This is a genomic window from Larkinella bovis, assembly GCF_042655385.1.
Taxonomy (GTDB): domain Bacteria; phylum Bacteroidota; class Bacteroidia; order Cytophagales; family Spirosomataceae; genus Larkinella; species Larkinella bovis.
Genome location: NZ_JBHSMA010000003.1, coordinates 1 through 461,373 on the forward strand (window position 1 = coordinate 1; position 461,373 = coordinate 461,373).

General features: G+C 54.0%; 364 protein-coding genes and 1 tRNA gene (1 of these 365 only partly in view). 223 read left to right on the top strand and 142 right to left on the bottom strand.

The annotated features are described in order from the left end of the window. Positions 1-4,573: putative Ig domain-containing protein (locus ACFPMF_RS11250; RefSeq protein WP_379844611.1), on the bottom strand; the 4,573-nt coding region annotated here is incomplete at its 3' end. A gap of 341 nt (positions 4,574-4,914) precedes the next feature. Between ACFPMF_RS11250 and ispE the strand changes: the two genes are divergently transcribed. Beyond that, entirely contained in the window at positions 4,915-5,721 is an 807-nt protein-coding gene (ispE, locus tag ACFPMF_RS11255) for a 4-(cytidine 5'-diphospho)-2-C-methyl-D-erythritol kinase (RefSeq protein WP_379844614.1), read from the top strand. Positions 5,722-5,790: 69 nt separating this feature from the next. Here ispE and ACFPMF_RS11260 read toward each other — a convergent pair whose 3' ends face one another. Continuing rightward, on the bottom strand, positions 5,791-12,036 hold the full coding sequence (locus ACFPMF_RS11260) for a putative Ig domain-containing protein (protein ID WP_379844617.1): 6,246 nt from the start codon (positions 12,034-12,036) through the stop codon (positions 5,791-5,793). Between the two features lie 830 nt (positions 12,037-12,866). Here ACFPMF_RS11260 and ACFPMF_RS11265 point away from each other — a divergent pair. Continuing rightward, entirely contained in the window at positions 12,867-13,472 is a 606-nt protein-coding gene (locus ACFPMF_RS11265) for a cytochrome c oxidase subunit 3 (protein ID WP_379844620.1), read from the top strand. A 50-nt stretch (positions 13,473-13,522) separates the two neighbouring features. On the opposite strand, the gene ACFPMF_RS11270 is transcribed toward ACFPMF_RS11265, so the two are convergent. The 7 genes from ACFPMF_RS11270 to ACFPMF_RS11300 form a co-directional block, all read right to left on the bottom strand. Next, on the bottom strand, positions 13,523-14,110 hold the full coding sequence (locus tag ACFPMF_RS11270) for a YceI family protein (RefSeq protein WP_379844622.1): 588 nt from the start codon (positions 14,108-14,110) through the stop codon (positions 13,523-13,525). A 27-nt stretch (positions 14,111-14,137) separates the two neighbouring features. After that, complete coding sequence (locus ACFPMF_RS11275; RefSeq protein WP_379844624.1) at positions 14,138-14,836, bottom strand: hypothetical protein; 699 nt, start codon at positions 14,834-14,836, stop codon at positions 14,138-14,140. Positions 14,837-14,933: 97 nt separating this feature from the next. Further along, positions 14,934-15,410: a QcrA and Rieske domain-containing protein gene (locus tag ACFPMF_RS11280; RefSeq protein WP_379844626.1), complete on the bottom strand. Its 477-nt coding sequence runs from the start codon at positions 15,408-15,410 to the stop codon at positions 14,934-14,936. Positions 15,411-15,485: 75 nt separating this feature from the next. After that, positions 15,486-17,060, bottom strand: coding sequence for a hypothetical protein (locus ACFPMF_RS11285; protein WP_379844628.1), 1,575 nt, complete (start codon positions 17,058-17,060; stop codon positions 15,486-15,488). Next, on the bottom strand, positions 17,032-17,601 hold the full coding sequence (locus ACFPMF_RS11290) for an RNA polymerase sigma factor (protein WP_379844630.1): 570 nt from the start codon (positions 17,599-17,601) through the stop codon (positions 17,032-17,034). The genes ACFPMF_RS11285 and ACFPMF_RS11290 overlap by 29 nt, the downstream gene beginning before the upstream one ends. Positions 17,602-17,811: 210 nt before the next feature. Further along, a complete protein-coding gene (locus ACFPMF_RS11295; RefSeq protein WP_379844632.1) occupies positions 17,812-18,666 on the bottom strand; it encodes a hypothetical protein in 855 nt (284 codons plus the stop codon). Between the two features lie 155 nt (positions 18,667-18,821). Further along, positions 18,822-20,069: a bifunctional 3,4-dihydroxy-2-butanone-4-phosphate synthase/GTP cyclohydrolase II gene (locus ACFPMF_RS11300; protein WP_379845868.1), complete on the bottom strand. Its 1,248-nt coding sequence runs from the start codon at positions 20,067-20,069 to the stop codon at positions 18,822-18,824. A gap of 213 nt (positions 20,070-20,282) precedes the next feature. Between ACFPMF_RS11300 and ACFPMF_RS11305 the strand changes: the two genes are divergently transcribed. The 3 genes from ACFPMF_RS11305 to ACFPMF_RS11315 all read left to right on the top strand — a co-directional run bounded on the left by ACFPMF_RS11305 (position 20,283) and on the right by ACFPMF_RS11315 (position 23,775). Beyond that, the gene (locus tag ACFPMF_RS11305) at positions 20,283-22,274 is read left to right on the top strand and encodes a T9SS type B sorting domain-containing protein (RefSeq protein ID WP_379844635.1); all 1,992 of its coding nucleotides are present in this window, start codon (positions 20,283-20,285) and stop codon (positions 22,272-22,274) included. Positions 22,275-22,410: 136 nt separating this feature from the next. Then, positions 22,411-22,746: a YbaB/EbfC family nucleoid-associated protein gene (locus tag ACFPMF_RS11310; RefSeq protein ID WP_379844638.1), complete on the top strand. Its 336-nt coding sequence runs from the start codon at positions 22,411-22,413 to the stop codon at positions 22,744-22,746. 3 nt (positions 22,747-22,749) lie between these two features. Then, on the top strand, positions 22,750-23,775 hold the full coding sequence (locus ACFPMF_RS11315; protein WP_379844640.1) for a glycosyltransferase family 2 protein: 1,026 nt from the start codon (positions 22,750-22,752) through the stop codon (positions 23,773-23,775). Between the two features lie 9 nt (positions 23,776-23,784). Here ACFPMF_RS11315 and ACFPMF_RS11320 read toward each other — a convergent pair whose 3' ends face one another. Continuing rightward, positions 23,785-24,006, bottom strand: a complete 222-nt coding sequence (locus tag ACFPMF_RS11320) for a PspC domain-containing protein (RefSeq protein ID WP_379844642.1) — start codon at positions 24,004-24,006, stop codon at positions 23,785-23,787. Positions 24,007-24,429: 423 nt separating this feature from the next. Between ACFPMF_RS11320 and ACFPMF_RS11325 the strand changes: the two genes are divergently transcribed. Continuing rightward, complete coding sequence (locus ACFPMF_RS11325) at positions 24,430-24,636, top strand: cold-shock protein (RefSeq protein WP_111626300.1); 207 nt, start codon at positions 24,430-24,432, stop codon at positions 24,634-24,636. Positions 24,637-24,780: 144 nt separating this feature from the next. On the opposite strand, the gene ACFPMF_RS11330 is transcribed toward ACFPMF_RS11325, so the two are convergent. Together ACFPMF_RS11330 and lysS are read right to left on the bottom strand one after the other, a co-directional pair. Then, on the bottom strand, positions 24,781-25,242 hold the full coding sequence (locus ACFPMF_RS11330; protein ID WP_379844646.1) for a 3-oxoacyl-ACP synthase: 462 nt from the start codon (positions 25,240-25,242) through the stop codon (positions 24,781-24,783). Positions 25,243-25,255: 13 nt separating this feature from the next. After that, a complete protein-coding gene (lysS, locus tag ACFPMF_RS11335; protein ID WP_379844649.1) occupies positions 25,256-26,986 on the bottom strand; it encodes a lysine--tRNA ligase in 1,731 nt (576 codons plus the stop codon). Positions 26,987-27,178: 192 nt separating this feature from the next. Between lysS and ACFPMF_RS11340 the strand changes: the two genes are divergently transcribed. Next, entirely contained in the window at positions 27,179-28,030 is an 852-nt protein-coding gene (locus ACFPMF_RS11340; RefSeq protein WP_379844651.1) for an SPFH domain-containing protein, read from the top strand. A gap of 92 nt (positions 28,031-28,122) precedes the next feature. Continuing rightward, positions 28,123-28,302, top strand: coding sequence for a type II toxin-antitoxin system antitoxin (locus ACFPMF_RS11345; RefSeq protein ID WP_379844654.1), 180 nt, complete (start codon positions 28,123-28,125; stop codon positions 28,300-28,302). A 22-nt stretch (positions 28,303-28,324) separates the two neighbouring features. Here the strand turns inward: ACFPMF_RS11345 and ACFPMF_RS11350 are convergent, their stop codons facing one another. Next, on the bottom strand, positions 28,325-29,143 hold the full coding sequence (locus ACFPMF_RS11350; protein WP_379844657.1) for a type III pantothenate kinase: 819 nt from the start codon (positions 29,141-29,143) through the stop codon (positions 28,325-28,327). A gap of 187 nt (positions 29,144-29,330) precedes the next feature. On the opposite strand from ACFPMF_RS11350, the gene ACFPMF_RS11355 reads away from it, so the two are divergent. The 4 genes from ACFPMF_RS11355 (at position 29,331) to ACFPMF_RS11370 (ending at position 32,639) form a co-directional block, all read left to right on the top strand. Next, positions 29,331-30,575 carry a serine hydrolase domain-containing protein gene (locus tag ACFPMF_RS11355; RefSeq protein WP_379844659.1) on the top strand — a complete coding sequence of 415 codons (1,245 nt, stop codon included), beginning with the start codon at positions 29,331-29,333 and terminating at the stop codon, positions 30,573-30,575. 157 nt (positions 30,576-30,732) lie between these two features. Then, the gene (locus ACFPMF_RS11360; protein ID WP_379844661.1) at positions 30,733-31,209 is read left to right on the top strand and encodes a Panacea domain-containing protein; all 477 of its coding nucleotides are present in this window, start codon (positions 30,733-30,735) and stop codon (positions 31,207-31,209) included. After that, positions 31,196-31,558, top strand: coding sequence for a hypothetical protein (locus tag ACFPMF_RS11365; protein WP_379844663.1), 363 nt, complete (start codon positions 31,196-31,198; stop codon positions 31,556-31,558). The genes ACFPMF_RS11360 and ACFPMF_RS11365 overlap by 14 nt, the downstream gene beginning before the upstream one ends. Positions 31,559-31,661: 103 nt before the next feature. Further along, on the top strand, positions 31,662-32,639 hold the full coding sequence (locus ACFPMF_RS11370; protein WP_379844666.1) for a DUF4886 domain-containing protein: 978 nt from the start codon (positions 31,662-31,664) through the stop codon (positions 32,637-32,639). A 23-nt stretch (positions 32,640-32,662) separates the two neighbouring features. On the opposite strand, the gene ACFPMF_RS11375 is transcribed toward ACFPMF_RS11370, so the two are convergent. The 9 genes from ACFPMF_RS11375 to cobA form a co-directional block, all read right to left on the bottom strand. Continuing rightward, the gene (locus ACFPMF_RS11375) at positions 32,663-33,268 is read right to left on the bottom strand and encodes a Crp/Fnr family transcriptional regulator (RefSeq protein WP_379844668.1); all 606 of its coding nucleotides are present in this window, start codon (positions 33,266-33,268) and stop codon (positions 32,663-32,665) included. 80 nt (positions 33,269-33,348) lie between these two features. After that, entirely contained in the window at positions 33,349-33,825 is a 477-nt protein-coding gene (locus ACFPMF_RS11380) for a DoxX family protein (RefSeq protein ID WP_379844671.1), read from the bottom strand. A gap of 44 nt (positions 33,826-33,869) precedes the next feature. Beyond that, positions 33,870-34,220, bottom strand: a complete 351-nt coding sequence (locus ACFPMF_RS11385; RefSeq protein ID WP_379844673.1) for a nuclear transport factor 2 family protein — start codon at positions 34,218-34,220, stop codon at positions 33,870-33,872. Positions 34,221-34,330: 110 nt separating this feature from the next. Then, a complete protein-coding gene (locus ACFPMF_RS11390; protein ID WP_379844676.1) occupies positions 34,331-34,804 on the bottom strand; it encodes a nitrate reductase associated protein in 474 nt (157 codons plus the stop codon). A gap of 49 nt (positions 34,805-34,853) precedes the next feature. After that, positions 34,854-36,332 (bottom strand): rubredoxin, encoded by a 1,479-nt coding sequence (locus ACFPMF_RS11395; protein ID WP_379844678.1) that lies wholly within the window; start codon positions 36,330-36,332, stop codon positions 34,854-34,856. 50 nt (positions 36,333-36,382) lie between these two features. After that, entirely contained in the window at positions 36,383-39,955 is a 3,573-nt protein-coding gene (locus ACFPMF_RS11400) for a molybdopterin-dependent oxidoreductase (protein WP_379844680.1), read from the bottom strand. 69 nt (positions 39,956-40,024) lie between these two features. Next, the gene (locus tag ACFPMF_RS11405) at positions 40,025-41,326 is read right to left on the bottom strand and encodes a NarK family nitrate/nitrite MFS transporter (protein ID WP_379844683.1); all 1,302 of its coding nucleotides are present in this window, start codon (positions 41,324-41,326) and stop codon (positions 40,025-40,027) included. 83 nt (positions 41,327-41,409) lie between these two features. Next, positions 41,410-42,957 (bottom strand): alginate export family protein, encoded by a 1,548-nt coding sequence (locus tag ACFPMF_RS11410; RefSeq protein WP_379844686.1) that lies wholly within the window; start codon positions 42,955-42,957, stop codon positions 41,410-41,412. A 389-nt stretch (positions 42,958-43,346) separates the two neighbouring features. Next, on the bottom strand, positions 43,347-44,105 hold the full coding sequence (cobA, locus tag ACFPMF_RS11415) for a uroporphyrinogen-III C-methyltransferase (RefSeq protein ID WP_379844689.1): 759 nt from the start codon (positions 44,103-44,105) through the stop codon (positions 43,347-43,349). Positions 44,106-44,382: 277 nt separating this feature from the next. On the opposite strand from cobA, the gene nirB reads away from it, so the two are divergent. From nirB to ACFPMF_RS11435, 4 genes are all read left to right on the top strand, one after another. Continuing rightward, positions 44,383-46,932 carry a nitrite reductase large subunit NirB gene (gene nirB, locus ACFPMF_RS11420; RefSeq protein ID WP_379844691.1) on the top strand — a complete coding sequence of 850 codons (2,550 nt, stop codon included), beginning with the start codon at positions 44,383-44,385 and terminating at the stop codon, positions 46,930-46,932. Between the two features lie 148 nt (positions 46,933-47,080). Continuing rightward, on the top strand, positions 47,081-47,434 hold the full coding sequence (gene nirD / locus ACFPMF_RS11425; RefSeq protein ID WP_379844694.1) for a nitrite reductase small subunit NirD: 354 nt from the start codon (positions 47,081-47,083) through the stop codon (positions 47,432-47,434). A 9-nt stretch (positions 47,435-47,443) separates the two neighbouring features. Further along, positions 47,444-48,901: an ATP-binding protein gene (locus ACFPMF_RS11430; RefSeq protein ID WP_379844696.1), complete on the top strand. Its 1,458-nt coding sequence runs from the start codon at positions 47,444-47,446 to the stop codon at positions 48,899-48,901. Then, positions 48,901-49,584 carry a response regulator transcription factor gene (locus tag ACFPMF_RS11435; protein ID WP_379845871.1) on the top strand — a complete coding sequence of 228 codons (684 nt, stop codon included), beginning with the start codon at positions 48,901-48,903 and terminating at the stop codon, positions 49,582-49,584. Before ACFPMF_RS11430 ends, ACFPMF_RS11435 begins: the two co-directional genes overlap by 1 nt. A 292-nt stretch (positions 49,585-49,876) precedes the next feature. Here the strand turns inward: ACFPMF_RS11435 and ACFPMF_RS11440 are convergent, their stop codons facing one another. Both ACFPMF_RS11440 and ACFPMF_RS11445 read right to left on the bottom strand, forming a co-directional pair. Beyond that, entirely contained in the window at positions 49,877-51,172 is a 1,296-nt protein-coding gene (locus tag ACFPMF_RS11440; RefSeq protein ID WP_379844699.1) for an amidohydrolase family protein, read from the bottom strand. A 63-nt stretch (positions 51,173-51,235) separates the two neighbouring features. Then, positions 51,236-52,132, bottom strand: coding sequence for a cation diffusion facilitator family transporter (locus ACFPMF_RS11445; RefSeq protein ID WP_379844701.1), 897 nt, complete (start codon positions 52,130-52,132; stop codon positions 51,236-51,238). 158 nt (positions 52,133-52,290) lie between these two features. Here ACFPMF_RS11445 and msrB point away from each other — a divergent pair, with 158 nt between their 5' ends. After that, positions 52,291-52,821, top strand: coding sequence for a peptide-methionine (R)-S-oxide reductase MsrB (msrB, locus tag ACFPMF_RS11450; protein ID WP_379844704.1), 531 nt, complete (start codon positions 52,291-52,293; stop codon positions 52,819-52,821). A gap of 244 nt (positions 52,822-53,065) precedes the next feature. Here the strand turns inward: msrB and ACFPMF_RS11455 are convergent. Together ACFPMF_RS11455 and fabD are read right to left on the bottom strand one after the other, a co-directional pair. Then, a tRNA-Gln gene (locus ACFPMF_RS11455) sits at positions 53,066-53,136 on the bottom strand. A 133-nt stretch (positions 53,137-53,269) separates the two neighbouring features. Then, positions 53,270-54,184, bottom strand: a complete 915-nt coding sequence (gene fabD, locus ACFPMF_RS11460; protein ID WP_379844706.1) for an ACP S-malonyltransferase — start codon at positions 54,182-54,184, stop codon at positions 53,270-53,272. Positions 54,185-54,598: 414 nt separating this feature from the next. Between fabD and ACFPMF_RS11465 the strand changes: the two genes are divergently transcribed. From ACFPMF_RS11465 to ACFPMF_RS11485, 5 genes are all read left to right on the top strand, one after another. Further along, positions 54,599-55,333, top strand: a complete 735-nt coding sequence (locus tag ACFPMF_RS11465) for a succinate dehydrogenase cytochrome b subunit (protein WP_379844709.1) — start codon at positions 54,599-54,601, stop codon at positions 55,331-55,333. A 75-nt stretch (positions 55,334-55,408) separates the two neighbouring features. After that, positions 55,409-57,346 (top strand): fumarate reductase/succinate dehydrogenase flavoprotein subunit, encoded by a 1,938-nt coding sequence (locus ACFPMF_RS11470; RefSeq protein WP_379845874.1) that lies wholly within the window; start codon positions 55,409-55,411, stop codon positions 57,344-57,346. 61 nt (positions 57,347-57,407) lie between these two features. Next, positions 57,408-58,160 carry a succinate dehydrogenase/fumarate reductase iron-sulfur subunit gene (locus ACFPMF_RS11475; RefSeq protein ID WP_379844712.1) on the top strand — a complete coding sequence of 251 codons (753 nt, stop codon included), beginning with the start codon at positions 57,408-57,410 and terminating at the stop codon, positions 58,158-58,160. A gap of 175 nt (positions 58,161-58,335) precedes the next feature. Continuing rightward, the gene (locus ACFPMF_RS11480; RefSeq protein WP_379844715.1) at positions 58,336-58,596 is read left to right on the top strand and encodes a GlsB/YeaQ/YmgE family stress response membrane protein; all 261 of its coding nucleotides are present in this window, start codon (positions 58,336-58,338) and stop codon (positions 58,594-58,596) included. A gap of 102 nt (positions 58,597-58,698) precedes the next feature. After that, positions 58,699-59,367 (top strand): TetR/AcrR family transcriptional regulator, encoded by a 669-nt coding sequence (locus ACFPMF_RS11485; protein WP_379844718.1) that lies wholly within the window; start codon positions 58,699-58,701, stop codon positions 59,365-59,367. A 71-nt stretch (positions 59,368-59,438) separates the two neighbouring features. On the opposite strand, the gene ACFPMF_RS11490 is transcribed toward ACFPMF_RS11485, so the two are convergent. From ACFPMF_RS11490 to ACFPMF_RS11520, 7 genes are all read right to left on the bottom strand, one after another. After that, positions 59,439-60,554, bottom strand: coding sequence for a hypothetical protein (locus ACFPMF_RS11490; RefSeq protein WP_379844721.1), 1,116 nt, complete (start codon positions 60,552-60,554; stop codon positions 59,439-59,441). Further along, positions 60,554-61,195: an ABC transporter ATP-binding protein gene (locus ACFPMF_RS11495; RefSeq protein WP_379844724.1), complete on the bottom strand. Its 642-nt coding sequence runs from the start codon at positions 61,193-61,195 to the stop codon at positions 60,554-60,556. Before ACFPMF_RS11495 ends, ACFPMF_RS11490 begins: the two co-directional genes overlap by 1 nt. A gap of 86 nt (positions 61,196-61,281) precedes the next feature. Then, the gene (locus tag ACFPMF_RS11500) at positions 61,282-62,631 is read right to left on the bottom strand and encodes a vanadium-dependent haloperoxidase (protein ID WP_379844726.1); all 1,350 of its coding nucleotides are present in this window, start codon (positions 62,629-62,631) and stop codon (positions 61,282-61,284) included. Positions 62,632-62,785: 154 nt separating this feature from the next. Next, complete coding sequence (locus ACFPMF_RS11505; protein ID WP_379844728.1) at positions 62,786-66,154, bottom strand: VCBS repeat-containing protein; 3,369 nt, start codon at positions 66,152-66,154, stop codon at positions 62,786-62,788. A 69-nt stretch (positions 66,155-66,223) separates the two neighbouring features. Then, positions 66,224-69,628 (bottom strand): VCBS repeat-containing protein, encoded by a 3,405-nt coding sequence (locus ACFPMF_RS11510; protein ID WP_379844730.1) that lies wholly within the window; start codon positions 69,626-69,628, stop codon positions 66,224-66,226. 155 nt (positions 69,629-69,783) lie between these two features. Next, positions 69,784-71,268 carry a RagB/SusD family nutrient uptake outer membrane protein gene (locus ACFPMF_RS11515; protein ID WP_379844732.1) on the bottom strand — a complete coding sequence of 495 codons (1,485 nt, stop codon included), beginning with the start codon at positions 71,266-71,268 and terminating at the stop codon, positions 69,784-69,786. Positions 71,269-71,297: 29 nt separating this feature from the next. Beyond that, on the bottom strand, positions 71,298-74,390 hold the full coding sequence (locus ACFPMF_RS11520) for a SusC/RagA family TonB-linked outer membrane protein (RefSeq protein WP_379844734.1): 3,093 nt from the start codon (positions 74,388-74,390) through the stop codon (positions 71,298-71,300). Positions 74,391-74,920: 530 nt separating this feature from the next. On the opposite strand from ACFPMF_RS11520, the gene ACFPMF_RS11525 reads away from it, so the two are divergent. The 4 genes from ACFPMF_RS11525 to ACFPMF_RS11540 all read left to right on the top strand — a co-directional run bounded on the left by ACFPMF_RS11525 (position 74,921) and on the right by ACFPMF_RS11540 (position 81,825). Further along, the gene (locus ACFPMF_RS11525) at positions 74,921-77,920 is read left to right on the top strand and encodes an FAD-binding and (Fe-S)-binding domain-containing protein (protein WP_379844736.1); all 3,000 of its coding nucleotides are present in this window, start codon (positions 74,921-74,923) and stop codon (positions 77,918-77,920) included. Next, positions 77,917-79,587 carry a hypothetical protein gene (locus tag ACFPMF_RS11530; protein WP_379844738.1) on the top strand — a complete coding sequence of 557 codons (1,671 nt, stop codon included), beginning with the start codon at positions 77,917-77,919 and terminating at the stop codon, positions 79,585-79,587. The genes ACFPMF_RS11525 and ACFPMF_RS11530 overlap by 4 nt, the downstream gene beginning before the upstream one ends. Position 79,588: 1 nt before the next feature. Beyond that, the gene (locus tag ACFPMF_RS11535) at positions 79,589-79,792 is read left to right on the top strand and encodes a hypothetical protein (RefSeq protein ID WP_379844740.1); all 204 of its coding nucleotides are present in this window, start codon (positions 79,589-79,591) and stop codon (positions 79,790-79,792) included. A gap of 176 nt (positions 79,793-79,968) precedes the next feature. Further along, on the top strand, positions 79,969-81,825 hold the full coding sequence (locus ACFPMF_RS11540; protein ID WP_379845877.1) for a M1 family metallopeptidase: 1,857 nt from the start codon (positions 79,969-79,971) through the stop codon (positions 81,823-81,825). A 31-nt stretch (positions 81,826-81,856) separates the two neighbouring features. Here the strand turns inward: ACFPMF_RS11540 and ACFPMF_RS11545 are convergent, their stop codons facing one another. Both ACFPMF_RS11545 and secA read right to left on the bottom strand, forming a co-directional pair. Then, positions 81,857-82,801 carry a 3-oxoacyl-ACP synthase III family protein gene (locus ACFPMF_RS11545; RefSeq protein ID WP_379845880.1) on the bottom strand — a complete coding sequence of 315 codons (945 nt, stop codon included), beginning with the start codon at positions 82,799-82,801 and terminating at the stop codon, positions 81,857-81,859. Between the two features lie 427 nt (positions 82,802-83,228). Further along, on the bottom strand, positions 83,229-86,603 hold the full coding sequence (gene secA, locus ACFPMF_RS11550; protein ID WP_379844742.1) for a preprotein translocase subunit SecA: 3,375 nt from the start codon (positions 86,601-86,603) through the stop codon (positions 83,229-83,231). Between the two features lie 428 nt (positions 86,604-87,031). On the opposite strand from secA, the gene ACFPMF_RS11555 reads away from it, so the two are divergent. Next, positions 87,032-88,357 carry a Gfo/Idh/MocA family protein gene (locus ACFPMF_RS11555; protein ID WP_379844744.1) on the top strand — a complete coding sequence of 442 codons (1,326 nt, stop codon included), beginning with the start codon at positions 87,032-87,034 and terminating at the stop codon, positions 88,355-88,357. Between the two features lie 111 nt (positions 88,358-88,468). Beyond that, positions 88,469-89,485: a T9SS type A sorting domain-containing protein gene (locus ACFPMF_RS11560; protein ID WP_379844747.1), complete on the top strand. Its 1,017-nt coding sequence runs from the start codon at positions 88,469-88,471 to the stop codon at positions 89,483-89,485. Between the two features lie 81 nt (positions 89,486-89,566). Here ACFPMF_RS11560 and ACFPMF_RS11565 read toward each other — a convergent pair whose 3' ends face one another. After that, positions 89,567-91,975: a TonB-dependent receptor gene (locus ACFPMF_RS11565; RefSeq protein WP_379844749.1), complete on the bottom strand. Its 2,409-nt coding sequence runs from the start codon at positions 91,973-91,975 to the stop codon at positions 89,567-89,569. A gap of 269 nt (positions 91,976-92,244) precedes the next feature. Here ACFPMF_RS11565 and ACFPMF_RS11570 point away from each other — a divergent pair, with 269 nt between their 5' ends. The 4 genes from ACFPMF_RS11570 to ACFPMF_RS11585 all read left to right on the top strand — a co-directional run bounded on the left by ACFPMF_RS11570 (position 92,245) and on the right by ACFPMF_RS11585 (position 99,958). Beyond that, complete coding sequence (locus ACFPMF_RS11570; RefSeq protein WP_379844751.1) at positions 92,245-92,580, top strand: PadR family transcriptional regulator; 336 nt, start codon at positions 92,245-92,247, stop codon at positions 92,578-92,580. Next, a complete protein-coding gene (locus tag ACFPMF_RS11575; protein ID WP_379844753.1) occupies positions 92,577-95,312 on the top strand; it encodes an ABC transporter permease in 2,736 nt (911 codons plus the stop codon). The genes ACFPMF_RS11570 and ACFPMF_RS11575 overlap by 4 nt, the downstream gene beginning before the upstream one ends. Positions 95,313-95,591: 279 nt before the next feature. Beyond that, positions 95,592-96,782, top strand: a complete 1,191-nt coding sequence (locus tag ACFPMF_RS11580; protein ID WP_379844755.1) for a hypothetical protein — start codon at positions 95,592-95,594, stop codon at positions 96,780-96,782. A gap of 176 nt (positions 96,783-96,958) precedes the next feature. Next, a complete protein-coding gene (locus ACFPMF_RS11585) occupies positions 96,959-99,958 on the top strand; it encodes a PQQ-dependent sugar dehydrogenase (protein ID WP_379844757.1) in 3,000 nt (999 codons plus the stop codon). An 87-nt stretch (positions 99,959-100,045) separates the two neighbouring features. Here the strand turns inward: ACFPMF_RS11585 and ACFPMF_RS11590 are convergent, their stop codons facing one another. Next, positions 100,046-102,556 (bottom strand): ABC transporter permease, encoded by a 2,511-nt coding sequence (locus tag ACFPMF_RS11590; RefSeq protein ID WP_379845883.1) that lies wholly within the window; start codon positions 102,554-102,556, stop codon positions 100,046-100,048. Between the two features lie 65 nt (positions 102,557-102,621). Next, positions 102,622-103,320 (bottom strand): ABC transporter ATP-binding protein, encoded by a 699-nt coding sequence (locus ACFPMF_RS11595; protein WP_379844759.1) that lies wholly within the window; start codon positions 103,318-103,320, stop codon positions 102,622-102,624. A gap of 164 nt (positions 103,321-103,484) precedes the next feature. Between ACFPMF_RS11595 and ACFPMF_RS11600 the strand changes: the two genes are divergently transcribed. The 3 genes from ACFPMF_RS11600 to ACFPMF_RS11610 all read left to right on the top strand — a co-directional run bounded on the left by ACFPMF_RS11600 (position 103,485) and on the right by ACFPMF_RS11610 (position 106,889). After that, positions 103,485-104,210: an arylesterase gene (locus ACFPMF_RS11600; protein ID WP_379844761.1), complete on the top strand. Its 726-nt coding sequence runs from the start codon at positions 103,485-103,487 to the stop codon at positions 104,208-104,210. A 27-nt stretch (positions 104,211-104,237) separates the two neighbouring features. After that, positions 104,238-105,512: a dicarboxylate/amino acid:cation symporter gene (locus ACFPMF_RS11605; protein ID WP_379844763.1), complete on the top strand. Its 1,275-nt coding sequence runs from the start codon at positions 104,238-104,240 to the stop codon at positions 105,510-105,512. A 135-nt stretch (positions 105,513-105,647) separates the two neighbouring features. Then, entirely contained in the window at positions 105,648-106,889 is a 1,242-nt protein-coding gene (locus ACFPMF_RS11610; RefSeq protein WP_379844765.1) for a serine hydrolase domain-containing protein, read from the top strand. Here ACFPMF_RS11610 and nadB read toward each other — a convergent pair. From nadB to nadC, 5 genes are all read right to left on the bottom strand, one after another. Further along, positions 106,886-108,481, bottom strand: coding sequence for an L-aspartate oxidase (gene nadB, locus ACFPMF_RS11615; RefSeq protein ID WP_379844767.1), 1,596 nt, complete (start codon positions 108,479-108,481; stop codon positions 106,886-106,888). The genes ACFPMF_RS11610 and nadB overlap by 4 nt on opposite strands. Positions 108,482-108,486: 5 nt before the next feature. Beyond that, on the bottom strand, positions 108,487-108,858 hold the full coding sequence (locus ACFPMF_RS11620) for a type II toxin-antitoxin system VapC family toxin (protein ID WP_379844769.1): 372 nt from the start codon (positions 108,856-108,858) through the stop codon (positions 108,487-108,489). Next, on the bottom strand, positions 108,852-109,076 hold the full coding sequence (locus ACFPMF_RS11625) for a DUF2281 domain-containing protein (RefSeq protein WP_379844771.1): 225 nt from the start codon (positions 109,074-109,076) through the stop codon (positions 108,852-108,854). Before ACFPMF_RS11625 ends, ACFPMF_RS11620 begins: the two co-directional genes overlap by 7 nt. 12 nt (positions 109,077-109,088) lie before the next feature. Next, entirely contained in the window at positions 109,089-110,099 is a 1,011-nt protein-coding gene (gene nadA, locus ACFPMF_RS11630; RefSeq protein ID WP_379844773.1) for a quinolinate synthase NadA, read from the bottom strand. Positions 110,100-110,226: 127 nt separating this feature from the next. Further along, positions 110,227-111,060, bottom strand: coding sequence for a carboxylating nicotinate-nucleotide diphosphorylase (gene nadC / locus ACFPMF_RS11635; RefSeq protein WP_379844775.1), 834 nt, complete (start codon positions 111,058-111,060; stop codon positions 110,227-110,229). 124 nt (positions 111,061-111,184) lie between these two features. On the opposite strand from nadC, the gene ACFPMF_RS11640 reads away from it, so the two are divergent. From ACFPMF_RS11640 to ACFPMF_RS11660, 5 genes are all read left to right on the top strand, one after another. Next, positions 111,185-111,562, top strand: a complete 378-nt coding sequence (locus tag ACFPMF_RS11640; protein WP_379844777.1) for a hypothetical protein — start codon at positions 111,185-111,187, stop codon at positions 111,560-111,562. Positions 111,563-111,705: 143 nt separating this feature from the next. Then, positions 111,706-114,705: a protein translocase subunit SecDF gene (gene secDF, locus ACFPMF_RS11645; RefSeq protein WP_379844779.1), complete on the top strand. Its 3,000-nt coding sequence runs from the start codon at positions 111,706-111,708 to the stop codon at positions 114,703-114,705. Positions 114,706-114,844: 139 nt separating this feature from the next. Further along, on the top strand, positions 114,845-116,344 hold the full coding sequence (locus tag ACFPMF_RS11650; RefSeq protein WP_379844781.1) for an APC family permease: 1,500 nt from the start codon (positions 114,845-114,847) through the stop codon (positions 116,342-116,344). Between the two features lie 99 nt (positions 116,345-116,443). Next, positions 116,444-117,244 carry a sulfite exporter TauE/SafE family protein gene (locus ACFPMF_RS11655; protein WP_379844783.1) on the top strand — a complete coding sequence of 267 codons (801 nt, stop codon included), beginning with the start codon at positions 116,444-116,446 and terminating at the stop codon, positions 117,242-117,244. Further along, the gene (locus ACFPMF_RS11660) at positions 117,241-118,635 is read left to right on the top strand and encodes an MBL fold metallo-hydrolase (protein WP_379844785.1); all 1,395 of its coding nucleotides are present in this window, start codon (positions 117,241-117,243) and stop codon (positions 118,633-118,635) included. The genes ACFPMF_RS11655 and ACFPMF_RS11660 overlap by 4 nt, the downstream gene beginning before the upstream one ends. An 11-nt stretch (positions 118,636-118,646) precedes the next feature. On the opposite strand, the gene nuoK is transcribed toward ACFPMF_RS11660, so the two are convergent. Genes nuoK through ACFPMF_RS11675 form a run of 3 tightly spaced genes read right to left on the bottom strand, consistent with a single transcriptional unit; the run spans position 118,647 to position 121,007 of the window. Further along, complete coding sequence (gene nuoK / locus ACFPMF_RS11665; protein ID WP_379844787.1) at positions 118,647-118,955, bottom strand: NADH-quinone oxidoreductase subunit NuoK; 309 nt, start codon at positions 118,953-118,955, stop codon at positions 118,647-118,649. A 7-nt stretch (positions 118,956-118,962) separates the two neighbouring features. Then, positions 118,963-119,487, bottom strand: a complete 525-nt coding sequence (locus ACFPMF_RS11670) for an NADH-quinone oxidoreductase subunit J family protein (RefSeq protein WP_379844789.1) — start codon at positions 119,485-119,487, stop codon at positions 118,963-118,965. Positions 119,488-119,507: 20 nt separating this feature from the next. Continuing rightward, positions 119,508-121,007 (bottom strand): 4Fe-4S binding protein, encoded by a 1,500-nt coding sequence (locus ACFPMF_RS11675; RefSeq protein ID WP_379844791.1) that lies wholly within the window; start codon positions 121,005-121,007, stop codon positions 119,508-119,510. A gap of 216 nt (positions 121,008-121,223) precedes the next feature. Between ACFPMF_RS11675 and ACFPMF_RS11680 the strand changes: the two genes are divergently transcribed. Further along, positions 121,224-123,089 carry a glycoside hydrolase family 97 protein gene (locus ACFPMF_RS11680; RefSeq protein WP_379844793.1) on the top strand — a complete coding sequence of 622 codons (1,866 nt, stop codon included), beginning with the start codon at positions 121,224-121,226 and terminating at the stop codon, positions 123,087-123,089. Between the two features lie 9 nt (positions 123,090-123,098). On the opposite strand, the gene ACFPMF_RS11685 is transcribed toward ACFPMF_RS11680, so the two are convergent. Continuing rightward, entirely contained in the window at positions 123,099-125,510 is a 2,412-nt protein-coding gene (locus ACFPMF_RS11685; RefSeq protein WP_379844795.1) for an alpha-ketoacid dehydrogenase subunit alpha/beta, read from the bottom strand. A 287-nt stretch (positions 125,511-125,797) separates the two neighbouring features. On the opposite strand from ACFPMF_RS11685, the gene ACFPMF_RS11690 reads away from it, so the two are divergent. Beyond that, entirely contained in the window at positions 125,798-126,253 is a 456-nt protein-coding gene (locus tag ACFPMF_RS11690) for a DUF1573 domain-containing protein (protein ID WP_379844797.1), read from the top strand. A 215-nt stretch (positions 126,254-126,468) separates the two neighbouring features. Here the strand turns inward: ACFPMF_RS11690 and ACFPMF_RS11695 are convergent, their stop codons facing one another. Then, positions 126,469-129,360, bottom strand: coding sequence for a putative LPS assembly protein LptD (locus tag ACFPMF_RS11695; RefSeq protein WP_379844799.1), 2,892 nt, complete (start codon positions 129,358-129,360; stop codon positions 126,469-126,471). 303 nt (positions 129,361-129,663) lie between these two features. Between ACFPMF_RS11695 and ACFPMF_RS11700 the strand changes: the two genes are divergently transcribed. The 5 genes from ACFPMF_RS11700 to ACFPMF_RS11720 all read left to right on the top strand — a co-directional run bounded on the left by ACFPMF_RS11700 (position 129,664) and on the right by ACFPMF_RS11720 (position 134,683). Beyond that, complete coding sequence (locus ACFPMF_RS11700) at positions 129,664-130,431, top strand: N-acetylmuramoyl-L-alanine amidase family protein (protein ID WP_379845885.1); 768 nt, start codon at positions 129,664-129,666, stop codon at positions 130,429-130,431. Between the two features lie 211 nt (positions 130,432-130,642). After that, positions 130,643-131,632, top strand: coding sequence for an MlaD family protein (locus ACFPMF_RS11705; RefSeq protein ID WP_379844801.1), 990 nt, complete (start codon positions 130,643-130,645; stop codon positions 131,630-131,632). Positions 131,633-131,724: 92 nt separating this feature from the next. Then, a complete protein-coding gene (locus ACFPMF_RS11710; protein ID WP_379844803.1) occupies positions 131,725-133,350 on the top strand; it encodes an acyl-CoA carboxylase subunit beta in 1,626 nt (541 codons plus the stop codon). Between the two features lie 168 nt (positions 133,351-133,518). Beyond that, positions 133,519-133,911: a VOC family protein gene (locus tag ACFPMF_RS11715; protein ID WP_379844805.1), complete on the top strand. Its 393-nt coding sequence runs from the start codon at positions 133,519-133,521 to the stop codon at positions 133,909-133,911. A 16-nt stretch (positions 133,912-133,927) separates the two neighbouring features. Next, a complete protein-coding gene (locus ACFPMF_RS11720) occupies positions 133,928-134,683 on the top strand; it encodes a class I SAM-dependent methyltransferase (protein ID WP_379844807.1) in 756 nt (251 codons plus the stop codon). Between the two features lie 23 nt (positions 134,684-134,706). On the opposite strand, the gene ACFPMF_RS11725 is transcribed toward ACFPMF_RS11720, so the two are convergent. Further along, positions 134,707-135,144: a hypothetical protein gene (locus ACFPMF_RS11725; RefSeq protein WP_379844810.1), complete on the bottom strand. Its 438-nt coding sequence runs from the start codon at positions 135,142-135,144 to the stop codon at positions 134,707-134,709. A gap of 481 nt (positions 135,145-135,625) precedes the next feature. Between ACFPMF_RS11725 and ACFPMF_RS11730 the strand changes: the two genes are divergently transcribed. Together ACFPMF_RS11730 and ACFPMF_RS11735 are read left to right on the top strand one after the other, a co-directional pair. Then, positions 135,626-136,504: a helix-turn-helix domain-containing protein gene (locus ACFPMF_RS11730; RefSeq protein WP_379844812.1), complete on the top strand. Its 879-nt coding sequence runs from the start codon at positions 135,626-135,628 to the stop codon at positions 136,502-136,504. A 71-nt stretch (positions 136,505-136,575) separates the two neighbouring features. Further along, on the top strand, positions 136,576-137,313 hold the full coding sequence (locus tag ACFPMF_RS11735) for an SDR family oxidoreductase (protein ID WP_379844814.1): 738 nt from the start codon (positions 136,576-136,578) through the stop codon (positions 137,311-137,313). 174 nt (positions 137,314-137,487) lie between these two features. Here ACFPMF_RS11735 and ACFPMF_RS11740 read toward each other — a convergent pair whose 3' ends face one another. Beyond that, positions 137,488-138,624, bottom strand: a complete 1,137-nt coding sequence (locus ACFPMF_RS11740; protein WP_379844816.1) for an acyltransferase family protein — start codon at positions 138,622-138,624, stop codon at positions 137,488-137,490. Between the two features lie 432 nt (positions 138,625-139,056). On the opposite strand from ACFPMF_RS11740, the gene ACFPMF_RS11745 reads away from it, so the two are divergent. After that, positions 139,057-139,992, top strand: coding sequence for a sugar phosphate isomerase/epimerase family protein (locus ACFPMF_RS11745; protein ID WP_379844818.1), 936 nt, complete (start codon positions 139,057-139,059; stop codon positions 139,990-139,992). An 18-nt stretch (positions 139,993-140,010) separates the two neighbouring features. Here ACFPMF_RS11745 and ggt read toward each other — a convergent pair whose 3' ends face one another. Further along, the gene (gene ggt / locus ACFPMF_RS11750) at positions 140,011-141,762 is read right to left on the bottom strand and encodes a gamma-glutamyltransferase (RefSeq protein WP_379844820.1); all 1,752 of its coding nucleotides are present in this window, start codon (positions 141,760-141,762) and stop codon (positions 140,011-140,013) included. A 165-nt stretch (positions 141,763-141,927) separates the two neighbouring features. Here ggt and ACFPMF_RS11755 point away from each other — a divergent pair, with 165 nt between their 5' ends. Further along, positions 141,928-144,834, top strand: coding sequence for a T9SS type B sorting domain-containing protein (locus ACFPMF_RS11755; protein WP_379844822.1), 2,907 nt, complete (start codon positions 141,928-141,930; stop codon positions 144,832-144,834). A 127-nt stretch (positions 144,835-144,961) separates the two neighbouring features. Here ACFPMF_RS11755 and ACFPMF_RS11760 read toward each other — a convergent pair whose 3' ends face one another. The 4 genes from ACFPMF_RS11760 to ACFPMF_RS11775 all read right to left on the bottom strand — a co-directional run bounded on the left by ACFPMF_RS11760 (position 144,962) and on the right by ACFPMF_RS11775 (position 152,105). After that, entirely contained in the window at positions 144,962-145,873 is a 912-nt protein-coding gene (locus tag ACFPMF_RS11760) for an alpha/beta hydrolase (RefSeq protein ID WP_379844824.1), read from the bottom strand. A 1-nt stretch (position 145,874) separates the two neighbouring features. After that, positions 145,875-149,792 carry a PVC-type heme-binding CxxCH protein gene (locus ACFPMF_RS11765; protein ID WP_379844826.1) on the bottom strand — a complete coding sequence of 1,306 codons (3,918 nt, stop codon included), beginning with the start codon at positions 149,790-149,792 and terminating at the stop codon, positions 145,875-145,877. A 265-nt stretch (positions 149,793-150,057) separates the two neighbouring features. Then, on the bottom strand, positions 150,058-151,320 hold the full coding sequence (locus ACFPMF_RS11770) for an ABC transporter permease (protein ID WP_379844828.1): 1,263 nt from the start codon (positions 151,318-151,320) through the stop codon (positions 150,058-150,060). Positions 151,321-151,478: 158 nt separating this feature from the next. After that, a complete protein-coding gene (locus ACFPMF_RS11775; protein ID WP_379844830.1) occupies positions 151,479-152,105 on the bottom strand; it encodes an ABC transporter ATP-binding protein in 627 nt (208 codons plus the stop codon). Positions 152,106-152,178: 73 nt separating this feature from the next. Here ACFPMF_RS11775 and purN point away from each other — a divergent pair, with 73 nt between their 5' ends. Continuing rightward, entirely contained in the window at positions 152,179-152,781 is a 603-nt protein-coding gene (purN, locus tag ACFPMF_RS11780) for a phosphoribosylglycinamide formyltransferase (protein WP_379844832.1), read from the top strand. Continuing rightward, the gene (locus ACFPMF_RS11785) at positions 152,771-153,202 is read left to right on the top strand and encodes a hypothetical protein (RefSeq protein ID WP_379844834.1); all 432 of its coding nucleotides are present in this window, start codon (positions 152,771-152,773) and stop codon (positions 153,200-153,202) included. The genes purN and ACFPMF_RS11785 overlap by 11 nt, the downstream gene beginning before the upstream one ends. A 3-nt stretch (positions 153,203-153,205) precedes the next feature. On the opposite strand, the gene ACFPMF_RS11790 is transcribed toward ACFPMF_RS11785, so the two are convergent. From ACFPMF_RS11790 to ACFPMF_RS11800, 3 genes are all read right to left on the bottom strand, one after another. Beyond that, on the bottom strand, positions 153,206-153,442 hold the full coding sequence (locus ACFPMF_RS11790; protein ID WP_379844836.1) for a DUF4834 domain-containing protein: 237 nt from the start codon (positions 153,440-153,442) through the stop codon (positions 153,206-153,208). A gap of 155 nt (positions 153,443-153,597) precedes the next feature. Then, the gene (gene carB / locus ACFPMF_RS11795) at positions 153,598-156,492 is read right to left on the bottom strand and encodes a carbamoyl-phosphate synthase large subunit (RefSeq protein WP_379844838.1); all 2,895 of its coding nucleotides are present in this window, start codon (positions 156,490-156,492) and stop codon (positions 153,598-153,600) included. A gap of 278 nt (positions 156,493-156,770) precedes the next feature. After that, on the bottom strand, positions 156,771-157,604 hold the full coding sequence (locus ACFPMF_RS11800) for a class I SAM-dependent methyltransferase (protein ID WP_379844840.1): 834 nt from the start codon (positions 157,602-157,604) through the stop codon (positions 156,771-156,773). 141 nt (positions 157,605-157,745) lie between these two features. On the opposite strand from ACFPMF_RS11800, the gene ACFPMF_RS11805 reads away from it, so the two are divergent. Together ACFPMF_RS11805 and blaOXA are read left to right on the top strand one after the other, a co-directional pair. Beyond that, positions 157,746-159,224 (top strand): hypothetical protein, encoded by a 1,479-nt coding sequence (locus ACFPMF_RS11805; protein ID WP_379844842.1) that lies wholly within the window; start codon positions 157,746-157,748, stop codon positions 159,222-159,224. Positions 159,225-159,235: 11 nt separating this feature from the next. Next, on the top strand, positions 159,236-160,030 hold the full coding sequence (gene blaOXA, locus ACFPMF_RS11810; RefSeq protein WP_379844844.1) for a class D beta-lactamase: 795 nt from the start codon (positions 159,236-159,238) through the stop codon (positions 160,028-160,030). Positions 160,031-160,118: 88 nt separating this feature from the next. On the opposite strand, the gene ACFPMF_RS11815 is transcribed toward blaOXA, so the two are convergent. Next, the gene (locus tag ACFPMF_RS11815; RefSeq protein WP_379844846.1) at positions 160,119-161,477 is read right to left on the bottom strand and encodes a DUF418 domain-containing protein; all 1,359 of its coding nucleotides are present in this window, start codon (positions 161,475-161,477) and stop codon (positions 160,119-160,121) included. 193 nt (positions 161,478-161,670) lie between these two features. On the opposite strand from ACFPMF_RS11815, the gene ACFPMF_RS11820 reads away from it, so the two are divergent. Continuing rightward, positions 161,671-162,342 carry a DUF4369 domain-containing protein gene (locus ACFPMF_RS11820; protein WP_379844849.1) on the top strand — a complete coding sequence of 224 codons (672 nt, stop codon included), beginning with the start codon at positions 161,671-161,673 and terminating at the stop codon, positions 162,340-162,342. A 59-nt stretch (positions 162,343-162,401) separates the two neighbouring features. Next, positions 162,402-162,824: a hypothetical protein gene (locus ACFPMF_RS11825; protein WP_379844852.1), complete on the top strand. Its 423-nt coding sequence runs from the start codon at positions 162,402-162,404 to the stop codon at positions 162,822-162,824. A 29-nt stretch (positions 162,825-162,853) separates the two neighbouring features. Here ACFPMF_RS11825 and ACFPMF_RS11830 read toward each other — a convergent pair whose 3' ends face one another. Both ACFPMF_RS11830 and recG read right to left on the bottom strand, forming a co-directional pair. Next, positions 162,854-163,774 (bottom strand): sugar phosphate isomerase/epimerase family protein, encoded by a 921-nt coding sequence (locus ACFPMF_RS11830; protein ID WP_379844854.1) that lies wholly within the window; start codon positions 163,772-163,774, stop codon positions 162,854-162,856. 58 nt (positions 163,775-163,832) lie between these two features. After that, a complete protein-coding gene (recG, locus tag ACFPMF_RS11835) occupies positions 163,833-165,935 on the bottom strand; it encodes an ATP-dependent DNA helicase RecG (protein WP_379844857.1) in 2,103 nt (700 codons plus the stop codon). 248 nt (positions 165,936-166,183) lie between these two features. On the opposite strand from recG, the gene ACFPMF_RS11840 reads away from it, so the two are divergent. Both ACFPMF_RS11840 and ACFPMF_RS11845 read left to right on the top strand, forming a co-directional pair. Next, positions 166,184-168,583, top strand: coding sequence for a gliding motility-associated C-terminal domain-containing protein (locus tag ACFPMF_RS11840; protein ID WP_379844860.1), 2,400 nt, complete (start codon positions 166,184-166,186; stop codon positions 168,581-168,583). A gap of 170 nt (positions 168,584-168,753) precedes the next feature. Next, the gene (locus ACFPMF_RS11845; protein WP_379844863.1) at positions 168,754-169,209 is read left to right on the top strand and encodes a response regulator; all 456 of its coding nucleotides are present in this window, start codon (positions 168,754-168,756) and stop codon (positions 169,207-169,209) included. Between the two features lie 3 nt (positions 169,210-169,212). Here the strand turns inward: ACFPMF_RS11845 and ACFPMF_RS11850 are convergent, their stop codons facing one another. The 5 genes from ACFPMF_RS11850 to rplU form a co-directional block, all read right to left on the bottom strand. Then, entirely contained in the window at positions 169,213-170,373 is a 1,161-nt protein-coding gene (locus ACFPMF_RS11850; RefSeq protein ID WP_379844866.1) for an OmpA family protein, read from the bottom strand. Between the two features lie 10 nt (positions 170,374-170,383). Further along, on the bottom strand, positions 170,384-171,808 hold the full coding sequence (locus ACFPMF_RS11855) for a DUF5723 family protein (protein ID WP_379844869.1): 1,425 nt from the start codon (positions 171,806-171,808) through the stop codon (positions 170,384-170,386). Between the two features lie 113 nt (positions 171,809-171,921). Next, on the bottom strand, positions 171,922-172,524 hold the full coding sequence (locus ACFPMF_RS11860; protein WP_379844871.1) for a NifU family protein: 603 nt from the start codon (positions 172,522-172,524) through the stop codon (positions 171,922-171,924). Between the two features lie 150 nt (positions 172,525-172,674). Next, positions 172,675-172,956, bottom strand: coding sequence for a 50S ribosomal protein L27 (gene rpmA, locus ACFPMF_RS11865; RefSeq protein ID WP_379844874.1), 282 nt, complete (start codon positions 172,954-172,956; stop codon positions 172,675-172,677). An 88-nt stretch (positions 172,957-173,044) separates the two neighbouring features. Next, a complete protein-coding gene (rplU, locus tag ACFPMF_RS11870) occupies positions 173,045-173,356 on the bottom strand; it encodes a 50S ribosomal protein L21 (protein WP_038121560.1) in 312 nt (103 codons plus the stop codon). Positions 173,357-173,638: 282 nt separating this feature from the next. Between rplU and ACFPMF_RS11875 the strand changes: the two genes are divergently transcribed. The 3 genes from ACFPMF_RS11875 (at position 173,639) to ACFPMF_RS11885 (ending at position 175,864) form a co-directional block, all read left to right on the top strand. Further along, the gene (locus ACFPMF_RS11875; protein WP_379844877.1) at positions 173,639-174,268 is read left to right on the top strand and encodes a thioredoxin family protein; all 630 of its coding nucleotides are present in this window, start codon (positions 173,639-173,641) and stop codon (positions 174,266-174,268) included. A gap of 150 nt (positions 174,269-174,418) precedes the next feature. Beyond that, positions 174,419-174,934, top strand: a complete 516-nt coding sequence (locus ACFPMF_RS11880; RefSeq protein WP_379844879.1) for a sll1863 family stress response protein — start codon at positions 174,419-174,421, stop codon at positions 174,932-174,934. 246 nt (positions 174,935-175,180) lie between these two features. Further along, positions 175,181-175,864 (top strand): DUF3291 domain-containing protein, encoded by a 684-nt coding sequence (locus ACFPMF_RS11885; protein WP_379844881.1) that lies wholly within the window; start codon positions 175,181-175,183, stop codon positions 175,862-175,864. A gap of 24 nt (positions 175,865-175,888) precedes the next feature. Here the strand turns inward: ACFPMF_RS11885 and ACFPMF_RS11890 are convergent, their stop codons facing one another. Further along, positions 175,889-176,668: a 3-hydroxyacyl-CoA dehydrogenase gene (locus ACFPMF_RS11890; RefSeq protein ID WP_379844884.1), complete on the bottom strand. Its 780-nt coding sequence runs from the start codon at positions 176,666-176,668 to the stop codon at positions 175,889-175,891. Between the two features lie 7 nt (positions 176,669-176,675). Continuing rightward, positions 176,676-177,368, bottom strand: a complete 693-nt coding sequence (locus ACFPMF_RS11895; protein ID WP_379844887.1) for a YjjG family noncanonical pyrimidine nucleotidase — start codon at positions 177,366-177,368, stop codon at positions 176,676-176,678. 436 nt (positions 177,369-177,804) lie between these two features. On the opposite strand from ACFPMF_RS11895, the gene ACFPMF_RS11900 reads away from it, so the two are divergent. The 3 genes from ACFPMF_RS11900 (at position 177,805) to nth (ending at position 179,401) form a co-directional block, all read left to right on the top strand. Further along, positions 177,805-178,404 carry an RNA polymerase sigma factor gene (locus ACFPMF_RS11900; protein ID WP_379844890.1) on the top strand — a complete coding sequence of 200 codons (600 nt, stop codon included), beginning with the start codon at positions 177,805-177,807 and terminating at the stop codon, positions 178,402-178,404. Continuing rightward, on the top strand, positions 178,379-178,615 hold the full coding sequence (locus ACFPMF_RS11905; protein ID WP_379844893.1) for a hypothetical protein: 237 nt from the start codon (positions 178,379-178,381) through the stop codon (positions 178,613-178,615). The genes ACFPMF_RS11900 and ACFPMF_RS11905 overlap by 26 nt, the downstream gene beginning before the upstream one ends. A gap of 138 nt (positions 178,616-178,753) precedes the next feature. Beyond that, positions 178,754-179,401: an endonuclease III gene (gene nth / locus ACFPMF_RS11910; protein WP_379844896.1), complete on the top strand. Its 648-nt coding sequence runs from the start codon at positions 178,754-178,756 to the stop codon at positions 179,399-179,401. Positions 179,402-179,458: 57 nt separating this feature from the next. Here nth and ACFPMF_RS11915 read toward each other — a convergent pair whose 3' ends face one another. Next, on the bottom strand, positions 179,459-179,878 hold the full coding sequence (locus ACFPMF_RS11915; RefSeq protein ID WP_379844899.1) for a nucleoside-diphosphate kinase: 420 nt from the start codon (positions 179,876-179,878) through the stop codon (positions 179,459-179,461). 109 nt (positions 179,879-179,987) lie between these two features. Between ACFPMF_RS11915 and ACFPMF_RS11920 the strand changes: the two genes are divergently transcribed. The 4 genes from ACFPMF_RS11920 (at position 179,988) to rdgB (ending at position 183,770) form a co-directional block, all read left to right on the top strand. Next, complete coding sequence (locus ACFPMF_RS11920) at positions 179,988-181,004, top strand: DHH family phosphoesterase (protein ID WP_379844902.1); 1,017 nt, start codon at positions 179,988-179,990, stop codon at positions 181,002-181,004. Positions 181,005-181,192: 188 nt separating this feature from the next. Further along, positions 181,193-182,101 carry an FKBP-type peptidyl-prolyl cis-trans isomerase gene (locus tag ACFPMF_RS11925; RefSeq protein ID WP_379844904.1) on the top strand — a complete coding sequence of 303 codons (909 nt, stop codon included), beginning with the start codon at positions 181,193-181,195 and terminating at the stop codon, positions 182,099-182,101. A 131-nt stretch (positions 182,102-182,232) separates the two neighbouring features. Continuing rightward, complete coding sequence (locus tag ACFPMF_RS11930; RefSeq protein WP_379844907.1) at positions 182,233-183,129, top strand: FKBP-type peptidyl-prolyl cis-trans isomerase; 897 nt, start codon at positions 182,233-182,235, stop codon at positions 183,127-183,129. Positions 183,130-183,194: 65 nt separating this feature from the next. Continuing rightward, complete coding sequence (rdgB, locus tag ACFPMF_RS11935) at positions 183,195-183,770, top strand: RdgB/HAM1 family non-canonical purine NTP pyrophosphatase (protein WP_379844910.1); 576 nt, start codon at positions 183,195-183,197, stop codon at positions 183,768-183,770. A gap of 69 nt (positions 183,771-183,839) precedes the next feature. On the opposite strand, the gene ACFPMF_RS11940 is transcribed toward rdgB, so the two are convergent. After that, positions 183,840-185,948 carry a peptidylprolyl isomerase gene (locus ACFPMF_RS11940; protein WP_379844913.1) on the bottom strand — a complete coding sequence of 703 codons (2,109 nt, stop codon included), beginning with the start codon at positions 185,946-185,948 and terminating at the stop codon, positions 183,840-183,842. A gap of 287 nt (positions 185,949-186,235) precedes the next feature. Between ACFPMF_RS11940 and ACFPMF_RS11945 the strand changes: the two genes are divergently transcribed. Next, on the top strand, positions 186,236-187,243 hold the full coding sequence (locus tag ACFPMF_RS11945; RefSeq protein WP_379844915.1) for a sterol desaturase family protein: 1,008 nt from the start codon (positions 186,236-186,238) through the stop codon (positions 187,241-187,243). 1,002 nt (positions 187,244-188,245) lie between these two features. Here ACFPMF_RS11945 and ACFPMF_RS11950 read toward each other — a convergent pair. Beyond that, on the bottom strand, positions 188,246-189,115 hold the full coding sequence (locus tag ACFPMF_RS11950; RefSeq protein ID WP_379844918.1) for an alpha/beta hydrolase: 870 nt from the start codon (positions 189,113-189,115) through the stop codon (positions 188,246-188,248). A 151-nt stretch (positions 189,116-189,266) separates the two neighbouring features. Continuing rightward, positions 189,267-189,986: a DUF4142 domain-containing protein gene (locus tag ACFPMF_RS11955; RefSeq protein WP_379844921.1), complete on the bottom strand. Its 720-nt coding sequence runs from the start codon at positions 189,984-189,986 to the stop codon at positions 189,267-189,269. A gap of 316 nt (positions 189,987-190,302) precedes the next feature. Between ACFPMF_RS11955 and ACFPMF_RS11960 the strand changes: the two genes are divergently transcribed. Then, entirely contained in the window at positions 190,303-190,761 is a 459-nt protein-coding gene (locus tag ACFPMF_RS11960; protein ID WP_379844924.1) for a hypothetical protein, read from the top strand. After that, entirely contained in the window at positions 190,673-191,365 is a 693-nt protein-coding gene (locus ACFPMF_RS11965) for a DUF1684 domain-containing protein (RefSeq protein WP_379844927.1), read from the top strand. Before ACFPMF_RS11960 ends, ACFPMF_RS11965 begins: the two co-directional genes overlap by 89 nt. Before the next feature lie 108 nt (positions 191,366-191,473). On the opposite strand, the gene ACFPMF_RS11970 is transcribed toward ACFPMF_RS11965, so the two are convergent. Beyond that, the gene (locus ACFPMF_RS11970) at positions 191,474-192,946 is read right to left on the bottom strand and encodes a mandelate racemase/muconate lactonizing enzyme family protein (RefSeq protein WP_379844930.1); all 1,473 of its coding nucleotides are present in this window, start codon (positions 192,944-192,946) and stop codon (positions 191,474-191,476) included. A gap of 324 nt (positions 192,947-193,270) precedes the next feature. Between ACFPMF_RS11970 and ACFPMF_RS11975 the strand changes: the two genes are divergently transcribed. The 3 genes from ACFPMF_RS11975 (at position 193,271) to ACFPMF_RS11985 (ending at position 195,983) form a co-directional block, all read left to right on the top strand. Continuing rightward, a complete protein-coding gene (locus ACFPMF_RS11975; protein ID WP_379844933.1) occupies positions 193,271-194,203 on the top strand; it encodes an RraA family protein in 933 nt (310 codons plus the stop codon). An 89-nt stretch (positions 194,204-194,292) separates the two neighbouring features. Continuing rightward, on the top strand, positions 194,293-195,225 hold the full coding sequence (locus ACFPMF_RS11980) for an RraA family protein (RefSeq protein ID WP_379844935.1): 933 nt from the start codon (positions 194,293-194,295) through the stop codon (positions 195,223-195,225). A 293-nt stretch (positions 195,226-195,518) separates the two neighbouring features. Continuing rightward, the gene (locus ACFPMF_RS11985; protein WP_379844938.1) at positions 195,519-195,983 is read left to right on the top strand and encodes a regulatory protein RecX; all 465 of its coding nucleotides are present in this window, start codon (positions 195,519-195,521) and stop codon (positions 195,981-195,983) included. A gap of 74 nt (positions 195,984-196,057) precedes the next feature. On the opposite strand, the gene ACFPMF_RS11990 is transcribed toward ACFPMF_RS11985, so the two are convergent. Further along, complete coding sequence (locus tag ACFPMF_RS11990) at positions 196,058-196,756, bottom strand: class I SAM-dependent methyltransferase (RefSeq protein WP_379844941.1); 699 nt, start codon at positions 196,754-196,756, stop codon at positions 196,058-196,060. Between the two features lie 79 nt (positions 196,757-196,835). Then, a complete protein-coding gene (locus ACFPMF_RS11995) occupies positions 196,836-197,825 on the bottom strand; it encodes a ribonucleotide-diphosphate reductase subunit beta (RefSeq protein WP_379844944.1) in 990 nt (329 codons plus the stop codon). 258 nt (positions 197,826-198,083) lie between these two features. Between ACFPMF_RS11995 and ACFPMF_RS12000 the strand changes: the two genes are divergently transcribed. Beyond that, complete coding sequence (locus ACFPMF_RS12000; RefSeq protein ID WP_379844947.1) at positions 198,084-198,884, top strand: glycosyltransferase family 2 protein; 801 nt, start codon at positions 198,084-198,086, stop codon at positions 198,882-198,884. 198 nt (positions 198,885-199,082) lie between these two features. Continuing rightward, complete coding sequence (locus tag ACFPMF_RS12005) at positions 199,083-200,144, top strand: zinc-binding metallopeptidase family protein (protein ID WP_379844950.1); 1,062 nt, start codon at positions 199,083-199,085, stop codon at positions 200,142-200,144. A gap of 12 nt (positions 200,145-200,156) precedes the next feature. Here the strand turns inward: ACFPMF_RS12005 and ACFPMF_RS12010 are convergent, their stop codons facing one another. Beyond that, positions 200,157-201,983: an ABC transporter ATP-binding protein gene (locus tag ACFPMF_RS12010; protein ID WP_379844953.1), complete on the bottom strand. Its 1,827-nt coding sequence runs from the start codon at positions 201,981-201,983 to the stop codon at positions 200,157-200,159. 497 nt (positions 201,984-202,480) lie between these two features. On the opposite strand from ACFPMF_RS12010, the gene ACFPMF_RS12015 reads away from it, so the two are divergent. The 3 genes from ACFPMF_RS12015 to ACFPMF_RS12025 all read left to right on the top strand — a co-directional run bounded on the left by ACFPMF_RS12015 (position 202,481) and on the right by ACFPMF_RS12025 (position 206,177). Beyond that, positions 202,481-203,359, top strand: coding sequence for a PE-PGRS family protein (locus ACFPMF_RS12015; RefSeq protein ID WP_379844956.1), 879 nt, complete (start codon positions 202,481-202,483; stop codon positions 203,357-203,359). Between the two features lie 66 nt (positions 203,360-203,425). Further along, positions 203,426-204,916, top strand: coding sequence for a 1-hydroxycarotenoid 3,4-desaturase CrtD (crtD, locus tag ACFPMF_RS12020; protein WP_379844959.1), 1,491 nt, complete (start codon positions 203,426-203,428; stop codon positions 204,914-204,916). Between the two features lie 70 nt (positions 204,917-204,986). Further along, the gene (locus ACFPMF_RS12025) at positions 204,987-206,177 is read left to right on the top strand and encodes a cation:proton antiporter (RefSeq protein WP_379844962.1); all 1,191 of its coding nucleotides are present in this window, start codon (positions 204,987-204,989) and stop codon (positions 206,175-206,177) included. Positions 206,178-206,214: 37 nt separating this feature from the next. On the opposite strand, the gene ACFPMF_RS12030 is transcribed toward ACFPMF_RS12025, so the two are convergent. Continuing rightward, positions 206,215-206,541 (bottom strand): hypothetical protein, encoded by a 327-nt coding sequence (locus ACFPMF_RS12030; protein WP_379844965.1) that lies wholly within the window; start codon positions 206,539-206,541, stop codon positions 206,215-206,217. Between the two features lie 237 nt (positions 206,542-206,778). On the opposite strand from ACFPMF_RS12030, the gene ACFPMF_RS12035 reads away from it, so the two are divergent. The 3 genes from ACFPMF_RS12035 to ACFPMF_RS12045 all read left to right on the top strand — a co-directional run bounded on the left by ACFPMF_RS12035 (position 206,779) and on the right by ACFPMF_RS12045 (position 211,111). Beyond that, positions 206,779-208,209, top strand: coding sequence for a M16 family metallopeptidase (locus ACFPMF_RS12035; RefSeq protein WP_379844968.1), 1,431 nt, complete (start codon positions 206,779-206,781; stop codon positions 208,207-208,209). A gap of 45 nt (positions 208,210-208,254) precedes the next feature. After that, entirely contained in the window at positions 208,255-210,339 is a 2,085-nt protein-coding gene (locus ACFPMF_RS12040; RefSeq protein WP_379844971.1) for a M16 family metallopeptidase, read from the top strand. Between the two features lie 379 nt (positions 210,340-210,718). Further along, a complete protein-coding gene (locus ACFPMF_RS12045) occupies positions 210,719-211,111 on the top strand; it encodes a response regulator (protein WP_379844974.1) in 393 nt (130 codons plus the stop codon). An 87-nt stretch (positions 211,112-211,198) separates the two neighbouring features. Here the strand turns inward: ACFPMF_RS12045 and ACFPMF_RS12050 are convergent, their stop codons facing one another. Next, a complete protein-coding gene (locus tag ACFPMF_RS12050; RefSeq protein WP_379844977.1) occupies positions 211,199-212,395 on the bottom strand; it encodes a hypothetical protein in 1,197 nt (398 codons plus the stop codon). Between the two features lie 132 nt (positions 212,396-212,527). On the opposite strand from ACFPMF_RS12050, the gene ACFPMF_RS12055 reads away from it, so the two are divergent. From ACFPMF_RS12055 to ACFPMF_RS12075, 5 genes are all read left to right on the top strand, one after another. Continuing rightward, positions 212,528-212,902, top strand: coding sequence for a hypothetical protein (locus ACFPMF_RS12055; RefSeq protein ID WP_379844979.1), 375 nt, complete (start codon positions 212,528-212,530; stop codon positions 212,900-212,902). A gap of 117 nt (positions 212,903-213,019) precedes the next feature. Beyond that, on the top strand, positions 213,020-215,383 hold the full coding sequence (locus ACFPMF_RS12060; protein ID WP_379844981.1) for a TonB-dependent receptor: 2,364 nt from the start codon (positions 213,020-213,022) through the stop codon (positions 215,381-215,383). 40 nt (positions 215,384-215,423) lie between these two features. Then, positions 215,424-216,620: a sialidase family protein gene (locus ACFPMF_RS12065; RefSeq protein ID WP_379844984.1), complete on the top strand. Its 1,197-nt coding sequence runs from the start codon at positions 215,424-215,426 to the stop codon at positions 216,618-216,620. 39 nt (positions 216,621-216,659) lie between these two features. Next, entirely contained in the window at positions 216,660-217,439 is a 780-nt protein-coding gene (locus ACFPMF_RS12070) for an MbnP family protein (protein ID WP_379844987.1), read from the top strand. A gap of 1 nt (position 217,440) precedes the next feature. Further along, entirely contained in the window at positions 217,441-218,544 is a 1,104-nt protein-coding gene (locus tag ACFPMF_RS12075; RefSeq protein WP_379844990.1) for a cytochrome-c peroxidase, read from the top strand. A gap of 13 nt (positions 218,545-218,557) precedes the next feature. Here ACFPMF_RS12075 and ACFPMF_RS12080 read toward each other — a convergent pair whose 3' ends face one another. Further along, positions 218,558-218,938 carry a MerC domain-containing protein gene (locus ACFPMF_RS12080; protein WP_379844992.1) on the bottom strand — a complete coding sequence of 127 codons (381 nt, stop codon included), beginning with the start codon at positions 218,936-218,938 and terminating at the stop codon, positions 218,558-218,560. 143 nt (positions 218,939-219,081) lie between these two features. On the opposite strand from ACFPMF_RS12080, the gene ACFPMF_RS12085 reads away from it, so the two are divergent. Continuing rightward, a complete protein-coding gene (locus ACFPMF_RS12085) occupies positions 219,082-219,651 on the top strand; it encodes a hypothetical protein (protein WP_379844995.1) in 570 nt (189 codons plus the stop codon). 150 nt (positions 219,652-219,801) lie between these two features. Here the strand turns inward: ACFPMF_RS12085 and ACFPMF_RS12090 are convergent, their stop codons facing one another. From ACFPMF_RS12090 to ACFPMF_RS12100, 3 genes are read right to left on the bottom strand one after another with little or no spacing between them, the layout of a single operon-like run. Then, positions 219,802-220,233 (bottom strand): HMG-box domain-containing protein, encoded by a 432-nt coding sequence (locus ACFPMF_RS12090; RefSeq protein ID WP_379844998.1) that lies wholly within the window; start codon positions 220,231-220,233, stop codon positions 219,802-219,804. Between the two features lie 49 nt (positions 220,234-220,282). Then, positions 220,283-220,594 carry a hypothetical protein gene (locus ACFPMF_RS12095; RefSeq protein WP_379845000.1) on the bottom strand — a complete coding sequence of 104 codons (312 nt, stop codon included), beginning with the start codon at positions 220,592-220,594 and terminating at the stop codon, positions 220,283-220,285. Positions 220,595-220,605: 11 nt separating this feature from the next. Next, positions 220,606-221,256: an RNA polymerase sigma factor gene (locus ACFPMF_RS12100; protein ID WP_379845003.1), complete on the bottom strand. Its 651-nt coding sequence runs from the start codon at positions 221,254-221,256 to the stop codon at positions 220,606-220,608. A gap of 319 nt (positions 221,257-221,575) precedes the next feature. Between ACFPMF_RS12100 and ACFPMF_RS12105 the strand changes: the two genes are divergently transcribed. The 8 genes from ACFPMF_RS12105 to ACFPMF_RS12140 all read left to right on the top strand — a co-directional run bounded on the left by ACFPMF_RS12105 (position 221,576) and on the right by ACFPMF_RS12140 (position 229,663). Beyond that, positions 221,576-222,166 (top strand): gluconate 2-dehydrogenase subunit 3 family protein, encoded by a 591-nt coding sequence (locus ACFPMF_RS12105; protein WP_379845005.1) that lies wholly within the window; start codon positions 221,576-221,578, stop codon positions 222,164-222,166. Between the two features lie 33 nt (positions 222,167-222,199). Beyond that, positions 222,200-223,915: a GMC oxidoreductase gene (locus ACFPMF_RS12110; RefSeq protein WP_379845007.1), complete on the top strand. Its 1,716-nt coding sequence runs from the start codon at positions 222,200-222,202 to the stop codon at positions 223,913-223,915. A gap of 165 nt (positions 223,916-224,080) precedes the next feature. Further along, on the top strand, positions 224,081-225,343 hold the full coding sequence (locus ACFPMF_RS12115) for an Ig-like domain-containing protein (RefSeq protein WP_379845010.1): 1,263 nt from the start codon (positions 224,081-224,083) through the stop codon (positions 225,341-225,343). A 75-nt stretch (positions 225,344-225,418) separates the two neighbouring features. Beyond that, the gene (locus ACFPMF_RS12120) at positions 225,419-225,970 is read left to right on the top strand and encodes an RNA polymerase sigma factor (protein WP_379845012.1); all 552 of its coding nucleotides are present in this window, start codon (positions 225,419-225,421) and stop codon (positions 225,968-225,970) included. Next, positions 225,957-227,339 (top strand): hypothetical protein, encoded by a 1,383-nt coding sequence (locus tag ACFPMF_RS12125; RefSeq protein WP_379845016.1) that lies wholly within the window; start codon positions 225,957-225,959, stop codon positions 227,337-227,339. The genes ACFPMF_RS12120 and ACFPMF_RS12125 overlap by 14 nt, the downstream gene beginning before the upstream one ends. 116 nt (positions 227,340-227,455) lie before the next feature. After that, entirely contained in the window at positions 227,456-227,950 is a 495-nt protein-coding gene (locus ACFPMF_RS12130) for a hypothetical protein (protein WP_379845019.1), read from the top strand. An 80-nt stretch (positions 227,951-228,030) separates the two neighbouring features. Further along, positions 228,031-228,300 carry a hypothetical protein gene (locus ACFPMF_RS12135; protein WP_379845022.1) on the top strand — a complete coding sequence of 90 codons (270 nt, stop codon included), beginning with the start codon at positions 228,031-228,033 and terminating at the stop codon, positions 228,298-228,300. 70 nt (positions 228,301-228,370) lie between these two features. Then, positions 228,371-229,663 carry a glucuronyl esterase domain-containing protein gene (locus ACFPMF_RS12140; RefSeq protein ID WP_379845024.1) on the top strand — a complete coding sequence of 431 codons (1,293 nt, stop codon included), beginning with the start codon at positions 228,371-228,373 and terminating at the stop codon, positions 229,661-229,663. Positions 229,664-229,769: 106 nt separating this feature from the next. On the opposite strand, the gene ACFPMF_RS12145 is transcribed toward ACFPMF_RS12140, so the two are convergent. Together ACFPMF_RS12145 and ACFPMF_RS12150 are read right to left on the bottom strand one after the other, a co-directional pair. Continuing rightward, positions 229,770-230,861: an alkene reductase gene (locus ACFPMF_RS12145; protein ID WP_379845027.1), complete on the bottom strand. Its 1,092-nt coding sequence runs from the start codon at positions 230,859-230,861 to the stop codon at positions 229,770-229,772. Positions 230,862-230,936: 75 nt separating this feature from the next. Further along, complete coding sequence (locus ACFPMF_RS12150) at positions 230,937-231,206, bottom strand: ArsR/SmtB family transcription factor (RefSeq protein WP_379845030.1); 270 nt, start codon at positions 231,204-231,206, stop codon at positions 230,937-230,939. 307 nt (positions 231,207-231,513) lie between these two features. Between ACFPMF_RS12150 and ACFPMF_RS12155 the strand changes: the two genes are divergently transcribed. Continuing rightward, positions 231,514-232,548, top strand: a complete 1,035-nt coding sequence (locus tag ACFPMF_RS12155) for an endo-1,4-beta-xylanase (RefSeq protein ID WP_379845032.1) — start codon at positions 231,514-231,516, stop codon at positions 232,546-232,548. Positions 232,549-232,619: 71 nt separating this feature from the next. Here the strand turns inward: ACFPMF_RS12155 and ACFPMF_RS12160 are convergent, their stop codons facing one another. Then, positions 232,620-233,753, bottom strand: a complete 1,134-nt coding sequence (locus ACFPMF_RS12160; protein WP_379845035.1) for an LA_2272 family surface repeat-containing protein — start codon at positions 233,751-233,753, stop codon at positions 232,620-232,622. A 173-nt stretch (positions 233,754-233,926) separates the two neighbouring features. On the opposite strand from ACFPMF_RS12160, the gene ACFPMF_RS12165 reads away from it, so the two are divergent. The 4 genes from ACFPMF_RS12165 to ACFPMF_RS12180 all read left to right on the top strand — a co-directional run bounded on the left by ACFPMF_RS12165 (position 233,927) and on the right by ACFPMF_RS12180 (position 236,373). Beyond that, a complete protein-coding gene (locus tag ACFPMF_RS12165) occupies positions 233,927-234,877 on the top strand; it encodes a helix-turn-helix transcriptional regulator (protein ID WP_379845037.1) in 951 nt (316 codons plus the stop codon). 65 nt (positions 234,878-234,942) lie between these two features. Continuing rightward, the gene (locus tag ACFPMF_RS12170) at positions 234,943-235,398 is read left to right on the top strand and encodes a GyrI-like domain-containing protein (RefSeq protein ID WP_379845040.1); all 456 of its coding nucleotides are present in this window, start codon (positions 234,943-234,945) and stop codon (positions 235,396-235,398) included. A 12-nt stretch (positions 235,399-235,410) separates the two neighbouring features. Beyond that, positions 235,411-235,788, top strand: a complete 378-nt coding sequence (locus ACFPMF_RS12175) for a VOC family protein (protein ID WP_379845042.1) — start codon at positions 235,411-235,413, stop codon at positions 235,786-235,788. Positions 235,789-236,001: 213 nt separating this feature from the next. Next, positions 236,002-236,373, top strand: coding sequence for a hypothetical protein (locus ACFPMF_RS12180; RefSeq protein WP_379845045.1), 372 nt, complete (start codon positions 236,002-236,004; stop codon positions 236,371-236,373). 15 nt (positions 236,374-236,388) lie between these two features. On the opposite strand, the gene ACFPMF_RS12185 is transcribed toward ACFPMF_RS12180, so the two are convergent. Further along, complete coding sequence (locus ACFPMF_RS12185) at positions 236,389-236,886, bottom strand: NUDIX domain-containing protein (RefSeq protein WP_379845048.1); 498 nt, start codon at positions 236,884-236,886, stop codon at positions 236,389-236,391. A gap of 84 nt (positions 236,887-236,970) precedes the next feature. On the opposite strand from ACFPMF_RS12185, the gene ruvX reads away from it, so the two are divergent. The 17 genes from ruvX (at position 236,971) to ACFPMF_RS12270 (ending at position 255,436) form a co-directional block, all read left to right on the top strand. Beyond that, the gene (ruvX, locus tag ACFPMF_RS12190) at positions 236,971-237,384 is read left to right on the top strand and encodes a Holliday junction resolvase RuvX (protein WP_379845051.1); all 414 of its coding nucleotides are present in this window, start codon (positions 236,971-236,973) and stop codon (positions 237,382-237,384) included. Next, positions 237,384-237,956 (top strand): peptide deformylase, encoded by a 573-nt coding sequence (gene def, locus ACFPMF_RS12195; RefSeq protein ID WP_379845054.1) that lies wholly within the window; start codon positions 237,384-237,386, stop codon positions 237,954-237,956. Before ruvX ends, def begins: the two co-directional genes overlap by 1 nt. A 63-nt stretch (positions 237,957-238,019) precedes the next feature. Further along, positions 238,020-238,793: an amidohydrolase gene (locus ACFPMF_RS12200; RefSeq protein ID WP_379845057.1), complete on the top strand. Its 774-nt coding sequence runs from the start codon at positions 238,020-238,022 to the stop codon at positions 238,791-238,793. Positions 238,794-238,928: 135 nt separating this feature from the next. Further along, positions 238,929-240,146 carry a pyridoxal phosphate-dependent aminotransferase gene (locus ACFPMF_RS12205; protein WP_379845060.1) on the top strand — a complete coding sequence of 406 codons (1,218 nt, stop codon included), beginning with the start codon at positions 238,929-238,931 and terminating at the stop codon, positions 240,144-240,146. Positions 240,147-240,266: 120 nt separating this feature from the next. Continuing rightward, positions 240,267-241,583: an adenosylhomocysteinase gene (gene ahcY / locus ACFPMF_RS12210; RefSeq protein ID WP_379845063.1), complete on the top strand. Its 1,317-nt coding sequence runs from the start codon at positions 240,267-240,269 to the stop codon at positions 241,581-241,583. Between the two features lie 279 nt (positions 241,584-241,862). Then, on the top strand, positions 241,863-244,340 hold the full coding sequence (locus ACFPMF_RS12215) for an outer membrane beta-barrel protein (protein ID WP_379845065.1): 2,478 nt from the start codon (positions 241,863-241,865) through the stop codon (positions 244,338-244,340). A gap of 159 nt (positions 244,341-244,499) precedes the next feature. Continuing rightward, complete coding sequence (locus ACFPMF_RS12220; RefSeq protein WP_379845068.1) at positions 244,500-246,164, top strand: M1 family metallopeptidase; 1,665 nt, start codon at positions 244,500-244,502, stop codon at positions 246,162-246,164. A 6-nt stretch (positions 246,165-246,170) separates the two neighbouring features. Further along, entirely contained in the window at positions 246,171-246,935 is a 765-nt protein-coding gene (locus ACFPMF_RS12225; protein WP_379845071.1) for a 5'-nucleotidase C-terminal domain-containing protein, read from the top strand. After that, positions 246,913-247,836, top strand: a complete 924-nt coding sequence (locus ACFPMF_RS12230) for a bifunctional metallophosphatase/5'-nucleotidase (protein WP_379845074.1) — start codon at positions 246,913-246,915, stop codon at positions 247,834-247,836. Before ACFPMF_RS12225 ends, ACFPMF_RS12230 begins: the two co-directional genes overlap by 23 nt. Before the next feature lie 107 nt (positions 247,837-247,943). After that, complete coding sequence (locus tag ACFPMF_RS12235) at positions 247,944-249,275, top strand: NAD(P)/FAD-dependent oxidoreductase (protein WP_379845077.1); 1,332 nt, start codon at positions 247,944-247,946, stop codon at positions 249,273-249,275. 120 nt (positions 249,276-249,395) lie between these two features. Then, entirely contained in the window at positions 249,396-250,022 is a 627-nt protein-coding gene (locus ACFPMF_RS12240) for a sterol desaturase family protein (protein WP_379845080.1), read from the top strand. A 20-nt stretch (positions 250,023-250,042) separates the two neighbouring features. Further along, the gene (locus ACFPMF_RS12245) at positions 250,043-250,513 is read left to right on the top strand and encodes an NADH-quinone oxidoreductase subunit A (protein WP_379845083.1); all 471 of its coding nucleotides are present in this window, start codon (positions 250,043-250,045) and stop codon (positions 250,511-250,513) included. Between the two features lie 109 nt (positions 250,514-250,622). Next, complete coding sequence (gene nuoB, locus ACFPMF_RS12250; protein ID WP_379845085.1) at positions 250,623-251,183, top strand: NADH-quinone oxidoreductase subunit NuoB; 561 nt, start codon at positions 250,623-250,625, stop codon at positions 251,181-251,183. 67 nt (positions 251,184-251,250) lie between these two features. Next, positions 251,251-251,598 (top strand): hypothetical protein, encoded by a 348-nt coding sequence (locus tag ACFPMF_RS12255; protein ID WP_379845088.1) that lies wholly within the window; start codon positions 251,251-251,253, stop codon positions 251,596-251,598. A gap of 8 nt (positions 251,599-251,606) precedes the next feature. Then, positions 251,607-252,104 (top strand): NADH-quinone oxidoreductase subunit C, encoded by a 498-nt coding sequence (locus ACFPMF_RS12260; protein WP_379845090.1) that lies wholly within the window; start codon positions 251,607-251,609, stop codon positions 252,102-252,104. An 84-nt stretch (positions 252,105-252,188) separates the two neighbouring features. Next, positions 252,189-253,874, top strand: a complete 1,686-nt coding sequence (locus tag ACFPMF_RS12265) for a TlpA family protein disulfide reductase (RefSeq protein WP_379845092.1) — start codon at positions 252,189-252,191, stop codon at positions 253,872-253,874. A gap of 104 nt (positions 253,875-253,978) precedes the next feature. Continuing rightward, positions 253,979-255,436, top strand: coding sequence for an ArnT family glycosyltransferase (locus ACFPMF_RS12270; RefSeq protein ID WP_379845094.1), 1,458 nt, complete (start codon positions 253,979-253,981; stop codon positions 255,434-255,436). Positions 255,437-255,472: 36 nt separating this feature from the next. On the opposite strand, the gene ACFPMF_RS12275 is transcribed toward ACFPMF_RS12270, so the two are convergent. Continuing rightward, a complete protein-coding gene (locus ACFPMF_RS12275; RefSeq protein ID WP_379845096.1) occupies positions 255,473-255,820 on the bottom strand; it encodes a hypothetical protein in 348 nt (115 codons plus the stop codon). Positions 255,821-256,160: 340 nt separating this feature from the next. Continuing rightward, positions 256,161-256,649, bottom strand: coding sequence for a hypothetical protein (locus ACFPMF_RS12280; RefSeq protein WP_379845098.1), 489 nt, complete (start codon positions 256,647-256,649; stop codon positions 256,161-256,163). 444 nt (positions 256,650-257,093) lie between these two features. On the opposite strand from ACFPMF_RS12280, the gene ACFPMF_RS12285 reads away from it, so the two are divergent. Continuing rightward, on the top strand, positions 257,094-258,989 hold the full coding sequence (locus ACFPMF_RS12285) for a YgiQ family radical SAM protein (protein ID WP_379845100.1): 1,896 nt from the start codon (positions 257,094-257,096) through the stop codon (positions 258,987-258,989). Positions 258,990-259,105: 116 nt separating this feature from the next. On the opposite strand, the gene ACFPMF_RS12290 is transcribed toward ACFPMF_RS12285, so the two are convergent. Further along, complete coding sequence (locus ACFPMF_RS12290) at positions 259,106-260,209, bottom strand: 3-oxoacyl-[acyl-carrier-protein] synthase III C-terminal domain-containing protein (protein WP_379845103.1); 1,104 nt, start codon at positions 260,207-260,209, stop codon at positions 259,106-259,108. 294 nt (positions 260,210-260,503) lie between these two features. After that, positions 260,504-261,724 (bottom strand): NADP-dependent isocitrate dehydrogenase, encoded by a 1,221-nt coding sequence (locus ACFPMF_RS12295; protein WP_379845105.1) that lies wholly within the window; start codon positions 261,722-261,724, stop codon positions 260,504-260,506. 169 nt (positions 261,725-261,893) lie between these two features. Here ACFPMF_RS12295 and ACFPMF_RS12300 point away from each other — a divergent pair, with 169 nt between their 5' ends. From ACFPMF_RS12300 to ACFPMF_RS12310, 3 genes are all read left to right on the top strand, one after another. Continuing rightward, the gene (locus ACFPMF_RS12300) at positions 261,894-263,558 is read left to right on the top strand and encodes an amidohydrolase (protein WP_379845108.1); all 1,665 of its coding nucleotides are present in this window, start codon (positions 261,894-261,896) and stop codon (positions 263,556-263,558) included. 7 nt (positions 263,559-263,565) lie between these two features. Further along, positions 263,566-264,153, top strand: coding sequence for a Crp/Fnr family transcriptional regulator (locus tag ACFPMF_RS12305; protein WP_379845110.1), 588 nt, complete (start codon positions 263,566-263,568; stop codon positions 264,151-264,153). 148 nt (positions 264,154-264,301) lie between these two features. Further along, complete coding sequence (locus ACFPMF_RS12310) at positions 264,302-265,087, top strand: alpha/beta hydrolase (RefSeq protein WP_379845113.1); 786 nt, start codon at positions 264,302-264,304, stop codon at positions 265,085-265,087. 79 nt (positions 265,088-265,166) lie between these two features. On the opposite strand, the gene kbl is transcribed toward ACFPMF_RS12310, so the two are convergent. Further along, the gene (kbl, locus tag ACFPMF_RS12315; RefSeq protein WP_379845116.1) at positions 265,167-266,384 is read right to left on the bottom strand and encodes a glycine C-acetyltransferase; all 1,218 of its coding nucleotides are present in this window, start codon (positions 266,382-266,384) and stop codon (positions 265,167-265,169) included. 4 nt (positions 266,385-266,388) lie between these two features. After that, positions 266,389-267,351: an NAD-dependent epimerase/dehydratase family protein gene (locus tag ACFPMF_RS12320; protein WP_379845118.1), complete on the bottom strand. Its 963-nt coding sequence runs from the start codon at positions 267,349-267,351 to the stop codon at positions 266,389-266,391. A 192-nt stretch (positions 267,352-267,543) separates the two neighbouring features. Between ACFPMF_RS12320 and ACFPMF_RS12325 the strand changes: the two genes are divergently transcribed. After that, entirely contained in the window at positions 267,544-268,008 is a 465-nt protein-coding gene (locus ACFPMF_RS12325) for an Lrp/AsnC family transcriptional regulator (RefSeq protein ID WP_379845121.1), read from the top strand. Here the strand turns inward: ACFPMF_RS12325 and ACFPMF_RS12330 are convergent. Next, on the bottom strand, positions 268,002-268,619 hold the full coding sequence (locus ACFPMF_RS12330; RefSeq protein WP_379845124.1) for a trimeric intracellular cation channel family protein: 618 nt from the start codon (positions 268,617-268,619) through the stop codon (positions 268,002-268,004). The genes ACFPMF_RS12325 and ACFPMF_RS12330 overlap by 7 nt on opposite strands. A gap of 85 nt (positions 268,620-268,704) precedes the next feature. Here ACFPMF_RS12330 and ACFPMF_RS12335 point away from each other — a divergent pair, with 85 nt between their 5' ends. Next, the gene (locus tag ACFPMF_RS12335) at positions 268,705-269,889 is read left to right on the top strand and encodes a sialidase family protein (RefSeq protein WP_379845127.1); all 1,185 of its coding nucleotides are present in this window, start codon (positions 268,705-268,707) and stop codon (positions 269,887-269,889) included. A gap of 9 nt (positions 269,890-269,898) precedes the next feature. On the opposite strand, the gene ACFPMF_RS12340 is transcribed toward ACFPMF_RS12335, so the two are convergent. The 4 genes from ACFPMF_RS12340 to ACFPMF_RS12355 form a co-directional block, all read right to left on the bottom strand. Further along, positions 269,899-270,864: a nitrilase family protein gene (locus ACFPMF_RS12340; RefSeq protein WP_379845129.1), complete on the bottom strand. Its 966-nt coding sequence runs from the start codon at positions 270,862-270,864 to the stop codon at positions 269,899-269,901. A gap of 223 nt (positions 270,865-271,087) precedes the next feature. Then, positions 271,088-273,109: an SUMF1/EgtB/PvdO family nonheme iron enzyme gene (locus ACFPMF_RS12345; protein WP_379845133.1), complete on the bottom strand. Its 2,022-nt coding sequence runs from the start codon at positions 273,107-273,109 to the stop codon at positions 271,088-271,090. Positions 273,110-273,229: 120 nt separating this feature from the next. Then, positions 273,230-274,201 (bottom strand): dihydrodipicolinate synthase family protein, encoded by a 972-nt coding sequence (locus ACFPMF_RS12350; protein WP_379845136.1) that lies wholly within the window; start codon positions 274,199-274,201, stop codon positions 273,230-273,232. A gap of 136 nt (positions 274,202-274,337) precedes the next feature. Further along, entirely contained in the window at positions 274,338-275,930 is a 1,593-nt protein-coding gene (locus ACFPMF_RS12355) for a sodium:solute symporter family protein (RefSeq protein WP_379845139.1), read from the bottom strand. Positions 275,931-276,134: 204 nt separating this feature from the next. Between ACFPMF_RS12355 and ACFPMF_RS12360 the strand changes: the two genes are divergently transcribed. The 3 genes from ACFPMF_RS12360 (at position 276,135) to ACFPMF_RS12370 (ending at position 279,540) form a co-directional block, all read left to right on the top strand. Then, complete coding sequence (locus tag ACFPMF_RS12360; protein WP_379845141.1) at positions 276,135-277,001, top strand: AraC family transcriptional regulator; 867 nt, start codon at positions 276,135-276,137, stop codon at positions 276,999-277,001. 111 nt (positions 277,002-277,112) lie between these two features. Further along, the gene (locus ACFPMF_RS12365) at positions 277,113-278,492 is read left to right on the top strand and encodes a DUF3748 domain-containing protein (RefSeq protein ID WP_379845144.1); all 1,380 of its coding nucleotides are present in this window, start codon (positions 277,113-277,115) and stop codon (positions 278,490-278,492) included. 85 nt (positions 278,493-278,577) lie between these two features. Next, positions 278,578-279,540, top strand: coding sequence for a metallophosphoesterase (locus ACFPMF_RS12370; RefSeq protein ID WP_379845147.1), 963 nt, complete (start codon positions 278,578-278,580; stop codon positions 279,538-279,540). A gap of 145 nt (positions 279,541-279,685) precedes the next feature. Here ACFPMF_RS12370 and ACFPMF_RS12375 read toward each other — a convergent pair whose 3' ends face one another. From ACFPMF_RS12375 to ACFPMF_RS12390, 4 genes are all read right to left on the bottom strand, one after another. Further along, positions 279,686-280,966 (bottom strand): alpha/beta hydrolase family protein, encoded by a 1,281-nt coding sequence (locus ACFPMF_RS12375; protein ID WP_379845149.1) that lies wholly within the window; start codon positions 280,964-280,966, stop codon positions 279,686-279,688. Positions 280,967-281,115: 149 nt separating this feature from the next. Further along, on the bottom strand, positions 281,116-281,841 hold the full coding sequence (locus ACFPMF_RS12380) for a DUF72 domain-containing protein (RefSeq protein ID WP_379845152.1): 726 nt from the start codon (positions 281,839-281,841) through the stop codon (positions 281,116-281,118). Positions 281,842-281,883: 42 nt separating this feature from the next. Beyond that, positions 281,884-283,137, bottom strand: a complete 1,254-nt coding sequence (locus ACFPMF_RS12385) for a ComEC/Rec2 family competence protein (RefSeq protein WP_379845155.1) — start codon at positions 283,135-283,137, stop codon at positions 281,884-281,886. A 46-nt stretch (positions 283,138-283,183) separates the two neighbouring features. Further along, positions 283,184-284,005, bottom strand: coding sequence for a glycoside hydrolase family 16 protein (locus ACFPMF_RS12390; protein WP_379845157.1), 822 nt, complete (start codon positions 284,003-284,005; stop codon positions 283,184-283,186). Between the two features lie 166 nt (positions 284,006-284,171). Between ACFPMF_RS12390 and ACFPMF_RS12395 the strand changes: the two genes are divergently transcribed. The 4 genes from ACFPMF_RS12395 to ACFPMF_RS12410 all read left to right on the top strand — a co-directional run bounded on the left by ACFPMF_RS12395 (position 284,172) and on the right by ACFPMF_RS12410 (position 288,723). Next, positions 284,172-285,302 carry a DUF4421 family protein gene (locus ACFPMF_RS12395; protein ID WP_379845160.1) on the top strand — a complete coding sequence of 377 codons (1,131 nt, stop codon included), beginning with the start codon at positions 284,172-284,174 and terminating at the stop codon, positions 285,300-285,302. Between the two features lie 122 nt (positions 285,303-285,424). After that, positions 285,425-287,677, top strand: a complete 2,253-nt coding sequence (locus ACFPMF_RS12400; protein WP_379845163.1) for an ATP-binding protein — start codon at positions 285,425-285,427, stop codon at positions 287,675-287,677. A gap of 28 nt (positions 287,678-287,705) precedes the next feature. Further along, the gene (locus ACFPMF_RS12405; protein WP_379845166.1) at positions 287,706-288,131 is read left to right on the top strand and encodes a response regulator; all 426 of its coding nucleotides are present in this window, start codon (positions 287,706-287,708) and stop codon (positions 288,129-288,131) included. A gap of 4 nt (positions 288,132-288,135) precedes the next feature. Further along, the gene (locus ACFPMF_RS12410) at positions 288,136-288,723 is read left to right on the top strand and encodes a biliverdin-producing heme oxygenase (protein ID WP_379845168.1); all 588 of its coding nucleotides are present in this window, start codon (positions 288,136-288,138) and stop codon (positions 288,721-288,723) included. Here ACFPMF_RS12410 and ACFPMF_RS12415 read toward each other — a convergent pair. Then, entirely contained in the window at positions 288,720-289,898 is a 1,179-nt protein-coding gene (locus ACFPMF_RS12415; protein WP_379845171.1) for a sensor histidine kinase, read from the bottom strand. The genes ACFPMF_RS12410 and ACFPMF_RS12415 overlap by 4 nt on opposite strands. 177 nt (positions 289,899-290,075) lie before the next feature. On the opposite strand from ACFPMF_RS12415, the gene ACFPMF_RS12420 reads away from it, so the two are divergent. Together ACFPMF_RS12420 and ACFPMF_RS12425 are read left to right on the top strand one after the other, a co-directional pair. Continuing rightward, complete coding sequence (locus ACFPMF_RS12420; RefSeq protein WP_379845174.1) at positions 290,076-290,414, top strand: cupin domain-containing protein; 339 nt, start codon at positions 290,076-290,078, stop codon at positions 290,412-290,414. A gap of 158 nt (positions 290,415-290,572) precedes the next feature. Then, entirely contained in the window at positions 290,573-291,814 is a 1,242-nt protein-coding gene (locus ACFPMF_RS12425; protein WP_379845177.1) for an MFS transporter, read from the top strand. Positions 291,815-291,907: 93 nt separating this feature from the next. On the opposite strand, the gene ACFPMF_RS12430 is transcribed toward ACFPMF_RS12425, so the two are convergent. From ACFPMF_RS12430 to ACFPMF_RS12440, 3 genes are all read right to left on the bottom strand, one after another. Continuing rightward, on the bottom strand, positions 291,908-292,246 hold the full coding sequence (locus tag ACFPMF_RS12430; protein WP_379845180.1) for a T9SS type A sorting domain-containing protein: 339 nt from the start codon (positions 292,244-292,246) through the stop codon (positions 291,908-291,910). 6 nt (positions 292,247-292,252) lie between these two features. Then, entirely contained in the window at positions 292,253-294,805 is a 2,553-nt protein-coding gene (locus ACFPMF_RS12435) for a choice-of-anchor Q domain-containing protein (RefSeq protein WP_379845183.1), read from the bottom strand. A gap of 484 nt (positions 294,806-295,289) precedes the next feature. Then, the gene (locus ACFPMF_RS12440) at positions 295,290-296,426 is read right to left on the bottom strand and encodes a redoxin family protein (protein WP_379845185.1); all 1,137 of its coding nucleotides are present in this window, start codon (positions 296,424-296,426) and stop codon (positions 295,290-295,292) included. 217 nt (positions 296,427-296,643) lie between these two features. Between ACFPMF_RS12440 and ACFPMF_RS12445 the strand changes: the two genes are divergently transcribed. From ACFPMF_RS12445 to ACFPMF_RS12500, 12 genes are all read left to right on the top strand, one after another. After that, entirely contained in the window at positions 296,644-297,708 is a 1,065-nt protein-coding gene (locus ACFPMF_RS12445) for a sensor histidine kinase (RefSeq protein ID WP_379845187.1), read from the top strand. 101 nt (positions 297,709-297,809) lie between these two features. Then, positions 297,810-298,481 carry a hypothetical protein gene (locus tag ACFPMF_RS12450; RefSeq protein WP_379845190.1) on the top strand — a complete coding sequence of 224 codons (672 nt, stop codon included), beginning with the start codon at positions 297,810-297,812 and terminating at the stop codon, positions 298,479-298,481. An 86-nt stretch (positions 298,482-298,567) separates the two neighbouring features. After that, entirely contained in the window at positions 298,568-299,092 is a 525-nt protein-coding gene (locus ACFPMF_RS12455) for a hypothetical protein (RefSeq protein WP_379845192.1), read from the top strand. Positions 299,093-299,160: 68 nt separating this feature from the next. Further along, entirely contained in the window at positions 299,161-299,736 is a 576-nt protein-coding gene (locus tag ACFPMF_RS12460) for an RNA polymerase sigma factor (protein ID WP_379845195.1), read from the top strand. After that, positions 299,717-301,066 (top strand): hypothetical protein, encoded by a 1,350-nt coding sequence (locus tag ACFPMF_RS12465; RefSeq protein ID WP_379845198.1) that lies wholly within the window; start codon positions 299,717-299,719, stop codon positions 301,064-301,066. Before ACFPMF_RS12460 ends, ACFPMF_RS12465 begins: the two co-directional genes overlap by 20 nt. A 166-nt stretch (positions 301,067-301,232) precedes the next feature. Further along, positions 301,233-304,778, top strand: coding sequence for a PVC-type heme-binding CxxCH protein (locus ACFPMF_RS12470; RefSeq protein WP_379845201.1), 3,546 nt, complete (start codon positions 301,233-301,235; stop codon positions 304,776-304,778). Between the two features lie 65 nt (positions 304,779-304,843). Next, positions 304,844-306,052 carry an FG-GAP repeat domain-containing protein gene (locus ACFPMF_RS12475; RefSeq protein ID WP_379845203.1) on the top strand — a complete coding sequence of 403 codons (1,209 nt, stop codon included), beginning with the start codon at positions 304,844-304,846 and terminating at the stop codon, positions 306,050-306,052. Between the two features lie 194 nt (positions 306,053-306,246). Then, on the top strand, positions 306,247-307,407 hold the full coding sequence (locus tag ACFPMF_RS12480; RefSeq protein WP_379845206.1) for a DUF4856 domain-containing protein: 1,161 nt from the start codon (positions 306,247-306,249) through the stop codon (positions 307,405-307,407). Between the two features lie 116 nt (positions 307,408-307,523). Further along, complete coding sequence (locus ACFPMF_RS12485; protein ID WP_379845208.1) at positions 307,524-308,690, top strand: imelysin family protein; 1,167 nt, start codon at positions 307,524-307,526, stop codon at positions 308,688-308,690. Next, a complete protein-coding gene (locus ACFPMF_RS12490; protein WP_379845211.1) occupies positions 308,690-310,036 on the top strand; it encodes an HTTM domain-containing protein in 1,347 nt (448 codons plus the stop codon). Before ACFPMF_RS12485 ends, ACFPMF_RS12490 begins: the two co-directional genes overlap by 1 nt. Continuing rightward, on the top strand, positions 310,017-312,443 hold the full coding sequence (locus ACFPMF_RS12495; protein ID WP_379845213.1) for a TonB-dependent receptor domain-containing protein: 2,427 nt from the start codon (positions 310,017-310,019) through the stop codon (positions 312,441-312,443). Before ACFPMF_RS12490 ends, ACFPMF_RS12495 begins: the two co-directional genes overlap by 20 nt. A 102-nt stretch (positions 312,444-312,545) precedes the next feature. Next, the gene (locus ACFPMF_RS12500) at positions 312,546-313,115 is read left to right on the top strand and encodes a hypothetical protein (RefSeq protein ID WP_379845215.1); all 570 of its coding nucleotides are present in this window, start codon (positions 312,546-312,548) and stop codon (positions 313,113-313,115) included. Between the two features lie 66 nt (positions 313,116-313,181). On the opposite strand, the gene ACFPMF_RS12505 is transcribed toward ACFPMF_RS12500, so the two are convergent. The 3 genes from ACFPMF_RS12505 to ACFPMF_RS12515 form a co-directional block, all read right to left on the bottom strand. After that, the gene (locus ACFPMF_RS12505) at positions 313,182-313,622 is read right to left on the bottom strand and encodes a carboxymuconolactone decarboxylase family protein (protein ID WP_379845218.1); all 441 of its coding nucleotides are present in this window, start codon (positions 313,620-313,622) and stop codon (positions 313,182-313,184) included. Between the two features lie 63 nt (positions 313,623-313,685). Beyond that, on the bottom strand, positions 313,686-314,261 hold the full coding sequence (locus ACFPMF_RS12510; RefSeq protein WP_379845221.1) for a Crp/Fnr family transcriptional regulator: 576 nt from the start codon (positions 314,259-314,261) through the stop codon (positions 313,686-313,688). 117 nt (positions 314,262-314,378) lie between these two features. Then, the gene (locus ACFPMF_RS12515) at positions 314,379-315,809 is read right to left on the bottom strand and encodes a glycoside hydrolase family 125 protein (protein WP_379845223.1); all 1,431 of its coding nucleotides are present in this window, start codon (positions 315,807-315,809) and stop codon (positions 314,379-314,381) included. A 279-nt stretch (positions 315,810-316,088) separates the two neighbouring features. On the opposite strand from ACFPMF_RS12515, the gene ACFPMF_RS12520 reads away from it, so the two are divergent. The 3 genes from ACFPMF_RS12520 to ACFPMF_RS12530 all read left to right on the top strand — a co-directional run bounded on the left by ACFPMF_RS12520 (position 316,089) and on the right by ACFPMF_RS12530 (position 321,823). Further along, positions 316,089-316,424 carry a PadR family transcriptional regulator gene (locus tag ACFPMF_RS12520; protein WP_379845226.1) on the top strand — a complete coding sequence of 112 codons (336 nt, stop codon included), beginning with the start codon at positions 316,089-316,091 and terminating at the stop codon, positions 316,422-316,424. 75 nt (positions 316,425-316,499) lie between these two features. Continuing rightward, positions 316,500-319,166 (top strand): ABC transporter permease, encoded by a 2,667-nt coding sequence (locus ACFPMF_RS12525; RefSeq protein ID WP_379845229.1) that lies wholly within the window; start codon positions 316,500-316,502, stop codon positions 319,164-319,166. Positions 319,167-319,219: 53 nt separating this feature from the next. After that, positions 319,220-321,823 carry an ABC transporter permease gene (locus ACFPMF_RS12530; RefSeq protein WP_379845231.1) on the top strand — a complete coding sequence of 868 codons (2,604 nt, stop codon included), beginning with the start codon at positions 319,220-319,222 and terminating at the stop codon, positions 321,821-321,823. Positions 321,824-321,852: 29 nt separating this feature from the next. Here ACFPMF_RS12530 and ACFPMF_RS12535 read toward each other — a convergent pair whose 3' ends face one another. Then, entirely contained in the window at positions 321,853-324,252 is a 2,400-nt protein-coding gene (locus ACFPMF_RS12535) for a mechanosensitive ion channel family protein (RefSeq protein WP_379845234.1), read from the bottom strand. 186 nt (positions 324,253-324,438) lie between these two features. Here ACFPMF_RS12535 and ACFPMF_RS12540 point away from each other — a divergent pair, with 186 nt between their 5' ends. From ACFPMF_RS12540 to ACFPMF_RS12555, 4 genes are all read left to right on the top strand, one after another. After that, positions 324,439-326,805, top strand: coding sequence for an ABC transporter permease (locus ACFPMF_RS12540; protein WP_379845237.1), 2,367 nt, complete (start codon positions 324,439-324,441; stop codon positions 326,803-326,805). 193 nt (positions 326,806-326,998) lie between these two features. Further along, on the top strand, positions 326,999-328,282 hold the full coding sequence (locus tag ACFPMF_RS12545; protein ID WP_379845239.1) for a hypothetical protein: 1,284 nt from the start codon (positions 326,999-327,001) through the stop codon (positions 328,280-328,282). 1 nt (position 328,283) lies between these two features. Then, positions 328,284-329,423, top strand: a complete 1,140-nt coding sequence (locus tag ACFPMF_RS12550; protein WP_379845242.1) for a trypsin-like peptidase domain-containing protein — start codon at positions 328,284-328,286, stop codon at positions 329,421-329,423. 133 nt (positions 329,424-329,556) lie between these two features. Next, entirely contained in the window at positions 329,557-332,094 is a 2,538-nt protein-coding gene (locus tag ACFPMF_RS12555; RefSeq protein ID WP_379845244.1) for a hypothetical protein, read from the top strand. A 47-nt stretch (positions 332,095-332,141) separates the two neighbouring features. Here the strand turns inward: ACFPMF_RS12555 and ACFPMF_RS12560 are convergent, their stop codons facing one another. Beyond that, positions 332,142-334,214 (bottom strand): ComEA family DNA-binding protein, encoded by a 2,073-nt coding sequence (locus ACFPMF_RS12560; protein ID WP_379845247.1) that lies wholly within the window; start codon positions 334,212-334,214, stop codon positions 332,142-332,144. Between the two features lie 112 nt (positions 334,215-334,326). Then, entirely contained in the window at positions 334,327-335,226 is a 900-nt protein-coding gene (locus ACFPMF_RS12565) for a polyphosphate kinase 2 family protein (protein ID WP_379845249.1), read from the bottom strand. Between the two features lie 350 nt (positions 335,227-335,576). On the opposite strand from ACFPMF_RS12565, the gene msrA reads away from it, so the two are divergent. From msrA to ACFPMF_RS12580, 3 genes are all read left to right on the top strand, one after another. Beyond that, the gene (gene msrA / locus ACFPMF_RS12570; RefSeq protein ID WP_379845888.1) at positions 335,577-336,167 is read left to right on the top strand and encodes a peptide-methionine (S)-S-oxide reductase MsrA; all 591 of its coding nucleotides are present in this window, start codon (positions 335,577-335,579) and stop codon (positions 336,165-336,167) included. Between the two features lie 418 nt (positions 336,168-336,585). Then, a complete protein-coding gene (locus ACFPMF_RS12575; protein ID WP_379845252.1) occupies positions 336,586-337,344 on the top strand; it encodes a carbonic anhydrase in 759 nt (252 codons plus the stop codon). 435 nt (positions 337,345-337,779) lie between these two features. Beyond that, on the top strand, positions 337,780-338,319 hold the full coding sequence (locus ACFPMF_RS12580; RefSeq protein WP_379845254.1) for an RBBP9/YdeN family alpha/beta hydrolase: 540 nt from the start codon (positions 337,780-337,782) through the stop codon (positions 338,317-338,319). Between the two features lie 48 nt (positions 338,320-338,367). Here the strand turns inward: ACFPMF_RS12580 and ACFPMF_RS12585 are convergent, their stop codons facing one another. Genes ACFPMF_RS12585 through ACFPMF_RS12600 form a run of 4 tightly spaced genes read right to left on the bottom strand, consistent with a single transcriptional unit; the run spans position 338,368 to position 341,163 of the window. Further along, the gene (locus ACFPMF_RS12585; RefSeq protein ID WP_379845257.1) at positions 338,368-339,069 is read right to left on the bottom strand and encodes a DUF4097 family beta strand repeat-containing protein; all 702 of its coding nucleotides are present in this window, start codon (positions 339,067-339,069) and stop codon (positions 338,368-338,370) included. Between the two features lie 7 nt (positions 339,070-339,076). Further along, positions 339,077-339,856: a DUF4097 family beta strand repeat-containing protein gene (locus ACFPMF_RS12590; protein ID WP_379845259.1), complete on the bottom strand. Its 780-nt coding sequence runs from the start codon at positions 339,854-339,856 to the stop codon at positions 339,077-339,079. Positions 339,857-339,905: 49 nt separating this feature from the next. Next, positions 339,906-340,661 carry a HEAT repeat domain-containing protein gene (locus ACFPMF_RS12595; RefSeq protein ID WP_379845262.1) on the bottom strand — a complete coding sequence of 252 codons (756 nt, stop codon included), beginning with the start codon at positions 340,659-340,661 and terminating at the stop codon, positions 339,906-339,908. Continuing rightward, positions 340,642-341,163, bottom strand: coding sequence for an RNA polymerase sigma factor (locus ACFPMF_RS12600; RefSeq protein ID WP_379845265.1), 522 nt, complete (start codon positions 341,161-341,163; stop codon positions 340,642-340,644). Before ACFPMF_RS12600 ends, ACFPMF_RS12595 begins: the two co-directional genes overlap by 20 nt. A 316-nt stretch (positions 341,164-341,479) precedes the next feature. Between ACFPMF_RS12600 and ACFPMF_RS12605 the strand changes: the two genes are divergently transcribed. After that, positions 341,480-342,007, top strand: a complete 528-nt coding sequence (locus ACFPMF_RS12605; RefSeq protein WP_379845268.1) for a hypothetical protein — start codon at positions 341,480-341,482, stop codon at positions 342,005-342,007. A 106-nt stretch (positions 342,008-342,113) separates the two neighbouring features. Here ACFPMF_RS12605 and ACFPMF_RS12610 read toward each other — a convergent pair whose 3' ends face one another. From ACFPMF_RS12610 to ACFPMF_RS12620, 3 genes are all read right to left on the bottom strand, one after another. Beyond that, positions 342,114-344,186: a prolyl oligopeptidase family serine peptidase gene (locus ACFPMF_RS12610; protein ID WP_379845270.1), complete on the bottom strand. Its 2,073-nt coding sequence runs from the start codon at positions 344,184-344,186 to the stop codon at positions 342,114-342,116. Positions 344,187-344,395: 209 nt separating this feature from the next. Further along, the gene (locus ACFPMF_RS12615; RefSeq protein ID WP_379845272.1) at positions 344,396-345,841 is read right to left on the bottom strand and encodes a SusD/RagB family nutrient-binding outer membrane lipoprotein; all 1,446 of its coding nucleotides are present in this window, start codon (positions 345,839-345,841) and stop codon (positions 344,396-344,398) included. A 36-nt stretch (positions 345,842-345,877) separates the two neighbouring features. Further along, positions 345,878-349,135 carry a SusC/RagA family TonB-linked outer membrane protein gene (locus ACFPMF_RS12620; RefSeq protein ID WP_379845275.1) on the bottom strand — a complete coding sequence of 1,086 codons (3,258 nt, stop codon included), beginning with the start codon at positions 349,133-349,135 and terminating at the stop codon, positions 345,878-345,880. A 374-nt stretch (positions 349,136-349,509) separates the two neighbouring features. Between ACFPMF_RS12620 and ACFPMF_RS12625 the strand changes: the two genes are divergently transcribed. The 10 genes from ACFPMF_RS12625 to ACFPMF_RS12670 all read left to right on the top strand — a co-directional run bounded on the left by ACFPMF_RS12625 (position 349,510) and on the right by ACFPMF_RS12670 (position 363,062). After that, positions 349,510-352,155, top strand: coding sequence for a putative Ig domain-containing protein (locus tag ACFPMF_RS12625; RefSeq protein WP_379845278.1), 2,646 nt, complete (start codon positions 349,510-349,512; stop codon positions 352,153-352,155). 212 nt (positions 352,156-352,367) lie between these two features. After that, positions 352,368-355,532, top strand: a complete 3,165-nt coding sequence (locus ACFPMF_RS12630) for a ligand-binding sensor domain-containing protein (protein ID WP_379845280.1) — start codon at positions 352,368-352,370, stop codon at positions 355,530-355,532. Positions 355,533-355,550: 18 nt separating this feature from the next. Further along, on the top strand, positions 355,551-355,886 hold the full coding sequence (locus ACFPMF_RS12635) for a winged helix-turn-helix domain-containing protein (RefSeq protein WP_379845282.1): 336 nt from the start codon (positions 355,551-355,553) through the stop codon (positions 355,884-355,886). 335 nt (positions 355,887-356,221) lie between these two features. Next, positions 356,222-356,986: a ferritin-like domain-containing protein gene (locus ACFPMF_RS12640; protein WP_379845285.1), complete on the top strand. Its 765-nt coding sequence runs from the start codon at positions 356,222-356,224 to the stop codon at positions 356,984-356,986. A 15-nt stretch (positions 356,987-357,001) separates the two neighbouring features. Next, the gene (locus tag ACFPMF_RS12645; RefSeq protein WP_379845287.1) at positions 357,002-357,838 is read left to right on the top strand and encodes a ferritin-like domain-containing protein; all 837 of its coding nucleotides are present in this window, start codon (positions 357,002-357,004) and stop codon (positions 357,836-357,838) included. A 471-nt stretch (positions 357,839-358,309) separates the two neighbouring features. Beyond that, positions 358,310-358,678 carry a sugar 3,4-ketoisomerase gene (locus tag ACFPMF_RS12650; protein ID WP_379845289.1) on the top strand — a complete coding sequence of 123 codons (369 nt, stop codon included), beginning with the start codon at positions 358,310-358,312 and terminating at the stop codon, positions 358,676-358,678. After that, on the top strand, positions 358,675-359,766 hold the full coding sequence (locus ACFPMF_RS12655) for a DegT/DnrJ/EryC1/StrS family aminotransferase (RefSeq protein ID WP_379845292.1): 1,092 nt from the start codon (positions 358,675-358,677) through the stop codon (positions 359,764-359,766). The genes ACFPMF_RS12650 and ACFPMF_RS12655 overlap by 4 nt, the downstream gene beginning before the upstream one ends. Further along, complete coding sequence (locus ACFPMF_RS12660; RefSeq protein ID WP_379845294.1) at positions 359,766-360,731, top strand: glycosyltransferase family 2 protein; 966 nt, start codon at positions 359,766-359,768, stop codon at positions 360,729-360,731. The genes ACFPMF_RS12655 and ACFPMF_RS12660 overlap by 1 nt, the downstream gene beginning before the upstream one ends. Further along, complete coding sequence (locus ACFPMF_RS12665; RefSeq protein ID WP_379845297.1) at positions 360,712-361,434, top strand: class I SAM-dependent methyltransferase; 723 nt, start codon at positions 360,712-360,714, stop codon at positions 361,432-361,434. Before ACFPMF_RS12660 ends, ACFPMF_RS12665 begins: the two co-directional genes overlap by 20 nt. Continuing rightward, positions 361,434-363,062, top strand: coding sequence for a hypothetical protein (locus ACFPMF_RS12670; RefSeq protein ID WP_379845300.1), 1,629 nt, complete (start codon positions 361,434-361,436; stop codon positions 363,060-363,062). The genes ACFPMF_RS12665 and ACFPMF_RS12670 overlap by 1 nt, the downstream gene beginning before the upstream one ends. Here ACFPMF_RS12670 and ACFPMF_RS12675 read toward each other — a convergent pair. Next, a complete protein-coding gene (locus tag ACFPMF_RS12675; protein WP_379845303.1) occupies positions 363,052-365,448 on the bottom strand; it encodes a family 78 glycoside hydrolase catalytic domain in 2,397 nt (798 codons plus the stop codon). The two genes, ACFPMF_RS12670 and ACFPMF_RS12675, sit on opposite strands and share 11 nt — an antisense overlap. Positions 365,449-365,528: 80 nt before the next feature. Beyond that, positions 365,529-366,548 carry a YpdA family putative bacillithiol disulfide reductase gene (locus ACFPMF_RS12680; protein WP_379845305.1) on the bottom strand — a complete coding sequence of 340 codons (1,020 nt, stop codon included), beginning with the start codon at positions 366,546-366,548 and terminating at the stop codon, positions 365,529-365,531. 262 nt (positions 366,549-366,810) lie between these two features. Between ACFPMF_RS12680 and kefF the strand changes: the two genes are divergently transcribed. From kefF to priA, 4 genes are all read left to right on the top strand, one after another. Beyond that, complete coding sequence (gene kefF, locus ACFPMF_RS12685) at positions 366,811-367,401, top strand: glutathione-regulated potassium-efflux system oxidoreductase KefF (RefSeq protein ID WP_379845307.1); 591 nt, start codon at positions 366,811-366,813, stop codon at positions 367,399-367,401. An 8-nt stretch (positions 367,402-367,409) separates the two neighbouring features. Beyond that, a complete protein-coding gene (locus ACFPMF_RS12690) occupies positions 367,410-369,296 on the top strand; it encodes a monovalent cation:proton antiporter-2 (CPA2) family protein (protein ID WP_379845310.1) in 1,887 nt (628 codons plus the stop codon). Between the two features lie 341 nt (positions 369,297-369,637). Then, positions 369,638-370,024: a DoxX family protein gene (locus tag ACFPMF_RS12695; protein ID WP_379845313.1), complete on the top strand. Its 387-nt coding sequence runs from the start codon at positions 369,638-369,640 to the stop codon at positions 370,022-370,024. A 345-nt stretch (positions 370,025-370,369) separates the two neighbouring features. Further along, the gene (priA, locus tag ACFPMF_RS12700; protein WP_379845315.1) at positions 370,370-372,874 is read left to right on the top strand and encodes a replication restart helicase PriA; all 2,505 of its coding nucleotides are present in this window, start codon (positions 370,370-370,372) and stop codon (positions 372,872-372,874) included. A gap of 37 nt (positions 372,875-372,911) precedes the next feature. On the opposite strand, the gene ACFPMF_RS12705 is transcribed toward priA, so the two are convergent. From ACFPMF_RS12705 to ACFPMF_RS12715, 3 genes are all read right to left on the bottom strand, one after another. Further along, positions 372,912-373,091, bottom strand: coding sequence for a hypothetical protein (locus tag ACFPMF_RS12705; protein WP_379845318.1), 180 nt, complete (start codon positions 373,089-373,091; stop codon positions 372,912-372,914). Between the two features lie 4 nt (positions 373,092-373,095). Then, the gene (locus ACFPMF_RS12710; RefSeq protein ID WP_379845321.1) at positions 373,096-373,557 is read right to left on the bottom strand and encodes a pPIWI_RE_Z domain-containing protein; all 462 of its coding nucleotides are present in this window, start codon (positions 373,555-373,557) and stop codon (positions 373,096-373,098) included. Positions 373,558-373,661: 104 nt separating this feature from the next. Next, complete coding sequence (locus ACFPMF_RS12715) at positions 373,662-374,072, bottom strand: pPIWI_RE_Z domain-containing protein (protein ID WP_379845324.1); 411 nt, start codon at positions 374,070-374,072, stop codon at positions 373,662-373,664. Between the two features lie 132 nt (positions 374,073-374,204). Between ACFPMF_RS12715 and ACFPMF_RS12720 the strand changes: the two genes are divergently transcribed. Together ACFPMF_RS12720 and ACFPMF_RS12725 are read left to right on the top strand one after the other, a co-directional pair. Then, positions 374,205-375,239, top strand: coding sequence for a helix-turn-helix transcriptional regulator (locus ACFPMF_RS12720; RefSeq protein ID WP_379845326.1), 1,035 nt, complete (start codon positions 374,205-374,207; stop codon positions 375,237-375,239). 157 nt (positions 375,240-375,396) lie between these two features. Further along, positions 375,397-376,335: a carbohydrate-binding family 9-like protein gene (locus ACFPMF_RS12725; RefSeq protein WP_379845330.1), complete on the top strand. Its 939-nt coding sequence runs from the start codon at positions 375,397-375,399 to the stop codon at positions 376,333-376,335. A gap of 107 nt (positions 376,336-376,442) precedes the next feature. Here the strand turns inward: ACFPMF_RS12725 and ACFPMF_RS12730 are convergent, their stop codons facing one another. Further along, a complete protein-coding gene (locus ACFPMF_RS12730) occupies positions 376,443-377,297 on the bottom strand; it encodes an HNH endonuclease (RefSeq protein WP_379845333.1) in 855 nt (284 codons plus the stop codon). 465 nt (positions 377,298-377,762) lie between these two features. Between ACFPMF_RS12730 and ACFPMF_RS12735 the strand changes: the two genes are divergently transcribed. The 10 genes from ACFPMF_RS12735 (at position 377,763) to ACFPMF_RS12780 (ending at position 385,880) form a co-directional block, all read left to right on the top strand. After that, positions 377,763-378,248: a VOC family protein gene (locus ACFPMF_RS12735; RefSeq protein ID WP_379845336.1), complete on the top strand. Its 486-nt coding sequence runs from the start codon at positions 377,763-377,765 to the stop codon at positions 378,246-378,248. Positions 378,249-378,548: 300 nt separating this feature from the next. Beyond that, positions 378,549-379,331 (top strand): phytanoyl-CoA dioxygenase family protein, encoded by a 783-nt coding sequence (locus tag ACFPMF_RS12740; protein WP_379845338.1) that lies wholly within the window; start codon positions 378,549-378,551, stop codon positions 379,329-379,331. A 102-nt stretch (positions 379,332-379,433) separates the two neighbouring features. Continuing rightward, complete coding sequence (locus tag ACFPMF_RS12745; protein ID WP_379845340.1) at positions 379,434-379,685, top strand: hypothetical protein; 252 nt, start codon at positions 379,434-379,436, stop codon at positions 379,683-379,685. Next, positions 379,682-380,395, top strand: coding sequence for a polysaccharide deacetylase family protein (locus ACFPMF_RS12750; protein WP_379845343.1), 714 nt, complete (start codon positions 379,682-379,684; stop codon positions 380,393-380,395). Before ACFPMF_RS12745 ends, ACFPMF_RS12750 begins: the two co-directional genes overlap by 4 nt. 195 nt (positions 380,396-380,590) lie before the next feature. Further along, complete coding sequence (locus ACFPMF_RS12755; RefSeq protein WP_379845346.1) at positions 380,591-380,914, top strand: YegP family protein; 324 nt, start codon at positions 380,591-380,593, stop codon at positions 380,912-380,914. 105 nt (positions 380,915-381,019) lie between these two features. Beyond that, a complete protein-coding gene (locus tag ACFPMF_RS12760; protein ID WP_379845349.1) occupies positions 381,020-382,564 on the top strand; it encodes a sulfatase family protein in 1,545 nt (514 codons plus the stop codon). 73 nt (positions 382,565-382,637) lie between these two features. Further along, the gene (locus tag ACFPMF_RS12765) at positions 382,638-383,549 is read left to right on the top strand and encodes a helix-turn-helix domain-containing protein (RefSeq protein WP_379845351.1); all 912 of its coding nucleotides are present in this window, start codon (positions 382,638-382,640) and stop codon (positions 383,547-383,549) included. An 88-nt stretch (positions 383,550-383,637) separates the two neighbouring features. Next, positions 383,638-384,399 carry an SDR family NAD(P)-dependent oxidoreductase gene (locus tag ACFPMF_RS12770; RefSeq protein WP_379845354.1) on the top strand — a complete coding sequence of 254 codons (762 nt, stop codon included), beginning with the start codon at positions 383,638-383,640 and terminating at the stop codon, positions 384,397-384,399. A 111-nt stretch (positions 384,400-384,510) separates the two neighbouring features. Continuing rightward, the gene (locus tag ACFPMF_RS12775; RefSeq protein ID WP_379845357.1) at positions 384,511-385,413 is read left to right on the top strand and encodes a helix-turn-helix domain-containing protein; all 903 of its coding nucleotides are present in this window, start codon (positions 384,511-384,513) and stop codon (positions 385,411-385,413) included. A gap of 53 nt (positions 385,414-385,466) precedes the next feature. Continuing rightward, positions 385,467-385,880, top strand: a complete 414-nt coding sequence (locus ACFPMF_RS12780; RefSeq protein WP_379845359.1) for an ester cyclase — start codon at positions 385,467-385,469, stop codon at positions 385,878-385,880. A gap of 89 nt (positions 385,881-385,969) precedes the next feature. Here ACFPMF_RS12780 and ACFPMF_RS12785 read toward each other — a convergent pair whose 3' ends face one another. From ACFPMF_RS12785 to ACFPMF_RS12805, 5 genes are all read right to left on the bottom strand, one after another. Further along, on the bottom strand, positions 385,970-386,410 hold the full coding sequence (locus tag ACFPMF_RS12785) for a VOC family protein (RefSeq protein ID WP_379845361.1): 441 nt from the start codon (positions 386,408-386,410) through the stop codon (positions 385,970-385,972). A gap of 42 nt (positions 386,411-386,452) precedes the next feature. Beyond that, complete coding sequence (locus ACFPMF_RS12790; RefSeq protein ID WP_379845362.1) at positions 386,453-386,857, bottom strand: ester cyclase; 405 nt, start codon at positions 386,855-386,857, stop codon at positions 386,453-386,455. Between the two features lie 68 nt (positions 386,858-386,925). Beyond that, a complete protein-coding gene (locus tag ACFPMF_RS12795) occupies positions 386,926-387,696 on the bottom strand; it encodes a helix-turn-helix domain-containing protein (protein ID WP_379845363.1) in 771 nt (256 codons plus the stop codon). Positions 387,697-387,782: 86 nt separating this feature from the next. Further along, positions 387,783-388,409, bottom strand: coding sequence for an NAD(P)-dependent oxidoreductase (locus tag ACFPMF_RS12800; protein WP_379845366.1), 627 nt, complete (start codon positions 388,407-388,409; stop codon positions 387,783-387,785). A gap of 78 nt (positions 388,410-388,487) precedes the next feature. Next, a complete protein-coding gene (locus tag ACFPMF_RS12805; RefSeq protein ID WP_379845368.1) occupies positions 388,488-389,303 on the bottom strand; it encodes a helix-turn-helix domain-containing protein in 816 nt (271 codons plus the stop codon). Between the two features lie 190 nt (positions 389,304-389,493). On the opposite strand from ACFPMF_RS12805, the gene ACFPMF_RS12810 reads away from it, so the two are divergent. From ACFPMF_RS12810 to ACFPMF_RS12825, 4 genes are read left to right on the top strand one after another with little or no spacing between them, the layout of a single operon-like run. After that, entirely contained in the window at positions 389,494-389,844 is a 351-nt protein-coding gene (locus tag ACFPMF_RS12810) for an MmcQ/YjbR family DNA-binding protein (RefSeq protein WP_379845370.1), read from the top strand. A gap of 31 nt (positions 389,845-389,875) precedes the next feature. After that, the gene (locus tag ACFPMF_RS12815) at positions 389,876-390,163 is read left to right on the top strand and encodes a hypothetical protein (protein WP_379845372.1); all 288 of its coding nucleotides are present in this window, start codon (positions 389,876-389,878) and stop codon (positions 390,161-390,163) included. Next, positions 390,160-390,408, top strand: coding sequence for a hypothetical protein (locus ACFPMF_RS12820; protein WP_379845374.1), 249 nt, complete (start codon positions 390,160-390,162; stop codon positions 390,406-390,408). Before ACFPMF_RS12815 ends, ACFPMF_RS12820 begins: the two co-directional genes overlap by 4 nt. 13 nt (positions 390,409-390,421) lie before the next feature. Next, positions 390,422-390,619, top strand: coding sequence for a helix-hairpin-helix domain-containing protein (locus tag ACFPMF_RS12825; RefSeq protein ID WP_379845376.1), 198 nt, complete (start codon positions 390,422-390,424; stop codon positions 390,617-390,619). Between the two features lie 16 nt (positions 390,620-390,635). Here the strand turns inward: ACFPMF_RS12825 and ACFPMF_RS12830 are convergent, their stop codons facing one another. Beyond that, positions 390,636-391,382: an SDR family oxidoreductase gene (locus ACFPMF_RS12830; protein WP_379845378.1), complete on the bottom strand. Its 747-nt coding sequence runs from the start codon at positions 391,380-391,382 to the stop codon at positions 390,636-390,638. A 207-nt stretch (positions 391,383-391,589) separates the two neighbouring features. Here ACFPMF_RS12830 and ACFPMF_RS12835 point away from each other — a divergent pair, with 207 nt between their 5' ends. The 9 genes from ACFPMF_RS12835 to ACFPMF_RS12875 all read left to right on the top strand — a co-directional run bounded on the left by ACFPMF_RS12835 (position 391,590) and on the right by ACFPMF_RS12875 (position 401,950). Beyond that, complete coding sequence (locus ACFPMF_RS12835) at positions 391,590-391,826, top strand: cupin domain-containing protein (protein WP_379845380.1); 237 nt, start codon at positions 391,590-391,592, stop codon at positions 391,824-391,826. 156 nt (positions 391,827-391,982) lie between these two features. Then, positions 391,983-393,311, top strand: a complete 1,329-nt coding sequence (locus ACFPMF_RS12840) for a multicopper oxidase family protein (RefSeq protein ID WP_379845382.1) — start codon at positions 391,983-391,985, stop codon at positions 393,309-393,311. Between the two features lie 137 nt (positions 393,312-393,448). Continuing rightward, a complete protein-coding gene (locus ACFPMF_RS12845) occupies positions 393,449-395,803 on the top strand; it encodes a TonB-dependent receptor (RefSeq protein WP_379845384.1) in 2,355 nt (784 codons plus the stop codon). A gap of 26 nt (positions 395,804-395,829) precedes the next feature. Further along, positions 395,830-396,282, top strand: coding sequence for a DUF1569 domain-containing protein (locus tag ACFPMF_RS12850; protein WP_379845386.1), 453 nt, complete (start codon positions 395,830-395,832; stop codon positions 396,280-396,282). A gap of 159 nt (positions 396,283-396,441) precedes the next feature. Further along, positions 396,442-397,062 carry a sensor histidine kinase gene (locus ACFPMF_RS12855; RefSeq protein WP_379845388.1) on the top strand — a complete coding sequence of 207 codons (621 nt, stop codon included), beginning with the start codon at positions 396,442-396,444 and terminating at the stop codon, positions 397,060-397,062. A 1-nt stretch (position 397,063) separates the two neighbouring features. Continuing rightward, complete coding sequence (locus ACFPMF_RS12860) at positions 397,064-398,662, top strand: sensor histidine kinase (RefSeq protein WP_379845390.1); 1,599 nt, start codon at positions 397,064-397,066, stop codon at positions 398,660-398,662. Further along, the gene (locus tag ACFPMF_RS12865; RefSeq protein WP_379845392.1) at positions 398,659-399,414 is read left to right on the top strand and encodes a LytR/AlgR family response regulator transcription factor; all 756 of its coding nucleotides are present in this window, start codon (positions 398,659-398,661) and stop codon (positions 399,412-399,414) included. The genes ACFPMF_RS12860 and ACFPMF_RS12865 overlap by 4 nt, the downstream gene beginning before the upstream one ends. Before the next feature lie 12 nt (positions 399,415-399,426). Continuing rightward, on the top strand, positions 399,427-400,065 hold the full coding sequence (locus ACFPMF_RS12870; RefSeq protein ID WP_379845394.1) for an HAD hydrolase-like protein: 639 nt from the start codon (positions 399,427-399,429) through the stop codon (positions 400,063-400,065). Between the two features lie 91 nt (positions 400,066-400,156). After that, entirely contained in the window at positions 400,157-401,950 is a 1,794-nt protein-coding gene (locus ACFPMF_RS12875; protein WP_379845396.1) for a PQQ-dependent sugar dehydrogenase, read from the top strand. Positions 401,951-401,962: 12 nt separating this feature from the next. Here ACFPMF_RS12875 and ACFPMF_RS12880 read toward each other — a convergent pair whose 3' ends face one another. Then, the gene (locus ACFPMF_RS12880) at positions 401,963-403,597 is read right to left on the bottom strand and encodes a sensor histidine kinase (RefSeq protein WP_379845398.1); all 1,635 of its coding nucleotides are present in this window, start codon (positions 403,595-403,597) and stop codon (positions 401,963-401,965) included. A gap of 450 nt (positions 403,598-404,047) precedes the next feature. Between ACFPMF_RS12880 and ACFPMF_RS12885 the strand changes: the two genes are divergently transcribed. Beyond that, the gene (locus ACFPMF_RS12885; protein ID WP_379845400.1) at positions 404,048-405,823 is read left to right on the top strand and encodes a family 43 glycosylhydrolase; all 1,776 of its coding nucleotides are present in this window, start codon (positions 404,048-404,050) and stop codon (positions 405,821-405,823) included. A 120-nt stretch (positions 405,824-405,943) separates the two neighbouring features. Here ACFPMF_RS12885 and ACFPMF_RS12890 read toward each other — a convergent pair whose 3' ends face one another. Continuing rightward, positions 405,944-406,219 (bottom strand): hypothetical protein, encoded by a 276-nt coding sequence (locus ACFPMF_RS12890; RefSeq protein WP_379845402.1) that lies wholly within the window; start codon positions 406,217-406,219, stop codon positions 405,944-405,946. Between the two features lie 125 nt (positions 406,220-406,344). Here ACFPMF_RS12890 and ACFPMF_RS12895 point away from each other — a divergent pair, with 125 nt between their 5' ends. Together ACFPMF_RS12895 and ACFPMF_RS12900 are read left to right on the top strand one after the other, a co-directional pair. Next, positions 406,345-407,028, top strand: a complete 684-nt coding sequence (locus tag ACFPMF_RS12895) for a 3-keto-disaccharide hydrolase (RefSeq protein WP_379845404.1) — start codon at positions 406,345-406,347, stop codon at positions 407,026-407,028. A 135-nt stretch (positions 407,029-407,163) separates the two neighbouring features. Beyond that, positions 407,164-407,868, top strand: coding sequence for an MIP family channel protein (locus tag ACFPMF_RS12900; RefSeq protein ID WP_379845406.1), 705 nt, complete (start codon positions 407,164-407,166; stop codon positions 407,866-407,868). A 78-nt stretch (positions 407,869-407,946) separates the two neighbouring features. Here ACFPMF_RS12900 and ACFPMF_RS12905 read toward each other — a convergent pair whose 3' ends face one another. Both ACFPMF_RS12905 and treS read right to left on the bottom strand, forming a co-directional pair. Next, positions 407,947-410,148 carry a bifunctional alpha,alpha-trehalose-phosphate synthase (UDP-forming)/trehalose-phosphatase gene (locus tag ACFPMF_RS12905; RefSeq protein WP_379845408.1) on the bottom strand — a complete coding sequence of 734 codons (2,202 nt, stop codon included), beginning with the start codon at positions 410,146-410,148 and terminating at the stop codon, positions 407,947-407,949. A 210-nt stretch (positions 410,149-410,358) separates the two neighbouring features. Beyond that, positions 410,359-413,727, bottom strand: a complete 3,369-nt coding sequence (gene treS / locus ACFPMF_RS12910; protein WP_379845410.1) for a maltose alpha-D-glucosyltransferase — start codon at positions 413,725-413,727, stop codon at positions 410,359-410,361. Between the two features lie 236 nt (positions 413,728-413,963). Between treS and treF the strand changes: the two genes are divergently transcribed. Both treF and pyk read left to right on the top strand, forming a co-directional pair. Then, positions 413,964-415,511 carry an alpha,alpha-trehalase TreF gene (gene treF / locus ACFPMF_RS12915; protein WP_379845412.1) on the top strand — a complete coding sequence of 516 codons (1,548 nt, stop codon included), beginning with the start codon at positions 413,964-413,966 and terminating at the stop codon, positions 415,509-415,511. Between the two features lie 142 nt (positions 415,512-415,653). Further along, on the top strand, positions 415,654-417,090 hold the full coding sequence (pyk, locus tag ACFPMF_RS12920; protein WP_379845415.1) for a pyruvate kinase: 1,437 nt from the start codon (positions 415,654-415,656) through the stop codon (positions 417,088-417,090). A 68-nt stretch (positions 417,091-417,158) separates the two neighbouring features. On the opposite strand, the gene ACFPMF_RS12925 is transcribed toward pyk, so the two are convergent. After that, a complete protein-coding gene (locus ACFPMF_RS12925) occupies positions 417,159-418,463 on the bottom strand; it encodes a DUF5690 family protein (RefSeq protein ID WP_379845418.1) in 1,305 nt (434 codons plus the stop codon). Positions 418,464-418,670: 207 nt separating this feature from the next. Between ACFPMF_RS12925 and ACFPMF_RS12930 the strand changes: the two genes are divergently transcribed. Together ACFPMF_RS12930 and ACFPMF_RS12935 are read left to right on the top strand one after the other, a co-directional pair. Then, on the top strand, positions 418,671-419,228 hold the full coding sequence (locus tag ACFPMF_RS12930; RefSeq protein WP_379845420.1) for a YqgE/AlgH family protein: 558 nt from the start codon (positions 418,671-418,673) through the stop codon (positions 419,226-419,228). A gap of 229 nt (positions 419,229-419,457) precedes the next feature. Beyond that, positions 419,458-420,045: a porin family protein gene (locus ACFPMF_RS12935; RefSeq protein ID WP_379845422.1), complete on the top strand. Its 588-nt coding sequence runs from the start codon at positions 419,458-419,460 to the stop codon at positions 420,043-420,045. A gap of 6 nt (positions 420,046-420,051) precedes the next feature. Here the strand turns inward: ACFPMF_RS12935 and ACFPMF_RS12940 are convergent, their stop codons facing one another. Beyond that, entirely contained in the window at positions 420,052-420,963 is a 912-nt protein-coding gene (locus tag ACFPMF_RS12940; RefSeq protein WP_379845424.1) for a metallophosphoesterase family protein, read from the bottom strand. Between the two features lie 105 nt (positions 420,964-421,068). Here ACFPMF_RS12940 and ACFPMF_RS12945 point away from each other — a divergent pair, with 105 nt between their 5' ends. Next, entirely contained in the window at positions 421,069-421,599 is a 531-nt protein-coding gene (locus ACFPMF_RS12945) for a 3'-5' exonuclease (protein WP_379845426.1), read from the top strand. A 9-nt stretch (positions 421,600-421,608) separates the two neighbouring features. On the opposite strand, the gene ACFPMF_RS12950 is transcribed toward ACFPMF_RS12945, so the two are convergent. Further along, positions 421,609-422,202, bottom strand: a complete 594-nt coding sequence (locus ACFPMF_RS12950) for a M15 family metallopeptidase (protein WP_379845890.1) — start codon at positions 422,200-422,202, stop codon at positions 421,609-421,611. Positions 422,203-422,447: 245 nt separating this feature from the next. Between ACFPMF_RS12950 and ACFPMF_RS12955 the strand changes: the two genes are divergently transcribed. From ACFPMF_RS12955 to ACFPMF_RS12970, 4 genes are all read left to right on the top strand, one after another. Further along, positions 422,448-423,683: a nucleoside recognition domain-containing protein gene (locus ACFPMF_RS12955; protein ID WP_379845428.1), complete on the top strand. Its 1,236-nt coding sequence runs from the start codon at positions 422,448-422,450 to the stop codon at positions 423,681-423,683. Positions 423,684-423,742: 59 nt separating this feature from the next. Continuing rightward, positions 423,743-423,913, top strand: coding sequence for a hypothetical protein (locus tag ACFPMF_RS12960; RefSeq protein ID WP_379845430.1), 171 nt, complete (start codon positions 423,743-423,745; stop codon positions 423,911-423,913). Between the two features lie 154 nt (positions 423,914-424,067). Continuing rightward, a complete protein-coding gene (locus tag ACFPMF_RS12965; RefSeq protein WP_379845432.1) occupies positions 424,068-427,064 on the top strand; it encodes a glycoside hydrolase family 3 N-terminal domain-containing protein in 2,997 nt (998 codons plus the stop codon). 33 nt (positions 427,065-427,097) lie between these two features. Beyond that, positions 427,098-427,550, top strand: a complete 453-nt coding sequence (locus tag ACFPMF_RS12970; RefSeq protein WP_379845434.1) for a DinB family protein — start codon at positions 427,098-427,100, stop codon at positions 427,548-427,550. Positions 427,551-427,556: 6 nt separating this feature from the next. Here ACFPMF_RS12970 and ACFPMF_RS12975 read toward each other — a convergent pair whose 3' ends face one another. After that, positions 427,557-427,994 (bottom strand): ester cyclase, encoded by a 438-nt coding sequence (locus ACFPMF_RS12975; RefSeq protein ID WP_379845436.1) that lies wholly within the window; start codon positions 427,992-427,994, stop codon positions 427,557-427,559. Positions 427,995-428,065: 71 nt separating this feature from the next. Continuing rightward, positions 428,066-428,641 (bottom strand): Crp/Fnr family transcriptional regulator, encoded by a 576-nt coding sequence (locus tag ACFPMF_RS12980; RefSeq protein ID WP_379845438.1) that lies wholly within the window; start codon positions 428,639-428,641, stop codon positions 428,066-428,068. A 271-nt stretch (positions 428,642-428,912) separates the two neighbouring features. Between ACFPMF_RS12980 and ACFPMF_RS12985 the strand changes: the two genes are divergently transcribed. Further along, a complete protein-coding gene (locus ACFPMF_RS12985; RefSeq protein ID WP_379845440.1) occupies positions 428,913-429,548 on the top strand; it encodes a hypothetical protein in 636 nt (211 codons plus the stop codon). A 5-nt stretch (positions 429,549-429,553) separates the two neighbouring features. Here the strand turns inward: ACFPMF_RS12985 and ACFPMF_RS12990 are convergent, their stop codons facing one another. Together ACFPMF_RS12990 and ACFPMF_RS12995 are read right to left on the bottom strand one after the other, a co-directional pair. Next, the gene (locus ACFPMF_RS12990) at positions 429,554-430,882 is read right to left on the bottom strand and encodes a sensor histidine kinase (RefSeq protein ID WP_379845442.1); all 1,329 of its coding nucleotides are present in this window, start codon (positions 430,880-430,882) and stop codon (positions 429,554-429,556) included. Between the two features lie 3 nt (positions 430,883-430,885). After that, positions 430,886-432,271: a sigma-54-dependent transcriptional regulator gene (locus tag ACFPMF_RS12995; protein WP_379845444.1), complete on the bottom strand. Its 1,386-nt coding sequence runs from the start codon at positions 432,269-432,271 to the stop codon at positions 430,886-430,888. 328 nt (positions 432,272-432,599) lie between these two features. On the opposite strand from ACFPMF_RS12995, the gene ACFPMF_RS13000 reads away from it, so the two are divergent. The 9 genes from ACFPMF_RS13000 to ACFPMF_RS13040 all read left to right on the top strand — a co-directional run bounded on the left by ACFPMF_RS13000 (position 432,600) and on the right by ACFPMF_RS13040 (position 449,773). Continuing rightward, the gene (locus tag ACFPMF_RS13000; RefSeq protein ID WP_379845447.1) at positions 432,600-433,847 is read left to right on the top strand and encodes an efflux RND transporter periplasmic adaptor subunit; all 1,248 of its coding nucleotides are present in this window, start codon (positions 432,600-432,602) and stop codon (positions 433,845-433,847) included. A gap of 111 nt (positions 433,848-433,958) precedes the next feature. Then, positions 433,959-434,636, top strand: coding sequence for an ABC transporter ATP-binding protein (locus ACFPMF_RS13005; protein WP_379845449.1), 678 nt, complete (start codon positions 433,959-433,961; stop codon positions 434,634-434,636). A 98-nt stretch (positions 434,637-434,734) separates the two neighbouring features. After that, the gene (locus tag ACFPMF_RS13010; protein WP_379845451.1) at positions 434,735-434,932 is read left to right on the top strand and encodes a hypothetical protein; all 198 of its coding nucleotides are present in this window, start codon (positions 434,735-434,737) and stop codon (positions 434,930-434,932) included. Between the two features lie 27 nt (positions 434,933-434,959). Beyond that, positions 434,960-437,380 (top strand): ABC transporter permease, encoded by a 2,421-nt coding sequence (locus ACFPMF_RS13015; RefSeq protein ID WP_379845453.1) that lies wholly within the window; start codon positions 434,960-434,962, stop codon positions 437,378-437,380. Between the two features lie 75 nt (positions 437,381-437,455). Next, positions 437,456-439,828 (top strand): ABC transporter permease, encoded by a 2,373-nt coding sequence (locus tag ACFPMF_RS13020; protein ID WP_379845455.1) that lies wholly within the window; start codon positions 437,456-437,458, stop codon positions 439,826-439,828. A gap of 45 nt (positions 439,829-439,873) precedes the next feature. After that, positions 439,874-442,354: an ABC transporter permease gene (locus tag ACFPMF_RS13025; RefSeq protein WP_379845457.1), complete on the top strand. Its 2,481-nt coding sequence runs from the start codon at positions 439,874-439,876 to the stop codon at positions 442,352-442,354. Positions 442,355-442,399: 45 nt separating this feature from the next. After that, entirely contained in the window at positions 442,400-444,817 is a 2,418-nt protein-coding gene (locus ACFPMF_RS13030; RefSeq protein WP_379845460.1) for an ABC transporter permease, read from the top strand. A gap of 94 nt (positions 444,818-444,911) precedes the next feature. Further along, the gene (locus ACFPMF_RS13035; protein WP_379845462.1) at positions 444,912-447,320 is read left to right on the top strand and encodes an ABC transporter permease; all 2,409 of its coding nucleotides are present in this window, start codon (positions 444,912-444,914) and stop codon (positions 447,318-447,320) included. Between the two features lie 44 nt (positions 447,321-447,364). Then, positions 447,365-449,773, top strand: a complete 2,409-nt coding sequence (locus ACFPMF_RS13040; protein WP_379845464.1) for an ABC transporter permease — start codon at positions 447,365-447,367, stop codon at positions 449,771-449,773. A 7-nt stretch (positions 449,774-449,780) separates the two neighbouring features. On the opposite strand, the gene ACFPMF_RS13045 is transcribed toward ACFPMF_RS13040, so the two are convergent. Beyond that, a complete protein-coding gene (locus tag ACFPMF_RS13045; RefSeq protein ID WP_379845466.1) occupies positions 449,781-450,383 on the bottom strand; it encodes a transposase in 603 nt (200 codons plus the stop codon). A gap of 239 nt (positions 450,384-450,622) precedes the next feature. On the opposite strand from ACFPMF_RS13045, the gene fdhA reads away from it, so the two are divergent. The 5 genes from fdhA to ACFPMF_RS13070 form a co-directional block, all read left to right on the top strand. Next, entirely contained in the window at positions 450,623-451,813 is a 1,191-nt protein-coding gene (gene fdhA, locus ACFPMF_RS13050; RefSeq protein WP_379845468.1) for a formaldehyde dehydrogenase, glutathione-independent, read from the top strand. Between the two features lie 187 nt (positions 451,814-452,000). Beyond that, a complete protein-coding gene (locus ACFPMF_RS13055) occupies positions 452,001-454,376 on the top strand; it encodes an ABC transporter permease (RefSeq protein ID WP_379845471.1) in 2,376 nt (791 codons plus the stop codon). A gap of 11 nt (positions 454,377-454,387) precedes the next feature. Beyond that, positions 454,388-456,814 (top strand): ABC transporter permease, encoded by a 2,427-nt coding sequence (locus tag ACFPMF_RS13060; RefSeq protein ID WP_379845474.1) that lies wholly within the window; start codon positions 454,388-454,390, stop codon positions 456,812-456,814. An 82-nt stretch (positions 456,815-456,896) separates the two neighbouring features. After that, entirely contained in the window at positions 456,897-459,329 is a 2,433-nt protein-coding gene (locus ACFPMF_RS13065; RefSeq protein ID WP_379845476.1) for an ABC transporter permease, read from the top strand. 107 nt (positions 459,330-459,436) lie between these two features. Continuing rightward, a protein-coding gene (locus tag ACFPMF_RS13070) for an ABC transporter permease (protein ID WP_379845479.1) crosses the window boundary here: on the top strand, positions 459,437-461,373 show its 5' portion. 514 nt of this gene lie beyond the right edge of the window; 1,937 of the gene's 2,451 nt are visible here — the first part of the coding sequence; the start codon lies at positions 459,437-459,439; the stop codon falls past the right edge of the window.

Here is a 461,373-nt window from a genome sequence, read left to right on the forward strand (position 1 = left end):
TGCGGGTGCCGGTGTTGAAGCTCAGGCCGGCGGGCAGCCCCGTCAGGGTGTAGCTCAGGGCATCACCATTGGGATCGGTGAAGGCCGGCAACTGCACACTGTAGGCTGCGTTGACCGTGGCCGTCAGAGCCGACACCGCTGGGGCTACCGGAGGCTGGTTGGCCGGCGGGGTGCCTGCCGGATTGACCACCAGGGTGATGGTGACCGAAACCGGGGCACTTTTGGTATCGGTGGCCGAGTAGGTCAGCGTCGCATTGCCCGCCGTTGTGGGGGTTCCCGAAATGGTGCGGGTGCCCGTATCGAAGCTCAGGCCCGCGGGCAATCCTGTCAGGGTATAGCTCAGGGCATCGCCATTGCGATCGGTGAAGGTCGGTAGCTGCACACTGTAGGCGGTGCTGACGGTGGCCGTCAGGGTGGAAACCGCTGGGGCCACCGGGGGCTGGTTGGCCGGGGGTGTCCCACTGCCCTGGCAGGTTAGGGTTTTGGGAGACCAGTTCAAGACATAGGTTGACCCTTGAACCCGTCCCCAGATGGTCTGGGTCTGGTTATCCTTGAGGCTTTCAGGGACTGTGAAGCTGTAGCCATGGACGCCGTTTCCTTTACCGGCATTGAGTAAATCCTGCCGGAAAATATTAGCGACGGTGGTGCCGACGACGGTTGCCGTGGCGATGGAAGGATTGGGGCCGGTAGCGGCCAGAAACTCGACCGTATAGGGGGTATTGGGAGCATCGTAATTAAAGACCCAGCCTGAGATCGTGTTACAGTTAACCTGATCGAGATATCCTTCAAAATTACCCGCAATCACCGGACCACCACCCGCAGCGGATACCGTTAGGGTAACATTCAGATCGGTCTTGGTCTGACCGTCATTGGCCGAATAAACCAAAGTGAAATTACCCTGCTGGGTAGGCGTTCCCGAAATGGTACGGGTGCTGGTGTTGAAACTCAAGCCAGTGGGCAGACCCGTCAGGGTATAGGTCAGCGGCTGAGCGTCCGTAAAGACCGGCAGTTGGTAACTGTAGGCAACATTCACAGTAGCCGACAACGGGGATACCGCGGGAGGCACTGGCGCCGGATTCGTGCTTCCCCCGGCTGCCACTGTTAACGTGACACTCAGGTCGGTTTCGCTTTGACTATCGGCGGCCGAGTACGTTAGCGAGAACGTTCCTGTAACGCTCGGTGTGCCGCTGATGGTGCGGGTGCTGGTGTTGAAGCTCAGGCCCGCAGGCAGTCCCGTCAGGGTATAGCTCAGGGCATCGCCATTGGGATCGGTGAAGGCCGGTAGCTGCACACTGTAGGCGGTGCTGACGGTGGCGGTTAACCCGGCAATGGTGGGGGCCACCGGGGGTTGATTCGTCGGTGTCCCACTGCCCTGGCAGGTGAGGGTTTTGGGAGACCAGTTCAAGACATAGGTTGCTCCCTGAACCCGTCCCCAGATGGTCTGGGTCTGGTTGGTTTTGATGCTTTCGGGAACCTTGAAACTGTAGCCATGGACGCCGTTTCCTTTACCGGCATTGAGTAAATCCTGCCGGAAAATATTAGCAACGGTGGTGCCGACGACGGTTGCCGTGGCGATGGAAGGATTGGGGCCGGTGGCGGCCAGAAACTCGACCGTATAGGGGGTATTGGGAGCATCGTAATTAAAGACCCAGCCCGATATCGTGTTACAGTTGACCCCATCGAGATATCCTTCAAAATTACCCGCAATCACCGGACCACCGGTATTCACCGTCAGCGTAAAATTGACAGTAACGGCCGGGTTCTTGTTGTCAGTGGCGGTATATGTCAAATTATACGAACCGGTCTGCGTCGGCGTACCGCTAATGTCGCGGGTCGTGGCGTTGAAATTCAGCGTCCCTGGAAGGCCGCTCAATGAATAAGTCAGTGCATCGCCGTCCGAATCGGTAAAGGGCAATAAGGTAGTATTAAAACTTGCATTGACGGTGGCGGTCAGATTCGAAACCGACGGAGCGACCGGAGATTGGTTCACTGGTGGGCCAGACGTCCCGGTTGTTTTCGCCGTAGCGGTGTTACTGTTTCCGGATACATTCCCCGTGGGATCAACCGCCCGCACGAAAAAATAATATTCGGTGCCGGCCGCCAGCCCCGTTGCATTGTACGAGGTGCCGGACGTAACGTCGGCAATTTTGACGTTATTTCGGTATATTTCATAACCGGACACACTCACGTTATCGGTTGAAGCCGTCCAGGTGAGTTGCATTGAGTTCTGAGTGATGTTGGTGAGTACGAGCGAGGCCGGGGCCGTTGGGGGCTGCTGGTCGGCAGCGCTTGAAACGACATTGAACGACTGCTCAACGGGCCGAGCCGGTTTAAAGCCATCGCCACCGTGCTGGGCGGCCCGAACGGTCACTCTGCCTAAACGCCCGGTCAGGAAAACTTTTCCCTCGGCAATCACCGCTGGTCCTTCGATGACGTAGAAAACGACCGGTTTACCGGAGGAGGCCGTCGCCTGGGGGGTAAACGCGGCTGCATTCGGAGCCTTATCGCTAATCGGACTGAAGGAGATTGTCTGGGCCGTACCGTCGCAATTCGGATAAATGTAGCGAATCGTTTCAGTTTTCAGACCAGCCGCATCGGTTACTTCCAGTTTCACGCCATACCAGTACGTCAGCGTTCCGTCGCAGCCGATTGGGGGCAACGAAGCAGTAGCCGTCTGCGTCGTGGTGATGAAGTCGTCGTGCTGGTGATCGTTGTGAAACAGCGAAACCGTCCACTTATAACTCAGTTGATTCGCCGGGGTTTCGTCGGTAACGACCGCCGACAGGTTGATGTTTCGGAGTTCACTCAGATCCATCTGTGTCAGATTGTCGACACTGGTACTGACAATAACCGGAGCCGAATTGCTGGCATTACTGACTATGATTGCTCTCTCCGTCTGATGGGTTTTCCCATCGGGGTCTTTCACCGTCAGTTTAACGGTATACGTAGTCGATGCCGAATTGGTCGTGAAGGTGTGTTCCGGATTGGCGGCCGTGCTGGTGGTATTATCCCCAAAATCCCAGGCGTAGGTCAGCGCTCCGCCTTCCGGATCGTAGGACGTATTTCCGGTAAATTTGACTTTCAAAGGACTTGGTCCATTGGTTTTATCCGCTAAAATGATGGACACCGGGGGGCTGCCACCCGCGCTGCCGTTATAAATCATCCGCCGAACCCGTTCGCCACCCGGCTCCGGATAGCGGATGTAATACATATTTTTATCAATCGGATTAAACGCAATGCTGGTGATATACTGGTATGAACTACCACCGTCCAGTACTTTTGCCAGCGTCGCGGGCTGGGGTTGGTTGTCACTATCGAACGACATTTTTGAAATCCAGCCCCCGTTGAAATCCGCAAAGTAATACGCATTTTGGTATTCGGCCGGGTAATTGCCTCCGCCGGGATGCCAGTTCCCGCCGATCGCGCAGTAACCCGGTAATTGGCCTGCTGCCGTTTGGTTAACATTCGTAATCGTACCATTCCGGTTAATTTGTCCCGGCCCGGAACGCCAGGAAATTACCGGTTTGGTAAATGGCACACCCGGTTTATATTCTGTTTTGTTATAAGGGCGGGTTGAGGGATACTGACCTTCCTCGAACGGCCAGCCGTAATTCGCTCCTTTCTTGATGACGTTAATCTCTTCCCAGTCGGTAAAGCCCACATCGCCAACGTATAAGGCCCCCGGATCGCCGACCGTAATGTCGGCGCTGCCGGTATTGGGACGAAGACCGGTCCGAAAAGGCTGACGCATTCCGGAAGCAAAAATCCGGCTCTTGATGGAACGAGGGGCGTTGGTGTCAAAGTCGGGATTACCTTTCAACCCGTCGCCATTTTCGGGGTCGATTCGAAGGATTTTTCCGGATAACGAATAATCAACCTGCGAACGATAACTGCCAATATTCTCGGCAGCGGTCATAAAACCGTTCTGAATGGATTGACTCCAGTAGGATTCGGAGTAGCTACCCTGGTCAAATGAAGCCGCAGCGCCGTCGCCGGTAGGTACCAGCAGCGAACCGTCCGAGCCCATGGCTAAACCGCCCCCGGCATGGGAGCCCGCCGTGAGCGGTATACAATCGCCCGGTACGCCTTTGCTGGGGTTATTGGGGTCTGGCGCTCCGATCAAAATTTTGCGGCTTCCGGCTTTTATCGACCGAAAACTGTCATCTTTGTTGGCTTCATAGCGTGTAACGCGGGCGTAAGTTCCCTGCCACTTGACAGAAGCATACTTGATAATATAATACAGATAAAACCGGCCATTGGTCAGAAAGTTGTTGTCCAGGACCATGCTCAGGAGTCCGAAGTCATCATAACGACCTACTTCGCTGGAGATGTCCAGAAGCTGAGCGCGCTGTTTTGTTTGGGGGTCGATACGATACACCCGGCCGTCGATTGTCCAGACATACATTGCGCCGTTTTTGTCAAACGTAAGACCAACGGCACCCGCCAAATCACTGGCATACGTTTCTTCAGAAAAACCAGGTTTGTACTGGCTGTAAGAGTTCGGAACCAGAAACGAACTCAGGATGAGAAAAAGGGCTAGGACTTTGAATGGAGAAGTACAGAGATTTGTCATAAAGTTTACTTTTAATGTAACCAAACAGCGCGGATCTTAAACTTCACATTAGCGGATCTTAAACTTCACATTAACAGAATGGGATGGGATAGAAAAGACTAATTCAGTTCAGGGAAACCGGGATTTACCAGACAAGGGACTGTATATTTACTCCCTGATATGCTGCATATTGCTGCAGGAATTCGCGTGAAAAATAGGAAAAATACAAATGCATACAAGATTAAGGAAATAGTTTTTACTGAACGGTAACGCTAAAGTGTGCTGATTTTTAGCGAGTTACGTAAAAAAATTGTCGTTCATTACCCTTCAAAAATTATTAAAAGGCCGTAAACCTGTTTTTAATGATTCTCTTTCCGAACGCCAAAATCAACATCGGTTTACAGATCACCGAGAAACGCGCCGATGGATTTCATAACCTTGAATCCTGCTTTTATCCGATCCCGCTGAACGATTTGCTGGAAGCCATTCCTGCCGATCAAACGTCGTTTGAAATCGGTGGTATCGATATTCCCGGCGATCCTGCTACGAATCTCTGCCTGCGGGCCTACGAGCTTCTGAAGCGCGATTTCGCACTTCCGCCCGTTCAGCTGTATCTCTATAAAATGGTGCCGATCGGAGCCGGATTAGGCGGAGGTTCGGCGGATGCTGCTTTTACCCTTCGACTGCTCAATGAGCAATTTCGCCTGACATTATCAGACGAACAACTGGAAGACTACGCCCGCCAGTTGGGTAGCGATTGTGCTTTTTTTATTCAAAACCGCCCCCGGTACTGCACTGAAAAAGGGGACCATTTTGAGAATATAGACCTCTCGCTCAGCGGCTATACACTGGTCCTCATTTATCCCAATCTGGCCATTTCGACAGCCCAGGCCTACGCAAATGTTCGCCCAAACAAGCCTGCGGTTTCGTTAAAAACCCGGTTGCAGGCTCCTATCAGCACCTGGCGGGAAACCGTCCATAATGACTTTGAAAATAGTCTTTTTCCGATGTTTCCAATTCTTAATACCATTAAACAAGAACTATACCAGGCCGGGGCGGTTTACGCCAGTATGAGTGGCTCGGGGTCAACTATTTACGGTATTTTCGAGCAGAAGGTACCGGTGCCGAATCATTTTCAGCAGTATCAGGTTTGGCAAAAAACTTTGTAACCACGAAGGTACCAGCTGTCCACATGAACGAACCCGCTTGAAGCGGGTTCGTTCATGTGGACAGCTGGTTTATGGGTTGATCAGGATTCGGCGGCTGATTACCTGCTGGGCCGTCTGTAACTGAACAACATACACACCCACCCCGCTCAACTCCACCGTCTGCCGCTCGCTTTTACCCGTACCCACCACCGGCTTTTGCCAAATCAACCGGCCCAGCACATCCACTATCTGCAAGTCAGCGCCCTGGTGAGCTCCCACCCGGTAACTCAGCTCGATGCGCCCCCGGCTGGGGTTGGGGCTCACGCTTAAGGTTAACAGCGGATCGACTGGCTCACCGGTTCCCACCCGGGCGGCACTGGGGCAGATCAGCGTCTTGGGCGACCACTTCAGGATGTAACTGCTGCCCACGACCCGTCCACTGATCGAATGAGCTTTGCCATCCTTGAGTCCAGCGGGCACCGGGAAGCTGTAGCCGTGGATACCGTTGCCTTTTCCGGCATTTTTCAGATCATCGCGGTAAATATTGGCCTCAACGCTGCCCACGACACTGCTGCCATCGAGGAACTCGACGCTGACGACGGTGTTGGGTTTATCGCGGTTCCAGACCCAGCCCTGAATAGAGCCGCATTCGACCACGTCCAGATAACCCTCAAAGTTACCCGTCACTACACTGCCTGTTCCCACCGTCAGGGTCACCGTCACGGTGACGGGGGCGCTCTTGTTGTCGGTGGCCGAGTAGGTCAGATTAACACTGCCAGTTGCCGTTGGCGTTCCTGAAATGGTGCGGGTGCCGGTGTTGAAGCTCAGGCCCGCGGGCAGTCCCGTCAGGGTGTAGCTCAGGGCATCACCATTGGGATCGGTGAAGGCCGGTAGCTGCACACTGTAGGCCGCGTTGACCGTGGCCGTCAGGGTGGAAACCGCTGGGGCTACCGGAGGCTGGTTGGCCGGCGGGGTGCCTGCCGGATTGACCACCAGGGTGAGGGTGACCGGAACCGGGGCGCTCTTGGTATCGGTGGCCGCGTAGGTCAGCGTCGCATTGCCCGCCGTTGTGGGGGTTCCCGAAATGGTGCGGGTACCGGTATCGAAGCTCAGCCCGGCGGGCAGCCCCGTCAGGGTATAGCTCAGGGCATCGCCATTGGGATCGGTGAAGGCCGGTAGTTGCACACTGTAGGCGGTGCTGACGGTGGCCGTCAGGGTAGAAACCGCTGGGGCCACCGGGGGCTGGTTAGCCGGTGGGGTACCACTGCCCTGGCAGTTGATGACTTTAGGGGCCCATTTCAAGACATAGGTTGACCCTTGCACCCGGGCCCAGATGGTGTGATTCTGGTTATCCTTGAGGCTTTCGGGGATGGGGAAATCATACCAGTGTTCGCCGTTTCCTTTGCCGGCCTCCTTCAAATGCTGGCGGAAGTCATTGGCCAGGATGGAGCCCACCAGGGTGGCCGAAGCCAGGGAAGGCCCATCGAGGAACTCGACGGTGAAGGGGGTGTTGGGTTTGTTGCGATCAAAGACCCAGCCCGAGAGCGTGTTGCAGTTGACTTCCTGGGTAAGATAACCCTCAAAGTTGCCCGTCACCACACTGCCTGTTCCCACCGTCAGGATGATGGAAACGCTGGTGGTGGCATTCTGGGTATCGGTGGCTGAATAGCTTAGTGTGAAAGTACCCTGCTGGGTGGGGGTTCCCGAAATGGTGCGGGTGCCGGTGTTGAAACTCAGGCCGGCAGGCAGTCCCGTCAGGGCATAGCTCAGGGCATCGTTATTGGGGTCGGTGAACCCGGGCAAACCGCCGGAGTTGTAAGCCACGTTAATCGTAGCGGTCAAGCCTGAGACGGTGGGCGCTACCGGGGGCTGGTTAGTAGGACTGGCCGGATTGACTACCAGCGCAAAGAGCACCGTGGATTTGGCTCCGGGCTGGTCAGTAGCTGCATAGGTCAGGCTGAAGGTGCCACTGGTCGTCGGTGTTCCTGAAATAATCCGGGTGGTGGGATTAAAAGTCAGGCCGGTGGGCAATCCCGTCAGGGTGTAGGTCAGCGGGGTATTCTCCGGATCGGTGAAGGTGGCCAGCGGTGCCGAACTGAAGCTGGTGTTGACCGTAGCCGACAAGCCCGAGACGGTGGGGGGAATTGGCGGCTGGTTGGCCGGAGGTGTGCCACTGCCCTGGCAGGTGAGGGTCTTGGGGGACCACTTCAGCAGGTAGTCCGAGCCAACCACCCGCCCCCAGATGGTGTGGGTCTGGTTATCCTTGAGGCTTTCGGGCACCGGGAAGCTGTAGCCATGGGCCCCGTTGCCCCTGCCCGCATTCTTCAGGTCATCGCGGTAGATGTCGGCCAGGACCGACCCCAGCGTAGTGGCCGTCGCAGCGGTGGGCCCATCGAGGAACTCAACGGGATAGGGGGTGTTGGGTTTGTCGCGGTTCCAGACCCAGCCCGAAATCGTGTTGCAGTTGACCTGATCGAGGTAACCCTCAAAGTTGCCCGTCACCACACTGCCTGTTCCCACCGTCAGGATGATGGAAACGCTGGTGGTGGCATTCTGGGTGTCGGTGGCTGAATAGCTTAGTGTGAAAGTACCCTGCTGGGTGGGGGTTCCCGAAATGGTGCGGGTGCTGGTGTTGAAACTCAGGCCGGCGGGCAGTCCCGTCAGGGCATAGCTCAGGGCATCGTTATTGGGGTCGGTGAACCCGGGCAAACCGCCGGAGTTGTAAGCCACATTGATCGTAGCGGTCAAGCCCGGGACGGTGGGCGCTACCGGGGGCTGGTTAGTAGGACTGGCCGGATTGACTACCAGCGCAAAGAGCACCGTGGATTTGGCTCCGGGCTGGTCAGTAGCTGCATAGGTCAGGCTGAAGGTGCCACTGGTCGTCGGTGTTCCTGAAATAATCCGGGTGGTGGGATTAAAAGTCAGGCCGGTGGGCAATCCCGTCAGGGTGTAGGTCAGCGGGGTATTCTCCGGATCGGTGAAGGTGGCCAGCGGTGCCGAACTGAAGCTGGTGTTGACCGTAGCCGACAAGCCCGAGACGGTGGGGGGAATTGGCGGCTGGTTGGCCGGAGGTGTGCCACTGCCCTGGCAGGTGAGGGTCTTGGGGGACCACTTCAGCAGGTAGTCCGAGCCAACCACCCGCCCCCAGATGGTGTGGGTCTGGTTATCCTTGAGGCTTTCGGGCACCGGGAAGCTGTAGCCATGGGCCCCGTTGCCCCTGCCCGCATTCTTCAGGTCATCGCGGTAGATGTCGGCCAGGACCGACCCCAGCGTAGTGGCCGTCGCAGCGGTGGGCCCATCGAGGAACTCAACGGGATAGGGGGTGTTGGGTTTGTCGCGGTTCCAGACCCAGCCCGAAATCGTGTTGCAGTTGACCTGATCGAGGTAACCCTCAAAGTTGCCCGTCACCACACTGCCTGTTCCCACCGTCAGGATGATGGAAACGCTGGTGGTGGCATTCTGGGTGTCGGTGGCTGAATAGCTTAGTGTGAAAGTACCCTGCTGGGTGGGGGTTCCCGAAATGGTGCGGGTGCTGGTGTTGAAACTCAGGCCCGCAGGCAGTCCCGTCAGGGCATAGCTCAAGGCATCGTTATTGGGGTCGGTGAACCCGGGCAAACCGCCGGAGTTGTAAGCCACGTTAATCGTAGCGGTCAAGCCTGAGACGGTGGGCGCTACCGGGGGCTGGTTGCCGACGGGCACTTCCAGGGTTTTGGCCGTGATGGTGTTGCTATTGCCGGATGTATTCAGGGCGGCATCGCGGGCGACGACGTAAAAGGAATAGGAGGTATTGGGCGTTAGGCCGGTGACGGCGAAGGTGGTGGCACTGACCAGGGTGTTGGTAATTTTGGTACCATCGCGGAAGACGTCGTAGCCGGCCACCCCGACGTTATCGGTGGCGGGGTTCCAGGTGAGCTGGAGCGAATTCTGGGTGATGTTAGCCGCCGTCAGACCGGTAGGGGCCGACGGGGCCTGCGTATCCGGAGTCGGAGAGATATTTTTAGTAACATTGAACGACCGCTCGATCGGCTGGGCGTAGCGGAAACTATTGTTCCCGTGTTGTGCGGCACGAATCGTTACCCGGCCGATGCCGCCCGTAAGATTTATTTGGTTATTACTGATAAAGGCAGGCCCTTCGACGACATATAAACTGATAGGAAGACCCGAGGTAGCCGAAACCTGGGGGCTAAATGGCGGATCCGTTGGCGCGTGATTGGCAATGGGCGCAAAATTGATCGTTTGTGACGATCCCGGGCAGTTTAAGTACAGGAATTTGGTATACGTTGACGTAAGCCCATTCGCATCGGTTACATTTAATTCAACCCCATACCAATAACTGGCTTGCCCTTCATCGCAGCTCCCCTCGGCCACCGTTACAGCCCCATTTTGCCCGGAAACCGTGGAAACCGTGTGCCGGTGGTCGTTATGGTACAAATAAACGGTCCATCGATAGGATAACTGTCCGGGCGATTCGGCGTCGGTCGCCGTTGCGCTCAGGTTGATTGTATACGGCGACGAGAGGTTAATCCGGTCGATATTATCTACGCTGGTAGACTGAATCGTGGGGGGCGTGTTATTGACCGAAACAACCGTCTGAGAGGAGTGGGTTTTATTCTGATCATCGGTAACTTTTAAGGTTACAGTGTAGGATTTCGGTGTACTACTGGTGAAAACCTTCGTGTAGTCCATCGCTGTATTTTTACTCCCGTCACTTACGCTCCACTCATACTTCAGGGGTTTCCCCTCCGGGTCAAAGGATTCTTTAGCGGAAAAGTTTACCGTTAATGGGCTGTTTCCAAAGGTTTTATCCTGCGTAATGACGGCAACCGGTGGCTGATCGCTACTCGCTACCAACCGGCGCACGACGCCGGCTTCCCCGAAGGTGATGTAATACATGTTGCGATCATAGGGGTTGAACGTGACGCACGTAAGACGTTGTCCTCCTCCGTCGGTTACAATTTTCTTGGTTACTTTAAACAAGCTATTGGTCTCAGGTTCATTGTCATGACCAAAGCGCATGCCGGCAATCCAGCCGGCGTTGTAATCCGAGAAATAATAGGTGTTTTGCAATTCGAGGGGATAATTCCCACCGCCCTCGTGCCAGCCGCCCCCCAGTACGCAACCGCCTTCCAGAACAACCTTGTTGAAGTTGGTAACGGTTTCACCCTGAACCATTTCGGTGTATTTATTGTCCCGCCATTGAAGCCGGGGTTTGACCGGGTTTACGGGCTCAAAGGCTTTGGTTTTCCAATAGCCTTCCCGACCTTTGAGAATTCCTTCGTAATAAGGCCAGCCAAAATTCTGACCGGGCTCGGTAACAACGTTTAGCTCTTCCCAGTTGGAAAATCCGACATCGCCCACGTAGATCGTCCCGGGCTTACCATCCTGCGGATTGGTGCTGCCGTTGATGCCGCGCACCGAAATCCGGAAAGCCTGCCGGAAACCTAACGCAAAAATGCGGTTTTGGGCGGCCCGGGGACCAAGGCTGGCGTCATAGAACGGATTGGAAGGATAACCATCCCCGTTTTCCGGATTGATCCGTAAAATTTTTCCATTGAGCGAAAATAAAGCCTGTGCCCGATAAGCCCCGATGTTTTCGGTAACCCGGTTTTTGCCGTAATAATCAGCCTTGTTGCAGGATTCCGGCGTCGTGGTGCCGGGGTTAGGAATAAACTTGATAATGCCTTCTTCCATCGCCTGGTTAACCCAGGTTGTGCTATTACAACCCACATCGACTTGCTCGAAACTCGATCCATCGCCTGTCCCTAACAGAAGCGATCCGTCGGTTCCCATCGCTAAGCCGCCCCCCAGGTGAGACAGCGTCAGAACCGGTACCCCCGTGTCGTGCGTTTCCCCAATCAGGATTTTCCGGCTATTTAAATCGACGGAAAAATCGCCTTTTACATTCGCCGTGTACCGGGTAAGGCGACCAAACGAAGGATAATTGTCTAACGAACGGTTTTTGTCGTAGCCTGGCTTGCCAATGTTTTTATACCAGTACATGTCGACATTGTAGTAAATATAAAACCGGCCGTTTTCGAGAAAATTACGATCCAGTGTCATCCCGAGTAAGCCGTGGTCACCGTAGTTTCCAACTTCTTCCCGGATATCGAGCCATAAGGTAGGAGTCGACTCTCCCCGTTTAACCCGGAAGATTGCCCCATACACATCGTGCATGTATAAGTTGCCATTTTTATCAAAGACCATTCCGGTTGCTGCCCGAATCGGCCCCGCATAAACCTGATCTTCCAGGTTAATACCAACTTGCCCGTAACTAGCCCATGAAATGAATAGATACAGCAACACAGCACACAGACGTGAAGTAAAGGAGTTAAGCATAGGAAAAGGATTTAGTGAACGGAGAAACCACCTCAGCCAAACAAGAGAAATAGGAGAATCTTACTGTAACGGAAAGATAGGTAACAAAAATTGGGCCGCAAAGCAACCGGTTATTTTAAATTAATAACCGGTTATTTCCAAAAACATCGGTAATGTTCTATTTTCTATTGAAATTGTCTGTTAAAATGCTGGCCTGGCCTATATAGCAATAATTTGTCATAGCTTAATGGATGATTATGAATTATTTTACGGCGAAAAGGAAGGAGACGTCCGCCCGGTGGTTTGTCTGCTAACTCTTTCTGACCGGATGACTTCAGGGGTATATACGTTGCGAAAAAATATAGGCTCGTTGAAGTGAACAGCCTTACGAATGACTGAAGGACAAACCGTGCGCAAACTCTCCAGGTACCGGAAGTACAGGCGTTGAGCATAGAGAAAAGATTCAAGAGAGATGGGAGTGCGGTAAAAGCGTCTGTCAGGCCGGAAAAGGAAAACAGGATACTATTTGTAGGGTGTGAAGGAGACCCAGGGAATCCGGGCCACAACCCTTAGCATTCCGGTAACGTAATAACCGGTAAGTAGCCAGCCGCCCGTAGACAAATATTCTTAGGAAATTAGGGCTCTAAACGAATTCGAATGGCTGGATTCTAGTTATGTACTGGAAATGAGTTCCGGGAAAACGATTGGCTTTCGCTTCCTTTTCCATGGATCGATTCGCGTATTTCGTTGACAGAATAAAACTTTGTTTTTTACCAGCCGAGCGCCCTAAACCAATTTCGGCTGGTTTACGTTTGGCAAACAAACCTTAAAAACCGCCCGGCAACGACCCCATGGAAACCCGTCGCAAGAAGAACTTTATTACGCGTCGCCGGGAGCCCAAGCGCTTCATTCTGTGGTTGTGTATGGTGGGAAGTGCGTTCCTCTTCACGGTTTTGCTGGGGACGTATATCGTGCGGAAAATGGGTTCCGACTGGCACAACGTTTCGTTACCCAGGGCTTTTCTGGCCAGTACGGGCGTCATTATGGCCAGTAGTCTAACCCTGCATATTACCAACCTGGCCTTTCGGCACGAGCGGTTTCCGCAATACCGGATTTATCTCGGTACGACTCTTTTTCTGGGCCTTCTCTTCGTGGTTTTGCAGATGCTGGGCTGGCGGGAGCTGATGCTGCAGGGCGTATATCTGCAAACCAATCCGTCCAGCAGCTTTCTGTTTCTGCTGTCGGGCCTGCATTTGGTACACATTGTGATTGGACTGGTTTTTCTGACCATTGCCTTTGCCGAAGCGATGCGCCGAATACCGTATGTCGAGTCGTTTGTTTACAGCGTCAATCCGCCAAACCGGTTGAAAATCAGGCTCTATACGCTTTATTGGCATTTTGTAGACGTCCTGTGGCTCTACGTCTTTTTATTTTTACTCCTGAACCACGGCTTATGAGCGTGCCCTTCCAATCGTATTATACGGTACGACCGGAAGGCAGCCATGGATTATGATTCGGTATTTTTGAAGACCATCAGAAGCCGCACCTTCACTTCTTCGTTGACCGCAACCATCATCAGCGACGGTTTTTCCACTTTATAATCGGATAATTTGATTTCAAAAGTTCCCCGGATGGTGATCTGGCCATTCTCATCCTGCCGCATGGCCTGAATCACAATGGGCCGGGTTACGCCATGAAACGTCAGGTTCCCTGCGACTGTCAGCTTGTTACCATCCTGCTCGACGTCGGTGCTTGCGAACGTTACTTTGGGGTATTTCAGGGCTTCCAGCTTTTCCAGCGCGTGCGAATCGCGGTTGGCGTTATCGCTGTCGAAACTGGACACTTTAGCGGCTGCGGCCACACTTTCGACCTTGTTGGCATCGTCGATCACGATCACGCAGGCTACATCCCGGCTAACTCCCTCAAAACTGTGCATCGGGTGGCTCATTGCGTACGTAATCGTTGATTTCGACCGGTCGGCCAGCAGTTTCCGTTTGGCCAATGCCGCCGTCTGATTCGGTTGGTGAAAGGCGACCAATCCGGCGCTGATGAGCAACAGCCAGCCCATCAGCTTCTGATATGAAAAAGCAGTCATGACAGAAATTTTGGTGTGAGAAGTGTCTTACTTGATTTTAATGGCGATGATAGCAGCCGCGTAGGCCCCGAACGTGGTAAAAGCCGCTGCCCGGTGGTAGGGCTTCAATTCCGGGTTTTTGGCCACTTTGTGGGACAGAATATTGGTGGTTACCATGCCGGTCAGGTGAAGAATCGCCAGCGCGCGGTGGAGTTTGATCGAGCTGAAACCGCGTTTCTGGCTGCTGGTGGGCAACCCGGGGGGCGACGTGAGCGAGAGCAGGGCCGTGGTGCCGTACGAGAAGTTGATAAAGGTGGCCACCGTCTCGTGCTTCTCCTTGATGCGGGAATAATCCAGCCCTTTGGCGTTATACAGTTGCGAACCCAGAATGCCCTGTGCCACAAAACCGGCCAGCGTGACAAACCCCAGCACCTGATGGCTCACCAGAAAAGTCCGCCGAATCTTCAGTTCTTTTTCGCGGCCCTCGGGCGACAGCGGAGCGATCTTCGTGACCCGAAGCAGCCCTTTCGGCCCCCAGAACGCCCGCTGGGTGAAAACCATCTTCTTCGGCAGCAACTCCTGCGCATCGGTGGTACTGTCGGCCAGTTCGGCCAGCAGATCGTCGGCATTGGCGGGTGCTTTCACGTTGGTATCAGCCGGCGCGGCTGTCCGGACGCGGGTCGAATCCTGGGCCCGTAGCGGCCCGTAGGCCAGCAGGAACAGGCAAACAATCAGCAGATGCTTCATAAAGTAAGTAGGCAAATTAGGTGATAGCGTCCGGTTTTCCCGTTTCGTCCCCGCAAACCCGACGCCATCGGGCACAAATGATAAACAGAATTCGGGATTACTCCTCAAAGACGCGCAAACTGGTTCCGTTGAGGGCGGTTTTATACTGCTTCAGGTTGGCCTGATTCGAAACGGCCGGAACCGTTACCTTGCCCGTGAGGTCGTATTCGGAACCGTGGTTCGGACAGTAAAGGTTATCGACCGTAGGCCGGTAGGTTACCAAATTGCCTTCGTGCGTGCAGATTTTTGCCACTGCGATGTAATTGCCGTTTTTAGCCTGGGCAATCAGCACATCATCCTTATAGACAAATTTTTTGGCGGCATCCTTCAGGTCGGCATAAGCGCTGTTGTTGAGGTCAATCGTAAAGTCGACTTTACCGCCCGGATTCGGGGTCGGGTCCGGATCATCCGACCCCCCTTTGGAACAGGACGTCAGGGCGCCCATGCAATAAAAGGCCATCAAAGCCGCGCTGCTCAGCCCTAAACTCCGAATAAACTCACTTCTTTTGATCGGCTCTTGTTGATTGGTCTCCATACTAGTAAATAGGTTGTGAATAAATGTAGATACATTATTTACGGCTACTGGAAGACAGGTAAGAAAAAGTGTCTCTCAAAGCCGGTAGCGCAACGAGAAAAACAAACCGGTACTCGTCAACCGGATTTTACCGTAACCCAGTGTAGACCGCCGGGCGTATTTGAGGAAAGGTTCTACCTGCCAGGAAAACCGGCGCAGGGGGCCGTCGGGACTGAAAGTACGTTCATAACCCAGTGAGAAATTCAAGTGACTGAATTCGTGAAACCCGCTTTGGCCCGACCATTCTTCGTATTTTTTTTGAGACGGGTTGACGCCATACGGATACTGGTACTTGTAATATTCTTTCTGCATGATGTAGGACGAAAAACCGGAGCTGATAAACCACCGCTGGCGTTCGTTCACCAGCGCATCGAATCGCAAATTGACCGGAATATCCAGAATCGTACAGACTGCCGCGACGCTTTCGTAGGATGGACCGTACCAGTGCTCCGGTTTGGTATAATCCGAAGCCGCAGCGGTGTATTTTTTCACCGACCGGATGACCCCGCTCTGGATCGTAAACCGGCGAGCAAACCGAAATTCACCGAGCAGGCCCAACTGAAAATCCGTAGCCGCTTTCGTACTTTTTCCGACAAAATTCCAGTCGGGAGCCAGGACAAACCGTACCGACAGCGCGGGATAACCGATCACCGGGAGGGGTGGAGGGCCAGCGTTCGGAACGACCGGCGGAGCCACCGGTTCCAGATCCGGTTCCGGTATTCGGGGTAAAATCGGTTGGTTGGGCGTCCGGGCGCTGATGTACGACAGATTGCCCCGCAGCGCAAAGGGAGCCGTTTCCTGCACCGTGTTCACCGGCGAGGCATTCGATTCGCGGCCTTCACCCGGATTCACCGGAGCCCCCAAGCCGGTTTCTCGCCGGTTTCTCCGGCTGAAAACCGGACTCGAAATGCCGTCGGAAACCGTATCCGACCCCTTGAGATTTTTCGACCCATTTCCGGTATCGCGTTTTGAATCCGTACGTCTGGCGAATCCGGTGCGGCTGGTTTTTGCGAGCCGGTTTTCGGCAATCCGGCGGGTTGTTCCGACGGGAGTCACAGGGGCATCAGCCGGTTTTCCGGTCACCACTGTACCCGGTTTTGACGGGCGGGTAATGGCTTTTGATTCCGTTTCCGGTTGTTCGGATCCGGCAGGCGGCACCGAGGGCCGTTTGTCTGCCGGTTTTTCGAGGTTCCGGTTTTCGCGGGTAGGGTCGTTCGCAGAAACGATTTCGGTAGATGCCGTTGCTGCTGCGGATTTCGTCCTGGAAGATTCCGCTTCGCCGGCAACCGCCGGAGCCTTGTCTTGGTGATCGGAGGAAGCCGGAGCACCCGCTTCCGGTGTCGAAACGACGCCCGGACGTTTGGTAACCACCTGGGCCGACGAACGAACCTCCGTTGATGGAGACAGCAGCGAAACCGTCGTTAGCAACAGCAAGAGCAACGGTAAACCCCAGTAAATAAACCGGTCGAGGAGCCGCTTGCGGTCGTCGTCATCGAGACGCCGGCGCAGGCTGTTCCAATCCCCAGCATTGTAAGGCGGCTCAAACTCCCCGGCAGACGACCGGAAGAGCTTATCCAGTTCGTCATCGGGAAGTTCTTGCAAACTCGCCATGGCATCTACGGTTTAATAAATTTTTCAATTGTTCACGGGCCCGCGCCAGATTGGATTTTGAGGTACCAACTGAAATGGACAGTTGACTGGCAATTTCCTCGTGGGTGTACCCATCAATAGCATACAAGTTGAAAACCAGTCGGTAAGCAGGTGTCAGCAACTGAACGACTTCCATCAATTCCCCGTAGCTCAGCTGGTCGAGGGCGCTGGCGTCAACGTCGGGCAACTGACCGGCCTGATCAATATCCTCGTGGTACCGGTGTTTCAAATTCTGTCGGTAATAGTCAAGGGCGGTATTGATCATGATCCGACGCAACCACATCTTGAACGGCACTTCCGGGCGGTATAAGCTCGACCGGGTAAATACCTTCATAAAACCATCATTCAAAATCTCCACGGCTTCGTCACGGTTGTGCGAATACCGCAGGCAGATCCCCATCGCATACCCATAGAACTGCCGGTAAAGCTGCTCCTGGCTTCTGCGATTGCCGTTTTGGCATTCCTGTAACAGTCCGGCGATATCTGGGGAGGGAACGGTCATACGTCGGGTTTCTGTCGTCAATACGCGGATCGGCACAAACGGGTTGCGTCAGTCGGCAAAATTGTTGGCGGTCTTCAGTGAGCGGTTCTCTTTTTCGTTCCTTGTGGATAGTTCATGAGGCAGTCGTGCCTAAACTAATAACAATAAACGAATCATCGGTTGGCAGAACAGAGAAAAACGCAGAACCGACTCACTGAAGACCGCTGACGATCACGGCACGGGTGCTTCCGGTATGTCTTTGTTGATAATCGGCCAGACGCCCGGTTGCGGAAAACTGATACCTTTGTTCAGACCCCGCTTGCCGTTATCCTGCTGGAAATAATACAGCGGCCAGCCTTTGAAGGTCAGCTGCTGGTGTCCGGCCACCGTGATCGAACCAAACAGCGATTTGTCGATGGTCGAAGGCACTTCTTTCAGGGTTTCTTCGTAGACAGGCCAAACCGCATTGTTACTAAAATCTTCCTTTGTAAAGTTATTCTTATTTTTCTTATCGTTTCGAAAACCGTACAGCGTCCGGCCCATGCCATCGGTGAAGTAAACCGTTTTTCCGGTTCCTTCCTTGTAGTCAGACGTATAGGATTTGCCGTTATGCCCGACCAGTTGCGCACTGGCGATCATGATCGAATAATTCGGTTTGGCCACGAACCAGATGTTGCTCACGTTTTCACCCTTCACATCGCCCGTTTTGGCGTCGTCCTTGAAATAATACAAAGGCCAGCTGTGGTAGGTGGTCTGTTTACTGCCGTCGGCCCGGGTGATCGTTCCGAAATCGGAAGCGTTCAGACCACTGGCCAGTTTAGGGCTTTCCCGGTAAAAGACGGGCCAGTTTGTCAGACAGCCGCCGGTGCAGGTCGATGCGCCGGTGCTGTCGTAATCGTTGGAAAAGAAATAAAGTGTCCGGCCGGTTTCGTCCGTTAAAACATTGCCTAGAGAAGTGCTGGTGAGGTTAATAGCCGGATCTGGGGTTGATGGGGTATCGTCCGTATCTTTATCACAGGATTGGGTTAACGAACCGATAATAACCAACAGGGCGACCACCGGGGTCGCAATCCATTTCGTTTTCATAGCAAGTAGATAAAAAGGTTAGAACTACAGAACGCGCCCTGTTGAATCGATTCGGAGGCAGTACGGAAAAAGGGCGTAAAGGGTTGCGTGTCGGACCAGAAAGTACAAAAAAAGCCCGTCGGTGAAGACGGGCTTGGGAATTCCATTCGGATAAATCAGCCAACCTGATCGGTTAAATGCTTGAGAATGTGTCCCATTTTGTCGCGCTTGGTGCGCAGGTACACGACATTATGCGGGTTCGGTTGAATATCGATCGGCACGGTTTCAACAATTTCCAGTCCGTAGCCCATCAGGCCGGCCCGTTTTTTGGGATTGTTGGAAATCAGCCGGAGTTTGGTGATGCCCAGATCCCGCAGAATCTGCGCGCCCACGCCGTAATCCCGGGCATCCATCGGCAGGCCGAGTTCCAGGTTGGCTTCGACGGTATCACGACCCATTTCCTGTAATTTATAGGCCTTCAGTTTGTTCATAAGCCCAATACCCCGGCCTTCCTGAAACATATACAGCACGACGCCCCTGCCTTCCTTCTCCACCATTTGCATGGAGGCATGCAACTGTTCCCCGCAGTCGCAGCGGCACGAGCCGAAAATATCGCCCGTCACGCAGGACGAGTGAACGCGTACCAAAACCGGCTCATTTTTCTGCCAGGTTCCTTTGACCAGCGCTAGGTGCGTATCGTCGGTATTAATCTGTTTGTAGGCAATGAGTTCAAAATCACCGTATTCGGTCGGCATCTGAACGCCAATTTCGCGCCGGATCAGGCTTTCCTGTCGCAGCCGGTATTCGATCAGATCCTGAATGCTGACCAGTTTCATGCCGAATTTGTCGGCAATTTCGCGCAGTTGCGGCAAACGGGCCATCGTACCGTCTTCGTTCAGCACTTCGATCAGGACGCCCGCCGGTTGCAGCCCCGCCAGGTGGGCAAAGTCAATAGCCGCTTCTGTATGACCGGCCCGGCGAATAACTCCGCCATCGACCGCCCGTAGTGGGAAAATGTGCCCCGGGCGCCCCAGGTCTTCGGGTTTGGTGTTCGGATCGACGAGTGCCTGAATGGTTTTGGAACGGTCGCTGGCCGAAATTCCCGTGGTACAACCGTTGCCCAGCAGATCGACCGAAACCGTAAACGGGGTGGTATGAACCGAGGTGTTGTTGCCCACCATCATTTCCAGCCCCAGTTCGTGACAGCGCGCTTCGGTCAATGGGGCGCACATCAGGCCCCGGCCTTCCCGGATCATGAAGTTCACCATTTCGGGCGTAATTTTTTCCGCTGCGCAGATCATATCGCCCTCGTTTTCCCGGTCTTCGTCATCGACGACGATAATGATTTTTCCGTCGCGGATATCCTGAATCGCGTCTTCGATCCGATCCAGCAGACTCCCGGAATTGGTATTATTATTGCTCATCATATGGAGTAATGACTTGAGATAACAGACAAGAGATGGGAGATAAAAGACCCGTTGCCGGGATTACGCCGTACGGTTTATACCTTTTCTCTCGTGCCTTTGCCCTCATGTCTTCAGAACATTGTTCCACAAAGATACGTTCGATACGCTAAATTTGTGTTTTGGTCGTTTTAATCAGAAACGTCGTTATCGTTACGAAAAATTCTACCGCTCGTGAAAGTTGTCAGGGAATGGTCGGCCGGTTTTAAGGGATTTGTCCGGTATGGGGTTCAGTTTTTCCTGATCGGGGCGGTTTTTGTTTTGAATTTTAATGCGCTTGCTCAAACAACTATCGATTGGTGCGTGAACCCTCCGGCTGCGGCTGCGAAAGGCGGTTTTTCGGTATCTGCTCTAAAAGGATGTGCTCCATTTACCGTTACCGTTAAGAATACCACCGCGAGTCCGGATAATATTTTTCTGTACGTATATGATTACAAGGGGGGAGATCCCGTAGCTGCGAAATCCGGTGTTGCCGATATCACCCATACGTTTACCCGACCGGGGCGGTACAAAATTCTCCAGATAGGAAGTGTCAATACCGGTTCGGTTGCCTGTCAGGAAATAGAGGTGTTAGATGCGACTCCGCCGAACTTTCGGGCGTTCACTTGTGCCGACCGGAAAGTGTTTGTCGACATCGTCAACGACGCCGTGGCCAGCCAGTACGACGAATTTCTGGTGGACTGGAACGACGGCAGCCCTCTACAAACGGTTCCTAAAACCGCCCTCGCGGGGATTACCCATACGTACGCGAACAGTGCAAATTATATCATTAAAGTAACCGGGAACTATCAGGGACTCAATTGCGGAGGAGGGTCGTTCCAGCAGGTAACCCCCATGCTCAGTAACGAGTTTAGCAAACCGTCGATCACCCGGGTAGTAACGAGTGGGAATACGATTACTTTTCAGGTTAAGGCTGGTGATAAGCAGCAGGTTACACTCTATCATGAGGGGGCGGCTGGCGTGTTCAACCCGACGCCGGTTTCCCGCGTGGGCAATGGAGCTTTATCGATTGGCAGCATTGTATCCCATCCGGCCTGTTTTAAGTTGGTTTCGCTGGATGCCTGCGGACAGAAGTTTGAGTCCGACGTGGTGTGCAGCCTGGGGCTGACCGTGGAAGCAAAAGAGCAGCAGAACGTTTTGACCTGGAGCGCGGCCGGTAATTGGGCCGATTTTAAGTCGTATGACCTTACGCGTAACGGTGCTCCCCTGCAAACGATAGCCAGTGCCGGAACGACAGCGTATACGGATACGCAGGGACTCAACTGCAACGAAGAATATTGCTACCAGGTAACCTCCGTGGCCGGATCGACGGAAGTAGTGTCCGACCGGGTGTGCGTGACGGTGCGTTCGTCGGTGACTCCCCCGCCTTTCTCCACGGTACAGGTGTCGGTCAACGGCGATAACCGGGTCGATTTGCGTGGGTTACCGCCCGTTCCGACTTCGCAGAATCCGAGTTATAAAATGATCGTTTTCCGCCGGGGTGCACCAGGGGACTCGTTTGAGCAAACCGCCGAAGAAATCAACCGGAACATTCACCAGGATGGGGGCGTACAGCCGCAAAACCAGTCGTACTGCTACGAAGTGGTGTACCAGAACGCCTGCGGGGTTTCGTCGGAACCTTCCCGAACGGTCTGTACGATTTACCTGGCTTCAAACTCCGCGTCCACCATCGACTGGACGGCGGATTCGCCGTTCGCGGACGAAGAAATTGACCGGTACGTCATCGAAAAAATTGATGCCAGCGGAGTGGTATGGGAAGAAGTATCCGTTGGCCGGCAGACGTCCTATCATCCCGGCAACAATCCCGACGAGCAGCAGTTCCGGTTTCGGGTCAAGGCGGTTTCGAAATCCGGAGCCATCAGTTATTCCAACTTTTATACATTCGTACAAACGCCCCGTGTCTTCATGCCCGACGCTTTTTCGCCCAATGGCGACGGCGTCAACGATCTGCTGGAAGTGAAGGGCAGCACCTACGCCGAATCCATCCGGCTGACGGTCTATAACCGCTGGGGCGAGGTGGTGTTTCATTCCGAAAGCCGGGAAGGCTGGGATGGGAAAATCGGGGGGCAGCCTGCCGCTCCCGGGTCGTATGCCTACCGGGTCGTGGTAACGGATCAGAACGGGACAAAAACAGAAAAGGTGGGGGCCGTGTTACTGATTAAATAGACAATGGAAGCCCGACCGCCGACAAAAGAGGAAGGAAAACCGGGCGGTCTGTTCATTCCTTCCTACCTTTGCCCGGACAAATTCGGTGTGGTTGGTTTTGCTTGTCTTTTGTCTCACCTCATTTTTTGTTTGTAGTATGTTCAATATGATGGATATGTTCGGTAAGGTGAAGGAGTTTCAGTCGCGCATGAAAGATGCGCAGGCTAGCCTGAATACCATTACTGAATCAGGAGAATCGGGTGCGGGGATGGTTCGGGTAACCGTCAATGGCCTGAAACAGATTATTCGGCTGGAAATCGACCAGGAGTTGATCCGGCCCGACGAGCGCGAGATGCTGCAGGATCTGGTCGTTGCTGCTACCAACAAGGCCCTTGAGAACGTGGAACCGAAAATCAAAGCCCATCTTCAGAAGGCAACCGAAGGCTTGTTGCCCAATATCCCCGGTTTCGACCTGGGCAGTATGATGTCGTAGGGCATGGATCAGATTGCCATTGTAATCCTGAATTACAACGGGAAATCCTTCCTGGAACGGTTTTTACCGTCGGTATTGACGCATTCGGAAGGCTTTCCGGTGTATGTGGCCGACAACCATTCGTCGGATGGGTCCGTTGCTTTTTTACAGGAAACGTTTCCGGAGGTACGACTCATTCAATTGCCGGTTAATCTGGGCTACGCGGGGGGGTACAATGCTGCCTTGAAGCAAATTGAAGCGACCTATTACCTGTTGCTGAATTCCGATGTTGACGTCAGCGCGGGCTGGCTGCAACCGCTCCGGCAGTTGCTGGAAGCGAATCCCCGGATTGCGGCCTGTCAGCCCAAACTCCGGGATTTTAAACAGCCGCAGCTATTCGAATATGCCGGAGCCGCCGGGGGGTACATCGATTACCTGGGTTATCCGTTTTGCCGGGGGCGACTTTTCGATACCCTCGAAACGGATCAGCACCAGTACGACGACGCCCGGGAAATCTTCTGGGCCACGGGTGCGTGTATGCTCGTTCGGGCCGACGTGTTTCACCGGCTCGACGGTTTTGATCCCCGGTTTTTTGCGCACATGGAAGAAATTGACTGGTGCTGGCGGGCCAAAAATGCGGGCTACCAGATCTGGTATTGCCCGGATTCCACGGTTTTCCACGTGGGGGGCGGAACGCTTCACAAATCCAATCCGCACAAAACCTTCCTGAATTACCGCAACAGCCTGGCGATGCTGTACAAAAACCTGCCGACGGGGCACGTCTTTCTGAACATTCTGATCCGGCTGGTGCTGGATGGATTGTCGGGGGGGCGCTTGCTGGTGTCTGGACACTGGCGGGATACGCTGGCGATTTTGCGGGCCCACTTTGCCTTTTACAGCTGGCTACCGTTTTTGCGCCAGCAACGGAATGCGCTGGCCGAGCTGCGTAATAACCGCATTACGCACCCGCAGATTTACCCGCACAGCATTATCTGGCAGTATTTTGCCAAAGGCCGCAAAACGTTTCGGGACCTTCGAAAAAACCAGTAAAAAAGGAAATTATAACTCCCAGACGGTCGGGTGATGGTGGCGTCGGAGGTGTTTTCGCATTTCCATCCAGAATGCCATAATCAGGTAAAGGACAACCGGCGACCCCAGTGTGAGGCACGAAGTGTAGATAAAATACAGGCGAATGCTGCTGGCGGAAATGTTCATCATCTCGCCCAGACGCGTGCAAACGCCAAACGCCTGACTTTCGACAAAGTACCTGAGCTTATTCATCGGAATAATAGTCCTGATAATCAGTACAAGATCAAAAATAAGACCAGCTGTCCTCGCAAAGTGGCCTCCTAGGATTTGTTAGCTTATCAAAGATATATCGAACAAACGGTATCAACAATCTCCCTAACGATTTGTTTAGAATAAATATTGAGCGAAAAAGCTTTTTGTTTAATTGTGTCAATAAATAAGTCAATTAATTTCAAAAAAAATTGTTTACATATTCGTGACAATTTTTGTTACTTTGTGTTTACTAAGGCGTTGTCTAAAAAAAGTTAACATATTTTGCTATTCAACAAAGTCAATGCATAGACGGCCAGTTCCATCCGTATCGCCCATTTCGTGTGTTAACCTGGAACCTGTTTGAAGACTTTTGTTAAGAATATCCCAGTTCAGTAATGTTTTATTTTTAATTTTTTAAGTTTTATGCAAACAGGTGTTGTCAAATTTTTCAACGAGAGCAAAGGCTACGGATTTATCGTCGAAGATGATACGAACCGTGACATTTTCGTCCACATTACTGGCCTGAATGGCACGACTATTCGGGAAACAGACCGGGTCTCTTTCGAAGTAATCGAAGGGAAGAAAGGCCTTAATGCCGTGAAAGTGAAAAAATTGGAAGGATCGTATTAAGAACCCCTCCTTCGCCAACATAAAAACCCCGGCCAGACGACCGGGGTTTTTTATGTTTTGAGAGCAAAGAGATTAGAGAGAAAAGCGAAAAGACTTCGGGATGGCTTACGTCTTTTCACTCGTGTCCTGCATATCTATCCTATGCTAATACACCGCCAGAACCCGAATCGACTTGCCATTAAACGCCAGTTCGTCACCCGGTTTGGCGTGGTTTAACCGAACGCCGATGGGCGAAGCCGCTGAGACGGCAAAGTAATCGGTTTGGTTCAGGGTCATTTTCCCCGCGCTGATTGCGATGAAAAAATGACCCTGACTCGTTAACACCAGCCCCCCCGGCTGTCCGCTCGTGTAACTCCTGCCGCTATCAATCCGGGTCAGTTCCTGCTGAAGTTTGAGGGCTTCGGCCAGTTGCTGGGCGTGCCGGTCGCGCTCAAGCTGCGCCATCGCCCGCCCGGTTTCGTATTTGTCGCCCGCACTGCTTTTCGACTCTTCATTGGCGGCTGCCTGGGCCGCTTCCATGGCGGTTTTGGCGGTTTCGATCCGCTGGGCAACGTACTGCTGGCAACGTTCAAAGAGGGCCTGTTTTACCGAAATGTAGTCGATCATCGGCGGTTTTTTATCATTGCCCCGTCCAGCTTTTCACCTGATCGAGGGTCGGCATGGCCACATCCAGTTTCAGTTTCTTCCGCATTCCGCCCAGATCGTTGAAAATCTTGTTGGCGTTGGCTCCGTTCAACTGGCTGACGTGCTGGTAACCCATTTTCTGCAAAGCCGGAATCCAGCCCGCCGGAATGCCCAACTGCTCGTAATCGGCCTCGGTCGAAAGTTCAATTTTCTTTTCGGGACGCATTTGCGGGAAAAACAACACATCCTGAATCGACGGCTGGTTGGTCATGATCATCGCCAGCCGGTCGATGCCCAGACCGACACCCGCCGTGGGGGGCATGCCGTATTCGAGCGCGCGCAGGAAATCCTCGTCCATCGCCATCGCTTCCTCGTCGCCCCGTTTCGCCAGTTCAAGCTGTTCCTCAAACCGGGCCCGCTGGTCGATCGGGTCGTTCAACTCCGAGTAGGCGTTGGCAATTTCCTTGCCGTTGCAAATGGCTTCGAACCGCTCCACCAGCCCCGGTTTGTTCCGGTGTTTTTTGGTCAAGGGTGACATTTCAACCGGATAATCGGTGATAAAGGTCGGCTGAATCAGATTGCCTTCCACGGCTTCGCCAAACAGTTCGTCGATGAGCTTCGATTTGCCCATCGTGCTGTCGGTTTTGATGCCCCGGTTTTCGGCGACCTGCCGGAGTTCGTCTTCGCCCATCGCCGACACATCGACGCCGGTATACTCCTGAATCGCTTCGAACATGGTAAACCGCTTCCAGGGACGCTGGAAGTTGATGATCTTGTCGCCCACTGGCACCTCGGTTTTGCCGTGCAGGTCCAGCGCAATTTTTTCGACCATTTCCTCGATGAGATCCATCATCCAGTTGTAGTCCTTGTAAGCCACGTACAGCTCGACCTGCGTAAACTCCGGGTTGTGAAACCGGCTCATGCCCTCGTTGCGGAAATCTTTTGCAAACTCGAAAACGCCGTCGTAGCCGCCCACGATCAGCCGTTTCAGATACAGTTCGTTGGCGATCCGCAGGTAGAGCGTCATGTCGAGCGTATTGTGGTGGGTGCGGAAAGGCCGGGCGGCCGCGCCCCCGTGAATGGGTTGCAGGATCGGCGTTTCAACTTCCAGGTACCCGTGATTGCTCAAAAACGTCCGGATCGAGTTGACCAGTTGGGTCCGCTGAATGAAGGTTTTTCGAACCTCCGGGTTCACGATCAAATCGACATACCGCTGGCGGTACCGCTGTTCGGGGTCGGAGAAAGCGTCGTAGGTTTGTTTGTTGCCCTGCTCATCCACAACTTCCTTCACGATGGGTAAAGGCCGCAGCGATTTGGTCAGGAGTTTGAACTCGGTTACATGGATGGAGATTTCGCCGGTTTGGGTCGTGAAGACGTAGCCGTTGACGCCGATGATATCACCAATATCGAGCAGTTTTTTGAAAACCGTGTTGTACAGCGTTTTATCCTCGCCGGGGCAGAGGTCGTCGCGCCGGAAATAGAGCTGAATCCGGCCCGTAGCGTCCTGCAGCTCTGCGAACGAAGCCGAGCCCATGATGCGGAAACTCATCAACCGGCCCGCAATGGCAATGCTTTTATAATCGGTCTTGTTGCGTTCGTAATTCTTATGAATGTCAGCCGCGGTGACGTTGACCTCAAACAATTCGGCGGGGTAGGGGTCGATGCCCATCCGCATGAGTTCTTCGCGCTTGTTGCGCCGGTTTATCTCCTGTTCGCTCAGTATCATCTTGAATTTGAAAAGATTCGCAAATATAGTAGATGAGAACACGGATTCAGCGGATGGAATGGAATCTGGCGGATTACTTTATCCGGAATCTGGCGGTATTCCCGGCAAAAATTGACCGCACATCCAAAAATGTTTGGTGAAGAATTAAAAAATAAGCTATTATTGTGATATCAAAATACTATCACAAATGCCATGAATGAAAAGAACCTTACCTCGCTTTCCGGCTATATTTTGCTGCTGATCGCTTTGATTCTACTCGGGGTCGCAGCTTACGGATTTGCCTCCGAAGCCTTTGCCCTTGGCCTTATTTCCGGCTTTATTTCCATTGTATTAATGAGCGGCCTGGCGGTGATTAATCCCAAAGAAGGCGTGGTCACGACGTTTTTCGGGGATTATATGGGTACGATGCGGCAAACCGGTCTGCGCTGGGTGAATCCGCTGTATCGGAAACGCAAAATCAGCCTTCGGGCCCGTAACCTGAACGGACAAACGCTCAAGGTGAACGACAAAATGGGAAATCCCATTGAAATTGCCGCCGTTGTGGTCTGGCAGGTGGCTGATACCGCCAAGGCGCTTTTTGAGGTGGATGATTATACGCTCTTCGTGCAGATTCAGTCGGAAGCGGCCGTGCGGCACCTGGCCAGCACCTGCGCCTACGACAGCCTGGAAGACGAAGATGCGCCGGTGACGCTCCGCGACAGTACGGGCCAGATCAACGTGCTGCTGGAAAAGGAACTGAATGAACGGCTGGAACGTGCCGGGGTCGATGTGATCGAAGCCCGGATCAGTCACCTGGCCTACGCCCCCGAAATTGCCGGAGCGATGCTGCAACGTCAGCAGGCCACCGCCGTGGTGTCGGCCCGGAAACAGATTGTCGAAGGGGCCGTTGGGATGGTCGAAATGGCACTGGCCCGCCTGGCCGAAAAAGACGTGGTAACGCTCGACGAAGAACGCAAAGCCGCGATGGTCAGCAACCTGCTGGTCGTACTTTGCGGGGAAAAATCGGTCAGCCCCGTCGTCAATGCCGGAACCCTATATAGTTAAGAATTAAAAGTTAAAAGTTAAAAATAGGCTGCCCCTATCTGAGGATGTCCATGCAACTTTTAACTCTTACTTTTTAATTCTTAACTGAAAGAATGGCTGCGGAGAAAAAAGCATTTGTGTTACGGATCAATCCCGACACGCTGAAGGAACTCGAACGCTGGGCACAGGAGGAGTTTCGGAGCGTGAACGGGCAGATTGAGTTTATCCTCCATGAAGCGTTGCGAAAACGGAAGAAAGGGGGCGCGAATACCGATAAAAATACGGAACAGTGACATCGTCACGACCGGAGCTACGTTAGACGCGCAGCCCGATTTCCCGAATACCATCGAGGGTGAGGTGCGGCACGACTTCCACGTAATCCGGGTATAAGGATGGAATGGCCGAAACCATGCCGCCCGTAGCGACGGCCAGGCAATCGCCGTTCATCTCGGTCCGGATGCGGCTGATGAGCGAGCGGACCAACCCCTCGTAGCCCAGAATAACGCCAGCCTGAATGGCATGGGCGGTGCTGGTGCCCAGGGCCGACTCGGGCATCACCAGCGGGACTTCCGGTAATTGGGCGGTATTGGAAAACAGGGAACGCACGGCGGTTTTCAGGCCCGGCGCAATGGCAACGCCCGCAATTTGTCCTTCGGCCGTAACCGTTGTAAAGGTTAGCGCCGTTCCGAAATCGACTACCACACAGTTTTTCTGATAGCGAAGGTGAGCCGCTAAGGCGTTGGCAACCAGGTCGGTACCAATGGCGTAGGGCCGGAGTACCTGGAGGGGCAGGGCCGGATAGATGGCCGGACCGACCACAATCGGTTCCAGATTAAAAAGCCGGGCGAGCGTGGTTCGCAGGGTCGGCGTAAGTTCGGGGACCACACTGCTGATTACAATCGACTGGATCGCCGTGACGGGGATATTGGCTTCCAGCAGCCACAACCGCAGCAATCGTTCATAACGGTCCCGTTCGGCCGGGACGGCGTCCGAATCACCCGCGATCCGGTCGGTGAGATGAAACGCCATGGGTTCTTCGAGCAGCGAGCGCGTCCGCCAGACGTGCCGCCATTGCTGCTGATCGTATAAGCCAAAAACCGTATTGGAATTGCCTGCGTCGACGGCGAGGAACATAAAAAGAAGGAGGATAGAACCGTAAAAGCTGCAAAGATAGCACGAATCACGGGTTTGGAAATGAACTGCCTACGCAAAATAGTAACTGGTTTGGCACGGGCTGAAAACCGCCCGACGGATTCGTCCGGCTTTTTGTTCTTTGATTCCAGTGATCAGTTACCTTTGACTTCGTGATTGGGAAGATTTCATGCGCGCACTGCATAACATAATCCGTCGAATACCGGGCATCGGTCTGCTATTGCTGCTGGGGCTGGTGGGAACTAGCTGCCGGAAAGGGGAGGCCGATAGGACACCCGAACCGCTCACCTGGTTCGATTATTTGGGGAAGGCGCTCGATGATTCGCTGAAAACCAGGAATATCGGATACGGTTTTGTCATTCTGGAAAAAGGCGAAGTGCGGGCATCGGGCAGTGGTGGGTCGAAATCCCGGATTACCGAACCGGAAGGGGAGAAGCCGTTCACGCTAAACACGAAAATGCACGTTGCGAGTCTGAGCAAGACCATCACGGCTATAGCGTTTCTGCACCTGGCGGCCGAAAAGGGCCTCAAAACCACCGACAAAATTGCGCCGTATCTGCCTCCGGCCTGGATCAAGGGTGAGAACATCGACCAAATAACGTTCCGGGACCTGATGACCCACCGGAGCGGGATTATCGGTCTTGGCAATACCTGTCAGAATGGTGCCTTCGCCGAAAACAACTGGGGGGGCCTCCGACAACTGGTGGAAAAGGGCGTTCGGAGCACCAACCGGGGAAGTTATTGCTACCAGAATGCCAATTTTGGTTTATTTCGCGTTCTGATTCCGGGGATACTGGGGTATGCGTTTACCGGCAATGACCTGACCGACGATCAGCAGACGCAGCAGCACTACCTGGAATACGTCCAGAAAACTATCTTTGAGCCCGTTGGGATTCGCGATGTACTTGCCAATCAGCCCCCGGTCGATCCGACGTATGCGTATGCGTATCCGCTGGGCGGGCTTTCGGGCTGGAATCCGGGGAATTTTACCAATACCGTCGGCGCTTATGGCTGGTATCTGACGCCTTCGGAAGCCGGAAAGTTGTTTGCTACGGTTTTGTCGACCGCCGACCAAAGCGTACTGACGGCGGCCTGGAAAGATACCCTATTGACAAACCGCCTGGGGAGCTTTGCCGGAACGACTTCCGAGGGGCCGATCAGCTACCACGACGGCTGGTGGTACCTGAAACTGACCCAGTATCAGGGCATTCGGGCAATCTGGATGAAATTTCCGGAGGAGGTGACGGCGGTTCTGTTTGTCAATGCGTTACACCATTCGCGGGGCTTTTTTCCGAGCGACGACGGAACCGATATTGTCCAATACCTGAGTCGGGCCTATTCGCTGACCCGTCCGCTGAAAACCGGCCGGAAGAGCGCCGGTAGCCTGACGCTCGAACACCCGGAACCGCACTGATTTGAAACCCGGAAGCGTGGAAATTAAGCCGGTTCGTTGTATCTTTATACCTTGATTTTCAGGGGGTGCGAAGAGAAGGGTAGCCCCAGAATTACCGGACTGAGCGCGACAAAAAGGCCTCAGTGACCGGCCGAAAGTAAACAATCAATACGAAGGTATGTACCCGGCTTTGCTCATTGCCAGACAGTTTATCAACAAGGCCATCGCCGAAGGCCGACCCCTGACGCCGATGAAGCTCCAGAAGCTCATTTACATGGCGCACGGTCTGCACCTGGCCCGGCACGAAAAACCGCTCATCGCCGAAGAAGTACAGGCCTGGTCGTACGGTCCGGTGATTCCCGACGTATACGCCCGCTTCAAACGGTTTGGAAATAACCCGATTACGACCCCTTTTCCCGTTGCCGACTCCGACGAAGAACTGGACCGGCAGGCCCAGGATTCCATCAATTTTGCCTGGGACATTGCCAAGGATTATAGTGCCATTCAACTCTCGAACTGGACCCACGTCGAAGGGTCGCCCTGGGATCAGGCTGTGAGCCGCAACGACGGCGGGGCGGTGGAAAGGGAAGGCATCGACAACGACTTGATCAAAGAATATTTCACCGAAATTATCAGACGCGATGTCGGAGAATGAAGGCAACGAAAAAGCGAAAGAAAACTTCCGGAAGCTGATCGAATCATCATCGACCGACCCACGCAGCAGCAGTCTTTCCCAACGCGAATTCAATCAGTACGACGAAGAAGAGCGCAAGACGCGCCTGCTTGGGCTGGCGCAGGACATTCAGGAACGCAAAAAATTCGCCCAGTGGATATTCTGGATGGTGGTTTTCTGGCTGGTTGTCATTCTGGGCATTATCATCGCCGAAGGATTACACGTTCTGGATATTCCGCAGGCCGTGACCATCGCCCTGATCGGCTCCACGACCGTCAACGTGACGGCTTTCTTCGTAATCGTCACGAAATACCTGTTTCCGGGCAAATAAAAAGCAGGGCCGCCGGGGAGGGCCGCCCGGGGTGTTCCCATTCAATAGTATAAAAACCGGTTTTGAGCCTTTCCGTAGCATTTGTTGCTTTAATCGGATCAGCATGCATTCAACGTCTGGCGTCGCCTGGCTTCGGAAATCCGTTGCTATTTTTGTCCTTTTTCTTCTTGTTTTCACCGGAAAAACCGCCTTTTCGCAAGCGGGCCCGCCGGCGGTTCCGGGGCAAAAGAACGAAAAACCGCTGCACCTGTTCATCATCGGAAACAGCTTTTCCGGCAACGCGGCCCGGTATTTACCGAAACTGAGCAAAGAAGGCGGTCATACATTGGTCATTGGTCGCGCCGAACTGGGTGGTTGTTCGCTGCAACGGCACTGGGAACTGGTGGAAGCCGCCGAAGCCAACCCGGACGATCCGAAAGGAAAGGCCTACAACGGAAAATCGCTGAAAATGCTGCTGTCGGATGGCGTTTGGGATGTGGTGACGCTGCAGCAATATTCCATGCTGTCGGGCGATGTGGAAACCTACCGGCCGTACGCGCAAAAGCTGTACGACTACATTAAAAAGTTGCAGCCGTCGGCCCGGGTGGTGTTCCACCAGACGTGGGCCTACCGCGCCGATGCCGACGGTTTTGGCAAGGTGGCCGGTAAAACGATGGCCCAGAGTGAAAAGGAAATGTGGGAAAAATCGCGGGCGGCTTACCATACGATTGCCCGCGAACTGGGTGTGGCGGTCATGCCCGTCGGCGATGCCTTCTGGCGGATCAGTTCCGATCCGAAGTGGGGCTTCCGGAAAGACACCGGTTTTGAGGCCGCCAGCGCGCAGGCTCCCGACCTGCCGAATCAGGCTCATTCGCTGCACGTTGGCTACCGCTGGAACAAAACCAAACTGGAGTTCGATTCACACCACGCCAGCAACGCCGGTTGCTACCTGGGCGGGCTGGTCTGGTACGGTTTTCTGTTCAGCGAATCGCCGGTCGATCTGACCTTTCTTCCCGAAGGTGTGCCCGCTGATTTTGCGGCTCAACTCCGAAAAACCGCCTGGCAGACGGTCAGAGCGGTGCGCAAGGGGGTTGCGAAATAAAACCGCTTGGGAAAAACCGGGGTTTAACGGCGGGTGGCAAGTTCCCGGCGAATTTTGCTGAGAAACTCGGGCGTGAAGCCCAGGTACGACGCAATCAGGTACTGCGGGACGCGTTGCTCGATGAGCGGATACCGCTGGCGGAAAGCCAGATACCGTTCTTCCGCCGTCTGGCTGATGGTCGAAAAAATCCGGTTTTGAAACGAGATAAAGGCGTTTTGCAGTTTCAGACGGAAAAACCGCTCGAAGGCCGGAACCGCCAGGTATAACTGTTCCAGTTCCTTTTTTTCGATTTGCAGCACGTGGGTTTCTTCCAGCGCTTCCACGTACAGGGTCGCGGGTTGTTCGGTCGAAAGGCTTTGAAAATCGGAAATCCACCAGTCCTCCAGCGCAAACAAAACAACGTGTTCCTGCCCTTTCGGGTCGACGGCAAACGCCCGCAGACAGCCTTTTACCACAAACGTTTCGAACCGGCAAACTTCACCCATCTGCACCAGAAACTGTTTCCGGCGCAGCACGCGGGGTTTGAGTTGCTCCAGGAAATACGCTTTTTCATCCTCCGTCAACTGGATCAGTTGCTGAACGTGACGCAGAATACGCTCGTGGGCAGCGCCGGTATCGAATGGTTGCATACGCCGGAAACGAGCCCCCAACCGTGCCGTCAGAGACTCGTTTTAGGCGCTAAGGTAGCGAACAAAAGGCGGTGTGCGTATTACTGAAGCCGGTTATCGATCGATAATTTTCCTCCGCCGGATAGCAGCAGGGAAACCGTCATCGCCAGCACCAGCAGATGATACTCAAAGCCTTCGCCCGACTGGTTGCCGTACCAGTTCATGAAAAAACCGTATGGGAGGTGCGAGGTTAGAATGATGCCGACAAACAGCAGCCCGACCAGACTCGCCATCACCCGGGTGACCAGGCCCAGAACCAGGAAAAAGGGAGCGAAAAACTCGAGCAAAACGACGCTCAGGGCCAGCCAGTAGGGCAGGTGGACGGTTTCCGTGAAAAAGGTCATGGTGCCGTCGAAACCGTATCCGCCGAACCAGCCGAGGAGTTTTTGGGCGCCGTGCGGAAACAGCACGAGGCCCAGAACAACGCGGATGATCAAAGGGGCAATTTCGTGACCGGTGGACACGATCCGGCGCAGGGGAAACGGAGGGTGTTCCTCCGGTACGCTGATGGTTTTCATGGTGTGTTTACTATTCGGAAAGTGGGAGATAAGGCAATCGCGGCTTATGCAGCGTAATAAAATTTTTCCCGGATGATCAGGCCGTCTTTCCATTCCTGAACCGAGACCTGTTTGTACTGCTTGTGGCCCCACTCGCGGTGGTGGTAGTCATACTGCCACTCGACAAAGGAATAATTGCCGTTGGCCGACGTCTTGAGCGGTATGGCCGAAAAGTTGGAAACATTGGCTTCAAAGTCGGCCTCGCGCTGGTAATTGGCACTTTTACCCGTTGTGGGGTCGGATTCGTTTTCCTGCATGATGACGTCCGGGTGGTAATACGTATCGAACGCCCGCAGGATGTGTCCGTGTTGAACGAGTTGATTCAGATCGAGGAGTTTTTCCAAGGTAGTTTGCATGGCTTTTATCATTTTTTACGGAATTGACGCTGCAAAGCTACCGCCGTCCGGTCGCCCGGAACGATGAACTAGATTAAGAAAAATTCTTAACCTGGTTTAAGATATAACGGTTAAAACCGGAGGCCAAATTCGGCCAGGGCGCGCGGAAAATTCCGGCCTTCGTGGCCCGAGCGGCTGAGTTTGACCAACGCAAACCGTTGCAGTACGTCCAGGCGAGTCCATTGCTGAAGCGACAACGGCGCGCACTGCCATTCCTGCGCTTTCTGCTGCACCTCCTCCGGAACCGCCCCGAGGTGGTCCCAGGCGGCATCGACGGGGGGCAATTCGCTGACGGTTTTGACGCAACGTTCAGCCACCCGGTCGAGTAAATACCGGCGGTAGTGCGCAATTTCTGCGTCGCTGAAACACGGCCGGATGGCCAGTTCTTGCTTTTCGGCTACGCTTAACTTGACCCATTCGGGCAGTTTCAGCTTCAGCCCACAGGTATCAAGTTTGTAGCGCACCACCATAGGAATGCAGCGGAAGGTATCGACAAAATCGTTCTCGAAGGCAAAAAAGACGGTTTCGACGGCGTGAAGTTTCATGTTTAAAGAGCGAAAGAGATAAAGCGTGAAAGAGCATGGATGGTGTAGATTAATCGGTCGTAATCATAGCTAACGATACTTCCTGCATCTCGCTTTTCAGAGCGTCGCAGGTTGGGCAAGTGTAATCGGCGGGCAATGCCGCAAACGGAACCCCTGCTGAGATGCCGCGCCGGTCGTCGCCGTAAACCGGATCGTATACGGTCAGGCAATACGGGCACTGATGTACGCAACCCGGTGTTTCGGGACCGGTTTCGGGTTGTTCACTTTCTACCCGCAACGCTTTCCCGTTTTCTAGCCAGCGCCGGGCGCTGAATTTCCGGCACAGCCGGTCGATCTGGTTCGGCAGAAAGATTTTCAGCAGCCCTTTTTCAAACCGGAAATAGGTTCGGCTGTTCGGGTTGAAATTTTCGGTAAAATACAGATCGTACACGCTGAACAACGCCAGCTGCCCAAGCTGAATCAAGGGTCGTTTGCGCACCAGCACCGAGCCAAATACCTCTGACTTTGGGCGGGTTTGCACCCCGAAGCAAAGCCCGAACGTCCGCATGTCGTGTTTCTCAAAATACCGGATGACGTCGTTTTTTAGCCGCAGTCCTTCGTCGGTATGGTCCTCGGTTTGCCAGGCCAGCTCGTTGGCGGCATGCCGCACGTTGATGTTGTGTTTCCCCAATACATACGACCAGCCGGCCCGGTCTTGCTCCTCGATTCCCTTCACGATCAGTGACTTCCAGGGTGTTACGCAGATTTCACCGATGCGGGTTTTGAGGCATAAGGCGCAGACATCCAGCAGAAAATCAACCGAAAATTGTTCATCCCGCCGGTAAAGCCCCAGCCACGACCGTTGCCCGTACCGGTTGAAGCCTTCGTAATACGGCAATGAAAATTCAGGCAGTTCCACTTCCTGCGTAGCGGGTTGGGTAATAAACCGCTGCGTCCCCGTAACGGCGGCATACAAAGCCGCTTCGTCGAAGGCGGTTTCGCCCTGACCCCAGCGTTCGAGCAGGACCGTTTCAACGGCTTTTGCCAGGCGGCCCAGGTCATTGGTATAAATCAGATCCGGCCAGCGAAAAACTGTATTGCTCTGCTTCGGCCGCACGTATAGATACCAGAAATGCGGTTCGGGCGACGCAATGAAATTGAGATTACCGGTAAAGAACGGCGTAAAACTCTGGTTCGAGTCCGACAGGTTGACCTTCAGCCGGGGCGGTTCTTCAAACTGATCCAACACCGTATGGTACTCGCTCTCGCGCAGCCAGACACCCGTCCGGAACACATCTTCCCCGCAGTACGAACTGATGAGGTTCGGATGCTGGTCGGTATTGACCTCATAGTGAATGGGCTGCGTTTTCAGCGTCTTTTCCAGCGCCCTCAGGTCTTCGTAATGCACCGTCAGGAGCAACTGCTGCCGGCTGCCAAACCGGATCTGCCGCCCGTTCGCGTCCCGCACCGCCCGCAGCACGTTCTGCAGCGTCCCCGGCGAGACAATCCCGCCGGGAAGGTTGATTTTCAAGGTGTAATAATCACGCATCATCAGTTAAGAGTTATGAGTTAAGAATTAAGAGTTAGCTCCGCCATTAATCAACTTCCGGGCGGAGCCAACTCATAACTCTTAACTCTTAATTCTTCACTCTTATCCAGGATACTCCGCACCTCCGGGCGGCAGGAGCCGCAGCCGGTTCCGGCACCGGTTTGCTGGCAAAGCTGCTGGAAATCGGTACAACCGGCTGCAATGGCCCGCTCCAGGTTGCCCTGGCCGACGCTGTTGCAGGAACAGACCAGTTTGCCCGCTACCGGATCGACGGTTTTGCTACTTCGGAGCAATTGCAGGCGTTTTTCGGAAAGCTCCAGCCCGCTGGCAATCAGTTCGCGGAATTCCGCAAATTCGTTTTTATCCCCGATCAGGATGGCTCCGACCAGCTTGTCGTTGTGGACGATGCACTTTTTGTAATACCGTTTCGCCTTGTCGATGAAGACGATTTCTTCGTAGCCGGGATCGTTCGGGGGCACTTCGGCCCGCCCGATGCTGCACAGATGCAACCCTTCCATTTTCAGGATGCTGAGCAGTACGCTGCCCCGGTAGGGCTGGGCAATATCCCCGGCGATAAAGCGGGCGGCTACTTCGGCCTGTTGCTCGGCCGCCAGCGTAATGCCCCACATCTGCCCGCGCCATTGCGCCAGTTCCCCGGCGGCAAAAATGGCCGGGTCGGAAGTTTGCAGGTAGTCGTTGACCACCACGCCCCGGTTGCACGCTAGTCCGGCTTCGCGGGCCAGCTCGGTGTTCGGTTCGGTGCCGATGGCAATTACCACGACCTGACACGGTATTTTCTGGCCGGATTTCAACTGAATGCCTTCGATGCGCCCGGTTCCCATAAACGTCTGTACCTCTTCGTTGAAGTACACGTCGATGCCCCGGTCTTTCAATTCCAGGTACAATAATTCACTCGCCAATGGATCAATCTGGCGCTCCATGAACCGCCCTGCCCGCTGGATGACCGTGACGCGAACGTGGATCTGGCGCAGCGAAGCGGCCAGTTCCAGACCCAGCAAACCGCCCCCCACGATGACCGCGTGCGGATTTTCCTGTTTTAAATAAGGTAGCAGCGAGTCGGCATCCAGCCGGGAACGCATGTTGAAAATGCCCGGCAAAGGCGGCACGCCTTTCGGCCTGAACGCCCGGCTGCCGGTACCCAGCAACAATTTGTCGTACGAATGGTCAATGCCGTTGCTGTCGGTCACCACTTTCGCTTTCCGGTCGATACGCACAATGCCCACGCCCTTGTGGACCACAATCCGGTTTTCGGCAAACTGCTCCTCGCGCAACTTGACGAGCTGTTCCCACGACTGCGCCCCGCTGATGTAGTCGGGCAGCAACACCCGGTTATAAAAAGGATAGATTTCTTTCGAAAAGACGTGAATCTCGTCTTCGCCGGTTTCCAGCGCCCGGTACGCGTTGATGAAGCCCAGACCCGCCGAACCCGCACCAATGAGAATGATTTTCTCCGCCGGTTTTCGATACGGCACGACCTCCACCGCCGAAAACTTGAAATCCGGCTCTTTCGAACGCGGATCGATGAGCGCGTTCGTCAGGTTATTGGCGCGAACCTGGTTGCTCGCCAGAATCTTGCCCCAGTGCATCGGCAGGAAACACAAACCGGGCCGCACATCGTCGGTGAGCTGTGCCCTGACCCGAACCTCGCCCCGGCGGCCCCGTACGTCTACCAATTGCCCCTCCCGAATGCCGCGCTGAGCCGCATCATCGGGATGGATTTGCAGGAACGGCTGCGGACTATGCTGCCCGAGTTTGGCCACCCGGCCGGTTTTGGTCATCGTGTGCCACTGGTCACGGATGCGGCCTGTGGTCAGCACCAGCGGAAAATCTTCATCCGTCGGCTCCGAGGCATTGCCGTCCGGCACCGCGTGAATCTGAGCGCGCTGGTTGGCCGTGTAAAACCGGTGATCGGTGAAAAGCCGCTGCGTGCCGGGGGGTATTACCCGGTTTTCTGGGTTTTTTACTTCATTGTTCGCTATTTCTTTTTTGGGAAACGGCCATTGGATGGTGCGGTTTTTCCGGAGCAGTTCGTAGTTTACGCCCGTTACATCCACGTTCGTTCCGGCCGTAATCTGGGTGTATTCCTGATACACTTCCGCCGGTTTTGTATAGCGGAAGGAGTCGCCAAAGCCCATTTTGTGCGCAAACCGCCAGATGATTTCGGCATCCGGCAGGGCTTCGCCCGGCGCGTCGAGTACTTTGGGCAGGTACGCAATCCGGCGCTCGGCATTGGTCATGGTGCCTTCTTTTTCGAGCCAGGCGGCCGCGGGCAGCACCACATCGGCCAACGCAACGGTATCGGCCCGGTTCGACACGTCCTGCACCACCACGAACCGGGCGGTTTTCAGTGCTTTTTCAACCGCATTGACATCCGGCATACTCACCAGCGGATTGGTGTTGATGATCCAGATGGCCTTCAATTTGTCATCGGCCAGGGCTTCGAACATTTCCGTGGCCGTCAACCCCGGTTGCGGGGCCATCCTGACCGGGCTGTTCCAGAAGGCTTCGAGTTCGGCACGGTGGGCGGCATTGGTAACTTCGCGGTGGGCGGGCAGCGCGTTCGCCAGGCCACCCACTTCGCGGCCACCCATTGCGTTCGGCTGACCCGTCAGCGAAAAGGGGCCGTTGCCCGGTTTTCCGATCCGGCCCGTAATGAGGTGTAAGTTGATGAGAGACAGGTTCTTGTTGACGCCCACCACCGACTGGTTCAGGCCCATCGTCCAGAGCGACAGAAAACCCTTCGACCGCCCGATCCAGGCAGCCGCCTGTCGGATGGCATTCGGCTCAATGCCGCACAGGTCGGCCGCTTCCCCGGTTGTCCGCTGCAGGACCTGTTCGCGGTAGGCCGGAAAACCGTCGGTATGGTCCAGCATAAAATCCGGATCGATATGGCCATTCTCGATCAATAACCGCCCGATGGCGTTGTTGAGCACAATGTCGGTACCGGGGCGAATGGGCAAATGCAGGTCCGAAGAGCGGGCGGTATCGGTCCGGCGCGGGTCTACGCAAATGATTTTGACGTGCGGATTGGCGGTTTTATGCGCTTCGATGCGTCGCCAGAGAATGGGATGGCACCAGGCCGGATTTGCGCCCTGCACGTAAAAGACATCGGCTTCCTCGATGTCGTCGTAACAAACCGGTACGGCATCTTCGCCGAGCGACAGCTTGTAGCCCACCACCGCCGAACTCATGCACAGCCGTGAGTTGGTGTCGATGTTGTTGGAACCGATAAAGCCCTTGATGAGCTTGTTGACCAGGTAATATTCTTCCGTCAGACTCTGGCCCGACACGTAAAACGCCACCGAATCCGGGCCGTATTTCTGAATCAGCGTCCGGAAAACCGCAGCGGTGCGCTCCAGGGCCGCATCCCAGCTCACCCGTTGCAGCGGCATCGAGCGGCCCAGCCGCATCTGCGGATACAGCAGCCGGTCCGACTGATCCATGACCGTATACGGGAGGTTCAGGCCCTTCGAGCACAGCATTCCCCGGTTCGACGGGTGCTGCTTATCGCCCTCGACGGTCAGGCGCCCATTCGGCTCCTGCCGGACGACGATGCCGCAGCCTACCCCACAATAGCAACAAGTCGTTTGATGAACCGACATTTTAGTGATGAGTGATGAGTTAGCTCTGCGACTAGTGAATGCGTCAGCCAACTCTTAATTCTTAACTCTTTAAGCGGTTTGCAATTCGGTTTCGGCGGGTTGGACGACGGCGGTTTTGCCGAAGTTGACCAGAAACAGGAGCAGGCCGGTCGCGGCTACAATCCCGCCGATGGACAAAAACGCCTGGCCGTAGCTGATCGACTGCGACTTGAACAGGAAGCCCATCAGCATTCCGCCGATGTTGCCGCCCGCTCCCACGACACCCGAAATCACGCCCACGGCTTTCGGGTTGACAAACGGCACGATGGCGTAGGTGCCGCCGTTGGCCATTTTCAGGAACAGCGCAAACGTGATCATCGAGAGGATTGCCAGCGGCAGGCTCCCGGCATTGGCAAAAAGCATGATGCCCAGGCCTTTCAGCAGCAGCATGCCGGCCAGTAAAATGCCTTTGCCCCGCATACCGTACCGGTTTCCGATCTTATCGGCCACCAGACCGCCCAGCGCCCGGGCGAAGATGTTCATGAAACCAAACAGCATGGCCCAAAAACCGGCTTCCGTTTCCTGCATGTGGAAGTTATCGAAGAAGTAGAGCGACGCCACCCCGTCGAACGTGATTTCCATCCCGAAACAGCAGCCGTAGGCCAACGCCAGCGCCCAGACCCGGATGTCGGCGCAGGCTTTCCAGAAGCTTACCTTCTCGCCTTTGATGGTAACGCGTTGAATAGTTTCGTAATTGCCGTTGGGTGTGTCCTGCGTATAGCGGTAATAGACAAACGCCATGATCAGCATCATCAGCCCCGGCACGATCATCGCCAGCCGCCAGGCGTCCGGTTTGGTATAGCCAAAGCCGACGATGGTGGCCATGATGACCGGCATCGCCAGTTGCGTAATACCGCCCCCGAGGTTACCCCAGCCCCCAGCGACGGCGTTGGCCGTGCCTTTGATTTTTGGGGCAAACATCATCGAGGTGTGAAACTGCGTGATCACAAACGAGGCCCCGATAACGCCAATCGCCAGCCGGAACAGCAGGAACGTGGTGTAGTCGTGCGCCAGTCCCACCAGCATGACCGGAAAGGCGCCAGTGACGAGCAGGGCCGTATAGGTTTTGCGGGGGCCCCAGGTGTCGCACAGTTTCCCGACAAACAGGCGGGCAACGATGGTGGCCGATACGGCGGCAATGATGGTATTGCCGACTTCAGACTTGCTCAGTCCGAGGTCGGCCCGGATGGTGGGCATCAGCGGAGCCAGCCCGAACCAGCCGAAAAAACAGACAAAAAAAGTAACCCAGGTGATGTGGAAAGTCCGCATCTGAATGCCTTTGAAGCTGAAAACCGGCAGCGTTTCCAGCGGTTTGTTAGCGTGTGAATTCATATTTATCGTACCCTCGGACTTTAGTCCGTGAGCGTTTATTGTGAATGGATCTATGGCAGTGAATGGTTGCTAAGCCTTACGGGCTAAAGCCCGAGGGTACGGTGGCTGGCGAAAAAGTCGGGGCGGATGTTGATCATCAGGTACGCCCAGGAGCCGCGTTTGTCGTTCTGATTCATGGTGCCCTGCTTGCTGTATTCCAGCGAATTCGTGCCGTTCATGAGCGCGTAGCCCGCTTCCAGCGTTGTGAATTTGTTCAGGCTGTACGTCGCAACGAAGTCGTATTCCAGGCCCAGTTTGGAGGGTAAAACCGCGCCGGCAACGGCGTCCGGCAGTTTGTTGTAGGTGGTAGCCGCCAGGGCGAAATAGTGCACATCCAGGCTCGTTGTCAGGCGTTTTCCGGTGTATTTGAATTTCAGAAAACCGTCTTTCAAACCGCCGGCGGGCGAGCCGGTTCCGACGTAGAAGTAATCCAGGTAGCCCCAATGCTTGTGCGGAGTACCGTACAACGGGTCAAACCGCCCGGTTTCGCCCGGCTGTACGGTAGAGGCATCTGTTCCCGACAGCACTTCGTAGCCGGGCGTTACGCTCAGTGGCCCTTTCTGGAGCGTGACATTCGCGCCATAGTGGCAGGCGTTGCGAATGCGCAGCCCGTCGCGGTCTTGGCCGCTTTGCCGGTAGCCGAAAACCTGCCACCGAATCTGACCGGTTTTGGCAGCGGAAACCGCCTTTTGCCCCGTCAGCATGGCCCCGTATGTCAGCCGGGAATGGACACCCGGAACGTCATAACGGCGACCGTATACGTAACCCGTTGCGGCATTGCCCAGGGAATCAATGCGGTATTTTGAAAAGTCGTCTTTGAAGAACAAAACCGCAAACCTGGTGCCGTTAAACGTCCGGGTCAGGTAGGCCATCTGAAATGCCTTGAACTGCTGATTCTGCCCGTTGGTGCTGACGGCGTTGGCCACCACCGGCGCCCCGTCCTTACCGGCTGTCGGCAGAAAACCGGCCGGAATTGCCAGCGTCACGTTTCGGGTCGAGAGCGCCGAAGCCGGCGCGTTGGCGGGGGTATAGCTGGTACCCACGGTTCCGAACGCATCCGAGTTCTGTTTAAAACCGGCACCCAGATCGATCGCCCAGCCGTGGTGCCGTGCTTTTAGCAAGGCGACATCGAACCGCCGGCCCTGCTGGAGCCAGTCGAGGTTGCCCAGCAGCCGGACGTCGTCGTACACCAGTTCCTGCCGGCCCAGCTTGAGCGATACATTCTGAATCGGTTTAAATTTTAAGGTACTATCGGCGCTGTTGATCAGCACCAGCTCCGCCCAGGCTTCGTGCAGCATCAGCCGGTTGCCGTCGGCGGCATTGATGGTGGAAGCATCCTGGCCCCAGACCCGCACGTCCTGTACGGCCACGTTAAAGGTCACGCGGTCCCATTGGTAGCCAACGCTCAGCCGGGTTCGCTGCGACGTAAAAACCGACGGTCGGCTGTCTTTCGGCGTCAGGTTGCCGTAGCCATCGCGCCGTTCGGTCCGCGTTCGAAGCTGGCCGACCAGCGAAACCTGCGCCGGAAGTGGGGTATAGAGAAGGGGCAGCAGGAGGCATAGCAAGCCCGTCCGCCCGAAGGAGAAATTCATGATATCCGTGAGTGGAAAGAAAAGGAAAGCGGCCAGCGCAAAAAGTCAGTCAGATACCCGTGACGGGTCATGAACAGGCAACAAGCTGAGAAGACAGGCCTTAGGAACCCGTGGAGAAGCCGCGTGGAAACCGGTTCCCGGAAAGGCGACGAGGTGGAATTTGCTTTACGTCTCTTTTTTCATTTTCTTTGAACCGTTTGTGTTTTACATAGACGAACCCGTTAGCCGATCCAAAGGTGCCCCCACACCGGATCGGCTTTTTTATGGTTTTCGGTTTTCAGGGTATGTTTTACGGTGGGCTGACGCACACCAGACCGGAAGGCCTCAATTACCGAAAACTGTAAACCATGAACTATGAACCGAAAACCGAATACTGAAAACCGTTAACCTTACTGAGCGAGTGCCAGTCCCCGCAGGCATTCCGCCAGGTAGGCCGGATGCAGCGTAACGACCTCACCGATGACCAGCACAGCGGGCGCTCCCACGCCCTGCTCTGCGACCAAATGCGGCATTTTCCAGACCTGACCGATTACGCACTGTTCGTTGATGCGGGTTCCGTTCTGGATGACAGCCATCGGCAGATGATCCCGCCCCGCCTGCGCATACAGCGCGCAGATTTCCGCTAATTTACTCATGCCCATCAGCACGACCACCGTTGCTTTCGACTGAACCGCCAGCCGCAGATCATCCGAAAGTTCGCCGTGGCGCGTTGTGCCGGTGATGACCCAGAAGCTTTCACTCACCCCGCGCGCGGTGACCGGAATCCCCTGCGAAGCCGGAACAGCAATGCAACTGGAAACACCCGGGATGACATCGCACGGAATGCCGTACTGCCGAACGTGTTCGTATTCTTCGTAGCCGCGTCCGAATACGTAGGAATCGCCCCCTTTCAGCCGAACGATATGGCCGTGTTCCTGCGCCAGCCGCACAATCAGGGCGTTGATTTCGCCCTGAGTGAACGACGCTTTTCCGGCCCGCTTTCCGACGTAGGTCTTCAGGGCGTGCTTCGGTGCAAAGTCCAGCAAGGAGTCGTTGGCCAGATCATCGTACAACACCACGTCGGCCTGTTGAAGCGCCCTGATCCCTTTCAAGGTGATCAATTCGCCGTCGCCGGGACCCGCCCCCACGAGTGTAAGCTTTGGCTTCATCGCTCTGTTTTTTTTAGTAGGATATAGTTAAAATGTACTATTGTTGGTAATTGATTACTAATCAATTGTTGGTTCAAAATTAAAGGCATAATTTTGAAAAACAAGTTTTTTCAATAAAAATAGGTTAAAAAGTTGAGAGTTACAGAATAAAATTATAGGAAATTGAAAAAAATCAGTTTAGTTTTGATGCATCGTATTTCAGGAGTAATTGGGGAATTTTACTGAAATAATGCAATAAATAAACGGGTTTGTTTTATTAGTATAGTGATCAATAACTATGGACACAAACAAAACACAACGTGTCGTTGTGATTGGCAACGGCATGGTGGGCTACAAATTCTGTCAGAAATTAGTAGCCAAGCAGAAAAACAGTCGCCGATTTTCACTGACGGTTTTTGGGGAAGAGCCGCGCGTGGCCTACGACCGGGTTCATTTGAGCGCCTATTTTGCGGGTAAAACCGCCGGTGAGCTCACGCTGGCACCCGAAAGCTGGTACGCCGAAAACGACATTCAGCTCTTCCTGACTGATCCGGTTGTCGAGATCGACCGGGCGCGGAAGGAGGTCCGTTCGCACCACGGCGTCGTCGTTCCGTACGACTATCTGGTGCTGGCCACCGGTTCGGGGGCCTTTGTGCCGCCCATTGCCGGTGTCGAAAAGGATGGGGTGTTTGTGTACCGCACCATCGAGGACCTGGACCTTATTCAATCGTACGCGCGGAAGGCACGCACTGGCCCGGCGGCCCGGGGAGCGGTGATGGGCGGTGGCCTGCTCGGTCTGGAAGCCGCCAAAGCCCTGCTCGACCTTGGCCTGCAGGAAGCGCACGTCATTGAATTTGCGCCCCGGCTGATGCCCCGGCAGATCGACGACGCCGGTTCGGGCCTACTCCAACGCCAGCTCGAAGCGCTGGGATTGCGCATTCATCTTTCGAAGACTACCCGGCAGCTAACGGGAGATGCTACCATCAAAGGGATTGCGTTTGCCGACGGTAGTTCCCTGGAGGTCGATATGCTGATTATCTCGGCCGGAATTCGGCCCCGCGATGAACTGGCAAAAGCCGCCGGTCTGGACACCCACCCGCGCGGAGGCATCCGGGTCGATCCTTTCCTGCAAACGGCTGATCCGTCGATTTTTGCCATCGGCGAATGCGCTCTGGTGCATGACATGATTTACGGCCTGGTGGCCCCCGGTTACGAGATGGCCGAGGTGGTGGCATCGCGGCTGATGGGCGAAGAAAAGGAGTTCAAGCCTTATGATATGTCGACCAAGCTCAAGCTGATCGGCACCGATGTGGGCAGTTTTGGCGATCCGTTCGTGAGCGAACCGAGCGGGCGGACGATTGTCTACGAAAACAAAGCCAGGGGTATTTACAAACGAATCAACCTTTCGGCAGACGGTAAAACGCTGCTGGGCGGTATTCTGGTGGGCGATGCGGAACAGTACAACCTGCTGCTGCAAACCTGCAGGAATAAAACCGTATTGCCGCCTGACCCCGAAGACCTGATTCTGGGTTCGCGCGGGGGCGAAGAAGCCGGTTCGGCAACCACCGTTGGGGGCGTGATGGGATTACCCGACGAGGCACTGATCTGTTCCTGCGAAGCCATCACGAAAGCCCAGCTCTGCCACGAAATCGGCGAAAACGACCACACAAGCATCGACGCACTCAAAAAAGCCACCAAAGCCTGCACGGGCTGCGGGGGCTGTACACCCCTGGTGAAAGACCTGATGCAGGGCGTTCTGAAACAGAAAGGGCATTACATCCGGAACGTCCTCTGCGAACACCTTGATTACGCCCGCCAGGAACTGCTCGATCTGATCAAAATCAACGGCCTGAAAACCTATAACGACGTGCTGGACCGATTCGGAAAGGGCGACGGCTGCGAGGTGTGCAAACCGGCGGTGGCTTCCATGCTGGCGAGTCTGTGGAACGACAATATCCTCGAACAGGGCCGAGCGACCATTCAGGATTCGAACGACCGGTTTTTAGCCAACATCCAGAAAGGCGGCACGTATTCGGTGGTGCCGCGCATTCCGGGGGGCGAAATTACGCCCGACAAACTGATTGTGATTGGGCAGGTCGCCAAGAAATACGGTTTGTATACCAAGATCACCGGCGGGCAGCGCATCGACCTTTTTGGCGCGCATGTCGGCGATCTGCCGCTGATCTGGGAGGAGCTGATTGCGGCCGGTTTTGAGAGTGGTCACGCCTACGGTAAATCGCTGCGGACGGTGAAAAGCTGCGTCGGGAGCACCTGGTGCCGGTTTGGCGTACAGGACTCTGTTTCGTTCGCCATCGAAGTCGAGGAGCGCTACAAGGGGGTTCGTTCTCCGCACAAAATCAAGTCGGGCGTCTCGGGCTGCATCCGCGAATGTGCCGAAGCCCAGAGCAAGGATTTTGGCATCATTGCCACCGAAAAAGGCTGGAATCTGTACGTGGGCGGCAACGGCGGCTCCAAACCGCAACACGCCCAACTGCTGGCGTCGGACCTGGATAAGGAAACCTGTATCCGCTACATCGACCGGTTTTTAATGTTTTACATCAAAACCGCCGATCCGCTGGCGCGCACGGCTACCTGGATGAACAAGCTGGAAGGCGGAATGACCTACCTGCGCGCCGTGGTCGTAGACGATGTGCTGGGCATTGCCGACGATCTGGAGCGTGCGATGCAGCGGCTGGTCGATACGTTCAGGTGCGAGTGGAAAGAGGTCGTCGAAAGTCCCGAGCTTCGCAAACGGTTTACCCACTTTGTGAACGCCCCGGAGCAGAAAGACCCGACCGTGGCCTTCGAAACCATGCGCAATCAGAAGCGGGCCGTGGAGTGGAAATAACCACCCAACGGACCGGGCTGCGCGGGTTTGCTGATTCGAAAACCGTTGAAACGGTTGCCACACGGATTCGAATTCTCCCTTATTTCCACGGTTGAAACCGTGGGCAGGTATCCTAAAAATCAGACTCCTTTTTACACTCTTTCAAACGATGGAATCGCTTGTTGCTGATAAAGAAGAAATGACGTGGCACGTGGCCTGCCGGGTTGCCGATGTTCCCGAAGATGGCGGGGCCTGTGTACTGATCAATGGCCATCAGATCGCCATTTACCACTTTGCCCGCCGGAACGAATGGTACGCGACGGATAATGAATGTCCCCACCGCCGGCAAATGGCGCTGTCGCGGGGCATGATCGGTAGCCAGGGCGACGAACCGAAGGTGGCCTGTCCGTTCCACAAAAAGACGTTTTCGCTGCGGAGCGGGCAGTGCCTGAACGACGATACCTACCAAATTACGACCTTTCCGGTTCTGGTAACCGACGGAATGGTGTATATTGGGGTATAATAAAAACGAATGAATCAACTCGATCAGCAGGTTGCCCGTCGGCTAACCCGGTTTTATGTGCTGGCGCTCACGGTCATCGCCATCCTGTCAATTAGCGGCCTGCTGTTCATCCGGCGGATGCTGAGCGACCATGATGACGATAGTCGGGTGGTGAACGTAGCCGGCCGGCAACGAATGCTGAGCCAGCGGCTGACCAAACTGGCCGTGCTGCAAACGACCGGGTTGACCACAACGGATACGGCTTCGTTTACGGCCCTGCTCACCACCTGGAGCCAGAGCCAGAATCAGCTCCGGAACGGGGTCCTGCGGATGGAAAAGGAGTATGCGGTTCGGAAAAGCCGCCAGCTCGACACCATGTTCAGCCAGCTGGAGCCGGTTTTCCAGTCGATGTACCAGAGCCTGGTTCGAATCAGCGACACCCGGGCGAGGCCGGAGGAGAAAAAAGCCGCTTTGCAGACGGTTTTGCGGGCCGAACCGCAGTTTCTGGAACAGATGAACGCCATTGTGTTTCGGTTCGATCAGGAAAGTTTTGAACGGGTTCGGTTGCTCGAGCAGATCGAATGGGTGCTGACGGTGGCAACGCTGCTGACGCTGCTGATTGAAGGGTTGCTGATTTTCCGGCCGGTGGTTACCCATACCAAAGACGTGATTCGGAAACTGACCGAGTCGGACGAAGCGTTGCGGAAAGCCAACGAAAACCTGGCCGTTGCCAATACGGAGCTGGAAAATACCAACCGGCAACTGGTCATCACGCAGCGCGAACTGCTGTGGGCCAGTGAGGAAAAATACCGGCTCCAGATGGTCGAGGAAACCGTGCGGTCGGCGGCTTTGCTCGAAGGGCAGGAAGAAGAACGGCGCCGGTTTGCGCGCGAACTCCACGACGGGATCGGCCAGATGCTGACCGGTTTGAAGCTGCGTGCCGAACGGCTGAAGGTAATCCCATTTCCTGAACCGAAACACCGGCAACAGTTTGACGAATTGTGTGACCTGATTTACGACGTCATTCAGACCACCCGCCAGACTTCGCATAACCTGATGCCATCCGTCCTGAGTGATTTTGGTCTGGGGGCCGCGTTGCAGTTTTTAGCCGAGCAAACCGCCCGGGCGTCGGGTATTGATGTCGCATTTGAGGGGAGTACGGGCGAAAAGCGCCTGAGTCCGGCGGTGGAAATCGGGCTCTACCGCATTGCGCAGGAAGCGTTGAACAATGCCGTCAAACACGCTGAGGCCCGGAAAATCCGGATCAGCTGGCAGAACGAAGACGCGAAAATTACGTTATCGGTGGAAGACGACGGAAAAGGTTTTCAGCCGAAAATCGGGCTAAAGGAACGACAAATTCCGGTCATCAAAGGGCTGGAGAATATGCGCACCCGGGCCCGTTTGCTGAACGGCGAATTCACCATTCTGTCGAAACCGAAAAAAGGGACGAAGGTAATCGTCCATGTACCAGACACGAATCACGCATGATGCCGATACGAATTCTTGTAGCCGACGACCACTCGGTGGTCCGAAAAGGCATCCGGTTATTGCTGGAAGATGAAACGGATATCGAAATTGTCGGGGAAGCACCCGACGGCGACGACGCCATCGATCTGATTCCGGTGGTGCAGCCGGATGTGCTGTTTCTGGACATCACCATGCCCCGCATGTCGGGCATCGAGGCCCTGCAAATCATTACGCAGCAATATCCGAAAATCCGGATTCTGATGTTCAGCATGCACAACAACAAGGATTACATCCTGAAAGCGGTGCAGTATGGCGCGGCCGGTTATTTACAAAAAGACACCGACCGCGAAGAAATCCTGCGGGCCGTTCGGGCCGTGGTTAGTGGCGAATTATATTATCCGCCGAGCGCATCGTCGGTCATCATCCGGCATCTGGTGCAGCCGACTGCGTCGTTCAAAAAAGAAGAGGTCGAGTACACACCCCGGAAAAAGTCCTCGATCTGGAACAAGGTCAGCTCGCGGGAAGCCCAGATTCTGACCTGCCTGACTGAAGGCATGAACACGCAGGAAATTGCCAAACGCTTCGATATCAGCACCAATACCGTGGCTAACCAGCGCGCCAGTATTCTGAAGAAAGTTGGCGTGAAAAATACCGTCGATCTCATCCGACTGGCGTTGGAAGAAAAAGCCGGCGGTTTCAAATAACGGTTTTTCCTGATTTGCAGCCCGGACGAACTAACCAACCGGTCCGGTTTTCGACACCTGATCGGGTTACGTGGGCACTCGTTTACGGTAGAGGAGTGGCACAAGAAATAGCCCGGTTTTTGACGACCGGGCTAACGCCTGATTATTATCTCCTGTCAGGCTTTGTGATCCGTCTATCCATGGACCGGAGCCTTACCCTGCGCGGCAGCACCGGCATCACGAAAGCCCGGGCAGGAGGGCAGGCGAGTGGTTACACTGACGGAGTTAATTGCAGTTGTCGATTTCGAACCGTTTACTTTTTCAGGGAGTGGTAAACAACGTGTCCGTTTCGCATTACCCATTCTACTTGCGGCAGGGATTGCGGAAAGGCGGTTTCCAGATCACCCCGGAAAGCCGCCAGGTTGGCCTGCATTCCGGGCTTAAGGATACCGACGCGCTGGGAAATGCCCAGTGCTTTGGCTGCGTTGTAGGTGGCAAAACGAAGGACGTCGGACGCGGGGAGCCCGGCTTCATAGTACGATAAAATGACATCGACAGCGCCTTCTCCGCGCCCGATGCCGTTGATATCAAAATAATAATCGGAGCCAGCTACAATCGGGACGCCCTTTTGGACGGCCCGGTTCAGACGGTCGTGAAAGCTTTTCAGGGCGGTGGTCGTGTATTCTTCAGCTTCTTTGCCCTGCATGCCGATTCCGGCCACCATAATCCCAGCTTTCTGCCGGGAAACGTCCGTCGGAACCAGGTATACGCCTTTCTGCGCCATCAGCGTCAGCGTGCTGTCCGATAAGGAATAACCGTGTTCAATGCCATCGACGCCGGCCAAAACCGCATCCCGGGCCGATTCATCGTAGGTCGCATGCGCCGTTACCGGAATGCGGTTTTCGTGGGCGGTGGTCACAATCGACCGGATTTCGTCCGGGGCCAGCACGCGGTTATCAGTGTTCATGCACACTTTGATCACGTTCACCCCGTGCTGGAGGTGTTCCAGCACGGCCGCCCGGGCGTCGGCTGGGCCCCGTATGACCCGGTATTCCTGCTGGATCACGAAACTGTCGGCCGGAAAGAGTTTGCCAAACTGCCCGCCCGGCGGACTCAGGATCGGACCCGAAACCACCATTTCGGGTCCCAGGGACGGGTTCGTGGCCAGCTTTTTCTGCAACTGGCTGTCGAGGTATTGCCCCGAGTTCCCCAGATCGCGCACCGTCGTCAGGCCCGCTTCGAGGTTACTCCTGGCAAAGCGTAGTCCCTGCCGCAGCCGCTCCTCCGCCGGAATCTTGGACGCATCTTCCAGGCCGGTTTTGGTCTGTTTCTGGTTAATGAGCAGGTGGGTATGGGCATCGATCAAACCGGGTGTGACCGTATGCTGGCGGAGATCAACGACCGTAGCGCCTTTAGGCATCCGCAGTTTCGGCCCCACGGCCTGAACCAGACCGTTCTGGATGAGGATGTCCTGGTTGACGAAAAACCGCTGCTGTTCGCTGTCGTACAATTTTCCCGCCCGGATCAGGAACGTCTTGGAAGAAAGCGTTTGAGCCATTCCGGACAGGGTCAGGCAAATGAAGAGTAGGCTGGTAAAAATAACAGGCATTGCTGATGACGTTGGAACCCGAAAAGTAACCCTAAATTTTTAGTTTCTCAGCAGAGATGGGCTTTAAAACGCTCGGGCGGGTTCGATATGAATCAATATGTCATAAATAGCCGGTTTCTGCTCCATGATGGCTTCTTTGACCGCGTGGGCAATATCGTGTCCCTGCCAGACGGACAATTCGCCCGGCACTTCGAGGTGTAAATCCACAAAATATTCAAAACCGGTTTTCCGCACCAGACACTTTTCCACCCGTTTCACCTGCGGGATCGTCAAGGCAATGGCTTCCAGTTCGGCTTTCCAGTCGCCGGCGGGCGATTCGTCCATCAACTCCCCGAACGATGGCCGAAAAATATGGTAGGCATTGAAAACAATAAAGCCCGACGCCAGTAGGGCCGCCCAGTCGTCGGCGCTTTCGTAGCCCGGTCCGCCGATCAGCGCAATGCTAATCCCCACAAAAGCCGTCAGGGAGGTGATCGCGTCGCTGCGGTGGTGCCAGGCATCGGCTTTAATAGCATTGCTATCGGTTTCGGCCCCCACCTGCGCGATGCGTCGGAACAGCACTTCTTTCACCAGCACCACACCCGCCAGCACCACCAGCGTAAAGGGGGCCGGGACTTCGTGCGGAGCCTGAATATTCTGAATGCTTTCGACGGCAATCAGGATGGCCGCGCCCAGCAGGGCTACCGACACTAAAATGGCCGCCAGCGGTTCGGCTTTGCCGTGGCCGTAGGGATGATTCTGATCCGGTTTTCGGGCAGCCACCCGCAGTCCGAGCCACACAAAGGTGGAGGTAATGATATCCGTGCCGGATTCGATGGCGTCGGCAATCAGCGCGTAGGAATTGCCCAGCCACCCCGCCGTTCCTTTGACCAGCAATAAAACGAGGTTGACGAGGATGCCGATCAGCGTCGTTTTCTGGCCCCGTTTGGCTTGATGCGGTTTTAGGGATTGTTCCATCATAAAAAAGCGAAGGACCGTTTGCCTGTTTCTAGTTAAAACCGTTGTTTTAGCCAGATAGTTACCCGGGTGTTTATTCAACTGCGTCCGCCCGGCCGGTGCAAAGCCAATCAACTTTCGCGCCTGACGCACTTATATATTCCGATTGTTGTTCTACGCCCATGAAAGTATTCGCTGCTATCCTGCTGGTTCTGGCGGGAATTTATGCCATTTCCTGCTCTGAATCGCCAAAATCGAGCGATGGCCCAGCCGAAAATCCGTATTATTCCCGGACCGATACGACGCGGTTGACGGTTAGCAATTCAGAATGGAAAACGATTCTGCCGCCTGCGTTGTACGCCGTTGCCCGGCAGCAGGCTACTGAGCGCGCTTTTACGGGCAAACACTGGAACAGCGAAACCAAAGGGACGTATTACTGTGCGGTTTGTGGTAACAAGTTGTTTCGATCACAGGCCAAATTTGCCAGCAGTTGCGGCTGGCCGAGCTTTTTCGAACCCAGTCGGCCCCAGAGTGTCTTATACCGACCCGACCACTCGCATGGCATGCACCGGACCGAGGTACTTTGCGCCCGTTGCGACTCCCATCTGGGTCATTTATTCAACGATGGGCCGCCCCCCACTCGGAAGCGGTTTTGCATGAATTCGATTTCGCTCGATTTTGAACCCGACAGTGTTGTCACGGCAGCCCGATAAGGGGCCGGTTATTCGCCAGCTCGTAAATTGACAAGTTCAGCGTGGCGTCATCAGAAAAACATCAGGTGGGCCGAAAACCGGGTCGCCATTTTTCCGTCAGAGCCCAAGCGGTTTCAGCCACGGGACCCCTCGAAACCACGGCCGTTGATTCCGCCATCCGCTACGATGGGCCTCAGAAAGAGCATATTACAAAAGCAAAAAGCCCGCTAACCTTTGACAGTTAACGGGCTAAACGGGTTGTCAGTTGCCGGGGAAGGATTCGAACCCTCACAAACAGAACCAAAATCTGTCGTCCTACCCTTAGACGACCCGGCAATTGCGAGTGCAAAGATAGCGGTTCCCAATTTAAAAAAGCAAGAAGCCGCTCAAAAAAGTTAAGATTTAAGCGTTAAGAATGAAGGGTTATCAAGAAAGCGTCAGCCAACTCTTCATTCTTAACGCTTCACTTTTAATTAATTACGCCCTGTGTTTCGGCGGTCGGAATTATTTTTTTTACCAGGCCCTGAAGCACTTTGCCGGGGCCGCATTCGACAAAAACCGTAGCGCCGTCGGCGCCCATGGCTTCGACCGACTGCGTCCAGCGAACCGGGGCGGTGAGCTGGGCAATGAGGTTGGCCTTGATGGTCGCGACATCCGTAGCCGGTTTGGCGTTCACGTTCTGATAAATCGGGCAGCGTGGCTGGCTGAACGGCGTTGTTTCAATCGCCCGGGCCAGTTCAGCCCGGGCCGGTTCCATCAGGGGGGAGTGAAACGCGCCACCCACCTGCAACGGTAATACCCGCTTGGCACCGGCTTCTTTCAGCTTTTCGCCCGCCAGCCGGACTCCTTCCAGCGAACCGGAAATCACGACTTGGCCCGGGCAGTTGTAGTTGGCCGGAATGACCACTTCCTTAAACTGAGTAGCTGCGGCTACTTCCAGACAGATTCTTTCAATGGTTTCGTCGGGCAACCCCAGCACTGCCGCCATGGTCGACGGGTTGAGTTCGCAGGCTTTCTGCATGGCGCTGGCGCGTTGAGCTACCAGCCGCAACCCGTCTTCGAAGGATAAACCGCCAGCCGCCACCAGGGCAGAAAACTCGCCCAGGGAGTGCCCGGCCACCATCGAAACGTCGAACCGATCCGGCGCAAAGTCCTCAACGGTCTGGGCCAGAATAACGGAATGGAGAAAGATCGCGGGCTGCGTCACGTTCGTTTGTTTCAGCTCCTCGTCGGTGCCCTCAAACATCACCTTTGTGATCTCGAAGCCCAGGATGTGATTGGCCTGTTCGAACAGGTATCTCGCTTTTTCGGACTGCTGATACAATCCTAACCCCATGCCAGTAAACTGCGCACCCTGACCGGGGAAGATATACGCTTTTTTCATAGTCGGACAAAAGTAACAGGCTTCGGGTTATTATTCCAAAAACCGGGCGTTTAACTCCGGAGCGGGCCGGTCAGGCAGCCAAAGATCCGTCTGGTTCGAAAGCGATGGGGCGGGTCGCGGTCGATGTCAGCATCGACCACAGCCTTACACAACGGGCAAACCCCGTCGAAGCGGATAGATAATTCTCCTGTTTACGTCCTCGCTATAATCCTATTCCAATCCCGCATTACGAGAACAAATAATGTGACGGGTATGTTACCCAATCGGTAGAAAGTCCAACCTTTTATTGATTCCAAATAAGCGTAAAAAAACGGGCTTTTTTTGGTTCGAATTGCTTTGTACTGTAGTTTTGACCTCTACGAATCGGTTAATTTTCAAGCCGGTTTACTAAACAAAAATTTCTGATTACGCAATATGTCTTGGGTAACAACAACACTTTCCAGCTCCCTTGGTCGCAAGGTTGTGATGTCGCTGACAGGGCTGTTTTTGTGCACGTTCCTGATTGTCCATTTGGTGGGGAACCTGCAATTGTTCAAAGGCGATGAAGGACAGTCCTTCAATGAGTACAGCTACTTTATGACCCATAACCCGATCATAAAGACAATTTCGTACCTGCTGTATACGTCCATTATTGTCCATGCGGTGATGGCACTGGTTTTAACCCGGCAAAACCAGGCGTCGCGCCCCATCAAGTATGCCTACGCCAAACCGGAAGCCAACAGCCACTGGACCTCACGGAATATGGGCATTCTGGGGACTATCATTCTGATTTTCATTGTGATCCATATGCGGACCTTCTGGTTCACGATGCACTTTGGGCCGATCACGCTGGCAGGGGAGGAAATTCAGGCGGGGTCGATTCCGGAAGTTACCTATGACGGCGAACCGATCAAAAACCTGTATGCCGTAACGACGTTTGCGTTCTCTTACCTCTGGTATGTGATTTTGTATGTGGTGTCGATGGCCGCCCTGTCTTTTCACCTGGTACACGGTTTTCAGAGCGGTTTCCAGTCGCTGGGTCTGCGGCATAAGAAATATTCTCCGCTGATTGAATGGGTCGGAACGTACGGTTTTGGCGTGCTTATTCCCGCGCTATTTGCCGCCATGCCGGTTTACATTTACCTGAAAGTGCACCATATTATTTTTTAATCAGAACAGGGTTTAGCGCGGAGCATCAAACCGCATCTGTCTATGATCGACGTATTAGAAGAGAAAGAAACCGGACTGAAACTGGATTCGAAAGTTCCGGAAGGACCCCTTGCCGAGAAGTGGGCGAAACATAAATTCAACCTGAAGCTGGTCAACCCGGCCAACAAACGGAAATACGAAGTTATCGTTGTCGGAACCGGTCTGGCGGGGGCCTCGGCCGCTGCGGCTTTGGCCGAATTAGGCTATAACGTCAAGGCCTTCTGCTTTCAGGATAGCCCGCGCCGGGCGCACAGTATTGCGGCCCAGGGGGGGATCAATGCTGCCAAAAACTACCAGAACGACGGTGATAGCGTTTTCCGGTTGTTTTACGATACCATTAAAGGCGGTGACTACCGCGCCCGCGAAGGCAATGTGCACCGGCTGGCCGAAGTGAGTGTCAATATCATCGATCAGTGTGTCGCTCAGGGGGTTCCGTTTGCCCGCGAATACGGCGGGGCGCTGGCCAACCGCTCGTTCGGGGGCTCGCAGGTGTCGCGGACGTTCTACGCGCGCGGCCAGACCGGGCAGCAGTTGCTGCTGGGGGCCTACAGCGCATTGAGCCGGCAGGTCGCCAACGGAAAAGTAAAATTGTTTCCGCGTACCGAAATGCTCGATCTGGTGGTCGAAGGCGGAAAGGCCCGCGGAATCATCACCCGGAATCTGGTAACGGGTAAAATCGAAGCGCATTCGGCCCATGCGGTTTTGCTGTGTTCGGGCGGCTACGGCAACGTCTTTTACCTGTCGACCAACGCTATGGGGTCGAACGTAACGGCTGCCTGGCGGGCGCACAAAAAAGGCGCGCTGATGGCCAACCCGTGTTTCACCCAGATTCACCCGACCTGTATTCCGGTGAAAGGGAATTACCAGTCGAAACTGACGCTGATGTCGGAATCGCTGCGGAACGACGGCCGGGTGTGGGTGCCGAAAACGAAGGAAATGGCCGAGAAAGTCCGGAAGGGCGAAATCAAGGCGAAAGATATTAAGGAAGAAGATCGCGATTACTTCCTGGAGCGCCGGTATCCGTCGTTCGGAAACCTGGTGCCGCGCGACGTGGCTTCGCGGAACGCCAAAATGGTGTGCGACGAAGGGCGCGGTGTGGCACCGACGGGCCTGGCGGTTTTCCTCGACTTTGGCGATGCCATCAAGCGCGACGGCCGGAAAGTGATCGAAGCCAAATACGGGAACCTGTTCGAAATGTACGAGAAAATCGTGGACGATGATCCGTACGAAACCCCGATGAAGATTTACCCCGCCGTTCACTATACGATGGGCGGTTTATGGGTCGACTATAACCTGATGACCAACATTCCGGGTCTGTATGCACTGGGTGAAGCCAACTTCTCCGACCACGGCGCCAACCGGCTGGGTGCTTCGGCGCTGATGCAGGGGCTGGCCGACGGGTATTTTGTCATTCCGTATACACTCGGTGATTACCTGGCTTCCATTGGCCCGGCGGATAAACTCCCGGTCACCCATGCCGCTTTCAAGGATGCCGAGAAAACCGTACAGGACACCATCACGAAGCTGCTGTCGATCAAAGGCGAAAAAACCGCCGAGGAATTCCACCGGCAACTGGGCCACATCATGTGGGAATACTGCGGAATGGCCCGAAACGCCGAAGGGCTGGCCAAAGCCAAAGTGATGATTCAGGAACTTCGGAAAGAATTCTGGACCAACCTGCGGGTGATTGGTTCCGATATGGAACTGAATCCGGCGCTGGAACAGGCTTCTAGGGTGGCCGATTTCCTGGAACTGGGCGAACTGATGGTGGATGATGCGCTGAACCGCAACGAATCCTGCGGAGGACACTTCCGGGAAGAGTATTCGACGGAAGACGGTGAGGCCCGGCGCGATGACGAAAATTATACGTACGTCGCTGCCTGGGAATACAAAGGCCCGAATCAGCCGGAAAAACTGCATAAGGAACTGCTGAAGTTTGAAACCGTCAAGTTGACACAGCGGAGTTATAAATAAGGTTTAAAGTTTAACGTTTAAGGTTTAACGTTTCAAGCCTTAGGCTCAGACGCCAAACGAAATGAATCTTACACTGAAAGTCTGGAGACAAAAAAATAGCCAAACACCGGGCCAAATGGTGGAGTACAAAGTGTCGGATATTTCCCCGGATATGTCGTTCCTGGAAATGTTTGACGTGTTGAATGAACAACTTTCGCATAAAGGGGAAGAACCGGTGGCGTTCGATCACGACTGCCGGGAGGGGATCTGCGGCATGTGTTCGATGTACATCAATGGCCGGCCCCACGGTCCGGAAACCGGTACCACAACCTGTCAGCTCCACATGCGGAAGTTTAATGACGGCGATACCGTTGTGGTGGAACCCTGGCGGGCGCGGGCTTTCCCGGTTATCAAAGACCTGATTGTGGATCGTGATGCGTTCGATCGCATTATCCAGGCCGGTGGTTATATTTCCGTAAACACGGGTTCGGCACCGGATGCCAACGATATTCTGATTCCGCGCGAAATTGCCGACGAAGCGATGGATGCGGCCCAGTGCATTGCCTGTGGAGCCTGCGTGGCGGCCTGCAAAAATGCCTCGGCGATGTTGTTTACGGCCGCGAAGGTCTCTCAACTGGCGGTTTTGCCGCAGGGCAAGGCCGAACAGAAAATGCGGGCCGAGCGGATGGTGGCCCAGATGGACGCCGAAGGTTTTGGCGCCTGTTCATTCACGGGGGCCTGCTCGGTGGAATGCCCGAAGGCAATTTCGCTCGATCACATTGCCCGGTTAAACCGCGAATACCTGGGAGCCAAACTGACCTCGAATAACGTATAATCCAGTCGGTGGTCGATAGGAACGCCCGGTTTTCAAAACCGGGCGTTTTTTTATGCCTTTTCCGCGAATTTCAGGACGGTCATGTGACTTTATCACCGGATTTGCGTCACTATTAGGCAATTGGCTCCGGTCATTGCCCTAATTGCTTCGAAACCGTCCATCAACCGCTGTACGTATGGGTATTCTAGTGTCAATTTTCGTCGGTGCTGTCGCCGGATGGCTGGCCGACCTGGTTTTCAAGCGTTTTTCGTTTTCAATCTGGATACAGATTCTGCTGGGGATCGCCGGTGGCTTTGTGGGCAACTGGCTGTTAGGGAATGATTTGCAGCACGTTTTAGGGGTATCGGAACTTCCTGCCCGCATTATTACGGCCTTCCTCGGGGCGCTGGTCATTCTGGGAATTATGGCTCTGGTAAAAAGCCGCCAGAAGGCGTAATCAACTTTTCAGACCCTACTTGAAGATTTTTGTGACTTCTATGTGACTTTTTTCAGGGCCTTGCGTCTGATTAGTGACTAAAAGCTAATAATCTCCCTACCTATGGAAAAGTTAAAACGCAATCGTGTGCAGACCTCCCAGCGGATCATCAATGCACTGGAAGAAGTTATTGCCGAAAAAGGGATCCACGGAATTGGTATCAATCGGATTTCTGAAAAAGCGGGTGTCAGCAAAGTACTGATCTATCGTTATTTTGGCGGTCTGGATGGCCTGCTCATCCATTACATTAAAATGGGTCGCTTATTTCCGTTGGTCAGCCCCGTTACCTTGGAGCAACTACGGCCGGTTCACGAAAACGATCTATCCAAAGTATGGTTCAAACAACTGGTTCATACCTACCGGTTTTTCCGCCAGGTTCCGGCGGCTTTTCAGATTCTGAAAGCCACCGTAACCGAAGATAGCGCCGTGGCTGACGAAGCCAGCAAAGCCTTTGACGAAGAGCTGACCCGGCTTGTCGAACAACTGGCGTACGTAAAAGGGGCTGATTTTCAGGCAGTCTCAGCTATCATGACCGGCGCCATGTCCTACCTGACGTTGCTGGCAAAGAATAACCGTACGGTAGTCGGCATTAATTTATCCACGGAAGAAGGCTGGCAACGGATCGAGGACGCCGTCCGGATCATTTATACCGGATTGAACCACATGGCGGTGCAGTCCGAAAATGTGTCGCTGGAAGTACACCAGCCGGGCGTTTCGTCAACGTACTGGTGAAAACTGCGGACTGAAACCGGGTTAGTATCCTACGCTGGTTACCAATTTCCAGCCTTAACGGAGACACTCTTTTAGTTCGTAGGTACGTCTTCCGTTTCCCAGGTGGAGCGGTAATAATTGCGGAAAAACAGACCGAAGGCTACGATTCCACCGCCAAGCATCAGGCTCCAAACCGGCAATCGGTACATAATCAGTAGGAAATAAGCGATCATGGGCCAGAACAAACGCCCCATGAAACGGTCACGATCGTAGTGCCGGGATAGGAGAAAGGCATACTGGAGGAGCAACAGGCTGAGGCCGAAGAACCAGACGCCAACGGTCGCCCAAACCGCTACATCGGCCGGGCAATTATAAAGAAGCAAAACCGCTTCAGGACTAAGCAAGGTAGCCAGTATCCCGCCATAGGCCAGTACGCGTTTTACGAGCGAAACGGGTAAATTACGCAGCAGAAGTAATTGTGTCGCTTCAAACTGGTACAACTCAAAGATGATGCCTGCGTGAAAAGCTCCTGCCAGCAACATGCCGAGTAACAGTAATCGAATGTCGTAATCGTCGGTCGGGTAGAGAGCCAGTACGCCCATGGTGAGCAAACACGAGCCGGTTTTGGCCAGCAATAGCGTGGCCGGTTGTTCGCGAAACAGGTAGCGGATGAAGAAAAAAACGTACGGCGTAGTGAGCCGCTGCCGGAGCCAGGCGCTCAGATTCCCGCTAAACCGTTCGGGGTTGGGATGCCGCAAAGCGCGTTCGACAAAGGGCAGCGGCATTAGCGTGAGCAAAACAGCCACCAGCGTAACCACGACGTTTGCCGCCAGCGTGCCTTGCTTGCTGCCGACCCATAGCATGAAACCGGCATACGCAATGACCGGCATGAGCAGTTGAAAATGAAGTAGGTAGAGGATTGTCGTGCGCTTAACCGGCGGCACCAGCCGGAACAGTTGCAATAGGTCGGAAGTCTGAAACAGTTGCCAGCTAAACCGGACGACATAAACCGTATAGAGCAGCCAGAGCGTCAGGTAACCGGCCAGGAAAAACCCGTCGTGTACGGCATAGGTGGCCAGGGCAATGTGTTCGTTGGAACTCAGAAACCCAAAACCCAGCATCAAAACCACGATGAATAGCCCCGTATTTTGCAGGTAAAATTGCCGAACTACCAGCTTTTCCGGTAAGGTCCACAAGGCCGTCATCATTAAACCGGTTGTGGGAAGGGCTCCAGCGTTTGATGTTGCACTATCCAGGCCGAATCGATCGGGAGTTCGGTCGGGTCGACATCCTGATGCGTTGACAGCAGAAAACTCACCCCCTCCTGGCGTTGCTGCCGGATGCGGTCGATGACGACGTTGGTCGTTGCGTGATCGAGTGTAATCAGGGGTTCGTCGAGCAGGATCAGCTGCGGTTTTCCCAGAAACGCCAGCACAAGCGAGGTCTTTTTGAGCATTCCGCTCGAATAGGTGCCGACCGGCGTTTTAATGAACTCCCGGATACCGAATACGTCAATGAGTTCGTCAACCTGCTGGGCGGGGGCCTGTTTGGTCGTACCGACCCAGCGAATCAATTCCCAGGCCGTCAGAAAGGCCGGATAACGGGGTTCGGCTTCGCCATAATTAACCCGGAGCCGGTATTCGACAGGATGCGTTTTAAGGTCATACCGACTATTCAAAACCAACTGGCCATCAAACGGCAGTAAACCGGCTACGGAGCGAAAAAAGGTGGTTTTGCCCGAACCGTTCCGGCCTTTGATCCAATGAATGCCCGTCGGAAATTGCAATTCGGGGATAGCCAGCACCAGCCGGTTTTGGTACGCTTTACGGAAATTTCGGACGGTCAGCATAGAGGATCAGGCAGTGATGGCACGGAGGAGCGATGCAACTTATGACGGAATCCGGTCAATTCGTTGGGGTGGCCGGTTCTCCCTGCTCATTGGTTGGCGGTCAGCTGCTTCCGGGTCAGCCTTTCAACGACGAGTTCACCCACTTTCCGGCCCTGAATGGTGCCGGTTTCATTGGCATCCCGAAAATGGATTCCACCGTATAATCGGCTGTTGGCGACTTCCAGAGCGGCATCCCGAAAGGACTTGAATGAACGGACCCCGTGACCATACGGATGTTCGGTAGAATCGGTAAAGGCAACGCTATCGCCATAGAGAATCGTCAATACTTCAGCCGCTGCCGCCGAAATCACGCTATGACCGCTGGTGTATTCGGGGAAAGGGGGTGTTTGCAGAAAGGGGGTCCATTTCGGGTCGATGTATTTGTTAATAACGGTTTCGGGCCGAACCCGGTTACTGCGGTATTTTTCGTCCCAGCAGCTGATAAAACCGTCCGACAACGCGAAAGAGGTTAGGGCGTAAGCCTGTACACTTTTGGCAAAATCTGCTTTTTGCTGCCGGGCAATCGTAGCCGCAATGGCCAGCCAGTGACCGCCGGGCGTCATTTTTTTGGAAGCGTACGAAACGTGACCCGCCACGTTCATTACGAAGGCGTTATCATCCCAGAAAAACGCAATTTTGCGCTGCTCTTCCGTCTGGTGAATGCCCAGTTGGTAGACCTCATCGACCAGTTTGTAGAATGGACTGCCTTTGGTCATGTCGAAAGGAACCGGTTTGGGGGGAGCAAATTGCGAGCAGGTGTCCATCACCCAGCACCGGATTTGCATCCATTTGGGCTCGGCGGCTTCCATATACGCCGGGGGCGTGGGCACCCAGGTCCCTTCGGCATTCGTTACCGTATGTTTGAAACCGCGCGTTTGCTTGTAATGGTCCTTTCCGGCAAATTCCATGATGTGCTTGCCAACCGCTTCGCCGTAGGCCATTGAGCGCTCGATCACCTCCTCAGGAATGCCAATCGTCCGGTATTCTTCGTAAAACTTCTTTTCAAAACTGTCGAACATATCGCCCGAAAACGTCAGGTTTCGGCCTACAGTCAGAAAGGCCCGGGTACTGGCAAGTGGGAAACAATACTCCTGGCCGGGTTCGGGTTTTGGCGGGGCTGTAAAATTCCGAAGTTTTCCCGCCAACGATTCGTATTCCGGCTGGCCCGGGAGCATCGCTTCGTAGCCGGCCAGGTTGGCATACCCGTAAATCCGGCTGGCTACCGGGGGGGAGAAAATATCGTGAATGATCACATCGGTCAATTGCTTGACACACTGGTGGTAACGCTCGGGCTCAGCCGCTTTGGCGTTGTATTCTTCGGGGGTGGCTTTGGGCTGGCAGCTGGCAAAAATCCAGAAACCGCCTAGCACCATAACCCATGCGATTGGATTCTTCATGAGCAATCCTGGTCAAAAGTGGTGGTACAAGAGGATTACAAATTTACCTTAAAAAAAGCATACCTGATCAACTGTCTTATGATTTCCGTCATTCAAAGAAAGTTGCGGTGTGAAGGATGCGTTCTGAAGGGATTGGGTCCGTTCATTCAAAACCTTACTTCCTCCGAAATACCTGCATTGTTGTATCATTGCGGGCGACCAGCCAGAGCGGGGTATTGGCCACCCGAATCGGTTTGAGATCACGGACTTCGCCCTCCAGCAAAAAACCGCTGGCAAACGGCGAAAGAGCCGAAAATTGATTCGAATGGCTCGCCGATTTTCCCCGGTTTTTGAGAACCAGGCCGTAATTCGCATCGTAACGGCCCTGATAGGTGCTGACGCCGTAAAAATTGCCGCCCGCCAATACGTCCGGAAAACCATCGTTATCGATATCGTCGGTCCGAAGGGCAAAGAGTTTGGAAACCTGCGCCAGCATCGGCAGTGGATGCACCGAAAACCGCCCGTCGCCCCGGTTTTCCAGATACACCGATGCGAACTGGTTGACTTCGTATTCGTCGGCGTCTTTCAGCTCATCGTCTTCAAATACCTGTTCGATCGGTTTTCCGGCAAACGACGTATAATTTGTAAACCGTTTGTTGATGATGCCCGGCATCTGTTTACCCAACTCATCTTTGAAATTGACCGGATACCAGTTTTTTTCGTCGCGTTGATAGGCTAATACCTGATCGACGCTGCCATTTTTGTCAAAATCTTTCACCCACATCTTCAACCGCGGATCGACTTGTTTGATGAATTTGGTATTCAGTCCGAGATTGCCGGCCACCAGATCCAGGTCGCCGTCGCCGTCGAAGTCGGCGGCTGTCAGGCATTGCCAGAAACCGTTCAGGAGGGCATTTTCGTCGGTAATCCGTTTGACCGCTTCCAGCTTACCGTTTTGCTTGGCAAAGACCCGAATCGGCATCCAGTCGCCGGCGACGACCAGATCAAGGTCTTTGTCCTGGTCGTAATCCATCCAGATGGCGTCCGTTACCATACCCACTTTTCGCAATTCCGGTGCCAGCTGGTCGGTTTTATCCGTAAACCGGCCCTTGCCGTCGTTGATCAGCAAGTACGAATTCGGAACTTTTCCGTACGCAAACGCCACCACGCGACCGCCAACGAACAGGTCCAGGTCGCCGTCGCCATCGAAGTCTACCGGACGAACGCAGCTTTTGTTATCGTACATCGGCGGCAGGCCGTTCGAGCGGCTGAAGTTGCCTTTTCCGTCGTTCAGGTACAGCCGGTCGACCTGTTCGGGCATTTTTTCAAAAAACTCGTTGCCGCCCGACACCACGTACAGGTCCAGGTCCTTGTCGCCATCGGCATCGAAGAAAACCGCATCGACATCCTCGTAGGTCGAATCCGTCTGAAAAACCGGCTGGTAACTGGCCCGAAACCGCCCGTCGGGCTGCTGAATCTGCAAACTACCGGCTTGCCATTTGGCACCTGCCGCGTAAAAATCATCCCGCCCGTCGCCGTTGACATCGCCGACCGCCAGTTTGGGGCCTTCCATCGACACCTTGAACGGCATCAGCGACTCGCGGACAAAATCAAAATAGGTATTTTCCTGATGCTGGTACGCGATGGGGTGCTGGCTGGTCACGTCCTGTAGCAGTGGGGTCGGTTCGGGCGCGGTAAACCGAAAATTTTCCACCTCCTGCTGGGCGGCCGTTTGCTTCAAAACCAGCGTCTGATTGGCCTTAACTGCCATCTGGATTTCCATCTTCTGGTTCGGCCAGATCACGATCAGCGAATCGACGGCGGAAAGCTCGCCTAGTCCGAACGTCAGAACCGGCTCGACCGACGACTGAAACCCGCGCGTCGGCATCAGTTGCTGGAGTTGCAGACCGGATTTGGTTTTTAAAACCACTTTGGTTCCCACGCCAAATGCATTCCCGCTATTGCCCTGAAGCCGGATTTTCAGCCAGTGATGGTTCGGGAACAGGTCGTTGGCCCGATTCTGGTATAAACCCGCCGGGTCGTTGATGTCGTTGGTCACCAGATCCAGATCCCCGTCGTTGTCCAGATCGGCGTACACCGCCCCACTCGAAAAAGTCGGTTTTTCGAAACCCCAGACCACTGATTTGTCCGCAAATTTCAGCTCGGGAGAGCCTTTATACAGGTAGTTGTGCACCTTCCCTTCAGGCATCGTCGCAATGGCTTTCTCGTCCAATGATTTAGAGGTTTCGATGGCATACCGCAGCGAGTCGTCGGACGCGTATTTGACGTAATCGAGGTCGTTGGGCCGCCGGACAATCCCATTCGAAATGAACAGGTCCTTGATGCCGTCGTTATCGTAATCGGCCAGCAGCGGTGCCCAGCTCCAGTCGGTGGCAGCTATCCCCGCCAGCGCACCCACTTCCATGAATTTCTTGCCCGACTGGCTGATTTGCAGACAGTTTCGGCTGTACTGGTTCATGTAGCCGAAACTCAGTTTGTAGAGGTAGATATCCAGCGGATCTTCGCCCAGCGACATTTTTTCGACGGTTTCGTCTTCGGGATACATATCGAGTGTCACCACATCCGGAAAACCGTCGTTGTTGACATCGGCCACATCGTTGCCCATCGAAAACCGGCTGACATGCGCAAATGCCGTCCGAACGCTTTCCGTAAAACCGCCCTTGCCGTTGTTTATATAGTAATAATCATCCTCATGAAAATCGTTGGAGACGTAAATGTCCTCCCAGCCATCGTTGTTCAGATCGGCCACCGAAATGCCCAGCCCGTAGCCCATAGCCGCCCCAAAAATCCCGGCCTGCTCGCTGACGTTGACGAAAAGCGGAGAAGGCGAACTTCCTCCGCTTCCTCGTTCCACCATCATGTTCCGATACAGATAATCGCCCGATTCATTCTGGCGGAGGTGACGGGCGGTCACGCGGTCGTAAGACCGGGAGGTGTGAACGGCATGATTCAATAAGTACATATCCAGATCGCCGTCGTGGTCGTAGTCGAAGAAAGCCGCCTGGGTTGAAAAACCGGTAAAATCCAATCCGTAGTCAGCGGCTTTTTCGGTAAAAGTGCCATCTTGGTTATTGATATACAGTTCGTTCGAGCCTTCAAGTCCCTTGAAGTTGCCGACAGCGCACACGTAAATGTCCAGCCAGCCGTCGCCGTTGACGTCGGCCATTGTGACGCCTGTCTGCCAGTCCGAAAATCCCTCAACCCCGGCTTTGGGCGTGATGTCTTCGAACGTCATCCCGCCTTTGTTGAGATACAGCCGGTTTTTGCCCTGATTCGAAACAAAGTACAGATCGGTCAGGCCATCGTTGTTGATATCCCCGGCGGCCACGCCCGCGCCGTTGTAGAAATACAGGTAGTCGATGATGTTGAATTTGTCGGTATTCTGCACGCGGTTGACAAAACCGATGCCCGTCCGGGTCGAATCCAGCGACTGGAAAAGCGGTTTTTCGGACGGAGCGTTTAGGTTTTTACAACCCAAAGCCAGCAACGTTACGGTTATAAAAAAGAGGCTGAATCGTTTCATAATCATTAATCTGAACCGAGGTTCCGCGGAATTAACCAGGATGGCTCCGCATCACTGGCTATATCCCGGCTAATCCTTTAATCCGTGGAAATCCCGTTCAAGAACCTGCACTTGATCGTTGTTTTTTACGGCCACAAACTGGCCCTGTTTCAGCTGTGCCAGATGCCGAACCTGGCCGCGAACGATGAAACCGGATGCGGTCGGGTTGAGCGGCTCCCAAGTGCCCGGCCCTTTGCCGAGCAGCACCAGCCCGTAACTGGCATCGTACCGCCCAATTTCGGGCAGCACGTCGTAGAAGTTGCCGGTCAGAACCAGATCCGGTTTCCGGTCACCGTTGACGTCGGTGATTTCGATGCCGCAAATGGGCGAAAACTGGGCTTCTTCCGGTAACGGCTGAAACGTTAGTTCACCTTTGCCGTTGTTGAGTAACACCGCTGATTCGCCCGTATAGGCCCGTTGCACAACGGCGCTTTGCAACTGCTTCTCGTCCAGAATCTCGTTTAGTTTCTTGCCCGCATAATCCGTGAACTTGATGTATTTTTTCTTGATTACCGGCATTTCCTTCTGCAAATCCTGCTTCAGGACCATCGGATACAAGGTGCCGGTTTCGTCGGCGCAGTTGATGATTTGTTCCAGACTGCCATTTTGGTCGAAGTCTGCCGTGTAGAGTTCCGCCGGTGTTTTGGCGGTTGCCTTGATCCGGGAATTCAATCCCAGGTTCCCAACAACCAGATCCAGGTCGCCGTCGCCGTCCACATCGCCCGGTTTGATGCAGTTCCACCAACCGGCAGTGGGCGTGGCCGAATTCGGCAGTTTAACGGTTTGCGGATTCACCAACCGCCCGCGCTGGTTCTGAAAAACCGTCACCGGCATCCAGTCGCCGACCACAATCAGTTCGGGAAAACCGTCGCCGTTCAGATCGGCCCAACTGGCATCGGTCACCATGCCCAACTGCTCCACCTCGGGCAGGTATCGTTTTGTGTAATTTTTAAAATTTCCGGTACCGTCGTTCGTCAGCAGGTAACTACCCGGATTAAAACCGTATTGCCCCGGAATCAGGCGTGTGCCGACAAAAATATCCATGTCGCCATCGCGGTCGAAGTCGGCAGCGGCCACACAGGAACCACTGGCTTTCAGGTTCGGCAGTCGTTCGTCGCGCGTAAAACCGCCCTTGCCGTCGTTGAGGTACAGACGGTCGAGTAGTTCGTCGGCTTCGGCTTCAAATTCGTTGCTGCCCGACACGACGTATAAATCCAGGTCGCGGTCACCATCGGCATCGAAGAAAACCGCATCGACGGCTTCGTAGGTGACATCCTGCCGAAAAACCGGGGGTGTTTTCTCCATGAATTTTCCACCGGACTGCTGCACAAAAAGCCGGTGCGGTTTCCCAAAAGCGCCCCCGAAAAAGACATCATCCAGGCCGTCGCCATTGACATCGCCGGTCGCCAGGGCGGGGCCGCCGGTCGAGAGCATCTGTTTCAGGAGCGGATCGCGGTTGTAATCCACAAACGGGCTTTCTTCGTGCCGGTAATTCAAGCCAGAAATGGCCGTAATATCCTTGAAAAGCGGTTTTGTTAGCGGTTTTTCGGGTTTCCAGAAACCGGTGGCGTTCGCTTGATGGAGCGTCAGCAGTTGATTCGCGTTGGGCTGGCGCAGCGTTTGCTGGCGGTCGTCGGGCCAGATCACCGTCAGCGAATCGATCCGGGGATTCGCGCCCAGTCCGAACAACAGGTTCAGATCGACCGACGACTGAAACCCGCGGTTTGGCATTTGCTGCAACACCTGCATTTGCCCTTTCTGGTACAGAAAAACCCGGGTTCCGATGGCGTTGCGGTTTTGCGCGTCACCAACCAGCCTGACGCGCAGGTAATTCGTCTTGTTTTTCTCCACCGATCGGTTTCTGAAAACCGATACCGGCGAGTTAACATTGTTTACGACCAGATCCAGGTCGCCGTCGTTGTCGAGATCGCCGTAAGCCGCTCCGTTCGAGAAATTGGGTTCGCCCAGGCCCCAGGCTGCGGCCTGATTCGAAAATTTTAGCTTGCCATCGTTCCGGAACGCATAATTCGGAATCGGTTCGGAAGGCGCTTTGTCGAGAAATTCCTTGAAGTTGAATTCACGCTGACGGGCAATCTGGGCCATGTTTTCGCGGTCGGCCAGGAAGTGAATAAAATCCTGATCGGTCACGTCTTTGGCGATTCCGTTGGCGACAAAAATATCCTTCTGGCCGTCGTTGTCCATGTCGAAAATCAAGGCGCCCCAACTCCAGTCCGTCGCATGAACCCCCGAAAACCGGGCTACGTCACTGAACAGCGGAATCGTCGTTTTCCCGGAACCGGGTTCAGCACCCTGATTCAGATGCAGCATGTTCTGCATGTACTGGTAATGAAAATCCCGCGCCAGTTTGATTTCCTGCAAGTCGTAATTCTCAAACGCACCGGTTTTTTTGAGTCGTACATCGTTGCCGGGTAGCATGTCCGTCACGAAAATATCCAGCCGGCCGTCGTTGTTAACATCGGCCACGTCGGCACCCATCGATGACAGACTCAGGTGCGGCATGGCCTCTTTGACCGATTCCCGGAACGTGCCGTCATGGTTGTTCAGGTACAGATAATCCCGTTCGTAAAAATCGTTGGAAATGTAAATGTCGAGCCAGTTGTCGTTGTTAACGTCGCCAATCGTAATGCCTAGCCCAAAACCAATCAGGCTGCCGTAAATCCCGGCCTGTTCGCTGACGTCTTTGAACGGGGAAAGGGGCGTTCCGGCTTCCTTTTCGGCCTTCTTCCTTTCTTCCACCATCATATTCCGAAACAGCTTGTGGCCACCGAGTGGATCCCGTTCGGAGCGGAGGTTGGCGTAACCGAGTTTGCCGACGGGCAGAAAACTGTTGTTGAGCAGGTACATGTCGAGGTCGCCGTCGCGATCGTAGTCGAAAAAAGCCGCGTGGGTCGAATAACCCTGATCATCCAACCCGTATTCTTTGGCTCGTTCGGTAAAAGTCAGCCTTCCGTCTTTCCCGACGCCATTGTTGATAAACAGCTCGTTTTTCCGATCATCGCCCGGACGGATACCGGCGTTGCAGACGTACAAATCCAGCCGGCCGTCGCCGTTGACATCGGCAAAGGTCGCGCCGGTGCTCCAGGCCCGTTTTCCGGCCACGCCGGTTTGGGCCGTTACGTCTTCGAACTGCAGATTTCCCTGGTTAAGGTATAATTTGTTATCGCCCATGTTGGCGATCAGAAATACGTCCGGTAAACCGTCGTTATTGACATCGCCGATGGCGACGCCCCCGCCGTTATAGAAATTCCGGTAATTGAAAATGTTGAAATCCTTGTCATCGACGACCGAGTTGGTAAAGTTCAGCCGGGTTGTTTCCGGTGACAACTTCTCAAACAGCGTTTCTTCGGAGGGGCCATTCGGGGACTGACAACCCATCTGCGCAAGCAACAAAACCAATAGAATCCAATAACGCATGAACGGTGGCGGACTGAAAAAATCAAGTTTTAAAGATACTTAATAAATTATTTTTCAGGGCGGTTTTGCCCAAACGGGACTATCTTTTTGACCCCTGATTGGTAACAACTGAAAAAGCCCGGATCTCCGGGCTTTTTCAGGAAAACAGACGTTGATCAGTTATACCCCGGATTTTGTTTCAGTTTGGGGTTCAGCGAAATCTGGTCTTTCGGAATGGGGAATAACTCCCGGTATTTTTCCGAAGCCGGTTTAAAGCGCCACGCCTTGGTAAATTGCCCAAACCGGATCAGGTCCTGACGGCGGTGGTATTCCCAGGCCAGCTCGCGACCGCGTTCGGCCAGAATTTCGTCCAGGGTCAGTTGAGCGGCCGTATACTCCGGAACGCCCGCCCGACGACGGATGATGTTGAAGTCCGGCAGCGCATCGGCCACTTTTCCGAGCCGGAAATTGGCTTCGCCCCGCATCAGGTACACATCGCCCAGGCGGAACACGACAAAGTCGTTGCTCTGGTCGTTGGTGGTGTTGTTACGTTGGATTTCGTATTTCTGGCTGCGGGCCCCGGCCAGACGACCTGCCGGACCAGCTGGCATTTCAAAGGCCGGAATTTCGGGATTGATGACCATCGGAACACCGTCGTCGTCCAGTGGTTTGCCGCTGGCGTCGTATTGCTGGCCCACGATCCACATTTTCTTCCGCAAATCCTGGTTGGAGAACGAGTTGTAGAACTCGACTACCGTGGCGTAACCGTTCCAGGGCGAAGCGGGCAGGTTGTAGGTCAGCTGGTGTTTGTAGTGCAGCGTGGCCATCTGGATATTAAAACCGCCTTTTTTCGAGTTATCGAATGGCGTCGCCAGAATGATTTCCGGTGAGTTCTGGTTCTGAACCTTAAAGTTATCCATCTGATCGGCGGTCAGTGAGAACTTGGCCGACTTGATGATGTTGTCGCAGCGTTCCACCGCTTTTGCCCATTGCGGAGTGCCGGTATACACCTGAGCGTTGAGGTACATCTTCGCCAGAAGCATATCGACCACCGGTTTGTTAAACCGGCCATAATAGGCACCGCCTACGGTTTCGCTCAGCTTCGGATAGACCTCCAGCAATTCTTTCTCGATCCAGTTGAACACTTCCGTGCGGGTTTTCTGGTCGGGCGTGGTGGCACCGACCTGATCGGCGATAATCACATTCCCGAAGAAGTCCATCGCCTTGTAGTGGAAGAACGCCCGCAGCGCCCGCAACTCGGCTTTCAGGGCGTCGTCCGTTATGGAACCTAACTGCTGGTTGATGGACGTAATGTTGTTATAACACCAGGTCCAGGGACCATTGAACTGGCCGTTGTCAGTGGTGGGGTCCCAGGTATGCATGTACAGCCGTTTCCAGTTGTCGCCGTCTTTCCAGTCACCCCCGCGCGTCGGGACGATCTGCTCATCCGTCACGGCGTTCAGCCCGGCATGGTTGCCGTAATAATCGCCCAGACCGCTGTATAACGGACCAATCAAAGCGGCCTGTTGCTGAGCCGTTTGGCCAAACTGGTCGGTCGGAATAACGTCGTAGGTCTTTTCGTCCAGGTCCGTACAGGCTTGTCCCGCCAGCAGCAGAACCAGACAACCTCCCAGAACTTTTATGTTGGAATGAAACATCATGGTAGTTGATAATGAGTTGATGACTGCGATCAGAACGTCAGGTTAACCCCCAATTGGAACGAACGCGTTTTCGGATAAATATTGCTGAAGTCCATCCCGATATTGTTCGGGGCCTGGCTTTCGTTTTGCAGATCGGCTTTCACCTGAAGTTCCGGATCGACGCCTTTGTATTTCGTCAGCGTGAACAGGTTGTTACCACCAATATAAATCCGGGCGGCCGACAGGTATTTGCTGGTCGTTCGGATGTTGTAACCGATTTGCCAGTTATCCAGCCGGACATAGGTTCCGTTTTCCAGCCAGTAGGTTGACAGTACGTTCGTGCCGTAATCTTTCGGCAGGTCTGCCACGCCTTTCAACATGTTGGTTTCCAGGATCGAACCCGGAATCATCAGGTTGGAGCGCAGGTTGTTCAGAATTTTGTTGCCGAACGAACCGCGTAGCTGGAAGCTCAGGTCGAAGCCTTTGTAGGCAAAATTGTTGATGAACGAACCGGTCAGGAACGGTTGCGGATTACCCTGGCTGACCGGATTCTGGGCGGCAATTCCGGCGGCGGCATCGGCCTTGCTCACGTCCGTGGTCGGTTGATCGCCCGAACCCGGTTTTAGCAGCACCTTGCCGTCGGCCGTGTAGCTGACGAAGGTCGGAACGTTGTTGAACTCGCCCAGCGGACGACCCGGCCACAGATAGGAAGCAAATACATCCGACAGACCGCGCCCCCCGAAGGCGTTGAAACGGATCAGGCCCGAATCAAATTCGTCGCTTTTCAGGTTAACGATCGTGTTTTTGTTGTAGGCTCCGACGATGCGCGAGGTCCAGGTGAACGCATCACCCTGGATAATATCCCCCCCGAACGACAGTTCGACCCCCCGGTTGCGCATGGTTCCGACGTTGGCCCAGATGAAGTTCGTGAAGTATTTCACCCCGTCGGCCGGTACCGAGTAGCGGTACAGCATGTCTTTGGTGGTTTTGTTGTAATACTCCAGCGTACCCGAGAACCGCCCGTTCAGCAACTGGAAGTCCAGGCCGACGTTGGTGGTGGTCAGCACTTCCCATTTCAGGTTCGGGTTGGAGTTCTGGGTAATCCCGTAGCCCGGCAGGAAGTCGCCCACGCTGCCGTCGTAGTACGTGCCTTTCTGACCGTACAATTGCAGGGATTGGTACGGTTTCAGACCTTCGGAGTTCCCGGTTTGTCCCCAGCCCAGCCGCAGTTTCAAATAGTTTAGCGTCGTTGATTTCGGGAAGAAATCTTCGTTGGTCAGCGTCCAGCCCGCACCGACGGACGGGAAAAGACCCCATTTGTTGTTGGCTCCGAACTTCGAGCTACCGTCGCGACGGAGTGTGGCGGTCACGTTGTATTTGTCGTTCATGTTCACCGTGGCCCGGCCAAAGAAGGAAGCCAGTGTCGTGGCGTTGCGGTACGAGGTCGCGTAGTTAGACGCCGGGCTCAACAGCGTACCGGCTCCCAGCCCCAGGTTATCGTACGAAACAATACTGGTCAGGAATTGGGTGTTCCGGGCCTGAAACCCGTCATAGACGATGTTCTGGTACGAATACCCCCCCAGAATGGAGAAGTTGCTGTTGTTTTGCCCAAAGGGTTTGCTGTACGTCGCGGTTAGTTCCAGCAGCTTGTTGTTGTTCTGGTCCATCTTCCGGTACGATTCGCCGTTCGTCGACTGGAAAGCCTTGATACTGCGGTCGCGGAAGCGGCTTTCGTCGGTGTTCTCATTCTGGAACGCACCGTTGACGCCCAGCGTCAGCCCGTCGATGATTTCGTAGCGTAAGTTAATACCCCCGATCAACAGGCGTTTCTGCTGATCGAATTTCTGCCGTTCGATCATCGCCACCGGGTTAAACAGGTCAAAGCTCCCGCCCACTTCGTAATAACCGCCGACGTTATTCGCTCCGGTGGGGTCTACCACCGGCAGCGTCGGCAGGAAGGTTACGGCCCGGGCAATGATGCCGTCGTCGTTCAGTTTGGAGTTGGTATTGGTCACCACCAGGTTATACTGGATGTTCAGGCGGTTATCCAGGGCCTTCTGATCCAGGTTGATCCGGCCGGTCAAGCGGTCGAAACCGGTATTTTTGATGATCCCTTCGCGGCCAATGTAGTTGAGCGATCCCCGGTAACTGAAGGTGGGCGAACCGCCCGAAATCGCCAGGTCGTGGTTGGTCGTAAAACCGGTGCGGGTAACTTCCTTGACCCAGTCGGTATCGTAGTTTCCGTTCGGAAACCGGATTCTGTCGGCAGTCAGGGCGCTGGCTCCTTTGAGGGTTGTCACTGCATCGCGATACCCCTGCGCATCCAGTAAATCCAGCCGTTTTGAAATCGTTTCAATCCCGACGTAGTTGTTGAACGTCACCGTGGCCCGGCCTGATTTCCCGCGTCGGGTTGTCACGATAATGACCCCATTGGCGGCCCGCGAACCATAGATGGCGGCTGCCGAAGCGTCTTTCAGGACGTCCATGGATTCGATGTCCGTCGGCGAAACCGTCTGAATGGGAACGCCGATTACGCCATCGACCACATACAGCGGATCACTGCCACCGGCCAGCGACGTATACCCGCGCAACCGAACGGTCGGGGCCTGGTTTGGGTCGCCGGAGGGCAGTGTGATGACCAGACCGGCCACCTTACCCTGAATAGCCTGTAACGGGTTGGGCACAATCCCGGGATTAAATTCCTTGGCGGTCACCTGCTGCACCGAACCGGTCAGGTCCTTGCGTTTGGCCGTTCCGTACCCAACCACCACCACTTCTTCCAGGGATTTGGTGTCGGAGGTCAGAACCGCATCCACAACCGTCCGATTGCCAACGGCAATCTCCTGGTTTTGCAGACCGATAAAACTAAAAACCAACGTAGCGTTGTCGGGAACATTGCTGAGGGAATATTTACCGTCAGCATCGGTGTTGGTTCCGCGGGTGGTCCCTTTCAACTGGACCGTTACACCCGGCAGCCCCACCTTTTCTTCGGCAGACGTCACCGTACCGGTTACGGTGCGCTCCTGAGCAAATGCCTGGTTAAGGCCCAGACAAAAAATGAACGTAAACGAGACCCGGAAGGCTTTCCACAAGCCTTTTTTGTCCTTACGTCCATGATTAAATCTGATAGAAAGATCCATCATAGGTTAACAAAATAGAATAGGTGAAGTAAACACGTACGAGCAAATCAGTGGTAAGGCATCCAAAATCTTAAAAACACCTTTTATGAACCGACAGTCAATCAGGGTGTTAGGAATCTTCCTTTGACCTTTTCCTGCCCAAAATGCCAGATGGGTTAGAAACCTACTGGGATTTTATGGTACATAATTCTGACCTGTTGGGGCAAATTACAATAAATAATCTGTATAATACAATGGAGGTATAACGAAATTTATTGTATGAATGTTTAGGCCAGAAAACCGCATTCCAGGCTGTCAGACTAGTTGTAACCCAATTTGTTAGATCTATTAATACTTATGACCGGTAAAGGGAAAACAGTAAACTTGTTCCTGTTATATATCGCCGAGCGGAATTGGATTATTTAAATACGGCCTATAGGGCGGCTCTTTATCGGGCTGGAAGACGGCTTACTGGAAAAATTTGTACCTTTAAGGTCAGAAACCCGTATTTTTTTGCAGAACCCACCTAAGTTCTGTCTTGGATCAAGACTATTATGGTCAGTCAGGAGACACTACAACAGTTTTCTACGCAGTTAGACGGTGAATTTTACACCGATCATGTCCAACGCACTTTGTACGCAACCGACGCGTCGGCTTACCGTGAAATGCCCCTTGCCGTTGCGATTCCGAAATCGCTCGGTGATCTCAAAAAGTTAATTGCGTTTGCCCGGGAAAACCGTACGTCGCTCATTCCGCGGACGGCCGGAACGTCGCTGGCGGGGCAGGTAGTTGGGAACGGCATTGTCGTCGATGTCTCCAAATATTTTACCAAAATTCTGGAGGTGAACGAACAGGAGCGTTGGGTCCGCGTTCAGCCGGGCGTGGTCCGCGACGAACTGAATCTGTTCCTGAAACCGTACGGTTTGTATTTTGGGCCGGAAACCTCGACCGCTAACCGGGCCATGATCGGCGGGATGGTCGGGAACAACTCCTGTGGTTCCAACTCGGTGGTTTACCGATCAACGCGGGAACACACCCTGTCGGTGAAAGCCCTGCTGGCCGATGGCAGCGAAGCCGAATTTGGCCGGGTCGAAACCAAAGACTTTGACCAACTGATCAGGGCCGGAGCGCAGAAGAACGGGAGTGCCTCGCTGCTGGATAGAATTTACCTGAAAACCAGCGAAATTCTGGCGAATCCAGACAACCAGGCCGAAATCCGGCGGCAGTTCCCGAAGCGGAGCATCGAACGGCGCAATACCGGGTATGCCCTGGACGAACTGCTGGAAACCGCCCCGTTTACGGAAGGGACGGAGGACTTTAATTTCTGCAAACTGATTGCGGGGTCGGAGGGGACACTCTGCTTTCTGACCGAAATCAAGCTGAACGTTGTGCCGTTGCCACCCACAGAACTGGGGCTGGTTTGTGTGCATTTCAACGATGTGGACGAGTCGCTGCGGGCCAACCTGATTGCCCTGAAATACCAGCCCCGCGCCGTCGAACTGATCGATCATTACATCCTGGAGTGTACGAAAGACAACATCGAACAACGCAAAAACCGCTTCTTCGTGCAGGGCGATCCGGGGGCAATTCTGGTGGTGGAGCTGGGCGCGGATAACCGTGAGGAAATTGCGCAACGAGCCATTGAGATGGAAGCCGAAATGCGGGCGGCTGGTCTGGGCTACCATTTCCCGGTTTTGTACGGCGAGGATACCAAGAAAATCTGGACGCTTCGGAAAGCCGGTCTGGGCCTGCTGGCCAACCTGCCGGGCGATGCCAAAGCCGTTGCGGTGATCGAAGATACGGCCATTGACGTGCATGATTTGCCCGATTACATCCGGGATTTCAACCAGGTCTTGACCAAAAATAACATGTCGGCGGTGCACTATGCGCATGCCGGATCGGGCGAGATTCACCTGCGGCCGATCATCAACCTGAAAACGAAGGAAGGCCACCAGCAATACCGGCTCATTGCCGAGGAAATTGCCCATCTGGTGAAAAAATACGACGGCTCGCTGTCGGGCGAACACGGCGACGGACGCCTGCGGGGCGAGTTTATTCCGCTGATGGTGGGGCCGAAAAACTACGAATTGATGCGGGAACTCAAGCAAACCTGGGACCCGTACAATATTTTCAATCCCGGCAAAATCGTGGAAACGCCCCCGATGGATACGTTTCTGCGGTACGAAGCGGGGCAGCAAACTCCGGAGTTCAAGACGTTTTTCCGGTTTCACGACCAGAACGTACTGCAACACGCCGAGCAATGCAACGGCTCGGGCGACTGCCGGAAAACCGAGCTGTCGGGCGGAACGATGTGCCCCAGTTACATGGCAACCCGCAACGAGAAAGAAACCACGCGGGCGCGGGCCAACATCCTCCGCGAAATGCTGACGCTGTCGCCGAAGGAAAACCGGTTTGATAACCAGGAAATCAAGGAGGTATATGACCTCTGTCTGGCCTGCAAGGGCTGCAAGGCCGAATGCCCGTCGAACGTCGATGTGGCCAAGCTGAAAATGGAGTTTTTGCAGCATTACCAGGATGCCAACGGTGTTCCGGTCCGTAGCCGGCTGATTGCCAATTTTTCGAGCCTGTCCGGGCTGGCTTCGTGGGTACCCTGGGCGTATAATGCGGTGCTGGGTACCGAATCGCTCCGGCGGGTTGCTAACCGCGTTATCGGTTTTCACCCCGACCGCACCATGCCGTTGCTGCACGCAACGACCCTACGCAAATGGGCAAAAGGCCTGGGGCAGAAGGGATCGGCTGTTGCTGATTTGAAATCCGCAGGAGATGGGTTGCGGATGTCAAATCCGCAACAGAACCCGAAAGTCTATCTCTTTTGCGATGAGTTTACGAATTACAACGACGTGGAAGTGGGGAAAAAGGCGGTTTTGCTGCTGAAAAAACTCGGTTACGACGTCATCATCCCGGAACATGGCGAGAGCGGACGGGCGGCCTTGTCGAAAGGACTGCTGCGGCAGGCTAAAAAGCTGGCCGAAAAAAACGTTCGCTTGCTGAAAGACCTGATTACGACCGAAACGCCCCTGGTCGGCATCGAGCCGTCGGCGATTCTGGCGTTCCGCGACGAATACCCCGATCTGGTCGATGAATCCTTGCTGCCCGATGCCCGGCGGATTGCCGAAAGTGCCCTGACGTTCGAAGAGTTCATCGCCCGCGAGATCGACAAAGGCGCTATTTCAAAAACCGCTTTTACGACTGAAAAACGGCTGGTCAAGCTGCATGGTCACTGCCAGCAAAAAGCGGTATCATCGCTGGTACCGTCGAAAAAAATGCTGTCATTGCCCGAAAATTACACCGTCCAGCTCATTCCGTCGGGTTGCTGCGGTATGGCCGGTTCGTTTGGCTACGAAGCGGAACATTACGAGGTTTCGATGAAAATTGGCGAACTGGTGCTGTTCCCGACTGTCCGCAAACAGGCCGACGACGTGATCATTGCCGCAGCCGGAACGAGTTGCCGTCACCAGATTAAAGACGGCACCGGGCGCAAAGCCAAGCACCCGGCCGAAATTCTGTACGAAGCTTTAGCCCCGACCCCATGATGAATCGACTGACCGGATTGCTGGTGGGAGCGGGGTTGATGGTTGTGGCCGGGCTGGCCCTGACCCACAACCTGCCGTGGCGATACGATGTGGCCTTTGGCGACGAAATGACCTATCTCGCGTCGGGACTGACCTACACGTTTCCGCCCGATCCGTATCTGGCGCAGTGGGGTTCCCTGTATGCGGCCTGGCTGCGGTTTTTGCAGGTTTTTGCCCCCGATACGCTCGATCTGTTTTACCTGAACTGGCGGCTGCTGATCATCCTGAGCGGTGGGCTGCTGTTTTTGTATCTCTACCTGCGAAAATCGGGTTTTGCCGTCAGCCTGTTTTGTGCACTTTGTTTTCAGTTTTCGGCGCTGAACGTGCTCCTGGACCCCCGGATTTCGGCGTTTACGCTTTGCCTGATGCTGGCGGGGCTCGGCCTCATCCAGGCCCGCAACTGGTCGGCCCGGCAGGTCCTGCTGCTGACGGCGGTGACGGCACTGGTTTGCGCGTATGTCCGGCCCGAGTTTTACGTATCGATGTTCATTGCGCTGGGGGTGGCCGTGGGTACCTTTTTGCTGCCAAAACTGCGTCGAAACGAGAAATGGCCGAGGGCGCTGGCGGAAATGGCGGGCGTGGTGGTGCTGGTGGTGCTGATGCGGTTTTTGTTCGGAAACCCGCTGGCGCAGGACGATCAGGGCAGTAACCGCAGCTTTCAGGCGTTTGTGCAGCACTTCAGCATCAACTACAACACCTGGCATAACCGCCCGGTCGATATTCCGATCATCGATCAGTTTAAATTGATTGAGGAGGTTTTTGGCCCGGATGTCAAATCCCTGCGCGACGCTTTCCGGGCGCATCCCGATCTGGTCGTGCGGCATTTCTGGACCAATATCGCCAATACGACGAAAGCCGAGTTCCGGGTATTGGGCAGTCTGTTTTTCGAAACACCGCTGAAAAATCTGAATTCGCCCTACCGGAAGTGGATCCTGGCGGGTTTGCTGGCGGTGGTGGTGTTCGGGTTGATTGATCTTCGCGGAACGTTCCGCCAACTGCGTACGAAGCGAATCCGGTTGACCAGCCGGGAATTGGCCTTTCTGGTTTTGTTGCTGCCGTCGCTGGGCTCGGTGGTGCTGGTATTTCCGCGGACGCACTACCTTTATTTTCACGCCATTGCACTGGTAACGATGGCGGCTTTTTTGCTGAAAAACATCCAATGGCGGCCAAGGCAATCGCCGGTTTGGCTGGGCGGTTTGGCGAGCCTGATGATGAGCTGGGTGGTTTTTCAGACGGTGCAGCAACAAAAGGAAGTCCAGCCAACGCCCGTGGCTGATAACATCCGCTTCATCCGCTCGCTAGCGCTGAAAGGGACGGTTTCGACCCTGGAGCGGGAGTGGTACCGGGTTTTTCTCTACGGCCCCGGGCAGCAACCGCGCTGGGTTCAGGTTGAATCCTATCCAGAGAATACCGACTTTGGCCGTTTCCTGAACGAAAAGAACGTCAATTTTATCCTGATGACCCGGGATATGCAGCGGTATTTTGCCAACGACCGTGGGTTTGCGACGTTTCAGCCGAAGACGGGCGGTTTTGTCCGGATGAAATCGCCCGAACCCGGAAGCTACCTGCTGATTCGTCCGGAGTTGCTGGCGGATCAAGCCAGCGTCTCGTGGCTACCGGGCCGGTAAAATGGCGAAACTTCTGAAAACCCTGCTCGTTATCCTGATGGTGATCACCTGGCTGGTGACGGCCGTGGTCGCGGTTCTGTCCCCCAGTGTTTGGGGGAAAGTGGCCAGCATTGGCACTGGACTTCTGGTCAATGGATTGCTGGCTTTTGCCTACAGTTGTGCCGGACAACGACCGTCCAGTTTTCGCGATTGGTTTAAAATGTAGCGACTGACAGGTAGAATACCGGTTTTTGAACGTTCTTATAACGTGTACCAAGATCCAATTTCATGAATAAACTGCTTTTTTTAATTGCCTTGTTCTGCACGATTGCTGAGGTCCGGGCGCAATCCGGTTCCGCGTCGAAATATGATCCCCATGAATTGTTTCATCCCCTGTTCAACATGCAGCCGGGGAATGATTACCGCACGGGCGGAGGCTCGCCCGGCCCGCGTTACTGGCAAAACCGGGCCGATTACAAGATTAACGTTCGGCTGGACGATCAACAGAACGTCCTGAGCGGAGAAGTCGAGATTACGTACAAAAACAATAGTCCTGAAACCTTACCATTCGTCTGGCTGCAACTGGATCAGAATGCGTTTTCCGATACGTCACGGGCCACCAAAACCACGCCGGTGCGCGGGGGGCGCTACGGAAATACCGGTTTTTCCGGCGGTTTTTCCGTAACGTCCGTGACGGTCGATCAGGGAAAAACCAAAGCCGATTACCTGATTACGGACACCCGGATGCAGATCCGCCTGGCCGAACCGCTAAAACCGGGGGGCGATGTGGTAAAACTGAAAGTTGAATATTCGTTCAAAATTCCGGCCTACGGCTCCGATCGGATGGGGACGTCGCAATCCCGCAACGGCCTGATTTACGAAATGGCGCAGTGGTATCCGCGGATGTGCGTCTTCGACGATATCGAAGGCTGGAATGTGCTGCCGTACCTGGGTGCTGGTGAGTTTTACCTAGACTACGGTGATTTTGAGTACGCCATCGACGTGCCCTGGAATCATATCGTGGTCGGTTCCGGCGAACTGCTGAATCCGCAGGAATTGTTGACGGCGGAACAGCAAAAACGCCTGGCGCAGGCCCGCAACAGCGACAGAACCGTCTTGCTGCGGTCTAAAGACGAGGTGAACGAACCGCAAAGCCGCCCGAAGCAAACCGGTCGGCTGACGTGGCGCTTCCGTTGCCAGAATGCCCGCGACGTTGCCTGGGCGACGTCCAAAGCGTTTGTGTGGGATGCCGCCCGGATTAATCTGCCGAGCGGCAAAAAGGCGCTGGCCATGTCGGCCTATCCGGCTGAAAGCGCCACCGACGACTCCTGGAACCGTTCGACGGAATACGTGAAAGGGTGTATTGAATTTTACTCGAATTATCTGCTCGAATATACTTATCCGGTGGCGACCAACGTAGCTGGTATTGTGGGCGGAATGGAATATCCCGGTATTGTGTTCTGCGACCGGCGCGATAAAAAAGAGGCTCTCTGGGGCGTTACCGACCACGAGTTTGGACACAACTGGTTCCCGATGATTGTGGGCAATAACGAACGGAAATATGCCTGGATGGACGAAGGGTTCAATACATTCATCAACATGCTTTCGACGGCGAACTTCAACAAGGGAGAGTATAACCGGGAGCGGGGAACGATGCACGACATTGCGCCCGCCCTGTTCAACATCGACGAACCGATTATGACCATTCCCGACGTGCTGCAACCGCTGCATCTGGGGGTCATGGGGTATTACAAACCGGGTATGGGGCTGAAACTGCTGCGCGATGTGGTGCTTGGCCCGAAGCGGTTTGATTTTGCGTTTAAAACCTACGTACAGCGCTGGGCGTTCAAACACCCGACACCCTACGACTTTTTCCGGACCATCGAGAATGCCGCCGGGGAAGATTTGGGCTGGTTCTGGCGCGGTTATTTCTTCGAAACCTGGAAACTGGATCAGGCGGTGAAAGAGGTGCGGTACGTCGAGCAGGACCCGCAGAAAGGGTCGGTGATTACCATCGAAAACCTGGAGAAATGGGCTATGCCGGTGATCGTCGAAGTAGAAGAGGTTGGCGGTAAAAAAACGCGGGTCAATCTGCCGGTCGAGATCTGGCAGCGGGGCGGCACCTGGAGTTTCAAACACCCGAGTTCAGCCCCGATCCGGTCGGTGACTGTCGACCCGGATGAACAACTGCCGGATATTAATCCGCGCAACAACACCTGGCGTAGCAGTTCGGCACCCTCGTCGTCAACGGCGAATTAAAAAAACGGGGCAGCTGAGTGCCCCGTTTTTTTTAGGCTTCAACGAGCATGGCGCCGAACGAATACCCGCCCCCAAAAACCGTCAGGACAATGTTCTGCCCTTTCCGGAAGATGGCCCGGTTTTCAGATAAGGCGATGGCGCAGCCGGCGCAACCCGTATTGCCGAGTTTCTGAATGTTGGAAAGCAGTTTCGATTCCGGCAGTTTCAGGGTGTTGATCACGTTCAGGCTGATGCGCAGATTGGCCTGGTGCGGAATCAGATAATCCACATCGTCAATGGTCAGGTTGTGTTTTGCTAACACCTGCAGGCTCACTTTGGGCATGTACTGGCAGGCATTGATAAACACATCCCGTCCGTGGGGCATGATAACACCCTGTTCCAGCGGTTTTAGCATTACACCGGTTGTGGCTTTCCCGCTGGTGGCTGCACCGCCGGTGATGATCGTATGGATCGTCATGTCGTCGTCGCTGAGCCGTTCTTTCGAGATGAGCAGGGCCGAAGCGCCATCGCCCCAGAGATGGCCCGAAACCGTGTCCTGTTCGTTGTTATAGGCCGTGTTATGCTCCGAGACCACCACCACCGCCAGCGACGCTTTATTCATCGCAAAATAACCTTCCACGACTTCCACGGCGTTGATCAGCGACGAGCAGGCCGTCGAAACGGAGATCACCGGAATATCCGGAACGCCCAGGTTATGCTGTACGACATGCGCCAGCGTAACAATGGTGTCGTAAGGCGTATAGGTGGCGCCGACGATGAGATCTATCTGAGAAGGTTCAATCGCTACTTGGTCGAACAGACGCCGGACTGCTTCCAGCGCCATGGTATTTGTATTTTCGTCAGGAGCTGCTTTGCGACGCTCGCGAATACCCGTACGTTCGATAATCCATTCGCTCGATAACCCATTGAGCTTGGTAAAGTGTTCGTTACCAATTACTTCGCTGGGAAGGTAATGGCTAACTGCATGAATATACATCATACGGAATGAAAGAAAGGAACCAGCCAAGTGGTTTCCACGCCGAAAATTAAGTATTTCCGGGAAAGTGTAGTATTGAAAATTGGAACAATACTACAAAATCTTTCTTTCTTTATGAATTAATGGTAGTTACCTGATTTCGCTGACAAATATAAGGCAGACCGACCATTATATTGTCTTAAGGAAGTAAATCAACCGCCTGGTCGTAGCGGGAGCGTGATCTTGAGAAGATAACCCGCCAGGGTGTCGCCGGCCAGTTCGATTTCCTGCTGCGGGGGGCCGCAACCGTTTTCCGGTCAGAATCCAGCTGCCGCGATTCCATGCTACCGGCGTCCCGGCGGGAGTCGGTTTAGAGGGTACGGTTTTCTGGTTAAGAGGCTTCGCCAATGGGTTAGCTGCCTAACCGGAAAACCGTACCCCAAAACGGTTAATCAATCAACACCGCCCGGCCGCTCTGGATGTCGTTTTCGACCACTTTGTATTTGACATCCCGCTTGATGGTGCCGTCCATATACTGCACGTTCACCTTCTCGTTGCGGTTGGCCACTTTGACCGACCGAACCGGCGCCTGCTTTTCGGCCGTGGCCATCTTGCGGGCGTATTCCTGCGGTCCACCGGCAACGGGTTCGTCGTGGTCTTCCTTGTTGGTATGCAGCTCGGGCTGCGGTTCCGGGCGACGTTGCGCCGGAGCCTGCCGGACTTCCTGTTGTACTTCTTCGGCTTCCTGGCCCGGAATGTCGGTTTTGGTCAGGAAACTGATCGTATCGAAATTGACCTTGCTCAAAAACCGCTTGAACAGTTCGACCGACTCGAATTTGTAGACCAGCAACGGGTCTTTCTGTTCGAAAACCGCATTCTGTACCGACTGTTTCAGGTCGTCCATTTCGCGCAGGTGCTCTTTCCACTCCTGATCGATGATCGACAGCGAAACGGCTTTTTCCATTTCCGTAATCAGTTCGCGGCCTTCGGTTTCGACGGTTTTGCGGAGGTTGCTCACCACCGTCAGTTCGCGCAGGCCGTCGGAGAAGGGCACCACGATATCCTGAATGGTCGCGCCCCGTTCGGCCAGAATGGATTGCAGAATCGGCGCGGATTTCTCCCGGATCGCATTGTTTTTCGCGTGGTAATTCCGGTCGGCTTCTTCGTAGAGTTTCTGGGCCCGATCCTTGGGTTTCAGGCGGCTGAACTCCTCCCGGCTGATGGTGGTCTCGAAACCGAGGGCTGTCAGTGTTTGCAGCGTAAATTCATCGTAATTGCCTTCGTTGTTATTGACCAGGTCTTCGCAGACGTCATACATCGTGTTGGCAATGTCGAGCGCCAGCCGGTCGCCAAACAGCGCGTTCCGACGGCGTTTGTAAATGGCCTCGCGCTGGTAGTTCATCACGTCGTCGTATTCCAGCAGTCGTTTCCGAATCCCGAAGTTGTTTTCTTCGACTTTCTTCTGCGCCCGTTCGATCGACTTTGTAATCATCGAGTGCTGAATGACTTCGCCTTCTTCCAGCCCCATGCGGTCCATCACTTTGGCAATCCGGTCGGAACCGAATAACCGCATCAGGCTGTCTTCCAGCGAAACAAAGAACTGCGTCGTACCGGGGTCACCCTGCCGACCCGACCGACCGCGCAACTGGCGGTCGACGCGCCGGGATTCGTGCCGTTCCGTACCGACAATGGCCAGACCGCCTGCCGCCTTCGATTCGGGCGTCAGCTTGATGTCCGTACCCCGGCCAGCCATGTTCGTCGCAATCGTCACCGTACCCGGTTTTCCGGCTTCGGCCACAATTTCGGCCTCCCGCTGGTGTTGCTTGGCATTCAGGACCTGGTGCGCAATTTTGCGCAGCGACAGCATCCGGCTCAGCAATTCCGAGTTTTCAACCGAGGTCGTACCCACCAGCACCGGGCGGCCTTTCTCCACCAGACTCACGATCTCATCGACCACGGCATTGTATTTCTCCCGCACCGAACGGTAAACCTTGTCTTCCTCGTCTTTCCGGATGATGTTTCGGTTGGTCGGAATCACCACCACATCCAGTTTGTAGATCGTCCAGAATTCTGACGCTTCGGTTTCGGCCGTACCGGTCATCCCGGCCAGCTTATGATACATCCGGAAGTAGTTCTGGAGCGTAACGGTCGCGTAGGTTTGCGTCGCATCTTCCACCTTCACGCCTTCCTTGGCTTCCACGGCCTGGTGCAAACCGTCGGACCACCGGCGGCCTTCCATGATCCGGCCCGTCTGCTCGTCGACAATCTTGATTTTGCCATCCATGATGACGTAATCGACGTTGATTTCGAACAGCGTGTAGGCTTTCAGCAACTGGTTGACGGTATTGATCCGCTGGGTTTTCACCGAATAATCCCGGATCAGGTTTTCTTTCCGCAGAATCCTTTCTTTTTCATCCAGGTCCGGGTTTTTGTCGATGGCATTCATGTCAATCGACAGGTCGGGCAGAATGAAGAAGTTCGGATCTTCGCCGGAACCGGTAATGTAGTCGATTCCTTTTTCGGTCAGGTCGATACTGTTGTGCCGTTCGTCGATCGTAAAATACAACGGTTTGTCGGCTTCGGGCATCAATTTCTGGTTTTCCGCCAGGTAAACCGACTCGGTTTTCTGCATGATCGCCTTGATACCGGTTTCGCTGAGGTATTTGATCAGCGGCTTGTATTTCGGCAGACCCCGGTGGGCGCGGAAGAGAGCCAGCCCACCTTCTTTCTCATCACCGGCGGCAATTTTCTTTTTGGCTTCGTTCAGCAGGTCCTGCACCAGTTTCCGCTGTACTTCGGCGACGCGGGCCACGCGGGGTTTCAGTTCGGCAAATTCCTGTTCGTCACCGCGCGGAACAGGCCCCGAAATAATCAACGGCGTCCGGGCGTCGTCGATCAGCACGGAATCGACCTCATCGACCATCGCGTAGTGGTGCTTGCGTTGCACCAGTTCATCGATGCTGCGGGCCATGTTGTCGCGCAGGTAATCGAAGCCAAATTCGTTGTTGGTCCCGTAGGTAATATCGGCCAGGTACGCCTGTTTCCGCGAGAACGAGTTGGGCTGGTGTTTATCGATGCAATCGACGCGCAGGCCGTGAAACTCAAACAGCGGAGCCATCCACTCGGAGTCACGCTTGGCCAGGTAATCGTTGACCGTGACGATATGAACCCCACGACCGGCCAGCGCATTCAGATAAGCCGGGAAGGTCGCAACCAGCGTTTTTCCTTCCCCGGTGGCCATTTCCGAAATTTTCCCCTGGTGCAAAACCGTACCCCCGATGATCTGAACATCGTAGTGGACCATGTCCCATTTGATCATCGTCCCGGCGGCATCCCAGCTATTGGCCCAATAAGCCTTATCACCGTTGATCGTAATATGTTTCTTCCGAACGGCAAATTCGCGGTCGAAGTCCGTTGCCGTTACTTCCAGCTGGTCGTTCTCCTTGAACCGTTTGGCCGTTTCTTTCACGACGGCAAACGCCTGCGGCAGAATATCGAGCAAAACCACTTCCAGTTCCTTGTTCCGGTCGGTATCGAGCTTGTCGATCTGGTTGAAGATGCGCTGTTTGGCATCCACATCCATATCGGGCTGGTCGGTAACCTGCTTTTGAAGATCGCTAAGCTGCGTATCGATAGGCTGTAACCGTTGCGCAATGATTTGCTTCAGTTCCGCCGTTACATTCCGGAGTTCGTCGTTGGAGAGAGACTGTAATTTTTGAAACTCGGCGTTCACCTTTTCGACGTACGGGAGCAGTTCGCGGATATCCCGTTCCGACTTGGTGCCGAAGAGTTTGGTAATGCTCTTGGTTATGAGGTTAATCATTCGAATGTCAATTAAGCGGATGTTTCTATAAAGTTCTGCAAAATTAGGGGTTTGTGCCGTAGAATAGTAACAATTTCTGAATCAGTTTCATTGCGCTGGCTGCGGAGATTTGGATAAACGGCCAGATACCGGGAAAAACCGTCCTTTATTCCGGGTAACCGTTGGGAAAGCGGCTGAAAACGTAGTCCTAAAATCCTCCGCAATCGGTTAAAGGCCGGTTGTGCGACACGACTGGTTGCCCGAAACCCTCAGCCATAAACTCCTATAACGCTGTTTGTGCTCCGATTGCTATGGAACCGGTCAGGATTTCGGCGAGCCGGTCTGACTGCAGGCTGTTCCGGGGGTGATTTGTTTGCAAAAGTCGCCGGAAAATTACCAGGATTCGTTGGGATTGTACTAATTTGCTGGTTCACTATTCCTGACTCTTCATGACAACTTCCCGCCGAAAATTTCTCCGGCAATCGTCCCAGTTTGCCACCGGTCTGGGGCTGACCACGGCGCTTCCGACCGATTTGCTGGGTTCTGAGTCCAAAACCGCCCCGTCCGACGAGGTCGTGGTGGGGCTGATTGGCTGCAACAGCATGGGCTGGTCGGATCTCAACTCGATGCTCAAACATCCCGGCGTTCGCTGTGTGGCCCTGTGCGATATCGATAGCAATGTGCTTAACAAACGCGCCGGGGAACTGGAAAAGATGACCGGCAAGAAACCGGTTTTGTATAGCGACTTTCGGAAGTTGCTGGAAAATAAGGAGATCAACGCGGTGATTATCGGCACGCCCGACCACTGGCATTGTCTGCAAACCGTCTACGCCTGCCAAGCCGGAAAAGACGTATACGTGGAAAAACCGCTGGCCAATTCCATCGAAGAATGCAACCTGATGGTCGAAGCCGCCCGGAAGCACAACCGCATCGTGCAGGTCGGGCAGTGGCAGCGGAGTGGTCCGCACTGGAACGACGCGCTGGACTTTGTGCGTTCCGGCAAGATCGGGCGCATTCGGTCGGTGCGCACCTGGGCGTTTATGCCGTACGGCAAAACGTTTCCGGTGCAACCCGATGCCCCGGTTCCGGCGGGTGTTGATTATGATATGTGGCTGGGACCGGCTCCCAAACGGCCTTTTAACCCGAATCGCTTTCACCGCAGCTTTCGTTATTTCTGGGACTATGCGGGCGGTCTGATGACCGATTGGGGTGCCCATATGATTGACATTGCCCTGGCGGGGATGAACGTTTCGGCTCCCAAATCCGTCGTCGCCCTGGGCGGGAAATACGGTTTTCCCGATCACGCCAGCGAAACGCCCGACACGATGCAGGTGGTATATGATTACGGTAATTTTACGATCCTGTGGGAACAATCGCTCGGCACCGGCCGGGGGCCTTTCGACCGCGAACATGGCGTGGCGTTCATCGGAAACCTGGGCACCGTGGTGATCGACCGCGCGAAGTGGGAAGTTTTTCCGGAAGTGGAGGCCGGTAATTACCTGGTTCCGGCCCAGCCGCCAAAATTCGGAAGCGGCCGGGATCTGGACAATCACACCCTGAATTTTGTTACCTGCGTCCGAAACCGGCAGAAGCCCAATTGTTCCGTCGAAATCGGGCGGGATGTGGCGCTGCACGCCCATCTGGGCAATATTGCGTACCGAACCGGCCAGAAAGTGGTCTGGGATGCCAGCAAAAACCAGGTGGTCGATAACGGAAAAGCCGCCGAGCTGGCCAAAGCGCATTACCACGGCACTTGGGCACTTCCCAAGGTGTAAAGCCAGCTATTCCATCACTTTAAGGTCATTATGCGTGACTTTCGGGACGTAAAACCTTCTAAAGAGATATGTTTGTACACCATAATTCTGGAGCGCACCGAAGAAGACGCTATGAAAACGACTACTAGCCTGACAGGAATGCTGCGAAGTGTTTTAATTACCATTGGGTGTGGCTGCCTGAGTGCCACCCTTGCCGTGGCGCAGTGTAACGAGAAAAATGTTAAAGATCAGACGGTTGATTTTCGATTGACGTACGATAAAACCAGCCAGCGGATTACCGCCTGGTATGTGCCGTCGGTTTCGAATACGCACCGGCTGGTGACGGGGCAGTTCAGTATTGTGACACCGAACGGGTTTACCAAACCCGAAGCAGGTACCGGTCGAGACTCGAAACTGGAAATTACCAACATCAACGGTAACTGGAATGATTTTGTATTTGATAATGAGTTATTTGTGTCCAAAGGAGCGTCGTCCTTAGGGTCGATGGAAGGGGTGGCGGTTCACCAGTTCGGGATGGTTCCGCAGACGGTCGAGGTAGGGGCCGTAACGGCGGGTGTGCCGGTTCCGCTGTTTTCTTTTGCCTCCACGGAGCAGGAAGGGGTAATCCGGATTGTGGACACCGGCGAGTCCATTCAGCAGGATATTTTCAAAAAATTTGGCAGCAATATCAGTAACGCCTTATCGATTCAGGCCCCGGTCCGGGCGTTTGTGCGGGCGGAGCAACGATATTGCAAGAACGATGTACAAAAGAAAATCGAGTTCAAAAAACCGGTGATGATTGATCCGTACGCAACCGCAGCAACGAAACCGACAGATGCGACCGGCATCCAAACTGTGGGTTTAGCGACTCCGGATGATGTATTGGGGACGGAACAACTGATGGTGACGCCCAATCCGGCCACCACGGAAATCGTGGTACGGTACCAACTGCTTTCGGCGGGTAATGCCGGGATCGATCTGGTGGATGCACAGGGCCGGATCTTGCAGACACTCGTGGCCCGAAAACACCACAACATTGGAAAATACGAAGTCAAAGTCACCTTGCAGGATGTCGTCGCCGGGATGTATTTCTGCGCCCTGAAAGGCGAAGACGTTCAGAAAGCGGTCAAGGTAATGATTAATAAGTAGTCAAAAATGTCCCGTCAGAAAGCCCGAAACACAGCGGTTTCGGGCTTTTTTGTGCCCATCATACGGCTTCCGGTCTACGGCTTAATGGTTGCCGTCGCCCGCTTTCTGGTCGTCGTTGCTGATCCGTTTCTTCTGGCGCTGGGTGTTGGTCATTTTTCCGAATTCGTATTTCAGGTTGATCCGCCAGCCCCGGCGGTACATGGCGACATGCTGCGTTTGGACAAAATTGGGGCCGACGAAATCGTTGCGCCACCGAATGGTTTCGTTGAACGGATTGTCGTAGCCAAACCCGATGGTGCCTTTCTTCTTCAGGATTTCTTTTTGCAGCACGATGTTGTAAAAACCAAAACCGCCGTACTTGCCCTGCAGGTTGACGCGGGCCGAATTGTAAAAACCGAAAAGCTGCGCCTTGATGCCTTTCCCGAAATCAATGGTTGAATTCAGGTTGATCCGGTACATCCAGTCTTCGTTGCGGGCCTTCAGTTCGGCGCTCTCCAGCACGTTGTAAAAAACATTCAGTGAGCCATTCACCGACCATTTTTTAGTGAGCTTCGTATTGGCGCTCAGGGTGGCACCGTAGGCCGAGTTCTGCGCAACATTCTGGAAAATCTGCTTCAAAACACCCGCACTGTCAACCGTATTGATGCTTTCGATGGCGTTGTTGGTCTGCCGCAGAAAAACCGACGCGTTCAGGCTCGTTTGCTTGATCGAGACGCTGTAGTTTCCTTCAATGGAATGCGTCAATTCCGGTTTCAGGTACGGATTACCGCCGTACAGGTTTTTCGAATCGGCCTGATTGACGTACGGATTGAGGTAATAAAACTGCGGTCGCTGGATCCGCTGTGAATAACTTAACCGGATTTGCTGTTCTTTTTTCAATCGGCGAGACAGGCTGACGTTCGGAATAAAATTGCCGTACTGGTTTGAAAACGGGGCGGTTCCGTTCAGGAAATTGGCCTGAATGAATGTATGCTCGTACCGGGCACCCAGGTTAATGCCCCAGTTTTTCTTCGGTGTACGGCTATACACAACATAGGCCGAAGCGACCTGTTGCGCGTAATCGAACACATTGGCAAGAGCCGGCAAGTCCGTAAAAGAGGTTGAGCCGTCAACCGCACTGGCAATCCGGTAATCGCTCAGAATCTGGCGGAAGATGGTTTTGGTACCCAGTTCGAGCGTGCTGATGCTATCCAGCGGATTCGTAAAATCGAGTTGGATGGTTCCTTCTTTGTTGTTGCTGATGTTGTAGCTTTTTTCGCGGTAATAAATCGCGTTCGAGCGGTTCGACAAATTAGACCAGTAGTCACTGTCCTCGCCTTCAAATGAATACATCATCAAAATGTTGAGCTCCTTTTTGGGCTTCTTAAACAGGCGGGTGTAATCCAGGTTCAGGGTGGCCCCGGCCCAGTCGTAGGTGCGGCTCATGTCGCGGTGAAAATACTGATTGATGACGCCCTGGCTGCTTTCTTCAAAATGGATGTCAAAACCATTGGTGTTGCGACCATCGTAATAGTTCAGACCGGCGCCGAGCCGATTCAGGGAGTCGATGTCCCAATCGACAGTCAGGTTGCCGTAAACATTGCGGCCTTTCCCGTTTACCCGCTGCGGCTGAAACTGATTCGTGACTACTCCTTCGTTCGTGTACGACCGCAGCAGATCGATGAGCCGTTTGTTTCTCCAGTCGCTGAAACCGCCATTGGCAGAAATGCTCAGACTTTTCATCCGGTGGCTGAGGGTGGCGTTCTGCCAGTTATTCCATTGGCCGAAATTCGGGCTCACCGAGCCGCTGGTGCCCTGCAGGGTATTTTTCTTGGTGATAATGTTGATGATTCCCGCCGAGCCTTCGGCGTCGTATTTGGCGGAAGGGGAGGTGATCACTTCGACCTGCTTGATGATATCGGCCGGGATTTGTTTCAGGGCATCCGAAACGCTGCGGGCGACAATGCTGGACGGTTTGTTGTTGATCAGCACCTTGATGTTGGAACTACCCCTGAGCTGGACATTCCCTTCAATATCGACGGCCACCGACGGAATTTTCTTCAGCACGTCGGTGGCGTCACCGCCTTTAACGCTAATGTCTTTTTCGGCGTTGTAGATCATGCGGTCGGCTTTTTCTTCAAACAGTGATTTCTGTTCCGTCACCGTCACTTCGGCCAATTTCTGTACGGTCGGTGACAGTTTAATGACGCCCACTTCCACCTCCTGCCCGCTGGCAACCGTGACCGGGCTGACGGTTTTCGGCTGGTACCCCATGAACGAGATCTGAATACCATAAACCCCCGCACTAACCTTGGTAAAGACGAATTTTCCGTGGGCGTCGGCCGTTGTCCCTGCAATGATTTTCCCTTCTTTGAGTAGCGCCACCGTCGCAAATTCAACGGGTTTGTTGGCCGTTGAATCGAGTAACAGACCGGAAATCCTGGTTTGCTGAGCCAGGAGAAGCCCTGTACTCATCGCAAACGCGATCAGGGTTAGTAGCAGCGATTTCATGCGTATTTGTTGTTTAGGTGAGGGGATTTTAAAGACGCACTAACGACACGGGTTGTCGGAAAAGGTTGCACAGCGATCCGCAGAAATCTTCGCGGACTCTTCCCGGGAGTTGTGCGAAACCGGTGTCCACTGCGGGACAAATGCTGTCCATTTGCGGACAACATTGCTTCGGTATATTTATGGAAAATAGGCTATTGGAGCCGTTGGAGCAGTTTTGTATGCTTTGGCAAAGGATTTGTACGATAAAATAGAGACTAATCCTGAATCTTATGCGTCGTACGTATTTAGGCGAGTTTGAAGAGGTTGTTTTGCTGATGGTTGCCATTCTGGACGGGGAAGCCTACGGGGTTACGGTCAGCCAGGCGCTGGAAGAGCATACCGGCCGACTGGTTACGTTTGGCACCGTACACAACACGCTCATTCGGCTGGAAGAAAAAGGGTTCGTCCGTTCCGAACTGGGGGGCGCCACCGCTGAGCGGGGGGGAAGGCGCAAGCGGCTTTTTAACGTAACGGCCCTGGGCAGCAGGGCCTTGCAGGATATTCAGGAACTGCGCAACCAGCTCTGGCAACTGGTGCCGAATGCGTTAAAAATAAGCGGTTTATGAGCGCTCTGGAAAACCGTCCTGAAAAACCGGATCAGCCGCCCCGCTGGGCACATTGGCTCTTAAGGCGTCTGCATCCGTACGAAACGCTGGAAGAAGTCGAAGGCGATCTGGAAGAATTGTACGCCTATTGGTGTAATCGAGCCGGAAAAAAAACGGCCACGCTGCGGTATATCCTGAATGTGCTGTCGGTCCTGCCTCCGCTGGTGCGCCGACGACCTCATGAAGAAGATTACTATCAACAACTCTCACCCCTTCACCCGCTTATGATTCGCAACTATCTCAAAATCGCTTTTCGCAACCTGTGGAAGCAGCGGTTTTTTTCGCTGGTCAACATCCTGGGCCTGGTGGTCGGGATGACGGCCTGTCTGATGATCCTGGAATACGTCAGCTTTGAGCTGAATTTCGATCAGTTTCACAAAGATGCCGACCGGATTTACCGTGTGACCAATGACCGGTTTCAGCGCGGAAAACTCATTCAGCACGGCACGATTACCTACCCGACCATCGGCAAAACGATGGCGAAGGAGTATCCAGAAGTAGAGGCCTATACCACACTGGCGAATGGCGGGACGGTCAGTTTGCGGAGGGATAAATCGATTTTTCAGGAACAACAACTCTTTTTTGTGGATGACCATTTCCTGACGTTTTTCACCTTTCCGCTGCTGGTGGGCGATCCGAAAACCGCGATGAAGGCCCCGAATAGCCTGGTCTTGTCGGAGAGCAACGCCCAACGGATTTTCGGTACCCAGCCGGAAGACTACGCCAGCCTGCTCGGGCAGTCGCTGTACATCGATCTGGACACCGAACCGTACCGGATTACGGGCATCCTGAAAGACGTTCCGGCGGCTTCGCACCTCCAATTCGGGGCGCTGGTTTCGTACGAAACCCTGGTCCGGTTGTGGGGCGACTGGGTCAAAACCAGTTGGGACGGATCGGATATGTGGCACTACTTGAAACTGAAACCGGGACAGTCCGGTGCTCCGGTGGATGCGGACCGGCTGGAACAGAAATTTCCGGCCTTCAGCGAGCGGTATTTCAAGGGCGATAAGGTGTCGGGCAGTGTGGAGAAGTTCTACCTGCAACCGCTCCGGAAGGCGCATCTGTACTCCGATTATGAATACGAAATCGGCGTGGTCAACAACGGCAAGGCGGTCTGGACAATGCTGATCATTGCGGTTTTTATCTTGCTCATTGCCTGGGTGAACTACATCAACCTGGCTACGGCGCGGTCGCTGGAGCGGGCCAAAGAAGTGGGCGTGCGGAAAGTGGTCGGGGCCACCTCGGGGCAACTGATCGGGCAGTTCCTGGCGGAGTCGGTATTGCTTAATGGATTCGCGTTCGTTTTGGCACTGCTGTTCACGATGGCCTTGCAACCCGTTTTGAATCAACTGGTTGGTAGGCCGTTGTCGCTGGCGGTGCTGGCGGGCCAGGGTTACGGCGGTAACCTGATGACACTGGCGTTGGTGGGCGTATTTGCGGTGGGAATTTTTCTGTCCGGTTTTTACCCGGCGTTCACGCTCTCGGCTTTTCAGGCCATTCAGGTGTTAAAAGGAAGTTTTAAACGGTCAGCGAAGGGCATCTGGGTGCGGAAATCGCTGGTGGTTTTCCAATATACGGCCTCGGTGGTGCTGATTATCGGAACGTTTATTGTGTTCCGGCAGATCGACTACATGCGGAAAGAAAACCTGGGGTTCAACATGGAACAGATGCTGATTGTCTCCGGCCCGGGGCTGACCCGCTGGGATTCCACGTCCATCGATCGAATCAACAGCTTTAAAACCGAGGTGAAACGGCTGGCCGGTGTCAAAGCCGCCACGGCGTCGGTCAATTTGCCGGGCAACCGGTTGCCGCGAACATTCAACGTGAAGCGAGTCGGTTCCAACGAAGAAAAGGGCGTTACCGTGAGCCGGATGGGCGTTGACCTCGACTTTTTTGACACCTACCAGATCAAGCTGCTGGCGGGCCGGAATTTTCTACCGACCGACTCCAACCCAAACGGCAGCAAGGTTGTCAATGCGGTGATCAACCTCTCGGCCGTCCGGTTATTGGGGCTGAAGGATGCGGTTTCGGCGGTGGGACAGAAATTTATGCTGTTTGGCCGGGCGTGGGAGATTGTCGGGGTGGTGAGCGATTTTCACCAGCAGTCGCTGCGGCACCCGATCGAACCGATTGTTTTTCAGCCGTTTTACACCAATGGCGGTTTTTATTCCTTCAAAGTCACGACGACCGATCTGGCGAAAACGATCGATCAGGTACAACAAAAATTCCAGGAGTTTTTCCCCGGCAACGACTTCTCGTATGCTTTCATGGATGATCGGTTTAACCAACAATACCATGACGATCAGGTCTTTGGTGAAATCACGACCTTCTTTTCGTTCCTCGCGGTCCTGATTGCGTCGCTGGGGTTATTCGGTCTGTCATCGTACACCATTGCACAACGGGCCAAAGAGATCGGCGTTCGGAAAGTACTGGGAGCGTCGGTCCTCAGTATTGTGGCGCTCCTATCGAAAGACTTCCTGAAACTGGTGCTGATTGCCATTGTCCTTGCCTCGCCGATTGCCTGGTATGCCGTGCGCCAATGGCTGGATGATTTTGCCTATAAGATTGATGTTTCCTGGTGGGTTTTTGCCCTGGCTGGCGTACTGGCGGTTTTGGTTGCGCTGTTAACCGTCAGTTTTCAAAGCATCAAAGCCGCCCTGGCGAATCCGGTCAAAACGTTGCGGAGTGAGTAAAACGGCGTCGATCGGTTGACATAAGGAGACCGCGATTCAGATAAGGCTGGTGTCGGAATAAATAAATTACGCTACGGTTTTGGCGGTTGGCAGCCACTTTTACGGGGTAAAAGCGGTTGGCAGCCGCTTTATTTTTCAACGACAAATACGACACCCGTGAAGATTAAATGGTACGTACTACTGGTCTGGGCACTGGTAGTTTCCTTATCGTCTTGCCGAAAAACGGCCCTGGACCCCGACACTGATTCCGATGAAATAGAAAATCCGGTTGCTCTACCCTTGGGCGAGCCCAGAGGGGCACAAACCTCGTTTACCATTACCCCGGCAGGGGGCGAATTCACATCGCCGGACAAATCCCTGAAACTGATCGTACCGGCGGGTGCAGTTAGTGCCAATACGGTTTGTTCGATGCAGGCTGTTGAAAAAACCGCCCCCGCTGGCCTGGGCACCAGTATGCGCCTGTTACCGCACGGAACCCAGTTTGTCAAACCGGTCACCATTCAGTTTTCCTATGCTGACCGGGAAGAAGAAGTGGGCGCGGTTTTGGGCCTGGGGCTAGCTTTTCAGGATGAAAAAGGATTCTGGTATTTGGCCGAAAATCCGGTGGTGAATCAAACCGCCAAAACCGTGAGCGTTACGACCACCCATTTCAGCGACTGGACGCTGGCACACTGGTTTAAACTAATTCCGACGCGCGGATCGGTGGTGGCGGGGGAGGAGCTTGGCTTGCAGGTAGTTTCCTATTCAACGTCGTCCAGCGACCCGTTCAAAACCTCCAGCAAAGTCCTGATGAAGCGGGATGCGAAACCGCTGGATGCTAAATACATTAAGAACAGCGGAAAAGGCGCGGCCTGGCAGGTGGGTGGACCGGGCGAAGTAATTGGCAGCGGGTCGGGGGCGACGTATAAAGCGCCCGGCCGGGTCGATAAACCAACGGAAGCAAGCGTAAGTGTGGAGCTGACGGACCCGGATGGCACATTCACCGGCCAATACCTGCTGATTGCGAACCTGACCGTTCTGCCGGACGAGGGATTGCATTACCGGATTGATAACAAACCCTGGCAATCCGAAAAGAAGGTTAATTTTATTAAGGTCGGGCCAAGCTTTTACCAGTTGGGTTTACTGGAGGAAAGAGAAGTGCTTAAACTTTTTATCATTGAGTGGCAGGGCGAGGTCGGTAGCCACCCCTGGCACTACCAGGTAGACCCTATACCCAAATATCCGACCATCCTGTCGGCGGTTTTCAAAGAGGGCAATGATACGTATGCACTGAATAGTTATAATTACGATAAGGATCGAGGCTATGCCGACTGTGCGGGTTCCATCACGATTGAAGAGATGGGCAAGGCGGGGGGCAATTACCTAAAAGGGAAATTTATCGTCCATCAGGGCGGTTATATCAGTGCAAAGCAAAACAAGGAGGTGGCGCGGCACACGATAGAAGGGTATTTCACGCTAAAAGGATTTTAATGGATTCAGGAAGCGTTTGATCTCCAGAACGTCCCATATGTGGTGGCTGGGGACGGTATGCACAGTTAAATGAATGATTTTGGTACAAGATTAACAGTCTTTGGCACAAGATTGACAGTCTTTCTGGAAAGAAAGCCGGACCTTTAGGGTGTTATTTATACCTAAATCTAGCTTTCATGAAGAAGTATTGTACTTTAGGCTGGAGTCTCTGTCTGTATGGAATGAGTCTTATCAGTTGTTGGGCCCAAACATCCCAACTGCGTTTGCAAGCGTGGGTGACCGGTCTGACGAAACCGGTCGATATGGCCCAGGCCGGAACAAACCGGCTGTATGTCGCCGAAATGGGCGGTAAAATCAAGATTGTCGAAACAACCGGTGCGGTGTTGTCAACCCCTTTCCTCCAGATTCCGGTCAGTCGGTTGGCTGATGTCGAATACAATGGGATTTATAGCCTTGCATTTCATCCCAATTTTACGAGCAATGGCTATTGTTACGTCTTTTTCAACCAGAAAGACGGCCAGGGTGTGTTAGCCCGGTTTACCCGAAACGGCAGTAATCCGAATGTTGCCGATTTGGCGAGCGAACAGATCCTGATGACTTTTCCGTTTCCGGGCAAGGGCCACCGGGGCGGTAAACTCCTGTTTGGCCCGGACGGTTACCTGTACATTTTTATCGGTGATGACGGAAATGTGGGCCGGGGGCAAACGGGCGATGTCCTGGGAAACGCTCAGAATCTTCAGAAACCGTACGGCAAGATTTTGCGCATCGATGTCAACAGCGGGTCGCCCTACGCCATTCCACCGACGAACCCCTACCTGACGCCTAATGACGGGATTCCGGACGAAATCTGGGCCAGGGGGCTACGCAATCCCTGGCGGTGCAGTTTCGACCGGGAAACGGGCGATCTCTGGTTGGGCGATAACGGGCAGGATGGATACGAAGAAGTCGATTTTGTGGCGGCAAATACCAGTAAGGTTGTGCCCGTAGCCCAGAATTTTGGGTGGCGTTGCTACGAAGGAGCGCATCCGTACGCGACGGCGGAGTGTCAAAACGGCACTAATCTGGTTATGCCCCTGCACGAATATGCAGGTTTTACGAATAATGGTAACAAGGAGGCTTCCGTATTGGGCGGGTATGTTTACCGGGGTAGTGCCTATCCGTCCCTGCGGGGCTGGTACGTGTACGGGGACTATTCACAGGGAAAACTGTGGCTGCTGCGCCGGGAGGCCGATAATTCGTATCAGAATATCCTGCAAACCCCAACCTTGGCCAATCCCATCAGTTTTGGCGAAGGAGCCGACGGCGAACTCTATGTTATTACCTTCAACGAGGGGACGTTGTACCGGATCACGACGACCGAATCGCCGGTTTCAACGAACCGGCCCCCGGTTGCTCCAACGCTGAACGCGCTGAATGGAACGGTTGGGCAATCTTTCTCGATAACCCTGCCGGTTTTTACGGACCCCGATGTGAATCCGTTGACGTATGCGCTGACGGGTCTGCCTGGGGGCCTAAACTTTTCCGCTGGCTCGCGCCTTATCAGTGGGACTCCGACGCAATCCGGTACATTCCCGCTGGTTTATTCCGCGACTGACGGTTCGCTGAAAACTGATGCCGCAATCACGCTGACGGTGGCTCCGGGCAGTACGGTTGTCACCGGTAACTTTGAAGGCTATCTGGATCAGGTCAACTGCAATACGATTTCCGGGTGGGTCTGGAACCGGGATAAACCCAATACGCCGATCCTGGTTGAATTCCTGGATGGTGCTGCGATTGCAACGGCAGTTCCCATTGGCTCTACACTGGCCAATATTTACCGACAGGATTTGAAGAACGCCAACAAAGGCAATGGCGAGCATGGCTATAGCTTTGTCGTGCCAGATCAAGTCAAAGATAACCAGTCGCATACGATCTGGGGGCGGGTGCAGGGGTCGACGTACATTTTAAAATGGGCTCCCAAAACGCTAAGCTGCGCGGGGGCGGTTTCTCCGCCGGTCAACCAGCCTCCCGTCGCTCCGGTGGTTTCGGCCCTGACGGCCACCGTCAATCAAAGTTACACCTCGGCGGCCCTGCCGGTTTTCACCGATGCTAACGGAGATGCGCTGAGCTACGCACTGGTGGGCCTGCCGAATGGCTTGACGTTCAATGCAACTTCTCAAGTCATAACCGGAGTGCCAACGACGGCGGGAACGTTTAACCTGACCTACTCGGCCACTGATACCAAGAGCGCCCCGGTTCCGGTCACCCTCACTCTGGTGGTCAATCCAGCAAGCCCCCCACCGGCCAACCAGCCCCCGGTGGCTCCAGCGGTGTTGGCCCTGACGGCTACGGTCAGCACCGCCTACAGTGTGCAGCTACCGGCCTTCACCGATCCCAACGGCGATGCCTTGAGCTACACCCTGACGGGACTGCCCAATGGGCTGATTTTCAACACCAGCACCCGCACCATTTCGGGAACACCAACGGCAACTGGCAGCGTTAATCTGACCTACGCGGCCACCGATACCAAGAGTGCCCCGGTTACCATTACTGTGCTGCTGACAGTTACCGGCGGGGTTGTACCGCCTACCGTTGTCACGGGTAATTTCGAAGGCTATTTATCGGTGGTCAACTGCGATGAGATGCGGGGGTGGGTCTGGGATCGGGATAAACCGAATACGCCCTTGACCGTCGAGTTTTTTGCGGGTACTGTTTCGATCGGTACGGTGGAGGCTAAAAATTACCGGCAGGATTTGAAAGACGCTAAAAAAGGCAATGGCGAACACGGCTACGTCTTTTCAACGCCTTCGCTTGTGCGAAACAACGTCAGTCATCAGATCAGTGCGAAAGTCAGGAACAGCACCTATACGCTTAAAGGTTCTGCGATTTCCTTACGATGTACGCCATCAGCCCGCCTGGGAGCGCCACCAGCAGAGGGATTCCTGGAAGTCGTTGTTCGGGGAAATCCGGTTACCGGTGATAACGTGGAGGTAGACATTCGGGGGGCTGCCGGTCAGACTGTGCTCCTGCAATTGACTGACCTCTATGGCCGACTGATCAGTGAACGTTTCATAGAACGGGCACAAACCGTTGAGAAACAGCTACTGACGCTAACCGGACGCCCGGCGGGCCTGCTGTTGCTGCGCGTCAGGACCCCATCGGCGTCCCAAACCGTTCAGCTCGTCAAAGAAAAGTAGAGTGAAAACCGGGTGGGTTTCTTGTTACGTTCTAATCCAAAACCGGGTTCTCCGTTTTGGATTAGAACGTAACTTATTTCAAATCGATTAACCCTCGGCCCGCAGCACTTCCAACGGTGGGCGTACCAATACGCCCCGGCTGTTGAACAAACCGATGAGGATGGTCAGACTGGTGACGATGCCGACGACGGCCAGTAACGGCAGGAAATTCGGAGTAAAGGGCACATCGAAGACGAAATAGGCCAGTCCCCAGGTACCGAACAGTGACAGGACGATGCCGGAAAGAGCCGCCAGCAGACCCAGAAACAGGTATTCGATTAGTGTAATGAGCAGAATCTGGCGACGGTTGGCCCCCAGCGTCCGCAGCAGTACGCTCTCCTGAATGCGCTGGTATTTGCTGATAATCACCGAACTGCTCAGGACCAGCAAGCCCGTAATGATGCTGAACAACGCCATAAACCGGATCACAAACGAAACTTTTTCCAGCACTTCATCAATGGTTTTCAGAATCAGGCCCAGGTCGATGGCCGATACATTCGGATAACGGGCGACCAGATCGCGCTGAAATTGAGCGGATTGCTGCGTGTTTTCAACGCGGGTCATCAGGACGTGAAACTGCGGAGCCTGTTCGAGCAAACCGGTCGGAAACACGATCAGGAAGTTGGTTTGCACCCGGTTCCAGTCCACCTCGCGGGTGCCGCCCACAATGGTTGGAATCAGTGCGCCCTGTACGTTGAACGTCAGCGTATCGCCCAGCTTTAGTTTCATCCGCTCCAGATACCCTTTTTCCACCGAAATATAGGCGCCCTGGTGGTCCGTGTAAGGCGGTTTTCCGTCGGTTAATTTTTCGGAAGCGATCAGCGTATCGCGGTACGTCACGCGGTATTCGCGGGTGAGCGCCCAGTCGGGGATTTTGGCACTGGTGTCTTTCTGAATGGCTTCGACGCCCCGCCCGTTGATTTCGGCCAGCCGCATCGTCACCACCGGAACGTTCTGCACCACCGGCAAATGATGGCTTTTAACCAGTTGCTGCACCCCGGCTTTCTGCTCGTTCTGAATGTCGAACAGCACCATATTGGCCTGATTACCACTGGCCGATAATTGCACCCGGCTTAATAACAGGGTTTGCGTCAGATACAGCGTTGCGATCAGAAACGCTCCCAGCCCAATCGAAATTACCAGAATAAGTGTCTGATTATGCGGGCGGTACAGATTGGCCAGGCTTTGTCGCCAGATGTAACTCCACGAAACCGGGAAAAACCGGCGCACCAGCACCATCAGCAATTGCCCAATGCCCGTCAGAATACCGAAGGCAAACGCCAGCCCGGCCGTGAAACTGATCGCCGTCTTCCAGTCGCGGATTTGCCAGTACGCAAAACCGAAAATCGAAACCGCAATCAGTCCGTAAACCACCCATTGCAGCGGGTCACGTCCGGTTACATCCTCGTCGTAGGAACTGCGAAGGGTCCGCAGCGGAGCAATTTTCCGGATGACCAGCAGGGGCAGCAACGCAAACAGAATGGCAATGATCAGGCCGGCCCCGACCCCCTGCGCCACGGCTTTCCAGGAAACGGTGGTCACCACGTCGACCGGAAGAAAACTCTGGAACACCATCGGCAGCACCAGTTGGACCACCGACCCCAGCAACGCACCGATGAGTGCGCCCAGAAAACCCATCAGCGAGGTCTGGATGAGGTAAATCAGGAAAGCCTGCCGACCGCTGGCCCCCAGGCACCGCAAAACCGCCACCGACGCGACTTTTTCCTTGACATACAGGTGGACAGCACTGGCGACGCCCACACAACCGAGCAGCAGCGCCACAAAGGCCACCAGGTTCAGGAATTTGGTCAGGTCGGCAAATGCCCGGCCGGTTTGTTCCTTGCGTTCCGTCACCGTATCGGAATTGATGCCCAGCTTGTCCAGGCGGGACTCGATGCTTTTGACGAATTTCTCAACGTCTGTTCCGGGGGCAAACTGATAATATGAGCGGTAGGTGACCCGGCTGCCGCGTTGCAGCAGATCGGTTTCCGGCAGCAGCGCGTGCGGAATAAAAACCGTAGGAGCTACCGTCGTCGTCACCGCCGTCTGACCGGGGGTTTTCATCACCCGACCGGCCACGTAAAAGAGCAGCTTGCCAACTTTCACCGAGTCGCCCGGTTTGGCATTCAGTTGCACCAGCAGCGCATCATCGACCAGCGCGATCCGCTGGTGGGTCTGGTTTGCTTTCCGGAACTGCGCAACGGCATCGGCGGGCTGGGTTTCCCAGTCGCCGTAGTACGGAAATTTCCCCTGCAAGGCTTTTACCTGCGCGAGCCGAACTCCACCCGAACGCGGAAACAGTACCATCGACGGAAAGGCGGCTTCCCGGCTGCGTTCGGGGCTGATACCGGCCAGAAACAGTTCGGTTTTTGGGGTAACTTCCTTGTTGGTCGTCAGCACCAGGTCAGCCCCGATCAACTCGCGGGCCTGCTCATCGACACTCCGGGACAGGTTATCGCCGAATGAATTAATGGCGACCAGGGCCGCAATGCCCAGCACAATGGCCGACATGAACAAAAGCAGCCGTTGGCGGCTCCGGCGGCTGTCGCGCCAGGCCATTTTCCACAACCACGGATCAAAAAACGAGGTGGTTTGCGGTTGTATTTTAGGGATAGGCCGGTCCATCAGTTGGTTGCAAGGCGGTTTTCAGTGAGCGTATCCGAGACCAGATTTCCGCCTTTGATGCGAATAATGCGCTGCGTACGGGAAGCCAGTTCGAGGTCGTGCGTGACCAGCACCAGCGTGGTTCCGGCTTCGCGGTTGAGTTCAAAAATCAGATCGACCACGGTAGCACTGGTGTCGGCGTCAAGGTTCCCGGTGGGTTCGTCGGCAAACAGAATTTTGGGGCGGTTGGCAAAGGCCCGGGCCAGCGAAACCCGTTGCTGTTCGCCACCGGATAACTGGGTGGGGTAGTGGTGCCCGCGCTGCCCCAGACCGACGCGCTCCAGCAACTCCCGGGCGGTTTTTTCCACCCGCCTTTCTCCGCGCAGTTCCAGCGGCACCATTACGTTTTCGAGCGCCGTCAGGGTGGGCAGAAGTTGAAAATTCTGGAAGATAAACCCGACGTATTGGTTACGAACAGCCGCCCGCTCGTCTTCGGTGAGGGTGTCCAGCTTGATGTTATTCAGGTAAATACTGCCCGACGAAGCCCGGTCCAGTCCGGCGCACAGGCCCAGCAGGGTGGTTTTGCCGCTGCCCGACGGCCCCACGATAGAAAAGGTGTCACCGGCTTGAATATCGAAACTCACGGAGTTCAGAACGGTTAATGTTCGGCCCCCGCTCTGGTAGGTTTTGGTCAGATTTTCGGCACGCAGAATGCTCATAAGTCAATAGCTTAGCGGAATGGTTAGATAACCAATTCGAGGTCTTTTTCTTCTCCCGGTCGATGGATTATTTGATAAAGGGCAGTAAATGGGGGTAAATGGATAAATTCCCCTTATTTTTGTTGGTAGTCGGCGCTGATTTGAGCCAGAAAATTTTGTAAACAATGAATTTACTAAAAAGTACAATGAGTTACAAGGCCTGGGTATTCGGGTGCTTGCTGGTAGCGGGGGTGACAGGCTGTAATTCAAAAACGGAAAACAAGCAGACGCAGGCCGAAAAACCGGCCGTAACGGCGGAAAAGGCCGAAAAACCAGCCAGCAGTACGACGAAAACGATTCTGTTTTTTGGCAACAGCCTCACGGCGGGATATGGTCTGGACCCTTCGGAAGCCTTTCCGGCCCTGGTCGGGAAGAAAGCCCAGGAAGCCGGTTTTGATTACCAGGTCGTGAACGGCGGTCTGAGTGGCGAAACCACGGCGGGGGGCAAAAGCCGCATCGGTTGGGTGCTGCGAAAACCGGTCGATGTGTTTGTGCTGGAACTGGGGGGCAACGACGGCCTGCGCGGCATTCCGCTCGCCGATTCCCGGAAAAACCTGCAAGCCATTATCGATACTGTCCGGCAGAAAAGCCCGCAGGCGCAGATTGTGCTGGCCGGCATGCAGATTCCGCCGAATCTCGGCCCCGACTACTCGGAGCAGTTTAAGACCATGTTTACCGAGCTGGCCCAGAAGAATAACCTGACCCTCATTCCGTTCCTGCTCGAAAACGTCGGCGGCATCCGGAAACTGAACCAGCCCGACGGCATTCACCCGACGGCCGAAGGGCACAAAATTGTGGCTGATAATGTCTGGAAAGTATTAAAACCGGTTTTAGAAAAACAGCAAACGTAACCCTACTCCGCCTAACCCTCCATTCCTGTGCGCAAACTCCTGAACAACCTGACTTTCCGCGTCCTCGTCGCGATTACCCTTGGGATCATCGTCGGGCACTTTTTCCCGGCGACGGCGGCCAAATTCAAACCGCTTGGTGATTTATTCATCAACTTAATCAAAATGGTGATTGCGCCCATTATTTTTCTGACCATTGTGTTGGGAATCAGTAATATGGGCGATTTGAAGAAAGTGGGCCGCGTGGGGGGCAAGGCGCTGCTGTACTTCGAAATCGTGACCACGCTGGCGCTTATTATCGGGATTGTGATTGCTAATGTGATCAAACCGGGGGCTGGCGTACAGACGGCGGCCGTGCAGGGCGGGGATGTTTCGGCCTACACCTCGCAGGGCAAGGAAATGGACTGGGTCAAGTTTTTCCTGCATATCGTGCCCGACAACGCCATCAAATCCTTTGCGGAGGGTGAAATTTTACAGGTACTGGTGTTTTCGGTGCTGTTCGGCGTGGGGCTGACGCGCATGGGCGAGCGGGGGCATTCGCTGATTCAGACGTTTGAGAAACTCTCCCGGGTGTTTTTCAACATCCTGAATGTGGTGATGATTCTGGCTCCGCTGGGAGCTTTCGGGGGCATGGCATTTACGATTGGCAAATACGGCTTGTCGACGCTCTTTCCGCTGGCAAAACTGATGGGAACGGTGTATGCGACCATGTTTCTGTTCATTTTCGTGGTGCTGAACCTGATTCTCCGCTATTACCGAATCAGTTTGTGGGCGGTTTTGAAATACATCAAGGAAGAATTGCTGATCGTTTTCGGAACGTCCTCGTCGGAGTCGGCTTTGCCGCAGGTGATGGATAAGTTGGAAAACATGGGCTGTTCACGCTCGGTGGTTGGGCTGGTGATTCCGGCCGGGTATTCGTTTAACCTCGATGGTACGACGATTTACCTGTCGATGGCGACGATTTTTCTGGCGCAGGTGTTCAATGTCAATCTTACGCTGGGGCAGGAGTTGACCATTATCGGGATTCTGATGGTGACGTCGAAAGGGGCTGCGGGCGTTACGGGCAGCGGTTTTATCGTGCTGGCCTCCACGCTGACGGCGGTTCATGTGATTCCGCTGGAGGGGCTGGCGTTGCTGCTAGGCGTTGACCGGTTTATGTCGGAAGCCCGCTCGATTACGAACATCATCGGCAATACCGTCGCGACGATTTTTATTGCCAACAATGAGAAGGAGTTCGACCGGCAGAAAATGCTCAAAGCCTTTGGGAAGCTGGAGAAGGAAGAACTCAGCAATTACAAATACTGACGATGCTTAAAAACCGGCCACGATTCTACCGTCAGGGCGGTTCAATAAAAAAGCCTTTGCGGTCCTGGTAAAAAATGTATTTTTGTTACCGTAGCCGTAAGTCAGTTTCGTGTGAGTGCATATCACTGTAAAGTAATGAGAGTATCGGGAGTCTGGGCGGGAATTATTGCCATTTTGATCATCGTTGGGTGCGATTCGAGTGAGGACAAAAAATTGAAGCGTTCGGCGAAGGCAATGTACAATTGCGCCGAAGGGCAGAAGCTGAGCGTTGCGGAGGAACGGGCGATTCGGAAGGAAATCGGGGCCGACGCGAAAACCCGGAAAATTGAAGAAATTATTCGGGGAAAAGTCCGGGCCGGTTTCAATGGCAACATTCTGATTGCGCAGAAAGGGGTCGTTCTCTACAAAGGCTCGTTCGGACTGGCCCATTTTGAGCGTTCCTCCCGCGATTCGCTGAACGAAAACTCCAAGTTTCAGCTAGCCTCGCTCTCCAAAACGTTTACCGCCGTTGCCACTCTCAAACTGATCGAAGCCGGAAAGCTGAGCCTGAAGGATACGGTTCAGAAATTTTTCCCGGACTTCCCGTACCACGGTATTTCCATCGAAAACCTGTTATCGCACCGGAGCGGTTTGCCCAACTACGCTTATGCGTTTGAGGACAGTATGCGGATCAACTTCTACAAGTTTGAAAAACCGTATCCGACGAATGGCGAAATCATGCACTGGTTCGCCCATGTGCGGCCGACGCCCCCGCGCTACAACATTCCGGATCGCACGTTCAGTTACAGCAACACGAATTATTGCGTGCTGGCGGCCATCATCGAGAAAATTACGGGGGTGCCTTTCGACCAGTTTGCCAAAAAGAATATTTTCGAACCGCTGGGAATGCGAAACACCTGGGTCGCGACGACCCGCAACGATTCGATCAACCAATACCGCACGGCGGGGTATCAGTGGAACCGCCGGATTCCGAAGGATTACTACGACAATGTGGTGGGCGACAAGGGCATCTACTCGACCGTGGGCGATCTTTTCAAGTGGTACCAGGCCCTTAACGGGGACTGCCTGCTCAAGAAATCGATGCTGGCCGAAGCCTTCCTGCCCCGGAGTTTTGAGCGGAAAGGCACCCGGAATTACGGGTACGGTTTCCGGATGTACGTCAACGAGCAGAAGCAGCCGGAATACATCTACCATACCGGTTGGTGGAAAGGCTACAACAGCCTGTTCTGGTTCAGCCCGAAAGACGATTTTGTGATCATTCTGCTGGGGAACCGCTACAACAAATCGGTGTATCAGGTCAAGGAACTGCTCGAAGTGCTGCACGGTCATCCGTCGAATGCCGAACCGGAAGCCGAAACCGGCGAAGTGGATATTTAACTGCTTTGCGGTTTTTCAATATCCAGGTTGTAATGCAGTCCCCGGTTGTCGTGCCGGGCCATGGCGGCTTTAATCACCAGATACGCCACCTCGATCATGTTGCGCAGTTCGCAAATCCGGTTTGAGACTTTCGACTGGCGGTAGAGTTCTTCGTGCTCCAGGTAAATGAGTTCCAGCCGGTCCAGCGCCCGTTTCATCCGGCGGTTGGTCCGGACAATGCCCACGTAATTCGACATAATCGATTCCAGTTCGCGCTGCATTTCGGTGACCAGAACCAGCTCTTCGGGGTGTGTCGTTCCGGCATCGTTCCATTCCGGCAGGTTGTTGGGAATGGCGGCTTCGTGGAAATGCTCGATCGTTTTCAAAAAAGCCCGGTGGCCGAAGACGACCGCTTCGAGTAAAGAATTGGATGCCAGTCGGTTGGCGCCGTGTAGACCGGTGCAGGAACATTCGCCGGCGGCATACAGGAAGTGGATGTTCGTCTGGCCGTACTCGTTGACTTTAATCCCTCCGCACAGATAATGTTGCGCCGGAACGACCGGAATGTAGTCTTTCCGGATGTCAATCCCCAGGTTGTCCAGGCAATAGGCGGTGATGTTGGGAAAATGCTCGACGAATTTCTCGTAATCGCAGTGCGTCACGTCCAGGTAGACGTGCGGATCACCGGATTTTTTCATTTCGGAGTCGATGGCGCGGGCCACAATGTCGCGCGGGGCCAGCGACAGCCGGGCGTCGTAGTTTTCCATGAACGTTTCGCCCTTCATGTTTTTCAGAATACCGCCAAAACCGCGTACGGCTTCCGAAATCAGAAAACTCGGTTTTTTGCCCGGCTCGTATAAGGCCGTCGGGTGGAACTGGATAAATTCCATGTCCTTACAGATCGACTTGGCGCGGTAGGCCATCGCAATGCCGTCGCCGGTCGCGATGGTCGGATTGGTGGTGCTTTGGTAAACGTTGCCAATACCGCCCGTCGCCAGCAGCGTGGTTTTCGCCAGAAACATTTCCACCCGCCCGGTTTGCGTATCCAGCACATAAGCGCCGAAACAGCGGTTGTCGGTATCGTAGCGGTGGACGGTTTCGCCGAGGTGGTGCCGCGTGATCAGATCGACGGCGTAATAGTGCGTAAAAATCTCGATGGCGGGCAGCGACTGCGCTTTTTCGAGCAACGCCCGTTCGATTTCGGCCCCGGTAATGTCCTTGAAATGCAGAATCCGGTGGTCGGAATGGCCGCCTTCTTTCGCCAGGTCGTAGTCCCCATCGTCCTCCTTGTCGAAGCGGGTACCGTAGTCGATCAACTCGCGAATCCGCTCCGGAGCTTCCCGCACCACAATCTCGACCACCTCGCGGTTGCTCAGGAAGTCGCCCGCAATCATCGTATCCTCGATATGTTTCTCGAAGGAATCTTCTTCGGCCCAGACGGCGGCAATCCCGCCCTGGGCGTATTTGGTATTGGTCTCGTCGGCCCGGACCTTCGTAATGACGGCAATGCGGACGGGCCGGCCGGTTTCTTCAAAATGAATGGCCAGCTTGGTGGCATAACTCAGTCCGGCAATTCCGGAACCAATCACAAGGAAATCGAAGTGTTGGGGCATGGAGATTACAACAAATTCAATCCGTCAATTCTTGAAAAATCTTTTAAATTTAATGTTTTGACAGGCTGATTATATACGAGCGCAGTAGCAGCAATGAGTATGTCACCAGTGCCAATCACTTTATTTTTTCTCTTTAACTGAGAATAGATCAATCCCGCTTGTATGGCCACTAACTTGTCAAAAGGTAATTCGGTTATTCGTTTGATTAATAACTCAATATCGACTGCGTGTGCGGGTTGCCTGATGCCACAGTACAGTTCATAAATGGTAATTGAGGAAACAAAGAAAGCTACTCCTGATGGAAGAGTAGCCAACGTTGTCACAGTCTTGTCCGGAGCGCGCAGATGCTCAATAAAAAGGCTGGTATCAATTACCATTCTGTAGATTTCCAGCTATTGATATTCTGTTTTGCCTCCAAAATAGGAGCAAGATCGTCCTCTGACCAAACCGATACGGCTTGAATTTCCTGCTGGTAAGCCTGTAAATCAAACACGCTAGCTTTCACCTGCTTATTCAGGAGGAAATTAATGAAATCAATCACCTCTTTCTGATGATCATCACTTAACTGTGTGTATTTTTCCAGTAAGTCTTTCATTATTAGATCGTTTTACAACCCCTTACTCATCTCCAGCATCCGCAACACCGAGGCTTCGGCTTTGACGCGGATGTCTTCCGGGACGATGATTTCCGGTTTTTCGTAATACAACGTGTTGTACAGCTTTTCGAGTGTGTTCATTTTCATGTACGGGCATTCCGAACAGGCGCAGGTGTTGTTTTCGCTGGCGGGGGCCGGAATGATTTTTTTGTTCGGAACTGCCTGCTTCATCTTGTGTAGGATCCCGGCTTCGGTGCCCACAATAAACACCTCGTCGGGCTGCTCCACCACGTATTTCAGCAAGGCCGTGGTCGAGCCCACGTAGTCGGCCTGGCTTAGAATGTGCTCCTGGCATTCGGGATGGGCGATGAACTTGGCGGTCGGGTATTTCTGCCGCAAAGCCGTCAGTTTTTCCTGCGAAATGTCGATGTGGACGATGCAGGCACCATCCCACAACACCAGATCCCGCCCGGTTTTCTTCGCGACAAACCGCCCCAGGTTGGCATCCGGTGCGAAGATGATCTTCTGGTCTTTCGGCAGACTTTCGACAATCTTCACGGCATTGGAGGAGGTGCAGATAATGTCCGACAACGCCTTGATTTCGGCCGAGCAGTTGATGTAACTGATCACAATATGATCCGGGTATTTCGCTTTGAAAGCCGCAAATTCATCCGCCGGGGCCGAATCCGCCAGCGAACAACCGGCGTTCATGTCGGGAATAACGACTTTTTTGTCAGGCGAGAGAATCTTGGCGGTTTCGCCCATGAAGTGCACCCCGCAGAATACGATCATCTCGGCGTCGGTGGCGGCTGCCTGCTGCGACAAACCGAGGCTGTCACCGATGTAATCGGCCAGGTCCTGAATGTCACCATCGACGTAATAATGGGCCAGAATCACGGCGTTTTTCTCCTTCTTCATCCGCCGGATTTCGTCCATCAAAACCTGTTTATCTTTCGGCGTCGAGCGGCTGATGTAGCCGATTTGCCGGATTTCTTCCTCTAACGTAAGTGGGATCGTTGCCATAGTGAGTAAACAAAAACAAACGCTAAAAAACTCTGATAAAACTCCGGTTTTCTCTGATCAGCTCTGTGTAACAGCCTAAATTTATTACACAGAGCTGATCAGAGAATATCAGAGGCAATCAGAGCGGTTAATATGCTTTTAGGCTCATGTCGAGGCTTTTGACCTGGTGGGTCAGGGCACCGGACGAGATGTAATCGACGCCGGTTTCAGCGTAGGCCCGCAGGTTGGTTTCGTCAATGCCGCCCGAGGCTTCCGTTACAACGCGTCCGTCGATCAGTTCAACCATTTTTTTCAGTTCGGCGGGTTCAAAGTTATCCAGCAGCATCCGGTCCACGTGGCCGAGCCGCAGCACTTCTTCCACTTCCCGCCGGTTGCGGACTTCCACCTCAATCGGTAACGAACGGCCGGTGGTTTGCAGGTACGCAACGGCTTTGGTCACGGCGGCTTCGATCCCGCCCGCGTAGTCGATGTGGTTGTCTTTGATCAGAATCATATCGAACAAACCAAAGCGGTGATTGAGGGCTCCGCCGATTTGAACCGCCAGTTTTTCGCAAACCCGGAAGTTAGGGGTTGTTTTGCGGGTGTCGAGTAGTTTTGCTTTGGTGCCTTCCAGCAGGGTCACCATCGTCCGGGTGTGCGTGGCAATGCCGCTCATGCGCTGCATGCAGTTCAGCACCAGCCGCTCCGCTTTCAGAATGGACTGCGCCCGGCCATTGACCGTCAGGACGATGTCGCCGTAATGAATAGCCGCACCATCCTGAAGATGAACATGAACCTCCAGATCCGGGTCAACTTCCCGAAAAACCGCTTCGGCTACGGCGACGCCCGCCAGAATTCCGTCCTGCTTCACCAGCAGCCGGGCGCGCCGTTGCGCATCGGCCGGAATGGTCGAAAGCGAGGTGTGGTCACCGTCGCCAACGTCTTCGGCCAGGGCCAATTGTATAAACTCGTGTAATGTCATTGTGAACTATTTCGGCGAAAGTTAGTGGACTTCTTGAAAAATGCCTGAAAAAAACCAATTTGCTTTCTTGCGGAACTATTGCGAAATTTGTTCCCCTCGTTCCGGCGAGTCGAATTTAACCTCCATGAAGCAACAACAGCGTAAGGACCTGATTCGTTTGATGAGCCTCTTTCTGAGCGGTTTGTTGCTGCTGGTGGCATCGGGCGGACCAGCGTGGCTGCCTGTTGAAAAACTGTCGGCCCGGCCAACTGTTCAAACACCGAAGAGCGAAAAAAAGGCGGACCCGGACCGGCAGGTTGTGGTGCAGGCCACCTCGTTCGATGCGGTAGTGACGCCCGCGCTGTCGTTCGGCTTCTCCCAAACGGTTTATCTGCTGCCCCCGCCAGTACTGTTTTTTGTACTGAAACAGACGGTAATTCCCCGCTTCTTTGAAATACCGTATTTTTATTTCTCGTTCCTCTGCTACGTTTTCGGGCATCACATTGCCATTAATGCGCCCTGATTTCTCTTTAGAAGTGAGAAGTTAGACAAGAGAGCAAAGATAAAACCGCCATTCGGAACAGTTCTCTGCTTGCCCTTCTTCTCCTTCTTCCCGGTTTCTTTTTCTATTGTCTCATCTCTTTTCTCTTTATTCTTTAATAAATAATGCAAAACCGAGTCGGAATACTGATTCTGACGGGTGTCATTACGCTCTTATGCGTTTACTACCTGTCGTTTACGTTCGTGTCGAACAGCATTAAACAAGACGCGACGAACTACGCAACCCTGGCCAACGGCAACGTTGATCTGGACCGGAAACAGCACTACATGGATTCGCTCTGGAAAGAGCCGGTCTATCTGGGAAATACGCTGGAAGAAGTAACCACCCGCGAGCTGGGTCTGGGGCTTGATTTGCAAGGCGGTATGCACGTGGTGCTGGAAGTTTCTCCGGCCGAAATCCTGCGCGGTCTGGCGGGCGGAACGCGTGACCCCAAATTTGAACAGGCGCTGAAGAAAGCTGCTGAAGATCAGAAGGCTAGCCAGTCCAAATTTGTGGATTTGTTTATCAGTGCGTACAAAGACATTGCCCCGAATACCAAACTGGCAACGATTTTCGCCAATAGTGGCAACCGGGGCAAAATCAACTTCCAGTCGTCGGATGCCGAGGTGCGGAAAATGATCAACGAAGAAGTCGACGGGTCACTCAGCCGGGCGTTCCAGATCATTCAGGCGCGGGTCGATAAATTTGGGGTAGCCAACCCGAACATCCAGCGGCTGCCGGGTTCGGGCCGGATTCTGATCGAGCTGCCGGGTGTCGATAATCCCGAACGCGTTCGTCGCCTGTTGTCGGGCGCGGCCAAACTGGAGTTTGCCGAAGTATATACGCTGAATGATGTGGCCGGGGGCCTCGATCAACTGGGCGCTTACCTGGTGCAGATGGAAGCCGAACGCAAACAGGCGGCTGCCCAAAAAACCGGCACAACCGGGGCGGCCACGACGGATACCACGAAGAAAGATAATTCGCTGGCGGCTCAGCTGGCCCAGAAAAACCAACCGGCCAAAGGCGATACCGCCAAAGCCGATACCTCGGCAACAGCCGCGCAAAATGCGGCCCTGACGAGTCTGTTCGTGCCGATTTCGCAGAACCAGCTGGGGGTTTACCTGAAAGATACCGCCCGGGCCAACGAGATACTGGGCCGTCCGGCAGTGAAAACCCTGTTTCCGGTGGATGCGGTTTTGCTGTGGGATCGTAAGCCGATCGTTACCAACGACAACAAAGAAATTCTGCCGTTATATTTCATCCGGAAACCGGCCGGAAGAGCTCCGCTGGAAGGGGATGTGATTGTGGATGCTACCAATGATTACGATGATCGCGGGCGTCCGGAAGTAACGATGCGGATGAATGCCGAAGGAGCCCGTAAATGGCGTACGCTGACGGCGGCCAACATTAACCGTCCGGTGGCGATCATCCTGGATAACCTGGTGTATACGGCCCCAACGGTGCAGAACGAAATTCCCAACGGGAGCTCCAGCATTTCGGGGAACTTCACCGTCGAAGAAACCAAGGATATGGCCAATATCCTGAAAGCCGGTAAGCTGCCTGCGCCGACCAACATTGTGGAAGAGGCCGTTGTTGGAGCTACGCTGGGTTCCGAAGCCGTTTCGGCCGGGGTGGTTTCGTCGCTGATCGGTCTGGTGATCGTCCTGGTTTTTGTGGTGGTGTATTATGGTCGGGCCGGTTTTATTGCGGACCTTGCTCTGTTTGTTAACCTGTTCTTCCTGCTGGGTATTATGGCTTCGCTGGGAGCGGTTTTGACCATGCCCGGTATTGCCGGTATCGTCCTGACGATTGGTATGGCCGTCGATGCGAACGTACTGATTTTTGAGCGGATCAAGGAAGAGCTGGCGTTGGGCAAACCGTTTAAACAGGCGATTGCCGACGGTTTTACGAATGCTTACTCTTCAATTATCGACTCCAACGTAACGACCCTGCTCACGGGCGTGATTCTGTTCATCTTCGGAACGGGTCTGATTCTGGGCTTTGCCACCACGCTGGTCATCGGGATCCTGACCTCGCTGTTCGCGGCTATCTTCATTACCCGGATTATTCTGGAGCAGTACGTGAAAAATGGCCGGACGCTGGCGTTCGGGACCAACTGGTCGAAAAACCTTTTCAAAGATTCGGCCTTCGATTTCGTGTCCCGTCGGAAACTGTATTACACGATCTCATCGACGATTATCGCCCTGGGGATCATTTCCGTAATTTTCAAAGGCTTCGGTTTGGGCGTTGATTTCAAAGGTGGTCGGTCGTATGTGGTTCGTTTTGAGAAAAGCGTCAGTACCGACGACGTGCGGAACGCGCTGGAAAACGAACTGCCGGGCTCCCTGGAAGTGAAAACGTATGGCGGAACCGGCGTGGGCGGTGCCAGCCAGGTTCGGGTGACAACCAGCTATCTGGCGGACGACATCAATCCGGAATCAGATAAAGAAACCGAGAAAAAACTGTTGGCGGGTCTGGCCAAAATTCAGGGTAATAAAGGGTCGGTGGAGAGCTCGCAGAAAGTAGGGCCGGCGATTGCCAATGACCTGATCTACTCGGCCATGTGGTCCATTCTGCTGGCAGTTGCGGTTGTTTTCGGCTACATCCTGATCCGGTTCAAGAAACTGGCGTTTGGCTACGGCGCGGTGGTGGCCCTGTTCCACGATGTCTTGATCATTCTGGCCATCTTCTCGATCGGTAACGGTTTTCTGCCGTTCTCGCTCGATATCGATCAGGCCTTTATTGGTGCCTTGCTGACCATCATGGGGTATTCGATGAACGATACCGTCGTCGTCTTCGACCGGGTTCGGGAGTACCTGCGTGACACGAAAGGCCGGAAAGAAAGCATTGCCGTCATCATCAACAACGCCTTGAACAGCACCCTGAGCCGGACGGCGGTAACGGGTCTTTCAACGATGCTGGTGCTGATCGTTCTGTTCTTCTTCGGGGGCGAAACCATCCGTGGGTTCTCGTTCGCGATGCTGATCGGGGTCATTGTCGGTACGTATTCATCGCTGTTTGTGGCAACGCCCATTGTAGTTGATGCCCTGAACAGAGATCAACTGAATGACACATCGGTCACGCCCGAAACGCCGGCTAAAACCACCAAAACAGCACGAGCGTAAGGAGTTGGTACTGTGAAAAAGCTGAACCTGGCCGTTCAGCTTTTTCGTTTTTGTGCGAATTATTTTGTAGCATTACTGCCTGATTCGCCAATTAATCTTTCGTCAACTTTTAAAATATTACCTAAACATTCTTTCCTGCATGGAAACGAAAACCGCAGTCAGTGATCGCAGTGTCTGGCGTAAAAAGCCGATGTACCTGTTTGAGCAGGACATTCAAAAAAGTGAGTTAAAGCGCGTTCTGGGCAAATGGAGCCTGACCGCCATTGGAATCGGGGCTATTATCGGGGGGGGGATTTTCGTGTTAACCGGAACGGCCGCTCACTACCATGCCGGTCCCGCGCTGGCTTTGTCGTTCATCGTGGCCGGGATTGGCTGTATCTTTGCGGCACTCTGTTACGGTGAATTTGCTTCCATGCTGCCCGTCGAAGGATCGGCCTATGCGTATGCGTATGGAACCATTGGGGAGTTATTTGCCTGGGCCATTGGCTGGGGGCTGATTCTGGAATATGCCATGGGGGCTATGACGGTTGCCGTCAGCTGGTCGGGATACTTCAATAAACTGATTCACCTCTTCGGGATCGAAATACCGTTCTGGCTACGCAATGACCCGGTTTCGGCCGCGAATTACGCCCAGCAGAATGGGCTGGAGGCCCCCGGTTTTGCCATTAACCTGCCCGCTTTTCTCATCGTCTGGCTGGTTACCTACATCCTTATCAAAGGCATCAAGGAAGCCGCTAACACCAACAACCTGATCGTGATTTTGAAAGTGACGGCGGTTATTTTTGTGATTGTGGTGGGGGTTTTTTACGTCATTCCCGAAAACTGGAAACCGTTTATTCCCGAGCCTACCACCATTCCCGGCGAAGACGGAAAACCGCATCAGGCGTATGGCTGGTCGGGCGTTTTGAGCGGTGCTTCGGCCATTTTCTTTGCCTATATCGGTTTTGATGCCGTATCGACCCAGGCCGGTGAAGCCGTGAATCCGCGGAAAGATATGCCCTTTGCCATCATTACTTCCTTGTTGGTCTGTACGATTCTCTACATTCTGGTTTCGCTGGTGCTGACCGGGATGATCAATTACCAGGATATCGTTGGGGATGCCCTGAAAGCGCCGGTAGCGTATGCCTTCGACAAAGCTGGACAGGGCTGGGCCGTATTCATTATTACAACGGCGGCTACGGTAGGTCTGGTGTCGGTGATGCTGGTGATGATGCTGGGGCAAACCCGGGTTTTCCTGGGCATGGCCAAAGACGGTCTGCTGCCAGGTTTCTTCCGCGAAATTCACCCGAAGTTCAAAACGCCCTGGAAGAGCACTATTTTGGTGGGAACCATTGTGTCGATTGTCGCGGCTTTTACTCCCATCAGCCTTCTGGGTGATATGACCAGCTTCGGAACGCTGTTTGCGTTTGCGATGGTGTGCCTGGCCGTCTGGATCCTGCGTCGTCGTGATCCGGATCGCGAACGTCCTTTCAAAGCACCGGCTCTAAACATTATTGCTCCGTTGGGAATTATAGTGAATACGATTCTGATTTTTAACCTGAGCGGGCTGGCGCAGCAACTGGCGGTTGTCTGGCTCCTTTTAGGTATGATCGTTTATTTTGCCTACAGCCGTCGTCACAGTAAGCTGAATGATCTATAGCGAAATAGTCCTTTCCAAAACGTACCGAAAAGCCTCCCGTTTGAATACGGGGGGCTTTTCTGCTTATTCTATAGACTATTGTTATAAACCTCTGATCCCATGACCCCGACCGATCACCTAGTAGGTTACGGAGCGGCTATCATTGCCGGGCTGGTCATCGGGCTGGCAGGAGGGGGAGGCTCCATCCTGACAGTGCCGGTTTTTGTCTACCTGTTTCAGATTCCGCCCTTAATTGCCACCACCTATTCGCTGTTCGTGGTGGGCGCCACCTCGCTGGTGGGCTCCGTTGGGTATGCCCTCAAGCGGCAGATTGACTTCACCGTCACTGCTGCGTTTGCCATTCCGTCGTTTCTTTCGGTATTCATCACCCGGCGGTTTTTGGTACCGGCCATGCCCGATCCGCTTTTTCAGTTCCGATCCATTACGATCCCGAGAAACGAAGCGATTCTGTATTTTTTTGCATTTGTAATGATTATGGCCGGGTTGGCGATGATCCGGCAACCGAACCTGGAAGAACCCGCTTCCGGCCGGCCACGGCTGGGTCTGCTGGCCCTGGACGGGTTGGGCGTTGGGGTTCTGACGGGAACTATCGGGGCAGGGGGCGGGTTTCTGATTGTGCCGATGCTGGTGTTGCTGGCCGGGTTGACCATGCACCGGGCAGTGGCCACCTCCGTGCTGATCATTGCGGTCAATTCGTTTGTCGGATTTATGGGTGATGTTCACCGTGATGTCATCGATTGGCGGTTTTTACTGGAATTTACGGCGTTTTCCATCGGCGGAATTCTCCTTGGAATTAACCTGTCCCGCTTCTTTTCGCCGACGTACCTGAAACGCGGTTTTGGCGGACTCGTTTTGGCCGTTGCTCTTTATATGCTGGTAAAAGAACTTGGGAAATTATGATTATTGAACAATTGTATACGGGTTGTCTGGCCCAGGGGGCCTATTATATTGAAAGCGAAGGCGAAGCTGCGGTGATTGATCCGCTGCGCGAAACCGCCCCCTACCTGAAGAAAGCCGAACGCAATGGGGCCCGGATCAAGTACGTCTTCGAGACGCATTTCCACGCTGATTTTGTCTCGGGCCACCTCGATCTGGCGAAAAAAACCGGGGCAACGATCGTCTACGGCCCCACCGCTCAAACCACCTTTGAAGCACAGGTGGCAACGGATGGGGAGACGTTTCCGATTGGGAAACTAACCATCAAAGTGCTGCACACGCCCGGTCATACGCCGGAATCGACCACCTATTTGTTGATCGATGAAACCGGGAAAAATCACGCGATTTTCACCGGCGATACGCTGTTTATTGGCGATGTGGGCCGTCCCGATCTGGCCATCAAAGGCGACCTAACCGAGCGCGATCTGGCCGGTATGCTGTATGACAGCCTGCATTCGAAAATCATGCCGCTGGAAGACGAGGTTATTGTGTATCCCGCCCACGGTGCCGGATCGGCCTGCGGGAAGAACATGAGCAAGGAAACGACGGATACGCTCGGCAATCAGAAACGGTTTAATTACGCGCTCCGGGCGCAATCAAAGGAAGAATTTATCAAAGCCGTTCTTGAGGGATTGACGCAGGCTCCCGCTTATTTTGCTGAAAATGCCCGGCTGAACAAGGAAGGGTACGATGCCATCGACGAGGTCATGGAACGCGGCCATCAGGCGCTGTCGCCGGAAGCGTTCGAAGCGGCTGTCAACGAAACCGGGGCACTGGTTCTCGACGTGCGCGACGCGGCCGATTTTGCCAAAGGGTTTGTTCCGAATTCGATCAATATTGGTTTGCACGGTCAGTTTGCGCCCTGGGTAGGGGCCTTGATCCCGGATCTGAAACAGCCCATTGCGCTGGTGACGCCCGCTGGCCTGGAAGAAGAAGCGGTTCTGCGGCTGGCCCGCGTGGGGTACGACCACAGTATTGGCTACCTGGCAGGCGGTTTTGCGGCCTGGCAGCAGGCAGGCAAGGAAGTGGATGCGGTCGAGTCGATTTCGGCGGAAACGTTCGCCCAGAACTACGGGAAGGGCACGGTGGTGGATGTTCGTCGGCCGGACGAATTTGCGGCAGAACATGTCAGGGAGGCCGAAAACCTGCCGTTGGACAACCTGAACGAGCATATGGCGGCTGTTCCGAAAACCGGCCCGGTTTACATCCACTGCGCGGGGGGCTATCGTTCGATGGTGGCCGCTTCGATCCTGAAAGCCCGGGGATTCGACAATCTGGTGAATGTAGAAGGCGGTATGGGGGCCATCAAAAAGGCTGGTCGCGTGCCGGTGGTGAGCGAAATCGGTTCGCACTGACCGGCGGGTAATTATTTCTTCAACTCGTTGAGTTCGTCCAGTTGAACGGTTTTGACGTGCCGGTAGACCTGCAAAATGATGGCCAGCGCAATGGCTGCTTCGGCGGCCGCTACAATCATCACAAAAAGGCTGAACATCTGGCCCTGCAGACGAACCGGGTCGTTCTGGCTGAAGGCGATCAGGTTCAGGTTGACGGCATTCAGCATCAGTTCGATACCCATCAACACCATAATGGCGTTCCGTTTTACCAGCACAATGGCCAGCCCGATGCTGAACAACGCGGCCCCGACGAGCAGAAACAAACCGGAATTGATTTCCATACTACAATCATTTAGGGCGGGACGCAGCGGCAATGGTCGCAGCCCCAATCAGCGCGACCAGCAACAACACCCCGGCTATTTCGAACGGAATTAAAAACTCGGTCATCAATTGTCGCCCAATTGTATCAACCGTTGAACGGTACATCGGTTCGCCCTGATTCAGGAGTACAAAATTGCCCCGCACCAGCGCCCGGTATAACACACTGAAAATACCGCCCGCTACCAGCAAAGCCCACAACCAGCTCCGGTGTCGGGTCAGGATCTGGTTGGGCTGGGTAAAATCGGTTGAACTGGTTTCGGATTTATGCGTGAGCATCACCCCGAAAATAATCAGCACCAGCACCCCGCCCACGTAAATCATGATCTGCGCAACCGCCAGAAAATCGGCCCCCGCCAGCACGAATAACCCCGCTACGCCCAGCAAGGTCAGCAGCAGAAAAAAGGCCGCATACAGCACGTTTTTCGTTACCAAAACCGCCAGGGCTGATCCGAGCGTGAAGAGAATAAACAAATAAAAAACAATCTGAACCACGGTTTCGCTGGTTTGTCGGATTACTCGGATTCGTTTGTTGGGGGCGTTTTCGGCCGCATGGTGGGCCGAAAGGCCGGTTTTTTCGGGATTTCCGGAGCCGCAGGCGGCTCTTCGGGTTGGGCCGCAGCTTCCGGCATGGCCGGTTTTTCCGCCACCGGCCCGGTCGGTGCTGGTTCGTCAGCAGCCGAAGCGGGGGCGGTTTTTGGGCGCATCGTCGGGCGGAACGCCGGTTTTTTAGGCGCTTCTGGTTGTCCTTCTCCGGTTACCGGTTTTTCCGCAACCGGTTTTGGGGTTTCTGCTGCGGTTTCCGCCGGATCGACGGCGGCCGCTGGTTTTACCTCTTCGATCGGTGGAGCGGTTTTGGGTCGCATCGTGGGCTGGAAAGCGGGTTTGGGTATGGCTACCGGCCCTTCATCCGTTGCCCGGGCGGTTTCTGCCGGCTTGGGTTCTTCCGGTGCCGGGGCGGTTTTGGGCCGCAGGGTTGGGCGAAAAGCCGGTTTGGGGGCTGCTTCTGGCGCTTCCGCAGCGGGTTGTTCGGTGGGCGTTGGTTCGTTGGTTGGGGCCGCCGGTTTGGGTCGTAAGGTCGGTCGGAAAGCGGGCCGGGGCGCGGGCGTTGGAACGGCCGGTTTTTCCAGACCCGCCATCGCAATGCGTTCGGCTTCGTCGGGCGTCACATCGGTGAGCGGATGCTCAGCCGCCGACCCGGCCGAATTTTGTTCCGGTAAGGGTTTTTCCTCGTTCGGCGGTTGATTCCCCGGCTTTTTCAAAGTCGGGCGGAAAACCGGTCGTGGTTTGGGAGCAGGCGTTTCGGCCACTGGCGCCGATTCAGTTGTTTCTGCCGGGGGGGCTTCGGTTGGTTCGGCCGGTTTGGGAGCGGGTTTCATCCCCGGTCGGAAAACCGGTTTTTTCGGGGCGTCTGCTGCGGGAGCCGGGGCGGTTTTGGCGGTTGCCTGCTGCGCTTTGAGTTCTTCTTTCTCCCGCACAAACTGTTCGTACAGCGCCCGCTTTTCGTCGGCCTGTTCGGGCGACAGGTTGGCGTAATGGTACGTCATGTTGCCCAGCTCGAACTCGCTGAAATCGTAGGTTTTGGTCATCGTCAGGCATTCGGTTGGGCAAACCGTGGTGCAGAGACCGCAGTAACAGCACTTGGCCATGTCGATGTCGAACTTACCCGCATACAGCCGAATGGGCGAACCGTCCGACGCCTTGCCAACTTCTTCCGTTGCCTTGATGGCATCAATCGTAATGCAATCGACCGGGCAAACCTTGGCGCATTTATCACAGACGATGCAATCGTCCATTTCGTTGTGGAGCCGGTAGCGGCCGTTGTCCGGGATCGGAATTGTCTCGAACGGATACTGAAGGGTCACAATCCCGGTTTCCTGCCCGAAATACTCCGGCTGCTGGACATTGATCGGTTTGCGACTCTGGCGGGCATTCAAAAGGTGGCGGAACGTTAGCTTCAGCCCCGTCAGTGTCGTTTGAATACCCTCCTGTATATCTTTAAAATAGTGGCTCATGAAGAACAAAAGTAATACCCAACCTAAAGAATAAAGAAAAAAGACAGACAGAAGTTTCAACGGATCCGAATCTTTCCCCACCGGTCGTTGGCACGCCGGATCGGCACATTCAAATTATAGCCTTCCCGGGCCAGGTTCTGAATCTTTTCTGGCTTACCAAGAAAGATTCAGAACCTGGAAAACATTAAAAAAGCCGGATTTTCAGCTTATGGGAACATGAATCTTCCAACGCGTACCTTCTGGTTATTACTTTCCTTTTTGAGTCTGTTGAGTCCGCTTTTATGGGCTCAGGCACCCGATTCGCTGACTGTCGGCTCGCCCAATGGCCGTTTACGATTTACTTTTTCCGTGCAAACCGATGGTGTTCCGGTGTATGAAATCCGGGACCGAAACCGGCCCGTTATTCTGCCGTCGGTGCTGGGACTGGTTAGTAACCCGAACGGAAACAACCTGAGCTGGGATCGGAACCTGCGGATCGTTTCGGTCGCCCGCGCCCGGCGCGACACCAGCTGGAAACCGGTTTGGGGAGAGCGGGCGGTTATTCCGGATCGGTACCACGAACTGGTAATCACGCTGCAACACCGGAACGCCGACCGGGGCCAATTGCAGGTCGTTGCCCGGGCCTACGACGAAGGCATTGCGTTTCGGTATGTTTTCCCGGAGAACATGCGGACACAGGTTCTGGATATTGGGCAGGAGAAAACCCATTTTACGCTGCCGTCGGGCACCAAAGCGTATTTTACCGATCATGCGCAGGGCAGCTACGAAGTCCGCGAGCCGAGTGGCTGGACCAAACCGGCGGAACTTCCCGTCACGCTTCACCTGGCGAACAATGCCTGGGCCTGTATCGCGCAGGCTGAACAGACGAATTATCCCCGCATCCGGTTGCAAATAGGGGCTGAAAACCAGTTGGTAAGCCAGTTGTTCGGCGAGGTAACCGAGACGTCGCCGTATGCGCTGCCCTGGCGGGTCGTGCTGGTTGGCGACCGGCCAGGCGATCTGCTGGAACGTAATTACCTCATTCAGAACCTGAACCCGCCCAATCAGGTCCCGGATGTAAGCTGGATTCAGCCGGGGAAAGTCATGCGGGAAGTGACGTTATCGACCAGCGGGGCGCAGAAACTGGTGGATTTTGCGGTGGAACAGAACATCGATTACATCCACTTTGACGCGGGCTGGTACGGGCACGAATACGAGGTAAAATCTGATGCCAGTACGGTTTCGGTCGATCCCCGGCGGAATCCGAAGGGCGATCTGGACTTGCCAACGGCGATTCGTTACGCGCGCTCCAGAGGCAAAAAGGTCATTCTGTACGTCAATCACCGGGCGCTCGAGCGGCAGCTGGATACGCTTTTCCCGCTGTATAAAAGCTGGGGAGTGAGTGGCATCAAGTTCGGGTTTGTGCATACCGGCTCGCACCGCTGGACGGTCTGGCTGCACGAAGCGATCCGGAAAGCCGCTCAACACCAATTGGTCGTCGATGTTCACGATGAATACAGCCCCACCGGTTTCAGCCGTACTTTTCCCAATTTGTTAACGCAGGAAGGGGTTCGGGGAAATGAAGAATGGCCGAATGCGACCCACAATACGGTTTTGCCCTTCACGCGGTTTATTGCCGGAGCGGCCGATTACACCTTCTGTTTCAACCAGGACCGGCTGAAGAACACGAAAGGCCACCAGCTCGCGCTGCCGGTGATCTACTTCAGCCCGTTGCAATATCTGTACTGGTATGGCAAACCCCAGGATTTTCCAAACCGGGCGGAAATTTCGTTCTGGAAACACCTGCCGACGGTTTGGGATGATACGCGGGTGGTCGATGGAACGCCCGGGCAGTGGGTCGCGGTGGCCCGGCGCAAGGGGGCCGACTGGTATCTGGGCACGATCACCAGCACCGAAGCCCGGACGGTATCGTTTCCGCTGACCTTTCTGGAACCGGGAAAATCGTATACCGCCGAAATCCACGAAGACGATGGTGCCGGTAACGTTCGAAAAACCGTCCGGACTGTAACCGCCAGTGACAAATGGACCCTTTCGCTCGTCGCTTCCGGCGGGCAGGCGGTTTGCCTGAAGCCAAGAAACTAAGGCCGGTTCTTACGAATACAGCTTCGGAAAACGGGCCGGATCAGACTCGTTCATCAATTCGTACACCAGTTCAAAAACATCTTCGACGCTGGGTTTGGAAAAATAATCGCCGTCGGAACCGTATGCCGGTCGGTGCGCCTTGGCCGCGAGGGTCCGTGGGGCGGAGTCCAGGTAGCGGTACGCATTCTGGATTTCGAGGACCTGCTGCATCATATAGGCCGAACCACCCCCAGGCAAATCTTCGTCGGCGAAGATAACCCGGTTCGTCTTTTTAATGGATTCGACAATGGAATGCGAAAGATCGAACGGCAGCAGGGTCTGGACATCGATGACTTCCGTTTCAATGTTTAACTCGCTGAGTTGTTCGGCGGCTTCCAGCACAATCCGGCACATGGAACCGTAGGTTACAATGGTAACAGCGGTGCCTTCCCGCAGGATTTCCGGCACGCCCAGCGGTACACAAAATTCGTCCAGATTGTCCGGCAGGCGTTCTTTCAGCCGGTAGCCGTTCAGGCATTCGACGAGGAGTGCCGGATCGTCGCCTTTGATGAGGGTATTGTAAAAACCAGCAGCCTGGGTCATGTTGCGCGGCACCAGGATATGCAAACCGCGCAGGCTGTTGACCATGGCGCTCATCGGTGAGCCCGAGTGCCAGATGCCTTCCAGCCGGTGGCCGCGCGTCCGGATGATCACCGGCGCTTTCTGACCGCCTTTGGTGCGGTAATGCAGCGTGGCCAGGTCGTCGGTAAGCGTCGCCAGGGTGTAAAAAACGTAGTCGAAGTATTGAATCTCGACAATCGGTTTCAGTCCGCGCATGGCCATGCCGATGCCCTGACCGATAATGGTGGTTTCCCGAATCCCGGTATCGGTAATGCGCAGTTCGCCGTACTTCTCCTGCAAACCGGCAAATCCCTGGTTGACATCGCCAATCCGGCCAACGTCTTCACCCAGCGCCACCACGCGCGGATCGCGGTCAAAAAGCGAGTCGAAATACCGCTGCATCAGTTGGTAGCCGTCGATGATGGGGCTATCGTCGGAATAGCGGGGGGGAACGGGGGTAACTTTCAGGGGCGACTCCGGCGACTGGCTGTATAAGTGCGAACTGTAGCGTTCTTCATTTTCGGCGCTGGTGCGGTTGAGCCACGCCAGCAGCTCCTGTTTGGCTTCATTTTCCTCGGTTCGCAAAAACCGCAGGGCGCGCTTTACGGCGGCTGTCGCATCCCGGCGGATGGGGACGTGGGTCTTCCGCAGTTGTTCCCGAATAGCGGCAATGGACTGACCCTCCCGGGCGGTTTCGGCGGCCTGTTGCAGCAGCAGCAGAGCGTCGTCGTAATCCGGTTTCAGCGAGGCCAGATACGCACTCCAGGCTTCCTGACGGGCCGCTTTAGTGACCCGGGCGGCTTCCCGCTCGATGGCGTCTAATTCGTCATCGCTGGCGTAGCCGTTTTCCAGAATCCACTGGCGGAAATGACGGTTGCAGTCATACTGGCGTTCCCATTCGAGCCGTTCGGGGGTTTTATACCGTTCGTGCGAACCGGAGGTCGAGTGGCCCTGGGGTTGCGTCACTTCCTGCACGTGAACCAAAACCGGAACGTGTTCTTCCCGGCAAATACGGGCGGCTTTCTGGTAGGTTTCGACCAGCGCCGGGTAATCCCAGCCTTTGACCGTCAGGATTTCAATACCCTTTTCGGTTTCGGTTCGTTGCAGACCCGCCAGCGCTTTCGAAATGCTGCCTTTAGTAGTCTGATATTCAATTGGAACCGAAATGCCAAAACCGTCGTCCCAAACCGACATCAGCAGCGGGACCTGCAACACCCCGGCGGCATTCATGGTTTCCAGGAACATGCCCTGCGTTGTAGACGCGTCCCCGATTGTTCCGAAAATAATTTCGTTACCATTTCGGGAGAACGTCGTCAAAAGATGTAAATGGGGGTTTTCACGATACAGCCGCGATGCGTAGGCCAGCCCAATTGATCTTGGAATCTGGCCTGCCGTCGGGGCAATATCGCCCACCGAGTTATACAGTTCGGTTTGATTGCGCCACAACCCGTTTTCGTCGAGCCAGCGAGTGGCATAATGCCCGTTCATCTGGCGACCGGCCGAATTGGGATCGGCTTCAACGTCGGTATGGGCGTAAAGCTGGGCGAAGAATTCCGTCCAGCGGAGTTCTCCGAGCGCGGCTACAAACGTTTGATCGCGGTAGTAGCCCGACCGGAAATCTCCGGCTTTAAAAGCGTGAGCGGCTGCCAGTTGGGCAACTTCCTTGCCGTCGCCGAAGATACCGAATTTCGCTCGTCCGCCCATCACCTCGCGTCGGCCCAACAAACTGGCGTGGCGGCTTTCACAGGCTAGGCGATAATCCTGCAGGATTTTTTCCTGCGTTAGCGTATCGGTTATATTCAGTTGTTCGTTTGCAATCACAGAACGGCCATAGTTTTAGAGGTTCTTGTTTGCTGATGAATTGCCTGTTCAATGGTTGTGGTTGGCTTTCAGGGATATACCGAAAAGGACCGATCATTGAACAAACAAAGTTACTCCGGCGATCGGAGTAAAAATAATATAAAGTTTGTCAGCTTTCAAAAAAACGATTTTTTGAGTTTCTTTGTTAAGCGAAACACACACCAACATTTATTTGGCAAACCTTTTGTAGCATAATAGGATTGTAAAGTAGTCTACCCGTTTGTTTGTAACTAAATTTTCAAAAAGAAATGAAAAAGGCTTTTTCGCTTATTGTGGTTTTTCTGGCCATTACGACCATTGCTTTCGCTCAGAAAGGCGTTATTAAATTCACCAAGGAGTCGCATGACTTCGGCAAGGTTCCGCAGGGAACGCCAGTGACCTACACGTTTGAATTCACCAATACCGGTACGGATCCTGTCGTTATTTCCAGTGCCCAGCCTTCCTGTGGTTGCACAACGCCCGACTGGACCAAGAGTGCTGTATTGCCGGGGCAAAAAGGATTTGTGAAAGCGACATACAATGCAGCCGCAATGGGTTCGTTCAATAAGAATGTAACCGTGGTGAGCAATGCCGAACGGGCCTCCATCCCCTTGAATCTGACGGGAGAAGTGATAGCGAAAGAGGGACAGTCGACAGCCGCTGCAACACCGGCAGCTGCTCCGGCCGTAGAAAAAGGCAAGAAAAAAGGCAAGACGTCCCGCTAAGGCGTAAAAACGCAGTTGACTACCTATAAAAAAAGCTCCCGGCAAACGCCGGGAGCTTTTTGTTTTGCTCTCCGGCGATCCGCCCGTAGTTTTTCGGCGGCCGAAGCGGGACCCCTTGTAGTCTTTTCCCCATCCGGCAATCGTTAAAAGTAGCCGTTGACCGATGAAGGTGTGCTACTGACAAGGCGGCAAAAATGGGTTTTACGGGTTCCGGATCAATAACCGTATCCGCCCAGCGAACCACCCCGGCGACGGCTAATCTTCAGGTCTTGCAGAATGGTTGACCGAACGCGCAGATCGAACGAATAGAAATTGGAGCGGAAGCGGTTACCCGAAAACGGGGTGTAGCTGAAGTTCATGTCCCAGCAGTGCAGGTCGCGGTGAACGGTGATCGTGGTGAGCGAAGGAGCCCGGGCGGCCACATCATACCCTGTCTGGAGCGAAATCTTCCATTTGGGGGTCAGGCTCAGATCGCCCGTGACCTGCAGCGTCTGGATGATCTGGCTTTCGTTGGGGGTGAACTTGGTCAGGCTGAACGTATAGCTGAGGTTAATGCTCCAGGGAATATTGAAATCGACGTAATCTTCCGGATTTTTGTTGATATGCCGTAGTTCGGCTGCTTCCCCGGGCGTCTGGGTAGTGGGATTTGGGTTGGCTTTGGGCTTCTGCGAACCTTTCGGCGCGAATTGCGTACTCAGGTAAAAGTTCAGGTTCTGCAAATGGGCCAAACCCTGTCCCTCCGTCAGGGCGTACTTGTTGACTTTGTTCAGCCGCCAGATCTGCGCATAAGGCCCCCGCTGGTAATATTGGGATTGGTCCGGTAGCCAGGCCACCCCCGTTGCCGTTGAGTCAGCCCCGGAATAAGCGTATGGATCGAAAACCGCCGAAAAGTTAAAGCTAACCTTCTTCAGAATCTGCGTATTGGCACTCAGGTTGAGGGGCGACATTTTAAACCGGGGCGCATACGGATTATAGGACCCTGCCAGACTGATGTTGTCGAACAGCGAAACTTTCTCGAACTCGCTCTTGGCCGAATCGCTGCGCGACCGCACTTTCATTTCGATCTGGTTGACAATGCTGAAGCTGATGGCCGCCGACCGACCCGAAAAACCCGAAGAGCCCGCCGTTCCGCCCAACCCCCGGTAGCGCGATACCCGCAGTGCCCTCGTGGTATCGTACGGATCACGAAACTGCGAGAGCGTGGTCACAAACGCGCTGGACAGGTCCGGCGTATAACTGAATGAAATCGAGGGCGCAATGGTGTGCCGGATGGCTTCCAGCCGGCCCATGCGCATGAAGAACGTCCCGTAGGCCCGGGTGTTCATCGAAGCACTGAACGACAGAAAATAGGTGGCCGAAATCCCGTTAACGGTATCGACCTTGACGGCTTTCCGATCTACCTGGTAAATGTAGTTCAGGGATTTGGTGTACACGTCCCCGCTCAGGGAAATACCGGGCGTGAAGTTCAAATACCGGGCAATCTTGAAGTTAGGGAGCGAAATGGGGATGGAATACCGGCTGGCAATCTGGGCATTCCCGAGAATGGTTGACAGGTTGGCTACGTTAAACGGAATCAGGTTGGAGTAGGTAAAATACTGTTGACTGGCCACAGCCGCCAGACTATCCCGCTTCCGTTGCGTGCTATCCCCCCGAATCTCCAGGGTGGTGACGAGCGGAAAGCCAAGGTTCGTCGTATCCACAACCCGCTTTGTGTTGTTGATGGTAATCTGGGAGTTGAAATCCATCCCCAGCCGGAAACTTTCGTACCAGCGCCCCGAACCGCCTTTCATTGCAAACGGCGCAATCTGGGTCACGCCCAGGTTGATACCCGACGAAATATTGGTTTGGCCACTCTCGCGGGTGTTGGTTTCGGGATTATACCGCCCGAAGTTCTGGCTGACGTTCAGGTTGGCCGAACTCGTCACGTATTGCCCGAATTTGCGGCTGTAATTAACCCCCGAGTTGGCCGCGTTGGAAACGTAGCGGCTCGAATTCATCGAGGTGTTCAACTGGTTGTAGCTGTTGCTGCTGACGTTGACGTTGGCCGAAAACTGCGAATTGCCGCGCGGACGGGGCGAGTGCGACCAGACGATGCTGAAATCATTCCGCGGTTTCGATACCGTGTCTACGAGCGAGGTTGTGCGGTTTCGGGCGAACGTCAGGCCGAAGTTGCCGCCAAACCGGTAGCGTTTCAGGTATTCCGACGACAGCCCGAGGCCCCAGCTTCCGTTCGAGTAAATCTGCCCCCGCACACTCGCGTTGACGTACTGGTTGATGGCAAAATAATAACCGCCGTCGCGCAGGTAAAAACCGCGTCCGTTCGGTTCTTCCCCATACTGTGGAAAGATCAGACCCGAGGTGCCGATTTCGCTTTTCTTCGGAATCGGGAAAAAACCGAACGGCAGCGCCAGGGGGGTCGGAATATCATTGATCACCAGATTGAAAGGCCCCGAGATGAGCTGTTTATTATGCACCATCTTGATCTTGCTGGCATTGATATGGAAGTGGGGCGTCGTCAGGTTACAGGTGGTATAAATGGCGTTCCGGATATAGAGGTTATCTTCGGCGTCCTTTTTAACGGTTTTGCCCCGCACGTTGCCCTCGCCCTGGGCGGTAATGACGCCCTTGATGAAGCCTTTGCGGGTTTTGAAATTGTACCGGATTTCCTGTGTATCGTACCGGCCGCTATTATCCTGAAAAACCGGCAGTCCAATCGTTTTTCGCGCGGTCGAATCGTAGCGGCCCTGCGCAAACACTTCGTTGGTCGTCCAGTTCAGCTTGATATACGCAGCCGTCAGGTGAATATCACCGTAATCGACTTTGGCATCGCCAAAAAGTTCAACAATTTGTCCCGTAGCGTCGAAGAGCGTTGAGTCCTTCGCGGAATAGTTGACAGTTGTTTGTAAATTACCGTTAGCATTGGCCGTGTCCGGGCGTGCTACCTGGAGCGAATCACCGGTTGCGCTCCGGCGCGTGGTATCAACAAGCACCGAATTACCGCTAACGGTGGCTGAACCGGGGCTGGTGGAACGGGGTGTAAAAGCCGGGATCGTCCGGCGCGCTGGTTTTTGCTGCGCCTGTACGACCAACGGAAAAAGAATAACCAAGCAATTAACCAGGGTCCGTAAAATAAAGTATGTGTTTCTCAGTTTTATCAAAAAAATTATATTTGCTCGTAGCACAGCGCTGGCTTACGCTGTCGGTTGTTCCAACCGAGTCGCCAATCGGTTTCCAGCCAAAGCCGGATTACAAAGTTAGTCGCTAACATCATTTCTATCACTGCCTTGAAACGGTTAAACCTGTTAAAAATTATTAAAGCATGGCATCCGGTTGCTCAACCGATCAGTCGGGCCCTGCTGATTTGTGCTTCGTTGTTGATTCCTCTGCTCTGTTTGCTCGTATTGCCCGGCATGAAACCGGTTTTGCCACAGGATAATTCCAGGCAGGACCAGCCCGCGGAAACCAAGCCCGCTCGTCTGCGCACCGTCGTGCTGGACCCCGGCCACGGCGGGAAAGATCCCGGCACGATGACCAAGCGCAACCGCGAATCGCGGATCGTGCTGAAAATTGCGCTGGAACTGGGCCGGCTCATCAAGGAAGAATTGCCCGACGTTAAAGTTATTTTCACCCGCTCGACCGACGTGTTTATCGAACTGAATGAACGCTCGGCCATTGCCAATCGCAACAAGGCGGATTTGTTCATTTCGATCCATGTTAACGCCAGTCCGTCGTCCAGCAGAGTTAACGGGACGGAAACCTACACCATGGGGTTACACAAAACCAACGGGAACCTGGATGTTGCCAAGCGTGAAAATGCGGTTATTCTGAAAGAAAGCAATTATAAGGAAAATTACCAGGGTTTCGACCCGGATTCTCCGCTGGCGCACATTATGCTGGCTAATTATCAGCATGCCTTCATGAACAGCAGCGTTAATTTTGCGCAGAAAGTGGAATGGAGCTTCAAGAAAAACGCCGAGCGGCCCAGCCGGGGAGTGAAGCAGGCCGGTTTTCTGGTACTCTGGCGGACGACCATGCCCAGCGTACTGGTTGAAACCGGGTATATCACCAACCCCGAGGAAGAGCGGTATCTGGCTTCGGAAGAAGGACAAAATGAAATGGCCTACGCCATTTTTCGGGCCTTTCGGGCCTATAAAGACGAAGTCGATGCGGAAGGGTAGCCAGATGTTGCTAACTTCGCAACGGTATTTATTGTTGAATGGATAATTGGGTTGACGCTTAAAATGGCTTTGATGGTATAGGGCTAAACGGGTTAAATGGTTGAGGAGATAGGAGAGAACCCTGCAACTATTTTGAACCCTAAACCATTACTTATCTGACCATGCGGCTATTTTGAACCTTTAACGCCATTCATCCATTCGCACTCCACGCATGAAAATTTCAAAAGAAGCAAAAGTGGGCATTCTGGCTGTGGTAACCCTGGCGATGCTCTATTTCGGATTTAATTACCTCAAAGGTTCCGATATTTTTTCCCGCTCGAATAAGTACGTCGTTGTTTATGATACTGTCGATGGGCTGACGCCGTCCAATCCGGTGCAACTCAACGGGCTGAGCGTTGGGCGCGTCGATAAGATCGATATTTTGCAGCAGCAGAACAACAAACTGCTGGTGACGCTGGATATCGATAAACGGATCGAAGTGGGCCGGGGTTCGAAAGCCATTCTGTCCGATGCGGGCGTATTGGGTGGCAAGATGATCGTTCTGCAAATCAATCAAACCGGCGAACCGCTCGGAATAGGGGATACGCTGCTCAGTGGAAAAGATGGTGGTATTACGGCCGTGCTCAAGGAAAAGGCGCTGCCGGTTTTGAACAACGTCGATTCGCTGACCATCAACCTTAACCGGATTGTCAAACAGTTCGACCGGACGGGCCTGATTCTGAACAAAACCCTGGAGGGTGCGCAGGCGACCACCGGTGCTCTGCAACTGACCATTGATGAAAACCGGGCAAACATCCGTCGCCTGATGACCAACCTCGGCACCCTGTCGGCGTCGCTCGCCGAAACCGAGAAGGAGATCAAGCCGCTGCTGGCCAAAGCGGGAACCTTTGCCGATTCGCTGAATGCGCTGAAACTGAGCCAGACCCTGGCAACGGTTAATCAATCCGTCGGTACCTTGCAACAAATGCTGGCCGACATCAACAGCGGGAAAGGCACGCTGGGCAAACTCAAGGGCGACGAAGCCCTGTACCGGAATGTCAACAACGCTACCGCCAGTCTGGATAAACTGCTGACCGACTTCCGGGAACATCCGAAACGCTACGTTCATTTCTCGATCTTTGGCAAGAAGGACAAACCGGCCGCGACAAGCCCGGCGCAGAGCGCTACGATCGTCGTGCCCCTTCCGGATTCGACGCAATAAAGTTTACGGTTTTCAGGTTACGGTAGTTGACACGCTAAGATCAACGTGCGTCAGCTAGCGAAAACCGTAAACAATTTCAACCCGCTTGGCCCATGATACCACTCTTAGACGAACTCAGCCGGAAAACCGCCCAGACTCAACTCGGTGGTGGCCTGAAGAAAATCGAGGATCAGCACCGCAAAGGCAAGCTCACCGCCCGCGAACGCCTGGAGTACCTGATCGATGCCGGTTCTTCTTTGCTGGAAATCGGGTTGTTTGCGGGCGAAGGCCTGTACGCCGAACACGGTGGCTGCCCGGCGGGGGGCGTGGTGGTGGGTATCGGCTCCGTGTCGGGTCGGCAGTGCGTGATTGTTGCGAATGATGCGACGGTAAAAGCCGGAGCCTGGTTTCCGATAACCGCCAAAAAAAACCTGCGGGCGCAGGAAATTGCGATGGAAAACCGCCTGCCGATCATTTACCTGGTCGATAGCGCGGGGGTTTATCTGCCCCTTCAGGATGAGGTGTTTGCCGATAAGGAACATTTCGGACGGATTTTCCGGAACAACGCGCAAATGTCGGCGATGGGCATTGTGCAGGTCGCGGCCATTATGGGGAGTTGCGTAGCCGGAGGAGCCTATTTGCCGATTATGTCGGACGAAGCCCTGATTGTGGAAGGAACCGGTTCGATTTTTCTAGCCGGGCCGTATCTGGTGAAAGCCTCGATTGGCGAGGACGTCGATGCCGAAACGCTCGGCGGAGCCAGCACGCACAGCGAGATTTCGGGCGTGACCGACAACAAATATCCCGACGATAAAAGCTGTCTGGATGCGATTCGGAAGATTTTTGATAAACTCGGAGAACCGGAAAAAGCCGGTTTTAACCGCGCCAAACCCGCCTTGCCTGCGCAAAACCCGCAGGAGATTTACGACCTGCTGCCGGCTGATCGCGTTAAACCGTACGACATGCGCGAAATCATCGCCCGGCTGGTGGATAATTCCGAATTTGACGAATACAAGGAACTCTACGGCCAGACCATTCTCTGCGGTTACGCCCGGATCGATGGTTGGGCGGTTGGCATTGTGGCCAACCAGCGGAAAGTGGTGAAGGCCAAAGGGCGGACGGGCGCGGGCGGCACGGCCGGCCCGGGTGAGATGCAGATGGGCGGAGTCATTTATTCCGATTCGGCCGACAAAGCCGCCCGGTTTATCATGAACTGCAATCAGAAAAAAATACCGCTGGTGTTTTTGCAGGATGTGACCGGTTTTATGGTGGGCAGCCGGTCGGAACAGGGCGGCATTATCAAGGACGGGGCGAAAATGGTGAACGCGATGGCGAACTCGGTGGTGCCCAAATTTACGGTGGTGGTGGGCAATTCCTACGGCGCGGGCAATTACGCCATGTGCGGCAAAGCCTATGACCCCCGACTCATCGTGGCCTGGCCCACGGCGCAGATGGCCGTAATGAGTGGTGCGTCAGCGGCCAAAACGCTCCTGCAAATTCAGGTGGCTTCACTGAAGGCCAAAGGCGAAACCATTACGCCGGAAAAAGAGCAGGCATTACTCCAGAAAATTACCAGCCAGTACAACGAGCAGTTGTCGCCCTATTTTGCGGCTTCCCGGCTGTGGGTCGATGCCGTAATCGACCCGCTCGACACCCGCATCTGGCTTTCGATGGGCATCGAAGCGGCCAACCATGCGCCGATCACCAAACCGTTCAACGTGGGCGTTATTCAGACGTAGAACCCATCAGGAACCTAACCAGCTAAAACCGATAAAACCTTCGATCCGGATTTACTTCTCATTGTAACATCGGCTGTTCGTTCATCATGGTTCGAATGGACTGTGGAATAAACCTTCTTTTCGGGGACGGGGTTATCATCACAATCGTTACCCAAACTCTATTTTCTGATGGAAAAGAAAGCAAAGCCGTTCAGTCACATCGATTTACGGGTTACCAGTTGGGAGAAAGCGCTGCCTTTTTACGAAAAACTACTGCCCGCCCTGGGCTTCACCCGACGTTTTGATTCGTCGGACTGGAAGGCTTTTGTGGCCGAGGGCGACCTTCCGGATGCGTCGTATTTTGCGATTGCGGAAGATCCTGACCATACGCCCAACAAAAATTTAATTGGTTTTTGGGCCCATGACCAGCAGGAGGTGGATTACATTGCGAAGCTGGTCCGGGAAGCCGGCGGTAAGATCACGGCGGGACCCGGTCTGTTTCCTATCAGCCCAACGTATTACTCCGTTTATTTTGAAGATCCCTGTGGGAATGCGTACGAGTTTCTGCACCGGACAAACTGATTTTCGTTACGAGAATATGCATTGGAATAGCGATTTGTATACCGAGAAACACGCTTTTGTTTTTCAGTACGGAACGGGTTTACTGGATTTGCTGGCCCCCCAGTCCGGTGAGTTGATTCTCGACCTGGGGTGTGGTTCCGGTGAGTTAACCCAACAGATTGCCGACCGGGGCGCCACGGTTGTGGGCCTGGATTCGTCAGAAACCATGATCGCCAGGGCCCGGCAACAGTTTCCGGCGCTGGATTTTCGGCTGGCCGATGCCACTACGTTTGAGGTTCCGCAATACTTTGATGCCATTTTTTCGAATGCAGCCCTGCACTGGATGACGGACTACGAAGCCGTTATTCGCCGGATGAAGCACCATTTGAAACCGGGAGGCCGTCTGGTGGCCGAGTTTGGCGGCAAAGGAAATGTGCAACAAATTACGGACGAAATCACTCGTCAGCTCCGGAAGCGCGGCTATGATCGGGCGGTTTCCTGGTGGTATTTTCCCTCAATAGGCGAATACACGTCGCTGTTGGAAAAGCACGGTTTTGAGGTAAAACTGGCGCAACATTACGACCGCGACACACTGTTGAACGATCCGCAAACGGGCTTAACCGACTGGATTGAGCAGTTTGGGGCCAACTTCTTTTCGGGAGTGACGGCCGAGGATCGGGCGGCCGTGCTGGAAGACACAAACACAGCCTTGAAACCCGCTCTTTTTCGCGACGGGCGCTGGTATGCGGATTACAAACGATTGCGAATTGTGGCAAACCGTCAGCCTCAGTAGTAGGTACCGAGACTGACCATCCATTAGGCAACGGGCTGTCTTTCCTGCTCAATCACCCGGCGAACTTCTTCGGGCTGCTGGGTTCCGATGAGAACAAGCCGCTTTTTGTTTTTTAGCCTGATCTCGATGCCTGCATTACCGGAAACCGTATGCGCGGTTGCTTTCCACCCGAACCGGATGCCCCAGCCGCCGAATTCACCCAATGGGGAATATTCCCGAACCTTGACTTGCTCGATTTGATGCCAGGCTATCAGTCGGGGACGGGGTTGAAAAGGAAACCAGCGGTAGGCAATTCCTTCGTTATTAATACGGGTGTCCAGGCGTAAAAAAGCAAACAGGACCAGTACGGCCACGACAATGCCGATTGCAACAAACTCCTGACGGTAGAGCGAGATCCCTAAAACACCAATAAGGAGCGCCCATAGCCAGGGCTGACGAAATTGTTGTTTTTCCTGATACATAGTCATCAAAATAGCAACTGCGGTTGCCGCAGCCGATTGGGGAGCAAAGACCTAAATTTAACAAAATTGCCGGAAAGTGTTACGCTGACAGCGCTGTAAATCAGTTGCTAACTTTTTAAAATTTGCGATCCTTGGTGGCCGGTTTTGCGAAGTCGGGGCTGGCTTATACAAACGCGACAAAATGGCTAGGTCCGGGGCTACGGCATTTGCTTGATGGCGGTCCAGCCTTCCGGCGTAATACCCATACTTTCGGTGGCAACGCCCAGCGTTTGGTAGGTGTCGAAGAAAGCCATTCGCGCCATCGGATGGATCACTTCACTGATGACGGGCTAGTTTGTTTATGGATTGAACTAAGTTACGATTGACGGGTTTACCACCACGGGGGCTTTTGCGACAATAAGAAGGTCATTTGCGACTGGTTGCGCGAGGATACAGACAACGGATGGGTTATAATCAGGTATATTTTTAAGGATACGGACCGATGCAGGAAACGAAAGGATTGTTAGAACAGATCAAACACCACGATAAATTGTCGATGACGGTAAACGAGAACTGTAAGGTCGGTTTGCCGAACGATATCTTACAAAAACTGCTTAATCCCCACCGGCTGGCGCATTATTGTTTTGTTTTTCTGGATCAGGGGGTAGAAACCTATAAGCTGGATTTACAGGATAGTACGATCACGGGTGGTCAGATGATTTTTGGGCTGCCGAATCAGATATTCGCTAATCCCCGTAAAAGCGCCCACAACCTGAATTATAAAATGGCCTTTGATGAAAATACCCTGGCGCTGCTCCCCAATGCATTTCCGTTCCTGCTGAATCCGCTGAATTCAAATACCATCACGTTCGCTCCGGATGCCAAAGAGCGCGTCAGGTCGGTTTTCTCGCACCTCTTTCAGTTGCTTCATGTTACGCAAAAGCCCAGAAACACCGATATTCTTTTAGCCCATTTGAATACGCTTCTAACCGAGGTCAACAGCGCTTATTTTGAGCAGAGCAATCGGGAAACTCCGCCCAACCCGAAGCTGTCCAAATACATTGCTTTTAAACTGGCGGTAGAAACTCACCTGACCGAGCAGCAGGATGTGCATACGATTGCGGAGCAATTAGCCATGACGCCCAGTAGCCTGTATGGCGTTGTGAAAGGTTTTTCCGGCGTTTCGCCCAAAGAATGGATCACCAACCGGCTCATGCTGGAAGCCCGGCGGAAGTTGCAGTATTCCAGCCTTTCGGTCAAGGAACTGGCGTATGAACTGGGGTTTAATGACCCGGATTATTTTTCACGGCTCTTCAAAAAAAGTACCGGAAAGAGCATCAGTGCCTTTTTAGCGGATCATCACGATTCGTCCAGCAACTAACACGATTTGTCCATCCCGCCCAATTTCGGGGCCGCTACTTTTGCTGCGTTGGTTTTAAACCATTAAGCAAAATGAAAATAGCATTCGTAACCGGTGCCAACAAAGGGATTGGCTTTGAAGTGGTGAAAGACCTCGCCCAAAACGGATTCTTCGTTTATGTAGGCAGCCGAAATCTGGAAAACGGTTTGGCCGCCGTGGAAAAGCTCAAAGCCGACGGGATCAATACCGTCGAAGCCATCGAATTGGATGTCGCCAGTCAGGATTCGGTGGATGCCGCCCGCGCCACAATCGGGGACAAAACGCAGGTTCTCGATGTGCTGGTCAATAACGCCGGTATTTCCGGGGGATTTCCACAATCGGCACTCAACGCCACGATCGATCAATTTAAAACCGTGTATGAAACCAACGTGTACGGTGTGGTTCGGGTCACGCAGGCTTTTATGGATCTGCTGAAACAATCGACGGAACCGCGCATTGTCAATGTGAGCACCGCCATGGCGTCGCTGGCCCTGGCCGCCGACCCTTCCAGTCCCAGTTACAACACGAAACTGGCCGTCTACCAGTCGAGCAAAGTGGCGCTCAATATGTACACGGTTAACCTGGCCTATGAACTCCGGGATACGGCGTTTAAAGTCAATGCCGTTTGTCCGGGCTGGACAAAAACCGATTTTACCGGCTACCAGGGGACGAGCACGGCGGAAGAGGCCGGGCAACGAATTGCGCGGTATGCCCGAATCGGTCAGGACGGACCAACCGGTAAATTTATCAGCGAAGAATATTTTCCCGAACCGGCAAGCTGCCCCTGGTAAACAAAAAGCGGTTGTTTGCGCTGGAAAAAGCAAGTTCGGAAAAAATGTTGCCGCTGGTTAAAACCGGGGCTGATAAAGGACCATTCCGGCGGTTCGTTAATGGGAATCAATAAAGGTCGGTTTCTTAGCGAATGAGCCAATACCCAAGAAACCGCCAGGGGTATTACCGGAACCCTATTTGGGTACTCGTAAAAGACGCTTCGTCAAAAACTTCCGGACGGGTTCATCGTATAGTTTTAAGCATAGATAAGCCAACAGGATGGAACCGATAACAAGGGCTAAAGCGCCGGGTAATGATTGTTCAAAGGTGAGGTTTTTATTTTTAACCCACGCGTAATACCAATAAATAAAAGGGTAATGCACCATGTAGAGCGGGTAAGAAATGTCGCCTAAAAACTGGCATACGGATGTCGTTACCTTGCCTACGGTCTTTCCTGAAGCGCCCAGGTAAACAAGCAGCGGAAAGATGACAACAACACAGATTGTGTCATATAAACCGTTCATCCATAACTGGTCACTGCCGCCGATCCGGGGTATTGCTGATACAAGAATAATCGATAGGCTCCCAATCCAAAAAGCGCCTTTTACACGAACCGGCTTGAATACGCGGGAGAGTAACAGGCCGGCCGGGAACGAAAATAACAGCCGCAGCGAACCGCCGGTTATATTTTCTCCGGTTAGCGAAAATCCGGCGCATACATCGCCGTATGGCCCCGCAATGGCGAATGCTGCCAATCCGCATGCGGCCAGTAAAACAACGATCACAAGGGCTTTGGTTGACAGCTTACGGAGCACGAACGCATAGAGTAAAGTAGCAATATATTCATAAAATAAAGACCAGCTCGGCCCATTCAGCGGGTACATTTCACCGACGCCCCGAATTTCGAAACCCGGCGTAGCCGGAATCAGGCAGGCATTTAGGAAGGTGGCGACCAATAGCGCCGTTACCGATACTTTTGAAACGTCCCAGGCTGCGCATCCTTGAAGGTAGAAGATACTCGCTCCGATAAGAGCCCCGATCACGACCATCGGATGCAAGCGAATAAAGCGACGTTTGATAAAGTCTTTAAGGGTCATCGTTTTCCAGCGGTCATCATACGCATAGCCGACCACAAAACCGGACAGCATAAAGAAGAAATCAACGGCCAGATAGCCGTGATTAATTTGCTGATCTAAATGACTGGTTGCGAAGGCTTCAAATACGTGAAAACATACAACTGTTAATGCCGCTACGCCCCGTAATCCGTCCAATATATTGTAATGCGGTTTGGTGTCCGCAAATGCAGTAGCGGAGGTTGTGTTTTTTGACATGGATTGTAACTTCTTATCGGTTAGTATGAGCACATCTTCGGCCTTGAGCCGGGCTGAACGCCCTGGCAACCGCCCCGCGGACGCTTAGGGGCACGCAATTACGCCTTTTTTGGCCATCCGACGCAAGCGAAAACACGACTTAAGGCCGATCCTTTGCCCCATTTTAGGACTCCTGTGCCCGGGAAAAACCGGCTTTTTGACGACTGGTCGGTGGCCGTTTGCTTTCCGCATTGCAAGGCTGGCTTTGACTAGCCGGCTGTTGGCAGCAATCCCCGACAAGAAACGTAATGAGGCTGTAAAGGGGGCGGTTTTGGCGCAGGCGTCCTTTAAAACAGAGCTTGCCAGGTAGCTTAGTTCACGTTAAATTAGATAAATTGCCGGAACGTTTTACGCTGATACCGCTGCAACAAAACCATCCTGATTCCTGAAAACATGACTCCTGATCGTCGTACGTTTTTGCAATCCTTCGCGGGATTGGCCGGTTTGCTTCATTTTACGAACCTGAATGTTTGGGCCGATTCCCAAACCGGAGCCGCCGAACAACCGCCCATTGCCTGCAACCAGTATACCTGGCATACGTTCTACCAGCGGGAGGGCCGCGACTGGTCGGCGAACCTGGATGCGTCGCTGGCCGATTTTGCGAAGTCGGGGCTGGTGGGGTACGAGCCGTCGGTCAGTTCGGCGGAGGAAATCCGCACCCTTGCGCCCTTGCTGAAAAAGCACAGACTGCACATGCATTCGCTGTATGTGGGCACGACCCTGCACAAGGCCGACGAAGCTGATAAAGCCCTGGCGACGGTCACGGCCATTGCCGATGCAGCCCGTCCGCTGGGGACCAAGCTTGTAGTGACAAACCCAAGCCCGATCAAGTGGGGGAGTGCACAAGATAAAACCGATACCGAATTAGCGGTGCAGGCGGCCAATCTGGACCGGCTGGGGGCTGAACTGAAGAAGCGGGGCATGACGCTGTCGTACCACACGCACGACGTGGAAATGCGGCATTCGGCCCGCGAGTTTCACCACATGCTCCTGGCGACCGACCCCGCGAACGTATCGCTTTGCCTCGATGTCCACTGGATTTACCGGGGTTCCGGCAATTCGCAGGTGGCGTTGTTCGACATTGTCAAGCTCTACGGCAAACGGATTACGGAACTGCACCTCCGCCAGTCGAAGGGGGGCGTCTGGTCCGAAACCTTCGGAGAAGGCGATATCGATTACCCGCGGCTGGCGAAGGAATTGAAAACGATCGGCATTCGTCCGCACCTTGTCCTGGAACAGTGCATTGAAAAACAGTCGCCCAGAACCCTCGACGCCGTGACGGCGCACCGGCAGGATCTGGATTACACGAAGGCGGTTTTTGGCCGGTAGGGCAAACGGCCAAAACCGTCAGTACCCAACGGCCTGTCCGTCCTTGCGCATTTCGGAGGCACCGTGGTAAACCTTGTTGGGGATGTCGATCAAAATCGCCTGATAACCGCCGAAAAAATCCTTCGGAATCAGGTGGTGCCCCCGCCGTTCGAGTTCCGCCCGGACTTCGGCTGGAATACCGCTTTCCAGTGCCAGATGCCCGCCATCCTGCATCATGGTGCCCACCGGCTCGCTGCTGCCCGAATGGCTAAACCGGGCCGCGTCACCGGCTTCCTGCACGTTCATGCCGAAATCGATGAGGTTACATAGAATCTGTACGTGTCCCTGGGGCTGCATGGCCCCACCCATGACGCCAAAACTCAGGAACGGTTTTCCGTCTTTCAGCACAAAAGCCGGAATGATGGTGTTGAACGGCCGTTTGCCCGATTTGTAGGCGTTGGCGTGACCTTCCTCCAGGTTGAAACTGGTGCCCCGGTTGTGAAACACAAACCCCAGACCGTCGGGCACCATCCCGCTGCCAAATTCGAGCATGTTGCTCTGAATCAGGGAAATGACATTGCCTTCGTCGTCGGCCACGGTCAGGTAGGTGGTATCGCCTTCTTTCAGTACCGGCGCGCTGGAGTCGATGCGTCGGGCGGCCTGTTTCGGGTCGATCAGCTTCCGTCGCTGGGCGGCATATTCATCCGACAGCAGCCACGTCAGCGGTATTTTGGAAAATTCAGGATCGGCATAATACCGCGCCCGGTCTTCGAACGCCAGCTTTTTCACTTCCGTGAGTAAATGCAGGTAATCGGCGCTGTTGTGTCCCAACGACTTTAAATCGTAGGATTTGAGCATATTCAGCATCTGAAGCACCGCAATGCCCTGGCCGTTGGGCGGCAATTCGTACACATCGTACCCCCGGTAATTGACCGAAACCGGTTCGACCCAGCTGCTGCGGTGGGCAACCAGATCTTCCTTGCGTAGGAACAGACCGGTTTTTCGCGCGTACTGATCCATGAGGTCGGCCAGTTCACCCCTGTAAAACGCATCCCGGCCCCCGGCGGCTAGTTTTTCGTAGGTCCGGGCTAGGTCCGGATTCCTGAACACCTGGCCCTCGGTCGGAGCCTTCTGATCAATTAGAAACGTTCGGCGAAAATTATCAAATTCCCGAATGATCGATTGATTCGCTTCCAGCCGTTTCACGGCTTCCTGCCACGAATACGCAATCACGGCCGGAACCGGCGCCCCTTCGCGGGCATACTGAATGCCCGGCTCCAGCAGTTGTTTCATGGGCAATTTGCCAAACCGGCGGTGCAGTTCGAACCAGCCATCGACGGTTCCCGGCACCGACACCGACAACGGGCCGTACAGGGGCAGCGATTTACTGTCACCCAAAACCGCTTTCAGTTTTTCCATGGTCAGACTTTTGGGCGACTGGCCGCTGGCGTTTAACCCGTACAGTTTCCGGTCTTTGGCCGACCAGACAATGGCGAACAAATCGCCCCCGATTCCGCAGTTGTTCGGTTCCAGCACCCCCAGCGCTGCATTGGCCGCAATGGCGGCATCGACCGCCGTTCCGCCCTGTTTTAAAATCGCCAGCCCGACCTGCGACGCCAGTGGATGCGCCGTGGCCACCATCCCGTGCCGGGCCAGCACCGGACTCCGAGTGACGAAATTGGGGCCGTTGATCCGGTCGCCTTTGCCGGTCTGCGCCAGGGTTGAAACGGTCAGCAGCAGGGAAAAAACGCTCAAAACGGAATAGACAACAGGTTTCGGAAAGAGTTTCATGGTCAGATCAAACGATTCGGATGCGACGTATAGGTGGCTGAAAATCAGTATGGAATTGAACACGCTAACGATTTGACAACGAGCGGTTTTTATTTTTCGTAAAGCTATTCATTCGTATGCAAAAATAAGAGGATGAGCCGTTTATATGACATACTACCATTCTCTATGAAAACGTATCTACTACTGGTTTTGGGCGGGTTACTGAATCTGATGGCGGTTTCAGACGGACGGGCAACCCACGTGCGGGCGGGTGAAATTACCACGCGCCGGATTTCGTCGAACTCACTCACGTACGAGATTACCCTGACGGTTTATTTTGACATACGACCCGGCCCCAATGGCGGGCAGGGTGCTGCCCGCGCGCAAAACGACGTGAGTTTCTGTTTTGGTGCTGGCCAGCAGACACGCCGGGTTCCACGGATCGATGCGGAAAGCCGAAACATCAATGCCTATACGAGCATCAATATTTACCGCACAACGTATACCTACTCCGGACCGGGAACGTACGAAATCAGTTGCACGATTACCAACCGCAACGACGGTACCCGAAACATCCCGAGTTCAGTCCGAACCAGCTTTAAGCTCCGAACAACGATTGTGGTCAATGCCGATCTGGGACTCAACAGCACCCCGGTTTTGCTGAATCCCCCGCTGGACTCGGCGCGGGTCGGCCAGAAATGGTGCCACAACCCGGCGGCTTTCGATGCCGACGGCGATAGTCTGGCGTACCGCCTGTATACCCCTTCCGGCCGGATCGAGGAAACTGACCAGTCGCCCTGCAACCCGGTTTTTGTGGCCGGTTATTCCGACCCGAGTACGATTGGGGCCAACCGCGTCAACGAAGCGGGCACCGGACCGGCAACGCTGACCGTCAACCCGATCACCGGGGATGTCTGCTGGGATGCTCCGGCCGAAGTGGGGCAGTACAATATCGCTTTTATCGTGGAAGAATGGCGCGATGGGGTTAAAATTGGCGAAATCGTGCGGGATGTGCAGATCATTGTGACGCCGTCGATCAATAAACGACCGGAATTGAAGGGGCCGGATGCGATTTGCGTGGAAGCGGGAACCTTGATTCAGCAAACGATTACGGCCACCGACCCGGACGGAAACCGGCTTGAACTAACCGGTTTTGGCGGGCCATTCAACAAAGGACCGGATAATACACCTATTTCACTCGTGCCCCCGCCAGCCGCTACGCTGACGCCTGCCGGCCTTCAGAATAGCCCCATTACCGGCACGTTCCGCTGGGAAACCAACTGCGTCCACGTCCGTGACGAACCATACGACGTTGTTTTTCGCGTGATCGATTACCCCAGCACCGGCCAGACCCAACTGGCGACGCTGGCAACGTTCCGGATTCGGGTTTATGCGCCCAGACCGCAGAATCTGGCCGCCCGGCCCGCGGTGGACCCTGCGGGTCGGGCCATTGCCCTGAGCTGGTCGCTCTACACCTGCGGGAATGCGGCTCCACCGGCCACGGCGGAAATGGTGATTTATCGCCGGGAAGGCTGCGCAACCCTTACCCCGGATGCGTGTGCAACGGGCCTTCCGGCCGGGTCGGGGTATGTGGAAGTCGGGCGGGTGCCGATTGGACAGACTACGTTTACGGATAATAACAGGGGGACTGGCTTGCAGCGCGGGGTGCCCTACAGCTACCGGATAGTGGTGCAGTACCCCCGGCCCGGCGGTGGTCAGAGTGTCGTTTCCGAAGAAGCGTGCGTCAATTTACCGCAGCAAGTTCCGCTGATCACGCAGGTAACCGTCGATACGACCGATGCTGTGCGGGGTGTCGTTACCGTCCGCTGGACCCGCCCTTTGGGCATCGATCCGCAGGATGGTGCGGGGCCGTTTCAATACCGGTTATTCCGCACTACGGGTCTGGATGGGACCAATTTTACGCCGGTGGCTACCATCAACACAACGCTTCAGCCGGGTATGCCGGATACGGTTTATACCGACCGGGCGCTCAATACGGGGGCCAACGCCTACCGGTACAGGATCGAGTTTTACCTGACGGATCCGATTTCCGGCCAACTTCAGCGGCTCGATGCGACCGAGAATGCCAGCTCCGTCCGGCTGGCGGCTACGGGCGGTATGCGTCGCGTACAGCTAAGCTGGCAGGCCAGTACGCCCTGGAATAACGATAATCAGGTTCACCGGGTTTACCGCAGCACAAGCGGTCCGAACGGGCCGTTTAACCGCATTGCGGAGGTCGCCGTACAGGGAAGCAATACGTACGTCTTCACTGATACCGGAGGGGATACCTATGCCGCCGATGGGGTTGGGACGGTTACGATGTCGACCGACAGCCAGTATTGTTACCGGGTCGAAACCATTGGACGGTACGCGTCACCACTGCCGACGACCTTGCTGTGCAACTATTCCCAGGGGATTTGCGTCACGCCGATTGATACCACCAAACCGTGTGCCCCGGTTTTGGCAATGGATACGCTGAATTGTGCCAGCCTGACCGATGATGCTTTTTGCAACCAGACCACGTTTGCCAATACCGTAAACTGGCGCACTTCCGCGACGGGGACCTGCGACCGGAACGTGGCAAAATATAACCTGTATTACACACCCTGCGCGGGCGATGAGCCAAAATTGTTGACAGCCATCGATGCGGGCACGATGACGTACCGGCACGAGAATCTGACGTCGATGGCGGGTTGCTATTACATTACGGCGGTCAGTCGGAGCGGGGTGGAAAGCGCGACTAGCAACCGGGTTTGTAAGGACAACTGCCCGGTCTTGAAGATGCCGAATGTATTTACACCCAACGGCGATGGCAAAAACGACGTTTTCGAGCCCACGCGCTGCCCCCGGTTTATTGAATCGGCGGAACTAACCATTATCAACCGTTGGGGGATGAACGTATACCAGGTCAGCAGTGCCAGCAGCGATGTTCGCCTGCAATGGGAAGGCAAAACCGATCGGGGGCAGGATTTGCCCGGTGGACTCTACTACTACCAAGTCAAAGTGAAGTTCCGGCGACTCCACTGCGAAGCCCCACCCGAAGTCTACAAAGGGTGGGTGGAAATGCTGAAAGAAACCGGCGGGACGAATTGAGGTTCGTTTGACAGTATACGGTATACAGTTTTCAGTTTTCGGTGCGGCTCCCCGCTGGGACTGACACAGGCAAAAAAGGAATGCGTCAGCTACCGCATCCCGAAAACCGTATACCGAAAACTGTCGGCTACTTAAATCCGGATACCTTCATCCACTCCACACACCGGTCAAACCATTCCTGAAAAGATGGGTACGTCAAAAAGCCGTGTTCACCTTTCGAGTAAATGTGCATGGCTCCGCTCACACCATTTCTGTTGAGCGCTTCATAAAATTGGATGCTATTGGCGACCGGGACAACGATATCAGCCCCGGAATGCACCAGAAAGGCCGGCGGGGTAGACTTGCCGACTTGCCGTTCATTGGAAAAGCGAAGGATCTTTTCGGCGCTGGCTTGTTTCCCGAGCAGATTGTTCCGCGATCCGATATGACCCGTGCTGTCGTTGAAGCTGATGACCGGATTGACCAAAATCATGAAGTCGGGTCGCAAACTCGTTTGGCCGGTTTCATCAATGTAACGGGTGTTGAAATGCGTGCCAGCGGTAGAGGCCAGATGCCCTCCGGCGGAAAAACCCATGATGCCAATTCTGGCGGGGTCGATGCCGAATTCGGTGGCGCGTTCCCGAACGGTTTTAATCGCCTGCTGGGCATCCTGAACTGGCCCGATGGACGGGTCTTTCATCGTGCTGGGGCTGGGCAAGCGGTATTTCAGGACGAAGGCGGCTATGCCCAGCTTCGTAAAGGCTTTGGCCACATCCGTGCCTTCGCGTTTGGTGAGTAACATGCCATAGCCACCACCCGGACAAATGATAACCGCGGTCCCGGTTGCCCGTTCCCGGGACGGTAAAAACACGGCCAGGCCCGGAACCGAAACTTTCGAGGTGAGTGAATCCACCAGCTCATTGGCCTTAGAAATCTCTTCATTAGGACCGGGAATGGCGTTGGGAATGGCACCGGGATATAGTTTTTGAAAGTTTTGCGCGCGGGCATTCCGCGCGCAAAACTGGATGACAAAGGCCAGCAGTAACAAGCGTGTTTTCATGTCAGGGCGTTTTGGTATCCGTTACCGTCAATATCCCCTGCATGACACGCCAGTGGCCAGGGAATGAGCAGATAAACGGATACGCACCGGGTTGCGTCGGAGCTTTGAAATCCAGGCGGAAGCTCTTTCCGGCATTGACCAGGGGCGTGGCAAACAAGACATCCGGCGTGGAGGGAACGAAGTGTTTTTCAAAACCATCTTTCAGCGTCGCCATGGCGTCGGCGGCTTCGCCCACTTTTTCGGCCGTGCCGGGTTTCACGATGACGACGTTATGCGGCATCAGATCCGGATTTTCAAAAACCAGGGTGACGGCTCTTCCCGCAGGTACGGTAAGCTCCTTTTTATCGAAAGCCATTTTGGCTTCTACTGCCACAAGCTTCAGTTCAATACTTCCCATTGTTTCCAGTAAGGAAAGCACGGCCTGCCGGTTCGATTGCGGAACGGTATTGATCCTGCTTTTCATCGTCCGAAGGGCCTTGGCAAAGCCCTCCGAATGTTGCAGCGATTCGGGCAGGCGGGTCATTGAAGCCAGCAAATGGTTGATGGATTCGGTTTTTGACTCATTCTCCAGACTTATCTGCATCAGCAGCGGATAGGCAGTGGCCGGCGTCCTGGCGGCCAGCTCTTTTATTTTCCCATAAAACGAAGCCTTGAGAGACGGATTGGTCAACAGCGCAATGCCGGTCAGGTACGCATCTGGGTTTTTCTGGCTTGCCATTAGCAGCGACTGGTCAGATTGGGTCGCGGTGATAAGGGCAGCAACGGCGGTTGCCTGCATGATTCGGCTTGTATCCTGGCTGATCAGTTGCGTAAAAGCGGCCTCTTGTTGTTTCAACTCGGTCGGATTGGAGCCCAGCAAAAGACGAATTAGCTCGTTTTGCGTCGCAGTAGGCTGTCCGGTCTTCCGGCTTCGTTCTTCCTCCCGGATGGCCGTCAGCAACACAGCGATCGTGCCGGTTTTTTGTTCTTTGGCAAGCTTGCTGACCGCGTCCTGCTTTTGAGCCGGATCGATGTCGGGGCGGGTCAGCATGGCCGTCAGCACATCGGAGGTCTGCGGCAAGGCCACCAGTTCCTGGGCCGTTGCCAGACTCAGCAGAAAGCGGTTTGCCGATTTTTGACTACCCGTCACATTTTTGTTTTGTTTCATCCCGGCCAGCCAGATCGGTTTCATAAACCGGAACGTTTCCCGAATCGCATAATCCAGATAATAGTCCGTGGGGTACTTGAATACATCCAGGGCCGCCGTTACCGCCTGCTCGTTGTTGAAAAAACTCAGGGCAACCACCGCTTCAAGCCGCACGCGGGGCGATGCGTCGTTGAGCCTGGCCCGCATCAGTTCCAGCGAACCGGGAATGCGGTCGCGCCAATGCAGCAGCACTTTGGTGGCTGCGGCCCGGGCCTGGGGTTCTTTCGCCTGAAGCAGGGTTTTCAGCAGGGTGGGCTCCACCACATTAAAATCCTGATACAACCACAGCCCTTCCAGCAGCTGGTGTTCATACTGCGGATCCTTTTTGTCTAGCGAAGCCACCCACTTTTTCAGTTCGGGCAGCACTTCGTCGGCTTTCTTTTCCCGGATCTGCGCCCGCGATCGGTAGCGAAACCGGTCTTCGTGGACTTTCAGGTTATTGAGAAGCGCGGGCACGGTTTGGCGGGAAACATCGGTGACTTTCAGCACCGGTTTGTTTTTATACGTGATGCGCCAGATCCGGCCGTGCGACTTATCCCGGGCTGGGTCGCGGGGTGGATTTTCGCCGTGCGAGATCAGCGGGTTGTACCAGTCGACGATGTATAAGCCACCATCCGGACCGAATTTAAGATCGATGGGGCGAAAATTGGGGTCGGACGATTGCAGGATGGGCTCCACCTCCTGGCTGCCGATGCCCGAACCGCGCGGTATGATGCGGTGCTGCTTCGTTCCCTGAAAACCGATGTTGTTGTTGACCAGGAAATTACCCTGCACCTCATCCGGGAACTGTCGGCTGGAAACGATCTCGATGCCCGCCGTGGGTCTGACGCGCGTTTCGGTAAACATCTCAATGCGGGGGCGTTTGTCCGGATAGGTTACGTTACCGGTCATGGGGGGGGCAAAATAATTGGAACCGTCGGACGCATCACCGATCAGGTGCATGCCCCATTTATCAAAAACACTGCCCCAGGGATTATAATACGGATAGGAAATGTATGAGGAGAGCTGCCCGGTGCGTGGTTCGTACCGATAGGTCGCCCCGGCGTAGGACCGGACGGGGCCATACGGGGTTTCAACCTGTGAGTTCAGGAACGTGCCTTCGTTGAAATACAGGGCGCCATCCTGCCCGAACGTGAACGCGTGCGTGGCGTGGTGGCTGTCTTCCGAACCAAAACCGGTCAGCACAATTTCGCGCAAATCAGCTTTGTCGTCGCCATCCGTGTCTTTCAGAAACAGAATATCCGGCTCCTGCGAAACATACACCCCGCCGTCGCCAAATTCAAAGCCCAGCGGAAGGTATAGATCGTCGGCAAAAACCGTATGCTTGTCGGCTTTTCCATCGGCATCGGTATCTTCCAGAATCACAATCTTGTCGTGCACGGGGATGCCGGGAAAATACTGGGGATAGGTGGGCATCGTTGCGACCCAGAGCCGCCCGCGCGCGTCAAAATTCATGGCGACGGGCTTCTCAATTGGGAAATCCTTTTCGGAGGCAAACAGGTTGATGGCGTAGCCCTCCGGTAACTTGAAGGTTTCGGTGGAGGTCGATCCCATTTTTTGATGATGCGCATGCGCTTTGGCGGCATCCCCTTGCCGACCCGTCATGGAAATAGTGGGCAGCAGCGCCGGATCAACCGGTTTTCCTCGTTGGTCCACAATCGCAAGGGCTTTCCGGTAGGCGTCCGCCGTGTTGCTCTTCCCCATGTCCCAAATGACCGAATCAAGCGCAGCCGTCATTTGGTTCAGCTTCCGAAGCTCGGGCGGAAAAGCAATCACCCCAAACGGCTCCCGTCGGCGACCGTAAATGTATTCGCCGTTGACCGCCCGCCAGCGGTAAAAAAAATGATCGTCTTTCATCTTGATCACTGCGCGCAGCTTGTTGCTGTATTCGGTGTTCAGGTCCGTCATTTTCCCAAATCCCAGCGACTGCCCCATCCAGGTTGCCGCCAGTTTATAGCCCGCATCGGTCAGGTGAATCCCGTTGATGGTCAGTTTTTTCGATCCTTGTTGCTTCATTTTTGCCAGCGAAGGCGCAAACAGATCGATGAAATACAACCCTTTGTCCGCAGCGGTTTTCTGCATGGTTTGGGTATAGAGGGCGAGATTTTTATTATGCTCGTCGGGGTTGGGATAATGTCCGCCCAGGTTCTCATGCGCAATGGGCGACACCAGTACCAGGACCGGTGCCGAACGGCCATTGTATTGATTGTCCTGCAGGTTTTGGATAAACACCCGAAGGTCCTTTTCAAACTGCGGGAGTCCGGCGGGACCTTTAAATGCTTCGTTCATCCCGAAGCAAAGGAAAATAATGTCGGCTTTTTGGTCATGCAGATCCTGATTCAGTCCGGCGAAATTGAGGGCAACCGGCATGACAATGCGTTCGCCTTCGTGCGTATACCGCTGGAATTTTATTTCGGTCTGTCCCTCGGTGAGTCGTTTGGTCTTTTCGCCAAAACCCGGAAAGTTGAGCGGCCGGGGTTGCAGGCCCACTTCGTCGGCGCTCCATCCCATATTGCGCAGGGTCAGCCGTTTGCCGGGAAAGCTCGTCTGAAGCAGGGTCTCAAAAGAGCCGAAGTGGCGCATTCGATCCGCAAACGTGTTACCGAGCAGAATGATACGGTCTCCATCCTTTGGCGCAAAACCGGGATTGGCCGTCTGGCCATTGGCAGGTTTTACAAAGGAAAGCGGAAAAAGCAATAAGGCCAGAAAGAGGGGCCGCAAGGTAAGGTTCATAGGAAAGGGGATAGGTGGGCTCGGTATAAATAAGGCCCGGACTTATGTAATCTAATGATGAAAGTTCCGGTTTTGCGTATAACCGGGAAAGCAGGAGGCTGTCAGAAGGGATCTTCGACGGGCTAAACCGAGGCCGGTTTTGCGGTTTTCGATAGACGGTTTTCCGTTTTCGGTAGCTGATGCAGGCACAGGATGAATGCATCAGTCCCGGCGGGGAGCCGCACTGAAAATCGTCTATCGAAAACCGCAAACCGTTTATTGTCCGCTATTCCTCCGCCAGCGTCCGGGAGATGTTCATGCGGTAAACGCCCAGGGCAGGAAGAGCGGCTGCGACAATGCCGATCAGAACCGCCACGCCCAGAACGAGCCATTCTTCGGGCAGGATGCTGATGTTGTTCAGGCTATAATGAAAATTCTGTTCGGCCCGCATCGAAAAAAGCAGCAGTCCGACGCGGCTTAAAAGCAGGCCCAGCACAAAGCCGATGAGCGATAGCACCAGCCCTTCCAGCAGCAGCATGCCAAACAACTGCGTTCGTCGGGCGCCCATCGACAGCATGAGGGCCATTTCGTATTTTCGTTCTTTCAGCGAGTTATAAAGCGAGACAAACACGCTGATGCCCGCAATCAGCATAATGGCGACGGCCAGACCGCGCAGCGTATCGACCCCAATCCCGAGCAACGAAAACAGCCGGTTGATTTCGATGGAGGGCAAAGCCGCCTGCAGCTTGGAGTTGTTGTTGATGCCCCGGGCAATCATCATCCCCAGCGGATTCCGGAACTTGATGAGCATGCTGGTGATTTCGCGGGTTTCTTCGACTTCGTGGTCGTGCTCATGGTCGTGCTCCTCATGGTCGTGCTCGTCGGCCAGGGCCTCAACGCCTTCGCTTTTGTGCTCCTCATCGTGCTCTTCGTGGTGGTTATGAATGGCCCAGACGCTCGAGAGGGGCGTTAGAATGAGTTGATCGACAACGGTATTGCTCGGGTCGAAGATACCGACGACTTTGTATTGGGTGTCGCCGTGCTCTTCGCCTTCCCCGTCCAGGCCGTGTGAACCGGCGAAGCTATCCCCAATTTTCAAACCGGTTACGTCGGCCACGCGGGCCCCAATGGTGACTTCCAACTCCTTCTGAAACAAAGCTCCCTGCCCGACGGTAGCGCCGAAATGATCGACGTATTTCTGGTTCGTTCCCACAATGCGGAACGTCTGGTAACTGTCGCCCATCGACAGCGGAATGGCCGTCTGGATCATCGGGTTGCGCGTCAGGCGCTCGGCTTCTTCCAGCGGGATGTTGCCCGTTGGCGCGTCGATCTGGTAAATGCTCGATAGAATCAGTTGCAACGGGCTGCCTTTGGCACCCAACACCATGTCGATGCCTTTCACATTGCGGGAAAACTGTTCGTCCAGCTGCTTGTTCAGAAGCAGCAACAGCGAGATAATGGTAATGCCCAGCGTCATCAGCAGGCCACTCAAAAAGCTGCTGAGCGGTTTGTCTTTCAGGTTGGCCCAGCTTATTTTTAGAAGATTCATACTCGTAGTTGGTCCGTGTTATACCTACCGGGATCGGTTTGATGGAGGCTGGATGGCAGATATTAGATGCTGGATATTGAATGGCAGATGATCAGAATTCTATCCATTTTCCAGCATCCCGTATTCAGCATCTTCATTTTATCAATCCCGCTACTCATTTACAAAATCACCTGATTCGAAAATTCGTCTTTCAACCGCTGATCATGGGTAACCACCACCAGACTGGCTCCAATTTGCTCGGACTGCTCGCGCAGCAGGGCAACGACCCGGGCGCAGTTCACATCGTCGAGACTCGAGGTTGGTTCGTCAGCCAGAATCACGCCCGGTTTGTTCATGACGGCCCGCGCAATGCTGACCCGCTGCTGTTCGCCCTGGCTCATCTGGTTTGTCCGTTTGTGGAGGTGATCGGCAAACCCGAGGTGCGTCGCCAGTTCGCGGGCGCGGTTTTTATCCTGCGGTTTTTTAGCCAGATAATTCGCCATCAGGAGGTTATCCATGACCGACAACGAACTGACGAAATGGGGTTTCTGGTAAATGATTCCGACGTGGCCGGCCCGAAACGCAGCCGTTTGGGAAACCGACAGTTGGGTCAAATCGGTTTGGTCGATGGTAACCGAACCGCTCTCCGGTTGCAGCAGCAAAGCCAGCAAATGCAGTAAGGTGGTTTTGCCGCTACCGGATTTGCCCAGAATCAACACCGCTTCGCGATCGTTACAGCGAATGTCCGGAAAAGAAAACCGCTTGGTCGGAGAGTAGGAAAAGGTCAGTTGACGCGATTGAAGCATACGGCTAATATCATCAATTTTTGCTAAAGATACGTAGGTTTGTAGCGTTATTGCGTTCCATCTTAATCAATCCATGAAGCGAATTGCGATTTTTGCGTCCGGCTCCGGGACGAATGCGGAGAAAATAGCCGACTATTTCACCGATCATCCCGAGGTGGAGGTGACGCTGATTCTGTCCAACAACCCGAAAGCGGGCGTGATCGAGCGGGCGCGCCGGGGTTTCGGGCCCGACCGGAAACTGCACGTGCCGGTTCTGGTGTTCGACCGGAAGACTTTTTATGAGAGTGAGCGCATCGTGCAGTTGCTTCAGAAACAGGCGGTTGACCTGATTGTGCTGGCCGGTTTTATGTGGCTCATACCGGAAAGTCTCGTCAAAGCGTTTCCTCAACGGATGATCAACATTCACCCGGCTTTGTTACCGAAATACGGCGGGAAAGGGATGTACGGTCATTTTGTGCACGAAGCCGTGGTGGCATCCGGGGAACCGGAGTCCGGCATCACGATCCACTACGTGAACGAGCGGTACGACGAAGGAAACATTATTTTTCAGGCTTCCTGTGCGCTTGATCCGCAGGACACGCCGGATGAGGTGGCCCGGAAAGTGCAGGTACTGGAACACCGGTATTTTCCGGAAGTGGTGGAGCAGGTGTTAAAAACGATGACTGATGAACGATGAAGTAAAAACCGGGCGCTTAAACCGGTCGGCCTGGGCAGTTCTGGCCGCTTTGCTGGCGGTTTTGGCGGGGTGTTTTCGTCCGGCCATTCCCATTTCGATGACGCCCAACTACCCGGTCGATGTATTTTATGAACATCAGCAGCCCGACCGGCCGTTTACGGAGCTGGAATGGCTGGAATACAAGGAGGAAGTTCCGCTGGCCGAGCAGCAGCAACCGCAGAAAGGCCGGATGGTGAAGCGGGGCAACAACGTCGAACAGAAGGAATTGCTGCTGGCACGGTTGACAATGCAGGCTAAAAAGATGGGAGCCGACGCGCTGGTGGCGGTGCGGTATCAGTACTACAGTTCGGCCACCGTCAACGGGTATTCGATGCGGGGGCTGGCCGTTAAGTACCAGAAAGAACGGGAAGTAGGGCAGTAAGCTTTAGTTGACTTCCTCGTAGTTCACGTATTCGCCCCCTTTCAGTTTCGATTCGGTGGCGCCGGGGGTGGTGGAATGAACGCGGGTTTCGCCTTCGCGGGTTCCCCGGTTGAAGTGCTCATTGGCTCTGCGCTGCTCTTTAGCCAGCTGCCGACCTACCAGCAACCAGAAGAAAAACCGGCGTACCGGCGGTACGAACGCAATCAGAAGCAGAAGAACAAATAAGAATTTAAAGATCATGGGCGCGACAATTCGGTGTCGGTAATACAAGTATAACGTAAAAGCCGGAAAAACAGTTGCTCTACTGCTATTATAAAATACTTAAAATGCACCGCCACCCCCGTCAGCGGTCGTAGACCTTGATCAGCGGTGGCGGTACGGTTTTTAAGCGGTTCTTACCGGCTCAGATACAGATTCCGCTCGGAGTAAACTTTCTGGAAAAATTCGTCTTCCAGATCGTCGATGAAGTAAATGCCTTCGCCGGTCGATTTCATTTCCGGACCGAGCTCCTTGTTGACGTTCGGGAATTTGTTGAACGAGAACACCGGAATCTTGATCGCGTAGCCTTTCTTCACCGGTTTGAAGTCGAAATCCTTCACTTTTTTGTCGCCCAGCATCACCTTCGTCGCGTAGTTGACATACGGTTCCTGGTACGCCTTGCAGATGAACGGTACCGTCCGCGACGCCCGGGGGTTTGCTTCGATGATGTACACCTTCTCGTCCTTGATCGCAAACTGAATGTTGATCAACCCGACGGTTTTCAGCGCCTTGGCGATGGTGCGGGTGTGGTCTTCAATCTGTTTGATCACGTTCTCGCTCAGGTCGAAGGTCGGCAGAACCGCGTACGAATCGCCGGAGTGAATACCCGCCGGTTCGATGTGCTCCATGATTCCGATGATGTAGACATCCTCTCCGTCGCAGATGGCGTCGGCTTCGGCTTCGATGGCATTCTCCAGGAAGTGATCGAGCAGGATGTTGTTGTCGGGAATATCGTGCAGAATCTTGACAACATGCTGCTCCAGTTCCTGTTCGTTCAGGACAATCTTCATGCTTTGACCGCCGAGCACATAGCTGGGGCGCACCAGCAGCGGAAAACCGAGTTCGCGCGAAAGCTCAACGGCTTCGTCGGAACCGCGTACCGTGCCGAATTTCGGATACGGAATGTCATGATCCCGCAGCAGCGCCGAGAACCGGCCCCGGTCTTCGGCCAGATCGAGCGATTCGTAATCCGTACCGATGATTTTGATGCCGTAGCGCGTCAGCTTTTCGGCCATTTTCAAGGCCGTCTGACCTCCGAGCTGCACAATGACCCCCACGGGATTTTCGTGCATGATGATGGCGTGAACGTGCTCCCAGAAAACCGGCTCGAAGTAGAGTTTGTCGGCAATATCTGGGTCGGTCGAAACGGTTTCGGGGTTACAGTTGATCATGATCGTCTCGTAACCAGCCTCCTTGGCCGCCAGCACCCCGTGGACGCAGGAGTAATCAAATTCGATACCCTGGCCGATTCGGTTCGGGCCGGAGCCCAGAATGACCACTTTTTTCCGTTCACTGGTAATCGATTCGTTCCCGGCCAGATCGCCTACCGGAAACGCGCCTTTTTCGGGGGCGGCAACGCCTTCCACCGGCAATTGCGGGCTGTTGAAGGTCGAATAATAGTAGGGCGTCTGGGCTTCAAACTCGGCGGCACAGGTATCGACGCACTTGAAAACGCGCCGGATGTTGTGTTCCTGCCGGAAGTTATAAATTCTGCTTTCCTTCACGCCCAGCAGGTGCGCCAGCTGGCGGTCGGCATAGCCTTTCTGCTTGGCTTTCAGGATCAAAGCGGGGGGGACGTCTTCGAGGTCATAATGGCCGATCTCACGCTCCAGTTCCACCAGTTCTTCAATCTGGTACAAAAACCATTTGTCAATTTTGGTGAGGTTCTGGATGGTTTTGAACGACAAACCGGCTTTGAACGCGTCGTAAATGTGGAACAGGCGGTTCCAGCTCGGATGGGCCAGGCTTTGTTTGAGAGCCGCCTGATCGGTCAGTTCCCGGCCGTCGGCCCCCAGACCATTGCGCCGGATTTCGAGCGACTGGCAAGCCTTCTGCAACGCTTCCTGGAAGTTCCGGCCAATGCCCATCGCTTCGCCCACCGACTTCATTTGCAGGCCCAGCGACCGGTCTGCGCCCGGGAATTTATCGAAGTTCCAGCGCGGCACTTTCACGATTACGTAGTCGATGGCCGGTTCAAAGAACGCCGAGGTCGAGCCGGTGATCGGGTTGGTCAGTTCGTCGAGGTTATAGCCAATGGCCATTTTGGCGGCAATTTTGGCAATCGGATAACCGGTTGCCTTGGATGCCAGCGCCGACGAGCGGCTCACGCGCGGGTTGATTTCGATGGCAATAATATCGTCGGTTTCCGGATTGACGGAGAACTGGACGTTACAACCGCCCGCAAATTTTCCGATGCCGTCCATCATCTTGATGGACAGATCGCGCATTTTCTGGTAGAGCGTGTCGGGCAGCGTCATGGCCGGAGCCACCGTAATGCTGTCGCCCGTATGAATGCCCATCGGGTCGAAGTTCTCGATGGAGCAGATGATGATGAAGTTACCGGCACCGTCGCGCAGCAATTCCAGTTCGTATTCTTTCCAGCCCATCACCGACTGCTCGATCAATACTTCATGAACGGGCGATGCGTGCAAACCGTTGTTCAGGGCCTTATCGAAATCTTCGGGTTTATCGACAAAACCGCCCCCGGTTCCGCCCAGCGTGAACGAGGGCCGGATGACGAGCGGAAAACCGATTTCCTGGGCAATTTCCTTGCCTTCCAGGAAGGAGCGGGCCGTGCGGCCCTGGCAGACGCCAACGCCTAGTTCGAGCATTTTCAGACGGAATTTCTCGCGGTCTTCGGTCGTCTCAATGGCTTTGATATCCACCCCGATAATGCGAACGCCGTATTTTTTCCAGATACCGGCTTTGTCGCATTCGATGGCCAGGTTCAGGGCTGTCTGACCACCCATCGTCGGCAGAACCGCGTCGATGGGGTGACCTTCTTCCTGATGCTTTTTGAGAATTTCGACAATGGATTTCTTCTCAAGCGGTTTCAGATACACATAATCGGCGTTGATCGGATCGGTCATGATGGTGGCCGGATTCGAGTTGATCAACGAGACCTCAATACCTTCTTCGCGCAGGGAGCGGGCTGCCTGTGAACCGGAATAATCGAATTCACACGCCTGACCGATGATGATGGGGCCGGAACCGATAATGAGAACCGAACGGATGGAGGAGTCTTTGGGCATTACAATGGAGCTAATGAATAATGAATCGTTACGGAAAACCGTATCGACAAAAAATCACTATTCCTGACCCCCTGAAACGTACTGGCCCGAAGCGAAAACAGGTTGGCACAGCAACCGGAACGCAGACACAGTGCGACCCGTTTTATTACTTTCTAAGCCAATCTGTTTCGGTATGGTCAAAAATCCCACAAAATTAGTGGATGCCGACGAATTCGGAAGAAAATTTTTAAATGTTTTTGCCATTGCGCGCGAAAGCCGCCACGCAACGGCAAAAAATACTATTTCTTGGTAATATACAGCAAATCCTGGTAGTCGACCGTGTTTGACCGGCCGCACCAGTTGCCGAACTTAATATCCTTGATGGTTAAACCGGCTTTGGCGAAGGATTCCCGGGCGTAGGTTTCGTCGAAAGCGATCATGCTTTCGGGTAAATCCTGCAAATGGACCATCGTTTTTTCCGTAAACGGAGTCAGACGGCGGTCGTATTTATTTTTCCCGGCGGCATTCAGCTTACGGGATTCCTCGTTGAGCAAAAACATGGTAATGTACCCCCGGGCTCCGGGCTTCAACACCCGCGCTATTTCGGCCAGATAGCGCTCAAAATCCGCTTCGAGCATGTGGGTGAACACGGAGTTCAGAATGACCAGATCGAAGGTCGACGCATCGAACGGAAACCGCAGTTCGTGGCCCTGCATGGTCCCGTTCGGGTTATACATCTTGTTATAAACGTTCAGATGGTGAAATCTGAAATGCGGAAACCGTTTGTTAACTTCCTTGTTGCACCAATCGACGCCCTCTTTCACGATCTCGATCCCGTCATAACCACCCGGCGGATTGATGTGTTTGGTCAGGGGAATGGCCACCCGACCGATGCCGCTGCCTACGTCCAGCACCCGGTCCGACGCCTTCAGACCGACCAGCTCCTGGATGTGACTCACGGTAAGCTCACCTACTTTTTTGAAATCACCATCACCAATGAAAATCATCCGGGAAGGCGGGGTAAGCACGTCACGTTCACCGGTTATAATTTCCAGCTGATCAATTACTGAAATGGGAATAATGTTTTTTAACGCCGTTTTTATCGGGTTGGGAATCAAGCTTTTCAGACCCATTATGGAAAGGCTTTTGGTTTAAATAGCCAGCAAGTTAAACATTAAAGTCATTATTTTGTAAACTTATCCCCAATTTGACGTTCGGAGGAATGAGGAGTTGAGGGACCGGAGAAGCAACAAAGGACTTAATTGGGCATGACTATGAGGATACGTCGACGGGCATGGATAGTGATTTGGGCGGTTGGGCTGACGTTTACAGGCTGTTACAAGTACGAGGAACGGGTTTGGCGCACGCCGTCCAACCAGCCGGGCGGCACATCGACGGATCCCAACAACCCCGGTTCGCCCAATAATCCCGGCTCGGGAGGGCCCGGCACCTCACCGATCACCGGTTTACCAAATCCCCCGGCCCGGCCATCGTATATCGATAATGGTTCGATCCGGCTGAGTGTCGATCTGAACATGGGCGGGGCCATCACCTACCTGGCGGCTTCGGCCAACGGCCAGAATCTGGTGAACAACTGGGATGCCGGCCGGCAGATTCAGGCGTCGTTTTATGCCGATCCGACGCCGTTTGCGCCGAATGGGAAACAGCCCCACCCGCTCTGGAAAGACCTGGGCTGGAACCCGATCATGTCGGGCGACGTGTACGGAAACCGGTCCAAAATCCTCGAAAGCCGCAACGACGGTCGGGAGATTTACATCCGAACCGCCCCGATGATTTATCCCAACGATAACGTCCCAGCCGAATGCACGATTGAAACCTGGATTACGCTCGATAAAAATACCGTCAAAATCCGCCACCGGCTGAACAACAACCGCTCGGATACGAAGCAATACGGCGCCAAACCGCAGGAACTGCCGGCTGTTTTTCTGAATGCGCCCTACCGGAATATTGTGACTTATACCGGTTCCCGGCCCTTTACCAATGGTGCCCTGACCAAAACCACCAGCGAAACCGTCAACGAAATCTTTGGCGGAAAAGGGCTTTCATCGGCTGAAAACTGGATGGCAATGGTGAACAGTTCGGACTGGGGGCTGGGCGTTTACAAACGCAAGCACGTTTACTTCATCGGCGGAAGTTTCGGGACAGCCATCACCGGGGGTGAATACGACTTCACGACGGCGTATATTACACCTTCCGTCTACGAAATTCTCGATCATAACATCCAGTACGAATACGAATATACCCTGGTGCTGGGCACCGTGAGCCAGATCAGGCAGTATGTTTATTCGCAACCGCGCCCGAATCCGGCCCCGGATTACCGCTTTGTGGCCGACCGGCAGTCGTGGTGGTATTACCAGGGGACAGACAGCGGCTGGCCCATCAAGAACGAATTGAATATTCCGCTCGATAAAGGAAATTTCCTGATGCTGGGGCCGGGCGAATTGTTTCAGGCTACTGACATGCCAAAGGTCTATATCCGGGCGGCTTTCAAAACCGATGCCACCCAGGCCCGGTTTCGCTGGAAAATTCCGGGCGACCCCGAGTTCGTGGCGGGCCACCTGGTTGACTTTCCGATCATTGGCGACGGCGAATACCGGACGTATGAAATCGATATGACCAACGTTCCGAACTGGAAAGGGACCATTACGCAACTGGGACTCGAACCGGCCCTGGGGGAGAAAGGCGGTGCCGGTAAATTTGCCAAAATTCAATCCATCTCGTTCAAACCGTAACGATCTGTCCTATGAAAATCCTGGTTACGCTGACCGCCCTTCTGTGGTTCAGCTATCGTCCGGCGTCCATTACGGAACGGCCGGATTTTGAACGGTTTTTTGCCGAAAAGCAGCTCAAAGGCTCCTTCCTTTTCTACGATCCGCAGCGCGATCATTATACGGCTTACCACTTTGAACGGGCCCGCCAGCGGTTTCTGCCCGCTTCGACCTTCAAGATCCTGAACACCCTGATCGGACTCGAAACCGGGGTGATCCAGAACGAAACTACCGTCATGAAGTGGGACAGCGTCACGCGCGAAATCGACGCCTGGAACCGCGACCACACGCTCGAAACCGCCTTTAAAGCATCCTGCGTACCCTGTTATCAGGCCGTCGCCCGGAAAGTGGGCCTGAAACGGATGCAGGAATGGGTGGCCAAAACCGGCTATGGGACAATGGACATCAACGCCGACAACCTGGACATGTTCTGGCTGGAAGGTAAATCGGCGATTTCGCAGGAGGAACAGGTCGATGTGTTATGCCGGATTCACGAGGGCAACGTGCCGTTCTCGAAGAGAAACCTGGCGGTTTTGAAAAAAATCATGCTTCTCGACGAAAAACCGGGGATCAGACTGTACGGGAAAACCGGCTGGGCGGGTGGCAATGCCAATCCGAACATCGGCTGGTTTGTCGGTTACGTCGAAAAGGGCGACAAGGTCTATTACTTCGCGACCAACATCGAAAGTCCCCAACCAGTACCCAACACCTTTGCTCCCGCCCGCCGGGAAATCACGGAAGCGATCCTGAAGGAACTGGGCGCGCTGTAAGGAGTTATGAGTGAAGAGTTATGAGTTAAGAGTTGGCTCTGCAGAAATAGCATGCGTCAGCCAACTCTTAACTCATAACTCTTCATTTTTAACTCTTCACTCTCATCGGTTGCGGTTTCCAGTAGGTGAGGGAGCGCCAGAGCCATTCGAAGGGGCCGAAGCGGAAAAACCGGAGCCAGAGGGTCGAGAAAATAAGCTGGAAGAGCCAGATGGCGGCTACGACGTAATAGAGTTCATATAAGGCCAGCTTGCCGAAGTAACTAAAACCGTATCCGTAGAAAATCAGGGTGCAGATGATACTCTGCATCAGGTAGTTCGTAAACGCCATCTGGCCGACGTTCGATAGGGCTTTCATCAGCCAGGGGACAACGCCCGAGCGGTAAACCAGCAGCAGCAAACTGGCGTGACCCATGGCGGAAGCCGCCCGGCGAACGTGGTACAGCGACTGAAATGGAAACGAATTGCTATCGAGGACCTTGCCCGGATCGGTGAACCAGGCTACACCGTCCCAGAAGCTGAGCCAGCCGAGCGACAGGCCGATTCCGTAGCCGGCCAGCAGCGTCAGGACGTAGGTGCGGGTTGGTAAGTTGTTCGAAAAGAAACCCCATTTGAACAGGGCCATGCCGAGAAACATCAGCGCCCAGGCGTCCCAGACGTAACTTTGGTAGAATTTGGTCGATTCAAGTTTGGTGTTGATGGGTACATAGGAGGAAAAAATAGTTGCGTAGCTGCCTTCCTGCATGGTTTTATTGAGATCATCTTCCTTCTTTTTGTCGTATTTGATGTTCTTTTCCTGCGACAGCCAGGCTTCTTTGGCTTTCTTCTGCTCGTCAGTGAGCGGTTTTTTCTGTTTTTCGAGCTGAATCGCCTTGAGGTAACCTTCCCGTCTTTCTTTGGTTTCCATTGCCCTGAAAAAGCCTTTGGCTCCCAAAACCGCCACGCAGAAAAGCGCGATCAGTAAATAAGTTCGGGGGGACATTTTTCGAAACGGGAATAAAAACAGCCCGCAAACGCCGTATGTGTACAGAATGTCGCCCGGCCAAAGAAGTACAAACGCGTTGAAAACGCCGAAGAGAATGAGCCAGAACAACCGCCGATAGTAGTAATCGGCGATGCCGTACCCATCGGCCAGCGTGTCTTTTTTGGCCATAAACAGCAGCATTCCCGCTCCGAACAGCATCGAAAACAGGCCGCGCATGGTTCCTTCGAAGAGCACTGAAACAATCAGATGGGTTTTGAAATCGGCCGAATCGGTTGGGGCGGTAAAAAACCGGGGACCGGCCGTGTGGGCAAGGCCGAAAAACGGAATGTTCATCATCAGAATGCCGAGCAAGGCAAATCCGCGGATCAGGTCGATGGTTTGAATCCGGTCGGCCTTGGTCGTGGGCCGGGCGCCTTCGCCGATGAGTGGGGAATCAAGGGGTACGGTGGTAGAAATGGCATCCATGCGGTAAAATTGTGTCGGTTAAGAAGGATTGTTTTGATTTGATCAGGCCAGAGGATAAGTTTACCACTCAATCCGAAAAACCGCCGTAGACAGAAGGGTGATTTTTTGGTTATGTCTTTGTAAGATAATTAGTTATTGGCCGGAACTCAAACCGTTTTAGGGAACGGTAATTCGGCCATCGCACCATTTGGCTATGAAAAACAGTTTTTTAATTCTCCTTTGTCTGGCCGTTTTGGGGGCTTTTCCGTCGGCGCTGGCGCAGAAAAATGTCCGGTTGCAGGGCAACGTCAGCGGCCTGGGAACGGCGATGATTTACCTCAAGAAAACCGACAATTCCAATAGCAAACCGCTGATTGTGGATTCGACCCGGGCGGTCGATGGCAAGTTTTCGTTCAGCCGCAGCATTCCCGAAGTTGATTTTTACAATGTGGTGGCCGCCGGATTGCCGGGGCAGGTGCAGTTTATCTGGGACGGCGATCTGACGCTCGAGGGTACCCGCGATGCATTCCGGGAGTCGGAAATCAAGGGGTCGGCCCTGACCGATAGCTGGCTGAAATTCCAGAACGAAGTGGATCGTCCGTACCGCGATGTGCTGATGGATTTGTACAACGAGCGCCAGCGGGCCAGCAATGATACCGCCGTTGCCAGCCGGGTGGTGCGGGAAGAAAAACGCCTGAAGCAGGAGCAGATCCAGAAGGTAGCGCAGCAGATCCGCGCCAAGCCCGATTCGCAACTGAGCCTGTACTTGCTGAACTGGTACTGGAATCAGTTCCCGAAAGCCGATGCCCGGGCGATGTACGATAAATTGAACCCTTCTTTCAAAAGCCATTCACTGGCCCGGCGGCTCCAGAATCAGTTGAAGTAAGTCGGGCGGTTTTCCAACGATAAGCTTATTGAACGGGTCTCATCACAAACGGTATGTAGATGAGACTTTTTGCTTTTTTTCTGGTCGTGACGGGCATTCTGGCCGGATGTGAGTCAGCAGCCCCCTCAGGTTGCCGACCAGCTACCGAGCGTATTTATATCAATCAACGTTTTCCTGACCGGGCGGAAACATTTCATCCGGATTCTCTGCGGGTGTTCCTGTTTGAGACGCAGTTTGATAATACCGTATCCATTCAGGTAGGTAATTCCGTGATCGCCAGACAACACCTTCTAACGGGTCCTAACGGATTGGCGGGAAGAGTATTCGTTAGAGCTAAATCGCAGGAAAAAGTGGTGATTCGCACGGCAAACCAGTGCACTTATTTTAAGTTAAAAGACGGCTATAAGTATTTGTATATTGACAAACAGCGCAATCTGGGCTGGCATATCGAATATTCTAATTTTAGTCGGGCTTATTTTTAAACCCTTATTCGCTGGGCAGAAACCCGGTTTTACGCCAGCGGCACGCCCGCTTCCCCGGCTTTCCGGATGACGTACTGCCGGGCTTCGTCGTATTCTTCCGGCGTCCGCAGGTGTTCGAGCAGAAAAGGGGTTTCCTGCGGTAAGGCCGTGACATTCCGGATGTAGGCAATGTAATCGAGCGCCCCGCGCCCCGGCATGGTTTCGGCAAAATGAACTTCTTTCCCGACCACATCCTTGGCGTGTACCGACACAATCCAGCGGCCCAGTTTTTTGAACGTTTCGTTGATGAGGGCGGTATTCCGGTAAAACCGTTCGGGCGTGTTGATGATGTTGGCGATGTCGACGTGGGCCGCAAACGCCGGGCGGTCGATGGCTTTGATGAACTTCAGGTACGCATCCGGGCCATCGGGCAGGCTCCAGCCCATCATTTCCAGCGCAAACTTGGCCTTTTTCGGCTTCACCGCGTCGATCACCTTCCGGCAGTTTTCCACCGTTGCGTCGAAGTATTCCTTCGTCAGATTGCGCGCATCCGGGCCGTCCCACTGTTTCGGGTTGTAAGAACCGCCGATGTTGACGCAGGTCAGCGCCCCGACTTCCTCGGCCAGCGCCAGCCGTTCCGAAACGTACGCCAGGTTTTTTGCCCGTTTTTCGGCGTCCTGCTCCAGCATGTTTACCCAGGCGCCCACTTCGGCAATGAGGACATTCTGGGCCGCAAACGCTTGCCGAATGGCCGCAATTTTGGCGGAGTCCTTCAGACTAACCACCGGAACGTAGGCCGAACTGTACTGCAACCGACGGTGTTCACGCGCCAGGTCATCCGGATCGTCACTTTTGAGGAAAATCGGCCCGCCGAGCCGCAGCGGTTTGGGGGCAGTTTTAAAAGCCGGGAGCGCCAGCCCTGCCGTAAGCAAGGCCGAAGAGTGCAGGAAGTGGCGACGGGAGAGCTTCATGGGCCTGTCAATTACGATAGAAGCGGTTTGATTCTTTTAAGGTCCGTCGAATAGGGCATTAGCTAATCCGGCTCCAGTTCGTTTCTCCTTCCCGCTGAATGTCCACCTGATTCCGGACGGGAGCGTGCTGGGGTAACACCAGATCCGGGTCTTCTTCCAGAATGTGCTGGGCCGATTCGCGGGCGGCCGTCAGAATGGCGCCGTCTTTGGCCAGATCGGCCAGTACCAGATCGGCAATGCCGCTTTGCTGCGTCCCCGAAAGGTCGCCGGGGCCACGGAGTTGCAGATCGACATCGGCAATTTCGAAACCGTTGTTGGTTTTGACCAGCGTCTCGATGCGGGTACGGGTTTCTTTGCTAAGTTTATACCCGGTCATCAGCACGCAGTACGACTGCTCGGCCCCCCGTCCCACGCGCCCCCGCAACTGGTGCAACTGCGCCAAGCCAAACCGTTCGGCACTCTCGACGACCATCACGCTGGCATTCGGGACATTAACGCCCACCTCAATCACCGTGGTCGCCACCATGATTTTGGTTTCGGCCTTCACAAACCGCTCCATCTCGAAATCCTTGTCGTAGCCATTCATTCGCCCGTGGAGGATACCGATGGGATAATTCGGAAAAGCCCGGACAATGCTTTCGTAACCGTCCATCAGGTCCTTGAAATCCAGTTTCTCCGATTCTTCGATCAACGGATACACCACGTACACCTGCCGTCCCTGCTCCAGTTGTTGCCGCATAAACCCGAAGACTTCGAGCCGGTGGGTGTCGTAGCGGTGGACGGTTTTGATCGGTTTCCGACCCGCCGGTAACTCGTCGATCACCGAGAGATCGAGGTTGCCGTAGAGGGTCATTGCCAGCGTCCGTGGAATGGGCGTGGCCGTCATCACCATCATGTGCGGGTAAATCTCCTGGTTTTTATTCCAGAGCCGGGCGCGCTGGGCCACCCCAAACCGGTGTTGTTCGTCGATGATGCACAAGCCCAGGTTCTTGAACTGCACCGAATCCTCCAGGAGCGCGTGCGTTCCGACGATGATGTGCATCATCCCGCTCTGCAACTGGTCGTGGATGATCCGGCGGCCTTTCGTGCGCGTCGAACCGGTCAGGCGTCCGATGGTCAGGCCAAGCTGGTCGGCAAAAACTTTCAAGCCGTAATAATGCTGATCGGCCAGAATTTCGGTCGGAGCCATGATACAGGCCTGCGCGCCGTTGTCGATCGCCATCAGCATCGTAATGAACGCCACGATGGTTTTGCCGCTGCCCACATCGCCCTGGAGCAAGCGGTTCATCTGTTTGCCACTGACCAGGTCGGCGTGAATTTCGCGTAATACCCGCTTTTGGGCACCGGTCAGGTCAAAGGGCATGAATTCCTTGTAAAACCGGGTCAGCAGACTCATGCTCCGAAACACCTGTCCGGGGTATTCGATTTTGTGAACCAGTTTGTTCTTAATCAATCGTAACTGGTTATAAAACAGCTCCTCGAACTTCAGTCGCCGTTCGGCCTGCTTCAACCAGGCCTGGCTGCGGGGCAAATGGATATTCTCGATGGCGTCGGCTTTCGAGATCAGGCGGTATTGTTCCAGCAGCGAAGCGGGCAAGGTCTCGTGGATGTGCGGATAGGCGATTTCGAGCAATTGCCGCATGATCCGGGCAATCATCTTGCTGTCCACCCGCATCCGGCGCAGTTTCTCGGTCAGATTGTAAACCGGGTGAAACGTCGTGTTCTGCTCAATCTCGGGCGAGAGCGGGTCCAGTTCGGGATGCGTGATGCTGTAGGTATTTCCAAACGCAATGGCTTTGCCGTACGCCACGTATTCGGCACCGGGCCGCAGAAACTTCTCAAAATGCGTAATGCCGTGAAACCAGACCAGATCCATCGATCCGGTATGGTCCGTGAAGTTGGCGACCAGTCGTTTCTTGGGACCTTCGCCCACCACCGCCCAGTCGCGAACGCGGCCAATGATCTGAACCGCCGGAAGTGCGTCGGAAAGTTCGCTGATGGTATAAAACCGGGTACGATCTTCGTGCCGGAACGGGTAGTATTGCAGCAGGTCCCGGTACGTGAAAATATTGAGTTCGGTATTGAACAGGGCCGCCCGCTGGGGGCCGACGCCCTTCAGGTATTCAATTTTTGTGTCGAAAAACGTGATGCGCTCCGTCATACCTCTGTTTATAGAACAATTTCGTTGCTGCGGAATTGTTCTGTTGCCAGGTTCCTCTAATTACCAAAGCTACAAATTTTCTTAAAAGATACGGTTTTTCGGATTATTTGCTAGCCGAAGCGCGCGTTTAACCCGAATGATGGCCTAAAACCGGCACCTGGCGGCTGCAACTATTCTTGTAAAATTTTGGGAATAATCAGACAATGGCTTACTTTTTGTAAGATTAGTGTCGGGATAGCACGTAGTCTATGGCTCAACGGGATACTTTTCTATTCATTTTACTTTTTCTCGGTTTAAGCGGCTGGGTATCAGCTTCGCACATCGTCGGCGGAAACATTCAGCTCAAAAACCGGGGCACAACCGGTCACTATACGTTATCGCTCGATTTGTTTATCGACGAGCAGAACAGCAGTGCCGGCGACATCAAACCGACCGTTAAACTAGCGATTTACCGCCGGCGGGATAACCTCAAGATGGGCGAGTTTGAACTGCCGTTGCTGAGTCAGAAGGCGCTGGCGGCTTCGAATCAGGCCTGTGCCCAGCTTCGGCCGTTGAAATTAGCCGAAATCATTTACAGCAAGGATATTGAACTGGACCCCGACCGGTTTGATGATCCCGACGGGTATTATGTCGTTCACGGCGTTTGTTGCCGGAGCGGAGCCATTGATAATATCCAGATGGCCGATGAATCGGGCATGGTATTTTACCTGGATTTTCCGGCCATTAAAACCGTTGCCAACTCATCCCCGACTTTTTCGGTACCAACCGGCGAATACGCCTGCAAAGGACAAGCCTTCACGTTCAGTTTCAAAGCCACCGATGCCGACGGCGATCAGTTGAAATATTCGATCGTTACACCCTATAAAGGCTTTACTAATCAAGGGGTTGCCTTTGATAATCAGCCCAGTTCGTCGTATCCGGCAGTGACCTGGAAACCGGGTTTCAGCGTAACCAATTCCGTGCCCGGTTCGCCCGCGCTGACAATCGATCCCGGAACGGGTCAGTTGAGCGTAACGGCCAGTCAGGTCGGGCTGTTTGCCTTTGCGGTTTTGTGCGAAGAGTTTCGGGATGGGAAACGGATCGGTTCCGTCCGGCGCGATTTTCAACTGGCCGTGGTCGATTGTCCCACCAACACGCCCCCCGCGCCGGTGATTGCGCTGGAAAAAGCACCTGAAAATGCGAAAATTACCAGGGCAGCAAATGGCGCGGTAACGAGTGTGTCGGCCTGTCAGGGGCAGCGTATTACGCTCAAAACCGAATTGTCGCCGGCCTGGACCTTTCAGTGGCAGCGCGACGGTCAGAACCTGGAAGGCGACACAACGGCCACGCTGGTGGTCAGTGCATCCGGGGAGTATACCGTTATCAAGCAGTTCCGGACGACCTGCGGCAAGCCGAGTCCCGCGCAGACCAGCGTTCGGGTGGATTTGGCCGATGCCGAAACATTAAAGCTGACCACCAGCGGCCCGACTACGTTCTGCGACGGAAAATCCGTGATTCTGAGGGCACCCGAAGGCAATTATTCCTACGCCTGGTTCCAGGACGATCGCTCGATTCCGGGTTCGAAAGCAAACACGTACCAACCCCACGAAACCGGGGCGTTCAAAGTCCAGATCACCAGCGCAACCACCGGCTGCGTAACGACCGACAGCGTACGGGTGCAGGTTCATCCCAAACCACAGGCTTCGATTTTGCCCCCCACGCGCACGACGGCCTGTTCGGGCGATACCATCCGTCTGAATGCCCTGGCCCGCCCTACGTACCAGTACCAGTGGAGCAATACCGGCCAGGCGCTGGCTGGCGAAGTAAGTGCAACTTTGCCCGTCACGCTACCCGGGCATTACGTGCTGACCGTGACCGATACCAACCAGTGCCAGGCCGTTTCGGAAGAAGTTTTACTGGATTTTAAAACCGCTCCAACCGTTTCAATGGCGCCCCTGCCAGCGGTTTGTGAAAACGCCGGAAACCGGCTGCCGCTGAGCGCCGAACCGGGTGGGGGCATCTTTGCGGGCGTTGGCCGGGCGGCTGGGGCCGTGGCCGGAACGGAATTTGATCCGGGCAAAACCGGTCCGGGCCAATTTGTAATTACATATACATTGAGTGTACCCGGAAATACGTGCCCGGGTCGCGCCCGGCAGACCGTCGTGGTGCATTCAGCGCCCTTCATTCAGGTGGCCGATGCCATCGTTCGGCGGGGCAGCGAAACGCCCTTGAACGTCACCCGAAACGATACGCTTACGTATTACTGGACGCCCTCCCTCGGGTTGAGCAGCCCGGTGGTGGCGCAGCCGTATGCCAGTCCCGACACCAGCACGACGTATCAGGTGCGGGTTACGTCGCCCCAGGGCTGCGAATTCACGGCCCGGCTTCGCGTAACCGTGATGACGGCTCTTTACATTCCGGATGCCTTTTCGCCCAATAACGACGGACTGAATGACAGCTGGGTGATCCGTGGCATCGGTGACTACCCGGACTGTACGGTAGAAGTGTATAACCGCTGGGGCAACCCGGTTTTTGTCTCCAAAGGCTATACCGAGCCCTGGGATGGCCGGAGCAACGGGCAGGCGTTGCCGCCCGCCGTTTACCAGTATGTCATTAAACCCGGCGATGCACAGCCACACCGGAGCGGTAGTGTCCTGATTACCCGGTGACTTCCTGCTTGCCGTCGGGCTCCGGTGACTTTGATGATCCGGTATTCTTACACTAAAGCCGGTCTTTCGGGTTGGCTTCGGCGGCTGCCCTCCGAATATTTTTTGTTTTCCTATTGAATGGGTTTATAGATTGGCGCTGATTAGCGATTCTTGTTGAAAAAACGGATCGTATGGAAACACAGTCTACGAACGCTGACCGGAAACCGACCGTCCTCTTGGTCGATGACGATGAGGAAGACCGATTGTTGATGCGAATGGCGGTGGAATCGGAACTTGTCGCTCCCATCCGGGAGTTTGCCAGTGGGGACGAATTGCTGAAGTATATGCAGGAAGCTTCCCTTGATTCGCTGGAAACCCAGACTTCCTGGATCGTTATTCTGGATAAGTATATGCCGGGGTTGAGCGGATTTGATACCCTACGCCGGATCAAGGACAATCCGGCCTGGCAACGCATCCCGGTGGTGCTGTTTGTCAATACCCAGAATCAGGGTGAAACCGAAATGTGCCTCGACCTGGGCGCGACGGTTTGCATCAATAAACCCCTTTATTTTGAAGGCATTAAGGAATTAATGCGCGAAGTTTATCAGCATTGGCTGACCATCACCTCCATTTCGTCGGCGCAGTAAGGTTCACTCCAGCAGCCGGACCTCGACACGGCGGTTTTTCCGTTTATTTTCCTCCGTATCGTTTGGGGTAATAGGCTTTGTCTGGCCGTACCCTTTGTAGCGGAGCCGGTTTTCGGCAATTCCCTGTCCGATCAGGTACGACGTGATGACCCGGGCCCGGTTTTCGGAAAGGGCCAGGTTCAGCCGCGGGTCGCCCACGTTGTCGGTATGGCCCGAAATCTCAATTTTCAATTCCGGCCGGTTTTTCAGAAGGGCAACCAACTGGTTGAGCTGCGGGTGCGACTCGGGCCGGAGGAGGTAACTGCTCTGGTCAAAATAGACGTTGTCAAGCGTGACGGTCTTGCCGGTGGTCAGGGTTGATAAATCCGTAGTGGCCGGCGGGGTTGAAGGGCCCGTTGTCGGTTTTGTCTCCGTAATAACCGGCGGGGCGGTGGCTGGTGCCGGACTGGTCGTAACGGGTGGAGCAACGGTTGCGGGTGCCGTGGACGCGGGTGGTACAGGGGCCGACTCCGTCCGGGGGAGTTCCGGCGCGGCTACCGGTCGGGCGCGCTGGAGCCGGATGGTAATGTCGTGCTGTTCTTTTACATCCACCGTGTATTCATACGGCTGATAGCCAGCCACTTCAACGGTGAAACGAATCCTTTGCCCAAATTCGGCCAGAAACGTAAAACGACCTTCGCGCGGAGGGCCGGTCATGATCACCCGCTTTCCGTTGAACTCCTGCACCTGCACATTGAGCGTCTGCAGGATCCGCTGCTTGGTGTCATAATCCACCACGGTAACATTGATGGGGGATTCGCTGGAAACTTCCCGGTCCATTTCCAGAAGCACGGTTTGCTGGGACTGCTTCGGGTCGAAAACGCGATCGAGCCGGAGCACTTTCTGGGCCGGGCGGTAACCGGTATGGTTGGCATCGAGCCGGTAAACGCTCCCGGCCGCCAGCGCCACGGTATACGAGCCCGACTGCAGGGTTCCGCGCTGCACTTTTCGGGTGTTCTCGTTCGTGATGGTCAGCGTTGCCGGAATGGGACGCCCGTTGCGTTCCCGCGTTTCAATCCGAATGGTGTATTCATCCACCGGGCCCGAAGCCGGATCGGTTTGCGAAACACAAACCATCGTCCGGAGCATCAGAAACAAGCCTGTTAGTATGCTTAAGCCTTTCATGCGCTCAGGTTTACGGTTTTCGGCGCAGGCTGGCCAGGGCCAGTCCGGCGTAAATGTCGGCCCCGCGCGGGCGCAATTTATTCGAATTACTGCCAATCATGCCAAACAGGTTGTCGGTTCCCAGAAAAACCGGCCCCACCCGGAGGGAGACCCCCGCGACAAAGGAATTGTTGATGAACGTAAGCGGCACCGCGACGCCAACAGCCGAAGTTTCCAGCCGGGGCCCAACCGAAATGAGCGACGGTTGCCGAATGGCCACGGCCTCTTTGCCCCGTACATCCTGCAGCAGGGTGCCGGTCAGGTAAAAACCGCTGCCGAGATGGACGTCCGCATTGACCGAAAGCGCCGTGGGTAACCCGGAGTCGAATTGACCGGTATTGTTGGCCTCGGTCAGGTCCAGCCGGTTTTCGAGAACTTTTGCAATGCCTTCACTGCCGCGTGCTTCGTTAAAATCCGTGGACGTAAACCGCTGATTCGTCGTTTGGATGGCGTAGTGCCGGACATAGCTACTTCTTCGGTAGCGAATCGTCCCCAGATCGGTCAACGCAACCCCCAGGCGGAGCGCGTAATGATCCGGATCGTCGGATTTAAGCTGGTACGAAAGGCCGATGTCGGCGCCCCAGCCCCGGCCCGGGTTGTTCCCGTCGAAAAATTGACGCACCGAAACGGAGCGGCCTTTGTCCTGTAAATACGTGGTGTAGCCCAGATCGGCATTGAGTTGATCGACCTGCAGGTAATAGGTGTCCTGTTGGGCTGTATCCGACAGAATGCGGTAGGAAAGGCCATTATTTTTCAGAAAACCGGCGGTGATACCCTGCAACCGTTTTACGGTAGCGCCGAGCGAAAGTTGCTGGTAATCGTCCTGCAGGAGGGTGACCGCCAGCGTCAACCCGACTTCCGCGTAGGTGTTCGTGTTGACCGAAAACTGATTATCCCGGCTGGGAATGTTGTAAAACCGGGCGTCTTCCAGCCCCGCCCGCACCACGGACAGCAACGATTCGGAGGCATTGTTGACCTGCGCAGCCGCCCGCAACCGTGTCGTTAAACCGATGGCGCCCCCTTCGCCGAGCCGGAGCAGGAGGGAAGGACCGCGAAAATCGGTCCAGGCCGTCGCAGATTTGGGTTTGCCGTTGGACGTTTCGCCCAGGTATTCGGGTCGGAACAAAACCGTGCCGTCGGCCAGCTTGTATTGGCCCGGCACCCGGTTCAGGATGAGCGAGGTCAGCGAGTACGGAGCCTGGTACCGGAAATAATCGTTGTTGAGATGGGCGTTCCCGGAAACAAGGTTCAGGTAAAAACCGTATTTCGAATCGGCCGCAAACGCGGGATTGAGGTACATACTTTGGGTGCCGCCGTACGGACTGGACGCTACGCCCAGCATATTTTGCGCTGTAACCGAGGTTGTTACCAGACAAAAAAAGAGTAGGAAACGCATTAGACGAGGGTTATGAGTTAGGAATTAAGAGTTAAGGGTTAAAAGTTGGCTGACGCACTCTATCATCGCAAGCCTTTTTAACTCCTAACTCTTAACTCATAATTCTTAACTCTTTAAACGCCTTCGGCTTCGACTTGTTTTACGTCGGGCACTAAACGAGTGAGGAGATTTTCAATTCCGGCTTTCAGCGTGAGCGTTGAGGACGGGCAACCGCTGCACGAACCCTGGAGCAACACTTTGACGGTTCCGGTTTCGTCATTGAACGAGTGAAAGCTGATGGCTCCGCCGTCGGATTCGACGGCCGGGCGGATGTATTGGTCCAGCACCGCCTTGATTTTCTGAATCGTCGGCGAGTCAGCCTCTACCTTGGTGGTATTGGAATCGATCGTCTGCTGGGCAAAAACCGGTTTTTGATCGTTGAAGTACGACCGGATGTACTGCTTCAGTTCGAACAGCACGTCTTCCCATTCGGTTTCTTCATCCTTGGTAACGGTGATGAAGTTGCTGGCAATAAACACCCGTTTGACGTAATCGAAGCCAAACAGGGCCACCACCAGCGGGGAGTTTTTACCGGTCAGCAACCCTTCGGAGGCATCGGCATAATCGAACGAAAGCCCTTCCGGAACCAGCGGAAAGTTCACGACGAACTTCATTGAGTTGGGGTTCGGACTGCTTTCGGTATAAAGCGTTATTGCGGGATACAGCGTAGAAGTCATGTGCTTGAGGATTAATCAAACCGGTCCTGTCAGGAAACCGGTATTGGGAAAACAGCAGCCGGTCGGGATTAGTTTGCGAACACGAAAAAACCTGTCCGGGAATGCCAGACAGGTCTTTATACGGGGTTGCTGCCTGGGCAGCGGAAAGCCTTATTCAGCCGCGGGAGCCTCAGCTGCCGTTGCGGGAATCACGCTCACGAACGAGCGACCATCCCGGCCTTTGCGGAAGTGAACCGAACCATCGACCAGGGCGAACAGCGTATGATCGCGACCGATGCCGACGTTTTTGTCAGGGTGGTGTTTGGTGCCCCGCTGACGAACGATGATGTTACCGGCAATTGCAGCCTGGCCACCGAACAGTTTCACACCCAGACGTTTGCTGATCGAGTCACGGCCGTTCTTAGAACTACCTACACCTTTCTTGTGTGCCATTTTGTTAGAAAGTTTAAGGTTTAAGGTTTGACGTTTAACGTTTAAAGCAGGACACCTTAAACCTTAAACTTTAGACCTTAAACGATCATTATACTGTAATGTCTTCGATTAATACTTTGGTCAGGTATTGACGGTGGCCGTTTTTCTTCTTGTAGCCTTTCCGACGTTTCTTTTTAAAGACGATTACTTTTTCGCCTTTCAGGTGTTCCAGGATTTTACCGGAAACCTGAGCGCCAGCGACGGTCGGGGCGCCTACCGATACAGAACCGCCATTATCGACAAGGAGAACTTTGTCGAACACAAGTGCAGCGTCCGTGTCGCCTTCCAACCGGTGGGTGTAGACGTAACGGCCCTTCTCAACTTTAAATTGCTGCCCTGCGATCTCTACGATTGCATACATGATTGATACAGAAAATGTTGTTTCTCAGAAATGAGGTGCAAATATAGAAGTTTTTGTTTGAAAAAAGAAACCAGAACCATCTATTCTGCGGAAATGTTATTCTGGCATGAAAAAGCCTGGCTATTTGGGACTTAGCACGAATTTTGCTCCCATTTCCGGGTAAGCGGTTTTTTAGCTCGTAGGAATGGGAAACCGCCCTGTACCTTGCCGGAGGAAGTGGATGGGTTCCGGCTGCGCACGACCCTACGAAGAGGTGGTTTTCTGGCTGACAGACAAAGGATTATGAAAACCTTGATAGGCCTGCTGGCGGTAATGATGATTGCCGTCGCGGCTACTTTTGATCCCGCATCCCGCTCCGACGGTCCCAGGGTGTACGCCCTGGGCGATGTCGTGCAGGATTTTAAGCTTAAAAACGTCGACGGGCGGATGGTTTCGCTGTCTGATTATAAAAACGGTAAGGGCGTTATTGTGGTCTTTACGACCAACCACTGTCCGTTTGCCAAAGCCTACGAAGAGCGGCTGATTGCCCTTGACCGCAAATATGCTCCTTTTGGATTTCCGCTCCTGGCCATTCAGCCCAACGATCCGTCGGCCTACGCCGAAGACTCCTTCGAGAACATGAAAATCCGGGCGCAGGAAAAGAATTTTCCGTTCCCTTATCTGGTCGATGACACCCAAAGCATAGCCCGGGTGTTTGGCGCCACCCGGACGCCGGAAGCCTTTGTGCTGAAACAGGCCGGCGATCATTTTACGGTCGAATACGCGGGTGCGATTGACGACAATCCGCAAAGTGCATCAGGCGTCAGACGGCGGTATGTCGAAGACGCCGTCAACAACCTTCTGGCCAGCCGCCCGGTCGTTACCACCACATCCAAAGCCATCGGCTGCGCCATCAAGTGGAAAAGCCTTTAAGGGAGTTAAGAGTTATGAGTGAAGAGTTATGAGTTGGCTGACGCAAGCTGAAAAACTCATAACTCTTCACTCATAACTCTTAACTCTTTTCCCTCCTTCGGCACGGGTTTTGCCACCGGGCTTTTACAAACCAATTAATCCGATATTGCTATGAAAAAGGTCATGATGACGTTTAAACAGGTTCGGATGCTGGCCGGAGTCGCTGTGGTTGTGGCTTCCCTGGGGCTGGCATCGTGTCAAAATGATGGTAAAAATGAATCCCGCACCGAAGATGCGATGGAAAATACCGGTGAAGCCGTCGAAGCGGATGCCCGGGATGCGGGTGATAAGATAGAAGCCAAAAGCGATGAAGCGGCTGCTGATTTCCGGGAGGAACGCGATAAAGCTATTGCTAATATCAAGGAGCAACAGCAGAAGCTCGACGCGAAAATGGACAAGTTACGGGCTGATATTAAAGAAGAAAGCGCTGAAGCCAAGGCTAAATCACGCAAAAAACTGGCGGAGCTGGAAGAAGAAAAGCAGGAACTGAATCAGGATCTGAAAGATGCCCAGAACGCGACCGCATCGGCCTGGAAGGACGTAAAAAAAGGCTTTAAGCGAGCTGGTAAAGACATTGGTGATGCCTTTGACAAAGCCGGTGAAAAGCTTGACAACGACAATAAGTAGTTTTCAGTTAGGTAGTTACAAAGCCGCTCCAACACCCTGGTTTGGAGCGGCTTTGTTGTGTGGAAAATATTACCCAACTTGTTGGCTTATCTGAACAGTTCCGCCTGAAAAACCGCTTCCTAGTTTTCTGTTCAGGCCAGCAGTAAGAAATTATTTTTTGGTCCTAAAACAGGCAGGTGGTAAACAACCCACCGGTTCTGTAAGTATTTGAGTACAGACCGGAACTAGCCAACGGTTGTTTGTAAAGTGATTGTGACAATAACGTTGTTACGGTATCCGCCCCGTCGGTGGTACCGGGCTTTTGCCAATATGGGCCGCTGGACGATGCATCCGTTTCGGGCCGACGGACTGCGGTTCCAGAAAATGATGGGGGTCGGCCGAAATTTTGGCTTGATTCCCGATCTGTCGGCCTACGTTTTCCTGGGGGGCTGGAGCGACGAAAAAGCCGCCCGGTCTTTCTTTGACTCCGAAGCCTGGAGCAAAACCGCCGAAGGCACGCAGGAAACCGGAACCCTTTATTTGCAACCAATCCGGTCGCACGGGGCATGGGATGGTCAGAACCCCTTTCAGGCGTCGCCGGGTCCGCTGGCAGACGATGTTCCGGTCGCGGTTTTGACCCGGGCCACCATTCGGCTGGCGGCATTACCCGACTTCTGGCGACACATCCCGCAGGTTCGGCAGCGACTGAAAGCACAGACCGACGATCTGTTGCTGGCACTGGGTGTGGGCGAAAAACCGGTGGTGCAGCAGTGCACGATCAGTATCTGGCGAAACGAGAAAGCGGTTGAGCAGTTTGCCTACCGGCAAAGCGGCCACAAAGAGGTGGTCCGGCGAACGCGCGAGCGCCGGTGGTATTCGGAAGAACTGTTCGCCCGGTTTGCGGTGGAAGGTAGCGAAGGGACGTTTTTCGGAAAACCGCTGGAGCGCTGATAAGCCTGCAATAAGATTTTAGCGCTATTTCGGGGCCATCCGAATCGCTCCGTCCAGGCGAATCACTTCCCCGTTCAGCATGGGGTTTTCCACAATGGCTTTGGCCAGCAACGCATATTCGTGCGGGCGGCCCAATCGGGGCGGAAAAGGAACCTGCTGGCCGAGCGAAAGCCGGGCCTCTTCGGGCAAGCCCAGCAGCAGGGGCGTTTCGAACAAACCGGGGGCAATGGTCATCACCCGGATGCCGGTTTTAGCCAGGTCGCGGGCAACGGGCAGGGTCAGGCTGGCGATTCCCCCTTTGGAGGCTGCGTAGGCGACCTGCCCAATCTGGCCGTCGTAAGCCGCCACCGAAGCCGTGTTGATGATCACGCCCCGTTCTCCTTCGTCATTCGGGGCGTTTTTCTCCATGGCAAAAGCCGCCAGCCGGATAACGTTGAACGTACCGATAAGGTTGATTTTGACCACTTTTTCGAAAACCGCCAGTGCGTGCGGGCCGTAGTTGCCATCCACTTTGCCGAGGGTTTTGCGGGCTTCGGCAATTCCAGCGCAGTTGACGGTAATCTGCAAACTGCCAAATTCCTGAATCGCCAGATCGACGGCGGCCTGGACGTCGGCTTCACTGGTAACATCCGTGCGGATAAACCGGGCACGGTCCAGCAGATTGGCCGCCAGGGCTTCGCCCTTGTCTTCGTTAAGATCCAGAATCACAACGTTCGCCCCCAGCGAATGGAACAGACGAACCGTTGCTTCACCCAGGCCGGAAGCACCGCCGGTAATCAGGGCTGTAGAATTGGTCAGTTGCATAAAAGGTCTACAGAATAGCCATTAATTCTTTCAGGTGTCGGATTTCGAAGGTGGGAGCGGGGCCGTCGATGGGTAGGCTGGAAACGTTGTAATAAGCAACATCCAGGCCCGCGTTCTGGGCACCGCGCACATCGGCTTCGTAATTGTCGCCAATCATCAGACTTTCCGTGGCCCGCGCGCCCGAGGTCGCCAGCGCAAACTCGAAAATACGCGGGTCCGGTTTTTTGGCGTCGGCTTTGTTGTTGGTGATAACGTGCTGAAAATAATCAGTCAGGCCCGAACTCGCCATTTTCGTGGCCTGGATTTCGTCGAAACCGTTGGTGATGATGTGCAGCACATAGCGGTTTCTCAGGTAGTCCAGCAGGTCGACGGCCGACTCCATCAGGTGCGGTTTTCGGGGCAGGAGCTGCAGATACATTTCGTTCATTTCGTCGCAGAGCGAATGGTCCGAAACACCGATGGCTTCCATGACCATCCGAAACCGCCGGTAGCGAATGTCGGTATGCGAGATCCGGTTATTATCGTAATCGGACCAGAGCTGGCGGTTGATTGTGATGAAATGCTGATTGAATATGTCCGCCGATTCGATGCCCATCTCCGCCAGCCGGAATTGCTCATATAACTCCCGGATCGATTCCGCCGAGTTTCGATCAAAATCCCAGAGGGTATGATCGAGGTCAAAAAAAAGATGTTTATACATACGCAGATGCCTGGAACACAGTCTCAAAAAAACATACGTTCATTCAAACCCATTGCCGATGAATTTCGTATAGTCATTGAGCTGCAAAGGTCGGTAAAATTCCCAGGCTACGATTCTGAAATTTATCGAAATAATGGGGAGGATTTAAACCCTTTAGGGGAGAATGGGGTCTATCCCATGGGCCGGCCAAAAGAATGCAAATCATTCATCGAATAAGACTAAAATAATGAAATGATTACAAATGGAAGTTTTTTTTACAATTTGCACAATAAAGTGTTATATTTTGACTATTTTCTATGAAATTTATTTTTCCGCCTATTGCAAAAGAAAATGAAAATAGTTTATTTTGAGACATACAATCAGATCTTTCACTAAAAATCCCAACGCTCACACACTATCGACACAAAGCTCTACGTTACCTAACTGATTACTGAAAATGGACAAATTGCAGGTTAGCGACAGTGAGCTTATATCCCTGTACATCCGCGGTAGTGAAAAAGCCTTCGAGAAGTTGGTCCAGCGCCATAAATCGAAAGTTTATACCACGATTTATCTGATTGTAAAGGACCAGTACGTTGCCGAAGATTTAATGCAGGACACCTTCATCAAGGCGGTGGAAACGTTAAAATCCGGTAAGTACAACGAAGAGGGGAAATTTTTGCCCTGGATTATTCGGATCGCTCACAACCTGGCTATCGACTTTTTTAGAAAGGAAAAACGCTACCCCAATGTAGTGTTTGAAGATGGGAGTAATGTGTTCAATTCGCTGGAATTTGCCGAAGACTCGATCGAGTCGGTGCAGATCCGGCAGGAGACACACGAACATCTGCGTGAGCTGATTCAACGGCTGCCCGAGCAGCAACGACAGGTTCTGATTATGCGGCATTACGAGGAAATGAGTTTCCAGGAAATTGCCGACGCAACCGGAGTCAGTATCAATACGGCATTGGGGAGAATGCGTTATGCTTTAATCAATTTGCGGAAGCAACTAAGCAAACGTTCCCCATACTATGATACAAATTTTTACCAACGATGACGTAATCCGGTATGTGTACGAGGAAACCTCTGCCGAGGAAAACCTTCTGATCGAAGACGCCTTAATGGCTGAACCGGAATTAATGAGTTTCTACCTCGATACGCTGGAGGTCAAGTTCCTGATGAACAAGATCGAACGGACTCCGGCGGACTCAACCATTCAAAACATCCTGAATTTTTCGAGAAATTACACGGCAAGCCCGTCCGTCTGATTCCTTCAGGCCGACGGGTTTCTGTTTTCTCCGCTTAACTCTTTTACCTCTGCTCACCTCCGCGAAACAACTTTAAAAACTATTTCGCGGAGGTAAGCAGAGAAAATCAGAGATGAGCGGAGGAGTTATAGTTGCTTTATGCAAAAGAAAGAACGCTTTCGCCTGTTCCTTGATTATTTCATTACCAATTTTCCGGAGCCGAATACCGAATTGCATTACCGCAATCCGTATGAATTGCTGGTGGCGGTTATTTTGTCGGCGCAGTGTACCGATAAGCGAATTAATCAGGTGACACCCAGGTTGTTCGAGCGGTTTCCGGAACCGGAATCGCTGGCGGCTGCGTCGGTGGAGGAGGTGTTTAGCTACATCCGGAGCGTGTCCTACCCGAACAATAAAGCCAAACATCTGGTCGGGATGGCCAAGGTGTTGACGCAGGAGTTTGGGTCCGAAGTTCCGGCGAAGGTGGAGGAGTTGCAGAAAATGCCCGGCGTTGGTCGCAAAACCGCCCACGTCATTACGTCGCTGATTTTTAACCAGCCGACAATGGCCGTTGATACGCACGTTTTTCGCGTGTCACACCGGCTGGGACTGGTCCCCAAAACCGCCACCACTCCCCTGGCCGTCGAAAAAGCCCTGGTGCAGTATATTCCGGAGCAGTACGTCCCCAAAGCGCATCACTGGCTGATTCTGCACGGACGGTACGTCTGTATCGCCCGCGCGCCCAAATGCACGGAATGCGCCTTGACGCACTTTTGTAAGTACTATCAGAGCATTAAACTGTTTTGAACCGGGATTCTGCCGGTGAAAGGCGCTCTTTTCACCGGCAGAATCCCGGTTCAGACCTTAGAACTGTTCGATTCCGGCGAAGAAGAAATCGCCTTCGATTTTGGCGTTCTCGTCGGAGTCGGAACCGTGAATGGCGTTGGATTCGATCGACTTGGCAAACCGCTTGCGAATCGTGCCTTCCTCGGCCTGGGCGGGGTTGGTGGAGCCGATCAGTTTCCGGAAATCGGCAACAGCGTTGTCTTTTTCCAGAATCATGGGAATGATCGGGCCGGATGACATATAAGCACACAGACCCTGGTAAAAAGGCCGTTCGCTATGGACGGCGTAGAACTGCCCGGCGCGCTCGCTGGTCAGTTGGACTTTTTTTACGGCTACAATCCGAAAACCGGCTTCTTCAATCATTTTAATGATAGCACCGGAATGGCCCTCGGCAACGGCGTCGGGCTTAATCATCGTGAACGTACGGTTCGTCGTCATCAGGTTGTGAAACAAAATATTATTTGGCCCTAAAGGTATAAAGATTACATAACAATTCTTCGTAATTTTGCGAATTGATACCTGCCCGCTTCTGTGGGATTATTTGTAAATGCAAGATTTTAACGCCATCCGTGAACTGATTGAAAAGCCCCAGACGGTGCTGATTACCACCCATTTAAATCCCGATGCGGACGCTATGGGGTCGTCGCTGGGGCTGGCGGGGTATTTAAAAAAACGCAATCATCGCGTAACGGTGGTAACGCCGACGGATTACCCCGAAAACCTGTTTTGGCTGAGCGGGAATGAGGACGTAATGGTTTTTGATGAGAAGAAGCGGGTTGAGATTGCACAACTGGTTGAACAGGCCGATGTGATTTTTTGCCTTGATTTTTCCGTCCTGAACCGCATCCGGGACCTGGAACCGCTGGTGCGGCAGTCGCGGGCCAAAAAAGTCATGATCGATCATCACCTGGAACCGGAAGCGTTTGCCGATTATACGTACTGGGATACCAAAGCGGCCGCAACGGCCCAGCTTATTTTTCAACTGATTGATCAGGTGGGCGATAAACACCTGGTGGATGTTCCCATTGCCGAATGCCTGTATGCGGGCATCATGACTGATACGGGTTCGTTCCGGCACGCGAGTACGACCGGCGATGTGCACCGCGTCGTGGCAGAATTGATCGATATCGGGATCAACGTCAGTCCGATTCACCGCCGGATTTACGACAACATTTCGCTGGATAAACTGCGGTTTATGGGGTATGTACTGGCCGAAAAGTTAGTGGTTCTGCCCGAATACCGGTTTGCTTACATTACCATTACAGACGCTGAACTCAAGCGGTTTCGGTCGAAAATGGGTGATACCGAAGGACTGGTTAACCAGGCTCTGGCGGTGGAAGGGGTGGTGATGTCGGCGATTCTGATTGATCGGGGGGATGAAGTGAAAATGTCGTTCCGGTCGGTGGGCGATTTCTCGGTGCGTGACCTGGCCAGCCAGCATTTCAACGGGGGAGGCCACAAAAATGCCGCCGGAGGCCGAACGACCCTGACGCTGAAGCAAACCGAAGAAAAACTGTTGAATGTCTTGCCGGCCTATCAGGAACAACTCCTGGAGACGGTTTGAAAATAAAGTAAGGGTTTTGGTTTCCCGTTGCGGCCATACACGGCCAAGCGATTGAAGCCATCAGCAACCCAAAACCGTAAACCGAATACCGTAAACTGAAAACTTGCTTACTGAATACGAAACCGTTTGTGGTGTGTAGTTAGCCACAAATTTCAACAACCAAACTACCGACTACAAACTCTAATTTCATGACAATCAAATCCATTAGTAAACTCGCTCTGCTGGTCGTGGTACTGGCCTCCTGCGACAACAACCGGGTCCAAGTAACCGAAAACGGCCTGAAGTACAAGTTTCACGAAGATGCAGAAGATACGCCTAAGGCGAAAGTCGGCGACGTGATGACATTTCATATAACCGTTAAAAATAGTAAAGACTCGACACTGGGCAGTAGCTACCAGAACGGCTCCCCGGTGAAACAGCCCCTGCAGGCTTCGACCTTCAAAGGCAGCCTGGAAGAAGGATTGGCCTTGTTGAGCAAAGGCGATAGTGCAACGATTTACGTCAATGCCGATTCGATTGCGGCCCGGTCGATGCAACAACTGCCGCCGTTTATCCCGAAAGGTTCGGATATTGCCTACACCATCAAAGTCCTGGATATCCAGTCGATGGAAGAGTTCCAGAAGGCGCAGGTTACGCTGCGGGAAAAACAGAAAGGCGTGGACGAAAAAACCATAGCCGATTACGTGGCCAAAAATAAACTGGCTGCGCAAAAAACCGCCACGGGTCTTTATTACGTGATTACGCAACCCGGAACCGGCCCGACGGCCAGCGCGGGGGATGTCGTCAAGGTGAAATACACCGGTAAACTGATGAATGGCAAGGTGTTCGACAGTTCGGATAAAAATCCGCAGACGCAGGCCGGAATTGATTTCCCGCTGGGGCAGGGCGCGGTGATTCCGGGTTGGGATGAAGGCATTCAGAAATTGCAGAAAGGCAGCAAGGGAACACTGATTATTCCGTCGGGCCTGGCCTACGGAACCGAAGGGTCTCCGGGCGCGATTCCGCCGAATTCTGTACTGCTGTTCGACGTCGAACTGGTTGATATCAAAAAAGGCGCTGCGCCAACACCGCCGACGATGCCCAACGGCGGCCGGTAACCGAGCGATAAAATCTATCGACGAACCCGATACCAGATTTGTATCGGGTTCGTTGTTTACAAACAGGGGCGGCAGGCACCCCAAACCGCCGTGTCAACAACCACTTTATCTAGACGAGTAAAATGAAGGTGATGAAAAATTGGCAGAAATGGCCTCTTACCGTTTCGCTGATTGGGATCCTCGTTTCGCAGTTGGGTTGCCAACCCGATCCGGGAGAAGCGCTGAACGACCGGAAACGACGCGAGAACGAACAGGAGATAAATGAGTATATCGACAAAAATAACCTGAGAGGGAAAGAGCAAAAGGACGAGGCAACCGGTTTGTACATTATACGAACCAAGGCCGTCCCGAATGGACAGGCACCCGCAGAAGGCGACGAAGTAAAGTATTATTTTGTGCAGAGCCGGTTGGATGGTGTTATCGTCGATAGCTCCGAAACCACAACGGGTAAGCCGAATGTTGCAACGATTGGGGCTCCCACGCAGGGTGCCATTACGGCCCGGCTTTACAACAGCCTGCAATTGCTGAAAGAAGGCGAAGAAGCCACCGTACTAGCTCCCTACGATCCGACCGACAACAAGAGTGGTAACCTGCTGTTGCCAGCCTATACCCCCGTTCGCTACGACATCAAGGTGATCAGCGTGCGGACGGAGGAAGAACAGATTCAGGATTATCTGGTGGCTAATAAGCTGACAGCGGCTGAGAAAACTACCTCTGGTTTGCGGTTTCTGCTAACCAAAGCGTATCCGGATTCTGCGCTGGTGAAGGCGGGGCAGTCGGCAAAAATCAAATATACCGGTAAACTGCTGAACGGAAATCAGTTTGATGCCAGTACCGACGGCGCGGATTTTAACGTCGGTACCGGAGCCGTTATTGCGGCCTGGGACGAAGCACTGGTCAAAATGCGCGTCGGTGAAAAAGCTACTATTGTCCTGCCTTCTTCCATTGGCTACGGCCCGCTGGGCAAATCGCCCATTCCGGCGTATGCCCCCCTGGCGTTTGATATCGAGATTGTCAGCGCCAAATAAGCTGGTTTTTCACGGAATTGGGCTGCCTTTCAACGAGGCAGCCTTTTTTGTAATTCATACCCTCCATGACGCTTTGTTTTGCCACGAATAATGCCAGCAAACTCGCCGAAATTTCGGCCATGCTGGGCGATCAGTTTGATCTGAAGACGCTGAAAGACATTGGCTGTTTCGAAGAAATCCCCGAGACGCAGGACACCATTTTGGGGAATTCGCGTCAGAAAGCCGCGCACGTTTGGGATCACTACCGCGTCAATTGCTTCGCCGATGATTCAGGCCTGGAAGTTGATGCCCTGAACGGCGAACCGGGGGTGCATTCCGCTTATTACGGCGGCCATCCGCGTAGTTACGAACGAAATTTAACCCAATTGCTGGCCAATCTGGCGGGCATTACCGACCGGACCGCCCGGTTCCGAACGGTAATTACGCTGGTTATCAACGGAAACTATGCGGTTTTTGAAGGGATTGCGGAAGGTAGAATCCTGACCGGGCCGCGCGGTACCGGCGGTTTTGGTTACGACCCGGTTTTTGTACCGGATGGTTATGATCGCACATTCGCTGAAATGAGTATGGCCGAAAAAAGCGCGATCAGCCACCGGGGGAAAGCTTTTGAAAAGCTGGTGGCTTTCCTGAAGAAGAACTAAGAAAACCTATTCCCACAAAAAAGCTTCCCGGTTTCGGGAAGCTTTTTTGTTGCTCGGGTAGCCAGGTTCTTAATAGAATTTGGCCCGACGATCTTTGATTTTGGAATTATCCCGAATGGCTTCGTTGATCATGAAACCAACCCGGCTGCTGGCATTTTGCTGCAACTGGTTCTTGTAAATCGTGTAATCGGCTACGGCCGGAGCGGGCGTCGTTGTCGTTGTTTCCACGATCAGAACCCCGGCATCACCCGCAAAAGGCTTCGATCGTTTACCGGCTTTCAGGCCAAAGATTTTACCAACTGCCAGCGGATCAACGCCCGCACTTTTCAGAAAACCGTTTGCCAGATTGACATCGGGGACGGTCTCGACCAGCGCACCCGCGCCGTATTTCTGCGCAATGGCCTCGAGTGTGCCGGAGGCATTGCTGAGTTTGGCAATAATTTGTTCCGCTTTCACCTGATTGCGCACTTTGGTGGTCAGCTCCTGGCGGAAGGCATCCACCGTTGACTCGTCTTCGGAGGTTTCGCCGGTCAAGACGGCAACGACGTATTGATCGTCCACCTCAATGGCCGATGAAACATCGTTGAGGTCCGTATCGTCGTTGAACGCCCAACGAACCAGTTCACGAGCGCTGCCGAGGGCATTGACGCTGGTGGCGTTTTCCGGAATACGTTCGGCAGTAGCGATAACCAGCGTTTTATCTTTCTTGGCGTTTTCGTCGAATTCGGCCTTCGTTTTGCTTTCTGTGGCAAACTGTTCGGCTTTGCGGTACACTTCGTCGCGGGTCGCCTGGCTCGGCATGATGGTTTTACCGATGGTCGAAATCCGGTACAGGGTGTTCGTTTTGGGTTCCGTTATTTTGATAATATGAAAACCGAAGTCCGTTTCGACCAGACGCGGAATCAGGCCGGTGCCGTTGAATCCAAAAACCGCATCCTGGAAGGGCTTCACCATCTGGTTGTTATTCTTGAAATACCCCAGATCGCCACCTTGCTGCGATGAACCATCGGCGCTGTTCGTCTGCGCCATCACTTCGAAGCTGGCACCGCCCTGAATTTGCTTCAGAATGCCTTCGGCGCGGGCGCGGGCTGCGGCTTTGGCCGAATCGCCACCGGCCGACCGGATCAGGATATGGCTGGCCCGAACCGTATAGCTGGTATCTTTTTTCTGTCCGCTGTATTTGTAGATAAAATACGTGTTACCTTCTTTGTACGGTCCGTAAACACCGCCCGGAGCGAATGTCCCGACCGTGGCTTTCAGCTGCTCAGGCATTTCACCGAGGGTCATATACAACGGAGCCTGCACATCGGAATTCATCCGGGCGTACGACGAGTCGTTCGGGGCTGCGGCCAGCCCGCGTGCGAGGGTTTTGATTTGTTCATACAGCGCCGTGCTGTCTTCTTTCGAAGGCGCCACCGGGAACGTCACGTACTGAATCGTGCGGCTGTTAATGCTCTTGTATTCATCTTTGTGCTTATCCAGGTATTCCTGCAACTGGCTGTCGGTCACTTTTACAGTCGTATCGGCAACCGAGTAGTAAGGAACCAGCAGGAATTTGGCATCGGCGCGGCTGTTCTGTGCCTGGTATTCTTTCTGGGCTTCGGCCGTGGTGACAAACGACGACAGACGGAGCAGGTTTTCATACTTGGTCCGCATGCGGTCTGCGCTCAGGTTTTTCTCAAAATTTGCCCAGGCCATTTGTTGTTCCGGCGGCAGCGTTTTCAGGCTTTTGAGGTAATTAATAACCGCATTTTTGTCAAATACGCCGGTTTTGGGGTCGGTGAAGGTTTGCCGGATTGCCGGGCTGATGTAGTTACCCTGTACCATATCGACGAGTTCTTCTTTGGTGACTGCCAAACCGAGCGCGTCGTATTCTTTTTGGTAAGCAATGTCTAAAATAAACTGATTCCAGGCCTGATCACGGAGTTGAACCTGGTCCTGTTCGGATGCCGGCCGGCCGGTTTGCTGCTCGTAGCCAGCCCGGGCTTCGTCCACTTTGGCATTAAACTCCTGATAGGAAATCTTTTGGCCGGCGATCTCGCCCACGTTCTGGTCCTGTCCACTGAACAAGCTCTGCGAACCGAGCAAATCCCCTCCCACAATAAATAAAATCAAACTGACAGCAATAATACCTACCGCCAGGCCTGATTTTTCTCTGATCTTGTTAATTAAAGCCATTGTTTGTTACACAAAAATTTACAGACCCGCAAAATAACACTTTTTCTGACAGAAATCCAAGGCAAAAGCTGCGCCAAAACGGCGATTTGCTTCCCGTCAGCCAGCCCCTTTTCGACCTGATTGCCAATTACTGACGGAAAACCGGTTGCCCGAATCGTCGAATGTCCTGAAGGGCCCGGTCGGTAGCCTTCACACTTTGATTGCATTCGATAAATTTGTATTTTTGGATGAAAATTATTTCAAATACCGATGCGTTATTCCTGAAATTTGTAAATTACTTGACGATCATGGAATTTTTTCAAACCCTTTACCACGAACTAATCTCCTTTTTTGGCGTCCGATCCTGGCTCAACATGTTTGAATCGGGCGATTATTCGTCGTTGCTCACCTGGGAAGGGATTCGGTCGGCCATGTCGCCGTTGATTCCGCTCCTGCTCCTGTTTGAAATTGCCCGGGCCTTTTTTTATAAAAAATTCAAGGTCGATCATTACAAGATGTCCTTTTTCATCATTGTTTTTAACCGGTTCATCGGGCGGTATATCTCCTTTGCGATGGTAGCGTTATGCATCGGTTTGTTTGAAAAATACGCCATCATTACCACCACGCCAACCTGGTACTGGTTCATTTACGGCTACGTCGTCTGGGAACTGGCCCACTTTGTTTACCATTATCTGGGCCATAAAGTACGGTTGTTCTGGTGCCTGCATTCGACACACCACGCCCCGGAAGACATGAATCTTTCGGTGACCTATGCCCACTTTTTTCTGGAAGCCCCCTATGCCGATATTATCCGGACTACGATCTGTATTCTGCTGGGCGTCAACCCGGTTTTGCTGTTTCTCATTATGTTCATCGACGGAACCTGGGGGGCCTGGATTCATATCGGCGAAAATGTGCTGCGAGACGGTCGGTTGGGCTTTCTGCAAAAAGTCATTCTGACGCCTTCGCACCACCGCGTTCACCACGCCAAGAATCCGCTGTATATGGATACGAATTTTTGTAACCTACTGAATATCTGGGATCATGTGTTTGGAACGTTGCAACACGAGAAGAAAGAAGTTCCGATGCAATACGGGATTACGCGCGAAATGAACCCGAACAATTTCTGGGATGTGTATTTCGGTGAATTTTACGCGTTGGGCAAAGACATTCGGAAGGCACCCGGCCTGAAGAATAAATTCCTGTACATTTTTATGCCACCGGGCTGGAGCCATACCGGCGACCACAAAACCGCTAAAATAGTACGGCAGGAGTTCGTTGAAGAGGTTGATAAACAGCCGGTTCTGAACCCCTGATTGTTTCGGTGTAGACAGGGTACCTTCTGTAAGCAGTGGTTTATGGAAGGGACACTTTTTGATAAGCAGACGCCTTTAAACGCATTTAACAATGCGTTTAACGAAACGGTTTTTGGTCAGCCTGCTCCTTTTATTTTTTTTCGCTATAAAAGCCTGGCTTACACCGGTTTTTCCGATAATTCTACCTGATAAGTTTGTGGGGCTTTTTTTTACCGCACTGCTACTATCACCCTCCAGCTCCCGGATCGATCCAAAAGCGTCTTCTTTTCCTTCACTTCTTAGTATCATTAACGAACAAAGACGGTATGACGGCGATATGGATACCGGTGATGTTATATAGCCTTCTGACCTTAGAAAGATAAGTACGGGACTTTCAGGCGGTTTTTGATCGGTGTATTTTAATCACATGGGTTTTGAATTATCCGATCAATCAGCGGTTTATGTTTATTCGATACCCACTCAGACGACTCTTTTACCGCAATTGAGTTGATCACTTTAGGGAAACCTGATTTTGAAGGACCCATTGAGCTCCACTACGTATTAATCATTCGGAAACGGACCGGCGATTCGTTATATCGAATCTTCGAATGTGACATAATCCGGACGAAGCGGTGTTTAAAAAAATGAATAAAATAATCCGGAACCTGCTATTATCAGTATGATCTACGCGTCTACTTTTTTTGCTTAAGTAGATATTACTAAAAATAGTAGGGAACGTCTTTTACTATAACGAGCCGATTCACTGGTAAGGTTTTTTCCATGAAAAATAAAAGATTACCTGTGTTGGCGCGGCTGCTCCCGAAAGATCAGGCTGGTCAGGGTAATAGGAACCGAAAAGGAAAACGGTTTTATGTTTATACCCCTGGTTTACAGGTAACGTTCCCGGCCCTTTTCGAACGATCTGGTTGCCCGATGGCGGCCTGTTTCCTCGGAAAGAAGAACCGTGAAGCCGGATTGGATGACCGGCTTTTCTAAAGCAAAAGGAGCACTTTGGGCTTCCGTTCAGAATTGATGGAAAGCTGCCGAAACGAATTCCAGTACAGCAGGAAGAGACGTCCGCCAGTACGTCCAGGTATGGCCACCGTCGCGGATGCGAAATTCGTGCGGAATTTCTTTCTTGCGCATCGCAATGTGTACCAGCGAGTTACCTTCATACAGAAAATCGTCGTCCCCACAGTCGATGTACCAGCGAACGGCTTTTTTCTGATCGTCCGGCATGTTGTTAATCAGTGCCAGCACACTTTGCCGGTTGAAATAAGTCTGCAATTCGTCGTCGGTGACGGTCTGGTTGCTCCGGGCGAGCTGGGCTTTGGCGGCTTCCAGCGTGAGCGGACCCGTTGAGGCACTGAGCGGGCAGGCCGACGAGAACAATTCCGGGTGATGAAGGGCATACGTGAACGTGCCGCCCCCGCCCATCGATAGCCCAGAAACGGCCCGAAACCGCTTCTCCGCTTTAATCCGGTAGTTTTTTTCTACGAATGGCATCAATTCTTCGAAGAAGAAATCCTCGTATCGCCACTCGCCTTTGGGGTCGTTGCCGTACCCGCGCCGACCGGTATTGGCATCGGGCATGACGATAATCATCGGCGTGGCTTTGCCTTCGGCAATGGCTTTATCAGCAATGTGCAGTACCTCGCCAAACTGCACCCAGCCGGTATGGTCGTCACCGGCACCGTGCAGGAGGTACAAAACGGGGTAAGCCCGCTGGGACGACTCATAGTCCGGTGGTAAATAGATCGCAAACTTTCGGTCGCTTTTTAGGATTTTACTTTTTAAGAACTGATTATCAAGTACTTTTCCGGTTTGGGTGAATGCGAATTGGGGAAGAAAAACGAGAAAAAACAGCGCTCGAAAAATAGAGTTGCTCATCATAACAGCAGGTTTAGGAAGGAATGGAAAGCGTCGAATCGGACCGAAAACCGGCTTTATCAACTGCACGGTTTCGGATAATTGCCAAGATACGATAAAAAATAAAAAGGAACGCAGACAACGCCTGCGTTCCTTTTCGGCCGGTTTTTCGGGCTTATTTCATGCCATCCTGAATCGCTTTTACGGCATCATAATGCTTCTGTAGCGTCGGCAGGGTTTTGCCCGCGAACGCTTTAATATCAGCATCTTTGGCGTCAAACGAAGCTTCTTTAAACAGGTCGATATCTTCCTTATGATCATCGACCATCATTTTAACATATTCTTTATCAAACTCGGCTCCGGACAGCTTGCTGAGGTCATTAACGTGTTGTTGATGGTCGTCACTGAGCGTAGCCGGGATCGTTAAATTCTTCGAAGCAGCCAGGGCTTTCAGTTCTTCATTGGCTTTGGAATGGTCGGAAACCATCATGGCTCCAAAGTCTTTCACCGCTTTACTCTGGGCCTTTTGTTGCGCCAAATTGCCTAATTCCACTTCCATCATCCCCCCGCTCGCGGCTTTTACCATAAATTCGGAATCATCCTCGGGAGCATTTTTCATCTCATTCGCTTCTTCGGCCTGTTCGGCACTGTCTTTGTTGCTGGTGCTGTTGCACGAAAACGTCCAAGCGCTCAAGAGCAGCAGTAGGGACAAGCTTATCTTCTTCATAATCGCTGAATTTAAATTGACTCTTTTTAGAACCGCAGGTAACAGCGAATGTTCTTGAATATTATCCAAAGGCCACACTTTTTTTCGAAAGAGGTACGTTTCCGGGATCAAATAATGCACCAGTTCCACCCGGTTTTGGGATAAAATGGATCGACGATAAGTCGTCACGAGCAATGAAAACCTGTTAACCTAATCATCGTTAAATGTGTTGTTTTGGTCGGTGCATTTAAACGATATTTTGCTGTTTTTACTTACGATAATGATGAAAATTTTTGTAAATACACCGTAAAAGAAAATGATTTGAATGCGGTTATTTATTGGTATTTTGTTTGCTAGTTGGGATGGTTAAATGCCGATTAAAGCCTCATATTTTTTACGTTGCTACTTCTGAAGAGGATTTTTATATTTATTAAATGAACAAAATGTTTATTTAATTAAAGAGAATTCAATAGTTTTGCACGCAAACTTTTTTTAACACACCCAAATGAAAGTAAAACCGAACAAGATCCGTTTTTTCTCACCTGTTGACAATACGGACGAAGCACCCAAAGTAGCACCGAAAGAGACCACGTTCACAACCTCCGTAACCAAAACGGGTCGTCTGGCTTTTCCGCAAAAATTAATGGAAGGCCTGAATATTGATCCGTCAAAACCGCACTATAAAGTGGGTACGGTTAATCGCCGGAAAGGGGTAAAAGCCTTGTATTTAATTCCGACCGATTCCAGTGATTCTGAAGCATTTGAATTGGCGAAAACCGGCCGTGGTTATTCCATTCCGTTGAAAGGAGTATTCCAAAAAATAGGTCTTAATTTTCAGGATCATGAATACTCATTTACCATCAAACCGTATGATTATGGCGATGGCGTTTCCGGTTTTGAACTGGTTTCAGATCAGCAGGCAACGCCCCGCGCGGCCGGATCGGATGATGCATCGGACGAGTAAGTTACGAGTAGCCGGAATGGTTTTTGCCTGGCTGGTGAGCCTTTCCGGCTTTTCCCAAACGCTGTATAACCAGTCGATTGCAGCGCATCGGGAAGCCTATAAGGCCGACTTTTTAAAGTCGGCGAAGAGCCCGCTAAAAAAAGAAGAACTGGCTTATTTGCGCTTCTATGCGCCCGATTCTACCTACCGGATCGAAGCCAGCGTTCGGCGGACCCCCGAGGCCGAACCGTTTGAATTACCCACCTACGACGGGCAGAAAAAAACGTATGTCAGCTACGCCGTTCTGTCGTTTACGCTACACGGAAAACCGCACCAGCTGACCGTTTACCGCAGCCTGCAACTGGCCCGCTTGCCACAGTATCGGGATTATCTGTTCTTACCCTTTAAAGACGCCACCAACGGGAAAGAAACGTATGGCGGAGGCCGCTATATGGACCTGCGGCTGGGCGATATAAAAGACGGGAAACTGATCCTGGATTTCAACAAAGCGTATAATCCGTACTGCGCCTACAGCGACGGCTATGCCTGCCCCATTCCGCCGAAAGAAAACCATTTGGCGGTGTCGATTCCGGTTGGTGAGCGACAATTTGACAAAATCCATTAATCATTGGAAATGGAGTCGTTTATTATGAATTAAGAATTAAGAGTTGGCTCCGCAGGAATAGAATGCGTCAGCCAACTCTTAACTCATCACTCTTACTTCATCACTCTTTTAGCTCCACTCACGGTCGGCGGAGTCGCGGGTGTTCCAGCTATCGGTCGGAGCGAACCAGGTCGCGCCTTTTTTGAGGAATTTCTTGGCCGCTTCTTCGTTTAGCTCCACGCCCAGACCCGGCTTGTCGGGCACTTTGACAAAGCCCTGCTCCACGATCGGTTTGATCCCCGTGACAATGTCTTCCCAGCCCGCCACATCGACACCGTGGTGTTCGAGCGCTACGAAGTTTTCGGTCGCAGCCGCGCAGTGCACATTGGCCATCATGCAGATTGGTGATCCGGCGAAGTGCATCGCCATCGGAATGCCTTTTTCTTCGGCATAATCGCCAATTTTTTTGGTTTCGAGCAAACCGCCCGACGACGCCAGGTCGGGGTGAATCATGTCCACCGCCTTGGCATCAATGAGTTTGATGAATTCTTCCTTGCCGAAAATATCCTCGCCGGTCAGGGTAGGCGTATCGATGGCGTCCGAAATCTGCTTCCACTGATCGTGGTAGAACCAGGGAACCAGGTCTTCCAGCCAGGCCAGCCGGAACGGGTCCATCGCTCTTCCGATCTGGATGGCGGTATTGACATCGAAGTGACCGAAGTGGTCGGCGCAGAGCGGGGTGTCGTAACCAACAATTTCCCGGACTTTGCTGACGTGCTGCGCCAGTTTGTCGATGCCTTTGGGCGTCACCTGAATCCGGGTAAACGGGTGCTTGGTCTGCGCGTAGTTTCCTAATTTCTGCGCCCCATTGTCACTCCATTGATTTCTGACATTCCAGCCATTGGCTCCTACCAAGGCGCCGGGCTCGTTGACCAGCATCTGGATACCGAAATCCATTTTTAACCAGGTGTAACCCTGTTTCCGGCGCAGCTCCATATTTTTGGCAAAATCGGTATAATCCTTGCCTTCGGGGGTGTCGGCATACAGCCGGACATGATCCCGGTATTTGCCGCCAAGCAGTTGGTAAGCCGGGACATTATACGCTTTTCCGGCCAGATCCCAGAGCGCCATTTCAACGCCACAAACCCCCCCGGCGGCCCGGCTATGACCGGCAAATTGCCGGATTTCTTTAAAAATCTTCTCAACGTTGCAGGGGTTTTTGCCCAGCAGGCGGCTTTTCAGCATCAGCGCGTAATTGGGGCTGGCTCCGTCGCGGACTTCCCCCCAGCCGACTAAACCCTGGTTGGTATCGATCCGGATGATGGGGCTGGAAAAGGGGACGCCCTGCAAAACGGCAATCCGCAAATCGGTGATTTTTAGTTCCGACGGTTTTGAGTCACGCTTGACTTTCTGGGTGATGAATTCCATCTCCTGTTCCGTTTTTCCGTCGAACATCAAGCCGAGCGACAAACCGCCCAGGGCCGAATTTCGGAGGAAATTACGCCGGTCGACACCGGAAGCCGCGTTGAGGGTCGGCTCTGCGGCCAGAGCTGGGGCCGGATGTTTCTTAAGCCACTCTAGTAACTGTTGAACTTTTTTCATGCGTTTAACGGGATTTAGGGACTATAATCCGCCGAGATGGCAGTTAACGGAAAAGGGAACTTAAGTCTGGATATAATTCAATTTATTGGGAAAGTTAATGAAAAAGCTTACTTTCTGCCTTCGGTAGCCGTTTTTTTTCTGAGGCTGGCCCTTGTCAGTATTTTACCCGTTCGGTTGCCTTTATAGGTTGACGATTCTATTTTTGGGATCGGTCGTTCAGTTCGCTGGGTTGTTCTGATTTCTTATGGCATAATCCGCTGGTATTGAAGGAAAACCGGGCTCCAGCTTACTTTTGCCAATTCGTATCTATTCCTAAACAAAGCGATGATCAAGAAAACCTTACTCGTACTGACCCTTTGCCTTTCGGGCAGCCTTTTCGCGCAGGCTCAACGGATTGGCTCATCCCCGGAATACGTCACGGAATTAACGGCCAACTGGAAAGGCGAGCGGTTTTCCGACGGTCGCCCGAAAGTCCCCGATCTGGTGCTGGAACGCCTGCAGAATTGCACACTGGAGCAAATCTGGGGGTATCTGGGGAATAAAGGCTACCGCAATCAGGTCGAAAAAAACTGGGTGATTCTGAAACCGGGTGAAACCATGACCGGACGCGTCGTGACGGCGCAGTTTATGCCGACGCGCCCCGACCTCGATAGCCTGGTCCGGAAACAGGGGAAGGCCGAAGGACGCTCCCAGAAAGGCGGCATCAACATCTGGCCGATCGATATTCTGACCAAAGGTGATGTGTACGTCGCCGACGGCTACGGCAAAGTCAAAGACGGCACGCTGATTGGTTCCAGCCTGGGCAATGCGATTTACGGCAAAACCGGAAAGGGCGTCATTTTCTACGGATCGATCCGCGACATGCAGGAACTGAAAGATACGAAAGGCTTCAACGCCTGGGTAAAAGGACACGATCCGTCGTATATCAAAGACATGACGCCGACTTCGATTAACGCGCCGATCCGGATCGGCGAGGTGACGGTTTTTCCGGGCGATGTCGTGTTTGCGAATGAATACGGCGTGGTGTTCATTCCGGCCCACCTGGTTGAAGGGTTGGTGTCGGCGTCGGAAATGACGGCCCTGCGCGATGAGTTCGAGCGGGTCTTGTTGCAGCAGGGCAAATACCCCTCGGGCGAAATCCACGGCACCTGGTCGGCCAAAATCAAGGATGAGTTCCGGGCCTGGGTGGGTAAATACCCGAAAAAACTGGCGATTACGCAAAAAGATCTCGATGCCTATCTGGCCAAAGAACATTAATTCCGTGAGGGACGGTTTCTGGTTTACCGTTTGTGATTAGTTTCGCTGGCCAACCACCAATTTTAAATCATAAACCAAAACTTGTCCACATGAAATCCCGTTTTGCCTTTCTCGTAACTTTTATTTTCGTTCTTTTTAGCAGGCAGATGGCCGTCGCCCAAACGATGGCGAAAGACGAGCTGGTGTTTTTGACGTCGGAATGGAAAGGGGAACGGTTCCCCGACGGACGGCCTAAAATTCCGGATGCGCTGATCGAGCGGGCCAAAAAAATCGGGATCGACGATGCCTGGACGGTGTTGAAGAACGAAGGCTATCTGAACCAGTTCGAAGGCGGCTGGAAAGTCATTCATGACGATGTGGTGGTGACGGGTCGGGCCGTGACGGCGATGTTTATGCCCAGTCGGCCGGATATCGAAAAAAATATCAAAGACCGGGGCATCACCAAACAGGGCCGCAAGGGAAATACCAACACCTGGCCGATTGAAACGCTGACGAAGGGCGATGTCTACGTGGCCGACGGTTTCGGAAAAATCGGCGGAGGTACGCTCGTTGGGGCTACGCTGGGCAATGCGATTTTCAGCAAAACCGGCAACGGTGTGGTGTTTAACGGAGCTGCCCGCGATTTGGCAGAGTTACAGAATATTAAAGGTTTTAACGCTTTCGTACGCGATTTTCACCCGTCGTTTCTGGAAGAAATGGTGCTGATGGGCCTGAACACACCGATTCGGATAGGCAGTACGATGGTGCTACCGGGTGATCTGGTGATTGCCCAGCGCGAAGGTGTTTTGTTCGTTCCGGCGCATCTGGCCGAGCAGGTGGTGACAACCTGCGAGTTTGTGACGCGGAAAGACCAGTTTGGCTTTGAAATGGTGAAATCCGCCCGTTACACCACCGGTCAGATTGACAGCCAGTGGACCGACGAAATCAAAACCGAGTTTCTGAAGTGGCTCAGTCAACACCCTGAGTTGGGGACCATGACGCGAGCGGAACTCGATAAAGTAATGAGCAAACGAACCTGGTAATTGAATAGATAAGAGAAGATAGACAAGGGAAGATAGACAAGAGAAGATAGACAAGAGAAGATAGACAAGAGAAGATAGACAAGGGAGGATAGACGGGAGGCAGAAGCAACACCTGCTGACTGATCAGGGTTTTCGATCCCGGTTCTACCGTCAACGGATCGCCGGGCGGCCGGTTGTCATCCGGAATGGAAGCTTGCCGATTTTAAATCGGCGACAGTCTGTGTACGGGATTGCAAATCCCGTACAGCCCTGCGGGTTGTCTCTTGTCTGCTCTCTCTTCTTGGATCTCAGTTATGACTGATCAAACGAAAGATGTGCTGCGCCGGGCGGCCTCGTTTTGCGCCTACCAGGAGCGGACGCAGCGGGAAGTGCGCGAACGATTGCGCGAATGGGAGGTGGAGGGCGACGAAGCGGAGGAAATCATTGCCTGGCTGATCGAGCAGAATTACCTGAACGAAGAACGGTTTGCCAAAACATTTGCGGGTAGCAAATTCCGGGTGAAGCACTGGGGAAAGCACAAGATCAAGCAACACCTCAAACAGCGCGGGATCACGGGTTATAACCTCGATCAGGCCATGAAGGAAATCGAGTCGGACGATTACCGGCAGACGCTGATCGAGTTGCTCGACAAAAAAAAACGCAGCCTGCGGGACGAAAACCCGTTGGTGGTGAAACAGAAACTGGTTCGTTACGCCATTAGCAAAGGCTATGAAAGTGACCTGATCTGGTCGGTGCTGGGCGAGGAGGAAAGGAATTAAAGACGCGGGCGCAGACGCACAGCCAGGAGAATAAAGCTCGCCGGGCGTATTCTTTATTCTCTTGTCTTTGATCTTTATTCTTTTTCCAAGCCAAAATACGCATAGAAATAGTCCGGTGACTTCAGATTGAGCCAGTGCACCCGGTTTTGGGCGAAATCGTCGTAGGTCAATTGCGCAATTTGGGCGGGGGTGAAAGCCAGGGGCGATTCCGGTTTTCGGCGGGTCACGATGCCCAAGCCCTGATCCGTATCCAGCACAAACACATTCAGGTCGGGGCGCTGGCTGCGCAGGTGAACGATGGTTTTCCAGACATCGCCGTTCCACTGGCCTTCCACCCACTCCTCGTACGGAACGGCCGCGCCGGGCGTCTGCGGGTTGCAGTCGTGCAGGATGATTACCCCGTCGTGGCTCAGGTAACGGAGCGTATTTTCTACGTCGCGCAGGGCAAACTGGTACTCGTGCATGCCGTCGATCAGGGCCAGTTGCAGCGGTTTTCCGGTCAATACCCGCCCGGCATCTTCGGCAAAAAAGGCATCACTCGTTTTTTCGAAATACTGATTCGCCAGATTCGACGGATTCAGAATGGTTTTTCCGATGCGCCGGAGCGTATCGAATGCAAACGCCGGATCGACCGCGACTTTAAACGGACTCCGGACTCGGAAAAAAATATGACCGTTGGCCACACCGATTTCCAGGTAATTTTTCAACTTTTTCTGGGCCATCAACGCGTCAATGACGTCCAGACGGTTTAGAGTGGTGGTAGTATGGTTCATCTATTTTCAGGTGCTTGTAAAAAAAAGAGCCTACTTTTTGGTAGGCTCAGACAAAGATAAAAGACGGTTTGGGACTTGGCTAAAAATCCGCGTCGAACGTAATCTTCTGATCTTCTTTTTCTTTCGTGGATCCCATGACACCCGCTTTCTGGTATTCGCCGACGCGTTTTTCGAAGAAGTTGGTCTTGCCCTGCAGGGAGATCATGTCCATGAAATCGAACGGATTCGTCGAGTTGTAAACTTTTTGCAGACCCAGCGAAACCAGCAGGTGATCGGCGACGAACTCAATGTATTGTTTCATCAAATCGGCGTTCATGCCAATAAGCGATACCGGTAATGACTCGCTGACGAACTCCTGCTCGATGCTGACGGCATCTTTGATCATCGCATACACTTCCGCTTCCGGCAGTTTATTCTGGATGTGATCCGTGTAAAGCAGGCAGGCAAAATCACGGTGCAACCCTTCGTCGCGCGAGATCAACTCGTTCGAGAACGACAGGCCGGGCATCAGCCCCCGTTTTTTCAGCCAGAATATCGAACAGAACGAACCAGAGAAGAAAATCCCTTCGACGGCCGCAAACGCCAGCAGACGCTCCACAAACGAACCGTTTTCGATCCAGCGAATGGCCCAGTCGGCTTTCCGCTTCACGCACGGAATGGTGTCGACCGCCCGGAGCATTTTGTCTTTTTCAACCGGGTTTTTAATGTACGTATCGATCAATAACGAATAGGTTTCCGAGTGAATGTTTTCCATCATAATCTGGAAACCGTAGAAACACTTGGCCTCGGCGTACTGAACCTGCGAGATAAAACCGACTGCCAGGTTCTCATTCACAATACCGTCGGAAGCGGCAAAAAAAGCCAGCACGTTGGAAATGAAATGCCGTTCGCCATCGTTCAGATTTTCCCAGTCGCGCTGGTCCTGCGAAAGGTCGATTTCTTCGGCGGTCCAGAACGAGGCCTCGTGTTGTTTGTACATTTTCCAGATGTCGTGGTGCCGGATAGGGAACAGAACAAACCGGAGCGGGTCCTCTTGCAAGATCGGTTCGAGTGCTTCAGGTTGAGCCATGATATTAGGGACGTATTGAATATGAATTACGTGCTTTTTAACAAAAGAGCGAGCTAACAAAGTTACCGGATTGAGGCAGGAATGCAACCGAAAAATTAACCGGTGAAAGTAAGAAACCAACTCCTTGTGGAATAACTACATAACTATCAAACAGTTGTTGGGCGGATGAAAGAATAACTTCTTTGAAATCTGCTAAAATTTGATTTTTGCATTGAAAAACAGTCATTTGTAACGCTATCTTGATTTTATAGTTCGCGTATGTCCCTGTTGCCCGTGTCCAGTTCCCCGCCGGTGAGTGCCGTAATGATTACGTTCAACTCCGCCCGGATCTTGCCTGCCGTCCTGAAAGCGTTGTCGTGGTGCGACGAAATTGTGGTGGTCGATTCGGGCAGTACCGACCAGACCCTGACGATTGCCCAACAGGCTGGTTGCCGGATTTTGCACCGGGATTTCGACGGCTTTGGTTTGCAGAAAGGATTCGCCGTAACGCAGGCCCGCAACCCCTGGGTGCTGGTGGTCGATGCCGACGAAATCGTGACCGACGAACTCCGGTTAGAGATCCAAACCCGGCTGGCGGAGGTGGAAACCGGAAAGCGCAAGGTTCGCGGGTTTGAGGTGCCGGTTTCGCTCGTTTTTCTGGGGCGGCTGATGCGGTACGGGGGCGAATACAAAATGCCCCACCTGCGGCTTTTCGACAAACGGTTCGGCAACTATAATACGGCCCGGGTGCACGAAGATGTCGTGCTGGAGGGATCTGTCGGTCGATTAGCCCATCACATGCTCCACGACAGCTACGGTAGTCTGCACGAGTATTTTGAGAAGTTCAACCGCTACACCACCGCCGGTGCCCGCGACCTGCTGGGCCAGGGCAAGCGGGGGTCGGTGGCCCAAATCGTTTTCCGGCTGCCTATTACCTTTCTGAAAGAGTACCTGATCAAACAGAATTTCCTGAACGGTTATCCCGGTTTTATCTGGTCGTTGTTTTCGGCCATGTACCCCGTCGTGAAATACGCCAAGCTGCGGGAGCTAGGGGGGAAGGGATCGGAGGAACCCAGGTAGGGGTGTTGCTAAGAACCGTCCCGCCCAAAGCCATTCAGATCTGGTACTGACAGTACAAATGAACGAGCCAAACCGGCCTGGCCGGTTTGGCTCGAAAAGACCGGCGAGCGAACCATTTCTGAATACTGGCGTTACTACGAGAAATGATTGAACGTTAGGAGTTGCGATGAAGGGTTTTCCTCCTTGATCGGTCGGAGTATGAAGCTTTTTAAATGTACGCACTGCGGAGAACCGAATTATTTCGAAAACAGCCGTTGTCCCCAGTGTGACTACCCGTTGGGATTTGTGGTCGGGACCCTGGAACTGCTGCCGCTGGTTGCGCAGGATGCCGATCTGTTTCAGATTGAGAGCGGAGACGAAACGGTTTACCGCTATTGTGCCAATCACCAGTACGGTGTTTGTAACTGGCTGGTCGAAAACGATCATAAATCACGGTTTTGCGAAGCCTGCCGACTGAACCGGACGATTCCAAATCTGAGCCGACCGGAATACCTGCAACGCTGGAAAGTGATTGAAACCGCCAAACACCGGTTGATTTACGCCCTTCGGCGCATGAATCTGCCGGTGATGAGTAAATCGGTGGATCCGGATAATGGGCTTTCCTTTGATTTTCTGGCCGACGGCACCCAAAACCACGTCCGGACGGGCCACAAGCGCGGTCTGATTACCATCAATATTGCGGAAGCGGACGATATCGAACGGGAAATGACCCGCCAGAAGATGGACGAACCGTACCGCACGGTGTTGGGGCATTTCCGGCACGAAATCGGGCATTATTACTGGGATCGGTTGATTCGGGGAACCGACCGGATCGATGCGTACCGGGCGCTGTTCGGCGACGAACGCCAGAGTTACAAAGACGCCCTCAGGCGGCATTACCAGCAGGGGCCGCCCGCCGGCTGGAATCTGAACTTTATCAGCGCCTACGCCAGCGCCCACCCCTGGGAAGACTGGGCCGAAACCTGGGCGCACTACCTCCACATTCTGGATACGCTGGAAACCGCCCATGCTTTTGGCTTAACGGTTCAGTACCAGTCGGTTATTGATCCGGTGAGCGGGGCAAATAACGAAAAAGCCGATCCGTACGATCCGGAGGATTTCAAGGCTCTGATGGATTTGTGGGGACCGTTATCGTTCGCGATGAACAACCTGAACCGCAGCATGGGGCATTCCGACCTGTATCCGTTTATCATTCCGGCCGGGGTGATGGAAAAGCTAAGCTTTATTCATCAGGTGTGTTACCAGACCCGCCGGAAGTAAAACCGGGCGGTTTTACACCGTTAACCGCCGGTAAAATCCTTCCTCCAGTCCGAGCAGATCCTGGTGCGTGCCGCGCTCGACGATCTCCCCGTTCTGCACCACCAGAATCTCGTCCGCGTGCTGAATGGTACTGAGCCGGTGCGCAATCACCAGGCTGGTACGGTTTGCCATGAGCCGGGTGAGGGCTTCCTGAACCAACTTTTCCGACTCGGTATCCAGCGCCGATGTGGCTTCGTCCAGAATCAGAATCGGCGGGTTTTTCAGAACCGCCCGGGCGATGCTGATGCGTTGCCGCTGTCCGCCCGACAACCGGCCCCCCCGGTCGCCGATGACAGTTTGGTACCCCTGCGGCTGCGCCATGATGAAATCGTGGGCGTTGGCGATTTCGGCGGCCCGCATCACTTCGTTTTCCGTTGCGTCGCTCCCAAAGGCAATGTTGTTGAAAATCGTGTCGTTAAACAGAATGCTCTCCTGCGTGACAATGCCCATCAGGTTCCGGAGCGAATGCGTGGTGCAGTCGCGCAAATCCACGCCATCGATCAGAATCCGGCCGGCGCTGGGGTCGTAGAAGCGCGGAATCAGGTCGGCGATGGTCGATTTGCCGCTTCCCGACGAGCCAACCAGGGCGATGGTTTTGCCTTTGTCGAGCGTAAAATTGATGTTCTTCAAAACCGGGTGATCCGGGTGGTAGGCAAACGAAACGTTTTGTACTTCAATATGTTGCCGGAAACCAGGTAGCTCGGCAGCGTTCGGTTTGTCCTGAATGGCCGGTACGGTATCGATCAGTTCCAGAATCCGTTCGCCCGATGCAATGCCGCGCTGCGACCCGCTGAAGGCGTTGGAAATTTCCTTGGCCGGACGCGTGACCTGCGAAAAAATGATGATGAACGTGATGAAGTCCGAGGCCGAAAGGTCAGACTGTTTGGTTAAGACCAGCGATCCACCGTAGAGCAGAATGATCGCAACGACCAGCACACCCATGAATTCGGAAAAGGGCGACGCCAGCTCGCGCCGGTTGGCCAGCGACCGTACGGAATGCCGGTAGCCTTCGTTTTCGACCCGGAATTTCCGGGTGACAAAGGGTTCGGCGTTGAAGCCTTTCACGACCCGCATCCCGCCGAAGGTTTCGTCGAGCAGGCTCAGCATGCCGCTCAGGCGCTGTTGACCGGCCTGCGCATCCCGTTTCATCCGCCGGACGAGCATGGCGATAAAACCGCCCGAAACCGGAATGACCAGCAGCGCAAAAAACGTCAGGTTGGCCGAAATGTTAAACAGCGTGATGATGTAGGCTACCAGCAGAAACAGTTCTTTCGAAACCGCCGAAAGACTGTTGGCAATCGAATTTTCAACCTCCTGGACGTCGGTCAGGATGCGGGCGATGAGGTTGCCTTTGCGTTCGTTCGAGAAAAAACCGAGGTGTAGTTGAATGGATTTGGTAAATACGGCCTCGCGCAAACGGGCGACCATCCGGGCCTTGAATCCTTCCAGTTGCCGGATCGACAGATATTTGAAAACATTGCTCAGCAAAACCGACAAAACGACGATGACGCAGACGAATTGCAGGGCACCGAGCTTGCCGTATTCCCGGAAAAAGAGTGCGAAATAATACTGAAAAATGTCGTTCGGCGACGTTTCCAACGATAGTTTTGGAGCGGGCTGACTCAGGAGCGTCTGCAATTGGGTTGTATCGACTTTATCAAACAGAACGTCCAGCAGCGGAATCAGGAGCGTAAAGTTCAGTACCCCGAAAACACTGGCTAACAACGACGTAAGCAGAAACGGCGTCAGAAAACGGCCCAGCGGCCGGGCGTATGAAAGTAACCGGAAATAAGTTTTCATCGGGGGCAAAGATACGGCGCAGAATCAGGTTTCCGGTGATGAATAGGATTAACTATGATTACCCTTCTGACAGCGGAACAATTGGAGACATGTTCCCGAAGATTTCCTGGAAGGGTAGGATGCGTAAACGTAGGATGATGAGCCGCACGCAACCGTTACTTAATGGGTGTCTTTTCGTCATACTTCTGAAATTGCGGGCCGGGTACTAGATCATGCAGAAAGTGAAATCAGACACTGAATCTCTTATTGACAGATGAGGATAAGACAACGCCCTTTCTGGTGAAGCATCCTGTTATTTTGATGGTCCTGGTTTTTGCTTTCCTTTTGTATACCGTAACCTACCTTCAACTCTACCGCGAAAACTTCCATTCCAAAACCGCCTGAGGTCCCCACGAACCGGTTCGTAATAACGACGTTTGCTCAAAATTTCAGGAGTAGGCCAATCAAAAGACCCGGTTTTGACGTTATTTGTGGCATACAACCTTGAAATGTCTCACATGCAATCCCGTTGTCTGGCCGCGAGCCTGCTGTTCCTCCTGTTTTCCTGCGATCTGATTTCCCCCGGTTCGTCCAAGTCCGACCGGTTTTCGGGTAGCCCGCAAAAATTTCCGGTTCAGCCGGGGGTGGTTGATGAAGCTTCCGGCATGGTCGCCAGCCGGACGATGGACGACCGGTTGTGGGTGGAGCAGGATGGGGGAAATCCCGCCGAAATCAGTCTGATGACTACCAGCGGCCAACTGGAGAAGCGGTTTGCGTTGTCGGGGATCGTCAATCGCGACTGGGAAGATCTGGCCATCGGGCCGGGGCCGCAGGAGGGCGTTTCGTACCTGTACCTGGCCGACATCGGCGATAATTTCAAGCAGAATGAGGTCAGTTATATCTACCGCTTCCCGGAACCAAAGAATGTGGACGAATCGATCAGCGGGATCGAGCGGATTACGTTTCAGTATCCGGACGGCCCGCGTGATGCCGAAGCGGTGTTGCTCGATCCGCAGACCCGCGACCTCTGGATTGTAACGAAAGCCGAAGAAAAAGTGCGGATTTATCGATTGCCGTATCCGCAAAGTACCTCGCAGACCATCAAAGCCGATTACCAGGGCGAGTTGCCACTGAGCCTCATCACCGGTGGCAGCGTTTCGGCGGATGGGGACGAAATTCTGCTGATGTCGTACCTGGGAGCTTTCCACTGGCGTCGGAAAAGCGGGCAGTCGCTGGCGGACGCGATGCAGAAGAACAGTTACAAATCCTTAGCGACCGATCCGGTGGGAACGCAGAGCGAAGCCATTTGCTTCGATAAAAACGCCAACGGGTATTACACCCTGCCCGAAAAAGGCAACCAGGCTTCCGTAACCTTGAACTACTACAAACGGTTATAGGGCGTGCGGCAGCGAAGGCGAAGCAGGCCGGAGAGGTCGACGCTAACTGTTTAAATACCACTTATTTTGTCCAGAACCGCTGCTATCATTGGGTCCGGGATTGCCGGCATTGCAGCCGCTATCCGGCTGTCAGTCAAAGGGTTTCAGGTTGATGTATTCGAGGCTAACGCCTATCCCGGCGGGAAGTTATCCGGTTTTACGCAGGACGGTTTTCGGTTCGATGCTGGCCCGTCGCTGTTCACCCTGCCGCAGTTGGTGGATGAACTGTTTCAACTGGCGGGGCGCGATCCCAAACCGTATTTCGATTACATTCGGCTGGATGAAACCTGCCGGTATTTCTGGGACGACGGTACACGCCTGACGGCCTGGGCCGACCGTCAGGCGTTTGCCCGTGAAGTCGAAACCGTGCTGGGCGAATCGGCCAGCCACCTGGTAGCGCATCTGGAAGACAGTGCCACCAAATACCGCATTACCGAAAAACTGTTTCTGCATCGTTCGCTCCATAAACTATCGACCTGGTGCAACCGCGATGCGTTGTTCGGTTACCTGAATTTACCGAAGCTGGAGGTATTCAAAACCATGAACCGGGCCAACGAACAGCGGTTTCAGCACCCGAAACTGGTGCAGCTTTTCAACCGGTACGCAACCTACAACGGCTCCGATCCGTACCAGACACCAGCCACGCTGAACATCATTCCGCACCTGGAATACAACATCGGGGCCTTTTTCCCGAAAGACGGAATGATTGGTATTACCAACAGCCTCGTCCAGCTGGCCAAAGACCTCGGGGTGCGGTTTCATTTCAACACCCGCGTGACCGAATTGCGGACGACCGGAAACCGGGTGGTGGGCGTGGTGACGCAAACCAACGGGCAGGACGCGTCGCCGGCCCCGTTGCCCTACGACCTGGTGATTTCCAACATGGACATTGTCAGTACGTTTCGGAGGTTGTTGCCGAACGCCCGGCAGCCGGAGCGGATTCTGCGACAGCCCAAATCCAGTTCCGGGCTGATTTTTTACTGGGGCATCAGTCAGACGTTTCCGGAACTGGGATTACATAACATCTTTTTTAGCCAGGACTATCGGGCCGAGTTTGACGCGATGTTCCGCCAGCAAACCCTGTCCGACGATCCGACGGTATACCTCAACATTACCTCCAAACACAAACCGGACGATGCCCCGGCGAACGGCGAAAACTGGTTTCTGCTGATCAACGCCCCGAACAATTCCGGGCAGGATTGGGACAACCTGATCGCCCGAACCCGTCGGAATGTGATTCGGAAACTGAGTCAGCAACTCGGTGTCGATATCGCACCGCTGATTGTTTGCGAGTCGGTGCTGGATCCGCGCAGCATCGAAAGCCGGACTTCCAGCGCGCAGGGAGCGCTGTACGGCAATAGTTCAAACAACCGGTTTGCGGCTTTTCTGCGCCATGCCAATTTCTCGCACCAGTTCCAGAACCTGTACTTTGTCGGCGGCAGTGTCCATCCGGGGGGCGGGATTCCGCTCTGTCTGTTGTCGGCCAAAATTGCTACGGACCTGATTGCCGATGCCTGACCTGGGCCGGTGGCTGCCTACCGAAAGGCTGAAAACCGTATATTGCGTTTTTTGACCGAAACTTGACGGCATGGATACCTCATACCTGATTATTATTTTCAGTTTATCGGTACTGATTTCCTACGTTTTTGACCTGCTCAGTAGCCGGTACAAAACGCCGTCGGTGATTTTGTTGCTGGCATCGGGGATGCTGATGCGCCAGGTTACGAATTATTTTTCCTTTCAACTGCCGTACGTCGATACCATTTTGCCCACGCTCGGTACGTTGGGCCTGATTCTGATCGTGCTGGAAGGGGCGCTGGAACTGGAACTGACCGACGAAAAACTCGGGATGATCCGGCGGGCCTTCTGGGCGTCGCTGTCATCGATTCTGGTAACATCCCTGCTCATGGCGTCCTTGTTTTACGTGCTGATGGAGGCCTCATTTTTCAAGTGTCTGGTGACCGCCATGCCCTTTGCCGTCATCAGTAGTGCCGTGGCGGTTCCTGGTAGCACGAACCTCAGTCCGGCCAACCGGGAGTTTGTCGTCTACGAGTCCTCGTTATCGGATATTCTCGGGGTTATGATCTTTAACTTCCTGGTTTATAACGCATCAGGGGGGATTCTTTCTGTCCTGTCGTTTGCGAAGGATACGCTGATCATGGTGATTATTTCGCTGATCTGCTGCTTTTTTCTGCTGTATCTGATCAGTAAAATCAGTCACCGGATCAAATTTCTGCCGATCATTTCCGTGCTGTTTCTCGTCTATGCCGTCAGCCGGATTTACCAGCTTTCACCCTTGCTGCTGATCCTGGTCTTTGGTCTGTTTCTGAACAATACCGAACTCTTTATCCGGGGGCGACTCGACCAGATTTTCAAAAACGATTTATTTGAAAAAGAGCTCGATCAATTCAAAAGCCTGACGGCGGAAGGCGCTTTCATTGTCCGGACGTTTTTCTTTTTGTTGTTCGGGTACGCTTCCGATTTTTATACCCTGGTTGAGCCGGATGCACTGATTGTCAGTGTTTTGTTGCTGATTGTTCTGTACACTGTGCGGGCGGTGGTGTTGCGGGTGTCGCTGCCGGGGAGCATCAATCCGGTCGTTTTTATTGCTCCGCGCGGTCTGATTACGGTTTTGCTCTACCTGAGTATTCCGGATAACCTGAAACTGGTCGGTTTTCGCGACGGTATTCTGATGGCGGTGGTGTTGCTGACGGCTCTGATAATGATGGCTGGTGTGATCAGCTACCGCGACGACGCTCCCTCGGACTTCAGTCCATAAGGACAAGGCTCTTTATAAACCCTATCCTTCGCCGGATCTAAAGCCCGTGGGGCCGGAGGTAGGCCCGGAAACCGTACCATCTCCGGGTTTTCCAGTAGGTTAGATGGGCTTCATTTTCAAAGGCTTCGCGCTCGAAACTGATGTTGCGATAAGCCGTATAATGATCACCGTACTGCCAGCGCCGGAGCAGGTATTCCAGCAGGTACCAAAGGTAAAAGGGGACAATCCCCAACTCAAGTTGCTGGCGCAGGTGAATGCGCTCGTGGTGGAGCAAGACGGCATCCGGCTGTTTCGTTCGGACTAAGACGAACGGAAACAGGGCCATTCCACTGACCCATAAAAACGGTACACGAACCACAATCATAACCGGTTTGGCAAGAGGTTGATAAGGAGCGTTTGCAAAAATACCGTTTCGGGATGATCGGGCCGCCGATTCGGTTGAGAAATCAAGCTAATTTGCCGTTCACCACTCATTTACAGCCTTTTGACAAACTTTGCCGTGCCGCTTCCGACCAGATTGTTTCCGCCCTCAAAAACAATTGTATCTTTGAAAAAGACCGGATTTCCGGTGTTAATCAATTTACATTTTAGTAAACATTATATGAAAAAAACCGTGCTTTATGTTGCGTTAAGCCAGTGTCTGCTTTGGTCGGCGGTGGCGCAAACGCCCAAGAAACCGACCGCTCCGAAGCCCGCGTCCAAACCGGCGGCAGCGGCTTCAACGGCTCCCAAACCGGCTGACCAGTCGGCACCGCGCATCAAATTTACGGAATACGATCTGCCGAATGGCTTGCATGTTATTCTGCACCAGGACAATACGACCCCGCTGGTGGCCGTCACGATGATGTACCACGTGGGTTCGAAAAACGAACAACCGGGCCGGTCGGGCTTTGCGCACTTCTTCGAGCATTTGATGTTTGAAGGGTCCGACAACATCAAGCGGGGCGAATACATGAAGATTATTAAAGGGGCGGGTGGGCAGTTGAACGCCAACACGTCCAACGACCGGACTTTTTACTTCGAAATTCTGCCGTCCAACAAACTGGAATTGGGGCTGTACATGGAATCGGAGCGGCTGCTGCACGCGAAGGTTGACGAACAGGGCGTTGAAACCCAGCGGGAAGTGGTGAAAGAAGAACGGCGGCAGCGGTACGAAAACCAGCCATACGGCACGTTTTTTCCGCAGGTGCTGGCCCATGCCTACAAGGTACACCCCTACAAATGGGCGCCGATCGGGTCCATGGAAGACCTGAATGCGGCCAAAATCGACGAGTTTCGGAGCTTTTATAAAGAGTTTTATATTCCGAACAACGCCATTCTTTCCATCGCCGGTGATATCAATCCCGATGAAACGAAGAAGCTGATCGACAAATATTTCGGCGAGATTCCGAGGGGCGCTAAAGAGCCGTATCGGCCCAACGTGAAAGAACCGGCGCAGAAAGCCGAAGTTCGCGATATTGTGTACGACAATGTCTCGCTGCCGGGCGTGTTCCAGGCGTATCACATGCCGGCGCAGGGTGATCCGGACTATTACGCCCTGGATGTGCTGCAAACCTTGCTGGCGGGCGGTGAGAGTTCCCGGATGAACAAGGAACTGGTGGATAAGCAGCAGAAAGCGGTGCAAACCGGGGTGTTTCCGCTGTCGACCGAAGACCCCGGTTTGTTCATTTCGATCGGGATTGCCAACATGGGCGTGAAAGCCGAAGACCTCGAAGCCGGAATGAACGCCGAGATCGAGCGGGTGAAGAAAGAACTGGTGACCGATGCGGAATTCCAGAAAGTGAAAAACCAGATCGAAACCAATTTTGTGAATAGAAACGCGGGTGTGGCCGGAATTGCCGAAAGCCTGGCCAACTACAAGATGTATCTGGGCGACGCCAACCTGATCAATACGGAACTGGAACGTTACAACAAGGTCACGAAAGAAGATCTGCGTCGGGTGGCCAACAAGTACCTGACGAAAGAAAACCGGGTGGTGCTCTATTACCTGCCGAAGGCCATGGAACCGAAAAAAGAAGGCAAAGGCGAATAATCCGATTCGAGAAGATAGACCAGAGATAAAAGACGAATGATGAAAATGAAATATATATTAACCGCGGGCCTGATGGCCCTCGGTCTGTCGATCCAGGCGCAAACACTGGACCGATCGAAGCTGCCGGTCGATGGCCCTGCGCCCGCCATCAAAGTGGGCAAGCCCGTTTCGTTTACCCTGGCAAATGGCCTGAAAGTGTTTGTGGTACAAAATAATAAGTTGCCACGGGTCGCGTTCAGCCTGTTGTTCGATTACCTCCCGATCCGGGAAGGCGACAAGGCGGGCTATGTGAGCATTGCCAGCCAGTTGATCAAAACCGGTACGAAAACCCGGACGAAAGACCAGATCGACGAGGCCGTTGACTTCATCGGCGGGAGCCTGGCCACGTCGCCCACGGGTGTTTATGCGATGTCATTGAAGAAACACACGCCCAAAATGCTCGAACTGATGTCGGACGTGGTGCTGAATCCGAAGTTTACGCAGGCCGAACTCGACAAGCTGAAAAAGCAGACCAAGTCGGGGCTGGCGGCTCAGAAAGATAACCCGGGTGCCATTGCCACGCGGGTCAGCAGCATTCTAGTATACGGCAAGGATCACCCGTACGGCGAACCGGATTCGGAGGAGACGGTTGACCGCATTACGCTGGAGGATTGCCGGAAGTTCTACGAAACGTATTTCCGGCCCAACATCGGCTACCTGGCCGTTGTCGGGGATATCACGCCCGAAGAAGCGCGGCCGATGATTGAGAAGTATTTCGGTAAATGGCAGCCGGGCAACGTACCGAAACCGAATTACGAGATGCCAAAACCGCCTGCCAAAACCACGATTGCGCTGGTGGACCGGCCTGGTTCGGTGCAGTCGGTGGTGTATATTACGCACCCGGTTCAGCTAAAACCGTATACACCCGAATCGATTCAGGCGAGTCTGACCAACGACATCCTGGGTGGTGGCGGGGGCGATGCCCGCCTGTACAATAACCTGCGCGAAAAACGTGGGTATACGTACGGAGCCTATTCGTCGCTGACGAGCGATCGGCTGGTGGGCCGGTTCCGCGCCAATGCCAATGTCCGCAATGCCGTGACCGACAGCGCGGTGGCCGAATTCATGAATGAACTGAAAGCTATCCGCGATTCAAAACCGTCGGCGGCCGAACTGAGCAAAACCAAAAATACCTTTACCGGTAATTTCATTTTCACGCTGGAAGACCCGGAAACGATTGCCGATTTCGCGATCAATACCGCCCGGTATAACCTGCCGGAAGACTTTTTTACCAATTACCTGAAAAATGTCGATGCCGTCACGGACGCGCAGGTACAGGAAACGGCAACGAAGCTGATCGACCCGGAGCATGCCTACATTGTGGTGGTGGGTAAAGCGTCGGAAGTGGCCGAAAAACTGAAGCGGTTTGGCGAGGTGACCTACTACGATGTCAACGGCAACAAAGTTGAGGCTCCCGTTGCGGGGAAATTGACGACCTCGGCCGTCCCCGCCGGTCTGACGGCGGATCAGGTGGTGGCCAAATACCTCACGGCGGTGGGCGGTAAGGATGCTATTGCAAAGATCAACGACATTACGCAGAAAATGACGACCGAAGTGCAGGGCACCAAAGTCGAAGTGGAAAGCAAACAGAAAGGGCTGACGAAATTTAGCCTGGCCGTGACGGCGATGGGGCAGGTGGTGCAAAAAGTAACGTCCGATGGCGAGAAAGTCAAAATGGAAGGGGGCGGTCAGTCGAAGAGTCTGATCAACGACGAAGCCAAGGTAGAAATCCTGAAAAACGCGGCTTTCCCCGAACTGCTGTTTTCGACGCTGGGGGTAAAAACCGCCCTTGCCGGCACGGAGAAAATCAATGGAAAAGATGCGTACAAAATTGACGCGTCGATTGGCTCAAAAACCATTACCATCTTCTACGATGTCGAAACCGGTTTGAAAACCCAATATACGTCGATTGAGCAGGGACCGCAGGGCGAAATGGCCGTCAACACCGGTTTAAGCAATTACAAAGAAGTCAATGGCGTAAAATTTCCGTATACCCTGAGCCAGAACTTTGGCCCGATGGTGATGAAGATGGAAACCCAGTCACTCGTTGTCAATACGGGGCTGGATGATCAACAATTTACGGTTCAGTAAACCGTTGGACAAACGCTGCTAAAACGAGCCTGCCGAAGATTCGGCAGGCTCGTTTTATTTTTGTAATTTATTTTAGATAGAATGAGTAAAATTTCTAGGTATGTAGCGTTTTTGGGTTTTCATTTATTTGTTGTTTTTAGGGCCTACAGGAGCTGCGTAGCCAAATGCAGCAGTTGCATTTTGTCTGATAATTCGATAAGTTTTTTGTGGATTTATTACAATAAACGCGTGGTTGGCACTATTTATGCAATACTAATTCACGGGATCGCTTATCGTTACCTGCCATAGCTACCTTCCGGAATACGCTCTTCTGTCCGTACTTATAAATCAGTTAGAATGATCCGTAATTAGTCTTCTGTTTAGGCAGAAATACGTTCAGATGAGAAGCAAGCAAACTATTTTAATCGCCGATGATGATCCAACGCAGCGTAAATTATTGACCTATGAATTAACGAAAATCGGGTATAAGGTGCTGATTGCCAGCAATGGGCTGGAAGCCATCAATTGGCTGCGATCGCCCCAACCCCGGCCCGATCTGGTTCTGCTGGATCTATTGATGCCTCGTTTTAGCGGACTGGATGTCCTGGAAATGCTGAAGGCATCGTCCAGCAAACTGCCCGTCATTCTCATGTCCGCAGCTGAATGGCCCATCGTACGCCATAGCGTCAATCAATTGGTACCGGATGCCTTTATGGTCAAACCGTTCGACCTGCAAAATCTATTGGCGAAGATTGAAACATTGCTCCACAACAGGCTGGAGCAGGCCGATTAGGAAAGAGAGCGGTTTTGCAATACGGTTTTTAGTGCCGTTCGTTTACGAATCACCGTGCTAAAAACTGTATTGCAAAACCGGAAACCGTTACCGGCCAATGGGGCGAATACCCGACTTCCGAACGTCGGCAACGACGATAAACCGGTAGCGGGGATCTTTATCGAATTCGTCTTTGGAGGCCCGGTAATGCCGCTGGGCGCGCTGGCGGGCTTCGGTAAACAGTTTACGCGAGGTTTTCCGGCGTCGCACCGACATCACTTTCCGCAAATCCACATCCCCGATCATCGACGTTTCCAGGCAGGCCAGATCCTTGTGTTCGGCATCGCGGTAATAACCCAACACGCAGTGATCGGCCATCAGCACCAAAACCGGATCAATATGGATGGAGCGCAGTACCGACGCCATGAGCACCATCCCGTCGACGCAGTTGGCCTGGCGGTTGTTCCAGGTCTGGTCGATGGTTCGGATGCGTTGGCTAAAAAGGTTGGACGAAACGCCCGTACTGGAATTCGTTGAAATCGAACTGTATTTGATACCGCGCTTCTGGAGGGCGTACCAGATGGAAAAAACCTGATCGTCGACCCGCTTTTTGTCGCCGGTCTGGTAGCCATCGAAGGCATCCACAATATCGGTTTGCAGGGCCTGTGCCAGCACATCATCGACCACCGGATCGTCTTCGTTGATGTAGGCTACGTACATATAATTCAAATCCAGATCGCCGGTGCCAGATTCGTCATCTTCCCAATAATACGGGCAGTCATTGACCGACCGCATGGTAGCTACAATGGTCCGGTGGCTGATTTTTTCGTTGTCGATGTACGTGGTTACCGTGAAGTTGACGGGCGTGGGCTGGAGCAGTCCGCGCAGCTTTTCGTAGTTCCAGAGAATGCGCGGGGTAATGACGTAATCCTTATCGGCTTCCTGCAAAACGCCCTCAAAAAAAGCCGCTTCGCTGAACGGTGTCGCGCCCACTTCGACCCGGACCTGGGTATTCAAGCCCGGATTGTGGAACGAAACCGAGACGTTACCGTCGCCATCGCCCAGTCGGTAATTTTTGCTTTTCTCGGACAGGGTAGCCCGCGCCAGCAGATAGGAGGGGAAAAGTTGCTGTTCCATACCCACCATCACCGAAACCCGCTGCCGGTTAGCCCGGGCGGTGGCAGGTGACGAAACCGAAACATGAGCCAGATTCCCACTGGGTTCGGCAGGGGCCAACTGCGCAAAACCGCTAACTGAGAACAAAGAAAATGCACCATAAGTCAGTGCATTACGCAATAACTTCATACTGGTTAAGGCAGTTACGATAGAATCTACGGTTGGCTATGTAAATTAACAAATTGTTACTGATTTAATCAATGAGTAACAGGTGGTAGGACTCACTATTTTTTCGTACTATTGCGCAGCATTTGGAATGGTATGCGCATCCTTCTGGCTTACATTTTGTTGATTGCTACACTCCTGCCGACGGTTAGTCAGTGGGGGACAATCGCGTATTACCATGCCAACAAGGACTATATCGCTAAAGTGCTATGCGAAAATCGCGCCAAACCGCAACTGCATTGCGACGGTCACTGTTACTTAGCGAAAAAATTGAATGCGCAACAGGAGCAGCAGGATCAGGAAACGACGGAGCGCGTTCAGAAAACGCCTGATTTTCAATTGTTTTGCCAGCTCCTGGTGCCATTTGCTTTTCAGCCTGCCATAGCCGGTTTGGCCACCCGACAACCGGATTACTCGTTTGCATCGTATTCTTCTCCGCTGTCTTCCTTTTTCCAGCCCCCGCGAGCCTAAGGTTTTGATAATGAATCCGTAAGGACTAAGCCTTTGGGGCACCTTGCGATTAAGACCGTTCGTCGATTTTAAATCGAGCCGACCGGCCGTTTTCAATTCCATCAAGCTCGTTATTGCATGACGTTTCCATACCGGTCGATTGCTGCGGTTTTTGCGGCAATGGCCCCGTTTGCGGCTCTAGCCCAGACGATCCTTCAGGGCATCATTTTTGATTCCCGAACCAAAGAACCCCTGGCGGGAATTACCATTTCGACGGAAGACCGTAAAACCGGTACGCAAACCGACGCCAATGGCCGGTTTTCGTTTCAGCCCTCCACCGATCAGGTTCTGATTTCGGGCGTTGGGTATCAGTCACAAACCATTCTTCTTTCCGAAAAACCGGTCCGGATTGCGCTGGAACCCAGCGTCGAAAACCTGCAAACAATTGTGGTAACGGCCAATCGGGAAGCGCAGAAGCGAACCGAGGCCCCCGTGGCGATTTCACGCCTGTCGCCCACGCTGATCGACGAAACGAAGCCCAGCCTGCTCGCCGAACTCATCAACAAAACGCCGGGGGTGGTGATGCTCAATTACAATAACGAGCAACACGGCATGGGCATCCGGCAGCCTTTCGGCACGAATGCGTACTTCCTATACCTCGAAGATGGCTTGCCCCTTCGACCCATGGGCGTTTTCAACCACAATGCACTCATCGAAATGAACGTCTTTGCCGTCAGCTCGGTGGAGGTGATCAAAGGGCCGGCTTCGTCGCTCTACGGGCCGGAGGCTGTCGGGGGTGCCATCAATTTTATCACCCAGCGCCCCACGGCGGTGCCGACATTTCGGCTGGGGATTCAGGGCGATCAGTGGGGCTATGGCCGGATTCAATACGGCGGGGGCGGTATGCTGACCAAAAAGCTGGGCGTTTACGCGGGCGGTTTTCTGGCCCGGCAGCGCAACAGTTGGCAAACCCGCTCCGATTACGATAAGGTATCGTTCAATGGCCGGGCCGAATACGCATTCACCCACCGAACCCGGCTGACCGGGACGGTTTCGTACAACGATTACGATTCACAAACCGGTGGCAGCGTCGACAGCCTGGCGTTTTACAACCGGGAATACACCGCAACCGCTGATTTTACGTACCGGAAAGTCAAGGCCGTTCGGTCGCGGCTGACGCTCGATCACCAGTGGAAAAACGGATCTGATAGCTACCTGACGGCGTTTTACCGCGATAATTCCATTGGGCAGAACCCGAGTTACGGTATTCGCTGGACCAGTGGCTCTACGAAAGCAACCGGCCAGATCAACGTCAATGCGTTCCAGAGTTACGGGCTGATCGCCCAGCACAGCCAGCGATTGCCCTTCTGGCAGAGCAAACTCCTGGCCGGAGTCTTGCTGGATGTTTCGCCCACGACCTATAGGGCGTACCAGATTGATCTGGAAGCGCAGGTACGACCCGATAAAAAATCGGTAGAGCGGTATAGACTGGTGAAGGAACGACCGGATCTTCCACTGGCCGACTATCGCGCGGGCATGGTTAATTCGGCGGTTTATGCGCAGCTTGACGTAAATCCGGTACCCGCCTTACGGGTCTCGCTGGGTGGTCGGTATGATCAAATGGCATTTGATTACGACAATTACCTCGATCAGAGTTCGGGCCGGAAAGGATACCGGCAACTGACACCGAAAGTGGGCGTGACGTATGATCTGGGCCGCGACCGGGGCTTGTATGCCAATTACAGCCGGGGCTTTTCTCCGCCGGGCCTGACCTGGATTTTTACAAAACGCGTCAACGTGCAACCCGGCGAACCGCTGTTTTATTACAACCTGCAACCGGCCTATTTCAACAATTACGAAATCGGCGGCTGGGCCTCGCTGCTGGATCGGAAACTGTACATCGATGTGGCGCTGTACCGGATGGATGGCCGGAACGAACTGCTCAACATCCGGCAGCCCGACAACAGCACGGATTACCAGTCGGCGGGGCAAACACTGCACCGGGGTGTTGAATACAGCCTGACCTACCGGCCTTCGAGTCAGTGGTTTCTCCGGTTTGGCGGGACCAATGCCGTTCACCGGTTTGTGGATTTTGCCCTCAGTACCCGGACGTCGGATGCGGTGAAAAACGTGAACGGTTTCGATATGCCGCAGGCTCCGCGCTGGGTGGCCAATACCGAACTGACTTACAGGCCGCGCTGGGCGAAAGGATTGCGGCTGTCGGCCGAGTGGCAGCGGATCAGTTCGTGGTACCAGAACCAGATCAACACGGTTTCGTACAACGACCGGGGCGCGTTCGGGGCGCGGGGCGTCAGCGTGGTTAACCTGCGGGCCGGGTATCCGTTCCGGCGGTTTGAAGTGTTCGCCAACCTGCTGAATGCGACTGACGAACTGTATGCTACTTCGGCGACGCGGGGCAACAGTCCGACCGATCGGACCACCTTTACCCCGGCGGCTCCCCGGACGCTGGTCGGCGGTATTCAGTACAATTTTTCAAACTAATAATGAACGGAAAACCGTAAACCGATACCTGATAGCAACCATGAAAAACATTATTCTGATTGTTGCCGCACTGCTCCTGGGTTTTGTCGAGAAACCGACGAATGAAACCCGGTTTTCGAATCCGCAGTTTGCGGGTGCGACGCCCCGGTTGACCACCGATCACCGGAACAATCCGGTGCTGAGCTGGACCGAGAAAGCGGGTGAGAAGGTCCATTTTTATTATGCCGTTTCGGAAGATGGCGGACGGACGTTCGGCGAAAAAATCCGGGTCAAGTCGCCCACGGTTTTTTCGACCCATGCCGAAGGAATGCCAAAGGTGGCGTTTAAAAAAGATGGGACGGTTCTGGCAACGTTTGAGGTGTCACGACCCACGGCGGAAGCGCCCCGCGCGGGTGATCTGCTGTTCGTGACGTCGACGGATGGCGGTCAGACCTGGACCGAGCCGAAAGCCGTTCACCGCGACACCACGCCGGGCAAAGGCCATTCCTTCAGCAACCTCAGTCGGCTACCCAACGGCGAAATCGGTATTGTCTGGCTGGACGAAAAAGCGCCGGGCCAAGAAGGCCGAACCGTGAAATTCGTCCAGACCGTGGCCGGGGGCGGTTTTGACCGCGAGGTGCTGGTAGACGACAATGCCTGCCAGTGCTGCCGGACCAGGGTGTTTGTCGATACCCAGAACCGGATTCATTTGGCGTACCGCGATCTGCTGGACAACGGTGCCCGCGATATCAGCCACGCGGTTTCGACAGATGGGGGCCGGACATTCACCCGCCCCAAAGTAGTCTACAACGATCAGTGGAAAGTCAACGCCTGTCCGCATACCGGCCCCGACATCGCGCAGGTTGGCAATGAGCTGTTTGTAACCTGGTTTTCGGGTGGCGATAAAGCCCCGGGTATCAAACTGGCGAAGCTGGGGGCAACGGAACTGGTGGCCGGAATTGTGTCGGTCCGCACCAAACACCCGCAGGTGGCGGCCGTCGACGGGCAGTTGATCTGGGTCTGGGATGAGTCGATGGAACTGAAAAGCCCGGGCGGAGAAAGCCGGTTTATTCAGCGGATTGGGATGCGGAAAATTGTCGGTGGTAAGGCGCAGCCCATCACCTACCTGACGCCTACGGACGTCAATGCCAGTTTTCCGGTGTTGCTGGCAACAAAAAAAGGGCTTTTGGTAGCGTATGAACAGCAGAAAAGCCAGCAAAACAGCGTTATAGTGAGCAGATGGGTGGAGTCGTTTTAAGCAGCGAGCGTTATGAGAAATTACCTTCCTCTTTCGATGATGAGTTTACTTTTTTGTGTGTGTGTCCTGGTCGCTTGTCAAAAAGAGGCCGTGGAGCCCAAATATGGCACCGTTCAGCTGAAATTTGACAATATCGTTGGGGCGCAGGATCTCAAAATGGACAATACCACCTACACCAACGGCAGCGGAGAAGCGTTTTCAGTGACTAAATTTGATTATTTTGTCAGCAACATAAAGCTGCAAAAAGCCGACGGATCGGCCTATGTGGTGCCGCAGGACAGCAGTTATTTTTTAATTTCGGAAGGTCAATTGAGTTCGCAGACGGTTTCGCTTCACCATATTCCGGTGGATAATTATACGGGTATTACCTTTGTCGTCGGCGTAGACAGTTTGCGGAATACGATGGGCATCGAGAAGCGCACGGGGGCATTGGACCCCGCCGGAACAGCTGCCGGTATGTACTGGGACTGGAATTCGGGGTATATTTTCCTGAAGCTGGAAGGAACGTCGCCCAAGGCACCTACCAACGCAACGAGCAGACAGAATTTCATGTACCATGTCGGGTTGTTTGGGGGGTATAAAGCCAGAACTATTAATAATCTGAAAACCATTCAGTTAATGTTCGGCTCGGCACCCGCCCGGGTGGCCGAAAAGGGAACGGTGGGCGTTCAGATCAAGGCCGATGTGCTGAAGCTGTTCGACGGTGTAAAACCGCTCAGTATTGCCGCCAATCCGGATGTCATGGTATCGCCGGTGTCGGCGGATATCGCGAATAATTACGCGACGATGTTTAGTGTAGGGACGATTCAGGTTGATTGATATGACACGTTGGCAACACGCCGGAATAATAGGTGCCATTGTTTTTTACGGCTTCACCGTCGCTTGTCAGAACGATTCGGGCAAGGGCGGGCCGATTGAGCCGGACCCGGGAACCAAGCCCGTGGAGTTCAAGCCGACGCCCTATGCCTGGAAAAAACCGGCCAATTTCAGCGATCCGCACTATCATTTCAGCAAAAACCCGCTGACGGTGGAGGGTGTAACGCTGGGCAAGGCGTTGTTTTACGACGGTATTTTATCGAAAGACGGGAGCATCAGCTGCGCATTTTGCCACCAGCCGGCGGCTGCCTTTGCGCATACCGATCACCCGCTGAGCCACGGCATTGGCGACAAAATCGGGACACGCAACGTGCCCGCTATTCAGAATGTGGCCTGGAAACAGGCTTTTTTCTGGGATGGCGGCATTGCCGATCTGGATTTACTGCCCATTTCCCCGATTCAAAACCCGGTCGAAATGGGCGATTCGCTGGGAAATGTGCTGAAGAAAGTCCGGGCCAGCGGCCAGTATCCGGCCATGTTCAAAGCGGCTTTCGGAACGGACGAAGTGACCACCGAGCGGTTTCTGAAAGCCCTGTCGCAGTTTATGCTGACGATGGTGTCGGGCACGTCGAAATACGATAAATACGCCCGGAAAGAAGCCGGGGCGATGCTGGGTGAACACGAAGTACACGGGCTGAATCTGTTCAATCAGCATTGCGCGGGTTGCCACACAGGCGAGCAGTTTACCGACCAGAGTTACCGCAACAACGGGTTGCGCATGCAACTGGCCAACAGCAAGGATTACGACCTTGGGCGGTACCAGATTACGCTGAATCTCGACGATTACAACAAGTTTCGAGTGCCGAGCCTGCGGAATGTAGAGCGGACGTTTCCGTACATGCACGATGGTCGTTTCCAGACGCTGGAGCAGGTGCTGGACCATTACACGAACGATGTGCAGGATACGCCCCAACTGGATCCGCTGCTGAAGAAAAATGGCAAACCGGGTATTCCCCTGACGCAGGAAGACAAATCGGATCTGATCGCCTTTCTGAAAACCCTCACCGATACGGAATTCCTGAGCGACCGTCGTTTCCAGCCGGATTGAACCAAACCGGTTTTTAGTGCGTGTGCCGCAGCCGGTGCAGCCGGATGTTGGTCAAATGGGTGAGAATCAACCCGAGAGAAGCCGCATAACCCAGGTATTCAAAACTCTCGCTGACGTCTTCGAGCAGAATGGCGACGGCAAAAACGCTCAGGAAAAACCACAGGCTGTATTTAATTGTGGGCGTGGTGAAATGCCGCGTCGTGAAATAAATCGCCAGCATATTGACGCCAATAAACAGGTAATCGAGACTCAGAAAGCCGACCCGAACCGTGTCATTGGTTAAAAATGAAGAAGATACCAGCAAAACCGGCGTGATCAGGCAGTGAATGATGCACAGAACCGACCCACTGATGCCGATATAATCGGCCTTTCTATTGAGAACTTCTAATTTCATAATCTCTTTCCGGTTTCCCTCACTTGGCTTTGCAAAATAAACGCACGGTTTTCTATCGAACAAGGTTTTTGCAATAAAGTTGCATTTATTTTTGCATCGTTGTTGCAAATAAATACTTTTGCCATCGAAACAACCAGAATGCGATGAAAACGAAGGGACAACACGTCCACAAAGGACTGTGGGTGCTGGCGGTAAGTGCTTCGATGGCGCTGCTGAGTGCCTGTAACGACAACGCCGACGAACCCACACCCGCCGATGAAAATGAATTGATTACGACGGTGAATCTGAAATTCACGGAACAGGGGACCACCACTGTGCAAACCTTTTCGTTCCGCGACCCCGATGGCGATGGGGGACAGGCGCCGACCCGATTTGACAAAATCGCGCTGAAACCGAGCACAACCTACGATCTGGTGGTGGAGTTGCTCGATGAAAGCAAAACCCCGGCCACCGATATTTCGAAGGAGGTGCAGGCCGAAAGTGACGAGCATTTGCTGGTTTACACCGTGAACCCGGCGACGCTGGCGACCTATGCCTACGGCGACAAAGATCCGAACAACCGGCCGATTGGCCTGAAAGGAACCCTCAAAACAAATGCCGCCGGTTCCGGAACGCTGCGCGTTCAACTGCGTCACCAACCGGGTGCGAAGGATGGAACCCCCACGCCCGGTTCCGACGATGTCAATCTGGCGTTCGACCTGACGGTGCAGTAATTCAAACCCCGACCCGAACGAACAACGGTCCTGACGGGTCGGGGCGATCAGCCTTTTCCGTAGAGACGGGGGCAGGTGGAACGATGGCGGTAAGCCGAAAAAAAGTCGGCAGGGGATTCGCTGCCGACTGGGCATACATAGAAATGAACCTCAGAACTGGGTCGCTGTCGGTTCCGGCGGGTTGGCCGGTTGTTCCGGCTCCTGGCTCCAGCGACGGCCGTGACCAAACCCGCGGGGGCCGCAGTAACTCCGCCATTGTTCTTTCATTTGCTGTTTAAACTGCTGGCGTTCTTCGGGTGTCATGTCCTGCCAGCGGGCCGATAGTTTCTCCCGCCAGTAGGGGTGACCCGGGTGGCCGGATCGACCCCAGCCGGGGCCGCGCCAGCCTCCTCCCCGAAAACCGACCAGAATCCGGCTCAGGAGCAGCAAACCCAGCGCCTGCCCGAACGAGATGACCGGTCCGGCGAATAAAACCGGCACCAGCCAGTTCCAGAGGTGCATGACGACAAAACCGGCTAAGGCAACAAAGAGCAGGCCGAACGCCAGAAAACCCAGCCCGCGTTTAATCCAGAATAGTTTCATAATTTGATGGATTGTTGTGGTTTGATCGTTGAAGAATTCTTTTCAACCGTTAGTAGTCAAGGCGGCTGGCGGTTTTGTAGACCTCCGGGGTTTTGTGGTCGGGCTGGCAAACAGCCGCCCGGTGCCGGTCAAAACCGGAATGACCATGCCAGTGGCCACCGTGGTAGCCGCCAAAACCGCCTACCAGGAGCCGGGTCAGAAACAACAGCCCCAAGGCCTGGATAAACCGGATGCGGGGGCCGTTGAAAACCGGAGGGATCAGCCAGTTCCAGAGCCGCATGACAACGAACGTCACGAGTAAAAAGAGCGCCATTCCAAGGGCAGCAAAGCCCATTCCTTTCAAAATCCAAATCGGTTCCATTATTGTCGTTGTTAGTTAGTAATCCATTCGTCGTATAAGCCCCGGAGTCGTTCCCGGAGATACAAAACCGCGTAGCGTTTGCGCGACAGCAGTGTATTGATCGGAATTCCGGTTTCGTCGGACATTTCGCGGAAGCCCTGCCCGTCGAGTTCGTGGCGGACAAACACCTCGCGCTGGTCGGCGGGAAGGTCGGCCACGGCCTCCATGACGGCCTCCATTGCCGCTTCGCGCATCAGATTTTCGTCGGCGGTGAGCTCGTTGGCAGGCAGCAAAGCCGCCAGCAGCAGCGGTTCTCCCTCGTCGTCGGCGTAGCCGCTATGTTGTTCTTCCAGCGAAACCGTCCGTTTTTTTCGGTACCAGTCGATGATTTTCCGGCGGGCCACCGCAAACAGCCATCCGGCCAGGTGTTCGATGGGTTGCGTCAGCTGATCGGTTGCCGGGGGCAGCTGCGTTCGGCGGTCGATTTCGGCCCAATCCATCAGCACGTCCTGCAACAAATCTTCGGCATCCTCGCGGGTCGGGAGCCGACGACGGATGAAGTCGAACAGCCGGGGCCGTTCGCGCTGCACCATCCGGGCGGCTCCTTCGGAACGATCCGGGTTTGAACCCGGTTTTTCGATTTCCTCCGGATTCAGGGGAACAGACAGCGCAATGTTTCTCATACACTAGGGAAGTCGGATGAAAACACCGGATATTGTGTAACCCGTGCCGCCGGGTGCCAAAAAAGGATGAATGGCATGATTCGCTTTCTGAAAGGTGAGAGGAAGCGATGGGGGATCGGCTGAGCATCCCTAAAAAGAACCGGCTTTTGAAGCAATTCAGCGATTGAAAACCGATCAATATGGCGGGAGCCGGTTTTTGCCGCCCTTTTTATGGCAAAACCTGCTAACAGCCATACAAATACCTGATCGATTGTGTATATTTGTAATATGGATTATTCCGATAGTTTTTTGAATCTCACTATTTTTTACTAGCTCAAGCATGAACAGAAGAGATGCCTTGATGCGGGTTGCTGCTCTGGTGGGGACCACCCTGACGCTGCCTGCACTCGCGGATACGCTCGAAGCATCGGCAGCCCGGCGCGCCCTCAGCGGAAAGCCTCTGTTGTTTACGGCCGACCAGGATACGATGGTGGCTGAAATGACCGAAGTCATTATCCCGACAACCAGCACTCCCGGCGCGAAAGCCGCCAAGGTCAATGAAATCATTGATATTATCCTGAAAGAGTGTTATCCCCAGAAAGAGCAGAAACTGTTTTTGGACGGACTCGCGCATACCAACGAACTGAGTCAGGCTGCCTACAGCAAGAATTTCGTCGCCCTTGATGAAAAGCAGCGTCACGAGATCATGACCAAACTTCAGTCGGAGGCCGCCGAGCAACGCAAGGCGATGGCGTCGCTGCCCGCCGAAAAACGGTATACGCCCTTCTTCAACACGCTGAAATCACTGACCCTGAACGGGTATTTTACCTCCGAAATCGGCGCAACGCAGGCGCTGTCGTACATCGCCGTTCCGGGCCGGTTCGAAGGTTGTATCGACCTGAAACCGGGCCAGAAAGCGTGGGCAACGTAGCGCTTAATTGTTCATCATTCATTTAACGACATCATGAATCTCAATATTGACAGTATAAAAGCGACGACCTACGACGCCATTGTGGTAGGATCCGGGATCAGCGGAGGATGGGCAGCCAAAGAACTGACCGAGAAGGGGCTGAAAGTGCTGATGCTCGAACGGGGCGAAGACATTAAACATATCGAGGGCTACAAGACCGCGATGACCGATCCCTGGCAGTTTCCGCACCGGGGCCGGGTGACGTCCGAAATTGCGGAAGAAAAGGCGGTTCAGGCCCGGACGGGCTATACCATTTCGGAAGGAACGGAATACCTGTTCGTGAATGATAAAGAAAATCCGTACCTGGAAGACAAACGGTTCGACTGGATGCGGGGCTACCACACGGGCGGACGCTCGCTGATGTGGGGGCGGCAGAGCTACCGGCTGGGCGATCTGGATTTTGAAGCCAACCTCAAAGAAGGCGTGGGCGCCGACTGGCCGATTCGCTACAAGGATATTTCCCCCTGGTACGATTACGTCGAAAAATTCATCGGCGTCAGCGGCTCGCGCGACGGATTGCCCCAGTTGCCCGACGGGCAGTTTCAGCCGCCGATGGACATGTACTGTCTCGAAAAGCACGTCAAAGATGCCGTAGCGAAAAAATTCAATCGCGCCATTACGATTGGCCGCGTCGCGCACCTCACCAAGCCGACCCCGCAGCAAACCGCGCTGGGCCGGGCGCAGTGCCAGTACCGGAACCTGTGTAGCCGGGGCTGTCCGTTCGGGGCGTATTTCAGCACGCAGTCGGCGACCTTGCCGGCGGCCATGAAAACCAAGCGCCTGACGCTGCGGCCGCACTCCATCGTGACTTCCATCATTTACGATGATGCGAAGAAAAAAGCGACCGGCGTGCGTGTCCTGGATCAGGTGACGCGGGAAGAACTGACGTTCAACGCCAAGATTATCTTCCTGTGTGCGTCGTCGATGGCCTCGACCTACATTCTGATGAATTCGATTTCCAGCCGTTTTCCGAACGGGCTGGGCAACGATAGCGGGGTGCTGGGCCATTACGTCATGGATCACCACTTCCGGGTGGGAGCCAGTGGCATGTACGAAGGATTTGCCGATAAATATTACTACGGACGCCGGGCGAACGGGATTTACGTGCCCCGTTTCCGGAACCTGCCTGGCCAGGAAAAACGCGATTACCTGCGCGGTTTTGGTTACCAGGGCGGGGCCTCCCGCATGAACTGGGGCCGTGGTACGGCCACGGAGGGCTTCGGCGCTTCCTTCAAGGACGAACTGACCAAACCGGGTCCGTGGACGATGAACCTGGGCGGTTTTGGCGAATGTCTGCCGTATTTCGAAAACAAGGTCGTGATCGATAAGTCGAAAAAAGACATCTACGGTCTGCCGGTGCTGCGGTTCGATGCCGAGTTCAAGGACAACGAAATGAAGATGCGGAAAGACATGGGCAACGATGCGGCCGAAATGCTCGAAGCCGCTGGCCTGAAAAACATCACGATCAACGACAACGGTTCGTGGCCGGGGTTGGGAATTCACGAAATGGGCACCATCCGGATGGGCAATGACCCGAAACAGTCGGTCCTGAATAAATTCAACCAGGTCCATGCGGTGAAGAACGTGTTCAATACCGACGGCGGTTTTATGGTGTCGGCTTCGTGCGTCAACCCGTCGCTGACCTACATGGCCATGACGGCCCGCGCGGCCAACTACGCCGTACAGGAATTGAAGCGCCAGAACCTGTGAGGAGTTAAAAATTAAGAGTTAAAGGTTAATAAATTGGGAGTTAAGGGGGATGGATTTCTGGCGGCAGCCAACTCATCACTCTTAACTCCTAATTATTAACTCTATTTTGCAACCCTTTCGTTTTCAGCTTTGTCATAGCTGACAGAGCGAGACTCCGACAGTGGTATGATTAACCCCAGATTCTATACGACAGTATTGACAGTCCTGTTACTGAGCACGGTAGCCTGCGACCGGATTGCCCAGGATGGTGCGCCTGGCCCGGACTCTATCAATACCGAAGAAATAGAATATTACACCCTGCCCGACCAGCAGGTAGCGATCGATCTTAAGTCCATCTCCGGCCTGAGCGCCGTGACGACCCTGCACATTACGCAGACACCCCGCCTGGGATGGGCAACCTTCAGCGGCAGCGGTTTACTGGTGTATACACCCCATGCTACGTTTGTGGTTGGCGAAGATCAGTTTGTCGTTAGTGCGGCTCAGGAGTCGAAGATTGCGCGCTCGTTTCGGATCAATATGGCCGCCGACAGCAGCCGGATTCCGTGCAACGCGGGGCCGATTCCGGACTGGTACCGGATTGCGGAGAACCAGCCGATTACGATGGATGTGCTGAAAAACGACCGGTTTTGTGATGCCAGGGTCGATCTGGCGAGTCTGGAAGTAGAGCAGCAGCCCCAAAACGGGAAGCTGGTCGTCGAAAAAGGAAAGGTTACGTATACGCCCAATCCCGGTTTCAACGGTTTCGATTATTTCTTTTACAAGGTGAAGGCGGTTTTTCCGCATAAGGAACGGACATTTTTATCCCCGGTAAAAATCGGGGTGGGTGATCCGTACAAAGACTGTAAGCTGCTGCTGCGCGACGACGATGTGTACTGGAAGCAATGGTTCATCAGTGATTCGCTGCGACTGCCGGTTTTGACCAACGATCAGCTGTGCCGTTCGCGGACCGACCTGCCCATTACGATCATTAAAGCCCCGGTAAATGGCCTTGCCAAAGTGTCGAAACATAACGTGGTAACGTATTTTCCGACCAACGGATTTACGGGCGACGATGAGTTTACCTACCAGCGGTGCGAAAGCGGGGAATGTCTGGAAGCAACGGCCCGCATTTCGATCAGCAGCCCGGAAGCCGACTGCCGTTTATTGGCCCGGAATGATAACGGCCAGATCTCGGCAGCGGTGTTGCCAACCGACCCGGCGAAGCGGGTTGTTTATATCTATCCGCTTGGTAATGACCGGGTTTGTGCGCCTTTACGGCAGATGCGGGTGCTCGATAATCCAGCCGTGGCCGATTTGCAGGTGTTGCCGAACGGTGTAATCGCCTATCGGCCGCCGGCGGATTTTAAAGGGGAGATCAATTTTGTCTATGAATTGACAGACGTGAAAAATAATAAGTCATCGGCGACTGTAAGTCTTGCCATAAAATAAATTACGCACTGCGCATTTGTTCACTCAACGAAAAAAACGAAATTCGTAAGATACAGTCGCCCCCTTAGATACCCTTTGTCAGAAATAGAACTGTTGCAGGCATGCCAGCGTCACGACGCTCGGGCGCAGACGGCTTTGTACGAACGTCACAGAAGCCGCATGATGGGGCTTTGTCGTCGCTACGCTCATTCGCGCCAGGAAGCGGAAGACATGTTCCAGGAGGGGTTTATTCGCATCTTTCAGCAGATTCATACCATTGAGCAACCCGAACGGTTGTTGAACTGGATGAAGCGGGTCATGGTCAATACCGCCATCAACTGGTATCACAAACACCACCACGAACAATCCGAAACCGATTACGAAGAAGCCTGGGAGGCTAGTAATACCGAACATACCGACATTTTGGCCCGTATCTCAACGGAAGAGTTGCTGATCCTGATTCAGGACCTGGCCGATGGCTATCGGATGGTTTTCAACCTGTACGTCATCGACGGCTACAGTCACCTCGAAATTAGCCGCCTGATGGGCATTTCGGAAGGGACCTCGAAGTCGCAGCTGGCGCGGGCCAAAGATGTTTTGAAGCAAAAATTGAAAAAAATGGGTATTGTCAGCTATGGCAGCTACTGATGACGAATGGGAGCGGCTTTTTCGGGAACGATTCGATGATTTCGAGTCCGAACCGGAGGATGACGCTTTGTCGCAAATTTTAGGGAAAGTAAAAGCGCCGGTTGTTGAAAAACCGGGCGGTTTTGCCAGGCAGCGGCTGGGACTGAACCTGGCGTTATTTGGTATTTTGGGTGTGCTTACCGTAGGGGTCTGGCAGGATACGGAAGAACCAGTATTCGGAAAAACCGCCGATCCGGGGGCCGTGACCAGCCTGAAAACCGATCCAAAACCGGCAATAATAACCGTCTCGCCGGATACAGTTGCCGCACCACCTGTTGCGACCAGCGCCAGACGGACTGAAGGAACGATAAAGCAGGAAGCGGTTCGGGCCGTAAAGAGGGCAATAGCTCCCACCAGCCAACGGACTGCCTTCACCCGGTCAGCTATTGGAAGGCCGGATTTTTCAGAAGCGGACCCGGTACGACTGAGCCGGTCGGTGAACCAAAACCGCCCGTTGATGGCCCAAAGAAACCCCGTACCAGAACGCAACCCAGCCTATGCAATAAACTCTACGATTCAATCTTCTATTTTTTCGCCGGTCAGCCCGGAAGTTTCTTCGTCCTTCGTAGTATCTCCCGTAGCGACCCGGCCAATCCGGCTTTCGTTCCCCAAAGCGGTTTTGCCGGAGGTCCAGGTGCCGCCGTCTGACGACCAGTATGTAGCGCCCGTCATCGAGCCGAAGCGTCAGGTGGCACGGCCTTCGGTAGTGGCCAGCTTCATGCCATTGTACACGTTTCGGCAGGTGCTGCCAACCCGGCAGGATGAAGTCGTGATGGAAAAGATTCGGCTGGCCAAGTCGTTATCGGCCCGCACCGGCTGGCGGTTGCAGGCCGGGGCGGAGTGGCAACTCAATCGGGTATTCGGTTTGCGGGTAAGCGTTGTGTATCAGCAGTTGCAGCAACAGATGACGTACACGGCTCGGGCCCTGCGGTCCGATTCGTCGAAGATCGAGTGGGTAGATAACCAGACGATTAAATTGACGCCTTTGTATAAGTCGCAGGAACGGCACGTGAAAACGACCTGGCAACATGTGGCGCTGAGCGCCGAGGGGCGGTTGCAGTTGAATCCGGGCCGGGCCGGTTTGCGGCATTACTTTTCTGCCGGCGGGAGCCTGGGGTATCTGATCGATGGACGCTCCCGGCAAAACTGGCAGCCTCTTCTGCAGGCTTCGTACGGAATTGAGCGCCGGCTAACCGAAAACCTGCGGTTGCAGGTCGAGCCTGGAATCGTTTATAACCTGAGCGCAATTAACGATCATTCGCGCTGTTTCAGCGTTCGGCCGTACAGTTATGGCCTGGTTGTGGGGCTACGCTGGCAGCCTGATATATGAAGAAACCCTCGTCCCATTGGCTCAATAAGTCAACTTTTTCTTGAACAACTTCATTCTGAGGGGAGTTTGTTTTCTAATTGGTTTGATTAAACAACCATCATAAAACAAACTCAACGATGAAGAAGCTAGTGATGATGGGGGCTATGTTCGTGGCGGTTGCCCTCAATGCCAAAGCACAGAACACGACCGGGACAACCGGATCAACTGTAAACCCGCAAACGCAAACGCAGGCGACGAGCCCGGCGACGCAACCACCGACGGGTACGACCGGAACCACTACCTATCCGCAGGGACAAACTCCGCTCGGAACGCAGTCGAGCACGGGTTCAACGGCGAATCCGCAATTGCAAACGCCGCAATCGCAGATGCCCCAGACCACCCAGCCCCCCGCAACGGGAACGACGACCTTCCCGCAGACACAGGACTCGCAGGGCCAGATGAACCGCGAACGCCGTTCAACCGATCCGACTTCTAACCAAACCGACTCGGTCCAAGGCTCAAGTTCGACTTCGACCAATCCAAGTATGAACTCGACCAATCCGCAGACGAACGACCGGAAAAACCGGAGAAAAAACCGGAACGATGCGAAAATGAAGCGCGATACGCTCTAATGTTTATACAGGAATTCGTTAGGTAACCCTATGAAAAGCAGATATCGACCCGGTATCTGCTTTTTTTCCTTCTACCAACCATGAAAACATTCGTTATTGCCAGCCTGATCGTGGTTTGCGGTTTGACTGGTTTCAAGCCCAATCCAGCCAATCAGGCGGGTCAGCAGGCCGGGCAAACGGTGTCGCAGGATACGACCCGGAAAGACACGAACCGACTTCGGCAAAGCAACCGGATGCGCCGGGGGCAAATCGAAGACCGCCGGCCAACGGGCGACCCCAACCCCCGACAGTTGCGCACCGATTCGCTTCGGCGCGGTGGGGCAATGAAAGTGGATACCATTCGGAAGTAATAACGGTAAATAAACGCCAAAGCGGGCTTTAGAAGATACCAGTTTGATCAGGTTGGTACAAAGCAAAGCCATGTCTTATCGATTCAAATCCGTTATGCTCGCCGGGCTGCTTCTGGGCCCGGTTACGCTGAATGCCCAGAACCCCGATATCAATTACGACGAAAGCAAAGTTCAGCCTTTTGCCTTCCTGGACCCGCTCATTACCTACAGCGCCAAACGGGTGAAAACCGTACAACGGTGGGAAAACGAACGGCGGCCGGAATTGCTGAAAAAGTTTGCCTCGGAGGTTTACGGAACCACCCCCAGCCGTCGGCTGGCGACTCGCTACGAACTGCGCTCAGTGGATTCGTCAGCCCTGGGCGGAACGGCGATCCGGAAACAGATTTCCGTTATCTGGACGGAGTACCCGGATTTACCGTCGCTGGATATTTTGCTGTATGTTCCTAAAAATAAATCGGGTACTGGAAAACCGCCGGTTTTTGTCGGACTGAATTACATGGGTAATCACAGCATCAGCCCTGAACCCGGTATTGCCCTTTCGACCCGTTGGCTGCCCAACCGACCCGACGGAAAAGTGGTGAACAACCGCGCTACGGAAGCCGCCCGTGGGGTGCAGCAATCACGCTGGCCGCTCGAGCTGATTATCGCCAAAGGCTATAGCGTGGCCACGGCCTATTACGGCGACCTGGAACCGGACCATCCGGAAGGCTGGAAATCCGGTATCCGGTCCGTGCTGGACCCGCCAACAAACCAGAAGAGCGACGGCTGGCAGGCCATTGGCGTCTGGGCCTGGGGCATGAGCCGGATGCTGGATTACCTGGAAACTGATAACCTGGTGGATGCCAAACGGGCGGTTGTGATGGGGCATTCGCGGCAGGGTAAGGCCGCACTCTGGGCTGGGGCACAGGACCCGCGTTTTGCCATCGTGATTGCCAATGAGTCGGGCGAAGGGGGAGCCGCTTTGTCGAAGCGGAATTTTGGCGAAACCATAGAACGGTTAAACCGCAGCTTTCCGCACTGGTTTTGCCCAAAATACCGGACGTATAACAATCGGCCCGATGCTTTACCCGTTGATCAGCACCAACTGCTGGCTCTGATTGCGCCCCGTCCGCTGTACGTGGCCAGTGCCGAGGGCGACCGGTGGGCCGATCCCAAAGGCGAATTTATCAGCGCCCGGCTAACCGACCCGGTGTATCAGTTGTACGGCAAAAAAGGAATCGGTACGGACACCTGGCCGGCAATTCATTCGCCCGTTGGCGAGACGGTTCGCTACCACATCCGCGCCGGTGAACACGACGTCAAACGCTACGACTGGGAGCAATTCATCGATTTTGCCGATAAACAGTTTCGGAAAGCGCAATAGGGAGGAAAGACAAGGGAGAACAGACAAGAGAGAAAAGACAAAGGAGATGAGATAACGGTTTGCTTGGTCTCCTGTCTCTTGTCTTTCCTCTCTTGTCTTTTTCGATTTACACCGTAGTGGCAACCAGGGCCGGGTAATCGATAAATCCTTTTTCTCCGCCGACGAAGAACGTCGAGGGGTCGGGTTGGGCCAGTTCGGCCCCGGTGCTCAGCCGTTCGACCAAATCCGGGTTTGAAATAAACGGACTTCCAAACGCAATCAGGTCAGCCAAACCGCTTTCCAGATCGGCTGTGGCCCGGACTATATCGTATTTGTTGTTCAAAATCAGGGTATTGCTGAATTTTTCCCGAATGGTCCGGATTAAGGGACGGGTGGTTTCGGCTCCATCCGGCGCGGCCGTATCGACAAGGTGGAGGTACACAAGGCCGAGGCTATTCAGCTTGTCGGCCAGATAGGTATACGTCTCGACGATTTCCGGATACAGCCCCATATCGTTGTAGACGTTGTACGGGGAAAGCCGGATTCCGACCCGGTCGTTCCCGATGGCCTGCGCGGCTTGCTCCGCCACTTCCAGCACAAAACGGGCGCGGTTTTCAACGCTGCCGCCGTATTCGTCGGTACGCTCATTGCTGTTCGGATTCAGAAACTGCTCAATCAGGTAGCCGTTGGCGCCGTGTAACTCAATACCGTCAAAACCGGCTTCAACGGCATTTTTAGCGGCCTGTACAAACTCCTGAACGGCCTGCTTCACGTCGGCGTTGGTCATTTCGCGGGGGCGATCGTTATCCTGCAATCCTTCCTGATCCGTCCAGATAGGGCCTTTGGCGACAATGGCCGAAGGCGCTACTACCTCAGCGCCGGCGGGTAAGTTGAGGGCGTGACCAATGCGGCCGGTATGCATCAACTGCGCAAAAATACGCCCACCTTTTTCATGAACGGCCTGCGTCACCGGTTTCCAGGCTTCGACCTGTTCGGCGCTGAAGAGTCCCGGAATCCGGCTGTAACCCAGCCCATTCGGCGAGGGAGCCACCCCTTCGGTAATGATCAGGCCCGCCGTTGCCCGTTGGCCGTAGTATTGGGCGATCAGCTTGTTCGGAAGATTATTAAACGCCCGGCTGCGCGTCATCGGCGCCATGGCAATGCGGTTGGTAAGCGTTAAAGAGCCGAACTGAACGGGTGAAAAGAGTAGATGACTCATTTTAATTTTTTGTTTTGGTCCGGCTGTGTAACGTATCCATACATTTAAAAGTTTGGATGTATCGGTGGAAATTTTTTAAGCCAGTTTATTCAGAAAGCCTGACAGGTCTTTCAATCCATCTTTATTTAAACTGAGTTTCTGGTTGCGACCTTCTTTCTGGGAGTTGACCAGTCCACTGTCAATCAGCGTTTTGACGTGGTGGGATACGCACGGTTGCGAGAGTCCGGTCATCTCCTGAATATCTGAATTGTTCAATGTGCCTTTTTCGGAAAGAGCTACTAAAATTTGCAGCCGGTATTTATCAGCAATGGCACCGGAAGCCTTTTCAATGAATTTACAGTCCATTCGAATTCGGACCCGAGGGTCCGGTTTGGTATACGGGGTCTTGGTAGTACTACATAACGGCCCATGAGTCCGTTCGCAATAATGCAAAATTGAATAACTTTCTTCACATATTCTAAGTATACGGCCGTAAATTAAGTCTTATCGGTCAGGGAGTCAAAATGTTATAGGCCTATGAGCGGCTAGGCCGAACCACCGCATTGGCCCCCGGTCTGGTCGGTGAACAGTGGTTGGGCCTCAAGCTGGTTAGTCGGTTGAATGACCGGGATGAGGGGTTGGGGTGGGTATTTTAATCAGAAAGCGTTTGCAGATGCGCCGGTTTTGGATCTTGGTTTATTTCATGCTGGCGGTTTTTTCCGGCAGCCTCGCTCAGCCGTCAACGATCACGTTGCGGGCCGCAGCTCCCTTTCCGTTCGGGGCCGCCCTGAACCCGAATTTGTTGAAAGCCAATACGGTATATCGCCAGATTGCCGCCCGCGAATTCAGCAGCGTCACGGCCGAGAATCATTTGAAAATGCACGTCGTTCATCCCGAACAGGACCGGTATAACTGGTCGGGCGGGGATACGCTGGTGGTTTTTGCGGAACGAAACGGGCAACGAATACACGGTCATACGCTGCTCTGGCATCAGGCCGTACCGAAGTGGGTGCGAGCGTTTCAGGGTGATTCAACGGCCTGGGAACAGCTAATCAAAACGCACATCCAGACCGTTGTGCAGCATTATAAAGGCCGGATTGCGGCCTGGGATGTGGTCAACGAAGCCTTTGACGAAGACGGAACGCTGCGAAAAAGCATCTGGCTCGAGCACCTCGGCCCGGATTATATCGCCCGCTGTTTCCGGTACGCCCGCGAAGCGGATCCGGCGGTTCAGCTGTTTTACAATGATTATAACCAGGAAAGCAGCCCGAAAAAACTGGCGGCTATCCTGGCGATGGTAGCGGATTTTAAAAACCGGGGTGTTCCGATCGACGGAATCGGTTTGCAGATGCACACGAATACGAACCAGTCGGATGACCGGATTGAAACGGCGGTCCGGCAAACGGCAGCCACGGGCTTGCGGGTCCATATTTCGGAGCTGGACGTTCGGATCAACCCGGAGAAAAAACCGGCCCTGGTGCCGACCGACGCCCTTCTGGACAAACAGAAGCAGAAATTTGCCACCATTGTCCGGCTTTATAAAACCGCCGTGCCGAAAGCGCAGCAACATGGCATTACGATCTGGAACATCGGCGACGGCGACAGCTGGATTCCCAATTTCTGCCAGTGTCCGGATTACCCGCTGCCGTTTGACAAAGCCTACGCCAAAAAACCGGCCTACGATGGCATTCTGGACGGATTGAAATAAAATCGGTTGAAAGCACAGCCTTCAACCGATCGGATTCTACCCGGTTTGGGGGTTTGCTACAACAGTTTGTTTTAAAACTGAATCCCTACGTTCAGGCCCGGCCACATCCGTACCCGTACCTGCTCGTCGTCCCACCGGCGGTGGTAGGTTCGGTCAAATACGTCCCAGCTAACCCATTCCGTCCCGACGCCCTCGTTGGTTTCAAACCCGGTCACCTGCACGTTGAAGGTAGGCGTGACGGTCAGGGCAATGCGGTTGTGCAGCGGGAAGATAAAACTCAGCCGGACCTGGTTCAGCAGGTTGAGTTCGTCCCAGTAGTTGCCTTCTTCCTGGATCTGGTAGGTCATCGCTTCGATGCTGAGCTGATTGCGTTGGCCGATAAACTGGTTGGTCCCGATCCCGTAGCCGTAGCCCCAGCGGAGGTTTTCCCAGCGGGCATTTCCGCCTTTGGGCCAGGCCGCGCCGAGGGCGAAGATGTTGTAAAATTTGCGGTTTCCGCCCATTTTGTAGCCGATGTTGGCGTGCAAGGCTTCTCCGCCCCAGGCTTCAAACCGGTGGTAACCGTTTTTGGCGAGGTTCAGAAAACCGATCTGCGCGCCATCGACGTTCTCGGCAATGTTGATCAGACCGATCTGGGTGCCTTTGACCCGTTTGGCAACGTTGGCAATGCCGGCAATCTGGATGCCCTCTACGGATTCGGCGATATTGGTAATGCCGGCAATCTGCGCCCCTTTGACGTGCGTCCCGCTAATATTGGCAATACCGGCAAACTGGGCACCGTTGACGGTTTTTCCGACCACGTTGGCGATGCCACCGAACTGCGCACCGTATAGGGGGCCGCCGACTACGTTGACAATACCGGCAAACTGCGCACCGTCCACTTCATTCCGAACCCCGTTCAGAATCCCCGAAAACTGGGCCCCCTTCGCATAATCTTTTTCCAAACTGAAGATACCGCTGAACTCCGCACCGTCCAGCGCGGCCGCGTAACCGCCGATGGCGTTGATGGACACCCGGTTACTGAACAGACCGGCCGCCAGCCCATTCGTGCTCAGGGGCGGCACAAAACCGATCTGGATCGGACGTTTGGGATAACGGTTTTGCCGGGCTTCACTCAGTTGCGTCCGGAGTGAATCCGAATCCTGCGAGAAAGCGGATGAGAAGGAATAAAAAAGTGAGGCTGTTAATAAAACTAACTTTTTCATGTTGTTCACTGGTTTGTGTTTACTGTTGTATCGGATAGCGTTGGTGATCCGGTTTTCCCCGAATCTGCCCGTATGACCGCTATCCCGGGCAATACCCCCATCCGGCTCCGAAAAAAAATCTTTACCCAAAACACGCCGGGGGCTTACCTTTGCGGTGAAATACCGCTCCGCCCATGAACCGCATCGATCGACTGACCGCCATTCTGATTCATCTTCAAACCAAGCGTGTAGTGAAAGCGCAGGAGCTGGCCAAGCGTTTTGGGACCAGTTTGCGGACGATTTATCGGGACATCCGGTCGCTGGAGGAAGCGGGCGTGCCGATTGGTGCCGAAGCCGGTATCGGGTATTTTCTGGAAGATTACCATTTGCCGCCGGTGATGCTGACCCGCGAAGAAGCGTCGGCTTTGCTGTTTGGGGCCAAAGTGATTGAAAAATTCGCAGATGAGTCGATTCGGGCGGAGTTTGAATCCGCCTTGTATAAAATCAAATCCGTACTGAAACGGACGGACCAGGAACACCTCGAGGCCCTGGAGCCGCGAGTTCAGGTGGCCAAACGGCCCGCAACACCCCCGTTTTCGGACATGCTGCTGGCGGATATTCAGCGGGCCATCGGGATGCGGCAGGTGTTGAAACTGGATTATCATTCGGCCTATAAAGGAGAAACTACCGATCGGGAGGTCGAACCCGTGGGGCTCTATCACTACGGTTCGGGCTGGCACCTGATTGCCTTTTGCCGGCTTCGGCAGGATTACCGCGATTTTCGGGTGGATCGCATCCGGAAACTGACCCATACCGGCCATACGTATTCGAGTCAGAACCTGCTTTCCTTACCGGCTTACCTCGAACAAATCCAGCAGACGCAGAATCTGGAGGAGGTGGTGATCCGGTTTCACAAAAACGTTGTCCGGCATATTCAGGAAATGAAGTACAGCTACGGCTACGTGTCGGAAGAGGTCGTTGGCGACGAAGTTCGGATGCGGTTCATGACGCAATTCGTCAGGGGAGTGGCGCACTGGCTGCTGATGTTTGGCAACCAGGTGCGCGTGGAAAGCCCGGCTTCGCTCCGCGAAACCATGAAAGAGCTGGCGCTGGAGGTGCAGGAGCATTATCTCCAACTGTCTTGACTGCTGACACACCGTTGTCACTACCGGGCATTTACTTTGGGGCATCGACCAACTATCTTTTCACGATGCAACTCAAAAATGCTCCATCGCTCACCACACTGGCTTTTTCAACCCGGACAACTCTCCCTGAGTTAAATGCGTTCGTCCGAACGGTGGCGCGGCAATTATACCGCGAAGCGGCCCGGCTGGATCTCGAAGTTACCGGTCCGATTATCTGGCAATATGAGGGCGTTGACGGAAAACCAGACACGATTTTTGCGCTGGATATTCTATTGCCGATTCAATCCGCCCAGGGCGAACCGGCAGATAATCTCGCGTTTAAGCAAGTAGCGGCCTTTTCCTGTGCTTCGGTCGAGCATCTGGGGCCCTGGGATGAACTAGTGATCGTTTATCCTTCCCTGCGGAGCCGATTGGTGCAGAAAGGCTATCAGCAAGGCGCATTGAGCCGGGAGGTTTACATCAATATGGATTTTGACAATCCGGCTAATAATGTAACCGAAATTCAGGTGCAAGTTCTTTAAAAATCATCCGCCATGAAACTGAACGCAGGCATTATTACCAACAAACTGGCCGAAACCAAAGCGTTTTACCAAACCGTGCTGAACTTCGGCGTGACGTTCGAAAATGACTTTTACCTGTTGCTGCACACGCCGAATCAACAGGCCGAACTGAGTTTTCTGCTACCCAACCACCCGACGCAACGCCCGATCTTTCAGAAACCATTTGCGGGTGAAGGCGTATACCTGACGATTGAAGTGGACGATATCGACGCCGAATACGAACGCATCCGCTCGCTGAACGTTCCGGTTTCCATCGAACTGCGCGACGAACCCTGGGGCGACCGCCATTTTGCCATCGTGGACCCGAACGGAATCGGGATTGACCTGGTGACGTATTCGATTCCGGAATGAGAGTGTTTGGGTGCCAATGTTTTCAGAAATTCTGCCATTGCGCGCCGTGAACCGAAATCCGGGAAGAGTCAAGGGGATTCCAGGATAGAATAATCGTAAGTTTATCTTTATGGGGTAAGCTTACGATTCATTTTTATATCTTTCTGATGGTCAGTGATTCCAACCTGCGCCGGTTTTTTGAGGTCTTCGTTAAAAGAATCGATTGACGCGCTCATGAAAAAATCTACTTATTATCTGGCGTTACTTACCATGGTCCTATTGATGGCGGGCGCTTGTCGTAAGGATAAAGATCTCAATCCGGAATTGCCTTGTGGGATGGAAGACCCAATTAATGAGTTAAAATGGCTGAATGACCAGTTTAAGTTATTCATGGGCGGCCCCTCCATCAATGGAATAATTTTTTATCGCTACGAGAATAAAGCAGTGATTGAAGTGCAAAATGGTTTGGCCAGCTCGACCAACCAACATCAATACCATTGCAACGGCGAGAAACTAAACCTGGACGATCCGGACGATTTTGCCCGGTATAAGAAAAACCGGAAACTGATCCGGGTAGTGTACGGGACTAATCTGTGGAATTGGTAATGTCCTTTTTAGCTTTTACTGCGATTCTGACCTTTTTTTGAGCCAGTCTTTCACCGCCGGGCCGGTCCCAAACGGCCACGGTTTTAACTCGTTGATGGGCACGAGTTTATAGGCCTGAAGTTCTTCTTCGTCGATTTGGATTTCGCCCCACGCCCGCACGTGGTAGGCAATGATCACTTCGTTGCGCTGATAAAACGTGTAGACGCCGAGCCGCTCGACAATCTCGGCTTCCAGTCCGATCTCTTCCTTGATTTCCCGCAAAACCGCCTGATTGGGTTCTTCGCCCGGTTCCAGAAAACCGGTTACCAGGCCAAACCAGTCGGCAGGCCAGCCCCGGTTCTGGATCAGAACCACGGTATCGTTTTCGTATTCGACAATGGCACCGACAACCGGCAGCGGGTTGTTCCAGAAAATGTAACCACAGGTCGCCGAACAAAGCAGTCGTTCGCGCCCACCCGCAACGCCTTTGGTCAGGGACTGGCCGCATTGGGGGCAAAAATTCATTTTTGGCATGAGGATCCTACAAGGATTTGCGGTGAAGATAAACAGCCCCGTTCGGATTTCCGTATATTTGCAACTCATTTAATAAAAGTTACTTTGCCGAGATTGCTGGCCCTTGATTACGGAACAAAACGCACCGGTCTGGCGGTGACGGATCCCCTGCAACTCATTGCGACGGCCCTGGAAACCGTGCCGACGCACCAGTTGCTGGACTACCTGAAGCAGTATGTGGCCCGTGAACCGGTGGAAGCATTTGTGGTGGGGTTGCCCACGCGCCTGGACGGCTCGGACACCGACAACACCCCCCGGGTGAAGGCGTTTGTCGAAAAGCTGAAAACCGCTTTCCCGGCCATTCCGGTACACTGGCATGACGAACGGTTTACCTCTTCGATGGCGTTGCAGGCGATGATTGCGGGCGGTACGAAAAAGAAAGACCGGCGCGAAAAAGGCAATATCGACAAAGTGAGTGCAGTCATTATTTTACAATCCTTTATGGAATCCCAACGGTGATGATTTACCCCATAATAGCGTACGGCGACTCGGTTTTGCGGAAACGGGCGCAGGACATTGAGAAAGGAAGTATCGATGTCAAAAAATTCAGCGAAGATCTGTTCGAGACGATGTACAACGCATCGGGCATCGGGCTGGCGGCTCCCCAGGTTGGCAAAAGCATCCGCATGTTCGTTGTTGACGGCACGGCCCTGAACGACGACGAAGAAGAGGATGACAAAGACCCTAGTCTGGACGGCTTCAAGAAGGTGTTTGTGAACCCCGAAATCCTGGAAGAAGACGGTGATGAATGGGGATTTGAAGAAGGCTGTCTGAGTATTCCGCAAATCCGGGGGGAGGTGTTTCGGCCCGAAATCGTCAAAATCAAGTATTACGATACCGACTGGAACGAGCATATCGAAGAATACGATGGCATGGCCGCCCGCATCATCCAGCACGAATACGATCACCTCGAAGGGAAACTTTTTACCGATTACCTGCCCCCGCTGAAACGCCAGTTGCTGAAGAAAAAACTGGCCGATATCACGAAAGGAAACGTGAAGGCCGATTATAAAATGAAGTTTCCGAAATAGTTGTTTTGAACAGGAAGAAAGGAGGAACGATACCAACTCCCTTCTTCCCGTTCTCCCTTCTCCATGCTCCACCTCACGCTGATTCAAACCGTTCTTCACTGGGAAAATCCGACGGCCAATCGGGCGATGCTGGAAGAGAAAGTCTTCGCGCTGCCCGAAAAAACCGACCTCATTGTGCTGCCGGAAATGTTTACGACCGGTTTTACGATGAACGCCCGGTCGCTGGCCGAACCCATGAACCTGACGACGTTTCGCTGGCTGAAACAGATGGCGGCCCAAACCGGCGCGGTCGTGACGGGCAGTTACATGGTGCAGGAAAAAGGGCAGTTCTACAACCGGCTGATCTGGATGGAACCCGATGGTTCGTTCGATACCTACGACAAACGCCACCTGTTCCGGATGGCGGACGAAGACCGGACCTATACCGCCGGCACGAAACGGCTGATCAAATCCTGGAAAGGCTGGAACATCTGCCCGCTCATTTGCTACGACCTGCGGTTTCCGGTCTGGAGCCGTAATACCGGGTTAGCGTATGACTTGCTGCTCTACGTTGCCAACTGGCCCGCGCCCCGCCGTACGGCCTGGAACGCCCTGCTCCAGGCCCGGGCCATCGAAAATCTGGCGTATGTCGCGGGCGTAAACCGGGTCGGGGAAGACGGCAACGGGCATGCGTACGCGGGCGATTCGTCGCTGATCGATCCGAAAGGAGAGGTTCTTTTCCGGCAGGATCAGAGCGAAGCGGTTTTTCAAACCACGCTGTCGCTGGACGAATTGCGGGCGTACCGGGAGCGGTTTCCGGCCCATCGGGATGCCGATGACTTTCAGATTATTTTCTGAAACCGCTGCAAAAACCGCCGGAATTTCCCGCCGTTCCGTATAAATATTTAAATAATACGCACTTATCGTTCGATAGTTAGTAATTTTGTGACTGGGCAGCAAAGCCCGGTTTTTGAATTAATCACCTTATATCTCATGTCTGCATCGGTAGAAACTGCCAGTTTATTGGCAGACCGCATTGTCGCGCTGGAGGAATCGTCGACCCTGGCGATGACCAAAAAAGCCCGCGAACTGGCCGCTCAGGGCCACAAAGTGATCAGTCTCAGCGTTGGCGAGCCTGATTTCAAAACGCCGAAACACATTTGCGAAGCCGCCAAGCAAGCCATCGACGAAGGCTACCACGGTTATTCGCCCGTAGCGGGTTATGCCGATCTGCGGAAAGCCATTGCAGATAAGTTTAAACGGGAGAATAAGATCGACTGGAAACCGGAAAACATCGTGGTTTCGACGGGTGCCAAACACTCGCTGGCGAACGTGATTCAGGTGCTGGTCAACCCCGGCGACGAAGTCATCATTCTGGCCCCGTACTGGGTGAGCTATTCCGAAATGGTGAAGCTGGCCGAAGGGAAGTCGGTGATTCTGAACGGGGCCTTTGAAAACGATTTCAAAGTAACCGCCCGGCAACTTGAGGAGGCCATTACCGATCGCACGAAAATCATCATGTACGCGTCGCCGAACAACCCGACGGGCTCGGTCTACAGCGAGGAAGAACTGCGGGCCATTGGCGCCGTAGTGGCCAAACACGAAAACGTGTTTGTGCTGGCCGACGAAATTTACGAACACATCAATTTTACGGATAAGGGACATTTCAGCATCGGGTCCATCCCGGAGATCAAGGACCGCGTCATTACCGTTAACGGGGTTGCGAAAGGTTTTGCGATGACGGGCTGGCGGATCGGTTACATCGGTGCCGCCAAATGGATTGCCGACGGCGTTGAAAAATTGCAGGGACAGGTGACATCCGGAACCGGCTCGATCTCCCAGCGGGCGACCATTGCCGCCCTGAACGGCCCGATGGAACCGACGTACGAAATGTCGAAAGCCTACCAGCGTCGCCGGGATCTGGTCGTGAAACTGCTGAAAGAAATTCCCGGTTTCAAGGTAAACGTGCCGGAAGGAGCGTTTTACGCCTTCCCGGATATCAGTTATTATTACGGCAAATCGGATGGTGAAACGACCATCAACAATTCCGATGATTTTGCACTCTGGCTGCTGAACAAAGCCTACGTGGCGACGGTAGCCGGTTCCGGTTTTGGAGCTCCCTACGGTTTACGGATTTCGACGGCTGCTTCCGACGAAGCCCTGGCCGAAGCCGTGCAGCGGATCAAGGATGCCGTGGCGACCTTGAAGTAATTTTAGAAAAAGAGGATAGACAAGAGAGAAACGACCACACGGCCAACGGGTGGGGTCGTTTTTCTCTTGTCTTACGTCTGTCATCTTTGCTCATTCATCAAGCATTAACTTACACTTCTTATGTCTACAGAAACATCCACCTACGTTCCCTACAAAGTTAAGGACATCGCATTGGCCGAGTGGGGCCGCAAGGAAATCAAGTTGGCCGAAGCCGAAATGCCGGGTTTGATGGCGCTTCGGCAGGAGTTCGGACCGTCGAAACCGCTGGCCGGTGCGCGCATTGCGGGCTGTCTGCACATGACGATCCAAACCGCCGTGCTGATCGAAACGCTGGTGGAGCTGGGGGCCGAAGTAACCTGGTCGTCGTGTAACATCTTCTCCACGCAGGACCATGCCGCAGCCGCCATCGCAGCCGCTGGGATTTCGGTCTACGCCTGGAAAGGAATGAACGAAGAAGAGTTTAACTGGTGCATCGAACAGACGCTGTTTTTCGGCGAAGAAAAGAAGCCGCTGAACATGATTCTGGACGACGGCGGTGACCTGACCAACATGGTTTTTGATGTTTATCCGGAACTGATTTCGGGCATCAAAGGCTTGTCGGAGGAAACCACCACGGGGGTTCACCGGCTGTACGAGCGCATGAAAAACGGCACCCTGCACCTGCCCGCGATCAACGTGAATGACTCGGTAACAAAATCGAAATTCGATAACAAATACGGTTGCCGCGAGTCGCTGGTGGATGCCATCCGGCGCGGAACGGACCTGATGCTGGCCGGTAAAGTGGCCGTTGTGGCCGGTTACGGGGATGTAGGCAAGGGCTCGGCGGAATCGCTGCGGGGCGCCGGTTGCCGCGTGCTGGTGACGGAAATCGATCCGATCTGTGCGTTACAGGCCGCCATGGACGGTTATGAGGTAGTCACGATGGACGAAGCCGCTACCCGCGCGAACATCTTCGTGACGGCTACCGGTAACATCAACATCGTAAAAGACCGTCACTTCAAGGCAATGAAGGACAAAGCCGTGGTGTGTAACATCGGTCACTTCGACAACGAAATCGACATGGCGTGGCTGAACAAAAACTACGGTTCGACCAAGAGCCAGATCAAACCGCAGGTGGATCTGTACGACATCGACGGCAAGGAAATCATCGTGCTGGCTGAAGGCCGTCTGGTGAACCTGGGCGTGGCGATGGGGCACCCGTCGTTCGTCATGTCATGCTCATTCTCGAACCAGACGCTGGCCCAGATCGAGCTGTGGATCAATTCCGACAAATACGAAAACAAGGTGTATATCCTGCCGAAACACCTCGACGAGAAGGTAGCGGCCCTGCACCTGGCGCATGTCGGGGCAAAACTGGAAAAACTGGATCAGGATCAGGCGGAATACATCGGCGTCACCGTCGAAGGACCGTTCAAATCGGAACTGTACCGGTATTAATTAAATGATGAGTTATGAATGATGAATTAAAACGCGACAGCAATTCATCATTCATCATTTTACAAAGCGCGGTTTCGGGAACGGGGCCGCGCTTTTTGCGTTGTATCGTTACGTTTAATAGGACTGCCCGGGCAACGGTTTTACCCGGTTTCAGGAAATAACGCCTGCAATTCAGGACGCGTAACTAACAGTTGAGACTGAAAATAACTCATTTGGTCTAAAAGCCGCTTTGCCGGTCTTCGATAGGCAATATTTTCGTTGAAAATACGCCATGAGCCTGTGAGATTCTGTCTGAAAACCGGTTGTCTGACCATTGCCCTGTTCTTTCTTTTCCTGCGTTTGTCCGCCCAAAGCGAATCCGGCGGGACGATTACCGGCTCGGTGCAGGATGCGGGTGGCAAACCGCTGGAGCTGGTGAATGTGCTGCTGGTCAGGGCCGGTGATTCAACCGGGCGGGCAGAGCCGCTCGTGAAAGGTGCGGTTACCACTTCCCTCGGCCTGTATAGCTTTGAATCCATTCCGGCGGGGACCTACCGGGTGGCCGCCACCCGGGTGGGTTCTCAGAAAACCTATTCCGAGCCGTTTACGCTTGCCGATCAACAGCGGCCGCACGCCCTGCCGCCCCTGATGCTTCAGGAAGAAGCCCGGCAACTCACCCATGTGACGGTCAAAGCCCGGAAACCGTTCATTGAACAGCAGATTGATAAAACCGTTCTCAACGTCGAAAACAGCCTGGTAGCCAGTGGAGGAACGGCGCTCGAAGTGCTCGAAAAAGCGCCCGGCGTGGTGGTCGATCTGCAATCGGAACGAATCAGTCTGCAGGGCCGCGAAAATGTTCTCGTCATGTTCGATGGCAAGCCCACCTACCTGTCGGCGGCTCAGGTGCTGGAGTTACTGCGCAATACGCTCAGCAATACCATCGAAAGTATTGAACTGATCACCAATCCGTCGGCCCGCTACGATGCGGCTGGAACGGCGGGCATCATCAACATCCGGCTGAAACGTAACGCGTCCGGCCAGCCGCTGAACGGCACCTTCAGCGCTGGGGTCGGTTACGGTCGTTTTCCCAAATACAATACCGCCCTGACGCTGAACGCCCGGCCGGGGCGCTGGAGTTTATTCGGGAATTACGCCTTCGATCAGCGCGACTACTGGTCGGTTGCGGCAATTGACCGCCGATTACCGACGACCCTGATTCGTCAGCATAACGACCGGCCCATTCAGAATACCACGCACACCTTCCGGTTCGGGGCGGATTATGCGCTGACCAGCCGCACCACGCTCGGGCTGATGGCCAACGGCCTGAACACCGCCGGGAAATCGCAGGGTGGGGCCGAAAGTGATCTGTACGAATCCGACAGGCTTGTGTCGTCCCAGAAAACCGACAATGACCACCGGCGCAGCATCGAGCGGCTGGCTGTCAACGCGAACCTCCGGCACCAGTTCGACACGACCCGCCGGGGAGGGAATGGCCACGAATTGCTGGTCGATCTGGATTATTCGGATGCGTCGTTTCATCCCATCGAGAAATTTGAAACCCGGTATCTGGCTCCGTCGCAGACCGAAACCGGTCCGCGCTCGTTACAGCGGCTGAACACGCTTTCGAAAGCCATCATTCGGGCCGTTAAAGCCGATTATCGCTATCCGTTCGACCGGCGGACGACACTGGAAGCGGGCTGGAAAAGCAGCCTGGTAACCCTCAGCAACGATTTAATGGCCGAAACCGGGCAGGCCGAAGCGGGCCAGCCGGTTCCCTGGCGGCTGGACAGTGGCCGGACCAACCAGTTTGAATACCGCGAACGGATTCACGCGGCCTATCTGACCGGGCGCCGGATCTGGGGCGAGTGGACGTTGCAGGTGGGTCTTCGGGCGGAGCAAACGCAGACCGATGCGCGGTCGGTGACCACCCACAGCACGGTTTCCCGCAGCTACCTCAACCTCTTTCCGAGCGTAACCCTGACCCGAAAAGTGGGCCAAAAACACCAGTTTCAGTACACCTTCAGCCGCCGGATCGATCGACCGAATTACCAGTCCCTGAATCCGTTCATTCGCGTTTTTGATCCTTATGCCTACCAGCAGGGCAATCCGTACCTGAAACCGCAATTTACCGATGCCTTTCAGGTGGGCTACAGCTACCAGGAGGAAACGACGGTGAGTGTGGGCTACACCCGAACCCGTGGGGTCATTGTGGACATCAACGAGCAAAACGACCAGACCGGCGTGACCCGGATTACGTTCGTCAACCTGTCGGAACTCCAGAATCTGAGCCTGAATCTGAGTGCGCCCTACGCCTTCACCCGCTGGTGGTCGTCGCGGCAATCGGCGAGTATTTTTCACAATACCTACCGGGCCAGCGTAGGCGATACGCCATTGAATTATAGTCAGTTGTCGGCCAGTCTGACCAGCAATCACACCTTCGTGCTGCCCCACGGCCTGAGCGTGGAACTGACGGCTTCCTACAATTCGCCCTACATATACAGCCAGAACCGTATGCAGGGATTCGGGCAACTGTCGATCGGGATGCAGAAAAGCTTCTGGCGGAAAAAAGCTGTTCTCCGGTTCAATTGGAGCGATTTACTGCAAACGCATCGGTTCTACGGCAAAGTCCGTTTTCAGAATATGGATTTCCGTTTTGCGACTTACACCGAAACCCGGGTGGCCCGGCTAACATTTACGTACAATTTCGGCAATAAAGAAATGAAGGTCATCCGCCCGCGCCGGACGGTTTCCGAAGACGAACAAAACCGGATGAATTAGGCCCTCAGGGCTTTAATCCCCTGTTATAGCTAAAGCGGACCTTCACGGGCTTAAGCCCGTGGGGACTGAATCACGGAATTATTCCCATCTACGCGAGGGGCCGATGCTGGTTGGCGGCCCATAATTTCTTATTATTGTGTAGATTTTGGACGTGCATTCATGAAACAATGGTTGGTGGCCGTTTCGGCTTTTTTTCTTTCCCTTTCCGTATTTGCTCAACAACCGCAGCAACCTTCCCAACCCGAACGATATACCCGGCAGGACTCGCTCCGCGGATCGCTCCGCCCCGAGCGGACGTGTTATAATGTCGGTTTTTATCACCTGGATTTAACCGTCGATCCGGCCACCAAGTCGATTGCCGGGAGCAACACGATCCGGTACCGGGTCCGGACGCCCTTCAAACGCATGCAGATCGACCTGTTTGACAACCTGACCATCCAGTCGATTACGCAGGGCGGAGAGCCTCTGGCTTATACCCGCGAGGGCCATGCGGTTTTTGTGACGATGAAAGAAGCGCAGGAAACCGGGGAGGTACGATCCATCAAAGTCACCTACCAGGGCCAACCCCGCGAAGCGGTGAATCCACCCTGGGAGGGCGGTTTTTCGTGGAGCAAGGACAGCACCGGCAAAGACTGGGTGGGTGTCTCGTGCCAGGGACTGGGCGCGAGTTCGTGGTGGCCCTGCAAAGACCATCTGTCCGACGAACCGGATTCCATGCGGATGACCTTCCGGGTGCCGCGCGGGTTGAAAGCGGTTTCCAACGGGCGGCTTTTGCAGCAGCAGGATGTGGGAAACAACCAGACCGAATTTGTCTGGGCGGTTTCGTATTCCATTAATACCTACAATGTTACCTTCAACCTGGGCGACTATGTGACGATTAAAGACCAGTATCGCAGCCGGGATTACGAATACCTCGATCTGAATTACCACGTCTTACGCTACAACGAAGAAAAAGCCCGGAAGCATTTTGAGCAGGTCATCGGCATGCTGGATTGCTACGAATGGTATTTCGGTCACTTTCCGTTCTGGCGCGATGGCTATTCGGTGGTGGAAACCCCGTATCTGGGCATGGAGCACCAGAGCGCGATTGCCTACGGGAATAAGTATCAGAACAACGCGTTCGGCTTCGATCCGATTTTGATTCACGAAAGCGCCCACGAATACTTCGGCAACAGCATGACCTGCACCGATCCGGCCGAAATGTGGATTCACGAGGCCTTTGCCACGTACATGGAATCGATTTACGTGGAGAATACGGACGGGTATCCGAAAATGATCAAGTACCTCATGACACAAAAACCGCTCATTAAAAACCAATATCCCCTGATCGGGCCGCGGGGCGTCAATTACGAACACAAGGATACGGATATTTATTACAAAGGCGCCTGGTTGCTGCATTCGCTGCGCTGCGTGGTCGACGACGATAACATCTGGTTTATGGCGCTGCGGAAAGTGGCAAAGGAGCGGAAGCATAAGTTTATAACGACCAAGCAGGTCATCGATATTTTGTGCCGGGAAACCGATAAGGACCTGCGGCCGGTTTTTAACCAGTTTCTGAATTACGCGGCTCCGCCGGTTGTTGAATACCGGGTGGTTGAAAAGGGCGATTACGTGGAAGTGCAGCACCGCTGGATTGCTGATGCCTACGGATTTAATATGCCCCTGAAATACCGGTTTGGCTTCGGTCCCTGGCACACGCTCTATACCACGCGGGAATGGCAGACGACGCTCATCCGGCGGTCGAATGGCTGGCTGAATTTTGGGTACGAACTGCAATATTTTGGGGCCCGGGTCCTGCCGGAACCCGAGAAAATGGACAATTAAGATTCTATGCGAGTTCAAAAAACAGTGCTTCTTCCGGTGCTGGTGCTGCTGATGGTGGCCTGCCAGAAATCCGGCTATCACCTGACGAACCAGACGTATCAACGCATTCAGGTGGATTCGGTGGCCGCTCCGGGCAATACCGCAATGACCCGGTTTCTGGAACCCTACAAACAGAAGCTCGGCCAGACCATGAACGAGGTACTGGTGGAGTCGGCGGTGCCGCTCGACAAAGCCAAACCCGAGTCTGCGCTGAACAATATGCTGGCCGACGCCATTCTGCAATACGGGAGACAGACGCTAGGGGTAGCCGTCGATTGTTCGCACCTCAACTACGGCGGTATTCGGACCAGTCTGCCCAAAGGCCCCATCCGGATCGGGCATATTTACGAAGTGATGCCGTTTGATAACCAACTGACGCTGATGACGATGAAAGGCTCGATGCTGCGTGAGTTTTTCGAATATTTTATCGGGAATCAGGCCGAAGAAAACGCCCTGATTGTGGGTGGAGTGCGGGTGGTGGTGAAGAATAATCTGCTGACCTCCATTACGTTTACAAACGGCAGAACATTTGACCCCAACCAGACGTACACGGTTTTGATGAGTGATTACATCGCCAGCCGGGGGGGCGGAACGGCTTTCCTGAAAGACGCCGTGGCCCGGAAGGATTTCGCCGTGACGATCCGGGACGTTTTTATTGATTATTTTCGGCAACTGGGTAAATCCGGCCAACCCATAAATCCTACGATTGATGGACGCATTTCAATCCAATAGACGCCAGTTTCTGAAGCTCTTCGGGACGGCTGCCGTGATCGGCAGTCTGGCTCCTGACGGTTGGGCCAAACCGAAATCGACTCACCTGACCATCCTGCATACCAACGACGTGCACAGCCGCCTGGAACCGTTTCCGATGGACGGCAGCCGCAACGCCGGTCGGGGTGGAATTGCGCGCCGGGCCACGCTGATCGAACAAATCCGGAAAGAACAGCCCAACGTGCTGCTGTTCGACGCGGGCGATCTGTTTCAGGGAACGCCGTATTTTAATCTATACAAAGGCGAGCCCGAAATTCAGGCGATGAACCTGATGCGGTACGATGCCAGCACGATCGGCAACCACGACTTCGACGGGGGGATGGACAACATGGTGGTGCAGTTCGGGAAAGCCCAATTTCCGTTTCTGATCGCTAATTATGATTTCAAAAATACGACCATGAACGGCCGGACCGAACCGTACCGGATTTTCAAAAAAGACGGTTTAAAGATTGGCGTGTTCGGGCTGGGAATCCAGCCGGAAGGGTTGATTGCCAAAGATTTATACCTGGAAACCCGGTATCTCGATCCCATCGAAACCGCCAATGCCGTAGCGGCAACGTTGCGTAACGAGAAAAAATGCGATTATGTGATCTGTCTGTCGCACCTCGGGTATCAGTATACCGACAAAACCGTTTCGGACCGGGTGCTGGCATCAAAAAGCAGAAATGTTGATCTGATCATCGGTGGCCATACGCACACGTTTCTGGAGGCTCCCGTCCATGTGCTGAACCAGGACGGTTTGCCGGTTTTGATCAATCAGGTCGGTTTTGCCGGGATTTACCTGGGCCGTATCGATCTGATATTCGAACAGGGAAAGGTGAAACAAACGAACGACGCCAAACCGGTTGAGGTCAGGTCGTGAGGGAGAATAGCCGGGTTTTGCGCTAAAATCAAACGTTTACCCGAACCGTTTGAAACCTTACGGGAATGAATCGAGTTATGCAGGCAAGGAGCCTAACTCGATAGAATATGAACCCAAATATTCCACGGACTGACCGGAAGCGCGTAGTGATTGTGGGGGCAGGGTTCGGAGGGCTGCGATTAGCCCGCAAACTCTCAAGCCGGAAGGACCTTCAGGTTGTTCTGATCAATAAGAATAATTTCCACGAATTCCAGCCGCTGTATTACCAGGTAGCTACCTCGGGCCTGGAAGCCAGTTCCATTCTTTTTCCCCTCCGGGCGGTTTTTCAGAACTGCAAAAATGTTCATATCCGCGTGACCACGGTTACGGCGGTGCATCCCGATACCAAAACCATTGATACAGAGCTTGGTCCGATCGAATATGACTATTTGGTGGTTGCTACGGGGGCGGATACGAATTTTTTCGGGATGAAAAACATCATCGAACGGGCATTGTCCATGAAGTCGGTTGCGGAGGCTATTACGCTCCGGAACCGGATGCTTCAGTGCTTCGAAGATGCGCTGTCGGTCGACAATATTGACGAAAAAGAAGGTCTTTTGAATGTGGTCGTAGTGGGAGGAGGCCCTACAGGTGTCGAGTTATGCGGAACGTTTGCTGAAATGCGGAAAACCGTGTTGCCGAGCGACTATCCTGAACTGGATTTCCGGATGATGCAGATTTATCTGGTCGAATCCGGGGGAGAACTGCTCGGGCCCATGTCGAAAGAATCGCAGGTCAAATCGCAGGAATACCTCGAGAAACTCGGCGTGGTTGTGCGGCTGAATACCCGCGTTCAGGACTTCGACGGACGGTTTGTGTACATGAACGATGGGACCACCATCCGGACGAATAACCTGGTCTGGGCCGCGGGGGTCCGGGCCAATGCGCTCAACGGTTTACCGACCGAATCGATCGGGCGGGCGGGTCGGCTGCTGGTCAACCGGTTTAGCCAGGTGCAGGGCTTCACGGATATTTTTGCCATTGGCGATATTGCGCTGATGACGGAGGAGAAATACCCGGACGGCCATCCGCAGATTGCGCAACCGGCCATTCAGCAGGGGAGTCATTTAGCCAAAAACCTGGTTCGACTCCTGAAAGGCGAACCGATGCAGGAGTTTCAATACAAGGACCTGGGAACAATGGCGACCATTGGCCGGGGCAAGGCGGTGGTCGATCTGCCGTTCTGGAGTTTTCAGGGGGTTTTTGCCTGGATGGTCTGGCTGTTTGTTCACCTGATGGCTATCGTGGGCGTCAAAAACCGCTTACTGATTTTAATCAACTGGGCCTGGAATTACCTGAGCGATGATCAATCGTTGCGGCTGATTATCAAGCCTAAACTGCCAAAAGGCAATCTGGAAGCTATTAAACAGAAAGTAGAAGACCAGCTAGTGACCAAATAGAAATTAGTCAACTTTTTTGACTATCTCTGGAATTGAAGTTTAAATTTGCGTTTTTCAGTATCCAACCAACGAACGCTTGTGCGTTCCCCAACGTTTGGCGGACATAAATTGTTTATCACCATGGAAGAAACGATAACCAAAACCAAAATTAAACCCAAAAATAGTGGCACCAAGCCGTTGTTCGAGAACCCGATTCTGGAACGTTTGTCCCGTACCCACATCTCCGTACCCATTACGATTTACCTGGTGACCTCCACCTTCTTTTGCTGGTATGCGTTTACGTATACCGACATGTCGGCGGCTTGGATCGGCTTTCTGTTTTTTGCGGGGATGCTGGTATTTTCGCTGGTTGAGTACGCGGTTCACCGGGGGGTATTCCATATGGAAACCGACACCCCGACGAAAGCGAAAATTCAGTATACCTTCCACGGCATTCACCACGAATACCCGAAAGACAAAACCCGGCTGGCGATGCCGCCGGCTGCGGCTGTGCTTGTGGGTGCCACGTTGTTTGGCGTTATGTTTCTGTTGCTGGGTGAAGCTTCGTACGCCTTTTTTCCCGGTTTTTTAGTGGGCTATTCGGGCTATCTGTTCGTGCACTTTATTGTCCATGCGTACGCTCCGCCCAAAAATTTCTTCAAGAAACTGTGGATCAATCACTCGGTTCACCACTACAAAAGCCACGACCGGAACTACGGGGTTTCGTCGCCCCTCTGGGACTACGTGTTTGGAACCTATATGAAATAATCGGGAATCCCAGTTTAGACATGCTCTCCGACTTCGGTATTATTTTATTGTTCATCATTATCGGCCTGGCGTTCGTTGGGCTGATTTTGTTTGTCGGGGGGCTGCTCCGGCCCAACCGCCCTAACCTGGAAAAACTGACGACCTACGAATCCGGCGAAGAACCCGTCGGGAACGCCAATGTGCAGTTCAATGTGCGGTTTTACATCATCGCCATTATTTTCGTTCTGTTCGATGTCGAACTGGTTTTCCTGTTTCCGTGGGCAACGGTTTTCGGTCAGAAACTGTTAATTGAAGAAACGGACGGCTTATGGGGCTGGGTGGCGCTGACGGAAATGCTGCTCTTCGTTGCCCTGCTGGCACTCGGCCTGGCTTATGCCTGGGCGAAAGGCTTTCTGGATTGGGTAAAACCGGAACCGAAAGTGCCGGAACTGAAAACCCGCGTCCCGGCTTCGTTGTACGAAAAAGTGAATCAGAAATACAAAAGAGGGTGAACGGTTTACGGTTCACGGTTTTCAGAGTACGGTTTACAGTGGGCTGACGCATCTATTATGCCATCCTGCGGAGCAACCGTAAACCAAAAACCGTATACCCCATAACTACATGAGTGGATTACTCGATCAACGATTCAAATCCGGCGAGGGGGGCGTGTTGCTGACCACCGCCGAAGACCTCCTGAACTGGGCGCGGCTGTCGTCGCTATGGCCGATGGGCTTCGGGCTGGCCTGCTGCGCCATCGAAATGATGCAGACCTTCGCGTCGGGCTATGACCTGGAACGGTTCGGGATTTTTCCGCGTCCTTCGCCCCGGCAGTCGGACGTGATGATTGTTTCGGGAACCGTTACGTTTAAAATGGCCGACCGCATCCGGCGGTTATACGAACAGATGCCGGAGCCACGTTATGTCATTTCGATGGGTTCCTGCTCCAACTGCGGAGGCCCCTACTGGCAGCATGGCTATCACGTGGTGAAGGGCGTCGATCGGATCATTCCGGTGGATGTCTACGTGCCGGGCTGTCCTCCGCGCCCCGAAGCCCTGATTGGCGGTTTTCTGAAATTGCAGGAAAAAATCCGCAATACCCGGCTTACCGACGAACCGGCTCCCACGGCCCTGCTGGCGCTGGAAGCGGCTGAAACCGCCACGGCAGACGAAGCCGTGGCCTGAAACAAGGCCGGTTTCCAACCCATGAACGCAAGCTGGGGTCCTTACTAATCAAACCCAACAAAACGAGATGAAGACGATCCTGATCACCCTGATGACTATATTTGGTCTGGCCATGTGCCGCGAGAACGACGATCCGACCGGTCCGGAGCTCCGCAATGATGCGATGCTGTACGCCAATGGGCTGGCCTACGACGGTTGCGAACACCATGTGGCCTTGAACTGGAACGATCCGAACAAAGTAATTCGCTACGCCCCCGATGCCGAATCGGTCGGTCTGGTGGAGAGTTTTCTGGGCAATGAGCCGCAGAAGCAGGGAAACATCATTTATAAATTTACGGGCCATAAGCGAACCGTCCAGTGCGGCTGGGGGTCGAAATTTGAAGCCGACGAGATTACGATTGTCTCGATTCGCTAACGTACGGAATGACTTTTTCTGAAATCACCGATCTGCTCGTCGCCCGGTTTGGGCCTGACGTTATACTGCAAACCAACACCACCAATCCGCAGCCTTTTCTGGTTATCCGGACCGACGCGGTTGCGGAGGTATGCGGTTTTCTGCGCGACGATGATCGGTTATTTTTCGATTTTCTGGCCTGCATGACCGGCATCGACAACGGCCCGCAGGCGGCCACGATGGAGGTGGTGTATAACCTGACGTCCATTCCGTACGAACACAATCTGACGCTGAAAGTGGTGGTGCCGCGCAACGCGGAAGGTGAGCCCTTGCCGGTGGTGCCGACGGTTTCTGCCATCTGGCGGACCGCCGACTGGCACGAGCGCGAAATCTACGATCTGGTTGGCGTCCGGTTCGCGAATCACCCGGATCTGCGCCGGATTCTGCTGCCGACCGACTGGGAAGGCCACCCGCTGCGGAAAGATTACCGGGATATGGAAACCTACCACGGCATCCGGGTGAAGTAGTTCGCCGACTCGGTATCATTTGGTATAATGCAGCAGGCCCGTTAACTTGTGCCTTTTTCCGAGTAGACCTGAGCCATTGTTTCCATGCCAACGCTGCGTTGTGTCACCATGCCGGTTTTCTGCCTTCTTTTGATCCTGTTTTGCGGTCAACAGCCGGAGGCTTTCGGCCAGTCGAAAGCCGATTCGGTGACGGTGCAAGGGCGCATCAAAAACCTGACGGTTCAACTCTACCGCCAAAGTCCCAACGTCACGATTTCGCGGAACAATATCCTGCAGGCCAGCCGTGAAATGGCCCGTCCGGCTCCGCTCGAACCCGATGGTTCGTTCCGGGTGACGCTGCCGCTGGTCTATCCCTACGAAGAACTCTATTTCAATTTTGGTCAGATTTCAACGGCTTTTCTGGCGTCGGCTGGCACCGTTGAGATTGCGCTCGACGCCGATTCCCTCTTTTTGTCCGAAGCGCCGTTTCGCTTTAGCGGCACCAATGGGCAGGTAAACAATCAACTGACGCGTTACAAGGCGTTTGAGTTTAAGAATAAACCGAAAATCGATAACCGGGTGCTTTCCCGACGGCTGTATGGGCGCTCGGCGGAAGACAGCCGGAAGATTCTGACGAACGAGTTTATGGCTACGTACGAGAAATACCGCCAGACTCACGAGGTGTTGCCATTACTGGATCAATATTTGAGGTCGACTGTTCAGTACGAAGTTGCGGTTTTCCTGTACGACAAAGCGCTGGCGGAGCAGGATACCCGCCTAGAGAGCAATGTGTCGAGCGAGAAATTACGTCCCGCCGACGATCTGTTCCTGACGGTTCAGCGGGCAACGGCTATGGAGCGGTTTTCGACCTACGCCGGTTCGCGCGTGACGGAGTTGTCATTGACAGGTTCGGGGCGCGGAATTCCGGTGGCCACCTTTGCGCGGCTGGTTGATCGCTATGTATCGGACCTGTCGGAAACGGAACGCGCGCGGATCGATGAACTAAAAACCGGCCGCGCCGGGGCCAACCGCGACATGCCGATGTTACAGCGGATTTTACAGCGCCATGAGGACAAGCTGACCAAGTTGTTGACCTACGAAACGACCATGGCGCAATACCGCAAAACCGTGGACAGCACTGGTCTGGATTACCTGAAAGCGCAGTTTCTGGCGATGAATCTTTCCAGCATCGAACTGAAAAATCAGGAGTTGCTGTACCAGCACATTCAGCCGCAGGTGGGCGACAACCATTACCAGCTTTCGCTGGAGGAACTCTACCGGCTGGAGGTAAAGGACAGCGCAACCGTCCGGGAAGTGGCCGCGAAGTTCGGCGACCAGTCGCTGAACGAGCCCGTGGAAGTATTGCCGGAGGTTACGCTGTTGCGGGCGTCCCAATACGGCAAGGAACTTGTCGACCAGATTCGGAAACAGGCTCAGGGGCGATTGGTTTACCTGCTGGCCTGGTCGACGGACGTGGAACCTTCGCGGCAGGAAGCCCTGGCCGCCCGGGCGTTGCAGGAGCGGGTAGGCAGCCGGGATGTGTTGTTTGCCTACGTGTGCGGTAACGAAACGTCCCTGGTGCATTGGCGGGAGTGGGTGGCCAAAAACAAGCCGAAAGGGCTGCACGTCTATGTCGAAAGCGACCAGCTGGGCAGTTTGTTAGGCCAGCTCCGGACCGAATTCGTTCCGGCGGCCGGGCTGGTGGGGCGCGATGGGAAATTTGTGAAGCGGAACGCACCCCTGCCATCCAAACTCGACGACGTTTTGAAACTTCTTCGGGAAAATTTGTGAGCTTTGTCGGATCGATTGTGGCTGTGAAAGGCCAAAGCGGAATCGAAGGCTGATTCGTTGCCTATTGATCGACAACCGAGATACATCTCTATTACTATACATTAATGTTATCCCCTTTCTTTTTTTCAGTGCGAACGTACCGATTCGCCCTGCTGCTATTGCTTGGTGTTATCCTAACAACCTTTTATCGTAGAACTGCCCATTTTGATGATGCCTGGTTTGCCGAACAGTCGTACTGGCTGGTACGGGATGGCCTGGTGCGGTCGGAATTGTTTCATGGCTACAATGGGTGGGGTGACCAGATATACGTCTTCCACAAACTCTTTATTTATACGGGAGCCTTATTTATGCATATAGCGGGCTTCTCGTTAGCGGCCAGTAAACTGCTGACGATTCTGTGCGGTAGCGTAACAGGCTGGTTACTCTGGCGTTACGGTCGTAGAAACCCGCCCGAGCAGCAGTGGCTAAGCCTACTGTTTTATTTTGGCTGCGGTACCATCATTCGGTATTTCTGTGTGAATCGCCCGGAGATGATGTGTATGATGCTGGGGTTTGCTTCTTATTGTGCGCTTGATTCTTCGTCCGATGAAAAGCCAGCACCGAAGGTGGTTCTGGCGGGCGTATTCGCGGGTTTAGCGGCACTGACCCACTTGAATGGCTTAATCTATCTGGCGGCTGGAGCGGGTTGGTTATTGGTACGAACGGGCTGGCGCCCGACGATCACGTTCAGTATCGTAGGAGGACTGACGTTCAGTTTCTACGGCCTGGATGCTTTTGTCGATGGAAATATCGATAAGATGATCGTTCAGTTTCTGAACGATCCGGCCACCCAATCCGGTTTTAACGTGCTGGATAAAGCCATGGTGATGCTCAACTACCATCAATTGTTTTTTCATAGCATCCATGAAGTCCCTCTGAGTGCGTTAGCCGTAATAAGCCTGTTGCTGATCAGACGCCGACTTTATCGATGGGAGCCCGTAAGCATCTACTTTACGTTCCTTTTTAGTAGTTTCTGGTTGTTATCGAAAAGCAATTTTGATTTTTATTATATTCTTTTTGTACCCTGGTTATCGCTTTTAACGGCCGGTTATTTAGTCAACTATAAAACCTATGCCAGGCTAAGGCAGAAACGGATTTTAAAAGTATCACTAGTCGGTTATTACCTTTTTGCCCTTGTTAGTACGTCGTTCGTGCTGCATGAGAATTATACGAAACCGTACGTTGAAGCCTATAATGAAGAACTGGCCCGCTATATGCCGCAGCGGCAGGCAAAAGTTTTGGCGCCGATTAGTTTTTTCTTTGGACAGGCCGACCGTTATCAGATTCAGGGCCTTACATCTTATTTTTTTTATGAAGAACGAGGGGAGAAGATTCCCTTATCTTCTTTTTTCGAACAGGCCAGCCGCAAAGGTATTCAGTATATAATTAGTGATCGGTTGAACGAAATGAGCTACCATATTCCGTTAAATGCACCGGCCAAAATAGGGGCGTTTAAACGTATTTATCAAGATAAGTTTTCGTGTATCTACTCTCGCCAGCATTCTTCTCACAGGACCCATTGAATAAAGGTCGTCCGGAAAGTAGGTTCCGGACGACTATCAGGGAATCTGCCGGAGCTTCGTCAATTTAACCGGTACCCCGGCCAGTCGCACGTTCGGCGGGGGCGCAAACTCGTCGGCGTTGAACACCACCTTCGTGCCGGTTTTTCGGACAGTTTCGGGGAGGTTGCAGGGGAAATACCGGGTGCTGTCACTGGTCAGAATATAAAGCCAGGTGCTGGTTTGCGATGTTTCGGCTTCATTGATCACGATCCCCGGTACTTGGCGCAGTTCGGCGGCCTTTTTCCATTCCGCATACGACGGGCAATCGTTGCTGACCGCCACTTCGTTTTCCCAGGGAGCGGTCTGGCAGGCAGCTAAAAGCAATAATAATCCAAACGTCTTCATAACTCTGCGGGCGGTTTTTCTAGTAAGACGCCGAAACGGGGCAAAAGGTTGGGAGGAATGAGGGAATAGTGAATGCCTTACGCGGTCAGTCCATCCGCCCCAAAGCCAAATTTCGAAAGACGATCCAGGTTTATTCCAGCCAAACGCTTGTTTACGCCATTTACTGGTTCATCTCTGGATAAGAACTCGCTGCGCGTAGACTACCTTGGTTTCCGTGCCATCGTACAATCCTATTGTCACGTTGGATAGATTCTGACGTCAAAAATCGTATCAAACATTCGCTTAAAATAATGTATGAGCCATTTTAGCGGTCCATAAAATCATGGATCGCTCATCTCACCTAAGAAGAATTAGTACGCCTTAAATTCTCAATATCATCCAGATCCTTTTGCCTTCCTGTGACTTGCTTGTCCTGGATCAAATCGTCTAGGCTGATAAACACGATATCGATATCTTCGGATTTAAACGATTGCCGCCTTTCGTAGGCTTGCCAAAATCTCAGCGGAGTTTTTAGTTTTGGCAGAAGGTCAAGCGTGTATTCTTCAAATTCAAACCTCAGGAAGGGGGTAAGGTCTATCACTTCTGCATTTCTATGCTCGGATACATCTTTTCCGAGTTGTTCCACGGCCTTGAGCAACCGGGCATGATTTTCGGGGGTAGTTCTGTACCAAAAATCTAAATCGGCCTTCGCTGCCGGCTGCCCATTTTTGCCAATTGTCGGTCTTATATAGCCGTGAAGGGCAACAGCGGTGCCGCCTACGATCAGGTAGTCAACCGCATTTTCATTGAATGTCCTGCAAACGTTGCGGATGGTACTAAGATAATCCATGGACAGCGGCCTTGCCTACGGATGAATTGTTAGCTGAGGATTTTGACTGGAGATATTCGTTTCGTAGAACCGTCATGGCTTCAGCAAATCGCGCATAACGCTCAGCCGCCACGGCAGGGTCTTGCGCTACCGCTGTTGAACTGTTTTTCAGTTCGTCGAAGCTGTTATATCGTGTTTGTTCGGTCATGACAAAAAGTGCCTTTCTTTACTTGATAACAATGAAAGATATGAATCTAGTACAAAAAGTCAAAGGGAATCGTTCAAGTCTTTGACTGTTAATGCGTTTGAGGGAATGGAGTGTGCACAATGTACCAAGATTTTTCCTGATTTTGGAAATTTTTAAAATACCGGCAACCCTTGAGGGGGACCTGCCTCCGTCATTTGGTGCATCCATTGAATTATTTCGTAATTTCGATGGTTCTCAAGGAACTACTTATGGAGAGAATGATGGAAAGACCCCTGACCGACTGGTTGCCGCTGACGAAACAGGAAGTGGAGAAACGCGGCTGGGACGAAGTGGATATTGTGCTGGTGTCCGGGGATGCGTACGTGGATCATCCGGCGTTTGGCACCGCCGTGATCGGCCGGATCATGGAGAGCGAAGGGTTTCGGGTGGCCATTATTGCCCAACCGAACTGGAAAGACGATTTGCGCGATTTTAAAAAATTTGGCAAACCGAAATATTTCTTTGGCGTCACGGCAGGCTGTATGGATTCGATGGTGAACCATTACACCGCCAACAAACGCCTGCGCTCCAACGACTCCTACACGCCCGGTGGCGAAGCCGGTTTCCGGCCCGATTACGCAACGATTGTTTACACCAAAATCCTGAAACAACTGTTTCCCGATGTGCCGGTTTTGCTCGGCGGCATCGAGGCTTCGTTGCGCCGGGTCACGCATTACGACTACTGGCAGGACCGGCTCATGCCGTCCATTCTGGTCGATTCCGGGGCCGATATGCTGGTCTACGGGATGGGCGAGCAGCCCCTGCGCGAAATCCTGAAACTGGTACAGAAAGGCGTGCCGTTTTCGTCGATGCGCAACATCAATCAGGTGTCTTTTCTGCACGATAACCGCACCGAACTGCGGGATTACAACAACTGGAATACCGTGTCGCTGGCGAGCCATGAGGAATGCCTGGAAGATAAAATCAAGTATGCGGCCAACTTCAAGATCGTGGAGGTAGAGTCGAATAAGTGGCAGGCGAACCGGATTACGCAGCAGGTTGGCGACCAGGTGCTGGTGATCAACCCGCCGTTCAAGACGATGGAGGAAGCCGAAATTGATAAATCGTTTGATCTGCCATACACGCGACTGCCGCACCCGAAATACAAAAAACGGGGACCGATTCCGGCCTACGAAATGATTAAGTTCTCGGTCAACATGCACCGGGGCTGTTTCGGGGGGTGTAGTTTCTGCACCATTTCGGCGCACCAGGGCAAGTTCATTGCGTCGCGAAGCGAAAAATCGGTCTTGAAAGAGGTCGACGAAATCACGAAACACCCGGAGTTCAAGGGCTATATTTCGGATCTGGGCGGCCCGTCGGCGAATATGTACCAGATGAAAGGCAAGGATGAATCGATCTGCGCCCGCTGCCAGAGCCCGAGTTGCATTCACCCGGTGATCTGCTCGAACCTCGATACCTCGCACAAACCGCTGACTGAACTCTACCGCAAGGTGGATGCCGACCCCCGGATCAAAAAAGCGTTTGTCGGTTCGGGCGTGCGCTACGACCTGCTGGTTGATGATTTCAACAAAAACAACCAGGACGGCAACCACGACGAATACATGGAGCAACTGATTACGCGCCACGTGTCGGGCCGGTTGAAGGTGGCACCCGAGCATACGTCGGACGATACGCTGCGGATCATGCGCAAACCGTCGTTTAAATACTTCAAGACATTCAAGCAGAAGTATGACCTGATTCAGCAGAAGCACAATCTGAATCAACCGCTGATTCCATACTTTATTTCGTCGCACCCCGGTTGCGAGGAACAGGATATGGCCAACCTGGCCGCCGAAACCAAGGACCTCGGTTTTCAGCTCGAACAGGTGCAGGATTTCACGCCCACGCCGATGACGGTGGCCGAAGTCATTTATTACTCCGGGGTGCATCCGTATACGCTGAAACCCGTCAAAACCGCTAAAACCCGGGACGAGAAGCAGGCGCAAAACCGCTACTTTTTCTGGTACAAACCGGAATACAAGGACTGGATTCGAAACCGCCTGACCAAGCTCAATCGCCCGGATTTGCTCGAGCGACTGCTGGGGAGCCAGAAGAAAGGAACGACCGGAAAACCGCATTTCTCGGGGAAATATTCCGGCAAGAAGAAACGGTAAGCGAAAAAATACATACCAAACGTCCCGACCAGCTTTCAAAAACCGGTCGGGACGTTTGGTGTTCAGGGGTTAATACAAAGCCAGCCGCTTTTTTCATTCTCATAGGTTGAACCTACTCAGGCAAGGCGGGTAATAAACGCGCCCCGCTCGGGGCCAGCGCCCACGACTGAAATACAGATTTCGTCGCCCGTTTGGGCTGCCCCGCTGGTCATATCGTCGTGCAGCAGCTTCACCGTGCTGGTGGCAACCAGGTTGCCGTACGTCTCCACGTTAACCCCAAACTTGGACCGGGGAATGGCGCAGGATTCCATCAGGTGATTCAAAAAACCGTTGGTCAGCACGGGGCTGGCCTGGTGCGTATAAATCTTCCGGACCTCGGTCAGGTAATTGGGGCGGTTTTGGAGCAGCGTCTGATGATTCAGCAGCATGCCTTTCATGTAGTATTCCTTCACGCGGTCGCCGGCCATTCCGAAACAGGAAAGCTCCTCGGAGTTCTCCTGACCCGGCGGATTCAGGGCACCACCGCCCATGTAATGAATCAGGGGATCGTCAAAACCGCCTTCAGCGCCGAACGCCAGCGAATCGCGGGAATAAAAGGCCAGCCCACCCCGGTACCCGGTTTTGCGCAGTAAAACCGCCGACGCGCCGTCCGAGAAAAGAGCCGACGACATCCACAGCGACCGTCCCAGCGGATGCACCGGATTCTGTTTGTAAAGCGGGGTCTGGGTGTAAAGGCTGCTCAGGCTGTAGGCAACAATCAGAATATTTTCGGCCGCCAGTTGCGTCGCCAGTTGCATGGCGCGGGCCATTCCGGCGCAGCCCGCACCCAATTGCAGCGGGACGACCGAATCCGGAATTTGTAAACTTTTCAGAAAATAAAAGGCATCCTGATCGAGGAGCACCTGGTAGGGCGAACAGGTGACCACCAGAACCGCATCGACCTGGCGGGCCGAAACCTGGGCGTTGGCCAGCGCTTCCCGGGCCACCTGCGTAACGACTTCCTGATTCTGGAACACCTCCGGCGCCCAGCTTTTCGACCGCACCCCCAGCACTTTTTCGACCATGGGGCCATCCAGAAATTTAGAAGGGTCTTTTCGGTCGGGAATCTGGAACGATTCCGCCCAGTCGGCAATGGGTGTGGGGTCGGCGACGTAACTACTCAAACCGGCAATAGCCAGTTGAACCGTCCGAACCGGCGGTTGAGAAGGCAAGGATGACATTAGTACGTTGTTTATGTTCGCCGTGAAAATAGTCACGGACCCGCGTCCTGTTCAGCCCCTTTATGCCAACCGTTTGATAGCTTATGTGAATACCCTGAAATCGGATTTGAAAAGTTTGATGGGGAACAGGGCTTCAACACGGTCGTAGCCCCTGGCCGGTTTTGGGGTTAATTTGGGCCTGGAGCCGGGGCCGAAAACCGGGTGCACGAGAAACGCCCGGTTTGAAACCGCCCCTAAAAAAGCCCCGCCCGGTTTGAAACCGGGCGGGGCCGCTGTACTATTGAAAACGAGGAATTAACCCAGTTTCACTTTCAGGTTCTGGTCCAGGGCTTCCAGGAAGTCCTCGGTGTTGAGGTAATGCTCACCCGCCACCAGTTTCGTGCCCGCCGGGAATGCCGACAGTGCCAGGTCCTTCGTCATTTTGCCACTTTCCACGGTTTCGATACAAACCGCTTCCAGCGCGTTGCAGAAGTCGATCAGAGGCTGGTTGCCATCCAGTTTACCCCGGAATGCCAGACCACGCGTCCAGGCAAAAATCGAGGCAATCGGGTTGGTCGAAGTCGGGTTACCTTTCTGGTGTTCGCGGTAGTGGCGCGTTACCGTACCGTGGGCCGCTTCGGCTTCCATCGTTTTGCCATCGGGCGTAACGAGTACCGACGTCATCAGGCCTAGGGAACCAAAACCCTGCGCCACGGTATCCGACTGAACGTCACCGTCGTAGTTTTTACACGCCCAGACAAAGTTGCCTTCCCATTTCAGGGCCGAGGCCACCATGTCGTCGATCAGGCGGTGTTCGTAATGAACGCCCTTCGCCTTGAACTCGTTTTCGTAAATTTCCTGGAAAATATCCTTGAAACGACCGTCGTATTTCTTCAGAATCGTGTTTTTGGTCGACAGGTACAACGGCCAGCCTTTTTGCAGCGCCATGTTGAAACAGGCCTGCGCAAACCCGCGGATCGACTCGTCGACGTTGTACATGCCCATCGCGACACCCGGGCCTTTGAACTGGTATACTTCGTATTCCTGAACGGTTCCGTCTTCGCCTTCGAACTTCATCGTCAGCTTGCCTTTGCCCGGCACCAAGAAATCCGTTGCTCGGTACTGGTCACCGAACGCGTGACGACCCACGATGATCGGGGCCGACCAGTTCGTTACCAGACGCGGCACGTTGTTGATCACGATCGGCTCGCGGAAAACCGTACCATCCAGAATGTTCCGGATCGTACCATTCGGCGATTTCCACATCTGTTTCAGGTTGAATTCTTTCACGCGATCTTCGTCCGGAGTGATGGTGGCGCATTTGATACCAACACCGTATTCTTTGATGGCGTTGGCAGCATCAATGGTCACCTGATCGTTGGTTTCGTCGCGGTATTCGACGCCCAGGTCATAGTATTTTATGTCAACGTCGATGTAAGGGAGGATCAGCTTGTCTTTGATAAACTTCCAGATAATGCGGGTCATTTCGTCGCCGTCCAGTTCGACCACCGGATTAGCTACTTTAATTTTCTCCATTTGTTAGATATCAATCAGTGAAACGATACAGGAAATCAGCCGCAAAGGTAATAATTCTGGCCGTAACGGGAAATGAAAGTTTACGAACTGATCGACAGGTATATATGCATTTATGCCGTATATTTAAGCAGTTTTATTGCCTCTTCATCAAATAAAATTTGGCTTTTCCATGAAAGACTTTACAAAAATCATTTTTGCGCTGCTGCTAACGCCTTCCTTACTGCTGGCGCAATCGAAAAAAGTGAAGGCTCCCGACAAGCTGGAGAAGCTCAAACAAGAAGCTGTCGCCGAAATTGACAAGCGGAAAGATCAGGCGCAGCAGATCAACGACATGCTGTTTAGCTTCTCCGAACTTGGTTTTCAGGAAGAAGAAACGTTCAACTATCTGACGACGCTGCTCGAAAAAGAAGGCTTCAAGGTCCAGAAAGGAATTGCGAATATGCCCACGGCCTGGATCGCCACCTGGGGCAGCGGCAAACCGGTCATTGCGATTGGTTCCGACGTGGATTGCATTCCGAAAGCCAGCCAGAAACCGGGTGTGGCCTACCACGATCCGCTGGTGGAGGGTGCCCCGGGCCACGGCGAGGGCCACAACTCCGGGCAGGCGCTGAACATCGTGGCCGCGCTGACGGTGAAGCAGATCATGGAGCGTGAAAAACTGTCGGGTACGCTGATGCTCTGGCCGGGCGTAGCCGAAGAACTGGTCGGCGCGAAGGCGTTTTACGTCCGCGACGGGTATTTCAAGGACGTCGATGCCTGCATTTTCACGCACGTCGGCAACAACCTTGGCGTCTCGCACGGCGATGCGGGCAACAACGGGCTGGTGTCGGTCAAGTTTACGTTTGAAGGACAGGCGGCCCATGCCGCCGGGGCGCCCTGGCGCGGCAAGAGTGCGCTGGATGCCGTTGAATTGATGAACATTGGCTGGAATTACCGGCGCGAACACCTCGAACTGACGCAGCGCTCGCACTACGTGATTCCCGACGGGGGCGACCAACCGAACGTGGTGCCGTCGAAAGCGTCGGTCTGGTATTATTTCCGGGAACGCTCGTACCCCAAAATCAAGAAACTGTATGAAACCGGGATCAAAATGGCCGAAGGAGCGGCTATCATGACGGATACGAAGTTTACCTACGAAATTCTTGGATCGGCCTGGCCGGGGCACTTCAACAAACCGATTGCCGAAGCGATGGACGCCAACATCCGGAAAGTCGGACTGCCGGTTTGGTCGGAAGAGGACCAGATGCTGGCGAAAGCGTCGCAGAAGGAGTTGCAGGCTCCAAAGGTGGAAGGGCTGGCAATGAAGCTGGACAGTATGAAAGCGCCCTCGGCCCCAACGGCGATGATGGGCGGTCAGATGATGACCTCGATGGGGGGCGGTTCCGATGACATTGCCGACATCTCGTGGTCGCTGCCGACGGTGGTGCTGCGGTATCCGTCGAACATTCCGGGCCTGCCGGGGCACCACTGGGCCAATGCCATTTCGATGGCGACGCCGATTGCGCACAAGGGCGTGGTGGCCGGTGCTAAAGCCGAAGCCATGACCCTGCTGGACATGCTGATGAAACCGGAAATCATCAAAAATGCCTGGGAATATTACACCAAAGAGCAAACGAAAGAGATCAAATACACCCCCTTGATTTCGCCGAAAGAGTATCCGGCGGTGTATCTGAACAAGGAGATCATGACCAAATTCAAACCGGAACTGAAGAAGTACTACTACGACCCGACGAAATACAAAACCTATCTGGAGCAACTGGGCATCAAATACCCAACCCTGCGCGACGACCAGCGGGCGGAGTTGATGAAAGACAAGGAACCGAAAGGGAAATAACGGTTTTATGAATGAACTCGACGTATTAGGCTATGCCCTGAACCAGTTTGCCGGAATGGACAAGGACGCGTTTGCCTTGTCCATTCCGTACTGGGAAAAAAAGCAGTACCGAAAAGGCGAGTTTTACAATGAATACAAAAACGTCTGTAAACACCTCGGCTTCATTCTGGATGGTGTTTTCCGCACTTATTACGTCAACGGCGAAACCGCCGAAGAGAAGAACGTTTTCTTCTTCTCCAAAAACCAGATGGTGGTTTCCTACAAGAGTTTTGTTAACCAGACGCCCTGCAATTACTACACGGAATCGATGGTGGATTCCACGATTCTGTACATTCACATCAACCACATCAGCCGGCTTTATCAGGAGTCCAAACAGTGGGAGCATTTCGGTCGGCTGGTGGCCGAACGGGCTTTCAACCTGGCAATGGAACGGGCCGAAGATTTCCTGTTTAAAACGCCCGAACAACGGTATCAGGAACTGATGGAGCAACACCCCGACCTGTATAACGCAATCCCACTCTACCATATTTCGTCCTATCTCGGCATTCAGGGACCGTCGCTGAGCCGGATTCGGAAACGGATGGCGGGCCGATGATGGCTACTGCTTTTTCACGTGTAAAATTTTATACGCTCTTCGCTTTTATTAACCTGGGTTAAACTTTTTGATTGCCGTCGTACGGACCTTTGTCTCGTTCAAGTCGCTGAACAACAGATAAAAACACAAACCTTTAAACGATACGATCATGAAAGCCAGTAGCACAAAAACCGTCCTCTTCGTCACCGGAGCCTTCGTTGTCAACACCAGTTGGAAAGAATGGCAGGCTTACTTTGAAAGCAAAGGGTACACCACCTACGCCCCGGCCTGGCCGTATAAAAACGGAACCGCAGCCGAACTCCGCAACCGCCAGCCGAACGATACCGATTTAGCCACCCTGACCTTAACGGAAGTGGTCGATCACTACGCCGATTTTGCCAAAAAATTACCCGAAAAACCGATTATCATCGGCCACTCACTGGGCGGTTTGATTACCCAGATTCTGATTAACCGGGGGCTGGGCGTGGCCGGGGTGGCCATTCACCCGGTGGCTCCGCAGGGCATTATTCCGTACGAATTCTCGTTTCTGAAAGCCGGTTGGAAAGTGCTCGGACTGTTTACCTCGCTGAAGAAAACCTACCTGATGTCGTTCAAAGACTGGCAGTACGCATTCGTGAACGGCATGTCGCTGGAAGACCAGAAAAAAGCGTACGAAGAAAACACCATTCCCGAATCGAAAACCGTCGCCCGGGGTGGGTTGACCGCTGCCGCCAAAGTGGATTTTGACAAACCGCACGCTCCGCTGCTGATCACGGCCGGTGACCAGGACACCATCATTCCCGCCCACCTGAATCGCCGGAATTACAACGCGTATAAGCAGAATGGTTCGGTGCTGGATTACAAAGAATTTCCGGGCCGCAACCACTTCGTGCTGGGCCAGCCGACCTGGAAAGAAGACGCCGATTACATTCTGGACTGGCTCGGTAAGCACTGAGCCAAACGTACAGTTCACAAAAAACCGGTTCAGGAAGCCCTGAACCGGTTTGTTTTATGAAACCCTGTTGCTAGTGGTGTTATTCGGTGGTGGTTGCTACCGGCTGCTCCGCCGGAATGACGCCCAGTTCGAGGCCGATTTTCGTAAAGGCGGCCACGGCTTTTTCCAGGTGCTTGGGTTCGTGGCCCGCCGAAATCTGCACCCGAATCCGGGCTTTGCCTTTGGGCACCACCGGGTAAAAGAAACCGATGACGTAAATGCCTTCTTCGAGCAGTTTGGCCGCAAATTCCTGCGCCAATGGCGCGTCATACAACATGATCGGAACAATGGGGTGTTCGCCCGGCAGAATATCAAAACCGGCTTTGGTCATGGCTTCCCGGAAATACCGCGTGTTGGCTTCCAGTTTGTCGCGCAGGGCGGTGGATGACTCCAGAATTTCCAGCACCTTCAGTGAGGCACCGACAATGGCCGGAGCCAGCGTGTTCGAGAACAGATAAGGCCGTGACCGTTGCCGCAGCAGATCCACAATCTCTTTCCGGGCCGCCGTAAAACCGCCCGACGCCCCGCCGAGGGCTTTGCCGTAGGTGCCGGTAATGATGTCGATCCGCCCGAACACATTCCGGTATTCCGGCGTTCCGCGACCGGTTTTACCCAGAAAACCGCTGGCGTGGCATTCGTCCACCATCACCATCGCGCCGTATTGATCGGCCAGATCGCAGATTTTATCGAGCTGGGCAATCGTGCCGTCCATCGAAAACGCGCCATCGGTCACGATCAGTTTGCGCCGACTGCCCGCAGCCGCCTGCAACTGGGCTTCCAGATCGGCCATGTCGTTGTGTTTGTAGCGGAACCGCCTGGCTTTGCACAACCGAATGCCGTCGATGATCGATGCGTGGTTCAGTTCGTCGGAAATAATGGCATCTTCTTCGTTCAGCAGCGGTTCGAAAACCCCGCCGTTGGCGTCGAAGGCAGCCGCGTACAGGATGCAATCCTCCGCTCCGACAAACTCGGCGGTCTTGCGTTCCAGTTCCTTGTGAATGTCCTGCGTGCCGCAGATAAACCGCACCGACGACATCCCAAAACCGTGGCTCTCGAGCGTCTCGTGCGCGGCTTTGATTACGTCCGGGTGCGACGACAGGCCGAGGTAGTTGTTGGCGCAGAAGTTCAGCACTTCACGTCCGCCGTGAATGGCGATCACCGATGATTGGGGCGAAACAATGATCCGTTCGGATTTGTACAAACCGGCTTCCCGGATCGAATCGAGTTCCTGCTGGAGTTCTTCTCTGATGGCGTACATACCGTTAATGCGTTGGAATGAGGGTGTGATAAATAGTCGAAAGCTGGGTGATCATTTCCTGCGTCATGTGCGGCAGGTCGTATTCCGGTTTCCAGCCCCAGTCCTGCCGGGCTACCGAATCGTCGATGGTTCGGGGCCAGGAATCGGCGATGGCCTGCCGGAAATCCGGTTTATACCGGACCACGAAGTCGGGGAAATACGTCTGGATGGACGCCGTCAGTTCGGCGGGCGTAAAACTCATGCCGGCCAGGTTATACGACGTCCGGACGCTGATCCGGTTTTCGGGTGCTTCCATCAATTCGAGGGTGGCCCGGAGCGCATCGTCCATGTACATCATCGGCAGCAGCGTGTCTTCGGCCAGAAAACAATCGAAGGGCTGGCCCTGAACGGCCGCGTGGAAAATGGCGACGGCGTAGTCGGTGGTGCCGCCCCCCGGCATCGACTGGTAGCTGATGATGCCCGGATACCGCAGCGAGCGCACATCCAGCCCGTAGCGTTTGTGGTAGTAGAGCGACCAGTTTTCGGCGGCTACCTTGCTGATGCCGTACACCGTAGCCGGGTCGAGCGACGCGGTTTGCGGGGTTTCGAACTTGGGCGCGTGTTCGCCAAAAGCCGCAATCGAACTCGGAATGAACACTTTCCGGACGTGGTGAAGGCGGGCCACTTCCAGCACGTTCAGCAGCGTCTGCATGTTCAGATTCCACGCCCAGATTGGATCACTTTCGCCCTTGGCCGAAAGAATGGCTGCCAGGTGGTAAATCTGGGTGACGCGGTAGCGACGAACCAGTTCGGCTAGCGCGTCGGCTTTCGTGGCATCCAGTAATTCAAATAGACCGGCCGGGTGTTCGGGTTGGCGCAGGTCCGCACCGATCACCGAATTCGTCCCGTAAAGGGCCTGAAGCCGGGGGAGAAGGGCTGTACCGATCTGGCCATTGGCCCCGATCACTAAAATGGTTTCGCGCTTCATTTTTTAGTCAGTTGAAGTGTAAGCTTAACAACGCTGATGCAAGAGTTGTTTTATGGTACAAATTTACCTCAACCGGCTATTTTTTTGTAGTTGTTTATTAAATCCGTTAATATTGTTGTATATGTGGTATTGCGTAGATAATATTTCTGATTGGGAATAAGTCTCCAAAACGGTTTTAGAAAAATTTTCGGCATGGAACAACTGGACGAAACGGACAAGAAGCTGCTGCGGCTTTTGCAGGAAGATGCGAAGCTGACCACAAAGGAGTTAGCGGCCCAACTGGGGTTAACGCTCTCGCCCATTTACGAACGGATCAAGCGGCTGGAAGGGCTCGGCTTTATTAAACAGTACGTGGCGGTTCTGGACAAAAATCTGCTGGGTCAACCCATCACGGCGTTTTGTCAGGTATCGATGCGCTACCACGACAAAGCGTTCATCGACAAGTTTGAGGAAGAAATCAAGAAGCTGGAAGAGGTGCAGGAATGCTACCACATGGCCGGACAGGTCGATTTTCTGCTGAAGATTCACGTCAGCAGTCTGGACGGTTATCACAACTTTGTGAAGTACAAACTGTCTGAGATCGAGAATATTGGCGTGCTAAACAGCACCTTTGTCCTGAAAGAAATCAAGCACAACCTGGGCTACGTCATTCATTGATTGCCGATGCGCGGCAGCGTCCAGTTGTAGCGGATGGCGCACAGGCGCAGAAGGGTGATGCTGGCGGCTGAAACCAGAAAATTGACATTGGGGTCGATCTCTAGGGTACGCCCCAGCACGTACAACAGCGCGCCGGCCAGGCAGGCCGTGGCATATACGTGTTTTTCGAAAATCAACGGAATATCATTCACCAGTGTATCGCGAATCACACCGCCAAACAACGCCGTCATCAACCCCATTAAAACGGCGGCCCAGTTATTGACCTCCAGACTCAACGCTTTTTGTAGTCCGAAGATGGTGTAAATGCCGATTCCGAGGGTATCGAAAAAAAGCAGGGGCCGGCGCAACTGATTAAACCACCAGCGCCGACCGACGATGGCGATGCCCACGCCCAGCATGATCACGATGATGTAATTCGGGTCCCGAATCCAGAAAATGGGATGAGCGCCCATAATGATATCGCGGGTCGTGCCGCCCCCGACCGCCGTGAGAAAGCCGATAAACGAGATCCCGAACAGATCGTGGTACATTTTTTTATTCAGCGCCGAAAGTGCCCCGGAAATGGCAAAGATGCTGGTGCCAACCAGGTCAATGAAATACCAGTTACTCATGCGTCAAAGGAAACACTTTTTCATCATTTCCGGCAAAATATGTCTATTTTCGTGATTTCCTAACCCTCTTTTGATGCTTCCCGCCATGCGCCGACTCCTGTTGCAGTTCACCGGTTTTCTACTTATTCTGTTGGCTTCAACCGGTGGAATCATTTTGACGAAAACCGCTACAGCGGAAACAACGGTTTTTCAGAATGGAGAAAACGGTTACCAGTGTTTCCGGATTCCGGCGATTGTAAAAGCTCCTGACGGTCATTTGCTGGCGTTTGCGGAAGCGCGGAAAACGGGTTGCAACGATTTTGGCGACATCGATCTGGTCATGCGAATGAGTACGGACAATGGCCAGACGTGGGGGCCGATGCGGGTGGTGGTGGATAACGGGGCGTTTCTGGCCGGAAATCCGGCTCCGGTTTTTGACCTGACCGACCGGGCGTTGGCGAAGGGACGGCTTTTTCTACTGTACAATACCAGCACGGTTTCGGAAAATGACATTCGGAAAGGGCTGGGCATTCGGGAGGTTTGGTACAAAACCAGCACCGATGGCGGCCAAACCTGGTCGGAAGCCGTCAACATCACAACGCAGGTAAACCGCCCGAACAAACCCGACATTAACCCGGCCTACACCTTTTCGGATGACTGGCGCTGGTATGCCAATACGCCGGGCCACGCCCTGCAACTTCAGAAAGGTCGTTACAAAGGCCGGATTTTTGTGGCCGCCAACCATACCGCCGGGCCGCTTCAACCGCGGTTTCAGGATGGCCGGGCGCACGGTTTTTATTCCGACGACCACGGGAAAACCTGGAAGCTGACGCCCGACGTAGCCTATCCCGGCAGTAACGAAAGTACAGCCGCCGAAACCTCGGATGGCCGTGTGCTGCTGAACAGCCGTAACCAGTCGGGGGACGTAAAAAATCGCCTGCTGTCGTTTTCAAAAACCGCCGGCGAACGCTGGGAGCCGGTGCGGGTGGCGACGGATCTACCCGATCCGGTTTGTCAGGGCAGCCTGATCGACTACCAGCCCCGCCGGGGCAAACGGGTGCTGTTGTTTTCGAACCTCAACCACCAGACCAGCCGCGAAAACCTGACCATCCGGGTCAGCACCGATGACGGCCAACGCTGGTCGGGGGGCAAAACGGTTTACAGCGGTCCGTCTGCTTATTCCGATCTGGTGATTCAGCAGGATGGGCAGATTGGGATTTTATACGAGAAAGACAAATACGCCAAGATTGTCTACCAATCGTTTTCGTACGACTGGCTGGTTAAGGAGTAGGATGCCAAGCTACGCCGACGGATCAATTTCGGAATTCAGCCAGACCACTTTTTGTTCGGGCTGGTGTTCCTGTCCGATAATGTCGCGGTACAAATCCGGTCGCCGGGCTTTTTTGTAGCGATAACCGCCCGCCATCGTCAGCTTTTCCGGGGTGCAGGTAGCTATAACGAAATCATTCCCCAGCGTTCGACATTCGGCCAGTACATCGCCAAACGGGTCGAGAATCATCGAGCAGCCATTCTTGAGCTGGTCGTCGTCCATGCCGATCGGATTGGAGAAAACCACGTAAATGCCGTTGTCATAGGCTCGGGCCGGGAGCCATTTCATCAACCAGGCCCGGCCTTTCATCCCGTCAAATTCGAGCCGGAGCGAGGTCGGATCGTGTTCGCGGTTTTCCCAGAGCGCCGGATCGACAAAACCGGCTCCGGGCCGGGTGGAGGGCGTACACATGGTCACGTGGGGCATGAAAATGATATCGGCACCCAGCAGCGTGGTGGCCCGGACGTTTTCGATGATGTTGTTATCGTAGCAGATCAGGATGCCGCATTTCCAGCCTTTCAGGTCGAAAACCACGTATTGATCGCCCGGCAGCAGGTGCGGGTTTATAAACGGATGCAGCTTGCGGTATTTGGCCACCAGTCCGTTTTCATCGACGCAAACATAGGCCTTGAACAGCCGGTCCTGCTCGTCTTTTTCAAACAAACCGGCCAGCACGACGATACGGTTTTCCCGGGCAATATCGGTCAGGAATTGAATGCTATCGCCGTCCGGAATACGCTCGGCGAGGTCGAGCATCTGCTCGCGCGACAGGTGTCGGGCGTGTGTATAGCCCGTAATTGAGCATTCATGAAAGGCAATCACCTCCGCACCTTGTTGGGCGGCCTGGGCGGCTAGTTGGCGGATGATGGCCAGATTTCGGGCTTTGTCGCCATTGTGATGTTCAAACTGGGCAGTGGCAATGCGAAGCGGTTCCATGTCATAAAAATAGAGATAGAATCCGGTTTCAGCTAATGGAAAGCGACAGATTGCAGAACGGTTTTGTAATAATAGCCCACGGTTCAAACCGTGGGCTCAGTGCGAATGATGAACTGTTTTAGTAACCGTTTTAACGGTTTTTACCATTCCGTTTTGTTTCTGTAAACCCACAGACGGGTTCGCCATTGCGATAAAGCCGTAGGATAATCAACTAGTTTAGAGTCTATCGTCTGGTGGCTTCGACGGCCAGCTTCTGTTGCAGCCACGCCAGGTTAAACCGGTAATGAATGCTGCTGCTGATCAGATGGATCAGGTTATCCGGCGTTTGCGTGAGGGCCAGATAACCGCGTGGTTCGGCGTGGGTGGCATCCATCTCAAACGCTCCGGTCCAGGCACCCCCGTTGAGGTAGCGATAGTGGCCGTCGGTCAGCAGTTTTTTGACCGGCCAGGTTTTGCCGTCGTCAAACGACAGGGCCGCGTACATGCCGTAGCCGCGGAACGATTTGCCGTTGGCGTCGGTAAATAGCATGCCTTTCTTGGCTTCGTCCGGTTCTTCGGGATGGTGGGTAAAACCAATCAGCATGATCGGACCTTCGTTCAGCCGGTGCAGAATCAGCCGTTGACCACCTCCAATCGGTGGAAATTCGGAGGGTGAATACGTCCAGGTCTTGCCCATATCGCGCGACAGGCTCATTGGCATCCGTAGTATACCCTCTGCATTGGCAATGTTATCGTTGCGACCAAAGGCCAGCAGGCTACCGTCCTTGAGCTGGGTCACACCCGCGTGGATTCCGGCAATCAAACCGCCGGTTGCGCCATTTTTATAGTCTGGTTTTTGGGGGTCGGTATACGGCGCGTACCAGGTTTTGCCGCCATCTTTACTGATATGAACCGCCGAGCCGCCCGATGCGCTGGGGTCGGCGTCGCAGGCCTGCACCAGCCAGCCTTCCCTGGTCTGAAACATCCCGGCGATCACCTGATGCCGCTTTTCGTGCTCGGGGGCCACCAGTTTCGGGGCCGACCAGGTGGCACCGTTGTCGCGGCTGGTGCGCAACGACATCGCCAGGTTATTCCAGTCTCCGCTGGCTTCGACGCCGTTCATGTGGAAAATCGTGCCTTTACCGTCGTGGAAAAGCGAGCTGCCCGTCATGTTGCGGTCCGGTACTTTGAAAAACTCGGAAGGCATATCCCAACGGGTTTGCCCCGCCCGCAACCGGCTGGTCACCACGGTCATTTCGCGTCCGGCTTCTTTTTCGGTTGAGAACCAGATCGCCATCAAATCGCCGTTGGGCATCCAGGCAATGGCGGGCTGGTGGTTGTGCGAGTAATACGGCACCCCGGCATTGCAGTCCGGTCGGTTGGCGTACCGTACGGGTTCCATAAAAACCGGCTGCGTGGCCGAAACGGTTTTCCAGTTGAACGGTTTTTGCGAAACGTTCTGGGCGTAGGCTTTCGGCGGGGTGGGTGGCAGGGGTTGCGTAGCCGGTTTTTCGGCCTGAACCACGCGGAAACCCACCAGCCAGTTTTTATCTTCGGGAATCATACCCAGCCGGTTGGTCGTGCGCAGGTACTGCACCGGCGTCCCGTGACTGCCTCCGCGCGTCACCCGAAACAGGCCGGAGGCCCGACCCACCGGATCGCGTTGCTCATTGGCTTCGTAGGGGCCATACCAGTCGGAACACCATTCTTCCACGTTGCCGTGCATATCCTGCAAGCCCCAGGCGTTGGCGGGCGTTTGTCCGACTTTCAGCGGAACGACCACCGGAATGCGGTCGGTTTTCTGGCTTTTCTGGTAGCTTGGGGGCAAAAACCGTCCCGTCGAAAAGGGCGTGACGGTGCCGGCATGGCAGGCGTATTCCCACTCGGCTTCGGTCGGGAGCCGGTAGGGTTTTCCTTCTTTTTTGCTGAGCCATTCGCAGAAAGCCACGGCTTCGGCGTAACTCACAAACACCACCGCTTCGTCATCTTCCTTCGAAAACCCGGCTTTTCCGCGCAGTTTTTTATGCTCCGGGTCGAAGGCTTCGTACTGGGCGTTGGTTACTTCCGTGGCCGCCATCCGGAACGGTTTGGAAATGGTAACACGGTGAACCGGCGCTTCGTCGTAATCTTCTCCTTCGCCCTCGGAACCCATGTAAAACCGGCCCGCCGGAACGGTTACAAGCTTCATACCCAGCGAATTGGTTTCCTGGGCGAAAGCGGTTATAGATCCAAAAACCGCGAACAGTAGCCAGAATGTGTATTTCATACAATGGAATGGTTGATAAGAAATGGCAACGCGGATGATACAGACTGAACAGATAGGCACGGATTCGTATCCGTATTAATCCGCCCAATCCGCGTCACCCGCGTTTCCAGCCTTTTTATATTACTCGATTAATTTCCCCGCCAGAACCGGCTCAATGCCCAGCTCCAGCTGAAGCTGATTGGCGGTTTCGATCAGGGCATCCATAGCGTTTTGTAACTCGGGCGTCAGCAGACCGACATCCCGGCGGGTGTAGAGCGAAATCGGCAAGCCGCGTTTTTGCAGGGTGTATTTGGCAATGGTCGGGTAAGCGGTGTGCACCAGATCCATGCAATCGACGAAAAATTGCTGCACCCGGTCAATGTCGGCCTGACGCTCGGTATTATTGAAGTTATTGCAAAGCCAGACGACCAGTTCCGGAAATTCATTGCCCTGGATGCACGACAAACCGGCTGCACCTTCGCGCAGTGACGAGATCGCATTGACCATGTAGGCATCGTACAACCCAAACTGGTAGTTTGCTCCGGCGGCAATCCGGCGGGCCACTTCGGCAGCGTCCAGGCAGGTATCTTTGTGGTAAATCAGCCGTCCGGTGGGCAGTAAATCGTTCAGAATAGCGGTGCTGATCAGGCGTTTGTACGGCACCGGACATTCATAAAAACCGAGGGGGACTTCGTTGGTCAGGTTGATCAACTGATGCATCCGCTCCAGAAAAACCGCGTCGGATTCGTCTTCATTGGCAATCAACCCCGTAATCACGATAACCGCCTGGATGCCGGTTTGGTATATACGCTTCACAAAATCGGCCTGCTGTTCGATGGGGCCACCGAACGTTCCCGTGGCAACCACAGGCACGCGTCCGGCCACCTGATCAACGACAAATTGGGTAACATCCAGCCGTTCCTGCTCGGTTAGTTCATACATTTCGCTGGACAAACAGTTGGCAAACAGACCGGCGGCCCCGGCTTCGATGTAGAAATCGATCAGTTGGGCGAGCGCCGGGTAATCGACGGCACCGGTTTCCTGAAACGGGGTAAGCATGACGGGGATGAAGCCACGGGGTAACGATCCGACGGAGGGCGAGGAGGAAGGCATGGTGAAAGGGAGATTTGGTTTTTACACAGAGTTGATCGGAGAACAGTAGAGTTAATCAGAGAAAACTCAGATCAACTCTGCTATTCTCTGATTAACTCTGTGAAACGAAAGCAAGGGTTTAGGAATAAAAATTGGGTTAGGGTTGAGTAACAGTATTATGGGGTTTAGGAATAGCAGTAGGTTTGTTTCCGCGAAGTTTGGTAAACAGTAAGCCAACGAGGAAAATCGTCAGTGTGCCGACCACCATGATCATGTTCTGATGAAATGGGCTACGGAGAGCCGCAAACTCGTCCGGAATCTGGGGCGAAAAGGTCATCCAGACAATCACGACCAAACCGATGACCGTGGCCGTCCAGGCTTCGGTATTACGGGTTTTCCGGGAGATAATGCCCAACAGGAACAGTCCCAGCATACCGCCGGCGAAAATACCGGAGAGCATCCACCAGATGTCGAGTACGCTCTTGACGCCGATCATGGCAATCCCGGTGGTCATGCCGAGTACCCCAAAAACCGTGGTGGCGATGTAGAGCAACCGCAGGGATTGTTTATCGGTTACATCGGGTTTCAGGTACCGTTGGTAAATATCGACCGAGAAAACCGTCGCCGACGCGTTCATGCTGGAGCTGATGGTACTCATGGCCGCCGACAAAATGGCCGCAACGATCAGGCCCACCAGTCCCGCCGGGACTTTATTCACCATGAAATGCGGCATTACCTTATCGCCAAACTCAGCGGGGGTTAGCGTATTGGCCAGTTGCCGAATGGCTTCCGGGCTACCGTTGGGCAGTCGCTCCCCGGCCACCTGCATCCGAATGGCATCGAGCAGTTCCGGGGTATTCTGGTAGTAGGCGTACAGGCACGAACCGAGGACAAAAAACATCAGCGAAACGGGTACGTAGAGGTACACGCAGAGCCAGATCGAGCGGGTAGCTTCCTTGATCGAGGTCGTGGTATGATACCGTTGTACGTAATTCTGATCCATCCCGAAGTTGTTCAGGTTCATGAAAAAACCGTAGAGCAAGACCACCCAGAAGGTCGATTGGGTAAAGTCGGGGGCGTAGCTCCCCAGGCTGAATTTATCGTCGGCCTGGCCAACTTCGATGATTTTGCTGACGCCACCGGGCATTCCGTCGATAACCAGGTAGAGAATGATGAGCGCCCCGGCGGTTTTGATGACACCCTGCACCACCTCCGTCCAGATGACGGCTTCCATGCCGCCCATCACGGTGTACAGGATAATGCAGATCCCGACAACGATCATGATCGTCGCCATCGGATAACCCGTCAACGCCTGTAAACTCAGGGCTATGCCGAAAAAGATGGACCCCATGCGGGCCAGTTGGGTGAGCAGAAAACAAACGACGGCGTAGGTCCGGGCCCAGGCCCCAAAGCGGTGTTCGAGGTGGGTGTAGGCCGATACTTCGCCGGTATGGCGGTAGAAAGGAACGAAAAACCGGGCGGCTACCCAGGCCGAGAGCGGCATGGCCAGACTGAACACAAAGGAGTTCCAGTTGCTGCCGAACGCCTTGCCGGGAACTCCCAGGAAGGTGTTGCTGCTCAGAAACGTTGCGTAAATCGACAGGCCGATCGCCCAGCCCGGAATCTTGCCCGAAGCCTTCGTAAACTGGTCGGCACTTTTGTTGTTCCGCGAGAAATAAACCCCCACAGCCACCATCCCGACGAGGTAGGCAGCAATCACGAGTAAGTCGATAACGGGCAGGTTTTTCATTCGGGGAATTACGCTAAATTATCAGAATTATTTCAAGTCACGCAACGAAAATAACGGCTTCTTTCTTAGCTTGCAACCGAGATTTTATAACGGGACAGTTATTTTATGTCATTTTAAGGGCAAAAGTAATACATAAAGGCTCCGTTTTGTTGTGTAGTCTTTGCTAATTAATGTACGAATTTATCATAATCGAATTGCTGGCCGATGAAGCCCCATTTTCATAAAGTACCCATCAATGCGCAGGATTCGTTCACGGTCCGGCACGATATCAAACCCAATTTTGGCAACATCTGGCACTATCATCCGGAGCTGGAATTGCACTATGTGATCCGGGGCGAAGGCGTGCGTTTTATCGGTGATAACGTTAGTAATTTTTCGGCGGGCGAGATTCTGCTGGTGGGTGAAAACCTGCCGCATACCTGGCGGTGCAACGAAGCGTATTTACAGGAAAATGCGGACCTGAAAGTGGAAGCGATTCTGATGCAGTTCCGGCCTGATTGTTTCGGTCGTGATTTCCTGAATCTGGCCGAAACGCAGTCCATCCGGCGCTTGTACGAACGGGCGTTGCGGGGCTTGCTGATCAAAGGGAAAACCAGTGAAAAAGTAGCGGACCTGCTCTACAGCGCCGTGGAAGCCCGCCCGCTGCAACGGCTGATTATCCTGCTGTCGATTCTGGAAATTCTGGCGCAGTCCGACGAACTGGAGACGATTACTTCGGAACAGGTTTTCTACCAGTCGAACGAACTGGAAACCGTGCGGCTCAACAAAGTGTGCAGTTATACGCTTTCGAATTACGCCAAGGAAATTACACTCGACGAAATCGCGTCGATTGCCAGCCTGAGTGTGACCTCATTTTGCCGGTATTTCAAGCTAATGACGCACAAAACCTACCACGAATTTCTGACCGAGGTGCGGGTCAGTCACGCGTGCCGGGCGCTGGTCGAAAACAAGTTGAGCGTCGAGATGGTCTGTTCGGAGAGCGGTTTCAATAACCTGTCAAATTTCTACCGCCATTTCAAGCGCGTCAAAGGCGTCACCCCCCTCGAATACAAACGAAATTATCTTCAGTAAACCGGATAAAGTTTACGGGGATTCTTCGCAGGGGAATAGCCCGAAATGACCGTAAACCGTATACTGTACACCGAATACTGGATTCCAAAACCCTAAACCGAAGCCCCTTTAATGAACGCCCGATTCGGCTGGCTCATTCTGGGTGCGGGCCTGCAAACCTGCGCCCCCAAACCGCCCTTAACCATGCATTTTACCGAACACCAGCTCACGTTTGACACGAAAGGACACACCATTCACAATGCACAGGCGTTTTCGCCCAACGATGAATGGCTCGTTTATGATACCCGGAATGTGGATACGGGCATCGGGAGCACCGGGTCGATTGAGATGGTGAACGTCAAAACCGGTGAAAACCGGGTGCTGTACCGAACCGAAAACCAGACCGAATTTGGCCCCGGTGTGGGGGCGGTTTCGTTTTCGCCCGTTCAAAACCGGGTATTGTTCATCCACGGCGTCCGGAATGCGAACCCGGAAAAACCGTACGGTTTCGCCCGCCGGACGGGCGTTGCCATCGACATCGATCAGCCCGGCAAACCCATTTTTCTGGATGCCCGTGATGTTACTCCGCCCTTTACGCCGGGCGCTTTGCGCGGGGGAACGCACGCGCACGGCTGGAGCGCCGACGGCCAGTGGATCAGCTTTACGTACAACGATTACGTGCTCGATCAGTTGAGCAAAACCAACCCGGCGGTGCAGGATCTGCGCGTGGTGGGGGTGATGGCACCGTTCAGAAACGTAGCGGTTGCCGACGACGGATCGCAGGAAAACAACGCGGGCGAACTGTTTTCGGCCGTGGTAACCCGCGTGACGGAGTCGCCCAAACCGGGCAGCGACGAGATCGACAAAGCGTTTGACGAAGGCTGGATTGGCACCAACGGCTATCAAAAACCGGACGGCAGCTGGCAGAAACGGGCGCTGGCGTTTCAGGGCAACGTGCGAAACAAAGACGGCAAAACCGTAGCCGAAATCTTTGTGGCTGATCTGCCCGGCGACCTGACGCAGGCCGTTGAGGGCCAGCCGCTGGAAGGCACCGAAACCACCCGGCCCAACCCGCCGAAAGGCGTGCAGCAACGGCGGATTACCTTCACGGAACACGGTGCCGAGGGGCCGCGTCACTGGCTCCGAACCACGCCCGACGGTTCGCAGATCGGTTTTCTGGCGAAAGACGCCACCGGAACGATTCAACTTTTTAGCGTCTCGCCCAACGGTGGTTCCATTCGCCAGCTTACCAAACAGCCGTTTTCGATTCAAACCACCTTCAACTTTAGTCCAGATGGCCGCTGGGTGGCCTATGCTGCCGACAATAGTGTGTTTATCACGGAAGTGGCCACGGGAGAATTCCGACGGTTGACGCCCCGCTCATCGGACGACGAACAGCCCCGTAACGGCATCGTCTGGTCGAATAAGGGCGACATGATTGGCTATAACCGCTATGTCACGACGGAAAAAGGGCGGTTTTTGCAGTTGTTCGTGCTGACCAGCGCAAAATAAACCCCGGCTTTACCAGGAAGAACCACAGGTCAGAACGGTTTTACAACTCCTTTCCTGACCGGACACCGTAACCCAAAAAACCACCATGAAGCGTAGAGATTTTGTCAGAACAACGCTGGGCGTATCCTTGCTTAATCCGCTGGAAACGCTGGCGGCCGAGCCGGTAACCTATCTTGAAAGCGAGGACCTCAGTAGACAGGCGGCTCTGGCCGATGGGTACGCGCTGCATTTTATGGCGCTGGGCGATTGGGGACGGAACGGCGAATACCTGCAACGGGAGGTGGCCCAGCAAATGGGAAAATGGGCGAGCGAGCACCGGACCAACTTTGTCATTTCGGTCGGCGACAACTTTTATCCCAAGGGGGTGATCAGTGAACACGATCCGCTGTGGCATTACTCCTTTGAAAACGTGTATACCGCTCATGATCTGCAATGTGACTGGTATTCCATTCTGGGTAACCATGATTACATGGCCGATCCCGATGCCCAGATCCGGTACAGCAAGATTAGTCGCCGGTGGCAGATGCCCGCCCGGTATTATTCGAAGGAGCTACGCCTGGGGAAGGAAAACGGGAAATTGCTGCTCGTCATGATCGATACCAACAAGCTGATTTTCGAAGCCGACAAAGCCGAAGCCGACCAGCAACTCACGTGGCTCAAAACGACTTTACAGCAGGCTTCGCCGGAGGTCAAATGGAAAATAGTGGTCGGTCACCATCCGTACTATACCGTCGGTCCCCGGATTCAGAATTACGAAACGATGGCGATCCGGGGCGCACTATCCACCATCTTCGAGGAGCAAAAGGTGGATGTCTACCTTTCCGGGCACGAACATTCGCTCCAGCATTTAAAACCGTCGGGGCATACGCACCAATTTATTTCCGGGGCCGGATCGGAAATCTCCTCGGTAACGGCCGGAGTTTCATACAGCCGGTTTCAGGCCGCCGAGAACGGTTTTATGTATTTTTCGCTGGATAGCAAACGCCTGAATGTGAAAGCGATCAACCAGTTGGGCGCTATGCTGTATGAAACGGAATTGACGAAATAGCCTGGCCGCTGATCGGGATTTTCGGTCGCTGATCGGGCTTTCTGAATCCCGATCGAACCTGCTGCGGATTTTAAATCCGCGACAGTTGTGGTCTGGATTTCAAATCCAGACCAGCGGTCCAGCGGTAGACAAATCCTGACCAGTATTACGGTTTGGCGTGTCGCATTTCCAGCCCCACCGACGTTCGGGGTTTAAAGCCCGCCCAGGGGGCAGCGTTGGCGTTTTCCGGAACATCCAGGTACTTGCCGTAGTCCAGCCCTTTCAGGTGAATGCCCAGAAAGGCGGTGACAAAATGCTGGTTGATGTTGTTGATCCGGCGCTCGTTCCAGGCGGGTTCCGAAAAATGCTGGTAATCGTCGAGAAAACCGGGTTTCAGCGTAGCCGCCGGGGGCGGATTGGGGGCCACGTTGTGCCGGGCATTCACATACGTCAGCAAATACCGGTCGGCGTTGACAGCCCCGTCGTAAATAGCTTTAATTCCTTTTTCGTAGCCCGATACATCATCCTGGCTGCCGGCCACCAACAGAATCGGGCGGGTCAGTCCCAGGAGTCCTTCGGCATCCCAAACGCCCCGTTCCATGCCCCAGGGCGCAAAGGCCACCACGGCTTTGATGCGCGGGTCCTGCGAAGCCTTGTAGTCGGGGGCGCTGCTGGTCCGGCTTTGTAGGGCCGTACTTCCGCCCGTCAACTGGCCGAAAAATTTAACAGCCTGGGCACTGTACCCCGCTCCGATCACATTGAGGGCTCCGTAACCACCCATCGAATAGCCAATCAGCCCGGTTTTATCGGTATCGACCAGTCCGGCCAGAAAACCGTTGGCGGTTTTGGCGCTCAGCCGCGCTAGTTCATTCAGCACGAACAAATCATCGAGCGACCGGTTGAGCAGCGTACTCGGAAAACCGCTCAGGTCGCGGTAGGTCGATTCGGTATGGTCGATGGCCACGACCACGTAGCCTTTCGACGCCAGGTTTTCGGTCAGGTAAGTCAGTAACAACCGGGAACCGGGATAGCCGTGGGAGACAATCACCAGCGGATAGGGGCCTCCGCTGCGGTCGGGTTCGGCGTTACGCAGGGCCCGACCGTCGAATGTAAACGGCACTAGCGGTCGTTTGGGGTCGTTGGCGCGGCCCAGCACCTCTTCGTAGGTAACGAGCTGCGTTTGTCCCGTCCGGACTTGGACCGGATACCAGACCTCGAGTGTCAGCGGGCGGTCGTACAGCGGGCTTTTTCCGTCTTTGGTGTGGAGGACATCCACCTGGGCCGGATGAACCACTTTCAGCGTCTGAACACCCACGGCATACGCACCCCGGGGGGCCAGTTCGGGTGCATCGGGTAACAAATCACCGGGCAGAAAGGCCTCAGCTTTGGGCTGGGCGCTGGTCAGAAAAGCGATGCCCAGGAACAGAAAAAGTAGCAGGTGTTTCAAGGTTGGAATGGAAAAGGTCGTCAACTAAAGCCGGTTTTCGGCACCTGTAAATAAGGCTGATTTTGGGAAAATAGCATCAAACTAGCGATGAATATTTTTGGTTGGCAGAACCGGTTCGGGGTAGCTTGAATACTTTGGTGGAGTAAAGGTTAGTGTGCTATTTCCTTTAATTTCAAGGCATTGCGTACCGCATTGCCGTCGCCATCGTTGTTGAAGTAGACATACACTTCCTTGCCCATGCCGGTCCATTCGCCGATGCGGTTGGCCCACCAGTGAAGGTCGGCATCGGAATACGAACCGCCGTACAGATGGTGTGGGTCGGGACCGTGCATCCGGACATACACAAACGGGGCCGTAGCCCGCAGAATACAGGGCAAATTAGCACCACTCATGATGCAGTAAGCGGCCCCGTGTTTTTCCAGCAACCGGAACGTTTCGTCGTTGTGCCAGCTCAGGTGCCGGAATTCGACCGCGATTTTCAGCCAGTCGGGAACCTGTTCCAGAAAGTAGGCCAGGCGCTCGTAATCATAGGCCAGATGGGGTGACAGTTGCACCAGCAAAACCGCCTGTTTCTCCCGCAACGCATGCCAGCAGGTTTTAATGCGCTCAAGCCAGGCTTCCGGTGCGTAGAGCTTTTTGGCGTGCGTGAGGCCGCGCGGGGCTTTGACGGTCAGCCGGAAACCGTCGGGCAGGCGGGCACGCCAGCCGGCAAAGGTGCTGAGCTGGGGCCAGCGGTAAAAACTGCTGTTCAGTTCGACGGTTTGAAAGGCCTGGACATAATAGGCCAGCCGGTCGTGAACCGGGGTATTGGGCGGATACAGAACGCCCTGCCAGTGGTCGTAACTCCAGCCCGATGTGCCAATGTGAATGCTCATATGCTCCTCGACACTAGCAAAACGGACTGGAAACGGTTTTGTTTACCGCGACTGGTACGGGCCGTGTACGGCTTTGACCCGGAACGACTCGTCATTATCCTCCAGAATGATCACCCGGTAGGTGTCGCCCCCCGGATCGACCCGCACCAGCACGTGCCCGGAATCGCTTTTCAGGCGGTTTAATAACTCGCCGATCACCAGTTTATTGGCTTCCAGCATATGCGTCGCAAACACATCGCGCTCGCCGGGATAGACCTGCTGCGAGTAAATCCGGGCCAGCACGTCATGCCCCGGATGGTCGGAGGACCAGACCGGGATCACCAGCACCCGGGGCCGCAGGCTGCCGAGCAGAAAACCATTCTGCGAATCGCGATTGCCGTGGTGATCCAGGAGCTGGACTTCCACCGGCCCGACTGCCTGCGCCACCGGTGTTTCGACATCGTGCCACGAAGGCGCGCCGAAGGGCACAACTCCCGGAATGTCGCCCCCCGAAAAATAATCGAATTTGCCGTAGCTCAGCCGCAGGGCCATGCTGCACATATTTTCGTTCGGATACTGGTTGGGCGGCAGTGAGTTGAGGTCCGGAAAATGTTGCCGCGTGACCGTCCCGACGCCCGTCCAGATTTCGCCGTTGACGGCCAGGTTCCGGATTTCGAACTTGTCCCGGTATGGGGCCGGTTTTCGCAGCAACTGAATCTGGTCGTTGCGGCCCGGTTGCAGGCGCTCCACGCTGACGCCCTTTTGCTTCGTTTGCCAGTCCAGAAACAGGCGGTAATTTTTTACGAGCGGGTCCTGGTCAAAGGAGCGGGGATAGTTATAATCCGGCCAGCCCCGGTCGATGATTTTACGGAATGGGATGTGTTCGGCCACTTCCGTAACGCCGGTCAGCACGTACGTACCGGCGGCCGCTTTTTTGGACGTCGCCGAAGGCGCTCCCATGTGATCGTCGTGGAAGTGGGTCATGATGGCATAATCGATAGCCGGATCTGAGCGGAAACTCAGGGCTTTGCGGGCGTAGCGGGCAATCCACTCCCCGGCATGGCGGTCGGCATTGGGTTTGGCGGGCGTATTGCGCGGACTCAGCGTGCGTGGGGCGGTGGGGTCCAGTTGGCCGGCATCGATCAGGGCCGTGGTGCCGTCGGGCAGAATCAGAAAAGCCGCATTTCCCCGCCCGGTATTGATCTGGTGAATGTCGAGATACCCTTCCTGCCAGACCGGGAGCGGCTGGCCGACCTGCTGGGCGTGACTGGCGAGTTGGATAAGCGTCAGGAAAACAAGTAGATAAGGTCTTTTCATAGGGGATGGATATTCTCTGCTCAACTCCGCGTAACAACTAACTTCTTTATGGCTGCTGATAAACCCGCACGTAATCGACTTCGAACCGGGCCGGGAATTTTGTCGCCGACGGGTCCCCGCCGTTCTGTCCGCCGATCGCGAGGTTCAGCAGGAGGTAGTGCGGTTGGTGAAACGGGTTTTTGCCGCTGCCGTCGCCGTTGACGGTTTTCGACAGATCGACTTCGTTGAGCAACTGGTCGTCTACATACAACCGAATAAAGTCCTGGTCCCAGTCCATCCGCCAGACGTGGAAGTGGGCTGACCACTGCGGGTCGTTGAAGGTGCTGAGATTCTTCTTGGTGGTGCTCCAGGCCGCGACGTATGGCTTGTCGGTGCCCCAGGCGGCATTGGCCAGGAGCATCTCCCGGTAATATTCCATGATATCAATTTCGCCGTTCGACGGCCATTCTCCCGATACGCCCAGCGACCAGAACGCTGGCCACAGGCCCGGGCGGGTGTCGATGCGGCCCCGCATCTCGAACCGGCCAAACCGCCACTGGTGTAGCCCCTTGGTCATCAGGCTCGCTGCCGTGTAGTGAATCGAGTCACGCTGGGTTCGCCAACTGGTGCTGCCGGGCTGGTAGGTAGGGTTGGGACGTCGTTCGCGCCGACCTTCAATGATCAGCAACCCGTTCTCGCAGCGGGCGTTGTCGGGCTGGTACCACTGGCGTTCGTTGTTGCGGACAAAGCCACGCTCGAAGGCCCAGTTGTTGGGGTCGGGTGGCCCCGGTTTGTTGAATTCATCAGCCCAGACCAGCTTCCAGTCGGCCGCCGGTGGAACGGTTTTCGGAACGAGTAGCCACAGGAACAGGCAAAGAAACGGCTGCATAACGGATCGGGCTTGGAATAGAGCCGTAAATGTAAACGTTCGTACCAGAATTGAAAAATACGGTTGGGGTCTAATCGATCAAAGCACAAAAAGATAATAAACTGGTCATCTAACCGAAGAGAGCGCTCAGCAGTTATAGGAGAAAACAAGCGTCACTGTCTTGAGAATGAGTGATAACTGGATACGGCTGAGCCGGTTTTTTGCGAAGATGGTTCTGCTGGGCTTCGTCCTGCCGGGCGGTTTTTCGTCGTTCGTGCGGGCGCAGTCGGATACCACCCGAAAAGAAATCAAGGTGCTGGGCCTTTCGCTGGATACGTTGCTGGCCATCCGCAGCCCGAAAGTCGATACCAACTACATCGCCAGCTATTACGAACACCTGCATCTTCGGTTGATCGGGCAGGGGCGGGACCATTTTCTGCAACTTGTGGATAAAACCAACCACCTCACCTACCGGCCCAACGGAGCCTCGTCGGTGGGAGTGGGAGCCAGCTATTCGTGGCTCAGCGCCGAGCTAACCACCCGCCTTCCGTTGATTACCCGAAATTCCCGGGTGGCGAAAGGCAAAACCCGGCAGTTTGGCACCAGCCTGAGTTACAACGGTCGGCGGGTCTGGTTCAACACCAATTACCAGTCGTACCGGGGCCTGTACCTGAATAATCCGGATATTCTCGACAAAGACTGGTTTGTGCTTCATTCGAAGTATCCGCAGCGGCCGGATGTTGCAATTTATACCTGGTATACTTCGATCTATTACTGTTTTAACCACGAGCGGTTTTCCAACCCGGCCTCGCTGATGCAGCGCGAGCGTCAGAAGAAAAGCGCCGGTTCGTTTCTGGTGGGGGCTTCGATGCTCTTTACCCAGGTCAAGGGCGATTCGTCGCTGTTTCCGCGGGCCGTCCAGCCGCTTTTTCCCACGACTTCCGAGCTGATCCAATACCGGTCGTTCGGTTACAGCATCAATGCGGGTTACATCCGGACGTTCGTGTTCCGGAACTACTTTTTTGCCACCCTGCTGGGGTGCCCGGGCGTAGCGCTGCTGAATGCCAGCAGCGTTTCGGCCGGCGAAAACAGCCGGTCGCTGCCCGTGCGGGTGGGTTGGCAGGGCGATTCGCGGGTGACGGTCGGTTACAACAACGGGCGCTATTTTGCCGGGGCGACCTATGCCGTGGTGTTTCTGTCGGGGAACCTGGACGGCCCCAGCATCCTGCGTAGTGTCAACACCAATATCCGGTTGGTAGCCGGGCTGCATTTCCCTTTCAAACCGAAAGGTTTACTGCACAAGCTGCCCGGTTTTTAACTTTTTTCAAAACCTATACTAAGTTTTTACGGTTTTATTTGCTTGGTTTCCATTGTCATTATTACCTTTTAAGATTTGTTTCTTGTGACGAACAGGCCCGATTGGTCTGTAACCTATAGCCAATGCCTGTTTCCACTGCCACCATACCAAATTCGGGATTTGATCTGACGAATTGCGAAACCGAACCGATCCACATTCCCGGTTACATCCAGGCTCATGGATATTTAGTGGCACTTTCTGCCGATGATTTTGTTATTCGGTACGCCAGCGAGAATATCCGGGAACTGGTGAAGCAACCAGCTTCGGATTTGCTCGGAAAACCGCTCGAAGCCCTGTTAACCCAAACCGACCTGTCCACGGCTGAGCTGGTGGCCATTCTGAACGTTGGCAAGCGGGATAATGCCTGGTCGCGGATGAACCCGCACCGGTTCCGGATAAACGGGAGTGCCTACAACCTGATCGTTCACCAGAACGGGGCACTGATTTTGCTCGAATGGGAATCGACGGTGTCGGGCCGGAGCAATCTGGACCAGCAACTGATCGCGGAAGCACTGACCGAAGTGCAGTCGAACCGGACGCTGGCGGAACTGATTCAGAATACCACCCGCCGGGTGAAACAGCTGATTGGCTACGACCGCGTGATGGTCTACCGGTTTGGTCCCGACTGGCACGGCGAAGTCATTGCCGAAGCCCTGGAACCGGGGCTGGAACCGTATCTGGGGTTGCATTATCCGGCTTCGGATATTCCACGGCAGGCCCGTGAATTGTACAAAACCAATCTGGTGCGGCTGATTGCCGATGTGGGCAGCACGCCTTCGCCCGTTTTTTCGACAACGGATCAGCCCCTCGATCTGACCCATTCCGTACTGCGGGCGGTGTCGCCGGTTCACATTGAATACCTGAAAAATATGGGCGTTCAGGCCTCGATGAGTATTTCGCTGCTCTACCGGGGCGAGTTATGGGGGCTGATTTCCTGCCACCATTCGACGCCCAAATTTGTCGATTTTTCGGCACGTCAGGCGGCCATGTTTGTGAGCCAGTTGCTGTCGTCGGCCCTGGAGTTTCGGAAAGACGAAGAAGATCAGTCGTTCCTGTTTCAGATTCAGCAGAACGGGCAGCGGCTCAATAGCCAGATACTGACCGACTGGGATGTAGTAGCCGGTTTGACCCGGCATCCGGTGACGGCCCTGGACATCACCGGTGCGACGGGGGCGGTTTTGGTGTACGACACTAAGGTTTATTCACTGGGAACGGTGCCAGGCGAGTCGGCCATTGCCGGTATTGCCAATTGGCTGGGGACGCAACCGTTTGATACTTTCCTGGAAACCAATCAGTTGCCTGAGTTGTATCCGGTGGCGGAAGCCTTCCGCGATGTGGCGTCGGGCCTGCTGGCAATTGCATTGTCGAAGGAATTGAATGAGTATATTCTCTGGTTCAAACCGGAGCGGGTTCGGCAGGTAACCTGGGCCGGTAACCCGGATAAACCGGTAACGGTTTCGGAGAATGGGAAGCCGTTTTTGCATCCCCGCAAAAGTTTTGAAGCCTGGTCGCAAACCGTTCGCAATACCTCGGAGCCGTGGAAAGAAAGCGAAATTTCGGTTGCCATCAAGCTGCGGGAAGATGTGTTGCAGGTGGTGGCGCGCAAGGCCAACGAAGTCCGGCAGTTGAACGAACGGCTGCGGGTCGCCTACGAAGAGCTGGATGCGTTCAGCTATACGGTTTCGCACGATCTGCGGACACCCCTGTCGTCCATCCGGTGTTATGCCGAGATCATCATGGAGGAGCAGGGCGGTACGATGGATGACGACACGCGGGTGATGTTCCAGAAGATTCTGGACTCGACGGAACGGATGCGGTCATTGATTCGGCATATTTTGTATTATTCAAGGATGGGGCGTACGGAGCTGAATTTCAGACAACTGGATATGCCGAAGATGCTGGAGGTGATTCGGGATGAGATTCTGGTGACGGAGAAAAAGAAAAACCGGCATCTGCGGATCGAATTCGGGACCCTGCCCCCGGTTTATGGCGACCCAACGATGGTCAATCAGGTTTTCACCAACCTGATGTCGAATGCAGCCAAATACACGCAACGGGCCAGCGAAGCGGTGGTGCAGGTAGACGGGCGGGAAACCGACACGGAGGTGATTTACAGCGTGAAGGACAACGGAATCGGCTTTGATATGAAGCATGCCGGTAAAATGTTCGAGCTGTTCAAACGTTTGGATAATGCAGCCGGTTTTGACGGAACCGGGGTCGGACTGGCCATTGTGAAACGGATTATAGGCCGGCACAAAGGCAAGATCTGGTTCCATAGCGAACCCAACCGCGAGACGGTTTTCTTTGTTTCATTTCCAAAAGAGTCCAGCGAATAACGACTCTATCCTATAAACTTGTACGATGATGTTAGACGTATTGTATGTGGAGGATAACCCGGACGACGCCGACGTATTTAGCCGGGTCATCCGAAAAATGGAGAAGACCATCTCCTATAAAGTGATCAATATAGGGTCTGAAGCCCTCGATTATCTGACGGCCGAAGGAAAATACCGGAAGGATACGGCACCGCTGCCCCGGTTGCTTCTGCTCGACCTGGATTTGTCGGAATACAGCGGTTTTGAAATTATTCAGAAAGCGCGGTCGATAGCCCGAACGAAGCTGCTGCCCATCGTGGTGTTCAGCACGTCCGATAATCCGCAGGATATCAGCCAGTCCTTTGAACTGGGCGCCAATGCCTATGTGGTCAAACCCGGTAGTTATCAGTCAATCAATCAGTTGTTGCGTCGCCTTTGTGATTTCTGGCTGATCGATAACAACGTAGTAAACTAATTGCATGTCATTAGCGGAACGATTGCGGCACGAAACCCGTGCGTTACACGAAGAAACCGAGCAGTTGCTGTATACCGAACCTTTACGGTCGGGTACATTAGCCCCGGAGCAATACACCCACTTAATGCAGATTCACGGCTTGTTTCATCACGCGCTGGAAACCGCCATTGACCGACACCCGGTTTTTTTTGAAGGATACCAGCCGGACGAGCGCCGGAAATCCGCCTGGTTGGCGACCGATCTGGCTGCGTTGGACGCTTCGCTGCCCGACCTACGACCGGATTTGTTTGCGGATTGGTCGCCTGTCGAACTCCTGGGCGCGGCTTACGTGGGTGAAGGCTCGATGCTGGGTGGAAAAGTGGTCTTTCACCATTTGCAGAAAAGCCCGGCCTTGCAGCCGCTCCTGCAAAATGCCCGGTTTTACCGCGGATACGGCCCCGGCATGATGGACAAATGGAAAGCATTCGGAGTGCTGCTGGCTGCCCGGCCCGAAGCCGAGCACGATACCGTTGTCGAAGCGGCCAAATGGACTTTCCGGACGTACCAGAAGCTTTTCCGGCTTACCCTGACCGAGAAACCAGCGGTCGGTTAGTCGGTCTGGTTGTAAACCGGCAGGAACACTTTGAAGGTGGAACCCTGCCCGAGCTGGCTGGCGACGTCGATGGTTCCGCCGTGGATTTCCGCTACTTTCTTGCAAATCGCGAGGCCGATTCCGGTGCCGCTATAGGTCGAGCGGCTTTCCAGGCGCTGAAACGGCTGGAAAATGCGGTCTTTGTATTTCTCGTCAAAACCGATCCCATTGTCCGTAATTTCGATCAGCAGAAACAGCCGCTGCGCTTGGTTCGTCAGTTCCTTCGGCAGTTCGTCGGTGGCGGGGTTGCGGGCACTGATCTGAATAAGCGGTTTTTGATCCGGTTTCTGGAACTTGATGGCATTGGCCAGCAGATTCTGAAATAACTGCCGCAACCGCAGCGAGTTGCCGGGAATACTGGGCAGCGGTCCCACCCGAATCGTGGCTTTCTGCTCCGAAATCGACACGTCCAGGTCACTCAGCACTTCTTTGATCAGGCGCGCGAGCGGAACCGTTTCAAACGGCTCGGTTTGCGTCGACAGCCGTGAATACGTCAGCAAATCGCGGACGAGCACCTGCATCCGTTTGGCCGAATTCTGAATCCGGCGCACCAGATCCACTTCGCCATCCACCAGACTGTCGGCAAACTGGCTTTGCAGCACGTCACCAAAAGCCTGTAATTTCCGCAGCGGTTCCTGCAGGTCGTGCGAGGCAATGTAGGCAAACTGTTCCAGGTTTTCGTTAGAGCTGCGGATCTGGTGAATGGTGGCTTCCAGTTGATGCTGGATTCGCTTGTTTTCGGTAATATCCAGAAACGTAACGCGGAGATTCTCGCCAAGGCGGTCGGCCACCAGCGTCAGCCAGCGGTCGATGCCGTCGCTTTTGTAATGGTGTTCATACGGAAGCGAATCCTGCTGGGCAAAAGCCCGGCAGTAATGCTCGAAAATACCGTTGGTTTTGTACTGCGGAAACCAGCGGCTGTGCAGTTCTCCAACCAGTGCCTGGGGCTCCTGGTTGACGAGCGCGGCCAGGTTTTTATTGGCAATCAGGAAGGTGAAATCCGTGATTTCGTTTTGTTCGTCGTAAACCGGTTGTAACAGATACAGTGCTGTTTGCGAGCTGTCTAACAGCGCCCGCAAGTGGTAGTTTTCTGTCTGTAACGGATTACTAATTGAATCCAACCGGGAGTTATTCATTGCAAGCACGGAAGTGGACAAACAACCTCTCCGCTTCAACCAACTAAAATAACAGCTTAATTGTTGAATTTACGCCTTTCTCGCTAAAAACTATTGTCCGGCCATTTCGCAACCGGTTTTTCATTCGACGCATTTGGGTATTTTTGTGCCAGAACCCTGACCCCCTCTCCTTACCGCATGGCAACACCGACCGATCTTTTTATCCACGACACCGACCGCACCTGGGAGAGCGTCGGCCCCGGGGTTCGACGGAAAATCATGGCGTACGACGCCGGCCTGATGCTGGTCAAAGTCGCCTTTGAAACCGGCGGTGTCGGAGCGATTCATCACCACTATCACACGCAAATGAGCTATGTCGAAAGCGGCCGGTTTGCCATTACCATTGGCAACGAAACCCGCGAGCTGAAAGCCGGTGATGTGTATCATATTCCGCCGGATGTGCCCCACGGTGCCGTGGCGCTGGAAGCGGGTGTGCTGGTGGATGTGTTTACGCCGATGCGGGAGGATTTTGTGTAAGGTTACAAGTGTCGGGGTACGGTTTTCGGTTTATAGTGGGCTTCGCAGGAGCCTGCATACCGAGCACCAAGTCCCGTAAATTATAAACCGAAAACTATAAACCGTACTCGTGTCTGATATTTCATTATTTTGAGCCGAAATTGACTTTCGGCCCTTTCATGACGTACCGTTCCCGGGTTCTCTCGTTTTTATTTGCCCTTTCTGCCATTACCTACATCGACCGGACCTGCATTTCGCTGGTGGCGTCGGATATCAAAAAAGACCTTCAGATCGAGAACGATCAGTGGGGCTGGATTCTGAGCGCGTTCGCCCTATCCTACGCCCTGTTCGAACTCCCGACGGGTGCGCTGGGCGACCGGCTGGGGCCCCGGCGGGTGCTGACGCGCGTCGTGGCCTGGTGGTCGGCGTTTACGGCGCTGACCGGCACAGCCACCAACTGGCTTTACCTGGTCATTGTCCGGTTTTTGTTCGGCGCGGGCGAAGCCGGGGCTTATCCGAATGCGTCAATTGTGGTTTCCCGCTGGTTTCCCCGGCAGGAAACGGGCCGCGCGCAGGCCTACATCTGGGCGGCCGGACGCGTGGGCGGGATGCTGGCCCCGTGGATGGTGGTGCCGGTCGCGACGCATTTTGGCTGGCGGGCATCCTTCTACGCCATGGGGTTGCTGGGGATCATTTGGGCCGTGTGCTGGTACATCTGGTTTCGCGATTTCCCGCGCGAAAAACGCGCAATCACCGCCGAAGAGCGGGAATATATTGAAGAAAACCGGCGGTTTCGGGTTGCGGGCCATCACGTTCCGTGGGGGGCGGTTTTGCGCAGTCCAAACATGTGGGCAATTATGCTAATGTTCCATTTTTATATGTATGGCGCGTATTTCTTCACGGGCTGGCTTCCGACCTACCTCCGCGAAGGCCGCCATTTCGGAAAAGAAGACATGCAGTTGTTTGCTACCCTGCCGTTTTTTCTGGGGGCTATCGGCTGCTTTACGGGTGGTTATCTGAGCGACTGGCTGGCCAAACGCTACGGTTTGAAAACCGGCCGGCGGGTCGTTGGCATTGTGGGCCTTGGATTGTCGTCGGCCATGATTCTGCTCTCGGCGCTGACGAAAGACAACCAGACCGCGGCCATTTTTCTGTCGATGGGCATGGGCTTCAAAGACCTGACGCTGCCCGTTTCGTTTGCGGTTTGCAACGATGTGGGCCGGAGTAAGTCGGGGGTGGTATCGGGCGCCATGAATACTTTCGGGCAACTCGGGGCGGTTTTTCTGGGCGTACTGTTTGGTTATATTGTCAACCTGACCGGCGACTTCAACCTGCCGCTGTTTCTGATTGCGTTTCTGCTGTTGTGTAGCTGCCTGCTCTGGCTCCGCATCGACCCGACGGAGGAGGTAGTTCTGGTGTAACAACGGCCAGCCATAAGCGGTAATACCCACAAAAAATACCGCCCAACTTGTGCAAAGCCGGGCGGTATACACAACCAGAGAAGGCGTCCGGTTTTAGGGTTTGAGCAACTTTAGCGTCACGTTCTGGCTGCCGCTGCGGACCTGCAGCAGCAACAGCCCCGGGGCCGCGTGGCGCGTCGACAGGCTGGGCCGTTCCACCTCGGCGGCCTGTACGATCTGCTGCTCATTCACCCGTCGCCCCTGCCCATCCACCAGTTGCAACTGCACTCGCTGGCCTTCGGCTCCCCGGATCTCCAGCCGGACCACCTCCCCAATCGGATTGCCCAGCACCACTACCTGCAAACCCGCAGCGGTTTCGGCCGACAGGCGACTACCATCAGGACAGTTCAGGGGTTTCCCCGATTCCTTGAGTACGTAACTGGAACCCAGCACCCGGGCTTAAATCAGGTTTGTACCGGTTCCTTTCAGTTCCTGGGGTACCGGAAAGCTGTAGGCGTGGGCCCCGTTGCCTTTTCCCGCATTCTTCAGATCCACCCGGTAGATGTCGGCCAGGGTTGTGCCCCAGACGGTGCTGCCGGTGTAGAACTCGACGGTGAGCGGGCTGTTGGGCTGGTTGCGGTCCCAGGCCCAGCCACGGATGGTGCCACACTCGACTTTATCGAGAAAGCCCTCGAAGTTACCCGTTACGGCGACGGCGGGGGTGATCGTCAGCAGGAAGCTGACGCTGTTGGCGGCCCCCAGCGGGTCGGTGGCGATGTAGGTAATGAGAAACTCGCCGGTCTGGGTGGGGGTTCCGGCCAGGACGCGGGTTTGGGCATTGAGCGTCAAACTGGTGGGCAGGCCACTTTGCGAATAGGTGAGCGTTTGACTCTCTGGATCGGCGAAGGGGGGCAGGGTGACCTGGAAGGGAACGCCGACCCGGGCACTGAGGGGTTTGATTAGCGAGGTAGGGGTGGGCGGTTTGGGGGGCTGATTGCCCGGCAGGGGGTTGGGCTGACAGAGGATGGCCTTGGGAGCGTTTTTCAAGACAAAGCTGTTGCCGGCGACGCGGGCGGAGAGCTGGTGGGGCAGTCCATCCTTGAGCTGGTCGGGGATGGCCCAGACGAAGGCATGGCATCCGTTACCTTTGCCGGCCTCGAGCAGATCCTGGCGGAACACGTCGGCGGGCAGGGAGGCAATGAGTTGCTCGTTGTCGAGCAGATCGACGGTGATGGGGGTATTGGCTTTGTTTCGGTCCCAGACCCAGCCGCGGAAGGTCTGGCAATCGGCGCCGTAGAGGTAGCCTTCAAAGGAGCCGGTGACGGTGGGAGCCATGACGGTGATGGTGAAGTGGGAGGGTTCGCTGGTGCAGGCGTCGCTGGAGCAGGTGGCCTGGTAGGCGAAGGCGCCTGGTGTGGTGGTATTCACGGGAATGGGTCCGGTGCCGGAGCTACTGCCGGGGCCGTTCCAGCTGTGTGTTCCGGTACAATTGCTGGCGGTCAGTAGCAGGGCGGTTCCCTGGGCGATGGTGGTGCTGGTCAGGTTGGGGGGAACGGGTTTGGCTATGCCGGTTATGCTTACGGTGGAGGTCGCCGAACAGCCCATGCTGGTGGCGGTGACAGTAAATGCCTGGGGGCCGGTGGTTGTCAGGCTGGCGCTGATGGGGTTGGTGGTGGTATCACTGAGCTGGGCACCCTCCGGTGCGGTCCAGTGATAGGTTACGGGGCCTCCTCCAGTGCTGGTCGCGGTGGCCGAGAGGCTAATGGGTTGACCAACGCAACTGCTGGTGGAAGCGGCCAGGGCGGTGACGGTTATGGAGCCGGGCTCTGGGGCCTGGAACTCGTAAGCGCCGATATCAACGCGGCTACCCTGAATTCGGGGGTAGCCGGCCAGGTCGGTAGCGGGTAAGGCCGTCGCTGAATAGGGGCCACTGAGGGCAGTGGCACTGGTGGGGTCGCCCGCGTTGATGGCTGGGGAGCACATCGTCAATTGCAGATCGGTCGTACTAAGGAAGGGCGCGGTTTCGGATGTGATGTTGTTATCACCCGCGTAGTCCGTGATCTGGGCATCGAACAGGCAATAATGGGCGGTTAATAGTTTTTCAGTCACCGAAAAAACCGGATTATTGCCATTGCCCCAGAGAATGCAGTTGGTCAAAATGGCCCTGGATGAAGGAGCAAAAATATATATTCCCCCGCCGTAAGTAGCCGTATTGGACGCAATGCTGCAGTTGGTCAAACTGGGACTGGAAGCATTATCAATATAAATTCCCCCGCCGTAAGTAGCCGTATTCCCTCGAAGGCTACAGTTGGTTAAACTGGGATTGGAATTATAATTTTCCATGCCCCCGCCGTACTCTGCCCTGTTATTCGAAAAGCTGCAGTGGGTTAAAATAGGACTGGCCCAGCTATTAGACATTCCTCCGCCCCATTTAGCGGTATTTGACGTGAAACTACAGTTAGTCACCGTGGGGCTGGATGACACATTATACATTCCTCCGCCAGAAGCATAAGATTCAGTCGCATTTCCCCCGGTAATCACAAAACCATCCAGTAGGGCCGTGTTGTCAACCGAAGTGTTTGAAATCACATGGTAGGCGTTGTCGCTGGCATCGTTTTCGGTACCAATATCCCCACTGAGGGTAGTGCTTGAGGGGGTGCTCAGGTTGAGGGCGGGTCGATCCATGAGATTGGTTTCATTCCCCTGAAATCCTCCGTATACTTTGACCCCGTTTTTCAGGGAAAAGCTCCGGTTGCGGTCGGTTCCCGTGGTAGGTTTGTAGGTACCCTGAGCGACCCATACTTCCCCGCCCGCACTGGCCAGCGCATCGATGGCGCCCTGAAAGTCGGCGGTAGCGGTTTGCCAGCTGGTGGCGGTGGCCGGGTTGGGATTGGTTCCCTGGGTGGAGACATACAACCGGGTTTGGGCGGAGGCTACCGTCGATAGAACAAGCAAGCCGACCAACAGCCGGAATCGGTTTCGTTTCGATTTCAATGCAAGGGCATTGACCATTGAAAAGTAGGATTGAGAGATGGGTTTTATGCTCATTATGAATGAGTTTAGGACAGGGAAGGTGCAAGGTTACAGCTTTTTTTTAAATCCTAAACTATCCTATGTGAATTAGATAATAAAATATAGAAGGTTGATTTTCAGGGAGAACGACTTATTGCTGGGTTGCGTAAACGATGGAGGAGGGTGGTCCAGGCCGATCCGCAAGACGCCGGCATGGTTTGGAGAACGTTTTGGGATATACGTTGGCGGCCTTTCCGGAGTTCAGCCTAGCGAATGAGACTTATCTCAGGCCGTGAAAAGCACAGTAAGCGACTTCAATCTGCCGTTGGTGGATGCCTGCTCTGGAAGTAGCAACTGGATGCTGGATGGTTGGATGCTGGATGCTAGATGCTGGATAATTGGATACTGATAACCAAAAGTTTAGCATCCTGCATCCAACCATCTAGCATCTAGCATCCGATATCCAGCATATAAGTCCAACTCCTTAATAATACCGCCCGATCAGCCGGTTTTCGACAATCCGGCGTTTCATTTCCAGCACGTCAATGGTGCCCTGCTGGCTGTACACAATCTTGCCACCCGGTTCCACCAGAACCGTATAGGGCAAAGCGCCCTGCCATTTCGGGTCAATGGCTTCGATCAGCGCGTATTTATCCTCCTGGCTGAAAATGTAATTTTTGTTGGATGCTTCTTTCTTTTTCAGAAATTCCAGGGCCTTCGCTTTTTTATCCGGTTTGTCGGCCGACACCGAAATGAACTCAAAATCCCGCTCACGGTACATCCGGTCGATGCTGATAAAGTCGGGGAACTCCTGCACGCAGGGGCCGCACCAGGTCGCCCAGACGTTGATCAGCCGCAGTTTATCGGAATCGTTTTTGAGCAATTTTTTCAGCCCTTCCGCGTCTATATCGTCAAGCGAAACCGGGCGCTTCGCCCACTCGGCCTGCTGCTTTTTGATGTAATCTTCCTTTTCCATCCATTTGACCGAACAGCCGAACGTTTTGGTGGTGGGCACGGCTACTTTCTGACCCGCTAAAACTGCATCCAGGGCCGCGCGCGCATCTTCGGCATTGCCAGTTCCCGGTTTTTCCTTCGCATCGAACCGCCCGGCGTATTGCAGTTTGCGGTCTTTGTCGAAAATAAAAACATGGGGCGTGGCCACCGGTCCGTACTTCTGGGCCGTGGCCTGCGTGTCACCGTCGTAGAGGTACGGGAAATTATACCCCTTCGCTTTGGCCCGGATTTTCATTTCCTCGAAACTGTCGCTGAGGTCGGTATAGCCCAGTTCGGCCAGGCTCACGGTTGTCGGGTTATTGGGTGAAATGACCACGAAGTTGACCTGCTTCGGTTTGTAATCCTTCACCAGCTGAATCAGCCGGTCTTCGTACGCCTGGGCGGTGGGGCAGTGGTTGCAACTAAAAACCATGACCAGGGCGGGCGATCCGGCGAAACTCTTCAGGGTATACGTTTTGCCGTCGATACCGGGCAGCGAGAAATCCGGGGCCGATGCGCCGATTTCCAGTGTTTTATGATCTGCCGGCGGCAGAAAAGCCAGGCTGGCCACCAGCACCAGGAGGCCGGTAACGCGCCGGAAGGTTTGGGTCAAAGGGTTGGTAATCATAGGAATAGAGACTTGGTGTAGGAATACTTTTATAAAAGCTGAAAATAATGAAAGATTGCCGGAATGGGAAAATCCGTACGGTTTTCTTACGGTTTGGCCATCAAAAATGCGGATTCAACCGAACCGGCTTTTGAAACGGCCGGTTCGCATACTACTTTTAGCGCCGGGTTGACGCCCGTATTAATCCACTAACCCAGCAAAGGATCCATCCGATTTTGTGAACAAACAGGAACAACCGACTTGGGTCGGCGGCCCCGAGCCCGTTAACGACAAATGGCTGCAAATCATTGGGGTTCCGATGGCGGTATTGCCGTTCGTTTTCTTTTACCTGAACGAATACGGCTACGATGGGCGGTTGTTTGCCCAGACGTTTCTGGCGGGCGTGGTTTCGACCGGACTGGCGTGGCAACTGCTGCGGTGGTGGGTGTTGAAGGTGCGGACCTGGTATATAGCGCGGGAGGAGTTCCGGCAACGGCTGCTGGTTACGTTCCTGGGGTATTCGGTATTTATCATTCCGATGCAGATTCTGGAAACCTGGAGCATCCGGTTTTTTGATCTGACCGGGCTGATGCAGGAACCTGAGTTTCCGCGCGTCTACCTGATGCACATCGGGATGGCGCTGTTGTTTGCTTTTCTGGTGGGCGCGATTTACGAGAGTATGTATTATCTGCAGAAAAACCGGGAAGCCATTCTGGAAGCGGAAACCCTGAAAAAAGCGACCTTGCAGAGCCAGTATGACAGCCTGAAGAATCAGGTGAATCCGCATTTTCTGTTCAATTCGCTGAACTCGCTGTCGTCGCTCATTACGGAAGATAAGAAACAGGCCGGGGAGTTTCTGGACGAACTGGCCAGCGTGTACCGGTATCTGCTTCAGGAAGGGGATCGGGAGCTGACGTTGCTGCGGAGCGAAGTGGATTTTATCCGGTCATACCGGTTTCTGATCCAGACGCGGTTCGGGTCGGCCATTTCGTTCGCTATACAGGTCGATGAGCCGTTTCTGGACGATTGGCTGCCCCCGCTGACGCTGCAAACGCTGGTCGAAAACGCGATTCGGTACAACATCATTTTACCCGAAAAACCGCTGCAATTGCGCATTCAAACCACCGCTGACGGGCAATTGCAGGTCATTAATTCGATCCAGCGAAAACCGCTGCGGGTGGCGGCCATGCCCATTGGCCTGGGGTCGTTGACCGACCGGTTTCAGCGGCTGGGGTTACGCCCCCTGGTCATCAGCGACGACGGTGCCGAGTTTCGGGTAACTGTCCCGCTGCTGCGGAAGTAGCCGAACCGGTATATGGTGAGGTTCGCAGGAGCATCAATACGGCAACCCACCGAGTATCGAAAACCGTATACGGAATACTGTAAACATAAACAACAAAAACGATGAAGATGCTGAAAATGAGTTTGCTTCTGGCTCTGATGAGCCCCGTGGCCGCGATGGCCCAATACCTGCCGCTGGGCGCGATCACGTCGTGGACCGACGGCTATGTGGTTACGATGGAAAACGATACCGTTCGCGGAAAAGTCCGGGTGAGCATGATGGTAAACGATGCCCCCGGCAGTGTGGCCGTGCGGACTCAGGACGACAAGAAAATTTCGTTCAAAGGCGACAAGCTCCGGCTGGTAGCCCAGGATATACCCAAATTTGCCTACAGCACCGGAGCCATTCCCCGCGAGCGCGAACAGGTGGTGTTCGAACGGGTGCCAAATCCGCGCAGCAACGGCAAAACCGCCCTGCTCGAACGACTGAGCCATCCCGGCAAAATCACCCTGTACTTCGATGCCAACGGCTGGAAAAAGAATTCGGAGTTCACCTTCGGCAATTTCACGATCGGCACGAATCCGAGAGACCTCAGCTTTGTGGTCGTGAAAGACCGGACCAACGCCCGCCTTGTCAAAAAAGGCACGATCGACGACGAACACGAAGCGCTTTTTGGCGATTGCCCGGCTTTTGTGCGGCAGTTTCCGGCCGCTACGCGCCGGGACTGGAACCGCTTCGGCGAGATTGTGGAAGCATACAACCAGACCTGTGTGGTCGGTACTCCGATGAACTAAAGGCGGTTGGGTGAAAAAGTTACGAAACGCTGTAGCGTTCGGGCAGTGCGGTGCGTCATGGGGGTGTAACCTCACTGATTCACTCCATGAAAACGAATGTCTTTTTATCCAGCTTCCTGAAGTACCGTAAAATTACCGCCGTTTTGAGCTTTGTATTGCTGGCCGCCCTGAGCGCCTGTCAGCAGGATTCGGGCAACGACCCGGCGCCCTCGGACAAAAATCTGACGCCTTTCCTCAAAAGTCCGGAAGAATACAACCGGGCCATGAACGCCCGGACCAAAGCCGAAAACGTTCCGTTCACGATCGAAGACGTCAGCCGCGACGGCAACATCCTGACCGTAAAAGTAAAAGGCGGTTGCTCGCCCGAATCGTTCAAGGCGGTCTGGAACGGGGTCGAAATCATGATTTACCCGCCGACTATTCACCTGGCCTTACTGCACGAAACCGGCGAGGTATCGGGCTGTCCGACCGACCGGGAGCACACGCTCAAAATCGATATTACCCAGGTGGTTGGCGAAGGCGATCACGCCAATACAACCTTTGTCGTTTACAACGGGTCGAAGGTGCAGGACACGACGCTCGACCCGAACGGCAATGTTTCCAACCAATAAATTGACACGCACAAGGGGAGCGGTGGGTCAGTGGCCCACCGCTCTTTTTATCGCCCGTAGCCAGTGGCATGGCACCCGATTGTACTCCTTTTGAACGACGGCTCATCGAAGGATGCCAGCAAGGCAGCCCGCAGCACCAGGAAATGTTTTACAAGCATTTTTACGGGTTTACCATGGCTATTGCCCTCCGCTACCACCCCGGTCGGCAGGAAGCCGCCAGTGTGGTCAATGATAGTTTCATGAAGGTATTCGATCGGATCGACCGGTATGCGTTCAACGAAACGTTTCGGGGCTGGCTGCGCCGGATTGTGGTCAATACTGCCCTCGATCAATACCGGCGGATGGCCAGATACAGCCGCACGGTCGAAATCGATCAGGCCGATCTGGAGCCGGTTACACTGGAAGATTCGGTCATCAGCCAACTCACGGCGGACGACATTCTGGGGCTGCTGCAACACCTGCCCGACACCTACCGGGTGGTCTTTAATCTCTACGAAATAGAAGGCTATTCGCATGAAGAAATTGCCCGGCAACTCAAGCTGTCGGTCAGTTCGTCGCGGGTGTACCTGGCGCGGGCCAAAGAGAAGCTGGCCCGTTTAGTGAAACGTTATTTCCCGAACCACAATGAACGATTCTATCCATAAAAGGCTGACCGAGCACATCCGGAAAACCGTACGGCGGCATGAGCTGCCGTACGAACCGGGGTCGTGGGAGGAATTTCAGCGGCTTCGGCGCCAACGCGACCACCGCATGCCGGTGGTCTGGTTCCGGTATGCGGTAGCGGCCTGTCTGTTGCTGGGCGTACTGGGGGTACCGATCTGGCTTTACACAACGCAGCCGGAGGGGATAGAATCCGCGTATCAATCCCAAACCGGTCGGGTGGCGGAAACGCCCGACTCACCGCTGGTCCCCAACCGCGCGGAGCCGCGACCGAAACCGGGGCAGCCGGTTTCGGTCGCGGCTCCGCGCGAAAAAACCGGGGCAGACTCCTTTGCCCCGAACGCAACAATCGCCGGGAAAACCACCTTGCCGCCCCCCCAAATCACACTGTCCAAGCCGTCGGCAAATCGGCCCGCAGCCAGTTTGCCGACTATTCACTCCACAACCGAGCTAGCGCCGGAAGCCGGTTTGGGGAAACCAGGGACGCCGGAAACTTCCCTTTCGCAGAACAAAACCGTCCCCGAACCTCGATTCGAAACCACAGTCTTCCCCGCTTCGTTCGAACGCATTGCTTCGCGCAGCCGTGCTCCTTATCGCTGGGTACAACGGCCGCTGGGCTTACCGCTGCCCGCCCGGCCGGGCGCGGGGACGCTGGCGAAAATAGATCCGCCGAAAACGGCGACCCAACCGGTGCTGGGCATCAGCCTGGCTCCGCAGTCGGTTTCAAAATCCGGCGCCACTCCGGCGCTGGGCGGAGGGCTGTATTCCGAGATTCCCCTAACCCGCCGGTTCAGTGTCTCGACCGGGTTGTCGGTGGCACAGCAAAAATGGGGTACAAAGTCGAACCAGATTCCGTTCGGAACCGTCCCGACGCTGATTGCCACCGACACGCGGCTGGTGACGGTCGATTGGCCGGTGAACATCCGGTTTCGCCCATTCTACGCTGCTAAAACCGGTTTTTACGCCGAAGCCGGGTTGTCGTCGGTAGCCTTCCTGAACGAGCGTTCCGCCGAAACGTACCAGCACCTGAAGGCGGTAACGGTCATGGTGGTGGGTACCAACGGGCAGGAGCAGGCCGTGACGCAGTACGTCAATGCGCAGGAAACCGTCAACCGCTCGCAACCCGGTTTTCAGAAAATGTACTGGGGCCGGATCGCCAATTTTTCGGTGGGCATTGAACGGCGGCTCAACGACCGGTTCCGGCTTTCGGCGGAACCGTATCTGAAGTACCCGATCGGGCCGTTTACGCGGGAAAATCTGCTGCTCGGCTCGGGCGGAATCAACCTGCGGCTGGGCTTTCAGTCGGGGCGCTGACCGGCTTTATCGGGCCTCCCTCAAAATATTTTCGGCCAAACTTTCGTAAGTAAGATTGGGGTAGAGTAGATCGTTTGTCTCCGTCGCTTAAGGCAGTACTTGAGCAAACCGGTGCGGTTTTCGTGCCGATTATGTTTCCGGAGCATTTACGCGATTCCTACGCCCCATGAACTGTTTTTACGAGCCGAAAATGGTGTTAACCAATAAGTTGCTTCTCTGTTGTACGGCGGTCTTTCTGGTCGGGGTACACGGTTGCAAATCTCCGCAATCGACCCATAACCAGAACAATGGTCGCGCCCGATTCGGTGAGAATGTCCGGACTACCCAATTCCGGACCCCGGAGGAAGAGCGCCGGGCATTCCACCTGCCGGAAGGGTTCGAAGTGACGCTGTTTGCGTCCGAACCGGATATCACCAAACCCATGAACATGGAGTTCGACGACCGCGGCCGTCTGTGGGTCACGCAGTCGTCGGAATATCCGCTGCCCGCCGATCCCGGTAACGGCAAAGACCGCATCACCATTCTGGAAGATACCGACGGCGACGGCAAAGCCGACCGGTTTACACCCTTCGACAACCAACTTAACATTCCCATCGGCGTCTTGCCGACGACCGACGGTGCTATTGCCTACAGCATCCCGAATCTGACGCATTACCGGGATACCAACAACGATGGCGTGGCCGACGAGTCGAAGGTACTGCTGGGACCATTTGGGTACCGCGACACGCATGGAATGGTCAACAACCTGATTCGGGGATTCGACGGCTGGGTGTATGCCTGTCACGGGTTTACCAACACCTCCAGCATTGCCGGAACGGACGGCGACTTGATTACGATGGTGTCGGGCAACACCTTTCGGTTTCGGCCGGATGGCAGCCGGGTTGAGCAAACCACCTTCGGGCGGGTGAATCCGTTCGGGTACGCCTTCGATGAGCTGGGGTACCTGTATTCGGTTGATTGCCATTCCAAACCGATTTATCAGTTGATTCGGGGGGGCGAATACCCGCACTTTGGCAAGAAAGCCCCGGCCACCGGTTTTGCGCCGGAAATGATGAGTTACGAGCTGGGTTCGACCGCCATCGCGGGGCTGGTGTATTATACCGGTTTGCAGTTTCCGGAAGAATACCGGCATAGCTTTTTCAACGGCGACGTGGTCACCTGCCAGATCAACCGCAACACCATCACGCGTACCGGCTCGACGCCCATTGCCAACCGGGAAGCCAATTTTCTGGTCAGTGACGATCCGTGGTTCCGGCCGGTGGACATCAAAGTGGGACCGGACGGGGCGTTGTACGTGGCCGATTTTTACAACCGGATCATCGGGCATTACGAAGTGGCGCTGAACCATCCCGGGCGCGACCGCGCCAGTGGCCGCATCTGGAAGATTACGTATACCGGGAAAAAACCGCACGAAAATCTGCCGGTGAAAGACTGGTCGAAAGCGTCGTTGCCGGAACTGGTGGCGGGTCTGAATCACCCGCAACTGACCGTTCGGATGAAAATTGCCGACCGGCTGGTGGACGTCTGGCAGGCGAAAGCGGTGGAACCGGTGCGGCAGATGATGGCCACCGAAAACGTGGACCCGAAACGATACGTGCAGGGGCTCTGGATTCTGAACCGCCTGGATGCTTTGTCCGACGAGGTGCTGAAAACCGCCCTGACCCATCCTGATCCCCTGATTCAGATTCACGCCCTGCGGGTGTTGGGCGAATGCCAAACCCTGGCGGAACCGCACCATGCTTTGGCGACCCGGGCGTTGCAAAGTCCGAATGCAGACATCCGGCGCACGGCGGCTGCGGTTTTAGGCGGTTTTCCGAACGCATCCGATCTGGCGTTATTGATCGGTTTGTACGAAAAAACACCCGCTACCGATTCGCATTTGCGGTATACAACTCTGATGGCGATCCGCAATACGCTGCGTCATAAAGCGGTTCTGGCGGAGGTGGTCGGTCGCTCCTGGACCGATCCGCAGCGGGTGTTGCTGACCAGGGCTATGACCGACGTTCCGGCGCCGGAAGCCGCAGCGTTTGTCCTGAACGAACTGCGCAACGACCGGATTCCGGTTTCGCAACTGACCGATTACGTCGCGCATGTCAGCCGGTATTTGCCGGTTTCCCGAATGGATGAGCTGATTTCGACAATTCGGACGAAGTTTGCCAACGCGTACGACCGGCAGTTTATCCTGCACCGCACCCTCCTCGGCGGGCTGGCCCAAAGCGGCACGACGGAGTTGCCCCGGATGAAGGAATGGGGCATTGAGCTGGCCAAACGCTCTCTGTCCGGTATTTCGGAAACCACGGATACCTGGAAAATCCGGCCGGTGGAGAAAAACGCCGATCAGGGCACCTGGTTTGTGGTCGGCGATCTGGCCACGGAGCGGTTTGCGGCCATTCCGATGCTGGTGAGTCAGCGGGCACCGGTTTCCCAACTGTATTCGACGCCCTTTGTGCTGCCGGCCACGTTGCAGATGAACGTTTACGACAATGACCTGCTGAACAGCGATTCGAAAACCGGGGTCTCGAAAAATGTTGTCCGCGTCCGGCTGGCCGACGGGGGGCGGGTGGTTGCCGAATACCGGATGCAGCAGAAAAAAAACATGACCCAAAACGACCAGATTGCCCGCCCGACCCTGCTGCTCGGGGCCTACCAGGGACAGCGGGGCTACCTGGAAATTGTCGATAGTTCGCGAACCGCCAGCATTGGGGTCGGTAATTTGGAGCCCGCCGTCCTGCCCCTTTCGACCCAAAGCCCGAACGACCTGGTCGAGCAGCGGGTGGCGGCCGCCAACCTGGCCGGAAAATACAAGGTTACGGCGCTGGAACCCGCCTTGCAAACGCTTTTGCGGGCGAAGTGGATGGATAGTCGGGTACGGATGGCGGCTGCGGACGCGCTGATGGACATGGCCCCCGCTTCGAATCAGACGCTGCTGGCGACGGTTTTTGCCGACCGCTCAGAACCCACGGTTTTGCGGCAGAAACTGGTCACCGCGCTCGGATCGGTCACCTCCGACCAGGTCTATGAAACCCTCGAAAAGGGCCTGTCGGGCAGTGCCCGGCCGTTGCAGGTAAGCATTGCTGCGGTGCTGGCGAGTCAGGAGCGGGGCATCAACCACCTGATTGCGGCCCTGAAAGACGAGCAGGTGGGCGTGGATGTGCTGTCAGAAAACGCGGTCAGCGAGCGTCTGACCGCTCAGGCCAATGCCGAACAGCAGCAACAACTGGCGGCTTTTCGGGCCAGTGGTGCCAGCGAGCGCGAAGAGCGGGAAAAACTGATTCAAAACCGCCTGGTCGGGTTTTCGATGGCCCGGTTTTCGCCGGAAACGGGTCGGAGCATGTTTCTGGCCCATTGCAGTATGTGCCACCAGATCAAAGGCACGGGCGGTTTGGTGGGGCCGCAGCTGGACGGCATCGGAAACTGGGGGCAAAAAGCCCTGACGGAGAAGATTCTGGACCCCAACCGCAGCATTTCGGAAGCATTCCGGACGTACAACATCGTGCTTAAAAACGGCCAGACCCAAACCGGGTTGTACCGCCGGGCCGAGGGCGAGGTAATCGTCTTTGCGAACCCGGACGGGAAAGAGTTTTCGGTGGCGAAAAGCGAGATGAAGGAATACAGGGCGTCGAAATACACGCTGATGCCCGACCAGTTCCGCCACACCATTCCCGAAAAGGACTTTTACGCCCTGATGGCCTATTTACTAAGCGTCAAGTAGCTTTACGGCCTATTTGGCTTTTATGGCCAGGTAGATGATGTTTTTCAATAACAAGAAAGAAACGCATGGGAACGAAACCGGGTATTTGGAGCCCAAAAGGACTGTGCCTGTTCGGGTGTTTGCTGGCTGGTGCTCTGGTTGGCAATGCCCAAAACAAGGAGAAAAAAGGAAGTAATATCCCCTTTAAAAAAAGCGTTCTGATTGACGAATTCATTGCCGAGGGCGCTACCGTTCTGGATGTTAACAAGGACGGCAAAAAGGACATTGTTTCGGGAGCCTATTGGTTTGAAGCGCCCAACTGGACGCGCCACGAACTCGATAAACCCCAGAAATTTATTTACAACGCGGGCTACAGCAACTCCTTCCTGAACTTCGCGATGGATGTCAACAAAGACGGCTGGGTGGATGTAATCCGGATCGATTTTCCCGGCAAAGCGGCCGTCTGGCACGAAAATCCGAAAAATCAGCCCGGTTTTTGGAAAGCACATCCCATCTATCCGTCGGTCGGGAACGAATCGCCCCTGTTTGTGGATGTCGATGGCGACGGGCGGAAGGATCTGGTTTGCAACGACCCGACGGCGAAAGAAATCATCTGGCTGCGGGCACCCGACAAGAACTTCACCGACGAGTGGGAAAAAACCGTCATCAGCAAAGGCGAAACGATTCCGGGAACGCACATGTATACCCACGGGTTGGGGCTGGGCGACGTCAACGGCGATAAAAAACTGGACGTACTGATTCATACGGGCTGGTGGGAAGGCCCCGCCGATCCGAAACAGGGCCACTGGACGTTTCATCCCGCCAAGCTGGGTGAAGAATGCGCCCAGATGTACGTGTACGACGTCAACGGCGACGGCCTGAACGATGTCATCACGTCGTCGGCGCATAAATACGGCATCTGGTGGCACGAACAGGGCAAAGACGCCCAGGGTGCTCCAACCTGGACAACCCACGAGATTTACAAGGGTTTTTCGCAGAGCCACGGGCTGGCGCTTGTCGATGTTAACGGGGATAAAAAGCCCGATCTGGTAACCGGTAAACGCTACTACGCCCACAATGGCAAGATCGATCCGGGCGAAGACGATCCGGCGGTTTTGTACTGGTTTGAGTTTCAGCCGGGTAAAAATCCGTCCTGGATTCCGCATGAAATCGATAATAACTCGGGCGTCGGGCTGCACGTCACGGTCGAAGACATCAACAATGATAAGCGTCCGGATATTGTCGTAGGCAACAAAAAAGGCGTTCACGTTTTTGTGCAGCAAAAGAAAAAGTAGTACGCTTTATCGCCAAATTCTCAATTATCCATCTCTTTCCGCATCCAATGGCAAGGAGATGGATAAATTTTTTAGTAGTAATCTATTGTAAATCAATGTTGTAGAGTTTTATTTAAAAACATTCTTATTAATCTTTTTATAATCGGTCTAAATAGTAATTACATTTACGGCAGAAACTTTCTTATCTGCCTGTTATGCTTAAATCTTTTTTATTGACCCGGTTTGTCCCTGTACTGCTGGTCGTGGCCAGCCTGACGGCCTGCAACAACGATGATGAGACAACCATTACCCCACCGGAGAACCTCCGTTCAAGAATTGACTACACCAAATTGTCGGATACCACGGCTTACGCAAACTTTTTTGCGGATAATAGTGGGAACAAAACCGTTGACCTGACCCCCGGCAGCACCCAGCTGCTGATGTTCCGGGCCATCAATACCTACAACGGGACGGCGGTAGGCACGGGGGCTACGCTGGATGCGACGGTTTTGAAAAACATGCTGTCGAACACCGGCAACCCGTTTTCCGATGCGGCTCTGAACAACTCGGGCGTGAACCTGCGGTCGATCTTCGCGTCGTCGCTGCCCGCGGCTGATGCCGAAAAAGAGCGAGCTACGCTGGAAGCGGCTTTCCCGGCTATTGCCACCGCCAGCAAATCGGTCACAGCCACCGCTGCGGAAGGCAAAGCGGGTAAGCTGGGGACGTACCTGGTGGATGAAAAAGGCATCGAGTGGGGGCAGATCATCCAGAAATCGATGATTGGCGGTCTGCAACTGGATTACATCAGCAATGTGCTGCTGAGCGATAAAAACCTGGCACTGGATAACTCGAAAGTGGTTTCCGGTAAAAAATACACCGAACTGGAACACAGTTGGGATCAGATTTTCGGTCTGTTGACGGCCAACCCGGTTTACGGCGGCAAGGCCACGGCGACCTCGTCGGGTGAAAGTTTCCTGGGTTCTTACCTCTGGGAATACAACAAAGAAGATTTTCCGAAAATCCACCAGGCGTTGCTGAAAGGCCGGGCGGCTATTGTCAACAACGACGCAACGACGCTGAAAGCACAGGCTTCCCTGCTGCGCTCGGCCATGGAAAAAGCGGTGGCGGGCGCGGCTCTGGGTTATCTGGGCAAATGGAAAACCAACGCGACCAATGATGCGGCCCGGGCGCATGCCATCGGTGAAGGGCTGGGCTTCATCTACTCCCTGCGGTTTGCCAAACTGAACGGGGGCGATGCAGCTTTTTCCGATACCATTCTGGCCGGTCTGATCGGTGCTCCGAATGGTTTCTGGGGCCTGACCAACACCAGAATCGATGCGGCCGAAGCGGCCATTCGCACGAAGTTCAAAATGTAACCTAATAAGTGTATGGTAATCGGTTTACGGTGCGGTTCCCCAAACCCAATACCGTAAACCAACACGTTACACCGGGCGGCTCTTTTCGCGTTGCCCGGTTCCTTCTATTTTATACCATGATCTATCTACGCTGGAAAACCTTCGCGGTTCTCTGCCTATTTATGGGGATTGTCTGGGCCTGTTCGTCCAGCAAGGAGGGGGGCGACCCGGACCCTAAACCGGATCCGGATCCGACGAATCCGGTGGGAACCGACCGGAAGGCGATGCTGACCCACCTGGCCGACCACATCATCCTGCCTAGCTACGCGAATTTCAAGACGAAGTTCGACCTGATGCTGACCAAATCGGACGCTTTTGCGGCCAAACCTGATCCGACCACTCTCACCGAATTCCGGCAGGCGTGGGCGGATGCGTATGTGGAGTGGCAAAAAGTCGAATTGTTCGATGTTGGGCCGGCGGAATCGCGCACGCTACGGTATTTCTTCAACATCTACCCCGCTAACGCAGCTGGTATTGAGGAAAATATCGTTGCACCCTCTGTGGTTTTAGATTTGCCGTCGGCGTATCCCAAACAGGGCTTTCCGGCCATCGATTACCTGATCAACGGGCTGGCGGCTACCGATGACGCGATTCTCCAGCGGTATACCACCGTTGCCGACGCGGCCAAACGGATTGCCTACCTGAAGCTGATCACCAATCAGATGAAGACGGTTCTGACGGCGGTGATCACCGACTGGACGACCGGCGGCTACCGGGATAAGTTTGTCAACAGCACCGGCATCGACGTGGGCGGTTCGACCTCCAAACTGGTCAACGGCTACGTGCTGCATTACGAGCGCTATATCCGTTCGGGGAAATTCGGGATACCGTCGGGGGCGATGGCGAATGGCGTTCCGGCCCCGGACAAAGTGGAGGCTTTCTACAAAAAAGACCTCGCCCTGACGTTGGCGAAAACCGCCCACCAGGCCGTTGTTGATTTCTTCAACGGGAAAGATGTGAAAACCGGTCAGGAAGGACCCGGTTTCAAGAGCTATCTCAATGCGCTGGGCGCCAAAGACAGCCAGACCGGCAAATCGCTGGCCGAGGTCATCAACGCGCAGTTTGACGCGTCGGCTGCCAAACTGAACGCCCTGAAGCCGAATCTGTCCGACGAGGTCAAAACCAATAACGCGGCCGTTACGGCGGTGTATACCGAAATGCAGCGAGCCGTCCGGATGCTGAAAGTGGACATGACCTCGGCCATGAGCATCACGATCACCTACGTGGATACGGATGGCGACTGATGCGGGCATATTTTCGGACATACACCTCGGCGGCTCCGCTGGCGGTTTTTCGGCTGGCGTTTGGGCTGATGCTGTTCAGCAGTGTGGTGCGGTTCTGGTCGAAAGGCTGGATTGAGGAACTCTACCTCAAACCGTCGTTTTTCTTTCCGTATTACGGTTTTGAATTTATTAAACCGCTGGGACCATACACCTACCTGCTGTTTGTGACCTGCGGATTGTGCGCGTTGCTGGTGGCGGTGGGCTGGTTGTACCGGCTGGCGTCGGTGGGCTTGTTTCTGAGCTTTACCTACATCGAGCTGATGGACAAAAGCACCTACCTGAATCATTATTACTTTGTGAGTCTGGTGGCGTTCCTGCTGCTATTCCTGCCCGCCAACGCTTGTTTTTCGGTCGATGCGCGCCAAAACCGCTGGATTGCCTACGATCGGGTTCCTCGCTGGACGGTCGATAGTTTGCGGTTACTGATGGGGATCGTATACGTGTATGCTGGGCTGGCCAAACTCAATTCCGACTGGCTGCTGGAGGCCCTGCCACTCCGGATCTGGTTACCGGGCCGCAACGATTTGCCGGTGATCGGTTTTTTGTTCAATTACCGCGAAACCGCTTTTGCGTTCAGTTGGCTGGGCATGCTGTACGATCTGAGCATTCCGTTTCTGCTGCTCAACCGCGTCACGCGCCCGTTGGCCTACGCTGCGGTGGTGGTTTTTCACGTGTTAACGGCGGTTTTGTTCCCGATTGGGATGTTTCCGTATATCATGATCGTGGCCGCGCTGATCTTTTTTCCGGCAACGTTTCACGAGCGAGTCCTGGCCATCCTACGCAGTTTGCTACGTCTTCCGGATGAGCTGGTAAGCGGGAAAACGCTGGTTTACAGCAAGCAGCAGAATAGAATTCAGCTTACGGTTTTGGCGGTTTTCTTCTTCTTCCAGCTCATCATCCCGTTCCGCTATCTGCTTTATCCGAACGAGTTATTCTGGTCGGAAGAGGGCTACCGGTTTTCGTGGCGGGTGATGCTGATGGAAAAAATGGGGACCGTGCAGTTTACAGTCGTGGACGACGCGGGTCGGCAGGCCATCGTGAATAATGAAAAGCACCTGACGGTTTTGCAGGAGAAAATGATGGCCACGCAGCCGGATATGATCCTTCAGTTTGCGCATTACCTGCGGGACTACTACGCCCGGCAGGGTTTCCGGAATCCGAAAGTGTATGCCGATACCTACGTCAGCCTGAACGGGCGGCTGGGCAAGCTGTACATCGACCCAACGGTCAATCTGGCGCAGGAAACCGACTCGTTTATGCCTAAAAAGTGGATTTTACCCTTTGGAGATGAAATTAAAGGTCTATAGTTTTTCTATTTTTTTTCTTCTGTTTGTGCATGTCAGTCTGGCCCAAAACACATTGCTGGGCATTGTTCGTGAAAAAACGAGCAACGCGCCCATCGACGGATGCAGCGTGTACCTGAAAGGCTCCCGGACCATTTTTACGACCGACAGCCTGGGGCGTTTTTTCGTTCCCAATCTGAAAACCGGTACGTACCAGCTTCAGTTTTTTTCCCTGAATCACAAACCGTTCAAAACCGACGTTACCGTCGATGCGGGCACGGTGACGCTGGAGTTTACGCTGGAAAATTCCGAAAAAACGCTCCGGGAAGTGACCGTGACGGCCCAGCAGGGTAGTTTCGGGCAGACGCGGCTGCGGGAAGTGGAAGGCACGGCCATTTTTGCGGCTAAAAAATCGGAGGTGATTCTACCCGACAATCTGGTGGCGAATCTGGCGACGAACAACGCCCGGCAGGTGTACGCGCGGGTGGCCGGTCTGAACATCTGGGAAAACGACGGGGGCGGTTTGCAACTGAGCATTGGCGGGCGGGGCCTCGACCCCAACCGGACCTCCAATTTCAACGTCCGGCAGAACGGTTACGACATCAGCGCCGACGCGCTGGGTTATCCCGAAAGTTATTATACCCCGCCCATTGAAGCCCTGAAACGCATCAAGATTGTGCGCGGAGCGGCTTCGCTCCAATACGGAACGCAATTTGGCGGTCTGCTGAATTTTGAAATGCGCCAGCCCGTAACCGACCGGACGTTTGAGGTAACTTCAAGGCAAACCGTGGGTTCGTTCGGTTTTTTCAACTCGTTCAATAGCGTGAGCGGGACGGCGAAAAAGCTGAGTTATTACGCCTTTTTCCAGTATAAAAAAGCAGACGGCTGGCGGCCCAACGCGCATTTCGACAGCAAAACCGCCTACGCGGATATTCATTACCAGATCACCGACGAATCCCGCATTGGGTTGGAAGTGACGCACATGGATTACTTGGCGCAGCAGCCGGGCGGTTTGAGCGATGAGATGTTTCGGCAGAATCCACGGCAGTCGAACCGCGAACGGAACTGGTTTAAAGTGGACTGGAATCTCTTTAATCTTCATTACGACTGGAAACTGAGCCCCCGCTCCGAGATTAATCTGATTGGTTTTGGCGTCGTGGCGTCGCGGTATTCACTCGGTTTCCGGCCCAACCGGGTGGCGACGGTCGACAACGAAGCCATCGAGCGCGATCTCATTGCGGGCGATTTCCGGAACTGGGGCCTGGAAGGACGGTTTTTGAATCGCTACAAATTGGGGCAGAAAGACGGGGTTTTCCTGGTTGGCACCCGGTTTTATCACGGTTTTAACCACAGCCGGCAGGGCGTTGGACCCACCGGAAAAACCGCCGATTTTACGTTTGTGGAACCCGACCAACTGATGTCATCCGACTACCGGTTTCCGAACCGGAATGTGTCGTTATTCGCCGAAAACGTCTTGTTCCTCAGTTCGAAGTTTTCCGTCACGCCCGGTTTGCGGTACGAATACATCCGCACCACCGCCGACGGTTTTTACGGGAACATCGTCCGCGATCTGGCCGGCAACATCATTACAATTACAAAAACGCAGGAAAACCGCGTCAACCCGCGCGGTTTTCTGATTGCCGGTCTGGGGCTGAGTTACAAACCGTCGGCGGCCGTGGAGTTATACGGTAACATTTCGCAGAATTACCGGTCGATCACCTTCAGCGACATGCGGATTGCCAACCCGTCGGCGGTGATCGATCCCGATTTGCAGGACGAACGCGGTTTTTCAGCGGATCTGGGCGTGCGGGGGGAAAAAAATCAGGTGTTGAACTACGACCTGAGCCTGTTTGCGCTCAACTACGGAAACCGTATCGGCGAAGTGCAGTTTTACGACGAAAACGACCGCGTACTGCGCAAACGAACGAACGTGGGGCGGGCGCTGATTGTCGGGCTGGAATCGTACGGTGAAGCCGAACTGCTGCGGTTGTGGCAACCACCTTCGGATCGCTGGTCGTGGTCGGTTTTCGGGAATGTGGCGCTGATTCGGTCTGAGTACGTCAAAAGCCAGATTCCGGGTGTGCAGGGCAACGAAGTCGAGTTTGTTCCGGCGGTGAACCTGAAGTCGGGCATGCGCGCGGGCTACCGCAACCTGAAAGCCTCGTTCCAGTTTACGTACCTGACCGACCAGTATTCTGACGCGACCAACGCCGTCGATGGCGGTTTTTCGGCGGTGGTCGGGCGGATTCCGGCCTACCACATCATGGATTTCTCGCTGTCGTGGACCTACCGCTGGCTGAAACTGGAAGGCAGCGTTAACAACCTGACGAACGAATTTTACTATACGCGCCGGGCCACGGGCTATCCCGGTCCCGGCATTTTGCCCTCCGACGGACGGGCTTTCTTCCTGACTGTGGGCGTCAAGTGGTAACCCAAGCCGTTTGCTAAATACCTGTTGAGGGAATGAGAGTAGAAGATGTTTATTTGTGCATCTTTTGTTGGTAATCAATCGCCTTACTCGCTCTTACTCCGTATGATTCGCTCCCTCTCGGCGTTCTTTTACCGGATCGCTTCCTGGAAAACCTTGTTGCTGGGTATTGCGCTTTATCTGCCCATTCCCATTTTCATTCTGGGGCCGCTCGAAAAACAATTGAATGCCTTCGCCGGCTCCGAAATTGGACCGATCGATTTACTGCTGTTTCAGTTTGATCCGGCCCGGATTCAGCAGATGGTGGCCGCTTATGGCCCGGAAGGGCGGGCGGTGTATACGCAAGGGACGTTGATCGACGATACGATCTACCCAATCGTGTATACGTTTCTGTTTTGCACCATTCTCTCGTTGCTGTTCCGTAAACGCGGAACGCGTTCGGGGCCGTTGGTTAATGTGTTTCCGCTGGCGGTTTTTGCCCTTGATTTGCTGGAAAATGCCTGCATCGTCACCCTGCTGCAATCGTATCCCAATCCGCTGCCGACCGTTGCCGGGTTGTGTTCGGTGCTCACGAATCTGAAATGGGCCAGTCTGGTTATGACGGCACTGCTGGCCGGATACGGTGTAATCCGGCTGGTTTTCCGAAAACCGGTCGCTGGTTCACTGGCGGGTTAACAGCAGGCGCACGGCCCAGCGGTTTGAATCCGTTGGGCCGCGCTCCCGGAATTGGCCTAAAAAGGCTTATGCACCCGGTTCCTGTTGGGTGGAAATGGCGATCCGGTTCCAGGCATTGATGGTGACGATGGCCATAATCAGTTGCGCCAGGTAGTTTTTGCCAAAGGTCTCTTCAGCCCGTTGATACACAGAATCCGATACGCCGTTCTGGTGAATCAGCGTCACTTGCTCGGTCAGCGCCAGAATGATTTTTTCTTCTTCCGTGAACAAACTGGTTTCTTTCCAGGCATTGAGCAGGTAAATGCGCTGTTCGGTTTCACCGGCTTTGCGCGCTTCTTTGGTGTGCATGTCGATGCAAAACGCACAGCCGTTAATTTGCGACGCCCGTATTTTAATCAGATTCTTATGGGCTTTGGTAATCTGGGAAGTTTGTAGATACCCCTCTAAACTGAACATGGCTTTATAGGCCTGAGGTTCAGTTGTTTGAATGTTTATTCGCTTTGCCATTGTCTTTTCTGTTAACAATGGGACAAAGCTAGGCAACGGTTTTCGGGAAAAACTTAAACCGGTTTAAGAACGCTTCTTCTTCCGGATTTCGCTCAGATATTCGGGTGTAAATCCAAGAAATGAAGCCAGCAGAAACTGCGGAATGCGCTGAATAAATTCGGGGTAATGATCGCTGAAGTGGTAATATAATTCTTCCCGCGACAGGTCGTACAGGTACCTGATCCGCCATTGTGACGCGCCGAAAGCGCGCTGGTAGATCAATCGGAAATACCGCTCCATCTGCGGAAATTGTTCGAAAAGCTGTTCCTGCGCGGGCAGATCAATCGCCAGAACGTCCGTATTTTCCACGGCCTGAATATAAAAACGGGTTGGCTGGCGGCTTTGAAACGCCAGATAATCCGTGAGCCACCAGTTTTCAATTGCAAACTGGGTGGTTTGCTCCACGCCTTTGTCGTTCACATAAAACAACCGCAAACAGCCTTTCCGGACGAAATAATGGTACCGGGCCATGTCACCTTCTTCCACCAGGTTTTCCTTCTTTTTAAAGGACTTAGCCTGGAAGAAATGCAGGATGGCTGGGATTTCTTCGTCTTTTACGGCTACGAATTTTCGTAGGTGCTGGATCAATGGCTCGGCCATGGTATGGAGAGTCGTTTCGTTACACAGGGTTCATCAGAGGAAATCAGGGTTGATCAGAGAAAGAAACTCCTGATCTCCTCTGATGAACCCTGTGTAATAACTTTCTTTTCAAGCCCGTTACAACGGTTTGCTTACCAACTGCGGTTTTTCGTTCACCACTTTCAGCACCAGTTCGCCGAACAGCGTGTTAGCCCAGGCAAACCACTTGCGCGTGAACTTCGCCGGGTCGTTTTTGTCGAACGATTCATGCATGAAACCGGTGCCCGCGTGGGTTTTCTTCAACTGCCGGAGCTGCGCCAGAATTTCCTGATCGTCGGTGGAGGTTAGCGCCCGCATGGTCAGGCTCATCGTCCAGATGTTGTCCACCAGCGTGTGCGGACTGCCGATGCCCTCGGCGGCTTTCCCTTTGAAATAATACGGATTGTCGGCGCTGAGCGAAAACCGGCGGGTGTTCCGGTAAATCGGGTCGCTGGCTGGCATCGCGCCCAGATAGGGCAGCGAGATCAGGTTCGGCACGTTGGCGTCGTCCTGCAACAGATGATTGCCAAAACCGTCGACTTCCATTGCGTATAGTTTGCCATATTTGGGGTGGGTGTAAATCGCATACTGCTTCAGGGCTTTTTCCACCTCGTCGGCCAGCGCCCGGCATTCTTTCGCGAAAGCCGCATCGGGCCGGATTTTATCGGCCATCGTGGCCACCTGCCGTAGCGAAACCACCGCAAACCAGTTGGACGGCACCAGAAACGGGAAAACCGTGGCATCGTCCGACGGGCGGAAAATGCTGTGGATAAGCCCCACGGGTCGGGTGGGGTTGCCGTAGCCATTGCCCGGTACGGTATCGGTCGACCAGGCGGTTTCGCGACCGAATTTGTACGGCCCCACGCTGGTTTTGCGTTGCTGCTCGCGGCAGGTTTTCAGAATCAGCCGCATCGCGTCGGCCCAGTCGGCGTCGAACGGGCTGGTGTCGCCGGTGGTTTGCCAGTAATGATAGGCCAGCCGGATTGGGTAACAAAGCGAATCCAGCTCCCACTTGCGTTCGTGCAAGCCCGGTTTCATGGCGGTAATATCTTTCTTCCATTCGCCTTCTTTCGTCGGGTCCGCATAAAAAGCGTTGGCGTAGGGGTCGAGCCGGATGCACTGCGTCTGCCGACGAATCACGCCCGCAATCAGTTTCCGCAGCGGTTCATCTTCTTTCGTGAGCGACAGGTACGGCCAGACCTGGGCGGTGCTGTCGCGCAGCCACATGGCGTCGATATCGCCCGTAATGACGAATGTATCGGGTTTGCCGCCCGCTTCGCTGAATTGCACGGTGGTGTCGAGCGTGTTCGGAAAGCAGTTTTCAAACAGCCAGGCCAGTTCGGGGTCTTTGACAGTTTTCTTGACGCGCTCAATCGCCCGTTCGACGGCGGCACTGGTGAAATTTCGTTTGTCGGGGGCTACGCGGACGGTAGGGAAGGCGGGGTCGCTGGTCGCAAAAGCCGCGGGAGAACCCAAGGCAATTCCGGCGCTGGCGGCCGCTGTTTGTTGGATGAAATGACGACGATTCATAGGTAGTTGGTAATTTTCGCGACCGGGCCTGGTAGTCCAATCCGGATTTCGATTCATCAAAAGTAGAAATTTATTGCTTCGAACCGACGGCCGTCGGGCCAGTTCGCCCTCTGTCCAGATGCGTACAGGAATTGTCCATAATCGGACAGATTCATCAAGGCGGTTTTGAGAAATGCCTCTTTATACTCTAAAAACGCGGTTTTTTCTGCCTGGCAAGGGATTTGATATACGGAAATAGAAGAAATAAATAAGACTCTTAACTACACTGATCTTCAGCTCATGCGACGCAGTGATTTAGGTGAATTTGAAGAAGTGGTTTTACTGACGGTGGCCGTGATGGTACCAACGGCTTATTCGGTGGTGATCGCGGAAGAACTCGAACGGGAAACCGGCCAGGCCGTCAGTACGGGGGCGGTTCACGCGGCTCTGCAACGGCTGGAGCAGAAAGGCTACGTCACGTCGGTGCTGGGCGAGGCCACGGCCGAGCGGGGCGGTCGCCGAAAGCGGCTGTTTACGGTCACCGCCCTGGGTGGTCGGGTCCTGACGGAAGTTCGTGCGGTCCGAAACCGGCTCTGGGAGCGCATTGTGCCCCCGACGCTGCTGGAGTGGAGTTAGAAGTGAAGCGTTACTGGCTACGACCTCTCGCTCGATTTACCGAATTCTAATTGCATTGTTCAACGCATCATTCTTATGACCCCGCCCCGCTTTGCTGACCGACTGCTGACCTGGCTGGTGGCGCCCCACCTGCGCGAGGAGGTGCTGGGCGACCGGCATGAGCGGTTTTTGCGACAGGTTGAGCAACTGGGTGAAGCACGGGCCCGACGACGCTACTGGCGGGATCTGCTGGCGTACCTCCGACCCGCTTTTCTCAAACGGCAACCTGATGCGTATTCCAACCCAACAAATACGGACATGTTACGAAACTATCTCAAAATCACGATTCGAACGCTGATCCGGAACAAGCTATATACCGTCCTTAATGTGGCCGGTTTGACATTCGGTATCACTTGTTTTTTACTCATTGGGCTTTACTTGTTCGATGAATTAACGTTTGATCAGCAACACGGCAAAACGAACCGTATTTACCGAATTGTTGAACACAGGAAGACAAAGACGGAAGAGTTTAACGTGGCAGCGGCCAGTTATACACTGGCCGAAGAAGCCAAACGGCAGATTGCCGAAATCGAAAATACGGCGCGCATGAACCGGGCGGGGCGGGCTGATCTAATCAATCCCGAAACCCAGGCCAAATTTCAGGAGACAGTTGCCTTTGCTGACCAGAGTCTGCTGGAAATATTTGATTTTGAGGTGGTTGATGGCGATAGCAAAACGGCCCTGAAGGAACCCAATTCGATCATTATTGTGGAAGAACTGGCCCAACGGCTTTTCAAAAGCACCAAAGTTGCCGGTCGAACTCTTAAGTTTAGTTTTACCGACACCCCCCTGAAAGTAACAGCGGTCCTGAAAACCCATCCCCGGAATTCAAGTTTTGATTTCAATTCGATGATTTCCCTGAACAGCCAGCAGGGCCGGAGTCAGGCTGATTGGTATTCGAATGAATTTATGGTTTTTGCCTTGCTGAAAGGAAACACCACTGCGGAAACGGTAGCCAAAAAGATTACCGCGCTGCTGTATGCCAATTTTAAACCCGAAATTGGTACATCAGTGGCGTTCAGTCTGCAACCGCTGGCCGACATACACCTGTACTCTGAAAATATCATCGATGCGGCCCGCAATTCCAACGTGGAAGCGATGGGGCAGGGAATGCTGCTGTTCGTCAAAGTCTTTGCTGTTGTAGCGATTTTTGTATTGTTGATTGCCTGCATCAACTACATGAACCTGGCAACCGCCCGGGCTTCCAACCGCGCAAAAGAAATTGGTGTGCGGAAAGCCAGTGGGGCCTTCCGGAGTCAGTTAGTCTGGCAGTTTCTGGTGGAATCCCTACTGGTTACCCTGCTTTCCTTTATACTGGCCGTCATCCTGGTCAACCTGCTGCAGCCCGCTTTCAATGAATTTACGGGCAAACAACTCTCATTAAATCTTCAGACCGATTACCGGATCTGGTTGTATACCATTCTTGTTCTACTCGTTACCGGTTTTGTTTCAGGTAGTTATCCCGCCTTGTTGCTGTCAAATTTCAAGCCGGTGGTTTTGTTGAAAAGCTTGAAAATTCAAAGCAAAAGTAACTTGTCGTTGCGAAAAGGGCTGGTGGTTTTTCAGTTTACGGTTTCCGTCGTGATTATGATCGCAACCATCGTACTGTTTCTGCAAATTCGATACACCAGCAATAAGGATTTAGGGTTCCGGAAAGATCTGCTGGTGGTGGTGGACATCAACAGCGAAAAAGCGCGGACAGAAGCCGACGCGATGAAAACGGAACTGGCCAGGTTGTCGGATGTAAAAAACGTATCGGTGACGTCCCGCGTGCCGGGTGAATGGAAACAGATCCGAATGGTGAAAATTAAATCCCAGGGGAGCACCGAAGATTACAAAATTTCTTACCTGATCGGAGTCGATGTGAATTTCGCCAAAACCTTCGAGGTTCGGATTTTGCAAGGGCGAAATTTTACCAGCCCGGCGGATTCTTCTGCGGTTTTGCTGAACGAAACCGCAGCAAAAGCCTTGAATATCAGTCAACCATCCGGTCAGTTGGTCGAGATTCCGTCCTGGTCGTTTGGGGGCGATTTCACCCCCCTGAACGAGTCGAACCAGCCGTTTCGGGCCCGGGTGATTGGCATTGTGAAGGACTTTCATTTCCAATCATTGCGGGAAAAGATCTCGCCCATGGTGCTGGCCTACCAGAACAACCCGGTGCAGCAGATCGATTATTATACCGCCCGAATTGAAGGAGGAAATATACCGGCTACGCTGAAACGAATGGAAGCGGCCATGGCAACAATCGACCCGACGCATACGTTTGAATATCATTTTCTTGACGAGCAACTCGCCCGGTTTTACCTCGAAGACCAGCGTCGTCAGACCCTGCTGATTTGGGTGGCCCTGTCCACGATTTTTATCGCCTGTTTAGGACTTTTTGGATTGGCGACGTATGCCGCCGAGCAGCGGGTTAAAGAAATCGGGGTTCGGAAAGTATTGGGGGCGAGTGTGCTGAATCTCACGGCTTTGCTTTCCAAAGACTTCCTGAAACTGGTTCTGATTGCCAATGGCATTGCCTTTCCGGTGGCCTGGTGGGCTACGAGTCAATGGCTGGGCGAATTTGCGTACCACATCAACGTCGAATGGTGGATTTTTGTCGCTGCGGGCGCTTTAGCCATTGCCATCGCCTTGCTGACAATCAGTTATCAGGCAATTAAGGCCGCGCTGGTGAATCCGGTGAAATCGTTGCGAAGTGAATAAAATGGGCGTAAAGAACCCCGGCCTCCTATCCCGCTGCCCAACGCCCTTACCCTATGCAAAACAGAAAACCGCCCCGCTTTGCTGACCGACTGCTGACCTGGCTGGTGGCGCCCCACCTGCGCGAGGAGGTGCTGGGCGACCGGCATGAGCGGTTTTTGCGACAGGTTGAGCAATTGGGCGAAGCCCGGGCCCGACGGCGGTACTGGCGGGATCTGCTGGCGTATGTGCGACCCGAATTTATCAGACGACGACCTTCGGAATTTCCCGAGCCAATCCATACGGACATGTTACGAAACTATCTCAAAATCGCTTTTCGTACCCTGGCCAAAAACCGGGTGTATTCCTTCATTAACATCTTTGGGCTGGCGTCGGGCATGGCCGTCGCGATGTTGATCGGGTTGTGGGTGTATGACGAATTGTCCTTCGACCGACACCACAAAAACTACGACCGCATTGGTATGCTCTGGCAGTTTGTGTCATTTGGCTCCGAAAAATCATCGTACGATGTCATGCCGATTCCGCTGGCGGCCGAACTTCGGAACAAGTACCCGGATTTTGAATCGGTTAGTCTATCAGTTTTTCGGGAAGCGGTCCTGACATCAGACGATCAGAAATTTGCCCGAACCGGCCATTACGTTGAACCGGATTTTATGCGCATTTTCTCGCTTGACCTGCTGAAAGGGAGCCGTTTCGGACCGGATGATGTCAATGCAATTCTGCTTTCGGAATCCGTCGCGGAAGCCATTTTTGGCGACGAAAATCCGCTCAACCAACTGGTCAAACTGGATAATAAACAATCGGTCCGCGTAGTTGGTGTTTACGAAGACTTCCCCGACAACAGTACCTTCAAAGATGCCTTTTTTCTGGCTCCCTGGAAGTTGTTCGCTGCCATCGATGACGGAGCCAAACGCGACCGGAACGAATGGGATTCCAACTCGTATCAGGTGTATGTCCAACTCAAGCCGGGGGCGGGTTTTGATGCGGTTTCGGCCAAAATAAAGGATGTTCGGATGAAACGCGACAATCCACCGCGCTACAAACCCGAGTTTTTCCTGCACCCGATGAGCAAGTGGCATTTGTACCGGGATTTTAAAGATGGTGTCAATACCGGCGGGACCATTGTGTTTGTCTGGCTCTTTGGCGCCATCGGCTTCATCGTGCTGGTACTGGCCTGCATCAATTTCATGAACCTCAGCACGGCCCGTTCCGAAAAGCGCGCGAAGGAAGTCGGGATTCGGAAAGCCGTCGGGTCGGTGCGGAGTCAGCTGATCGCGCAGTTTTTCAGCGAATCGCTGCTGATGGCGTTGCTAGCATTTGTCCTGGCGTTTGTGTTCGTGCAACTGGCGTTGCCGTTTTTTAATGAGGTTTCGGAAAAAAAGTTGGCCATTTTGTGGTCGAATCGCTGGTTCTGGCTGGCCGGGCTCGGGTTCAGTCTGTTTACCGGCCTGATTGCGGGCAGTTATCCGGCGCTGTATCTGTCGTCGTTCCAACCCGTCAGGGTGTTGAAGGGCACGCTCCGGGCCAGCCGGTTGGCTACCATTCCGCGCCAGGTGCTGGTGGCGTTTCAATTTACGGTTTCCGTCACGCTGATGATTGGCACGATCATCGTTTTTCGCCAGATCGAACACGCCAAAAACCGCTCGGTGGGGTATAACCGCAACGGACTGATCGAAGTAAACATGAATACGCCCGAACTCTACGGGCATTACGAGACGCTTCGCCGTGATTTACTCAATACCGGGGCTGTCGAGGAAATGTCGCAGTCGTCGGGCTCCGTAACCGTTCAGTACGGCGGAACAACGGATTTTTCGTGGAAAGGGAAAGAACCGGATACGACACCGCTGGTGATGTCGAATTTCGTCACGCATGACTACGGAAAAACCGTCGGCTGGCAGGTCCTGGCCGGGCGCGATTTTTCCCGGGATTTCTCTACCGATTCGTCGGCCATCATTCTGAACGAAGCGGCTGTTAAACTGATGGGCTTTAAACGACCGATCGGTGAAATTATCCGGCGTAGCGGGCGTCCCTATACCGTAATTGGTGTCATCCGGGATATGATCAAGGAAGACCCGTTTAAACCGGTCAATCCGTCGTTTTTTGCGCTGGGCTACCGGTCCGTCAACGTGATCAATATCAAACTGGCTCCGCAACGGCCCACCCGTGAAGCCCTGGCGAACGTGGAGCAGGTGTTCCGTAGCTACAATCCAGCGGCTCCGTTTGAGTATAAATTCGTGGATGAGGAATATGGCCGGAAGTTTGGCAGTGAGGAACGCATTGGCCGGATCGCGGGCGTCTTTGCCGGCTTGGCCGTCCTGATCAGTTGCCTGGGTTTGTTTGGGCTGGCGTCATTTATGGCCGAGCAACGCACGAAGGAAATTGGCATTCGGAAGGTGCTGGGCGCGTCGGTTTTTACGATCTGGCGCCTGCTCTCCCATGAGTTTGTGCTGCTGCTGGCAGTGGCGTTTTGCCTTGCGGCACCCCTGGCGTATTACGTGCTGTCGGATTGGCTCCAGCATTACGAATACCGGACCGAGATTTCGTGGTGGATTTTTGCGGTTTCGGGCCTGGGCGCTCTGCTGATTACCTTACTAACGGTGAGTGTTCAAAGCATCAAAGCCGCCTTGGTAAATCCGGTGAAGAGTTTGCGGAGCGAATAACGTGCGGAGGCCGGGGACTTTCCATCCTCTCACATCATCTTAATGCCCGCTTCCTTAAACCGCCGGTAGAGGCTCAGCAGGACTTCGCTGCGGAACTGGTCTTCTTTGCTGACGGAATTGATCCAGACCCGGACTTTCAGCTCGATGGCGTCGTTCGTGATTGTCGAGAGGAAAATTTCGGGTTGTTGCCGCTTGACGGTCGTCGGATGTTTGGTGATTTCCTCCCGGATGAGCTTTTTCAACTCGCTGAGTTCGTGCTCGGCATCGGCCCTGATCGTCAGTTCGATGCGTTTGGCCTTGTGATTGATGGTCCAGTTGATCACCTGCCCCGACAGCAGATCGCCGTTGGGGATGATCACTTCCGAGCCTTCCGTCGTCAGCAGGCGGCTGGAACGGATGCCGATGGTTTTCACGCGCCCTTTTTTGCTGGCAATTTCAATGAAATCACCGATTTGGAAGGGTTTGTCGAAAATGAGAATAATGCCCGAAACCAGGTTGTTGACGATGTTCTGAAGCCCCAGCCCGATGCCGACGCCCAGTGCCCCGACTATCACCGTCACCTTGTCCAGGCCAATCCCGGATGCGACAATGGCGAACAGAAAACCGCCGATGAGCATGAACAACCGGATCATCACCAGCCGCGAGTCGGTATTGTTGATACTGCCGCCAATTTCATCTTCGGTTTCGCCGAAGAAATAACCGATGTACTTCCGGATCCGGCCCGACAGGTACAGCACCAGAAAGAAAAGGACGATGTTGCCCCAGGTGAACGTGGTGCTGCCAACGGTTCGCTCGGTGGCCAGAAAGTCGGTAACGACGTTATAGGTCGTGTTGTAAACGTACAGGTTGTTGGTGAAAATAATCAGCCAGGCAATGATAGCCACAATACTCAGAAACCGTTGCAAACCGATTTTTAGTTTTTTGTAATTAAACCGGGACGCGATGCCCTGCGTCAGTTTGCCGCTGACGACCTGCAACGCAAAGGCTTCGTGGATGATCTGAATCATCGTAAAGAGCCCAACGGCCTGCGTCAGGCCATAAATCGAAGCCGTTGAGAAGATTTTGGCCAGACTAATCCGGCCGAACAGGTTGCAGAATACGGCCAGTCCGTTCAGGATGATGTACAGGATTGATACCTGTTTGACAAAGCCCGTCAGCGACAGGACTTTGCGAATCCGGAACAGGAATAAAAAACCGAACACGACCGAAACCGCATTGAGCAGCAGCAGCCAGAGCCGAAAGCCGATGCCGGGGTCGATGATGGAAGACCGGGTGATGATGACCAGCAAATACAGCGCCACAATGGCCAGCCAGTAGAGGAATAACTGCCGGGGCCAGGTCCGGAAAAACAGGGCCGTCAGGGCCAGCAAGAGAACGAATTGCATCAGCTCGACGTAGACCGCCGGGGGACGCAGATCGAAAAACGGCGCGAAGTTGAACACGACCACCAGCACCGAAAAAACCGGAATGGAGCGGAGGTACCGGATGTTGAGTTCTTTCCGGACAGCGTCCCGTTGGCCGTGGCTGTCGATGATGCTGAAACTGCGGTAGACCCAGGCAAAAAAAACCGCCCCGATGACCAGCATGTAAATCCAGGTTCCGGCGCTGCGGTTGAAATAATACGCCAGCAGGTCGCGCTGCCCTTCGTACGAACGCTTGACCAGATGGTCCAGGTGGTCGTCGGTACCTGTATCCTGCGGAATTGCCCAGATAAAATCCGTTTCCTGGCCGCTGATCTTGACGTTGAACTCCCGGATGCGTTCGTTGACGAGGTTGGTCAGTTCGGCGGTTTCAAAATAGCCGTCGGAGACCGCAGCCTGGAGCTTGTTGATCCGGGTCAGGTTCTGGTTGGTGGCTTCGCTGGCCTGAATCCACTGCTGCCGTAGCTCCTTCAGCGAACTGAAATACAACACTCGGTAACTACTGTCGGCGGGTAACACGAGCGTCGAATCGCGCGCCAGCGAAATCAGTTGCCCATTCATCTCGGACAACTGTTTTTCGTAGCCCGACAGCGTTTCCCGCCAGACCTTGAGCCGCGTTTGCATGTCTTCCAGCAACACCTGAAACATGAGCATGTTTTTCATGTCATGCACCTTGCGGTAGAGGTTGAGGTTGGTGCGGATCGTTTTGACGTACGATTGCACTTCCGGCAGGTTATTTTCGATTTGCCACGTACTGAATCCCCGGCGGGTTCGGTTGCTGATGTCGTTCAGGGCCGTGTGACCTTTCTCCAGCCGCGCAATGATGCTATCGACCGGAATGCCGGGTTGCGGAATAATCGGCAGACTGTCGACCCGGCTTTTTTCGGCGGTTGGCTGGGCGGGGAGAATTGTTGGCAGGAAAAAAAGACTGAAAAGCAAAGGGCTGACAGCCAGTGCTTTTTTAAAGAGTAATGCGTATTTTAATCGACTGTTTATGAACCTCTTCATGCCACCACGGTTTCATGCACTCATTTCTTTTGTGCAGATTGTGTTCGTAGTAAATACTGCCAAAAGCCGGAATTGTTAGATTCGGTGAGCAAAACCGGGCCAGGAAGGAGGGGGGCGGGCAACTTAGGTGTCTATCCATCATAAGCGGTTTTTAAAACTGTTCCACCCTATTTCCCGAAACCTACTATGATCCGGAATTATGGTACGGTTGCCTGGCGCAATCTGATTCGCAACAAATTATTTTCCGCCATCAACGTTCTCGGACTGGCGCTCGGCATGACGGCGAGTCTGCTTATTTTTCTCTGGATTCGCGACGAACTGAGCATTGGGAGGCAGTATGCGCATTCGGCGCAGTTATACCGGATCATGGAGCGGGAGTATACGGACGGGAAAGTGGTGGCAGACGACGACACCCCCGGTTTGCTGGCCGATGAACTCAAGAAAGAGTTTCCGGAGGTGGTGTATGCCGCCGGTTTTTCGTGGGAAGAAGGGCACGTTTTGACGGTGGGCGACAAGGCAATCCGGCAGACCGGTTGTTTTGCCGGGGCCGACTGGTTTAACATGTACAGTATTCCGCTGCTGGCCGGTACGCCCGCGATGGCCCTTCAATCGCCCAATGGGGTGGCTATTTCGCGCAAGCTGGCCGAAATTTATTTCGCAACGCCCCAGAATGCGCTCGGCAAATCGATTCGGTTCGACAACGGCAACGACTATCAGGTCACGGCGGTTTTTGAAAACCTTCCAGCCAATGACCCTGAAAAATATGATTTTCTGCTGAGCTGGGCGGCTTTTCTCCAGCGCGAACCCTGGCTGACGGACTGGACCAATGGTGGTCCGAAAACCCGGGTTCTGCTCCGGCCGGATGCGAACGTAGCGCAGGTCGATGCCAAACTCAAGTGGTTTCTGAAAGGGCGCAATACGGATTTTGGCCCGACCTTTTACATCAATCTCTTTTTGCAGGCCGAAACCGATGCGCACCTGTATTCCAGTTTTAAAGACGGTTTTCTCGATGGCGGGCGGATCGAATACGTGCAACTGCTGGCCGTGGTGGCGGTTTTTCTGTTGCTGATTGCGGGCGTCAATTTCATGAATCTGGCCACGGCCCGGTCGGTCAAGCGGGCGCGGGAGGTGGGCGTCCGGAAGGTCGTGGGCGCGGCCCGTTCGGCCCTGATGGGGCAGTTTATCGGGGAAGCGCTCCTACTGACCCTGTTTGCCGTGCTGATCGCGCTCAGCCTGGTCAAGCTATTCATGCCTTTTTTCAACCAGTTAACGGATAAACAACTGGCGTTGCCGGTTGATCAGCCGGTTTTCTGGGCCATCACGCTGGCGCTCTGGCTGGGGATGGGCTTGCTGGCGGGCAGTTATCCGGCGCTCTTTCTGTCGTCGCTTCATCCGGTGCGGGTGCTGAAAGGCACCCTGCGGTTTGGGGCCGGGGCGCAGTTGTTCCGGCGCGGGCTGGTCGTTTTTCAATTCACCCTGTCGATGCTATTGATTGTCGGCACCGTGGTGATTTATCAGCAACTGGACTATATCCAGCGCAAGAACCTGGGGTATAGCCGGGAGAACCTGATCACAATTCCGCTGGAAGGAGAATTGGCCAGAAACTACCCCGTGGTCCGGCAGGAACTCCTGCGGATGGCGGGCATTCAGTCGGTGACGAAGACGAACGGCAATCCGTTGCGGAATGGCAGCACCACGGAAAGCGTCACCTGGCCGGGTAAAGATCCCAACGCAGCCATTTCGTTCCATAACTCGGCGGTTGGTTATGATTTTGCCAAAACCATGAAGCTGACGTTCCGGCAAGGCCGGGATTTTTCCCCGGCTTTTCGGACCGATTCGAGCAATTACCTCATCAACGAAGCGGCCGCCAAACGGATCGGCTACTCAAATCCGGTCGGCCAACCGCTGATCTTCTGGGGAAAACCGGGAAAAATTATCGGTTTGCTCCGGGATTTTCATTTTAACTCGTTGCACGAACCCATCCGACCACTGATCATTCGCCTGGCCGATAACCATTACGGCAACCTGCTGATTCGGACCCAGCCCGGCCAGACGCGGCCGGCACTGGCGAGTCTGGAAGCCCTTTGTCAGAAACTAAACCCGAAATTTCCGTTCACCTATTCGTTTGTCGATGCCGAATACCAGAGGACCTACCGCAGCGAAACCGTCGTCGGAACCCTCTCGACCATTTTTGCGACTCTGGCGATTTTCATTGCCTGTCTGGGGCTGTTCGGGCTGGCCGCGTTCATGGCCGAGCAGCGGACGAAAGAAATCGGCGTCCGGAAAGTGCTGGGGGCGTCGGTCGCCAGCGTGGTGGCACTGCTGTCGCGGGATTTTCTGAAACTGGTGGTAATCGCCATCGTCATTGCCTCGCCGGTGGCCTGGTACGTGATGCGCCAGTGGCTTCAGGGATTTGCGTACCAGGTGGAAATCAGTGGCTGGGTGTTCGCCCTGGCCGGTTTTCTGTCGCTGTTGATTGCCTTTCTGACGGTTTCGTTCCAAAGCCTCAAAGCAGCCCTGATGAATCCGGTGAAAAGTCTGCGGAGCGAGTGAAGAAATGACGCGAGCGACCCCCTTTTTTTGTAACCGTTCAGTAAAAAATCGTTATTGAGATTGAAATGAAATAAGGTAATTAGACAATCGGCGAATACCAGACAAAAGGCAGTTGGAAAAGGGGGTATTTCCCGTTGATTACACTTTCTGCAATACGGAATTTTGTAGCACGCGTCTAAACCCACCCTACTTCATGTTTGATAATGCCGCCCTCGATGTTGCCATTGGGCTTATTTTTATTTTCCTGATTTACAGTTTACTGGCGTCCATTTTGCTGGAAATTGTCGCCAAGATGTTCAGCCTCCGGGCCCGGAACCTGGTGCGGGCGTTGCGCCGGATGCTCCAGGATGAACCGGCCGATGGCAAAGCAAGAAACCCAACCCCCTGGACCTGGCTGATTGAGTTTGGCCGGGATATTTTATACTTCTTCAGGCCGATCCAGAAAGGCACCTTTTTAAGCCGGTTTTACGAGGCCCCGTCTATTCGTTACCTCGGTGAGAATAGTATTCGCAGCAAACCTAGCTACATTTATCCGACAACCTTTTCCCAGACGATCGTGCAGTTGCTGCGAAGCCGATCGCTGGCGGAACACTCTTCGCAGGCTGGCAGTCAGATTCCGGATTCGATCAAAACCGCCCTGCAAACCGGGGAAATCAAGACGTCGGAAGCGTTAATGCATGCCTTATTTAAAACGATTGATCCCACGTACCTGTCTGCTCCATTCGATAGTCGTATGCAAAGTGAATCGGAAATGATTCGCAATGTGCTGGATAACAACCTGTTACTGGTTGAGCCTGATACGCTGAAGCAGCTTCGGCGGCTTTTTCAGGATGCCCGGCACGATACGATTCAATTTCGGATTTTGCTGGAACGATGGTTTGACGAAACCATGCAAACCGCCGGTGCCTGGTACCAGCGGCAAGCACAGATTCTGCTGATTTTCATCGGTTTTTTTCTGGCCTACCAGTTCAATGTAGACATTATCGCCATCACCAAAATTCTGTCAAAGGATAAAAAAGCGCGGGAGCAATTGGTGCAGATGGCGGTCAGTCGGCAGGATGAATACGAGCAATTAGTCGATCAATTGAAGGTCGTTCCGCTCCCGGACACCAACCAGCGCAAAAAACTCATTACTCGGCTCGATACGCTCACCCGCCAGGATCTGGCCATCAAAGACAGCATCCGGAAAGATGCCGGGCGCGTACAGGATATTCTGGGAATGGGCAAGCAGATCCGGGAAAGCCGGAACGACGGAACGTTGTGGGGAAAGGGAAAGAGTTGGATAGGCAGTTGGTGGGATTATATGAAGCGCGGTTTTTTTGGTTGGGCGTTAACGGCGTTGGCGGTTTCGCTGGGGGCGCCATTCTGGTACGACCTGTTGAGCAAACTGATTACGGTTCGGCGAATGGTTCGAAAAGATGAACCAAACACCCCGGTGACGACGGCCGAATCCAGAAATTTAACGATCGTCGGCTGAGATGAAACCAATCAGGTTACTGCTCGATAAAAACGTATACCGTCGTCCGGCTCCCACCAATGAAGTTCCGGCCAAAAGCTATGCCAAAGCCGGGGAGACCATTGAGGTCAACGACATTGTGTTTGGCAAGGAACTGGATGGGAACACCATCTGGTACCACGCTACGGATGGGCTCTTTTACTGGAGCGGGGGCGTGGATTCGATTGAATTTGTCGGAAAGCCGGACGCTTATATAAACCTTTTACTCGATGAACAGGTCGCTGTATGCCGACAGGCCATGAATTACTACAGTCCGGTTTTATTGAAGCGGTTTCCGGAAATTACGGCCTTAGCCATCACCCATAAGCAGGTAGCCGGGGCTTTTCTGCCGGAATATAACCTGGTCATTTTTGTCAAGCAAAAAATGACGAATCCCCAAGAGCGATTACCAACCCAGTTGCTTTATAAAGGATTTGTGATTCCTGTTGATGTGCGCGAAGCACAACCAACCGCTCTGTGTTCGCCCGGCGGAGCAATAACCAAACCAGTGCCATACAATGAAGTCGGAACGTTAGGCTTTGTGGCAACCAATGGTTTTTCAACGTATCTGGTAACGAACTATCATGTTTTATGCGCCGATCGTCTGCAAAACAAGCAGTTTAGTTTGGTGGCCAGCGACGAATATGACCGGCCACAAGACCGGGCGGTTGAATGTAACGGACAGGTAGTTGGGCGGTTGTTAAGCGGGCAGTTCGACAGTTTTACAGACTGTGCGAAAGTGTTATTGCAAAACGATACCATTACCAATCGCTTGGCGGATGGGCAACCTTTTTCCGGGGTCAAGTTTCGAAACCAGTTCACGAATTTTCAGCCTCATCAGGTGGCAGTAGTTTTGGCCGGAGCCGCTTCTAAAGGAATGGTCCGTGGTACGATTGAGTCGCTGTTCGCGATTACGCCGGCAGTCAGCGATCTGGATCATGTTTTTCTTGATGTCATTCAGCTCCGGCTGAAAGCGGAGAAAGGGGATTCCGGCGGTCCGGTGTTCACCGAAGACGGCAGGCAATTGATCGGTATCCTCATGGCATCGGACCTAACCACCTTTAGTTATGTCATTCCCATCGCGGTGATTCTCGAACGTCTTAATCTAAAAGGAATAGCCTGATAATCATTATACCTATCAAATTATGAAATACTATCTCTACTGCTTACTTTTTGTTGGAACACTTGCGTCTGCGCAGACTCCACCGGTTTCGGTCACCTTTAGCGCTGATAAGCTCAGCCAGACGATTCCTTATATGCCAAAACAAGAACTGAAGATTCTGATAACCGGACTTCCGGCTGGAACAAACACGTTGCATTTCAAACACGAAGGCGCGGCCGCGGATGGAAAACCGATTGATCCGGTTCAGGTGGTCGACAATTCATTCATAACGCTCAATGATAACTCCAATGAAGATTTGTTTACGATCATAAATGCCCTGGCCCGCAATGCGAAAGCTACCGATCCGCAGTCATTATCAGCCGCTTTTTCCGCCGAAGCGGGATTCAAAATTAGATTGATCCTTCAATTTATACCAACGGTACCCCCGCCTGGTGGAGGGACTGGGGGCAACCCGGGCGGAACGGCGGCACCGGATTCGCTTAAACCGTCCGGATTCATTATTCCCGATGCTCTCAAACTCAGCTGGTTGATTAAAAGCGGCCGGAGCGATGCCGTTAAGTTCAGTGACCTGATCAAAGACCATTACAAGATCGACGCCAGTACACCTTTCTTCGGCGAATTTCCCACCACAACCGGCATCACTCTGACGAATAAGCAAAAAGCCGACATTGTTTCGAATGCGATATCGGCCGTCGGGGGCTTGGATGTAACAACCTTTGTGGATGGGCTGGCCCGTTTTCTGGTCAAGCGAACCAAAGAAGAACTCAATAGTGCCTTTTTCGAGCGGTTTCGGAATCTGTTGCAGGAGCCTCGCTACAAAGACCTGAAACTTGTCTTTCCACAAACCTCCCAGACTCTGCTGGCATTAGGAGATGAAATTTTTAACTACGAGGCTTACCTCACCAGTTTACGAACAAGTTTTGAAAAAGACCTTCGTACACTTCCTCCTCATTTAAGTCGCTGGGTCGATGAAGGAACGTTTAAAACCTACTTTGATGGAAAACCGTACCTTAGATCCGGCTTGAAATCATCCCTTTATTTTTATGATGAACTCTCCAACGGGACGCATCCGGGTAAAGCCATTGAAAAATTTCCCTTGTCGACTGTTGCCGGAGTTACGATACCACAGACTGTGAGTACGGCCATTCGGATCGATAGTCTGGCCAAAATTTATATTGAACTGTCAAAGTCATTACAGTCGGGGAAAGGGGATCGTTACTGGGTAACACCGGATACAATCAAAGCGCTGCTTGACGATGGGAAAGCCCGGAGGTTTTACCTCGCAATGCTGTTCAAAAACGTAAAAGGTATCCAGTATAAAACCGATGAGACACGAGTTGATGCCAGCCTGGTAACGACCTGGGATACGAAACTAGACAAAGCCAGCCAGTTTATCACCCATACGAAAAGTCTGGAAGAGGCCCTCAAACTCGCCAGAAACCTTAAAAATAAAGACTCGCTGGGGTATGAATATTATTCCCGGTTTTTTGATGAATTTACCCAGACGGTGGAATCCGGTCATCAATTGGTGTTAACGCTGATCTTCAATAAAGATGAAGCCGGACCTGATTCAAAATTTACAAAAACCGTACAGGTATTGCGAAACGTTTCCGAGTTGGGTCTGGATGTGAGCCGTCGGAAATACGGGGCGGCTATTGTTCATGCGGTTCAGGTCTATAACTATTTAACCGGAGATGCCACATTGCTGGATAATCAGGTTACGGTTGGCTTGTTGACCCGGTCAAGGGCCAAAGAAATCAAATTCCAATGGTCTGATCAGCCGGATGTTCTGGTGGCGAACCTGTCGAACAGCGGACTTGAAGCCGTATGGGATCCGGCATCCAACCGCCTGGGAGTACGTTTGCCTAATGAAGGAGAAAATACAATCCGTGCATTTCCTTACCCGATTTCCAGAGATGTTTTAATGGCCGCCTTAAACTCGCTTCGTTTGGGGAATACATCCCTGGAAGCGTCGCCAGTAGGGGAGCAGGAAATACAGTTTACATTGCCACGCTGGCACCGAAAGCGGCTGGTAGCGGTGGATCAAACCAGTTCGGTAAAGGAGAAAGCGCAGGATATCGCGAATAAACTTTTGATGTATGGGAGTTTTATCGCCACGGTGGCTGAAGCCGATAATTCGCAGGAAGTGGCCGATGCCATCGAAGCGTTTGCGCTCCCGGCAGGCTCGTCCAGCATTAAGCGGAAAAGCGTTTTTAATGTTTCCTTGAATGCCTACACGGGTGTGTTGGCGGGGCACGAATCGAAAGGGCCGGCTCCTTATTTTAATTCCTACGCGGTTTGGGCACCCGTCGGTATTTCGGCGAGTTTGGGAAGGGTGAACTTCGGAAACTGGCAGAATCACTCGTTCAGCCTTTTGGCTTCCATCATTGATATTGGTGCCGTGACAGCTTTTCGGTTTACAAACGATACGATCGTTTCCGTTCCCAAAATCCAGTTGAAGGATATTATTGCCCCCGGTTTATCGGTTTCGTGGGGCATTGCTAAAACCCCGCTTTCGCTGGCGTTTGGCTGGCAGTCGGCTCCGTTTCTGCGCAAAGTCACGACGGATGCCAATACGACCCTCGACTACCGGGCTAGTCGCTGGCATTTTACCCTGGCTGTCGATATTCCAATCCTGAATTTTTATAACCGGAAATACAGGAAGCCGTAAGTCGACCAGACTGTAAAGAGGGAAGGGAAGCCGGTTTTGCTCTTCCTTCAAAACCGCCAGCGCAGCTGCGCTTTCACCTCGCTTTTGTGCGGTCTGGCAATTTCGTCCAGGGCGGAGCCGACGGTTTCCTGCTGCCGGAAGTCGCTGCGGCTCCAGCGCAGCCAGATGTCCAGGTGTTTGTTGAGGTTGTATTGCAGCAGGAGATAATGGCGGAGGCCCCGGTTGGCGTAGGCCGGGATCGAGAATGTGGAAAGCACATCGCGCTCGTAGACGTACTGGCGACTATCGTAATCATCGGTGCTGAACCACGCCAGTCGCCCGCTGAGGGAAAGTCGTCCGAAATCGGCGGTAGCGTCCTGCACGATTGCCAGGCCCTTCGACGCCGGAAAACCGGTATACCGAAAACCGCCCCACTGCACGCGCGTCCGCAGCGACCAGGTGCGCGACGGGGCGTATTCCGTCGTCAGGGCGTAGTTTTTGCGGGCGGTTTCGACGGTTTGCCGGGTTTTGCTGCGGGCGGTTGGCAGGTTTTTCTCCTTGTGTTCTTCGTGGTAAATACCGGAAAAGGTCAGCTTTTTGCGGGGCGTATACGTTGCCTGAATGAGATAATCATAGCCCTGCGACGGTTTATCGACCAGGTATTTCCACCACGGAAAACGGAAGTAATCGACAAAAGTACCCAGCGTCAGCTTGCGGTAGATCACGTACCGCAAACCGGTATAAAGCCCATGTTCGTTGCTGTTGCGGGTATTTTCGCCGAAGGCATTGGCGTAGAAGCTGTGAAAATTCCGGTCGTAATACCGGGCCAGCAGGGCGGCATCCAGCCGCTTCGTCAGGCTGGCCACTGCGCCCGCAACGACGCCCACGCCACCGCTCGACGACCGGGCGGCTTCGCCGAACAGGTTGACATTCTGAACGATATAAGTGCCCTGTAGCCCGATAACGGTGTTCTCTTTGCCCGTGAATTCGTAGCGGTTATACGGCAGATCGCGTTTTTGCAAAGCCTTGTCGAAAACCGTGTGCAAAACCGTAGCGCCCAGGTGTAACCGTTGATCGGGATGGTATAACAGATGGGCACCCAGGTTCTGCTCGAGCAGGCTGGCCCGGTCGTCCCGTTCCGATGGCGTCCGGTGCAGTCCGCTGGTTTGGAGGGAACTGATTTTGGATTCCTGATTTTCAGGATCTTCAACTACACTGCCATCGCGCCGGTTTCGGGCCGCCAGCAGCGTAACGTCCCATTTTTTGCTGAGGGCGTACGTCGCCGTCAAACCGCGCAGAAAACCGGATTCGCTCAGGGATGTATACGGCCGGGCACCGAGCGAGGGCCGGCGGACACCCGACACGGTTTCGGCTCCTTTGCCCAGCGAGAAACCGGATGCCAGCACCAGGCCCTGCCCGATTTGTAACTGATAATCCCCGATCAGGATGTTCCGCCAGCGCCCCCGGTTTTGCAGCTGGACGTGGAACGAAAGGTAATCGATGCCGTACTGGTGGTTCGAGGGGCGCCAGCGGAACGGTTCGCCGGGATCCTGTTCGAGCGTGAAGCCGAAACTAAATTCACGCGGACGGCTGTAGCGGTACCGCCAGTACCACTGTTGCCGACTGCCGCCGTAGCGCGTGGGCCGGTTATCCGTTTGGTCCGGTTCGGCCGGCGAAAATCCCTTCTGTTGTTCCAGAACCCGCTCTACCCGCATGATCAGGTAATGATCGGTTGGGTTGCGGACCGAAAACGAGCGGTTTTGGGTATCGATGGTCACGAAGGGCAAGAGCCGCCGGATCGTGGGCAGATCGAAATCCGGGATGGCCTGCAACTCGTACACCGACAGAAAAGGGCCGACATCCCGGCGGTACTGGAAAAAATCGTTGAGCTGCCGTTCGGTGAGTAAATAAGTAGCCGACAGTTCATCGCAGGTCAGGGTGTTGAGATCCAGCGGATTGGCATACAGTTGGTACAGGTTCTCATAGACGGTCTGGTAATCAATGCCTTCGGTCTGAACGGGAAAGAGGTTCTGAATGAAGGCGTTCAGGTTGGTTTCGCGCCGACGGTACTCCTGGGCCGCACCGAACGGCCCGGACAGGAGAAAACCGTAGAGGACAAAAATCGTAAAGAGGGATTTCAAACCGTCGTTGCACCTGGGGCCGCACACTACCGGACAGCCCATCCGGCCGAAAGGCGTTCTTTCAGTTGCTTAGACGGAAAAAGGGATCGGAAGATACCCCCGGTGCGCCGGATCACTCGTTTTTGATGACGTCGATCAGATCCTGCAGGCTTTTTTGCTGTCGTTTGTTCACCTTCGGATAGTCCATTTTCAGACGTTGTAACGTTTCGACCAGAATTTTAGCCACGATCAGCCGCATGTTTTTCTTGTCGTCGGCCGGAATAATATACCAGGGGGCTTTCTGCGTAGCGGTTTCGTTGATGGCGGTTTCGTAAGCCTCCCGATACTGTTTCCAGAAACCGCGTTCTACCACGTCCTGATCGTCGAATTTCCAGTTTTTCGACGGGTCTTCGATCCGGGCGATCAGCCGCTCGCCCTGTTCTTTTTTCGAGATATTCAGGAAAAACTTCAATACCGGAAAACCGTTGCGGATCAGGTACGTTTCGAAGTTCCGAATATCCTTGTAGCGTTGTTTCCAGAGCTTGTCCAGATCGGCGGTGCGTTCTTCGGGGAGCCGCTGGGTTTGGGTCAGAATTTCGGGATGGACTTTCACGACCAGCACTTCTTCGTAATAGGAGCGGTTGAAGATGCCGATGGTGCCGCGTTCGGGCAGCCGGACGAGGTTTCGCCAGAGAAAGTCGTGGTCCAGTTCCTGGTCCGTTGGCCGTTTGAACGAATGAACCCGCAACCCCAGCGGATTGACCCCCGAGAAGACGTGCTGAATCGTGCTGTCTTTCCCGGCGGCATCCATGGCCTGAAAAATGGTAACCAGTCCGTAGCGGTTGTGGGCGTACATTTTTTCCTGCAACTCGTTCAACTCCGTTGTCAGACCGTTGAGCAGAGTTTCGTACTGTCCCTTGTCTTCGTAGAGATCGTCGATTTTTGTGGGGTAGTCGTCGATGGAAAATGTTCCGGTTTTGGTTGAACCGGGAAAGCGAAAGGTGTCCGTTTTCAGGAGCAGATCGTCGGCCATGCGGTTTTTGGTTTTCGGTATACGGTTTGTTGGTATACGGTTTGGGATTATTGGTATACAATGCCCTCCTGGAACCGAGAACCGGATCCTGAAAACCGTGTACCGAAACCGAACCGTCTGAAACGGGATTCTGTTACAATAAAACCATCGGCGGGATTCATTCGTAGATCGGGAACTCGATTTTGTTATTGAGGTAGTCGTTGAATAAAACCTTTCCGCTTCGTACTATGTTCAAACCAGTGCAACTCAAGAACCTCACGACCTGGCTGATGGCACTGCTGCCCATCCTGCCGCTGTTGTCGTGCGGCCAATCGTCAAAACAACAATCATCCGAGCGAAAAACCAAAGTTATGAATACCAGCAACTCGGCAACAACTGCCCCCGGAATGGAGAAAGCCACCTTCGGCACCGGCTGCTTCTGGTGTACGGAAGCCATGTTTGAATCATTAGACGGTGTTTCGGAGGCCGTTTCCGGCTACGAAGGCGGCACCAAAGCCAACCCGACGTACAAGGAAGTCTGCACCGGCACCACCGGCCACGCGGAATGTGTGGAAGTGACGTATGACCCGAAAAAAGTGACCTATGCTGACCTGTTGCAGGCGTTCTTCCGGAGTCACGACCCGACCTCGCTCAACCGCCAGGGGGCCGATGTAGGCACGCAATACCGGTCGGTGATTTTCTACCACAACGACGAGCAGAAGCAACTGGCCGAAACCGTGAAGAAAGAATTGAATGCTTCGGGTGCGTACGATAAACCGATTGTTACGGAAATCAGCCCGGCGTCGACGTTCTACGTGGCCGAAGAGTATCACCAGAGCTATTTCGCCAACAATCCCGAACAGGGCTATTGTGCCTTTGTGATTGCCCCGAAACTCGACAAATTCCGGAAGGTATTCAAGGATAAATTGAAAGGCGCCGACAAGGTCGCGGAGAAACACTGAGCCGGACGGAAGTTGCTGTTCCGGTACTACGGATCAGGGATAAAAGCTGACATCGTACTCTTTTAATCTCTTTCTATCGGTAGCGTATCGATAGGAGTTGACCTTACGCAAGTCGCGGGCCAGTGGCCCGCGACTTTTTGTTTTAGAATGGCGGATTCCCTGACGGCCTCCAGGGTATTAAAGCTTTTTTGGGCTCCATTTCTCCTTTCTTGTAAAATGGAATGGTCTTTGCGAACCGGCGGCTCCTTTATCAAAGGGGAATGTTTTGTGACAGAATTACTGATCTGAGTGGTCTGGTTCGGTGCATTGTCTGCCAATGGGTTCAATTTAAGGGCAATATTGCTGATACGGAGCGCTCAGGCATTAAAATTGTTTCTTGCCTTCGTGACATTCCAACCCTTTTAAGCCTTTCAATGTTATGAATCAACTTTCCTTTTTCAAGGTAATTATTCTTATTCTGGCGATCTCCATAGGCTCCTGCTCAAAAAATGAAGATGTCGTAACACCCGAAGAAATCCATTGGAATTATGAACACCCCGACTGGCAAACGCAGGGATTTTCTGAATGTGCCGGGATGATCCAATCACCGGTCGACATTCAAACCAGTACCACCATCAAAGCCGACCTGCCCGATCTGGGTTTTAACTATAGTGCCTTTCCAATTAAGATCATTGATAACGGACATACCCTTCAGGTCAACAACAACGGGACCAACAGTGTCGTCTACAATGGTAAAACCTATGCCTTTAAACAGTTGCATTTTCATTACCATAGCGAACATTTGCTGGATGGAGCAGCCAGCGATATGGAGTTACATCTGGTCCACCAGGACCCTGCGACGGGAGCGCTGCTGGTGGTCGGTTATTTTCTCAAAAAAGGCGTTGCCAATCCGCTGTTCGAATCCATATTGAGTCACTGGCCAAAGCAAAAAGAAACGGAAATCACCACCACAACGTCCATCGATCTGACCACCATTCTGCCGACGGATAAACGCTACTACACGTACATCGGATCGCTGACGACACCACCCTGCACGCAGGGAATAACGTTTTGTATTTTGAAAGCGCCCCTGGAGGTGTCTGGTGCGCAAATTGATCAATTTAAAGCCCGCTATGATCATAATGCCCGTCCGGTTCAGCCCCTGAATTCACGGCTGTTGTACGAGGATATTTTGTGAACAAGACGTTTCAATGCTTCGATTCTTCTGGATACATGGAGGTCTTTTCCGTCAGCTAAACCCTAACCGACCAGAAGCAGAATTTCATAACGGGTTGCTTTGCGTGTCGTTGATGGGGGAAATATAAAATAGCCTGGAAAACCGTTCAGATCATAGGGAGCGAGCGGAAAGTACAGAGAAATGGGAGATTTCCCGTTGCAATCCTCTGGGTTTTTCCAAATATTAGAGACCCCATTCGGCTCCGGAAACGACTCATTGGAGAATTGGTCAGAAAATAGGCACAGACTGGTGGGCATTGGGCCCAGGTTCGTGAGTTTCCGGGTTTAGTGAACAACCGCTCGATCGGTACCATTTTATAAAACCGGCGTCTGTATGCATCGTCAATGGCCATTTTTTAGTCAATCATCGTTTAGCCAATGGTTTGAAAACGCTGGTATGAATTTTACGTCAAGAATACTTATTGTACCCGGATTGGGAAATTCGGGAGAAGACCACTGGCAGAGCATCTGGGAAGAGCAGTGGCCTGATTTCGTACGCGTTAACCAGCAGGATTGGGAAACGCCCCTGTGTCTGGACTGGATTGAACAACTGGATGAGGCCGTTATGGCGGGCGACCCGTCGGAAGTCATCCTCGTGGCCCACAGCCTGGCCTGCACGACCGTCGCCTATTGGGCGAAGGTTTTTCAGCGGTCCATTAAAGGGGCGCTGCTGGTCGCGCCCAGCGATACCGAAGCGCCTACGTATCCGTCGGGAACCACCGGTTTTTCGCCGGTTCCACTCCGGCAGCTCCCGTTTCCGTCCATCGTTGTGGCGAGTACGAATGATCATTACGTGACGCTGGAGCGGGCCACGTTGTTTGCCCGGGCCTGGGGCAGTGAACTGGTGGTTCTCGAAAAGGCGGGGCACATCAATGTGGGCGCGGGCTACGGCCACTGGCCGGAAGGACTCAAACTGCTTCAGGAACTGGATTCCTGATTCGGTAAAAAACCGGATGGCGGTTTTCAAACCGCTATCCGGAGGAAATTATTTCGTTTTCCGGACGTAAACGTTATTGCTGATCGATTCCAGCCGGATTTCCGGGCCACCGCCGTTGACGGTTCCTTCCAGCAGGTAACCGACAATCGGGTTCTGTTGCTTTTTGTTTTTGAAATCAATCGCCAGATCGGAATAGACTTCGCCGGTGATGGTTTTCAGGGCCAAATTTGCTCCTTTCGCCCCCGGCCAGTTCAGGTCCACAAACCCGCTGATGGTTTTGGCAAAAACGGCTTCGGTCGCTCCTTCAATATGGATGTTGCCGTTGATGGTTTCGACTTTTAGCCTGGCCTTTCGGGGTAGAAAAACCTGGTAATTAATGTCGCTGCACACGTAATAATCCTGCCCGTTCTTTTCCGTGCGCCAGGTCGACGCTTTCTTGTCGGGACAGTCTTCGGCTTTGCCCTGTTTGAGCAGTTCCCGGTCAAAGTCGGTTTTGAGACTGACTTCCGAGGAGGTCGATCCGGTTTCGACCAGCAGCGCATCGTTGAGCCGGTTGTTGTTGATATTGACCGTGATTTTTACGGCAACCTCCGCTTTGTCCCAGTACGTAATCTGGATACTGTTGGCAAATTTCAGGTTGAGATTCACCGTCTGGCCGGACGAGAACGGCGTTTTGTTTTCAATAATTTTCTGGGCGAAAGTGGGGCCAAGGGTCAGGCCGGTCAGGAGCAAAAAGAGGAGCTTTTTCACGGTCGGTTTATTTTTGCTTGCGGATGTAGATATTGCTGCTGATCGAATTGAGCTGGATCTCAACGCCCCCGCCATTGGTCGAGCCTTCCACGTTATTACCCCCGCCGATTTTCGGCAGCCCTTCCTTCGACGCTTTCAGACCCAGGTCGAAATCGGTGTACATTTCGCCGTTGATCGAGCGCAGTTTCAGGTTGGCTTTGGAGTTGGCGGGTAGGGTTACATCGATAGGGCCCGAAATCGTGGTGATGGAGGTCGGTTTTTCCTGGCTCAGGGTCGTAAAAACGACGTTGACTTCTCCGTTGGTGGTATTGGCGACAATCGGGCCGGTTACATTTTTGAGCGTCATCGGGGCGTTGGTCGTCTTGATTTCCAGATCGCCGTCCAGGTTGCTAACCGCCAGCGAGCCGTTTCGCCAGTTAGTTTGCCGGACCAGCAGGGCGGCTTTTTTCGGCATCCGAATGGTGTAATCGATGTCCTTGCGGGTCGCTTTTTCGATTTTCAGTACCCCATTTTCCAGGTTGACGGCCAGCCCGATGCCCGAGTTATCGACGGCGGAGTAGTACAGCGGTTTCAGACCTTTTGCCCGCTCCGGCGGGGCATCGAGCTGGACGGAGGTGCGGACACTGACTTCGTCGCCGTCGTATCCTTCAATTTTGTAGTCACCGGCATCCATTTCCAGCACCACTTTGCGGTCTTTGGAATTGCCTAGTTTGGTCTTGTATTCCTGGGCACTGGCGCTGATGGCACAGCACAAAGCGGTAGCCATCAACAAGGTAATTTTTCTCATTGCTTTGGTTTAAACGTGTATATCGAATTGAAAAATCGGGTACGGTTTTTTAAGTACGGTTCAGGTGATTCAGGCCTTCTTCGGCCTTCTGGCGAACCACTTCCAGAATTTCCCGGTTGCGGGCCAGTCGTTGCATGGTCTCCACGGCCCGCTTTTCCTGAATGGAAACCAGCGCTTCGATCAGCATAATCTGGACGTACGGATCGGTCTGGATTTTCAGCGACTGAATCACTCCTTCCCGCACACCCGGCTCGTTGGGAATTCGCATCAGTGCCTGACAGGCCGCCAGTCGTACGTTGACATTATCATCAAAATTCAGCGTATTGATCAGGAGTTGCGTAATCTCCTGGCTGGCTTCGGGCAGTTCGAAACTCTGATTCACCGCCTGAATGCGCTCACTGGCCGAGGTGGCGGCCATCCGGTCAAAATCCAGTGTCTTTTTGATGGCCAGCGCCGACGACGTTTCGGGTACGCCGGTTTGCCCGGTGCTCCGGTTGCTGTAATATAAACCGCCCATAAAACCGCCCGCCAGCAGGGCCACACTGGCCGCCAGCCGCAGCGTCCAGCGGGTTAAGTTCCGAAACCGGTTTTCGGAATCCAGCCGGTCGGCCAACTTTTTGTGAACGGTCAGCGACGGTTGTTCCTGCCGGGCTTCCGCAAAGTACCGGAACATTCCGGCCTGGTTCTGCCAATGGGCCGGAACCGATGGCCCCCGGAAAAATTCCCGCAACTGTTTTTCTTCTTCCAGGGTGGTTTCGCCGGCGTAATATTTTTCCAGCAGCGTTTCAATAGCTTCCTGCTTCATAATCATTCGTCTTTACGTAACTGTCGCGCACCCGTTGCCGGGCTCTCGACAAAATCACCCGGATGTTGTTGACGGTTAATCCGGTTATTTCCTCAATCTCCTCAAACGAATATTCTTCCACGTCCCGCAGGTGAAGAATCAGTTTCTGCGATTCGGGCAAGGCATCGATGATGCGACCCAGGAGTCCGGCGCTGTCTGATAGTTCGACCTGCTGGTAGGGCGACACCTGGCTGGCCTGCACGGTGGTCAGGTCGGCATCGCCCCCCGTGTTCCGGTTGGCGTAGGATTTCAGTTGGTCCAGGCACAAGTTGCGGGTCATCTGCACGGCCAGCGCTTCCACACTGGTATAGGTCTCCAGCTGTTGCCGTTTACTCCAGAGCCGCAGCAAAACTTCCTGTAAGGCATCCTCGGCCTCTTCGCGGTTGCGAAGAAACAGCTTGGCCAGCCGGAAAAGCCGACCCTGCACGGGGAGTACTTTCTGTTTGAAGGTTTGCAGATCCATTTCAGTGACAAAGACGACCGGGCGGAGAAAACATTACAAGGATGGAGAAAAATAAAAACCGGTGAAGGCCAAAGCCGTTTTCACCGGATCCACGAACTTACGGCCTGGTAACTACTGTACCTACACGTAGTACTTGGAACAACAATACGTAGAACTACCTGATACTAAAAATCCAGTAAGGGTTACTACTACGAGAAATTAAGGGAATTCTACCCGATTTTTGGTTAAATGAGGTAAACTAGGCCTGTATGTCTTGTAAGAAGTTTAGAAACTCCCTTATTTTGGCTCAAGTTTCACATCTAACTCATTCATACTAATGAAAAAATTACTCTCCTCACTCCTCGTAATGACCCTGCTGCTGGTAGGCACGAAATCGTTTGCACAATATCAGAAAGGTGATAAATTATTGAATGCCGGAATTGGTTTGTCCAGCTACTACGGGGGCGGGCTTCCAATCGGTGCTTCCTTTGAAGTAGGCGTAACCGACGAGATCAGCGTAGGGGCCCAGCTCGATTTTTATACCTGGGGTTACAACTGGGGTGGTTACAAATGGCGGTACACCTTCCTGCCGATTGCCGTTCGGGGTTCCTATCACGTAAACGAATTGCTGAACCTGAACAACGAAAAACTGGATCTGTACGGTGGTCTGGCTTTGGGCTACTACATTTCAAGTTTCAAAGACAACTCTGGTTACTCGGGTGTGTACAATAACGCGTATGGCAACCAGGTTCTGTTTGGTCTGCACCTCGGTGGCCGGTATTATTTCAAACCCAACGTTGGGGCCTTCGCCGAAGTTGGCTATGGCGTATCAGCCCTTAAACTTGGGGTTACCTTCAAGTTCTAAACCATTCTGTCCTATCACGGCATTACCAGAAAACCGCCCGGAGCTTGCTTCGGGCGGTTTTTCTCTTTTTGGGGAAACCGATTGCTTTTCATCCCATCCCCCTAAATTACTTCAGACTCTTCACGCCCATGTTCCAGAGCATGAAGGCGTAAATGTCCGCCATCGTTTCAATATTCTTTTTGGTATTGCTGGCCCCGTGCCCTGAATTGGTTTCGATCCGGATCAATACCGGATTCGGGCCTTTGTATTTTTCCTGCAACGTAGCCGCGTATTTGAACGAGTGGGCCGGAACAACGCGGTCGTCGTGGTCGGCGGTCGTAATCAGGGTGGCCGGATAGGGGATGCCTTCCTTTATATTATGCAGGGGTGAATAGGCATAAAGCGCTTTGAACTCTTCGGAATTGTCGCTGCTGCCGTAATCGCTCACCCAGCCCCAGCCCACGGTAAACTTATGAAACCGCAGCATATCCATCACACCCACTTGTGGTATTGCTACTTTAAACAGATCAGGCCGCTGGTTGATCACCGCGCCCACCAGCAAACCGCCATTGGAACCTCCGCGCAACGCCAATTTCTGGGGCGAGGTATACTGTTGCGCAATCAGGTATTCGGCAGCCTCAATGCAGTCGTCGAAAACGTTCTGTTTCTTCAGCTTCATGCCCTGTTCGTGCCAGGTTTCGCCGTATTCGCTGCCCCCGCGCAGGTTTATCGACGCGTAAATACCGCCCTGTTCCAGAAACGGAATCAGCAAGGCGCTGAAACCGGGGGTCAGGCTGACGTTAAAACCGCCGTAGCCGTACAGCATCGTCGGGTTGCTGCCGTCGAGTTTCAGTCCTTTGCGGTAGGTCAGGAACATGGGCACGCGTGTGCCGTCTTTGCTGTTGAAAAAGACCTGTTTCGTTTCATAATCCGACGGTTTAAAATCAACCTCCGGCGCGCGGAACAGCGTGGTTTTCTGCGTGGCGATGTCGTAGCGGTAGATCGTTGCCGGAAACGTGAACGAGGTGAACGTGTAGAAAACGAATTTATCGTCGCGCTCCCCGCCAAAACCACTGACGGTTCCCAAACCGGGGAGTTTGACCTCGTTTTCGAGTTGGCCGTTCAGGTTGTGTACGTAAATCCGGGACGTGGCATCTTTCAGGTAATTGACAAATAGCTTTCCCCCGGCGGTATGCGCTTCGTCCAGTTTCTCCGGTTTTTCCGGAATCAGATCGCTGAGGGCGCCGGTTTTCGGCATTACTTTCGATATTTTATAGTTCGGGGCGCCGTTGTTGTGGTACACCAGCAAGTCATTGCCGATGTTATCGACCACCGAGTAGTTGTATTTGAATCCTTCAAAAAGCCGTTTGAACTCCTTGTCGCCAGATTGGGCGTCTTTGTACCAGATTTCGGAGCCGTCGGTTCCTTCCGAAATATTCAGGATCAGAAACCGTTCGTCTTCGGTGGTCTGCGCGAAGAAATACCGCAACGGATGCGCCTTGTCTTCGTAAATCAGCAGATCCTGCGATTGCGAAGTACCCCGCCGGTGGAAATACACTTTCATGAACTCGTTTTTTGACGACAATTCCTGTCCGGCGGCTGGTTGATCGTAGCGGCTGTAATAAAAACCATCGCCCTGCCAGGCTGCTCCCGTAAACTTCACCCATTCGAGTTTGTCGGGCAGCGTCCGGAGCGTCTGAAGGTCCATCACGTAAATCTCCTGCCAGTCGGAACCGGCTTTGGAGATCGCATAAGCCGCGTAACGACCATCTTTGGAAAGATCAAAACTGGTCAGGCGCGTGGTGCCGTCGGCTGCGAGCTTATTGGGGTCGATCACCACCTCGGGCTTGCCGTCGAGCCCTTTCTGCCGGTACAGCACCGACTGGTTTTGCAGTCCGTCGTTTTTGTAGAAATAAAACCAGTCGCCTTTGCGGCCCGGCGCCGAATAGCGGGGGTAATTGATGATCTGTTCGAGCCGATTTTCGAGTTGTTTGCGGTACGGAATCTGCTCCAGATACCCGAATGTTACGGCGTTCTGCGCCTTCACCCACGCTTCGGTTTCGGCCGAACGGTCGTCTTCCAGCCAGCGGTACGGGTCAGCCACCTTCGTGCCGTGGTAATCGTCTATTTGATCGACTTTGCGCGTCGATGGGTAGTTGATCGGATTCGATTGGGCCAATGCCCCGGAAACGTCAAGCATAAGTACTAAGCCGGTTAGTAGCGGTTTTAGCATGATTTCGTAGAATAAGGTACGCAGAAGAACACGGAATAAGTTCAGAATGCACTTCTTAAGCTACGAAAAAACGCGCAGAAGCGACAGAAGATAAACCGTACGTACGGTTTTGGGGTAAAAAAATCCCGTTGCCAACCAGCGCAGCAACGGGATTGTTCACAAAAGCCGGGGTGATCTTAGTAGATATCCCACCAGTTTTTCGTGGCCTGCGTATCGCCACCGATGTTTTTGGCGGCCTGTTCGCTGTTCACGGCGTTGCTGGCGCGGCTTCCGCTTGGGTATTTCAGCCGCGTCGGAACATCCTTCACCTGCGGGTCCAGACTACCCGATGCCGGAGGAATAAACAGAATGCTGCCGTCGGGTTTCTTGGGGTCGAGCCGCAGCCGTTCGAACCAGGCCTGCAATCCCTGCATGTAGAGGGCCAGCCACTTTTGCGTTCCAATAACGTTTTTCCAGTCACCCGCCTTGTACGGCACACTTTCCAGGTACGTGGCAATCGCTTTCGCGTCCGTGATGCCCCACTGTGTCATGGAGGCTGTTACGGCTTCTTTATACAATTCTTCGGCGGTTTGCGTACCCACATTCATGCCACGGGCGGCCGCTTCGGCTTTCGCGAAGGCAATTTCCGCATACGTAATCATATAGCCTTTGGCCGAACCGCTGTAGGCAACCACGCCCGGTTTGGAAAGACCGATCATGGTGGGGGAGTTGGCTTCCGTACCGTAGACCTTACCGATGTATTGTCCATTGGTTTCGTCCGGGCGGGCGAAGATGGGCAAACGGGGGTCTTTGAGCGCTTTCAGGTAGTCGACCAGCGTTGACGTAACGGCAAATTCAACCAGGGGCCGATCCACATCGTTATAGGGAAACCGGTTTGTCGCAGCCGACGTGTTATACGGGAAAAAGGCATCCTGACTCACGCTGGTGAGCGTGTTCTTCGCGGCCTCTTCAATCACCGCTTTCGCTTCGGCGGGTTGGGCGTCGGCCATGCGCAGGGCAATCCGAATCCGCAGGGCGTTGCCAATCCGTACCCATTGCTGGGCATTTCCGTTGGCCATAATATCGCCCCGGATGGCGCCGGAGGATGTATTTTGGAGAATATCGACCTGTTTTTTCAGCGATGCCAGGAGAGCTGTATACACATCCTTGCCCTTGTCATAAACCGGTTGCGGAATGGCGTCACCCCGGAGCGCCTGCGAATACGGAATGTCGATATAGGCATCGGTCAGAACGTGAAACAGCCAGGATTTCAGAATTTCGGCCACGGCCAGCGTATGCGCGTTGCTTTCGGCCGGATGCCGGTCGTAATAGTGCTGAATTTCCTGCAAATCCATCAGCGGTCCGGCGTAGAGACCCGACCACAAACCGTCGTTGGTGAACAAAAACCGTCCGTCGGAGGTCTTGTCGGTCCCCATCCAGTATTGCGAAAGCTCCATGCCGATCCGGCCATTGTGATACGAATCATACATCAGGTCCGACGCCCGTTTCTCGGCGTTGGCCAGCAGAAACTCCGGCTGGGTTTCGCTCGACCGGGCCGGGTCGGTATTCAGTTCTTCAAAATTATTGCAGCTCGTCAACGCAACGAACAGAGCCGCTATCCACGCTTTATGGTTGAATTTCATGTTCCTAAGTAGTTGGGTAAAAGGGCGGTATAGTCCTTAAAAAGTCAGGTTTAGGTTAACGCCGTAGCTCCGCACCGGTGGCAGGGCACCGCCTTCAAAGCCAAGCTGGTTGCCAATGGAGTTGGTGATGTTGGCCGGGTCGACGTTCGGGGCGTTGCTTTTCATCAGCCAGAGGTTGCGGCCCGTCAGCGTCAGGCGCAGCGCCTGCATCCGGAGCTTCTTGGCAACGGCATCCGGGAAGTTCCAGCCCAGCCGGACTTCGCGCAGGTAAATAAAACTGCCGTCGTACAGGTTGGCCCGACTGATGCGGTTTCCGCCGTTGGCGTTGAAGTGCGTCTGGGCGGTAATCACGACGTCGTTCGGACTGCCGTCTGCTTTGACGCCCGGCACGACGATGCCATTTTCGCGGATGCCATTTTCGGCCGTTTCCTCCAGCATCCCGGATTTGTTACCGTACAGGTTGGTGTAGGAGAAGAAATCCCCGCCTTTCTGAAAGTCGATCAGGGCCGACAGGTACAGCGCTTTGTAGCTGAACGTATTGGAAAAACCGCCGATGAAATCCGGGTTGGCATCACCAATGATGATCGGAGTCGGGGTTACGTTGTAGGTCCCGTTGGCTCCCACGGTTTTGTTGCCGTTGGCGTCGTACACGTAGTCAGTACCGAGCATGGTACCGAGCGACAGGCCTTTCTGGGCCACCATCGACACTTTGTTCGTCCGCCGTTCCGTACCGATGACAAACCGTTCAATACCCTGAATATTATCCGTGTTCAGGTCGAGCACGGTATTCCGGTTCCGGGAAAAATTCAGGGCGGCCCGCCAGCTGAAGGTCCGCGTGGTGATGGGCGCGACCGAAAGTGACAGTTCGATTCCCTTGTTCTGGACCGTCCCGCCGTTCACAACCTTCGTCGTAAAACCGCTTTCGGCCGGTACCTGCACATCCCAGATCTGGTTTTTAGTCTGGCGGTCGTAGTAGGTAAAATTCAGTCCGAGCAGTTCGTTAAAGAATTTAAGGTCGAATCCGGCTTCAACTTCCGACGAAAGTTCCGGTTTTAAAAACAGGTTGAACAGCTTGTCGGCGGTGGCTTGCAGGGGATAGTTTCCAAACGGCGCTACGTAATCATAATACCGGGAAACACTGTACGGATTGGCATCATTACCGACCTGCGCATACGACAGCCGGGCTTTGCCGAGGGTCAGCCAGCGGGTTTTCGGCAGTACGTCGGTAAAGATGAACGATCCGGCGACCGACGGATAGAAATACGAGTAATTACCGGTCTGGTACAGGGTCGAAGCCCAGTCGTTCCGGCCCGTGGCCGTTACGTAGAGAAACCGTTTGTAGCCCAACGTGGCCGACGCAAAAAGCGAATTGGTTTGCCGGTTGGCGTAGATGTTGGAAACGGTGGCGGGTAAGGCCGAGTTCTGTAATACGTAAACACCGGGGTTCTGAAGCCCGCCATTGGTGGTTCCGTTATCCGTGCTGGCGTTGATATCCAGAATGTTCCCTCCGGCAACGGCTTCCAGACTCAGGTCGGAATTCATGAACGTTTTGTTCAGATTGACCGTCGCCTGGTAGTTCGTTTCGTGGTTGACGGCTACCCGTTTGGCGTAAGAGCCAACAAAAAATCCTTTGGCGCTGCGCACTTCGTCGAGGTGATTCAGGTAGTCGGAGAACACCCGCACGTCGGTCGAAAGCCAGTCGTTGATCTTGTACGTCAGACCGGCATTCCCGAAGTAGCGCGTATTCTGATCGGTATTGTAGTTCTCGTACTGATTCCAGTAGGGGTTTTGCGTAAAGGCCGGTTTCTGAATATTCCAGGCCGTACGGTTCCATGATTGCTCGGTGCCGTCGGCGTATTTGTAGTTTTTCAGATAGGCATCGTCGATCTGCCGCTGGCCGTACATGACGTAAAACAGCATGGGGTTGTTGCCGAAGAAACCGGTACCGGGCCGACCTTTGGAGCGGTCGTTGACAAAATTGATTCCCCCGCTGAAGGTAAATTTATCCGTAAATTTGTAGACGGTATTCAGGCTCATGAAAAACCGCTTCAGTTCGCTGCCGGGGTAGATGAAGTTCTGGTTGGTGTTGCCCAGCGAAAACCGGATTGAGCCTTTGTCGCTGCTGCTGGCAACCGACAGGTTATTGGAGAACGTAATACCGGTTTTGAAGAAGCTTTTCGCATTGTCGGGATGGGCGCTCCAGGGCGCGGTTTGGCCGAAGTTGGGGTTGTTCCGGTCCTGATCCCACGACCAGTAGTGCCGTACGAGCCGACCGTCGAGCTTCGGTCCCCAGGATTCATCGATTCCGTAGTCCGGAATCAGATCGTATTTTCCTTTCCCGTCGTTATCGTCGTACGTTCCGCCACCCGGCAGAAAACCGCTCGGATTCTGATTGACATACAGCTTGGTAAAGTTGGGGCTGCCGCCACCGCCGTACTGGTTCTGCAACTTGGGCAAGTACGAAACCTGGTCGATCTGCACGTTCAGGTCGTAGTTCAACGACAGGTTGCCCGATCCTTTGCCGGATTTGGTGGTGATGTAAATAACCCCGTTCTGCCCCCGGCTGCCGTACAGGGCCGTGGCTGCGGCTCCTTTCAGCACCGAAATGTTCTCGACATCGTTGGGGTTGAGCAACTGGGCCGGGTTACCGTAATCATAACCACCCCCGCCGGTGCCCTGTCCGCCCGTCGTGGCGGTCGAGTTCAGGTTCATGTTGGCCATCGGCACGCCATCCACGATGAACAGAGCGTTGTTGTTGCCGGAAATGGATTTCAAACCGCGAATGGTTACCCGCGACGAACCGCCCATCGAACCGCTGTTACCGCCGATCTGTACGCCGGCCAGTTTTCCCTGCAATGAGTTGATGAAGTTGACTTCGCGGGCTTCCTGAATGCCGGTGCCGTCAATCTGCTGGACGGAATACCCCACATTTCGGGTGTTGCGCTGAACCCCCAAAGCCGTGACCACCACTTCATTCAGGTTTTTAACGTCGGGCAGTAGTTTGACCGTTACCTTCGACATGGCCGGTGTAATCTCCACTTCCTGGGTTTGAAAACCGATGGACGACACGGCCAGCGTTTGTTTTCCGGTCGGAACCGAAATCGAAAAATTACCCTCGCCGTCACTGGTCGTTCCGGCTGCACTGCCTTTAAGAACCACATTGGCTCCGGGAATTACCGCATTCGCTTCATCAACCACCTTTCCGGTAATCTGCCGGGATTGCGCATGGACATTGACCACGCAGAGCAATAGCCCGGCAACTAGCCACAGGCAAGCACCTAAAGTTTTTTTCATGGGTTTAGTTTTGGAAATTTTTAAGATGACTTTGGCAAAATAAACAATAATAGATGGAATGAAAATGATTTAACTTATAATAATATGTCGGGCGGATTTTTGGACAGGGCGTAAAACTGACGAGTAGAGCGCGGATTGAGGCTATGAATTCCCCATCGTTGCCAAGGCTCCCGATACCTCCGTTTTTACGCTTTTTTTTGGTAAATCGGTGATATTCCGCGTAATGGATTATTCCAGGCTGGGGTCATCGAAGCCCTTCCGAACCGGTCTGATGGACGCGGCAGAGTATGCATGAAAATAGGTAATTATCCCCATTTTGGTTTTTCTATCTTTGTAGCCGTTTCTCGTTCCTTCATTACGTAAATCAACACGGTATGTTTAAAAAACTACGTTCTATTTTCGGGGCTTTCTTGACGTTGCTGGTTTGTTCCGCACCCTTGTACGCGCAGGTGACTATTTCGTGGCCGCAAAACGGCATGGTTTTTCAGCGGGGGCAGGACAACAAAGCGAGTGTGAAGTTCATTGTCACCTCGACCAACGGGCAGCCCATCACCTCCCTCCAGCTGTTATTTTATAAGTATGCGCTGGCGGGGGGCACGCAGGGGCCTTTAAACCCGGTGACGGGCGGCTCCCAAAGCTGGACGACCGTGCCGATCTCGGGTGGAGGAACCTGCCAGGTGACGGCCCAGTTCGATCTGGTGGGCGGGATGTACAAAGTCCGGGCGAAAGACAACAATAACCGGGAAACCGCCGATTTTGATATTGGAGTCGGCGAGGTGTTTGCCATTGCCGGACAGTCCAACGCATCGGGAATCATCAATACCAGCTTCCCGACCTACGAAACGGGTAACCCGACCTTCGTCCGGTTTTTCAACGAAAAAGACCAGAGCAATAATTTGCAGGGGTTTGAAGAAAACGATCCGGGCAAATGCGGTGGTTGTTCGCCCAGTACCATCAATTTTCAGTGGTATTGGGGCGGTTTGGGCAACAAGCTGATTCAGAGCCTGAATGTGCCGGTGGCATTTTATCAGAATGCCATGTCGTCGACGAGTGTGGTAGAATGGCGCAATAGCAGCCAGAACCGGGATACGCCGTTTTCGGACGGACGCCCCCGGTTTTTGAACGGTTTTCCGTACCGTAACCTGAAAAACTTCCTGACGGGTCGGGCGCGGCAAACCGGTTTGCGGGCCATCCTCTGGCATCAGGGCGAGAACGACCGGCGCGAAGACCCCTCGACTCCGCACAATTCGCCGACCAACCTGTCCGGGATTTTTCCGAAATCCCGGCGGTATTTTGACGTGCGGACCAATGCGCTCAACATTTCGGAGAACGATGCGGATGTGTTGAATGAACTCATCGGGCAGACCCGCGCGGACCTGGGGGCCGACGTGCCCTGGGTGATTGCGCAGGCCAGCCACCTGCGTACGCTGACCGACCCGTTGCTGTTGCAGGACCAGATTAAAGCGATCGGTTACGCCAGCCACCAGAACAACAATCCGTCGGCTCCGCCCAAGGACTTTGGGGACCCGTTTCCTTCGCCGTATGGGCGTTCCAACGTTTTTACCGGCCCCAATACCGACCAGTTTAACAATGCCTACCGGTTTCCGTCGCCGGACGAAACCCACTTCAACCGAGAGGGCCAGAGCGCCGTGGCGACCGAATGGCACAAGGCCCTGACAAATCCATACAACGGGCAGAACTTCTTTGCGAACTCGACGCCCCTGTTGAACCGGGGCGACATAACCGGCGTCTCGGCACCCGCTTCCTGCGGAACCACTCCGCCCGTGGTGACCGGCAATTTTGACGGTTATCTCTACGGGGCCGACTGCGAAACGTTCCGGGGCTGGGTCTGGGATGCAAACCGCAGAAATACCCCCATCTCCGTCGATATTCTGGACGGAACCGCCGTTATCGCCACGCTGACCGCCGACGAATTCCGGCAGGATCTGGTCAATGCCGGGAAAGGCGATGGTCGGCATGCGTTCCGGTATTTTATCGCTAACAGCCTGAAGGACGGGCAGAAACACACGCTTTCGGCGCGGGTAACCGGCAATAGCTTTGTGCTGAAAAGCGGTCCCAAAGAGATTACGTGCCAGGCAACCGGGACACCACCTCCGCCCGCCAATAACCCACCGCAGCCACCCGCCGTTTCGGGCTTATCGGCGCAGCAGGGCGTCGCCTATTCAACGACCTTACCGGCGTTTACCGATGCCGACAATGAAATCCTTGCGTACAGTCTGTCGGCCCTGCCGGGCGGTTTGAGTTTTAACCGGGACAACCGCGTGTTGAGCGGAACGCCCACCGTGAACGGTACGTTCTCCATGACGTATTCGGCCAGCGATCCGCGCGGGGGCAGTGGCACCGTAACGGTTTCCATCACCATTCAGGCGCCAGTAACGCAGCCACCATCGTCTACGACCGTGACCGGCAATTTTGAGGGATACCTGGATAAAGTTGAGTGCGGGACGATTCGGGGCTGGGTCTGGGATCGCAACAAACCCAATGCCGCCATGACGGTGGAATTTTACGCCAATGGTGTGGCGGTGGGGACGACGGAAGCCAATATTTACCGGCAGGATCTGAAAGATGCCAACAAAGGCAACGGGGCTCACGCGTACAGTTTTACGACGCCGGAAAGTCTGAAAAATAACACGACACACCAGATCAGCGCCAAAATTCTGAACAGCAGTTACGTGCTGAAATACGCGCCCAAACCGCTGATCTGCCCGGGTTCGGCAGCCCGGTTATCGGCCGGTGTGACCGACAGCAAACTGACGGCGACGCTGCTGGGGAACCCGGTGGGCGAAACCGTTGGCGTTGAGATTCGGGGCGCTGGAGGCCAGTTTCTTCGCCTGCAGGTCACGGATGCCGCGGGGCGGCTTGTCGCTGCTCGGGAAATCGATGAGGCTCAACCGATTGAATATCAGTCTATCTCAATCGGACGACAACCGGTGGGGCTGTTCTTGATACGGGTAATGAGTGGTCAGCAGCAGGTTACGCTGAAAGTGCTGAAGCAGTAACGACGTTGGGAGGGAGAGGTGAGCGGTTAGATCCGGGAAAAAGGTGGTATTCAAAAACCGCTTATTTCCCGGGTCTAACCGCTTTGATTTGTTGTTAGAAGCGTGTCCATTTGTCTGATAATTAATGAATCAAAAAGGTTGTTATACCAATCTAATTTGCAGGTAACCAATCTATCTGTTAATTTACCCTGATGTTTCCGTTGCGGTAACAAATGAAACTAACCCTCCTCTCGTTCCTGCTCGTCGGTTGGATAACCTTCGGGCTGCCAAAAGCGTTGGGAGCCGATAAAGACCCGCTCAGTCAGTCTCTTCGGATTGACCATATCGGGGTCGATAACGGCCTGACGCAGGGGTCAGTATACCATATGCTCAACGACAGCCGCGGGTTTCTCTGGCTGGGCACGCAGGATGGTCTAAACCGGTACGATGGGGCGCGTTTCCGGCATTACCGCGCGAACGCGAGCGATTCAACCGCGTTGGTTGGGATCAATGTTTCCGGCATTGTGGAAGACCGCAACGGGAATCTCTGGGTCGGCACCGAATACGGTCTGAATTATTACGACCGGGCTACCGACCGCTTCACCTGTCTGTATTCTTACTCCAAATCAAAACGACTCCTTAAAAGCAAAACCATCCCGTTTTACGCCAACGGGCAGGAAGTTTTGTACTATAGCGAGACGGAGGGGCTGGTTTCGCTGACGATTAAAACGCGTCGGAAACTGGTACTCGACCCGAATATCCGCCCGACACACGAGTACGATCAGCTCAATTCGACGGTTCGGACGCCTTTGGGAGACGTCTGGTTGCACGCTCCGAACGGCCTGATCCGGTATAACCTCTACGAGCGAAAAGCCCATTATTATTTCAGCAGTCATCCGGCCAACGAAGCCGGTCCGTCGATGGGAGTTTTCTCGTTCCACTGCGACACGGCGGGTGTCGTCTGGCTCGGGACGGCGGCAGGTCTGTATCGGTTTGAGCCCCAGACGGGTCGTTACCAGCACTTTATTCCGGGTAATGCCCAGGCGCTGACGTCGATTTATACCATTGCGGAGGACCAGAATGGACGCTTGTGGCTGGGCACGCAACGCGGAGGCATCTGGCTGTTTGACAAGTCTACGAACCGGTTCAGCCAGGTCGGCGGTTTTACGAACAGCGCCCGGAAACTGTCCGATTACGAAATCTGTAAAATCTATATCGACCGGCAGGGCATCATCTGGGCCAATACCGACCCCGACGGTCTGGTTCGGATCGTGCCGGGCAGTACCTTTTTTGGCGGTATGGCGGTTTCACAGAACGAACCGCACGAAGCCCGGGACCCAACCACGCTGAGCCATTTTGTGGTACGCGGTTTTCTGGAAACGTCGCCGACCGAAATGTGGATTGCCACCGAACGCAGTCTCGACGTGCTGGACCGGCCCCAAAACCGGATCATCCGACGGTACCTGACCCAGGCCAGGCATAGCGACCTGCCGTCGCGGACGCTCATCAAGTGTCTGTATAAAGACCCGCTGGGCCGCATTTGGGTCGGGACCAACGGGGGCGTTTTTACGTTCGATAAAGCGACATCGACGTTTGCTAAAATCGCGCTGCCGGGTTCACCCAACAGCAAGGTGGTCGAGAATTTTGTCCGGCGGTTGCTGGCGCTCGACGATAACACCATGCTGGCGGCTACGGAAGACGGGCTTTTTCTGCTCGACATCCGCCAGAAAAAGTTTACGTTGCTGCCGACGCTTTCCCACCAGAATATTTTCAGTCTGGGCCACGACCGGGCGGGTCGGTATTGGGTGGGAACCTACTCCGGCGGTTTTTACTGCTACGAGCGGCCCCCCATCGGCAAAGACCCCAAACCGCAGCGGATTGTGCGCGGTTTGAATGGGTATACAGTGCTTTATTTTTACGAAGACCCCGTTCAGCCGATTGTCTGGATGGCCACGGACCGGGGGCTGGCGGAATTGAATACGAAAACCGGGCGCATCCGCATTTATGATCACCGGCAGGGCCTGGCCAATCCATTTGTCTACGGTATCCTGCCCGATCACCAAAACCGGCTTTGGGTCAGCACCAACCGGGGGATTGCCTTTTTCAATACGCTCACCAAGCGGTTCAAGAACTTCGATCTGTCCGACGGTTTGCAGGGCTACGAGTTCAACGGGAATGCCTATTTCCGAACCCAGGACGGCGAACTGTTTTTTGGCGGGGTCAACGGGTTCAACCGGTTTTACCCGGAACAGTTCCGGACGAGCGCCTACATGCCGGCGGTACACATTCATACGCTCAGTGTGAATGAAACACCCTACGCGTCGACAGGGTATATCGGCGAAATCGCCCGGATCGAGCTTCCGTACGACCAGAATACGGTGGCCCTCGAATTTGCGGCACTGGATTATTACAGCAACGGTCGTAACCAGTATCAGTATCAGTTGGTGGGCTACGATGAGGAGTGGGTGCAGTCGGGCAATGCTACCTACGTCCGGTACGCTAACCTGCCGCCGGGTACGTATACGTTCCGGGTAAAGGCGGCAAACAAAGATGGCCAGTGGAGCCCCAAAATCAGGCGGTTGACGGTCGTTATTCAGCCGCCGTTCTGGCAGCGTTCCTGGTTTATGGTGCTGATTGGGCTGCTGGTGGGCGCCATCGGCTTTTACTGGCTTCGTCGGCGCGAAAACCGGATTCACCGGCAGCATCAGGTAAATACCCGACTGGCGGTCGAGCTACAGGAACAGATCAAAAAGAACCTGGCCCGCGATCTGCACGACGAGATCGGAACCCAGTTGGCAACCCTGAAACTTTACGTGAGCCGGTTATCCGACCCGCCCGATCAGGCCGTGCGGGGCAACTCGCTCAGCGAACTGGCCCGCCAGCTCATCAGCGACATCATTGGCAACATCCGCAACCTGCTGCGCGAGCTGAGTCCGCGGACGCTCGAGCAGTACGGCTACTCGGCGGCCGTGGAGGAACTGCTTTCCCGGATTGATAAATCGACGCTGGAGACCCATTTCTGGGCCGATGAATTGCCCGCGCGGCTGGAAGCCGAAACCGAGCTGATGCTGTACCGGATCACGCAGGAATTACTGAACAATACACTGAAACACGCCAACGCCCGGCAGGTCAGCATCCGGCTGGTATACGAAGAACCGCAACTGAAGCTGTATTACAACGACGACGGCCAGGGGTTTGACTACAAGGCTGCCCGGCGGGGGCTGGGCATCGGGAATATCGAATCGCGGGTGGCGCTGATCAACGGCGAGATCGACTGGCAGTCGGCACCCGGCGACGGCACCCGGGCGGTTGTGACGCTGACCTACCGGCCTTCGAACCGGTTCTTATCACGGCATCGGCTGGAACGGTCGTTCCGGAAAGTAACGGCTCTGTTTTAAACGCGTCTCAAGGGAGGAATGGCCGACTTACGCATCAACGGACGAATCTGGCTGGAAGCACAGGAGCGGTTTTTCGGCATCGGCCGAATGGAGCTGCTGGAACGGATTCAGCGGACGGGCTCCATCAATCAGGCTGCGAAAGAGATGAAGATGTCCTACAAACGCGCCTGGGAACTCGTACAATCCATGAACAGCCAGGCCGATTCACCCCTGGTAATTACTCAAACCGGAGGTGAACGGGGTGGGGGAGCCGTTGTCACGGAAGAAGGTCACAAATACCTTACCTATTACCAGGGTCTCCAGGAACGCTTCCAGCAGTTTCTGACGCAGGAACGGGCTCATTTGCCGCTTTAAAAGTGGTAAAAACTTTTTCTGTCTCTGCTTTTATTGCTGGCTTTAACGTATACACTTCCAGTTATTTTCCTGCCGGTTTTCTCCTTTATTTTTCTTCTCAAATACGGCTAAAGTTCGCTTTCTTAAGCCGCGAATAGAAAAGAAATAGTGAGAAAATATTTTTCCTGGAATCCGGTTTTTGGGTCGCTGGACGGAGGCTTCGTGGGCCGTTCTGTCAATTAATGCCCTTAAAAAAAATAATTTACGAGTTCCGAAATCCAAAAATCAGTCTGGCTCGTTCGTATGGGTGCCTTGCAAGGGACATCGTTTTATTTACACCCAATTAAAAAACTCTTATGGAAGAATTAACCAGTACCTCTACCCCCACGAAAGGCCCGAGTGTACCCGCCATTCCATCAGTTGAACGCCGGATGTTTCTGCGCGCTTTAGGTTTGACGACGGTTTCGGCAAGTGCTTTTCTGGCAGCCTGCCAAAATGCAATGAATGAAGTGGCTCCCACGTATTCCGGTGCCCGGATTTCCGCCGATGGGGTTAGTTTCGGGGAAGGCGATTTTGCCATTCTCAACTATGCCTACGCCCTTGAACAACTGGAAACCGCTTTTTATGGGGCGGTTATCGAAAAGAAAACGTTCGCGGCCGGCAGCAAGGAAGAAATGATTTTCAAAGATATTCACGATCATGAACTGATTCACCGGGAGTTTTTCAGGCTGGCTATTCCGGCAGACAAGCGGATTGGTGAGCTGGAGTTCGACGTCAGCAGCATTGATTTCAGCAACCGCCGGGAAGTTTTGAACACGGCCCGAGTGCTGGAGGATACGGGCGTTGCGGCTTACAACGGCGCGGGCCCGCTGATTTCCCCGATGAATGCCATTTACCTGACGCTGGCCGGGAAAATTGTATCGGTTGAAGCGCGTCACGCGTCGCTGATCAGCTCACTCCTGCAACCGGGCGGTGGACTGTTTGCGGGTGATTATGTGGTGGATAGCAACGGTTTAGAGAAAGCTCTTACGGTTTCGGAAGTACTGGGCCGGGCCGGCAGGTACATCAAAACCGCCCTTAATCCGGCTTCGCTGCTGGCACTGGAATCATCCAAAAAATAAACCTTCAGAACGATCATGAATCTTCTTGGAATCTTCTCACACCTGGAAAAAACGGACCCGGAAATCGGTCAGAAACTCGATTATTCGCGCCGGAAAATGTTGAAAACCACGTCTGTGGCGGCTGCGGCAACGCCTTTGTTCTTTGCGGCAATGGTCAACAAAGCCTTTGCGGCCACCGGTGGCTGTGCCGGTGATGCCATTGATATTGTCAAATTCGCCCTGACGCTGGAATATCTGGAACGGGATTTCTACCGGGCCGCTCAGTTCAAAACCGGGTTACTACCACCGGGTACACGCCCTTACGTTGTTCAGATTGCCAAGCACGAAGCGCAGCACGTTGATTTACTGGAAGGGGTTCTGGGCCTGAAACCCAACGGAATGCAGCCCCGGTATAACATGGCAACACTAGCGGCTGCGACGGCGGATTATCCTACCTTCCTGACCTACGCGCAGGCCCTGGAAGATACGGGGGTGCGGGCCTACAAAGGCCAGGCGGCCTGTTTGCTCGAACAGGATACGGAAACATCCAGAACGGTTTTGAAAGTAGCCCTGCGGATTCATTCCGTAGAAGCCCGTCATGCGGCTGCCGTTCGCTACATGCGGGACCTTCGCGTCTGGCCATCCGGTGGGCAAAACGGAATGGAACCCGATCCCAGGATTTACGCCAACGAGGATGTTGCCAATCAGGATGGAACCCACAACCTGGTCGACTATTTCAACATGCCGGAGAACAAGATGAAATTGTATAGTCCGGATATGGCTATACGGAGTGTTTACGAATCATTTGATGAACCGTTGACGGCCAGTGAAGTGCTGGCGATTGCCGGTCCATTCCTTGCGCCAATGATGTAAGGTTATTGGGCGGGTAATACCTTGGAAAGACCGGACAAAACCGGTCTTTTTTTGTGTTTTTAATCAAGTGTACGAAGTGGTAATAATTACTGTTTATAGTATTATTATATAGGTTATGATAGCGGTTTTTAAATTTATCCATAAATACACTACCGCTTCCTATATTTGATAGCTTTAAAAGAGGATATGAATGGGATTAAGCGTCTTCTTTAGGGTATTTTAATCTTGTCTGTTGCTGTTTATTTGGAATGCCTTCTTCAATTTTGAAAGGCGTATGGCGCTTTGCTATAAATACCTGGTTTTGGTTGTGCTTACATGCATATCCGCTAGGTGTCTTGGTAATTGCTCGATTCGTCTATCCTCCTGTTTCGCAGTAGATTGTATTTTTTTACATTTCTTAATCGCATTGGTGGGGTGAAATTTTTAAAAAATGGATTTATCCGTAATTTTACACGAGCAATCCCCGTCTCTATGCCCAAACTTTTACAACTTAGTACCTTTTCCTCGGATAAAGGAAATCTTACCGTTTTTGAAAAAATATTACCAGGCGAATTAAAAAGAGCTTTTTACATCTACGGCGTTGCGTCTCCAGACCAGCAACGGGCTCTGCATGGTCACCGGAAAGAATCCAATGCCCTTATTGCGCTTAATGGTCATTGCCGCGTCTTTGTAACCAACGGTACGAACGAAGCGTATTTCTACCTCAACCGGCCGGACGAATGCCTGGTGATCGAGCCCGGCGACTGGCACATTATCGACGAGTTTACGAAAGAGACCATCCTGCTCGTGCTTTCCAACGAGAATTATGATCCGTCAGACTACTTTTTTGATCGGCCATGATTCCGCATCTGAACCTACAAGCGGTCAATGAACCGTATCTGGCCGCCTTGCAGGAAGCCGCCAGCCGCGTCCTGGCGTCCGGTTGGTACGTGCTGGGGCGGGAAGTAGAAGCCTTCGAAAATCGCTTTGCCGCCTACTGTGGCACGAAGCACGCCATTGGCGTTGGCAATGGGCTCGATGCCATCCATTTGATCTTCAAGGCTTTTGATTTTCCGGAAGGCAGCGAGATCATTATTCCGGCCAATACCTACATCGCGACGATTCTGCCCATTACGGCCCTGAACCTGGTGCCGGTCTGGGTCGAACCCGATCCGCAAACCTACAACCTGTCGGCCCGGAACATCGAACCGCTGATTACCGAAAAAACCCGGGCCATTGTGGCGGTTCACCTCTACGGGCGCTGCTGCGACATGGCCCCCATTCAGGCGCTGGCCCGGCAATACGGGCTGAAGATCATTGAAGATGCGGCCCAGGCCCACGGAGCAACCTACCAGAACCGGAAAGCCGGAAATCTGTCCGACGCGGCTGCGTTCAGTTTTTATCCGACCAAAAACCTCGGTGCCATCGGTGACGCGGGCGCGGTGGTGACCAACGACGACGCGCTGGCCCAGCAGATTCGGCTGTTGCGGAATTACGGATCGGACCAGAAATACATTCACCAGCTACCGGGCCTGAACAGTCGGCTGGATGAACTGCAGGCGGCTTTTCTGAGTGCCAAACTGCCGTCTCTCGACGCTGATAACCGCCGGAGGCAAACCATTGCGGCCCGGTATCTGACAGAGATTCAGCACCCTGGCTTGATGTTACCACCGAAGGATGCTATCTTTGAAGACGTCTGGCACCTGTTTGTGGTACGGCATCCGCAGCGGGACGCTTTTATGACGTATCTGCACCAGAAACACATCGGCACGGCGGTTCATTATCCTCTTGCTCCGCACCAGCAGGATGCGTATACCGAATACAACCACCTGAATCTGCCATTGACTGAACAACTGCACCGGGAAGTCCTGAGCCTGCCACTCAATACGACTCTGCGGGATGCAGATGTTGACACCATCGTAAAAACCATCAATGAAGCACCTTTATAATGCTACTCTCTGTCGTTATTCCGGTTTATAACAGCGAGCGAACCATTGCTCCGCTCGTGGAGTGTCTTACGGTGGAACTCGCGGCCTACCCTTTTGAAATTGTTCTGGTGAATGATGGCAGTCGTGATGCTTCGGAGCAGATCTGCGACGTACTGGCCAGTACCTACGAAGAGGTTCAGTTTATCTCCCTGCGCAAAAATTTTGGTGAATTCCAGGCGGTCATGTGTGGGCTGAACCACATTCGGGGGCAATACTGCGTGATCATCGACGACGATTTTCAGAATCCTCCGCAGGAAATCATCAAGCTGCTGCGCACCGCCCAGCAGGGGAATTACGACGTGGTGTATTCGCAGTACGAGAAAAAGAAACATGCCCGGTTTCGGAACCTGGGAAGCTGGCTCGTCAACCGGCTGACCACCTGGCTGCTGAAAAAACCGTCGGACCTGTATCTGTCCAGTTTTAAATTGCTACGCCGGGAAGTGGTGCAGGAAATTACGCAGTATCGTGGCCCGTATCCGTACCTCGATGGGCTGATCTTTCGGGTCACGCGCAATGTGGGCCGGGTCGTCGTTCAGCACGAACAGCGGCAGGAGGGCGGCTCCAATTACACCCTGAAACGCTTGGTCTCTCTCTTTCTGACGGTCATTTTTGGGTATTCGGTACAACCCCTCCGGTTGTTGACCGTTTTGGGAATGGGTTTGATCGGGCTGAGCGTGCTGGCGGGCCTGGCCGAAATTGTTGGGTTGCTGCTCACCCGGCATCTGCCCAAAACCGATCACCTGATCTGGCTAACCGTTTGCCTGACCGGCGGTATTCAGCTTTTTGGCATGGGACTGTTGGGCGAATACGTGGGGCGGCTTTTTATGATGCAGAGCGGACTGCCGCAGTACATCGTCAAATCGGAACATTTCAACTATGATCGGGAATCGGAACGAGTACGAAAGTATGTACCAAGTAGAGCGTAAACTCTGGTGGTATCGCATTCTGCACGGCAAAGTGATTCGTCAAATTCAAACGCATTTTCCTGATAATAAGTCGGTTCGTATTCTGGATGCCGGTTGCGGTACCGGGGGTTTGCTTGATGCGCTGCGGCAGGCCGGTTATCCGCAAATCGTGGGTTTCGATGCGTCCTCCGATGCGGTTTTCTTCTCGCGGGAGCGCCAGATTGCCGTTGAACAGCACGATTTGCGGGCGGTTTCAACGTTTCGGCCCGGCGAAACCTTCGATGTCATTATCTGCGACGATGTGCTGTATTTTTTCAACGATGAGCAGATTCGGTACATTCTGAGCGTCTTCCGGGAGCGGTTGCGGCCGGGGGGGATTTTTATCAGTAACAACAATGCCTTCAGTGCCTTACGCGGGACGCACGACATTGCCCTGAACATCTCCCGGCGGTTTGTGAAAGCCGATTTAAACCAGTTTGCCCGGCAGACGGGTTTCGCCCTGAATCAGAGTTTTTACTGGAACTTTCTGTTGTCGGTTCCGATCTGGTTTCTTCGGAAACTACAACTTCTGGTCTGGCGGTTCAACCCGTCCCCATCCGTTCACTCCGACGTAAAACTGCCGCCGATATGGCTCAATACGCTGGTACTGAAGTTTCTGCAAGCCGAAGAGCGGTTGTTTCGCAATCCGCCGTTTGGTAGCTCTCTTTTCACCGTAATGCATTGATGGAGACCCTTATTTATTCCCTTCCGCTCCGTCTGATCGGGACGTTGATTCTGGTAGGCTGGAGCGTGAAGGTGGGCGAACAGGCTTTTTTTTCGACCAACCGCTTCCGGCTTTCCTACCCGACGGTTTTAGGTATCTCATTTCTTCTTTTTGTTTTATTTCGATGCGTTTATGCCGAAAACCGGGAGCAGAATGTCGACAACAGTACCTGGATTGCGTCGGCGCTGACCATCGGCAAGGCCAGCGATCCATTGCACACCCTCTTCAATTACGCCGACGGCCGCCCGCTGGCTATTCTTCCGCTGGCCCTGGTCGAAGTAGTGGGCATTCCGGTTGATTATCGGGTCACCAATTTCATTTGCGTGTTACTTTGGTGCCTGACGCTGTGGTTATTCGGGCGAATTCTCAACCGGTATCTTGACGCAAAGATTACGGCCGTCCTGCTGTGGCTGCCCATGTTGCTGTTGAGTACCCTTTCCAAGCACGATTTTATCAGTTTCAACACGGAGGTGACCGGTAATTTGTGGTTGATCCTGGCCCTCTTCCTGATTCTACGTTTAAATCCCCGGTCCAGTATGGGGGCGCTGGGCATCGGTTTCTGGCTGGGCTGTTTGCCGTTCGTTAAATTTCAGACGGTTCCGATGGGGCTGGTTTTGGGCTTATTGGCGGGATGGAAACTGTTCCGAGCCCGGCAGTTCGGCTCGTTGCTGGGTTTATTGGCGGGCGCTGTGTTGCCTGTGGCGCTGCTGGTGGGTTATTATGCTTCCTTCGATGAGCTGGACGCTTTTTGGGGCGATTATTTCAGTAATTATTTTGTCTATTCCTACACGACAGAATACTCCTCTCTGTCGGCAGCCAGCCGGTTTTCCCCGATTCGAATCGCGAAATTTGTCTTTTATTCGCATCGAACCCTGGGGTACTGGTTCGGAATGCTGGGTGGAATCCTGGTGGCAACCTGGATGTATCTCCGCCGTCCGATGGTTGGATCGGCTGCGCAGAAAGAACGGTTGTGGTTTGGCTTCGGCTGGTTTCTGGCCAGTCTCTATGCGGTTTTGCAAGCGGGCAATGATTACTATCACTACCTGCTTTTTCTGATCTTTCCAAGCCTGTTTCTGGGATCGGTTTTTTACGGGCTGATCGATTTGGCGGCTGCCCGGAAAGGCCTGATCGTGGTCGGAGGGCTGGTTTTGCTCCAGGCCATTGTGAATGGTGTAACCCGGATTCCCCTGGACACCCACCCCGGTGAGCCCTTGTTTCAGGCAATTTCGACGGAAATCCGAAACCGTAGCCAGCCCGATGAGGGGCTGGTGGTCTGGGGGTATCTCGATCGGCTCTACGGCTACGCGCGTCGGCCCATGGGGTACCGGGCTTCCAATACCTTTTGGGTGTATTTCCCGTCTTCAACCCGCGAATTCCGCGAGCGGCAGTTTCTGGAGGATCTGGAACACAATCGGCCCCGGCTGTTCGTAGACGCCATTTCCCCCCGGATTTCCGTCTTTTCGGACAGTACCTATTATTTTGAACGGTTCCCGGCCATCAACGCGTACATCCGGCAGCATTATCAACTGGTGAAAACCATCGAAGATGTCCGGATTTTTGAACGAAAACCGCCGGTTATCACAAACTGATCGCCTGCTGACCGTCTTTCAACACGATGGTCTTGCCCTTCCATTTCAGGGTGCCGGTCAGACCTTCGGGTAAAGTCACGGTTCCTTTCAGTCCGCCAGTGGGCGTTTTGTCGAACCGCACGGCAATGTCGCCGTACGGATGGGGCATGGTGCCTTCGGCAAACTGAAGATTCCCGAGGTAGGGCGTAATCACGACGGTTTCAAAACCGGGTGAGGCCGGATTAATGCCGCAAACCGTCGAGAGAAACTCGTAATTCGGGGCCGCGCTCCACGCGTGGCAGTCGGAGCGGGTCGGTTCGGGGTTTTCGGCAAACGTTGTCAGGCCCATCGCCAGCATCTCGTGCCAGGGCTTCAGCAGGGGCAGAAACTGATCGGCCATCCCGGTTTTTTTCAGGGCCTGAAACAGGTAAAATTTGAAGTAGAACGTCGCCTGAATCAGGCTTGGATCAGTCATCACTTTCTGCATCAGCGTCTTTTGCTGCGCCACCGGCACGGCGTCGGTCAGGATGGCCCAGATGCTGGCGTGCTGGCTGAAACCGGTTTTGTCGGGCGTATCGGCCATCAGCCCCCGGCCCGCGTCCCAGCACCGCTCGTAGACATTCCGGGCCAGCCGGATCCCCACGTTGCGGTAGTGTTCGGCCTGCTGGTTTTTGCCGTAATGGTAAAACAGTTGCGCAATCCTCTGCATCGTATAGGCCTGTTGCAAAGTCAGAATGGCCGAACCGCCCTTGCGCGCGCCTTTGGGCACCCCACCCATGCCTTCGCCCGGCGCTTCCCACTTCGCCCAGTCGACAAAGTTCCACCATTCCAGCGGACCATTCAGGCCGTTGGCGGCCAGTCGTTTTTCGTGCCAGTCCAGCACGCTCGTGATGCCGGGCAGCAGCGATTCGACAAACTTGTCGTCTTTTCGGTGCATCCAGTAGTCGTACACCATCGTGACCCAGTACAGCGAAAACGGCGGAATAACCTGAAAATCTGCGCTTGGGTAGCGGCTTTGCGTCAGGCCGTCGTTAAACCGGCTGTGTTCAAAATCCAGAATGGCTTTCCGCATCAGCCGGTCGTCGCCGGTTACATAGAGTGAAATCAGCGATTGAATGCGCGTATCGCCGGTATACTGCAACTGTTCGTAGTAGGGGCAATCGTAATAGGTTTCGCCCGCGCAAAGCCGGGTGGTGCGCCAGCCGACGGTCCAGATGGGGGCCAGGCTTTCGTCACTGCTGGCAAACCGGGCTTTTTCCTGGAACGGATACCCTGTAAAATGGCCGGTCAGATCGTGCACTTCCAGGGGTTCGCCCTTGGTTTCGATGGTCAGTTGTACATACCGGTAGGTCCGGAACAGCAGCGGGCGGAAGGTGCGCTTCTGCTTGCTGCCGTCGGCGATGAACTGGTCTTCAAAGCCGATCAACTGCTTGCCTTCCACCTGGTTGCGGTTTCCTTTCTGCCGTTTGTCGTCGACCATCGCTTCGGCGTAGGCCAGCGTAATCACCGCATCTTTGCCCCGGCTGACGGTCAGTTCCGGAAACGCATTGGTGAGGTGTCCCTGATCGAGCAGGAGAACCGCTTTGTGGTTGCGGTGTACCGAGAAGGAATTTTTTCCCCGCAAAAAGTCATCGTCTACGTCGACGCCTTCCGCCCGCCGAACCGTCGCCAGCCGTTGCGGAGTTTCTTCCATCAGCGGAATGGTGCGCGGGACGAGGTTCCAGTTGCCGTCGGTGCCCAGGCCGCGCGGTTTGGCCGACCAGCCCACCGGTTTGGCCGCCGTCCAGCCCGCATCGTCGAAAGCCGGTTCTTCCCAGCCCCAGGGGTATTTAGCACCCTCGACCCGGTCGCCTGCCCCCACGACGATGTACGTCCGCAGCTTCGGAATATCGTTGATAACCGGTGAATACGCCGGATTTTGGTAGACCTTCCAGGTGTTGTTCGTATTGACCACCTGCTCGGCGTCGCCATCGCCCTGCACGATGAACCCGAACTGGTAATGCATCTGGTAAAACGGCGCGTACTCGGCCATGTAGGTGACCACGGCCGCCAGCGTGTTTTTCCCGCTGGTCAGGTAGGGGGCCAGATCGACGGTTTCGTAATGCCAGTTTTGCAGATCGCTGCGGGCCGGGCCCGACACCACGGCTTTACCATTGACAAACAGCCGGTAGCGGTTGTCGCCGGAGACGTTGACAACGAAGCGGGTGGGTTTCTGCGCCAGTTCGAAACTTTTCCGGAAATGATACACCCCATACGCCCGGATCGGGGCCGTGGGGTGGCCAATCCACTGGGCTTTCCAGAAGTCGGTTTGCCAGCGTTTGTCGGGCGTCAGCAGCCGGTTATCGGGTTGTTGAGCTAGGGAAACAGAAGCAAAGAGTACAAACAGAAAAAACAGCCGGGTTTTCATACAAGCGCGTTGGTAGAATCGGCTTGCAAGATAATGACAAATCCGGGCTATTATATCGAGTTCTTTGCGACCGGATTCCGTCAAATCCGGTCGATCAGCTCCGCGACTTTCCGCACCGGTTTGCCGGTGATGTGGTCGATAATGGCTTTGGCATGCTCGCGGCCATTTTCAATGAAAACTTTTTCGGTGTAAACCCCGGCCATGACCGTCCCGCAGACGTACATGCCGGGAACGTTGGTTTCAAAAGTTTCCCTGTCGTAGGTCGGTACCTGCGTTTCCGGGTCGAGCGTCACTCCGCATTCTTTCAGTAAATCGGCATCGGGAATGTAACCCGTCAGAATCAGCACAAAATCGGCGGGTAATTCGCCTTCTTCGCCGGTTTGCAGGTTCGTGGTGCCGACTTTTCCGGGTTCGATGCGGGTGATGCAGGTACTGAATTTGGTGTGAATTTTTCCTTCCTTCACCCGGTTTTTAACGTCCGGCACCAGCCAGTACTTGACGGTTTTCCGGAAATCCTCCGCCCGGTGCACGATGGTGACGTGGGCGTCGGCGCGGTACAGTTCCAGGGCCGCTTCCACCGCCGAGTTCGACGCACCGACAATGACGACATTGGTGTAGGAGTATTGGAACGGTTCGTCGTAATAATGCGTGACGTGCGGCAGGTCTTCGCCGGGAATCTGTAACCAGCGCGGTTTGTCGAAATAACCCGTCGCCAGAATGATTTTACGCGCCTGGTACGTTTTATCGTTGTTCGTGAAAACCGTAAACAACTCCGGCCCGTTTGGGGCCTGCCCCGCGTAGCGCGTGACGTGTTTGACTTCCGTGAACAGCTTGAAATTCAGGTTGAAATACCCGGCCACTTTCCGGTAATACTGCAAGGCTTCGGTGCGGTTGGCTTTCACGCCCGCAATCGGAAACGGAATGCCGCCGATTTCAATATTTTCGGCCGTCGAGAAAAACCGCATCATTTTCGGATACCGTCGGATGGACTCCGTCAGGCTGCCTTTTTCCAGAATCAGGTGACTCAAACCGGCTTTGGACGCTTCAATCCCGGCGGCCAGTCCGCAGGGGCCTCCGCCAATAATAATAACATCGTACATAGTTCAGTGCGCTGTTGAGCCGAGTGACCACGCCCAACATTAAAAGTACCAAAATTAACCGTTAGAAGTTCGGATCGGCGGATAATTCCTAAATCCGGGCGGCATTCGGGCGCTGGACGGCAACGCAGTTGGTCACCGCCATTTCCGCGCAGGGCCGCTCGGATGGCGGGGCCGGTTTTTATTTCCTCCTTTTTGACTTAAATTTGATTAGACAGGCCGGTCGGTTCGCCCGGTTTTGTCGTCTCACCCTTTTTTGTCACGCATGGCGTCCGTTCTAATCCTTTTTGCGCATCCCGCCCTGGAAAAATCGAAAACCAACCGGATTCTGATGGGGGCCTGTCAGTCGGTCGAATCAGTTACAGTCAACGATCTGTACGAAGAATACCCGGATTTTGACATTGATGTGGACCGGGAACAACAACTGCTGCTGGAACACGACTACATCATTCTGCACCATCCGATGTATTGGTACAGTTCGCCCGCGATGGTGAAACAATGGCAGGATCTGGTGCTTGAACACGGCTGGGCGTACGGCCGGGAGGGCAATGCGCTGGTGGGCAAGAAAATCTTCAATGTCATCACGACCGGTGGACCGCAGCGGGCCTATGCCGAAGCGGGGTACAACCGCTTTACAATCCAGCAGTTTCTCGCCCCCTTCGACCAGACGGCCTACCTGTGCAAGATGATTTACCTGCCGCCCTTTGTGGTCCACGGCACCCACCGGCTGACGGAAGCGGAAATGCACCAGTATGCCCGCCAGTACCGCAGCCTGCTGACGCTGCTGACCACCGATCAGGTGGCAGTGGAAGACGCCCGGAAGCGTTCGTATCTGAATGAAATGCTCGTCGATTAATCGTTCCTATGAATCAATCTATTCTTATTCAGGCCATTCTTTACCTGGCATCGGGTGTGCTGTTTGTTCCGATTGCCAAACGGCTGGGGCTGGGTTCGGTGCTGGGGTACCTACTGGCCGGTATTGTGATTGGCCCCGCTGTGCTGGGACTGGTCGGCGACGAAGGGCAGGATATCATGCACTTTGCCGAATTTGGGGTCATTATCATGCTGTTTCTGGTCGGGCTGGAACTTGAACCCGAACGGCTCTGGAAACTCCGGGGCCCGGTGCTGGGCCTGGGCGGTTTGCAGGTTTTGCTGACGGCCCTGCTGGCCGGCGGCCTGACGCTGACGACCGGTTTGCTCTGGCAACCCTCGCTGGCGCTGGGCATGATTCTGGCCATGTCATCGACCGCTATTGTGTTGCAGACCCTGAACGAAAAAGGGCTCATGAACACGGCGGCCGGGCAGAATACGTTTGCGGTTTTGCTGTTTCAGGACATTGCCGTGATTCCGATTCTGGCCATCATGCCGCTCCTGGCGACGTATCCGGTGGCGACGGCCGATGATCATCACGCGTCAATTTCCCTGCTTGACAACCTGCCGGGCTGGTTCCGTCCGTTCGCGGTGGTTGGGGCCGTGGTCGGTCTGGTGCTGGTGGGGCGGTATGTGATGGGGCCGGTTTTTCGGATCATCGCCCGGACCGGTTTGCGGGAAGTGTTCATTGCGACGGCCCTGCTGATGGTGGCAAGTATTTCGGTGCTGATGGAAATGGTGGGGCTGAGTCCGGCGCTGGGAGCGTTTGTGGCGGGTGTGGTGCTGGCCAACAGCGAGTACAAACACGAGCTGGAAAGCGATATCGATCCGTTCAAAGGTCTGTTGCTGGGCCTGTTTTTTATTTCCGTCGGGGCCGCGATCAACTTCGAACTGATTGCCCGGAATCCGCTGCTGGTGATCGGTCTTGTCGTGGCCATCATGACGGTGAAGGCGCTGGTGCTGGCCGGATTGGGGAAAGCGTTTGGCTTAAAAACCGACCAGAACCTGTGGTTTTCGCTGGGGCTGTGCCAGGTCGGCGAATTTGCCTTCGTGCTGTTTTCCTTCGCCCGGCAGAACGGGATTTTACCACAGGATATCGTGGACCTGATGACGGCGGTGGTGGCCATCAGCATGGGCCTGACTCCGCTGGTTTTTCTGGCGAACGAAAAGTGGTTGGTGCCCCGGTTGGGGACGAAGGAAATGGTGGATAAAGACCCCGATACAATTGAAGAAAAGAACGCCGTGATCGTCGCCGGTTTTGGGCGTTACGGCAACATTGTCGGGCGGTTTTTACGGGCCAACAACGTTGGGACTACGGTTTTGGACTTTGATTCGGACCGGGTCGATACGCTGCGGAAGCTGGGCATGAAAGTCTATTATGGCGATGCATCGCGCTACGATTTGTTGGAATCGGCAGGGGCTGCCGAAGCCAAACTGCTGGTGATTGCGCTCGATTCGCCGGAAAAATCGCTCGATCTGGTCGAAACCGCCCGGAAGCATTTTCCGCACCTGCAACTGCTTGTCCGGGCCGTTGATCGCGACGATACGTACGAATTCATGGATCGGGGCGTCAGCCATATCTACCGCGAAACCCTCGACAGTTCGCTCCGAATGGGCGTCGATGCCATGACCTTACTCGGTTTTCGGGCGTACTCGTCGCAGCGGGCGGCCCGGTTGTTTCTGAAACACGACGAACGGGCGCTGGCCGAACTGGCCGCCGTTCGGCACGATCGTAAGCAATATTTCAACAGCGCCCGGCAGCGCATCCGCGAACTGGAAGAGTTGCTCAGTTCCGACGAAAAAGACCGGTGGCTGAAAGATGTGGAAGACGGCTGGGATCCCGAATCATTGCGGAACGAAGTCCGGCAGCTGTTCAAGTAAAACCGGGCGATATTCCAGTTACTGTGCTGCTTATGAATTGGAAAATCAGTCCGTTAGCGGCTGAAATAGCCTAGGACGCCAGTGAAGGCGGTTTGGCAGGGCCGAAGCGTCAGCCTTGATTAATTGTTTTGCCATTTGGCTGGGTTCTCCAACGGGTCTGGGGCGCTGCGAAATCCAGCGTCCTGCCTGACTCTTCAAATCCCTCCTTCGTGATATGGAACGCTACTATCCCAAAGGATATCGGTATCCTTTGGGATAGTAGTATCTTTTGTATAGTAACCAGGTCTAATTTTGTCACATAACCGCCACCGATAAACCGTCGGCGGTGTATTACTAACCAAATGAAGACTATGTATATGAAAGCGAAACGAATTATCACGATCATTCTCACCGCCATTTCGAGCGGAATGGTCATTCTCAGCGGCCTTATGAAGCTGTCGGGCTCGCCCGAAGTTACGCAAGCGCTGACCAATGCCGGTGTCGGGCCGTACATTCCGATGTTGGGGATCATGGAGCTGGTTTTTGCCGGACTTTTCCTGTACCCCAAAACCATGAAAGTCGGTTTTCTGCTGCTGTGCTGCTATTTTGCCGGGGCCATTGCCGCCGAGCTTTCGCATAACGGGCCTTATTCCAACGCCATTCTTGTGCAGGTCCTGATCTGGGTAGCAGCCTTCCTGCGCGACCCGTCGATTTTCCTGCCGACGTCTCCGGTGCGGCCGTCGTTGTGATGGATGCGAGCCATTTCCACGACGGTAAAGGTGCGGTTTTACGCCTACTCTGCGATCGTCGGTTTTCAGGCCCGTCTGGATTCTTCCAACCCTTCGCGGTTGGAAGAATCCAGACGGGCCTGAATAATTAGTCAAGATCGGGCAAGCCGCCAGTCAGGGTGGTTTTTGAAGAAATTCCCGGCTGATAATGCCTTAATCAAGAGGTCTAGTAACGATTTTAGGACCTGGAAAACCGGCCTTGAACGAGGCTGTTTGGGAAGGAACGGTTCGTGGGCGGAGAAGAAACCGCAAGGAACTTATCGCAGCAATTGTTAACTTGTGTAAGAAATAAAGCCGTACCAATCCGTGCAAGCGCTGCCCCTGACATTTACGTTCGACGAAGAAACCACCTATTTCGCTGACCTGATCATTCCTGTCCCGATTCCGAAACTGTTCACCTACCGCGTGCCGCGCGACATGGTGGAACGGCTGAAAGTGGGGGCGCGGGTGATTGTGCCGTTTGGCAAAAACCGGGTGTATACGGCAGTGGTGGGGCGCATTCACCATCAGCCCCCCAGTACGTATCAGGCCAAATACATCCTCGAACTGCTCGATGAATACCCGCTGATTACGGCGTATCAACTGGAGTTATTTGAGTGGATGGCGGAGTATTACCTCTGCAACATCGGCGATGTGCTGAACGTGGCGCTGCCGTCGGGCCTGAAGATTACGAGCCAGTCGAAAGTGCAGTTCAACCCGGATTTCGATTATCCCGAACTGCTGACGGAAGAGGAGGAGCGGCTGCTGGCGGAACTCAAAAAACATTCGGCGCTCTCGTACGAAGAGCTGGGGCGGCTGGTCGGGGAAACCAACGTACCGACGACCATCAAATCGCTGGTGGGCAAACGGGCCGTGATTGTGTTCGACGAAGTGCGCGAAAAGTACGTACCGAAGATGGTGCGGAAAGTCCGGCTGACGGAGCGGTACGAAAACCGGGAACAGATTCTGAACCTGATTAACGGACTGGAAAAGTCGCCGAAGCAGCAGGAAGTGGTGATGAAGTACCTGAGTTACGTCCCGGTGCTGAACAACCCGGTGCTGAACCGGAAAGGACTCGATAAAACCGTCTTGAACCAGGATGATGAGGTGTCGCAATCGTCGCTGCAAACGCTGATCAAGAACCAGGTTTTCGAAACCTTTGAAGTCATTGTCCCCCGTTTTGGCGACGATGATCGGCCGAATGTTGAAGTAAAACTGACTGAAATTCAGCAACGAGCCTGCAATCAGGTCCTCAGCGAGTTTGCCGAAAAAGATATTGTGCTGCTCCACGGCATTACCGGCAGCGGAAAAACGGAAGTGTACATCAATCTGATTCAGCACGCCCTCGAAAGTGGTTCGCAGGTGCTGTACCTGCTGCCTGAAATTGCGCTGACCACCCAGATTGTTGTCCGGCTGAAAAAGGTGTTTGGGGATAAAATGGGCATTTACCACTCGAAGTTTTCGGACAACGAACGGGTGGAAGTCTGGAAGGGTATTGTGTCCGGGCAATACCAGTTTGTCGTGGGCGTGCGCTCCTCGATTTTCCTGCCGTTCGACAACCTCGGGCTGATTATTGTGGATGAGGAGCACGAAACGTCGTACAAGCAGCACGACCCGGCTCCGCGCTATCACGCCCGTGACGTTGCCATGATGATTGCCTACTGGCAGAAGGCCAAAGTGTTGCTCGGATCGGCCACGCCCTCGATTGAAACGTATTACCACGCGCAGCAGGGCCGCTACGGGCTGGTGGAACTGCTCGAACGCTACGGCGACGCCATGCTCCCCGATATTGTGCTGGTCAATACGCGCATCGAGAAGCAGCAGCGGAAGATGAAAAATGAATTTTCGTCGGTGTTGCTCGAGCATCTGCAGCAAAATCTGGAGCGCAAGGAGCAGAGCATTCTGTTCCAGAACCGGCGCGGGTATTCGCCGTACCTGCAATGCGAAGACTGCGAATGGACAAGCCGCTGCCCGAACTGCGACGTCAGCCTGACCTACCACATGCGCGACGCCGAACTGCGTTGCCATTATTGCGGCCATAAGGACCCGGTTCCGAAAAGTTGCCCGGCCTGCGGGTCGTTCAAGGTACGGACGATCGGTTTTGGGACGGAAAAGCTGGAAGACCAGTTGCAGATCGTGTTTCCGGAAGCGCGGATTCTGCGGATGGACCTGGACACCACGCGCGCCAAGAATGCCTACCAGCAGATTATTTCGGAATTTGAAGGGGGCAACGTCGATATTCTGGTCGGGACGCAGATGATCAGCAAGGGGCTGGACTTTGGCAACGTCAGCCTGGTCGGTATTTTCGATGCCGACCGGATGATTCACTATCCGGAATTCCGGGCCGTGGAGCGGGCGTTTCAGATGATCACGCAGGTGAGCGGACGGGCCGGACGGCGGGCCGACCGCCGGGGTAAAGTGTTAATTCAGACCAGTAATCCGCAGCAGGCGGTTTTACTCAAAGTTCTGGAAAACGATTACAAAGGGCTGTTTGAAGAGGAGATCGTAGAACGGCAGAACTTCAACTACCCCCCGTTTTCGCGTCTGATCAAACTAACGATCCGGCATAGCGAACAGAGCGTCAGTCTGCAGGCGTCCCAGCGGCTGGTGGCCCAACTGACCGAAAAGCTGGGCGACGCGCGCGTTTTGGGGCCGGAAGTCCCGCTGGTCGAGCGGATTCGGAACCAGTTTCTCTACACAATTTTGATCAAGCTCGAGCGCAGCATCAGCCCGAAAGCCGCCAAGGTGTTTATTCTCGATAAAATCAACGAGCTGCTGAGCGACAAGGGCTTAAAGGCCGTGACGGTGGTGGCGGATGTGGATTGTTTGTAGGGTGGGCAAAAAGTCGCGGACCAGCGTTTTCTGTTTTTTACCGCCGGCCAACGCCCGGATAAAAAAACAGAACCGTGACGATTACCTGCAACCGAATCAGAAACGAGTGACAGGTTAACCAAAACAGAATCAGTGGTTTATTCTGAAAAAGCAGGACAAGCAGAATCTTCAGGGCCATGACAGTCGTGGCGGTTGCGGATTTAAAAACAGTTGTCATGGTATTAGGCCAGCGCTTGCCGAAACAGTTCTTCCCGATTCCGTAAAATACTCCGACTCACTTCCGACCCGCAACTCCCGGAGCAATGCGAACTGAACGCCCGCAGGCTCGTGGGCAGGGTTTCATATTTCGCCAGGGCCGTCAGCCAGCGGTTGCGATCCTGGTAGGGGGCCAGCAGGGCGCGGGCACGGTTCAGGTAGCGGTGCTGGCGGGGTTTCCAGACGGGTCGGTCCTGGTAGACAACGCCTTCGCCATTCAGCAAATCCGGGAGGGCCTGCGGAGGGGCCAGCGGCAACAGTTCCGCGAGCAGAAACAACCCCAGTTCGACGTTCAGCAACCGGTTGGCCAACTGGCCCGGCAGTTCATACTGAAACCGGAGTTGGGTGGCCAGGGGCTCCTGCCAGTGCAGCAGAAACGGGCTCAGCTGGCGGGCGATGGAGGGGTTGGAGAAAGACAGTGCGTTCATGGCTATGTTGTTTACCGTCGGTCAGGCGACGCGTTGATCATAACAAAAATGCACCCGGAAGAACGTAACCTTTTTACGTTGTCAATCTTTTTTTAACTTTTTTTTCACGCCAGCACTTTCCGCAAAACCGTCCGCCGATTGCGCGAAAAACCGACGGTTTTGAACCGAAAACCGCTTCGATCCCGATCAATGTCATACGCCTGGAGATGGACCGGAGCCATTAGGTACATTTCCAGGAGTTCCTGCCAGCGGGCGTTGTGGGTCAGGTGGGCCAGCAGCGCCAGCCCCCGGTTCCGCAGTTTTTGCTGCCGGGTGGTCCAGGCCGAATCGCTCTGACGCAGCAAACCGGGTAAGGCATCGGGTGCTGCGCCGGGCCGTAGTTCGGAGAGCAGAAAGAGGCCGAGTTCGACCTCTAAAAGCTGGCGGGCCGATAAGCGGGTGGCCCGCCGACCGGGCGGTTGAACGGTAAAACCGGCCTTGACCGGGGATGGTACCGATGAAAAAAGAGTGTTCATGAGGTTGTTGTTTACTGTCGGTTGAGGAATCGAACGGTACAAAGTTGGCCGGGTTAAAACGTAATCTTTTTACGTTCTTCTGTTTTTCTGCAAAAAAAAATCGCTTCTTTGTTCCGACTAACTTTCCAAGGTATGCCGATAACCCGTTCCGCCTTCCAGCGCTACCGCCTGATTGACGAAGTGATTAGCCGCCACCCCCGCCGGTATTCCAAACAGCGGCTTTTTGAGCTCCTCCGGGAACACTGCGGGATCCGGTCGGTATCGTCGCTGGAAAAAGACATTCAGCGGCTGCGCGAAGACCATGACGCGCCCATTGCGTACGATAAACGCAGTAATGGGTATTACTATACCGATCCGCAATTCCGGCTGCTTCGGCTGATGCTGACCCCCGACGATATGGAAGCGCTCGATTACGCCCGCGAAGTGCTGGCGGCTACGCAGGGGGCGCCCGTGGTGGCCGAGCTGACCAATGCCCTGCAAAAGGTGCGGCAGAGTCTGGATATTGTGCGCGAAGTGCGGCCCGAAGACGGCCAGGCGTCGGGCCGGAAGGTGGTGTATGTGGAGGAAAAAGTGCTGGGCGGCAACCGGCAGTACGTTCCGGTGCTGATCCGGGCGGTCAACCAGAACCGGCAGGTCGAGTTCCGGTATCACAAGCACGAAACGGCCGTTGCGCCAACCGCCAGTACGGTTCCGGAAAAGCTGCGCACCCTGCACCCGATTCTGCTCCGGGAGGTGGCCGACAGCTGGTACATCATCGGCTACGACGACGCGACGGGCAAAGAACGGACGTATGCCCTCGACCGCATGAGTGACCTGGAGATTCTGGACGAGCCCTGTGCCGTGCCGGACACGGTTTTGGCGTACGTCTCGGAGTTTTTCGAACACATTTACGGCATTACCGATACGACGGATCCCGTCGAAGACATTGTGCTGTCGTTTACGCCCCTGTTCGGCCGCTACGTCAAGGCCAAACCCATACACCAGACGCAGACAGTTTTGCGCGATGACGATACCGAATGCATCGTCAAACTGCGGCTGGCCCCCAACCGCGACCTGCTGATGCACCTCCGCAGCTACGGGGAACATCTCAAAGTACTGCAACCGGCGAGTCTGGTCAAGGCGATGACGGAGTCGCTGCGGGCGATGCTGGAGCGGTATGAAAGGTAAGCGAAAAAACGGGGCGAATTTCAAGGTGTTGGCGCTGAGGTATTTGCCGAATTCGATGGAAGGGAACCATCCACTCGTGCGCTTCGCAATTTTTCCGGGCTCATTGGCGAAATCCGGGCGTGTCCGCTATTTTTAAGACGAAATCTTCCTAAAACGAATGAAAAAATACCGCCCTGCTGGCTTGCCTTCTTTGTTGATTGTCGTCCTCGGTTTCCTCTTTTTTCAAGGCTCGGTTTTACACATGCCGTTTCCGGTGGCGGGTCAACCGGCGGCCAACACCACGGGCTGGTCATTCCCCTGTGATCCTAAACATATCGAACGGTATACCGCCTACCGAACCGCCAAACCGCCCGTCATCGACGGAAAATTAGACGAAGAAATCTGGGCGAAAATCCCGCGTTCTCCCCGCTTTGTCGACCTGGTTACGGGGGAGCCAACGATTCACGACACCCGGGCGGCTATCTGTTGGGATGCCGACAATCTGTACATCGCTTTCTGGGTGGAAGAACCCTTTATCAACGCCCGGCTGACCAACCACAACGACCTGATTTATACGGAAAACGACGTGGAAGTTTTTATTGCCGGGAAAGATACCTATTACGAGTTTGAAATCAATGCGTTGGGGACGCGCTACGAAGCCTTTTTCATCTGGAAGGAAGCCTATGAAAAAGGCGGTTTGGGGGCGAATCCGATCTTTGCGTTATCCAATCCCAAGGTGAAGGAATTCAACGGGGTCGGGTTCCGGAAACACCCCCGGGGATTGCGATACGGTTCCTGGGATTTCCGGTTTCCGGGCCTGCAAAGTGCGGTTTTTGTTGATGGTACCCTGAATAATGACAAAGATCGGGACCGGAAATGGACGGTTGAACTGGCCTTTCCGTGGAAGAGTATGAAAGAGATCGCCCAAGCGGATCAACGGGCTCTTCCGCCCAAAAACAACGACCAATGGCGGATTGATTTCTCGCGATTCAATACCTACAAGGAAGCCGCTCCGTCGACCGACCACGGCGGCTGGGCCTGGAGCTCCCACCGCGTCTGGGACTCCCACGTGCCGGAATGCTTCCCGATCATTACGTTTTCGGGGAAGACGTTGTAGGATGGTTTTATGTAATCCCCGTATTCAATCCGGGTCAGGATATTGTCTACCAGGCTGAAGCCGCTGATTTTGGTCAGCAACGGCAGGGGCGCTTTCTCTTTTGATGACTAAGGCCTGTATATTATAGTATTGTGGTATTCTAAATAAAGCTTCGAAGGCTGGTTAATCGTTAAATCAGGGAGTATTGATAAATTCTTTCCGTGATATTGATAGTATTCTTTGCCATTCTCAAACTCTTCCCGGATTCGTGTACTGATTTCAATTTTAAAATTGGGCGTAATCGTGATATAGCCATTGTCAAATAGTTTGTGCATATCGGAGCGAAGCAGTAACCCATTGGAAGTCCGATTAGGCCCTGATTCAGCAAAGGGCTTAATATGAGCCGCTTCTAAAACCGGCAACGTTTTCTCACCGGTAATAGCACACCGCTTATGATAGGCATCTATTACGGAAAGCCGGAAAGCGCCTTGTCCGATACGAACTTTGTGCAATACAGCATTTCCGTACTGCGGAGATTCTTCGGCTACGGTAAATGAATTCTGAATGTTTGGAACATCTGTTAAATAGTGGGCAAGAACCGTTTCTATCTGTTGCCAAAGTGTTCGGCCAATGCTATCATTTGTACTATACGTCTTGCCTTGCACGATGCTCCTGCTCCAAGTATCGGGAACGGGTATCCAATCTTCCTGCTTGAAAAATACCGGATTGGTAAGTGCTATGCAGCCGATAATTGGGTTACGATCCTGATTTTTACGGTATTGTTGAATGACCGCTCGGAACTGTTCCTGCGTAGTAAAGCCGTTACGGGAACCAAACGTATCCCAGGCAAGGGAAAGTGGCAGTTGGCTTTGAGCGGCAAAAAAGCCAATTCCGCCAATAGCATTATGTGGACTTTTTAATTTAAACAGGAATGCACCGCCAGGCTTTAAAACCCGGAAAGAGGTTGCCCACCCGGTTGCCAAAAGTTAACGTCTTCTGGAGCAAGCGTACTCAGATAATTATACCAGCGCCAGTCGGTTACACCTAAATAAAAATCCATAGGTCAAGATAAGTAACCGATGCCAGACATGATACATGTTTTATTAAAAATAACTTGTCAAAAACAGTGTATGGTCAAGTGGACTATTGAAACCGGCAAACTCTTCCCCCTTCCCACCTCCGCATTCCGCGACGGTGGGAAAAGCACCCGATCCACTAGGCTTTTGTCGGTCGGCACGCCTTTGTTCAGAAAAACGCTGAGGGTGGATTGTTGCTCCGGGCAACCGTGTGCGAGTTGCGTCCATCCCGGCTTCAAGGGCCGGAACTCCGTCCTGCATCGTTGCTCCTTCGGTTTGTCGCATTCCACCCGATTAATGTCGTTTTTCCCCTCCTTCAGTTCCCGGACACCGATCTACCTTTGTTTTCGTAATCATCAAAACGTAAACAACATGCAGAAGATCACCCCATTTCTGACCTTTAACGACCAGGCGGAGGAAGCCGCTCGGTTGTACACCGCAGTTTTTCCCAACTCAAAAATTACCCGCATCAGCCGCTACGGTGAGGCCGGCCCGATGCCCGCCGGAACGGTCATGTCGGTGACGTTCGAACTGGACGGACAGCCCTTTTCGGCGTTGAACGGTGGCCCGCATTTCCGGTTTTCCGAAGGCATTTCGCTCTTCGTGCATTGCGAGACGCAGGAGGAGGTGGATGCCTATTGGAAAAAACTCACCGAGGATGGGGGCGAACCCGGCCCCTGCGGCTGGCTGAAAGACAAATTCGGGGTGTCGTGGCAGATCGTACCGGCGGTTTTGGGAAAACTGTTGCAGAACGATGATCCCGACAAAGCGAACCGCACGATGCAGGCCATGCTCAGCATGTCGAAACTGGATATTGCCACCTTAGAACAGGCCTCGGCCGGAACGCTTTCCGTATAGAATCCTGAACGGGTTATGGTAAAGGGTCCTCCATCAGCCCCCGGTTTTGGCCGGGGGCTTTGCTTTTTCATTTGCCTGATCGCCCTGGTTTTAACTATCTTTGCACCATGAGAATGGCACCAACACTCTAAGCGTCCTCCCCGTGGTTGTTCCAACCCATCGCCTTTTTCGATAAGGCCCGTTTTCCATTGTCTTTTTTCTGGGATATTGCCGGACGCACACCCGCGCCGGATGCAGTTTTTTGTCGTCCCGACTGCCCAAATAATGACAATCTGCGCTCATTCTCAATTCTTCTGAATTATGCTGAAGTGGCTTGATAATCATCAAATAAATCAATTCGTTCGCGACGGTTTTGTGCGCATTGACCACGCCTTTTCTCCCCAAACCGCTGAAGAAGCCCGCAGTCTTCTCTGGCGCGACATCGACGCGGACCCGAACGACTCCGCCACCTGGACCAAGCCGGTCGTTCGGCTGGGCATGTATACGCAGGAGCCTTTCGTGGCGGCCGCCAATACGGAAATCCTTCATCGGGCTTTCGATCAACTGGTTGGGCCGGGCAACTGGATTCCCTGCCGGAGTATGGGGACGTTTCCCGTGCGGTTTCCGTCGCCGGATGATCCCGGCGATGCGGGCTGGCACGTGGATGCCAGTTTTCCGGGTACCGATCCGACCCATTTTTTCGACTGGCGGATCAACCTGCGCTCCCGAGGCCGGGCGTTGCTCATGCTGTTTCTGTTTTCGGATGTGGGTGAAAACGATGCTCCGACGCGCATTCGGGTGGGTTCGCACCGGGATGTGGCCCGCTTGCTGGAACCGGCGGGCGAACCGGGGCTTTCTTTTCAGGACCTGGCTCAAAAGCTGGACACCTTGCCCCAACACCCCGAACAACTGTCGACCGGAAAGGCGGGGACGGTGTATTTATGCCATCCGTTTCTGGTGCACGCGGCCCAGCCGCACCGTGGGCACGAACCCCGGTTTCTGGCGCAGCCCCCGCTTTTGCTCCGTCATGACCTGGAGTTGGAGCGCACCAGTGGTACCTATACGCCCGTTGAACAGGCAATTCGGCTGGGATTAGGCCTATAAACGGTGAGAAACGTAACACCGGAGCCCCGAATTTCGGCTCCGGTGTTACGTTCTGTTGGGATACGCACGTACCATTGTGTACGTTTACGGTACCGTTATCCAATGATGGAAGCCAGACTGAAACCTTTCGCATCGCGTGGAAAGTGGAACGGTTTTTTCAGTCAAGGCAATACCGGAAACTCAAAAAAGGTCATTTCTGCGCTTCTGAAAGGCGGTTTTGTGGAAGCTGGCACGAATCAGGCTATAAATGGGAATGGCGATGTGGGTACAACCCATTACCTTGCTGGAACGGCTGCCGCCTGCTGGTCGGCGGCCCAATCGCGATTCGGTCGTGATAAAAAGTTTGTACGATGAGGAAAAATTACACCTTTCTGGCTGCGGCCTTATTGGTTATTGCTATCGCCTTCTGGCTCATTGCCCGCTCCCGGACGTTTCAGGTGGTGGGCGAAATCTACCCCCGCGTCGAGACGGAGCAGAAAGTGGTGGCGCTGACGTTCGACGACGGTCCGACCGAACGCACCGACAGTATTCTGGCCATTCTTCGTGACCTGAACATCAAAGCGACCTTTTTTGTAATGGGCAAAGACCTCGTTGCGCATCCGCTGGAGGGACCAAAGCTCGTGCGGGCGGGCCACGAGTTGGGCAATCATACCTACTCGCACAACCGCATGATGTTCAAGACGCCAGCTTACACCCGGCACGAAATCGAAACAACCGACTCGTTGATTCGCCGGACGGGTTACCAGGGCGAGATTCTGTTCCGGCCACCCTACGGGAAAAAGTTCCTCGTGCTGCCGTATTACCTCAACAAAACCGATCGGAAGACCATCATGTGGGATGTGGAACCGGAATCGTACCGGGACGTGGTGAACGATACGGAAAAGATCACGCAGCACGTGCTGGAACGCACCAAACCGGGTTCGATCATCCTGCTGCATGTCATGTACGGCGACCGGAATAAGTCCCTCGGAGCCATCCCGGCCATTGTAACGGGCCTGCAACGGCGGGGGTATGTCTTTAAAACTGTCAGCGAATTGCTGCGGTACGAAACGGAGACGCATTGAAAACGGGATGCGCCAGGCGTTGGATATGACTTGAGTATTTGATTAAACGGTTGGTGTTGAGTTGATTATTTATCAAGTGGGTTTGAAGATATTCTGTTTTGTGGTTGCTTTATAGCCTGAGCCAGGCTCAGTTGTTAAACACGGTAGGGTGTCGAAAGGCAACCGGTATGTCTCATCTCATATTGATGTTTTACCATGGGAAAGTTTGTGATCTCGCCAACTAGTAATGACCAATATCACTTCAATCTGAAAGCCGACAACGGGCAGGTGATCCTGTCGAGCGAGCGGTATAACAGCAAGGCAAGCTGTCTGAATGGCATTGAATCGGTCCGAACAAATGCCCCGGACGATGACCGGTACGACCGGAAAACGTCCTCGAACGGCAAACCGTTTTTCAACCTGAAAGCCGCCAACGGGCAAATCATCGGCACGAGCGAACTCTACGAAAGTACAGCCGGCCGGGACAACGGCATCGAGTCCGTCAAACGGAATGCTCCAACGGCCTTGGTCGAGGAGTAGTGTAGAGTAGGCCAATACGGAAAATTGCTTCCTGGATAAAGTGCTTCGCTGTAAGACCGGGTGGAGCACGCTCTCTATGCCTGTAAAACCCGTATTCTGAAAACAATGGCCTGGTTTATAAAAGCGTTTGTCGTCCTGACGCTGCTGGTTGGGATGCTGGCTTTCCGTTGGAAACCGCTCACGGAGTCGGCGCCTAGCCGACCGAATATCCTTATTATTTTTTCGGATGATCATGCCCTGAAAGCCATCAGCGCCTACGGCAGCCCGTACATCCGGACGCCCAACATCGACCGGATTGGGCGCGAAGGGGCGGTTTTTCAGCACATGTTCTGCACCAATTCGATCTGCGGCCCCAGCCGGGCGACCCTGCTGACGGGAAAATACAGCCACCTCAACGGCTACCGCGACAACAAGGAGCGTATTTTCGATGCCAGCCAGCCGATGTTTCCGAAGTATTTGCAGGAAGCGGGCTACCAGACCGCCTGGGTCGGGAAGTGGCACCTGAAGGCTAATCCGCAGTATTTTGATTTCTGGGAAGTGTTGCCCGGACAGGGATTGTATTACAACCCGAATTTCATCCGGATGGACGGCAAAACCGTCCGGAAGGAAGGCTACGCGACCAACGTGATTACCGACGATGCGCTGAACTGGCTCGACAAGGGCCGGGATGCGTCGAAACCGTTCTGTCTGGTGATCGGTCATAAAGCACCCCACCGCGAGTGGCAGCCCGACACGACGGATCTGCACGCGTTTGACGGCCAGACGTTTCCGTTGCCCGCGACGTTTTACGACACCTACGAGGGCCGGAAAGCCGCTCAGCATCAGGACATGCAGATTGCAACGCCCACCATGCGGCTCGGGCTGGACCTGAAAGTGGATATCGACACCATGCCCATCGTCAAGCGCATGAACCCCGCGCAGCTCCGGGCCTGGAAGGCGTATTATGATCCGCTGAACGAAGCCTTTAAGAAGCAAAACCTGACCGGCAAAGCGCTGGACAACTGGAAATACCAACGTTACATGCACGATTACCTCGGTTGCATTTTATCGGTAGACCGGAACGTGGGGCGGGTGCTGGAGTATCTGGATCAGCACGGCATGACGGAAAACACGCTGATTATGTATTCGTCGGATCAGGGGTTTTACCTGGGCGAACACGGCTGGTTCGACAAGCGGTTTATGTACGAAGAATCGCTGCACATGCCACTGCTGGTGCGGTTTCCGGGCCGCATCAAACCGGGTACGGTGACCAATCAGCTGTTTGTCAATACGGATTTTGCGCCGACAATTCTGCAAACCGCCGGCGTGCCCGTCCCCGCTGATATGCAGGGCCGGTCGTTTCTGCCCTTACCCAAGAGCCGCCAGGGCCGCAAGTCGGTTTACTACCACTACTACGAATACCCGCTTGAACACCGCGTAATGCCTCATTTTGGCGTCAGGACGGAGCGTTACAAACTGATTTATTTCTACGGAAACGGTGAGTCCTGGGAGTTTTTTGACCTGAGAACCGATCCGCAGGAGATGAAAAACGGGTACGGAAATCCCAACTATCAGGCCGTTATTCGCCAGTTGAAGCAGGAGTTGAAAAAACTGACGCTCGAATACAAAGACACCGAAGCCGCCGAAATGCTGGCTAAACAGGGGATTTGAAAGGTAGTTTTCGTGCCTGTTCCGGGAGAAACGAAAAAGGCGTACATTTGAATTTCGTAAACTGTGCCTGACGATGGAAACGACGACGCTGGAAGGGTTCTACCGTGAAACGACCTCCCTGATGCCGGAAGGGATCAGCCGGGAAATCGGTCACTTCAACGTATTCAAAATTGACGAACTGCACGCGCAAATCCGGAAAAGTACCAAACCGGTGATGCCGTATAACCGCCGGGCGTACTACAAAATCAGCCTGATCAGTGGCCGAAACCGGGCCGAATACGCCGATAAAGTGATTGAGATCGAGAAGAATGCGCTGCTGTTTGCCACCCCCAAAATACCGTACCACTGGCTCCCGCAGGACGACAATCAGTTTGGCTATTTCTGCATTTTTACGGGCGAATTTCTGGTGCCGAGCAAAAGTGGCGTGGTGCTCGACGACCTGCCGATTTACCACCCCGGCGGGTACCCGATCTTCCAGCTTTCCGACGAACAGGCTGAGGAGTTGCTGTACATCTTTAAAAAAATGTACCGGGAACTGGCGTCGGACTACGTCTACAAATACGATCTGCTGCGGAATTACGTCCTCGAACTGATCCATTACGGCCAGAAGTTGCAACCGGTAACGGCTTTGTACCCAGTGCATAATGCCTCGGCGCGCGTTTCGTCGCTGTTTGTCGAACTGCTCGAACGCCAGTTCCCGATTGAGTCGCCCCACCAGAAACTCAACCTCCGGACGGCCAGGGATTTTGCCGACCGGCTGGCGGTGCACGTCAACCACCTCAACAAAGTGCTGAAGGAAAGCACCGGCAAAACCACCACCGACCTGATCAGCGGGCGAATCTTGCAGGAAGCAAAAATCCTGCTCAGGCAAACCGACTGGACGATTTCCGAAATTGCGTATTCCCTCGGTTACGAAGAAGTCGCCCACTTTTCCAATTTCTTCAAAAAACAGACCTCGTTCACCCCGCTGGCTTTCCGGGCCTGATTTGAATTTTGCAAAGGATGGATTGATGCTCGCAAACACCCCGGTGGTCGGCTGCGCTACTTTTGTGTCATCACAAGTCAAGACAACGATGAACAACAGTAAGATTGCTTTAGTAACCGGCGGGAGCCGTGGTTTGGGCAAAAATATGGCCCTGCACCTGGCCCAAAAAGGAATTGACGTCGTTCTGACGTATAACAGCCGACAGGATGATGCCCTGGCCGTGGTGGCCGAAATTGGGCAGATGGGGCAAAAAGCCGTAGCCCTGCAACTCAATACCGGCGACGTGAAGAGCTTCGATGCGTTTTTCGAGTCGCTCAAGGCGGTTTTGAACGAGACATTTGGGGCCGACCGGTTTGATTTTCTGGTGAATAACGCCGGAATCGGCCTGCATACTCCGTTTGCCGAAACCACCGAGGATCAGTTCGATCAATTGATGAATATCCACTTCAAAGGCGTTTTCTTCCTGACGCAGAAAGCCCTGCCGCTGTTGAACGACGGGGGGCGGATTATCAACGTTTCGAGCGGGCTGGCCCGTTTCTCCGTGCCGGGAGCTTCGTTATACGGAGCGTTGAAAGGGGCCGTCGAAACGCTGACGCGCTACCAGGCCAAGGAACTGGGTGCCCGCGGAATCGCCGTCAACGTGGTGGCACCCGGTGCGATTGAAACCGACTTCGGCGGGGGGCAGGTGCGCGACAATGCCCAGCTCAACCAATGGGTGGCGGGGGTGACGGCCCTGGGCCGGGCCGGGCTCCCCGACGACATCGGCGGGGTGGTGGCTTTTCTGTGTACCGAAGACGCCCGCTGGATCAACGCGCAGCGCATTGAGGTCTCGGGCGGCATGAATCTGTAACCGGCTTTAACCGAGCTGGTTGGAGAACGGAATCGTTTGGCAATAATTCGTATTTTTGGACGGTTAAAACCGGTCGTCTGACCGGTTTTAACCGTTTGCTGTTTAGGCCGTATGGACATCTACCACTTACCACAGGACATCGTCCGGAGCCGCGATACGGCCTTCCGGGGCATTCTGATTCAACCCTACACGGCTCCGCAAGGGTCGTTTCGGGGCCGGAGCATGCTCCACAGCAACGCGATTAGCCTGGTGATCAGCGGTAAAAAAACGATGCATTTTGCGGAAAAAGTTGTGCGGATTCAGGACGATGAGTTTCACTTTCTATCGGCGGGTAATTGCCTGGTCTCCATGGATTTGTCGGAAGAAACGGTTTTTCGGAGTATCTTGATCTTCTTCGATAACCAGGTGCTGGCCGACTTTTACCGGAAATACGAAAAACTGATTCAGACCAAACGGGCGTCGCTGACCATCAGCACGGAACCGTACGTCGCGTTTCGGAAAGATGCGTTTACCCGGCAATTCATCGAATCCCTGACCATTCTGACGCAGTTGGGCGGGGCAATTTCGGAGGAAATGAAGCAACTGAAGCTGGAAGAACTGCTGCTCTACCTGCTGACGACGAATCCACAGACGTTGCTGTCGTTTCAGTCGGTGCCGCAAACTGACGGGGACGATTGGCAGCTCCGCAAAGCCGTTGAAGCGAACCTCACCAGTCCGGTCAGCATTGAGGAACTGGCCTTTCTGTGCAATACCAGCGTTTCGACCTTCAAAAGGCGGTTTTTTAGAGTATATGGCACTTCACCGAGCCGGTGGCTGCTGCACCGCCGGATGGAGCTGGCCAAAGAACTGCTGGGGCAGTATCGCCAGAAACCGAGTGAAGTCTACCACCAGGTTGGCTACGAAAGCCACTCCAGTTTTTCGCAGTCGTTCCGGCAGGTGGTGGGTCTAACCCCCAAGGCGTTTCAAAGGCAGGAATTGAACGTTCACCAACAGCTTTTGATCGCCCGGCCCTAACCCGGCGGCCCGGGTTCCGTCTACCTTTGCCGGAGACAATTAACTCCAAGGCAATGATGACTGAACAAAACAAAGCCGTGGTGATCCGCTTCAACAAGGAAGGAATTGAAGCGGGTAATGCCGAGGTACTGCGCGAGATTCTGGCGGCCGACTGCGTCAACCATACGGCGCCCGCAGGGGCACCCAACGGACCGGACAGCATGATTTATTTCCTGAACCGGGTGCTGAAAACCGGGTTTCCGGATTTGACGGTTACGATCCACGACCAGCTGGCCGAAGGCGACAAGGTGACGACCCGCAAGGAGTTTCGGGGGACGCATACCGGCGAATTCATGGGCGTGCCGCCGACCCATAAATCGGTCGTCATCCGGGTGATTGACCTCATCCGGTTGCGGGACGGACAGTATGTCGAACACTGGGGCATGAGCAACCTGCCCGAGGTCATTGCCGAACTTTCCGGGCGATAGGCGTTTTTATGCAGGAAGCGGGCCAACCTACAACCGGCTTCCTGCATAAAAAAACCTTGGAGGTTACGCTGCCCGAAGGCAGTACGCGGCTACAAATGGTCGATGGGGTGATGCGTGACGGCATTACCGGCGGCATCCAGCGGAATATAGGGGTTGTAGGCAACCTCCAGCACATTGCCTTCGATATCGGCAAAATAAAAAAAGTATCCGCCAAAAAAGGTATCCGTAGGCTCCCGCAGGATCGTAACGCCTTTTGCTTTGAAGTCCTGAAAGCAGGTATCCACCTCGGCTTTGGTCGGCACGTTGTACCCGAACGTAAAGGACCGAAAACCGCTGCCGTCGGGACTAACCCCAATCAGCGGAGCCAGTTGTTCCCGTTTGCCGATGCTCAGGAGAAAACCGTTGCACCGGAAAAAGACGATATCCCGGTTTTCGGCCACCGGTTGCCAGCCGATGGTTTCTACGTAAAATTGGCGCATGGCGGGCAAATCGTCCGCTGCGATCGTGATGACGCTCAGTCGTTGTTCCATCGTATTCGTTGTTTATCAGGTAGTAATCCCAAAATCAACTCCTTACGGTCGGACGTCCAGTTGTTGCAAAACGCCCAGCCGGTCGCTCTGGAGCCACGAAAAAATAATCTTGTTGCCCCGAAACTGGTAAATGGCATTGGCGTCGTTGGTAACGGTTTTGCCGCTGGCCGGAATGCCCTTGAACGGTTCCCGGTGCGTACCCTTCCACGACCAGCGGATTGCGACTTTATCGCCTTCGCCAAAAACGTCGTGCACCGTCCAGGCCAGATCCGGGAAAGCCAGTAAAAGCTCCTCGACCGCTTTCTGAAAAGCCGCCGGGCCCTGACCAATACCGATGCCGGTATAATTTTCGTCAAAAATTTCGGTCAGTTGCGCAAGATTCCCCGAAGTGATCACCTCTTCGTACAACCGGCGCACGGTTTCCTTGTGTTGTTCTATCGTATTCATAGTCTGAATTTTTACCACTCAAAAGTAGCCGAGGCCAAACCGGCGGAATTGTAAAAAATCAGTGAAGGCTACCAAAATCGCCCGGTTTTGAAAAAAGCCTTGGGCGTCTGCCCCGTAAACGAGCGAAAATCCTTGATGAAATGGGCCTGATCGAAATAACCGGCTTCGTAGGCCAGGTCGGTCAGGCTCCGGTCGGCTGCGTGGCTCTCGATCAGGTGCCGGAAACGGAGAATCGAAGCAAACTGCTTCGGCGAAGCGCCCACGGCCCGCCGAAACTGCTTCTCGAATGCATCCTGACTGAACCACAACGACTGGGCTAATGATTTGATGCCGATATGGCCATGGGCGGTTTTCAGGATGGAAACCGCTTGATTAACACGGTGTTCTGGTTTGGCTGACCGGAGCCGGGCCACCAAAAACCGTTCGACAAGGGCAATTCGCTGCGCGTGGTTTTGCGCTTCGGCCAGTCGTTCTTCGGTTTCGGCCAGCGCCCGGCGGCCGATCAACTCGTCGAGCGACAGGCTGAGGCCAAACAATTCGTGCAGTGGTTCCCGGAAAAACGCAGCCGCACCGCCTTCCCGGAATAACACCAGCAGGGTAGCCGTATCGCTGGCGTACCGGATCAGCCGGGAGGATTTGCGAAGACCCGTGATCGCCGAAAAAGGCAGGTCGCGGGGCTGACCTTCGTGGGTATGCTGAGTGATGGCGCCTTTGTACCGGAACGCCAGCACAATCGAGGTGTCGGGCACAACCCGGTTTTCAGTTCCGGTAGCGCTTTCGATCAGGAGATAAGCCCTGACGAACGGTTTTAGCGGATCAGCCGGTAAAAATCGCTGCATGTTCATGGTCAAAAAGCAAAGGCCGTGCTGATTCGTAAACCTGGCCCGTAGCTGAAAAAGTTCGGCGGCTGGTAACGAGCTCTTCGTCAATACGATAAACCGGGTGTTTTATGCAGGTATTCGTCGGTAGACAGTTGCCGAAGTAGAAAACCGGCGACGTCGGCGCGGGAAATTTTTAACGTCAGGTCGGGGGCATTGGCCGGAAAACCGTGCCGGTATTGCCCCGTGGCGGCTCCGTCGGTGAAAGCCGCCGGGCGCACAATGGTCCAGTCGAGCGCGCTTTGCTGCACATACTGCTCCTGAAGCTCGTGGTCTTTCATCGCGTTTTTCAGCAGGAAACCGAACATGATGTATTTCCAGAAGAAATTCAGATTGCCCTGGCTGTCGCCCGCGCCCAGGGTGGTCTGGCAGATCAGCCGCTTGACGCCGGTTTTTTCCATCGCCTGGATAATGTTCCGCGTTCCTTCGGCCCGAACCGTGCCCTTGCTGCCGGCTCCCAGAACGACCAGAACCGTATCGTGCCCCCGCACGGCCTGTGCAACCGACGCCGGATTTAAAACATCGCCCTGAAAAATCTGAAGTCGCTCGTGCGACAATTCCCGGAATGCATTCGGGTTGCGGGCAAAAGCCGTAACCGTATGGCCTTCGGTGAGGGCCTGGGCAACAAGCTGACGTCCAACGCTGCCGGTTGAACCAAAAATGAGGAGTTTCATGGTATTTTTCGTTAGTTTACGAAGGCAAAACTAGCGGGGCAGCGCAGGCAAAAATAGAACGAAACCGACAGTTGCGGGTTAATACGCCAAAGCCCGGTTTTCGGCGAAGGGGTCCGGGTGCTGGTGGAATTTGAGGGGAGAAAAACCGGTAAACTCCCGGAACGTGCGGATAAAATGCGACTGATCGGCGTAACCGTTGTCAAACGCCAGATCGGAGAGTTTGTCGTAATGGCGGTTTTTCAACTGGGCCAGGGTGGCCTGAAACCGGCAAATCCGGGCAAACAGGCGGGGTGAAATACCGACGTAGTGCTCAAACCGCCGTTCGAAGGTACGTTCGGAAATGCGCAGCGTTTTTTGTAATTCGCTCAGGGACACATCGCCCCGCGACGTCCAGATCCGACGAAGGGCGTAATCCAGCTCCCGATCGACTTCGGGGTGATTGAGTTGGAGCATCCGGCGCAAACCGGAGGCAATTACCTCCACCTGATCGGTGACCGAATCCGTGTGAAGCAGTTGCTCCAGGAGCGAAAGACCAGAGAGCGTGGGCAGTGAACCCAGGTCAAAACAATCGTCGGTTAGTTCGTCGGCTTTGAGGCCCAGCAAGGGGCGGATGGCGTGCGGAAACAGGAAGAAAATTACGATCCGAAACCGGCCCGTGGTGGCAATGTGCACCGGTTTGAGGGTTTGCCCGTACAGAAAAATGGACGTAACCGGATACGGATTATCGTTCAGCAAAATGCCCTGGACCGATTGGTGGAAGATGATACCCGGGCAACCATCGGCAAAAAAACGGAACGAATTCGAGGAGCGAACCTGCTCACAGCCTTCCAGCACCAGAATATCTTTCAGGTACGGTTGTAGGGCGGGATGGCGGTTGACAAGCTGCTGTACCATACGCATTACACGAAATAGTTACTCAAAAGTAACCAGCGGCAAACTTTAGCGCAATGGATTCTGGTTAAACGGTAATTTTCAGCCGCTTACTGTCTCCGCAAAAAAAATCGGTTTTGCCGGAAAACCGGGAAAGTTCTGGGCTGTCACTGCGGTTCTGTGTATCTTTCGGAAACCGCAAACTGCTTCTCCAATGACCGCAATCGATGCCTTCCGGCAACTGGCGCTGTCGCTACCCGAGATGGTGGAACAGCCGCATTTTGAAAAACCGTCGTTTCGGGTAGCCAAAAAGATCGTCGCGACGCTGGATGTCCCGAACCAGCGGGTCTGTCTGAAGCTTTCGGAAAGCGATCAGGATCTTTTTTCAATTTTCGATAAAACCGTCATTTATCCGGTGCCCAATCAGTGGGGCAAACAGGGCTGGACGTTCCTGGACCTTCGCAAGGTGCCGGAGGAAACCTTGCGGGATGCGCTGACGGCGGCTTATCGGGAAGTGGCCCCGAAACGGCTGGCCCAATTGGTTCAGCCCGATTCTGAAAATTGATGTATTCCCTCCGGTTCCAACTTCTTCGCCCATGACTGAGGTTACCAAAACCATCGACGTATTGCTGCAACCCTTCAAACCCGTGATGGGCGCGGACTATGACCGGTACCGCAACCACGTTTGTCGGGTTTTTCTGAACTGTTGGCTGCTCGATCGGGACGACGCCAACCTTGAAAAATACGCAATTGCTGCGGTATTCCACGACATTGGCATCTGGACCGACCGCACCATCGACTACCTGGCCCCGTCCATTGCGCAGGCCAGCCAGTACCTGACCAAAACGGCAAACCGGACTGGAGCGACGAAATTGGCCAGATGATTTACTGGCACCACAAAAAAAGCTCCTATACGGGGCCGTACGACAAAACTGTCGAAAATTTCCGAAAAGCCGACTGGATTGATGTTACCCTGGGCGTGAGAACGTTCGGGTTGGATGGGCGGCAGCTCCGCGAAAACCGCAGGCAGTTTCCCAATCGGGGTTTTCACTGGTTTCTGATCAAAGCCATCACGAAGAATTTTTTCCGGAATCCGGCGGCCAATCCGCTTCCAATGTTTACGAAATAACGGTTTTTTTACAATGAAGAATCCTACTAATCTTCCCATCCGATTGGCGCAACCGGCTCAGCGTGCACTGGCAGCCGCTGGCATCACCACGCTCGATCAGTTTACCCGATGGACGGAGAAAGAAGTTGCCCAATGGCACGGCATCGGTCCCAATGCCTTGAAAGCCATCAGGCAGGCACTAGCCGCTCACGGTCTGGATTTTGCGTCGTAAACGATGATGGGATCGTTTATCGCCCGCCGGTGACATCGATGAAAATCCCGGTCGAGAATGACGATTCGTCGGACAATAGCCACAGAATGGCGTTGGCAACCTCCTCGGGCTGGCCCCCGCGTTTCAGCGGAATGCCCGCTTTGACCCGGTCGACGCGGCCCGGTTCTCCGCCCAGGGCGTGAATGTCGGTGTAAATGAAACCCGGGCGCACGGCATTGACCCGGATGCCTTCTTCGGCCACTTCTTTCGACAGGCCCAGCGTCAGGCTGTCGACGGCGCCTTTGGAAGCCGCGTAATCGACGTACTCGCCGGGTGATCCGGTGCGGGCGGCAATGGAGGAAACGTTCACGATGGCCCCGCCCGTGCCCCCGTGTTTGGTCGACATGCGCCGGACGGCTTCGCGGGCGCAGAGAAAACAACTGACAATGTTGGTCGTAAAAATCCGCTGCAACCGACCCGTATCCATGTCTTCGACCCGCATCTGCGTTTCCAGCGTTCCGGCATTGTTGACCAGACCGTAAAGCGGGCCGAAATCCCGGTCAACGGCCCTGAACAGCTCGTTTACCTCCGATTCTACCGAGACATCGGCGGCATAGGCGGCCGCTTTTCCGCCCCGCTGCCGGATGGTATCGACGACTTTTTCTGCGGCTGACTGATTGGATACGTAGTTAACGCAAACGGCATACCCTTTTTCGGCGGCCAGCAGGGCGGTGGCGGCTCCGATGCCCCGGCTGCCGCCCGTGATCAGTACGGTTTTTTGCATTTGAAAAGGGAATTAGCGATTCTGTTGATGAAATTTAAGCGGTGTTACCCGAGGTGCGGAGCACTGGACGGTCACGAAATGGCAAGAAAACATTTTCTTTGGAAAATTATCCTTCTGTTAGCCATGCAAATTTCGATTCAACAGGCGCTTGCACAGCTGCAACAAACCGACGGATAGCTATTCGCTACGGTCCTGAAGCACGGTTCGATGTCGGTCGAGATCTACCAGCCCGAACAGGTCGACCGCCAGCAACCGCACGAACAGGACGAACTCTACGTCATCATCAGTGGTACCGGCGAGTTTCTGAACGGCGACGTCCGGACCCGGTTTCAGCCCGGCGATGTGCTGTTTGTGCCGGCGGGTGTCGTGCACCGTTTCGAAAACTTTACGGATGATTTTCGGACCTGGGTGATTTTCTACGGCCCGCACGGCGGGGAAAAATAAGAGTCTCCGGCGCATTCCGTTTCATCGCCTTCCTGGTGTTGTTCTTCGTGCTGCCGGGCGGTTTCGGCAACGTTTCCTGGCAAATCAGCTCCGTAAGGGGGTAGTTTTGGGTATTCACCGAAAGCGGATTGATGTCCGACAGAAAACAACAAGACGATGAAAACGAAGACGACGGTAGTGGAATACGAGCTCGAAGCGGGTGCCTTTGACTGGCCGATTGCACCCCACAAAACCGTGCGGGCCTGGGGGTTCAACCAGCAACTGCCGGGACCGGTTTTGAAAGCGAAACGCGGAGACACCCTGGTGATTAAGTTCCGGAATGAGTTGCCGGAACCGACCCTGATTCACTGGCACGGTATTCGGCTGGCGGCTCCGATGGACGGAACCGGGGAAGTGCAGCAGCCGGTCGGGCCGGGCGAGGAATTCGAATACCGGTTTGTGGTGCCCGATGCCGGAACCTTCTGGTATCATTCGCACGCCAACGAAACGGTGCAGATGGAACGGGGCATGTACGGGGCGCTGATCGTGGAGGACGAGGCCGACCCGGTTACGGATGCCGACCGCGTTATGCTGATCGATGACATGAAATTGACGGCTGACCAGCAGTTTAGTGAACCCGGCTGGTTTCTGCCCCGAATCATCGAGCGACACGACGGACGCGAAGGCGACACGTTGCTGATCAACGGCAAGGAACAGCCCACGATTGAAATTCACGCGGGGCAGGTAGAACGGTGGCGGTTTATCAATGCGTCCAGCGCCCGGTATGTGGTGCTCTACCTGGGTGGAAAAGAATTTCGCATCATCGGCACGGACGGCGGTTTACTGGAACAGCCGCGAACGGTTACGGAAGTGCTGATCACACCGGGTGAACGATTGGACATTCTGGCCGGGCCTTTTCAGAAAGGCGAAACGTTTGCCATTGAATCGCTGCCGTATGACCGTACCACGTTCCTCAAAGCTAAACGACGCACATTGGCAACGGTGCAGGTGCGGGAACCCAAACCGTCGGTCGCTTTCATTCCTGATTCATTGCGGACGATTGTGCCGCTGGCTCCTCCGGATGCCGCCGTAACCCGGAAAATCAAATTTGCCGTGGGGCCGAGCTGGAAAAATGGAATGGATTTTCTGGTCAACGAGGGCACCCATACCCAGGATGAACCCGTTCGGGTGGGGCAGTTGCAGGTCTGGGAAGTCTCGAATGCCAGTTTGATGGATCATCCGTTTCACCTGCACGGTTTTTTCTTTCAGGTACTGGAAGAAAACGGACAGGCGCCCGCTTACCGCGCCTGGAAAGATACGTATAATCTGAAACCGCGAACTACCGTCAAAATTGCCTGGATGCCGGATAATCGCCCCGGGAAATGGATGTACCACTGCCACATCCTCGAACACCATGCCGCCGGGATGATGGCTCACTTTGAGGTGGTCAATGACGCCGACCCCGCCCACGAAACCGCCCATAGCCTGCATCCCGGTTGCCGGTAGTTTTTTCAGTTGAGTGAGGAACGGTTTGGGCGGTTTCTTCGCCGAATCCGGCGGTTTCGTCGTCTTTTTTTTTCGCTCCGTGGCCGTCAACGCTAGCTTTGGTGCGATAGTGAAAGAAACAGAAACAACAAATCCTCATGAAAAAGCTTTTATCCATTGGTCTGCTGCTGCTGCTGGTCGTCAGCGCGCTGGGGCAATCCCTGACGCAAACCATTAAAGGAATCGTTACCGATGTTCAATCGGGCCAGGGCTTGCCGGGCGCTACCGTGGTGCTGGTCGGTTCAAACCCGCTTCAGGGGGCCATTTCGGATGCGGAAGGCCTGTTTGAAATAAACCGGGTGCCCGTGGGGCGCCAAACCCTGCTCGTTACGTATATTGGCTATCGGGACCAGACGGTGCCGAACATTCTCGTCACGACGGGGAAAGAAGTCATGCTGACGGTTTCGTTGCAGGAAGACGCCGTGATGGGGCAGGAGGTGGTGGTGAAAGCCCGCCATGACGATCAGCTGAACAATGAATTCGGGACATTGAGCGCCCGGACATTCGACATCGAGCAAACCCGCCGTTTTGCCGGAAGCCGCAACGATCCGGCCCGGATGGCCGCTAATTTTGCGGGCGTCCAGAGCAATAACGATTCCCGGAACGACATTGTGGTCCGCGGCAATTCGCCGACGGGCCTGCTCTGGCGACTGGAGGGTGTCGATATTTTTAACCCCAATCACTACGGGGCGCTGGGAGCCACGGGCGGTCCGGTTTCGATGCTGAATAACAACCTGTTGGCGAAATCCGACTTCTTCACCGGAGCGTTTCCGGCCACCTACGGAAATGCCGTGGGTGGGGTGTTCGACCTGCAATTACGTACCGGAAACCGCAGCAAACGTGAGTACACCGGGCAGGTCGGATTCAACGGGTTCGAGATTGGCGCGGAAGGGCCGTTCGTCCCGGGGAAAAAAGCGACCTACCTGGTGCATTACCGGTATTCGGTGCTGGCGGCTGTTAAGGCGCTCAATCTTAATGTTGGCACCGGATCGGCGGTTCCGAAATACCAGGATCTGTCGTTTAAGATCGATCTGCCCACGGGGCGGCCCGGCAACCGGGTTACGATCTTCGGGATAGGGGGCCAGAACGAAATCAATTTTGTGCCGGAAGCAAGTGATACCAATAACGCCTACAACGATGCCTACGCCAATACCTATAACCAAGGAAAGATGGCGGTTGCGGGCGCTTCGTACACCCATTATCTAACGGATCGTACGTATCTGAAAGCTACGCTGGCCGCTTCGTACGCAGCGTTTCAGATTCGGGAGGATTCGCTTAATCAAGACCGGCAGGTGTATCCGTTTTTTCGTGATAATTCGCGCCAGCAGCGGGTTTCGGCCATTGTTCAGTACAACCAGAAGTTCAACGCGCGGCACACCCTGGCGGCTGGCCTGTATGCCCATAGGTTGTTCTTCCAGTACATCGACAGCCTGTTTGTCGAACGGAAAGCGTTTCGGACCCGGCATGATTTTAACGGAAACTCCTCGCTGTTTCAGGGGTATGTCCAGTGGCAATACAAACCCAGTAACCGCCTGACCGTTAATACCGGTTTGAACGGAACCTTTTTCGCGCTGAATAACCGCTATGCCGTTGAACCCCGGTTATCCCTGCGGTATGAGCTGGCTGCCCGGCAGGTGGTGTCGTTTGGGGCGGGTCTGCACAGCCAGTTACAGCCCTATCAGTTATACTTCTACCAAACCCGACTGGCCGACGGCCAACTGGTTGAAAGCAACCGGGATCTGGACCTGACGCGCAGTTTTCAGGGCGTTATCGGTTACGAGCGCACGCTGGGCGAAAACGTCCGGCTGAAAGCGGAAGCGTATTACCAGTACCTGTTCGATGTGCCGGTGGAAAAGGTTAGGTCGTCGTATTCGGCTCTGAATTTCGGCGCCACGTTTGCCACTCCGGGGGCCGGCAATCTGATCAATGCAGGAAAAGGCCGCAATTATGGGCTGGAACTGACGGCCGAACGCGCTTTCCAGAACGGATATTACTTCCTGACGACGGTTTCGTTGTACGAATCGAAATACCAGGGCAGCGACGCCATCTGGCGGAATACGGCCTTCAACGGAAAGTATGTTGCCAATGTGCTGGCCGGCCGGGAATTCCGGCTGAATGAAAAGAATGCCCTCTCGCTCGATATGCGAACGACGGTAGCCGGTGGCCGACGCTATACGCCAATTGACCTGGCCAAATCCATCGAAGCGGGCGACCGCGTTGATGACCAAAACCGGGCCTTTGCCGCGCGGTACAAAGATTACTTCCGCACAGACCTGAAACTGACCTTCCGGCACAACGGTCGTCGGGCCACCCAGGAATGGTTCGTGGATCTGCAAAATATCTTCAACACGAAAAATGTGTTTCAGCAGGTCTACGACAGCCGTGCGCAACGAATCCGGACGCAATACCAACTGGGCTTTTTTCCGAATTTCAACTACCGGATCGAATTCTGATGTTCACGCTTAATCCATCATTTGTCATGCGAAAAAATCTGTTCGATGCACCGGCGGTTGACGAAATCATTGCCCGGGCGCAACGGCTCCAGGCTACGGCTCCTGCCCGATGGGGTACTATGAATGCCACCGAAATGCTGTACCATTGTAACCTGGCCAACCGCCAGATTCTGGACGGCGATATGGAACACAAACCGTCTACGCTCAAACAGGAATTGCTGCGGTTTCTGAGTTTCTATATTGTGCCGAAGTTTCCCAAAAATAGGAAAGGCGCGGCCCGGAATGATACGAAGGGGCGGATTTCGCCCGATCAGTTCGACGCGCAACTCCGGCTGTTTATCCGGACGGTCTCCAGTTTTGCCCATCACAAAAAGCCCTTCGTGCTGACGCATCCGGCGTTCGGGAACCTGGATACACGGCAGTGGGGCGTTGCGGCCTGGATGCACATGGACCACCATTTACGACAGTTCGGAGTCTAAAACCGTCCGGGACGTTTCCGGTTCATCGCCGGTTTTTCCGGTTCTTCCGCCGGATTAGCGGCCCGGTCAAGTTACGACAAGGCATGTCATGAGAAATAGTTAGTTTGCAGGAGTGTTCCGACAAAGTCGGTTGGGGAGGTTGGTTTTGTTCGTCATGCCATGTTTGAAGAAAAAGAAAATCCGTTGTCGAATCAGCACTTTCAGGCGCAGTTTACGGCCCTGAAAGATCAGATCAGTCCGCATTTTTTGTTCAACAGCCTGAGTGTGCTGTCTTCGCTGGTGCGGAAAGATGCGGATTTGGCCGAACGATTCATCGATCACCTGGCCAAAGTGTATCGCTATTTGCTGGAGTATAAGGAGGATGAGCAGATCGCCCTGTCTACCGAGCTGGAATTTGCCCGTTCGTTTGCGTTCCTGCTGGAGGTGCGGTTTGCGCGAAAATTCCGGATTCTATTCCCCGAAATGGTATCTTTGCCGGAAGTAACCTTGCTGCCTTTTACGCTCCAGTTACTGATCGATAACGCGATCCGGCACAACCGAATGTCGGCCGCAGAGCCCCTGGAAATCCGGATTTCGCTGGAATCGCCTGACTGCCTGTTGGTTTCGAGTACACTACAGCCGCGCGCCCAGCCGGACAATGTGCAGATTGGTTCACCGGCGCGCGGAGGGTTAGCGACTATTCAGCAGCGGTATGCCCGGCTGACGGGTTTGCCGGTGGTTGTGGAGCAGAAAGAGGGGCAGTTTAGGGTACGTATCCCATTCCTAAAACCAACTTTTTAACATGTCTCAGCTTCCGCCCGATGCGGAGCCGCCCTTAGCCAATGCGTTACAAAATCAGCTGGCGGTTTTTCAGGCACTGATCGAATATAGTTCGGACGTCATTATTATTTCCGACGAAAACGGCATTGAACGCTACGTCAGCCCGTCGGTGACGCGGGTCCTGGGGTATCAACCCGAAGAGCTACTTGGCTGTAGCCAGTATCTGCGGCATCATCCCGACGACCGCGACCGGGTTCGGGATATCTTCTTTGGGCTGGTTCGGAGCCGGAGTACCACGCCCATCTCCTTCACCTGGCGGTTTTTGCACAAAGACGGTTCGTGGCGCTGGATCGAAGCGACGGCTTCCAATCAGTTGGATAATCCGCTGGTCCGGGGCATTATTCTGAATTTTCGGGATGTTTCCGAACGCAAAGCCCTCGAAGCCCGGATCGAGCGCGATGCCATCCGGTTTCGGGCGATTATGGAAGCCATTCAGGACCAGATTCAGATTTTTGATCCAACCGGTAAGCTGTTGTTTGCCAATAAAATACCGGATTTTTTGGGGCATCCGGAAAACCTTAATCAAAAGCAGGAATTGCTGTGGTGGATTCATGCCGACGACCGGCAGCGGGTGGTGGAGGAGTTTACCCGGCTGGTGTCGGGTGAGGTCCCGGAAGTATTGACGCAGTATCGGATTGACAACCCTAGCGGCCCGGCCCGGTACGTAGAAACCTTCGCATCCAACCAGATTGAAAATGAGGCCATTGGGGGCGTTTTAGCCAATGTGCGCGACATTACCGAACGGAAGGAGTTTGAAGAAGCACTTCGGCTGGCCAAGGAAAAAGCGGAAGCCGATGCGTTGGAGATTGAGCGGAGTAGCCTCGAAATCCGGCTGAAAAACCGGGAACTGAAGAAACTGAACGAGGAGAAAAATGAACTGTTGCAAATCGTCTCGCACGATCTCAAAAATCCACTTTACAACCTTCAGCACGAAGCCCGGGCCTTGATCGATGACCCCACAGACACCGCCGAACGCGCGCAACGGGTGCTGCAATGCGCCGACAAAATGCTGGGGTTGATCAACAACTTTCTGAGTATTCACGCTATCGAATCGGGCCGGTTGTTTCTTCATCCCGAACCGGTCGATTTACAGACGCAGCTAAACCGGCTGTTGCAGACCTATTCGGAGCCATTGAAACAAAAACGGGTGACGGTTCAAGCCGATTGGCCCGCCGGGCCGGTCCGGGTGCTGGCCGATACCGGCGCAACGGTTCAGGTGCTGGATAACCTGCTGTCGAATGCCATCAAATACTCTCCGCCAGGCGGTACGGTGTTCATCACGCTGGATGCGTCCGGCGAGACGGCGCAGATCCGGGTGCAGGACGAAGGCGAGGGCGTTCCGCTGAACGAGGTCGAGCGGCTTTTCCGGAAGTTTACCCGGCTTTCGACCAAACCAACCGCAGGCGAAAGCTCCAACGGGTTAGGGTTGGCCATTGCCAAAAAACTGGTGCAGTTACAACAGGGTGATATCTGGTACGAACACCATCCGGCCACGGACCGCGCCCGGCCGGGGGCCACGTTCGTCGTTGAATTACCGCTTTATAATTCTGATTTAGCATGAACGTACTGATTATTGAAGATGAAGAACTGACGGCCGAGCGGATGGAGAGCTTGCTCCAGCAGTACGACGCCAGCATTCGGGTGATGAGCATGCTGCCTTCCGTCAAAGAAGCGGTTCAGTGGTTGCAAACGCACCCGCAGCCCGACCTGATTTTCATGGATATTCACCTGGAGGATGACCTCTGTTTCCGGATTTTCGAGCAGGTGCATCTGCCGGTCCCGGTTATTTTTACAACGGCGTTCGACGAATACATGATCAAGGCGTTTCGGGTCAACAGCATCGATTACCTGCTGAAACCCGTCAGCTACGATAGTCTGTCGGCGGCTCTGCAGAAATACCACGCGATGAAACGGCAGTTTTCGCAGACCGATCTGGAAACGCTCCGGCAAGCGATCGGCCTGCCCAAAACCGAGTACAAAACCCGCTTTCTGATTTCGGTGGGCAGCCGGTTGCGGACCATCGAAACCGCCGATGTAGCCTATTTTTACAGCGAAGAGAAAATTACGTTCCTGGTCACCAAAGACAACCAGCGGCTGCCCATCGACTACAGTCTTGACAAACTGAGTCCGCTGCTGAACCCGGACGATTTTTTTCGGGCCAACCGCCAGTTTCTGTTGTCGCTGCCTGCTATCAAAAACATTCATACGTATTCGAACAGCAAGCTGAAACTCGAATTACAGCCCGATCCCCGGACCGAGGTATTTATCAGCAAAGACAAGGTGCCGTTGTTCAAAGACTGGCTGGATGCGTAGAAAGACATATCCATGAGGTATAAACTGGTCATTTTCGATTTTGACGGTACGCTGGCCGATTCGTTTCCGTTCTTCCTGCGCTCGCTGAACACGCTGGCGGCTGCCTATCATTTTAAACCGATCGACGCGTCGGAGGTGGATCAGTTGCGGGGGCTCGATGTTCGGCAGATGATGAAACACGTGGGGATGCCGGCCTGGAAAATTCCGTTCGTGGCCGCAGCGTTCATCCGGATGATGGCCAGCGCCATTGACGAAATCCGGTTGTTTGACGGTGTCCCGGCCTTATTGCGTCAGTTGGCGGAAAAAGGTGTTCAACTGGCCATTGTCAGTTCCAATTCGGAGGAAAACATTCGGCGGGTCCTCGGCCCGGAACACGCTTCGCTCATGGCGCAGTACGAATGCGGGACGTCGGTGTTTGGCAAGCAGCGAAAGTTCCGGAAAGTAGTTCGGAAAAGCGGTTTTCGGGCGAGTGAAATCCTTTGCGTAGGCGACGAAATCCGGGATCTGGAAGCCGCCCGGGCCGAAGGGCTGGCGTTTGGCGGGGTGCTGTGGGGCTATACCCGTAGCGATATCCTGCAGGCCCAGACCGGCATCATGCTCTTTCAGACCGTGGCGGATATTGCCGAAACTGTACTGGATGAAAACCGGTGAAGGCGGCTGCGGGCGATTCGGGTTTCTTTTCATTTGATTTTAGCGGAAATTGCCCTAATTTTCAGTCCTCTTTTGACAATAAGACAACGGCATGAGATTCTGTACGCGTTCCCGAAAACCCTTCTCCCTCAGCTTTTTATCCTTTCGAGATCAACTTAACTTCTGGAGCTTCGTACTGATCGGTCTGCTGAGCGTTTCTGGGCAGGCGCAAACGCCGTCCAAAAAACCAACGGCGTCAAAACCGGCCACTGGGTATTCAACCGATAAGGCGGTGTTAACCAAAGGACAGCAGTTGTTCCAGCAGAATTGTACGGCCTGCCATAATTTTAATCAAAAAAGTATTGGTCCCAATCTGGCCAGCGTAACGGTGGAAGTGCCGCAAGCCTGGGTGAAAGCATTTATCCGCAATGCGCCGGAGGTGATCAAAAGTGGCGACGCCCGGGCGTATGCCCTTTTTGAGGAGTACAAACAGGAAATGCCGAGCTTTGCGCACCTGAGTAACGGCGATATCGAAGCATTGATGGCGTTCATTCATTCGAAGCGAAAAGTGACTACGCAGGACGCGGGCAGCGAAAAGCTGGGTGCTCATCTGGTGGACCCGATTTCGATCAAAATCCAGCAATCCGGTTTGCAACTCCGGCTCGAAGAAGTCACGACGGCGCCTGCCACGGCCGATAAGAATCCGTTGGCCCGGATCAATAAAATGGAGGTGGTGCCCGGGCTGAAAAACCGGGTGTTTCTGGAAGATCTGCGCGGCATTCTTTACGAAATGGAAGGAAATTCGTTGCGGCCGTACATGGACATGGCGAAGGAACGCCCGAATTTCATTCATACCCCCGGTTTAGCGACCGGTTTTGGCAGTTACGCATTCCACCCGGATTTCGAGACGAACGGCTTGCTCTATACGACTCATACCGAAAAAGCCAACACGGCTCCCGCTGATTTCCCGTACGCCGATTCGATCAAGGTCACCCTGCAATGGGTCCTGACTGAATGGAAGGTGAACGATCCGAAGGCAATCACCTTTTCGGGCACGGGCCGGGAAATGTTGCGGATCAATATGGTAACTCCGATTCACGGGGTGCAGGAAATTACGTTTAACCCGCTGGCCAAACGCGGCAGCGCGGACTATGGCATGTTGTACATCGGCATCGGCGATGGCGGAGCTACCGAAAACGGGTATTATTTTATCTGCAAGGACCGAAACCGCCCTTGGGGCAAGGTGCTGCGCATCGACCCGCGCGGCACGAACAGCAAAAACGGGAAATACGGAATTCCGGCCCATAATCCGTTCGTGAACGACAAGACGGCGCTGGGCGAGATCTTTTGCCAGGGTTTCCGGAATCCCAACCGGATCAGCTGGTCGCCGGACGGGAAAATGCTGATTTCGGACATTGGCCAGGCGCAGTCGGAAGAACTGAACATCGGCATCGCCGGTGCCGACTATGGCTGGCCGGAGCGCGAAGGAACGTTTGTGCTGAACCACCGGGGCCGGATGGACCGGGTCTATGCCTTACCCGCCAACGATGCCACGTATCAATACACGTATCCGGTGGTGCAGTTCGACCACGACGAAGGGAATGCCTTCTCGGCCGGATTCGTCTATACCGGACCCATTCCGGCGCTGGCCGGGAAGTACATCTTCGGGGATATTGTGAACGGCCGGGTTTTCTTCGTCGAAAATGATCAGTTGCAGTTGGGCAAGCAGACCCCGATTCAGGAATTGAAAATTGAGGTGGCCGGCAAAACCGCTACGTTCCAGGAACTGAGCAAAAGCAAGAAAACGGATTTGCGCTTCGGCGTTGGCCTAAATCAGGAATTCTACATTTATACGAAAGCCGACGGGAAAATTTACCGGGTAACGGATTGTCTGACGGGGCGATGAGCGGTTTTTTGCTTAGACCATCACACTGATTGGCAAATAGACCGTAAACGTGGCTCCCTGGCCGGGATGGCTGCGGGCGGCAATGGTTCCGCCGTGCATTTCGGCTACTTTCTTGCAAATCGTCAGACCAATGCCGGTGCCGCTGTACTGATCCCGCCCGTGAAGACGCTGGAAAAGCTGGAAAATCCGGTCGTGGTACCGCTCGTCGAAACCGATGCCGTTGTCTTGCACACTGATGGCCAGATAGGACGGGTGCCGGTTGCGCATGGGTACCGGGATGTCAAAAATGGTTACTTCCTGCGCACTGATTTCCACCCGGGGGGCCTGATCCGGATGGGTAAACTTCAGGGCGTTGGACAGGAGGTTCTGGAACAGCTGCCGGAGCTGCTGCGCGTTTCCCCTGATGGTGGGCAGCGAATGCAGCTGAATGTGCGCGTGCCGGTCCCGGACCATACCGTCCATGTCGTTCAGGACCTCGCCGACCAGCGTCGTCAGCTGAACCGGCCGGAACGGGTGATGGTGCGTATTGAGCCGGGAATAGGAAAGCAGGTCCTTGATGAGGGTGTGCATGCGTTCGGCGGCCCCCTGCATTCGGTGGATCATGTCCTGCGCCTTCGGGTGCAGATCGGCCGCAAACTGCTCCATCAACAGGGTGCCGAACGATTGAATTTTGCGCAAAGGTTCCTGCAAATCGTGAGATGCCATGTACGCAAACTCGGCCAGTTCCTGATTGCTCCGGTTTAACTCACCGATGTTCATTTTCAGTTCGTGCTGGTACTGCTCGAGTTGCTGTTTGGTTTCTGTCAGTTCCCGGTGGTCTGTCAGCACCTGGTCGGCGGTCTGTTGCGCCTGAATGTCCACCAAAAAACCGCTCCAGCACAAGATCGCGTTTTGATCGTTGCGGATCGGCGTGGTGGTAATCAGGTGCCAGACATAGGCCCCGGTTTCGGCATTGCGAAGGCGGACCTGGTGCCGGAAAACCTTTCCCGTGAGCCTGTGTTCTTGCCAGTGTTCGCGGCAGGCATCCCAGTCGGCCGTGTGAATGACGGTATGCCAGCGGGTTTCGTTGAGCATCGCCATCGACAGCCCGGTATAATTGATGACCCGCTCGTTGACGTACTGGAGCTGACCCTCGGGGCTGGCCGTAAAAATCATGAGCGGCAGCGAACCGGCCAGCGATCGATACTGTCGCTCCTGCAGGCGGAGTTGGTTGGCCAGTTCCTGAAGCTGACGATGTTTGACTCTGATTTCTTCGTAGGGTGACGGGGTGACTTCGGCGGCAAACTGGGTTTTCCAGTTTGCGAGGTGAGTTTCGCTCAGGGATTGGCTCACCGGGAAACGAACCGCCAGCCGGACTTCGGCCTCTTTACCGGATTCTGAAATCCGGAAGTCATCGACCAATTGACCGATGGACGTACTAATCGCTTTTTTATGTTCGAGCAGCTGTTTTCGTAGATTCCGGATCCGGGCAATGATGAACTGTTCCGGCCCGTCGGTGCAGCTAATCCCTAGCGTCAGGCAGACCTCCGCCCCGTGCTGGAGGGCATTGCGCGCAACTTCCGAAACCGCCGTGGCAAAGGTTGCCTGAGCCGCCAGCGAAAGGCCCGCCAGATCACCGAGCTTCATGCTGCGTTGGTGCGCCACCATGAGCCCCTGCTCATTAGTTAAAGAAATTGTAGCCAATTCGTACATAACCGCAACCAATTCTGCCTATCACCACAAACGTATCGCTTGTTCAGCGGATGTAATCCTTGCCAATGGCGATGCCAGAAGAATAGATTTACGAAAAGAAGGATGGGTATTTTTATAAACTACTGTAAAATTCGTTAAATATTTTGACAACAGGAAATGCTGCTTTGTCTGTTAAAACCGGGGGTATATTGGTAATGTTTCGTTTTTTGCCAGGTAAATCCAATAAATAGGTGTCTGTTAATGTGGGCCATTCCCCAACGCTCTGGGTACGGATAAAAAATCAGGACCGGTTTTGTCACGTTATACGTTATGGGATCGTTTTGGTACGAACAACCGGGCGGTTGGCCGTACCATCAGCGGTGCTAATCGCCCGGGCCGAAAAATAACCTTACCATGCATACGTTCATGCTGAAGCGCTTTCTTTCCTTTTGTTTTCTGCTAGCCGCCGTCCTGCCCAGCCTTGCGCAGCAAAAGACGTATTGCAATCCGATGGACATCAGTTACCGGTATAACTTCGAGCAGTTGAACGAACGGATTTCGTACCGATCCGGCGCCGACCCGGTGATTGTCAACCACAAAGTAGGTGGAAAACCGGGTGACTATTTTCTGTTCGTGACCATTTCGGGGGGCTGGTGGAAATCGAAAAATCTGGTGGATTGGCAGTATGTTGTACCTGATAAATGGCCGATGGAGGATATGTGCGCCCCGGCGGCTTTGTCGGTTCGGGACACGCTGTTTCTGTTCCAGTCTACCTTTGAACAACGGCCCATTTTTTATTCGACCGAACCCGAAAAAGGCAAGCTGAAGTTCTACAACCGCTGGCTGCCCCGGCTGCCCAAGGACATCGGCCCCTGGGATCCGGCGATTTTTCACGATGACGATACCGACAGGTGGTATATGTACTGGGGGTCATCGAACGTGTATCCGATTTTCGGGGCCGAACTCGACCACCGCCGTCGGCTGACGTATCTGAATCCCGATCCGTCGAAGGCCTACCAGCCGATGTTCTGGCTCGATCCCTGGCAACACGGCTGGGAGCGCTTTGGACCGAACCATTCCGACCCCATCAAACCGTTTACGGAGGGCGCCTGGATGACCAAATATAACGGGAAATATTACCTCCAGTACGGCGCTCCGGGCACCGAATACAACGTCTATGCCAATGGAACGTACGTCGGGAAAGACCCGCTCGGGCCGTTTGAATACGCGCCTTACAACCCGATTGCCTACAAACCGGGCGGCTATGCCACCGGAACCGGTCATGGAAATACGTTTCAGGACCATTTCGGGAACTACTGGAATACGGGTACGACCTGGCTGGGCATTGTCTGGGGTATGGAGCGCCGGATCGTGATGCACCCCGCCGGTTTCGATAAAGATGACCAGTTGTACGCCAATACCCGGTTCGGGGATTTTCCGCACCGGCTGCCGACGCAGAAATGGACGAGCAGCAACGAATTATTTACGGGCTGGATGTTGCTGAACTACAAAAAACCGGTGATGGCTTCCTCCACGCTGGATACGTTGCGGGCTGAACTGACGGTGGACGAAAACCCCCGTACGTTCTGGGTGCCGAAACAGAACAAAACCGGCGAAACCCTGACGACCGACCTCGGCCGCGAGCACGACGTTCGGGCCGTTCAGGTCAATTATGTGGATTATAAAAATACGATTTTCGACAGCGATTCGACGGTTTATACGCAGTTCCGGCTCTATGCGTCGAAGGACGGGAAGAAGTGGGGCAAAATTGCCGATCTGACCCAGGAACCGAAGCGCGACCGGGCCTGTGCCTACGTCGAATTACCGGCTCCGGTGCGGGCACGGTATGTGCGGTACGAGCACGTGTATACGGCCGGGCCGTATGTTGCCATCAACGGTTTTCGGGTGTTTGGCAATGGACTGGGAAAAGCCCCGGCGACGCCCGCCCGGCTGACCGTTACGCGGCAGAAAGACCAGCGAAACGCCGATATTTCGTGGCAGAAGGTACCCGGCGCGGTGGGTTACAACATTCTGTGGGGGATTGCGAAGGACAAACTTTATCAGACGTACCAGATTTGGGATGACCAGCCGAATCAGTTGGAACTGAGGGCGCTCAATGTGGGCGTGCCGTACTATTTTGCCATTGAAGCGTTTAACGAAACCGGGGTGTCGGCCGTGAGCGAGGTCATCGGAGCCCGGTAGGGGGAGATGGGCGTAAAGACAAGAGAAGAAAGACAAACCCATTCGTAGGGATGGGACGCGTTACGCGCTGGGGTCAGGTCTCTTTTCTATACTCTCATCTCCTTTGTCCCACTTCAGTGCTTACTCCTCGGTTTCGGCCGTTCCGAGGTTGTTGGCTTTGGCAAAATTATCGCGGGTGCCTTCGAAATGGCTGAAAATATCATTCACGGTATCGACATTGTTCGCAATTTTGGCGTGCATATCGTCCAGCTGTTTTTCGAGGTAGGAATCGTTCAGATTCATGTTATCCACCTCAATCTGACTGATTTTGGTAATCAGGGCCGTCTGGCTGTTTTGGAGGTCTTCCAGTTCACGAACGATCTTATTCATCAACTCGAATTTCTGTGCCTTATCCATATTTTTCGTACGTTGATTGGTTTATTAGTAACTTCCGCTGGCCCGGATAGTTTGCGAAAACTTTTCTTTTTCAAAAAAGACCAGCAATTTCGGGTCGCTAATCTATGTTGAAACCCACTGAAAAAATGAACAAAGTACTTTTGCTCGCTTTTTGCCTGTTAACCGGGCTGACCTTTGCCCAAACCGCTCCGAAACACCCCGATACGTCCGGTAGCGACTGGAAGCCTTTGTTTGCCAGTGACTTGTCCGATGCTGGTTTCCCAGAAGGCATCTGGTATGTGGAAGATGGCGTCCTGACGGCTACGCAGGATATTCCGATCTGGACCAAGAAAACCTACAGGAATTTTGTGCTGGATCTGGAGTTCAAGAATGCACCGGGCACCAATAGCGGGGTGTTCGTGTATTGCAGCGATACGGCCAATTTCATTCCCAATTCCGTCGAAATCCAGATTGCCGATGATTACAGCGACCAGTGGGCCAAGGCTCCCGCGTCGTGGCAGTGCGGGGCGTTTTTTGGGCATAAACCGGCCATTTTGCCGAAAACCGTTAAGTCGGCGGGCGAATGGAACCGCTATACGATCACCTGCCAGGGCAAACACATTACGGTCTTGCTGAATGGTCAACTGGTGAACCAGATCGACATGAGCCTCTGGACCTCCGGTAAAACCAACCCAGACGGTTCGGCCATTCCCAACTGGCTGAACAAGCCCTGGGCCAGTCTGCCCAACGAAGGCCATGTCGGGTTTCAGGGCAAACATGCCGGCGCGCCCATTTACTTCAAGAATATGAAGATTAAGGAGCTGAATTGAGGATAAAAAGAGAAGAGAGGGAAGCAGGAGGTTCTCCAAATCGCTTTCTCCTTTCTTTCTTCTGTGACCTTATGCCGGTTTTGTGGTCAAAAGAAGGAACACATAAACCTCCTTCTTTTAACCGTAAAACCACATATGAAAAAATCACTGGCCGAGCTGATCGGCACCTTTTCGCTGGTCCTTTTTGGATGCGGAGCCGCTGGTATTTCCGGCATTTCCGCCACCGGCCCAGCCGGTATTGGTTTATTGGGTATTTCGTTTGCGTTTGGCCTGACGGTGGTGGTCATGGCCTACGCCATCGGCCCGATTTCGGGCTGTCATATCAACCCGGCCATCACAATTTCGATGCTGGTGGCGGGTAAAATAAAAACCGGTGAAGCCGTTCAGTATATCGTAGCCCAATTCATCGGCGCTACCCTGGCCGCCGGTGTTTTGTACATCATTGAAAGCGGAGCCCCCGGTTTTATGATGAACGAATGGGCGCTGGGTGCCAATGGCTGGGGACCGGGCTACCTGGCCGCCTACAACACCACCTCCGCTTTTATCACGGAAACCGTCTTAACGTTTCTGTTTCTGCTGGTGATTTTCAAAACGACGGCCCGGTGGGGCAACAGCACCATGGCGGGGCTAGCCATTGGCCTGACGCTGGTCCTGATTCACCTCGTGGCCATTCCCATTACCGGTACCTCCGTGAACCCGGCCCGTAGTTTTGGCCCGGCGATTTTTGCGGGAGGGCTGGCGTTGCAGCAGTTGTGGCTGTTCATCGTCGCACCGGTTCTCGGCGGCATCCTGGCCGCCCTGGTCTGGAAAGGCGTTTTTGAAGATTTCGTCAGTGCCTAGCCACCGAAAGCACCCTCGCTGTTGCGCATTAATACGCAACAGCGAGGGTTTCGCAACCGCATCTATTTCCGCCCCGGTTCAGAGGGTTGCCGCTTCCGACGAAAAGTCTTTCAGAAGCGCCAGAACTTCCTCCACACTATCGATCCGGTACGTTGCGTTCGTGGTGCCGGGGCCGACTTTAACCGTGTAGTGATTTTCGAGCGTCAGGGCCGAAAACATATCTTCGTCGGTACGATCATCGCCGATGGCCAGCACAAAGTCGTACGGCCGGGCGAGGGAGAACTGCTTGGCTACCTTGCCTTTATCGGTTTCGGTGCTTTTGATTTCAACAACACAGTTTCCGTCGATCACCCGCAACTGGTACGGTAGCAGGTTTTCCAGCGTATTGATTAGCTCGCGGGAACGGACAAAACCGGTTTCGGAATCGGCGCTGCGATAATGCCACGCCAGCGAATGGCTTTTTTCCTCGATGAACGAACCGGGGCAGCGCGTCACGAAATCCACCAGAATGGGGTTGACAATCTGTTTCCAGGAGCCATCGTCCAGGATGTCGCGTCGCCACAGCCCCTGCTGTTTGATGTAAGAACCGTGTTCGGCCACCATGTCGATCGGCAGAAAGCCCAGCCAGTCGTCGAGCGTTTGCTGATCGCGCCCGCTGATAATCACCACGTAATTTTCCCGGCGGCTGGCCAGTCGCCCCAGCACGTTGATCACCTCGATGGGCGGAGCCGCCTGTTCGGGCTTGCTTTTATAATTGACAAGCGTGCCGTCGTAGTCGAGCAGCAACAGCCGCGACCGGGCCTGGGCGTAGCGGTCCCGAAGTGAAAAATCTACGTTGGTCGTCAGCAGGGGAGTGGGTTCAATTTGCTGGATGGTGTGCATGTTAAGGAGTGATTCGACAAAACTAGTGGCCCATTTTTTTACATCGTATTCCTTGATTCGTCGTTGCATGATGGCAATGCGCCGGGCCTGTTCCTCCGGTTCCATTTCGAGGGCCTGCCTCATTTTTTCGGCAACCTCGTTTTCGTCCATCGGATTGATGTGCAGTGCGGTGCTGAGTTCGTTGGCGGCACCGGTCATTTCGCTCAGGATCAAGACGCCCCGGTGGTCTTTGCGGGTGGCCACAAACTCCTTGGCAACCAGGTTCATCCCGTCGCGGATGGGCGTGATCAGGGCCACATCGCAAGCCGTGTAAAGCGCCACCAGTTGCGGAAACGATACCGAACCGTAGCGGTAAACGATGGGCCGCCAGATCAGCGTACCGTATTTTCCGTTGATACGCCCGACGGCCTGCTCGATCATGACTTTCCGTTCGCCGTATTTCAGAATTTCGTCGCGCGAGGGCACCACCACCAGAATAAACGTCAGCCGTTCGGTCCATTCGGGGTATTGCCGGAAAAAAGCTTCCAGGGCATCGAGCCGCTGCATGACGCCTTTTGTATAATCGAGCCGGTCGACGGAAAAAATGATCTTGTTGCCCTTATAGGCATTCCGCAGGGCTTCCCGTTCCTGCACGACATCAGGCTGATCGTAAGCGTCGTGGTACAGTGAATAATTGATGCCGACGGGGAACGCATCCGACTGGATCAACCGGTTTTGGTAATTGATCTTCCAGATTTTATGCTGCACCCCCAGGTTGAGCTGGACCGATTGCAGAAAGTGAATGTTGTAATCCGTCGTGTGAAATCCGATCAAATCCGACCCGAGTAAGCCGGTCAGCAGGTATTCCTTGCATTTCTGGGGTAGTGTCCGGATCAACTCGTACGACGGGAACGGAATATGGAGAAAAAAACCGATGGTAGCCTCGGGCTGCTTTTCCCGAATCAACCGGGGTAATCCCATGAAATGATAATCATGCACCCAGACAATATCCTGCGGTTTCAGTAGTTGCGCCACGGTTTCGCTAACGGCTTCGTTGGCTTTCTGGTAGGCAATGAAATCCCGTTCCTGGTAATCGACGTACGTGGTGAAATAATGGAACAACGGCCAGAGCACCGAATTGGAAAAACCGTTGTAAAAGTCCTGCTGAATTTTACGCTCCAGAAAAACCGGGATGTACTCAAAATCGTCGTTGACCAGGTGCTTGTACTTCTCCCAGGTCCGGCGGGAGAAGTCGGCACAACCCACCCAAACCGGTTTTTCCGCAGATTCGCTGAAGTCCAGGGATTTCATGGCCGTCACCAGGCCGCCGGCGGAATTCTTGACGGTCGTGCTGCCACTGCTGGTTTCGAAGGCAAACGGTAGGCGGTAGGAGGTAATAATGAGTCGATTGTTTTTCATAACAAATGGGTTAGACAGGTTTACCGCATACGGTTTTCGGTAACGCGCCTTTTCCGTTCATTAGAAGGTCTTAACCACCGAAAACTGTACACCGAAAACCGTTACACCTTTTCACGCTGATTCCTTAAATAAAACCATTTAGCGTGGAATGGTTCGGAAAACGGCCCAATTAGAGAAATTCTAATCGGGCCGCAAGGGCTTTTACTGGCATCAGACCGGTTGGTTGTCAGCTTGTTTGCCTGCCGACTTCGGAGTTGAGCCCGCCAGGGGCTCAACAATGGTTTGAATGATCCGAATCGGCGCCAGCAGGCGTTCGGGGCGGTTGGTCTGGTCGAACGTAAGGTCGAAATTGGCCCGCTCCAGCAGGTACGTTTCCAGCAATACCTGCAAATCCGCCGGGTCTTTCGGGTAAAAACGGTTTCCCTGAACGGTATCGAGGTACGCTTTCAGGAAGATTTCGCTGATCTGGTAGGCCCATAAATCCGCAAACGACAGCAGATTGGGAATCTCTTCCTTCGGCAGCTGACTGGTCGAGAAAAAGCCTTCGTAAGCGACGTAATAAAACGACCGGATCATGGTGGTTACATCCCGCAACGGCGACCGTTTGATGCGTCGGGTGCTAAAGGTCCGCAACGGATTGCCTCCAAAGTCCTGAATGGCAATGTCTTTGCCCGTCAGCAGGATTTGGCCCAGGTGGTAATTGCCATGGGTCCGGATTTTCAACGTATCGATCTTGTGGTCGTAAATCCGTTTCATGACGGCCAGAACCGCCGGTTTTTTGTCCAGAATGGACTCAATTTCCGGCTTGATGAGGGCGGGAGCATCCTTCAGCCGACGGGCGAGATGCTGGTAATTTTCCCGCACCAGTGACTGCATCCCGGCAAAGAGCGAGCGTTGGTAATGCAGCGAAAATTCCTCGGGGACAAAATCCTTGTGGCTGGAACGGGCCAGCGCCAGGTGCATCTGTCCGGTTCGGATGCCGAGTAAACGGGCCTGTTCCGAAGCCGACCCACCCAGTAATTCGCGGCAATTCATCGACAGATCGTCGAAACCCTGCGGATCGGCCAGACTGCCCTGGCGGCAGATGGTGGCCAGGGTTTCCTTGCTCCGCGCCAGAATGCGCTCGATGTAATTATTAATCCGCTCCAGCATGAAGCTGTGACCATCGCCGTGGTTTTCGACCATCACTTCCATCATTCCGAGCGCAATCGATCCCTTCTCCGACTGCCATTCAATGGTGCCCAGGAAGTTTGGAACGTATTCAAAATGAGCCTCTTCGCTGAGGTAACGGGTGATTTCAATATCCGGATTAAGGTTCCAGTCGACTTTCCGGTACATTTTCAGGAAAAACCGGTTGTCGTATGTAATCGCCGTATAGTCCCGTTCGGAAGTGTGGACTTTGGGTTTGACCCCGCCTGCATCCGGATGGTATTTTTTCAGCGATTTTTCCCCCGCAAAAACCAGTTTCCCGTTGCGGGCCGGAATCGACTGACTGGCCGTGAGTTTGGCGAACAGCAACTGGTGCAGCCGGTCGGTGAAAAAGGCATCGCAGAGCAAGCCCTCTTCCTCGCCGAGTTGCATCTGGGCCAGAATCGCCTGTGGATAACCGCTGGCAATCTGACTGGCCCGTTCCCCCTGCACAAACGTAATGGGCACCTGGTACAATTCCGGCAAACCCTGTTCGTAGCTGGCTTCCACCAGCAACAGGGTGCCTTTTTTGTCGTCCAGATTAATCATGGCCTGATCGGTAATCGAAAAACCGCTGATTTCGCGACCCTGGCCAATGAACCAGTTGGCTTTGGTAACGTAGGCCGGAAGTACTTCGTTTTCGAGCAGCGATCGGGTCTGGAGTTGCATCAGATCGTCCCATTTGGCCAGTTTCAGCAACGGAAGCGTGCTTTCCTTGCCGACATCGGGATGGATTTTCTGCAACACAAACCACTGGTAATCATAGGGAGCCAGCGTAAAGCGGTACGGATTATCGTCATAAATGGCCGGAAACCGGTTTTTACTGAACAGTTCGACCGGCCGGAAACCCTTGTAATCGCTCAGTTCTACCTCCGCCGGTTGTGAATGTTTGGATAGATTCACCACAATCAACAGGGTTTCGTCTTCGTACGTACGCGTGAAAGCGAGCACTTTCGGATTTTCGACGTTCAGAAATTTCAGGTTGCCCCGCCCGAACGCTTTATGCCGTTTCCGCATATTGATCATCCGTTTCGTAAACCACAGCAGGGAAGACGTATTCTGCCATTGCGTTTCCACGTTCACGGCTTCGTAATGGTAGGCCGGATCAAGGATCACCGGCAAATAGAGCTTCTGCGGATTGGTGATCGAAAAACCGGCATTCCGGTCGGGCGACCATTGCATCGGCGTCCGAACACCGTCGCGGTCGCCGAGGTATACGTTATCGCCCATCCCGATTTCGTCGCCGTAGTACAAAACTGGTGTTCCGGCCAGCGAAAAGAGCAGGCTGTTCAGCAATTCGATTTTCCGCCGGTCGTTGTCCATCAGCGGAGCCAGCCGGTGCCGAATGCCCAGATTAATCCGCGCTTTCGGGTTTTTGGCGTACATTTTATACATGTAGTCCCGCTCGTCGTCGGTGACCATTTCGAGCGTTAGTTCGTCGTGGTTGCGCAGGAAAATCGCCCACTGACAGGTTTCGGGAATGTCGGGTGTCTGGTCGAAAATATCGGTAATCGGATACCGGTCTTCCATCTGAACGGCCATGAACATACGCGGCATCACCGGAAAATGGTAGTTCATGTGGCATTCGTCGCCGTCGCCGAAATACGAAGCCGAATCTTCGGGCCACATGTTGGCTTCGGCCAGAAAAACCGTTCCCGGAAACTTTTTATCCACATGCCGACGGAGTTTTTTTAGAAAGGCGTGGGTTTCGGGCAGGTTTTCGCCGTTGGTCCCTTCGCGCTCGAAGAGGTACGGCACCGCATCGAGCCGAAAACCGTCGACGCCCATTTGGCACCAGTAATCCAGAATTTTATAGATTTCTTCCTGCACCAGCGGGTTGTCGTAATTCAAATCGGGCTGGTGGTGAAAAAACCGGTGCCAGTAGTACTGCTGGGCCACGGGGTCCCAGGTCCAGTTCGAGGTTTCAAAATCCTGGAAGATAATCCGTACATCCCGGTATTGGTTCGGGTCGTCGGTCCAGACGTAGTATTCCCGTTCCGGCGAACCTTTCGGCGCTTTTCGGGCGCGCTGAAACCACGGATGCTGGTCGGAGGTGTGGTTGATCACCAGTTCGGTAATCACTTTCAGATTGCGTTTATGGGCTTCCTGCAAAAATTCCTGAAACTGCTCGACGTTGCCGTACGACGGATTGATGCTGTAATAATCGGCAATGTCGTAGCCGTCGTCGCGCAGGGGAGAAGGGTAGAAAGGGAGTACCCAGATGGCCGTAACCCCCAGATCCTGAAGGTAATCCAGTTTTTCCAGCAACCCCTGGAAATCACCGATCCCGTCGCCGTTGCTGTCGCGAAAGGCTTTGATATGGAGTTCGTAAATAATGGCATCTTTGTACCAATGAAGTTTGTCGTCCAAGCCTGCTTTCTTCGTCACCATAATTCGTTTGTCAAAGTCCCGGTCAATCAAAAGGATTCCGCAGCCTGTCCAGGCTGTGCCTATCAAATCTAACTTCCAGAACAACGAGATGTTTTGCCGATTTAGCTGCTGGAGGTGGCAGGGAGCCGCAGGCAGGGCGTTGGCCAGCTATTTAAACGTCGTTAAAACCGCAGCCACTGCCAAACTTCGCAGGACGTTCCGGAGTTGAAAGATATAAAAAGCTGAAAACTGTTCCAATGCCGTTGCCAATCGCCCCGCTGCCCCCTGCTCCGGACGAGCTGTTCGGGGATTTTTTTCTGGATGTTCAGTTGAGCCGCATTTTCCCCGACTCCAAGACCTTCGTCGATTGTGTCCCGCTGATGGCTCCGGCGGCCATTCTGGCGTTGTATGAGGCACAGAAACACAAACCAAATTTTTATTTAAAAGCGTTTGTGAACCAGCATTTTACGGTGCCCGACTCGCCCGCTTCCGGTTTTTCCAGCGATGCGTCGCTGACCGCCACGGAGCATATCGACCGGTTGTGGGAGGTGCTCACGAGGGCACCGGATGTACCCGTTGAGGGCAGTTCGCGCTTGCCGCTGCCGTACCCGTATGTGGTGCCGGGTGGGCGGTTTCGGGAGATTTTCTACTGGGACAGCTACTTTACGATGCTCGGGTTGAAAGTGGCCGGCCGGACGAACCTGGTGCGGAATATGGTCAAAAATTTTGCGTACCTGATTGATACCTACGGTTTTATTCCCAATGGAAACCGGACCTATTTTCTGAGCCGGTCGCAGCCCCCGGTTTTTGCCCTGATGGTTCAATTGCTGGCCGAGATCGACGGCCCGGACGGTCTGGTTGCGTATTTGCCCCAGTTAAAACAGGAATATGCCTTCTGGATGCGGGAAACGACCAACGGTAAAAACCGGGTGGTACGGCTGGACAACGGATTAACCCTGAACCGCTATTTTGATCCGACCCCCCGCCCCCGGCCCGAAGCGTACCTTAAAGAAGTGCAATTGACCGAAGCGGCCAATGCGCTCGGCATCGAGTCCGAAACGCTTTACGGCCACCTGCGGGCGGCCTGCGAATCGGGCTGGGATTTCAGCAGCCGGTGGTTCGGCGACGGGCAATCGCTGGTGACGACGAACGCGGGCAACATCCTGCCGGTCGATCTGAATTGTTTGTTGTATGACCTCGAACGAACGCTGGCGGAAGCCTGCCGCCAGCAGGGTGACCTGGGGACGTCGGCGCATTTTGGCCAGTTGGCCGAAAACCGCCGGAAGGCTATCACTACAACCTTCTGGGACGAAGAGCGCGGTTTTTACTTTGATTATGACCTGCTTACGCAGCGGCCAACCACCGCGTTAACGCTGGCGGCCGTTTTCCCCTTGTTTTTCGGGCTGGCAACGCCCGAACAGGCCGGGCGGGTCCATAACCGGCTGGTGGAAGATTTTCTGCAACCCGGCGGCTGGGTGACGACGTTGATTCGTTCCGGTCAGCAATGGGATTCGCCGAACGGCTGGGCGCCGTTGCAGTGGATCGTCTACCGGGGGTTGATGAATTACGGCTTTGCCGAAACCGCCGGCGAAGGCCGGGATCGCTGGCTGGCCCTTAACGACCGCATTTACCGGGCAACCGGAAAAATGACGGAGAAGTACAATGTGGTGGATGATGTGCTGACGGCAGGCGGAGGACAGTATCCGAACCAGGACGGTTTTGGCTGGACCAATGGCGTGTACCTGCAATTGCTACACGAAAAAGCGGTGGCGGAATCGGCGGCAATCGCGGAGAAAAACCGCTAAAGGCGCAAAACCGGTTGATTGACAGCCCTTGCCGGGCGGTTTTTTATCGCTCATTACACAAGCTTTACAGAAAATTTGCTGATTTGTCGGAAAGGGTTGCTTATTTTGCATCTGTTTGGTCTACTGACTACTGTCGAATTCTATGTCATTGAAAAAAACCAAGATTGTTGCCACGGTCGGTCCGGCGTCCGACACCAAAGAAAAATTGCTGGCTTTGGCCCGCGCCGGTGTAAATGTTTTCCGACTGAATTTTTCCCACGGCTCCCACGAAGATCATTTGGCCCGCATTCAGCGGATTCGGGAAATTAACGAAGAATATGGTCTGAATCTCGCAATTTTGCAGGATTTGCAGGGACCTAAAATCCGGATCGGTAGAGTTGAAGATGAAAACGGCGTCCAGATTCTGCCCGGAAACAAGCTGGTATTTACCAATGAAGATGTCGTTGGAACGGCCGAGCGGGTCAGTACGCCTTACAAAGGAATGTACCAGGATGTGCGGAGCGGGGAGCGGATTTTGCTGGATGACGGCAAACTGGAAGTAAAAGTGCTCGGGACGGAAGGAACGGACGTGATTACGGAAGTGGTCTACGGCGGTTCGTTGAAATCGAAAAAAGGGGTTAACCTGCCCAATACGAAAGTCTCGATGCCGTCGGTGACGGAAAAAGACTTTGCGGACCTGGATTTTGGGCTGGAAAATAATGTCGACTGGATTGCGCTGTCGTTCGTGCGGCAGGCATCCGAGATTCTGGAAATCAAGGAGTACATCCGGGCGCGGGGCAAAACGAGCCGCGTAATCGCAAAGCTCGAAAAACCGGAGGCCATTGAGAACATTGATGAAATCGTGGCGGCTACCGACGGCGTTATGGTTGCCCGGGGCGACCTGGGGGTTGAACTACCCGCCGAAGATGTGCCGATGATTCAGAAAATGATCGTTGAGAAGGCGAATAAAGCCGCCAAACCGGTGATTGTGGCGACGCAGATGCTCGAAAGCATGATCGACGCCCCCCGTCCGACGCGCGCCGAAATCAACGACGTCGCCAACTCGGTGCTGGATGGGGCCGATGCCGTGATGCTGAGCGCCGAAACCGCTTCCGGAAAATACCCGATTCTGGCCGTTGAAAACATGACCCGCACGATCCAGAAAGTGGAAGAACTGAGCGATAAAATCTATTACCGCTACCACGCCTATGTCAACGAAAATCCGAGCAAGAACGTCCTGAACGATAACGTGGTGATGAGTGCCTGCCGCCTGGCCCGCGACACCAAAGCGAAAGCCATCATCGGAATCACAACCTCGGGTTATACCGCCTTCCGGTTGTCGCACCACCGCCCGAAAGCCGGTCTGTACGTATTTACGGCCAATAAATCCCTGATGAGAACGCTGGCCTTGTGCTGGGGGGTGAACGTGCTGCCGTACGAACCCAGTCCGGCGAACACCGTTGATCAGACCGTTACGGAAATCAAGGAGTTGCTGGTGAAACAGGGCGTCCTGGAGCCGGGTGATATTTTCATCAACACGCTGACGATGCCGTTGCTGGAACGTTCGAAAACCAATACGGTGAAGCTGAGTGTAGTATAACGTATTTAGCGGAGTTCAGTGAAGAAAAGGGAGGTAAGCAGAAGGTTCTGTTTACCTCCCTTTTTTGGCTATATTGCCGGGCGGCCCGGGTTGATGCTCTCTGCCAGACGCTGCGAAACAACGCTTTTATATTTCCGCTGAAAATAGCCGAACGAAACCACGACCAAAATCCCGTAGACGATAGCGACGATATACGCCGAGTACACAAAGAAATCGAGAAAACTGATGTTCGGCTGGCCGAAGTTTTTGTAGAGAGTCACCGCCACACTGCCCATGTAGCCGTAAAAATCGGCCAGCGTCACGATAAAACCGACCGTGCTCACGTACCGGAACGACGCCACCAGCCGCTCGAAATATAACCCGTTGCAGGGTACGTAAGCCCCGTACAAACCCAGGCCGACGAGCGTAAACCAGGCCCCCGGGGCCAGCGATCCCTGCTGAAAAAACCAGGTACTGACCCCAATCAGGACGGCTGCCAGCAGCATGACGATGTTGATCAGCCGAAACGCCAGAAAGTTGTCTTTCACCCCTTGCAAGGCCCCCATGACCACCAGAATGCCGACGGCAACGATTGTTTCCGTTTTCGTAAAAACCGCCGGATTGGATATGCCGACCGCCGAGAGAATTTCGGGCGCGAAGTTGTCGCGGAAGTCGCGGAGGGCCGACAGCAGGACGTACGAGACGATGAGCGTCGTCAGGCCGACCGAGAAGGTTTGTAGAAAGTGACGCCGTTCGGGCTGGTTCATGGGTTGGCGCTCGGTTCGCAGAGCGCGGTCTTCGGCCGACGGCGCGGGGAGCCGCGTCATCATCCAGACCGACAGCAGCAGCGGGACCACAAACAGCAGACCGGTGACGAACGGGAGCCAGAATTCCGAAATCCCCCAGGCGGTTTTGATGGTCAGGGCGACGGTTTTGACAAAACCGGACGCGAAAATAAACGAAGCGGTGAGGCCCGCAACGAGGCCGTCGGTCTGGCGACGACCCTCCAGAAACCCGAGCATGATGCCGTAGACCATGCCCAGGGGCAGGCCGTTCAGGAACAGAAAAACGATGTTATAGGGCGGAGGTACCAGGGCAAAACCGAGCAAGGCCAGTTCCGACAGGCCGATAAACAGCAGGACATACATCGCCCGCTGACCCGGTTTCATTTCCGAAACCACCTTCACGCCGATTCGTTTAGAAACCGCATAGCCGAGCACCTGTGCCGTGATGAGCCAGATTTTGTAATTAATGCCGGCGTAGCTCATGCCTTCGAAAAGCACAGCCGTAATTCCCTTGCGGAATGCGTACATGCAGGCATACGTGCAAAACGCGGCTATACCGCCGAAAAGCACAAAGAGTACCGGATGGCGCAGGATCGATTTCGTGGTCATTCTGATCGGTTTGTTCACAAATTACATCAGATTTGTGAATATGGTCCATAATGGGACCTGAAAATCAAAATTCGGCCTCGGTCGGGGGAAAAGAGGATTTCTGGTATTAAGATTGTGTTATGGATATACGATAGGGATAGACTGAAATGGCGGTGCTATTCGGATATATTCCTTACATTCACCTTTATAGACCCGAATACAACCGATATGAGCGCGCAAACTATCACCAATGGCTGTTTGCTGATCGCGGAACCGTTTCTGGGCGATCCAAATTTTGAACGAAGTGTCGTGCTGGTGTGCGACCATAACGAGGAAGGGACGTTTGGTCTGGTGCTCAATCAGATTGCGCAGGTAAAATTGAACGATGTGCTGACCGACGAAATGTACCACGATTATTCGTTATACGTCGGCGGTCCGGTTCAGCAGAATACGCTGCATTATATTCACCGGCTGGGCCATACGCTGGAAGAATCCATCGAATTGCCAAACGGACTATACTGGAGCGGTAATTTCGATCGGCTGCGGCAACTGATCAATGCCGGGGCGGTGAAAGAAAACGACGTCCGGTTTTTTGTCGGTTATTCCGGCTGGTCGGGCGGACAGCTTGCCAACGAAATGGCCCAGAACTCCTGGATTGTCGCCCATGCCGATTCCAGCTTCATTTTCGATACCCCTTCCGACCAGTTCTGGCGGGGCATTCTGCGCCAGATGGGCGGGCAATACCGCGTGCTTTCGCACTACCCCGTCGATCCGCGATTGAATTGATCTTTTAGACGAGACAAGGGAGGTGAGACAAGAGAAGAAAGACAAACCCATGAATTAGCGGGAGCAGAACTCTTTCCTCTCTTGTCTCACCTCTCCTGTCTTTCTTAATTTTTGTGAAAATGCCCCGAAACTTCGGGCGATACCCGTAAGATAACTGAAATTCTCCCGTTATTTGTTGGGCGGTTCAACCGGCTTGCGCGAACCAATCGGTGTATTTACCCCAAACGGTATGTTGAAAATCAGATTCTTTCTACTTGGTGCGTTTTTATTCGCTTCTGTTTCTTCGTTTGCTCAGCTTCAGGGAGTATTTGGTCTAAAAGTGGGTGCCAGTTCGTCAAAAACCGCCCAGGAAGGCGTTACTCCCTATATTTCACGCTACAAAACCGCCTTTCATCTGGGCGGCATTTACCGCCTGCGCTACCACCGCTTCGTCGCCCAGCCCGAATTCTTACTGTCGGTCAAAGGGGGCACGTTCAAGCGCCTGGGGACCAATCCGCAGACGATTCGCAATAATTATAACTACCTGAGCTTGCCGTTGCTCCTGGGCTGGGTGCCCACCGAAGGGCTGGTGCTTCAGGCTGGCCCCGAGTTTAGCTACGCCCTCGATACGCCCAACGGTCCCGGCAAAAAACAGGATACCGGCATTGCCATCGGGGCCCACTACGATTTTCTGGATATGGCCGATCAGTTCAGTCTGCACCTGCGCTACATCTACGGGCTGAACAACGTGTCCAGCAACCCCATCGTCGAATACTATAACCGCACGTTTCAGGTGTCGGTTGTCTATAATTTTTACAAGAAGGGCAAAAAGAAATAGGCCGGTTCAATACGCTACGTAGGTTCGCTCCACCCAGCCATCGTCGAATAAATCAATGAGGGCGTATCCGGCGCGGGTGTGGTGGTAGGTGGAATGATCCCACCAGTCGCCACACAGGGCGCCGTTGTTCAGGTACGTCACGCCGTTGTAATCGACGCGATCAAGCAGGTGCGTATGACCGCTCAGGCAAACCTTTACGTTCGGGTGTTTGTGGAAAAGCTTGATGAGGTCGGTGGAATCGGTATGCATCAGGCCGCCCGAAATTTCCCGCCGACCATTTTTCTGAACTTTCCGGCCGTACAGCACAGTGGCCGCTAAAATGGGAATGTGCGACAGCACCAGAACCGGTTTTTGCCGGTCGGTTTTCCGGAGATCGGTTTCCAGCCAGTTGCGCTGCGACTCATCGAGTCGGGCCGTATACCAACCGCCTTCGGGCGTCGGCTGGGTGCTGTCCAGCACGATAAAATGCCAGCCGCTCTGGTCGAAGCTGTAATAGCGGTTCGGAAGCTGGAGCTGGTCCACCGCCCAGGCTTTGCCATACAGCGGATCTTTTTTCGAGCCGTTGTATCCCCAAACGTCATGATTCCCAATACAATGGTGCATGGGTAGCGAGTTTTCCTGTTGCAAAATCCGGTTCCAGACGTTCCATTGCCGCCGGACGGTTTCCTTGTTTCGGGAGAGCGCATCCATGATCGAATCACCGCCGTTCAGAATAAAAGCCGGACGGTCTTTCATCGCTTGCAGCCGGTGCAGACACATCGCCAGCGCGGCCTCGGCTTTCGGGCGCGGCATCATGTGGATGTCGGTCAGGTGAGCCAGGCGCAGCACCCGTTTTCGTTGGTACGGATTGACGCGTTCGACGGCGGGCAGGCCAGCCGTTAACAGCCCAAGGGACGAAAGTGCTTCGCGACGATTCATGGTGTAGGCAGGGCGGTTTGGGTCCGAGTATCCAGAGAAACGTATTTTGGGGCCGCATCTCCCGAAAAACTTACTGAAAAGGAAAAAATCGTATCTTGCAAAACGATGTTTTCAATTGTTGACGTAGAAACGACGGGCGGGATCGGGGGACCAACCCGTCTGACAGAAGTAGCGGTTTTTCGGTACGACGGAGCCGCGGTGGTCGATAGCTTTCACTCGCTGTTGAATCCGCACTGCCCGATTCCACCCTTTATAGCCCGCATGACCGGCATCACCGACGAAATGGTGCAGTCGGCTCCGGATTTTGCCGACGTGGCCCACGACATTGCCCGCGTGACGGAAGGGGCGGTTTTTGTGGCCCATAACGCACCCTTCGATTACGGTTTTCTGAAAAAAGAATTTACCTGGATTGGTTTGCCGTTCGAGCGCCACCGGCTCTGCACCGTCCAGCTCAGCCGCCGGATTTTTCCGGGATTACCGTCCTACAGCCTGGGGAAACTCTGCCGTTCGCTGCAAATTCCGGTCAATAACCGCCACCGCGCCCACGGTGATGCGGCCGCTACCGTCCAACTCTTCGAGCGGTTGTTGATGAATGATTTTCACGGGTTGATCAAAGCCCGGAAAGTTAGCGTTTAAAACACGCGATTATTCCACAATCTTGTATTGCTGCCGGGCTTCGGCCCGCGACAGGGCGTTGAAATGCCACCACTCGGTTTTGAGGGAAGAGAAGCCCGCTTTCTGCATGACCGAGCGCAGCAACCGCCGGTTTTCGACCTGTTTGCAGGTTAATTTGCCTTGTTTCAGTAAGTGGTCTTCTTTTTCGGGGTACGCCAGCTCGCCGAAGTAATCGAATTTTGTGCCCATGTCGAGCGGTTTTCCATCTTTCGTTGCGAGGGTCAGATCGACGGCGCAACCGAAATTATGCACCGAACCGTTGCGTGGGTTGGACACGTATTTGCCGCGTTCGCTGACGGGCAGATGGCTCAGGGTTTTCCACAAATCCCACTGCGCCGAGCGGGGCCGGGTAGCGTCGTAGACCAGAAGCCGGAGGTTGGGCTGGCGTTTCTGTAGCTCCTGACTGGCTTTGGCGAGCTTTTGGGCGGCCATGGGTTGCAAATACGCCCGTGTCAGATCGCCGTAGACGTCTTTCCCGACAAAATTATCCGTAGTCGAATACTTCAGTTCCACCAGAATCGTCGGGTCGGTTTGCTGGATATCCACCAGTCCCTGCCGGATCATAGCCTGCTCCAGTTTGCCCTGCGCCTGAAGGACTTGAGGGAGTAACAAACACAAAAAAAACGGATAGCTCATTTGTTTTTAAACTCCGCTCAACTCTATTTACCTCCGCTCAACTTCGCGATATAATCTTTTAACTAGTTTCGCAGAGCTTAGCGGAGGTAAATAGAGTTGAGCGGAGAGTATATTGTTCGTTGCGAAATAACGAAAAAGCCGCTATTTTGCTACGAATATTGTGTCCCCGTACTATGGCCCTGAACTACATTTGGGTAGCTTTTTTTCTGATTGCCTTTCTGATTGCGCTCTTTAAGCTGATTTTTCTGGGCGACACCGAAATCTTCAAAACCATTGTTGAGGGCCTGTTCGATTCGTCCAAAGTGGCGGTCATGGATATTGCCCTGCCGCTGGCGGGCGTCATGACGTTTTTTCTGGGTCTGCTGAACATCGGTGAGAAAGCCGGTGCGATCAATTTTCTGGCCCGGATTATTGGTCCGTTTTTCAACAAACTCTTCCCGGAAGTTCCGAAAAACCACCCGGCCAACGGCCAGATGATCATGAATTTTTCGGCCAACATGCTCGGTCTGGACAACGCGGCCACACCCTTTGGCCTGAAAGCCATGCAGAGTTTGCAGGAACTGAACCCGCAGAAAGATACGGCCTCGAACGCCCAGATTATGTTTCTGGTGCTGCACACCTCGGGCCTGACCATCATTCCGTTGGGGATTATGGCGCAGCGGGCCATTCTGGGGGCTAAAGACCCTTCCGACATTTTCATTCCCTGTCTGATCGGGACTTACGTCGCCACCGTTTTCAGTATGTTCATCGTGGCGCTGAGGCAACGTATCAATCTGTTTAACAGCCTGGTGATGGGCTGGCTCGGCGGTATAACGGCTTTTCTGGTACTAGCCTTGTGGTATTTGTCGTCACTGCCGAAAGAGGAAATCGAGCAGGTGTCTAAAGTAGTCGGTAACGTGACCCTGTTTGTAATCATCGTCGCGTTTCTGCTGGGGGCCCTGCGGAAGAAAGTCGATATTTTCGATGCGTTTATCGAAGGCGCTAAGGGCGGTTTTGAAACCTCGGTCCGGATTATTCCGTACCTGGTCGGAATGCTGGTCGCCATTGGTGCGTTGCGCAACTCCGGCGCGATGGCCTACATCGTCGATGGCATGAAATACGTTATCGGCCTGACGGGCGTCAATACGGATTTTACGGACGCCCTCCCGGTGGCCCTGATGCGACCCCTGAGCGGGAGCGCGTCGCGGGCGCTGATGATCGATGCCATGAAGGAATTCGGACCGGATTCGTTCGTAGGCCGCTTATCCTGTATTTTCCAGGGCGCGGCCGACACCACGTTTTACATTGTGGCGCTCTATTTTGGCTCTGTCGGAATCAAGAAAACGCGGTATGCCATCGTCGCCGGTCTGATCGCCGATCTGGCGGGGGTCATCGCCGGAATTGCGCTGGGGTACTTCTTTTTTCACTGAAAGCAACAGTAGCAACAGCATCCGGGTTTATTTTTGTTGCTTATTAACCTGCGTAACCTATGAATATCGACCAAATACGTGAACAATTGCACCGGCTGATCGACGAAGTGGACGATATCTACGTGCTGAACGGTCTGTACCGCAACCTGTCGGCTGAAAAACGCCATCGCGAAGCGTACGAGAAAGAACAGCGCGAGAAAGGACAGACCGCCAGAAACCGGAAAAAATAGCCGCTGAATCGCGGATTTAGTGGAACCCATCCCAAATGCGCTTGGTATCTGATCGGCCGGAACGGGCTGGTCTGGTAGTGGATTTGAAACTCGTTTTTAAGCCATTTTAGCCTCTCTTTTTGTTACTTTTGTGTAACTAACGAATCCGTCGCTTATGTCGTTGTCTGTCCGTCAGCGTTTGCTGGCTTGCACGCTTTCCGTTTTATTTCTCATTCAAACGGCTCATTCGCAGGTCTTTCCTTCGTTTCTGAAAGCCAATCCACGCTGGGTTGATTCGGTTTTCAATGCCCTGACGCCCGACCAGCGGATTTCGCAACTCATCATGGTGGCCGGTTTTTCGAACCGGACCAAAGAATATGAGGATTCGCTGATGGCGCTGGTGAAGACCTACCAGATTGGCGGTATCGTCTTCTTCCAGGGTGGCCCGATCCGGCAGGCCCGGCTGATCAACCGGCTGCAAACCGTTACCAACGTGCCGATGCTGGTGGCGCTCGACGGCGAATGGGGCCTGGGCATGCGGCTTGACAGCACGGTGCGGTTTCCGTATCAGATGACGATGGGCGCCATTCAGGACCGCGACGACCTGATTTATAAAATGGGCGCGGCTGTGGCCCGTCAGAGCCGGCGGATGGGAATTCACATCAATTTTGCCCCCGTCGCCGATGTCAATAACAATCCGAACAACCCGGTTATTAATTTCCGATCGTTTGGCGAAGACAAGGAGGCCGTGGCCCGCAAGGCGCTGGCCTACATGAAGGGAATGCAGGACAACGGCTTGCTGACCTCCCTCAAACATTTTCCCGGCCACGGCGATACGGGCACGGATTCACACTATGATCTGCCGCTGATTTCGAAAAACCGCCAGGAACTGGAACAACTGGAACTGTATCCGTTCCGGAAACTGATCGACGCGGGCGCAGCGGGGGTGATGATCGCTCACCTGAACATTCCGGCCCTGGATTCGACGCCTAACCTGCCCAGTACGCTTTCGCGCCGGGTGGTTACCGATTTACTGAAAAATGAACTGGGTTTCGGGGGGCTGATTTATTCCGACGCCATGAACATGAAAGGCGTCACGAAGTATTTTCCGTCCGGGATTGCCGACCGGATGGGCCTCGAAGCGGGCATGGATGTGCTGGAATACACGCTTGATATTCCGCGCGCCATCGCCGAAGTGAAACAGGCCGTGGCCGACGGACGGCTTTCGCAGGCTGATATCGACGCTCGGTGCCGTAAAGTGCTGGCCGCCAAAGCCTGGGTGGGGCTGGATCGTTACAAACCGGTCAACCTGATGAACCTCATTCGGGATCTGAACGAACCGGAATCGAACCTCATCAATCGGCTGCTGACGGAAGAAGCCCTGACGGTCCTGAAAAATGACAAGGAGCCGTCCGGCGAACCGCTGCTTCCGTTGCTGAACCTGGAAACCAAACGAATTGCGTCGGTTTCGCTGGATGCGAGCGAAAAAACGTCGTTTCAGAAAATGCTTGCCAATTACACGGATGTCAAGTCGTTTCATATAGCCGCCACAACGGCGGACACGACGATCGAGCGGATTCGGACCGAGTTGAAAGACTATGACGTGCTCCTGGTGGGGGTGCATCTCAGCAACATTCGTCCGGCGGTGCAGTACGGGGTCACGCCCAAAACCGTCGCTTTGCTGAAAGAATTGTGCGAAACCGGGAAAGCGGTCGTGTCGGTTTTTGGAAATCCGTATGCCCTGAACAAACTCGAAGGACTGGACCGGGCGCGGGGGTTGATCATGGCGTATCAATTAACCTCGTTTACGGAAGAACTGGCCGTCCAGCTTATTTTTGGCGCGATTCCGGCGAGGGGCAAACTGCCCGTGACGGTGAACGGGCAGTACAAACTGAACGACGGGATTGCCACCTCCTCGATTGGTCGGCTGAAATACACGATTCCGGAAGAAGTGGGCGTCGATTCGTATTTCCTGACGGCCAGAATCGATTCGCTGATGCAGCTGGCCCTGGAGCAGAAAGCGACGCCGGGGGGTGTGGTGGAGATGGCAAAAGACGGCAAGGTCATTTTCCGGAAAGCCTACGGCATGCATACCTATGAGGGGTTGACGCCCACGAAAGAAGACGATTTGTTCGATCTGGCGTCCGTGACCAAAGTGAGCACCTCGACCCTGGCGTTGATGCGGCTGGTCGATGAGGGCAAGTTTGATTTGAATAAAACCATGGGCGATTACCTGCCGTCGTTCAAACATTCAAACAAAGCCGATCTGGTCTGGCGCGATGTGCTGACCCACCAGGCCGGTTTGAAGGCGTTTATTCCTTTCTATCTGGAGGTCAAAAATCCCGACGGAACCTGGAAGGAAAAGACCTTCAGCGAGGAAAAACACGGGCCGTACAAGGTGGAGATTACGGACAAGCTGTTTATGCACAAGAAATTCCGGAAAACCATTTTCGAGCAGATCCGGGATTCGCCGGTGAGCGCCAAAAAAGAGTACGTATATAGCGATTTGTCGTTCATGTTATACCCGCAGATCGTGGAGAAGATGACCCATCAGACGTTTGAGGACTATCTGAAGGAGAATATTTACCAACCGCTGGGCGCTACTACGCTGACTTTCAATCCGATGAGGTTTTATCCCCTGCCGCGCATGGTACCGACGGAGTATGATTCGGTATTTCGCAAGACGTTGGTTTGGGGTCGCGTACACGACGAAGGGGCGTCCATGCTCGGCGGAGTGTCGGGCCATGCCGGTTTGTTCGGAAGTTCCAACGACCTGCTGAAACTGGCGCAGATGTACCTACAGAAAGGCTATTACGGGGGGAAACAGTTTATCAGTCCGCAAACGGTGACGGAATTTACGCGGTACCAGTTTCCCGAAAAAGGCAGCCGGCGGGGGATCGGTTTCGACAAACCGACGTTCAAGTATTCGGGCAATGCCCCCAGATACGCCAGTCCGCAGAGCTTCGGCCACTCGGGCTTTACGGGAACGTTCATCTGGGTGGATCCGCAGTACAATATCTCGTACGTATTCATGTCGAACCGGGTTTACCCCAGTCGGAGCCATACCAAACTTCTTTCCCTGAATATTCGCACTGGCGTCGCCGACGCGTTGTACGAAGCCATCCTCCGGGGGCCGAACTCCAACGTGGCGACCATTCTGGCCACACCGTAAAAACCGGGCGTTGAACCTTTAACCGTTGAAGGGATGAAAAATTACCTGTTGCGTCTGTTTGACTACGAACAATGGGCCAACCGGGCCATCATTGATGCCCTGGACAGCGTTGCCAATCCGCCCCAGCGGGCCGTTGAGCTGATGGGCCATGTACTGTCGGCGCAACAGGTCTGGATGTCGCGGTTGACGGGTGAAATCAGTTACGTTGCTGTTTGGGAGGACATTCCGATTGCGTGGATGGGCGAAACCTCCGACCGGAATTTTCTGCGGTTAAAAAGTTTTCTGGAAAGCGAATCCGAGGAAAACCTGACCCGAACAATCGCCTACAAAACCTCAGCGGGCGAACCGTTCGAAAGTTCGTTGATCGACATTTTGCTCCACCTGAGTCACCACGCGGCTTACCACCGGGGGCAGGTCGTTCAGTTGATCCGTCCGCAGCTCACCGAAGCGCCAAAAACCGATTTCATTTTCTGGGCGCGCGCCTGACGGTTTTCAGGAAATCAAGCCCAGTTGGCGCATCAGAGCTAATTCGTCGGTCAGCCGCCAGTGCTCGGCGATTTTGCCGTCGCGAATCCGCTCAATATTAATCTGCGCTACCTCTACCGTTCGGTTCGTCGGCGGAATCCCGAAGAAATCGCCGGTTTGGGTGCCGCTCATCACAACCCGGGCAACCACGTTATTGGGTGTAACGATCAGATCCTGAATGGTATACTGTAAGTCCGGGAACGCATGGCGCATGGCGGCCACAATCGGTTTCAACCCCGCCGGACCGGGTTGCGGATTGGGAATGCTGGCTGAGTGGTTGCGATAATCCGCGGTCAGCAGGTTGTCTAAAGAGTCGAGATCACCCTCGTTCCAGACGGCCTTGAAATACGTTTCGATCAATTGCTGGTTGTGATGAATCGCCGGAAAGTCGGTTTGTGTCGTCATGGTTTTGCGTTGTTTGACAGGCACAAAAGTCCATCGATGCCGGGCCAATTTCATGCACCCGGGTTAATAAATCACCGGACCAGCAATCTTTTTCGAATCCGGCTGAGTGATTGCGGTTTGACACCAACGTAGGACGCAATGTAGTATTGGGGCAGGCGCTGGACCAGATCCGGGAAGTGGTGCAGAAAATTCAAATACCGTTTTTCCGGGCTGTCGGTGTATTGCGACGTCAGTTGATGAATGACCTCGGCGTAGTTTTTTTCCATCAGCAGCCGCCCAAACCGCTCTCCATCCTTCACCTGCTGGTAGAACCTCTGCAACTGCTCGTACGAAATCACCAGCAATTCCGTTGGCTCGGTGGCCTGAATGATTTTGGCGGAAGGTTGTTGCTGGAAGAAACTCAGGTAATTGCACACAAAATCGCCCTCCCGGCCAAAATTATATGTAATTTCCTCGCCGTCGCGGTTGTAAAAATACCGTAGAACGCCTTGGGTGACCAGGCCCAGGTGCCGGCAGACCTCGCCTTCAAGCAGCCAGTAATCGTTCTTTTCCAGAATTTTTTTTCGGAATAATTCCCCGATCAGGCGCTGGTCTGATTCGGTCAATTCGATGTACCGGCCAATGGCCTGAATCAACTCCGCCTTCATGCTGAAAGATTATTCTGAACAAGATCTGCGCTGCCAGCGCGTTCGATCATTTGCCTGGTTTCCAAAAGTAATGCAAATCCGGATTTTCTTTATCTTCTTACGCTGGCGCTGCGACCCTGAGGTGACGGTTTATTACCGGCACGCTTTGTCCCTTTTGGGCCAGAAACTGGTGAGGGCTGGTGTGCCGTTTGCTAAACAAACGGCGGGCAGAAGGTCAGGATACGGTAATTTAGTGTACAGTACATTCCCTAAACGAGACGTTGTTCACAGTATGAAAAAACTTTCTTTATTTCTGCTCCTCGTTCTGGCCGGTTTCTGCTGGGGTTGTAAAAAGGATTCAGAAGCCGAACCATCCGTTCCCATCAAACAGCATGACATTGCCGTAGAATCCATCATTGGTACCACTACGGGGGGAATTACGCCCAGCCGTAAGGGTTTTATTAATCTGGCCGATGGAGTGGCCTACTCTCAGCCGGAAGCGATTGCGAATTCGGATAAGGTTGATTTTGCCTATAATTACCGGGGCGGAGGATGTTCCACCTGTCGTTTCTTTGAAAATGTAAAATCGATGTCGACGCGAACGGGCTATGTCAGTCAGTTCAGTACCCTTACGGATTCACGGCTTTCCAATGTTGAGCAGCAAAAAAAGTTTACCGTTGCGGCTTTTGATTCGATTGCAACCGTAGCGGATTTTGACCAGTTTGTGCAGCGTTATGCCCTGAAAACGGATCAGTATTATACAACGGCGGACGTGACAAACCGGGTCAGTGACCTGGCGGTTGGACGGGTGTTCGGGTTCGTTGATAAGAACGGCAAACACGGACTTTTTAAAATTGGCAATTACACGGCCAGCGTGCCAACCGGCGACCGGGCGGCTTTAACGATTACGGTGAAGATAAAACCGTAAAATCGTCAGAAGATCATCGAAAACGTGCTGCCCTGTCCGGGTGTTGATGTTACTTTCAACTGGCCGTTGTGGAGCTGCATGATTTGCCGCGAGAGACTCAGCCCGATGCCGGAACCGGTTTTTTTGGTGGTGTAAAACGGGATAAAAATCTTCTCGATGGCTTCCGGTTCAATGCCCGGCCCGTTGTCGGTGACGTAGATAATCAGGCGGTTGTCCTGGTTTTTGACCTCAATTTTGAGCTTCGGTTTGCGTTGCCCTTCCAGGATTTCCATTGCATTTTTAATCAGGTTGATCAGCACCATTTCAATCTGCCCGGCGTCGGCAAAAATCATCAGGTAGGAGGGCACGGGCGGAGCCTGCAGGATGATATGCCGCTGCTGCAACTCGGTTTGTACAAGCGCCAGCACGTTTCTGATCAGGTTTTCGACGGAAATTTCGGCCAGGCGCGGCTGCGGAATCGCCGTGAAGTTTCGGTAGGCATCGACAAACCGCATGATGCCCCGGCCCCGGTGTTCGATGGTCGTCAGGGCTTCGCGCAGGTCGTTGACGGCTTCTTCGTCGGCCCCGGCCAGTTCCGTGTTCACAATCTGTTGCATGGTGCCCACCAGCGAGACAATCGGCGTCACGGAGTTCATGATTTCGTGGCGCAATACTTTCGTCAGGTTTTGCCAGGCTTCCAGCTCCTTTTGCTGCAATTCCGTCCGAATGTTCTGAATCGACGCTACCGTTACCGGCCGGCCGCGCAGACTCACCGTGGCGCACCGCACCGACAGTTCCTGTTCCGAATTGGTCTGGTAAATGGCGGGGGTGCTGCTCGGCGTCGCCGTCAGAAGGTCGTATAAACCGGCATGAACCGACTGAAGGTCCGACAGGTTCCGAAGCCGGTAAATGCCCAGCAACCGCAAAGCCGCCTGGTTGCTCATCTCGACGTTGCCGGCCAAATCGAACGAAATCAGCCCGACACTGACCTGCTGGACAATGGTGTTCAGGTAGTGCAGATTGGCTTCTTTTTCGGCCCGGGCCTGCCGAAACGCTTCCAGCACTTCGTTGAACTGCTGGTTCAATTCCTTGAAGCTCGGCCCGAGTTCATTGTCGGCTTTGAAGGCCACGGCAAAATCCGAGTACCGCACAGACTCCATAAACCGGGTTAATTTCCGGTTGAGGCTGGTGATATACCGGTGTAGGTTGGCGGTTTGAATCGTCAGTAAAATAATACCGACGCCGACGAGCAACGACCGGCTGGTCGGAACCGTCCACCAGGCATAGGCAATCAGCAGGCAGGTAACCAGAATAATCGCAATCCGTATAAAAAGCCCCGTGGCGAATCGTTTCATACCTTAAATTCCGTATTTCTCCAGCCGCCGGTATAGGGCCTGACGCGAAAGCCCCAGTTCGCGGGCAATATCGGTAATGTTGCCGTGATACTTTTGCATGGCCTGCTGAATCATCTTTTTTTCCATATCCTCGATCTGAAGGTTTTCCTGAAACGGCAACTCCCGGTCGGTCGGAATGGCCGCCGGCGTATTCGCGCCAAAATAGAAATCCTCCGGTTCGAGCACGTTGCCCTGCGCCAGAATCACCGCCCGTTCAATGGCGTGCTGCAACTCCCGGACGTTGCCCGGCCAGCGGTATTGCTGCAACTGCCGTGCCAGTGCCGGACTGATGGAAGCTACTTTCCGGTTATATTGCTTGCGGTATTGCTTCAGAAAATGGTCGGCCAGCGGAATGATGTCTTCGGGCCGCTCGCGCAGGGGCGGAATATGAATTTCGATCGTATTGATCCGGTACAGCAAATCCTGCCGGAACGAACGGTCGCTGACGTGCTGGTAGATCGGTGAATTGGTGGCGCATATCAGCCGGACGTCGATGTTTTTCGGTTTGTTGGAACCCACCCGCGTTACGACCCGCTGCTGCAGCACCGTCAGCAATTTGGCCTGTTGCGGGAGCGAAATATTACCAATTTCGTCCAGGAATATCGTACCACCCTGCGCTTCTTCAAACCGCCCGGCCCGGTCTTCGCGGGCGTCGGTGAATGCGCCCTTGACGTGACCGAACAACTCACTCTCGAACAGACTGTCGCTCAACGCGCCCAGATCGACGCTCACAAACGGTTTGTCGCGCCGGAGCGACCGCTGGTGCAGGGCGCGGGCCACCACATCTTTCCCGGTTCCGTTTTCGCCCAGAATCAGCACGTTGGCGTCCGTTTCGGCCACGCGTTCGATGGTCGCAAAAACCTGCCGCATCGCCGGGCTAACGGCAATGGGCGCCGTTCCGGTGGCCTTCGCATGCTGGGTTGGCGCTGTGGCGGAAACCGCTGCCCCGTTCGGCCCTTTGGCCGCCTGTCCCGCGCTTCCTTCCAGTGCGCTATGCAGCGTGGCCAGCAATTTGTCGTTTTCCCAGGGTTTCAGCACGAAATCCCGGGCCCCGGATTTGATGGCCCGAACTGCCATTTCGACATCCCCGTAGGCCGTAATCAGCACCACGGCCGTGGTCGGTTTAATATCCAGAATGCGATCCAGCCACAAAAACCCTTCGCGACCGCTGCTGTTGTCACGCTGGAAATTCATGTCGAGCAGCACGAGATCGTAGTTGCCGTTGGTGATCAGAAACGGAATCCGTTCGGGATTCTTTTCAATATCAACCTGGGGGTAATGGCGTTTGAGCAGAAGTTTGGCCGCACTCAGCACATCGACATCGTCGTCGATAATCAGGATTTTCGACATAAAATTTTTCAGTACAGCGGGATGAACCGCCGGGTTTATCAGCCAGGAATACGATTTATGGCCTAAAGATAGACAGTCCGTTGCAACGCTGCAAAAAGGCTTGCAGCGACGGTTTTGGCCCGAAAGATACAGCCTTTTTGTCCGTGTCCGGTTTCGGACAAAATTTGTCCGCATGTGGACAGGAAAATGAGTTTAAATCGGCTGTAAGTTATTGATTGTCAAGGGTGGTAAATTACTGGCACGTCAATTGGCATTAGATGGACAGCGGGATAACCGGCACAAAACGTTATTCTTTTTTGAAGTATTCTATCAATCAACAATTAAAGGAATGGATCGCGTATTACCTAAACGATTTTGGACAAACCAGCGGATTGCCATGGCAGTCGGAGGGGTCGCCGTCGTAGGATTGCTGGTTTACAATTTTATATGGGCCGATCACCGTTCAAAATTGAACGTCGAAAAAGATAAAATCACCATTTCAACCGTATCAACGGGGACGTTTGACGATTTCATTGTCGTAACCGGGGTAGTGCAGCCGCTGAAAACCATCCGGCTCGATGCCATCGCCGGGGGGTATGTAACCGAGAAACTGGTCGAAGGCGGGGCGATGGTGAAGCAGGGTGAAGTGTTGCTTCGGCTGGAAAACCAGAACCTGCGGCTGAACTTCCTGCAATCGGAAACGGAGGCAAACCGACTGGTCAACGATCTGCAGAATACCCGGCAACGGTTGCGGGTTGAGCGTTATACCCTGCAAAAATCACTTTCTGACCTGGACTTTCAGGTTGACAAGGCGAAAGACGCTTTTGAGCGCCAGGCGAAATTATACAAAGACAAGGCGATTCCGGAGCAGGATTACCTGACCGCCAAACGGGATTACGACCGGGTAATCGAGCAACGGAAGATCGAAGTGGAGTCGCAGAAGTACCAGCAGGATAATGCCCTGATTCAGATCAAGCAGTTGGAAGAAACGCTGGCCCGAACGCAGAAAAACGTGGCGCTCTGGCAGCAAACGCTGAACAACCTCGTGGTGAAAGCGCCGGTTTCGGGCCAGTTGTCGTCGATGGATGTGGAAGTGGGTTCCAACATCAACCAGGGGCAGAACATTGGTCAGATTGACGACCTGAACGGTTTCAAGATGCGCGTTGGGATCGACGAACACTACAACAGCCGGATTTTTGCCGGTCTGAAAGGAACCTTCGAATATAACGGTGCCAACCACGAGTTGCAGATTACGCGGGTTTATCCGGAAGTGCGGAACGGCCGGTTTGAAGTGGATATGATTTTTACGAAGGGCGCTCCATCGGGTATCAAACGCGGGCAATCGACGCCGATTCAGCTGGAACTGGGCAAAGCCTCGAAAGCCACGCTGCTGCCGGTAGGCGGTTTCTTCTCCGATACGGGCGGCAACTGGGTGTACGTAATCGACAAAACCGGTAACCGGGCCGTGAAGCGGAACATCACGCTGGGCCGCAAAAATCCCGAATATTTCGAAGTGCTGACGGGCCTGGAACCGGGCGATCAGGTGATTACCTCGTCGTACGAAAACTTTGGCGATAACGAAATCTTGGAATTTTAAGCTGATGTTCCCGGATTGATTCTGTGAAATAGTTTTTAAAAATAGTATCACCCGGTCAATCAGGGGTAATCAGAGAATACCAGAGTAAAAATCAGAAACTAGTCAGACAATATGATACGTACCGTAAACCTACAAAAAGTATTCACGACTGAAGAAGTCGAAACCACCGCCTTACACGGCATTTCCATGGATGTCAAGGATGGCGAATTCGTCGCCATGATGGGGCCGTCGGGCTGCGGCAAATCCACGTTGCTGAATATTCTCGGCCTTTTGGACAATCCCTCGGAAGGCGAATACCACTTCTACGGTACGGAGGTATCGAAGATGTCGGAACGCCAGCGGGCGCAACTGCGCAAAGGATCGATCGGTTTTGTGTTCCAGAGCTTCAACCTCATCGACGAACTGACGGTTTATGAAAACGTCGAACTGCCGCTGCTGTACCTGAAAACACCCGCCGACGAGCGTAAAAAAGCCGTGGAGGAAGTGCTCGAACGGATGAACATCATGCACCGGCGCAACCACTTTCCGCAGCAACTCTCGGGGGGGCAGCAGCAACGGACGGCAATCGCCCGGGCCGTAGTGGCCAAACCCAAGATGATTCTGGCCGATGAACCGACCGGTAACCTCGACTCGACCAATGGCGAGGAAGTAATGAAATTGCTGAATCAGTTGAACACGGAAGGCACAACGATCATCATGGTGACGCACTCACCCTACGATGCCGGTTTTGCCCACCGGATTGTCAACCTGTTCGACGGCAAGATTGTGACGGAGAATTTCCATATTTAATCATCAGAACGGGGATTTCGCCGGTGAAAGGATTAACAAAAAGATGGCGGTAGCGCAGGTAATCCTTTCATTCGTGTAATCCCCGTTCGACCTTTTCCATGAAAAAGCTGATCGTACTTCTCCTACTGGTTTGTGTCGGACACCTGTCGGTTTCGGCGATGGGCCATCCGCACAACCTGTTTTCGGCGCACCAGAAGGTAAAACAATACGCGCCGAAGGTCAGGGATCCCCGGCGATCAGCGTGCTGTCAACCCAAACGGACGCTGATCGAATACGTCCGGGCGTTGGCGAGCTAGTCCGTATTCATCTTTATCGCTAATTTCATGCTGCTCAATTACGTCAAAATTGCGCTACGGAACCTGTGGAAACACAAAACGTTTGCGCTGGTCAACGTTATTGGCATGTCGGTAGCTTTTGCGAGCTGCCTTTTGCTGTTTATGACCGCCTGGACCCAACTCTCGTTTGACGATTTCCACGTCAACCGCGATCAGTTGTATATGCTCTACGAACAATCGGGGCCGGTGGAAAAGTCGTCGACCATGCCATCGCCGTTGGCGCCGGCACTCCGGAAGGAGTTAACGGCGGATATTGAGCACATTACACGGGTGGCTAGCGGGGGCGGTCTGGTGCAGTACCAGAATCAGGAGTTCGAAAAGGACGTCCAGTTTGTCGATCCCGACTTCTTCGCCATGTTCTCCTTTCCGATGCAGAAAGGCAATCCGGCCACGGCGCTGAACAGCCTGAATAACGTGGTGGTCAGTGAAAAAACCGCTCAGGCCCTGTTTGGCCACACCGATCCAATGGGCCAAACCGTGTTACTCCGCCTGAACGAAACCTGGAAACCGTTCGTGGTGTCGGCCGTGCTGGCGGATGCCCCGGAGAACTCCAGTCTTAAATTTGATATGCTGGCCCGGTTTGAAGTCAATCCGGAGTACCAGACGAACAAAGATACGTGGACGAATCAGTACCATACGGTTTACCTGCAAACCCGCAAAAACAGCACGGAAGCGGCCCTTGAACAGCGGCTACGGCCTTTCGTCGCCAAATACTTTGCGAATTCGATCAAGAACCGCAAACGGGATGGCGGGCAACCTGATGAAAACGGCGACCTGACTAGTTTACGGTTGCTGTCGTTCCGCGATCTGCATTTCGATACCGAAATTGGCGGGGGCAACAGTTCGCCCGTCAAACGGTCGTACCCGATTTTGTTGCTGGTGGTGGCCGGTTTTATCGTCCTGATTGCCTGCATCAATTTCATCAACCTCTCCACTGCCCGATCCATGACGCGTTCCCGCGAGGTCGGGATGCGGAAAGTACTCGGGGCTCTGAAGCAGCAACTGGTGTTTCAGTTCTGGGGAGAAGCGTTTATCCTGTGCCTGATTGCGCTGGGGCTGGGTAGTCTGTTGGCCCTGTCCATGCTGAGCCAGTTTAACGCCATTTTCCGCAGCAAAACATCCTTCGGTGATTTGTTTACGCCCGGGATGACGCTCACCATGCTGGCGGTTTTTCTGCTTATTACGTTCGTTGCGGGCGGTTATCCGGCTTTGTTTGTTTCCCGGCTGGGTACAATTCAGGTCCTGAAAGGCAAGGTTTCGCTGGGCAAAACCGGTACGGTACGGAACGCGCTGCTCATTGTGCAGTTTGCGATTGCCACGTTTTTGATGGGCTGCACGATGATTGCCTGGCAACAGGTTTCCTTTCTGCGGAACATGCCGCTGGGCTACAACGAAAGCCAGGTGATTAGTATTCCCGTGGGCGACCGGGTCAACGGTCGGCAGGCGCTGAGTTTGTTTCGGGATAAATTGGTTCAGCAGCCTAACGTGCTGAGTGTTACGGGTGCTTACAAAAACTTTGGTCGTGGGCTGGACGGTTCGACCTACACCTCGATTGTCGGTTTTGATCACAAAAGCCGTACGGTTCGGTCGCACTGGCAGCCGGTTGATTACGATTACCTGAAAACCCTCGATATCAAGCTCCTGGCCGGACGCGATTTTTCCCGGCAGTACGCCACCGATACGCTGACCAGTCTGATCATTAACGAGACGATGGCGAAACAACTGGGCGAGAAAAACCCGGTCGGAACCCTGCTGAACGTGAATGATGGCGAACCGCCGATGCAGGTCATTGGGGTTGTCAAAGATTATCACCACGAATCGCTGAAGAAAACGATCCAGCCCAATAGCCTGCTGATCAGCCATGACTGGCCGATTCTGTATATTCTGGTCAAAGTTGCCCCGGACAACATGCCGGCCACGATGGCTACGCTGAAAAAAGCCTGGGAAGAAGTCGCGCCGAAATCGGAGTTTCACGGCAGCTTCCTGGATGAAAATACCGACCGGCAATACCAGGCGGAAGAGCGGATGTCGAAGATGTTCATCAGTGCCGCCAGCATCGCCATCCTGCTTTCGTGCATGGGCCTGTTCGCCATTGCGGTGATGGTAATGGCGCAACGGACCAAGGAAATTGGTGTTCGGAAAGTGCTGGGTGCCAGCGTGGGCAGCATTGTTGCGCTGCTTTCGCAGGATTTTCTGAAGCTGGTGCTGGTGGCCATCGCTCTGGCGACGCCGGTTGCCTGGTGGATGATGTCGCAATGGCTGGAAGAATACGCTTTCAAGATCACGATTGAATGGTGGATTTTCGCCCTGGCGGGTTTGCTGGCGGTTTTGATCGCTTTTGTGACGGTTAGTTTTCAAAGTATCAAAACCGCCCTGATGAATCCCGTGCGCTCGCTGCGCTCGGAATAATCTAAGAATTATGAGGTAAGAGGTATGAATGGCAGCGCAACTCATACCTCTTACCTCTTAACTCATACCTGGTAAATGATTCGCAATTACTTCAAAACCGCCTGGCGCGGTCTGCTCAACAATAAAGGGTACTCCGTTATCAACATTGGAGGGCTGGCGATGGCGCTCGGAATTGGAATCCTGCTGCTTTGGTGGGTCAAGGATGAACTGAGCTTCGACCGGTTTCACCAGCATAGCGACCAGATTTACCGCGTCAATGGGGGCCTGGGGTCGGGTGAATCGGAGCAGTTTTATGGTCATATTGTAGCTCCAGTGGCTGCGTATGCCCGGCAGCAGATGCCGAATGTGGCCGATGCCGTCCGGATTGCGGATAATTACGATATGTCGCCTTTCAAGGTGAACGACAAAACTCTGGTCGAAGAAAAAGCCGCTTACGTTGATCCGAACTTTTTCACCTTTTTTGATTTCGAATGGGTGACCGGCAACCGGAAACAGCCGTTCCCCGATCTGCAATCGGTGGTGCTGACGGAGTCGGCGGCTGTTAAATACTTCGGGCAGACCAACGTGGTCGGGAAGGTGCTCTATTCCGTACCGAAGAAACAGAATTACGTGGTCAGCGGTATTCTTCGCGATTTTCCGGATAACTCCAGTATCAAGAGTAATATGCTCTTTCCGCTGGAAATTGTCGCCAAAAATTACCAGCCGAATGATTACTGGCAATCGATGGATTCGGACTGGGGCAACTGGTATGCCAAAACGTTTTTTCGCATCGACCCCCGGGCCGATTTAACCAAAATTGCGAAAACCCTGACCGATGTTCACCACGCCCGGAATAAATACGATCAATCGACCATTTACCGGCTTCAACCCCTGCATGATATTCACCTCTACCGCCCGGACGGTACGCCCGGCGCGATGCAGGAGGTGAAAATGATGGGCATCGTCGCGCTGGTTCTGCTGGCGATCGGTTGTATCAATTACGTGAACCTGGCCACGGCGCGGGCTACGCAGCGGGCCAAAGAAGTCAGCGTGCGGAAAGTGGTCGGGGCCGGGCGCGAGCACCTGATCGGACAGTTTCTGGCCGAATCGCTCCTGATCTTTGTTATTGCGCTGGTGCTGGCGATCGGTTTAATCAAAGGGGTGGAATCCACCTACCAGGAACTGACGGGCAAAACCCAGCCCTTTTCGCTGGCCGACCCGCAGGTCTGGCTCGTGTTGGTCGGTGCCCTCCTGTTTACCCTGATCGTTGCAGGCCTTTACCCGGCGCTGGTGCTGTCGTCGTTTGAACCGTTAAAAATTCTGCGCGGTAAGCTGACGACGGGCGGGCGAGGGGTAACCTTCCGGCAAACACTGGTCATTGCCCAGTTTGCATTTTCAACGGCTTTGATTGTGGGGACCTTTATCATCGGCAACCAGCTGCGGTTTATGCGCGAGCAAAACCTGGGCTATGACCGCGAAAATACCTTCGCTTTCTGGCTGACGGAGGAAATGTCGAAGCACTACGATGCTATAAAAGCCGAACTGTCGCGGGAACCGGGCATCCGCCATGTAACTGCTTCCGACGGCAACCTGATGAGTCTCGGGAACTCGACCGGCGATACCGACTGGGAGGGCAAGCCTAAAGACCGTATGTTTATTATAACGCGGATGCGGGTCGAGAAAGATTTTATCCCCTCGTTCGGGCTGAAACTGGCCTACGGCGAAAACTTTACGGGGTCCGTAGCGGACTCGATGCACGTTATCCTAAACGAAACGGCGGTCAAAAAGGCGGGCATCAACAACCCGATTGGCAAATGGTTTACGCTGGGCCAAACGAAAGGCATCATTATCGGCGTCGTAAAGGACTTCCATTTTGCTTCCCTGCGCCAGAAAGTAGAGCCGGCGGTTTTTTACTACCGCACCAGCACCAACTTTAGCCGCATTTACATCAAAACAACGGGTCGGGATGCGCCCCAGGCGATTGCAGCCGCCGAAAAACGTTGGAAACAGTACAGTCCGGATTATCCGTTCGAATACCAGTTTATGGACGTGCAGTACAACGAAATGTACAAATCCGAACAGCGAACGGGGCAGCTGTTCCGCTTTTTTGCGGGAATTGCCATCCTGGTTTCGTGCCTGGGGTTGTTTGGTCTGGCAACATTCACGGCCCAGCAACGGACGAAGGAAATCGGAATCCGGAAAGTATTGGGCGCATCGGTGACGGGAATCGTCGCGTTGTTGTCGCAGGATTTTCTGAAACTGGTGCTGATCAGCATTCTGATTGCTATCCCGGTGGCCTGGTGGACGATGAGCGAGTGGCTGAAAGAATTTGCGTATAAAATTGAGCTGGAATGGTGGGTATTTGCACTGGCCGGTTTGCTGGCCATCGTCATTGCACTGCTGACGGTTTCCTTCCAGTCGGTTCGGGCCGCGCTCATGAATCCGGTGAAGAGTTTAAAAACGGAGTAAGGTTGCAGGCCGGTGGCCTGCACCTACTTCCAACCCCATACGATGATGCTGACGAACTATTTGAAAATTGCCGTTCGGAATCTGCTGAGAAGTAAGTCGTTCTCGGCGATCAATATTCTCGGCTTATCGGTCGGGATGACCTGCTGCCTGCTGTTGCTGCTGTATATCCGCAGTGAGTTATCGTTTGATAAACACCAGGAACACGCGGATAAGCTGTATCTGGTCGGGCAGGAGCTGATCATTGGCGGAAAAGACATGGGACCCGGTAACGAACAAAGCAGCAGTGCTTCGGCCCCTTTTGCGTATGCCCTGAAGTCGGAATTTCCGGAGATTGAACAGGCAACCCGGCTCTACGTCAATATCTTCGACGAAAAAGCCCTGTTGCAGGTTCGGCAGGATGGCAAAGCGGTGAAGTCGTTTTACGAAACCGGGGGCTATCAGGTCGATTCAACGTTTTTTGAACTGTTTTCGTACCAGTTTATCGAAGGCAATCCCCGCACAGCCTTAACCGATCGGAATGCCGTGGTGTTGTCGGAAGGCGTGGCGCAGAAACTTTTCGGCAACGCGCCAGCCCTGAACCGGTTGGTCCGGATCAACGGAAGCACCGGCAACGGCGAAGATTTTAAAGTGACTGGCGTTTACCGCGACGAAACCGCCCGCTCCCACATTGATGCCCGGTTTTTGGTGCCTATGGGTGCGGGTTGGGTGGGCAGTTACCTGCGGGAAGCGACACTTGATTTCTGCTGCAACAACCTGTTCAGTACCTACCTGAAATTACGGCCCGGAGCCGATGTAAAGGCGCTGGAAGCGAAACTGCCTGCGTTCATGGAAAAATACGCGCGGGGCGATTTGAAAGCAGCCGGTTTTGACAAGAAACTCTTTTTGGTGGCGGTGCCGGACCTGCACCTCTACAGTGCGTTCAAGCGCACCATTACACCCACCAATTCCCGTACCTACCTCTACATGCTGGGTTCTATTGCGGTTTTTACACTCTTGATCGCCTGCATCAATTTCATGAATCTCTCCACGGCCCGCTCGGCCAAACGGGCGGCTGAGGTCGGCATCCGGAAGGTGATGGGGGCCGAACGGGGTTCACTGATCGGGCAGTTTCTGGGCGAATCGCTGGTGTTGTCGTTGCTGGCACTGGGCATTGCGCTGGGGCTGGTTGCGTTGCTGCTGCCGGTCTTCAATGCGGTTGCCAGCAAATCACTGACGGTTTCTGAACTGTTTGAACCGCAAATTGCCCTGACATTTCTGGGGCTGGCTTTGCTGACGGGTTTGGTTGCGGGCAGCTACCCGGCTTTTTTCCTGTCGCTGTTCAACCCGGTTCAGGTGCTGAAGGGCGGGGCCACGAGCGGTACGGTTTCCAACGGGTTGTCGGCGGTAGTGCTGCGCCGGGGGCTGGTTGTTTTTCAGTTTGTCATTTCGATCGGACTGATTCTGGCCACGTTTGTCATTCAGGAGCAGATGCGGTTTGTGCAGAATAAGTCGCTGGGGTTCACGCAGGATCAGCAAATTGTCATTCCGTTGCGGAATAGCGAAGCGCGGACGGTTTATGCGCCCTTCCGCGAGGAAATTCTCCGCAATAATCAGGTGGTGTCTGCCGCTGGAACGCAATATTACCCCGGCATCAGCAATCCCACCGATTTTGGCTTGTATTTACCCGAACAAGGGGTGGGAAGAAGCCACAATACCAAAACCAACTGGGTGGATTTTGATTATCTCCAGACGATGGGGTTTGAACTCAAAACCGGGCGGCTGTTTTCGCGGCAGTTTCCGGGCGATACCAACAACCGGCTTATTGTCAATGAAGCAATGTTGCGGAAATTCGAGATTCCGCTGCAAAAAGCGGTGGGGCAACGGTTGAATTTTGACTGGCAGGGCCAAACCCATCAGTACGAAATTGTGGGCGTTCTGAAGGATTTCCATTTTGAGAATCTGCACCAGGCCATCGAACCCTACGCCTTTCTGCTCAGTAGCCGACCGAATTACAACTACATGATCGTTCACGTCAATACCGACGAGATGACGAATGTGATCGGTTTTCTGGAACAGAAGTGGAAAAGCCTGCGCCCCGACGATCCGTTTGAGTACACGTTCCTGAACGAAGATTTTCAGAAGAACTACCAGGCCGAAGCCCGCACTTCGCAGCTGGTCTCCTACTTCACGGCCATATCCATCCTGATTTCGTGTCTGGGCCTGTTCGGGCTGGCGGCCTTTGCGGCCCAGCAGCGGACGAAAGAAATTGGCGTGCGGAAAGTGCTGGGGGCGTCGGTAACCAATATTGTTCTGATGCTTTCCAACGATTTCCTGAAACTGGTTCTGCTGGCGATCCTGATCGCGTCGCCGATTGCGTGGTGGGTCATGAATCAGTGGTTGCAGGATTTCGCCTATAAAATTTCCATTCCGTGGTGGATTTTCGCCGTGTCAGGCGGTTTAGCCTTGCTGATCGCTTTTGTGACGGTTAGTTTTCAAAGCATCAAAGCCGCGTTGATGAATCCGGTAAAAAGTTTAAAAACGGAGTAGGGTGAAGCGAAGAGGCTCAACCTTTATTCCTTTACTACTTCTCCAATGGTACGCAATTATCTGAAAATCGCCTGGCGGAATCTGGTTAAACACCCGACCACCACGAGCATTCACCTGATCGGGTTGACGCTCGGGCTGACCACCTGCCTGCTCATTCTGCTGTTCATCCGGAACGAATGGGGCTATGATCGAGGTCTGAAACTGGGCGACCGGATGTACCGCGTCAACCTCATTCGGACGACGGGCGCGGAGGTTGAAAAATCAGGCATTACGCCCTATCCGCTGGCCCCCGCAATGCGAACCGACTTCGCCGACTGGCAAAAAATAACCCGTATTCATGCCGACCGCGATATGTCCGTGATGGTGTCGCCCCAGAAAATTCTGAAGGAAGATAACGTCGTTTTTGCGGAACCCGACTTTCTCGACCTGTTTGAATTTGAGATGCTGGAAGGCAACGGGAAACAGATTCTCGCCGAACCCAATCAGGTGATTCTGACGCAGAAAACCGCCCAAAAATATTTCGGCTCGGCTTCGCCCATCGGCAAAACCCTGCGCCTGAACAACACGTTGAAGGTTCAGGTAGCCGGTGTGATGCGCGATGCGCCCGTACAAACCAATTTTCCGGTCACGATGCTGGTGTCTTTTCTGTCGATGAAGAACTACTTTGTGTTCGGCATCGATCAGTGGGGACTTCGTTCCGGCGGTAGTGTGTATGCGGTTTTACCCGAAGGCAAATCGCCGGACGATTACGCGGCCCGACTTCGGCAGGCCGAGAAAAAATACTTCTCCACCCGCGACGGCGAAACCAGCACGTTCGTACTGCAATCCTTGCACGATATTCACTTCAATCCTGAGTATGAAGGCACCATCCTGGCTCCGGCCATCTCCCCGACGTATCTCTACGTGTTCGGAGCCGTTGGTTTGTTCGTGCTGCTGATTGCCTGCGTTAATTTCATCAACATGTCGACCGCCCGGGCCATGACGCGGGCGAAGGAAGTGGGCGTTCGGAAGGTGATCGGGGCTACACAGGGGCAGTTGGTCTGGCAGTTTCTGAGCGAAGCTCTGTGGCTGACGGGCCTTTCGGCGCTGCTGTCGTTGCTGCTGACGCAGGGCATGTTACCGGTCGTCAACGATTTTATGCAGAAACAAATCGCCGTGGAGTGGATGCAAACCGGCAGCCTTCTGGTGGTTCTGGCGGTGTTTACGGCCTTATTGGCAGGGCTGTATCCGGCTTTTTTCCTGTCGCGTTTCCGGCCCATTCGCGCGCTGAAAACCGCATCGGAACCGGGCCGCGTTCGGTCGGGCCGTGTCTGGTTGCGGCAGGGTCTGGTCGTTTTTCAGTTTTCCATCTCCCTGATTCTGGCGGTGGGTGTTCTGATTATTTACCGGCAAATGAATTATTTCCGGCAGAAAGACCTCGGTTTCAGCCGCGAAGCCCTCGTTACGATCGGTATTCCGGATTCGAAGAAAATGGCGGTTTTGGGGCAGTCGCTGCGGCAGGTTCCGGGGGTCGAACAGCTTTCGTTTGCGCTGGGCGCACCGACTTCACCCAACAATTTCGGGACCGATATGCGGCCCGATCCCGCCAACCCGGCCAAAAAAATATCGATTTCGCTGAAGCTGGGCGACGCCGACTACCTGAAAACGTACGGTTTGAAACTGCTTGCGGGGCGGTTTCTCGAACACCACGATACGCTGGCCATTTCCGGTACTATTCCGGAAGAAAAGCGCCGGTATGCTTTTGTCATCAACGAAAATACCGTGAAGGCGTTGGGGTATGCCAAACCGGAGCAGGCGCTGGGCCGCCGGATTCGCGTTGGGATCAATGACATCGACGCTGAAATCATCGGGGTTGTCAAGGACTTTCACACCAGTTCACTCCACAAACCGATCGAACCGATGGTGTTCATGAACCTGCCGCAGTTTTATTATTCCGTGGGCATCAAGTTGCGGACGAGCCATTACGCGGCTACCCTGGCGGCTCTCGAAAAAAACTGGAAAGCCATTTACCCGGACGGCTTGTTCGAAGCCAAATTTCTCGACGAAAGCTTGCAGGAACTCTACGAAGACGAGCAGCGGCAGTTTTCGCTCCTGCGCGTGTTTGCCGGTGTTGCGCTGGTCATCTGCTGCCTGGGTTTGTGGGGGCTGGCTACCTTCACCATCGAACGACGGACGAAGGAAATCGGGGTGCGGAAAGTGCTGGGGGCATCGGTGACGGGTATTGTGGCGCTGATTTCCAGGGATTTTCTGAAGCTGGTCTTGCTGGCGCTGCTCCTTGCCACACCGGTTGCCTGGTATGCGATGGATCGCTGGCTGAACGAATTCAGTTACCGCATCGATGTAGAGTGGTGGGTGTTTGCGCTGGTGGGAGCCGCAGCGGTTTTAATTGCTTTCCTGACGGTTTCGTTCCAGAGTATCAAGGCCGCCCTGATGAATCCGGTTACCTCACTGCGTTCGGAATGATGAGTTAAGAGTGATGAATTATGAGTGATGAATGATGACAGAGTGCCCGGCGGCTGGCTGACGTATAATTCATCACGCTTGACTAAAAAAGGTTATGCTAAAAAACTACTGGAAAATAACCGTTCGGGCGCTGTTCAAAAACAAGGTTTACAGCCTGACCAACATCGTGGGCCTTAGCGTGGGGCTGGCAACCTGTGGTCTGATTGCACTGTACATTTTCAACGAATGGCGGGTGGACCGGTTTCACGAAAAGGGGCATCGTATTTACCGGGTGGTAACCAATACCGTCACCAAAGGCGAAACCGAACGGGCAGCCAATACCGTTGGGCGGCCGCTGACGCAAGCCATCCGGCAGGAGGTTCCTGACGTTGAAGCGGTGGTACCGATTCATTGGGCGAACTTCCCGATCAAACATAACAACCGGTATTTCTACGACCGGGAGTTGTATGTGGGGGAGGATTTCCTGACCACGTTTACGTTTCCGCTGCTCGAAGGGGACCCGAAAACCGCCCTGCGCGAACCGTATACCTTAGTGTTGACAGAGAGCACGGCCCGGAAGTATTTCGGCGACGGCCCGGCACTTGGTAAAACCTTGATGCTGAGCGACACCCTTCCGTTTAAAGTCACGGGCGTTCTGGCCGAACCGCAGCCTTCCCACCTTTCCTTTCAGCTACTGCTGTCGATGCCGACATTCTATGCGGTTGGCAATACGTCCGAAGGGCAATGGTTTACCTGGGATGAATTCTGTTATGTGTTGCTTCCCGAAAAGGCCAATCGGGCCGTAGCTGAACAGAAAATTTCGGCCCTGCCGATGAAATACAATGCGGAAGAATACCGCAATAATGGTATTTATATAACGCAATCGCTGGAAGCCATGCCCTCGATTTACCTCCATTCGACCGGGATTCCGGACCCGGGTGGGGCTAATCGCGCAACCGGTAGTGCGAAACAGCTGCAATGGCTGGGGGCAATCGGTTTATTTCTCCTGTTGCTGGCGATCATCAACTTCGTGAACCTGACCACGGCCCATCAGGGCGAACGGGCGAAAGAGGTGGGGGTTCGAAAAGCCATTGGAGCGGGCTATATGGCCTTGGTGTTTCAATTTCTCGGCGAGTCGATCCTGCTGGCGTTTCTGGCCGGAGTGCTGGCGGTGGTCCTGCTGCTGGGGACCTTACCCATTCTGAATGAATTTACGGGAAAGACCATTCCGCTGTCTATGCTGATCCAACCCGGTACGGTTTTGATCGGCGTCGGTTTTTTATTTTTGACGGGCCTGCTGGCGGGCTGGTATCCGGCCTTACTGCTGGCGCGTTTCCGTCCGGTCGATACCATGAAGGGACAGGTTGTCACGACCAAAGGGGCTGGATTGCGTCGCGGACTGGTGGTTTTTCAATTCGGTATCTCGCTGGTCCTCATTATCAGTACACTGGTAGTAGTCCGGCAATTGCGGTTTATGCAAAGCCAGAGCCTGGGATTTAATAAAGAACGGGTGCTGACGGTGGAATTGCGCAAATTGCCACGGCTGGATTTTATTCAGAACTACGAAAGCCTGAAGCAGCAGGTGGCGGCTCTGCCCAGTGTCAAGTCCGTATCGGGGGTATCGGCCTTGCCGGGGCGCGATGGCTGGAACGGCCAGATCGTTTATCCTGAAGGTCGTCCGCGTGAGCAACCCCTGTCGATGGAAGTGATCCCGGTTGATCATGATTATGTCAAAACGCTGGGGCTGACGATTCGCAGCGGGCGCGACTATTCCAAACGCTTTTCGACGGATGCGGGGCACGGTGTGCTGCTCAACGAAGCCGCCTGCCAAGCGATTGGCTGGAAACCCGACGAAGCGATTGGCAAACGGATCCAGTCGGCGGGACTCGACGATGGTCGGGTGGTGGGTGTTATAGCCGACTTTCACCAGCACGGTTTACAGCAAAAAATAAAACCGGTTCTGACGTTTATCACACCGGCTTATACGTACCGGTATTTATCGCTCCGGCTGGGCGCAGGCGACATACGCACGTCCGTTGCGGAGGTTGAACGGTTCTGGCAAAAGCGGTTTCCCGGCTATGATTTCGACTATTATTTTCTGGATGAAGATTTTAACCGGCAATACAAAACCGAGCAACAACTGTCGGCTCTGTTTGGCGTGTTTGCCGGATTAGCCATTTTCATCGCTTGCTTGGGTTTGTTCGCGCTAACCAAGTTCACCGCCGAAAAGCGGACCAAAGAGATTGGCGTCCGAAAAGTGCTGGGTGCCAGCGTGGGCAGCATTGTTGCACTGCTTTCCAAAGATTTTCTGAAACTAGTGATCCTTTCCATCCTGATCGCATCGCCGGTGGCGTGGTATGTAATGACTGGCTGGCTACAGGATTTTGCCTACAAAATTGACCTGGGTTGGTCGGTATTTGCCATTGCAGGGCTCGGTGCGGTGGTGATGGCCTTTATCACGGTCAGTTTTCAAAGCATCAAAGCCGCGTTGATGAATCCGGTGCGCTCACTGCGTTCGGAGTGAAAAATTCTACATTCTTAACTCCTACCTCTTCATTCCCAAGCAATATGCTACGAAATTACGTCAAAATCGCCTTTCGGAATCTGTGGAGAAATAAGGTTTTTTCCGGGATCAATGTGTTTGGACTGGCCGTCGGGCTGGCGTCCTGCCTGTTGCTGTTTCTGTATATTTCGCACGAGTTGAGCTACGATGCCTTTCACCGGAATGCCGATCGGACGGTGCGGGTGGTGATGGAATACAGCATGGAAGGCGTCGTCAACCGGGTGCAGCAAACCGGAACGAAGGTGGCACCGGAGTTTGGGCGGCAGTTTCCGGAAGTGGAAGCTGGCGTTCGGCTGGAAAACCGTCAGTCGGTCGTTAGCTACGCCGATCGGCAGTTCAACGAAAAGCGGGTTGTTTACGCCGATTCGGCTTTGTTTGCGGTTTTTTCGTTTCAGTTAAAGCAGGGAAATCCCAAAACCGCCCTGGCGGGTCCCAATTTGGTGGTATTGTCGGAATCGTCAGCAAAGAAGTATTTCGGTAACGAAAATCCCGTTGGAAAAACCGTACGGATCAACGCCGGTGGGGGCAACAAGGAATACGCTATAACCGGTGTGGTGCAGGATTGTCCGACCAATTCCCAAATCAAATACGATTTGCTGGCGTCCTTTAGCAGTCTTTCGGCGTCGAAAACGGAACAGTGGTTTACGGCCAATTACGCCACCTATTTGTTACTGCGAACACCGGAGTCGATCACCAATTTACAAGCCAAGATTCCGGGTTTTATGAGAACCCAGTTCAGTGCCGAAGAAATGACGGGGAGCAACTACCTGACGTATTTGCTGGAACCGTTGCGGAAAGTCCACCTGTATTCGGAGGTCGAAGGCAATTTCGAACCCAATGGCGACCTGGTTTACCTCTACATTTTTGGGTCGGTGGCACTCCTGATTCTGGTCATTGCCTGTGTCAATTACATCAACCTGGCAACCTCGCGGGCGGTGGAACGGGCGCAGGAAGTGGGCGTTCGGAAAGTGATGGGCGCCCAGCGTGCGCAGTTGTTCGGGCAATTCATTGGTGAATCGCTCATCGTCACGTTTACCGCTTTGGGGCTGGGCCTGTTGCTGGTTTACCTGAGTCTGCCGTTTTTCAATGAACTATCAGACCGGTCTTTCTCCTTTGACGCCCTGCTGACATCCCGGAATCTGTTGCTGCTACTCGGTATCAGTCTGGTCGTGAGCTTTGTTGCGGGTGGTTATCCGGCCTTGGTGCTGGCCCGGTTTGAGCCGGTTCGCGTGTTGAAAGGTCACCTGAAAACCGCCGGAGCCGGGCAGTTCCGTCGGACGCTGATTGTGTTCCAGTTTGCCATTACGGCCTTTTTGATTGTCTGTACGCTCCTGGTTCGTAATCAGTTGGCTTATATTCAGGAGAAAAAGCTGGGCTACGACAAAGAGCATGTGCTGGTGTTGCCCGCCGATCGGCAGGTGAACGAGAAGATCCGGACGCTGAAATCCGAATTCAAACGGAACGCGAATGTCCGGCAGGTAGCCCGGGCGTACGAATCACCGGTTTTTATCAACGGCGGCTACTCCATGCGCCGGTCGGATCAGGCCGAAGAAAAATACAAATCGGTGACGGCTTTGCCGGTCGATGACGATTTCGTCAAAACGCTGGGGCTGCGGATTGTGGCGGGTCGCGATTTGACGCCCAACGATCTGGAACGGGCCACGGTTCCCGGCCGCGACAGCCTGCTCCATTTCCATTTCATCCTGAACGAGTCGGCGGTGAAGGAAATGGGGTGGCTATCGCCCCAGGAAGCGATTGGTAAAAAAATGGATATGGGGGAGGGGCGTTCGGGTGAAGTGGGCACGGTGGTTGAAGACTTCCATTTTGCGTCCATGAAACAGAAAATCAGTCCGTTAGTGCTGTTTCCGGAAGAGGGTGGAAATGTTCTTTTTGTGAAACTATCGGGCAATCAGTTGCCCACAACCCTTCAATTTCTGGAAGAAAAGTGGAAGACCCTTGTGCCCTCACGGCCGTTTGAGTACGAGTTTCTGGATGAAGAATTCACCAAACTGTATTCCGCCGAAACCCGTACGGGAAAAATCTTTACGGTTTTTGCGGCTTTGTCCATTCTGCTAGCCTGTCTGGGACTGTTTGGTTTGTCGGCGTATACAACCGCGCAACGCACGAAAGAAATCGGGATTCGCAAGGTGCTGGGCGCGTCGGTGTCCACCATCGTATTGTTGCTGGCGAAGGACTTCCTGAAGCTGGTGCTGATTGCCATTGTGCTGGCGTCACCGCTGGCGTGGTGGGCCATGAACCGGTGGTTGCAGGATTTTGCCTACCGCATCGATGTGGCGTGGTGGGTGTTTGTAGTCGCCGGCGTTCTTGCCCTTGGCATCGCCTTCCTGACGGTTTCGTTCCAGAGCATCAGAGCCGCTGTGATGAATCCGGTGAAAAGTTTGCGGAATGAGTAACAGCAGTTCAGCTATAAAACCGGTCTTCGCTCCACTGTAACGGATTATTAAGAATATACGCCTGAATCCGCAAAAAGGAATCATCCGTTCGGACGATGTGATCATGGAAACGGGATTGCCAGGCGAAATGATCCGTAAAGACGCGATTAATCGCGTCTTTACATTGGCGGATTTCAAACGTCGTCCGGCCTTTGTACCACCGGATGATTCGGGACAGATTTTCGTGTAGCATCGGATTTTTGCCGCCCGTTATACCGCCGATGGGATGATCCGAACTGGCGCCCGGATTCGCCTGGGCAGAGACAGAGACGCGATGAATCGCGTCTGTACTGGGGTTGTTATTGATGTAGAGCAATCCGTGCATGTGATTGGGCATGATGACGAATGCATCCAGAATAACATAGGGAAACTGGTCGGGAATTCGCTGCCAAATTTCAGCCGCGATCATTCCGGCCGCATTTAACTGCATTTCGCCATTCTGCACTTTACCAAAAAAGGGATGCCGGTCGTGCGTGCAGATCGTCACAAAATAAGCCCCATTCGTTCCATAATCCCACGATTGCAGCCGAGCCGATGGGATTCTATATTTATGTTTGTACAAGTTATTCATATTTCCCAAACGTAGAGATGCGATTCATCGCGTCTCTTCATCCATAATAATTTCATTGATTGAAGTGTGATTGTGGAGACGCGGTTGTGGAGACGCGATTGTACAGACGCGGTTGTGGAGACGCGATGAATCGCATCTCTACGCAATTGATAATAAAATTGGATAATCATAGTATTTATTGGTATTATCTTGTAAATAGGGTCATTGTTTATTTCAATAATCCTAAACCTGATAACCGTATGTGTCAAAACCACGGCGTTGCGTACATCAAACCCGGTTTGGTGGAAGTCCAATCCATCGAATACCCGAAACTGGCGCTCGGCGATCGTCAGTGCCACCACGGCGTCATTTTGCAAATCGTTTCCACCAACATCTGCGGCAGCGATCAGCATATGGTGCGGGGGCGAACCACGGCTCCGGCCGGTCTGGTGCTGGGCCACGAAATCACCGGACTGGTGATCGAAGCCGGACGCGATGTGGAATTTATCAAAGCGGGTGACCTGGTGTCGGTGCCGTTCAATATTGCCTGTGGCCGCTGCCGGAACTGCAAAGCCGGACAAACCGGTATCTGCCTGAATGTCAATCCGGCCCGGCCCGGCGCGGCTTATGGCTACGTCGATATGGGCGGCTGGGTCGGTGGGCAGGCCGAATACGTGATGGTGCCGTATGCCGATTTTAACCTGCTGAAATTCCCGGACAAAGACCAGGCGATAGCCAAAATCCGGGACCTGACGCTTCTCTCCGATATTTTCCCGACGGGCTACCACGGTGCGGTTTCGGCGGGCGTAGGGCCGGGGTCTATTGTCTACGTGGCTGGCGCTGGACCCGTCGGGCTGGCCTGCGCGGCTTCCTGTCATTTGCTGGGGGCCGCCGTCGTTATTGTCGGCGATATGATTCCGGAGCGGCTGGAACAGGCCAAAAGCTTTGGCTGTGAAATTGTCGATTTGCGGAAAGATACGCCCCTGGCGGATCAGATTGCGGCCATTGTTGGCGTGCCGGAAGTTGATTGCGCCGTCGATTGTGTCGGTTTCGAAGCCCGCGGCCACGGTTCGGAAGCCGGGGTGGAACACCCGGCTACGGTTCTGAATGCGATCATGAGTGTTACCCGGGCCGGGGGGGCGCTGGGCATTCCGGGACTCTACGTAACGGGCGATCCCGGTGCAAAAGACGACGCGGCCAAGGAAGGAAGTCTGAGCATTCGGATCGGTTTAGGCTGGGCCAAATCGCACTCGTTCTACACGGGCCAGTGTCCGGTGATGAAATACCACCGGCAGTTGATGAACGCCATTCTGTACGACAAAATCCAGATTGCCAAAGCCGTGAATGTGGAAGTGATCAGCCTGGACAAAGCACCCCAGGGCTACCAGGATTTTGATAAAGGTGCCGCCAAGAAATTCGTAATCGATCCACACGGCATGATTCCGAATTAAGGCGTTTCTGCGGTTATTTGAACCGCCGTGAATAACCTGTCCGTAAATGTACGCAAGACGTCCGTTTACGGACATTTTATTTTATTTTATTTGTGTATAAAATTGATATACAATGAGTTAAAAATCTGGTATGTCGTTTGGTCGGGCTACTCTGTTACGTGCCTTTGTACCCTGATCGAGCCGATATATGCTGCGGACTTACTTCAAAATAGCGTTCCGGAACCTTGCTAAAAATAAGGTTTTCTCGCTGATCAACATTCTGGGGCTGGCGGTTGGGATGGCCGTTGCGATGATGATCGGGCTATGGATCTACGACGAGTTGTCCTTCAACAAATTCCACCGGAATTACGACCGGTTGGCGCAGTTGTACATCAACCAGACGTTCAACGGAACAACGGGCACCGGCCGGGCGGTTTCTATCCCATCGGCCACCGAAATCAAAACCAAATACGCGCCCAATTTCAAATACGCGTCCCTGGCGTCCTGGAATTTCGGGCATTTGCTGGTGGCTGGGGAAAAGAAGATCAGTAAAGAAGGCATGTTTGTCGAGCCGGTCTTTCCGAATATGCTTTCGCTGCACATGCTCCGCGGAAATTCGACCACGGCCCTGAACGAACCGCGCTCCATTGTGCTGTGCGAATCGCTGGCGAAGGCGCTCTTCGGTGAGGCCGATGCCCTGAACAAAACCGTTAAAATCGACGGCAAAAATAACCTCAGAGTAACGGGCGTTTTTGAAGATTTGCCCTTCAACTCCGATTTCTACGCAGTTAAATTCTACCTGCCCTGGAGCGATTACGTCGCCGATCAGGACTGGGTGAAACAATCACAGCAACAGTGGAGCAATCACTCCTTTCAGGCGTTTGTCCAGATCGCCGACCACGTGACGATGGAAGGAGTATCGGCTAAAATCCGGGATGTCGAGAAAAAACACACGTCGGCCAGCGAAAATCCCGAGTACTTCCTGCATCCGATGAGCCGCTGGCATTTGTATTCGGATTTTAAAAACGGTAAAAATAGTGGCGGAGGGATTCAGTTCGTCTGGTTATTCAGCATCATCGGCGTGTTTGTGCTGCTGCTGGCCTGCATCAATTTCATGAATCTCTCGACGGCCCGCTCCGAAAAACGGGCCAAGGAGGTTGGCATTCGTAAAGCTGTCGGATCCCAACGGCGGCAGTTGATCAGCCAGTTCCTGAGTGAGTCGATGCTGGTGGTGTTCTTCGCCCTGTTTCTGGCCCTTCTGCTGGTTTTGTTGTCACTCCCTACCTTTAATGAACTGGCGGGCAAGGAAGTGCGTCTGCCGTATGAGCACCCGGTTTTTTGGGGCCTGCTTCTTTCGTTTTCGTTGCTAACCGGTTTTTTGTCAGGCAGCTACCCGGCCTTTTACCTTTCGTCGTTCAATCCGCTGAAAGTGCTCAAAGGAACCTTCAAGGTAGGCCGCTGGGCGTCGCTGCCCCGCAAGGTGCTGGTGGTAGTGCAGTTTACGGTTTCCATTACACTTATTATTGGGACGATCATTGTTTTCCGGCAAATCCAGCACGCTAAAAACCGCCCCGTTGGCTATAACCGGGAGAGCCTGCTTCAGATTTCCATCAGCAGCACGATGGACGGTAAATACAATGCGCTGCGGGATGACCTGCTGAAATCGGGGGCGGTTTTTGAAATGAGCCAATCGTCGAGCCCCACCACCGGCGTCTGGTCGAACCAGATCGGTTTTGAGTGGGAAGGGAAAGATCCGCAATCGATTCCGTTGTTTGGCGTGGTAGCCTGCTCGCACGATTTTGGCAAAACCATTAGCTGGCAACTCAAGGAAGGCCGCGACTTTTCCCGCGATTATTCCACCGACAGCTCCGCGTTTATTCTGAACGAAGCCGCCGTCAAACTGACGGGTCTGAAAAACATCGTTGGGAAATACATTCGCTACAACAACAAACCGTGTCAGGTGGTGGGCGTGGTCAAAGACATGGTGATGGAGTCGCCGTATACGCCCATCAAACCAACCATTTTCATGGTGAATTACGGCTGGAGCAGTGTATTCAATGTCAAGTTGATGCCGAATAGGCCCGTTGAAGACGCTCTGAAAAAAGTGGAAGCGGTTTTCAAAAAATACGATCCCGACAGTCCGTTCGACTTCCTGTTTGCCGATGCTGAATACGATGCCAAATTCCGGACCGAAGAACGGGTCGGGAAACTGGCCCGGATTTTCGCTACGCTGGCCATTTTCATCAGTTGCCTGGGGCTGTTCGGGCTGGCGTCGTTCGTGGCCGAGCAACGCATTAAGGAAATTGGCGTCCGGAAAGTGCTGGGGGCGTCGGTGTTTAGTCTGTGGGGGCTGCTTTCGAAAGATTTCGTGCGGCTGGTTCTGATTTCGTTCCTGATTGCATCGCCGATTGCCTGGTATTTCCTGAGTGACTGGCTGTTGCAATACGAATACCGAACCGATATTTCCTGGTGGATCTTTGGCGCAGCCGGTTTGGGGGCGGCCCTGATTACGCTGGCAACCGTGAGTTTTCAGGCCATCAAAGCCGCCTTGATGAATCCGGTAAAATCCTTACGATCCGAATAACAACAACCACGATGCTACGAAACTACGTTAAAATTGCCTGGCGGAATTTGATGAAGAACAAGCTGTTCTCCTTCATCAACATTTTTGGTTTAGCCGTCGGGTTAACCTGCTGCCTGCTCATTGCCGCGTTTGTGGTGGATGAACTAAGTTATGATCGGTATCCGGCCAAATCCGCGCAGATGTACCGCGTTGGACTTCACTTAACCACCAACGGCGCCATAACTGACTTCCCGAACGTCGATGTGGCCGTCGGTCAGGGCATAAAAAATGCGTTTCCCGAAGTGGAATCCTCTACCCGGCTTTTCCGGTGGAGCCAGGCCTTTATCCGGTATAAAGAAACGCTGATCAAGGAAAAATCGATTGCCCTGGTCGATTCCAACTTCCTGGAAATATTCTCCATTCCGTTTCTGGAAGGTGACGCAAAAACCGCCTTGAAAGAACCGAATTCCGTGGTGATCACGAAAGAATTTGCCGACCGGTATTTTGGAAATGAGCCGGCTTTCGGCAAAACGTTGCGGTTTGGGCGTGGAGAAGAAAGCCGTAAGGTAACGGGCGTTATTGCCGGTGTGCCCAAAAACACGCACTTCCATTTTAACGTCTTTCTGAGTACCGCGGATTCAAAACATGCTCAGGGACAGACCTGGAGCAATGTCGGCTGTTTTACGTATCTGGTGCTCAAAAAAGGTGCGGATCCGCAGAAACTGGAAGCCAAATTGCCGCAGCTCGTGGCCGAACACGTGGTTCCGGAAGTGCAGCGCGACATGGGCATCAGTCTGGCCGAAGCCCGGAAATCCGTCGATACCTTCCGGTTTTTTCTGCAACCGCTGACGGACATTCACCTGCACTCCGCCACGAAGTACGAACTGGAGCCCAACGGTAACATCAACTACGTCTACATCTTCAGCGTTCTGGCGGTTTTTATCCTGCTGCTGGCCATTGTCAATTTTACCAACCTCGCCACGGCGGGGGCGGCCAAACGGTCCAAAGAAATCGGAATCCGGAAAGTCATGGGGTCGATCAAGGCCCAGCTCATGGGGCAATTTCTGCTGGAATCCGTCCTGATTTCGTTCCTGGCGCTGCTGCTTTCCGTGGGTTTTATGGCCCTGCTGTTGCCTTTCTTTAATGAACTGGCCGGAAAGCAAATCGAACTGGCTACCTTGTTGAACGCCCAAAGCCTCAGCGGTTTTCTGATTTTTGGCGTATTCGTCGGGGTTCTGGCGGGAATTTATCCGGCTTTTTTCCTGGCTTTTTACAGAATAACCGCCGTCCTGAAAGGCGGTTCGGTGCTGCAAACATCCCGGCGGGGCGGTTTGCGCAGCGGGTTGGTGGTGTTTCAATTCGCCATTTCCGGGGCGTTGATCATTGCCACCATCGTGTCGTACCAGCAGTTGAAATTCATGCAGAATAAAACGCAGGGCTTTGATAAAGAGCAGGTGCTGGTGATTCACGATACCTACCTGTTGGGGACGAACGAAACCGCTTTTAAAGACCAGTTGCGGCAGGATAACCGGGTGGTTCAGGCGAGTCTTTCGCGGAGCGTTCCGCTCGGCAACGAAAACATGGAAGGCACGCAGATTTACGGCAAAGACCCGGTGAAGAAAGAAAATACCAACGAGATTCAAGCCACGGTGTACCGCATCGACGATAGCTACCTGCCCACGCTGGGCATTCAGTTGCGACAGGGCCGAAATTTCTCCCGGGAGTTTTCCACCGATTCGGCGGCTGTGATCATCAACGAGGCCGTGGTCCGGGATCTGGGCTGGGGGCAAAGCAATCCAATTGGCAAAACCATTGTTCGGTCCGGGCGTCACGAATTTACGGTGATCGGCGTGGTGAAGGATTTTCATTATGCCTCGGCCCGGCAAAAAATTGCCCCACTGATGATGATTCTCGGTGGCAACTCCGGCGCTATTCAGGTGAAAGTAAAAGCGGATGATGTCGCAACGGTGGTGTCGGCTTTCAAAGCAAAATGGGAAGCGTTGAACCCGCCCGCACCGTTTACCTACACGTTTCTGGATGATCGGTTTGCGACTTTGTACGAAGCGGAACAGAAAACCGGTCGGCTCTTTACGGTTTTTGCCGGTATTTCGATTGTCATCGCCTGCCTGGGGTTGTTTGGGCTGGTGACGTTTACCGCCGAGCAGCGCACCAAGGAAATCGGTGTGCGGAAGGTGATGGGCGCCACCTCATCCAGCATCGTTATGTTGCTCTCGAAAGATTTTCTGAAACTGGTTTTCATGGCCGTTCTGATCGCTTTTCCGGTTGCGGGCTGGACCATGAACCGCTGGCTGGAAGATTTTGCTTACCGCATCGAGATTGCCTGGTGGGTATACGCTCTGGCGGCTTTGCTGGCGGTCGGTATTGCCCTGCTCACGGTTTCGTTCCAGTCGGTCAAAGCGTCGTTGATGAATCCGGTGAAGAGTTTAAAAAGTGAATAATGAATGAAGAGTTGCGGGAACTAACCGCCGATGCCGTTTCCCCTTCATTCATAACTCGTCGTTCATAACAGGTACCTCCATAATGCTACGCAACTATTTCAAAGTGGCCCTGCGCAATTTGCTGCGCAATCTGAGCTACTCGGTCATTAATCTGGTCGGGCTGGCGATCGGACTGGCGTGTTGTCTGAGCATTTACCTATTCGTACGGGACGAATTTCAGTATGACCGGTTTTTGCCGAAAGCTGACCGGATTTATCGGGTGGTGAACCAGCGGACGGCGGAAGGAAAGCAAAATCAGTTTGCCGTTACGCCCCCAGCCTATGGCCCGGCCCTGAAAACCAACTTTCCGGAGGTGGAGCAGATGGTCCGGTTGTTTACGGTGCAGAAGCCACTGGTAATCTATCAGGACAAGAAGTCCGCGGAGAGTGATATTATGCTGGCCGATTCCACGTTTTTCGACGTGTTTGATTTCCCGTTGCTCCGTGGTAACCCAAAAGAAGTGCTGCTGGGGATGAATACGCTCGTTATTTCCGAATCACTGGCCCGGAAGTTCTTCGGGAACGAAGATCCGGTCAATAAGCTGCTGACAATCGGTGGGCCCGGGGCCACTCCCTTTCGTGTGACGGGGGTGATGAAGGACCTGCCCGTACAGTCGCACCTGAAAGTGAATGCGGTGGGGTCGTTCAGCACCCTGAAACCACTGGTCGGTGCCGAGCGACTGGAAAGCTGGCGGTGGCAGCAATTCTACACCTACATTGTGTTGAGGTCGGGCACCGATGCCGCCCGGTTGCAGGCCAAATTACCGGATCTTCTGACCCGTTTCGCCAAACCCGAACTGGATAAAATCGGCCTGAGTTATCAAACCCGGTTGCAGGCCGTGACCGATATTCACCTACGCTCGTCGGAGCTGGAATACGACAATGCCCAGAAAGGGAATATCCGGTATGTTTATGCACTGATGCTTATTGCGGTATTTGCCCTGCTGATTGCCTGCTTCAACTTTATGAACCTTTCAACGGCCCGCTCGCTGACCCGCGCCAAGGAAGTTGGGTTGCGGAAAACCATCGGCGCCGGACGGCAGCAGTTAATGAAACAGTTTCTGGGCGAATCCTTCTTGTTGACGACGCTGGCGATGATGGTCGGGATTGCCATCACGGCGTTGCTGCTGCCGTATTTCAATAACTGGGTCAATAAGTCACTGTCGCTGATAGTGTTGTGGCAACCGCCCTTGCTGGCCGGTTTGGTGCTGGCTGTTCTGGTGGTTGCCGGTCTGGCGGGCTTGTATCCGGCTTTCTTTCTGTCGGGTTTTCAGCCCGTTCAGGTGCTGACCGGCCACCGGGTAGAGACGCCGAAACGGGGGGCGGTTTCCGTGCGCAAAACGCTGGTGGTGTTGCAATTCACGGCCTCGACGGTCCTGATCATTGGTACCGGGGTGGTGTTTTCGCAGCTTCGTTATATTCAGCAGAAAGACCTGGGGTTTGCCGACGAGCAGGTCATCGTGCTGCCGCTGCGAACGGACGCCATGCGCAAGGGATATGAGGCCCTGAAAACAGATTTGCTCCGAAACCCCAGTATTCGGGCGGCAACGGCCTGTTACGGTATTCCGGGCGGTACGTTTGCCGGAGACGGTATCCGGTTACCGGGCAAAACCGAAGAAACCGCTACGAACATGTTCATCATCGACCCCGACTATATCCCGACGATGGGGATGCAGCTGGTAGCCGGTCGCAATTTCTCGCGCGAGTTCGGAACCGACCTGAACGAAGCTTTTATCCTGAACGAAACCGCCGTTCGGGCGTTCGGCTTTGGGAGTCCACAACAGGCGTTGGGGCAGGTGCTGTCGTGGCCCAAGTGGGAGGCTGCCTATCCGGGCGATACGCTCAAGCGGGGGCGTGTTATTGGTGTGGTGAAGGATTTCAATTATAAATCATTGCATCAGAAGGTAGAACCGGTGGTTATGCATCAGTTTCCGGTGGCCTTTTCAAGTCTGGTGTTGCGGGTTCAGCCGACGAATCTGCCAACGGCCCTCGATTTTCTAAAGGAGAAATGGCGGACGCAGGCTCCCGACTGGCCGTTTGATTATCAGGTTGTTGATCAGGAATTTGCGCAGTTTTACCGCTCCGAGCAACTCTTCGGCAAGCTGTTCAGCCTGTTCACCACCCTGTCCATCCTTATTGCGGGGCTGGGTCTGTTTGGCCTGGCGACATTCATGGCGCAACAGCGGACGAAGGAAATCGGCGTTCGGAAAGTGCTGGGGGCGTCGGTGGCCAGCCTGGTCGTTTTGCTCTCGAAAGATTTTTTGAAGCTGGTCGTGATTGCCATCGGCCTGGCGTCGCCGTTGGCTTGGTATGCCATGAACAACTGGCTGGCCGATTTTGCCTACCGGATCGATCTCGAATGGTGGATGTTTGCGCTGGCTGCCCTGTTGGCGGTTGGCATTGCCCTGCTCACTGTTTCGTTCCAGTCGGTCAAAGCGTCGTTGATGAATCCGGTGAAGAGTTTAAAAAGTGAATGACGTACCCACGGACTTTAGTCCGTGAGCGTCCCTTTATTGAATTTACGTAATGCCATTGCTCATGGACTAAAGTCCGTGAGTACGAGTCCAAACCTATCCAATGTGTTATGCTTAAGAATTATTTCAAAATCGCTTACCGAAACCTGCTCCGACAGAAGAGTTTTTCATTGATCAACATCATCGGTCTGACCGTCGGGCTGACGTGCTGTTTCCTGATTCTGCTGTTTGTCCGGCATGAACTCAGTTACGACACCTTTCATCAGAAATTCGACCGGATATACCGCATTTCGTACCTGCCCAAATTTGCCGGTCTGGAACAACCGCTGGCGCTGACTCCGCCCCCGGTGCAGCTGGTTTTGGCGTCCAATTTTTCGGAAATCGAAAAATCGGCCCGGGTTTTTAACAGCAGTGCGACCATCGAACTGCGGGATGGTCAGCAATCGCAGCCCGTCAAATACGATGAAGAACGGTTTTTCTTCGGCGATTCGACGCTGCTCGACATTTTCTCGTTCCGGTTTTTGCAGGGCGATCCACGCACAGCCCTGAGAGACAAATTTACGGTGGTGATTACCGACGAAATGGCGACCAAGTATTTCGGGAAAACCAGTCCGCTGGGCAAAACACTGCTCTTCGAAGGACGGCATCCGTTGCGCGTGACGGGCGTCTTTGAGAAATTGCCGGATAACTCGCACATTCACATCGATTTGTTGTCGAACTACGAAACGATGTACGCCACCGAAAATGAAGCGGTCCGGCAAAACCTGCCGCAGAACTGGATCATTTCGCACGGCTATACGTATGTCCTGCTCCGGCCCGGTGCATCCCCCGAATCCGTCAACGCCCGGTTTCCGAAGTTTCTGACCACCTATGCGCCCAAGCAGATGGCCAAAGACATCGTCTACGCGCTGGAACCGATGAAGGATTTTCACCTGCGTTCGCAGGCCCAGGGCGCACCGGAAGCGCCCGGCAGCATGACCTACATTTACGTGTTTCTCGGAATTGCGGCCATTACACTGCTGATTGCCTGCATCAATTTTGTCAATCTGGCCACGGCCCGCTCCCTGAAACGGGCGAAGGAAGTGGGCATTCGGAAGGTGCTGGGTAGCGAAAAGAAACAACTGGTGGCGCAGTTTCTGGGCGAATCGATGCTGCTGAGCCTGATCGCGCTCGTACTTTCGTTTTGCCTGATTGTGGTTCTGATTCCGGTTTTGAATAACCTCACCGGCAAACAGTTAGCGGTTTCGTATTTCCTGTCCGATGCGGTTTTGTTGCTGCTGTTTGTCGGCATTGCCCTGTTCACCGGTTTGCTCTCGGGAACGTATCCGGCTTTTTTTGTCTCTAGTTTTCAGCCCATTGTCACGCTGAAAGGCAATTTCGTGAGCGGAAAAGCAAAAGGGGGGCGGCTGCGGCAGGTGCTGCTGGGGGCGCAGTTTGTGGCCTCGATTGCCTTGATTATCGGTGCGTTGGTCGCCTTCCGGCAACTCGATTACATGCAAAACCGGGCACTCGGTTTTGAAAAAGACTTCATCATTACCGCCAACACCCGCAACGAGAAAATAACCAACGTGTTTGCTGACCGTTCCGACAGCACGTATTTCCGGTTGCGGACGTTCCGGGATATTTTGCTGAAAAATTCGGACATCCGGCAGGTGACGCTCTCGACGCAGCAAATGGGTTCGGGTTCGGTTCGACGGAATGTGGTGGCGGAAGGGCACGCACCTGATGAGAACATTTTCATGGGGACGATGGGCGTTGATCACAACTTTGCGGCTACCTACGGGCTTAAATTCGTCGCCGGCCGGGATTTCTCCGAGGACTTTCCGACCGACCGGACGGCGGCTTTTCTCATCAACGAAACCGGGGTGAAGCAACTAGGCTGGAAATCGGCTGCGGAAGCCGTTGGCAAGTCGATCAACCTGGAGGGCAAGCAGGGCAAAATCATCGGCGTGTTGAAAGACTTCCATAATCAGTCGTTGCAACGGCCCATCGAAAGCATGCTGCTAACCATCGATCTGCCGACCCTGCGGCTTTTCTCCATCAAATT

What these genes read in the sequence shown, in the direction of transcription:
- ispE (WP_379844614.1), top strand. Translation starts at nt 4,915, where the DNA reads ATGATTCTCTTTCCGAACGCCAAAATCAACATCGGTTTACAGATCACC.
- ACFPMF_RS11260 (WP_379844617.1), bottom strand. Translation starts at nt 12,036, where the DNA reads ATGCTTAACTCCTTTACTTCACGTCTGTGTGCTGTGTTGCTGTATCTA.
- ACFPMF_RS11265 (WP_379844620.1), top strand. Translation starts at nt 12,867, where the DNA reads ATGGAAACCCGTCGCAAGAAGAACTTTATTACGCGTCGCCGGGAGCCC.
- ACFPMF_RS11270 (WP_379844622.1), bottom strand. Translation starts at nt 14,110, where the DNA reads ATGACTGCTTTTTCATATCAGAAGCTGATGGGCTGGCTGTTGCTCATC.
- ACFPMF_RS11275 (WP_379844624.1), bottom strand. Translation starts at nt 14,836, where the DNA reads ATGAAGCATCTGCTGATTGTTTGCCTGTTCCTGCTGGCCTACGGGCCG.
- ACFPMF_RS11280 (WP_379844626.1), bottom strand. Translation starts at nt 15,410, where the DNA reads ATGGAGACCAATCAACAAGAGCCGATCAAAAGAAGTGAGTTTATTCGG.
- ACFPMF_RS11285 (WP_379844628.1), bottom strand. Translation starts at nt 17,060, where the DNA reads ATGGCGAGTTTGCAAGAACTTCCCGATGACGAACTGGATAAGCTCTTC.
- ACFPMF_RS11290 (WP_379844630.1), bottom strand. Translation starts at nt 17,601, where the DNA reads ATGACCGTTCCCTCCCCAGATATCGCCGGACTGTTACAGGAATGCCAA.
- ACFPMF_RS11295 (WP_379844632.1), bottom strand. Translation starts at nt 18,666, where the DNA reads ATGAAAACGAAATGGATTGCGACCCCGGTGGTCGCCCTGTTGGTTATT.
- ACFPMF_RS11300 (WP_379845868.1), bottom strand. Translation starts at nt 20,069, where the DNA reads ATGAGCAATAATAATACCAATTCCGGGAGTCTGCTGGATCGGATCGAA.
- ACFPMF_RS11310 (WP_379844638.1), top strand. Translation starts at nt 22,411, where the DNA reads ATGTTCAATATGATGGATATGTTCGGTAAGGTGAAGGAGTTTCAGTCG.
- ACFPMF_RS11315 (WP_379844640.1), top strand. Translation starts at nt 22,750, where the DNA reads ATGGATCAGATTGCCATTGTAATCCTGAATTACAACGGGAAATCCTTC.
- ACFPMF_RS11320 (WP_379844642.1), bottom strand. Translation starts at nt 24,006, where the DNA reads ATGAATAAGCTCAGGTACTTTGTCGAAAGTCAGGCGTTTGGCGTTTGC.
- ACFPMF_RS11325 (WP_111626300.1), top strand. Translation starts at nt 24,430, where the DNA reads ATGCAAACAGGTGTTGTCAAATTTTTCAACGAGAGCAAAGGCTACGGA.
- ACFPMF_RS11330 (WP_379844646.1), bottom strand. Translation starts at nt 25,242, where the DNA reads ATGATCGACTACATTTCGGTAAAACAGGCCCTCTTTGAACGTTGCCAG.
- lysS (WP_379844649.1), bottom strand. Translation starts at nt 26,986, where the DNA reads ATGATACTGAGCGAACAGGAGATAAACCGGCGCAACAAGCGCGAAGAA.
- ACFPMF_RS11340 (WP_379844651.1), top strand. Translation starts at nt 27,179, where the DNA reads ATGAATGAAAAGAACCTTACCTCGCTTTCCGGCTATATTTTGCTGCTG.
- ACFPMF_RS11345 (WP_379844654.1), top strand. Translation starts at nt 28,123, where the DNA reads ATGGCTGCGGAGAAAAAAGCATTTGTGTTACGGATCAATCCCGACACG.
- ACFPMF_RS11350 (WP_379844657.1), bottom strand. Translation starts at nt 29,143, where the DNA reads ATGTTCCTCGCCGTCGACGCAGGCAATTCCAATACGGTTTTTGGCTTA.
- ACFPMF_RS11355 (WP_379844659.1), top strand. Translation starts at nt 29,331, where the DNA reads ATGCGCGCACTGCATAACATAATCCGTCGAATACCGGGCATCGGTCTG.
- ACFPMF_RS11360 (WP_379844661.1), top strand. Translation starts at nt 30,733, where the DNA reads ATGTACCCGGCTTTGCTCATTGCCAGACAGTTTATCAACAAGGCCATC.
- ACFPMF_RS11365 (WP_379844663.1), top strand. Translation starts at nt 31,196, where the DNA reads ATGTCGGAGAATGAAGGCAACGAAAAAGCGAAAGAAAACTTCCGGAAG.
- ACFPMF_RS11370 (WP_379844666.1), top strand. Translation starts at nt 31,662, where the DNA reads ATGCATTCAACGTCTGGCGTCGCCTGGCTTCGGAAATCCGTTGCTATT.
- ACFPMF_RS11375 (WP_379844668.1), bottom strand. Translation starts at nt 33,268, where the DNA reads ATGCAACCATTCGATACCGGCGCTGCCCACGAGCGTATTCTGCGTCAC.
- ACFPMF_RS11380 (WP_379844671.1), bottom strand. Translation starts at nt 33,825, where the DNA reads ATGAAAACCATCAGCGTACCGGAGGAACACCCTCCGTTTCCCCTGCGC.
- ACFPMF_RS11385 (WP_379844673.1), bottom strand. Translation starts at nt 34,220, where the DNA reads ATGCAAACTACCTTGGAAAAACTCCTCGATCTGAATCAACTCGTTCAA.
- ACFPMF_RS11390 (WP_379844676.1), bottom strand. Translation starts at nt 34,804, where the DNA reads ATGAAACTTCACGCCGTCGAAACCGTCTTTTTTGCCTTCGAGAACGAT.
- ACFPMF_RS11395 (WP_379844678.1), bottom strand. Translation starts at nt 36,332, where the DNA reads ATGCGTGATTATTACACCTTGAAAATCAACCTTCCCGGCGGGATTGTC.
- ACFPMF_RS11400 (WP_379844680.1), bottom strand. Translation starts at nt 39,955, where the DNA reads ATGTCGGTTCATCAAACGACTTGTTGCTATTGTGGGGTAGGCTGCGGC.
- ACFPMF_RS11405 (WP_379844683.1), bottom strand. Translation starts at nt 41,326, where the DNA reads ATGAATTCACACGCTAACAAACCGCTGGAAACGCTGCCGGTTTTCAGC.
- ACFPMF_RS11410 (WP_379844686.1), bottom strand. Translation starts at nt 42,957, where the DNA reads ATGAATTTCTCCTTCGGGCGGACGGGCTTGCTATGCCTCCTGCTGCCC.
- cobA (WP_379844689.1), bottom strand. Translation starts at nt 44,105, where the DNA reads ATGAAGCCAAAGCTTACACTCGTGGGGGCGGGTCCCGGCGACGGCGAA.
- nirB (WP_379844691.1), top strand. Translation starts at nt 44,383, where the DNA reads ATGGACACAAACAAAACACAACGTGTCGTTGTGATTGGCAACGGCATG.
- nirD (WP_379844694.1), top strand. Translation starts at nt 47,081, where the DNA reads ATGGAATCGCTTGTTGCTGATAAAGAAGAAATGACGTGGCACGTGGCC.
- ACFPMF_RS11430 (WP_379844696.1), top strand. Translation starts at nt 47,444, where the DNA reads ATGAATCAACTCGATCAGCAGGTTGCCCGTCGGCTAACCCGGTTTTAT.
- ACFPMF_RS11435 (WP_379845871.1), top strand. Translation starts at nt 48,901, where the DNA reads ATGCCGATACGAATTCTTGTAGCCGACGACCACTCGGTGGTCCGAAAA.
- ACFPMF_RS11440 (WP_379844699.1), bottom strand. Translation starts at nt 51,172, where the DNA reads ATGCCTGTTATTTTTACCAGCCTACTCTTCATTTGCCTGACCCTGTCC.
- ACFPMF_RS11445 (WP_379844701.1), bottom strand. Translation starts at nt 52,132, where the DNA reads ATGATGGAACAATCCCTAAAACCGCATCAAGCCAAACGGGGCCAGAAA.
- msrB (WP_379844704.1), top strand. Translation starts at nt 52,291, where the DNA reads ATGAAAGTATTCGCTGCTATCCTGCTGGTTCTGGCGGGAATTTATGCC.
- fabD (WP_379844706.1), bottom strand. Translation starts at nt 54,184, where the DNA reads ATGAAAAAAGCGTATATCTTCCCCGGTCAGGGTGCGCAGTTTACTGGC.
- ACFPMF_RS11465 (WP_379844709.1), top strand. Translation starts at nt 54,599, where the DNA reads ATGTCTTGGGTAACAACAACACTTTCCAGCTCCCTTGGTCGCAAGGTT.
- ACFPMF_RS11475 (WP_379844712.1), top strand. Translation starts at nt 57,408, where the DNA reads ATGAATCTTACACTGAAAGTCTGGAGACAAAAAAATAGCCAAACACCG.
- ACFPMF_RS11480 (WP_379844715.1), top strand. Translation starts at nt 58,336, where the DNA reads ATGGGTATTCTAGTGTCAATTTTCGTCGGTGCTGTCGCCGGATGGCTG.
- ACFPMF_RS11485 (WP_379844718.1), top strand. Translation starts at nt 58,699, where the DNA reads ATGGAAAAGTTAAAACGCAATCGTGTGCAGACCTCCCAGCGGATCATC.
- ACFPMF_RS11490 (WP_379844721.1), bottom strand. Translation starts at nt 60,554, where the DNA reads ATGATGACGGCCTTGTGGACCTTACCGGAAAAGCTGGTAGTTCGGCAA.
- ACFPMF_RS11495 (WP_379844724.1), bottom strand. Translation starts at nt 61,195, where the DNA reads ATGCTGACCGTCCGAAATTTCCGTAAAGCGTACCAAAACCGGCTGGTG.
- ACFPMF_RS11500 (WP_379844726.1), bottom strand. Translation starts at nt 62,631, where the DNA reads ATGAAGAATCCAATCGCATGGGTTATGGTGCTAGGCGGTTTCTGGATT.
- ACFPMF_RS11505 (WP_379844728.1), bottom strand. Translation starts at nt 66,154, where the DNA reads ATGAAACGATTCAGCCTCTTTTTTATAACCGTAACGTTGCTGGCTTTG.
- ACFPMF_RS11510 (WP_379844730.1), bottom strand. Translation starts at nt 69,628, where the DNA reads ATGCGTTATTGGATTCTATTGGTTTTGTTGCTTGCGCAGATGGGTTGT.
- ACFPMF_RS11515 (WP_379844732.1), bottom strand. Translation starts at nt 71,268, where the DNA reads ATGATGTTTCATTCCAACATAAAAGTTCTGGGAGGTTGTCTGGTTCTG.
- ACFPMF_RS11520 (WP_379844734.1), bottom strand. Translation starts at nt 74,390, where the DNA reads ATGATGGATCTTTCTATCAGATTTAATCATGGACGTAAGGACAAAAAA.
- ACFPMF_RS11525 (WP_379844736.1), top strand. Translation starts at nt 74,921, where the DNA reads ATGGTCAGTCAGGAGACACTACAACAGTTTTCTACGCAGTTAGACGGT.
- ACFPMF_RS11530 (WP_379844738.1), top strand. Translation starts at nt 77,917, where the DNA reads ATGATGAATCGACTGACCGGATTGCTGGTGGGAGCGGGGTTGATGGTT.
- ACFPMF_RS11535 (WP_379844740.1), top strand. Translation starts at nt 79,589, where the DNA reads ATGGCGAAACTTCTGAAAACCCTGCTCGTTATCCTGATGGTGATCACC.
- ACFPMF_RS11540 (WP_379845877.1), top strand. Translation starts at nt 79,969, where the DNA reads ATGCAGCCGGGGAATGATTACCGCACGGGCGGAGGCTCGCCCGGCCCG.
- ACFPMF_RS11545 (WP_379845880.1), bottom strand. Translation starts at nt 82,801, where the DNA reads ATGTATATTCATGCAGTTAGCCATTACCTTCCCAGCGAAGTAATTGGT.
- secA (WP_379844742.1), bottom strand. Translation starts at nt 86,603, where the DNA reads ATGATTAACCTCATAACCAAGAGCATTACCAAACTCTTCGGCACCAAG.
- ACFPMF_RS11555 (WP_379844744.1), top strand. Translation starts at nt 87,032, where the DNA reads ATGACAACTTCCCGCCGAAAATTTCTCCGGCAATCGTCCCAGTTTGCC.
- ACFPMF_RS11560 (WP_379844747.1), top strand. Translation starts at nt 88,469, where the DNA reads ATGAAAACGACTACTAGCCTGACAGGAATGCTGCGAAGTGTTTTAATT.
- ACFPMF_RS11565 (WP_379844749.1), bottom strand. Translation starts at nt 91,975, where the DNA reads ATGAAATCGCTGCTACTAACCCTGATCGCGTTTGCGATGAGTACAGGG.
- ACFPMF_RS11570 (WP_379844751.1), top strand. Translation starts at nt 92,245, where the DNA reads ATGCGTCGTACGTATTTAGGCGAGTTTGAAGAGGTTGTTTTGCTGATG.
- ACFPMF_RS11575 (WP_379844753.1), top strand. Translation starts at nt 92,577, where the DNA reads ATGAGCGCTCTGGAAAACCGTCCTGAAAAACCGGATCAGCCGCCCCGC.
- ACFPMF_RS11585 (WP_379844757.1), top strand. Translation starts at nt 96,959, where the DNA reads ATGAAGAAGTATTGTACTTTAGGCTGGAGTCTCTGTCTGTATGGAATG.
- ACFPMF_RS11590 (WP_379845883.1), bottom strand. Translation starts at nt 102,556, where the DNA reads ATGGCCTGGCGCGACAGCCGCCGGAGCCGCCAACGGCTGCTTTTGTTC.
- ACFPMF_RS11595 (WP_379844759.1), bottom strand. Translation starts at nt 103,320, where the DNA reads ATGAGCATTCTGCGTGCCGAAAATCTGACCAAAACCTACCAGAGCGGG.
- ACFPMF_RS11600 (WP_379844761.1), top strand. Translation starts at nt 103,485, where the DNA reads ATGAATTTACTAAAAAGTACAATGAGTTACAAGGCCTGGGTATTCGGG.
- ACFPMF_RS11610 (WP_379844765.1), top strand. Translation starts at nt 105,648, where the DNA reads ATGAGAGTATCGGGAGTCTGGGCGGGAATTATTGCCATTTTGATCATC.
- nadB (WP_379844767.1), bottom strand. Translation starts at nt 108,481, where the DNA reads ATGCCCCAACACTTCGATTTCCTTGTGATTGGTTCCGGAATTGCCGGA.
- ACFPMF_RS11620 (WP_379844769.1), bottom strand. Translation starts at nt 108,858, where the DNA reads ATGGTAATTGATACCAGCCTTTTTATTGAGCATCTGCGCGCTCCGGAC.
- ACFPMF_RS11625 (WP_379844771.1), bottom strand. Translation starts at nt 109,076, where the DNA reads ATGAAAGACTTACTGGAAAAATACACACAGTTAAGTGATGATCATCAG.
- nadA (WP_379844773.1), bottom strand. Translation starts at nt 110,099, where the DNA reads ATGGCAACGATCCCACTTACGTTAGAGGAAGAAATCCGGCAAATCGGC.
- nadC (WP_379844775.1), bottom strand. Translation starts at nt 111,060, where the DNA reads ATGACATTACACGAGTTTATACAATTGGCCCTGGCCGAAGACGTTGGC.
- ACFPMF_RS11640 (WP_379844777.1), top strand. Translation starts at nt 111,185, where the DNA reads ATGAAGCAACAACAGCGTAAGGACCTGATTCGTTTGATGAGCCTCTTT.
- secDF (WP_379844779.1), top strand. Translation starts at nt 111,706, where the DNA reads ATGCAAAACCGAGTCGGAATACTGATTCTGACGGGTGTCATTACGCTC.
- ACFPMF_RS11650 (WP_379844781.1), top strand. Translation starts at nt 114,845, where the DNA reads ATGGAAACGAAAACCGCAGTCAGTGATCGCAGTGTCTGGCGTAAAAAG.
- ACFPMF_RS11655 (WP_379844783.1), top strand. Translation starts at nt 116,444, where the DNA reads ATGACCCCGACCGATCACCTAGTAGGTTACGGAGCGGCTATCATTGCC.
- ACFPMF_RS11660 (WP_379844785.1), top strand. Translation starts at nt 117,241, where the DNA reads ATGATTATTGAACAATTGTATACGGGTTGTCTGGCCCAGGGGGCCTAT.
- nuoK (WP_379844787.1), bottom strand. Translation starts at nt 118,955, where the DNA reads ATGGAAATCAATTCCGGTTTGTTTCTGCTCGTCGGGGCCGCGTTGTTC.
- ACFPMF_RS11675 (WP_379844791.1), bottom strand. Translation starts at nt 121,007, where the DNA reads ATGAGCCACTATTTTAAAGATATACAGGAGGGTATTCAAACGACACTG.
- ACFPMF_RS11680 (WP_379844793.1), top strand. Translation starts at nt 121,224, where the DNA reads ATGAATCTTCCAACGCGTACCTTCTGGTTATTACTTTCCTTTTTGAGT.
- ACFPMF_RS11690 (WP_379844797.1), top strand. Translation starts at nt 125,798, where the DNA reads ATGAAAAAGGCTTTTTCGCTTATTGTGGTTTTTCTGGCCATTACGACC.
- ACFPMF_RS11700 (WP_379845885.1), top strand. Translation starts at nt 129,664, where the DNA reads ATGAAACCGGTTTTGCCACAGGATAATTCCAGGCAGGACCAGCCCGCG.
- ACFPMF_RS11705 (WP_379844801.1), top strand. Translation starts at nt 130,643, where the DNA reads ATGAAAATTTCAAAAGAAGCAAAAGTGGGCATTCTGGCTGTGGTAACC.
- ACFPMF_RS11710 (WP_379844803.1), top strand. Translation starts at nt 131,725, where the DNA reads ATGATACCACTCTTAGACGAACTCAGCCGGAAAACCGCCCAGACTCAA.
- ACFPMF_RS11715 (WP_379844805.1), top strand. Translation starts at nt 133,519, where the DNA reads ATGGAAAAGAAAGCAAAGCCGTTCAGTCACATCGATTTACGGGTTACC.
- ACFPMF_RS11720 (WP_379844807.1), top strand. Translation starts at nt 133,928, where the DNA reads ATGCATTGGAATAGCGATTTGTATACCGAGAAACACGCTTTTGTTTTT.
- ACFPMF_RS11725 (WP_379844810.1), bottom strand. Translation starts at nt 135,144, where the DNA reads ATGTATCAGGAAAAACAACAATTTCGTCAGCCCTGGCTATGGGCGCTC.
- ACFPMF_RS11730 (WP_379844812.1), top strand. Translation starts at nt 135,626, where the DNA reads ATGCAGGAAACGAAAGGATTGTTAGAACAGATCAAACACCACGATAAA.
- ACFPMF_RS11735 (WP_379844814.1), top strand. Translation starts at nt 136,576, where the DNA reads ATGAAAATAGCATTCGTAACCGGTGCCAACAAAGGGATTGGCTTTGAA.
- ACFPMF_RS11740 (WP_379844816.1), bottom strand. Translation starts at nt 138,624, where the DNA reads ATGTCAAAAAACACAACCTCCGCTACTGCATTTGCGGACACCAAACCG.
- ACFPMF_RS11745 (WP_379844818.1), top strand. Translation starts at nt 139,057, where the DNA reads ATGACTCCTGATCGTCGTACGTTTTTGCAATCCTTCGCGGGATTGGCC.
- ggt (WP_379844820.1), bottom strand. Translation starts at nt 141,762, where the DNA reads ATGAAACTCTTTCCGAAACCTGTTGTCTATTCCGTTTTGAGCGTTTTT.
- ACFPMF_RS11755 (WP_379844822.1), top strand. Translation starts at nt 141,928, where the DNA reads ATGAAAACGTATCTACTACTGGTTTTGGGCGGGTTACTGAATCTGATG.
- ACFPMF_RS11760 (WP_379844824.1), bottom strand. Translation starts at nt 145,873, where the DNA reads ATGAAAACACGCTTGTTACTGCTGGCCTTTGTCATCCAGTTTTGCGCG.
- ACFPMF_RS11765 (WP_379844826.1), bottom strand. Translation starts at nt 149,792, where the DNA reads ATGAACCTTACCTTGCGGCCCCTCTTTCTGGCCTTATTGCTTTTTCCG.
- ACFPMF_RS11770 (WP_379844828.1), bottom strand. Translation starts at nt 151,320, where the DNA reads ATGAATCTTCTAAAAATAAGCTGGGCCAACCTGAAAGACAAACCGCTC.
- ACFPMF_RS11775 (WP_379844830.1), bottom strand. Translation starts at nt 152,105, where the DNA reads ATGCTTCAATCGCGTCAACTGACCTTTTCCTACTCTCCGACCAAGCGG.
- purN (WP_379844832.1), top strand. Translation starts at nt 152,179, where the DNA reads ATGAAGCGAATTGCGATTTTTGCGTCCGGCTCCGGGACGAATGCGGAG.
- ACFPMF_RS11785 (WP_379844834.1), top strand. Translation starts at nt 152,771, where the DNA reads ATGAACGATGAAGTAAAAACCGGGCGCTTAAACCGGTCGGCCTGGGCA.
- ACFPMF_RS11790 (WP_379844836.1), bottom strand. Translation starts at nt 153,442, where the DNA reads ATGATCTTTAAATTCTTATTTGTTCTTCTGCTTCTGATTGCGTTCGTA.
- carB (WP_379844838.1), bottom strand. Translation starts at nt 156,492, where the DNA reads ATGCCCAAAGACTCCTCCATCCGTTCGGTTCTCATTATCGGTTCCGGC.
- ACFPMF_RS11800 (WP_379844840.1), bottom strand. Translation starts at nt 157,604, where the DNA reads ATGGGTCTGAAAAGCTTGATTCCCAACCCGATAAAAACGGCGTTAAAA.
- ACFPMF_RS11805 (WP_379844842.1), top strand. Translation starts at nt 157,746, where the DNA reads ATGAGGATACGTCGACGGGCATGGATAGTGATTTGGGCGGTTGGGCTG.
- blaOXA (WP_379844844.1), top strand. Translation starts at nt 159,236, where the DNA reads ATGAAAATCCTGGTTACGCTGACCGCCCTTCTGTGGTTCAGCTATCGT.
- ACFPMF_RS11815 (WP_379844846.1), bottom strand. Translation starts at nt 161,477, where the DNA reads ATGGATGCCATTTCTACCACCGTACCCCTTGATTCCCCACTCATCGGC.
- ACFPMF_RS11820 (WP_379844849.1), top strand. Translation starts at nt 161,671, where the DNA reads ATGAAAAACAGTTTTTTAATTCTCCTTTGTCTGGCCGTTTTGGGGGCT.
- ACFPMF_RS11825 (WP_379844852.1), top strand. Translation starts at nt 162,402, where the DNA reads ATGAGACTTTTTGCTTTTTTTCTGGTCGTGACGGGCATTCTGGCCGGA.
- ACFPMF_RS11830 (WP_379844854.1), bottom strand. Translation starts at nt 163,774, where the DNA reads ATGAAGCTCTCCCGTCGCCACTTCCTGCACTCTTCGGCCTTGCTTACG.
- recG (WP_379844857.1), bottom strand. Translation starts at nt 165,935, where the DNA reads ATGACGGAGCGCATCACGTTTTTCGACACAAAAATTGAATACCTGAAG.
- ACFPMF_RS11840 (WP_379844860.1), top strand. Translation starts at nt 166,184, where the DNA reads ATGGCTCAACGGGATACTTTTCTATTCATTTTACTTTTTCTCGGTTTA.
- ACFPMF_RS11845 (WP_379844863.1), top strand. Translation starts at nt 168,754, where the DNA reads ATGGAAACACAGTCTACGAACGCTGACCGGAAACCGACCGTCCTCTTG.
- ACFPMF_RS11850 (WP_379844866.1), bottom strand. Translation starts at nt 170,373, where the DNA reads ATGAAAGGCTTAAGCATACTAACAGGCTTGTTTCTGATGCTCCGGACG.
- ACFPMF_RS11855 (WP_379844869.1), bottom strand. Translation starts at nt 171,808, where the DNA reads ATGCGTTTCCTACTCTTTTTTTGTCTGGTAACAACCTCGGTTACAGCG.
- ACFPMF_RS11860 (WP_379844871.1), bottom strand. Translation starts at nt 172,524, where the DNA reads ATGACTTCTACGCTGTATCCCGCAATAACGCTTTATACCGAAAGCAGT.
- rpmA (WP_379844874.1), bottom strand. Translation starts at nt 172,956, where the DNA reads ATGGCACACAAGAAAGGTGTAGGTAGTTCTAAGAACGGCCGTGACTCG.
- rplU (WP_038121560.1), bottom strand. Translation starts at nt 173,356, where the DNA reads ATGTATGCAATCGTAGAGATCGCAGGGCAGCAATTTAAAGTTGAGAAG.
- ACFPMF_RS11875 (WP_379844877.1), top strand. Translation starts at nt 173,639, where the DNA reads ATGAAAACCTTGATAGGCCTGCTGGCGGTAATGATGATTGCCGTCGCG.
- ACFPMF_RS11880 (WP_379844879.1), top strand. Translation starts at nt 174,419, where the DNA reads ATGAAAAAGGTCATGATGACGTTTAAACAGGTTCGGATGCTGGCCGGA.
- ACFPMF_RS11890 (WP_379844884.1), bottom strand. Translation starts at nt 176,668, where the DNA reads ATGCAACTGACCAATTCTACAGCCCTGATTACCGGCGGTGCTTCCGGC.
- ACFPMF_RS11895 (WP_379844887.1), bottom strand. Translation starts at nt 177,368, where the DNA reads ATGTATAAACATCTTTTTTTTGACCTCGATCATACCCTCTGGGATTTT.
- ACFPMF_RS11900 (WP_379844890.1), top strand. Translation starts at nt 177,805, where the DNA reads ATGGACAAATTGCAGGTTAGCGACAGTGAGCTTATATCCCTGTACATC.
- ACFPMF_RS11905 (WP_379844893.1), top strand. Translation starts at nt 178,379, where the DNA reads ATGATACAAATTTTTACCAACGATGACGTAATCCGGTATGTGTACGAG.
- nth (WP_379844896.1), top strand. Translation starts at nt 178,754, where the DNA reads ATGCAAAAGAAAGAACGCTTTCGCCTGTTCCTTGATTATTTCATTACC.
- ACFPMF_RS11915 (WP_379844899.1), bottom strand. Translation starts at nt 179,878, where the DNA reads ATGACGACGAACCGTACGTTCACGATGATTAAGCCCGACGCCGTTGCC.
- ACFPMF_RS11920 (WP_379844902.1), top strand. Translation starts at nt 179,988, where the DNA reads ATGCAAGATTTTAACGCCATCCGTGAACTGATTGAAAAGCCCCAGACG.
- ACFPMF_RS11925 (WP_379844904.1), top strand. Translation starts at nt 181,193, where the DNA reads ATGACAATCAAATCCATTAGTAAACTCGCTCTGCTGGTCGTGGTACTG.
- ACFPMF_RS11930 (WP_379844907.1), top strand. Translation starts at nt 182,233, where the DNA reads ATGAAAAATTGGCAGAAATGGCCTCTTACCGTTTCGCTGATTGGGATC.
- rdgB (WP_379844910.1), top strand. Translation starts at nt 183,195, where the DNA reads ATGACGCTTTGTTTTGCCACGAATAATGCCAGCAAACTCGCCGAAATT.
- ACFPMF_RS11940 (WP_379844913.1), bottom strand. Translation starts at nt 185,948, where the DNA reads ATGGCTTTAATTAACAAGATCAGAGAAAAATCAGGCCTGGCGGTAGGT.
- ACFPMF_RS11945 (WP_379844915.1), top strand. Translation starts at nt 186,236, where the DNA reads ATGGAATTTTTTCAAACCCTTTACCACGAACTAATCTCCTTTTTTGGC.
- ACFPMF_RS11950 (WP_379844918.1), bottom strand. Translation starts at nt 189,115, where the DNA reads ATGATGAGCAACTCTATTTTTCGAGCGCTGTTTTTTCTCGTTTTTCTT.
- ACFPMF_RS11960 (WP_379844924.1), top strand. Translation starts at nt 190,303, where the DNA reads ATGAAAGTAAAACCGAACAAGATCCGTTTTTTCTCACCTGTTGACAAT.
- ACFPMF_RS11965 (WP_379844927.1), top strand. Translation starts at nt 190,673, where the DNA reads ATGGCGATGGCGTTTCCGGTTTTGAACTGGTTTCAGATCAGCAGGCAA.
- ACFPMF_RS11970 (WP_379844930.1), bottom strand. Translation starts at nt 192,946, where the DNA reads ATGAAAAAAGTTCAACAGTTACTAGAGTGGCTTAAGAAACATCCGGCC.
- ACFPMF_RS11975 (WP_379844933.1), top strand. Translation starts at nt 193,271, where the DNA reads ATGATCAAGAAAACCTTACTCGTACTGACCCTTTGCCTTTCGGGCAGC.
- ACFPMF_RS11980 (WP_379844935.1), top strand. Translation starts at nt 194,293, where the DNA reads ATGAAATCCCGTTTTGCCTTTCTCGTAACTTTTATTTTCGTTCTTTTT.
- ACFPMF_RS11985 (WP_379844938.1), top strand. Translation starts at nt 195,519, where the DNA reads ATGACTGATCAAACGAAAGATGTGCTGCGCCGGGCGGCCTCGTTTTGC.
- ACFPMF_RS11990 (WP_379844941.1), bottom strand. Translation starts at nt 196,756, where the DNA reads ATGAACCATACTACCACCACTCTAAACCGTCTGGACGTCATTGACGCG.
- ACFPMF_RS11995 (WP_379844944.1), bottom strand. Translation starts at nt 197,825, where the DNA reads ATGGCTCAACCTGAAGCACTCGAACCGATCTTGCAAGAGGACCCGCTC.
- ACFPMF_RS12000 (WP_379844947.1), top strand. Translation starts at nt 198,084, where the DNA reads ATGTCCCTGTTGCCCGTGTCCAGTTCCCCGCCGGTGAGTGCCGTAATG.
- ACFPMF_RS12005 (WP_379844950.1), top strand. Translation starts at nt 199,083, where the DNA reads ATGAAGCTTTTTAAATGTACGCACTGCGGAGAACCGAATTATTTCGAA.
- ACFPMF_RS12010 (WP_379844953.1), bottom strand. Translation starts at nt 201,983, where the DNA reads ATGAAAACTTATTTCCGGTTACTTTCATACGCCCGGCCGCTGGGCCGT.
- ACFPMF_RS12015 (WP_379844956.1), top strand. Translation starts at nt 202,481, where the DNA reads ATGCAATCCCGTTGTCTGGCCGCGAGCCTGCTGTTCCTCCTGTTTTCC.
- ACFPMF_RS12025 (WP_379844962.1), top strand. Translation starts at nt 204,987, where the DNA reads ATGGATACCTCATACCTGATTATTATTTTCAGTTTATCGGTACTGATT.
- ACFPMF_RS12030 (WP_379844965.1), bottom strand. Translation starts at nt 206,541, where the DNA reads ATGATTGTGGTTCGTGTACCGTTTTTATGGGTCAGTGGAATGGCCCTG.
- ACFPMF_RS12035 (WP_379844968.1), top strand. Translation starts at nt 206,779, where the DNA reads ATGAAAAAAACCGTGCTTTATGTTGCGTTAAGCCAGTGTCTGCTTTGG.
- ACFPMF_RS12040 (WP_379844971.1), top strand. Translation starts at nt 208,255, where the DNA reads ATGAAATATATATTAACCGCGGGCCTGATGGCCCTCGGTCTGTCGATC.
- ACFPMF_RS12045 (WP_379844974.1), top strand. Translation starts at nt 210,719, where the DNA reads ATGAGAAGCAAGCAAACTATTTTAATCGCCGATGATGATCCAACGCAG.
- ACFPMF_RS12050 (WP_379844977.1), bottom strand. Translation starts at nt 212,395, where the DNA reads ATGAAGTTATTGCGTAATGCACTGACTTATGGTGCATTTTCTTTGTTC.
- ACFPMF_RS12055 (WP_379844979.1), top strand. Translation starts at nt 212,528, where the DNA reads ATGCGCATCCTTCTGGCTTACATTTTGTTGATTGCTACACTCCTGCCG.
- ACFPMF_RS12060 (WP_379844981.1), top strand. Translation starts at nt 213,020, where the DNA reads ATGACGTTTCCATACCGGTCGATTGCTGCGGTTTTTGCGGCAATGGCC.
- ACFPMF_RS12065 (WP_379844984.1), top strand. Translation starts at nt 215,424, where the DNA reads ATGAAAAACATTATTCTGATTGTTGCCGCACTGCTCCTGGGTTTTGTC.
- ACFPMF_RS12070 (WP_379844987.1), top strand. Translation starts at nt 216,660, where the DNA reads ATGAGTTTACTTTTTTGTGTGTGTGTCCTGGTCGCTTGTCAAAAAGAG.
- ACFPMF_RS12075 (WP_379844990.1), top strand. Translation starts at nt 217,441, where the DNA reads ATGACACGTTGGCAACACGCCGGAATAATAGGTGCCATTGTTTTTTAC.
- ACFPMF_RS12080 (WP_379844992.1), bottom strand. Translation starts at nt 218,938, where the DNA reads ATGAAATTAGAAGTTCTCAATAGAAAGGCCGATTATATCGGCATCAGT.
- ACFPMF_RS12085 (WP_379844995.1), top strand. Translation starts at nt 219,082, where the DNA reads ATGAAAACGAAGGGACAACACGTCCACAAAGGACTGTGGGTGCTGGCG.
- ACFPMF_RS12090 (WP_379844998.1), bottom strand. Translation starts at nt 220,233, where the DNA reads ATGAAACTATTCTGGATTAAACGCGGGCTGGGTTTTCTGGCGTTCGGC.
- ACFPMF_RS12095 (WP_379845000.1), bottom strand. Translation starts at nt 220,594, where the DNA reads ATGGAACCGATTTGGATTTTGAAAGGAATGGGCTTTGCTGCCCTTGGA.
- ACFPMF_RS12100 (WP_379845003.1), bottom strand. Translation starts at nt 221,256, where the DNA reads ATGAGAAACATTGCGCTGTCTGTTCCCCTGAATCCGGAGGAAATCGAA.
- ACFPMF_RS12105 (WP_379845005.1), top strand. Translation starts at nt 221,576, where the DNA reads ATGAACAGAAGAGATGCCTTGATGCGGGTTGCTGCTCTGGTGGGGACC.
- ACFPMF_RS12110 (WP_379845007.1), top strand. Translation starts at nt 222,200, where the DNA reads ATGAATCTCAATATTGACAGTATAAAAGCGACGACCTACGACGCCATT.
- ACFPMF_RS12115 (WP_379845010.1), top strand. Translation starts at nt 224,081, where the DNA reads ATGATTAACCCCAGATTCTATACGACAGTATTGACAGTCCTGTTACTG.
- ACFPMF_RS12125 (WP_379845016.1), top strand. Translation starts at nt 225,957, where the DNA reads ATGGCAGCTACTGATGACGAATGGGAGCGGCTTTTTCGGGAACGATTC.
- ACFPMF_RS12130 (WP_379845019.1), top strand. Translation starts at nt 227,456, where the DNA reads ATGAAGAAGCTAGTGATGATGGGGGCTATGTTCGTGGCGGTTGCCCTC.
- ACFPMF_RS12135 (WP_379845022.1), top strand. Translation starts at nt 228,031, where the DNA reads ATGAAAACATTCGTTATTGCCAGCCTGATCGTGGTTTGCGGTTTGACT.
- ACFPMF_RS12140 (WP_379845024.1), top strand. Translation starts at nt 228,371, where the DNA reads ATGTCTTATCGATTCAAATCCGTTATGCTCGCCGGGCTGCTTCTGGGC.
- ACFPMF_RS12145 (WP_379845027.1), bottom strand. Translation starts at nt 230,861, where the DNA reads ATGAGTCATCTACTCTTTTCACCCGTTCAGTTCGGCTCTTTAACGCTT.
- ACFPMF_RS12150 (WP_379845030.1), bottom strand. Translation starts at nt 231,206, where the DNA reads ATGGACTGTAAATTCATTGAAAAGGCTTCCGGTGCCATTGCTGATAAA.
- ACFPMF_RS12155 (WP_379845032.1), top strand. Translation starts at nt 231,514, where the DNA reads ATGCGCCGGTTTTGGATCTTGGTTTATTTCATGCTGGCGGTTTTTTCC.
- ACFPMF_RS12160 (WP_379845035.1), bottom strand. Translation starts at nt 233,753, where the DNA reads ATGAAAAAGTTAGTTTTATTAACAGCCTCACTTTTTTATTCCTTCTCA.
- ACFPMF_RS12165 (WP_379845037.1), top strand. Translation starts at nt 233,927, where the DNA reads ATGAACCGCATCGATCGACTGACCGCCATTCTGATTCATCTTCAAACC.
- ACFPMF_RS12170 (WP_379845040.1), top strand. Translation starts at nt 234,943, where the DNA reads ATGCAACTCAAAAATGCTCCATCGCTCACCACACTGGCTTTTTCAACC.
- ACFPMF_RS12175 (WP_379845042.1), top strand. Translation starts at nt 235,411, where the DNA reads ATGAAACTGAACGCAGGCATTATTACCAACAAACTGGCCGAAACCAAA.
- ACFPMF_RS12180 (WP_379845045.1), top strand. Translation starts at nt 236,002, where the DNA reads ATGAAAAAATCTACTTATTATCTGGCGTTACTTACCATGGTCCTATTG.
- ACFPMF_RS12185 (WP_379845048.1), bottom strand. Translation starts at nt 236,886, where the DNA reads ATGCCAAAAATGAATTTTTGCCCCCAATGCGGCCAGTCCCTGACCAAA.
- def (WP_379845054.1), top strand. Translation starts at nt 237,384, where the DNA reads ATGATTTACCCCATAATAGCGTACGGCGACTCGGTTTTGCGGAAACGG.
- ACFPMF_RS12200 (WP_379845057.1), top strand. Translation starts at nt 238,020, where the DNA reads ATGCTCCACCTCACGCTGATTCAAACCGTTCTTCACTGGGAAAATCCG.
- ACFPMF_RS12205 (WP_379845060.1), top strand. Translation starts at nt 238,929, where the DNA reads ATGTCTGCATCGGTAGAAACTGCCAGTTTATTGGCAGACCGCATTGTC.
- ahcY (WP_379845063.1), top strand. Translation starts at nt 240,267, where the DNA reads ATGTCTACAGAAACATCCACCTACGTTCCCTACAAAGTTAAGGACATC.
- ACFPMF_RS12220 (WP_379845068.1), top strand. Translation starts at nt 244,500, where the DNA reads ATGAAACAATGGTTGGTGGCCGTTTCGGCTTTTTTTCTTTCCCTTTCC.
- ACFPMF_RS12225 (WP_379845071.1), top strand. Translation starts at nt 246,171, where the DNA reads ATGCGAGTTCAAAAAACAGTGCTTCTTCCGGTGCTGGTGCTGCTGATG.
- ACFPMF_RS12230 (WP_379845074.1), top strand. Translation starts at nt 246,913, where the DNA reads ATGGACGCATTTCAATCCAATAGACGCCAGTTTCTGAAGCTCTTCGGG.
- ACFPMF_RS12235 (WP_379845077.1), top strand. Translation starts at nt 247,944, where the DNA reads ATGAACCCAAATATTCCACGGACTGACCGGAAGCGCGTAGTGATTGTG.
- ACFPMF_RS12240 (WP_379845080.1), top strand. Translation starts at nt 249,396, where the DNA reads ATGGAAGAAACGATAACCAAAACCAAAATTAAACCCAAAAATAGTGGC.
- ACFPMF_RS12245 (WP_379845083.1), top strand. Translation starts at nt 250,043, where the DNA reads ATGCTCTCCGACTTCGGTATTATTTTATTGTTCATCATTATCGGCCTG.
- nuoB (WP_379845085.1), top strand. Translation starts at nt 250,623, where the DNA reads ATGAGTGGATTACTCGATCAACGATTCAAATCCGGCGAGGGGGGCGTG.
- ACFPMF_RS12255 (WP_379845088.1), top strand. Translation starts at nt 251,251, where the DNA reads ATGAAGACGATCCTGATCACCCTGATGACTATATTTGGTCTGGCCATG.
- ACFPMF_RS12260 (WP_379845090.1), top strand. Translation starts at nt 251,607, where the DNA reads ATGACTTTTTCTGAAATCACCGATCTGCTCGTCGCCCGGTTTGGGCCT.
- ACFPMF_RS12265 (WP_379845092.1), top strand. Translation starts at nt 252,189, where the DNA reads ATGCCAACGCTGCGTTGTGTCACCATGCCGGTTTTCTGCCTTCTTTTG.
- ACFPMF_RS12270 (WP_379845094.1), top strand. Translation starts at nt 253,979, where the DNA reads ATGTTATCCCCTTTCTTTTTTTCAGTGCGAACGTACCGATTCGCCCTG.
- ACFPMF_RS12275 (WP_379845096.1), bottom strand. Translation starts at nt 255,820, where the DNA reads ATGAAGACGTTTGGATTATTATTGCTTTTAGCTGCCTGCCAGACCGCT.
- ACFPMF_RS12280 (WP_379845098.1), bottom strand. Translation starts at nt 256,649, where the DNA reads ATGGATTATCTTAGTACCATCCGCAACGTTTGCAGGACATTCAATGAA.
- ACFPMF_RS12285 (WP_379845100.1), top strand. Translation starts at nt 257,094, where the DNA reads ATGATGGAAAGACCCCTGACCGACTGGTTGCCGCTGACGAAACAGGAA.
- ACFPMF_RS12290 (WP_379845103.1), bottom strand. Translation starts at nt 260,209, where the DNA reads ATGTCATCCTTGCCTTCTCAACCGCCGGTTCGGACGGTTCAACTGGCT.
- ACFPMF_RS12295 (WP_379845105.1), bottom strand. Translation starts at nt 261,724, where the DNA reads ATGGAGAAAATTAAAGTAGCTAATCCGGTGGTCGAACTGGACGGCGAC.
- ACFPMF_RS12300 (WP_379845108.1), top strand. Translation starts at nt 261,894, where the DNA reads ATGAAAGACTTTACAAAAATCATTTTTGCGCTGCTGCTAACGCCTTCC.
- ACFPMF_RS12305 (WP_379845110.1), top strand. Translation starts at nt 263,566, where the DNA reads ATGAATGAACTCGACGTATTAGGCTATGCCCTGAACCAGTTTGCCGGA.
- ACFPMF_RS12310 (WP_379845113.1), top strand. Translation starts at nt 264,302, where the DNA reads ATGAAAGCCAGTAGCACAAAAACCGTCCTCTTCGTCACCGGAGCCTTC.
- kbl (WP_379845116.1), bottom strand. Translation starts at nt 266,384, where the DNA reads ATGTACGCCATCAGAGAAGAACTCCAGCAGGAACTCGATTCGATCCGG.
- ACFPMF_RS12320 (WP_379845118.1), bottom strand. Translation starts at nt 267,351, where the DNA reads ATGAAGCGCGAAACCATTTTAGTGATCGGGGCCAATGGCCAGATCGGT.
- ACFPMF_RS12325 (WP_379845121.1), top strand. Translation starts at nt 267,544, where the DNA reads ATGGAACAACTGGACGAAACGGACAAGAAGCTGCTGCGGCTTTTGCAG.
- ACFPMF_RS12330 (WP_379845124.1), bottom strand. Translation starts at nt 268,619, where the DNA reads ATGAGTAACTGGTATTTCATTGACCTGGTTGGCACCAGCATCTTTGCC.
- ACFPMF_RS12335 (WP_379845127.1), top strand. Translation starts at nt 268,705, where the DNA reads ATGCGCCGACTCCTGTTGCAGTTCACCGGTTTTCTACTTATTCTGTTG.
- ACFPMF_RS12340 (WP_379845129.1), bottom strand. Translation starts at nt 270,864, where the DNA reads ATGGAACCGCTTCGCATTGCCACTGCCCAGTTTGAACATCACAATGGC.
- ACFPMF_RS12345 (WP_379845133.1), bottom strand. Translation starts at nt 273,109, where the DNA reads ATGAAATACACATTCTGGCTACTGTTCGCGGTTTTTGGATCTATAACC.
- ACFPMF_RS12350 (WP_379845136.1), bottom strand. Translation starts at nt 274,201, where the DNA reads ATGCCTTCCTCCTCGCCCTCCGTCGGATCGTTACCCCGTGGCTTCATC.
- ACFPMF_RS12355 (WP_379845139.1), bottom strand. Translation starts at nt 275,930, where the DNA reads ATGAAAAACCTGCCCGTTATCGACTTACTCGTGATTGCTGCCTACCTC.
- ACFPMF_RS12360 (WP_379845141.1), top strand. Translation starts at nt 276,135, where the DNA reads ATGAAGCCCCATTTTCATAAAGTACCCATCAATGCGCAGGATTCGTTC.
- ACFPMF_RS12365 (WP_379845144.1), top strand. Translation starts at nt 277,113, where the DNA reads ATGAACGCCCGATTCGGCTGGCTCATTCTGGGTGCGGGCCTGCAAACC.
- ACFPMF_RS12370 (WP_379845147.1), top strand. Translation starts at nt 278,578, where the DNA reads ATGAAGCGTAGAGATTTTGTCAGAACAACGCTGGGCGTATCCTTGCTT.
- ACFPMF_RS12380 (WP_379845152.1), bottom strand. Translation starts at nt 281,841, where the DNA reads ATGAGCATTCACATTGGCACATCGGGCTGGAGTTACGACCACTGGCAG.
- ACFPMF_RS12385 (WP_379845155.1), bottom strand. Translation starts at nt 283,137, where the DNA reads ATGAAAAGACCTTATCTACTTGTTTTCCTGACGCTTATCCAACTCGCC.
- ACFPMF_RS12390 (WP_379845157.1), bottom strand. Translation starts at nt 284,005, where the DNA reads ATGCAGCCGTTTCTTTGCCTGTTCCTGTGGCTACTCGTTCCGAAAACC.
- ACFPMF_RS12395 (WP_379845160.1), top strand. Translation starts at nt 284,172, where the DNA reads ATGAGTGATAACTGGATACGGCTGAGCCGGTTTTTTGCGAAGATGGTT.
- ACFPMF_RS12400 (WP_379845163.1), top strand. Translation starts at nt 285,425, where the DNA reads ATGCCTGTTTCCACTGCCACCATACCAAATTCGGGATTTGATCTGACG.
- ACFPMF_RS12405 (WP_379845166.1), top strand. Translation starts at nt 287,706, where the DNA reads ATGTTAGACGTATTGTATGTGGAGGATAACCCGGACGACGCCGACGTA.
- ACFPMF_RS12410 (WP_379845168.1), top strand. Translation starts at nt 288,136, where the DNA reads ATGTCATTAGCGGAACGATTGCGGCACGAAACCCGTGCGTTACACGAA.
- ACFPMF_RS12415 (WP_379845171.1), bottom strand. Translation starts at nt 289,898, where the DNA reads ATGAATAACTCCCGGTTGGATTCAATTAGTAATCCGTTACAGACAGAA.
- ACFPMF_RS12420 (WP_379845174.1), top strand. Translation starts at nt 290,076, where the DNA reads ATGGCAACACCGACCGATCTTTTTATCCACGACACCGACCGCACCTGG.
- ACFPMF_RS12425 (WP_379845177.1), top strand. Translation starts at nt 290,573, where the DNA reads ATGACGTACCGTTCCCGGGTTCTCTCGTTTTTATTTGCCCTTTCTGCC.
- ACFPMF_RS12435 (WP_379845183.1), bottom strand. Translation starts at nt 294,805, where the DNA reads ATGGTCAATGCCCTTGCATTGAAATCGAAACGAAACCGATTCCGGCTG.
- ACFPMF_RS12440 (WP_379845185.1), bottom strand. Translation starts at nt 296,426, where the DNA reads ATGATTACCAACCCTTTGACCCAAACCTTCCGGCGCGTTACCGGCCTC.
- ACFPMF_RS12450 (WP_379845190.1), top strand. Translation starts at nt 297,810, where the DNA reads ATGAAGATGCTGAAAATGAGTTTGCTTCTGGCTCTGATGAGCCCCGTG.
- ACFPMF_RS12455 (WP_379845192.1), top strand. Translation starts at nt 298,568, where the DNA reads ATGAAAACGAATGTCTTTTTATCCAGCTTCCTGAAGTACCGTAAAATT.
- ACFPMF_RS12460 (WP_379845195.1), top strand. Translation starts at nt 299,161, where the DNA reads ATGGCACCCGATTGTACTCCTTTTGAACGACGGCTCATCGAAGGATGC.
- ACFPMF_RS12465 (WP_379845198.1), top strand. Translation starts at nt 299,717, where the DNA reads ATGAACGATTCTATCCATAAAAGGCTGACCGAGCACATCCGGAAAACC.
- ACFPMF_RS12470 (WP_379845201.1), top strand. Translation starts at nt 301,233, where the DNA reads ATGAACTGTTTTTACGAGCCGAAAATGGTGTTAACCAATAAGTTGCTT.
- ACFPMF_RS12475 (WP_379845203.1), top strand. Translation starts at nt 304,844, where the DNA reads ATGGGAACGAAACCGGGTATTTGGAGCCCAAAAGGACTGTGCCTGTTC.
- ACFPMF_RS12480 (WP_379845206.1), top strand. Translation starts at nt 306,247, where the DNA reads ATGCTTAAATCTTTTTTATTGACCCGGTTTGTCCCTGTACTGCTGGTC.
- ACFPMF_RS12485 (WP_379845208.1), top strand. Translation starts at nt 307,524, where the DNA reads ATGATCTATCTACGCTGGAAAACCTTCGCGGTTCTCTGCCTATTTATG.
- ACFPMF_RS12490 (WP_379845211.1), top strand. Translation starts at nt 308,690, where the DNA reads ATGCGGGCATATTTTCGGACATACACCTCGGCGGCTCCGCTGGCGGTT.
- ACFPMF_RS12495 (WP_379845213.1), top strand. Translation starts at nt 310,017, where the DNA reads ATGAAATTAAAGGTCTATAGTTTTTCTATTTTTTTTCTTCTGTTTGTG.
- ACFPMF_RS12500 (WP_379845215.1), top strand. Translation starts at nt 312,546, where the DNA reads ATGATTCGCTCCCTCTCGGCGTTCTTTTACCGGATCGCTTCCTGGAAA.
- ACFPMF_RS12505 (WP_379845218.1), bottom strand. Translation starts at nt 313,622, where the DNA reads ATGGCAAAGCGAATAAACATTCAAACAACTGAACCTCAGGCCTATAAA.
- ACFPMF_RS12510 (WP_379845221.1), bottom strand. Translation starts at nt 314,261, where the DNA reads ATGGCCGAGCCATTGATCCAGCACCTACGAAAATTCGTAGCCGTAAAA.
- ACFPMF_RS12515 (WP_379845223.1), bottom strand. Translation starts at nt 315,809, where the DNA reads ATGAATCGTCGTCATTTCATCCAACAAACAGCGGCCGCCAGCGCCGGA.
- ACFPMF_RS12520 (WP_379845226.1), top strand. Translation starts at nt 316,089, where the DNA reads ATGCGACGCAGTGATTTAGGTGAATTTGAAGAAGTGGTTTTACTGACG.
- ACFPMF_RS12525 (WP_379845229.1), top strand. Translation starts at nt 316,500, where the DNA reads ATGACCCCGCCCCGCTTTGCTGACCGACTGCTGACCTGGCTGGTGGCG.
- ACFPMF_RS12530 (WP_379845231.1), top strand. Translation starts at nt 319,220, where the DNA reads ATGCAAAACAGAAAACCGCCCCGCTTTGCTGACCGACTGCTGACCTGG.
- ACFPMF_RS12535 (WP_379845234.1), bottom strand. Translation starts at nt 324,252, where the DNA reads ATGAAGAGGTTCATAAACAGTCGATTAAAATACGCATTACTCTTTAAA.
- ACFPMF_RS12540 (WP_379845237.1), top strand. Translation starts at nt 324,439, where the DNA reads ATGATCCGGAATTATGGTACGGTTGCCTGGCGCAATCTGATTCGCAAC.
- ACFPMF_RS12545 (WP_379845239.1), top strand. Translation starts at nt 326,999, where the DNA reads ATGTTTGATAATGCCGCCCTCGATGTTGCCATTGGGCTTATTTTTATT.
- ACFPMF_RS12550 (WP_379845242.1), top strand. Translation starts at nt 328,284, where the DNA reads ATGAAACCAATCAGGTTACTGCTCGATAAAAACGTATACCGTCGTCCG.
- ACFPMF_RS12555 (WP_379845244.1), top strand. Translation starts at nt 329,557, where the DNA reads ATGCCAAAACAAGAACTGAAGATTCTGATAACCGGACTTCCGGCTGGA.
- ACFPMF_RS12565 (WP_379845249.1), bottom strand. Translation starts at nt 335,226, where the DNA reads ATGGCCGACGATCTGCTCCTGAAAACGGACACCTTTCGCTTTCCCGGT.
- msrA (WP_379845888.1), top strand. Translation starts at nt 335,577, where the DNA reads ATGAATACCAGCAACTCGGCAACAACTGCCCCCGGAATGGAGAAAGCC.
- ACFPMF_RS12575 (WP_379845252.1), top strand. Translation starts at nt 336,586, where the DNA reads ATGAATCAACTTTCCTTTTTCAAGGTAATTATTCTTATTCTGGCGATC.
- ACFPMF_RS12580 (WP_379845254.1), top strand. Translation starts at nt 337,780, where the DNA reads ATGAATTTTACGTCAAGAATACTTATTGTACCCGGATTGGGAAATTCG.
- ACFPMF_RS12590 (WP_379845259.1), bottom strand. Translation starts at nt 339,856, where the DNA reads ATGAGAAAAATTACCTTGTTGATGGCTACCGCTTTGTGCTGTGCCATC.
- ACFPMF_RS12595 (WP_379845262.1), bottom strand. Translation starts at nt 340,661, where the DNA reads ATGAAGCAGGAAGCTATTGAAACGCTGCTGGAAAAATATTACGCCGGC.
- ACFPMF_RS12600 (WP_379845265.1), bottom strand. Translation starts at nt 341,163, where the DNA reads ATGGATCTGCAAACCTTCAAACAGAAAGTACTCCCCGTGCAGGGTCGG.
- ACFPMF_RS12605 (WP_379845268.1), top strand. Translation starts at nt 341,480, where the DNA reads ATGAAAAAATTACTCTCCTCACTCCTCGTAATGACCCTGCTGCTGGTA.
- ACFPMF_RS12610 (WP_379845270.1), bottom strand. Translation starts at nt 344,186, where the DNA reads ATGCTTGACGTTTCCGGGGCATTGGCCCAATCGAATCCGATCAACTAC.
- ACFPMF_RS12615 (WP_379845272.1), bottom strand. Translation starts at nt 345,841, where the DNA reads ATGAAATTCAACCATAAAGCGTGGATAGCGGCTCTGTTCGTTGCGTTG.
- ACFPMF_RS12620 (WP_379845275.1), bottom strand. Translation starts at nt 349,135, where the DNA reads ATGAAAAAAACTTTAGGTGCTTGCCTGTGGCTAGTTGCCGGGCTATTG.
- ACFPMF_RS12625 (WP_379845278.1), top strand. Translation starts at nt 349,510, where the DNA reads ATGTTTAAAAAACTACGTTCTATTTTCGGGGCTTTCTTGACGTTGCTG.
- ACFPMF_RS12630 (WP_379845280.1), top strand. Translation starts at nt 352,368, where the DNA reads ATGAAACTAACCCTCCTCTCGTTCCTGCTCGTCGGTTGGATAACCTTC.
- ACFPMF_RS12635 (WP_379845282.1), top strand. Translation starts at nt 355,551, where the DNA reads ATGGCCGACTTACGCATCAACGGACGAATCTGGCTGGAAGCACAGGAG.
- ACFPMF_RS12640 (WP_379845285.1), top strand. Translation starts at nt 356,222, where the DNA reads ATGGAAGAATTAACCAGTACCTCTACCCCCACGAAAGGCCCGAGTGTA.
- ACFPMF_RS12645 (WP_379845287.1), top strand. Translation starts at nt 357,002, where the DNA reads ATGAATCTTCTTGGAATCTTCTCACACCTGGAAAAAACGGACCCGGAA.
- ACFPMF_RS12650 (WP_379845289.1), top strand. Translation starts at nt 358,310, where the DNA reads ATGCCCAAACTTTTACAACTTAGTACCTTTTCCTCGGATAAAGGAAAT.
- ACFPMF_RS12655 (WP_379845292.1), top strand. Translation starts at nt 358,675, where the DNA reads ATGATTCCGCATCTGAACCTACAAGCGGTCAATGAACCGTATCTGGCC.
- ACFPMF_RS12660 (WP_379845294.1), top strand. Translation starts at nt 359,766, where the DNA reads ATGCTACTCTCTGTCGTTATTCCGGTTTATAACAGCGAGCGAACCATT.
- ACFPMF_RS12665 (WP_379845297.1), top strand. Translation starts at nt 360,712, where the DNA reads ATGTACCAAGTAGAGCGTAAACTCTGGTGGTATCGCATTCTGCACGGC.
- ACFPMF_RS12670 (WP_379845300.1), top strand. Translation starts at nt 361,434, where the DNA reads ATGGAGACCCTTATTTATTCCCTTCCGCTCCGTCTGATCGGGACGTTG.
- ACFPMF_RS12675 (WP_379845303.1), bottom strand. Translation starts at nt 365,448, where the DNA reads ATGAAAACCCGGCTGTTTTTTCTGTTTGTACTCTTTGCTTCTGTTTCC.
- ACFPMF_RS12680 (WP_379845305.1), bottom strand. Translation starts at nt 366,548, where the DNA reads ATGTACGATGTTATTATTATTGGCGGAGGCCCCTGCGGACTGGCCGCC.
- kefF (WP_379845307.1), top strand. Translation starts at nt 366,811, where the DNA reads ATGGCGTCCGTTCTAATCCTTTTTGCGCATCCCGCCCTGGAAAAATCG.
- ACFPMF_RS12690 (WP_379845310.1), top strand. Translation starts at nt 367,410, where the DNA reads ATGAATCAATCTATTCTTATTCAGGCCATTCTTTACCTGGCATCGGGT.
- ACFPMF_RS12695 (WP_379845313.1), top strand. Translation starts at nt 369,638, where the DNA reads ATGAAGACTATGTATATGAAAGCGAAACGAATTATCACGATCATTCTC.
- ACFPMF_RS12705 (WP_379845318.1), bottom strand. Translation starts at nt 373,091, where the DNA reads ATGACAACTGTTTTTAAATCCGCAACCGCCACGACTGTCATGGCCCTG.
- ACFPMF_RS12710 (WP_379845321.1), bottom strand. Translation starts at nt 373,557, where the DNA reads ATGAACGCACTGTCTTTCTCCAACCCCTCCATCGCCCGCCAGCTGAGC.
- ACFPMF_RS12715 (WP_379845324.1), bottom strand. Translation starts at nt 374,072, where the DNA reads ATGAACACTCTTTTTTCATCGGTACCATCCCCGGTCAAGGCCGGTTTT.
- ACFPMF_RS12720 (WP_379845326.1), top strand. Translation starts at nt 374,205, where the DNA reads ATGCCGATAACCCGTTCCGCCTTCCAGCGCTACCGCCTGATTGACGAA.
- ACFPMF_RS12725 (WP_379845330.1), top strand. Translation starts at nt 375,397, where the DNA reads ATGAAAAAATACCGCCCTGCTGGCTTGCCTTCTTTGTTGATTGTCGTC.
- ACFPMF_RS12735 (WP_379845336.1), top strand. Translation starts at nt 377,763, where the DNA reads ATGCAGAAGATCACCCCATTTCTGACCTTTAACGACCAGGCGGAGGAA.
- ACFPMF_RS12740 (WP_379845338.1), top strand. Translation starts at nt 378,549, where the DNA reads ATGCTGAAGTGGCTTGATAATCATCAAATAAATCAATTCGTTCGCGAC.
- ACFPMF_RS12745 (WP_379845340.1), top strand. Translation starts at nt 379,434, where the DNA reads ATGATGGAAGCCAGACTGAAACCTTTCGCATCGCGTGGAAAGTGGAAC.
- ACFPMF_RS12750 (WP_379845343.1), top strand. Translation starts at nt 379,682, where the DNA reads ATGAGGAAAAATTACACCTTTCTGGCTGCGGCCTTATTGGTTATTGCT.
- ACFPMF_RS12755 (WP_379845346.1), top strand. Translation starts at nt 380,591, where the DNA reads ATGGGAAAGTTTGTGATCTCGCCAACTAGTAATGACCAATATCACTTC.
- ACFPMF_RS12760 (WP_379845349.1), top strand. Translation starts at nt 381,020, where the DNA reads ATGGCCTGGTTTATAAAAGCGTTTGTCGTCCTGACGCTGCTGGTTGGG.
- ACFPMF_RS12765 (WP_379845351.1), top strand. Translation starts at nt 382,638, where the DNA reads ATGGAAACGACGACGCTGGAAGGGTTCTACCGTGAAACGACCTCCCTG.
- ACFPMF_RS12770 (WP_379845354.1), top strand. Translation starts at nt 383,638, where the DNA reads ATGAACAACAGTAAGATTGCTTTAGTAACCGGCGGGAGCCGTGGTTTG.
- ACFPMF_RS12775 (WP_379845357.1), top strand. Translation starts at nt 384,511, where the DNA reads ATGGACATCTACCACTTACCACAGGACATCGTCCGGAGCCGCGATACG.
- ACFPMF_RS12780 (WP_379845359.1), top strand. Translation starts at nt 385,467, where the DNA reads ATGATGACTGAACAAAACAAAGCCGTGGTGATCCGCTTCAACAAGGAA.
- ACFPMF_RS12785 (WP_379845361.1), bottom strand. Translation starts at nt 386,410, where the DNA reads ATGGAACAACGACTGAGCGTCATCACGATCGCAGCGGACGATTTGCCC.
- ACFPMF_RS12790 (WP_379845362.1), bottom strand. Translation starts at nt 386,857, where the DNA reads ATGAATACGATAGAACAACACAAGGAAACCGTGCGCCGGTTGTACGAA.
- ACFPMF_RS12795 (WP_379845363.1), bottom strand. Translation starts at nt 387,696, where the DNA reads ATGCAGCGATTTTTACCGGCTGATCCGCTAAAACCGTTCGTCAGGGCT.
- ACFPMF_RS12800 (WP_379845366.1), bottom strand. Translation starts at nt 388,409, where the DNA reads ATGAAACTCCTCATTTTTGGTTCAACCGGCAGCGTTGGACGTCAGCTT.
- ACFPMF_RS12805 (WP_379845368.1), bottom strand. Translation starts at nt 389,303, where the DNA reads ATGGTACAGCAGCTTGTCAACCGCCATCCCGCCCTACAACCGTACCTG.
- ACFPMF_RS12810 (WP_379845370.1), top strand. Translation starts at nt 389,494, where the DNA reads ATGACCGCAATCGATGCCTTCCGGCAACTGGCGCTGTCGCTACCCGAG.
- ACFPMF_RS12815 (WP_379845372.1), top strand. Translation starts at nt 389,876, where the DNA reads ATGACTGAGGTTACCAAAACCATCGACGTATTGCTGCAACCCTTCAAA.
- ACFPMF_RS12820 (WP_379845374.1), top strand. Translation starts at nt 390,160, where the DNA reads ATGATTTACTGGCACCACAAAAAAAGCTCCTATACGGGGCCGTACGAC.
- ACFPMF_RS12825 (WP_379845376.1), top strand. Translation starts at nt 390,422, where the DNA reads ATGAAGAATCCTACTAATCTTCCCATCCGATTGGCGCAACCGGCTCAG.
- ACFPMF_RS12830 (WP_379845378.1), bottom strand. Translation starts at nt 391,382, where the DNA reads ATGCAAAAAACCGTACTGATCACGGGCGGCAGCCGGGGCATCGGAGCC.
- ACFPMF_RS12835 (WP_379845380.1), top strand. Translation starts at nt 391,590, where the DNA reads ATGTCGGTCGAGATCTACCAGCCCGAACAGGTCGACCGCCAGCAACCG.
- ACFPMF_RS12840 (WP_379845382.1), top strand. Translation starts at nt 391,983, where the DNA reads ATGAAAACGAAGACGACGGTAGTGGAATACGAGCTCGAAGCGGGTGCC.
- ACFPMF_RS12845 (WP_379845384.1), top strand. Translation starts at nt 393,449, where the DNA reads ATGAAAAAGCTTTTATCCATTGGTCTGCTGCTGCTGCTGGTCGTCAGC.
- ACFPMF_RS12850 (WP_379845386.1), top strand. Translation starts at nt 395,830, where the DNA reads ATGCGAAAAAATCTGTTCGATGCACCGGCGGTTGACGAAATCATTGCC.
- ACFPMF_RS12855 (WP_379845388.1), top strand. Translation starts at nt 396,442, where the DNA reads ATGTTTGAAGAAAAAGAAAATCCGTTGTCGAATCAGCACTTTCAGGCG.
- ACFPMF_RS12860 (WP_379845390.1), top strand. Translation starts at nt 397,064, where the DNA reads ATGTCTCAGCTTCCGCCCGATGCGGAGCCGCCCTTAGCCAATGCGTTA.
- ACFPMF_RS12865 (WP_379845392.1), top strand. Translation starts at nt 398,659, where the DNA reads ATGAACGTACTGATTATTGAAGATGAAGAACTGACGGCCGAGCGGATG.
- ACFPMF_RS12870 (WP_379845394.1), top strand. Translation starts at nt 399,427, where the DNA reads ATGAGGTATAAACTGGTCATTTTCGATTTTGACGGTACGCTGGCCGAT.
- ACFPMF_RS12875 (WP_379845396.1), top strand. Translation starts at nt 400,157, where the DNA reads ATGAGATTCTGTACGCGTTCCCGAAAACCCTTCTCCCTCAGCTTTTTA.
- ACFPMF_RS12880 (WP_379845398.1), bottom strand. Translation starts at nt 403,597, where the DNA reads ATGGTGGCGCACCAACGCAGCATGAAGCTCGGTGATCTGGCGGGCCTT.
- ACFPMF_RS12885 (WP_379845400.1), top strand. Translation starts at nt 404,048, where the DNA reads ATGCTGAAGCGCTTTCTTTCCTTTTGTTTTCTGCTAGCCGCCGTCCTG.
- ACFPMF_RS12890 (WP_379845402.1), bottom strand. Translation starts at nt 406,219, where the DNA reads ATGGATAAGGCACAGAAATTCGAGTTGATGAATAAGATCGTTCGTGAA.
- ACFPMF_RS12895 (WP_379845404.1), top strand. Translation starts at nt 406,345, where the DNA reads ATGAACAAAGTACTTTTGCTCGCTTTTTGCCTGTTAACCGGGCTGACC.
- ACFPMF_RS12900 (WP_379845406.1), top strand. Translation starts at nt 407,164, where the DNA reads ATGAAAAAATCACTGGCCGAGCTGATCGGCACCTTTTCGCTGGTCCTT.
- ACFPMF_RS12905 (WP_379845408.1), bottom strand. Translation starts at nt 410,148, where the DNA reads ATGAAAAACAATCGACTCATTATTACCTCCTACCGCCTACCGTTTGCC.
- treS (WP_379845410.1), bottom strand. Translation starts at nt 413,727, where the DNA reads ATGGTGACGAAGAAAGCAGGCTTGGACGACAAACTTCATTGGTACAAA.
- treF (WP_379845412.1), top strand. Translation starts at nt 413,964, where the DNA reads ATGCCGTTGCCAATCGCCCCGCTGCCCCCTGCTCCGGACGAGCTGTTC.
- pyk (WP_379845415.1), top strand. Translation starts at nt 415,654, where the DNA reads ATGTCATTGAAAAAAACCAAGATTGTTGCCACGGTCGGTCCGGCGTCC.
- ACFPMF_RS12925 (WP_379845418.1), bottom strand. Translation starts at nt 418,463, where the DNA reads ATGACCACGAAATCGATCCTGCGCCATCCGGTACTCTTTGTGCTTTTC.
- ACFPMF_RS12930 (WP_379845420.1), top strand. Translation starts at nt 418,671, where the DNA reads ATGAGCGCGCAAACTATCACCAATGGCTGTTTGCTGATCGCGGAACCG.
- ACFPMF_RS12935 (WP_379845422.1), top strand. Translation starts at nt 419,458, where the DNA reads ATGTTGAAAATCAGATTCTTTCTACTTGGTGCGTTTTTATTCGCTTCT.
- ACFPMF_RS12940 (WP_379845424.1), bottom strand. Translation starts at nt 420,963, where the DNA reads ATGAATCGTCGCGAAGCACTTTCGTCCCTTGGGCTGTTAACGGCTGGC.
- ACFPMF_RS12945 (WP_379845426.1), top strand. Translation starts at nt 421,069, where the DNA reads ATGTTTTCAATTGTTGACGTAGAAACGACGGGCGGGATCGGGGGACCA.
- ACFPMF_RS12950 (WP_379845890.1), bottom strand. Translation starts at nt 422,202, where the DNA reads ATGATCCGGCAGGGACTGGTGGATATCCAGCAAACCGACCCGACGATT.
- ACFPMF_RS12955 (WP_379845428.1), top strand. Translation starts at nt 422,448, where the DNA reads ATGGCCCTGAACTACATTTGGGTAGCTTTTTTTCTGATTGCCTTTCTG.
- ACFPMF_RS12960 (WP_379845430.1), top strand. Translation starts at nt 423,743, where the DNA reads ATGAATATCGACCAAATACGTGAACAATTGCACCGGCTGATCGACGAA.
- ACFPMF_RS12965 (WP_379845432.1), top strand. Translation starts at nt 424,068, where the DNA reads ATGTCGTTGTCTGTCCGTCAGCGTTTGCTGGCTTGCACGCTTTCCGTT.
- ACFPMF_RS12970 (WP_379845434.1), top strand. Translation starts at nt 427,098, where the DNA reads ATGAAAAATTACCTGTTGCGTCTGTTTGACTACGAACAATGGGCCAAC.
- ACFPMF_RS12975 (WP_379845436.1), bottom strand. Translation starts at nt 427,994, where the DNA reads ATGACGACACAAACCGACTTTCCGGCGATTCATCACAACCAGCAATTG.
- ACFPMF_RS12980 (WP_379845438.1), bottom strand. Translation starts at nt 428,641, where the DNA reads ATGAAGGCGGAGTTGATTCAGGCCATTGGCCGGTACATCGAATTGACC.
- ACFPMF_RS12985 (WP_379845440.1), top strand. Translation starts at nt 428,913, where the DNA reads ATGAAAAAACTTTCTTTATTTCTGCTCCTCGTTCTGGCCGGTTTCTGC.
- ACFPMF_RS12990 (WP_379845442.1), bottom strand. Translation starts at nt 430,882, where the DNA reads ATGAAACGATTCGCCACGGGGCTTTTTATACGGATTGCGATTATTCTG.
- ACFPMF_RS12995 (WP_379845444.1), bottom strand. Translation starts at nt 432,271, where the DNA reads ATGTCGAAAATCCTGATTATCGACGACGATGTCGATGTGCTGAGTGCG.
- ACFPMF_RS13000 (WP_379845447.1), top strand. Translation starts at nt 432,600, where the DNA reads ATGGATCGCGTATTACCTAAACGATTTTGGACAAACCAGCGGATTGCC.
- ACFPMF_RS13005 (WP_379845449.1), top strand. Translation starts at nt 433,959, where the DNA reads ATGATACGTACCGTAAACCTACAAAAAGTATTCACGACTGAAGAAGTC.
- ACFPMF_RS13010 (WP_379845451.1), top strand. Translation starts at nt 434,735, where the DNA reads ATGAAAAAGCTGATCGTACTTCTCCTACTGGTTTGTGTCGGACACCTG.
- ACFPMF_RS13015 (WP_379845453.1), top strand. Translation starts at nt 434,960, where the DNA reads ATGCTGCTCAATTACGTCAAAATTGCGCTACGGAACCTGTGGAAACAC.
- ACFPMF_RS13020 (WP_379845455.1), top strand. Translation starts at nt 437,456, where the DNA reads ATGATTCGCAATTACTTCAAAACCGCCTGGCGCGGTCTGCTCAACAAT.
- ACFPMF_RS13025 (WP_379845457.1), top strand. Translation starts at nt 439,874, where the DNA reads ATGCTGACGAACTATTTGAAAATTGCCGTTCGGAATCTGCTGAGAAGT.
- ACFPMF_RS13030 (WP_379845460.1), top strand. Translation starts at nt 442,400, where the DNA reads ATGGTACGCAATTATCTGAAAATCGCCTGGCGGAATCTGGTTAAACAC.
- ACFPMF_RS13035 (WP_379845462.1), top strand. Translation starts at nt 444,912, where the DNA reads ATGCTAAAAAACTACTGGAAAATAACCGTTCGGGCGCTGTTCAAAAAC.
- ACFPMF_RS13040 (WP_379845464.1), top strand. Translation starts at nt 447,365, where the DNA reads ATGCTACGAAATTACGTCAAAATCGCCTTTCGGAATCTGTGGAGAAAT.
- ACFPMF_RS13045 (WP_379845466.1), bottom strand. Translation starts at nt 450,383, where the DNA reads ATGAATAACTTGTACAAACATAAATATAGAATCCCATCGGCTCGGCTG.
- fdhA (WP_379845468.1), top strand. Translation starts at nt 450,623, where the DNA reads ATGTGTCAAAACCACGGCGTTGCGTACATCAAACCCGGTTTGGTGGAA.
- ACFPMF_RS13055 (WP_379845471.1), top strand. Translation starts at nt 452,001, where the DNA reads ATGCTGCGGACTTACTTCAAAATAGCGTTCCGGAACCTTGCTAAAAAT.
- ACFPMF_RS13060 (WP_379845474.1), top strand. Translation starts at nt 454,388, where the DNA reads ATGCTACGAAACTACGTTAAAATTGCCTGGCGGAATTTGATGAAGAAC.
- ACFPMF_RS13065 (WP_379845476.1), top strand. Translation starts at nt 456,897, where the DNA reads ATGCTACGCAACTATTTCAAAGTGGCCCTGCGCAATTTGCTGCGCAAT.